Here is a 337,631-nt window from a genome sequence, read left to right as displayed (position 1 = left end):
GCCACGATGTAGAGATAGGAATATTGTTGAAGTGAATGGGCTTGGCCCCCAATTGACTTAGTGGATTTAGTCGGGCGAAGGCCAAAATCTGAAGCGAATGGCCGTTGGAGGCGACATTTGGACGTCATCCTAGATTACTTAATGGTAAACTTCGCTCGATGGATACAGCGTCGAAAGAGTCGTATTGCAAGAGTAATTTGGTTCACTATTTGGACGATTATTTCGATATCGCTAACAGTTGTTCTGGTTTACCTCCTGTATATTCGAAATCTTACCATATAGATTATTGTTCAATCGTCGGGTCGTTCTCGAGGAAATCCACGCAGCTGACCGCGACCGTGCCTTCAACTCATGAGCTTGGGCAGTGCTGCCGCCAGTGCATCGACGGCAAGGCGGACTTTCATCGGCAGATGTGGCGTCTGCAGCCACAGCGCATGGGCGTCATAGAGAAACCTCGGCTGTTCCGGCAATAGCAGGACAAGCGCGCCCGCCTGGATGCGCTGGCGAACCAGCCAGTACGGCAGCCAGGCGAGCCCCATGCCGGCGGCCGCGGCATCGGCGAGGGCATCGAGATCGTCGAGCCGCAATCTGCTGACGGGCCGGATCTCCATCGCGAGCTGGTCGTTGCGCGGAAACAGCCACGGCTGAACGGCGCGCCCGGAACGGCGGTAGATGATCGCGTGATGGCGGCCCAGGTCATCTATCTCCTGCGGCTGGCCGTGCCTGTCGAGATAGGACGGCGACGCGCAGACGACCATGTGCTGGCGCGCGATGCGACGCGCCATTACCCCGGCCTGGTCCTCCAGGTCGCCCGTTCTAATGGCAAGATCGCAGCCGTCCTCGGCGAGGTCGGCGAGGGTGTCGCTGAACGACAGGTCAAGTTCCAGCGCCGGATATTGCTGCGCAAGCCCGAACAGGATCGGGGCAACGCAGCGCCGGCCGAAATGCACCGGCATGAGCACGCGCAGCTTTCCGCGCGGTTCGGCAAGCTGGTCGGCGGCGAGTGCATCCGCGGCCTCCGCCTCGGCAAGCACCAGCCAGCAGCGTTCGTAATAGGCGCGCCCGAAATCCGTCAGGCTTTGGCGGCGTGTGGTCCGGTTGATGAGGCGCACGCTCAGGCGCTCCTCGAGAAACCGGACATGCTTGCCGACCATCGGCCCGGACAGATCGAGCGCGGCCGCCGCGGCCGCGAATGAGCCCAGATCGACGGCTTTAACGAACACGGCCATGCTCGTAAGGCGATCCATATTCAAAACCTACAGTTTCTGCTGATCTACTCAAGCGGCTATTTATCCGCTTGATCGCCGCTGGCATAGACGATTCAGTTCAAATATTTTGGAGTTGTGACCGATGGCGCGTGTCGTTCGTTTTCATGAGCTTGGTGGTCCCGAGGTTCTGCGCATCGAGAATGTCGACATGCCTGCGCCCGGGCGAGGCGAGGTCCAGATCCGCGTCAGGGCGTTGGGTCTGAACCGGGCCGAGGCGCTGCTGCGTTCAGGCAGATATATCCAGACTGCGCCCTTACCTTCGGGTCTTGGGCTTGAGGCGGCGGGTATCGTCGAGGTGCTCGGCGAAGGCGTGAGCGGTTTTGCGCCGGGCGATGCCGTCAATTGTCGATGGTCCGCTGGCCTGCCTATGGTGAGATTGCCACATACCTCGCCGAGCTCGTCGTCAAGCACCCGCCGGCGCTGAGCTGGGAAGAGGCCGCCGCCGCGTGGATGCAATATCTCACGGCCTATGGTGCGCTGATCGACATTGCCAAACTTGGCAGGGAGGACGTTGTCGTCATCACCGCGGCATCGAGCAGCGTCGGACTTGCGGCGATCCAGATCGCCAACCTGATTGGCGCGACCCCGATCGCGGTCACACGGACGTCCGCCAAGAAGCGGGCTTTGGTTGGGTTCGGCGCGGCCCACGTCATCGCTTCGGCAGAGGAGGATCTGGAAGCCAGGCTGAAGCAAATCGCCGGCCCGGACGGCGTGCGCGTGGTGTTCGACGCCGTCGGCGGTCCGATTTTCGAGCCTCTGACGGCAGCGATGGCACCGGGTGGCATTCTCATCGAATATGGCGGCTTGAGCCTCGACCCGACACCCTTTCCGCTACCTGCAGTGCTGGCGAAGACACTGACGCTGCGCGGTTATCTCATGCATGAGATCGTGCGCGATCCGGTCCGGCTGCAGGCCGCCAAGGCGTTCATCCTTGACGGACTGAGCTCGGGTTCGCTGAAGCCGGCAATCGCCAGAACCTTTCCGTTCGACCGGATCGTCGAGGCGCATCGTTATCTCGAAGCGAACGAACAATTCGGCAAGATCGTTGTAACGGTTTGACCGGGCATTTATCGGCCTCGCGCCTGCGCCGCCAGCCAGTCCCGCACCTTGCGGGCGTTGTCGCTGAGCTCGCGGTTCCTCGACCAGATGACATGAAAGCCCTTGCCGGTCGTCATCGTGTGGCCGGTGACGCGCACCAGCAGCCCTGATGCCAGCAGCCGCTCGGCGAGGTGACCCCAGCCGAGCGCGATGCCTTGCCCTTCCATGACTGCCTGGATCACCAGCGCATAGTCGTTGATGCGCAAGCCACGTCCGGCATCGGCGATGTCGACACCGGCCGAGGCGAACCATTCGTCCCAGCTCGCGGCCTCGCGAAACGGCTCTTCGAGATGGATGAGGCGGTGCGATTGAAGGTCCGCGACACGCTCCGGCAGCCCGAACCGGGCCACATAACTCGCGCCGGCAACGGGGAATATCACTTCATCGGCCAACGGCAGCGAATGATAATCCGGCCATTCCCTGGGCTCGCCGCCGCGCACGCCGAGCGGGATGTCCTCGGCGATGATGTCGAGATCGCGGTCGGCGGTCTGGATGCGCAGGTCGATGCCCGGCAATTCGTCGCGAAACTGCTGCAGGCGCGGCATCATCCAGAATGAGGCGAAGGCGGTCGAGGCGGCGAGCGTCACATGCGCGCCGACGGCGATCTGGCGCAGATCCTCCGCCGACTTGCGGATGTGCGACAGGCCGAGCGAGACGTCGGCATGGAAGCGGTCGCCGGCCTCGGTAAGGCTGACTTGCCGGTGGCGGCGCTGGAAGAGTTTGGCGCCGAGCTGTTCTTCGAGCCCGCGGATCGCGTAGGACACGGCAGCCTGCGTCATGCCGAGTTCCCGTCCGGCGGCGGTAAAGCTCGACAGCCGCCCGGCAGCCTCGAAAACGATCAGGCTGCCCGCCGACGGCAGCAGATGGCGCAAGCTTCGCATAAGCTGACCTTATACAAGAGATCAGGATTTTCCAGCGTCACAGCTGCATTTTGTCTGGCTAGATTGGTCACCAACAGGAAGATGGAGCCTCCATGAACGCACCGGCCGTTGAAGTGAGCGAACATACCAATCGTCGCGCAGGTGGCCGCCTGGGGCGCAAGGCGCTGCGAGGCGCACCCGTTGCGTCATTTCCGACCCTGGTCCGCAAGATTCCGGTGTATCAGATGGTCCCGGACGAGGCGGTGGAGCTGATCCACCAGGAATCGCTCAGCATCCTCGAAGAGGTGGGATGCGAGTTCCGCGACGACGAGGCGATTGCAATGTGGAAGGCGGCGGGCGCCGATGTCTCGGAGACAAGGGTCCGCATCGACCGCGCCCTGCTGATGGAGCTCATCTCGAAGGTCCCGTCGGAGTTCACGCTCAATGCGAGGAATCCCCAGCGTTCCGTTCGTGTGGGTGGCAACAACTCCATCTTTGTGCCGATGTATGGCGCGCCTTACGTGCGCGACCTCGACAACAACAGGCGCTACGGCACACTCGCCGACCTCAACAATTTCCACAAGCTCGCTTACATGGCGCCGGCGCTGCACTCGTCGAGCTCCATCATCTGCGAGCCGATGGAAATTCCAGTGCCGAAACGTCACCTCCACATCATCCATTCGGCGCTGAAGCACTCCGACAAGCCGTTCATGGGCATCGTGACGTCCAGGGATCGAGCCGAAGACACGATGGCGATGGCGGGCATCGTGTTCGGCGAGGACTATGTCCGCGACAACCCGGTCCTGGTGGCGATCACCAATTGCAATTCGCCGCTGGTCTGGGATGCCACCATGCTGGACGCGATGAAAGTCTATGCGCGCCACAACCAGCCGCTGATCCTCGCGCCCTTCGCCCTTTGCGGCGCCTCGACTTCGGCCTCTGCCGTCGGTGCGGTCGCGCAGGTCAACGCCGAAGCGCTGGCGGGCGTCGCGTTCACACAGCTGTTGCGTCCGGGTTCGCCGCAGATCTACGGACAGTTCATGGTGACGGTCGACATGAAGACCGGCGCTCCCATGGGCGGCACGCCGGAGGCGGCCCAGATGATGTATCTCATGGGCGCGCTGGCGCGGAAGTATCGGCTGCCGTGGCGCACGTCCGGTTTCCATGTCGGCTCGAAGCTGAACGACGCCCAGGCGGGCTACGAGGCGAACATGCTGATGCATGCCGCCATCCTTGCCGGCGCCAACTACATCTGGCACTCCGCCGGTTGGCTCGAGGCCGGCCTGACCTGCGGCTATTCGAAATTTGCCACCGACTGCGAGCAGCTTGTCGGCTGGTACAAATATGCTGGCGGGCTGCCATTCGACGATTTCAAGGAGGCTATGGCGGCTATCCGCGAGGTCGGACCGCAGGGCCATTTCCTCGGCACCCAGCACACGCTCGAACATTTCGAGTCCGCCTTCTTCATACCGAGCATCATGGACTTCAATTCGTTCGAACAGTGGAAGGCGGAAGGAGCAAAGGACCACGACACCCGCGGCCGCGAGAAAGCGCGCAACATGCTCGCCGATTACGAGGAGCCGAAGCTCGATGAGGGCATCGCCGATGGTCTCAAAGATTTGATTGCGCGGCGCGAGGAGAAACTGCCGGACAGCGTTAGTTGATAACGGGCGAAGACCCGATGGGAACCATAACGGAGGAAAAAATGACACTCTTCAGAAGCAACGGCGATCGCGTACCGAGCGCCATCGAAGCGATGGCCAGCGAGGCTCGTGCAGGTCGTGTCGACCGACGCGAGTTTCTGGCGCTGGCAAGCGCCTTCGGCGCATCGACGGCCCTTGCCTACGGCATGATCGGCCTTGCCGTGCCGCAGCGGGCCTTGGCTGAAGAGCCGAAGAAAGGCGGCACGCTCCACGTTTCGATGTCGGTGAAGGCACAGAAGGATCCGCGCACCTACGACTGGGTGGAACTCGCGAATATTTCACGCTGCTGGCTGGAGCCGCTTGTCCGCTACACCCGCCAGTTTACATTCGAGCCGGTTCTGCTCGAAAGCTGGGAGGTCAACGACGACGCCACCGAATACGTGCTGCATGTTCGCAAGGGCATCGCCTGGAACAACGGCGATGCTTTTAGCGCCGAAGATGTGGTCTACAATCTGACGCGCTGGTGCGAGAAGGCTGCCGCCGGCAATTCGATGGCCGCGCGCGTTGGTGCGCTGATTGATGCAAAGACCGGCAAGGCCAGGGAAGGAGCGATCACCAAGGTCGACGACAACACGGTGAAGCTGAAGCTGAACGAACCGGACATCTCGCTGATCCCGAACTTCACCGACTATCCGGCGCTGGTGGTCCATCGCAACTTCGACGCCGACGGCGCCAATCCGATCGAGAAGCCGATTGGCACCGGGCCGTTCGAACTGGTGTCTTATGCGGTCGGCCAGAAAGCGGTCGTCAAACGTCGTGAGACTGGCAAATGGTGGGGTGGTGAAGCGCTTCTCGACGGCGTCGAATTCATCGACTACGGAACCGATTTCAACGCCTCGATAAATGCATTCGACTCCGGCGAAATCGATCTCAACTTCGAGACGCCTGCCGACTTCATTGACATCCTCGACAAGATGGGGCTGGTGAAATCGGAGGTCGCGACAGCGACCACGCTCGTTGCCCGCACCAACATCACGCACAAACCCTACGATGACAAGCGGGTCCGCAACGCCCTCCAGATGGCCGTCGACAACAATGCGGTGCTCGAACTTGGCTATGCCGGGCGAGGCACCGTGGGTGAAAATCACCACGTCAGCCCGATTCATCCGGAATACTACGCGCTGCCCAAGAAGACACGCGACGCCGCGGGCGCCAAGAAGCTGATGGCGGAGGCCGGGCAGGCCGACTTCGAGCATGAACTGATCACCGTCGAGGACGATTGGCAAAAGAACACCGGCGACGCGATTGCCGGCCAGTTGCGCGATGCCGGGATCAAAGTGAAACGCACGGTGCTGCCGGGTTCGACCTTCTGGAACGACTGGACGAAATATCCTTATTCCATGACCATCTGGTACATGCGCCCGCTTGGCGTCCAGGTGTTGGCGCTCGGCTATCGCACCGGCGAGGCCTGGAACGAAACCGGCTACTCGAACCCTGATTTTGACGCCAAGCTCAAGCAGGCTCTCTCGCTCATCGACGTCGAGAAGCGCCGCGAGGTCATGAAGGACATCGAGCAGATCCTGCAGGATTCGGGCGTCATCATTCAGCCGTTTTGGCAGAAGCTGTTCAGCCACATGAACGAGAAGGTGAAGAACTACGGTGTCCACCAAACCTTCGAGATGGATCTCCAGAACGTCTGGCTGAACGCCTGAGTTGCCAGCAAAGGACGCGTTGCAGGATTTCATGGACCGCAAGAAAGCCGACGGGCAAGATGCGTGGTACTGATAGCTTCCGTCAGTGAACAATCGGGGACACGCATGAAACTGCCACTTTTTGTTGCCGCGCTTTCGATGGCCTTGCCGGCGGCCGCGTTTGCCGGCCCCGCTGCCAACGCCGTGAAGTTCTTCTATGTCCCGTCGGTCAAATTCGAGGCCGATGCACAATATCGCGACCGCTTCACCGCACCGGTGACGAAACTGTTCGAACTGAACGACAATGCGGCAAAGAACCATCCGGATGAAGTTCCCTGCATCGACTTCGCCCCTGGTCTCGATGCGCAGGACTATGACGAAAAGACCGTGGCCAAGACGCTGACGCTGGCCGAAACGCTGGATGGCGACAGCGCCGAGGTGACGGCGACCTTCAACCTTTTCCCGGAAGGGGATGATTCCAAACGCGAAATGGTCTGGTCGTTGAAGAAGATCGACGGCCAGTGGAAGGTCGCCGACATTACCTCGAAGACCAGCGGTTGGACACTCAGCGCGCTCGAATGCCTGGCCGGGCAGTCGCCGGAGTGATGCCGTGCTCCGCTGCCATCCCTGGCTTTTGGCGACTGCGTGCCTGCTGACCGGATTGAGCAGCGCCGCCGCTCAGGGCCTGTTCGGCGCGCCGCCCGCAAACGCTCCGGCCGACAGTGCGGCACCTCCGCCGGCAGTGTTGCCGCCGCCAGAAAACGCGCCGGCCACACCCGTGCAGCCGGGCTCGCCGACCGCGGTGGTGAAGCCGTTCTACGAGCATGCCGGGCTCGAGGTCGATCCGGCTCAGCGGGGCCATTTCACCGACCCGGCAAAGTCGGTGCTCGACAAGAGCGACGCGCTGCGGAAGTCGGGGCAGGGCGAATGCCTCGATCCCAACATGGCGCTCGACAATTCCGAATACGACAAGGCGGAGATCGACAAAAGCCTGAAGACCATCGAAGCGATCAAGGGCGACGAGGCCAAGGTCGTCGTCGCCTTCGTCGTCGCCGGCAACCCGCACCGGCTGGAGTGGAAATTCAGGAAAGTCGATGGCGACTGGAAGATATCGGACCTTCTCTCGGTGACCGGCGAATGGGCGCTAAGCCAATACCAGTGCGAGTGAGAACGGAACCGATGAAGATCACCAACATCCGCGTCACCCACGTCAACGTCCCGCTCGATGCTCCGTTCTGGTGGACGGCTGGTCTCTACGGCGGCGCCTCGAAATCGATCATCGAGGTCGAGACGGACGAAGGCGTGGTCGGACTGGGCGAGGCGCCATGGTGGCATTTCGGCGAGGTGATCAAGGCCGAGATCGCGCCGGCGCTGATTGGCGCCGATCCGCTCGACATCGCCGACTGCGAGGCGCGCTGTGTGCCGCCCTGGCAGATCACCGCCAACACCGGCGAGAACGCAGCCACGGTGGCGTTCGGCGCCGTCGAACTGGCGCTGTGGGATATAAGAGGCAAGGTCTTCGGTATGCCGCTCTATAAGCTGCTCGGCGGCGCGGTGCGCAAGGACATTCCGTTTTCGGAATATTTCGCCTTTCGCCCCGCTCAAGGCGGAGCCGGCGGCGAGATGACCGCCGAAGCGATCGTCGACTACTGTCTCGGCATGCGAGAACAGCACGGCTCGACGATCTTCGAGGGCAAGCTGATAATGGGCGATCCCGAGCTCGAGATCAGGACAGTGCGCATGCTGCGCGAGGCGCTTGGCGACAAGGCGCAGATCAAACTCGATTCCAACATGCAGTGGTCGCTAACCACAGCGCGCTGGGTACTGCGCGAGATCGAGCCGTTCAACATCCGCAATTACGAGGATCCGGTCGCGACCTTCGAGGAGATGGCGGCGCTGCGCCAGCATTCGCGCATTCCGTTCTCCACGCACATCCCGGATCTCAGGCGGGCAGTCGCGCTCGGTGCGCCGGATTACTTCGTCTGCAATTTCGCAGCACTCGGCGGATTGTCGAAAACTCTGAAATTCATCGCCGCCTGTGAGGCGATGGGCAAGGGGTTCTGGTGCTATTCGAACGATCTCGGCATCATGACATCGGCTTATTTGCACGTCGTGGCGGCGACACCGTGGATCACCGAAGCATCGCAGTCGCTGTTTCGCTGGCAGATCGGCGATGTCATCAAGGACGGCCCATTCCGGCAGACCGGCAATAGGGTGCGTGTGCCGGAGGATGACGGGCTGGGCGTCGAGCTTGACCCTGCCGCCATGAAACGCTGGTCAGCACACTTCGCCGAACATGGGCCGATGCACCATTTCAGCGATCCGAACAATCCCGGGCGTTACCGGCGGCTGCCGCTCAACTGATGCAACATTTTCTTCGTAGTAACTCAGGCTCACCCGCGCCCGCGATAGGGGGCGACGCCGGTGTCGGGCAGCCACACACCTTCCGGCGGTGCGCCGGTTTGCCAGAACACGTCGATCGGAATGCCGCCGCGCGGATACCAGTAGCCGCCAATGCGCAACCACAATGGCTTGGTCGCGGCGATGATACGGCGACCGATCATGACGGTGCATTCTTCATGGAAGGCGCCGTGGTTGCGAAACGAGGTCATGAACAGCTTGAGCGACTTCGATTCCACCAGCAGCGCGTCGGGTGCGTAGTCGATGACGATATGGGCGAAGTCCGGCTGGCCGGTGACGGGGCAGAGCGAGGTGAATTCCGGGCAGGTGAAGCGAACGATGGCCGGCGGGCCGTCGCCGCGCGAAAACGGCACGGTTTCCAGGACGGCCGCTTCAGGGCTCTGTGGCGCCTCGACGTTGGTGCCGAGCTGGGTGAGGTTTTTCGTATCGGTCATGAGCAGGTTCCTTGCTGCATGTCGCCCAAAACTGCGCAGCGATTTTGGGACAGCGACATGCGTAAAAACAAAAATTTGCCGCTCATTAGCACAATTTGAAACAGCAGGAAGACGATGACTAGCAACGACCCGCTCCTCCAGCCCTATCAGCTCAAGCATCTGACGCTGAAGAACCGGGTGATGTCGACCAGCCATGAGCCGGCCTATTCAGAGGACGGCATGCCGAAGGAGCGGTACCGGCTCTACCATGCCGAAAAGGCCAAGGGCGGCATGGCGCTGACCATGACCGCCGGTTCGGCGATCGTCTCGCGCGACAGCCCGGCCGCTTTTGGCAATCTGCATGTCTATGACGACCGCATCGTGTCGTGGCTCGCCGAGCTGACCGATGCCTGCCACGAGCACGATTGCAAGGTGATGATACAGATCACCCATCTCGGCCGCCGCACCGGTTGGAACAAGGCCGACTGGCTGCCAGTCCTGTCGGCTTCGCCGGTTCGCGAACCCGCCCACCGCGCCTTTCCCAAGACTATCGAGGACTGGGACATCGAGCGCATCGTCGCCGACTATGCCGCTGCCGCCCAGCGCTGCCAGGCTGCCGGCCTCGATGGCATCGAATTCGAGGCCTACGGCCACCTGATGGACGGCTTCTGGTCGCCGGCCACCAACCAGCGCGACGATGATTTCGGTGGCTCGCTCGACAACCGCTTGCGCTTCACCGGCATGGTGCTCGACGCGGTGCGGGCGGCGGTCGGCCAAAAATTCGTCGTCGGCATCCGCATGGTCGCCGACGAGGATTTCGAGAAAGGCCTGTCGAAACAGGAGGGCGTCGAAATCGCCAGGCGGCTGGCCGAATCCGGCAAGGTCGATTTCCTCAACATCATCCGTGGCTCGATCGAGACCGATGCCGCGCTGACCAAGGTCATCCCGGTGACCGGCATGCGCTCGTCACCACATCTCGACTTCGCAGGGGAGGTGAGAGCGGCGACGAAATTCCCGACCTTCCATGCGGCGCGGATTTCCGACGTCGCCACCGCGCGCCACGCCATCGCCACCGGCAAGCTCGACATGGTCGGCATGACGCGTGCCCACATTGCCGACCCGCATATCGTCAAAAAAGTGATGGAGGGCCGCGAGCACGAGATCCGTCCTTGCGTCGGCGCCACCTATTGCCTCGACCGCATCTATGAGGGCGGTGAGGCACTGTGCATCCACAATGCGGCGACGGGCCGCGAGGCGTCGATACCGCATATTATTCCGAAAACCGAGGGACCGAAGCGGAAGGTGGTCGTCGTCGGCGCCGGCGCCGGCGGGCTGGAGGCGGCGCGGGTCGCCGCCGAACGTGGGCACCAGGTGACGGTGCTGGAAGCATCGAGCCAGGCCGGCGGCCAGGTGCGGCTGGCAACGCAGAACCCGCGCCGCAAGGAATTGATCGGCATCATCGACTGGCGTCTGGCCGAACTCGACCGGCTCGGCGTCGAGATCCGCTACGATAAATGGGCGGAGACGGACGACGTGCTGGCGCTGTCGCCGGACGCGGTGGTGATCGCCACCGGCGGCCTGCCGCAGAACCCGCCTCTGACAGCGGGCGACGATCTCGTCACCTCGAGCTGGGACATCATGGCCGGCAGCGTCAAGCCGGCCGAGAACGTGCTGCTCTATGACGACAATGGCGGCCATCAGGGCATGGGTGCCGCCGAACTGATCGCCAATAGCGGTGCCAGGCTGGAGCTGGTTTCACCGGAGCGCTTCTTCGCGCCGGAAATGGGCGGCATGAACCATGTGCCCTACATGCGCGCCTTCCAGGAAAAGGGTGTCACGGTGACCATCAACACACGGCTACGTTCTGTGCGGCGCGAGGGCAACCAGCTGATCGCCGAGCTCGCCTCCGACTTCGCCGATGGCTGGCGCGGCGAGCGGCGCGTCGACCAGGTGGTGGTCGAGCATGGCACGCTGCCACTCGACGATCTCTATCTGGCGCTGAAGCCGCTGTCGAAGAACGCCGGCGCGATCGATTACGAAAAACTGGTCAATGGCGGCGACATCTTCCCCGTGCGCAATCCGCAAAGTGGCTTCGTGCTCTTCCGCATCGGCGACGCAGTTGCCTCGCGTAACATCCATGCCGCAATCTATGACGGCATCAGGTTCGGCTTGCGGATCTGAGGAATATTTTGGATTGATTGGTGGCGCGCAGCCGAACCTCCGTACGGAGAGCCACCACGGTACTTTGGTCCGGGCTGCGCGCCGCGCACGCCGCCCGGCCATCGCCGGGCACCGTACGACCTTGCGATTGCGGCAGGACGTTCAAAACATCCTGGCGGTGGCCATGCAGAATACGGTGATGACCAGCAGGCCGCCGGCGATGCGTTCGCCTTTTGTCATCTTGGCGCGCAACTGGGTTTGCTTCGCCGCATCAGCGCCGGCCAGCTGCCTGCTGGCGGAACCCACCAATGCGCCCTGAACCGCGGCTGCGATCAAGGCAGTCAAGATGCCGAGCGCCAGGACTTTTTCCATCGAACCGAAAGAACCGTTGTGGAAGAAATACCACAGCAGCAAACCCGTGAGGAAAACCACGCCGGCGGCGCCCATTTGCGGCCGGAAGAAACGTTCCGCCCTGATCTCCGGTTCGCGGGCAACCGCGATGGTGGTGCCGGCCCAGAACACACCCGCCATGACGTGAAGGCCGAGGACGATGATGTAGACATATTGCATGACCGCATTTCCTCTCTTGCCCGCCGCTAACCATATTGATAGATATCAAATGATTAGATGTCAACGCATAAGCTCGAGCCGGTTCCATCGGCTTTGCCCTTGTTCTAGTGTCCGACCATGACGCCCTTTGACCGCCCGCCGATCGGGATGAATCTCGCGCGCACCGCCAAGCTGGTTGCGCAGGCTTTCGACGCTGCCTTGGTCGAGGCCGGCGGCACGCTGCCGGTCTGGGTCACGTTGCTGTCGGTCAAGTCGCGGGAGCTGGCCAACCAACGCGAGCTCGCCGGCATGATCGGCATTCGGGGCGCAACGCTGACCCACCATCTCAACGCCATGGAGACGCAGGGCCTGCTGATGCGCCGCCGCGATCCCGAGAACCGCCGGGTTCACCAGGTGGAGTTGACCCAGGCCGGAGAGGCGTTGTTCCTGAAATTGCGCACGGCCGCGTTAGCCTTCGACAAACGGCTGCGGAAAGGGCTGTCCGACGACAGGCTGGCGGAGTTTGCACAGGTGCTGGCTGCGCTGCGGGCCAATGTCGAGAGCTAGAAATTAGGCTAGGAAGACGCCATGCGCGAAATTTCGCTGAAGGATGCCAGGGCTAAACTCTCGGCGGTGCTCGATCAGGTCATCGCGGGAGAACCGGCCGTCATCACCCGGCGTGGCCGCAAGCAGGCGGTCATTCTGTCGTTCCAGGACTATGAAAAAGCTGGCGCGTGTGCCAGCTTTGGACAATTGCTGGCAGCATTTCCCGGTGATGAGGATGACCTTCCGCCTCGGCCCATCAGGTCGGTTCGCAAGGCCGAACCATGACGGATCTACGCCCGGCTGCCCTGCAGCACTGTCAGCCTGGCCTTTTTCGGCGTCCGTGCCACCAGCCATTCACGCACCCTGTCCGGCGGCATCGGGAAAGCGATGGAATAGCCTTGCACCTGGTCGCAGCCGATCGCCATCAGCGAGTCGAGCTCGGCTTCGGTTTCGGCGCCCTCGGCAACGATCGAGATGCCGAGACCGCGGGCGAGCTCGGTGAGGGCACGCACGATCTTTGTGTTGCCGCTGTTCTCGTTGATGTTCTGGACGAAGCGGCGGTCGATCTTCAGCCGGTCGATCTCGTTTGGATTGACATGGCTGAGCGATGCGTAGCCGGTGCCGAAATCGTCGAGCTCAAGATGGATGCCGGCGGCGCGGATGTGCCGCAGCTTTGCCGCGATACCGGTCTTCTCGTCGTCGAGAATGACGGATTCGACGATCTCCAGCGATAGTTTGTGCGCGGGCAGGCCGGTCCTTTCCAGCGTCCCGAACAGGAAGACTTCGAAATCTGTCTCGCGCAGCTCCGAACCGGACACGTTGACGGCGATCCGGCCGAAGCCGATGCCTGCGCGGTTCCATTCGGCTGCTTCGTTGATCGCCTTGGCAATGACGATGCGGCCAATCTCGGACATCAAGCCGCATTTTTCCGCGATTGGAATGAACTCGCCCGGCGCGATCATGCCGCGTTCGGCATGCCTCCAGCGAGCCAAAGCTTCGATGCCACTGATGGTGCCGTCCGACAGCGACACCTGCGGCTGGAAATAGACTTCGAACGCCTTCTCCGAGATGGCGACCCTGATGTCGAGCTCGAGCTGCTTTCGGTTGTCGAGTTCGCGCCTCAGCTCATCGGAGAAGAACGACAAACTGCCGCCGCCCTGCTTCTTGGCGGAATACAACGCCAGATCGGCATGGACGAGCAGATCCTGCGCATTGTCGGCGTCGACAGGATAGACCGCAATCCCCGCACTTACGCCCGGATGGATCGTCGTGCCTCGGAATATGACCGGTTCATTGAGTTTGGCCAGCATGCGCCTGGCGACGATATCGATGTCCTCGGTGCTGCCGGCGTCGTTGAGGACGACGACGAATTCATCGCCGCCGAGACGCACGTTGAGATCCGACGTACGGCACGAATCACGCATGCGTTGCGCAGCCGCCACCAGCACATAATCGCCGGCGGCGTGGCCGAACGTGTCGTTGATCTGCTTGAACCGGTCGAGATCGAACTGCACCACGGCAACCCGTTCACGCCGTCGGTGCGCGGCATTGATCAACGTATCGAAATGCTCGGTCAGGAAGGTGCGGTTGTGCAGGCCAGTCAGCCCGTCATGCACGGCAATAAAGGCCATGGAATTGCGCGCATCGACCAGCTCGCGGGTCCTGCGCAAGATAGCATTCGACATCGGCCTGAAAATGAAAAGCGCCACCAGCACGATGACGCCGATGGTCGAGTAGAACAATGTGCGGTTAAGCTCGAGAAGTGTTTCGGATCGCTGGTCTGCAAAGGCGCTGATGCGCTGGCCAAGTGCGGCATAGCCCGACAATGTTGCGTTGGCAACGGAAGCGTTCAGGTTGACGCGCTCCTCTCCACCTTTGTAGCCACCATTGCCGGCCATGTTGAGCCGCGATTCGAATGACGAGATCAGGCGTTCGCCGTTGGCGATAAGCCCGACCGAGAAATAGTCGAGATGGAACGGCTTGGCGAAAAGCACGCTCTCGATCGATTTGGGATCGAACCTTGCCGGCGACGCCGGATCGGCGGCGGTCCGCTCGAGCAGCAGATCGTAGTTCTTCTCGAACTCTACCGTCGCTTGCTTGAGCGCGCTGATCAGGGCCGGCTGCTGGTCGCGTGAGGCGGTACCGGTCGCGCCGGCAAGGAAGACGATGCGTTGCGACAGGGCTTTTTGTGTGCTGACCACATCGAGCAGCGCCTGGTTGTGTTGCTGGGCCGCCATCATCTGTTGCAGCAGGATGAAGGAGGCCACGACCATGGCGGCGATGATCAGCAGAGCCAGCCAGTAGCCGGATTTGATGAGGAGTATGAGCCTGCCTGAAACGGCGTGCACCGGCTGCTGCGACATTTTCTGGGTCGGCCCTCTCGCCAACGAATTCTCGTGCGACAACCTTTGGCTTCAAAGTGTTAACAGGTTAGGACGGCAACAGGCCGGCAGCGGCGACCGTGGCGGGAAATCCGCAAGGTGGTTATTGCAATCTTTCGCAGCACCTCCGCATTTGAACATCGTGGCCTCTGCCGTGCCATTGCCGCCACCGAAGCGGTCGCTTTTGCGATGGATTTTTCGTCCGCGCGGCGCGACAGTCCTCATCGATCTCAACAGGGCCTGATCATGACCGCAGCATTCCTTTCCCATATCGACCGCGAGCTTGAAGGGCTCAAATCGGCGGGCCTCTATAAATCCGAGCGGGTGATAACCTCGACCCAATCGGCCGAGATCGAGGTCGGCGGCGAGAAGGTGCTGAATTTCTGCGCCAACAATTATCTCGGCCTCGCCGACAGCGCCGAACTGCGCGAGGCGGCCAAGCAGGCACTCGACCGCTACGGCTACGGCATGGCAGCGGTGCGCTTCATCTGCGGCACGCAGGAAGAACACAAGCAGCTCGAGGCGACCATTTCTGACTTCCTCGGCATGGAGGACACCATCCTCTACGGCTCCTGCTTCGACGCCAATGGCGGCCTGTTCGAGACGCTGCTCGGCGAAGAGGATGCGGTCATCTCCGATGCGCTGAACCACGCCTCGATCATCGACGGGGTACGGCTGTCCAAGGCAAAGCGTTTCCGCTACGCCAACAACGACATGGCCGATCTCGAAGCGCGGTTGAAAGAGGCGCGCGACTGTCGGTTCCGGCTGATCGCCACCGACGGCGTGTTCTCTATGGATGGCATCATCGCCAATCTGAAGGGCGTCTGCGACCTCGCCGACAAATATGACGCAATGGTCATGGTCGACGACAGCCATGCAGTTGGTTTCGTCGGCAGGAATGGCCGTGGCTCGGCCGAACATTGCGGCGTCGAGGGCAGGGTGGACATCATCACCGGCACGCTCGGCAAGGCATTGGGCGGCGCGTCGGGCGGCTACACGTCGGGCAGGAAGCAGGTGGTCGACTGGCTGCGCCAGCGCTCGCGGCCCTATCTGTTTTCCAACACGCTGATGCCGGCGATCGCTGGCGCCTCGATCCGGGTTTTCGAACTGCTCCGCAATGGCGATGCGTTGCGTCAGCGCCTATATGCCAACGCAGCGCGGTTTCGCTCCGAGATGGGCAGGCTCGGCTTTACACTGGCCGGCGCCGACCATCCGATCATCCCGGTGATGCTGGGCGACGCGACGCTGGCGCAGGAAATGGCCGCGCGCATGCTGAAGCGCGGCATCTATGTCATCGGCTTCTCCTTCCCGGTGGTGCCGAAGGGCCAGGCGCGCATCCGCACGCAGATGTCTGCCGCCCATTCCAGCGCCGACATTGACCGTGCGGTTGAGGCGTTCGCCGCAGTCGGTCGCGAACTCGGCGTGATTTTCTGAATGACCGGCAGTCGAAAAGCGATTCCGGATCGAGACCTTCAAGGGACTGCAGAATGTCGAACATGATGAAGGCGCTGGTGAAGGCCAAGGCCGAGCCGGGCATCTGGATGGAAGAGGTGCCGGTGCCAGAGATCGGCCCCAACGACGTGCTGATCAAGGTCCGGAAGACGGCGATCTGCGGCACCGACGTCCACATCTACAATTGGGACCAGTGGGCGCAAAAGACCGTGCCGGTGCCGATGGTGACCGGGCATGAATTCGTTGGTACGGTCGCCGATTTCGGCGCGGCGGTGACCGAATACAAAGTCGGCCAGCGCGTTTCGGGCGAGGGTCACATCGTCTGCGGCCATTGCCGCAACTGCCGCGCGGGCAGGGGGCACCTTTGCCGCAACACGCTCGGCGTCGGCGTCAATCGCCCCGGCGCCTTCGGCGAATATCTGGCTATCCCGCAGCACAATGTCGTGCCGATCCCCGACGACGTGCCGGACGAGATCGCGGCAATCTTCGATCCCTTAGGCAATGCGGTTCACACCGCACTATCTTTCGACCTCGTCGGCGAGGACGTGCTAGTCACCGGCGCCGGGCCGATCGGCATCATGGGCGCATTGGTGGCGCAATGCGTCGGCGCGCGAAAAGTCGTCATCACCGACATCAACCCGGTGCGCCTGGCACTGGCAAAAAAGCTCGGCGTCCAGCATGTCGTTGACGCCTCGAAAGAAAAGCTGCGCGATATCATGCCGGCGCTCGGCATGACCGAGGGTTTTGACGTCGGTCTTGAAATGTCCGGTGCCGCACTGGCATTCCGCGACATGATCGATACCATGAACAATGGCGGCAAGATCGCCATTCTCGGCATCGCGCCGACCGGCTTCGAGATCGACTGGAACAAGGTCATCTTCAAGATGCTGCATCTGAAGGGCATCTACGGCCGCGAGATGTTCGAGACCTGGTACAAGATGATTGCGCTGGTGCAGGGTCCTCTCGATGTCAGCGGCCTGATCACCCACCGCATCGGCATCGACGACTATATTTCCGGCTTCGAAGCGATGAAGAGCGGCAATTCCGGCAAGGTGGTCATGGACTGGTGAAGGCCCGAAGGAACACGGTGCGAACTGAAAGCTGTCCCGCCAAGGTGCCTGTAATTCTGGCAGGAACCTAGCTTTTCGCCAATGCCGCCTCCAGTGCTGCCACTCCGCCGACAATGGCCACACGCTCGGCGGGGCTCAATCTTGCCAGCAATTCCCGTTCGAACTCCTTCGCCAGCGGCACCATCTCGCGATAGGCGGCAACGCCAGCCTTGGTCAGCCCCAGATGCTCGACACGGCGGTCTTTTTCGTCAGGCGTCCGGCTGAGCCAGCGGCGCCGTTCGAGCTCCGCGACCGCGCGCGAAACCTTGGTCTTGTGCATGGCCGATTGCTCGCCGAGCGCCGTCGCCGTCATCGTGCCGTGCTGTCCAAGCCCGGCCAGCGTGCGCCATTCGGGCCGGGTCAGTCCGTGACGGTCCTTGTATATCCTTGAGAATTCGCGGCTGACGGCATCGGCAAGCCGATAGAGCCGGTAAGGCAGGAAGGATTCCAGCTCAAGGATTTCCATGGTTGGCCCTGACTGGGGATGCTGGCGGCTTGGCGAAATCACCGTTGATGGTTACATTTTCAATGGTTACAAATGAAACCGGTATGGTCAACCCGGAGCATCTTTGCGGATGCGCAAACGATGCTACGAGACCATGAATTCGGGAGGGTTCTATGGCCTACTCCTACATGCCGGGTTTCGGCAATGACTTCGAAACCGAGACTTTGCCGGGCTCGCTGCCGCAAGGGCGAAACTCGCCGCAACGGCCGGCCTACGGCCTCTATGCCGAGCAGCTTTCGGGCTCTCCTTTCACCGCGCCGCGCGGCACCAATGAGCGCTCCTGGCTTTATCGGATAAGACCGAGCGTCAGGCACACCGGCCGCTTCAAAGCGGCGAATTATCCGCTTTGGAAAAGCGCGCCGAACGTCGGCGACCACCAGCTCGCACTCGGCCAGTATCGCTGGAGCCCGGTGCCGATGCCGAAGGAGCCGACCGATTTCATTGCCGGCATGCGCTCGATCACCACCGCCGGCGACGTGCTCGGCCAGACCGGCATGGCGGCACACGTCTATGTCGCCAATCGCTCGATGGTCGACGATCATTTTTTCAACGCCGACGGCGAGTTGCTGGTCGTCCCGCAGGTTGGAGCCTTGCGCTTCGTCACCGAGATGGGGGTCATCGAACTCAGGCCGGGCGAGATCGCCGTGCTGCCGCGTGGTCTGGTGTTCAAGGTCGAACTGGTGGATGCCGAAGTGCGCGGCTATGTCTGCGAGAATTACGGCGCCAAGCTGACGCTGCCGGATCGTGGCCCCATCGGCGCCAATTGCCTGGCCAATCCGCGCGATTTCAAGACGCCCTGTGCCTGGTTCGAGGACAAGGAGACACCGTGCCGGCTGATCGCGAAATGGTGTGGCCAGTTCCATGTCACCGACATCGACCATTCGCCGCTGGATGTAGTGGCGTGGCACGGCAATTATTCGCCCTACAAATATGATCTTGCGACCTTCTCGCCGGTCGGTGCGATCCTGTTCGACCACCCCGATCCGTCGATCTTCACCGTGCTGACCGCGCCGAGCGGCGAGGAAGGCACCGCCAATATCGATTTCGTCATCTTCCCGCCGCGCTGGCTTGTGGCGGAAAACACTTTCCGGCCGCCTTGGTATCACCGCAACATCATGAGCGAGTTCATGGGCCTCATACATGGTCAGTACGATGCCAAGGAAGAGGGCTTCGTGCCGGGCGGCATCAGTCTGCACAACATGATGCTGGCTCACGGACCCGATGCGTCTGGCTTCGAAAAAGCCTCGCGCGCGGAGCTGAAACCGGTCAAGCTCGACAACACCATGGCCTTCATGTTCGAGACACGCTTTCCGCAGATGGTGACCCGCTATGGCGCCGAGCTCGAAACCCGGCAGGACAATTACATCGACTGCTGGGCCGGCCTGAAGAAGCGCTTCAACGGCACGCCCGAGGGCGACTGGTCTTGAGCGCCGTCGCGTGACGGATCGTCTGGTGCTTCTTGGCTCGAAGGGTGGTCCCGCGCTGCGGCCGGGCGGGCCGTGGCCGAGTTCGTCGCTGCTGGAGATTGGCGGCCGCACCATTGTCGTCGATTGCGGGCTGGGCGTAACGCGCGGGCTGACCGGTGCCGGCATCAGCCTGAAGGCGCTCGACCTGATCTTCATCACGCATTTGCATTCCGACCATGTGCTGGAACTTGGACCGTTGATCCACACCGCATGGACGGCCGGCCTGGCAACAAAGGTCACCGTATTCGGCCCGCCCGGCACCGGCCATTATTGGCAACGCTTTTGCCAGGCGATGGAGTTCGACATCGAGATCCGCATCGCCGATGAAGGGCGGCCGGATCTCCGCGACCTGGTCTCGATCGTCGAGTTTGGTGAAGGCCAGGTGGCGCAAGAGCGCGGTCTCAAAATATCGGCCTTGCGCGTCGACCACCCGCCGGTGACGGACTGCTTTGCGCTGCGCTTCGATCATGCGAGGCAAGGCGTCGTCTTTTCGTCGGATACGGCGTTCTTTCCGCCATTGGCGGATTTCGCCCAAGGCGCCGACATACTGGTCCACGAGGCCATGCTGGAAGTGGGTATCGAGCGGCTGGTCGCGAAGACCGGCAACGGCGCAAGGCTGAGGGAACACCTGCTTGCCAGCCATAGCTTTGCCGAGGAAGCGGGCCGCATCGCCAGTGATGCAGGCGTCAAAAGACTGGTCCTCAACCATCTCATTCCCGCCGACGATCCCGAGATCGACGAGGCCGACTGGATTGCCGCCGTCAGGAAAACATGGGCCGGCGACTTGACGATCGCACGCGACGGCCTTGTTGTGGGGCTGCAGCATGATCCCGAAAAGTGGAAACCGGTTTTCGGAAGAGATCATGCGTAAAACAAAAATCAAAGCAGCACCAAAGCTGCGCCAGGAGAGGAAACCGCATGAAGCTTGCCACATTGAAGGATGGGACGCGCGACGGAAAGCTTGTCGTCGTCTCGCGCGACCTGACGCGGTTCACCGATGCTTCGTTTCTGGTGCGGACGCTGCAGGCCGCGCTTGACGGCTGGCATCGGATCGCGCCGCATCTCGCTGCCATGGCTGAATCGCTGGAGAATAATGCGGTGCCGTCGGCTCGCTTTCACGAGCATGACGCCCATTCGCCGCTGCCGCGCGCCTACCAATGGGCCGATGGCTCGGCCTATGTGAACCATGTCGAGCTGGTGCGGAAGGCGCGCGGCGCCGAGATGCCGGCAAGCTTCTGGACCGATCCGCTGATCTACCAGGGCGGCTCGGACGCTTTCCTCGCACCGCGGGACCCAATCCGCATGACCGACGAGACCCTTGGCATCGACATGGAAGGAGAGGTCGCGGTCATAGTTGACGATGTGCCGATGGGCGCAAGCCTCGAAGAGGCGCGGGCAGCGATCCGCCTGGTCATGCTGGTCAACGATGTGACGCTGCGCAGCCTGACCGGACCTGAGCTTGCCAAGGGGTTCGGCTTCTACCAGTCGAAACCGTCATCGGCCTTTTCGCCGGTAGCGGTGACGCCGGAAGAGCTGGGCGATGCCTGGGACGGCGGCAAGGTCAGCCTGCCGCTGCTGGTCGATCTCAACGGCAAACCGTTCGGCCGGGCGAACGCCGGCATCGACATGACCTTCGACTTTCCGGCGCTGATTGTTCACGCCGCAAAAACGCGGCCGCTGGCCGCCGGCACCATCGTCGGTTCGGGCACCGTCTCCAACAAGCTTGACGGCGGGCCGGGCAAGCCTGTCTCGGCAGGCGGCGCCGGCTATTCCTGTATCGCCGAGTTGCGTATGATCGAGACTATTGAGGCCGGCGGACCGAAGACGCCCTTCCTGCGCTTTGGTGATACCGTGCGCATCGAGATGAAGGACAGGGGCGGGCATTCGATCTTCGGCGCCATCGAGCAGAAGGTCGAGAAATACGAGGGGGCAAGAGAATGACGGGCGAGACATTCTATCTGCTGTGGAGTGTCTGGGCCCTTGTCATGCTGGCGATCTTCATCCTGGCGATCCGCCTGAGCTATCGCATCGAGGCGCGCTCGCCCGGCCTGACCAACCGCAGCGGCTTTCCGCGCAAGGCGATGATGTTTCACACCGTCACCAACACCAACGTCGCACAGGACCAGGAAACGCAAGCCATGCGGCGGCGCATGATCGGGCTCCTGCTGATTGTTCTCGCTGGATTTCTGCTAATGTGGGCAGGCCTGTCTTTGGTCCGGTCAGCGGCGTGAAGTCATGGACCTGCTGAACCATTTCCGCCGCATGGCAGCCAACAATCTCTGGTCGAACGACCGGCTCTATCGTGCCGTGCTGCAGCTTGAGCCCGGCGAATTCGAGGCTGAAAGGATAAGCTTCTTCCCATCGATCAAGGCAACGCTGAACCACATTCTCGCGGTCGATCACCTCTATCTCGATTTTCTCGAAGAGAGCGGCGTCGGCGCCGCCGCCCATGACGATTTTGTGCCGTTCAATGATACCAAGGCGCTTTTTGTTGCACAGGCGGAGGCCGACCGGCGGCTGATCGCCTTTTGCGACCGCCTGTCGGCGGACGATCTCGAGCGCCCCGTTCTGACCGACCGGCGCGAGGACGGCATGATACCGGAGCGGATCGGCGATTTGCTCGCGCATCTCTTCATCCACGACATCCATCATCGCGGCCAGGTGCACGCGATGCTGTCCGGTACCTCCGTGAAACCGCCGCAACTCGACGAGTTCTTCCTTGATTACGATGTGAAACTCAGGAAAGCGGAGGTTGAGCGCCTGGGCTTGCGAGACCAACTGCTTGGATAATCATGCCAAAGCCACATCGTAACGGGCGAAATGCGGGTCGGATGTCAGGATGGTGAGGTTCTCCACTTGCGCCTGCGCAATCAGAAGCCTGTCGAACGGATCACCATGGTGGTGGGGTAGGCCGCCGACGGCGTTCGCGTGCTGGAAGGTTACGGCGAGCGGCTGAAATTGCATCCTTGGAAGCAGCGTTGGCAGATCGTCCGGCGCATTAAGTTTTCTGATCGAACGTTTGATGGCAATTTCCCAGACGCTTGCCGCGCTCGCGAACACCACCGCTTCCGAAGCCAGAATAACGCGGTGGTGCTCGCTGAGACGTCGATCGTCCGAAATCGACCAGAGGATGATGTGTGTGTCGGCGAGAAACGGGCCGACCGTCATTTCACGTACTCATCCCACTCGGGACCGAGTTCATCAAAATCGTCCGCAATCCAGATCTTGCCCTTCAACGCGCCTATCCGCGGCAGGGGTTCGGCCACTGCCGGAGCTACGATCCGCGCCGCCACCTTGCCGTGGCGTGTGAGCACGATCTCCTCGCCGGCTTCCGCGCGGCTGACGAGTTCCGACAATTTGGCCTTGGCTTCGGCAATAGAAACATTCATGACTCGATCCTTTATGACCATAATTTAGGTCATAATTGATCGAGACGCAAGTCCGGTCGGGTTGCCTACTACGCCGCTTGCACCTTCAGCACGCCGCGCTTGATCTGGTCCTGCTCGATCGATTCGAACAAGGCGCGGAAATTGCCCTCGCCAAAACCTTCGTCGCCCTTCCTCTGGATGAACTCGAAGAAGATCGGCCCGATGACGGTTTTCGAGAAGATCTGCAGCAGGATCTTGGTCGTGCCGCCGTCGACCACGCCTTCGCCGTCGATCAGGATGCCGTGCTTCTTCATCCGCTCGATCGGCTCTTCATGGCCGTTCACGCGGGCGAAGGACATGTCGTAATAGGTCTCGGGCGGGCCTGGCATGAATTTCAGGCCGTTTTCGGCCAGCCTGTCGGTGGCGTCGTAAATGTTATCGGTACCGACGGCGATGTGCTGGATGCCTTCGCCATTGTACTTCTTCAGATATTCGGCGATCTGGCTGGTCTCGTCCTTGGACTCGTTGAGCGGGATGCGGATCTTGCCGCAGGGCGAGGTGATGGCGCGGCTGACCAGGCCGGTGATCTTGCCGTCGATGTCGAAGAAATGGATCTGCTTGAAGCCGAACAGGTCGCGGTAGAAATCCCACCATTTGTCCATCTGGCCGCGATAGACATTGTGGGTCAGGTGGTCGAGATAGTAGAAGCCGACGCCCTCGGGCCTGGGGTCGCGCTCGCCCAGCCAGTCGAACTCGGCGTCATAGGCCGAGCCCTTCTCGCCGTAAGTTTCGATGAAATAGAGCAGCGATCCGCCGATACCGACGATCGCCGGCACATCGAGCGTCTTGTCGTTGCCTTCATAGGGCGTCGCGCCCTTGGCTACGGCGTGGTCGAAGGCATGCCTGGCATCGACCACCCGCCACGCCATCGAGGCGGCGCAAGGGCCGTGCTTGTCGACGAATTTCATGGCATGCGAGCCGGGTTCGGCATTGACGACATAATTGATGTCGCCTTGCCGCCAGACGGTAATGTTCTTGCGGCGGTGCTTGGCGACCGGCACATAGCCCATACGGGTGAACAGTTCGGCGAGCTTCTGCGGCTCAGCATGCGCGAATTCGACGAATTCGAAGCCGTCGGTACCGGCGGGATTGGTTTTGCTGATCTTGGCGGGCGGTGCGTCGTGCGGGAAGGGACCCATGGCAGTGTCCTCCAAAGCTGTTTGGCCTGGAAAGGCCATCTCAACCTAATGATAGCAAGGACGCAGTGCATGGTGCTTGCATTCAAACGCTTGAAATGATCAGGTAATGCGTGAATTGTGCATGTATGGAGAGAAACCCATGGATGATGCGCGCATCGACCAGTTTGACCGCAAGATAATGGCTCTGCTGCAAGGCGATGCACGGCTGACCAACAACGATCTGTCAGAACGGGTGAATCTTTCCGCGTCGCAATGCTCGCGGCGTCGCCAGCGGCTGGAGGAGGACGGCTACATCAAGGGCTACCGGGCGGTGCTCGACCGCGACAAGCTCGGTTTTTCCCTTGTGAACGTCATCTCGGTGACGCTCGCAACTCACAACCGCGACAATGCGCGGCGTTTCGGCGAATTGGTGGCACGGCTGCCGCAAGTGCAGGAAGCGCACGCGCTGACCGGCGAGATGGACTATATATTGAAAGTGGTGACGCCCGACCTGAAGTCGCTTTCGGAATTCGTCAACAGCGTGCTGCTGCCGCACGAATCCGTGCAGCACGTGAAGACGGCGATCGTGCTGGAGACGCTAAAGGAAACCGGCGCGCTACCGATCTGAGGGCGAATGTCACCCCTTCGACTGCTGGATCAGCCCATAAAGATTGGTGCAGCGGGCGCCGGAACGGCAGTAAGCGAAGACCGGGCCTTCAAGTTCCTCAAGCGCCTCGGCCTGGTCCTCGACATTCTCGGCCGTGATCTGGCCGCTGATGACGGGGATGTAGCGGAAGGCGAGCCCGGCGCCCTCGACCGCCGCCTTGACGGTGTCGGCCGATGGCTGGCCGGGCTGCTCATCGTCCGGCCGATTGCAGATCACGCTCTTGAAGCCGGCGGCCTTGATGGTGGCGACATCCTCGGGCTGGATCTGGCCCGAGACCGAATAGTCCTCGCTGATCTGACGGTATTCCATGGCGGTGTCCTCGCAATCTGGTTAGCGGCAGTCTTGCCACTCCCTGACCCGGTCGGCAATCCGCGCGAAAAGAAATCCATCCGCGCAGATAGAGATTTCGATGCCGGAAATCCAGCCGGACGGCGCCGCGTGTGCTTGGATGCGCCATACGCCAGCCCGGCTGGATGAACGAGGTCGATCGCTCAGCTGCCGAGGATCGCGCCTTTGATCTGGGCGATGTTGTTGTGCATCAGGTCGATATAGGTCGCGGCCGGGCCGTCGGGCTGCGACAGCGCATCGGAATAGAGCGTGCCGCCCACCTTGATGCCGGTCTCGCTGGCGATCTGCTCGATCAGCCGCGGATTGGTGATGTTCTCGACGAAGATCGCCGCCGCCTTGTCCTGCTTCACCTGGCTGACCAGCTTGGCCACGTCGGCGGCGGAAGGCTCCGACTCGGTCGACACGCCTTCCGGGGCCAGGAAGGTCAAGCCATAGGCCTTCTCGAAATAGCCGAAGGCATCATGCGAGGTGATGACGACGCGCTTCTCTTGCGGGATCGACTGGATCGCCGCCTGCACTTCGCCCTCGAGCGTATCGAGCTTTTGCGTATAGGCGGCTGCATTGGCCTTGTAGCTGTCGCAACCCGCAGCGTCGGCCGTGCAAAAGGCGTCGGCGATGTTCTTCACATAGATCTTGGCGTTGGCGATCGACTGGAAGGCGTGCGGATCGGTGACCGTCTTGCCGCCATCGGTTTCCGCGCCTTCGGCGGCGTCGGCCTCGGCGAATTCGGGTTTGAAATTGATCGGCGTGACCCCCTTGGTCAGCACGGCAATCGAGGCCTTGGTAGCGCTGGCGTCGACCAGACGCTGCAGAAAACCTTCGAAATGCAGGCCGTTGACCAGCACGATGTCGGCCTTGGCCATGGCCACCGCATCGGCGGGGCTCGGCTCGTAGACGTGGGCGTCGCCGTCCGGCCCGACGATGGTGGTCAGATCGATGCGGTCGCCGCCGACATTCTTGGCGAAATCGGCGATGATCGTGAAGCTGGCGACCACTTTCAACGGCTCAGCAAAGGCCGACGAAGCGCCAAGGGCGGTTAATGTTATAACGCTCACGGCCAACGTGGCGCGGATCGATTTCAGCATGGACAGTTTCTCCTTGTTGGGATCAGGCAGTTCTGTGGCGGTGATGGACGATGCGGGCGCGCAGGATGCCGCGCGCGCCGAACAGGATCGAGGCGAAATAGACGACGCCGGCGGACAGGATGATGGCCGGGCCGGAGGGCAGTGACGCATGGTAGGACAACAGCAGCCCGGCAATGCAGGAGGCAAAGCCGATCACTGTGGCCAACACGCACATCGGCTCGACGCGCGACGTCCAGAAGCGGGCCGCCGCCGCCGGCAGCATCATCAGCCCGACCGACAGCAAGGTGCCGAGCGCCTGGAAACCACCGACGAGATTGAGCACGACGAGGCCGAGAAAGATGAAATGCACCGGGCTGCCCATCCGGCTGACTGAGCGCAGGAACAAAGGGTCGAGGCATTCGGCGACCAGCGCCCGCCAGAAGATGGCGAGGCTGGCCAGCGTCACCACGACGATGCCGCCGATCAGCGTCAGCGCCTCGTTGTTGAGCGCCAATACGGTGCCGAACAGCACATGCATGAGATCGACGCTGGAACCGCGGATCGACACCATAAGCACGCCGATAGCCAGCGAAATCAGATAAAAGGCCGCCATCGAGGCATCCTCGCGCTGGATGGTGAAGCGCGAGACGGCGCCGGCGCCGAGCGCCACGATGATGCCGGCGATCAGTCCGCCGATAGTCATCGGCAGGATTTCCAGGCCATAGAACAGGAAGCCGGCGGCAGCACCCGGCAGGATGGCATGCGCCATGGCGTCGCCGGACAGGCTCATGCGCCGCAGCATCAGGAACACGCCGACCGGGCAGGCGCCGAGCGACAGCATCATTGAACCGGCGAGCGCCCGCTGCATGAAGGCGTAGTCGGCGAACGGAGCGACGAACAGACCGTAGAGCACGTCCATCACGCCGCCCTCGGCCCCGGGCCGTGATGATGGTCATGGTCATGGTCATGGCCGTGTTCGTGGCCACTGTGCTGGTGATCATGCTCGCCGGGCTCACACCATGGCGCGTTATCCTCCCAGGCTTCGTGGAAGCGGCGCGCGCGCAACAAATTCTCCGGCCGCAGCGTCTCCCTGGTCTCTCCCCAGGCGATCGGCTGGCGCGCCAGCAGCAGTGTTTCGGGGAAGTTCTGCCGCACCAGATCGAGATCGTGGACCACAACCATGATCGTGCGTTCCTCGCCGTGCCAGCGCTTGATCAGCGCGATCAGGTCACCGACCGTCTTGGCATCGACGGCGTTGAACGGCTCGTCGAGCAGGATGAGCTCGGCATCCTGCAACAGCACGCGGGCAAACAGCGTGCGCTGCAGCTGGCCGCCCGACAACGTGTCGATCGGGCGCTTCTCGAAGCCGCCGAGGCCGACGGCCATCAGCGCCTCGCTGACCGAGTCGCGATCTTCCCTTGTATAACGGCCGAGCATGCCGCGCCGCGGCCACAGGCCAAGTGAAACCAGGTCGACGACACGGGCCGGAAAGGAGCGGTCGAGCTCCGATTGCTGCGGAAGGTAGGCGGCGCGCACGCCGGGCGCCCGGATCACCGCGCCGGCCATCGGCTTCAGAACGCCGACGATGCCCTTCATCAGCGTCGACTTGCCGGAGCCGTTGGCGCCGACGACCGCCGTCAGCGATCCCTTGCGGATCGTACCATTGAGGTGGTGGACCGCAGGATGGCTGTTGTAGCCCAGCGTCAGGTCGCGGAAGGTCAGGCAGGTTTGGCTCATGTGACGATCCATGGGGCGACGATCGGTGCTGCAGGGGCGGATTCGATATGTGATGTTATTACATTAGTCAACAAGCCAATCGGGCGGAATTGCGGCCGGGCCGTCATGTTGTCGGTTTTGGCTTGGCTCAAGCGGTTCCGCTCGAGCGGCCTTGCCCGAAACGTATCCCGATCCTAAACAGGCGCAGCCGACAAGAGAAAGCCGGACAAAAGAAGGAATATCCAATGAGCATTCGTCGTATCGATGTAGGCCCACGCATGAGCCAGATCGTCATCCACGGCAACACCGTCTATCTGGCCGGTCAGGTCGGCAAGCCGGGCGGAAACGTCGGTGCCCAGACCAGGGACATTCTGGCGGCGATCGACGAATTGCTGGCCAAGGCCGGCACCGACAAAACCAAGATCCTGCAGGCGATCATCTGGCTGGCCGACATGAGCACCTTTGCCGAGATGAACGCGGAATGGGACAAATGGGTGCCGCAGGGCAACACGCCGGCCCGCGCCACGGGCGAAGCGAAACTTGCCGGACCGGAATATCTGGTCGAGATCATTGTTACCGCGGCGATTTGAGAATGCGGCTCTAACCCTCCCCCTCGAGGGGAGGGTCGGCGAGTAGTCGAAGCGAAGCGGAGACTGCGAGACGGGGTGGGGTCGGCGAGGTTGCTCCGCCCCCCCCCCCCGGCACAAAAATCCCCCGCGCGGCAATTTGCGCCGCGACCCACCCCTCAAGGGGGAGGGTTAGGAGCTCACCCCTGCGATGGCGTGAACCTTGCCACGAGAGTGTGGTTCTCTGCCGCATAGGTGAACCGGACATGGGTGACGGGGTGCTCGGCGCTCCATGTCCGCCGCTCGATCACCAGGCAGGGCGCGCCGGTCTCGATGTCGAGCGCCGCCGCGATGTGCTTTTCGGCGGCAACCGCGCGAATGCGATGCTCGGCGGCACTCCACGGCACGCGCCCGATCAGCCACGGACCGGGAGCGGTCTCGAAAAACGCCTCTTCGGCGGCTTCCGGCACGGCAGCCAGGTTGATCAGCCGCTGCTCGTGGGCAAACGGCCGCTTGCCGGCGAAATGCAGGCATTCCAGCGCCAGCACCGGCCCGGCGACGTCGAGTTCCAGCAGGGCTCGGTCGTCGGCGCTGCTGCGCCTTCCGCTTCGCGCCATGCGCTCATAGCGGTAGGGCAAGCCAAGTGCCTCGACCTCGATCCGGATGTCGTGGATTTCGAGAACGGCCGCCTGCGATTGCGGCCGGCGGACAAAGCTGCCCGAACGACGCCGGCGCTCGATCAGCCCGGCCTTGGCCAGTTGCGACAGCGCCTTGTTCACTGTCATGCGCGAACAATTGTATTCGGCCGTCAGTTCATGCTCGAACGGAATGCGGTGGCCGGGCGCCCAGGCACCCGACAGGATCCGTTCGCTGATGTCCGACAGGATGCGCTGGTGCAGCGAAAGAACCTCGCCGCCGTCCGCGCTTCCAGAATCCGCGCTTATTGTCGCGATCATACTCATGCCGAAAGCGCCGTCATCACCTTGCGGAACCGCTCGGCGATAGCATCGCGCCTGGCATGCATGCCGCCGCTGACCAGTTTCTTGCCATGCACCCAGACGCAATCGATCTTGGTGCCGTTGGCAAAAATCCAGGCGTCAAGGATTGTATCGCCCGTCTTGCCGGCCAGCGATGGATGCTTGCCGTCGAGCGAGACGAAATCGGCCGGGGCACCTGCTGCGATCTGCGAGGGGCCGGCGCCCAACGCGGCACTGCCACCATCGAGCGCTGCATCGAACAAAGCACGGCCGGTCGAGCCACCGGCCACCGCCAGCACGTTGCGGGCGCGGTGGGCGAGGCGCTGCGAATATTCGAGCTGCCGCAACTCGTCCGGCAGGCCGATCAGGACGTTTGAATCCGAGCCGATGCCAAAGCGGCCGCCATGCTGCATGAACAAGGACGCGGCAAAGGTGCCGTCGCCGAGATTGGCCTCGGTGATCGGACAAAGGCCGGCAACGGCGCCGCTTTTCGCCATTTGCACCGTCTCTGTGTCGGTCATGTGGGTGGCGTGGATGAGACACCAGCGCCGGTCGACCTTGGCATTGGCAAGCAGCCACTCGACCGGCCGCGCCCCGGACCAGGCAAGGCAGTCCTCGACCTCCTTCATCTGCTCGGCGACGTGGATGTGGATGGGCCCCTCCGGCGCCATCACCGTGATGTTTTCCAGTTCCTCCGGTGTCACGGCACGCAGGCTGTGCGGGGCGACGCCGACAACGCCTTGATTCAAGCTGCGAACGGATTCGCGGCATTTCTCAACAAGCCGCGAGAACTGGTTCACATTGTTGATGAACCGCCGCTGGCCTTCATTTGGCGCAGCGCCGCCGAAAGAGGAATGCGCGTAGAACACCGGCAACAGCGTCAGCCCGATGCCGGTCTCGGACGCTGCGGCAATGATGCGCTCCGCCATCTCGGCGATGTTGGCATAGGGCCGGCCGTCGCGGTCGTGGTGTAAATAGTGAAACTCGCCGACACGCGAGAACCCGGCCTCCAGCATCTCGACATAGAGCTGGGCCGCGACCGCCTCGACCTGGTCCGGCGTCATCGACAGCGCGAAACGGTACATCACCTCGCGCCAGCTCCAGAAACTGTCGGCGGAAGGCCCGCGCAATTCGGCAAGCCCGGCCATGCCGCGCTGGAAGGCGTGGCTGTGCAGGTTCGGCATGCCGGATAGAAGGATGGCCTGGCGCTCGTCGCCAGGCAGGAGCGAGGTATTCGCCTCGACCGTGGCGATCCTGCCGTCGGAGATGACGATCCGTACATTGCTGTGCCAGCCGTCGGGCAGAAGTGCCTGTTCCGCAAAGATTGCCGTCACGTTTTTCTCCAAATCCCGGCCTGCCATGCGATGATAGCGCTTGCAGTGCCTTTTGATATGTATATACATAATGACTCCCGATTGAAACGGAAAAGATGATGGCTGCAGAGAACAAAAGCCGGGCAGGGGAGGTTCGCCTCTGGCGCAATGCGCGCCTCGCGACCATGGCCGATAGCAGCGCCGGGTCAGGCGTCGTCGAGCACGGTGCAATCGCCGTGCGCAATGGCCGGATTGTCTATGCCGGGCCAGAAGCCGACATGCCGGCAGCGCTCCGCGAAAACGCCGAGGCGATCGACTGCGACGGTCGCTGGATAACGCCTGGCCTGATCGACTGCCACACTCATCTGGTCCATGCCGGCAACCGTGCCAATGAATTCGAGATGCGGCTGGCCGGCGCCACCTATGAGGAGGTTGCCAAGGCCGGCGGCGGCATCGTTTCCTCGGTTAAGGCACTGCGCGCGGCCAGCGAGGACGAGCTGGTCGCCCAGTCGCTGCCGCGCCTCGATGCGCTGATCGCCGAAGGCGTCACCACAGTCGAGATCAAATCCGGCTACGGTCTCGACCTCGAAAACGAGAAGAAGTCGTTGCGCGCCGCGCGACGGCTGGGCGGTGAGCGGCCGGTGACGGTCAGGACCACTTTCCTCGGCGCCCATGCGCTGCCGCCCGAAGCAAAAGGCGACAAGGATGCCTTTATCGATCTTGTCGCCAACGAGATTTTGCCGGCCATCGCTGCCGAGGGCCTGGCCGATGCCGTCGACGGTTTTTGCGAAGGCATTGCATTTTGGCCGGAGCAGATCGCCCGCGTGTTCGATGCCGCGAAGACGGCGGGCCTGCCGGTCAAGCTCCATGCGGACCAGCTATCCAATCTGCACGGCGCGGAACTTGCGGCGCGCTATGGTGCGCTGTCGGCCGACCACCTCGAATATACCGACGAGGCCGGTGCGGCGGCGATGGCGAAGGCAGGATCCGTGGCGACCATCCTGCCCGGCGCCTACTACTTCATCCGCGAGACCAAGAAGCCGCCGATCGTCCTGTTTCGCCAGCATGGCGTCAGGATGGCCGTTGCCACCGATAACAATCCCGGCACGTCGCCGCTGACCTCGCTGCTGCTGACCATGAACATGGCGGCGACGTTGTTCGGCCTGACGGTCGATGAATGCCTTGCCGGCGTCACGCGCGAGGCTGCCCGCGCGCTCGGGCTGCTTGGACAGACCGGTACGCTGGAGGCCGGAAAATCCGCCGATCTGGCGATCTGGGACGTCGAACGCCCGGCCGAACTCGTCTACCGCATGGGCTTCAACCCGCTGCATGCCCGCATCTGGAGGGGACAATGACCGAACTCAAGCTAAGGCCAGGCAATGCCACGCTGGCCGATTGGCGCGCCATCTATCGCGGCGCCGCACTGAGGCTCGACGATGCCTGCCGGCCGAAGATCAAGGCCAGCGCCGAGGCCGTCGCCAGGATCGTTGCCAAAGGCGAGCCGGTCTATGGCATCAACACCGGCTTCGGCAAGCTGGCCAGTGTTCGCATCCCCGCCGCCGACCTCGAGACGCTGCAGCGAAACATCGTATTGTCGCATGCCGCCGGCGTCGGCGAGCCGATGCCCATCGCAATTTGCCGGCTGATGATGGCGCTGAAGCTGGCCAGCCTGGCACAGGGCGCCTCCGGCGTGCGGCCGCGAACCATCGAACTGCTTGAGGCGATGCTGGCCAACGATGTTATTCCCGTGGTGCCGGCGCAAGGCTCGGTTGGCGCTTCCGGCGACCTTGCGCCGCTATCGCACATGACCGCGGTGATGATCGGCGTCGGCGAGTGCTTTACCCCGCATGGCCGCTTTCCCGCCAAGGTCGCCTTCGTTTCGCACGGCCTGGAGCCGGTGATACTGGGCGCCAAGGAAGGCCTGGCGCTGCTCAACGGCACCCAGTTCTCGACCGCGTATGCGCTTGCCGCTTTGTTCGAAGCGGAGGTGCTCTACCAGTCGGCACTGGTCGCCGGCGCGCTGTCGACCGATGCCGCCAAAGGCTCCGACGCTCCGTTCGATCCACGCATCCATCTGCTCCGGAAACATCGCGGCCAGATCGAGACGGCCGAGGCGTTGCGCAATTTGATGGCCGGCAGCGCCATCCGTGAATCGCACCGCGTCGGCGACGAGCGCGTGCAGGATCCGTATTGCCTGCGCTGCCAGCCGCAGGTGATGGGCGCAGCACTCGACGTGCTCCGCAAGGCCGCGGACACGCTCGCCACCGAGGCCAACGGCGTCACCGACAATCCGCTGATCTTTGCCGAGGACGACTCCGCACTTTCGGGTGGCAATTTCCACGCCGAGCCCGTGGCCTTCGCCGCCGACATGATCGCGCTCGCCGTCTGCGAAATCGGCTCGCTGTCGGAGCGGCGCATCGCCATGCTGGTCGACCCGGCGCTGTCGGGCATGCCGGCTTTTCTCACGCCCAAGCCGGGTTTGAATTCCGGTTTCATGATCCCTCAGGTCACCGCCGCGGCACTGGTTTCTGAAAACAAGCAAAAAGCCTATCCGGCCAGCGTCGATTCGATCCCGACCTCGGCCAATCAGGAAGACCATGTCTCGATGGCGGCGCATGGGGCGCGCCGGCTCATCGGCATGGTCGAGAATGCGACGGCCGTCATCGGCATCGAATTGCTGGCCGCCGCACAGGGCTGCGATTTCCATGCGCCTCTGGCCTCGAGCGCGGCACTGGAGGCGGTGCGCCGGCTGGTCAGGGCAGAGGTGCCGCATCTCGACAACGACCGCCATTTCCACCCGGACATGGAGAAGGCCATCGCCATGGTACGCAGCGGCGCGGCGGTGGAAGCGGCAAGCGCGGTGAAGCTGCCGGGCGTGACGTCGTGAAGCCGTCGTCGCTGCGTTACGCCGGCATGGGTCGTGTTCCGTCGCGCCCCCCTCTGTCCTGCCGGACATCTCCCCCTCCAGGGGGGAGATTGGCAGCTTCGGGGACTGCGCCCTTTCTGCACCCTACGAGATTGGCGAAAGTAGAGATGATAGCCAATCTCCCCCCTGGAGGGGGAGATGTCCGGCAGGACAGAGGGGGGCGCTGTCCCGCCAACCTCAGCCCGGCAACACCGAAACTTTCAAGGCCAGAAACAAAAAACCCGCCTCGAGGGCGGGTCGTCGGGCTGAATCAGCACCATAGGCAAATTAGTAGCATAGCTGCCGGCACAAAGCAAGAACAAAATACGTCGCAACCGACAAAAAGCGAGATCGGTGTTCAAAGACGGTCGCAAAGTTGCGTTCTGTCGCGTGGAGACTTCCGATGACTTCACCCTCCTGGCTCACGGTCACCCAAGGCACGGCACCCTTGCTGGTTTCGATCCCGCATACCGGCATCGATCTCGCCGGCCTCGACAGCCGGCTAATCTCGCCCTGGCTCGGCCGCCGTGACGCCGACTGGTGGATCGACAAGCTTTATGACTTCGCAGAAGACCTCGGCGCGACCGTTGTGCATACGGCGATTTCTCGCACCGTCATCGACGTCAACCGCGATCCGTCCGGCGCCTCGCTCTATCCCGGCCAGACGACGACTGGGCTCTGTCCGACCGAGACCTTTGACGGCGATCCACTCTACCGCAAAGGTGAAGAGCCGGGACCGTCTGAGATCGACGGTCGCCGCGAGAAGTTCTTCCTGCCCTATCATGCCGCGCTGCAGGCCGAGGTCGACAGGCTGCACGCTTTGCATGGGAAGATCGTCGTCTATGACTGCCATTCGATCCGTTCGGTGCTGCCGCGCCTATTCGAAGGCAAATTACCGGTCTTCAATCTCGGCACCAACGACGGCCAGAGCGCCGATCCGACGCTGCAGGAGAAAGTCAGGCAGATTCTGGGCGAAACCGGCGAGAGCTTCGTCGTCAATGGCCGCTTCAAGGGCGGCTGGATCACGCGCCATTTCGGCCAGCCGCAAAACGGCGTCCACGCGCTGCAGATGGAGCTGTCCAACCGCGGCTATCTGCGCGAGCCCGAAGGCAAGGGCATGCCCGGCAATTGGCCGGTGCCTTACGATGCCGAATTCGCGGCGCCAATCCGCGTCACGCTGAGAAAGATCCTGGAAACCGCGATCGCCTGGGCCGAGCGCTGACGCGCGGCGCGCTTCATTCGAAAGGGACAATCATGACCGATCCTCGCCACAACATCCGTGAAGTGCGCAGCCCGCGCGGCAGCGAGCTCAACGCCCGCACCTGGCTGACGGAAGCGCCGTTGCGCATGCTGATGAACAATCTCGACCCAGAGGTCGCCGAAAACCCCAACGAGTTGGTCGTCTATGGCGGCATCGGCCGGGCGGCGCGCACCTGGAACGATTTCGACCGCATCGTTGCCTCGCTGAAGACGCTCGGCGACGACGAGACGCTGTTGGTGCAATCCGGCAAGCCGGTCGGCGTGTTCCGCACTCATCCTGACGCCCCGCGCGTGCTGATCGCCAATTCCAACCTGGTGCCGCACTGGGCGACATGGGAGAAATTCAACGAGCTCGATAGAAAGGGCCTGATGATGTACGGCCAGATGACGGCCGGCTCGTGGATCTACATCGGCACGCAAGGCATCGTGCAGGGCACCTATGAGACCTTCGTCGAGGCCGGCCGCCAGCACTATGGCGGCAATCTCAGGGGCAAGTGGATACTGACCGGCGGCCTTGGCGGCATGGGCGGTGCCCAGCCGCTCGCCGCGGTCATGGCCGGCGCCTGCTGCCTGGCCGTCGAATGCGATCCCGACCGCATCGATTTCCGGCTGCGCACCCGTTACGTCGACGAACGCGCCGACACGCTCGACGAGGCTCTGGAAAAGATCGAGCGCTGGACCAAAGCCGGTGAGGCGAAATCGGTCGGCCTCGTCGGCAACACCGCCGACATCCTGCCGGAACTGGTGCGGCGCGGCGTGCGCCCCGACATCGTCACCGACCAGACCTCGGCGCATGACCCGCTCAACGGCTATCTGCCCAAGGGCTGGTCGCTGGCCGAATGGCGCGAGAAGCGCAGCAGCGACCCGAAGGCCGTCGAAAGAGCTGCCCGCGCGTCGATGCGCGAGCACGTCGAGGCGATGGTGGCGTTCTGGAACGCCGGCGTGCCGACGCTCGATTACGGCAACAACATCCGCCAGGTGGCGAAGGAGGAGGGCTTCGAGAATGCTTTTGCCTTCCCAGGTTTCGTGCCGGCCTATATCCGTCCGCTGTTTTGCCGCGGCATCGGCCCGTTCCGCTGGGCAGCGCTTTCCGGCGACCCCGCGGATATCTACAAGACCCACGCCAAAGTGCGCGAACTCACGCCCGGCAACACCCATCTGCACAATTGGCTCGACATGGCGCGCGAGCGCATCGCCTTCCAGGGCCTGCCGGCGCGCATTTGCTGGGTTGGGCTCGGCGATCGCCATCGGCTCGGCCTCGCCTTCAACGAGATGGTCGCCAGGGGCGAACTGAAGGCACCGGTGGTCATCGGCCGCGATCACCTCGATTCCGGCTCGGTCGCCTCGCCGAACCGCGAGACGGAGGCGATGAAGGACGGCTCGGATGCCGTCTCCGACTGGCCCTTGCTCAATGCCCTGCTCAATACGGCGTCCGGCGCCACATGGGTGTCGCTGCACCATGGCGGCGGCGTCGGCATGGGCTTTTCGCAGCATGCCGGCATGGTCATCGTCGCCGATGGCACGCCCGAGGCGGCCAAGCGCCTGGAGCGGGTTTTGTGGAACGACCCGGCGACCGGCGTCATGCGCCACGCCGATGCCGGCTATGACATCGCGATCGAGTGCGCCAGGGAGAACCAGCTTAACCTGCCCGGCATTTTGGACTGAGCCGCGCCTTGCGCATCCTTCGGGCAGCCGAATACCGGTCGATGCCGTGGAAGAACGGCGGCGGGGTGACGACGGAGATTGTCGTGTCGCCGCCAGGTGCCGGGCTCGACGATTTCGACTGGCGTGTCTCGATGGCGCTGGTCGAGGGCAGCGGCCCGTTCTCCGGCTTCGCTGGCGTCGACCGGACCTTGGCCTTGCTGGAAGGCGAGGGCATGGTCCTCGATATCGCCGGCCGGCCGCCGGTCGAAATCACCAAGGGTTCCGCACCGCTTGCCTTTCCGGCCGACGTGCCGACGCAAGCCACGCTGATCGCTGGCCCGATCACCGACCTCAACGTCATGACCCGCCGCGCCCGGGCGGCCCACACGGTCGAGCGCCTGCTGATTCCGGCTTCGACGGAGATCCAGGCCGAAGCCGATGAAACACTTATTCTGTGCGTCGACGGCGAACTCAGCGTGGCCGGCGCGGCGCCCATGCAATTGGGGCCGCTCGACGCGCTGTTGCTCGGGGCGCAAGCGCCGGAACTGCACCTGGACCCCGTCCGGCCGGCCAGGCTGTTCGTGATCCGCATCGACCGCATTGCCGGCAACGATTAACGTCTGTTTCCAAACATGATCGTGACGCCGGCCAAATATCGCGTAAGCTGGTCGCTGCATCACGAAAAAGCCTGAATCTTCCGCCGATCAGAAGCCGAAACGATGCTCATAGTGCTCGCCTGGAAGTTGTCGAGAGACAGCATCTTGTCGTGGTGCGGAAACAAACTTTCGGCCAAGTGTTGCGATGCAACCAATTGCATTTGGACCGGTTTTAGGGACATTGCCGTGGCGGTGACGCCGCACTGCGTCCCCAACACGGAACCTTAGATGAATATCCAGACCAATCTCGCACAGATCGAAAAGACGAGCGCCAGCTTCCCGGCTGTCACCGACGAGCCGATACGCTCCCATTTCCTGCCGGAAGATCGGCTGCGCGCTTTGGGCGCAGCCCTTGCCAATGGCGATGCCAAGGACTTGTTCGGTCTGACGCCTTTCGATTTTCAGGCGCGCATTCGTGACAGCGCCAGGAAGATTCTCGATGTCTACCGTTCCACCAACGCTGCCCAGGCGAGGGGCGAAACGATCACGCCCGCGGCGCAGTGGCTGCTCGACAACAACTATCTGGTCGAGGAGACCATTTTTCAGGTCAAGCGCGACCTGCCGCGCCGCTTCTATCGCCAGTTGCCGACGCTGAAACTGTCGGATGGATCCAGCGTGCCGCGCGCACTGGCGGTCGCGTGGACCTATGTCGCGCATTCCGACAGTTCCGTCTCGTCGGCCATGTTCAAGGCGATCGTCGAAGGCTTCCAGTCCGTCGAGCCGCTGAAGATCGGCGAATTATGGGCGCTGCCGTCGCTGCTGCGCTTCGTCCTGATCGAGAACCTTCGCCGCATCGCGGTCCGCGTCAATCGCACGCGGGAACTGCGCCAGATCGCCAACGAGGTCGCCGACCGTGTGCTGGCGACGGACGACAGCGCCGACCGGCAGGCGATACTTTCCCACTACAGCGCCCATGCGCAGGACACCACCTTCGCCACCCAATTGCTCTACCGGCTGCGTGACGGCTCGCAAAATGCCGGCAGGGCGCTGGAATGGCTGGAGGGCGAGCTGGAAAGGACCGGCTCCGACGCCGAGGAGATCATCCTCAGCGAGCACCACACGCTGTCCAGCGGCAACGTGACCACCGGCAACATCATCCGCGGCCTGCGCCTGATCAACGACGTCGACTGGACGGTGTGGTTCGAGGGCGTCAGCCGCATCGACACCTTGCTGCGCGAACGCACCGATTTCGCCGCCCTCGATTTCTTTTCGCGCGACCAATACCGGACTGCGATCGAGGAGCTGGCGCGCCGTTCCGACCTCTCCGAATTTCGCGTTGCCGAAAGGGCGATCGAGCTCGCCGGCCATGCTGCCGATGCACCGGGCTCCGAAAGCGGTCCGATCGCTCATACCGACGTCGGCTTCTTTCTGGTCGGCCCGCGCCGGCAGGAGCTCGAGCGGTCGATCGGCTACCGGCCGACCATCGGCAAGACGCTGAACCGGACGTTCCGCAAGACCGGATGGCTGGGCATCGTCGTGCCGGTGTTTGCGCTGACGGTCCTGCTTCTGGTCGTTTCCGGCAATGCGCTTGCCAATCTCGGCCTGTCGGTGCCGTCGATCGTCCTGATGCTGGCCCTGTTCGCGGTGCCGGCCAACGAAGGCGCGCTCGCATTCTTCAACACCGTCGTCTCGCTGTTTTTGAAACCGACGCGTCTCGTCGGCTATGATTTCAGGCACGGTGTGCCGCCCGAGGCGCGCACGCTGGTGGTGGTGCCGTCGCTGATCGGCTCGCGCGACGATGTCGAGGAGAACATCCGCAACATCGAGGTGCATCACCTCGCCAATACGGCGGGTGAGGTCTATTTCGCGCTGCTTTCCGACTGGCCGGACTCGAAGACCGAGATCGATACGGCGGATGTCGAAATCCTCGAATTCGCCCGCGCCGAAATCGCCAGGCTGAACGCCCGCTATCCCTCGGAAGGCGCGCCGCGCTTTTATCTGCTGCATCGGCGCCGGCTCTACAACGCATCGCAAGGCGTCTGGATGGGCTGGGAGCGCAAGCGCGGCAAGCTGCACGAATTGAACCTTCTGCTGCGCGGCGACAGCGACACCACCTTCTTGCCGTTGGAAGTGCCATTGCCGGAGAGCGTCGTCCACGTGATGACGCTGGACGCCGACACCCGCACCACCCGCGACGCCGTCGCTGCGCTGGCCGGCAAGCTTTGCCACCCGCTCAACCGTCCGCATTTCGATGTCGCACGGCGCGAGGTTACTGCAGGTTATTCCATCCTGCAGCCGCGCATCACCGCGTCGCTGACCAGCGGCGACGAGGCATCGTTCTTTCAGCGTGTCTTTTCCGCCAATCGCGGGCTCGATCCGTACGTCTTTGCCGTGTCAGACCTCTACCAGGACATCTTCGGCGACGGTTCCTTCACCGGCAAGGGTCTTTACCATGTCGACGCCTTCGAGGCGGCGCTGAAGGGCCGCATCGAGGAAAACACCATCCTCAGCCATGATCTGCTCGAAGGCGCCCTGGCGCGCTCGGCCTTGGTCACCGACGTCGAACTGGTCGAGGACTATCCGACCCGCTATTCGGTCGATGCGTCGCGCCACCATCGCTGGGCACGCGGCGACTGGCAGCTTCTGGGCTTCATCCTTGGCCCGCGCTCAAACGTGCCGGCGCTGTCGCGCTGGAAGATGGTGGACAATCTGCGCCGCTCGGTGACGCCGATCTTCTGGGTGATGGCCGCGATCGCCGGCTGGACGCTGCTGCCCTTCACGCAGGCCGCGCAATGGCAGGCGCTGCTGATCCTCACGCTGTTCATGGCGCCCACTTTCGACATCGTCAACGCCATCCTGCCGAAGAGCGGCGATCAGACGCCGCGCGGCCATTTCTCGGCACTGGCACGCGACGTTGCCTTCGGTACCGCCCTGGTGGCGCTGAAGATTGTCCTGATGGCGCACCTAGCCTGGATGATGGGCGACGCAATCATCCGCACGCTCTACCGCCTGTTCGTCAGCCGCCAGAACCTGCTCGAATGGCGCACCGCCTCGCAGGCACACAAGGGTAGCGACAACGATCTCGGCTCCTACTACAGCATCATGTACGGCGCCGTGATCATCGGCGTCGTCGGCCTCGCCGTCCCGGTGCTGGCCGATTCCACCGGCGCCTTCGTCGCCTTCTTCTTTGCCTTGTTCTGGATCGGCTCGCCCGCCATCGCCTGCTGGATCAGCCGTTCGGCCGAAACCGAGGACCGCCTGCGCATATCGGCCGCCGACATCCACGCGCTGCGCACCGTGGCGCGGCGTACATGGCACTATTTCGAGACTTTCGTGACGGCCGAGCATCACCATCTGCCGCCGGATAATTTCCAGGAAAGCCCGGCCCCCGTGGTGGCGCCCCGCACCTCGCCGACCAACATCGGCGTCTACCTGCTGTCGGTGATTTCGGCACGCGACTTCGGCTGGATCAGCCTCTCCGACGCCGTCAACCGCATCGACGCGACCATGTCGACCATCGAGAGCATGCCGCGCGATCGCGGTCATCTCTTCAACTGGTACGACACCACGACGTTGAAGCCGCTCTATCCGCTTTACATTTCTGCAGTCGACAGCGGCAATCTCGCCGGCCATCTGGTGGCCGTGGCCGCAGCCTGCGCCGAATGGGCCGAAGCGCCGTCGGTGCATGTGCAGGGCGACTTCGAAGGCATCCTCGATACTGTCACCATCCTCGACGAAAGCCTTGAGGAACTGCCCGACGACCGGCGTCAATTGCGGCCCTTGCGCCAGCGGCTCGCCGACCGTCTCGATGGCATGCGGCGGGCGGTCGAATTGATCAAGGCGCAGCCGGAGATGGCGTCGATCCGTACCATCAACCTGGCCGTCCTGGCCGGCGAGATACGCAAGCTCGCGACAGCCATCCACACCGAGGCAGCGTCGACCCAGAGCGACACCATCGCCGATTGGGCGGCCAGGCTCGAAGCCACCTGCGAGGCGCATGTGCACGACGCGCACAGCGACGAAAACGCCGTCGCGGCATTGCGGGCCAAGCTTCTGACGTTGCGCGAGCGCACGCGCCGTTTCGCCTTCGAGATGGATTTCTCGTTCCTGATGCGGCCCGAACGCAAGCTCCTGTCGATCGGTTACCGGGTCGAGGAGCATCAGCTCGACGAAAGCTGCTACGATCTTTTGGCCTCCGAGGCGCGGCTGACCAGCCTGTTCGCCATCGCCAAGGGCGATTTGCCGACCGAGCACTGGTTCCGGCTCGGCCGGCCGATCGTCGAGATCGGCTTCCAGGGCGCACTGATGTCCTGGTCCGGCTCGATGTTCGAATATCTGATGCCGCCCCTGGTGATGAAGGAGCCGCAAGGCAGCATTCTCAACCAGACCAGCAAGCTCATCATCAAGCGCCAGATCCAGTATGGCCGTTCGAAGAACGTACCCTGGGGGATTTCGGAAGCGGCCTACAACGCCCGCGACCGTGAACTGACCTATCAGTACACCAATTTCGGCGTGCCCGGGCTCGGCCTGAAGCGCGGCCTTGGCCAAAATACGGTAATTGCGCCTTACGCGACCGTGCTGGCAGCGCAGTTTACGCCGCATGAATCCGTGCAGAACCTGGCCAGGCTGAGGCGGTTGGGCGCGCTGGGCCGGCACGGTTTCTACGACGCGGTGGATTTCACGCCGCAACGCGTCCCCGAGGGCACCGACCACGCCGTCGTGCTCAACTACATGGCCCACCACTCCGGCATGTCGATTGCCGCAGTTGCCGATGCGATCTTCGAAGGGCGCCTGCGCGACCGCTTCCACAGCGATCCGGTGATCGAATCGGCCGAATTGCTGCTGCAGGAAAGGGCGCCGCGCGACATCCCGACTGCGACCGTCAGGACCGAGGCCGACGAGCGCTCGAAGGACGAGACCGAGCTGGAAAGCCCGGACACCCGCATCGTGCTCGATCCGCTGAGGGCGCTGCGCTCGACCAGTGTCATGTCCAATGGCCGCTACTCGGTCATGGTCACCGCCACCGGCTCCGGCTACAGCCGCTGGGGCGACCTTGCCGTCACGCGCTGGCAGCCGGATCCGACCGAGGACCGCCTTGGTTCCTATATTTTCCTGCGCGACGCCAGTAACGGCGACTGGTGGTCGGCCACCGCCGAGCCGAAGCGCGCCGCCGGCGAGCGGGCGCAGACGCTGTTTTCCGACGACAAGGCGAGCTTCGTCAAATCGGTTGGATCGCTGCGTTCGGAAGTCGAGTGCATCGTCATCTCGGAAGGCAATGGTGAGGGCCGACGGGTGACGCTCCACAATGATGGCCCCGCCGACCGGCATATCGAAGTAACCTCGTTTGCCGAACTGGTGCTGGGCTCCGAGCCCTCCGATAATGCCCATCCGGCTTTTTCGAAGATGTTCGTGGAAACCGAGATCGCGCCGAACAACGGCGCGATCTTCGCCACCAGGCGCAAGCGCGAAAAGGACGAACCCGACGTCACCATGGTGCATTTCGTCACCGACCCGTCTGGATCGGCGCGCGACGCCGAGGCGGAAACCGACAGGCGCGCCTTCATCGGCCGTGGCCGCACTATCACCGAGGCGGCTGCCTTTGATCCCGGCGCCAAGCTTGGCGGCCATTCCGGCTTCACCCTGGATCCGATCGCATCGCTTCGCCGGCAGGTGCGGGTGCCGGCCAACAAGAAGATTTCGCTGACCTTCTGGACCGTCGTCGGTACCCATCGCGCCGAATTGGATGCCGCCATCGCCCGGCTCGACCATCCCGAAAGCTTCGCCCGCCAGGCGATGCTCGCCTGGACGCGCTCGCAGGTGCAGACCCGGCACCTTGGCCTCAGTCTGTCGGACGCCGCCAATGTGCAGAAGCTGGCGCGCTATCTGATCTATCCCGACCCGTTCCTGCGCCTTCCCGGCGAATCCATCGTCTCCGGGCTCGGCAGGCAGTCTAGCCTGTGGCCGACCAGCATATCCGGCGATTTTCCGATTTTCCTGGTCAGGATCGCCGATGTCGCCGATCTGGAGATCGTCGCCCAGGCGCTTCGCTTCCAGGAATACATGCGCGCCCGCGGCATGATGATCGATTTTGTCGTCGTCAACGAGCAGGCGTCATCCTACGTGCAGGACCTGCAGCGTGCGGTGGAGACGCTGTGCGAAAACAGCCGGTTGCGCGGCAAGGAGCTCGGACCCCGCCAGCACATCTTCGCAGTGCGCCGCGATCTGATGGAGGAAACGACCTACAGGACCTTGCTCGCCGTCGCTCGGGTGGTGCTGCATACGCGCAACGGCACCATCTTCGACCAGATCGAGCGCGCCGAGGCCGCGGCACTGCAGGCGCGGGACGCCGCCCTCCAGCCGGCAGACCTTGCAGCGCTTCGCGAGCCGTCCTTGCCGGTGCCGACGTCGCAAGCATCTGCCGCCCAGGCACTGATCGAGGGCCGCGTCGACGGCAGCGGGCTCGACCAATGGAACGGTTTCGGCGGCTTCGACGGCGACGGACGCCACTACGTCGTGCGTCTTGCCGGCCGGCGCACGACGCCGCAGCCGTGGATCAACGTCATCTCCAACCCATCGTTCGGGTTCCACATTTCGGCTGAAGGCGCTGCCTTCACCTGGAGCCGCAACAGCCGCGACTATCAGTTGACGCCATGGTCGAACGATCCGGTCACCAACCGGCCGGGCGAGGGCATCTATATCTACGATCATGCCAGTGGCAGGGCGTTCTCGCCAATGGCTGCCGTGGTGCGTGATCCGACAATGACCTACGAAACCTGGCACGGGCAGGGTTTTTCGACGTTCCGCTCACAACGCGGGCCGCTGTCGATGGACCTGACCCATGTCGTCGATCCCGTCGATCCGGTGAAGATATCGCGGCTGCGCATCCAGAATTCGGGTTCGGTGCCGATGCGGCTGCGCGTCTACGCCTATGCGGAATGGGTTCTTGGCGGCCATCGCTCGCGCACCGCTGCAAGCATCGTTCCGTCGAGGGATGCCGCAACCGGCGCATTGCTGGCGCAAAATCCCTATGGACTCGATTTCGGCGAGCGAATCGCCTTTCTGGCCGCCGACGGTGCGGTGCATTCCGTCACCGCCGACCGCGGCGAATTCATCGGCAGGCAAGGCACGAGCGAGTTTCCGCATGCGGTGCTGAGCGGCGCCGACCTGTCGGGCCGCGTAGAGGCCGGCGACGATCCCTGCGCGGCCATCGCACGCGACATCGACATCGCTGCCGGTGGCGACGTCACGCTGCTCTGGCTGCTCGGCGACGCGGCCTCGCCCGACGAGGCCAGCGCGCTGGTGCAGACCCATCGCTCCAGGGATTTCGATCAGCGGCTGGCCGACAACGAGCGCACATGGCGCGGCTTTCTGGACACCATCCAGGTCGAGACGCCGGACAAGGCCCTCGACGCCATGGTCAATCACTGGCTGCCCTATCAGAGCCTGGCCTGCCGCATCCGTGCCCGCTCTGCGTTCTATCAGGCGAGCGGTGCCTTCGGCTTCCGCGATCAGTTGCAGGACACCTTGGCCTTGCTGGCGCACGACCCCAAGCTGGCGCGCGATCAGATCCTCAACGCGGCGCGGCGGCAATTTCCCGAAGGCGACGTGCAGCATTGGTGGCTGCCGCGCACCGAGGCCGGCGTCCGCACCATGATCTCTGACGACGTGGTCTGGCTGGCCCACGCTACCGCGCGCTACCTGCTGGTGACCGGTGACACCGCGATCCTGAAGGAGCAACTGCCCTTCATCGAAGGGCAGGCGCTGAGCGAAGGCGAGCACGATGCGTTCTTCATCCCGGAAATCTCGAAGAAGACAGCCTCGCTCTACGACCACTGCGCGCGGGCGCTCGATCTTGCTGTCAAGCGCAGCAGCCCGGCCGGGCTGCCGCTGATCCTCGGCGGCGACTGGAACGACGGCATGAACCGCGTCGGCGAGCACGGCAAGGGCGAGAGCGTATGGCTGGGCTGGTTCCTGCTGAAGACGCTGGGCGAATTTGCCGATGTCGCCAAGGCGGAGCGCGATGCAAAGCGCGTGCAAGCCTGGACGAAGCACGCCGAGGTGCTGAAGCGGGCGCTGGAAAGCACCGCCTGGGATGGCGAGTGGTATCGGCGCGGCAGCTTCGACGACGGCACGCCGCTCGGCTCGCGCAAGTCGGATGAGTGCAAGATCGACTCGATCGCCCAGTCCTGGAGCGTGCTTTCGGGCGAGGGCGACCCGGCGCGGTCGACCACGGCAATGGGGCAGGCGATGAAAGCGCTCGTCGACGACGAGCTCAAGATCGTCAAACTGTTCACCCCGCCCTTCTCGAAGACGGAAAAGGACCCGGGCTACATCAAAAGCTATCCACCGGGGGTCCGTGAAAACGGCGGCCAATACACGCACGCCGCGACATGGTTCGTTATTGCGCTCGCCGAGATGGGTCGCACCGACGATGCGTACCGTTGCCTTTCGATGCTAAATCCGGTCAACCATGCGCTCGATGAAGCCGCGGCAGAGCGCTACCGCGTGGAACCCTACGTCGTCGCGGCCGACGTTTATTCCGGGCAAGACAAGGGCGGCCGAGGCGGCTGGACCTGGTATACCGGGTCGGCGGGCTGGCTTTATCGCGCTGCGGTCGAGAGCATTCTCGGCATAGAGCGCCGCGGACAGCGCCTCCAGTTCACGCCGCGACTTCCCAGCCATTGGGACGGCTATTCGGCAACCCTGAAGATGCTGGGTGCCGAGATCAAGGTACGCGTCGTCCGCGACAAAAAGGCCCGGGCCATCTCACTTGAAGTGAATGGCACGAAGACCAAATCTTCGTCCTTCGAGCCAAAAGCCGGCGACAATGCCGAGGTGGTCGTTAGAATACCGACCTAGATTCAAGCACTTGGAGCGTCGCTCAGGGTTCCCCAGGGCACGCGCGGGCGCTCCAAGTGCCTCTACCGGTTATATTTGCGTTTGACCTTGCTGAATGCCTGCACACGACTTTAGACGTCGTGTCTGGGGTCTTGCTGATTAAAAATGTGGCAGTGCTTTCCAGTTGCCATGATTTTGCCGCAACGCTGACATTTCACCTTTTATCTCAAACTGTTAGACGATCACGGCAAATTTCGAAGCGTCGTCATCTTTTGTTCGCGGAATGGGAACGGAAGAGGTAGACGAGCATTGTTTTGCGACGCGTCAACCGATACGAGTCAAAAAATGACGCACTGCACCATAAATAATTGGCGGAGTAGCTGAAGTGTCACTTCTGCAAATCTACTGGCGAGCCCTTGGTTATCTCGCTGCCGACAGGAAACGCGTTGCGTTTATCTGCGGGGCGAACGTCGCGCTTGCCATTATCGCCATTCTCGAGCCGATTATGTTCGGCCGGGTGATCGATGCCATTTCGGACCGCGGCTCGGTATTCGCGACACTGGCAATGTGGGCCGGTCTCGGCGCGTTCAACATCATTGCCTTCGTGCTGGTGGCGCGCGGTGCCGACCGCTTTGCCCACCAGCGGCGCAGCGAGGTTCTCTGCCAGTCATTCGAGCGCGTGATCACCATGCCGCTTGCCTGGCATCATCAGCGCGGCACCTCCAATTCCCTGCACACGCTCCTGCGCGCGGTCGAGACCCTGTTCAGCCTCTGGCTGGAATTCATGCGGCAGCATCTGTCCACCGCGGTTGCGCTGGTTCTGCTGGTGCCCACCGCGCTCAGCATGGATATCCGCATGTCGATGGTGCTGCTGGCGCTTGGCGCGCTCTATGTCGGCATCGGACGGCTGGTGATGCGGCGCACCAAGGAAGGCCAGGCGGCCGTAGAGCGGCACTACCACAAGGTGTTTGCGCATGTGACGGACTCGGTCAGCAACGTCGCCGTCCTGCAGAGCTACAACCGCATCGGCCATGAGACCGAGGCGCTGAAGCGCTACGTCAAGAACCTGCTCGACGCACAGAATCCGGTGCTCGACTGGTGGGCGATGGCCAACGCGCTGCACCGCCTGTCGTCGACGATTTCGATGATGGTGGTGCTCTTGATTGGCGCCTATCTGGTGACGCACGGCCAGTTGCGGATCGGCGACGTCATCGCCTTTACCGGCTTTGCCACACTGCTGATTGCCCGGCTCGACCAGATGTCGGCGTTCGCCAACCAGATTTCCGAGGCGCGCGCCAAGCTCGAGGAATTCTATCATCTCGAGGACTCTGCATCCGACGCCGTCGAGCCCGATGGGCTGCGCGAGCTCGTCAACGTCACGGGGCACGTGCGTTTCGAGAATGTCTGCTTCGAGTTCGGCAACTCGGGGCAGGGCGTCGACGACGCGTCGTTCGAGGTCCAGGCCGGCCAGACGGTCGCCATCGTCGGCCCCACGGGCGCCGGCAAGACGACGCTCATCAACCTTCTGCAGCGCGTCTTTACCCCGTCCAGCGGCCGTATCCTGATCGACGGCATCGACACCCGCACGGTGACCCGCAAGTCGCTGCGCCATTCGATCGCCACCGTGTTCCAGGATGCCGGCTTGCTCAACCGCTCGATCGAGGACAACATCCGCGTCGGCCGTGCGGAGGCGACCTATGACGAGGTCCATGCCGCGGCCAATGCCGCCGCCGCGCAGGATTTCATCCTGTCGAAGAGCGAGGGCTACGACACGGTCGTCGGCGAACGCGGCGGACAGCTGTCCGGTGGCGAGCGCCAGCGCATCGCGATCGCCCGCGCCGTGCTGAAGGACGCGCCCATCCTGGTTCTCGACGAGGCGACCAGCGCGCTCGACGTTGAGACGGAAGATCGCGTCAAGGACGCCATCGACGAGTTGCGGCGCGGCCGCACCACCTTCATCATCGCCCACCGCCTGACCACCGTTCGCGACGCCGATCTGGTCGTGTTCATGGACAAGGGCCGGGTGGTCGAGATGGGCGGGTTCACCGAACTGTCGCTGCGCAACGGTCGCTTCGCCAGCCTGCTGCGCGCCGGCGGTCTGCTCAACGACGAGGAGGTTCGCCGCCTCAGCCGCCCGGTGAACGAGGCCGCCTGAGCAGCGCGGTTTGCCTTCTCCCTTTGCGGGAGAAGGTGGCCTCGCGAAGCGAGGTCGGATGAGGGGTGCTCCGGCTTGGCTCAAATCTTCATCCAAAATCCAGACTTCGGCGCACGGCGATCATTGGCGCCTCACTCCGTCCAGCACCCCTCGTCCGGCTCGACGCTACGCGCCGATCCGCCTTCTCACGCAAGGAGAGAAGAGAGGACGTACCGCCGCTGTGGTTGCCGCAACTCCGCCGGCGGTCTATGTAAGGCCGCATGAGCGACACGACCTCACGCCCCTCCGGCTGGATGGATATTGCCAACCCGACGCGGTTCGTCGGGCTTGCCGACAAGGTCGTGCCGTGGCTGGCGAGCGTCGCCGCCGTCGTCCTCGCTGTCGGTCTCTATATGAGCTTCACGGCGCCTGAGGACTTCCAGCAGGGCATCACCGTTCGCATTATGTATATCCACGTGCCTTTCGCCTGGCTTGCCATGATGTGCTACACGCTGATGGCGGTCTCGGCACTGGGCACGCTGGTCTGGCGCCATCCGCTGGCCGACGTGGCGCTGAAATCGGCGGCACCCATCGGCGCCGTGTTCACCGCCCTTGCGCTGATCACCGGTTCGATCTGGGGCAAGCCGATGTGGGGCACCTGGTGGGTGTGGGACGCCCGGCTGACCTCGGTTTTCATCCTGTTCCTGATGTATCTCGGCATTATCGCGCTGACCCGCGCGCTAGACGATGCCGGGCGTGCCGCCTGGGCCGCGGCCATCATAACGCTGGTAGGCTTTATCAACATCCCGATCATCAAATTCTCGGTCGACTGGTGGAACACGCTGCATCAGCCGGCGTCGGTGTTCCGGCTCGGCGGCCCGACCATCGACCCCAGTTTGTTGTGGCCGTTGCTGGTGATGGCGCTCGGCTTCACAGTATTGTTCTTCGCCCTGCATCTGATGGCGATGCGCACCGAGATCCGACGCCGCCGCGTCATTTCGATGCGCCGGGTTGCCGCGAGGCAGGCTGAACGGTAGCCAACCGATAGGATCAAGCCATACGCCCGCGTGCTGCCACCGGCAGCGTCTCGATCACCTTGTCGCCTTCGATCAGATGCACCTCGTCGAACAGGTTGGTGACGACGCAGCAATGGTCGGGTACGACGCGCACGCGCTCGCCGATGCGAAGCTCTGCGCCGCCCGAAAGCGTGACGTTGCCGTGCTCTTCGCTGAGGCTGGTCACTCTTGCGCCTGAAATGCCCAGCAGCTCGCCGAAATCGGCGAGCCCCAGCGTGTCGCTGGAGAGCGCCTTGCTGCCGGCGTCAAGGATGGCGCGTGTCGGCGTTGGACGGCTGACCACCGTCGACAGTACGGTCAGCGCACAATCGTCGAGGCTGCCGACGCCTTTGGCGATCTGGTAGCGGTCGAGATAGATGTAGGTGCCGGGCCGGTATTCGGTAACGACGCTATGCTCGCCGGAACGCCACATGTCGGGTGTGCCGCCGCTGGAGATGCGCTCGCAAGCAAGGCCGGCTGCGGCAAGTGCTTGCTGCGCATCGGCGAGCCACGCCTCGGTCTCGGCAGCGCGGCCAGCCCCCGGGTAGGTCATCAGGCCGCCGAACACGAGCCCTCGGACCTTGTCGATCTCGCTCGCCAGCGCGACTGCCTCGCCGGCCGACTGCACACCGCAGCGGCCCATGCCGGTGTCGCATTCGACCAGCACCGGCAGGCGGTGGCCGGGATCGGTAAAGGTGGCGGCAAGTCCCATCAGCGTGTCCATACTGTCCGTTGTCACCGACAGGGTTACGCGGCCGTGCAGCGCCTTGAGGCGTTCCAGCTTGGCCCGCCCGAGGATATTGTACGGCAGAAAGATGTCGGTCAGTCCGGCATCGGCCATGATTTCGGCCTCGCCGATCTTCTGGCAGGTGATGCCGATGGCCCCGGCCGCGACCTGCTTTTTCGCCCAGTAGGGCAGCTTATGGGTCTTGATGTGCGGCCGGAGCTTCAGCCCGTGCCGGTCGGCATGGGCCTGCGCCCGCGCGATGTTGGCTTCTGCGCGGCGGGCGTCGATCAGGATTGCCGGCGTATCGAGGTCGTCTATGCTGCGCATGGAATGTCACCTTTGGGAATTTGTCGGGACTTATGGCCCCGATCGTCGCCGATGTCATGAGGCCAGAATGCGGTTTACGTCGACACCGGATCGGTGTTCGGTTATGCGCTGTAGGCGCCGCCTGAAGAAGGGATCATGATCATGAAACGCTCCGCCATCAACGACATCATCCGCGACGCCGACGCCTTCATCCGTTCGTTCGGCTACATCATGCCGCCCTTCGCCTACTGGACCCCGGAAGAGATGAAGGCGCACCGGCAGGATTCGGCGGCCATCTTCTCGTCGCGGCTCGGCTGGGACATCACCGATTACGGCCAGGGCAAGTTCGACGAGCTCGGCCTGTTCTTGTTCACTGTTCGCAACGGCCGCTACGAGGACATGAAGAAGGGCATGGGCATGCTCTATGCCGAAAAGATCATGATCTCGCGCAAGGATCAGCTGTCGCCGATGCACCGCCACAACATCAAGGCCGAGGACATCATCAACCGTGGCGGCGGCAAACTGGTGCTGGAGCTGTTCATGCATGACCGCGATGGCGGCATCGATCCGAAGGCCGAAGTATCTGTGCCTGTCGACGGAACCATCCACAGACTGCCTGCGGGTGGATTGCTGAAGCTCGACCCAGGCCAGAGCGTGACGCTGCTGCCGGGCGTCTGGCACGCCTTCTGGGCCGAGGGCAAGGACGTGCTGATCGGCGAGGTCTCGACCGTCAATGACGATCTCACCGACAACGTTTTTCGCGAGCCGATCGGCCGCTTCGCGGACATCGACGAGGACACAGCACCGCTGCACCTCTTGGTATCCGATTACGAGAAGTGGGTGGGTTAAGGCAGGGTGGCGAGGAACACTTATGCTTGAGAGTGAAGGTTCTCGGCAATCAGCCGCTTCTGTCGCAAGTCGACCCGAGTCGTTGTGCACAGCTGATCCAGCGGCATTTTGACGTGGGCTTCGTCAAGCGGGATTAGCGCGTAGTAATTGCCCTCGCCCGGCTGTGGGATTGGCGCCGGGGCCGACTTGTCATCGTCGGGATCGACTCGTGAGGCGGCAATGATGACCCCTCGGGAATCGTATACCGCGTGAAGCGCTATTGGCATGTCTTGGCTCCTCAGGGAGAACTTATCGCCGCGAATCTTATTTGCATATCGTCTGATACGTTCGTCTGGATTACCTCGGTCTGGCCTGTCTCGTCGATGTAGGTATACAGGCTTTCCCAGCGCAAAGTGGCCGTGCGAAGGACAACCGCCGCACGTACCGAGTACCCCCAGTAGGCATCGCCTGTTCCGAGCTTCCAAAACCACACCATTTGGCTGCCAGCTCGTTGGAAAGTGGATTGAGTGACGAAAGTGGCCAAGGAAGTCTCCTTGAGGCTTGATTTCCGTAGAACCTGGAACTCTCGAGGAGTCTTCTTGCAACATCCGCTTGCGACTGCCAGAGGATAGGGAACACGAGCACCCTCGGACGGATAGGCATTTCAACCTCGCGAGACTGAATTTGCGGGAGAAGATGGCACTGGTCAAGCGTCAATCTTCGGTGGCAATGGGCGGCTGCGCACGCTTTTCGTGCATTTCCACTCCTGGTCTAACGCTGATGCTTGTCGGCCCTGCGGTTGCCCAGCAGGAGCTTGCGTTCGAGATGCGCCCGCAACTCCCCATAATACGCCGTCAGGAATGCGCGTGCGTCATGGGCTTGTGGTGCCGCGCCGATCTTGCGTCCGATCGTTTCGGCCACCGTCCGCAGGGCGAAATAGTCGTCGCGGCGCAGCACCTCCTCCAGCTTGTGGAGTTCGGCAATCCCGTAGGCATCGAGCTGGGTGTGGCTGAACCGGAACGCGCCGGCCGCCGAATCCTGTCGTGCCGACAGGTCTTCAAGCAAGGCGCGCTTCGGCGCCTCGACCACCCAGGTCCCTGCCAACAGGTCGCCAATCCGCATGCGGTCTCGATTGAACAGCGGGAACAAGGCAAACAGCAGCGTCCACACCAGTCCGAAGATTGTCGTCAGTGCGTCGGCAAGGTCGGTCCCGCTGCGTCCGGCGATGATCGACAGCGGCAGGAACACCTCGATCTCGCGCATCAGGTTGCGGGCAATGACCTGGTCGATCGACAGGCCGTCGCCACTGCGCGACGCGACCCGGATGCCGACGATCCGCTTGCCGGGCGTAGCCGCGCGCCGGCCTGCTTCGAAGGCGATGAAGTAAGCGTTGCGCAGAAAGAAGATCAGGATGATCCAGACGACGAAGAGCGGCTGGAATCCCTCGCTGCCAAGGCCTCCCACCCCGAACAGCGCGACGATCGTGATCACGATTGCAGCCACGGCGATGAACACGACGTCGAGAAGGAAGGCGGAGGCCCGCGTGCCGGCGTCGGCGAGCCTAATCCGGAGATCGACGCCTTCGGGCGTGATCAGCGGCCGTATGGCCGCGAACGCGGCGCGCCTACCGATCGCCATGCCGCACCGCCCGGAACAGGTAGAAATAGCCGAGCCACAGCGCCAGCATGCCACCGCCAATGGCGTAGCGCGTGATGTCGCTGGTGATGGTCTGCCTGCCAATGCCCTCGAGCAGCCCGGCAAACAGCAGCATGACCGAGACCCCGACCATGGCGTTCGCGGCGATGCGTCCGGCGCGAGCCGCTGCCGCCATGCGTGTCAATTCGCCGGGAAAGGCGATGCTGGTGCCGATGCGCATGCCGGCCGCGCCGGCCAAAGCGATCGCGAACAATTCAGTGGTGCCGTGGATGGCCAGCCAACCGCCGAGCTCCATGCCAAGTCCCTTGGACCAGTAGACTTGGAACAACGCCCCGATCATGCAGCCGTTGAACAGCATCAGCAGCACTGTCGGCACCGCGAAGGCGAAGCCAAGGGCGAAGGCCAGGATTGCGACCTGGACGTTGTGCGTGAACAGATAGGCGGCAAAACCTGAGAGAAAGCCATTGTCGCCATCATAAAGCATGTTGCGCAGCAGTTCGGCCGACGTGTCGGGGCCGCGGCCTCCTGCCAGGCCGGGCGGGATGATCGCGTCGAACCAGCTCTTGTCGGATGCCACCAGCCAGGCGCCTGCACCAATGCCGATCACCATCAGCGCGACCGACGCCAATGTCTCGCGCCACAGGTCGCAAATGGCCTCGGGCCAGTCGTGCAGGAAGAAATCGGCGAGGCGCTGCCGCAGCCCGCGACGCGCGCCGTAGAGATAGAAATAACCGCGCAGCGACAGCGCTTCGAGATAGCCGACCAGCGCATTGTCGAGCGAGGTTGCGCGCGCCACTGACAGGGAAGACAACGCCGATCGATAGAGCAGGGGCAGCGACAGCAGCTCCTCTTCGGAAAGCGTCCGCGGCGCACGCTTCTCGACACGCGCCAGCAGCGCCTCGAATGCCTTCCAGTCGGCCTCGCGCTCGCGGCGGAAGCTGGCCAGCGACTGGCGTACCGCGTCGCCACGTGCAGCATTGTCGACGACTGGCGCCGTCACAGCAAGTCCTCCTGCTTGAACTGCAGATAGCGCTCGACCAGCGCGGGACCCAGCCGATTGTGCTCAGCTTCGATCACGTGCGCCCCGAGCAGGCGCAGCCGGCCGATGACGACCTGCCTTTCGCGCAAAAGCCCTCCGGCGACGACCGCGCGGGCAACGTCCTCGCCAGAGCGTGGCGGCATATCGGCCAGGCCCTCCAGTTCGGTGTCCTTCATCAGCATGAACAGCACGAGATGCCGTTCGGTGAGCCGGCCCACGGTGCGCAGCATCAATTCCGCGCTGATCGGATCGACGAAATCGGTGAAGATGATGACGAGCGAGCGGCGGTCGAGCCTAGCCGCGAGCGTCGTCAGCGCCAGCGTGAAATTGGTCTCCTCGCTGGAATAGTCGATCTCCGCCGCTCGTTTCTGGATCATCGCAAAGTTGGCGGGGCCGCGTACCGCGCCGCTCGAAACGCGCGGCCTTGCATCGAAGCCGAACAGGCTGACCATATCGCCGCCCTTCAGCGCGATGAACGCCGACAGCAAGGCGGCCGTCACGGCCCGGTCCACCTTAGGCACACCGTCGACCGGCTCGCACATCAGGCGTCCACTATCGATGGCCAGCACGATGTTGTTGTTCTCCTCGATGCGGAACTCGCGCGCCAACAGCTTGCCGTGGCGGGCGCTGCGCTTCCAGTCGATCATCCGCCGGCCCATGCCCGGCTGGTAATCCTTGAGCGCGTCGAACTCGCGGCCTTGACCGGCGCGGCGCTGCGCATGGCCTTCGGCAAGCGTCGCATGTTGCAGCAGCGTGATCGCCTCGCCGCGGGCGCTGCTGACGTCGGGCAGCACCGCAACCTTTCTTTCCACCGGCAGCACGACCTGGTTCCAGACCAGCCCAAACGGCCCGCGCCAGCGCACCCAGAGACGGTCGAAGCTGGCGACGCCGCGCCGCAGCGCCTGGAAGCGGAGGTTGAGCGACCCGCCTCTGGCGGTCGGCTGCAAGGTCCCGCCGCTGGCGCTCACCGGCGCCAGACGCGCATCGTGGCCGACGCGAGCCTCCGCGGCGCGCGGCCCCGAGTGACGGGCGGTGATTTGCACGCCGAATTCCCCACCGACACCGACCTGCTGCGGCGCATCGATGCTGGCATTCAGCGATGCCCGTCCGCGTCCCGCCGCGGCATCCACCGCCAGGAAGGCAAGCAGCAGGCAACTCCACAGCAATCCCAGATACCAGAAGGACGGCAATGCCAGCGCGACCAGGAAGGCCGGCACCGCGCCGGCAGCAGCTGCACACACCGCTCGGCCGCTGGGATAGATCAACGTGGTGCTTCCGTCTGGTCGACCAGGTCGGAGACGATCTGCTCGACCAGGCGGCCGTCGATCTGGGCCGCAGGCGAAAGGATGACGCGATGGCGCAGTGCCGGCACCGCCAGCGCCTTGACGTCGTCGGGGATCACATAGGCGCGTCCGTCCAGCGCCGCCCGGGCACGCGCCGCCCGCGCCAGCATGGCGCCGGCGCGCGGGCTGGCTCCGACTTCCAGATCGGCATTTTCGCGCGTAGCCCGAACCAGCGCCGCTATGTAGCCGACAACATCGTCGACAAGGGTGACGGAGCCGACGACTTCAAGGGCCTCCTGCAGCGTCTCGCGGTCCGTCTGCGCCTTGATGCCGTATTGCGCGATGTCGTGCGAGGCGGATCCGCCGCCGTGATGGACGATGATTGCCCGTTCTTCCTCGGGGCCGGGATAGCTGACGCGGTGCTTGAACAGGAAGCGGTCGAGCTGCGCCTCCGGCAGCGGATAGACACCCTGGTGCTCGATTGGATTCTGGGTCGCGACGACCATGAAATTGCGGCCAAGCGAATGCGTGGTGCCGTCGAACGTGACCGCATGTTCCTGCATCGCCTCGAGCAGTGCGGCCTGCGTCTTGGGCGGCGTCCGGTTGATTTCGTCGGCAAGCAGGAGATCGCAGAAGATCGGACCGCGCGTCAGCGTGAACTGCCCGGTCTGGAAGTTGTAGATGTTCGAGCCAACGATATCGCCCGGCATCAGGTCCGGCGTGAACTGGATCCGCCCATAGGCGATCCCAAGCGCCTGGGCGAAGCAGCGTGCGGTCATGGTCTTGGCCGTGCCGGGCGGACCTTCGAGCAGGATATGCCCGCCCGCAAACAAGGCGGTCAGCATCAGGTCGACCGTATCGTGCTGCCCGGTGATCGCCTTGGCCACTTCTTCCCTGATCCGTGTCGCCAGGGCCTTCACATCATCGACGTTCACCGAGCCTCCTTGCCGTCCAGTCGTGCAGCCGCTCTGCTGCCTGTTGCATCTGCGTCAGGTTCTTCGCCTCGTCGGCGGCTTGCGAACGCGTCGTAAAGCCGCCAGCTTGCTCCTTATCGCGAGAGTCGAGCCAGCGGTCGAGCGCTTTGCCTTGCAGTCCGTGCGGTGCCCCGAGCAGCGCGCCGGCGCGCACCCGCATCAAGGCCGCATAGCGGCCTCCCAGCTCGTCCAGCCGGCCGGCACGCCGCATGAGCATCGCCGTCGTATCGACCAGCGCACGCTTGCCGAAGGCGATCGCGCGCTGGTCGGCGCGCGGCGGGCCGAACCGGCCAAGGCCATGCAGGAACGCCAGGGCCGCCGCGATCAGGATCGTCAGTGTCAGCGCCAGGAACGGCGGCTCGACAAGGAGCTTGGTCAGATCATACTTCCGCCCCGCGCCGTGCAGCGTCAGATCGAACATCACCGGGCCGTCATCGGGCTGGAGCACGGCAATCAGCCCGAGCGCGGCTGCTGCCTTTTCGGGATCCTTGAGGGCGGCGTTGTTGATCAGGTCGGGGTCAGTCAGGATATAGAACGGCTTGTCGTCCAGTTCGGTAAGCACAGCCTTGTCATTGCCGGCTGCGATGAGAGGGTACTTGTCGGCCACCCACTGCAATTCTTCGGGTGCGGCAACCATGTTGCCTTCGATGTCGAGTTGCTTTGCCGTGCTCTGGCCGGCACCGATCTTCGCATCGGCGATGCGGCCAAGCCATTCGTTCACCACCGAACCGGGCAATCGCCCGAATTTCATGTTCCAGCCTTCATGCCCCTGCAGCGGCAGGATCTGCCATTTGGGAAGCACGAAGAGCGTGTTCTGGTCCTGGCGAAGATTGAGGATGCGGCGAAGCGCCTCCTGGTCGCTGTCGGGCGAGATGGTGACGATCAGCAGTATATCTCTGGCAAGATCGTCTTCGGTCCGCGCCATCAAGGGCGCTTCGCCGGTGAGCCGCAGCCATCCCACCAGACCGGCGTAGCCGACGCCGCTTTTCGACAGCGGCGTGGCGCCGCCATTGCCGGGTTGCCGGAAATCGGGAGCATAGGTGGACAGCAGGAAGAAACCGGCGGCCGCAAGCAGGCTGGCGAAAATCCCCCAAAACAGTGTCTTTCGATTGAACGGCTCCTGCGCCTTGACCGCCGGTGCGCTCACGTCCAGGCATCCCGGAAGGCGAAACGTTCATAGGCGCCGCGTGCTTGCCGCCAGCCTTCCGCGCCAACCGGCCGGCGCGCGAACAGCGCCGCCTCGACGATGCGGGCGATCTCGGTAAACGCATGGCGTGCCCTTCCCGGCAGGGAAGGGGCATTGGCGATGTCGCGCGCGGTGAGCGACGGGCGCAGGAAGTCCGGCAGCCGGCCGGCAATATCGGCGACGCTGCGCCGAAGCAAAAGGTGAACCGCCTCGTCATAGTCGCCGCGTGCGGCCAACGCATCCGCTTGCAACAACAGGATCTGCGCGGCGCCGGCGTCGGGGCGCCAGGCTTCTTCGTCTTCGACTTCGGGCCGCGCGCGCTGCCACGGCAGCCGCCAGGCGATGCCTTTCACCTCGAGGAAGACCAAAAGCAGGATGATTGCGACGCCCGATATCACCGCCCCCCAGAACAGATAGATCATGTAGGGGCCGAGCCACGACAAAAAATCCTGCAGCGGCTTCAGCCACTCGGGTGGCTTTGGCGGCATATAGGCCGGCAGGTCGAACTGGATCGACTCATCGGCGATCAGCTGCTTGTGAAGATTGGTCAGCCGTTCGGCTTCCGCTGTGCCTGGCTGTGCCACCGCCACCCGCTCCCCTGCAACCTGTGGTTCCCAGCCGACACTGACAATGCAGCACAAGAATTGCAAGTGGGCTGGACGGCGACCGTCAATCTTGGCAGAATTACTGTTAGGGCGCCGTGATACTGTTACGGCGAAACACGGGGGGAAATCATGGCTTCAACGACACTGGAACGGCCTGAGAAATTCGAGATCGGCAGGGTGTTCAACAACAGCTTCGCCGTAATCGGCCGCAACATCGGCTTGTGCGTTGGGCTCGCGCTGCTGTTTTCAGGCTTGCCGGCGATTATTCTTCGGCTGTGGGGCCAACCGCAAATAGATGCGGTTCTGCAGGGCGACCCCGGCGCCGCGGCCGATCCGTCGACGATGTTTCAGAATTCATGGATTACGGTTATTACGGGATTGCTATCGTTCGTTTTCGCGCTGCTGCTCCAGTCGGCGCTGGTCCGGGCGACGATCGAGGACTTGAATGGCAAGCGGCCGACGTTTGGCGACTGCATTCAGATAGCCATCCGCAATTTGCTGCCGACCCTTGGTATTGGCCTGCTCGTCGGCCTGGGTGTGGGCCTGGCGTCGATAGCCTTGCTGGTTCCCGGCATCATCTTATGGCTCGGATGGTGCGTGGCAGTGCCGGTTCTGATTCAGGAGCGGCTTGGCGTGTTCGGTTCGATGTCGCGCAGCCGTGTGCTGACCAAGGGCAACCGCTGGCCGCTATTTGGCCTCTTCCTGATCCTGATGGTCATCGCGATGGTCATCCAGTGGGTGATGCTGGCAGTCATCGTCATGTTTGGCGGGATCATTGCAGATGTGTTGGCAGCCTTGGTGTCGACCGTACTGTCGATGGTGCTGTCGGTGGCCACGGCGGTCAGCTATGTCGAGCTGCGTCAGGTCAAGGAAGGCACCAGCGTCGAAGAACTGTCGCAAATCTTCTCGTAGCGATCGTTCGCTCCGGCTTTTCACCGACGGCTCGGCTCTCGCGTTGCGCTCGAGCAGCCGAGCTTGGTCACAAGGCCTTTGTCTGCTGCGCCGGCAACGCTGCGGCCAGGCGGTGCGCCCATTCTTCGATGCTAGTGCGGCTCGCCAGCAGTTCGCCTGATCTCGATGAGGACAGCCGGAATGCAGCGATCGTCGCCATGGACCGGTATGGCCTAGTCGCCGTCGCGGCTGATCACGTAGGGCTCGTTTGCCGCGACATTGAGCTCAATGTCGGCGCGCAGGCCGGCAAGCGCTGTCTGGCCGAACTCGATTGCCTGGTCGTAAAGCACGCCGGCGTGCCAAGGCCGCGCAATGCGGAGAAAGTCCGGCGTGAAGGAGTGGATCGTCGCGATCCGCGTCGCTCTGCCCTGCTTCGCCCGGTCGTCGAGATGAGCGGCCACGCGGTCATGAAACGGTGCGAACATGATCTCGGCGCGCCGGTTCCGTTCCGCCGGGTCGAGGGCGATATTACGGGGGATTTCAATGTCCTCCGACAGCGCCGGAATGCTGCCGCTGGAACCAAGCGGCCGTCTTGGTCAGGCTCTGGATGATGGTGTGGATCACCTCGACGCCATTGGCCCGCGCCGCCGCCAGCAGGCGCTCCTGGTTGGGGATCGTCTGCGACGCCGTCTGCCGGTAGAAGTAGTGGTCGGGACCGCGCTCCGGATGCGCCGGATCGGCGCCGGGCTCGAGCCAGACACGTTGCATGTCGACCAGCAACAGCGCGGTTTCGCCGGCCCGGAACGGCTCGTTTCGTTTCGGCAGTGATGGCGTCATGCTTGGTCCTGTGTTGCTGATCACAATCCGGCTGATTTAGCTGATTTTGGTCCGCGCGTCCTGCGTGGCGGACACACTTATTGGGAGTATTCGAAGTCGCTAATTTGAGTTAAACTTTGTTTTCGGGCGTGGAGACGGGGGTCTCTGTCATGATCGATTCAGACGTGTTCGACTTTGTCGAACGCTGCAGGAAACACACAGCTACCGGGCCGCTGCTGAGCGACCTTCTTGATACCGTGAGGAATCTCGGTTTCGAGCACCTTATCCTGAGCGGTGTGCCCCTCAGCGGTCAGAAACTTGCGCCGATGGTTGAACTGAATGGCTGGCCGGCCGGCTGGTTCGAACGCTATGTCGAGGCCGAGCACGCCGCCGTCGATGGTGTTTGCATCTACTCGGCAAAAACCCTGAAGCCGTTCCTTTGGTCCGAAGTTCCGGCAAAGTGGTCGGATACGGAAGGTTCCCGACGCGTCGCCGGCGAGGCGACGGAGTTCGGCATCTGTAGCGGCTTCGCCGTGCCGATGCTCAGCATTCACCATTGGCAATCGGTGCTGTCGTTTGCGTCTTCTGCGAAGTCCTGCACCCTGTCGCCGCGCCATCAAGTCCAACTGGTGACCATGGCGGTCTATGCCGGCATGTCGATCCAGGCCTTGGCGAATGACGATGATGACGATGAAGGCCTGCTGACCGATCGGGAAAAAGAGGTGCTCTTGTGGGCCGCGGCCGGCAAGACCTCGTCGGAAACCTCACAGATTCTCGGCCTGACCGAGCGTACGGTCAAATGGCACTCGACGCGGGCTCGCGAGGCTTTTGGCGTCGCAACAACCACGCAAGCGGTCGTCGAGGCGGTGCGCCGGCGCCTGATCCACCCCTAGAGCATGATCCCGAAAAGTTGCAGACTTTTCGGATAAGATCATGCGAAGAAACAAAGAGCTAGAGCAGGACGACCGTCCTGCTACTAGCCGCGTCAACTGTCCCATCGGACAGGTGACGTATATTAGCGCGACTGCGAGTATCCCTTTGAGAACGATCGGGGGATCGCGCCATGATAACGGCCCACGTAGTCAATGCGCACAACAAGCATCTTTACGAAAACGAATTCGACGAATTTCTGCGCCGGCGGCACGACTTCTTCGTGCACCAGAAACATTGGCGCCCTCCAAGCCCGGACGGTCGCGAGCTAGACCAATTCGATACCGACGCGGCGACTTACCTGCTTGGTATTGAAGATGGTCGCGTGGTGACCTCGGCTCGATTGATCCCAACGAGCGAGCCGCACATGGTTTCGGAGGTTTTTTCTCACATGTGCGAAAAGTCGGGCGTCCCGAGGCGCCCCGATTGGGCCGAATGGACGCGCACCTTCGTCGTTCCCGACAAACGAACTGCCGGACTGAGGGGCACGCTGACGCAGCTGTGCTGCGCGGTGATGGAATACGCTCTCGACGAGGGCCTCAGCGCCGTCGGCGGCGTCCAGGAAACCTACTTCATGCCGCACCACGGCGCGCTGAAGTGGCGCGCCGAGCCGATGGGCATGGCCAGGGAAGAAAACGGCGAATGGTACATCGTCGCGTATATCGAAGTGAACGAGGCGGCACTGGCGAGCGTCCGGAAGATACTGGGGATTGACTATTCGCTGCTGGCTCGGCGGGGGATGCAGACGCCGTTTGTCGAAAGCAACAAAGTCCTGTGGCGCGCATCAGCCTAGAGCGGTCGCCGTGTCGCGCGGTTGGGTCTTAGAAAAATACATCTCGACGTTTACCATTGGGAGGAATGCAAGATGAAATTGATATCGATTTTTCTCATTGTAATATCCTCGCTCCTAATGTCCGGTCCCAGTCACGCTCAAACATCTCAACCTACGCAGGAGATGGTGGATCTTATGGGAAAGTTAGAAGTCGAGTGGGATAAGTTGAGAACGGGAGGGAAAAGTGGCGATTTCCAGCCGCAATGTTCGTCCGGAACTGGCTGTGAGAGAGCTTGTGAGTCTGGAAAGAGTTGCAGCTGTAGCTCCTCTGGAGGCAGCTGTTCATGCAGCGAGTGCAAATAGCCAGGCTCACGCCGGGCGCCTGTGTCGATGACGCACCGACCCTCGGCCGGATTATGGTGACGGTGCACTATCTTTTCGCCGCTTGCCTGCCTCGTTTTCGGGGTTTCGCCGCTTGCCGATTTGCCCGGCTATGCTCTCGGCACACGGGTGCATCGAAAACCGCGACATCGGCGGGCGTCGATCCTCGATGAGCAGTTTTTGTGGATGGTCTTCGGGCGTGAAAACACTTTGGCTCGCCCGTACGGTGCTGGGGGATGCGGCAGACCGGGAACGCAGGTTAGCTATCCAGGGAGGGGAAATATGGACCGTCGTACGTTTATTAAAGTGCTCCCGGCAGCGGGATTTACTACCGTAGCCGCAAGTGCCTATGGACAGGAAACACACCTTGATGATGCGAGCCGGAGGGAATTCGAAGATCTGTTGGCAACGCAGGACGAGATGCGACGCCATCTTTTTGCAATCACCGATACCGAGATTCTCCCGGAGGGGCCTCTTGACCGGGTCTACTACTGGAACAACGTAGGGCTCAATATATCCGCGATCGACCATACCCCGGCCGCGGACCAATTGGACGGCGGCGGCTCGAGCGCACCGGACCCGCGCCGGTTTGGTGAGCAGCTTGGTCCGCATCGGTCCTCATACGCAATGGCGGTTGCTCAGATAGCCGTCTTTGAGGCAATCAATGCGTTCCCCAAGAGCGCAAATTCGAAGAAATATCAGAGCTATACCGGCTTCAGCAGCGCGCCATCAGCGCCTGCGGACGCATCGTTGGACGGTGCGATCGCCCAGGCTATGCATGATGCCCTTGCCCACCTGTACCCGTTCAAGGCAGCTGATGTTCGCAGTGTCCTGGACAGAGATATTGCCCGCATGTCCGGTACATCACCGACGGGCGACAAGATCGACATTGGGGCTGGACGCAAGATCGGTCAGGCGGCGGCGAAATCCATCATCGAGAAACGAAAGGATGACGGGACAAACCACCAAGAGATCAAATTCGCCGATCTGCCACCAGACAATGGGCCCCTAAAATGGTCGATTGATCCTGTCAGCAAGATTGAGACGGCACTCGGCGCTAAATGGAAAGACGTGACACCGTTCTTGCTGATGAAAGGCGATCAGTTCCGGCTCCCTGATCCGCCCAAACTCAACGATGCGCGGTATATTGCGGCGTTCGACGAGGTAAAGGACATCGGAAGGAAGGGCGTCTATCCGATGGACACCTCGCGAAAGAAGGGTGAGACGTTCCGCGCAATCTTCTGGGGCTATGACGGGACGCCAAATCTCTGCGCGCCCCCACGTCTATACAATCAGCTGGTGAGGACTATTACCACTGATAAAAAAATATCCGATCCCGCAGAATTGGCTAGGATATTGGCTCTTTGCAACACAGCAATGGCCGATGCAGCGATTGCGGCTTGGGATTCCAAATTCACGCATCGCTACTGGCGCCCAGTAACTGGCATTCGCTGGCCAGGAGTGGAAGGGGATGCAAAGGGGGATGCATCCAATGTGCCGGACCCGACGTGGGAACCGCTGGGATCGCCCAATACGGATTCGAAGAAGGCCAACTTTACCCCTCCTTTCCCCGCGTACCCGTCCGGCCATGCAACTTTCGGGGGAGCGCTGTTCCAGGTTTTGCGGATGATTTTCAAGGACACCGGCGACGATACTCCCTTCGTGCTCGTGTCAGATGAGTTCAACGGCAAGCACAAAGGGGTCAATGACGCAAAACCCCGGCGATATTTGCCGCTTTCGTTCGTGGCTTTGCAGGATGCCGAGTTTGAAAATGCCTTCAGCCGTGTGTGGTTGGGTGTTCATTGGCGGCAGGATGGCGAGGACGGCATCCAGCTTGGTAACAAAGTGGGCAACTGGGCATTCCAGAATGGTTTTGCAGAGGTCTAGCCTCTGTCTCATCGAGCGGCTTCAGCGCGCCCGAACAAAGCAAGCAGAAGCCTAACCCGCTCGGACAGTCAAGAGGTGTGGCAGGCAGGCCATGCGCAGCCAGCCGCAGCGAGCCGCCAAGACGCGCGAAGCACTTCGGCGGTGTAGGACAGCGGCACGCCAGAACGCGCGCAGGCCAGGCGTTGGCTTGCCCAATTGTGTTTTGACTATTTGCCTGCACGGGCGCGTAAAATATCAGGTCCGCCCGGTCGGGCGGACTAACTCAGGGAGGATGTTATGAAGATGAATCGACGTAATGCTCTCGCCCTTGGTGCCACCTCGTTGTCAACCCCGCTATTGGTTGCATTGCCGACTCCGGTAGCGGCCAAGACCTACGGTCCGACTGATGGCAAAGAGATTTTTCCCGGCGTTCGGCTCGTTGAACTGGGAACACGAGACTCCCATATCAAGGGGTACAAGAAAATTGCCATGGAAGACGTCGTCTACCAGCCAAAGGCAACTAGCCCGCTCGGGGATGTCATGGCCGACGATATGGTCTGCACGGTCACTGAAGGCGAGCTGCAGGTCACGGCCGGAGACATGCAGTTCACGGCCAAAGAGGGTGACGTTTGGAGTTGCGGCAAGGGTAGCACGAAGGAGGCTGCTACGAACAACGGAACAGCGGTCGCAGTGATGCGGGTGATTAACCTGAAGGCTGCATGAAGTTACCCACACTCTGGCGACTGCAGACGCTCCAGCCGGCTTCGGCCGGCGGGCTTTTCCGGTGCGCCACGGCTGCGATTAAGGTCAGGGCGACTGCTTTATGGACGCCGCCATTTTGTCGCGGCGCTCTTTCTCGGCAGTGCTGTCTAGAGTTGTAGCTTGAAGTGTCGGCGTCGGCCTCGATGACCGGACATTTCTGCCGGCGCGCTGTGGCCAGCGCGGCGGCAGACTGAGGCCTTAGCGCACGGGCGAGCCGCCCTTCAGTGGTGGTGGGCGGAAACGCTCTTGACGTATTCGGACACCATTTCCTTCGGTGCAGACTGACTGACGTCGCCGACGCTAAGGATGCCGACCATTCGCATATTCTTGTTGATCACGGGCAACCTGCGGATTTTCAGTTCCTCCATGTGCCGTACGGCCTTGGCCAGATCGTCGTCTTCGCGGCAGCAGTGAATGCCGGCCGTCATGACATCGCGCGCCGTTGCGGTGCGGCCGTCGAAACCATCCTCCGCCAGTCCTTTGCAGACGATATCGCGGTCGGTCACCATTCCGATCAGTCGGTCGTTCTCTCCGATGGGAATCGATCCGATATCCTGGGCTCGCATCATTTTCGCCAGTTCGGTGACAGCGGTTTCGGGGCTGACCCAGTCGACACCCTTATGCATTGCGTCTTTGACTTTCATGGCGGACCTCCCTTGCTGGGTTGGTGAATGTCTCCCTGTCCCATTCTAACGCGGACGGGGTTTGGCTGCCAGAGGCCATCATCCAGACCCGCATTTTGCGGTGGTTGTCATGCGTCCATCTCCAGCCGATCATGTCCCGGCTCTTCGTGCCAGGATCACCTGCCGCAGGTCGCGTCGGTCCACGAGCGATTACGGTGCGATTATGGTGACAATGCACTAATTTCTTTTTGCCGCCTCCCTCGTTTTCCGGGTTTCACGGCTTTGCCGATTTGCTCGGCGATACTCTCGGCCCACGGGTGCATCGAAAACCGCGACATCGGCGACGCGGCAATACTCGATGAGCAGTTCTTGTGGGACGCGTCGGACGTGAAAACACTTTGGCTCGCCCGAACGGTGCTGGGGATGCGGCATACCAGGAACGCCGGCAAGGTGCACATTCGACCGGGGGCGACGGTAAAAAGTGCACTCACCGTAATTCTGATCTATACTCCGGACACCAGCGCGAACGCCTAGGCGAAGGGCGGATGAAGCGCTTGATAGAGTTCTCTTTTTAGTCATGGGGCGATGTTAAGATGTTAGCCTCCGACCTGACGAAATTCATCGAGCAGGATCATCTGGCTCTGGATGCCTTCGTAAAGGGCGATCCTGAGCCCCTAAAAAACCTCTACTCGCGACAGGACGACGTCATTATTGCCAATCCCTTTGGCCCGCCGGCGAAGGGATGGAGAAAGGCCGCTGAGACCATGGAACGGGCCGCCACCAATTACCGGCACGGCAAGGCCATCGGCTTTGAGCGCATCTCGGAGTATGCGACAGCCGATTTGGGATACATCGTCGAGGTCGAGCGGTTCCAATCCAAGGTCGGTAGTGGCAACAAACTGGTGCCGATTGCGCTTCGAGTCACCACCATATTCCGGCGCGAGGAAGGCGCGTGGAGGATCGTCCTTCGTCATGCCGATCCGATAACCTCGGCACGCCCGCCGACGTCCGTTGTCGGGGAGTAGAAGGGTTGCCGGAGAGGTTTTAGGAATTACGGTGACGGTGCTCTAATTTCTTTTCGCCGCGTGCCTCGTTTTCCGGGTTCTCACTTGCCGATTTCCTCGGCGATGCTCTCGGCCCACGGGTGCATCGAAAAACCGTAACATCGGCGACGCGGCAATGCTCGATGAGCAGTTCTTGTGGAACACCTCGGACGTGAAAACACTTTGGCTCGCCGGTACGGTGCTGGGGGATGCGGCAGACCGGGAACGCCGGCAGGGTGCATCATGAGGCGGGGGCGACATGGTAAAAAGTGCACTGTCACCGTAATTCCGTACGCTCAACTCTTGGTGTGCACTACCTCGTGCGAGATCTGACGCTGGTGAAAAGCGCCAGCGCAAAGCTCGAGGGGAATAAAAATTCCCAACCAAGTGCCCAACTGACGCTAGCGGGTCGGGTCTGAGCAGCCGGGAATGTGAGTGAAATCAAGTGGCTGGGGAACCTGGATTCGAACCAGGACTAACGGAGTCAGAGTCCGTGGGTCTACCGTTAACCTATTCCCCAGCAGGCGCTTGTCGCGCAGGGTGGGCCGCCAGGCAGCCGCGCGGCCCTTGTAGCCGCCGCCGGAAAATAGTCAACCCTGTGTCTGGGTTCAATCGTCGTCTTCCAGCGCCTCAATTCTCGCTGCGGCTGTATTGCGAGTGCTCGAAGAACAGCACCACACCGAGCGCGATCAGCAGCGGGATGATCAGGTAGAACAGCCGGAACACCAGCAGCGCCGCCAGTACGCCGACCTGGTCCATATGTGACAAGCCCGCAAGGAACACCACCTCGAACACGCCGAGCCCGCCTGGCGCATGCGAGATCTGCGCGATCGAGAACGACACCAGGAAGACGCCGAGCACGACGAAATAGCCGGGATTGCCTGTGGCGGGCAGGGCGAAGAAGATGACCGCCGCCGCCGCAAGCAGTTCGATCGGGCCGACCAGCAATTGCCGCGCCACGATCGGCAGCGCCGGATAATGCAGCTGAAAGCTGCCTATCCTCAGCGGCCTCAGATGCAGCCAGCTGCCGAAGACATAGGCCGCCACCACGAGCAGCATGGCAAGGCCGGCCGCCTGCGCCAGCCGGTGATGCGGCGTGCCGGAAAACCGGTCGATCACCTCAGGCTCGAGCAGCAGGACGATGCTTGAGACGAACAGCGTCGACAGCACGAAGGTGATCCAGCAGATCGCCACCAGAACGCCGACATCCTGGCCGGTCAGGCCCTTGGTGCCGTAGGCGCGGTAGCGGATCACCGCACCGGAAAACACCGAGCCGCCGATATTGTGCGACAGCGCGTAAGTGGTGAATGAGCAGAAGGTGACGAACAGCCACGACACTTTCTTGCCGATATGCAGCAGCGCGATGTGGTCGTAGCCGGCGAGCGAGGCATAGGCGACGACCGAGCTCAGCGCCGCGAGCACCCAGCCGCGCGCCGGGATGGCGACTATGCCGTCCCAGACATCGTCGAGCGAGATGCCGCGCAATTCGTGCAGCAACAGCCACAGCGAGAACACCACCGCGGCGATCCCGATGACGGGCCAGAAATAGCGGCTCCAGTTCATTGCCTGACGATCATGCGTTGCAGCCCGTACCCGTTGTCCGGTTCGCAGCAGGAAAACCGCCCGCGGTCCCGATTGGTTCATTTCAGAAATGCCTCATTGAAGCCGGCTATTCAACCGGGAAGGCGCGCTGTGGCGCTGGCGTCTTTCCTTCTCCCACAAGAAGGGGAGAAGGGATCACCAACGTCGCCGCCTTCATGCCGTCGGCAAAATTCGGCCCTTGCACTCTTGGTGATCCGGCCCGGCGCTGATAGTCTGGCCGCAACTTGAACATGTAAAAGCGCCTGCTGCGTCCGGTCTCCGGTTCGCGCGGCGCCGGAAGGAACGACAGTGGAAGACCACGAAGCCGGCGCTGGTGCGCCGGAAGTGGGCGTGTCCAGGGGTTCGCCGCCGCCATCCGGCCAGGCAAACCCAGCCGCCGGACGCTACGCCCGTCAGGTGCATCCCCGGTCCGGCAATGGACAGGCTGGCGACACGTCCCACGATCACAAGGGTCAGAACGGCCCGCATCAGAACGGCAAACCCAAGAAGCGGCGCAAGCGGCGGCGCGGGCGCAAGGTTTTCGCACGCGACGAGGCTCGTCCGGTGATAACAGGCACTTCGGTGCCCGCCGCCGGCGGGGCCCCGGCCGCTCGCCAGCCCCAGCCAGCGGCTTCGATCGCGCCCCAGTCCTCGATCGCGCAATCGGCTTCAATCGCGCAATTGCCTCCAGCCTTGCCAAGGCCGGGGCAAGGTGCCCGCACGCCGCCACCGCTGCAGGAATTGCCGGTGTTTGCCGCGCTCGACCTCGGCACCAACAATTGCCGCCTGCTGGTCGCGCTGCCGACGCGCCATGGCCAGTTCCGCGTCATCGATGCGTTCTCGCGCATCGTCAGGCTGGGCGAGGGCCTTACCGCCAATGGCCGGCTCGGCGAGGCTGCAATGGACCGCGCGGTCGAGGCGCTGAAGATCTGCGGCGACAAATTGCGCAACCGCAAGGTCAGGAAGGCCAGGCTGATCGCCACCGAGGCCTGCCGCACCGCCGCCAACGGCGTCGAGTTCCTCGAACGCGTCGAGCGCGAGGCCGGCCTGAAGCTCGAGATCATCGACCGCCAGACCGAGGCGCGGCTGGCGGTGTCGGGCTGCGGCTCCCTGGTCGAGCGCGACACGCAAGGCGTCGTGCTGTTCGACATCGGCGGCGGCTCGTCCGAAATCGCACTGATCGACCTCACCGGCCAACGCTCGCCAAGGCTCGCCAACCACATCGTCTCGTGGACCTCGCTGCCGGTCGGCGTCGTCTCGCTGGCCGAGCGTTTTGGCGGCCGCACGGTGACGCGCGAGATCTTTGGCGCCATGGTCGAGGATGTCGCAATACGGCTGCGCGCCTTCGACGGGCGCGACCGGCTGAGCCACCTCCTGTCCAGCCCGAAATTCCATCTGCTCGGCACCTCGGGCACGGTGACGACGCTTGCCGGCGTCCACCTCGATCTCGAACGCTACGACCGCCGCCGCGTCGACGGGTTGTGGATGGATCGCGACAGCGTCGACCGCATGGTCGAAAAGCTGGTCGGCTGGGATTTCCAGCAGCGCGTCGCCAACCCTTGCATCGGCGCCGACCGCGCCGACCTGGTTCTGGCCGGCTGCGCCATATTGGAGGCGATCCGTGCCGTCTGGCCGTCCGAACGGCTGCGCGTCGCCGACCGCGGCCTGCGCGAGGGCATACTGAGCGAGTTGATGGCCGATGACGGCGTCTGGCGCAACAGCGGGCGAGGCAGAGCATGATCCCGAAAAGTGGCTGCCGGTTTTCGGACAAGATCATGCTCAAACAAGTAATCAAGCAATGACCAAGAAACCGGAAAGACCGAGCTCCGCCGGCATTCGCGTGCTGAAGACGAAGATCAAGAAGAAAAGCGGCCTCAAGGAATCGTCGCGCCGCTGGCTGCAGCGCCATATCAACGATCCCTATGTCCAGCGCTCGAAGGCCGACGGTTATCGTTCGCGCGCGGCCTACAAGCTGATCGAGATCGACGACAAGCACCATTTGCTCAAGCCCGGCATGAAGGTGATCGACCTTGGTGCGGCACCCGGCGGCTGGTGCCAGGTCGCCGCCGCACGTACGAAATCTACCGCGGAACACCCGAACGTCGTCGGCATCGATTACCTGGAAATGGACGCGGTGCCGGGCGCGCCGGTGCTGCTGATGGATTTCCTCGATCCGCAGGCACCCGAAAAGCTGGCCGAGACGCTGGGCGGCCAGCCCGACATCGTGCTCTCCGACATGGCCGCACCGACCACCGGCCACAAACGGACCGACCACATCCGCACCATGCATCTTTGCGAGGTGGCGGCCGATTTCGCGCTGTCGGTATTGAAGCCTGGCGGACATTTCCTCGCCAAGACGTTTCAGGGCGGCGCCGAGAACGAATTGCTGGCGAGACTCAAGCGGAATTTCCGCTCGGTCCATCACGTCAAGCCGCCGGCCTCACGCGACGAATCGGTGGAGCTGTATTTGCTGGCGAAGGATTTTAAGGGCGGAAACGGCACAGCGTAAAAGTCGCTCTGTAGCGATCCTTCGCACCCCCCTCTGTCCTGCCGGACATCTCCCCCTCAAGGGGGGAGATCGGATGTCATCGCGGCCTTCGCAAACCTTCGACCGTGAAGAGTGAGTGCAGTGCCGAAGCTGCCAATCTCCCTCCTTGAGGGGGAGATGGCCGGCAGGCCAGAGGGGGGGTGCCGTCCCGCCGGCGGTGGAGGGCGCCACTCCTCAACTCCCCGGCGGGCTCACCGGCTCCAGCGTCTTCGGCGGTGTCAACCGGCCATGTCCAGACATGGCATTGCCGGCCTCCGGCGCCAGCCGCATGAACGACAGCGAGGCTGCCGCCGACACCGCCGCTACGATGAAGAAGGCGGTGTGGAAGTCGCTCAGCGTCAGCGGGCCGCCATGGATATTGGTCGACACTTCCAGGATGCCGCCGGCCAGCGCCACGCCGAGTGCGATCGCCAACTGCTGGAACACCGCCGTGATCGGCGTGGCCTTGCTGGTGTCGGCGGCCGAAATCTCGGCGTAGGCAAGCGCATTGATGCCGGTGAAGAACATCGACCGGATGAAGCCCCCGGCGAGCAGCATGGCGAGGATCAGCCCATAGGGCGTGTCGGGTGTGAACAGGCCGTTGATGGCGATGGACGCGGCAGCGATGAGCGAGCCTGAAATCAGCACCCGGCGGAAGCCGGCGACCCTGAAGATCAGGGCAGTGACGAATTTCATGCCTATGGCGCCGATTGCCGAGACGAAGGTGATCATGCCGGACTGGAACGGCGTCAGCCCGAAACCGATCTGGAACATCAGCGGCAACAGGAAAGGTACGGCACCAATGCCGATGCGGAACAGTCCGCCGCCGAGCACCGACGAGCGGAACACCCGATTGCGAAACAGCTCGAGCGCCAGCAGCGGATTCTTGGCGCGGCGCGCGTGCAGCAGGTAAAGCACCGCCGATGCCAGCCCGACGGCAACGGTGATAAAGCCGGCAACTGGCGGCAGAGCCGGCAGGCTGACCACCGACAGGCCGAACACGATGCCCGATGCCGCCAGCCCGCTCAGCACGAAACCGATGAGATCGAGCGGCGGCGTCTGCGCGGCGTCGGTCTTCGGCAGGAAACGCGTGGCCAGCCAGATGCCGATCAGCCCGATCGGCACATTGATCAGAAAAATCCAGTGCCAGGAGAAATAGGTCGTGATGAAGCCGCCGACCGGCGGGCCGACCAGGGGGCCGACCAGAGCCGGGACAGTCAGCCACGACATGGCGGCGACGAGCTCGCTTTTCGGCGTCGCGCGTACCAGCACCAGGCGTCCGACCGGCGTCATCATGGCGCCGCCAATGCCTTGCAGGAAACGTGACACCACGAAAGCCGGCAGCGAATTGGAAATGGCGCACGCGACCGAACCGACGATGAACACGGCGATCGCGGCACGGAAGACATTCTTGGCGCCGAAGCGGTCGGCCATCCAGCCGCTGATCGGAATGAAAATCGCCAGCGATACAAGATAGGCGGTCAGCGCCAGCTTGAGCGCGATCGGGCTGGTGTGGATGTCGATGGCGATCGCCGGCAACGATGTCGCAATGACGGTCGAATCCATGTTTTCCATGAATAGAGCGACCGCCAGGATAAGCGGAATGGTGCGGTTCACGATGGATCCGGCCTTGAAATGTGCGTCGCGATTGCTTGCCGGCCCTGGGGGCCAAACCGACAGGTAGGGCGGTTATCATGGCTTGGCCCGGATGTCGCATTAATTTGCTGTCACGTTTGTGCGACCGCAAGTCTCGCAGCCCCTGGGGCAAAATGCAGCTTCGCCACTACACAACCATCGGCTTTTCAACGGCCACGGGACGTGTTACGAGCCAGCGCCAATCCTGAAAGGGAAGAAGACGAGTCGGCGCTGTCCATCCAGGGCGAGCGCCTTTCCTGCATTCCGAGGGCTGGCCATGGCAAAAATCATCGAGACGTCCACCGGCGCATTGGCGCTGACCTTTGACGACGTGCTGCTGCAGCCGGGTCATTCCGAGGTCATGCCCGGCGAGACCGACATCCGCACCCGCATCGCCGGCGACATCGACCTCAACGTGCCGATCCTGTCGGCCGCCATGGACACGGTCACAGAGGCGCGGCTAGCCATCGCCATGGCCCAGGCCGGCGGCATTGGCGTCATCCACCGCAATTTCTCGCCGGCCGAACAGGCCGAACAGGTGCGGCAGGTGAAGAAGTTCGAGTCCGGCATGGTGGTCAACCCGGTCACCATCGGTCCCGAGGCGACGCTTGCCGATGCGCTGGGTCTGATGCGCACCTACAGCATTTCGGGCATTCCGGTGGTCGAGAACGGCGGCACCGGCGGCCACACGGTCGGCCGGCTCGTCGGCATCCTGACCAACCGCGACGTCCGCTTCGCGTCCGATCCGGCGCAAAAGGTCTATGAGCTGATGACCCGCGAGAACCTGATCACGGTCAAGGAGAACGTCGATCAGGACGAGGCCAAGCGGCTGCTCCATCAGCACCGCATCGAGAAGCTTGTTGTGGTCGATCGGGACGGCAATTGCGTCGGGCTGATCACGGTCAAGGACATCGAGAAGTCGCAGCTCAACCCGCACGCCACCAAGGACGCGCAGGGGCGCTTGCGCGCCGCCGCCGCCACCAGCGTCGGCGATGACGGTTTCGAACGGGCCGAGCGCCTCATCGACGCCGGCGTCGACCTTCTGGTGATCGACACCGCGCACGGTCATTCGCAGCGCGTTCTGGATGCCGTGACGCGGGCCAAGAAGCTGTCCAACTCGGTTCGCATCCTGGCCGGCAACGTCGCCACCGCGGAAGGCACCTTGGCGCTGATCGATGCCGGCGCCGACGCGGTCAAGGTCGGCATCGGACCAGGCTCCATCTGCACCACCCGCATCGTCGCCGGCGTCGGCGTGCCGCAGCTCTCGGCAATCATGTCGGCAGTCGAGACGGCGCAGAAATCGGGCGTTTCGGTTATTGCCGATGGCGGCATCAAATATTCGGGCGATCTCGCCAAGGCGCTGGCCGCCGGGGCCAGCGCGGCGATGATTGGCTCGCTGCTGGCCGGCACCGACGAGAGCCCGGGCGAGGTCTATCTGCATCAGGGCCGCTCCTTCAAAGCCTATCGCGGCATGGGTTCGGTCGGCGCGATGGCGCGCGGCTCCGCCGATCGTTATTTCCAGGCCGAGGTGCGCGACACGCTGAAACTGGTCCCGGAAGGCATCGAAGGGCAGGTGCCGTACAAAGGACCTGTGTCTGGCGTGCTGCACCAGCTTGCAGGCGGCCTGAAAGCCGCTATGGGTTATGTCGGTGGCCGCGACCTTGCCGATTTCCGCGAGCGCGCCACTTTTGTGCGGATATCCAATGCCGGACTTCGTGAAAGCCACGCCCATGACGTCACGATTACCCGCGAAAGCCCGAATTATCCTGGCGGAGCCTGACCGTCATGCGTCTTGGCGCAATCTGGCGGCAATGATCCTGCGGCTGTCGCGCCACGCGGCCGCACTCTGTGTCGCCACAGTGGCGGTTTTCATCATCATGACGGCGATGGAGTTCCTCTATTTTCGCCGATTGAGCGGCGGTCTGCCGTCGCTCGACATGCGCTATGCCGGTTTCACTCCGGATGAGGGCATGGCCTGGCTAACGGCTCTCGGCCGGCGCGGCAGCGAGATTATCCTCGTCTGGCATTACCTGACCTTCGACCTGCTGTTTCCGGCGCTGCTGTCGCTGACGATGGTCAGCCTGATCCTGGCCACGGGCCGGCGGCTGAAGAATTTCCATGCACTGCCTGCGCAAACGCAGGCGGCATTTGCAGCTGTGCTGGTGCTGCCGTACACGCTTGCCGACTATGCCCAGAACATCGCCGTGGCTCGTCTTTTGTCCGATTTTCTGTCGGCCAATCCGGATTCGCTATCCTTCGCCTCGGCGCTGATCGTCACCAAATTCGCCCTGCTGGCGATACCAGTGACCGTCATTGCGGCTTTCATTCTGATGGCTCAGAAACGGCCTTGAAGGCTGGGTGACAACGACAGGGGGCGTCTTGAACCAGACCGCGATCTTCTGGCCGATGCTGGCGCAGGTGCTGCTGGTCTATATCGTCTATGTCGTAATGGGCCGGCGCCGCCATGGCGCGGTCAGATCGGGCGAAGCCAAGACCCGCCAGTTCAAGACGCGCTCGACGGAGCCTGGGTCCAGTATCACCGTCGCCAACCATCTGAGCAACCAGTTCGAACTGCCGGTGCTTTTCTACGTCTTATGCTTGACGCTGCACGTGACCAATGGCGTCAATTATCTGACTTTGGCACTGATGTGGATCTTTGTCGTCTCCCGCTATCTTCACGCATCGGTCCACTTGACCAGCAATCGGCTAATCCTGCGCAGCAGGGCATTCTACCTGGGCGCGGTCGTTCTCGCACTTGGCTGGATATGGCTGGCGCTGCATCTGCTCGGCTTAGTCTGAGCAAGCTCAAGGCTACAAATCGAACACCGCGATCTTGCGCTTGTCGAACCTGATGGCGAGTTCGCCGCGCACCAGCTTGAGCGCGGCCTCGCCGAAGACGGCACGCCGCCAGCCTTGCAATGCCGGCACGTCGGCTTCCTCGCCCTCGGCAGCGATGCGGTCGATGTCGTCACTGGAGGCGAGTACCTTGGATGCGACGCCCTCCTTTTCGGCGACGATCCGCAGCAGCACCTTCAGCAACTCCGCAGCGGCGCTCGACCCCTCCGGCGGCTGGAAGCTCTTCGGCAGCTTCGGCATCTCTTCCCTGGGCAGGGCAAGGGCAGCGTTTACCGCGCCTAGCAGTGCCGTCGCCGTCGACGAGCGCTCCCAGCCCTTCGGCGTGGTACGCAGCTTGCTCAGCGCCGCAGCGTCGCGCGGCGCCTGCTGCGCCACTTCATAAATCGCATCGTCCTTGAGCACCCGGCCGCGCGGCACGTCGCGCTCGCGCGCTTCGCGTTCGCGCCAGGCGGCCACCGCCTGCACGATCGCCAGTTCCTGCGGCTTGCGCAGCCGCATCTTGAGCCGCTTCCAGGCATCCTCGGGATGCGGATCGTAGGTCTCGCGCGAGGTTAGCACGTCCATCTCCTCGTTCAGCCAGTGGGCGCGGTTTTCCCGCACCAGCTCGGCGCTGAGATGCTTGTAGACCTCGATCAGGTGGGTGACGTCGGCGAGCGCGTAGTCGAGCTGCTTTTCGGACAGCGGACGGTGGCGCCAATCGGTGAAGCGCGAGGACTTGTCGAGCCGCGCGCCGGTGATGCGCTGCACCAGCTGGTCGTAGGAAACGCTGTCGCCGAAGCCGCAGACCATTGCCGCGACCTGGGTGTCGAACACCGGATGCGGCACAAGATCGCCGAGATGCACGATGATTTCGATGTCCTGCCGCGCCGCGTGGAAGACTTTGACGATCGCCTCGTTGGCCATCAGCCTGAAGAACGGTTTCAGGTCGATGTCGGGCGACAGCGGATCAATCAGCGCCGTCACCCCGGGCGCTGCCATCTGGATCAGGCACAGGATCGGCCAGAAGGTCGTTTCGCGAATGAATTCGGTATCGACGGTGACGAATTCCGCCTTTTCGAAAGCGGCAATAACGGTCTCGAGTTCTTTCTGAGTGGTGATGACGTGCATCAAATCGCTTTTGGCAAGGGATAGGGTCTCTTTCAATTTCAGCCGCGCGCGCTTTCGTCAAGCGCAAGCACCTCTATCCAGGCTTTGCGGGTTCATCGGGATCGGCATTCCGCTTCGCCAACCGGGCAAAAACCGTAGACGTGCGCAACAGCGCCGTAAAACGGCTGCGATGGGTGGCCGGCACGGCGGAGCGCGCCTGCATCCGGTAAAGGATGACGGCCACGAAGATCGCATAGACGGTGGCGCTGAACACGAACAGCGCGCTCGGCCCGAAAAATTGCATCACCGTCGAGGCTGCAAACGGCCCGCCGATGGCGCCGAAGGAATAAAACAGCATCAAGGCAGCGTTGATCAGCACGAACTCGCCCTTGTCGGCGCGGTCGTTGGAATGCGCCGCCGACAGCGAATAGAGCGGCATGGCGAAGCAGCCGAAGATGAAGACGAGCAGGAAGTTGAGGAACGGGCTGCCGCCTGCCACGAATGCCAGGGCCAGTGCCGCCACCATCGCACAGCACGTCGTCATCAGCAGCACCGAGCGCCGGTCCCAGCGGTCGGAGAGATAGCCGAGCGGGTATTGGATTATAGCGCCGCCGAAAATGCCGACGCTGACGAAGGTGACGACGTCGGCGACCGACATGCCGATCTGCTCGGCATAGACCGGCGACAGGGTGCGGAAGGCGCTGTTTGTGACGCCGACGGCGATACAGCCGAAGCAGCCGAGCGGCGAGATCCGCCAGACGCGCGCCAAATCGAGCTTGACGTCGTCCGGCGGCGTCGGATTGGAGCGGTCGCCGAGCGACACCGGCACCAGCGAAACGGTGATCATCATCGACATGATGGCGAAGATGGCAAAGCCGCCGGCGCCGAAGATCGGGATCAGGAACTGGGCGCCCGTCACCGAGCCGATGTCGACCATCCGGTAGATGGCAAGCACCCGCGCCCGGTCGGTGTTGGTGACGCCGGAATTCAGCCAGGCTTCCATTATTGTGAACAAGCCGGCGAAGCAGAACCCGCCGGCAAAGCGCACGGCGCACCACATCACCGGATCGATGACAAGCACCAGAAGCAGCGTCCCCGCCGAGGCGATCGCCGCCAGTGCCGAAAAGGCGCGCACATGGCCGACGGACTTCATGATGCGCGTCACGGCAAGGCAGCCGAGCAAAAAGCCGGCGAAATAGAACGTGCCCATCAAGCCGATCGACGAAGCGGGAAAACCCTCCTGCGCACCACGCAGCGCAATCAACGTGCTCTGCAGGCCGTTGCCGCCGAGCAGGATGCCGGCGGCGATCAGGAGGGGGATCAGCGGGCGGATGGAAGACATGAAGGAAAGCCTGTCGTTGATCCCTTCTTGAACCATCGCCTTCGCCAATACCAGCGGCAATTCCCGGCGGCGTTGGGGCCAGCGGGGGGCTGCCGCGTGGCGCCGGACCCTCCGTGTTGGAACCAAGGCGTATCTTTGTAGTTCAGTGCTGGTGGGGCGAATACGCGTCTTGTGAGCTGGCGGTGTGCGGAGACGGTGTTGGGCATCGATGTGGTTTCTGCTGCCCGGCCTGAAGCTCCAAAGGGAGGTCCGCCGTCATGAAATTTCATCCCGCATTTGCGGCATTTGCCATGGCCGCAGTTCTGGCAGCCGGGCCGGCGCGGGCTGTCGACCTCGCCATGGTATCCGGCGATACCGGCAACGGCCAGAGAATCCTTCGCGAGATCCTCGATCAATACGAGAAGAAGACCGGCAATAAGGTTAGCGTCGTTCCGCTGCCTCCCTCGGCGACGGACCAGTTTGGCCAATACCGGCTCTGGCTCGCCGCCGGAAGCAGCGACGTCGACGTCTATCAAACGGACATCATCTGGGCCCCCCAGCTTGCAAGGCAGTTCATCGACCTGACCGAAGCGACCAAGGATGTCGTTGGCACCCATTTCCCATCGATCATCAAATCGCAGACCGTGGACGGCAAGCTGGTCGCCTTGCCGATATTCACCGACGCTCCGGCGCTCTACTACCGCAAGGATCTCCTCGACAAATACGGCGCCAGGGTCCCGGCCAACTGGGCTGAACTTGCCGATACCGCCAAGCTTGTCATGGACAAGGAGCGCGCGGCCGGCAACAAGGACATGTGGGGTTTCGTTTTCCAGGGCAACGCCTATGAGGGGCTGACCTGCGATGCACTCGAATGGGTGAAGTCGAACGGCGGCGGCCAGATTATCGAGCCGGACGGCACGATCTCCATCAACAATCCGCAAGCAGTTGCGGCGCTGGAAATGGCGAGGAGCTGGGTGGGAACCATCTCGCCGCCCGGCGTTCTGGCCTATCAGGAAGAAGAGTCGCGCGGAGTCTGGCAGACCGGCAACGCCGTCTTCATGCGCAACTGGCCCTATGCCTACGCGCTTGGCAACAGCGAAAGCTCCCCCATCAAAGGCAAGTTCGAGGTGACCACGCTGCCGCCGGGGTCGGGCGAGGGCGCCCGCCCGGCAGCAACGCTTGGCGGCTGGAATCTCGCGGTTTCCAGATATTCGAAGAACCCGGATGCAGCGATCGATCTGGTCAGATGGATCGCCTCGCCGCAGATGCAGAAGTACCGCGCCTTGAAGGGGGCATATCTGCCGACCATCCAGGCACTCTATGACGATGCCGACATCGCCAGCGCCCAGCCGGTGATTCCGCGCTGGAAGGAAGTCGTCCTCAACGCGGTGCCGCGTCCCTCGGCCCAAGCCAAGAGCAGGTACAATGAGGCATCGAGCGAGTTCTGGACCGCCGTCCACAACACCATTTCCGGCGAGGGCACGGCCGCCGACAACCTTGCCGATGTGGAGTTCTCCTTGACCAGGCTCAAAGGCACCGCCTGGTGACCTCGCCGCGCTCAGGCTCGATGCTGGCGCGTCAGCGTGCGCGCTCGGCATGGCTGCTGCTTGCCCCGACGCTCATCGTGCTCGCCGCCGTTGCCGGCTGGCCGTTGATGCGCACGATCTATTTCGGCTTCACCGATGCCTCGCTCGCCGACCTCGAAGCCCGCCGCTGGGTTGGTTTCGCCAACTATTTCTCCGTCGTGCAAATGCCGAGCGGCCGCGTCATCTACGACGGGCTGCTCGCCGATCCGGTCTGGTGGCGCGCCGTCTGGAACACCGTGCGCTTCGCGGTGATTTCGGTGACCTGCGAGACGGTGCTCGGCATGATCGTCGCGCTGGTGCTCAACACCAGGTTTCGCGGCCGCGGCATCGTGCGCGCCGCGATTCTAATCCCTTGGGCCATCCCGACGATTGTGTCGGCTAAGATGTGGCAGTGGATGCTCAACGACCAGTTCGGCATCATCAACGACGTCCTGCTCAAGCTCGGCCTGATCAGCACAAAAATCGCCTGGACGGCCAGCGCCGACACGGCGATGGTCGCCGTCCTCGTTGTCGATATCTGGAAAGCGACCCCCTTCATGGCGCTTCTCATTCTCGCCGGCCTCCAGATGCTTCCACAAGAAATCTACGAGGTCGCCAAGCTCGACGGCGTCGGCGCGTGGAGAGTTTTCTGGAGGATCACCTTGCCGCTCATCCGACCGGCGTTGATGGTGGCCATGATCTTTCGCGGTCTCGATGCCCTGCGCATCTTCGATCTGATCTACGTGCTTACGCCAAACAACATACACACCAAGTCGATGTCGGTGTTTGCCCGCGAGAGCCTGTTTGAGTTCGACAAGTTTGCCTACGGTTCCGCCGCCTCGACGTTGCTCTTCCTTATCCTCGCTCTGCTGACCATGCTCGTTCTTTGGCTCGGCCGGATAAGACTGGACAAGGACTATTGATCATGGGGGACCACTGACCATGTGGATCGTCAAGCGCACGGCTTTCTACCTCCTCGTCGCCGTTATCGTCGTCGTCGCGGTGTTCCCGTTCTACTATGCCATCATTACCAGCCTGAAATCGGGGACGGCGCTCTTCCAGATCGACTATTGGCCGACGGCGATTACCTTTAGCAACTACAGGACCGTGTTCACCGAGGGGACCTTTTTGCGCAATCTCGTGAACTCGCTGTTCATCTCGAGCGCCGTCGTCTTCATTTCGCTGTTCCTCGGCATCACCGCTGCCTATGCGCTGGCGCGCATCCGCTTCAGAGGCCGTTCGGCGCTGCTCCTCATCATCCTGTCCGTCTCGATGTTCCCGCAATTGGCGGTGCTTGCCGGGCTTTTCGAGCTAATCCGCATCTTCGGCCTCTACAATTCGCCGTTCGCGCTGATCTTGTCCTACATGATCTTCACCTTGCCGTTCACCGTCTGGGTGCTCACCGCCTTCGTTCGCGACCTGCCGATCGAACTGGAGGAAGCGGCGATCCTCGATGGCGCCACGCCCTGGATCATCATCAGCCGCGTCTTCCTGCCGCTGATGTGGCCGGCGCTGGCGACCACCGGGCTCCTCGCCTTCATCGGCGCTTGGAACGAGTTCCTGTTCGCCCTGACGTTTACCTCCAGCAACGAGCAGCGAACCGTGCCGGTGGCGATAGCGCTGCTCTCCGGCAGCTCGCAGTTCGAGATCCCGTGGGGCAACATCATGGCCGCATCGGTGATCGTCACCGTGCCGCTCGTCATCCTTGTCCTGATCTTCCAGCGCAAGATCATCTCCGGCCTCACGGCGGGCGGGGTGAAGGGGTGAGTGCATAGTTGAACTGCCGGCACAGAGCAGCGAACTCAGATTGACGCCTCTGGCATAAATTGATGCCGGTGGGATAGGGGCGGGAAGAACGCGAACTCGACCCAGCCGCCGCTTGCCTTGACAAATGCACCCTCTCATGTGCTTTTCGCGCAAATTTTCAGGCTGGGCCATCATGCCTCGGCCGCAACCCAACATCCGGACTTTAAGAATGACAATGCATCGTTACCGCAGCCATACCTGTGCCCAGTTGAGGAAGGTCGATGTCGGCTCGACCGTTCGCCTGTCGGGTTGGGTGCATCGCGTGCGCGACCATGGCGGACTGCTGTTCATCGATTTGCGCGACCATTACGGTCTGACCCAGATCGTTGCCGATCCGGATTCGCCTGCCTTCAAGATCGCGGAGACCTTGCGTGGCGAATGGGTCGTCCGCGTCGACGGCGAGGTCAAGGCGCGCCTCGCCGACACCGTGAACCCCAATTTGCCGACCGGCGAGATCGAGATTTTCGCGCGCGAGATCGAAGTGCTGTCGGCGGCCAGGGAATTGCCGCTGCCGGTCTTCGGCGAGCCGGACTATCCGGAGGACATCCGCCTCAAATACCGCTTCCTCGACCTGCGCCGCGACACGCTGCACAAGAACATCGTGGCGCGGACGAAAATCATCGCCGAGATGCGCAAGCTGATGGGCCAGGTCGGCTTCACGGAATTCTCGACGCCGATCCTGACCGCCTCGTCGCCGGAAGGGGCGCGCGACTTTCTGGTGCCGTCGCGCATCCACCCCGGCACTTTTTATGCGCTGCCGCAGGCACCGCAGATATATAAGCAGCTGATCATGGTGTCCGGCTTCGACCGCTACTTCCAGATTGCGCCCTGCTTCCGCGACGAGGACCCGCGCGCCGACCGTCTGCCGGGTGAATTCTACCAGCTCGACGTGGAGATGAGCTTCGTCGAGCAGGAGGATGTGTTCACCACCATGGAGCCGGTGATGCGGGGGGTGTTCGAGACCTTTGCCGCCGGCAAGCCAGTGACGGAGAAGTTTCCGCGCATCGCCTATGATGTCGCCATGCGCAAATACGGCACCGACAAGCCGGACCTGCGCAACCCGATCGAGATGCAGGCCGTCTCGGGTCATTTTCGCGACTCTGGCTTCAAGGTATTTGCCAACATCCTTGCCAACGATCCGAAGGCCGAGGTCTGGGCCATTCCGGCCAAGACCGGCGGGTCTCGCGCCTTCTGCGACCGCATGAACTCATGGGCGCAAGGCGAGGGCCAGCCCGGCCTCGGCTACATCTTCTGGCGCAAGGAGGGCGAGAAGCTTGAAGGCGCCGGGCCGCTGGCCAAGAACATCGGCGAGGAGCGCACCGACGCGATCCGACAACAACTCGGCCTTGCCGATGGCGATGCCGCCTTCTTCGTCGCCGGCGATCCGAAGAAGTTCGTCTCCTTCGCGGGAGCGGCGCGCACCCGCGCCGGCGAGGAGCTCAATCTTGTCGACCGCGACCGCTTCGAATTGTGCTGGATCGTCGACTTCCCGTTCTTCGAATGGAACGAGGAGGAGAAGAAGATCGATTTCGCGCACAATCCTTTCTCGATGCCGCAAGGCGGCATCGATGCGCTTAACGGCGAGGATCTGCTCGGCATCAAGGCGTTCCAGTACGACATGGTCTGTAACGGTTTCGAGATCGCCTCCGGCGGCATCCGCAACCATCTGCCCGGAACCATGGTCAAGGCGTTCGAAACCGTCGGGCTGGACCGCGCGACAGTCGAGGAGCGCTTCGGCGGCCTTTATCGCGCCTTCCAGTATGGCGCGCCGCCGCATGGCGGCATGGCGGCCGGCATCGACCGCGTCGTCATGCTTCTGGTCGGCGCGAGGAACCTGCGCGAAGTGACCATGTTCCCGATGAACCAGCAGGCCTACGACCTGTTGATGAGCGCGCCGTCGGAAGCCAGCCCGCAGCAGCTTCGCGAATTGTCGCTGCGCGTGGTGGCGACGAAGAAAGAGGTTTAGAAAACGCTCCGAACCGGTGCCGTTGATTCATAAAAAAGCCCGGCAGCGCTGCCGGGCTTTTTGCTTGAAGCCTGTCTCGGTCAGTCTTGGTTTGCCGTAACCGTCACGCCGAGCGTTTTCGGCAGGTCGAGCGGGTTGGACATGGCGCCCGCCATGATCAGCGCGAACGGCACCGCTGCCGGCGGCTCGGCCGAGACCTCGATGCTTTGCGGATCGTCGAGGAACTTGTTGACCGCGGCCGAAACCTGCGCGGTCAGTTCCGGATTGTTGAGCTGCGCCATGCCGAAGGGCACGATCGCCTTGGCCTGGTTGGCAATGTCCTTGCCGGACATGCCTTGCTGCTTGCCGGCATAATCGAGCACCTTTTTGGTCAGCGAATCATCATCGAAGCGGATCGAGGCGCTGTTGAACGAAAGCTGCTGCAGCAGCCCGAGCATGGCCATGCCTTGCGCCGAATTGTCGGCGCCTTCGGGCTGCGCCGCCATCTTCTTCTGCATCTCCTGCAGTGATTTGATGACGTCCAGCGTGTAGCCGCCGAGATCGAAGGTCATGCCGAGCGTGCCGGCATTGTCGACCGATATTTCGTATTTCGACAAGTCCATCCTGCCGTCGGTAGGCTGCCAGGTGCCTTCCATCTCAAGATTGCCCGATATGTTCTGGTAGCCGAGCGCGTTGATGACTTCCTTGGACTTCGGATCTTCGACCAGTGTCAGGTCGGCAGTGAATTTTTCCGTGGTGCCGGAAAACGCCAAGGCCTTGCCGTCGGCCGGCGGCGTGATTGCGATGGCAAGCCCGTCCATCGAGAAAGCGGTCTTGTCGGCCACCTTGACGGTCATGTTGTCGAGCTCGGCCGATTTGTAAATCATCAGCGAGCCCAGCGGGCCGCTTGCGCCTTCGGCCGGAACCGTCATGTCGTGGATGACGAAGGGGCTGAGATTGAGCGTGACGCCATCCTCGCTATGTTCGAACGGCGACGTCGACACGGTCGCGATTTGATAGCCACCATTGGCTTCGGTCACCCCTTCGAGCTTGACGTCGCCGATCTTGAGCGCCTCCTTTTCGGCCGCCGGTTTGACCGCCACGCCTTGCAGAACCATGCTGGAGGTGTCGCCGGTTACTCCGGTCCAGGAGAGGTCGACACCCTGGGCGGCGAGGGCAGCCTTCAGCCGGTCGGCGACCGCGGTATCCTGCGCGAATGCCGCATTCAGCGGCAGCGTCAGCAAAAAGGTCGAAAAAGCCAGTCTTTTAATAAGTGTCGAGTGCCTGATCGTCATCGAGAGCTCCCCTGAGAGTGTCCTGAAATTCTTTTCAAATCGTCGCGTCGTCACCATTCGGCGACGAACTGGACCGGAAAAAGGCGGGCCTCGGCACAATGATCGAAAATCGCGGCTAAAGGCAAACCCGATCCATCAGGCTTGCGATAGAAGCAGGATGTAACGGGTTGATGTTGGCCGGCGTCGCGACGCTCCCAATTCCCGTTGCATAATGGATGTCGCGCAAAGTGTGCAGCGGTTTTGCGATGACGACATGCATCAAAACAAGGACCTAAAGCGTCGCATGAGGCCGGTCGAACGCGACGCGCTTTAGGAGGAGGCATACTGGTGCCTCTTGCCGCGAATCACCCGCTCGGCTAGTGCCAGCCCATGGGAAAAAGGCTTTTGCCGCCCGAGAGTGGCGGCGGCGACAATATCGAGCCGGTCGATCTGAAGAAGGCGCTGGAAGAGCGCTATCTCGCCTACGCGCTGTCGACCATCATGCATCGGGCGCTGCCGGACGTGCGCGACGGATTGAAGCCGGTGCATCGTCGCATCATGCATGCTATGCGCTTGTTGCGGCTCAACCCCGACCAGGGTTTTGCCAAATGCGCCCGCATCGTCGGCGAGGTGATGGGCAAATTCCATCCGCATGGCGACCAGTCGATCTACGACGCGTTGGTGCGGTTGGCGCAGGATTTTTCGATGCGCTACCCGCTGGTCGACGGGCAGGGTAATTTTGGCAATATCGACGGCGATAACGCCGCCGCCATGCGCTACACCGAAGCGCGCATGACCGAAGTGTCGACGCTGCTTTTGGAAGGCATCACCGAGGATGCGGTCGATTTCCGCCCGACCTACAACGAGGAAGACGAGGAGCCGGCGGTGCTGCCCGGCGCCTTCCCGAATCTGCTTGCCAACGGCTCGTCCGGCATTGCCGTCGGTATGGCGACCTCGATTCCGCCGCACAATGCGGCCGAGCTTTGCGACGCCGCGCTTCACCTGATCGATCATCCGGATGCGCCCGTCACCAAGCTGATGGACTTCGTCCAGGGGCCGGATTTCCCGACCGGCGGCATCATCGTCGACAGTCGAGCCTCGATCCTCGAAGCCTACGAAACGGGTCGCGGTGGCTTTCGCGTCAGGGCGAAATGGAGCCAGGAGGATCAGGGCAGGGGCACCTGGAACATTGTCGTCACCGAAATTCCCTATGGCGTCCAGAAGGCCAGGCTGATCGAAAAGATCGCCGAGCTCTTGATGGCACGCAAGCTGCCGCTGCTCGAGGATATCCGCGACGAGAGCGCCGAGGACATCCGCGTCGTGCTGGTGCCGAAGAGCCGCTCGGTCGATCCCGGCATCATGATGGAATCGCTGTTCAAGCTGACCGAGCTCGAAAGCCGCTTTCCGCTCAACATGAACGTGTTGTCGCGCGGCAAGGTGCCGAACGTGCTGTCGCTGAAAGGTGTGCTCAAGGAATGGCTGGAGCACCGCCGCGACGTCTTGATCCGCCGCTCCAAGCACCGCCTCGGCGAGATCGAGAGGCGGCTGGAGATCCTCGCCGGCTATTTGATTGCCTACCTCAACATCGACGAGGTGATCAGGATCATCCGCGAGGAGGACGAGCCCAAGCAAGTGATGATGGCCCGCTGGTCACTCACCGACACCCAGGCTGAAGCCATCCTCAACATGCGTCTGAGGGCGCTGCGCAAGCTCGAGGAATTCGAAATCCGCGAGGAATTCAATGGTCTGACCGGCGAGAAGAAGCAGATCGAGGCACTGCTTGCGTCCGACGCCAAGCAGTGGGCGACGATCAAGTGGGAAGTCGCCAATGTTCGCCAGAAATACGGGCCCGAGACCGACATCGGCAAACGCCGCACCGAGTTCGCCGACGCACCCGAGCATGACCTGACCGATATCGCCCATGCCATGATCGAGCGCGAGCCGGTCACTGTGGTCGTTTCGGAAAAGGGCTGGCTGAGGGCCATGAAAGGTCATCTGACCGACCATTCGGCCCTGACCTTCAAGGAAGGCGACAGCCTCAAGCTCGCCTTCCATGCCCAGACCACCGACAAGGTGCTGGTCTTCACCACCGGCGGCAAGTTCTACACGATCGGCGCCGACCGGCTGCCCGGCGGGCGTGGCCATGGTGAGCCGATCCGCATCATCGTCGACATGGACAACGACCAGGATATCGTCACCGCCTTCGTCCATGATCCCAAGCGCAAGCTGCTGCTGGTGTCGCATGACGGCAACGGTTTCATCGTGCCGGAAGAAGAAGTCGTCGCCAACACCCGCAAGGGCAAGCAGGTGATGAACGTCAAGGCGCCAGACGAAGCCCAGCGCTGCGTGAGCGTCGCGGGCGACCATCTCGCCATCGTCGGCGAGAACCGCAAGATGCTGGTGTTCCCGCTGGCCGAGATCCCGGAGATGGGGCGCGGCAAGGGCGTGCGCCTGCAGAAGTACAAGGACGGCGGCGTCCTCGACCTCAAGACCTTCACGCTCGCAAGCGGCCTGTCCTGGCAGGATTCGGCAGACCGCACCTTTACCAAATCGCGTGACGAGCTTGCCGAATGGATTGGCGCCCGCGCCTCGGCCGGCCGCATGGTGCCGAAGGGGTTCCCGCGCACGGGGAAGTTCGGGTGAAGCGGTATCTCCCCCCTTGAGGGGGAGATGTCGCCGAAGGCGACAGAGGGGGTCGGAACGTCCAGACACGACCCTTATCGCAGACGGAGGGGACTGGCGCCTCACGTATCGCAGACAGAGGAGGCTGGCGTCTCACGCTCGGCGACCCCCCTGGCCTGCCGGCCATCTCCTCCTCAAGCGGGGAGATTAGCAGCTCTACCCAAACATTTGGAATGTCGTCACGATTGCTGCACTATATCAGTGCATAAGCGACGCTATGGGCCAGGGAGAATTGGGCGCTTGAAGGAAGTCAGGATACAGAAGCCGGAGCGGCAGCAGCGCCTGTTTGGCCTGTCGACGCCGCTCAGGGCCGCTGTCATTCCGCCGCTGTCGGCGGCGCGCTGGCTCCTGGTGCTGATCGTTGCCGCTGGCGTTTACTTCTTCCACGGCTTCCTGTTTCCGGTCCTTGCCGCCCTGGTGATCGCCTTCGCCAGCTGGCCGCTCTACCGACGGCTGCTCGCCGGCGTCGGCGGCAACCGCACCATCGCGGCGACGCTTGCGATCTTGTTCATCCTGACCTTCCTGGTGGTGCCGATCGCGCTTGCCGGCACCTACGCCATCAATGAGGTGCGCGAATGGGTCAACTGGTCGATCGAGACCAACCGCTACGGTGCGCCGACGCCGCACTGGATTGCCACCATGCCGGTGGTGGGCGAATGGCTCAATGAACAATGGACGGTCAACGTTGGCCACCCTGGCGGTATCGGCGAACTGATCCAGCTGATCAGCGGCGCCAATATCGGCAGCATCTACCGCGGCGTGCTTGCCGCGGGCGGCAGCGCCTTCGGCCTTTTGCTGACGCTGCTGTTCATGATGATCGCGCTGTTCTTCGCCTATCGTGACGGCGAGCATTTCGCCGGACAGGTCGATCGCCTCGGCGAACGCATCCTGCCGGCCAGATGGGAACGGATCTCACGCGTGGTGCCGGCGACGATCTCCTCGACGGTGACCGGCATGACCGTTATCGCCATCGGCGAAGGGCTGGTGCTGGGCATCGCTTACTGGTTGGCCGGCGTGCCTTCGCCGGTGACGCTCGGCGCGCTGACCGGCATCATGGCGCTGATCCCCGGCGGCGCGCCCCTGTCCTTCACGCTGGTCTCGATCTATCTCGCCGCCAGCGGCTCGCCGATGGCTGGGCTGGCACTGTTCGTCTGGGGCGCGGTCGAACTCTTCGTCGTCGACAAGACATTGCGCCCAAAGCTGGTCGGCGGGCCGATAAAGCTGCCCTTCCTGCCAACCTTTTTCGGCCTGATCGGCGGCGTCAAGACGATGGGTTTTCTCGGCCTGTTCATAGGCCCGGTGCTGATGGCCCTGCTGGTCGCAATCTGGCGCGAATGGCTGCGCGAAGTGGAACTGACCGATGAACTCGCTGCCGCCGAACCGGCGGAGCACGATGACGCGCCGCCGCAGATCGAAATTGTCGCCGAACGTGCCGCCGCGAAAAAGAATCAGGCCGGGTGACTGACGGCGAACGTGGCGCGGCGCTTGCGCCCCTCGTGCAACTGCCAGAGCGAATGGCCGATCAAGGTCATGATGAGGATTGCGCCGCCGATCAGGCTGTAGCGCGACGGCGCTTCGGCGAAGATCATCCACACCCAGACCGGCGCCAGCACGGTTTCTAACAGGTAGAACATCGCCACTTCCGGCCCGGAGATGTATTTCGGGCCGTTGGCGAGGCAGAAGAAAGAGATCGGCATGATGACGGCACCGTTGAAGACGATCCACCATGGCGCGTTGACGTGAAAACCCACCTTGGAAACCATCAGGGCGGCGACGGCCAGCGGCAGGACCACTCCGATCAGCGCCGTGAAACCCATATCCTTGCCGCTTGCGCGCGAGATAGTGATGGCCGCTGCGATCATGAAAGCCGAGCATAGCGCCATCAGGTCGCCGAAGAGATGTCCGGTTCCAACGGAATCGCCGACAATGATCGTCACGCCGACGATCATCAGTGCCAGCGCTGCAAGCGTCAGGGGCCGTGGCCTCTCCTTCAGGAACAGCCATGACAAAAGGGCCGCGAACATGGTTGTGAACGCCAGGATGAAAACGAGGTTGGCGGTCGAGGTGCTGTAGACGCCGGTGATGAAGGCGATCGAGCCGAGCCCGTAGAGGGCGGCAACGATGAGCCCTGACCAGCCCGGGATAAGCTGCGGCGCCTTTGCGCTCAGCGAGCGCCAGACGGCCCAGATGATGAGCGTGGCGACGAAGGTCGTACCGGTGCGCAACAGCAGGATCGTCCATGCCTCGCCATCGGCGAGCCGGATCAGCGGAATGTCGACCGTCAGCGTCAGCCCGCCGATGGCGGTGATCAGAAGGCCTCTCTGGTGCTCGTTGTGGGAAGACATGCGGCAATTCTCGCGTAGGCTTGGAGGCGCAAAATTGACCTGCCCGGTTTCCAGCCGATCGGCCGGAAGCCCAGCGGGCATCTTCCTCGAAACAATTTAAGACTGAATACCGAAAGCGAAGATCAGCGCGAAACCGCTTCGTGATTGTAGCGTTCCCAACCTTTCGGGCCGAGATGCTCCTGCGGCTGGAAGCGCATCTTATAATTCATCTTGCGCGAGCCGTTGACCCAGTAACCCAGGTAGACATGGGGCAGGCCCATCGCCCTGGCGCGGGCGATGTGGTCGAGGATCATGAAGGTGCCGAGCGAGCGGTCCTCGAAGTCCGGGTTGAAGTAGGAATAGACCATCGACAGGCCATCGGCCATCTTGTCGGTGAGCGCCACGGCGATCAGCTCGCCCTGGCCCTTGCCGGTGATGAAGCTGTCGGGTCCGCGGCGACGGTATTCGATGACCTTGGTGTCGACATGGGTATCCTCTACCATCATGGCGTAGTCGAGCACGGTCATATCGGACATGCCGCCACGGCGATGGCGGGCGTCGAGATAGCTGCGGAACAGCGAATACTGCTCGGTGGAGGGCTCGGCGTCGTGCATGGCGCCGACCAGATCCGAATTATGCTGTATGACCCGTTTCATGTTGCGGCTGGCGGTGAATTCCTGCGCCAGGATGCGCACCGACACACAGGCGCGGCAGGTCTCGCAAGCCGGCCTGTAGGCGATGTTCTGCGACCGCCTGAATCCACCCTGCGTCAACAGATCGTTCATTTCCGGGGCCTTGTCGCCGACCAGGTGTGTGAACACCTTGCGCTCGAACTGGCCCTCGAGATAGGGACATGGCGAGGGCGCGGTCAGAAAGAACTGCGGCGACTGGGTCGGGTGCTGCGTCATCGAGCCTTGGAAACACTCCTGCGAATCGCTCTACCTTTGGCGCGGAAGCCGAAAAATTCAACAGGATTGTGAAAGCCTGGTTGATTGGACGTCTTCACATTTGTGCGCAAAGGCTGCGGCCGCGCTTCAAAAGTCTGCTCAGCGGCCGCTGCGGCTGACGACAGTGCCGAGCAGCAGGTCGTGCAGCGTGCGCTTGCGATCGGAAAACAGGCTCACCAGCAGGACCAGCGGCGAAAGGATGACATTGCCGGCCCAAAACAGCACCGAATGCACGACGGCGGTCAGCCCGTCGATGGGGCTGCCGTCGAGTCGGTCGAGCCGGATGCCCATTATCTTCATGCCGGTGGTGGCCTGGTCTTTACTGCCGAGCGTGTTCCAGATGTAGAGGATGGCGACGGCTGGCACGAGAATGGAAAACAGCATCCAGCCGAGGCCGAGCGTCAACAGCCCGAACAAGAACACCAGGATCGCGAATGGAATGGTGAGCAGCGCCACGATGAAATAATCGATGAAGAAGGCGAGAATGCGCCGCGTGCGTACGCCCTCATAGGCGCTGATATCTTCGAGCCTGCTGGTGATGATTTCGCCGTCGAGAACGCGAGCGTTCATGTCATTTCCTCGTAATCGAACCCGGGTTAATGCACGGGGCCGCTTGTGGATGAAATGGTGAAGGTTCGCGGCGGAATCAAGATCGAGCCGTCCACCATGTAGATGGTGACGGAGCACTTGGCGCCGTCTGTGACTTGTTGAATTTGTGGCGCGGATAGCGTTAGCTTGCTGCGGCGCAACAAAAGCGCCAAGCCGAGGGGACGGGGCGACATGGACTACGACATGCTGGTCATCGGCAGCGGCCCATCCGGGCGCCGCGCCGCGGTGCAGTCGGCCAAGCTCGGCAAGTCGGTGCTGGTGGTCGACAGAGGCCGGCGCCTCGGCGGCGTGTCGGTGCATACCGGCACCATCCCGTCGAAGACGTTGCGCGAGACGGTGCTCAACCTCTCAGGCTGGCGCGAGCGCGGCTTTTACGGTCGCGGCTACCGGGTCAAGCAGGACATTTCGGTTGGCGATCTGGTCGAGCGCCTGCATAAGACGCTCGACCATGAGGTCGAGGTGCTGCAGCACCAGTTCATGCGCAACACGGTCAAGAGCGCACGTGCCGCGGCAAAATTCCTCGGCCCCAACAAGGTCAGCCTGACCACCGACACCGGCGACTACAGCGAGGTTGGCTTCGCCCATGCGCTGATCGCGGTCGGCACCCGGCCGCACCGGCCGCGCGACGTGCCGTTCGACAAGACACGGATCTTCGACAGCGACGAGATGCTGGAGCTCGACCGCCTGCCGCGCACTCTGACGGTGATCGGCGCCGGCGTCATCGGCGTCGAATATGCAACGATCTTTTCGGCGCTCGACGTGTCGGTGACGCTGGTCGAGCCGCGCAATACCATGTTGGATTTCGTCGACCGCGAGATCGTCGACGACTTCATCCATCAGATGCGCGACCGCGGCATGACCATCCGCTTGGGCAGCGCCGTCAAGGAGATCGCCTCGAAACCCGATCATGCCGAGGTGATGCTGGCCGACGGCCGCACCATACGTTCCGAGATGGTGCTTTATGCTGCAGGGCGTACCGGCAATGTCGGCAGCCTGGGCTTGGAAGCGGTCGGCATTGAGGCCGATCCCAGGGGCCGCATCAAGGTCGATCCGCAGACGTTCCAGACAAGCGCGCCCAACATCTATGCCGCCGGCGACGTCATTGGTTTTCCGAGCCTGGCCTCGACTTCGATGGAGCAGGGCAGGGTGGCCGCCTGCCACGCGTTCGGCGTGCCGTTGCCGCCGCCGCCCGAAACCTTTCCCTATGGCATATATGCCGTGCCGGAAATCTCCACTGTCGGCCAGTCCGAGGAGCAGGTGCGCGAGAGTGGTGCAGCCTATGAGGTCGGCGTGGCGCGGTTTCGCGAGACCTCGCGCGGCCACATCATGGGCGTCAACACCGGCTTTCTGAAGCTTCTGTTTTCGATCGAAACACGCCGTCTGCTCGGCGCCCATATTGTCGGCGAGGGCGCGACCGAACTCATCCACATTGGCCAGGCGGTCATCAATCTCGGTGGCACTGTCGACTTCTTCGTCAACAACACCTTCAACTATCCGACGCTGGCCGAAGCCTACAAGATCGCCGGGCTGGACGCCTGGAACCGCATGGGGCGAGGCTAGCTTCGAGGCTTATCGATCTGACGTTGCAACGGCGGCTGCAGGATCTGCCAGCCACCGCCTGACGATCGCGGCGTCCGGATTGCCGATTTCATGGCCGGAGGCGACGGTGTGGGCCTCGACTTTGGCGCCATGCCGGCTGAGCAGTCCGACCAGCGCGAGTGCGAAGGGCCGGTAAATCAGGTCGTCGGCGCCGGATAAGATTACCACCCGTGCGTTGCTGAGATCCGCCGGCGGCACCTCGTCCAGAACCGGCATCGGGCGCAGCAAAGCCGCTTGGACGATCAGCCGCGGATGAAGCAGCATCACGCTTGAAACCAGGTTGGCGCCGTTGGAGTAGCCGATAAAGGAGGCTCGGGCGAGATCGAGGTCGTGGCGTTTCGCGGCCTTGGGGATGAAGTCAGCGAAAGCGTCCGCCTCTTTGCGGATGCTGTCCTGCTCGAATCGTATCGGCGAAATCCGCCTGAACCAGCGGAAACCGTCTTCCTGGGCGATGCGGCCACGCACCGCCACCAAGGTGGCGTGCGGCGAGACTTGGCGCCCCAGCGGCACCAGAGTCGTCTCGTCGACACCCGATCCATGCAGCAGAAAGAGGCACTCTCCGGTTGGTGCTGCGGGCCTGTAAACGCGATAAAAAAATGGCAGGTCGCGCCGCAAAAAGTCATCTTCCGGAGGTTTTTCGGACATAGTTGCATCCTTTTGTTTTCACGATGTTTCATTCATTTGCCGGCTTCAAAACGGAATATTTTCAAGCTCCGCGAAAGTTGATTGAACCGGGCGCATTTCAGTCCGTTTCTTTGCCGATATAATCCCCGCGGGAGGGATTCGAAGCAGTGTGCGCCGGGTGGTCGCCCGGGTGGTCGCATACCGCGCATGAACAACCAGCTTTAAGGCCTTTTATCGATGACCATGCCAGTTTCGCCGGAACGCGATACGCGTATTGACGTGTTCCGGGCACTCGCCCTCCTGACCATATTCATCGACCACGTGCCGGGCACAGTTTTCGAAACCCTGACCTACAAGAATTTCGGGTTTTCGGATGCGGCCGAGGCCTTCGTGCTGATCTCCGGCATGTCCGTCGCTCTTGCCTACGGCACCAGATTCCAGCCGGGAAACCGGTTGGTCGCAACGCTGAAGATGTGGCGCCGCGCCGGCGTGCTCTATGTCACCCACATCGTCACGACGATGGTGGTCATGGCCATCTTCTGCGCAGCGGCGGTGTTTGCGAAACGGCCGGACCTTCTGACGCTGATCAACATCGAGCCGCTCGTCAGGAATCCGCCGCAAGTCCTGGTCGGTGTCGTCACGCTCGGCCATCAGCTCGGTTACAACAACATACTGCCGGTCTATGCGGTGCTGCTGTTGATGGCGCCGGCCTTCCTGCTGTTCATCAGCTACAGGCCACTGGCCGCGCTTGCCGTGTCCGCAGCCCTTTGGCTGGTTGCCGGAATCTACCAGATCGCGCCGCCGAACTACCCGGAGCCCGGGTTCTGGTTCCTCAATCCGCTGTCATGGCAATTGCTGTTCAATATCGGCATGGCCAGCGTGTTGCATGTGCGGCGCGGCGGCACCATCCCGGTCAATCGATGGCTGGTCGGCGCGGCGGCCGCCTATGTGCTGACGGCGCTCGTCTGGGTGCATAGCCCGCTGTGGGGGCATGTGTCATGGCTCGACCTGCCGGTGGTGCTGACCGGTTTCGACAAGACGTTCCTGTCGTTGCCGCGGCTGCTGCACATCCTGGCGATGAGCTATCTGGTCGTCGCCTTGCCTTTCGTCTCGAACCTGTTCCGCACCGGCCGCGACAATCCGCTCGCCATATTGGGCAAACGCTCGCTGCCGGTTTTCATTGCCGGCACGGTGATTGCCATGGCGGCGCAGGTGATGAAGCTGATCAACCCGGGCGGCATTGCCTATGACAGTCTGCTGCTCGCCGCCGGCATCGCCATGCAGTTCGCGCTCGCCTTTTATCTGGAGTGGCTGTCCGCAATCGGCTGGTCCGGCAAGGGCAAGCCGGTCCGCAACGAGGCGCTGCCTGTTCGTCCATCCTTTGGCATCGGTCCCATGGCGGCCAATAGATAAGATTTGGAGCCGATCTGCCCCAGTCAGCCTGTACTTGGCGGTGGTCCGGACGATGCCCTGACGACAAGTTCGACGTCGAGCGTTTCTCGCCGCACCGTGCCGTCGAAGTCGAGGATTCTTCGCGCTGCCCGGCGGCCGATCTCGGCGATCGGCTGGGCGATGGTGGTGAGCGGAGGCTCGCAAGTTGCGGCTTCAGGCACGCCGTCGAAGCCGACGACGGAAACATCGCGGGGAACCGCGATGCCCCGTGCGTTGAGCCATTCCAATGCCACCATTGCGATCCGGTCCGACATCGCCAGGATGGCGGTCGGCGGTTCCGCCGAGGCGAAGATGGTTTCAAGGCCAGCCCTTGTGCTCGCCTTATCGTTTTCGGTCTCGTAGACCGGCACTTTGGTGGTGTCGACACCAAACCGGGAAAGCTCTTCGAAATAGCCGAGGAGGCGATCACGGGTTCCGGTATAGGACGCCGTCCGGACCTGCTCGGGCGAGACAAGACCGGTGCTGTCGTCGGCGAAGGCCAGCGACAACACGGCGAAGCGGCGATGTCCAAGTTCCGCCAGATGGCGCGCCGCGAGCCGGCCGCCGGCAACATTGTCGATACTGATCGCGGAGACCGTGTCGTCCTGCGAGCCGAGCTCGAGCGCGACGAAGGGGAGCTTTCGTTCGCGCGTCAGCTCAACGAGACGCGGACCGCCCTCGATGCAGAACAGGATGAAGCCGTCCACGAGGGCGCTCTGGATATTCCAGGCAAGTTTTTCCTCGTTGCCAGCCGACACGAGGGCTATTCCCGCGCCGGTGGCGTCGCAGGCCTCCGAGATGCCGGCCATCATCACGCGGGCAAACGGGTCGTCGAAGAAATAAGACAGCGGCTCGGTTGTGGCGACGCCGATTGCATTGACCTTGCCGGCGCGCAGCAGGCGGCCCTTGGGATCCGGGCCGGCGTAGCCCAGCGCGTCGGCCGCCGCCTTGACCCGCTCGCGGACCTCCTCGCGCACGATTTCGGGACGGCTGAAGACATTGGAGGCAGTGCCGTGCGATACGCCCGCGGCCTTGGCGATGTCCGCCAGCCGGATGGGCCTCCTGCCGCCTTCGGTGAGTGATGCCATTTGTTTGTCTCCAGGACTCCTGTCCAACAGTATCGCCGATTACCTAACATCTTCCTTGGATCGATTCAAATTTCTGCTTGACATTTATAATGTGACGCGTATTCTTGAATCGATCCAAGAGCGGTTTTTATCCGCAGATTGGATCGATACAAGAGGAGAGCGCCATGCACCCCGTCAATTATCTGTTCGAGGACATTTACCGGAACGACTGGAGCATCCGCTCGGGCGCGGATGTCCGTAAGGGGCGCGACAGGACCGGTCCGTGGATTCGCGACCTGCGTTTCCTCGTAGGACGCAAGCGGAGCTGATCGGCGGCCTATTTTTGTCCCCGCGGGTTGGATCGATTCAAAAAGCTAGAGGAGATTAAGCCATGCATCCGATCAAGCATCTGTTCGAAGACATCTATCGCAATTATTGGGGCATCTCGCCGGCCACCGAACGGCTGGAGCGACGGCGTATAGTCAAGACGCCCAAGCGCGACGGCCAAGTCCGGCCCGAACGTCCGCGAGACTGAGCTGGCAAGACGGAGCTCGTGGATCGAGCGCGGCTGGGGAAAGAGCAGCGGCCGCCATTGGTTGCCGCATCAATGGCGGCGCGGGTGTACCAGCGCCGAGGCGGCCATCACGAGCCAGCCGCCGATGAGCAACGTGCCGCCGATCGGCGCCGACATCGGGAACAGCCGCGAGCCAAGGAAGTCGCGGGCCAAAAGATCTCCCGAGAACAGCAGAAGCCCGACGAGAAGGATGAGGCTTCCGGTTCGCAGGATTCTATTGCCACCGAGCAGCCCGACGGTAAGGAAGACCGGCGCATGCATGAGCAGGAAGGATGCGGCCGTACCGACGAAAGCGCCGCCGAGATGTGCCGCCGCCGCCGAAAGAGCCACGCCGGTTCCGCCGCATAGGGCGCCGGCAAAAATCAGAATGCGACTGCCCGCCGTCTGTTCAGCCATGCTCATTTCCACGCCTCCGCGATTCCTGGCGACCGCCTGAGATAGTGCGGCGAACCGTGTCAGGATTTGCCGGCTTCCGCCAGCATGGCGCGTTCGCGGCGTGACTGGACCAGCCAGTTATAGGCCGCTCCGCCCGCCATCAGCACGGATGTGCCGAGAAACACCGAGCGCATACCGAAATGGCCGCCGACGAAGCCGCCGAGCAACGGTCCGGCGACCTGGCCGACATATTGCGCCGAGATCGACAAGCCCAGCATACCGCCGCCGACGCCGTCTGGCACATTGTGGCGGATGACGCTGGTGATGCAGGGCACGAGACCGCCAAGCGCCAGGCCCATCAGGAAACGCAGTCCGACGAGTTGCCAGCCCTGCGTAACGAAGGCCTGCGGGATCAGGAGCAGCGCCGAGACGGCGAGTGCGGCAACGATTACGTTCCAGTGGCCGATACGGTCGGCGAGCTTGCCGAGCCGCGACGCCGACAGGATGGCGCCGAGCGCTGCCGCGGACATGACGATGCCGGAGATCAGCGTGACCTGGCTCTGATCTTCGATGAGCTGTTGGACATAGACGGTGATGATCGGCTCGATCGACATGCTGGCAAAACTCAACAGCATGCCGGTCGCCAGCATGGCGACGACGGGGCGCTTGTCGGGAATCTGCGACCAGCCGCCTCTCGCGTTTTCTTGTGAGGCCGCCTTGACGGCAACCGGGCGAGGGGCCTCCCTGATCAGCAAGGTGGTTGCCAGAAACGCCAGGAAAATGACGCCGCCGGCGAGCAGGAAGGTGGCGCGGATTCCAATCAGCGGCGGCAGCGCGCCGCCGAGCAGCGGACCGACCAGGGCACCGGCGGTTATGCCGGCCGACAGCACGCCCAGCGCCCAGCCGGAGCGATCCTTCGGCGTCTGCATGGCAACCAGGATGGTCGAGCCCGAAGAATAGCCGCCGGCAAAGCCGATCAGCAGGCGCAGGAGCACCAATTGCCAGACGGTCTGCACCATGCCGGTCAGCGACATGCACAGCGCCATGCCGAAACTGGCACGCACCAGCATCAGTTTGCGGCCGTAGCGGTCGCCTAGCCGCCCCCACAGCGGTGCGACCAGCGCGGCAGCAAGGAAGGTTGCGCCGTAGGCAATGCCCGACCACTGGACGATCGCCGCGTGACCCTCGGCGCCCAACTGCTCGACGTAAAGCGGCAGGAAGGGCAACAGCAGCGTCATCGCTACAAGCGTGCTGAACGAGCCGGCAAAACACACGGCGAGATTGCGACGCCAGTGGACGTTGTGCGTGCCTTGCGTGGCGAGGGTGGCGTCTTGCGGCATGTCCTGTCCTCTCCGGCCGGCTTGGATGAAAACTTGTTGTGGATCCCATTTTGGTATACCGGATTGGTATCCGTCATGGACGCAAGGCTGGTCGCTGTCAATGCGGCCGCTGCAAAGTGATCGGCAACAAATGGCCGGTGAACAGAGAGCCAATGAACCGGCTCCAACAAACGGAACGCCAATGTCGCAGATGCAAAACGTCGAAAGGCAGCTTCGCGAGATGATCCTCGGGCTCGAGATCGGTCCGGGCGAGCGGCTGACGGAGCGCTGGGTCGAAAGCCGTTTCGGCGCCTCGCGTACGCCGGTCAGGGCGGCATTGCTGCGGCTCGAGACCGAAGGCCTGATCTGCCGCGACGGCCGCGGCTGGACGGTCTCGCCTATCAATCTTGCTGAGCTCGAGCAGATTGCCGTCTATCGCGAGGCGGTCGAGGTCGCGGCACTCAGAATAACTTGCATCTTGCAGGACAGGAGTGCCGTCGAAATCGTCGAGGCGATGCTCGATTCTTGCGACGACAAGACGCCGCGCGAGGAATGGCATCGCGTCGGCATGGATTTTCATATCGAGCTGGCGCGACTGTCCGGCAACGAGTTCCTGTTCAGAGCGGTTCGCGACGCGATGACACGCCTGTCGCGCGCCCGCTGGCTCGAGGTTCGCGACGAGGCAGCACTTGGCCGTGCCTGGGCCGAACACCATGCCATTCTGTCGGCGGTGCGGGCCGGCGATGCCGATAGCGCCGCCCACCTGCTTTCAGCCCACATCATTGGCAGCCGCGACCGGCTGGTGACCTCGCTGCGCAACGACCGGCGTGGCCTCCGCGCCAGGGGATTTGCCGTCGTCGCTTGAGTGAGGATCGGCTGCCATTGATCACGAAAAGGGCAGATGAGCGAAGAATGCTACTTTCGGTCTCGCTTCGCAAATGCCGATGGCGTAAGAGCGGCGATGGAAAACAACCGATTTGACACACCCGTGACCGTCAAGGGCGCGGCGGGAAGCAATCAGCTCTTGCGTACGGCCCGCGAGGCTTCCGACTACCTCCTCAACAATTGGCCCGGCAAGCGCAGTCCCAAGCACCGCGAAGCGCTGCAGGCCTGTCATGATGCGCTGGCCGGCGACAAGCCGGCCATGAACGCAAGACGGGCCTTCATTGCCGCAGCTCGTGAAGTGAACGTCTTCGTCAGCGACAAGGCGCCCGCCTGAGGCATAGCGGGATTTGACGGAGGCCCGGACCGCCTGACAGGCCGGGTGTCATCACTCGGCCGTTTCGGTTTTGGTTTGGGACTCGCTCTCGCCCTCGGGCTTCGATCGCTCCTTGGCTGCGACCTTGGCAGCCTGCTTTTCCGCCCTCTTGGCAGCCTTCTGCCGGTCGCGTTCCTTGCGCTCCTGACCGTAGTTCGGTGCTCGTGCCATATCGGTTCCTTTCATTGTGCTTGGCCTTTGCCTAGGAGCATTGGGCCGCAAACACAACACCGCAGAGCACGATCGGCTCCATATCTCGGCGCAGTCCGGGAGCCTGGCTTCAGGCTGTTTTCAGGCGCCATCGCGGTCGAGGATGAGATCGGCCGGACCGAACCGGTCCTTTGCGGTGAACTGCTGGTGCCAGTAGGGATAGAGCACGGGCGGCCTGCTGACCGCGTCGAGCCGTGTGCGCTCCTCATCGCCAAGCACCAGGCTTGCAGCGGCGATATTGTCTTTGAAATGCGCTTCGGTTCGTCCGCCGATCACCAACGAGCTGACGGCGGGCCGGCCGAGTAGCCAGGCAAGCGCCACCTGCGCCGCCGACACACCGTGGTTGTTGCCAATGTCGATCAGCGCGTCGACGATCCGCCACAGCCGGTCCTCGTCGCGGATCGGCGGTTCCGACCATCCGCTGAGCTGGCGGGCGGTCGGCTGGTCACGGTGGTATTTGCCGGACAGCAACCCGCCGGCAAGCGGGCTCCAGACCAGCACGCCGAGCCCCTGGTCGACCGAGATCGGCAACAATTCATACTCGGCCTCGCGCGCTTCCAACGTGTAATGGATCTGCTGGGTGACGAAGCGCGGCTGGTGATGACGGTCACTGATCCCCAGCCCCTTCATCACTTGCCAGCCGGAATAATTGGAGCAGCCGACATAACGGACCTTGCCCTGCGTGACCAGAGTGTCGAGCGCGGCGATAGTTTCCTCAAGCGGTGTCAGGCCATCCCACTCGTGCAGGAAATAGATGTCGATGACATCGGTCCTGAGGCGCCTCAGGCTCCTCTCGCATTCGCGGATCAGATGGTAGCGCGACAAGCCTTCATCGTTGGGGCCTTTGCCGATCCGCATGCGCGCCTTGGAGGCGATCAGCACGTCGCCCTTGCGCTTGCCTCCGAGCGCCTCGCCGATGATCTCTTCCGACACGCCGTTCGAATAGACGTTGGCGGTGTCGATGACATTGACGCCGGCATCGATGCAAAGGTCGATCATCCGGCGCGCCTCGTCGAGGTCGGTCTTGCCGACCGCCGAAAACGCGCCGCCGCCACCGAACGTCATGGTGCCCATGGTCAGCGTCGAAACCTTCAGCCCGGAACGGCCGAGAGTGCGGTATTCCATGTCGTATCCTCACGATTTATCGGGAAAGGGCGTTGCAAACGACAGCCCTCAATGAACCGGGCATTTGTAGGATAATTCGTTCCGCTTGTCGCCAGTTCCGCAGGGCAAGCTCGATCACATCTTTCCGATTGAACGCACAGCCAGCGCAGCAGTGGCTGCAATAAAAACCGTCATTGCCGGCCTATACTAACATCGGTTCAGCGCTTCGATTTCCGGCCGCCGGGCCGGGCGGCGGAGCGCCTGACAGCGGCCGGCAAGGACTGTAAGCGGAGCAGCGCAAATGACCGAGATAAAACAGAATTCTCCGGCCAGGGACTGGCTGGAAGCGGAACTCGCCGACACGCTCGACGAAGATTATGAGCTGGAAATCTCGGAGCCGGCGCTGTCGATGGAGATCGCCAAGATCTACAAGAATGCGCATCCGCCATCGATCGACCGCCTGCAGTATTTTCGCGATCTCATCACGCTGCAATCCGAATTGATCAAGCTGCAGTCCTGGGTCGCCTATCACAAGAAGAAGCTCGTCGTGGTCTTCGAGGGCCGCGACTCGGCGGGCAAGGGTGGCGCCCCGTGGTTCATCGTCGAGGGCAACGACAAGAAACGGGCACGGCTGAACTGCATCGACCAACTCCTCAAGCAGATGCCTTATGAGGAGGCGCCGCACGAAGAGATCACACTGCCGGAGCGCGTCTTCAATCCCGAATACAAGCGCCAGGTACTGCCGCGCGAACTGTATGTGCCGGAGAAGTACTGACTAAAGCGGCGAGGAGGGCGCTGCTCTGTGGCGCCCTGCGACAAGCTAGGTACGCTCGATGATGACGTGCGTGGCTTTCGGCGTCGCGACCTGCTCGCTGCAGCGATAGCCGAGCTTGGGCATGTCGATGCCGGCAAAAAGGTTCTCGCCGGCGCCCAGCAGGACCGGTGAGATCGCCAGATGCAATTCGTCGATGAGCTTTTCCTGGAGATATTGCCGGATCGTTGCGACGCCGCCGCCGAGCCTTATGTCCTTGCCGTCAGCCGCTGCTTTCGCCTTTTGCAGCGCTGAGTGGATGCCATCGGTCACGAAATAGAAGGTCGTGCCGCCCTCCATGACAATCGGATCACGCGGATGATGCGTGAGCACGAAGACCGGCACATGGTAGGGCGGGTTGTCACCCCACCAGCCTTTCCAGCTGTCATCCGGCCATTCGCCGCGGATTGGCCCAAACATGTTGCGGCCGAGGATCCATGCGCCGACGTTTTCGAAGCTGCGTGCGGCGAACGCCTCGTCAGTGTCCGTGGTCCCGCCATCCTTGCCGAGGACCATCTTGCGGAAAGTGCGGGTGCCAAACATCCATCCGTGCAGGGCTTCCCCGCCAACACCCAGCGGGTTCTTCAGGTCTTGGTCGGGACCGGCGCCGAAGCCGTCGATCGACAGGGTGAAAGCGCTGACGCGAAGTTTGGACATGAGAGCCTCCTCGATAACCAATTGTGACATGCAAGCAGTTATCGGGTTAGCTTAACTGATTGCATTTTGCAAGCGGTGTTTTTGGATCGCCGGCTAGCGATGAACGGCTGGGCCACAACCGCCAATCTCCCAACGCTGGCGATTGGCCATAACCAACCATCCCGTCGTCATCCTGGGGCGAAGCAAGGAGCGAAGCGACGCGGCGCAGACCCTAGGATCCATGCCGTGACATCGGCCGAAGAACACAGCGGCCCAGAACGACGAACCACGCGAATGGAGATCAAGAAGACCAATCCGGAATGGTTCGAACTTTTTCGGAGAACCGGATGGTTGCGTTCGGTTTTCGATCCGCCGGAGCACTGCCGCCAGGTCACGGCATGGATCCTGGGGTCTCCGCGACGGAGCTTCGCTCCTGCTCGCCCCAGGATGACGAGGGGGAGGGAGGATTCGGCCAATCCCGAAGGTTTACGACAGGCCCCATCCCATGCACCAAAGTCCCAAAACGATGCGATCACCTATCCCTTCAGCATCGCCGCTACTTCGGGCGCAAAGTAGGTGAGAATCCCGTCGCAGCCGGCGCGCTTGAACGCGAGCAGCGATTCCAGCATCGCCTTGTCGCCGTCGATCCAGCCATTGGCGGCGGCGGCCTTGATCATCGAATATTCGCCCGAGACCTGATAGGCGAAGGTCGGCATCTGCAACTCGTCCTTCAGCCGGCGGATGATGTCGAGATAGGGCAGGCCGGGCTTGACCATCAGCATGTCGGCGCCTTCGGCTAGATCCTGCTCGGCCTCGCGCACCGCTTCGTCGGAATTGGCGTGGTCGATGTAATAGGTCTTCTTGTCGCCCTTGAGCAGGCCGGCGGTGCCGACCGCCTCACGATAGGGGCCGTAAAAGGCGGATGCGAACTTGGTCGCATAGGACATGATCGCTACATCCTGAAATCCATTGGCGTCGAGCGCATCGCGGATGGCACCGATCCGGCCGTCCATCATGTCCGAGGGGGCAATGATGTCGGCCCCCGCCGCCGCCTGAATGACGGCCGCCGCCGACACCTGCTCCACCGTTTCATCATTGACGATAATGCCCTCGCGCAAGATGCCGTCATGGCCATGCGAGGTGAACGGATCCAGCGCCGCGTCGGTGATGATGCCGATCTCCGGCACCGCCCGCTTGATGGCGCGGGTGGCGCGGTTGATGATGTTTTCGGGATCGAGGATGTGCGAACCGGTCTGATCGCGCAGGCCGAGCTCCACATTGGGGAAAGTGGCGATCGCCGGAATGCCAAGCTTGGCCGCGCGCTCAGCCTCCTTGACGGCGAGGTCGAGCGACAGGCGGAACACGCCGGGCATGGCGGCGATCGGTTCGCGCACTTGTCTGCCGTCGACGACGAAGATCGGCCAGATCAGATCGTCGACCGAGAGCCGGTTCTCCTGGACAAGGCGGCGCGACCAATCGGCCTTGCGCATGCGCCGCAGCCGCCGGCTGCCGGTGATCTCGTCGACGCTGCGCGCGCCGGCAGGCTTTGCAGGTGTGAATTTGTTCATCGCCAAAACTCCGGACGGGCGGCTTTTACCACGAGCCTTCGCTGCTGACCAATGCGACACGATTGTGCCAGCGGTCCTGTTGGGCGTTATTCTGGTTGACCATTGCCCGACAGGATCTGCGCAGCACCCCGCATGGCGACGCGGAATGCCTCGTCGAAGCTGACACCGCGCACTTGCCACTTATAAGCCTTGCCGTTCATGGCAAGCCGCCAATCGGCGATCCAGCCCAACTCTTTGTCGCTCCAGATCAGGCTGCCGGCGAGCGCCTGATCGGCACCGGCCTTTCGGGCAAGCTGGTCCAGCGTCGCCATATCGGCATGGCGCAGGGCCCGGTCGTCAAGCTTCGAGGCCGACAGCATCGACGCTTCGGGAAACAAAATCCGCATGACCAGCGGACCGGTGGCATTGACGAAGGATTCGCGCATCGCCGCCCCGCGCTGGTCGTCGGCAGTCAGCGCGAAATGCCTTGTGCCTTGCTCCGCCGCCAGAAAAATCGCCAGGCGTGGCCGCTCGGCAAGCCATGGCTTGCTGCCAAGCGCGGCAAGCACCGGATCGATGACGTCGGGCCTGTATAGGCAGGTGAGATCATGCGGCCGGTCGTGCGTGCCTTGTTCGTCATGGACCGGAATGCCTTCAAGGCGGTCGTGGTAGCGGAATTCGGCAACGAAGCTGCCGGCCTTGTCGCGCAGCGCCGCCACCTCAGGTTTTTTCGCCAGCCGCTGATCACCGGAGACACGGACCAGCACCGCATCCAAACATGTCTTGAAACCGATCTGGCGATTGACCTCGCCCTGGCCGGTGACGATGGTCTGCGACTGGTAGAGACTATCCACGGTTTCGGCCGATACGGGAGGAGTGTTCGCAGCGATTAGGCCGACCACCACAACAGCAAGGCGTGGCAACCAAGGCATGGCCCAACCTTCCAGTTCAAAGCGCCAGCATTAGCACCGGCTGCGGCCACGGGCCAGCAGGCGGGATTGGCGCTGCCATTGACGTGGCTATGCGCCACGCATTAGCACTTCACTCCCGGCGGGCGCGGGAGGGATTCTCTGGCGATGGATTTTGGCGGAGGCGACGAGATTCGCTTCGAAAGGTTGGGCAGGGCCGGCGTCGTCACGCTGACGCGGCCGCAGGCGCTCAATGCCGTAACCCACCGCATGGTCAAGGCGCTGGACAAGGCGCTGCGCAGCTGGGAACGCGACGATGGTGTCGACGTCGTCGTCGTCAAGGCCGAGGGCAGGGCATTTTCGGCGGGCGGCGACATCCTCCACATCTACGAAGCCGGCCGGGCTGGAAAACCGCCGGTCGAGTTCTTCGCCGACGAGTACCGGCTGAACGCCCGCATCGCCCGTTTCAAGAAACCCTATGTCGCCCTGATCGACGGCATCGTCATGGGCGGCGGCGTCGGCATCTCCTTCCATGGCTCGCAGCGGGTGCTGACCGAGAACGCGCAATTTGCCATGCCAGAGGTCGGCATCGGCTTTTTCCCGGATGTCGGCGCCAGCCATCTGTTGCCGGATCTCGGCGGCAGCTTCGGCATGTATCTGGCGCTGACCGGCAACCGCATCCGCTATGGCGATGCTTTGTGGTCGGGCCTCGCCACCCATACGATCAAGGCGGAGGACCAGCCCGGCTTTCTCGACCGGCTGGCGGCAAGCGGCGACCCGGAATCGGTGCTGCGCGGCTGCTTCGTCCCGGCCAAACGCGAGACAGACAGGCCGACGCTGGAAGCCATCGCTCGGCATTTCGCGCAGCCGTCACTGGCCGATATGGTCGCCAGCCTGGAGCGGGCAGCCATCGCCGACGAGTTCGCGGCAAAGACGCTGGCCACCATCCGCACACGTTCACCGACCAGCCTGCATGTCGCGTGGCGCCAGATCAGCGCCGGGCAGACGTTGTCGATGGACGAGTGCATGAAAATGGAGTTCCGTATCCTCAACCGTATGCTTGTCGGGCACGACTTCTATGAAGGTATCCGCGCCGCCATCATCGATAAAGGCTCGACGCCGCAATGGCGGCCGGCAGGCATCGATGACGTCAGCGCCGCCGACGTCGATGCCTATTTCGCATCGCTCGGCGAACGGGAACTGAAGCTGTGAGCGAGGCCACCTCGAGACGCGTGGTGCTGCAGCCCTCGACGATCGAGGTCATCTTCGCCTGGTTCCAGCGCGTTATCGCCGGCTATTGTCTGCTGTTCGGCATCTTGTACTGGATCCGGCTGATCGGCGTTTACCCCGGCCAGTTGTGGCGCTTCGATCTGATGCCGGTGCACTGGCAGGTGGCGGCGGTGGTGCTGGCGGTGTTTTTTCCATTCGCTGCCGCCGGCCTGTGGATGCTGGCGTCCTGGGGGCCGGTGATCTGGTTCATCTGCGCGGTGACCGAGTGCGTCATGTATGCTGGCTTCCCCGACTTGTTCGGCCGCCGGCCGCTGATCGTCGCCTCGCACCTTGCGGTGGCGCTGCTCTACATAGTGTTCCGCGTGGTGATCTGGATCCAGAAGCGGCAAGCCCGGCGATAGCAATTCCGGCCAGGATCGTTGGCTAAATCTTTAGGTTAATCATCCTTGCTCGGGTGACCGTCCGTTAAGCCTCTTTCGAAACCCCTTACCGGTAAGCTCTTGTTAGCCTTGGCGTTTAAGTCGAATTTTATGAGTATTCGATAGTGTCGCGATCAAGGTGAAGAACAAAAAAATCACCGGGCGACAAACGAGAGGCAAAGACAATGATCAATTCGCGTCCGGCGGCGAAGACCGCCAACGTATCCGATGACCGCCGCGAGGCGATCCGTTCGCTGTACATGGAATCGCTGCAGCTGGTCGAGCGGCTGCATCGCCGTCTGCTTGATGTGATCAAGGACGAATTCGACCGCAACGGTCGCTCCGACATCAACGCCATCCAGGCGCTGCTGCTGTTCAACATCGGCAATTCGGAGCTGACCGCTGGCGAACTGCGCTCGCGCGGCTATTATCTCGGCTCGAATGTCTCCTACAATCTAAAGAAGCTGGTCGATCTCGGCTTCATCAACCACCAGCGCTCGCGCATCGACCGCCGTTCGGTCCGTGTCTCGCTGACGCCGAAGGGCAACGAGGTGGCGGAAGTCGTCGCCGGCCTTTACGAACGCCATGTCGGCTCGATCGAGCAGGTCGGCGGCATCAACACGGAAGAGTTCAAGCAGATGAACCGCGCCCTGCAGCGGCTGGATCGGTTCTGGAACGATACCATCGCCTATCGGATGTAATCGCACCCGCCGCAGCAAGATCTGAAGCTGGACCACGGAAGTGCTGCCGCGGAGCAGACCAAAGACCGGTGCCGAAAAGCACCGGTCTTGCCGTTTCGTCAGGCCGGCCGATCCAAATTCGAGCAACAGCCACGTTGCCGCCATATTCGAATGGAACCGAAGATGCGGGTGATGCTGGGCCAAAGCCGTGCATTTGTCCTGTGCTCAAGTCACTTCCATGTGTTTTTACACCCATGTGTTTTTACACCGAAGTGATGCGGGCCATGGTTGGCTAATTGTTAAGAAGCCAACTCTAGAGTGCGGGCGAGACCGCCCGGTGGGTTGAATTGTAGCAAGAATGTCTGGACCATCCATGAGAACCAGCCGCCGTTTCTTCCTTTCAGGAGCCTCCGCGCTCGCAGCCGCAATGGTCGCCGGCCGCGCCAGTGCACAGGATGTGATCGGGGATATCCTGAAATCCTCGGCGCGTGGCAATTGGGACGACCAATTCGATGCGCGTGCCAGCGAAGGCGGCAAGGTTGCCTCGACGCTGCCGATCTTCAGCCTGCAGACGGTGTCCTTCACCGAGCAGGCGATCATGCAGTATCAGAATATCGTCGCGCAAGGCGGCTGGGAGCAGGTTCCAGACGCCAAGAAGCTGCAGCTTGGCGTCGAGGATCCCGATGTGGTGCCGCTGCGCAGGCGCTTGATGATATCGGGCGATCTGGCGCAGAGCGCCGGGCTCTCGGAAGCGTTCGATTCTTACGTCGACTCGGCGCTCAAGCGCTTCCAGTTGCGTCACGGCTTGCCGGCCGACGGGACCACCGGCAAATATACTTTCGCGGCAATGAACGTGTCGGCGCCGGTTCGGCTTGGTCAGCTGCAGACCAATCTGCAACGGCTGCGTGAGCGGGCCGGCACGCTTGGCAACCGCTATGTGCTGGTCGACATCCCGGCGGCGCAGATCGAGGCTGTCGAGAACGACCGCGTTGTGCTGCGCCACACCGCGATCGTCGGCAAGATCGATCGCCAGACGCCGATCGTCAATTCCAAGATCAACGAAATCATCGTCAATCCGTACTGGAACGCGCCGGTCTCGATCGTGCGCAAGGACATCATTCCGCTGATGCGGAAGGACCCCAACTATCTCAAGGATAGCCATATCCGCCTGTTCGCGCCGGACGGCAGCGAGGTCGACCCAATGACGGTCGACTGGTCGACCGACGATGCCGAAAAATATCGCTTCCGCCAGGATCCCGGTTCCGGCAACGCGATGGCCTCGGTCAAGATCAATTTCCCCAGCCCGGACGGCGTCTACATGCACGACACGCCGCAGCAGAGCCTTTTCGGCAAGCTGATGCGCTTCGATTCCTCTGGCTGCGTGCGCGTTCAGAACGTGCGCGACCTCGTCACCTGGATTCTGCGCGACACACCGGGCTGGGATCGCCAGCATTTCGAGGCGGCGATCAAGACCGGGGAGAACACGCCGGTGCAAGTCACCAACCCGGTGCCGGTCTATTTTCTCTACGTCTCGGCCTGGTCAACAGGGCCGGGCGTGGTCCAGTTCCGTGACGACATTTACGGCCTCGACGGAGCCAACGAGCTGCAGATCACATCCGCGCTCTAAGCAGCTGAGTTCATTTGCAAAAGGCCGCCGGAAGGGCGGCCTTTTTCGTTGCCGGGTCTTTCGCGACAAGCTTCGCTGGGCCGATCGCCGGATGGGGCTGCGCTTCCTGGGGGTCTGGGTCGGCGACATCGCGACGCGCGTCTCGGCGCGATTACACAAGCGCAAGGCCGAGCCGTTCGGGCTGCGCGTCCGGATCGCCGGCTCTGTTGCCGGCGTGCGGGCGCCATCACGCCGGCCAGATCAACGACCATACGATGCAGGCGCTGTTCACCGAGATCACGCTCACCGAAGCCTGCCGGCCCTTCAGCAGGGCAAGGGAATAGGCCGCCAGTCTCTCTGGCGCAATCCGGCCAGCAAATTTCGCGCTCCAAACGTGGCGGGCCGAAAGCAACTGTGTTAATGGCGCGACAGACCCCGAACCTTGAGGAGTTCAGCCCATGGCAACAGCAGCGGCAGTGTCGAACAAATTCGAATCCTTCTTCGAAACCACGCTTGCCGATGCCGATCCCGAGATTTTCGGCGCCATCCGCAACGAACTCGGTCGCCAGCGCCATGAGATCGAGCTGATTGCCTCGGAAAACATCGTCTCGCGCGCCGTGCTCGAGGCGCAGGGGTCGATCATGACCAACAAATATGCCGAGGGCTATCCAGGCAAACGCTACTATGGCGGCTGCCAGTTTGTCGATGTCGCCGAGGAACTGGCCATCGAACGCGCGAAAAAGCTGTTCGGCTGCAACTTCGCCAACGTCCAGCCGAATTCCGGCAGCCAGATGAACCAGGCGGTGTTCCTGGCGCTGCTGCAGCCCGGCGACACCTTCATGGGTCTCGACCTCAATTCCGGCGGGCACCTGACGCATGGCTCGCCGGTCAATATGAGCGGCAAATGGTTCAAGGTCGTCTCCTATGGCGTGCGCCGGGACGATCATCTGCTCGATATGGACGCGATCGAGAAGACCGCCCATGAGACCAGGCCGAAGCTGATCCTGGCCGGCGGCACAGCCTATTCACGTGTCTGGGACTGGAAGCGTTTTCGCGAGATCGCCGATTCGATCGGCGCCTATCTGATGGTCGATATGGCTCATATCGCCGGACTGGTCGCCGGTGGCATGCATCCGTCGCCGCTGCCGCATGCCCATGTGGTCACCACCACGACGCACAAGTCGCTGCGCGGCCCGCGTGGCGGCATGATCCTGTGCAATGACGAGGACATTGCCAAGAAGATGAATTCGGCCGTCTTCCCCGGCCTGCAGGGCGGACCGCTGATGCATGTCATCGCCGCCAAGGCGGTGGCCCTGGGCGAGGCGCTGAAGCCGAGCTTCAAGGTCTATGCGGAGAGCGTCGTTGCCAATGCCAAGGCACTGGCCTCCAGCCTGCAGGAAACCGGTCTCGACATCGTCTCCGGCGGCACTGACAACCATCTGATGTTGGTCGACCTGCGCCCCAAGAACGCCACCGGGAAGCGAGCCGAGGCTGCCCTTGGCCGCGCCAACATCACCTGCAACAAGAACGGCATCCCCTTCGACCCGGAAAAGCCTTTCGTCACCTCGGGCGTTCGGCTTGGCACGCCGGCTGGCACCACGCGCGGCTTCGGCCAGGCTGAGTTCCGCGAGATTGGCAAGCTGATCGCCGAGGTGCTGGATGGACTGAAAGTCGCCAATTCCGACGATGGCAATGCGGCCGTCGAGGCAGTTGTGAAGACCAAGGTGGCGGCATTGACGGATCGTTTTCCGCTTTACCCGTATCTTGGTTGACCGACGCCGAGTGTCCTCCATGTGCGCGAAAATCCCGGTGCGACAGCAAGGCACCTGCGGAGAAGCTCAATGATGCAAACTTTCCGTGTCGCCGGCTTTGGTGCCTTGCTGGCATCGGCCATTTTGCAGCTGTCCGGCCTCGCCTTGGCGCAGACCGAGCCGACGCCGGCAGCGCCAAGGACAGAGACCTTCGGCAGGTGGTCCACCACGATGGACGAGGTCAACACCGGTGAGGATGTGCGCAAGACCTGCGCCGCTTCGACGGTCTTTTTCGACGCTAACGGGACCACCGGTACCCTTACGCTGGCCATCTCGAATGGCGACGTACTGCCACCCGGAGGCTATCCGAGCCTCATCATCGCCGTGAGAAACAGTGACTTGCCCAAAGGTGACAACGTCCCGGCGGTGTTTCGCGACGTTAACGACAAGATCAAGGCTGGTTTTCATCTTATCGCCGACGGACAGTGGATGATGGACAACAAACCCGAGACCACGCTTGCCATACTGCGTGCCATGCGCCGTACGAGCGCCCTTGATGTCAGCTTCGCCGACAAGCCGGTCGCGACCATATCGATGGACGGCTTCACCAAGGCCTATCGCTATCTCGGCACGTCCTGCGGCTTCCCGACCGGCGACGTCGCTCCCTGATTGGCGTATTGCCGTTCAACTGCTTGCCACTCTCGCAATTTTCCTCGTGCCTCGCTATCTCTGAGGCGCGATCGGTCATCGGCCATACTTTGCCATCGTGGCAAAAACCTATAAGCCGTTCGCACTACGAGAATCGCGAACCGAAGGCTCTCCATGCGCTGTCCCTACTGTCAGTCCGAAGATACGCAGGTGAAGGATTCGCGCCCTGCCGAAGACGGTGCAGCGATCCGCAGGCGGCGCGTCTGCCCGGATTGCGGCGGCCGCTTCACCACTTTCGAGCGCGTCCAATTGCGCGATCTCGTCGTGGTGAAGAAGTCTGGACGCAAGGTGCCGTTCGACCGCGACAAGTTGCTGCGCTCTGTCGAGATCGCGGTACGCAAGCGCAATGTCGACCCGGAACGTATCGACCGGGCGGTGACCGGCATCGTGCGCCAGCTCGAAAGCTCGGGCGAGACCGAGGTGGCCTCGGGGGAAGTCGGCCGGCTGGTCATGGAGGCGCTTAAGTCGCTCGATGATGTCGCCTATGTGCGCTTTGCCTCCGTCTACCGCAATTTCCGCGAGGCCAAGGATTTCCACGACGTGTTGGGCGAACTCAAAGGCGACGAGCTCAAAACCGACGAGCCCAGGGGCGAAGAGCTGAAGAGCGAAGAGGACGCCAGCTGAGCATGGCAGGGTCCGAACGCAGCACGGCTGAGCAAGAGGTCCTCGATCGCCGCTATATGGCGGCAGCCCTCAGGCTGTCGCGCAAGAATGCCGGGCGGACCTCGACCAACCCTTCCGTCGGCACGCTGATCGTGCGCGATGACGGCGACGGGCCGATGATCGTCGGCAGCGGCGTCACCGCCGTCGGCGGCCGGCCGCATGCCGAGACCGAGGCTTTGGCAGAGGCCGGCGAACTGGCGCGCGGCGCCACCGCCTATGTAACGCTGGAGCCCTGCGCCCATCACGGCCGCACGCCGCCTTGCGCCAATGCGCTGGTCAGTGCCGGCGTGGCGCGTGTGGTCGGCGCTGCCAGCGATCCGGACCCGCGTGTTTCCGGCAAGGGCTATGCAATCTTGCGTGCCGCCGGCGTCGAAGTGGTGGAAAAAGTGCTGGCCGCCGAAGCCGCGGAGCAGATGGCCGGCTATTTAATTCGATCTCTGAAAAAACGCCCGGAAGTGATCCTGAAACTTGCGCTTTCGAGCGACAACAAGATCGGCGTGAAAGGCGAGGGACAGGTCTCCATCACCGGCGATATCGCCCGACGCGAAGTCTATCTGATGCGCGCCGAAGCCGATGGCATATTGATCGGCATCGGCACGGCACTGGAGGACGATCCGGCGCTGACGGTTCGGCTTCCGGGACTGGAGAGCCGTTCGCCGGCGCGCATCGTACTCGACCGCCAGATCAGGCTGCCGGAGACTTCGAAACTGGTCGCCGGCGTCGACCGGGTCCCGCTCTATGTCGCCGCTTGTGCCGAGGCCGATCCACGTCGGCGGGCCGCGCTCGAACGCACCGGCGTGCGCTTTATCGGCACTGAGACGTATGAAGGCGATATTGCGCTGCCGGAACTGCTCGAGGATCTGGCGGCACTCGGCATGGCCAGCGTGCTGATCGAGGGCGGCGCCAAGATCGCCAAGGCCTTCCTCGCCGAACAAGTGGTCGACCGCATCGTGCTGTTTCAGGGGCCGGATGCGATCGGCGGGGACGGCATTGCATCGCCAGTCGATGCCAACAATATCCCGCCGGGATTTCGCAAATTGCGCAACATGCGTTTCGGCGAAGATACATATGCGGAATGGATAAGAGACATCTAGGACCGAACTGATGTTCACGGGGCCAAACTAATGTTCACTGGAATCGTCACCGATGTCGGCACCGTCGCAGCCGTGAAGCCGCTCAGGGAAGGCGTCGGTTTGCGTATCGACACCGCTTACGATCCGCAGACCATTGCCATCGGCGCCTCGATTTCCTGCGGCGGCGTTTGCCTGACGGTGACGGGATTGCCGGAAGACGGCGCCAACGCACGCTGGTTCGAGGTCGAGGCCTGGGAAGAAGCGCTCAGGCTGACGACGGCGATGGGCTGGAAGGCCGGCACGCGAATCAACCTTGAGCGGGCACTGAAGATCGGCGACGAGCTTGGCGGCCATATCGTGTCGGGCCATGTAGACGGCATGGCCGAGATCGTGGCGCGCAAGGAAGAGGGCGACGCCGTTCGCTTCACCCTGGAAGCACCGCGAGAGCTGGCCAAATTCATCGCGCCCAAGGGCTCCGTCGCGCTCGACGGCACTTCGCTGACCGTCAACAACGTCGAAGGCACCCGCTTCGACGTGCTGTTGATCCACCATTCGCTGAGCGTCACCACCTGGGGCGAGCGGCAGGTCGGCGACCACGTCAATCTCGAGATCGACACCATGGCCCGCTACGCAGCGCGACTGGTGGAGGCGGCTAAAGAGGGGCTTTGAGGCGCTCGTCCATAAAGCCCATTCCCTGATGCGACCGCCGCCGAGTTGGCCTTGAAAGTTCCTTCGGCAATCTTCCGCTTGCGATCAAACCGGCTTCGGCCTAAGTCACCGGCGATCCCCGGAGACATCTATGGCAGGCACATCCCAACACGGCAAAGCGTTCATCCGTCCGAAGAAGAAGGCCCACCTTCTTGTCATCGAGGCGCGCTTTCACGACGACCTTGCCGACGCGTTGCTCGAAGGCGCGACAAAGGCCCTCGAGGAAGCGGGCGCGACATACGATGTCGTCACCGTTCCGGGCTCGCTCGAAATCCCGGCGGTGATTTCCTTCGCGCTCGACGGTGCCTCCGAAGGCGGGACGAACTATGACGGCTTCGTCGCCCTCGGCACGGTGGTCCGCGGCGACACCTATCATTTCGATATCGTCGCCAATGAATCCAGCCGTGCCCTGATGGACCTGTCCGTGCAGGATGCAGTCTGCATCGGCAACGGCATCCTGACCACCGAAAACGACGAACAGGCATGGACGCGAGCAAGACGTTCGGAAGGCGACAAGGGCGGCTTTGCGGCGCGTGCGGCGCTGACCATGATCGCTCTAAAGGAACAGCTGGGAGAGCGAACGTGAGCGAACCCGCTTCGCCCGGCCAGCCTGCGGTTCGCCATGCCAACAAGCGCGGTGCTGCCCGTCTGGCCGCCGTGCAGGCGCTCTACCAGATGGACGTCGCCGGCAGCGGTGTGTTTGAGATCACCGCCGAATACGAGGCGTTCAGGCTCGGCAAGGAAGTCGATGGCGCGCTCTATCGCGAAGCCGATGCGCAATGGTTTCGCGCCATTCTTGCCGGCGTTGTCGAGCACCAGAAGACCATCGATCCAGTCATCCGACAGGCGCTGACCGAGGACTGGCCTCTGTCGAGGCTCGATTCGACGTTGCGCGCCATATTGCGCGCCGGCGTCTACGAGCTGATGCAGCGCGAGGACGTGCCGGTGGCGGTCATCGTCTCCGAATATGTCGACATCGCCAAGGCATTTTACGAAGAAGACGAGCCGAAACTGGTCAATGCGGTGCTTGATCGCGTGTCGCGCCGGGTGCGTGGCGAGGGCCGGGGCAAGGACGCCTCATGACTGCTGTCGTCGCCGTTGAGGCGGGCAAGGAAGCGCGTCGCACCGCCTTCATCCTCGCAGCCTCGCAGGCGATCATCGGCTCGGCCGCACCCATCGCCATTTCCATGGGCGGATTGGCCGGGCAGTACCTGCTCGACGCTGACAAGTCGCTGGCAACCGCGCCGATCACCGGCTTCAATGTCGGCGTGGCGCTCGGTTCCCTGCCGGCCGCGGCGATCATCCGCCGGCTCGGCCAGCGCGACGGCTTCATGACCGGCACAGCGGTCACGGCGCTTGGCGGGCTGATCGCCACGTTGGCGCTGTTTCATGACAGCTTCTGGCTGTTCGCTTTCGGCTTGGCCGTGATCGGCATCGGGGGCGCCTTCGTCCAGCAGTTCCGCTTTGCCGCCGCCGACAATGCTCCGCCTGAATTCAAGGCGCGTGCCATCTCCTTCGTGCTGGCCGGCGGCATCGTCACCGCCATCCTTGGGCCGCAGATCGTCATCTTCACCGGCGATCTATTCTCGCCGGTGAAGTTTGCCGGCTCGTTTGCGTCCATCCTGGTGCTGGCGGCGGTCGGCGCCGCCATTCTCTCTTTGTTGCGTATCCCAGCCAAGGCAACCGAGAAGGTGGAAATTTCCGACAGCGACGCCCGGCCGCTCTCGGAAATCGTCACCAGGCCACGCTTCGTCGCGGCGTTGTTTTGCGCCATCGGCAGCTACGCACTGATGAGCTTCGTGATGACCGGCGCGCCTCTGGCCATGGTCGGCTGCGGCCTTTCGACCGACGACGCCACGCTCGGCATTTCCTGGCACGTCATGGCGATGTTCGCGCCGAGCTTCTTCACCGGGTCGCTGATCTATCGCTTCGGCGCTGAGCGGATCGTGGCCATCGGCCTGGTGCTGCTGATTGGCTGCGCCATAGTGGCGCTGTCAGGGTTGGCACTGTGGCAGTTCTGGACGGCGCTGATCCTGCTCGGCCTTGGCTGGAACTTCAGCTTCATCGGTGCCACCGCCATGGTGGCCGACAGCTACCAGTCATCCGAAAAAGGCAAGGTCCAGGGGTTCCACGATTTCGTCCTGTTCGGCTCCGTCGCCTTCGCCTCGCTGATGTCGGGGGCAGTCTACAATGCCTGGGGCTGGGAGATGTTGAACTGGATGATTTTCCCGGTCGTCGTGCTGTGTTTCGTGGCACTGGGCGTGTTGAAGATGACGGGCTTGCGCGCGGCCAACTGACGTCACCCTGTCGGGACGTCGCGGCAGCGGATTCACTCACATCCGAACAAAATTATTGCGCCCATCCCCCCTCTTATGAAACCGTGTACCCCGACGGGGCATCGAAGCCATGCTCATATGCGGCAGCCGTATTCCGGTTCACAGCAAGGGATTTGTGAGATGTTTTCAATCAAGATTCTGGCCGGCGCTGTACTGGCGCTCGGAATTGCGTTGGCCTCGGCGAGTGCCCAGGTGGTGGTGTCGTCGAAGATCGACACCGAGGGCGGTGTGCTCGGCAATATCATCCAGCTGGTGCTGAACGCCAATAATATCCAGACTACCGACCGTATCCAGCTCGGCGGCACGCCCGTGGTACGCAAGGCGATTACAGCCGGCGAGATCGACATCTATCCGGAATACACCGGCAACGCCGCCTTCTTCTTCGAGAAGGCCGACGATCCGGTGTGGAAAGACGCCGCCAAGGCCTATGAGACTGCCAAGAAGCTCGACTACGACTCCAACAAGATCGTCTGGCTGTCACCGTCACCGGCCAACAACACCTGGGCGATCGCCCTGCGCAAGGAGGTCGCCGATACCAATAAGCTCGTCACCCTTTCCGACTTCGGCAAATATGTCTCGGGCGCCGGCAAGGTGGTGCTGGCGGCCTCCGCCGAGTTCGTCAATTCGGCGGCCGCGCTGCCCGCTTTCCAGAAGACCTATGGCTTCACGCTAAAGCCGGACCAGTTGATCACGCTGTCGGGCGGCGACACGGCGGCGACCATTGCCGCTGCGGCCAACCAGACTAACGGCGCCAACGCCGCCATGGTCTATGGCACCGACGGCGGCATCGCGCCCTCCGGCCTTGTCGTGCTTGAGGACGACAAGGGTGTGCAGCCGGTCTACCAGCCGGCGCCGATCATCCGCGAGGCGGTGCTGAAGGAGCATCCCGAGATCGAGACACTGCTGAAGCCGGTGTTCGCCAAGCTCGACCTTGTCACGCTGCAGGAGTTGAATGGCCGCGTGCAGGTTGGCGGCGAGCCGGTCAAGGGCGTCGCTGAGGACTTTTTGAAAAAGAACGGCTTCCTGAAGTAAGGCGATTCCGGCGCTCCGCTTTCGAGGTGCGCCGGATCGGCCGATGGGGGAGGGCGTGCGCATCCGGTTCGACAAGCTCGGCGTGGTCATCGCGGCGATATCGGCCTATGCGGCTTTTGCGGCGCCATTCGCCACCTTCCGCGCCAATCGCATCGTACCCGGTGAGACGCGCTCGATCGTCGAATCTTTGCCTGCGACGGTCGGTCCGCTGTTGATGGCGATTGTTGTCGCAGCGGCGCTCATTGCGCTGCTGAAAACGCCGCTTGTTCTGCGCCTCGCCGCCAGTGTGGTTGCGCTTGCGGCGCTGGCGCTGCTGATCGGCGTTGCCGGCAGTTTCCTGACACCTGCCGGCAACACCTTCGCCCGTATCTCGCCGGCTTCGGGCTTTTGGCTGCTTATCTTCGCCTTCACGCTTCTGCTCGCCGACGTGCTTACGCGGCTGAACCTGTTGCCGCAGGCACGGATCGGCGTGCTTGTTGTCGCCGCCGCGGCGATCGGGCTGCTGCTCGTCTCGGGAAGCTGGAACAGCCTGTCGATCCTCAAGGAATATTTCAATCGCTCCGATAGTTTTTGGGCGGAAGGCTCCAAGCATGTGACGCTGGCGCTGGGTTCGCTGGCGGCAGCGGTGATCATCGGCCTGCCGCTCGGCATCCTCTGCCACCGCGTCGAGAAATTGCGGGCCGGTGTGCTCAACGTGCTGAATATCATCCAGACCATTCCTTCGATTGCGCTGTTCGGCCTCTTGATCGCACCGCTCGGCTGGGTCGCTTCGCATGTGCCGGGAGCTGCCGCGCTCGGCATTCGCGGCATCGGCACGGCGCCGGCTTTCGTCGCTTTGTTCCTCTATTCACTGCTGCCGGTAGTGGCCAACACCGTGGTCGGCCTCGCCGGTGTGCCGCGTGCCGCCAACGACGCAGCGCGCGGCATGGGCATGACCGACCGCGAGCGGCTGTTCGGCGTCGAGTTTCCGCTGGCTTTCCCGGTGATCCTCACCGGCATCCGCATCGTGCTGGTGCAGAATATCGGCCTCGCCACGATTGCCGCGTTGATCGGCGGCGGCGGCTTTGGCGTGTTCGTATTCCAGGGGGTCGGCCAGACGGCGATGGACCTGGTGCTGCTCGGTGCTGTTCCCACGGTGGTGCTGGCCTTCGCCGCTGCCATCATCCTCGATGCAGTGATCGAAATGAGCGCCAGCAAGCGCAGGGTTGAAACGGCATGATCGAGATCGAAGGCATCACCAAGCGCTACGGCGAGACGACAGTCGTCGACGACGTGTCGATAGTAATCGAGCCGCGCAGCATCGCCGTCATCGTCGGCACCTCCGGCTCCGGCAAGACGACGCTGCTTCGCATGATCAACCGGCTGGTCGAGCCGACATCGGGCGTGATCAAGCTCGACGGCGTCGATAACCGCTCGGTCCCGGATTATGAGCTGCGTCGCAGCATCGGCTATGCCATCCAGGGCCACGGCCTGTTTCCGCATCGCACGGTGGCGCAGAACATCGCCACTGTGCCGGTATTGCTCGGCTGGGGCGCCAACCGCATCAAGGCCCGCGTCGACGAGCTGATGACGCTATACCAGCTCGACCCGCAAGCCTACGGGCCACGCTATCCGCATGAGCTTTCCGGCGGCCAGCAGCAGCGCGTCGGCGTCGCCCGGGCGCTTGCCGCGGAACCCAACGTGCTGTTGATGGATGAGCCCTTCGGCGCGCTCGATCCGATCATCCGCAACAAGGCGCAGGAGGATCTGCTGGCGATCCAGAAACGCTTCGGCACCACCATCATCCTCGTCACCCATGACATGGAAGAGGCCGTTCACATGGGCGACAAGATCGCGGTGATGGATGGCGGCAAAGTAGTGCAATATGCCGCGCCGGCCGAGATACTGGCGAAACCGGCCAGCGCGTTTGTCGAGACCCTGGTTGGCGCCAGCGAAAAACCGTTCCGGCTGTTGTCGCTTGGCCGGGTGCGCGACGCGGTGGAAAAAGGCACGGCCGAAGGCGAGGCGATCCCCGGTGACGCCAGCCAACGCGACGCGTTGGCCGAACTCCTGTGGTCGGGCCGCCCGGCACTTCCGGTGAAGGATACCGACGGCAAGCCGCTTGGCCGCGTCACTGTGGACGGGCTGGTTAAGCGAGCGGCGAGGCCGGCATGAAAGCCTGGCTTCCGTCGCTGCTCAGGCTGGCCTTGGTGGTAGTGCTTATTGCCTTCGTCACCAATCCCGGCTGGTTCGAACCGCTGCTGAAGCCGCTGACAGAGAACAACGCGCCGGTAATCTACAATCAGGGCAGCCTTTTGACGTTGACGCTGCTGCATCTGCGGACCGTGCTGATCGCGACGGTTGCCGCGACGATCGTTGCGGTCGCGCTCGCCATTCTGGTCACCAGGCCAGCCGGCGCCGAATTCCTGCCGCTGTCGCGCAGCCTGGTCAACATAGGCCAGACCTTTCCACCGGTGGCGGTGCTGGCGCTTGCCGTGCCGGCGGTCGGCTTCGGCGAAAAGCCGACGCTGATTGCGCTGTTTCTCTATGGCCTGCTGCCGATCTTCGAGAACGCGCTGACCGGCCTGACGACGCTGCCAGCCAACGTCGTCGAGGCGGCGCGTGGCGCCGGCATGACTGGCTGGCAAAGGCTGGTCAAGGTCGAACTGCCGCTCAGCGCGCCGATCATTCTCGGCGGTATCCGGCTGTCGGTGGTGATCAGCCTTGCCACCGCGACCATCGGCTCGACAGTCGCGGCGAGGACATTGGGCGAGGTGATCATCGCCGGCCTACTGTCGAACAACCTCGCCTTCATCCTGCAGGGCGGCCTGATCGTCGCCGCCCTTGCCGTACTGATCTATGACGGGCTGTCGGCGATCGAGCGCTACACCGCGCGGCGCATGGGACGCGAGGCGGAGTAAGCCTCTCCGAGCGAACTTCGTTTCCTTTCAGCGGCCGATCGAACGCGCCGGATGATCAAGCGTCAGTTCGAGCGCCATACCCGTCCCGCTGGCGATCCAGCGGCGGCGGATGACGGCGAAATCGTGCTGTGTACCGGCTCTAACCACAGAGACCAAGTCGCCCACAGCGCAATCACTATCGAGATCGAGGGCTTCGACAGTCTCGGCAATGTCTTGCTTGCCGGCATAATGTCTTGCAATGGCTGTGAGTACGATGATCACTGGGCCACCCGTTGCGCGATCTTCGGGACTCGGCGATTGATGAGTGCGATGCCCCGATCTTTCAGCAGGAGTTCTTGCCATGACCGCGCGTTTCTCCAAGATCGTCATGTGTTTGTGTCTGGCGGCTTTCGCCTTCCTCGTCGCCTTTGGCAACATCACCGATTACGGCTCAAACTTCGCCTTTGTCCAGCATGTGCTGAGCATGGACACGACCTTTCCCGGCAACGCACTGATGTACCGCTCGATCACCAACCCGGCCTTGTGGACGGCAGGCTACTGGCTGATCATCCTTGGCGAGGCGCTGACCTGCCTGCTCTACCTGATCGCCGCCTGGCAACTCTGGCAGGCGCGCAACGCCAGCGGACAGGCTTTCAACGATGCCAAGAAGTTCGCCATCATTGCCGCCACAATGGGCTTCCTCGTTTGGTATTTCGGTTTCATGGTCGTTGGCGGCGAGTGGTTTGCCATGTGGCAGTCTTCGACATGGAACGGTCAGGAGGCGGCGTTCAAATTCTACATGACCATGCTGGTGGTGCTGGTCTTCGTCGTCCAGCCGGACGGCGACCCGCGCAAAGCTTGACGGCCCTTCGTCGATTTCAATCGATCTTACCGGATGGCGGTGTCGACAGGCGCACTGCCGTCCAGCCTTTTGGGCGAAACCGGGATCTTTTGGGCGAAAGCCGGACAAGAACCGAACAATATCTTGACGTTCCGAGCCCTGTTTCGCATAAGCCGCTGCGAAGGGACGGATTCCGGTTGCGGAAATTCGTCCCCTGTCTCAACGGCCCGGGGAGGGGTTCTTTTGGGCCACCAATCGAGGAAAATTCGGCAATGACCATAATTTCAGCTGTCATCGCCTGCGGTCTGCTTTCAGTCCTTTACGCCATCTGGGCGACACGTTCGGTTCTCGCGGCCGATCAGGGCAATGCACGCATGCAGGAAATTTCCGCGGCCATCCGCGAAGGCGCGCAGGCTTATCTGGCGCGCCAGTACACCACCATCGCCATCGTCGGTGTCGTGGTCCTGCTGCTCGCCTGGTGGCTGCTTTCGATTACCGCCGCCATCGGCTTCCTGATCGGCGCCGTTCTGTCGGGTGCCGCTGGCTTCATCGGCATGCACGTCTCGGTGCGGGCCAATGTGCGCACCGCGCAGGCGGCTTCCAACAGCCTCGCTGCCGGCCTCGAGATCGCCTTCAAGTCGGGCGCCATCACTGGCATGCTGGTAGCTGGCCTGGCCCTTCTCGGCGTCTCCATCTACTACCTGATCCTGACCCAGTTCATGGGTCTGCAGCCAAACGATCGCGTCGTCATCGACTCGCTTGTTTCGCTCGGCTTCGGCGCCTCGCTTATATCGATCTTCGCCCGTCTCGGCGGCGGCATCTTCACTAAAGGCGCCGACGTCGGCGGCGATCTCGTCGGCAAGGTTGAAGCCGGCATTCCCGAAGACGATCCACGCAATCCGGCCACCATTGCCGACAATGTCGGCGACAATGTCGGCGATTGCGCCGGCATGGCGGCCGACCTGTTCGAGACCTATGCAGTGACTGTGGTCGCCACCATGGTCCTGGCCGCCATCTTCTTCGGCGGCACCGCCGTTCTCGGCGCGGCCATGCTCTATCCGCTGGCCATCTGCGGCGCCTGCATCCTCACCTCGATCGTCGGAACCTTCTTCGTCAAGCTTGGTTCCAGCGGCTCGATCATGGGCGCGCTCTACAAGGGCCTGATCGTCACCGGGGTGCTGTCGATTGTCGGCCTTGCCGTAGCCACTTCGGCATGTATCGGCTGGGGGGAGATCGGCACCGTCGCCGGCATGGCTATTACCGGCACGAACCTGTTCATCTGCGGCCTTGTCGGCCTTGCGGTGACCGGCCTCATCGTGGTGATCACCGAATATTATACCGGCACCAACAAGCGTCCGGTGAACTCCATCGCCCAGGCCTCGGTCACCGGTCACGGCACCAACGTCATCCAGGGCCTCGCGGTCTCGCTGGAAGCGACGGCGTTGCCGGCGATCGTCATCGTCGGCGGCATCATCTCGACATACCAGCTTGCCGGCCTCTACGGTACGGCGATCGCGGTGACGACGATGCTCGGCCTCGCCGGCATGATCGTCGCGCTCGATGCCTTCGGCCCGGTTACCGACAATGCCGGCGGCATTGCCGAAATGGCCGGCCTGCCCAAGGAAGTGCGCCAGTCAACCGACGCGCTTGACGCTGTCGGCAACACCACCAAGGCGGTAACCAAGGGCTACGCTATCGGCTCGGCCGGCCTCGGCGCGCTGGTGCTGTTCGCGGCCTACTCTAACGACCTGAAGTTCTTTGCCGCCAATGGCGACAAATACCCCTACTTCCAGGGCATGGGCGACGTCTCCTTCGACCTCTCCAATCCTTACGTCGTCGCCGGCCTGATCTTCGGCGGCCTGATCCCGTATCTGTTCGGCGGCATCGCCATGACCGCCGTCGGCCGCGCCGCGGGCGCTATCGTCCAGGAGGTGCGCAAGCAGTTCCGCGAGGATCCGGGCATCATGGCCGGCACCTCGAAGCCGAACTATGCGCGCGCCGTCGACCTTCTGACCAAGGCAGCGATCCGGGAGATGATCGTTCCATCATTGCTGCCGGTGCTGGCGCCGCTGGTGGTTTATTTCGGCGTCCTCCTGATCTCCGGTTCGAAGGCATCCGCCTTTGCCGCGCTCGGCGCCTCGCTGCTCGGCGTCATCGTCAACGGCCTGTTCGTTGCCATCTCGATGACCTCCGGCGGCGGCGCCTGGGACAACGCAAAGAAGTCGTTCGAAGACGGTTTCGTCGACAAGGACGGCCTCAAGCACCTCAAGGGCTCCGAAGCGCACAAGGCTTCGGTGACCGGCGACACGGTCGGCGATCCCTACAAGGATACTGCCGGCCCAGCGGTCAACCCGGCGATCAAGATCACCAACATCGTCGCGCTGCTGTTGCTGGCCGTTCTCGCGCACGGCTAAGCTCGGTCGCTATGGCCTTAAGACAAAAACCCGCGGGATCGCTCCCGCGGGTTTTTCATTGCCTGAGATATGCCGCTTACAGGGAAGCGAAAGGAACGGAAGGAAGCCGACACCCTCGGGTGGATCAGGTGCCGCCGAGCGTGCTGCCGCCGCTGGCGCCGGGAACGCCAGGCGCCAGCTTACTGGCGCCACTGATGATCTGGCTGAGGAAGTTCTGGTCCTTGCCGCCGGTCGGCGTGGTGCGCGAGATGAAGTCGAACACCTTGCCGTCCTTCAAGCCATAATTGGCGATCTGGGTGACGCGCCCGTCATCGCCAAAATAGACCGCCAGCACATGTTGGTCGACCAGCCGCGGCTTGTCGAAGGCGACATAGCGCTTGCGCGTCTGAGAAATGTAATAAAAGGCCTCGTTATCGAAGGTCGCCTTCGTCGAGGGAGTGCCGAGCGCCAGCAGCACCTGTTCGCGGCTTGAGCCGACCGGCACCAGGTCGATCGCCTGCTGGTCGATGACGTAGCCTTGCGTCAGCGTCTCGCTCGGATTGAGATCGCCGATCATCTTGGACGAATTGCAGGCGGAAAGTGCCGCAGCGATCACCAGCAGCGAAACCGCACCGCCGGGCCTGGGCAGGAAAGTCGACTTGAATTTCAGCGCGCGCAACTACAACTCCATAAGCTGGCCGCAACTTGCGCTGGGCCGCAAAACCGGTAAACCAGCTTGCTTGCCGATGCAACAAGGCCACTTCAACAAACGGTCCCGGGAGACCACCCTCAAATGTTCCAGCGCCTCTTTGGCCGCGAACGACATGCCAACCGCGCCATCACCGAGGCGCTTTACGCACAAATCGTGGCGGCGGCGCGGCAAACGGTGTTTTATTCCGCCTGGAACGTGCCGGACACGCCGCTTGGCCGCTTCGAGATGCTGTCGTTACATATGTTCCTGTTCCAGCACCGATTGCGCGGCGAGGGCGGTGCCGCGGCGGAGGTTGCGCAGGTGCTGATCGACGAGTTCTTCATGGATGTCGAACATTCGTTGCGTGAATTGGGCATTGGCGACGTCGGCGTGCCGAAGCGAATGCGCAAACTGGCGAAGATGTTCTATGGCCGTACCGCCGCCTATGATGATGCGCTGCAACGAAATGACCATGATGCACTCGCCGCCGCCCTTGCCCGCAATGTCAGGCCGGATGCCGGCGCCTGGCCGCAAGCGTCGCAACTGGCACTCTATGCCGCCGATGCATCCAGGCAACTCACGGAACAGCCGACCGAATCGATCGTTTCCGGCACGGTGGCATTTCCCGTGGCCAACGCTTGAGCGGCGGCAGGCCGAATGAAGATGGCGAAGTGGAGGCGAACATGAAACGTCCTGATATCCACAGCCCAGTGTCATTCCGGGCAAATGTCGCTCGGCTGCCGCAAAAGGGGCTGCCGGTGGTGATCGATGCCGACGCCGGGCAGCGCGCCCTGCTGGCCGCCGAGCACGAGCTGCTTTCGGTCGAAAACTATCGCGCCGAACTCCTGGTCGAGCCTTGGAAGCGCAACGGGGTGAAAGTCAGCGGCCATGTCGAGGCCGATGTAACGCAGGCCTGCATCGTCACCCTCGACCCGGTCAAGGCGCATATCGACGAGCCGGTCGAAGCGCTGTTCCTGCCGGAGCAATCCAAGCTCGGGCGGCAAGGTTTCGACGGCGGCGGTGAGATCCTGCTCGACGCCGAAGGGCCGGACAGCCCGGAGACCTTTTCCGGCGACGCCATCGACGTCGGGGCGCTTGCCGAACAGTTCTTTGGCTTGGCGATCGATCCCTATCCGCGCAAGCCCGGTGTGTCGCTGGAGGCCGCCGGCGATGCCGAGCCTGTGGAGAATGAATTCCAGCAAAAGCTCAGATCACTGTTGGGAAAATCCTGATAGCTGATCCAATTTGAGAAAAGTTGGTTGTGCGGCAGCCCAAAACCGTTATTTTCGCCGAACCTTCGCGAGCCCCGTACCTTGGCAAGCCCGCTGGCCAAGCAACCGTGAGATAACACCGCGTGATCAGGATTTCCATCGATGCCATGGGCGGCGATCACGGGCCAAGCGTGGTCATCCCGGCGCTCATGACTGTCGCCACCCGCCGTCCGGACATACGCTTCGTCATTTATGGGCGCGAAGAAGTGGTACGGCCCGAACTCGCCAAATTCCCCAAGCTGGCGGACGTGAGCGAGTTCATCCACTGCGAGATCGCAGTCCGGATGGACGACAAGCCGAGCCAGGCGCTGCGCCATGGTCGCTGGAAATCATCGATGTGGAAGGCCGTCGAGGCGGTCAAGGCAGGCACTGCCGACGCCTGCATCTCAGCCGGCAATACCGGGGCGCTGATGGCAATGTCCAGGTTCTGCCTTCGCACCATGGCGACCATCGATCGCCCGGCAATCGCAGCGCTCTGGCCGACATTGCGCGGCGAAAGCGTGGTGCTGGACGTCGGCGCCACTATCGGCGCGGATGCGCATCAACTGGTTGATTTTGCCATTCTGGGCACCGGCATGGCGCGCTCGGTTTTCGGCATCGAACGGCCGAGCGTCGGCCTGCTCAATGTCGGCGTCGAGGAGATCAAGGGTCAGGAGGAGGTCAAGGAGGCGGGCCGCATGCTTCGCGAGGCCAACATGGCCTCGATGAACTACCATGGCTTTGTCGAGGGTGACGACATCGGCAAGGGCAGTGTCGACGTCGTCGTTACCGAAGGATTTGCCGGCAACATCGCGCTGAAGACGGCGGAAGGCACGGTCAGGCAGATCGCCGGCTACCTGCGCGCGGCGATGAACCGGACGCTGATGGCCAGGATCGGCTATATCTTCGCGAAGACCGCCTTCAATCGCCTGCGCGAGAAGATGGATGTCGGCCGCTCCAATGGCGGCGTCTTCCTCGGGTTGAACGGCATCGTGGTGAAAAGCCATGGCGGGGCTGATTCGGATGGCTTTGCGGCGGCGATCGAGCTTGGCTACGACATGGTACGCAACAATCTGCTTGACCGCATCGAAGCCGATCTCGACCTGTTCCATGCCCGCAATCCGAATGCCCAGACAATCCGGAAATCCGACGTCGTCATCGACGCAAAGGAATAGGAAAGAGCATTGATCAGATCAGTCGTGCGCGGCACGGGCGCCGCGCTGCCCCGCCGCATTATGAAGAATGCCGATTTCGAAGGCATGGTCGAGACGTCGGACGAGTGGATTGTCCAGCGCACCGGTATTCGCCAGCGCCACATCGCGGCCGACGACGAGACGACGGCCTCGCTGGGCGAGGCGGCGGCGCGCGCAGCCCTCGACAGCGCCGGCCTGATGGCGGACGACATCGACCTGATCGTGCTGGCGACCTCGACGCCCAACAACACCTTTCCCGCGACCGCGGTTGAGATCCAGAACCGGCTCGGCATGCACCACGGTTTTGCCTTCGACCTGCAGGCGGTTTGCTCCGGCTTTGTCTATGCAGTGACGACCGCCGACCTCTATATCCGCGGCGGCTTGGCCAGACGGGTGCTGGTGATCGGCTCGGAAACATTTTCGCGCATTCTCGACTGGAACGACCGCTCGACCTGCGTTTTGTTCGGCGACGGCGCCGGCGCGATGGTGCTGGAAGCAGGCACGGGAGCAGGCGGCATCGCCGACCGAGGCGTTCTGGCGGCCAGCCTGCGCTCCGACGGCATCCACAAGGACAAGCTTTTCGTCGACGGTGGGCCGTCGACCACCGGAACGGTCGGGCACCTCAGGATGGAAGGCCGCGAAGTGTTTAAGCATGCGGTCGGCATGATCACCGACGTCATCGAGGCGACGTTCGCACAGGCCGGCATCAGCGCCGCCGATCTCGACTGGTTCGTGCCGCATCAAGCCAATAAACGAATTATTGACGCTTCGGCCAAAAAGCTCGGGATAGAGGAGCGGAAGGTGGTGGTGACCGTCGATCTGCACGGTAATACCTCCGCTGCTTCCGTGCCGCTGGCACTGTCCGCGGCCGTCGCCGACGGTCGCATCAAAACGGGTGACCTGGTACTGCTTGAGGCGATGGGCGGCGGCTTCACCTGGGGCGCGGTCCTGCTCCGCTGGTAAGTGCCGAACTATCGGGTTCGGGTCCTTGACCTTGACGGATCAATTACTTAGGTTCTGCCGTTGCTTGTATCGATTTATGTTTTTGAGCTGATGGGACGGTTCGTATGGGGGGAAAGACACTTACGCGCGCCGACCTCGCCGAAGCCGTTTACCGCAAGGTTGGGCTGTCGCGTACTGAATCGGCTGAGCTTGTCGAGGCGGTGCTGAATGAGATCTGCGAGGCGATCGTTCGCGGCGAGACGGTGAAGCTGTCGTCCTTCGCGACCTTCCACGTGCGCTCCAAAAACGAGCGCATCGGGCGCAATCCCAAGACCGGCGAGGAAGTGCCGATCCTGCCGCGCCGGGTGATGACCTTCAAGTCGTCGAACGTGCTGAAGAACCGTATCCTGCGCTCCCATCAAAACAGCAAAGTCAAGGGCAGCAAGTAGCCGCCCAATCCCCCTTTGCCAAGAATCATGCTCCAGGCTTCGGTTGAAAAGCGAACCCTGCTTTTGCGCCGGGCTTGAATATTGTTTCATAAACCGCTGAAATAAGATGCGATTCGGTACGCCGGATCGGTATTTGGGTGTGATCCGTTCCGGCGGGACGGAAAGCTGCTCTCCTTGTTAAGTGTGATGTCGCCCGAACCCGGTTCCCGCCTTTCGCGATCATGCTCTAGCGTGAGGATTCGCCCATGGACAAGAGCCCTGATGCTTTCCGCACCATCAGCGAGGTCGCGGAGGATCTGGATTTGCCGCAGCACGTGCTGCGCTTCTGGGAGACGCGTTTCAACCAGATCAAGCCGATGAAGCGCGGCGGCGGCCGCCGCTACTACCGTCCGCAGGACGTCGAATTGATCAAGGGTATTCGTCATATGCTCTACGACCAGGGCTATACGATCAAGGGCGTGCAGAAGCTGTTGCGCGAGAACGGCAACCAGTTTCTGATCGCCGTCGGCAGTGGCGACATGGCGGCGGTCGAGGCGATCTCGCAGCGCCGACAGGCTGACACGGTACCGCTGACGCAAGCGGCGCAGCCGCGCGGCCCGGACGACGAAATGCTGGTCGGCCAACCGAGGGTGAAACCCAGCCGTCGTTTTTTCGGCATCGGCAAGACCGACGAGGAAGGTCCGGTTCCGCCGGACACGTCAAAGCTTTCCCGTGACAATCGCGCATTGCTGCAGGAGGCACTGTTCGACCTCCTGGAATGCAAGCGCCTGCTCGATCAGGTTCGCTAGAGCCCGCCGGGCTGACCGGAACGGTCTTCAGGGTCATGCGTTAGGCTTCCTTCTACATATGAAGGAAGCACGTCATGCCATCGCTTTCGAGCATCTCCGACACCGATCTGAACAAGCAGGTCGCGGCCCTGACCAGGGAACTGGCCACCTTGAAGAAAGCCGTGTTAAAGCGGGGCGGCGCCTTTTACGAAGACGGGCGCGATACCGCATCGGATTATTATTCGGATATCACTGAGCGCCTCGGCGACGCTTTGCCGGCAATCAGAAGGCAAGGCCGGGCGATCGAGAAGACCGCCCGAGATCACCCGGCGACGGCGGCCGCTGTCGGACTGGTTCTGGTCGGGCTCGTCGCCAGTCTGTTCCTCGGCGGCCGGCAGCAACAAGCACCGCGGGCGCGTTCAAGATCGGCACGTTGAGATAAGCAAATGGCGGTGGTCAGCGGACCGCCGCCATTTTTCGCCGACACGGAAAGCCCGGCAAGCACGCCGCCCTTGATCAAGCACCAGAACGCCTGATTGCGGGTTGTTCGCCCGAGGGTGTTTTCAGTACTTCTTCGCGACAACCTTCTTGTGATGGTGGCGGTAGTGGTGGACGCGGTGATGGTAGTGATGGCGGTGATGCTTCTTGACGGTGGTGTGCATCGTCGTTGCATTCGCGTTGCTTGCGCCGATGATCGGCATCGAGAGGGCAAGTGCGATTGCAAGTCCAAGGGCGGAGAGAAGAGGCTTGTTCATGACATCGTTTCCTTTTTGCGCAAGCGGAAATTGAGCGTCACTGATTCAGGTCGGTGACCCAATCGGTGCGGTTGGGACTATCGCCTTGGAGTTTTTCGGCCGTTTTTCCGGCCTGTAGAATTTTGTTTCCGAACTGTGTCTGCTGAGGATCCGGCCAGATGCCGGCGCGCCGGCATCCGCCATCCATTCCGGCGTCGGTTCACGATGCCGTGACGCTATCTTTGATGCTTGGCAAATCACCGGCGAGCGGGCATTCTCCCGATCGTCTCAGGCAACAACATGATTTGATCTAACTCTTTCATCCCACGGAGTTGCCAATGCCCCAAATAGCAAAACGCGAACCTTACTCCGAACTGGCGGCGAGCGCGGTTACGCCTGAACGCAGTGCCGTCCGAACCGCCCGGGAAGCCCGTGGATACAGCATCGAAGAGCTGTCCCTGGCGTGCGGGCTGGCAGCCTATGAGATTGCCGACATTGAAAGCGGCAAGGATGCCGATCCCTCGAAACGTCGGCGTATTGCCTCCGCGCTTCAACTTCCTGAAAGCGCTCTGTTTGACGAAGCCGTGTTGCCTGCCAAAAGGCGATCCGTGTCGTAGCGACGTGTCATGCTTTTATTCCACGAGCTCGCCATGGGTCGCCCTGGCGGGCTTCGTTTTTTCGGCCAGGTAGTGGACTTGCCGGCGGCCACGGTGACGCCAGACGGAAATTGCCGGAGATGAGCCTCGAATCCGTTCGCGCCTTTTTCGCCGCACACGCGCCCGACATCGACGTTATCGTCACGGAAGCCAGCTCGGCGACAGTGCCTCTGGCCGCCGAAGCGCATGGCGTAGCGCCGGCGCAGATCGCCAAGACGATCTGCTTGCGCGTCGGCGACCAGACGATGCTGATCGTGGCCAGCGGGATCTCCAGGCTGGACAATCGCAAATTCAAGGACCGGTTGGGTGGCAAGGCGCGAATGCTGGACGCCGAACAGGTGCTTGCCGCGACCGGTCATCCCGTCGGCGGGGTGTGCCCGTTCGGCCTACCGGCGCCGCTCCCGGTCTACTGCGACATCTCGCTGCGCGCCTTTGACGAGGTCGTCCCGGCGGCAGGCGCGACGAATGCCGCCGTACGGCTCAGCCCGCAACGCCTGGCCGAACTCGTCGACGCCGAGTGGGTGGATGTGTGCCAGTAGCCGTTTATCCGGGTCGTGGGATCCGCTGAGCGTTACCGCTACTCGGTCTTCTGTGGCTCTTCTTTCTTGATCGTCTGAGCGTCCGTGACAGTCGACATATCGGCCTTCTCGACGCTCGCTGTCGTCTGCGTGTCGACCGATGCCTGGACCTTTGAATGCGCGGGGCAATCCGCAGAGGCAACTGATATGGACATGGTCAGTGCCGCGGCTATTGCGAGGAATGTCTTCATGATCATTCTCCTCGTTCGTTCGATGGGCAAAGTTAGCCCGTCTGGCACCAACGGCCAAATCACATTTGTTCACACGCTGGCCCAGTAATTCAAATGGCTGCGCGGATAGCCGCTTGCCGTATCAAAGCCCACTGGCTCCGGCCGGAGGATTTTTGGCGTTAAAGATCTCGCCGCTCAGAGCCAGTCTCAGGTCTTCGGCGCTGAGCTGACCACTTTCGAACAAATCCATCACCCTGCGGCCGAGCACTTCTCTGCCTGGATCGCCGTCAGCGAGGCCTAGTTCACGGCATCGGGCATCAAGTGCCTTGGTCAACATGGTCAGCTCGGCAGGACAGGCAACCCCTTGAAGCGACATTGCATCTCTCCCCTAAGGGCGAAAGCGCGTGGCATCTTCGTAGCGTCCGCTCGCCCTTACAACTGCGGACGACGGCAATTCAAATAAAGCCAACGTTTTTCGAACTCAACATTCAAACGTACCAAAACGCGGCGCGCTCCAATGCGAGGATCCTGCTACAATACGGTATGGCCGTCCGAATAGCGGTTATCCTCGCGCTTCTCTTCGCCTTCGCCTACGGTTTCGCAAAACTCGCGGAACATTATGGCAGAGTTGGCCACAGGCCCCCTCCGTGTGAAGAATTGCCCTATCCTGATTGTCCTGACCAAAAAGCTCTTCCGCGGGAAGAAACTGAGCCTTGAGCACGCCTGTTCAGGCCAGGCCAGCCATCGGGATTGATTTAGTTCTTTCCAACCGACGGTTGGTGGACGCATTGCAGCGGATGGGCCTAGGGTTCACTACGATCCGCGCGCACCGGGCATGCCCAAACCCCCGAGTCACCCCTGCCTGATGCAAGGCGCCTGATCGAGTCCCGCCGTTCTGGCATGTGCGGCGGGACCTTTTCTTATTGAAGCTGGAATACGGGCTCACGATAAAGGTTGGCGTACGCAGCAAACGTCGCCTAGCCACTGTCGCGCGGTTTCTCGGTGGGCTTCTGGCTAGCCGCCAGCCTCCGTGCCTCGCGCACGAGTGATCGTGATCGATTCTTCGATGAGATCACGCGCCTGCGTACGTTGCGCTGGCTGCAGTGCGGCTATTGTCTGTACAGCCCAGTTTGGGGGAAAACTGGCTAAGCCTTTGGATTTTAATGGTCGGAGTGGCCGGATTCGAACCGACGACCCCTTGACCCCCAGTCAAGTGCGCTACCGGGCTGCGCTACACTCCGGACCGGTCGCGATGTATCGTGATAGACTGGGTCCGGTCAACCGAATTCGGTTGCTGTCCTGCCTGAAGCGACAGCAACGGGCATTGCCGGTCGCTGCGCCGCCCGCAGCTGCCACTGGTGGCGGTATTCGAGCGCGATGGCACCCCAGATCAAGCCAAGCAGCAGGTAGACATGGCGCCAGTGGTCGATGTCGATGAAGGTGCCGAGCCCGATATTACCGATGAAGGCGACGTAGGCGCATAGAAGATAAGGCTGCCACGGCCGGTCGCGCAGCAGAATGCGGAAGCCGGCGGCGATCGTCCAGCACGTCAGCGTCAGGAACGACACGAAGCCGAGCCAGCCGTAATCCATCAGCATCTTCAGCCAGATGTCGTGCGTGTCCTCGCCGAACATCTTGCCGAAGACGAGCGGGCCGATGCCGAACGGATGCTCCAGTGCCATCTGAAAGCCGATCGTGTAGCGGGCGAAGCGGCCGAGGCGGGCGGTGTCGTAGCTTTGTTCAAGCTGTGCGCGGTTCGAGAACATCTCGGCGACGCCCGGCAGTTGCAGGATGACGATCATTGCGATGACCAGCAGTCCGACGGCGGCGATGGTCATGACGACGACGCGCAGCCGGAACTTGCCGCTGGCGCTCTGCAGGAACAAGGCACCGGTCAGCAGGACCGCCGAAACGGCGAACATGCCCCAGGCGCCGCGCGAAAAGGAAAAGAAGATGCCGGCGGTGATGATCAGCAGCGGCACCGCCAATACAGGCATGCGCGCGACCGAGCCGGTAAGCAGCAGATAGAGCACGTAGACGCCCGGCAGCACCAGGAAAGGCCCGAACACGTTCGGGTCCTGGAACGCGCCGGCGGCGCGGTCGTATTTGGTGAAGATCTCGGCTCCCGGAAAGGCATGGAAATAGCCGGCTATGCCGACCAGCGAAGTCAGCACCGCCGACACCACATAGGCGACGAAGATCACCCGATAGAGACTGGGCCGGACCGCCGTTACCGAAGCGAAGAAAACCGCGGTTAAGGCCAGGAACAGCGAGACGGCGAGATAGAGCGGCGTGCCGGCGAGGTCCGACATCTGCGTCATCGAGATCATGCCGCCGATGTTCATGATCAACAGCAGCACCAGAAGCGGTACCCCCGCGCGCTGTATGCGCATTCCGAACAAGGGCCACACCACGATCAGCCCGATCATATAGACGTCGTACGGTGCCGGCTCGGCAATGACGAAGCCGGACAGGAAGACGCCGAGGAAAACCGCCCCTGACGCAATCAGTGCGATCAGCTTGGCGTTGACCGCCGCCGCCGGCAATTCATAGGCCGTCGCGCTCAATATGCGTTTTCCGTGTTGAGCAGGCGGATCGGCGTCAGGAACAGGATTTTGAGGTCGAACAGGAGCGACCAGTTCTCGATGTAATACAGGTCGTATTCCGTCCGCATGCGAATCTTCTCGTTGGTGTCCATCTCGCCGCGCCAGCCATTGATCTGCGCCCAGCCGGTCACACCGGGCTTGACCTTGTGACGGGCGAAATAGCCGTCGACCACCTCATTGTAGAGGAGGTTGTGCGACTGCGCGGCAATGGCGTGCGGGCGCGGACCCACCAGCGACAGCGACCCGAACAGCGAATTGAAGAACTGTGGCAATTCGTCGATCGAGGTCTTGCGGATGAAGCGGCCGACGCGGGTGACCCGCGGATCGTTCTTTGTCACGGTCTGCTTCGCCGTCGGGTCCGCCTTGTCGGTGTACATCGACCGGAACTTATAGACCTCGATGATCTCGTTGTTGAAGCCGTGCCGCTTCTGGTGGAACAATACCGGCCCCCTGCTGTCGAGTTTGATCGCGATCGCGGTCGCCAGCATCACCGGCGAGAACACGATGATGCCGATGATCGAAAAGACGATGTCGAAGGCGCGCTTGGCGACCGAATCCCAGTCGTTGATCGGCTTGTCGAAGATATCTAGCATCGGCACCGAGCCGATGTAGGAATAGGCGCGCGGCCTGAACTGCAGCGCGTTCGAATGCGCCGACAGCCGGATGTCGACCGGCAGCACCCACAGTTTCTTCAATAACTGCAGCACGCGCGATTCGGCGGTCAGCGGCAGTGATACGATCAGCATGTCGATGCGCGCGATGCGGGCAAATTCGATGAGTTCGGAAATTGTACCGAGCTTGGGATAACCGGCGACAACCGGCGGCGACCGCTTGTCGCCGCGGTCGTCGAAGATGCCGCAGATGCGGATGTCGTTGTAGGGCTGCCTTTCGACCGAGCGGATCAGTACCTCCGCCGCCTTGCCGCCACCGACGATGACGGCGCGGCGCTCCATCCGCCCATCGCGCGCCCAGCGCCGGATCAGCTTCGACATCACCAGGCGGAGACCCAGGATCAGCACGAAGCCAACAACAAACCACGTGCCGAAGAGCAGGCGCGAATAGTCTTCCGACATTTTCATGGTGAAGGCGGTGAGCGCCATCAAGGCGAACGTTCCGGCCCAGACCAGCAGGAGCCGGCCGAAATTGGCGATCGGCCGCATCAGCGCGACGATCTGGTAGCAGTCGGTGACGTCTAGCAGAACGACCGCGAGGAACGAGGTGGCGGCGATCGTCAGTGAATATTGCCAGGCAAGATAGTTGAAAAAGCCGACGTAATAGAAATAGACGGCAAGACCTGACACCAACAGCAGCGCGAATTCCACCATGCGCAGGACGCCGCTCACCATGATCGGCGACATCGTATCGCGCCGGTATTGCGAGGCGACCTGGCGGGCGACGTCGTTCATGCCGCCGGCCGTGTTGTTCTCGGCAGGGGCGTTGAATTTGCGCACCGCGTCTAGCGAAAAACGGCGCGCGGGGTCGATTTCGTTCATGGGGCGTCCGCAGGTTTCCCTCAGGTGAATAGCAAAAGAGAGCTAAGAAACCCTTGAAACAACAGATGGCTTTGGAGACGCTTTCACCAGGAGTAGCCCGGTGGAGCCCGTTGCCCTATTTTTTTTGCGCGGCGAAATAAGCCTTTTCGATTTCGGCGGCCATCACATCGGCGCCGAATCGTGCCTTGAGGTCGGCGATGCCGGGCATCAGGCCCTTGTAGGTGTCGAGATCGGCCAATGCGGCGCTTATCTTGTCGCCAAGTTCGCGCGGGTCGGGCCGGATCAGGGCAGGCGAGCTGGTGTCGAAGATTTCCGGTATGCCGCCGACTGACGTCGCGATGATCGGCTTGCCGGCGGCGAGCGCTTCCAGAACGATATAGGGCATGGCTTCCGCGCGCGAGGGAACGACGACCAGCTTGGCCAGCGTGAAGGCTAGCCTGGCCGGCATCGGCGCCAGGAAGCCGACGTCCAGGCCACGCTGACTCACCTGGGCGCGATAGCGCGGCAGGTCGTCGCCGTCGCCGACCATCAGCGCCTTCAATGGGTGGCCGAGCCGTGTTGCGGCTAGCCCCAGCGCATCGATGAAGATGTCCGGGCCTTTGAGGTCTCGCATCATGCCGATATAGAGGAGGTCAACCGCATCGTGCTCGGTCCGCACCGGCTCGAACTCGGCGGCGCGCAGGCCGTTGTGGACGAGAGCGTTCGGAATGGGCGGCTCGCCGACCTTCCTGCGATAAGTCCGTCGCTCATAGTCGGAAACAAACAGCAGGCAATCGGTGAAGCGAGCCATGAAGCGCTCGAGCGCGAAGAACAGCTTCCCCATGGCGGTGGTCTCGTCATAGTGAAGCGAGCCGCCATGCGGCGAATAAAGGCGGGCTACGCGAGACCTGGATACCCGCAACAACGAGCCGAACAGACGGGCATAGGCGCCACCTTTGGCGCCATGCCCGTGCAGCACGTCCGGCCGCAATTCTTTTATGATCCTATAGGTGCGCCGGGCCGAGGCGAGATCGCCTGGCCCGACATGCCGCTGCATCGGCGTGCGGTGAATGCCGAGCGCCAGGCTGCCCTTCATCTGTTCGAACAGCCGTTCCTCGAAATCGCCGCCCGTCGTCGAATCGCAGACGATGCCGACGGCATGGCCGGCGGCGACCTGAGCCTCGGTCAGGTCGCGCACATGCCGGAAGATGCCTCCGACCGGTGAGCGAAAGCAGTGGACGATCCTGAGTGTGTCCGCCACTTGGTCAGCACATCAAAACAGGCGTTCGCGAACATAGACTGTATCGCCGGGCAGTAGCGGGTCGGAGGTCACCACGCGTCCGGTTATCACCTTGCCGTTGATGTCGCGGGTAATGTCGACGCTCTCCTGGTTGGCGCGTGGCGTGAACCCGCCGGCGATGGCGACGGCCTTCTGCACGGTCAGGCCCGGAACATAGGAATACTGGCCCGCCGCACCCACTTCACCCATGACGAAGATCGGTCGGTAGCGATCGATTTCGACAGAAACGTCAGGATCCCGCAAATAGCCCTGGCGCAGTTTCTCGGCGATCTCGCCCTCGAGCTGCTGGGCGGTGTGGCCGCGCGCCGGCACGTTGCCGACGAGCGGCAGCGAGAGATAGCCGGATTGGTCGACACTGTAGGTGTTGGTCAATCCTTCCTGCTCGAACACTGTGACGCGGACGCGGTCGCCGGCGCCGAGGCGATAGGGCTGGTCGAGAACTTCATGGAATGCGGCCGGCGTCGGCCGGTAGCTGGAGCAGCCCGAAAGCATCGATACGGCAAGCAGCGCGCGGAAAAGGGGAGCAATGCTTTTCATGAGCGGACACGTACCTTTGAATAGCCGGCGACTCTGCGGCAAACCTTAACGATCGAGCTCGGTTATCGTCCTGTTAGGGTTAATGGCCGGTAAAGGCGCGCGGCCGGTACGGGCCGGATCGACAAATGCAGATCGTTTTCAGCCTCTTGTTTGCGGCTTGTTAGTAGAGACTAACAGGTTCTTACCGCGATATTAACGGCTGAGTTACCATAGTTGTTTACGGTGCATGCTGACTCAGTACCGGAGCAGGGATGCATGTCCGTTCAATCCGCGGCCGCAGATGTCGACATCGATCTCAGGCAGCTTTTCGCCAGCCTGGCGCGAAACTGGTTGCGCATCCTTGTCGTCGCGCTGGTTGTAACCGGCCTGGCCTTTGCGCTCGCCTGGCTTGCAACGCCCGAATACAAGGCGGCAGCCAAGCTGGAGATCGGGCCTCGAGAATCGGAGTTCACGCGGCCAGCCGGCGCCAACGGCAACGAGCGGTCGATTCCCGACGAAGAGGCTGTGGCCACCGAGGTCCAGATCATCTCGTCCCCCGACATCCTCAAGCAGGTAGCGGCGAAGCTCAACCTCGCAAAATTGCCCGAATTCGACGAGGCGCTGAAGATGTCGGCGCTGAGCCGCGCCCTTGTCCTCGTTGGCTTGAAAAGCGATCCCTTCGAGATCCCTCTTGAAGAGCGCGTGCTGGACGCAATGCATGAGAAGCTCAACGTCTATGGCGTCGAAAAAACCCGTGCGATCGCGATCGAGTTCTCGTCGGAGGATCCACAGCTTGCCGCCGCGATCCCGAACGCGATTGCAAACGCCTATATCGCCTCCAAGGGCAACGCCAAGCTCGAATCGAATTCCGCCGCCACCGACTTTCTGGCGCCGGAAATCGCGGATCTGCAGAATCGGGTGAAGGAGGCGGAAGCCAAGGTTGCCGCATTCCGTGCCCAGTCCGATCTTTTGATGGGCGGCAACAATTCGGTGCTTGCCACCCAGCAGCTGTCCGAATTGTCGAGCGAATTGTCACGGGTGCGCGCCAACCGCGCTTCAGCGGAAGCGACCGCCGACAGCGTGCGCAGGGCGTTGCGCAGTGGCGGCTCACTGGATGCCGTTCCGGAGGTGTTGTCGTCCGAACTGATCCAGCGCCTGCGCGAGCGCCAAGTCGAACTCAAGAACAACATCGCCGACCTTTCCACCACCTTGCTCGACAACCATCCGCGCATCCGGGCGCTGAGGTCGCAACTCGCCGATCTCGACCGCCAGATCCGCAACGAAGCGGAAAAGATCATGAAGGGTCTGATGGCGCAGGCCGAGACGGCGAAGGCGCGCGAGGCTCAACTCGTGGCCGACGTCAACACGCTGAAGGCCGCGTCCGCCCGCGCCGGCGAAGAGCAGGTGGAACTCGATGCGCTGCAGCGCGATGCCGCGACCAAGCGCCAGCAACTCGATCTCTACTCGTCCAGCTATCTCCAGGCGGCCGCACGCAAGGATCGCAACTACCTGCCTGTCGACGCTCGCCTATTTTCGGAGGCCCGGGCGCCGACCGAACCCTATTTCCCCAAGATTGGTCCGATTGTCGGGGCGGCCTTTGTCGGCTCGTTGCTCATCATGGCGATCGTCACGTTGCTGCAGGAACTGTTTTCCGGCCGCGCCATGCGTCCGGCCGCCGGTGCCCATTTCGAACACATCGAGCAGGTTGCGATGCCGGCTGTCCAGGCCGAACGGGCATTGGCCGAACCCGACCCGCCCGTTGCCCGGTCCGAACCGGCAGTCGCCGAGACCGACGACGACAGTATCATTGAAACCAAAGTGGAGCCGGAACCCGTCACGGTGGCGGAAGCGGCTGCCGAGAAAATCGAACCGGAGTACTCTGAAATGGCTGCTGGAGACATTGAACCGGCACGTTCTATCCTCGGCGAGATCGACATCGACAAGGCCGCGGAAAAACTGATCGCCACCGGTGCAGCCCGGGCCATATTCGTGTCACCGGAAGGCGACGAGGCGGCCGCCTCGGCGGTGCTGGTGGCGCGCGCAGTCTCCGACGCTGGGCTACGCGTGCTGCTGCTTGATCTCACCGCTTCGGGTGCTGCCTCGCGGCCGATGCTGGACAGCGGGCTGTTTCCGGGCATCACCGATCTGCTCGCCTCGCAAGCGCAGTTCAGCGATGTGATCCACCCCGATCTTTATTCGGATTGCCACGTGATTCCCGTCGGCACAGCCGATCCGGTCCGTGCCATGCGCGCCGCCGACCGGCTGCCGATCATCATGCAGTCGCTAACCACGGCCTATGATCTGGTTGTGGTCGAATGCGGGCCGGCCGACGCGCAAGGCATCAGCCGCCTGGTGGGCGAGGGCACCGAGGTGCTGCTCTCCATGCTGGAGCCGGACGACCAGGTGACGCAAGCCGCAGTCGCGCTCATCGAGAGCGGTTATCCCGACCTGACGCTGGTCACGCCAATCGGCCATGTGGCGCCGGGGCCAATGCCGGGACGGCGCTCGGCGGCCTGAGGCATTTTTCTCAAATCGAAATCAGCTGTCGTCTTCGCCTGCGGCCGGTGCTGTCTGGCCCACGGCCTTGCGGCGCAGCAGCTTGGTCAGCTTCCAGACCATTGGGCTGTGCTTGATGAATGCTTTCAGGCTTGCGCCGTGCCTGAGCGCAAGCGCCAGCGCGCGACCTTTCAGCGTCAGCGGAACCAGCGCCTCGAAATGTTGCGTTTCGACATCGCACCACAATCGCTTGTAGGGTTCGTCACCGACCGAGAAATCATAGATTTCAAAACCCGCCTCGCAGGCTTCCTGGATGTTCTCGAAGAACAGGAAGTCGCCGGGGCTGGTGTGTGCGAGTTCGTCCTCGGCGATCGCCCCGAATTCGCAGATCAGCCGCTTGCCCGAGCGGCTCGATCCGGTGACCGCACGAAGCTTGCCGGCGACTTCCAGCCCATGCAGCACGAAGGACGGATCTTCCTCTTGGAGCGCGTCGGTAAACAGCGAGCGAAAAAAAGCACGCACCTCCGCTTCACCGAAAACATTGGCGATGCCCATCTTGCGGAAGCGAAATTCCTTCATCTCGAAAAAGGCGTCGAGCAGCCTGTTCACCTCGTCCGCAGTCCTCGCCTCGATGCGGCAATGGCTGCCGACGGCCCCGAATTTGCGCGCCTGCGAGCGATGCTTCTTGCGCCTGCGCTTGCCGCTCACGCGGGTGAGCAATGCATCAAACCCTCCTACAAGACCGGCGGCCAGAGACAGATTGGGGCTCGAAAAATGCGGCAAGGCGGAGAGCGGGTTGGCAACGCCGTCGAGATCGGGCAGCAGCCGCTCTAGCGCAACAAGATCGATATCACGCCGCACCTTGGCAATCGCAGCCAGCATAGCGCGGATCGCCGCGTTATCGGCATTCGCCAGCCATTGCGGGTCGGCGGCGGCAAAATTGCCGTTGGCATGGCGGCCGCCCATGAACCGGGCGACGCGGAACGCTCCACTGCGAGTGACCTCCAGCGCCAACGAGAAAACCGGCCTGTTGTCGGCGCGCAGCGTCGCAACGACAACGTCGGCGCCGGTATGTGCGGCCCAGTTCAGGATCCAGCCTGCGCTCTGCGCCGGGGCAAAAAGCGCCGAACGGCAGAATTCGGCGTACGCCGCCAGCGCCGCACTATCGGCAACCGAGATCGACAAGCCGGCTTTGCCGGCCGGCAAGGTATACGGCGACGCCTCGCTGCTTGCCAGCCGATTGCCGTCAAATGACGCGGTGGCGTCAACCATACCTCAATCCTTAGGGCGTATTCGTCGCGATTGGGGGTCCGCGCAGGCGCATTCCATGCTTGATGAGCTTAGGCGCAAAAGGTGAATGAATGATCGACGGGGGCGAGGCAATTCGCAAACTGGCGCTCAATCTCGCCCGCTATTCCGGTCTCGCGCCGCTGGCCAAGCCGTTTATCGGCGGCCTTGGCGTAATCCTGATGCTGCATCGGGTCACCGCGACGCCGGAAAAGCCGAACGGCGTCAACCGCCACTTGAACATCGCGCCTGGGTTCCTCGATATCGTGATCGCCGACATGAAGGCGAACCGCTACAGGTTCGTCACGCTGGACGAGGCGATCGAGCGCATCAAGGCCGGCGACAAGGACGGCCAGTTCGCGACGATCACCGCCGACGACGCCTATCGAGACAACATGACCGAGGCGCTGCCGGTGCTGGAGAAGCACGGCGCGCCGATCACCATCTACGTCGCGCCGGGACTGATCGACGGCGCTGCCGATCTGTGGTGGGACGTGGTTGAGGATATCGTCAATGCGCGCGATCGCCTGACGCTGACGACGCCGGACGGCCCGGTGACGATCGACTGCTCGAATCGGGGAAAAAAGGTCCAGGCCAATGCGCGCCTGAACGCCTATCTGACGCTGAAGGTGCACGAGCACGACCAGCGTGCGGTGTTGCGCGATCTGGCGCGCTCGAACGGCATCGAGTTGGGCGGTCCGCGCCCGAGCACGCTGATGAACTGGGACGAGATCCGCACCATGGCCGGACACCCGCTGGTGACGATCGGCGCGCATAGCGTCAATCATTGCAATCTGAAGCGGGTTTCCGAGAGCGACGCGCGGCATGAGATCGGCGACGTCAAGCGCATATTGCAGGCCAAACTCGGCGAGGAGCCGCGCCATTTCGCCTATCCCTACGGTCATGCCAGCGCAGTCGGCCGCCGCGAAGTGGGCCTTGTCCGCGATGCCGGCTATGCGTCGGCGGTGACGACCCGCCACGGCGTACTGCGCGCCGAGCATGCGGGGTTCCTGCATGCCCTGCCGCGCATTTCAGTCAACGGCCGCTATCAGAGCATCGCCCACATCCGAACCATGTTGTCGGGCGTGACGACGCCGCTGGCCAATGCCGGCAAGACGGTGGTGACGATTTAACTGTTGCCTCGGCCCTTCGGCCGCGGCTCCAGGATCAGCCACTTGATGATGCCCATCGCCGGCAGCACCCACAAAAGCCCGCTGAGCAGGAAGAAGATGAAGTGCGCCAGCGGCCCGGACTGCGACAGTTGGGCGACCGCGACGATCGAGGCGACCAGCGCATAGACGACGACCAGCACTACCAGCAGGAAGCTTCCGATCAGCTTTTTCAGGCGAATGGGCATGGCGCGATCTCGTTGATCGCTATCGCTTAGGCCGAACGGCGAATGCGCGCAACCCGCCAGGAACGGCGCGACGGCGTGCCGCGTCGCCCGGCCTTGCAAGCCGGGTTGCGATGGTTCACCAATCCGCGACTTCAACTGCCGGGACAAACCCATGGCTGCTGCCATATCCGACGACGCGCCTTTCGCCGCCCGCGATCGAGACCTTCGCAATCGTGCACTGGTGCGCGGTTGGCTCTATGTCGTGCTGCTCGTGCTGTTTGCGCTGGTGGTGGTCGGCGGCGCTACGAGGCTCACCGATTCCGGCCTGTCGATCACCGAATGGCAGCCGATTCACGGGGTCATCCCGCCGCTAAACGATTCCGAGTGGCAGGAGGAGTTCCTGCGCTACCAGCAGATCCCGCAATATGCCGAACTCAACAAGGGCATGAGCATCGAGGCGTTCAAGTCGATCTTCTGGTGGGAATGGGTGCACCGCATCCTGGCGCGTAGTGTCGGCGTGGTCTTCGCCGTGCCGCTGCTGTTCTTCTGGGTGACGCGCCGCATCGAGCGGGGCCTCGGCACGAAATTGTCGGGCATCCTCCTGCTCGGCGGGCTGCAGGGCGCGATAGGCTGGTGGATGGTGGCGTCCGGGTTGGTTGACCGGGTTTCGGTCAGCCAATACCGGCTGGCGACGCATCTGACGCTGGCGGCGCTGATCTTCACGGCGACCATGGTTGTCGCGCGCGGGCTGGCGCCGCACTCGGAGCCTGCCGCCGATCGCTCGACGCAACGTCTGGCCGGCTTCCTGGTGCTGCTGGCGCTGGTCCAGATCTATCTCGGCGGGCTGGTCGCGGGGCTTGACGCCGGCTTGAGCTACAACACCTGGCCGCTGATGGACGGCAAGCTGGTCCCCGGCGACCTGCTGCTGCTCGAGCCGGCATGGCGCAATTTCTTTGAAAATCCGAAGACGGTGCAGTTCGTCCACCGGATCGGCGCCTACACGATCTTCGCGGTCGCGCTCTGGCACATGATTGCGACACGCCGGCGTCTTCCCGGCACGACGCATGCCCGACGCGCGACGCTGCTGTTCCTGATTGTCGTGGTGCAGGCATCGATCGGCATCGGCACCCTATTGATGCAGGTGCCGCTGCACATGGCCCTGACGCATCAGGCATTCGCGCTGGTTCTGCTGGGCTTCGCCGCCGCGCATTGGCGCGGTACCAAGGGCGCTTACCCGCTGCCCCACGAGATCGCTCTCAGAGGCTGAGCCGCACCCGCCGGATTGCCGCGGCAATCGCCAGCTCGCGGTTTTCGTCGACCGCATTGCGATCTTCATGGTGCCATGCAGCCGACAGGCAGCCATAGGCAACGGCGTGGTCCAGTACGGCAGGCCCCGTCTGGCCGAGCGTAGCGCCAAAGACTTGCGCCAAATGGGCGATCCGCCTCGGATCGAGGCAAAGATCATCTCGGTCGAGTGGGTTGTACAACATGTTGGCGGCGTCGAAACCCGGGTCGCCGAGGACGCCCTTCGGATCGATCGCCAGCCAGCCGCGTGGACCGTGCATGATGTTGTCGTGATGCAGGTCGCCATGCAGCGGCCGTACATCGTGCGGATTGGACAACAGCCGTTCCGCGATTTCGGCAGCTTCGACATACAGGCTCTTTTCGCCGGCGGCGCGATCGGCCTTCGCCTTTTTGAACAGGCTGGAAAACCGTCTCCGCAACGGCTGAAGGTCCGGCGGGGCAGCGTGCTTCGACGGCGAGACCAGTCTTGCCATCACCTCGGCCGCGATGGCAGTGGCGGCATTGTCGTCCTGATCCGCAATGATCTGTGACAGCGAGATTTCGCCGGCGTATTCGAGCAGCATGCGGTGGCCGTCGCGGCCGAGCAGCCGCACCGCGCCTTCGCCGCGTCGCCAGGCGAGGAAATGCTCGCCACGCAACTCGTCCTCCACATCGTCGAAAGGCTTTAGATCCTTGACGATTGCCGGTGAGCCGCCCTCGCGAACAACTTTCCAGATGCGGCTACCGAACGTTTCGGCAATGAGCTCCGGCGCGCCGACCTTCCAGCGCTTTGGAAATCTCGGCGCATCCATTCAAAGGCCGAGCATCAGATCCATGTTCTGCACAGCGGCGCCCGAGGCGCCCTTGCCGAGATTGTCGTAGACGGCAATCAGCAGCGCCTGCGCCCTGTTATCATTGGCAAAGACATAGAGCTTCATCCGGTTGGTGCCGTTGTAGATCTCCGGATCGATGTCGGGCATGCGTTCCTGATGCAGATACGGCGCCACCTCGACCACGCCGCCATCCATGGAAGCGAAATGATCGGCGATTGCCGCATGAAGCTCCGCGCCGGTCGGCACATGGTCGAGGCCGCCGAGTTGCAGCGGCACCACGGTGATCATGCCTTGCGCGAAATTGCCGACTGCCGGCTGCATGATCGGATCGTGCGAAAGCTTGGCATAGGTCCTGAGCTCAGGCACGTGCTTGTGCTGCAGCGTCAGCCCATAGGGCAGGAATTCCGGCGCATCCTCGCCCTTGGCGACATAATCCTCGATCATCGGCCGGCCGCCGCCGGAATAGCCGGAAATGCCGTTGACGGTGACCGGAAAATCGGCCGGCAACAGCGCCGCCGCAACCAGCGGCCGCAGTGTCGCGATCGGTCCTTGCGGCCAGCAGCCCGGATTGGCGACGCGCTTCGCCGAAGCGATCTTCTTCGCCTGTTCCTTGTCCATTTCGGCAAAACCATATTCCCAGCCCTCGGCGACGCGATGCGCCGTCGAGGCGTCGATCACCTTGGTGGTGTCATTGGCGATCAGCGAAACGCTTTCCTTGGCGGCCGCGTCCGGTAGGCAGAGGATCGCGACATCGGCGGCATTGAGGAACTCGGCGCGCGCTGCCGTTTCCTTGCGGCGTTCGGTCGGGATGGAGATGATTTCCAGGTCGCTGCGCTCGGCAAGCAGCGCCCTTATCTGCAAACCGGTGGTGCCGTGCTCGCCGTCGATGAAGATTTTCGGTTTCATTGCCTGCCAAAATTCCTGTTATCTCAAAGCTATATGCCGCTTGCCTGATTCAATCCGGCAACGCTGTGATTGCCCTGGTTCATGTCCTCGAGCCGGGCCTTTCGTTCCGCCAGCAGCCCGAGATAGTGCATGGCCACCATCGAGCCGGCAATTGCCGTTATATCGGCGTGATCATAGGCTGGCGCAACCTCGACGACGTCGGCGCCGACGATATCGACCTGGTTGATCTGGCGCAGTACCGACAGGATCTTTGCCGAAGACGGGCCTCCCGCGACCGGCGTTCCCGTGCCGGGCGCAAAAGCTGGATCCAGACAATCGATGTCGAAAGTGACGTAGGTCTTCTTGCCGCCCGTACGGTCGACGATGGCATAGGCGATGTCGGACGCCCGCATTTCCTCCACTTCATGGCCATATAGGATCTTGATGCCGAACGTGTCGGGCGCATGGGTGCGGATGCCGATCTGGATCGAGCGGTCGGGATCGATGATGCCCTCCTTGACCGCACGGCCAACGAAGGAGCCGTGATCGATGCGCTTGCCGTCGTCGGGCCAGGTGTCCTGATGTGCGTCGAACTGCACCAGAGCCAACGGGCCGTGGATGGCGGCATGCGCCTTGAGCAGCGGCCAGGTGACGAAATGGTCGCCGCCGAGTGAAAGCAGAAAGGCGCCGGATTTCAAGATCTTCGCCGCTTCGCGCTCGATCGTGGCAGGCGTCTTCTGGTGATTGCCGCTGTCGAGCAGGCAATCGCCAAAGTCGATCACAGCAAGCTGTTCGAACAGGTCGCGCGAAAACGGATATTGCGGATCGTTGTCGAGGATGGCCGAGGCGCGGCGAATCGCCTGCGGTCCGAAACGAGCGCCCGGCCGATTGGTGACCGCCGCATCGAAGGGAATGCCCCACACCACTACATCGGCGCCCTTCACGTCCTTCGAATATTTGCGCCGCATGAACGACAGCGCGCCGGCATAGGTCGGCTCAAACGACGCGCCTGTCCTGGAGCGGGTGGTGAAGGCGTGATCGATGGTCCTTGGCGGCATGAAGCGATCTCCTGTGCGTCGACGCGCAACCTTATTGGACATAATTCTCAGAATTGCGACCCCTGCGGAGGATCACGGCCATTCGATCCGGTCACAAATCCTTGCTCGCCAGACGAACCCCGCATGGCCGGCCCGGAGATTGCCTGGTAAATAACCGAAAGTAGCCGCCAACGGCTGCTTCGGCCGGCATTGATCTGATTTTCCTGCGTTTGCGAAGCCGGCTTCGTTCACCTGCCTGTCACGGGCATCGCTTAACCGGGGTGCGATCCCGGTACGGAGCGATTCTCGTGCGAACGACTTGTCTCATGCGAACGATTTGGCTGAGCCTTCTGCTTTCCGCGGCGCTGGTGGTCTCCCTTGGCCAGGCATTGGCGGGTGAAACGCGCGCCAGGCAGATTCTCGATCGTTTCGAGCACGCCAACCAATGGCGCGACCATGTGATGGTGGCCGCGCACCGCGCCGGCGGCATGCAGGCCGGCAAGACGCTCTATCCCGAAAACTCGATCGCCGCCGTCGAGGCGTCGATCGCAATGGGCGCCGAAATCGTCGAGGTCGACATCAGGCGCTCGAAGGACGGAGAATTCGTCGTCATGCATGACAGCTGGCTTGACCGCACCACGACCTGCAAGGGCGAGGTGGTCAACCGCACATTGGCCGAACTCAAGACCTGCCGATTGGTGATCGAAGGCACCGGCGCCGTTACGGGCGAGACGGTCTCGACGTTGCGCGAGATGCTGGTGGCGACCAGGGACAGGATTCTCGTCAACCTCGACAACAAGCTCGACACCCGAAGCCTCGCCGGCATGGTCGCCGTCGCCCGCGATCTCGGCATGGCCGAACAGGTGATCGTCAAAGAGAACCTGTGGAATGCGGAGAGGATCGCCAGGGTCAAGGCTGCCATGGCCGAGATCGGCAGCGGCTTCCAGTTCATGCCGATCATCGCCGATGACGCGGTTCGCGACGCCATGTTTGCCGAGGAATTGAGCCGGGCCTTCCCGATGCGCGCAGTCGAGATGATCAACTGGCGCATGGGATCAGAGACGCTGACGGAGACCGGCGGCCCGCTGTTCAGCCCGCGCATGCGCGCGCTGGCGGTGAGGGGCGACTGGCACATCTGGGCCGACACCTATGCCATCGTCAACAAGCCAGGCGGCTTCCTCGCCGGCGGTCGCGGCGACGAGCTGGCGGTTGCGGGCAGCCTGCCGCGCGAGACTTATGGCTTCTGGGTCGAGCGCGGCGCCACCATCATCCAGACTGACGAACCGAAGGCGGCCATCGGTTGGCTGGCGGCGAACGGTTTTCGCGTGCCCTACGCCGGTGAGAAGCGCCCGGCCGAGCCGGCGAATACGGCTAGCATTAACTAACGCCCGGCACGACCCGGAGCGATTGCGGCGCTACGCGTGAGCGGGGACATTGCCGGCGATACTGTCCAATTCCTCGATCGCATCTTCGGACAACGCGAGATCGCCCGCGGCGAGGTTCTCCCTGAGATGCGCGACGGAAGACGTGCCTGGGATCAGAAGAATGTTGGGCGCGCGGCGAAGCAGCCAGGCGAGCGCGACCTGCATGGGCGTGGCGCCGAGGCGTGCGGCGACCTTGGACAAGGTCGACGACTGCAACGGATTGAAGCCGCCAAGCGGGAAGAACGGCACATAGGCGATGCCGTCGCGGGCGAGATCGTCAATCAAGGCATCGTCGCCCCGATGCGCCAGATTGTACTGATTCTGCACGTAGACGATCTTGCAAATCCTGCGGCCTTCGGCGATCTGCGCAGCGGTGACGTTGCTCAGCCCGATGTGGCGCACGAGGCCCTGTCGCTGAAGCTCGGCGAGCGTCGCAAGCGGCGCCTCGATCGACCCTTCGGCGGGGCCATGCGCGTCGAACATGATCCGAAGGTTGACCGCCTCCAGCACGTCGAGCCCGAGATTGTGCAAATTGTCGTGCACCGCCTGGGTGAGTTCTTGGGCCGAGAAGGCCGGCAGCCACGATCCGCCCTGGCCGCGCCTGGCGCCGATCTTGGTGACTATAAGGAGGTCGTCAGGATAGGGTGCGAGCGCTTCGCGGATCAACAGGTTGGTCACGTGCGGGCCATAGAAGTCGCTGGTGTCGATGTGGTTGACGCCTTGTGCAACGGCTTCGCGCAGCACGGCCAATGCCGCGTCGTGGTCCTTTGGTGGGCCGAAGACGCCGGGCCCTGCGAGCTGCATGGCGCCGTAGCCGAGCCGTCTGACTTTGCGGTCGCCGAAGATGAATGTGCCGGACTGGTCGATACTGGACATTGTCTTTCTCCTTCAGGAACGGTGCACAGATAGACGCTGTCCGATCTCATGATAATTGGGTACAATTCGCACGGGCTGTGCGGAATGACGAACAATGCAGATTGATCTCGGGGACCTGAACGCCTTCGTGGCCGTAGCGCGCGCCAAAGGTTTTCGGGATGCGGCACGCGCCAGCGGCGGCAGTGCGTCCGGCTTGAGCGAGGCGGTGCGGCGCCTGGAGACGCAGCTCGGTGTCAGGCTGCTCAACCGGACGACCCGCAGCGTTGTCCTAACGGAAGCCGGCGAAGGCCTGCTGGCGCGGCTCGGTCCTGCCTTGACCGAGGTGGAGTCGGCCGTCGACGTAGTGAACGGCTTTCGCGACAGGCCGGCAGGTACGTTGCGCCTCAATGTGCCGGTCAGCGCGGCGCGGCTGGTACTGCCCAGCATCGTTCCGCCTTTTCTCGCCGCCTATCCAGGCATCCGGTTGGAGGTGATCTCGGAGGAGAGCTTCGTCGATGTGCTGGCGGCGGGGTGCGACGCCGGCATTCGCTATGAGGAGCGGCTGGAGCAGGACATGATCGCTGTGCCGATCGGACCGCGCGTGCAGCGCTTCGCCACCGCCGCCAGCCCGGCCTACCTGGATCGTCATGGCCGGCCGCAACACCCGCGCGACCTGCTCAGCCACGCCTGCCTGCGCGGCCGCTTTGCCAGCCGTGCGATGCCGCCGTGGGAATTCGAGCGCGACGGCGAGGTGGTGCGGGTCGACCCGACGGGGCCGCTTCTCGTGACCCTGGGCGGGGCGACTGACCTCAAAGTCGATGCAGCCATCGCCGGCACGGGCATCATCAGCCTGTTCGAGGATTGGCTACGTCCTCACTTCGAGAGCGGAGCGCTCGAACCGCTGCTTGAACCCTGGTGGCAGAGCTTCTCCGGGCCGTTCCTTTACTATCCCGGCCGGCGCCTCGTGCCGGCGCCGTTGCGGGCGTTCATTGACTTCATCAAGGCGTCCGCCGGCCAGCCCTGACACCCGGAAGAGTCGCGCCCGAAAATAAGCGCGGCTCCCTTCCCTCAGGGTGACCCGCCACTACGCTTCGCGGCAGGTCTTGCTTGATCTATTTGACTGGGATCATCAGGTGCGCGTAGGGCGTGTCGGGGAACATGACGTATGGCTGTGTGGGGTTCGGCTCGTGGGGATACAAGGCCATCATGTCTGGTGCGTTCATGACCATCACGTGCGGACCATCATGCAGCCATTCGGCCCCCTCCGGCGGCTTGGTTGCAAAGGGGTCGGTATTGCTGGCCGCATCGCCTCCTTTTAGCATGTAGGCGAAACCAACTTTTCCTGCCGGCGGCTCCTTCTTGGACATGATCGCGTGCATCCACGCCATCCCGTTCTCATCCGTGCACATTGGGTCGTCGGCGGGAGTGCCCGGGTCGTCCGGGATGCAAGTGAAACCGTTGGTGCCCTTCCTCAACGTTTTCATCTCCCAATTCACGACGGCGGCGTTTTTGCCGACAGCCGCCGGTGCCGCTCTAATCGCATTCTCGATCAGCTGCTTGTCGCTTTTGTCGGCCGCAGGCGCGGCGAATGCCCAAGTGGCGGCGACAGCTGCTAGAAACACACTGCTGGAATGGATGCGCATTGCCTCCTCCTTCGCGAGCGTCGGGTTACCGGCGCGTCGCAACGTGCACAGCTCCCGCTCTGTGGAGTTGGCTGCTGCCCTGGGATATAGAACGCGCCGGTAATTAAGATACTACTAATATTACGATAGGTCACCTGAAGATGCGGGACTGCTATGTCGACAAAGAAAAGGGGCTGCGAAATACGCAGCCCCTTTGAAAAAATCGATAGAAAACAGGTATCTGTTTAACGCTTCGAGAACTGGAAGGAGCGGCGGGCCTTCGCCTTGCCGTACTTCTTGCGCTCGACGACGCGGCTGTCGCGGGTCAGGAAGCCACCCTTCTTGAGCACGGCGCGCAGCGCCGGCTCGTAATAGGTCAGCGCCTTGGAGATGCCGTGGCGCACGGCACCGGCCTGGCCGGAAAGGCCGCCGCCGATGACGGTGGCAACGATGTCGTACTGGCCGGCGCGATTGGCGGCGATGATCGGCTGGTTAAGGATCATCTGCAGCACCGGGCGCGCGAAATATTCGGCGAACACCTTGTCGTTGACGACGATCTTGCCGGAGCCGGGCTTCACCCAGACGCGGGCGATGGCGTTCTTGCGCTTGCCGGTGGCATAGGCGCGGCCCGATTTGTCGAGCTTCTGGACATGGATGGGTGCGGCCGGCTGGGTGTTGGTATTGCCGGTGGCAGCTCCGAGTTCTGCGAGCGAGGAAAGCTCAGCCATCTTACGAAACCTTCTTGTTCTTGGCGTTCAGCTTGGCCACGTCGAGGACGACGGGCTGCTGGGCGACATGCGGATGTTCCGTGCCTGCATAGACGCGGAGGTTCTTCATCTGGCGACGGCCGAGCGGGCCACGCGGGATCATGCGTTCGACGGCCTTCTCGACGACACGCTCGGGGAAACGACCCTCGAGCAGCTGGCGCGCGGTGCGCTCCTTGACGCCGCCGGGGTGGCCGGTGTGCCAGTAATAGACCTTGTCGGTGAACTTCTTGCCGGTGAACACCACCTTGTCGGCATTGATGACGATGACGTTGTCGCCGTCGTCGACGTGCGGGGTGAAGGTGGGCTTGTGCTTGCCGCGAAGATGATTGGCGATGACAGTGGCGAGACGGCCGACGACGAGACCCTCGGCGTCGATCAGCACCCACTTCTTCACCACATCCGCAGGCTTCTGCGAAAAGGTTGCCATGAATTGTTGCTTTCGGTTCGGACCTTCAAAAGAAGGCGTTTCTTGTTGCTTGGATTGGCGAAAGGCGCTTGCCCGCCGCCAATAACAAAACGGCGGCCTTTGCGGGCCGCTGTTCCGTGAGGGCTTATAGGAGAGGACGGCGACTGCGTCAAGGCGCGTGAAATGTCAGCAAGCTATCAAAATCCAGCAAAAACAATGCCTTGGATGAAAGGTATTATTTTACCACACCATCAATCCGCTTTGGCGGGATCGAATAGGTGCCCGTTGCGTGCGCTACCGTGTGTCCCGCCGGGCCGGCGACGATGTCGATATCGAACACCATCAGGCTCTTGCCGAGCTTGAGGATGCGGCAATGGCCGTCGATAGGACCACCCTCGGCCTTGCGGACAAAATTGATGTTGAGACTGGTGGTGACCGAAAGCGCATCCGGCCCGGCATGCGAGAGCACGCAGACATAACCGCCTATGTCGGCCAGCGTGAACAGCGCCGAACCCGACACGGTGCCGCCGGGACGCAAATGGCGCTCGTCGGTATTGAGTCGCACGACACAGCCGCCTGGAAACACCTCCAACGCCTCGTAAAAGGTGAACTGGTCGTTGAGCTGCGGGAAAATGGTCGCCATCAGCGCATTGATTTCGGCGGCCGTCAGCACCGGCTTGAGATTGCTGTGGGCGGGCATTTCAGGCTCCCGGTTTGCGCCCTGCATGTATGAACGCGACGTGGCGTTTCTGGCAACAGCCATTCATTAGGGCAGAAGCGGACGAGGGAGTTGGACGAAGCGAGACGGCATACTAGATTAGTCCATCATCGATCCGGAATCGCGGAGGAACGATCTATGGCCGAAATCGTCGCCATCAAGCCTGCCGTTGCCGAAGGGCCGGTCGTCTCCAGGCTGGACAAGGGCGTGCTGCGCCTGACGCTCGCCAATCCGCCGGCCAATGCTCTTTCGCTTGCAGTGATGGCGGCGCTGACGGCGGAACTCGACCGCGCCAAGGCCGACAAATCCGTCCGCGTCATCGTCCTCGGGGCGGTCGGCAAGGTGTTCTGCGCCGGACACGACCTCAAGGAGTTGAGCGCGCACCGCGCCGATGCCGATCGCGGCAGGGGCTTCTTCGAAAAGACGTTTTCCGCCTGCGCTTCACTGATGCAGGCGATCGTTCGCCATCCTAAGCCGGTGATCGCCGAAGTCGACGGCCTGGCAACGGCGGCCGGATTGCAGCTGGTCGCCAGCTGCGACCTCGCCATCGCTTCGCACGAGGCGACCTTCTGCACGCCTGGCGTCAATATCGGACTGTTCTGCTCGACGCCGATGGTGGCGCTGTCGCGCAACGTCTCGCGCAAGCACGCCATGGAGATGCTTTTGACCGGCGAGACGATCGATGCGGCAACCGCCAAGGAATTCGGCTTGGTCAACCGCGTCGTGCCGCGCGAATATCTGAATCAGATTGTCACCAAATACGCGCAAACCATTGCGTCCAAATCCTCCCTGGTCGTCAAGATCGGCAAGGAAGCCTTTTATGAGCAGGCGGAAATGGGGCTCGCCGAGGCCTATGGTTACACCGGGCGCGTCATGGTCGAGAACATGCTGGCGCGCGACGCGGAAGAGGGCATCGGCGCCTTTATCGGCAAGCGCAAGCCGGAATGGCCGGAGGAATAGGAGGCGGATATGGAACCGCGCATCTCCATCATCACCATCGCGACGGACGATCTTGACCGCGCGGTGCGCTTCTACGAGGCGATGGGCCTGAAGCGCCATGCCGGGATCACCGAGGGCGTTGCCTTCTTCCAGATGGGCGGCGCCATTCTCGGCCTGTTCCCGCGGCAAAGCGCCGAAGAGGATTCGGGCGTGACCTTCAGCAAGGCACCTTCGGCCGTCTACCTTGCCTACAACACCCGCTCTGACGCCGAGGTCGACGAAGTGCTTGCGGCGGCTGAGAAGGCCGGCGGCAAGATCGTCAAGCCGGCCGGGCGCGCCTTCTGGGGCGGCTGGTACGGCTATTTCGCCGATGCGGACGGGCATGTCTGGGAAGTCGCGCACAATCCGGCTTTTCCGATCGCGGAAGACGGATCGATTTCGCTGCCGGGCTGACGACGTTCTCCCTGGCCCATTGCAAGCCACTTGCTCGGCTGTTGGCACCTCACTCCGAAGCGCTGTATGACGAGGCATGAACCACGACGCCTACGACAACGCCTATATCGCCGGCATCCTCAATTCGGTGAAGACCATCGCCATGGTCGGCGCATCGGCCAATGACGTGCGGCCGAGCTATTTCGTGCTGAAATATCTGCTCGGCAAAGGGTTTTCGGTGTTCCCGATCAATCCCGGCCAGGCTGGCAAGGTGATTCTGGGCCAGATGACCTATGCCAGACTCGCCGACGTTCCAGGACCTGTCGATATGGTCGACGTGTTTCGCGCTTCCGCTGCCGTGCCGGGCATTGTCGACGAGGTGTTGCGGCTCGATCCGCTGCCGAAGGTCATCTGGATGCAGCTTGGCATACGCCATGACGAGGCGGCCGCACGCGCCGAAGCCGCCGGCATCAAGGTGGTGATGAACCGTTGCCCCAAGATCGAATATGGCAAGCTGTCCGGCGAGATCGGCTGGACCGGCGTCAATTCAGGCGTGCTGTCGTCGAAGAAGCCGCTGATGCGGCCGGGGTTCCAGAGTTTCGGCGTTCGCCAGAAGTAGGTAAATGAATGGTGAATGGTGAATAGAAGGATTTTTCTGGAAGGCCGGCAAGGCGGCATATGAGCCGCTTGCAATCAGGGTGGGGCTGGCCGACTTTGCCATTCACCATTCACCATTCACCATTCACTATTCACCATTGAGGGAGGTTTTTCGATGGCCCGCACGCCCGGTTTCAACACGCTCGCCGTCCATGCCGGCGCCAAGCCGGATCCGGCGACCGGGGCGCGAGCGACTCCAATCTACCAGACCACCTCCTTCGTCTTCGACGATGCCGACCATGCCGCCTCGCTGTTCGGGCTGAAGGCGTTCGGCAACATCTACACCCGCATCATGAACCCGACCCAGGCGGTGCTGGAAGAGCGCATCGCGGCACTCGAAGGCGGCACGGCAGGCCTTGCGGTCGCCTCCGGCCATGCCGCGCAGGTGCTGGTCTTCCACAATCTGATGCAGCCCGGCGACAATTTCGTTTCAGCGACAAAGCTTTACGGCGGCTCGATCAACCAGTTCGGTCATGCCTTCAAAAATTTCGGCTGGCAGGTGCGCTGGGCCGACACCAATGACATCTCGAGCTTCGAGAGCCAGATCGACGACAGAACCAAGGCAATCTTCATCGAAAGCCTGGCCAATCCGGGCGGCGTCTTCGTCGACATCGAGAAGATCGGCGACATTGCCCGCAAGCACGGCCTGCCGCTGATCGTCGACAACACACTGGCCTCGCCCTATCTGCTGCGGCCGATCGAGCATGGCGCCGACATCGTCGTGCATTCGCTGACCAAGTTCATCGGCGGTCACGGCAATTCCATCGGCGGCGCCATCGTCGACGGCGGCACCTTCGACTGGTCGAAGTCGGGCAAATATCCGATGCTGTCGGAGCCGCGCCCCGAATATGGCGGCCTGGTCCTGCACGAAACCTTCGGTAATTTCGCCTTCGCCATTGCCGCCCGCGTGCTCGGGCTGCGCGATATCGGCGCGGCGATTTCGCCGTTCAATGCATTCCTTATCCTGACTGGCCTGGAAACCTTGCCGCTGAGGATGCAGCGCCACTGCGACAATGCGGCCGCAGTCGCCGGGTGGCTTTCCAACCATCCCAAGGTCGCCTGGGTGTCCTATCCCGGCCTGCCCGGCGACAAGAACAATGCGCTGCAGAAGAAGTACTCGCCGCTTGGCGCCGGCGCGGTATTCACCTTTGGGTTGAAGGGCGGCTATGCGGCGGGCATCAAATTCGTCGAAGCGCTCGAATTGTTCTCGCACCTGGCCAATGTCGGCGACACCAAGTCGCTGGTCATCCACCCGGCATCGACCACGCATCGCCAGCTTTCCGACGAGCAGAAGATCAACGCGGGGGCAGGGCCGGACACGGTCAGGCTTTCGGTCGGTATCGAGGACGTCAACGACATCGTCGCCGATCTGGAACAGGCTCTCGCCAAGGTTTGATCGCCATGACCCCGCCGAAATTTCTTTCCGTCGGCGTCGACACCGTCGAACCGGAACTTGGCGCGCCGGCGCCGGATCGCCTGATTTCGGGCGATCCGAAATTCCGCACCTGGAATGTCGAGGAACAGGACGGCGGCCTTTATGTCGGCGTCTGGGAAGCGACGTCAGGCAAATGGCGCATCGAATATGATGAGTGGGAGTTCTGCCACATCCTGTCAGGGGTTTCGGTGATCGCCGAAGACGGCGGCGATGCGCGCACTGTCAGGGCAGGCGACAGCTTCGTGCTGAGGCCAGGCTTTAAGGGCAGCTGGGAAGTGTTTGAAACGACTCGCAAGGAGTATGTGATCAAGCTTTAATCACCCCTGCGGCTGAGCCTGCCGGACGAATGCTCAAAAGCGCACGGCGAGCGTTTCCAGCCCATGGAAATGATAGGTGTCGCGCAAGCGCGGCTGTTCGGCAAGATGCAACTGCGGTAGCCGGTCGAACAGGGTTTTCAGCGACACCTGCAATTCGAGCCGGGCGAGCGGCGCGCCGATGCAGAAATGAATGCCGGCGCCGAACGATACGTTCTTCTGGTCGGCGCGGCCCGGCCTGAAGGCGAAGGGCTCGGCAAAGGCCACCGGGTCGTGATTGGCCATGCCGAGCAGCAGACCGATCGTCTCGCCCGGCTGGACGACGATACCAGGCCCGGCCTCGACCTTCTGATAGGCGTAGCGCGTGAACATGTGCAGCGGCGCGTCGAAGCGCAGGCACTCTTCGACCGTCGCGGCTGTTGCTTCCGACGAGGTGAAGAAGCGGCGTGGATCGCCGCCCTGTGCGAGGATCGACCGCACCGCATTGCCGGTCTGGTGGACAGTTGCCTCATGGCCGGCATTGAGCAAAAGGATGGCCGAGGATACCAGCTCGTCCTCCGACAGTTTCTGGCCGTCCTCCTGGGCCGCAATCAGCAGCGACAGAAGATCGTCGCCCGGCCTCTTTCGCCGCTCGGCGACGTAGCCACGCAAAAAATGCGAAAAGTCCCGCGCCGCGCGATTGGCCGTCTCTTCGGTCTCGCGGGTGCGGCCGTGCATGTACATGGCGACCATCCGATGCGACCAGTCGAGCAGCTGCGGCCCCATATCGACCGGCACGCCGAGCATCTCGGCAATGATGGTGATCGGCAAGGGAGCGGCGAGCGCCGGCAGCAGGTCGACTTCTCCTGGTTCGAAGCGGTCGATCAGTTCGTTGGCCAGCGCCTCGACACGCGGCCTGAGCCGCTCGATCTGGCGCGAGACGAAGGCGCGGTTGACCAGCGTTCTGAGCCGTGTGTGGACAGGCGGCTCCAGCTCCAGCATCGAATTGGCCTCGACGCCGTCGAATGCGCTGAGATGCGTACGGTCCTGGCCGATGCCTCGGCTGTCCGGAATGCCGGCCGGATTCTGGCGGCCGAAGCGGCGATCGCGCAGCAGACGGTTGACATCGTCGAAGCCGCCAAAGCACCAGAAGCCAAATTCTTCCCAGAAGAAGGCGTTCGATGCGCCATGCAGGAAGGTGTAGGCCTCGTATGGATTGTGGAAGAAAGCCGGCTCGTGCGGATCGAGCCGCAGGCTGCGCGTGGCTGGATCAAAGGCAAGGTAGGGCGGCTTCAATTCGGTCATGCCAGATCATTAGCGCGGCTTGCCAGTCTGGTGCCAGACCGTATGTTGGCCCTGCCGTGAGGTGAGCCGCCGAAGCGGTTGCGGAAGGACAGTTTTCATGAATGTGATCGTGGTCGGTGCAGGCATTGCCGGGCTTTCGACGGCGTGGTCGCTGGTCAAGGCTGGTCACCTCGTCTCGATCGTCGAGCAGGGATCGATCCCCAATCCGCTCGCCGCCTCCGGCGACCACCATCGCATTATTCGCCGCGCCTACCGGGCCGGAACGGGCTACGGCCGGCTGATCACCGAAGCCTATGAGGCCTGGGACGAGATGTGGGCCGATCTCGGTGAAAGCCATCTCGATCCGCGCGGCTTCATCTGTATTTCGCGCGAGCCGGGAGATGAGGCGGAGGAATACCGCGAGGGCATGGAAGCGGGAAATTATCCGTTCGAATTGGTCGAGCCGGACGCCGCGGTCGAACGCTGGCCGTTCCTAGAACCTGGTTCATTCCGCTATGCATATTTTTCGCCGGACGGCGGCGCGCTGCACTGCCGCAAGATCGCTTCGGGCCTCGCCAGGTGGCTGCGCGCGAACGGCGCCAATGTCTACGAAAACAGCAAGGTCGCCGAGATCGACGCCGACGCCGGACAGGTCGTGCTTGCGAGCGGCGAAACGATGCAGGCCGACCGGATCGTCGTCGCTGCCGGCGCCTGGGTCCTGAAACTGTTCCCGGAACTGGACGGCGAACTGAAAACCTGGCGCACCGCGCTCGCCTATGTCGAACCGCCGGTTGATCTGAAGGCAGCCTGGCAGGCAGCGCCGGTCGTCCTCAACGTCGGCGGCACCATCGACGGCTACGCAATTCCGCCGACAGGTGGCGCCGGCATGAAATTCGGCTCGGGCCTGCACAGGGTGCCGACCAGCGATGCCGACTGGAACCGCCAGCCGGTGCCGGGCGAGGGTGAGGCGATCCGCAACCTGTTTTCGCCGCCGATTGCCCGGATCGAGGAGTACAGGGTCACCGAAGTGGTCACCTGCGCCTACACCTTCACCGTCGACGAGAGATTCCTGGCCCACCGGAAAGGCAAATGCCTGGTCGTCTCGGCCTGCTCCGGCCAAGGCTACAAGTTCGGCGCGGCTGTTGGCAGAAGGGTTGCGGCCTGCGTCGGCAATGGCGATGTCGACGGCCTAAAGAAATGGCTCAGGGCCGAGGCGGCCTAGCGCCTAGTATCGGCAATGCCTCGGAATATGCACGCGCCGCCAGATCGACGAACCCTCCCTGACCACCACGCGGCGAGCCACTGTCTGATATGACGCCGGAATGTCGATGATGCGCCGCTGCTCCGGCCGCACCAGAACCTCTTCGGCGACGCTCTCGTATTCGGCGGGGAGGACAACGCGCCGCCGGCGTTCCGGCTCAACCACGACGATTTCGGCCACGCGTTCATAGCGCGCCTTGTGCCTGACCTTGCACAGCACCTTGCGGCCATTGATGATGCGCCATTCCCAGGAATAGCCGCCGTCAGCAACCTTCACGGAGCGGTAGATGGTGCGGGTGATGGCGGGCACGATCTCGTAGCTGACACGCACCGGCGCGATCTGCACCACGCGCTCGCGCGTTCCGTAGATTGGCGCCTCGTATTCCACCTGCTGGCCGGCTGGGCTGACGAGCACGTCCTCATAGACCGTGTCGTAGACGGCCGGCCGGTTGACCTGCTCGTAGCATTCGACCGCGCGTCCGCCGGCAGCCGTTTCGGACGCCATGCCGAGAACGGTAATGCCGGTAAGGGCCAAGGAAGCAGCTTTCCTGATCATCGCACTCCCCCTGTTTGAACTGCATGAAGCGAGTTCAACGTTGAATTGTAGGGTAAGCCGTGGCTGGAAAAAGCGGTTTCACCACTTTTCGTTAAGCGATGCGGTTAAGAAAACGCTAAACGCCGGCCAGGCATGAGCGCCCTTCCGACGGCAGGAGAGGGCTGCCGGCACGGCGACGGGCGAAACTTGCTTTGGAAACCTTGATTCGACTTAACCGGATGGCTAGGAGAGGCGGCCTTGCGCTAGGGTGAGCCGGCATCCTATTTACACAATAACGATCCAGAACCGATTCTGCCCGATTGCAAATCTCCGGCGCCGGAATCCCATCCTCAAAAAGGGATAGTCCATGAAGAACCCCGTCGAAACCTACATGAACCTCGTTCCGATGGTGGTCGAACAGACCAATCGCGGCGAGCGGGCCTACGACATTTTCTCGCGGCTCCTCAAGGAGCGCATCATTTTCATCACCGGCCCGGTCGAGGACGGCATGGCGACGCTGGTCTGCGCGCAACTGCTGTTCCTCGAAGCGGAGAATCCGAAGAAAGAAATCAACCTCTATATCAACTCGCCCGGCGGCGTCGTCACCTCCGGCATGGCGATCTACGATACCATGCAGTTCATCAAGCCCGCCGTGTCGACGCTCTGCATCGGCCAGGCCGCATCGATGGGTTCGCTGCTCCTGACTGCCGGCCACAAGGACATGCGCTTTGCTACGCCGAATGCCCGCATCATGGTCCACCAGCCTTCCGGCGGCTTCCAGGGCCAGGCCTCCGACATCGAGCGCCATGCCCAGGATATCATCAAGCTGAAGCGCCGCCTCAACGAGGTTTACGTCAAGCACACCGGCAAGAGCTACGATGAGATTGAAAGAACGCTCGACCGTGACCATTTCATGACTGCCGACGAGGCCAGGGATTTCGGCCTCATCGACAAGGTCATTTCGTCACGTGAGCCGGTCGAAGGTATTGCCTTATAGTCCCGCGGTGGCCCCTGCGGTGGCAATGAGTGGCGGGATTACGCGCTTTTGGCGCAGCTTGCGGCATTTCGGCCACAATTGGCTGTTCCCTCGACGGGTGCAATTGCCTACGTTAAGGCTATGTTGATTTTCGACGGCTTAGCTTTGCGTGGGGTTGTTCGAATCATTGCCCCGTTTTCCGATTTGTGTTTCGTACGGAATGCGTTGCGGGAGCCGGGGCACTGGCGGCAGCGGATTCCCGCGATAGATTGAATATGCGCCCTTTCAACCAGACCATCGGCGGGCGGCCATGAAAGGACAGGAAAATGAGCAAGGTCGGCAACAACAGCGGTGATTCCAAGAACACGCTTTATTGCTCGTTTTGCGGCAAAAGCCAGCACGAAGTGCGCAAGCTGATCGCCGGGCCGACGGTGTTCATCTGCGACGAATGCGTCGAACTGTGCATGGACATCATCCGCGAAGAGAACAAGACCTCGATGGTGAAGTCGCGCGAGGGCGTGCCGACACCGCAGGAAATCCTCAAGGTTCTCGACGACTACGTCATCGGCCAGCCCTACGCCAAGCGCGTGCTGTCGGTGGCCGTCCACAACCACTACAAGCGCCTCGCCCATGCCGGCAAGAACAACGATGTCGAACTGGCGAAGTCGAACATCCTGCTGATCGGCCCGACCGGCTGCGGCAAGACGCTGCTGGCGCAGACGCTGGCCCGCATCATCGACGTCCCCTTCACCATGGCCGACGCGACGACGCTGACCGAAGCCGGTTATGTCGGCGAGGACGTCGAGAACATCATCCTGAAGCTGTTGCAGTCGGCCGACTACAATGTCGAGCGCGCCCAGCGCGGCATCGTCTATATCGACGAGATCGACAAAATCTCGCGCAAGTCGGACAACCCGTCGATCACCCGTGACGTATCGGGCGAGGGCGTGCAGCAGGCACTTTTGAAGATCATGGAGGGCACTGTCGCGTCCGTGCCGCCGCAGGGCGGTAGGAAGCATCCGCAGCAGGAATTTCTGCAGGTCGACACCGCCAACATCCTATTTATCTGCGGCGGCGCTTTCGCCGGGCTGGACAAGATCATCTCGGATCGCGGCAGGAAGACCTCGATCGGTTTCGGCGCTATCGTCGCTTCGCCCGAGGATCGCCGCACCGGCGATGTTTTCCGCCTGGTCGAGCCTGAGGACCTCTTGAAGTTTGGCCTCATTCCCGAGTTCGTCGGCCGTCTGCCTGTCTTGGCGACGCTGGAGGATCTCGACGAGCCGGCACTGATCCAAATCCTGACCGAGCCGAAGAACGCGCTGGTCAAGCAGTATCAGCGGCTGTTCGAGATGGAAAATGTCGACCTGACCTTCCACGAGAACGCGCTCTCGGCGATCGCCAAGCGCGCCATCGAGCGCAAGACCGGCGCACGCGGCCTGCGTTCGATCATGGAAGCGATCTTGCTCGACACCATGTTCGAGCTGCCGGCACTGGAAGGCGTGCGCGAAGTGGTTATTTCGGAAGAGGTGGTGTCAGGCAACGCCAGGCCGCTCTACATCTATTCCGAGCAGAAGGAGAAGAAGGGCAACGTCAGCGCCTGACGTGAGCCGGCAATGGATTTTTCTGAAACGGCGCCGCGGGGCGCCGTTTTGCTGTCGCATACCGCGCATGGCGCCGCGTGCTGGGTGCGGATTGGAGGTACGGACCGTGTTGACCCTTGATCTTTACCCTCAGTGCCTCCAACTAATGGCAGAAGGCCGTGGTGCCGAATTCTGTGCTGTAAAACTCCCGTCACAAACGGTGGTAGGCGGAACGATCCTCGGTCGTTAATATGAGATTCGCGGTTGGCCGATTGGCGGCCGCGACATGAAAGGTTGGACAATGGCCAAATTATCCAAGGCTCCCAGCGACGGCGTCTTCGCAGTCCTCCCACTGCGCGACATCGTGGTGTTCCCGCACATGATCGTTCCGCTCTTTGTCGGGCGTGAAAAGTCGATCAAGGCGCTGGAAGAAGTGATGGGTCAGGAAAGGCAGATCCTGCTCGCGACCCAGATGAATGCCGCCGACGACGATCCGGAGCCCGATGCCATCTTTGACATCGGCACGCTCGCCAATGTGCTGCAATTGCTGAAACTGCCGGACGGCACCGTGAAGGTGCTGGTCGAAGGTGCCTCGCGTGCGAAAATCGTCGCGTTCACCGACCGTCCCGACTTCCATGAAGCCCGTGCTGCGGCGCTGGTCGAACCGGATGAGGAAGAGGTCGAGGTCGAGGCGCTGGCGCGTTCCGTGGTCACCGACTTCGAGAACTACGTCAAGCTGAACAAGAAGATCTCGCCCGAAGTGGTGGGTGCCGCCAGCCAGATCGACGACTATTCCAAGCTCGCCGACACGGTCGCTTCGCATCTTGCCATCAAGATCCCCGAGAAGCAGGAGATGCTTGCCACGCTGTCCGTCAAGGAACGGCTGGAAAAGGCGATGGGCTTCATGGAAGCCGAAATCTCGGTGCTGCAGGTCGAGAAGCGCATCCGCTCGCGCGTCAAGCGCCAGATGGAGAAGACACAGCGCGAATACTACCTCAACGAGCAGATGAAGGCGATCCAGAAGGAGCTCGGCGAGGGCGAGGACGGCCGCGACGAGGCCGCCGAGATCGAGGCGCGTATCAAGAAGACCAAGCTTTCCAAGGAGGCCCGCGAAAAGGCGGAAGCCGAACTGAAGAAGCTGCGGACGATGTCGCCGATGTCGGCTGAATCGACCGTGGTGCGCAACTATCTCGACTGGCTGCTGTCGATCCCATGGGGCAGGAACTCCAAGGTCAAGCAGGATCTGGCCTTTGCCCAGAACGTGCTCGATACGGATCATTTCGGCCTCGACAAGGTCAAGGACCGCATCGTCGAATACCTTGCCGTGCAGAGCCGCCAGAAGAAGCTGAAGGGGCCGATCCTGTGCCTCGTCGGACCTCCCGGTGTCGGCAAGACCTCGCTCGGCAAGTCGATCGCCAAGGCGACCGGTCGCGAGTTCATCCGCATGGCGCTGGGCGGCGTGCGCGACGAGGCCGAGATCCGCGGTCACCGGCGCACCTACATCGGCTCGATGCCCGGCAAGGTCATCCAGTCGATGAAGAAGGCGAAGAAATCCAATCCGCTCTTCCTGCTCGACGAGATCGACAAGATGGGCCAGGATTTCCGCGGCGATCCGTCATCGGCTTTGCTCGAGGTGCTCGATCCCGAGCAGAACTCGACGTTCATGGACCATTACCTCGAGGTCGAATACGACCTGTCGAGCGTGATGTTCGTGACGACGGCGAACACGCTGAACATCCCTGCGCCCTTGATGGACCGCATGGAGATCATCCGTATCGCCGGTTACACCGAGGACGAGAAGATCGAAATCGCCAAGCGTCACCTGATGCCCAAGGTGATCCGCGACCACGCATTGCAGCCGAAGGAGTTCTCCGTCGGCGAGGACGCGATCCGCGGCATCATCCAGACCTACACCCGTGAAGCGGGCGTCAGGAGCCTGGAGCGCGAGCTGATGAAGCTCGGGCGCAAGGCGGTGACCGAGATCCTGAAGACGAAGAAGAAGACGATCAACATCACGGCGGACAATCTTGCCGATTACCTTGGTGTTCCGCGCTTCCGCTTCGGCCAGGTCGAGAGCGACGATCAGGTCGGCGTGGTCACCGGGCTCGCCTGGACGGAAGTCGGCGGCGAGCTGTTGACGGTGGAAGGCGTCATGATGCCCGGCAAGGGGCGCATGACCGTGACCGGCAATCTGCGCGATGTGATGAAGGAATCGATCTCGGCGGCGGCCTCTTACGTCCGCTCGCGGGCCATCGATTTCGGCGTCGAGCCGCCGCTGTTCGATAAGCGCGATATCCACGTCCACGTGCCGGAGGGCGCAACCCCGAAGGACGGACCGTCGGCTGGCGTGGCGATGGCGACGGCAATCGTTTCGGTGCTGACCGGTATCCCGGTCAGGGCCGATGTGGCGATGACCGGCGAGATCACGCTGCGCGGAAGGGTGCTGCCGATCGGCGGCCTTAAGGAAAAGCTGCTTGCCGCACTGCGCGGCGGCATCAAGAAGGTGCTGATCCCGCAAGAGAACGCCAAGGATCTGGCGGAGATTCCGGAAAACGTGAAGAGCGGCATGGAAATCATTCCGGTCTCACGCGTCGGTGAAGTGTTGCGCCATGCGCTGGTGCGCATGCCGGAACCGATCCAGTGGGTCGAACCCGTTAATGCGCCGGCCGTGGTCGATGTCGCAGACGAAGCTGGTAAATCGCTGGCGCATTAGCGCTTGCTAAAGTTGCAATGCACAAAGAGAGAGCCGGGCCTTGAGCCCGGCTTTTTCATGTGAAGAACCGCAGATTTCCGGGCTTTTTTCAACTTTCTTGGCGCTTTTCGACTTGGTTGCCGGGGCGCTTCTTTCTAAAGTCCGTTTCCTGCCGGATGAGTCGAGTGTTCCGGTTTTCTCATGGAAGGGAATTTTTATGAACAAGAACGAACTGGTATCCGCTGTCGCCGATGCCGCGAGTATTTCGAAGGGTGACGCGCAGTCGGCGGTTGATGCGGTGTTTTCCGTCATCACCGGCGAACTGAAAAAGGGCGGCGATGTCCGGCTTGTCGGCTTCGGAAATTTCACCGTGTCAAAACGCGCCGCGTCGACCGGCCGCAATCCGCAGACCGGTGCGGAAGTGAAGATCCCGGCGCGCACCGTGCCGAAGTTCTCGGCCGGCAAGGGCCTCAAGGACGCGGTCAACTAAGCGCCTCCTTAAGTCTTTCAGAGAAAAGAAGAACCGGCATATCCGGTTTTTCTTTTCTGTTGGAAAGGACGGCGCTACGCCGTCGGCGCGTCCGTGCGCATCAAGCCTTCTTTCTTGAGATCGGCCCACAGCGCCGATGGCAGCTTCGCGTCGAGCAGCGAGCGATTGCTTTCGACTTCGCCAGGCCACTGGCCGCCGGGGATTACCGAGACGACGGAAGGATGCAGCAGCGGGAACTGCAGCGCCGCCTCGATCAGGCGCGCGCCGTGGCGCTTGCAGACGGCCTCGATACGGGTGACGCGGTCGATGATGTCCTGCGGCGCCTTCGAATAGTTGTAGTAGGCGCCGGGCTTCGGCCCGGTTGCCAGGATGCCGGAATTGTAAGGCCCGCCGAGAACGATGCCGATGCCGCGTTGCTGGCATAGCGGCAGGAAAGACTGCAGCGCCTCCTGCTCCAGCAGCGTGTAGCGCCCGGCAAGCAGGAACAGATCGAAATCGCCGCGCTCGGCCAGCGTCTGGGCAACCTGCCACTCGTTGATGCCGCCGCCGAACGCCTTGATCACGCCCTGGTCGCGCAATGCCAGCAATCCATAGTAGCCGGAGCTCATGAATTCCTGGATGCGCTGGTCCGAGGCTTCCTTGCTGCCATGCGTGAAGACGTCGACATCGTGCACGAAGAGGATGTCGATGCGGTCGACACCGAGCCGTTCCAGCGAGGCCTCGAAGGAGCGCATGATACCGTCATAGCTATAGTCGTAGACCTCGCGGCGCGAAGGGGTGTCGAAGAATTTGCCGATGCCGGTGCGCTGATCCGGCGGACAGGCGCGCATGATGCGTCCGACTTTGCTGGACAGCACGTAGTCGTCGCGCTTCTTCGAACGCAGGAACGGATTGAGCCGCGTTTCGGCTAGGCCTAGCCCATAAAGCGGCGCGGTGTCGAAGTAGCGGCAGCCGACCCGCCATGCCGCCTCCAGCGTGGCATTGGCGTCCTCGTCGGAGACGGCGCGGTAGAGATTGCCGAGCGGCGCGGTGCCGAAGCCGAGCTCGGTGAAGGTGATGCCGCCATTGCCGATGCGGTCGAAATGCCGTGTCTTCATATACTGTTGTTCCTCATTTGCGATTTGCCGTGACACTATCACGGCTGTGGCACATCAAAAGCACTGCGTGTCGTTGGACGCCGATTTTCGCGGTGATAGCATGAATGAAAACAAGCTGTTCGGGGCAGATGTGACTGACATATTCAAGTGGTTCTCCGGCAACTGCAAGCTGGTGCAGTCATGAGGGACGCCGGCGAAAACCTGTTTGGGATTGCGCTGAGCGAGCTTGGTACCGTGCTGGAACGTATCGACGAAAGCCGCATCGACGCCGCTTGCGCCATCTTGGCGGGCGCGAGAAAGATCGTCACCTATGGGTGCGGCCGCGAGGCGCTGCAGGTCAAGGGTTTTGCCATGCGGCTCTATCACCTCGGTCTGCCGGTTTCGGTTGTCGGCGATATGACCACGCCGCCCCTGGGCGCGGGCGATGTCTTCCTCGCCAGTTCCGGCCCGGGCGAGACCTCGACGGTGCTGACCTTGATGCGGGTCGCGCGCGAGGCCGGTGCCACAGTCCTGCTGCTCACCGCGCAATCCCACAGCACTGCCGCGAAGCTGGCCGACTTCACACTGCTTATCCCGGCTCAGACCATGGCCGACGACCAGGGGCCGGAAAAGACGTCCGTGCTGCCGATGGGCTCGGTCTTCGAAGGCGCGCTGTTCGTTCTCTTCGAAGTGATGGTGCTGAAGCTCCGGGACCTGACCGGCGTCTCGCCTGAAGCGATGCGCGCCCGCCACACCAATATGGAGTAGTTGTCATGCGGTACGAATTGATGCTGCCGCACCAGATCCGCAAGGCGATTGTCGAGAACCGGCCGGTCGTGTTGCCGCTCGGTGTGCTTGAATACCATGGCGAGCACATGGCCGTCGGCATGGACACGCTGGCGGTGATCAAGAGCCTGGAACTGTTCGAAAAAGAAGCCGAGATCGTCATTCTGCCGCCCTTCTATTACGGCGCGGCGAGCTATGCGGTTGCAGCACCGGAGGGCAGTGGTTCGGTGCAGGTCGGCGGCAATGTGCTGGCGCCATTTGCGGAAGAATTGTTCTACAGCCTGCTGCGTATCGGCTTCCGCAACATCCACGCCATCATTCACCACCAGACCGAAAATTTTGCTGCCGGCATGCCAACCGATCTCGCCTTCAAGGCCGCCGGCCGGCAGGCGATCTTCCGCTTCCTGGAGAAAGAACGTGGCGAAGGCTGGTGGGGCTCTGCGGCGATGGCCAACTATTATGCCGAGCACGCCGAGGGCAGCAATTTCTTCAACTGGGTGCAGGTGCATCCGCTGATGCCGGCTTCAATGCACACCCAATACCCGTTTGACCATGCCGGCATCGGCGAGACGTCGCTGATGCTGGCGTTGTGCCCGGAAGCGGTCGATGCCGACCGCTTCGCCGACAACACCGGCTGGTACACGGCAAGTGCTTCCGAAGCCTCGGCCGAATTGGGGCAAAAAGGGATCGCCATGATCCTCGATCATGTGCGGGCAACCCTTTCGGGTTAGCGCGGTTTTCCCTCTTCCCTTGTTATTCCCTTGTTGTGGAAGAAGGGAAGGCTGGCGCAGTTATTTCACCGCGCCCGCCGTCATGCCCATGATCAGGTAACGCTCGAGCGCGATGCCGATAACGGCGAGCGGTGTGATGGCCGCGGTGGCGAGCGCTGCCATCGACCACCAGTTGATGCCTTGTGAGCCGGTCTGGCTCGCCACCATGACAGGGATGGTTTTGGCGTCGGTCGAGGTCAGAAGCGCGGCGAAGAAATACTCGTTCCAGCACAGCACCATTGCAAGGATGAAGGCCGCGACCATGCCCGGCAGCGCGATCGGCATGACGATGCGCAAGAAAGCGCCCCAGATCGACAGGCCGTCGACGAGTGCTGCCTCCTCCAGTTCTACGGGAATGGAATTGAACTGGTCGCGCATGATCCAGATGACGATCGGCAGCACCATCAGCGTATAGAGCAGGATCAGCCCGATGCGTGTGTCGAGCAGGCCGACTTCCCGGTAGAGCACGAGAAAGGGCAAGGCCAGTACCACCGGCGGCAGGATCAGCTGCGACAGGAAGAAGAAGGAGATGTCCTCGTTCCTGAACCAGGCGAACTTGTAACGATAGCGGGTCAGCCCGTAAGCGGCGAGGCTGCCAATGACGATCGCCAGGCTCGAGGCGCCGACCGAAGTGATGACCGAATTCATGAAGCGCTTGATAAATTCGTCGCGAACCGTCGACGTCCGAAGGATCGAGTCCGGAGAGAGGCCGAGTGACCGCCAGCCTTTCCAGTCGGGCTGGAAGTCGACGAACGGAATCAGATGGCCCTGGGTGACGTCCACCGCGGTCTTGAACGAAGTGGTTATCGTCCAATAGATCGGGAACAGACAGATGAAGGCCCAGAAGATGAGCGCGCCGTAGATGAAGACGCGGTTGGCGACGAAGCTCGCCGGCGAACGAATTTCGGAAGCGGCATAGTCCGTGGTCTGAACGCTCATCTTGCCGGCCCGATCAGTTGACGTTGCGCACGAAGCGGCTGGCGAATTTCAGCAGCCAGGTCACGAACACGATGATGATGATCAAATAGGCCATCGCCAGCATCGTGCCGTAGCCGACATTCGATCGATCGCGATATTCGCGGTAGATGAAGCTCGACACTGAATCGGTCGCGCCGCCCGGGCCGCCAGAGGTGACGGTGATGATGATATCGGCGAGCTTCAGCTTGAAGATGATGCGCAGGATGACTGCCGTCACCGAGACCGGCAGCATCAGCGGGAAGGTGACCTGCCAGAAGGTCTGCCATGGGTTGGCGCCATCGACACGCGCCGCCTCGAGCACTTCGCGCGACATCGCCTGCAGGCCGGCGAGCAGCATGATCATCATGAACGGGATGAAGGTCCAGGCGTCGAGCACCATGATCGAGATGCGGGCGGTGATCGGGTTGGAGAAGAAGGCCGGGTTTTCCCAGCCGAGATGCCGCGCCAGCGTGGCGGCCGGCCCGAAGCGGTATTCCATCAACGACTTGCCGATCATCCACGACACCGCCACCGGCGACAGCATCAGCGGCAGCAGGAAGACGACGCGGAAGAATTTTCGCGCCCGGATCTGCGCGTTGAGCAGCAGCGCCAGGCCGAAGGCGATCACATATTCGACCAACACCGCCAGCACGTAGAGCACCATGTTGAACAGCGCGTTGCGATAATAGGCATCGTTCAGCATCTGCCAGAAATTGTCGAGCCCGTTGAACTTCCGGCCGCTGAAAGAACTGAGGTTCCAATCGGTCAGCGCGATGTAGAAGCCGAACAGGGTCGGGAAGATCACCATGGCAATGGTGAACAGCAGCGCCGGCAGCAGGAACAGCGCGCGCTGGCCGTCCTCGCCGCGCGTCAGCACCTGGCCGATGCCGAGTGCGACACCCCACAGCACATAGGCGTAGACCACCGGCCGCCAGCTCTCGAAGCCGATAGCGTCGACATCGCTCTTGTAAAGGATCTGCAGCGCGATCACCGCCAGAAGGCCGAGCGTTGCAGCAGCCATCAGCGCCCAGCCAAGCCGTTTGCGGCTCCGTGGGATCAGGTCGGATGGCACGGCGCCTGCCGGCCATTCACTTGTCGACAAAGTCTGGTCAGCCAGGGTCCGGTCAGCCACGCGTCTTGCCCGTTCACAGGAGGCTCGATGACCGGCCGAGCCGGTCGAGGCCAAGTCGGTCAAGCGGAGGTCCGGCGGCTTTGCGCTGCCGGACCAAGTTTCACGATCTCAGCCTACATGCCGAGCGAGGCCTTGTAGAGCTTGATCTGGTTGTCGCGGCCAATCTGGTCGGTGATCTTCTCCCAAGCGGCTGCGATGGCGTCGGCGCCTTCCTGCGCCTTCATCTTGCCGGCAAAGGTGTTGGCCAAAATGTCCTCGGCGGCGCTGTAGTACTGGAAGATGCCGGGGATACGCGGCTCGATCGCCGCGTTCGGATGGTTGTAGCTGTCGGCTTCCGACTTGAGATATGAGCTTATGAACGCTTCGTCGTAGCCCGCCGCCACCCATTCCGGAATGTTGAAATGCGAGTTGCGGTAGGGCTGGAAACCCGACGGATAGGCCGCGCACCAGAGCGACAGGTCCTTGCCGCCGAGATGAGCGGCGGCGGACCAGGCGGCCTTCTTCTTCTTTTCGTCGCTGTCGACGCGCGCCATGACGTAGACGCCCCAGCCGAGATAGGCGCAGTTCGGCGCATGGTTCGGGCCGCTGGCGAGCTTGTCCCACTGGCCGGTCTTGGAGTTGTAGACATCGTCCGAGCCCGGCAGGATCGAGAAGCCGGTGACGTCCCCTACGACCGACGAGTCGTTGGTTTTGACGTTCGAGCCAGCGTCTCCCCACCAAACCAGCATCGACCCGGTGCCGCCGAGGAATTGAGAGAAACAGGTCTGGTTCGGGTCGGCATTGATCTGATCTTGCGGTTCGGAAGGCAATGCATCGATCACGTCCTGGATCGCGCGGACCCAGGCCGGGTTGTTGACGCGCGGTTTCATGGTGTCCGGATCGAATAGCCAAGCTTTGTCGTCGGGATGTTTGGCGTAAGCGCTGGCGCGGCTGCCGAGGAAGTAGAAGCCGAAACCGCCCCAGGGCTTGGGCGCATCGAGATAGCCATAGACGTCCTGGCCGTTCACCTGCTTGCCCTTGAGGAACTTGGTCACCGCCTGCACTTGCTGCCAGGTCTTCGGCACGCCCCATTCGCCTTCACCGCCCCCATCCTTCCACGCCTTGGCGAGATCGGCATCGGCGAACACATCGGTGCGGTAGTTGAAGTTATGCGCGTCGCCGTCGACGGTCACACGATACTGCTTGCCGTTCCATGTGCCGACGGGAGGTTTCAGATAGGCCACCAGGTCGTCCATGTCGATCTGCGTCCTGACCCAGTCGGGCATCTCCGAAGTCAGGCCCTTGCCGCAGACGTCGCCTTCGAACGGTGCGCCCATTTCGACAATGTCGAAGTCGATAGTGTTGGTAGCGATCGCCTGCTGCAGACGCGGATTGTAGTCAGCCTGCGCCAGGTCGATCCAGTTGATCTTGGCGCCGGTATAGGTCTCCCACGGCTTCAGGAAGCCGCGAAACAGCACATTGTGCAGGTTCTGGTTGTTGAGGCCCATGAAGGTGAGTTCAACGCCGGCGAATTCGCCTTCCTTGACATTGGCCTTGGTGGCTCCCAGGCAAAGCTCGCCGACCTGCTGGAAATCGGCATCGGTCGGCTGACCCTTGCCGACGCCCGGAATCTGCAGGATCTGCGCACGCAGGTCATCGGCGGCCGCGGCCGGGCGCGTCAGGGCGCCAAGCCCGGCGCCAGACGCCGCGGCGAGGGCGGCCATGCTGGCCGCTCCCTTCAGCACGTCGCGGCGGGTGGCCCCGGCGCGGACAAATTGGTTATAAAGGCTGACTTTCATCTCGTTCCTCCCAGAAGGTCAATCGTGAATTTGGTTCAGATGATGGAGCGCCGATTATGTTCCCCAACGACAGCGACTCCCGTAAATAGCGGCCCGAATTCTCCCTCCCGCGACGCTTGGCATTCAGTCCCGGACAAGCGTACCGGTGCGCCCGGAACAGGGTCATAAGCCGGACACTGTCACTATTCGCACAACGAAGTGCGGTGTCAACGTGAATGGGTTTTTTATCTATAAGAGACCGACTTGCCCTCGCCGTTTGCGTTGTTTAGCTTCACGGCAACCAAAGGGGGAATGATGGCTCAAGTCGCGATCCGCAATGTGGCCAAGGCGTTCGGAACCGTCAAGGTTCTGCACGATGTCAGCGTCGACATCGCCGACGGGCAGTTCGTGGTGCTGGTCGGGCCTTCCGGTTGCGGCAAGTCCACGTTGCTGAGGATGGTAGCGGGGCTGGAAACGGTCTCCGGCGGCACCATCGCCATCGGCGAGCGCGTCGTCAACCATTTGCCGCCGGCCAAGCGCGACATTGCCATGGTGTTCCAGAACTACGCGCTCTATCCGCACAAGACGGTCGAGCAGAACATGGCCTTCGCTCTCAAGCTGCGCAAAACCGACCCGGCGGTGGTCACTGAGCGGGTCAAGCGGGCCGCCGACATCCTCGACCTCAATCCCTACCTCAAGCGCTATCCGCGCCAGCTCTCGGGCGGCCAGCGCCAGCGCGTCGCCATGGGCCGCGCCATCGTGCGCAACCCGCAGGTGTTCCTGTTCGACGAGCCGCTCTCCAATCTCGATGCCAAGCTGCGTGTCCAGATGCGCACGGAGATAAAGGAACTGCACCAACGACTGAAGACCACCACCATCTACGTCACCCACGACCAGATCGAGGCCATGACCATGGCCGACAAGATCGTGGTGATGCGCGACGGTCGCATCGAGCAGGTCGGCGCGCCGCTGGAATTGTTCGACCGGCCGGCCAACCTGTTTGTCGCCGGCTTCATCGGCTCGCCCTCGATGAACCTGCTCAAGGGCGTCGTGCGCAAGGGCGACAAGCCCGTCGTCGAGATCGCCGGGACGCCGTTCCCGATTGCTGCCAAGAGTGCCGTGGAAGATGGCCGCAATGTCGTCTACGGCGTGCGGCCCGAGCACCTCGAAATCCATCCAGATGGTGTTTCGGCGAAGATTTCGGTGGTCGAGCCGACCGGTTCCGAGACGTTGGTGTTCCTGCGCTTCGGCGAGGGCGAGATGGTGGCGCTGTTCCGTGAGCGCCACGACTTCAAGCCGGGCGACACACTGCAGCTGAAACCGCGGCTCGACCAGGTGCATCTCTTCGACGCAGAGACCGGCAAGCGTCTTTGATTTCGCCCCAGCAAACTTCGCGAGGAATACCATGCTCAAAGGAATCAATCCCCTGCTCAATGCCGATGTGCTGCAGGCGCTGCGGGCGATGGGCCACGGCGACGATCTGATTATCGCCGACACCAATTTCCCGTCCGATTCGGTGGCGCGCCAGACCGTGCTTGGCCGGCTGCTGCGCATCGATGCGTCGGCGGCCGACGTGGTCAAGGCGGTGCTTTCGCTCTATCCGCTGGACACCTTCGTCGACGACGCGGCCGCGCGCATGGAGATCGTCGGCAAGCCGGACGACATTCCCGCCGTGCAGCAGGAAGTGCAAAAAGAGATCGATGCCGCCGAGGGCAAGGCCTGGCCGATGATCTCGGTCGAGCGCTACGCCTTCTACGAACGCGCCAAGAAGGCCTATTGCGTCATCCAGACCGGCGAGCGCCGCTTCTATGGCTGTTTTGCCTTCCGCAAGGGCGTCGTGCCACCGGATGCGGAGTAGGGGCATGCCGGCGAAACCGATCGTCATGAAGCCGGTTGTCATATTGGGCGTCTTCGTCGCCGACACGGCCTACCGCGCCGCCCGCCAGCCGCGGATGGGCGAGACGATCCTGGGCACGTCCTTCACGCTCGGCCCCGGCGGCAAGGGCTCGAACCAGGCGGTGGCAGCCGGCCGGCTCGGTGCCGATGTCACCTTCCTGACCCGCCTCGGGGCTGACCCCTTTGCCGATATGGCGAGACAGACCTGGTCGCAGGCCGGAGTGAAGAGCGCCGTCATCGACACGCCGGAAAGCTACACCGGTGCCGCCTATATCTTCATCGAGGAGACGAGCGGCAACAACGCGATCATCGTCAGCCCCGGTGCGGCGATGCTGATCACGCCCGCCGATATCGAGGCAAATGCCGGCCTGATCCGCGCGGCCGGCGTCTTCGTCACCCAGCTTGAGCAGCCGATCGAGGCGGCGATGCGGGCGCTGGAGATCGCGCGCGGGGCAGGGGTGACCACCATTCTCAACCCGGCGCCGGCGGCCAAGCTTCCGGACCGCATCTATACACTTTGCGACTATGTGACGCCGAACGAGACTGAGGCCGAGGAACTGACCGGCATCAAGGTGTCCTCCATCGACGATGCCCGCCGTGCCGCCGACAGCCTGCTTGAGAAGGGCGTGGGCGCTGTCGTCGTGACGCTCGGCGAAAAGGGCGCGCTGCTGCACACGGCCGACCGTTCCGAGCATGTCGCAGCGGTCGCCGCCGGCCCGGTCATCGAGACCACCGGGGCGGGCGACGCCTTCAATGGCGGCCTGGCCGCCGCGCTGTCGAGCGGGATCGAACCCCTGCAGGCGGTGCGCTTCGCCTGCGCCGTCGCCGGCATCTCGGTCACGCGCCCGGGCACCGCGCCGTCCATGCCGACGCTGCAGGAAGTCGAGGCACTGCTCGCCAAGGGGTGAAGCCCGGCGCTGCGGGATGAGACTGTGAGCGGGAGCGAATGGGTTAGACCCGGCTCTTGTCCGAGAAGCTATTGTCTTCTGGCTTGACCACAAACAGGCGGGCAGGTCGATGGATGAGGATCAATGCCAGAATTCGAAAGGAATGGACCTGGACTGGGTCACGAAAGAAGATGATTTTTGACAAATCAACGTCGACATTTCTCCGACATCAAGGGCACGTGGCCCTAAGGAGAAATGGCGCGAGTGACGGGGCTCGAACCCGCGACCTCCGGCGTGACAGGCCGGCACTCTAACCAACTGAGCTACACCCGCGCATGGACGAGCACGTGTCAGCCGTGTTCGTCGTTGGGGCGGTGGATAAGGGGTAAGCCACCGGGTGTCAAGCGGACCCGGACAGCATAACAGCAAACAGGAGAAGGTTTTTTGACAAGCCGAACTTTGTTGCCGAAACCGACTCCCGGCCAAGCCACTCGCCGTTCATTTGTCCTTGCGAAGCCGGTCCTAACTGCTTAAAGGTCCGGCCCGGAGCGGGCGATTAGCTCAGTTGGTAGAGCGCTTCGTTTACACCGAAGATGTCGGCGGTTCGAGCCCGTCATCGCCCACCATTTTTAGTCAATGAAATCAATGCGGTCTGCGTTCGCTTGGAGGTAGGCTGCGTCTGGTGCGCCCAGATATGCGCCCAGAAACGATGGTTTTCGGGCGCTCTAGTAGGCATCGGCGGCTGCCTGCTGGAAGTCAGGATGATGGTGGCCGTAGGTCGATTCCATCTGCTTGACGGTCATCCCCAGCGAGCCGGCGGCATCCCAGATCGGCACGCGACGCTGCATCAGCCAGGTCGCGCGGGTGTGGCGCAGGATGTGCGGCGTCACCTCGTCGCCGAGCTTGGCCTCGACACGTGCGGCATCGAACGACTTCCGCATCAGGCCGATCGGTTCGCCGCCCTTGGCATGAATTACCGGACCCTTGCCGCCATCGATCCGCTTCCACCGCTTGAGATGCGCGATAGCGCGCCGCGGCAGTCGCATTGGCGGCCGGCGCTTGGTTGTCTCGCGCACGCGCTCACCGCGGCGGTAGAGCACGCCGGCGTCGAGGTCGGGCCATCCGCCGGCCGGGCCGCGGTTCCAGTTGAGGTCGAGGATCGCGGCGTGCCGCGTGCCGGTGTAGAGCCCAAGGATGATGAAGCGCGGCAGGCACTGGTAGGTCTTCGGCCTGGCGCGGCGCAGCCGCAAGGCGCCGCGCAGCAGCTCGGCGGCTTCCTGCCTGGTCAGCCAGCGCTCGCGCGCCACGGGCTTGGCCGGAAGATCGAAATACGGCCGGAAGTTGAGGCGCTTCTCTTTACAGAAGAGATAGACAGCGGCGCGCATGTCCTCGAGCTCGCGTCGGGCGGCTGCCGGGCGCTTGCGGCTGGCGGCATATTCACGGCAGGTTTCGCCGTCGATCGAGGATAGCGGCCTGTCGCCCCAGAAGGCGGTCAGGAAGGCGATGCGGCCTTCCAGCGGCTCCGTGTCCGCTTCATCATCGCCATTGTCGGAAGGGGCCTGCTTGGCGGCGAGGTAATAGTCTAGCGCTGCTGCGCACGATACGTGATCGGGACCACGTTCGACGGCGACGGGCTTTTGCTTTTTTTGGCCGATGTATTCCGCGAGCTTTTCCGCCGCGACTTCAGTTTCGCCAACAAGGCATCCCGTTCGCTTGTAAACGGACCCGTCGCGGATGACGAGCCGCTTGACCCCGTCCCGGTCGAGCCTTGGGACGATGCGGGGCGGGCTTTTTCGACGCGGCATTTGAGTCGCATTTCCCTGATTGCGGACGGTGTGACGAAATCCTTGTTGGCAATCTGCTCGATTGTCAAATTCCCCTTGCGGGCTTCGGCGCGCAGGGCCTTCGGCGTAATCCTGCCGCCAAAGAACTTATCGCACGCTTCCTGCAGCCGCATCGGCGTGTCGTCTTCGGAGGCGGATGGCGCGCTCACGACTGTTGGTTCCGAAGTTCGGCACGGATTTCCATCCAGAGCTTGCCGAGCATATTCTTGCCGTCGCGGTTCGGTCCCCAGCCCCAGAAATCATCTCGCCAACTATCTTCGACCAACTCGCGGTCGCCGGTCGCCAGCAGCTTGCGGTGCACGTATTCATGCTGAGCGGCTTTTGCCCGAAGGATGTCGCGCATGACATCGACCTTAACTTTGTCCCAATCGGGCCGGCGAAGATGCTTGTTGCGCTCGGCGAGCTTGAATGCCTCGTGAGCCGACGGAGCACGGCGGATGCGCTCCATCAGTTGAAATTGCTGCGCGGTGGGTACATTCGCCTTGAACTTCATAAAGTGATAGACGGCCTCTGACGTGTCGAAGCGCACCAATCCTACGAGCTTCGTCCACTCCCACATGATGGTGAATGCAGAGAAATTCGACAGGACATAGAAATCCTGCTCATAGAAGCACACTCGTTCCGGCGTATCGGACTTGTGGCATTCCACCATCTCCCGAGCGGCTGGCAGGGCTTCGAAGCGACCGTCTTCAAACTCGTAGCGGGGGCGAGCCCATAGCGACCCATCATCGACCGAGCGGTACAGGGCAACCTCATCCATATCGACTGAATCGAGCAAAGCGCCGCCGTGAGGGTCAATCCAGTGTTCGCTCTGCATCTTGCCAATGCCGATCATCGCGTACTCGGTCCCGCGCTTTTTATGGCGGTGTGTTGCCACACCCATCGGTGCGCCTGGCGCTTCGGGATTGGAGCGGCGATTCCATGCGGCGATGGTCTCGGCCTGCTCAACTTCGTCATCCGTGGTGGTCAGAATGATCTTGCCGACGCGCTTGCGCAGCCAGCAGCCGTTGTCTTCGACGTGATGCCACTCGTGATAAGTGCGCGGCGGTTGGAACGACCGCGCCAAGCTTTCGATGTGTCGAAGCGCTACCCCGCAGCATGGGCACGGCAGAGGCGTGGTCATGTCGTGCTCCTCGCGATGTTGCAATGCTCGACAGTGAAGGTCACCGCGACAATCCAAGGGTTCACGTCCCAGCCGAAGCCTCGCGCCTCGTTGAGGCCGTTCCAGAGTTTGCGATAGGCGCCCTTGGCGGTGTTGGCGTGGTCATCATGACCAGGCACGGGAAAGATGATCCGGCCGTCATCGTGCTCTTCCGGCTTGATACCCTCGGCGCGGGCGTCGACCTCGTCGATATCCTGCAAACGCTGCACGCGAACTTCGGCGACGATCAACGTCAGGCGCGACGCCCAGCGCGGCATATGCATGCCTTGCACCCAGCGGCCACGTTCCGTGATCGGGTACTCGGGTCCAAGGCCATCCGCCTCATACCAAAGACCATTAGGATTCTTCGGCGTGCCCTGCTCACGGCGCCAGAAAGAAGGCGCCCAATGCGATGGCTTTCCCGGGGCGCAAGCGCCGCAGGCCACGCGCTCGCGGACATAGAGCCGGTCACCGACAGCGTAGGGAACCTTGAGCTTGTCGACTGGCAGTTCAAGCCTCCTGCCAATGCCTCCGCAGGCCGGGCCGGCGTCGACGGTGGCGTCGGCGATCGTCATGCCCGGCTTCGCTCGAAGAACGCGCCGCGTCTGCGTCTTAGTGCCGGCGAGCAGCGCGCGGATCATCGAACCGGAAAAGAGGATCGGGCGGTCTGTCACAGCAGCTTCCTTTGCGCTCTGGCCGGCCGTGCGCAGTCCTGGCAGGTGTGCTGCCACTGGCCGGCGACCTTGACGATGACGAAGCCTTCACGGCGCGCGTCGGACACCATCACGTCGAACTCGTCGGCCTGATAGGTTCGGCTCTGCGACGAGCCGCATTCGCAAACGATCTGCTGGAGGCCGGCGTGCTTTTCGATCATCTCGGCCCCCGGCAGGTTTCACCCTGATCGGCATCGCAGGCGAGGCATTCGCCCATGCCGCCGACGAGATTGGTCTTGCAACGCCGCGGCTCGGTTCGACGCGCCCGGATGATGCGACCGAGCTCCATCATGGACACTTCGATTGCGCCGGCAGACAGCGCCAATGCGCGCTTGGAAAGCGCGACGTCGAAATGCTCGTGAGGCGTGCCAGGCTTCTGGAGCCACTTGCGATCAACGCCGATCCTGTCGGCCATGGCCAGCAGCTCGTCAGTGCTGTCGGCGATCATGTGGCACATTTTCATCCGGCCAAAGGATGCGCGCATGTTGTCGACGTAGACGCTCATCGAACTTCCCGCACGCTGAAGCTGGGTCGCGGCTTGGCCTCGTCGACCTCGTCCCCGAGTACGACCACCGGCAGGCGAAGTTTCCTGCGCGTCGGTCGACAACGTCGGATGAGTCCAACTGACGCCCATGGGAAGGTCGCAGAAGAACACGAGCGGCTTACCGCAATTGATGCACCGCCCGGTGATGTCGGCCTGCTTGATCGTATCGTCCTCGAACCGGGCGACCTTGACTTCGAACTGGAAGTCGACATGCGGGCATTGCGCGGAACCGCTCATGCTGGCACCTCTGGCGTGGCGTTGTTCTCGACCCCGTCGAGCAGCCGGCCAGCGGCGTTCCCGTCGCGCTGGCGTGGGGCTCTGATGTTGATGTGGTCAGCCATTCAGTTTCTCTTCGATATAGTTGAGACGCTCCCGCATCTCGGCGATGAACCGGATGACGGTGTCTGGGTTCTCTTCCTGGTCGACGTGCACCGGTTCCGTTGACAGGGTGTCGTGCGACCATTTCAGGGCGGCGAGAGAGATGCCGGCGCAGCGCTGGGCAAAGGCGATGACCTTCATGCTAGCACCGCCGGAAAAGCATCTGGATTTAGGCTTTCGCCAGGATCCAGCACCAACTCGGCACCGGCCCTCGTCAGGCGGAAAAGGTCGTCGCCGCCGGTGAGTATTGAGCACCGCCGCCTCGTCGCATGGCCAGATTCCACCATGGCCAGCCAGTGCGGATGGTCGGCGCTGCCTTCGCCTGTCACGAAGTGGTTGCGGAAGGATTGCTTGTGCCGGCCGTCGAGGCCGATGGCGTGGCGGGCGAGGTCGCGCTGTACCGGCGTCATGCTGCCACCTTGTCGAATCGGGTGTGTCTCCCGTCCTGGTCGACTATCGACAATTCATGCGGCACCCGTCGGCATTCAGCCTCGGCCTCCGCTCGCGTGTATTTGCCTGCGCTGATGACGTCGGTGGTGTAGCCGGCGTATTGGGCGCGGTAGTAGGCGTTGTGATCGCGCGCCCAGATCATGAAAGTGGCATCGCCGCCGAACAGAATGCGTTTCAGTGTCTCGGCCCGCTGGAAATTCATGCGCCGGATGGCGAGCGCCAGTTCTTCCTCGATCCGCCGCCGGCGGGCGCGCTGGTTGCGCTTTGCGCGAATATCGGCAGGCGTCGCAGTCAACAGCGAATGGCAGCCCTCGTTATAAAGCTGCCCGCCGGCCACCACCCACCACATATTGTTGATGTTGTAGTAGGCGACGCCTCGGACGAGACGGCCCTTGTGGTCGGGTATCCAGACCGTCTGGCCGTGTTCGAGCAAACTCCCGTCCTGCGACTTCCGTTGCGATTCGCTGCTCCACGTTGGACGCCCGAGCACCTTGTCCTTGTGCCGGCTCTCGGCGTAGCGCTTTTCGATACGCTCCATCGGAGACATATCGCGGGTTTCGGAGCGGGAAACTTTCACCGGAGCTATCGTCTCCAGCCAAGTTACGATGCGACGGAATTCCAGCACCACGCGGAGCTGCTCGATGTGGTGCATGCGAGCCTTCCGGTCGAAGTCGTATCGCCTGCCGTTCTGGTTCACCTGAGGTGCCGTCACCGACCAGAACTCGACCTTCACCACACGGCCTGAAATCTCGATCGCGCAGCGCAGCGTGCCGCGTGCGCCAAGGCGGTAGCTCGGGCTCAAGCACTTGTCCCGGTAATGGATGCCGGGATCGCGCTTGATCGACCAGCCTCGGTCGCGCATCTGGCGGATCAAGACGCCGTACACCTCGGAACGGAAACTGGCATCTTGCGCATTGTCTTGCCAGATGCCGATGCTGGCGTCGTGAATCCGGATATCGAGCGGAGCGCGCGTCATGCTGGCACCTCCGGCATGGCGTTGTGTTCGATGCCGTCGAGCGTGCGGGTTAAGTCACGCTTGCCGAAGCGATAGACATCAGGCGCGTCATCTCGGTGGAGTGACTGGCCGACCGCTGGCGTGATGCTCTCGAAAATCCATTGTTCGTTGAACCAGGTGGCTCCCCGCTCGGTTCTAAGCTGCATGCGGGGTGCGCACTCTCCCGGCGCCCACTCTCCCCATTGCTTGAAGAAGAACGAAACGCCTGCATTTTTGCAGTCGTCGCGGATGTCGCGCGCCCAGTCTGGATGCATAGGCCGGGCATCAGGGCCACTCTCGCCGCCGACGATGATCCAGTCGAGGCCTCGGCCTCCGTCGCTAAAGGGCCGGCCTGGATAGGCCCATGAGGGATCGGGCTTGGGCAGGCCTGTCTGATCGGTCCAGAAGCGCCCAGCCAAGGCATGGACGAACTCTTTCGGAGCTTCATCAAAGCGCTGCACCTTGGTGAAATCGATCGGGCCGAGCAGCGGCTCGGCGGAGACGAAGCGCACGGCTGCAGGCGTAGCGAGCAGCTGGGGGATGCGCGCGTCGGCTTCCTGCTGGCGCTCGGCGGAAACGCCAAGCCAGACGTTCGGGAGGGGCCATTGGCCGAGATGGACGCGGGGCCATGGAGGCATCAAGCCGGGATCGTCGATCCCGGGTGCCAACAGAACGGCGGGAACATCATCAAGGGTGACGAGATCGCAAACCAATTCGTAGATGCGCCGGGGCGTGTCCGGGTTGGAGAGATAGCGCCGAATGCGCTTCGCGCGCTTGGTCAGCACCTGGAAGGTGTGCTGCGGCGCCATCGCCATGACGGCGAACATCTTGTCGATCCATTCGTCCGGCACGTTCTCGGCGAACAGGTCGCCATGGGCACAGACGAAGATGCGGCGCGGTTTCCTCCAGTCGAGCGGCTGGTAAAGCCATTGCCTGTTGAGCCGCACCTCGCCGGTCCAGACCGGGCCGGCCTTGGTGTCTCGCGTGAGGCCCTTGCGGCTGTCGATGTGCTTCAGCCGCGTCCCGGCGAGCTTCATGGCATAGCAGTTGGTGCAGCCCGGCGAGACAATCGAACAGCCGGTGATCGGATTCCATGTCGCGTCGGTCCATTCGATTGCGGATTTGTCAGCCATCACGCTCTTCCGCCTTTGACCTGCGGACGCTTCACGGAGACTTCGAAATCGTCATCGTCCGACGTGGTCGCCCAACGGACGCGATCGAGGATGGTCGCCAGGATGTCCTCGCCCACATCGGCTGCGAAACCGCGTGCGAAGTTCTCGACCATGCCGCCGATCACGCGCGATCCGGCATCGAGAAGAACGGTCGCGCTGGTACCGGCATTCAGTTCGTCGGCGATGAAGAGAGCGAACTGGACTGAAACTTCGACCGCACGGGCTTGGCACGCCAAAACAGGCGCTGCCTTTGCCTCCGGCGGGATGTTTGAAAAAGCCTCGCGCAGCACCTTCTCGAAAGCCTCGCGATTGATGTGGCCGTTGAAGTGGTCAGCCATTGCCGCCACCCCGCTTCGGCTTGATCGAGAAGTCGGTACGGCGCTCGTCGAGATAGGCGGTCCCGCTCGCCTTCATCGCGTCGTCGATGACTTTCATAGCCGCGGCGTGGCTCTCGGCGCCAAAGAACATCAGCTTCACCGGCACGCCGGCCTTGGTCAGGTCGAAGTGATGCGTCTTGCCGTCCTTCATGTACTCCCATGCGCCGGCCGGGACGCCGACCAGGAGGATTGGAACGCCATCGCCCTGCCCGGTCGGGGACACGGCGAATACGAGCTTCTCGTCGAGCGTTGCCATCAGTAACCCCTTCCCGGATTGTCGCAGTAGCCATCGCGGTCATAGTGCTGATGAAAGCGCCACCAGCCGGTGCGCGCGCCATCAACGACGGTCTGAAGTCGGCCTTCGAACATTTCGACCTTGCCCGGAATCTCACCTGGCAAGCTCGCTTCGGTTGACCTGGACGGGGGGAATTCAGCCACGGGCGCCATCCTTGTTCCTGGCACCGGCAAAGCGCTCGATCGCCGCGTGCAGGCTTTCCTCGCATAAGTCGACAGCGACGACGGGCGCGAGCTCGTAGTGGCGATGCAGCACCTCCATCATGCCGAACTGGACGGTCTCGAAGAGGACCATCAGTTCGGCATAGGTTGCGCCGTTCTTGATCGCGGGGCCGATGACTTCGCGGACGAAGCGGCAGGACAGCAGATCGTGCAGATCGCTCGCCGCACTCATGGCCGCTCGCCTCGCAACAGCGGGCCAAGCGCGGCCAGCTGGTCGGCCGCGAAGTCGTTTGGCTTCGTCGTCGTGCATGCCGACAGCAGCAGCAGAGCGAAGAGGAGCTTCATCAGCGCAGCCCCACATAGAACAGGCCGACGATGATCAGCGCCACTGCGATCATCAGGACGGCAAGGATGCCTGAAGCGACTGGACTTCTGACCGTATCGTCGGGGCAGTCGCCGCGGCACATGCATTCCGGCCACTGGTCGCAGATCAGTTGCTTGTTGCCGTGCGGCGGCACCGAAATCAGTTCGCGGGGCGGCGTGCGATTGAGGCGGGCGTTCATCAGCCGAGCCTCGGCCAGCAGCCGATGGCGCCAACGATCAGCGCCGCCATCAAGAGGACGATGAGGAACTTTGCCTGAAAGTCCCAGAGCGGACGGGCGCCGAGCGGCGGCAGCTCTTCAGCTTCGAACTCGACATCGTCGAACATGCGCTCGAGGTGATCGAGCGGTGCGCGGTCGGGCAGTTCGCCGCGGACCTGCGAGCGGCTGCGGTTCAGGCGGTCAATGGCATCGCGCGCGCTCATGCCGGTATTCCCATCCAGCATGCGCAGAAGGTCAGCCCGAACATGAAGGACATCGCGAGCGCCAGAGCCGTCGGCGCATAGCTGTCGTCGACGGCTACCTTCACCTTCGAGATAAGGCCCGGCCGCAGCCGCTCGGCGTTCTTCCTGGCCTCAAGGGCATTGTTGGCGTCGACTGAGACCTTTGTCCCGTCGGCGAAATGAATGCGGAACGTCGGCATCAGCGTTGCTCCTCGTGTTGTTTTGGAAAGCCGCGCGATTGCAGCGGGCGGACAGGCTTCGGCCATGTGCCGTCGTTCTTGCGCCGCTGGCGGTCGGCCTTGGCGCGGAGATCGGTTTCAGTCGTCGACTTAGCCTGGTGGTAGAGGTTCAGCGCCGGGGCGAGGTTGCTTTCGCGGTGCTCGCCGCCGAGCGACAACGGCTTGATGTGCTCAAGCTGCCAGCCTTCGCCGGGCCGGATCCTGCGGCCGGAAATGTGGCAGCGGCGCCCGGCGCGAACGAAGATGCGGTCGCGCACCCAGTCCGGAACCTTGGCGTCGGGCGTCGAGCCTATCCATTCGGAAAGGCTTCTGCCGCCATGGGGATCGGTGATGCGCGTCATAGCGCTGCCTCGATCCTTGCGAAGGCGAACTTCGCTTCAGCCGGCGCGATATCGAATAGCTCTACCTTGCACGGCAGCCCGCGCCCCGAATGCACAATGCCATGCAGCGCCTCACGATCATCAGCGGATAGGTTCCGCCATTTCTGGATGTCGTAGAGGCCGAAGAGAATGCCGCGCGGGGCATGCGCCTGCTTGCGGCCGACAGAAAAGCCGGCGACCTGCAGCGCGCCGACACCCGCGTCTTCGGCGGCAAATTCGCCCTGGCGAATGAAGGTGATCTTGCGCACGTGGACGCCAGGCGCGATCTGCGCAATCATGGCGGAAGCCTTTGCGGGAGTGGGAAAATGGATCTGTTCAATCTGCGCGTTCTCGATATCGAGAACATCGGCGACCACAACGTTCGCGGTGTTGTGGAGATCAAGTTCAAGATCGACGAGCCCGGCGGCTACGGCATGTTTCCGACCGTCTCGGTGCTTTGCTTCATCAGCCATGACGGCGCATCCACTCTTCCACAAGTGGAGGCGGCACTCCTAGGAGAGGCGCGTCGCATGCTGTCGGAAACCCTTTCGGCGACCGCGGCAGGAGATCCGAAAGCCATTCGTCAAGCAGTTGCCGAAGCCAAGGCCGATCGCGAAGCTCGCCGGTCAGCAGAGCGTGACGCGAGCATGGCGGCAGACCTGAAAACTCCGTGAGGGTCATGGGGCGGCCGGTCATGCCGAACGCCCGCCGCGCTCAAGATCAGCGAGGATCTCAGACGGCTTGCGCCCTGCCTTGAGTTGCAAGGAGACCCAGTCGAAGACCCTGGGCGAGGCGTCGGCCAGCGCGATCAGCTTTTCGGCGGTGTTCATTGCTTGCCGTCACCGTCACGGCGAGCGTTCCATGCCTCCAAGGCCTCGGCGAAGCTGTCGGCTTCCGGCCCTTGAGCGCCGCAATCCCGGCAGACGCCATGGAAATGACTGTTGATCGGCTCTATTGCCGAGCCGGATTTGATCGGATGCGCGAATGGGCACTGCTTGGGCTTTTTCGACACTCTTGCCTCCCGAAACATTCGAGATAACAAGCGTGCATTACGCACACAGCTATGTCAACAGAAAAGTGCGTATCGCACACGAGAGAGCCTGCTTGCGTGCGATTCGCGGTCGTCAGTTGGCGTTGGATGCCACGGCGGCCGACAACTCGGTGATGGTATCATTGACCGCGTCAGGTGACATACGGATTATGCGCGGCAGGCGCTCGCCGCCGAATTCCTGCAAGAAAAGGCGGTCACCGTTCGACCGGTCGATCCCAGCCGACACTCGCGATGGCCGCAGGGCGGCGCGAATAAGATCGTCGATCGGATTGTGCGAGGCGCTTGGTGCGGCGGTCTGGCGGTAGAGCATCAAGAGTGCTGCCTGGTGTACTTCCGCTTCCAGACCGGACGCCTGACCGAACGGGACCAGGAAACGGCTGCTCCCTTCGGATGTATGCAGGGTCAATGTCATCGCGCTTCCGTCCGGCTCGACCATTGTCTGCCATCCCAGCACTTCTTGATCTTCCGGTTTCGGGGAAATCGTATCGGTTTCAGCAGGAAACCTGCTGATCACCAGTTTGTCCATATGTGTGCCCGCCTAGTGTTCTTGCTGCCTATTTTTTGAACAAGCAGGAGAACCAGTCGACGAATCAAATAAAAAATCGACGCATGAAAGAGTTTTCAACCGAAGCTTTTTTTGGCGGGGTAAATAGAGGGTTAATTCATTGCTTCTTGCGCGCTGCGCCTTCGGCCCCGGCCGAGTGTTCGAACGCCGTATCGATTTGTTTCTCGATGCTGTCAGCGATCAAGTCAGCAATGTCGGGACGCTGGAGCCGCAACTGCGATAGTCTCTGGTCGATGCTCCTCTGCTTGCCAGGTCCCGGCCCTTCGCCGGTCAGCAGCCACCCTTCCGAGACCTTGAAGGCCTTGGCATATTTGGCCGAGGCACGGCCGAAACCGCGTAGGCCGTTCTCGTGCTGGTGATAGGTATGTATGCTCCAGCCAAAGAACTCGGCTGCCGCCTTGGCGCTGGAAAACTTTGCGTTTTCTCGAGCAATCTGCAGTCTCTTAGCGGGATCTGGGCGGTCATCAAATGGCATAATGTGCATAAAGCACGAAACCGGTGTGCGTTTCGCGTTGACAAGGTGGTGTGCGTTATGCACGTTACGCGACATGAATCAGTCTTTCGAAGTCAAGGCACTGCGGGAACGTATCGGCTGGACCCAGGAGCAGCTGGCGCAATATCTCGGCGTCGACCGCTCCAGCATCTCCCGTATGGAAAACGGCCAGACGCTGTCCGGCCCCGTATTGCGGCTGCTGGTCATCCTGGCTGCTGCGGCTGATGCAGGCACCACAGATGCGCTGCTCACTTCAGATCCGATCGCAGCTGAGCAATGACCTTCCATTCCCCTCAAATGCTCCAAGGCGCCGGTTTTTTCCACAGAAACCAATCGGTAACCTTAAGCCGTAACCATTTTGCGGGCCCGCGCATCATCCAATCTAATGGCGCCGCCATCTTGGTGCTGCCATGAAGGCGCCCCTCGCCACCACCACGGTCGCCGCGGATTCCGGGGCCCGCCTTGCCGGCACCGGCTTCACCGAGCGCCTGGTGCCGCGGCGCGCCGATTTCTCGAACGCACAGAGGTCCTCGATCAACGATGAGCCATCCCTGGGGGCAGGTCCGCAAGCCGAAGCCCCCCTTGCCGGCATAGGTAGCAGGACGCTTGCGGATCGTGAGGGCCGCCTTGAAGGGGAGGCGGCTTCGGCTGACCTCCCCGCCATTTCCTCTCCCTCCCAGGAGAACGCGACTGCCGCCGAAGCCCACGACCTCCCGGCTTCGGCGGCATTTTCCCATTTCACCGAATCCTGTCCTTGCGCCGCAACGTGGCAGGATAAGACCGCGCCGGAGTTGAAGATTGCCTCTTCCGGCTCTGGCGCGGTCACCCTTTCGCTTGAGCTGAAACCGGCCGTGGCGCTGATCCTCAATCTGGCGGTCACTGCCAAGGGCTTGCCCGCCGAAGAGATCATCGCCCGCGCCATCTGTGTGTATGCCGAAGCCATCGGGATTCCCTCGCTTGCCCGCCAGATAGAATCCGACGGGGGCGAGCGTCACGCAAATAGCATTTCCGACGATTTCCACGAAGTGCCGGCGTTCGACCGCACCGGCCTCAACCGCTTTGGGAAAGGCCGCTGATGTCCCGCTCATCCTCCGACAAGCAGCGTCACAGCCTGAAGATGGCAGTGGCGCGCGTCATCGACCTGATCGGCGCCGGCAATCTCGCCGAGACGGTGACGCGGGTCAACGCGACGATGCTGTCGCGCTACATCGCGCCGCACGAAGACGATCGGCATGCCGGTATTGATGTGGTGCTCGACCTCGAGCTCGCCGCCGGCGACCCGGCGGTGACGCGCACGCTGGCCGCCCTGCAAGGCTATGACCTGGTCAAGGCCGAGCAGAAGGGCACCGGCCAAAGTCTAGACCTCGACGATCTGCAGCGCCTGCACCGCGAGGCTTCGGAAGCGGTGTCGGCGATCATGGCCGGCATTGCCGATCAGACGATCACGCCGGCGGAAAAGAAACAGATCCTGAAAGAGCTCGGCGACCTGCGCCAGGCGATCGCGGCGATCGAAGCGAAGGTGGAGGCGGCATGATCACGAATCCAAGCACTTATTCCGAGGCGGAGATTGCCGCCATTGCAGGATGGCTGCGCGACGGCGACTCGGCCTCGCGCATCGCCGTGCGGCTTTCGGAGCTTCGCCGGGAAAGCGTCAGCCGCAATGCCATCGTCGGCATTGTCCATCGCAACAAGCATTTAGCGGCGATCGGTTTCAGCAGGGCTGGTCATAGCTCGGGCGGGTCGAAGCCATTGGTGTCAAAAGAAGCCGCGCGCCGGCGCGCAGCGCATAAACCGCATTGTCGGCCGTTTGCCGAGTTGACGCATGCCGAAAAACGCGCGGCCACGAGTCCCGCCTATCTGCCCGCCAAGCTGTTCGTGCAGTCGGTCGGCGATGTGTCGCCTGACCCTGCCATCCAGAAGCTCTACGCCGCGCCGCCTATCACCCGCCCGCGCCCTATCATCAAGCCCGGCAAGTACGATGCCGGCAGCCGGCACATCCCGCTGGTCGATCTCTGCGCCAATGAATGCCGCTTCCCTGTCAATGATGTGCCGCCTGGCGGCATGCACCTGTTTTGCGGTGAGGTGACGGGCGAAGGCATCTCCTACTGTGCGCACCACGCCGCGCGCGTCTTCGCCGGCTTCTCGTCGAGGGCGGCATGACGCCTGACACCATAGAGCGCAAGCAGTTCGCCTTCGCCGTCTCGCCGAAGGTCTACGAGGCGGTGACCAAGCGTGCCCGCTCGCAAGGCATGTCGCCGACCGGCTACGCCAAGCTGCTGTTCGATGCCGCCTTTGCCGCGCGCATCGGGCAGGAGCGCGGTGATCCGGCGAGCGATGCCGAGCTCGACCGGCAGGTGACGCTGGTCTTTGCCTGCGCCGGGCAGGGTGATGCGGAAGCAATCTCGACCGCCACCGGCGTCAGGCTGTCGCTGGTCACGATGATCCTTCGGGCATGGCGCAAACAGGGTGGGGCAAAATGATTTCTTTCGCTCGCTTTTTCACAGTAAGGGCCACCATCGCGGCTGCCGTTCTTGCGGTCGGCTATGGCGTCGCCTGTTCGATGATATTCGGCAGCGACGTCGCCTTCCCGCACGATGCCCTGCCGACGGCAGCGAAGCCGCAGGGTTGGTCTTATCCGTTCTCGTGCTGCTCCGGCTATGACTGCCGCGAAGTGCCCGACGCCGACATCGTCGAGGGCGCGCGCGGCTACGAGATCCGCCGCACCGGCGAACTGATCCCGATGAGCGACAAGAAGATCAAGCAGAGCCCAGACGGCAAGTTCCATTGGTGTTCGGTCGCCGGCGCCAATGACGGCAAGACGATCTGCCTTTTCGTGCCGCCGCGGGGGTTTTGATGGGCGGGTTCGGATTCAAGGAAGCCGAGCGCGCCGATGCCGTCTACCGGTATTCGGTCAGGTGCGACCGTGCGACCAGCGCCAGGATCGAAACGGCGGCGCGCAAGGCCGGCATCAGCGTGACGGCGTTCGTGCAGCGGCATTTCGAGAGCATCCTCGACGCCAGGCCGATCGCGACCAAGCTGGCCTCGTTCGATGCCACGGAATTCGATGCCGCCGCATTCAGCAAGCGCCACCACGTCACCCTTCTCGCCGCGCGGCTGTGGGCCAATCTTCGCGTCCATGCCGGTGATGACGGCGTTGTCCAGCGCTTCCAGACCCTGCTCGCCGACGACATCGGCTGCGACCACGCATCGACCGGCCGGCTGATTGCCGCGCTGATCGAAACTTGCCTGCTGGAGACAGTGCGCAAAGGCAAGATGGGCGCGCCGGCCACCTACCGCGTCATAGGCGAGGTCTGAGCGATGAACGCCCGCTTTTCCGAATACGTGACCAGCGGCGCGTTCAACATGACGCTGACGCGCTCGCAGATATCGACTTTGGCAATGCTGGCCTCCGGTGCTTCGGAGTGGGGCGGAGCTTCCCTGGAGCGCAAGGGTCTCGCCGCGCCGATCGCCTCGCAGCTCTCCGACGACCGTGTCGAGTGGCGCATCACTGGCGCCGGCACGATCCTGATGGCGCTGCTGTTCGAGGCTGGTCTCACCAATTCGGGCAGGGATGCTGCCGCCGCCGAGGTCGACCGGCTTAACCTTGCCATTGCCACGGCAAACCAGACCGTCCGCGACGTGCGTAAGAAGACCTGGAGCATGCATGCCAAGCTCGAAAAGGTCGAAATAGAAAACGCGAATTTGAAGCGGCGCCTCACTGCGCTTGAGATCGAACGCAAACATCCCGGGGTCGGTCTGAAGCCCGAATTCGCGGGCCCCGCCGAGTTAGCGCCGATGATCACTCTGCGTGATCCGTTTCCGGATCTGCCGGCTGGCGAATTGCTTGACGCCATTGGCGACGCTGGCCCCGAAGAATTTTCCCAACCCGAAAGGACCATCCCATGAGCCGCGTGCTCCGCACTTTCCGTGAAATGCTTGGCCTGCTGTCGCGTGGCGATTTCTCGCGCCACTGCGACAAGCTCCTCAACGAAGCCATTGTGGCGGTCGAGGAGTGCCCGGCCGACAAGTGCAAGGCCGAGATCATCGTCAAGATCACGCTCGATTATGAGCTTGGTCGCATAGACATCAAGGCCGACGCCAAGTCGAAGCTGCCCGATACCGTGAAGTTCATGAAGACGCCGTTCTGGACGATCGACGGCCAGCTTTCGGTCGAGCACCCCAACCAGATCGACATGTTCCGCGCGCCGCGCGCGGCTGCCTCGCGCGAAAGCGAGGATGAACGCGACGACGAGGAAGCCGCGGCCTCCTGATTTTTTCTTTCCTCAACCCCTGAAAGGAACCGGCCATGGCCGAAGCGCAACCGAAAGTGCCTATCGAACCGCATGCAATCGAACTGGTGACGGCCCTGGCCAAACAGGCAGCCGCACCCGAGATCCTGATTCTGAACACGGCCGGGCTCGGCGACGATCTCCCGGAGAAGATCCCGCTCGCCTTTGATCGTGTCACTTCCAGCTTCAAGTCGCTGAAGGGCCTGGTGCAGGAGTTCCGCGACGTCAAAGCCCGCCGCAAGGGCACGGCGCGCGCCGAGACGCTGGAAAGCTTCATCGCCCTGATCGACCGCCACAAGGACGCCCAGTCGGCGCTGTTCGGAAAATGCGCATGGCCGGAGCCGAAGCTCACCGCCGTGCTGAACTACAATGCGACCAATGCCGACGTCCGTGCCGCCGACCATCGGATCATCTACGCGTTCCCGCTGACGGAAGAGTTCAAGGCGTGGGTCGGCGCCAACGGCAAGCCGATGGAACAGGAAGTCTATGCCGCCTTCCTCGAGGAGCATGCCGCCGAGCTCGCCGCGCCGACGGACGGCGAGGTCAGCGAATACGAAAGGCTGTTCAACGAAAAGATGGCGACGCCCTCCGACGTCGTGGCGCTGTCGCGCTATCTCGAAGTGTTCGTTGCCGCGCGCGCCAAGCAGGGCATTCGCCTGCAGACCGGCGAGCGCACGGTGGAGTTCGCCGAAGATCATCATAACGCCAAAGGCGAAGCGATCACGGTGCCGGGCATCTTCATGCTGTCCGTGCCTGCTTTCGTCGACGGCGAGGCCGTACGTATTCCGGCGCGCCTGCGCTATCGCGTCGCCGGCGGCAAGGTCATGTGGTTCTACCAGCTTTATCGCTGGGAGTTCTTCCTGCGCGAGCAGGTGGAGAGTGACCTGGAATCCGTCGCCAAGGCAACCGGCTTGCCTGCATTCGAAGGTGCGCCGGAGCAATGATGCCGAAGGTGTATTTCATTCAGGACGAAGCCGGGCGGGTTAAGATCGGGTACTCCGGTGACCCGCTCGCGCGGTTGATGTCGCTTCAAGTCGCCCATGGCGGGCGGCTCTGCATGATGCGCCTGATAGATGGCGGCGAGCCGACAGAGCGCTGGCTGCATGCCCGTTTCGACGAGATGCGGATTCAGGGTGAGTGGTTTGCATTTCACCCGGCGATGATGACTGTCGTTCCCCCAGACGAACTGCCGCAACGCCAGATCGTCAAGCCTCGTTTGCGCATGACATTGCGCGAAACGATGAGGGAAGCCGAGGCCCTGTTCGGGGATGACCATCCGCGTCTGATGGCGCTCATGTTGCTGGAGTCTATGTGGGAGGATGACCTCTCCGACTTCATCGCCTGGGTCCGGAGCCGCTGCGCATGAACCAGCTGGCCCAGTTCGACGATTCGAAGCTGGTCCTGGCCGTGGAGCGCGCCCGCGCGCTTCTCGATGATGGCGACGTAACGACTGCGCGCGTGCTGGCCGGTGGCGCATACGAGCACGCGAAAGCTGCCGCACAATTCGCGAGCCGCTATGCGGCTGTGGAAGAATTGGCGGGGCCGCTGATCAAGAAAGCCCGAATGCTGCAGGGTGAAGCTCTGCTGATCGAGGCGCAGGCGAAGATACGCCTCGCTGCCGAATGGACGGTTGCGCAGGAAACCGGAACCGGCCTGAAAGGCAGGCCGAAAAGTGTTCCTGATGTGGAACACTTGTCGGTTGCCGACACCGGACTCACACGAAAGGAAATGCACGAGGCTCGCAAGCTTGCGAGTGCGGAGCAGCGCGAACCCGGCATCGTCGAGCGTGCGATCGAGGCGCGGCTGTCAGCAGGCCTTGAGCCCAGCCGTGCCAACCTGCGCGCGGCGATTGGCACCGATAGCGCCACAGCCGCCGAGCGCGGCAACAATCTTTATGAGACGCCACCGGAGGCGATGCGCACGCTGCTGTCGTTGACCCGGTTCGCGCCAAACGTCTGGGAACCGGCCTGCGGCAAGGGCGCCATCTCGCGCATGCTGGAGGACGTCGGCTATCAGGTCGAGCTTTCCGACCTGATCGATTACAGCACGGCCGACCGGCACGGCGAGGTGCAACGCGTCGAGAACTTTCTGGCCAGTGCGCCGCGCTGCGAAGATCCTGGTCGGCCGGACATCGTCACCAATCCGCCCTATGGCACCGACCTCAACGCCTTCGTCGCGCACGCGCTGCGCGCGCACCGGCCGCGCCGGATGGCGCTGCTGCTCAACCTCAATTTCCTATGCGGCTTCGACGATCCAGACCGCTGCTTCGCGATGGATGAAAACCCGCCCTCGGACGTGTGGGTGTTTACCCGGCGTCTGCCGATGATGCACCGCGACGGCTGGGATGGGCCGGAAGCCTCCAGCCGCATGAATACAGCCTGGTTCGTTTGGACGCTGGATGAGGCGACCGGCACCTATGACGCGGACGGAAAGCGCGGCACCCAGCTCGTGCGCGTCGACTGGAAGACATTCCAAGAATCGACCCTGATCGGGCCGAAAGAATCAGAGCGGGGAGAGCCGCGAGAGGACAAGCCGCAAACGAGCGGAGAATGCCCCGAAGCCCCACTGCCGGAAGAGACCCATGGACCGGCAGGAACAGCGGTAATTCCTTCCAAGCGCGGTCGCCCGCGCAAGGCGGTGCCGGCATGAACCTGCGGACCCTGAAGAAACTATCGAAACGCGCGGCACCGCTGCTGCCGCTGCTAGGCGACCGGCGCGAGCAATTCCGCGCCGAGCATCATGCCAACGGCAACAACTTCATCGGCGGCACGCTGATCATGGCGCGCAAGCATTGGGAGCGCGGCCGGTCGATGCACGGGGACTGCATACGCCAGCACGAGGTCAAGCGGCCGGCCAGCGACGGGCGCGGCTGGATTTACATGGCTCCTCCCGACCATCCCCGGAAGGGAACGATCATGGTTGGTGCCATGAGCGGCTATTACGAGCCGGAATGGGATGAGGAGACGGTATGGACGGCGCTTGAAAGCATCGTCAGCTGCCATTTCACCGACTGGCATCCAGAACATGACGGGACGCCCACGCTGCTGCGCCGGCTGTCAACTCCGCGCGACGTGCTGCTGGCCGCCCGTGACATGGCGGCCGAATTGGCGGTCCCGGCATGAGCGCGACGTCAAGCCAGCTTGCAGCTCTCAAATGGCTGCGCAACCGCAATGGCGACGGCGGCTTCGACCGCAACCAGGTGCTGCTAGCCGGTGGCGAGCGTGCGCCCGTCATGCGGGCGACATGGAACAAGCTCGCTGCGGCCGAGCTGGTCGAGTTCTACCAGGAGCGCAGGCGCCTGCGCGTCACTCATGCCGGCTATCTCTGCGATCTCTCGCGTGTCGAGGAATCGGCATGAACGTCAATCTGTTCGCCGGCATGGGCAGCCATCAAAGCGCGCGGTCGGAAACCAACACCTGGTTCTCGCCGCCTGCAATTCTCGACGCGCTTGGCGGCGCCGACAGTTTCGATCTGGATCCGTGCAGCCATATCGACCGGCCATGGCCGACGGCGCGTGAGCACTATGTGCAGGAAGACAACGGGCTGATCCTGCCCTGGTTCGGTCGGATTTGGCTGAACCCGCCCTATTCGATCGCGCTGATCACCAAGTTCCTCGGCCGCATGGCGGCGCATGATCGGGGCGTTGCGCTGATCTTCGCCCGCACCGAAACCGACCCGTTCCACCGCTTCGTCTGGGGCGCTGCCTCCGGCTTGCTGTTCCTGCGCGGACGGCTGAACTTCCACCGGCCAGACGGCAGTCGGGCCGAGGCCAATGGCGGCGCGCCGTCGGTGCTGATCGCCTATGGTTCCGAAGACCGCGACATCCTGGCCGCCGCGCCGATCGACGGCGCCTTCGTGCCGCTGCGCTTCAATCTGTCGATGCTGATGCCGGCGCTGACGCCGACCTGGCGCGAGGCACTTGACGGGTTCTTCTCGGGGCGGGGCGGCGAAGCGGTGTCACTTGCCGAACTCTATCGCGCCTTCGCCGATCATCCAAAGACGCGGGCCAACCAGCATTGGCGCGACAAGCTGCGGCAGGTGTTGCAGCGCGGGCAGTTCGAGCGGGTCGACAAGGGCCTGTGGAAGCGGGTGCCGGCATGAACATCGCCCAGCGCGAAGTCAGCGGTGTCCGCGAACTGCTCGACCACAATCCCGTCGTCGGCGATCGTCGCGCCGGCAGCAAGCGGTTCTGGACCGGTCGCGAAGAGAAGTTGCTACGGGCGCACTATCCGGCAGGCGGGGTCACCGCATGCCTGGCGGCGCTGCCTGGCCGCACGGCCTCGTCGATCTACCAGCGCGCCGCTGTGCTTGGCCTGCGCGTGCCTGGGGCCAATGGCAGGGTCAACGAGCGGCAGGCATGGGCTTCGAGCGAGGCGATCGACGCCATCATCCGCCGCGCCTATCAGAAGACGCCGAGCAAGAACGACGTGCAGGCCTGCGCCGTCACCTGTGGCCGTCCGCGCTGGTGGGTGTCGAAGCGCGCCGCCAAGCTTGGCCTGGTTACACCGCGGTTCAAGCAGGCGCCATGGTGCGAGGCTGAGATCGACCTGATCGGCGACAATGCCCACAAGGCGCCAGCCACGTTGCGACGCCTTCTGAAAGCCAAGGGCTTCGACCGCACGGAAACGGCAATCATCGTGAAGCTCAAGCGCCTCGGCGCTGACCGAACCGATCCTCATCACCTCAATGCCAATCAACTGGCCGACGTCATGGGCGTCGACCGCAAGACGATTGCCGCATGGATCGCCAAGGGATGGTTGCGAGCGACGCGCCGTGAGGCCACGGCTACGGATGATTTCTGGTGGATCCACCGCCGCGATATCCGCCGCTTTGTCGTCGACAACGTCGCAGCCGTCGACCTGCGCAAGGTGGAAAAGTTCTGGTTTGTCGACCTGCTGGCTGAGCGCTTGGACGAGCCAAGGCGGGTGTCAGCATGAACGCGATCCGCCGCGAGGCGCTTGAGCTATGACGATATCCGCCGCCCTTTTCCGCGACATCATCGCTGCTCTCGGCGAGCAGGCGGTTGATGACATTGCCTGGTCTGAGAACCTCAAGCCGCCGACCGATGCCGAAGACTTCGCATCGGAAGCGATCTTCGTCATCTGCAACTCCGGCATGAAGAACACCATCGCCGTCAAGATATTCGCAAAGGTCATGACGGCCATCCAGGGCGATCTCAGCGCCTTTGATGTCTTCCGTCATCCGGGCAAAGCCAAGGCGATCGACCTCATATGGCGGACGCGGGCTGACTTGCTGGCCGGCTATCTCTCCGCGACTGACAAGATCGAGTTCTGCGCCTCGCTGCCGTGGATCGGCGGCATTACGAAGTTTCACCTCGCCAAGAACTTCGGCGCCGACGTGGCGAAGCCCGACGTTCACCTTCAGCGCCTCGCCGATCACGAGGGGATTACTGCGCAGGCTCTTTGCGAACGCCTTGCAGCACAGACCGGCTACCGCGCCGCCACGGTCGATGTCGTGCTGTGGCGAGCCTGTGCCAATGGTGTCTTGAATTCGCGAACAGGTGAGTTCCTCGGCCGGCAGGCTTTCGATCCTGAGCAAAGGGAGCTTGGCCTGTGACCAAGTATGATTCCGCCAAGGATTCCGCCGGCTCCTATGCCGCCGCTGTCGAGGCCAAGCGCCTGCGCGGTGACACGCATTGGCCGGAGCCAAACGAGCGCAAGCCCGATCCTGAAACCGAAAAGCAGTTGAAGCGGCTGAAGCGCGCGCTTGACCGCAAGCTGCGTAAGGACGCCGGCCGTGGCTGATGTCGCCTTTCGCAAGTTTGCAGATGCCTTTCAGCAGCGCTTGGACGCGCTCGGCTATTCGCTTCGGATCGCAGAGCAGAAGTGGCCGGACACCGACCGCGCCATGCTCTCGCGCGCCACCAACGGCAAGACACTGTCAGCCGGCAATTACCTGCTGCTCTGCAACTATGCCGGGCTTGATCCCTACGCCTATTTCGAGACGGCGCCGCACCGGCGTGTGACGATGAAAACCATTTCAGAACAGCTGGTTACACCACCTGTCCAACGTGAAACAGGGGCAGAGCGATGAACGATTCGATGATCCCGATCCTGCGGCAATTACACGATGCAGATGGTGATCGATCCCGCGCCGACACGCTGCTGCGCATGCCTGATTCGATCATCCTGAAGTATCACCCGGTGATCGAAGCCGCGTGCCGCCGTGCGCAATTCGAGGCCGGATCAAACTTCGTCGTCTTGCGCGTCTCGCTTGCTCTGGCGGTTCGCGATGCCTCGGGACTGCCGCCGGTCGATCTCGCCGCCAAGGCCGAGCAATACCGTATCGGCATGGCCGAATTCGCTGCGGGAGGCGCGTCATGAGCGCGATCGGCAAAAATGTCGACCCGCTGGCGCGCCTGCTGGCCCCCGTCGTGCGTCAAATGCTGATCGCGGAAGTCGAGCGGCTTGCTGCGGCAATTCCAGTCGCAAAGCCCAAAGCCACGGGCGCCAGCAAGGCTGACGACGACATCATGGAAGCCTGCCGACAGGTGGCCAACGCCGCCGATGCGCTGGCACAGGCCAGGTTCGGGGTGGGGGAGATTGCGGCCCGCAAATCGCTTGAACGGGCTGCAACGTTTCTGGGTCGCGCCATGCGCAAGCACGGGCGGATGCCGTGAACACCGCCGTGCTCTCGCCCGATGCTGCGCGGCTGAAAGCCGTTCGCGCTGCGCTGGCCGCGATCGAGCCTGCGGTGTGGACGCGTGTGCATGGCACCGATGGCGCTTACGTCGAATCGCACGGCGACATGGGCGAGCTGTTCGTGCTGGCGCGCTTCGACGAAGCGACAGTCGACGAGATCGACTTCGTCTGCAATGCGCCGGAGACGGTCGCTTTCCTCCTGCGGCTGTTCGATGCCGCTTGCTTCCAAATCCGCCAGTTGCGCGGGCTGCCGGAGCCGCGCCGCCAGAACGAACCGGCTGGCGAGCCGATGGCGCGCGACGTGAAAAACTTCGCCGCCGAATGCGCGATGAAGTGCAAGGACGATGGGGCTTTCAAGCTGTTCCTGCATGAGCTGCATGGGCTGGAAAAGCCGCTGACCGACGAGCGCGTAGCGCAAAAGGTGCGCTCGCTGCTCGGCGTGCAATCACGAAAAGAACTGAACAATGGCGGGCGGGCGAGCGAGGCGTGGCTAGCGCTGCGCGGCAGCTTTGACGCTTGGCGGAAGAGGGAACCGCGATGACATGGAAGCCTGACCTTTGCATCTATCACGGCAATTGCGACGACGGCTTCGGCGCCGCGTGGGCGATCTGGAAAAAATGGGGCAACTCGGTCGCCTATGTGCCGGGCTTCTACGGCAAACCCCTGCCTGACGTTGCCGGGCGCCACGTGCTGTTTGTAGATTTCTCGGCGAAGCGGCCCGAACTGGTGACGCTCGCCGACAAGGCCAGGAGCGTGGTTGTCATTGACCACCACAAGACAGCCGAAGCAGAGCTGCAAGCCTGGAACGGTCCGATGCCGGCGCTCGCCGATGTCGAATTGTTGGCGGCGAAGGCCTGCACTGAAACCGGCTCGCCCATCGTGGCCGTGTTCGACATGCTCCAGTCTGGCGCAACGATGGCTTGGCAGTTCGCTCATGAGATGACCGGCTATCACAATCCGGTTCCTCACATGCTCGAACTGGTTGAGGACCGTGATCTTTGGCGCTTCGCCTACGGTGACCGCACCAAGCAATTCTCGGCAGCCCTACGCACCTATCCCATGGACTTCGCCATCTGGAATGAGATCGCCGCGAAGCCGGATGAGTTGATCGACGAGGGCAAGGCGATCCTGCGCGCGCACCAGGCCAACATCGGCAAGTTTCTGCAAGAGGCCTATTTCTCCGACATCGGCGGCCATCATGTGCCGACCGTAAATGTTCCCTACCACTACGCCAGCGACACGGCGCACGAACTGCTGACGCGCTTTCCTGACGCACCATTCGCGGCCTGCTGGTTCCGCCGTGCTGACGGCCAAATCCAGTTTTCGCTTCGCTCTGAGGATAGTCGCCTCGACGTGTCCGAAGTCGCCAAGTCGTTCGGCGGTGGCGGTCATCGCAACGCGGCAGGGTTTGAGGCGGTGGCGGGGCAATGAGGGTGCTTGTGGCGTGCGAATTGTCGGGGACTGTGCGCCGCGCCTTTGCGGCCATCGGTCACGACGCATGGTCATGCGATTTGCGGCCGGCAGAGGATGGCTGCAACAAGCACATTGTCGGCGATGTGCGGAACATGCTGGGCGACGGCTGGGACCTTCTCATGGTGGCGCATCCGCCCTGTACGCGGCTTTGCAATTCCGGCGTGCGCTGGCTGACGGCGCCGCCACGCGGACGTAGCCTCGATGAGATGTGGCGAGATCTCGGCGCCGGCGCCGATCTGTTTTCAGCATGCTGGAACGCGCCGATAGAGCGGATCTGCATCGAAAACCCGGTGATGCACAAGCATGCAAAAGTGCTGATCACGAATTATCAGCCGCCGGTTCAGACCGTGCAACCCTGGTGGTTCGGGGAACCGTTCTTCAAGGCGACTGGCCTCTATCTGCGAAACCTGCCGCCATTGGCCGAAACTCGACGCCTGACGCCTCCGCTGGCCGGCACGGCCGAGCATCGCGCGTGGTCACGCGTGCATCGCATGCCGCCCGGACCTGACCGCGGTCGCGAAAGGTCACGGTTCTTTGACGGAATCGCCGTCGCCATGGCGGATCAATGGGGCAGGATTGGCGCCGAGCGGCAGGTGGCGGCATGAAGACTTTTCAGCCGACCCTCTTCGAAGGATCAAAGCGCCTGGTCTATGACGAGGCTGTCGACCTGACGCTGCAATCGATGCAGGCCTATGGGCCGGCGCATGATCATTGGGGCATTGCCTGGTCTGGCGGCAAGGACAGCTCGGCAACGCTGTCGCTCATCGTCCATCTGATCGATGTCGGCCGGCTGGCGGCGCCGAAAAGCCTCACCGTGTTCTATGCCGACACCCGGCAGGAATTGCCGCCGCTGGCGATCGCGGCCGAGCGCATCATGGCGCAGCTCGCCGAGCGCGGTATCCGTTGCGAAGTGGTTCGTGCGCCGCTCGACAAGCGATTCCTCGTCTACATCCTCGGCCGTGGCGTGCCGCCACCGAACAACAACACGCTGCGCTGGTGCACACGGCAGATCAAGATCGACCCGATGGCCGAAGCGCTGGAACAGCGGCTTGGTGAACTCGACGGCAAGATCCTGATGATCACCGGCGTGCGCCAGGGCGAAAGCGCGATTCGCGATGACCGCATCGCCATGTCGTGCGGCAAGGACGGCGCTGAATGCGGGCAGGGCTGGTATCAGGAGGTTCTGCCCAACGCCAAGGGCATCCGTGGCCGCATCGCGACGCTCGCGCCGTTGCTGCATTGGCGCGTCTGCAATGTCTGGGATTGGCTGCGTATCTATGCGCCGATGGCCGAATATGGCGGCTGGGCGACGGCAGCGATCGCCGACGCCTATGGCGGCGACGAGGCGACCGAGATCAATGCCCGCACCGGCTGCGCCGGCTGCCCGCTGGCCAGCAAGGATATGGCGCTCGACACGATCGTCGCGTCGCCGGCGTGGGCGCACCTTGCGCCGCTCAAGGGCCTGAAGCCGCTCTATCGCGAGTTGCGCGAGCCCCGGCATCGCATTCGTAAGGCTGGCCTTGAACGGCTGAAGGATGGATCTGTGGCGGCCAACCCGCAAAGGATGGGGCCGCTCACCTTCGCGGCCCGGCTTATGGGCCTCGATCGCGTGTTGGCGATCCAGGCCGAGTGCAACGCTCGCGCTGCCGAGATGGGACGCCCGCTGCTGGATATCATCAATCGTGAGGAGGAGGCGCGTATCCGCGAGCTGATCGCGGCAGAGACATGGCCGAACGGCTGGGACGGTGATGAGCCTGCCGCCGATACACCGATGGACAGCTACTTCTCGGACGGCTCCGTGCAGCCGCTGCTGGTGTGACGATGAGCGAAGAAGCCACGATTCGCCGCGGCGTCCGCAATGCCCGCTACACGACTGTGCCGAACCATGTGTTCGAGGACATGCGCCTGTCGATGGAAGCGCGGTGGCTGCTTGGCTATCTGCTTTCCAAACCGGACAACTGGACTGTCATCGTCGGTGACATCGCCAAGAAGGGCGGCTGCGGACGCGACAAGGCTCGCAGGATCGTCAACGAGCTGGTCGAGGCTGGCTACGCTGAGAAAGACCAGCCGCGCGACGAGGGACGATTTGGCAAGCTTTCCCTCGTCATCTTCGATGAACCGAAGGAACAACGCGACAGCAACGCCGCGGCTTATGCTGAAAGTGTTGCATCTTTACCGCAGACTGAAAACCCGTCGACGGTGAATCCGTCGACGGTAAATACGGCACTAGTAAATACTGATGGTTTAGTAACTCCTGACAGTAATTTAGAGAGAGAGCGCGAGCGCGAGCCGGAAGATCGAAAAGCGGTCGAGCGCTGGCTGAAGCGCGTTCATCCGACCTGGCCGAGTTTCGTTGCCGACAGCGGCAAGACGGCGATGTCCGCCGCGCTGGCGCTGACAGCCGACGAACGCGAGATCGCCGCCGACCGAATGGCCGATTACCTCGCCGCCGAGAAGGCCTCAGGCGGTCGCTGTGCCTTCGGCGTGTACCTCAGCGAGAAACGCTGGGAGCGGCTTGGACCGAAGCCGGAGGCGCCCGCCAAGCCGACCTATGCGCCGGCCTTCGGGCCGGTCTGGGCGGCGATCCGCATGCGCGACCTAGTCACCGGGCCGAAGCAGCCGCCGCAGCCGCTCAAGGGCTGGGAACTGAACGCGATCGCGAACGGCATGCTCAATCGCGACACCCTGGAGAAGGGCAACCGGATGCGCGGCGGCTGGCCGATGGTCAACGGGTTGCACCAGGCGGCCGAGACGCGCGGTCTTGGCATTCACGACTTCGGCCCGGAAGAGGAACGGCTGGGCAAGCTTTGCGAGTTCGTGCCCATCGATACCGAATGCTGGAAGGCCTGGAAGGTCGAGCACGAACTGCGCGGCTGGCCGTGGCTGCCAGACCCCGGGACGATGCGAGGCGTGTATTTCCCGGCTGGCGGGCCGGCAGGACTGGAAGCATTTGAACAAGCGGTGCGAGGGACCAATGATGCACAGCAAGCGGCCGAGTGACGTTGAGCGTGCATGGCTCGATCGCAACGGCGAGCCGATCAACGTCGACTATGCCTGGCAGAAGAGTGACGCGCGAATCGCCCTACGGCGACGTGAGCATGCGATGCTGGCCGCGGCGGGCATGGATGGGCCGGAAGCGCGCTGGTATGTGCTTCGGGTCGATAATGGCTGCGACAAAGCTGTGGATAAAGCCCTGCACAAGGCGAATGTCGAGCGGGTCATGCTGTCGATCGAAGTCGACGCAAAGCGCCGTGGTGGACGCAAGCATCAGTCCCTTGAGCCCTGTCGGGCGCCTGCCTTCCCCGGTTACATCTTCGTCCATGTGGTCTCTTGCGCAGCGACATGGGCAGCATTGCGGGTCATTGAAGGTGTCGTTGATCCGATCGGCGGTGCCGACAATCCAAAGCCAGTGAAAGACCGGGAAGTGCTTAAGTTTCAAGCTCGTATCGAGAATGACCCTGAAGCCTTCGCAGTGCTGACCAACGCACTCAAGGCGGGCGACAGGGTAGCCATCGACGATGGGCCATTCGCGTCGTTCGAGGCGGTCGTTCTGATGCTCGGCGACAAGCACAGGATCGCGGTTGAGGTCGACATCTTCGGTCGGCCGACGCCGGTTGACCTCGATCTTGCGCAAGTCACGAAACTGGATTAGCGAATCCGACCCAGGACAAGCTGAAAGAGTCGCACGCCGCAAGGTGGACCGCGCCATCAGCCCCAGGTGAAGCGAAGGGCGCGGCCCGACAGCTTTCCCCGCAATGGAAAAGATTCCCTTGGCAAAGCTGAAGATGATGGCTCCGGTTATCCGGACCATGGACACGCGTACGGTCAAGGTCGCACCCAAGACGGCAGAGCCGTTCTACCTCTCGCCCGAGTGGCGCAAGCTGATGGCCGAGATCATCGCCGAGCGTGGTCGCAGATGCGAGGACCCCCAATGCGATGGCAGGACCCATCGGCCTGGCATGCGCGTGTTCGGTGATCACGTCGTCGAGCTCAGGGACGGCGGCGCGCCGCTCGACAAGCGCAACATCATGCTCCGCTGCGGGGCATCGCACACCAAGAAGACGCTGGCCGAGCGGGCCAAGAGGATGGCCGCCCGACCCTGACCAAGGGGGGGCGGGTCAAATCTCTGGGGCCGATGGGGCCCCTAACCGCTTGGGGGCCATCGGGACATTTTTTTTGTGTGCGGTGAGTTTTTCCCGTCGGCCACGTCGCAATGACGCGAGACGGCGATCCGGAACGCATAGAATTCAAAGGCTTATCGGCGCTGGGATGCGCGAAAGTACTGAATTCGACCGAGTTTTTCCCACTCTGCTTGAACTGGACATGGAACAGCACCTTGATCTCTTCGGGAACCCATACGACCGAGGCCGGGCCGAAGGCCGGCCGTCGCACGTCTCGTCGCAAGAGAGCATCATAAACGTGATGGTGCTTGTCGCCGCCGGCCAGACGAACAAGGAAGTCGCCGGGGCGCTCGGTCTCGACGTCAAGACGCTACGCAAGCATTACGCCCATCTGCTCAAGCAGCGCGACGTGATGATGAACCGGCTGCGTACCAAACTCCGCACCGCCCAGATCCAGCAGGGCCTAGCGGGGAATGCCGCGGCGCTCTCCGGCGCACTGAAAATGCTGGATACGGTTAGCGCTGAACGCGTTGCCCGCGATCTCCGTGGCAAGGCTGCAAACCAGCCGGTGGCGCGCGGGTATGTCTCCAAGAAAGATCAGCGGCTTGAGAGCGCCCAGGCGATCGGTGGGAAATACGCGGTCCCGGCGGCTCCCCGTTTGGTCGCCAGCAATGGACAGGCCGTAGCGGTTTCCGACGAGGAATGACGCTGGCATGCGCAGGTTCAGCACGGCATGCGTCGACTGGGAAAACCGCATCGTCAATCGCGAAAGCCTGATCCCGTTCCAGCCCTTGTTCCCGAGCGAGGCTGAGGCGGCTCTCGACGTCTTCAAATCGCTCCAGATCACCGACCTGCCGCAGGTCTACGACCGAAAGCTTGGCCGAGCGCGCCATCCCACGTTTGGCGAATCTTGCGAGCAATATGTTTTCGATTTCGTCGCGGCGGTGTTTGGCGCCTATGATCCGGACACCGCAAATCGGGTGATCGAGGAGTTCTTGCTGCTGATCAGCAAGAAGAACATCAAGTCGACACTGGCAGCAGGGATCATGCTGACCGCATTGATCAGGAACTGGCGCCACAACCAAGAGCTTATGATACTGGCGCCAACGCAGGAGGTTGCCGGAAATTCCTTCAATCCCGCCGCCGCGATGATAGCGGCTGATCCTGACCTGACGGTTCTTCTGCACGTCAACAAAAACACCAAGGAAATCACACATACGCTGACGAAGGCGGTCCTAAAGATCGTCAGCGCCGATTCCAACACCGCGGCCGGCAAGAAGGCAGCATTTGTTCTTATCGAGGAACTGTGGCTGTTCGGAAAGAAGGCGAATGCGGCCGGCATGCTCCAGGAGGCAACAGGCGGCCTGATATCCCGACCGGAGGGCTTCGTGATCTACATCACAACCCAGTCGGACGAACCTCCAGCCGGCGTGTTCAAGGAAAAGCTCGACTACTTCCGCGATGTTCGCGATGGCAAGATTGACGATCCTACCAGCCTTGGTGTCCTGTACGAATTTCCGGACAGCATGATCGACAACGAGGCCTACCTCGATTCGGAAAACTGGTATGTCACCAACCCCAATATGGGCCGGTCGGTTCGCAAGGACTGGCTGGAGCGCAAGCTGCTCAAGATCCAGAGTGGCGAGGACGAGGAAGGTGATACCCACCAAAGCTTCCTCGCCAAGCATCTCAATGTCGAGATCGGCATGCGGCAGCGGGGCAATCGCTGGCCTGGCGCAAATTATTGGGAACGTGCCGTCGATCAAGAACTGGCCGGACTGGACCATTTCGCGGCACTGGCTCGCTTCTTGGAACGTGTCGAGGTCGTGGTTGTCGGCGTCGATGGCGGTGGTCTTGATGACCTATTCGGGCTGACGCTGGTCGGGCGGGAGCCCGATGAAATCGAAATCCCGGTAGTCGTTAATGGCCAGCGAGCAATCGTCCGAATGAAGCGCTGGCTGACTTGGTCACACGCCTGGTGTCATCGGGATGTCTTGAAGCGGCGGAAGAAGATCGCTCCAGTCTTGCTGGATTTCGAAAAAGCTGGCCACCTAACGATCGTTGATATGGCGCTTGAGGACTTGGCGTCAATCATCGACATCATCAGCACCGTTAAGGAATCCGGCCTGTTGTCATCGGTGGCCGTGGACCCTGCCGGTCTTGGCGAGTTTGTCGATGCACTGGCATCTCCAGAAATCGACATCACTCAGGAGAACGGATTGCTTGTCGGCGTGCCGCAGGGATTCGCGCTGATGAACGCGATCAAAACGGCGGAGAGGCGGCTGTCGAACGGCATGTTGCGGCACGCAGGCGGTCCATTGATGCCGTGGTGCGTCGCCAACCTAAAAATCGAACCTACTGCTACTGCTATTCGCGCCACCAAACAGACGGCCGGAGACGCAAAAATAGACCCGGCCATGGCTCTGTTCGACGCGGTCACGATGATGGTGAAGAACCCGGAACCCGCCGGCGGCAAATCATTCTGGGATGACGGCGAATTCGACGAAGACGAAACCGCTGAAGATGTCGAATCTGAAGCCGCCTGAGAGGGACATCATTGGATGTGGCTGTTCGATCGCTTCCGGCGTCAACCCGCTCAGAATGTCGCGTTCAGCGAATCGTTTTGGCGTGATGATCTCGGCATAGGTCTGCCGACGCTTTCGGGTGAGCGCGTCACATGGAAGACAACGCTGGAACAGACCACGGCACTTCGTTGCGGCCTGACGATCTCGGACGGCGTGTCGACGGTGCCATGCAAGGTGATGCGGAAGGATCCGGCTACGGGGCGCCGGGCCGAGGCTGAAGATCATCCGCTCAGCGATCTGTTCGGATACCAGGTCAACGACTGGATGGACCCGCTTCAGTTTATGGAGACGGTCGCCATCCATTCCGTCTTCACCGGCAACGCCTACGTCTTTCTCAACCGGGTGCGTGGCCGCATCGTCGAGATGATCCCGCTGATGCCAGACTGTGTCCGCGTCGAACAGAAAGACGACTACAGGCTGGTCTACCACGTCACCGCAAAGGACGGGACGGCCGAAGAGTACCCGCAGGAAACGATCTGGCATTTCCGAGGCCCGTCATGGAATTCATGGACCGGGCTCGACGTCACCAGATTGGCCCGCGAAGCACTCAGCCTGTCGATGGCAACCCAGAACGCACATGCCCGCCGGTTCGGCAACGGCATCCAGTCGACCGGCATGTATTCGGTCGAAGGCGAGTTGAAGGAGCCCCAATACAAGCGGCTCCGCGCCTTCATCACGCAGAACTATGTCGGCGCCAAAAATAGCGGCAAACCGCTTCTCCTCGACAAAAACGCCAAGTGGCATCCGATGGATCTCACCGGCGTCGATGCCCAGCACATTGAGACGCGGAAACTGCAGATCGAGGAGATCTGTCGCGCCTTCGGTGTCATGCCGATTATGGTTGGCTTCTCCGACAAGGCGGCAACCTATGCCAGCGCCGAACAGATGTTCCTCGCACATGCGGTACATACCATCCGGCCCTGGCATCGTCGGTTCGAGAAGTCGATGCGCCGCTCGCTTCTCACCAAGGAAGAGGTGAAGGCCGGCTATTACTTCAAGTTCTTCGATACCGAGTTGCTGCGCGGCGCCGCCAAGGATCGCGCCGAATATTACTGGAAGCGATTCCAGATGGGCATGTCGCCGAACCAGATCGCAGAGCTCGAGGACGAGGACGGCTACGAAGGCGGCGATATCCACCTGGTGCCCGGCAACATGATGACCGTCGAGAACGCGACCAAGGCGATGCCTGGCCGCGGGATCGGTGACAACGGCGGTCCACCGCTCGACGACGAGGCCGCCGAGAAGGCAAGTGTAGCAGCCAACGCCCTTCGCGATCGCATGAATGCCGGTCGAGTTCTCTCGGCCGAAAATGAAGGCAAGATTCGAAGCGCTCGCGACAACCTAGACGCAGTCCTGGCGAAACTGGACGAGCAACAGGAAACCTGACGATGAAAAAAATCATCATCGACCTCGCGCCCTTCAAGGCATCGGCCGCGCGTAACCGCGCACCGAACTCTATCGGGGTCGGCTCCGTTCGGGTCGCCGCGGAATCCGGGTCTGACAGCGCCGATATCTACATCTACGGCGACATCGGCGGGTGGTGGGATGGCATCCAGCCCGAGGATGTCGCGCGCGAAATCGCGGCGCTCGACGTCGAGACGCTGAACGTCCATGTCAACAGCCCTGGCGGCCTCGTGTTTGACGGCATCGCGATCTACAACTCGTTCGCCGCACACTCCGCGAAGGTCATCATGAATGTCGAAGGCATCGCCGCGAGCATCGCCTCGGTTATCGTTATGGCCGGCGACGAGGTCCGCATCGGCGAGTCCGCCAACATCATGATCCACAAGCCGTGGAGCTTTGTGATCGGTGATGCCGACGACATGCGGCAAGAAGGCGCCATCCTCGACAATCTGGAGCAGGCAATCGTCGACATCTATGCGGCTCGCACGGAGCTTGACGACGAAAAGCTGAAGAACTGGATGGCCGCCGAGACGTGGTTCAGGGGTCAGCAGGCCGTCGACAACGGCTTCGCGGATTCCGTCGTACCAAACAAGGGCAAGGAGAAGAAGGCAGCGCGTTCCGCGTTGCTGAAACTCTATAATCACACCCCATCCGACCTGAAGCCGACGCATGACGCGCCGCAGGTCCGCCAATTCGAGCATCTTCTGCGCGACGCAGAGCAGATGCCCAATGCCCTCGCGAAGCGTCTTGCTGCCGCCGCGCAACGGGTCTTCCAGACGCCTCGTGATGAGGCGGACGCCGATCCTCGCGAAGAGGGCGGGAATGCAGCGATCGCCGAACTCGCCTCGGTTTTCGACCGGGCGACATCCCTCTTCAAATCCTGAAAAACTGGAGACCTGAAATGAAAATCACCCGCATTCTTGCGGCGATGTGCGCTGTTGCGCTGATCGCCGCCTTCGCCGTGATGGCGTTCCCTGACGCCGGCGCCGACATTCTGTCGGCTTTCGGTCACATCGACCACAACCACATGCTAATTGCGACCGCGGTGGCACCCGCGTCGCTGGAAACCCTCCAGAAGTCCGTCGGCGACTTCATGAACGGTTTCGAGGAATTCAAGAAGACCAACGATGCCAACCTCCAAAAGCGCGACGTCGTCCTCGAGGATAAGCTCGCCAAGATCAACGCCCACCTCGACAAGTGGGAGCCCCTGAACCAGAAATTCACCAAGGAGGTTCAGGACAGCCAAAAGGCCATGCAGGAGCAGCTCGATAAGGTCGAGAAGGTCTTGAACCGGCCGAAGCCCGGCAAGGAAGGTCAGGAAGAGGACGCCGAGTACAACGCGGCTTTCGACCACTGCATCCGCCGCGCAGCGGATCGCCGTGACACCGCCCAGGTCGACATCATCAACAAGCGGCGCGCCGCTCTGGTAAAGGGTGACGATGCCGGCGCCGGCTACCTCCTGGCTCCTCCGGACGTCAACCGCGAGATCATCAAGGACATCATCGAGATGTCGCCGATGCGCTCGATCGCGACTGTCCGCATCATCGGCGGCCCTTCGCTGAAGCAGCCGAAGCGCACCGCAGCGGCTGGTGCCGCCACCCGTGTCGGCGAAGTGCAGCCCCGCACCAATACCGGTGATCCTGCCTATGGCATGTTCGACTTCCCGGCTCCGGAGATGTTCGCCCGTGGCGAGATCTCGCTCCAGATGCTCGAAGACGCCGATTACGATCTCATCGCGGAGCTCCGCGGCGAATTCGTTGACCAGTTCGCGGTCAAAGAAGGCCAGGAGTTCGTGTCCGGTACCGGCGCCGCGAACCAGGCGCAGGGCTTCCTGCTGGCTTCCGCCGGGGTGGCGGAAGTCGTTAGCGGCGCTGCGGCTGCGATGACCGGTGACGGCCTCATCAATCTGTGGGCGGCACTGAAAACCGGCTATGCCAGCCGCGCGGTGTTCACCATGAACCGGGGGACCATCGCCGCGACCCGCAAGCTGAAGGATGGCGAGGGGCAATATCTCTGGATGCCCGGTATCGCGGGGTCGGTCCCGAACACGATCCTTGGCGCGAATTATCTGGAATTCCCGGATATGCCCGACATCGCTGCCGGAACCTACCCGATTGCCTATGGCGACTTCCGTCGCGCATACGTCATCGTCGATCGCGTCGCGATTTCGTTCCAGCCGGACTACACGACAGGCGCCGACAACGGCGTCGTGGTGTTCCGCTGCCGCAAGCGCGTCGGTGGCGGCGTCCGCCAGCCCGACGCCCTGAAGAAGCTGAAGATCGCGGCCTCCTAAGCCTGCCAATCGCATCGGCGGCGGGCTCGACCCGCCGCTGTCGCCCTCCCTTTCCTCTCGTTTCGGAGACCGAAACCGATGTCTCTTCTCAAGAACTGCAAGATTACCCGCGTCTCGGCTGCGGCCGTCGCGGCGACGACCGATGTTGCCAGCTCCATTCTCGATATGGCCGGCTTCGAAGGCGTCATGTTCATCGCCCTTACCGGCGATGTCCTGGATACCTCCGCGCTCGCACTTAAGGCGGAGCAGAACCCCCTCAACCAGGCTGGCGGTATGGCGGAACTGGTTGGTTCCGCGTCATTCACCGCCGGCGCGACCAGCGCCGACAGCAAAGCGCTGGTGCTCGACGTTCACAAGCCGCGCGAGCGTTACATCCGCGCGATCCTGGAGCGTGGCACCGCCAATGCGGTGGTCGATGGCATCATCGCCATCCAGTACATGCCTTGGTCGGCGCCGACCTCGCAGGATGCCAGCGTGATCGCTTCAGCGCTGCTCAACGACCCCAGCGAAGTTTGATATCAGGCGGGCCTTCGGGCCCGCTCCCATCTTCCTCCAAAGCGCATAGCGCTAGAGGCGCCGCGGGCGACCTCGTAGCAAAGGAGAAATTTCCATGGTTGACACTTCCTACCAGCCGAAAGTCTACCGCAAGCAGGGCGGCGATGAGCTCGTTGTCGCATCAGGCGGTTTGATCACCGTCGAGAGCGGCGGCGCCTTGGTCGTCGCCGGCGTCACGATCGACGGGAGCACCCTGGCCCTCACTGGTCTGACCGCTTCCGCGGCCGAACTGAATGCCTATCCGGTCTCGCTCGACATCGCTGATGGGTCGGCCGAGGGTTCGTATTTTGCGGTCGCTCCGCACGCCGGCGACATCATCAAGATCTACACCGTCATAGACGGTGCCGTCTCGACCGCCGATATCACCGTTACGGCCAAGATCGCGACTGTGCCCGTTACCAACGGTGTCGTGACAATCGCGACCGCGGCCAGCGCTGCTGGCGATGTCGATGTTGCCACCCCGACCGCAGCAAATACGGTCACCGCTGGCCAGGCGATCGAGTTCGTCGTGACTGGCGGCGGCGCCGGCGGTTCGCCCCGCATCCATCTCGTCGCCCTGATCACGCGCTGATCGGAGACTGATATGCAAGTCGAGCGCAAAACCGTCGTCATCACCACAGCCGCCGACGGTTCGGCGACGGCATATACAGAGGGTGCGGCCACAGGCCGCGTCCTGCAAGCCCGCTACGTCAAGACCGATTTTGCCGATGGCGTCGACTTCACGATCACATCAGAGGCCACCGGCCAGACGATCTGGGCCGAATCGGATGTCAACGCTTCGGCCACTCGAGCGCCGCGGCAGCCGACCCACTCCACCGCAGGTGTCGCGGCGGAGTCCGGGACGGGATTCGCAGTTAACGACCACATCGCAATCGCGAACGACCGGATCAAGATCGTTGTCGCCGCTGGCGGCAACGCAAAATCCGGCACGCTCCATTTCCTGATCGGATGATCCCATGCACAAGGTACTGAAAGCATTCCCGTGCTCCTTCGATGGCATCAAGGCAGAGCCCTTGAACGTCGGCGACGAACGCGATTTCGGTTCAATGGCCGAAGGGCTGAAGCAGGCCGGACTGATTGGCGAGCTGGATGCGAAGTCCAACGGCGGCGTTGCTCTGCGCGATGATGGTCCCACCGTCACTGAGTACGTGGCGGCCGGTTATTCGGCGTCGCAATATCCTCCGCATGGCTATGCCTCGCGGAGCACTGCCGAGGAAATCGCGGAAGCTGCGAAGGCTGAAGCCGCAAAGGCTAAGGCAGACGAGAAAACCGCAAAGGCCGCCGCAAAGGCCGAAGGCGAGAAGGCCAAGATGCGCGATGCCATTCTGACGGACCTCATGAAGCTTTCGGACGAAGATCTCGCCAAGGTCGTTGACGCCGAGAAGATCGCCGTCGACGACGGCGACAGCAAGGACATCGTCCTCGGCAAAGTCGCCGACGCCCGTATGACGGCGCAGGGCTAAGACTGTGCAGCCCATCCTGACGGTCACGACACCGGCGACCAGCCTGGCGCTGTTGACCGTCGGCGAGGCGAGGGCGGCTCTGGGGCTGACCACGGGCGCGCGCGATGCCGACCTGACCCGCGCGATCAATCGAATATCTGCAGCGATCCAGCGCGCCTGCAACCTCGCCACGGATGGTCTGACGCCGCCGACGTTGCTGTCCGAGACGTTGACCGACACGTTCCGGCTGGACTGCCGGCCCGCCGGGCCTCTGATCTTGTCGCGGCGGCGGGTCTCGGCCATCAATTCCGTGGTCGAGAATGACGAGCCGCTGGTTGCGGCAGACTATCTCATCGATCCTCCGTCCGGGCTCTTCGACCGGCTTTGTTCCGATCGCCGGTCGTCATGGCCGTCTGGGAAGATTGTCGTCGAATATGTGGCCGGTTTCTCGACCGTTCCGGACGATCTGAAACTCGCCGCCGAGACATGGCTGCGCATGCTGTGGCGCGATGGCTACGAAACGCCGGCACAGATCGCCGATCCGATGCTGAAGAGCGAGGAAATACCGGGCGTTCTCTCCAGGACCTGGTGGGTCGACCCGACGAAAGCGGAAATCCTGCCGGAAGCGGTGCGCGACATGCTGTGCGCCGGCGGCTACATCGAAACATGGGTGGCATGATGAACAACCCGGGCAGCCATGTTCTATTCGCAGGCGCGATCGGCGCGGCTCTTGCCGCCCAGGCGCAGACGGCGATTACCGATCTCGAAGGAATGCTCGGCGTCACGCTGGTTGCGCAGCTGCTCGGCGGCACCGCCGGCACCAGCATTGTCGCGCTTGTTCAGACATCGATCGACGGTGGCGCGACATGGTTCGACGTCGCCCGCTTCGACTTCGCCAACACGGCCGGCGTCAAATACGCCAATCTATCCGGGACGGTGTCCAAGGCCATCACTGCCTATGCCGCGCTCGCTGCCGAAGGTGTCAACGATGGCCTTGTCGGTGACCAGTTCCGCGCCGTCATCACCAGTGTCGGCACATACACCAACACGACGCTCAGCGTACGCATCGAGGCGCGCTAGATGTCAGCCGAAGTCGCCGCACTCGATGCCGCGCTTGCGCGCGCCGGCGAGGACATCACGCTGCGACGCAAAGCAGGGACCGGCGCCAACCAGGTCAATATTGATGTGACGTGCCGCGCTGCAGTGAGGGGCGTGTCAGCCAATGAAATCGTCGGTACTGTGACCCAGACCTCATCAAAGGTGATCCTGTCACCGACGCAAATTCTGGCGGCGCAGTGGCCTGGCGGCCTGCCTGTCTCCACCGTCACCGAAAGGACGGATCCTCGCATTCCCCGCGCCAACGACTTCGCGGTCATCAAGGGCAAGCAGCGGCAGATACTGTTCGTCAGTCCGATCTTTGTCGGCGGCGAGTGGGCGCGCTGCGAAATGACGGTTGAGGGCTGATGGCTGGCTTCCAGTTCTTCGAGCGCGATCTCAAGCTCGCGACCGCCGGCATGGAGCCGGAGGCGATCAACAACGCGCTGGCGGCGTTCGCGAAGCAGGAGCTCAAGCGCGTTATCGGCGAAGGGATCGCCAGCTCGAACTACGAGCGCTATGTCAACGGCGTCCGCGATGCCCCCGAAGAGGCGGTGCAGGCGCCGGGGCCGATCGTCTACGAATTCGTCAACTGGCCGCTGGTCATCAATGCGGCGCTGGTCGAGCTGCAGAAGCGGTCGCCACGGCGATCCGGAACATTCGCGTCGTCCTTCATCGTCATTGCCAGTGGCCGCGCCGTGGCCACTGATTTCAGCAAGATCAGGCCGGACGCCGAGATCATCATCACCAATTTCATGCCGACCGTCAGGAAGGCTGAGGTTGGCTATCTCGGCATACCGGAACAGCGCCTTTTCCAAGGCACCGCTCGCGCTATGCAGAGCAGGTTCCGGGATGCCTACAGCTTCGAAGCCAAGTTCCTGAACATACGGGCAGGCCTGCATGCGCAGATTCCTTATCGCCTCAAGCGCGGCACGCGCCGATCTGCAGTCGGGAGCCCGATTGCGTACCCCTCTATCTTGATCAATGCGCTCTGATGGCCAGCCCCGAAGCCTTCGACGTCGTCGAGCAGCAGATCGCCGATCGCTGGAACGTCACGCCCGTCGTCTTCGAGAACGATGAGTACCAGCTGCCCGACGTGCCGACCGAATTTGTCTATGTCGAGATCTATGGCGATTTCTACGACCAGATATCGATCGGCGCCGAGCCGCGCGAGGACAATCTCTGGCGCGAAGGCGGGCAGGTCTATCTGCACGTCATGACGCCGAATGGCACCGGCAGCCGCCGGGCCCGCGTACTGGCTAAGCAGCTGGTCGGGCTCTTCCGGGGCCAGGACATCGACAGCGTCACCTTTCGCGACGCGTCGATCGGCGTCGGCGATCCCGGCCGGACCTTCGCCAATTACTACGCCATGACGGCAATCGTGAACTTCGAAAGGGACGAATGATGGCACAGGTGCTGAAACCATTTTCGACGCGGCTGCGCCGATTCAAGGAAGGCGACCGCGTCTCGCCGCAGGACGATCTGGCGCCGCAGAGCTTCGATGGCCTGGTCGAAACCGGCCACATCGAAAAGCTGCCGATCGCGGCGAAGACGAAAAAGCAGGATCCGTCGAAGGCGGACTAGCCTCTATTCCTAAACCGATCAACCCCGTCCGCCCGTTGTGGCGGCCTTTCGATGGAGCCTCCCATGACGGATTCCAACCGCACCCGCATGACCGTCGTCGAGGAAGTCACCCTCGGCACCACGCCAACCACGCCGCGCATGCGCACGGCGCGCTTTACCGGCGAGACGCTGGCGTTTCGGCCGACCTTCGTCACCTCGGAGGAAATCCGCGATGACAGAATGTCGGCCGATCCGATCAAGGTCAACGAGACCAACAGCGGCCCGATCAATGGCGAGCTGTCGTTCCCGGTCGATGAATCGCCGCTGTCGATCTGGCTGAAATCGCTGATGTGCTCGACCTGGCTGAACACGCCGTTCCGCGACAATGACGGCGTCGCAGATTCGGTCATCACGGGGCTCGCTGACACTACCGACGTCGCCACGGTCACTACCGGTGCCGCCTTCGTCGCCAGCCAGCTTGTTCGTTTCACCGGCTTCACCGCGGCTGCGAACAACGGCGTGTTCAAGTGCACCACCGGCAGTGCCACAGTTCCCGCATTCCTTGGCGCCGGCTTCGTCGCCGAAGCCGCACCGCCCGCAACTGCCCGCATGAAGGTGGTCGGCTTCATGGGTGCCGCGGCCGACATCACCGCGCTCGCCGACGGTCTTGGCTCGACGCTGCTCAACTTCACCACGCTCGGTCTCGCTGTCGGCCAATGGATCAAGATCGGCGGTTCGGCGGACGCTTCGACCTTCGCCTTTCTGGTCACCGCCGGCCTGGTTGCCCGCCGCAACGCTTGGGCTCGCATCACCGCCATAGCGGCGGCGAAACTCACCCTCGATAACCTTCCGTCCGGCTGGACGACCGATGTCGGCACCGGCAAGACCATCCAGGCCTTCTTCGGTGACCAGATCAAGAATGGCGTCGACACCAAGAGCTGCACCATCGAGCGCGGTTTCATGGGCCAGGCGGTGCCGACCTACATTGCGCAGCGCGGCATGGTGGCCGGCGAAGGCCAGTTCAACTTCACCACCGAGGACAAGGCCAAATACACCTTGACCTTCTCCGGCATGAGCGGGCAGGCCTCGACGACTTCCCTCGACTCCTCGCCGGATGCGGCAACGACGAACGCCATCATGGCGGCGGCGGTCAATGTCGGGCGCATCGCCGAAAACGGTGTCTGCCTCGGCTCGCCGAACTGGATGCAGTCGCTGCAGATCAGCGTGAACAACAATCTGCGCATGATCAACGCGCTCGACTGCGACGAGACGATCGGGCCTGTCGACATCGGCAAGGGCAGCTTCGACGTCAGCATCAACGCGCCGACCTATTTCGGGTCGGACGCGCTGCTGACCAAGCTGTTTGCCGGCACGCCGACCAACATCAACACCAGAATCGCCAAGAACAACCAGGCGCTGATCTTCGCCATCCCGCGCATCACCTTCACCGACGGTTCGCCGTCGGCCTCGGCCAAGAACACCGATACGACGCTGCCTTTGGTTGGCCAGGCAAGCCTCGACCCGCTCACCAATGCACATCTACTGGTCGACCGTTTTGAGTATTTCGTGTAGGCAACGCGAAAGGGGCCGACTGGAATGACTACTTGCCCGCGCAGGCGCGGATTTGTCGCGCTTGAAACTTATTCAGCAAATACGTTTCCGTTGATGGATAGCGCCAATAGAGATGTGGGAATTTACGCCATTGTCTCTGAGGTTCGCGATCTCCTCTACATTGGGTCCTCAGATCACATAGTCAGACGATGGATCGCGCATCGCTCCCAATTGCGGCGCGGGATTCATCATGGAAAATGGTTACAGAGGATTTGGGCAAAGGACGGAGAGGAGACGTTTTCGTTCGTGATCATCGAGCGACTGAGCGTGGGCGCCGATTTGATCTGCAGGGAACAATGGTGGATTAACCGCCTGAGGCCTGCCCTCAATTGCGACGTGCCAGCTGGCAACCCAATGATGGGACGAAAGCATTCTCCATCTGCTAGGGCAAAAATGAGTGCTGCCCAGAGTGGCAAAAGCAGAGGCCCCCGCCAATTTTCGGAGGCGGCCAAGCAAGCAATGAGCCGTGCAGCCCCTCGAGAACGGCCGTGGCTTCGAGGCCGGCCCATGAGCGATACGCAGAAGCGCAAGTTGTCCGAATGCGCCACCCGGAGGTTCTCTGATCCTTCTTTCACGCATCCTACCGCCCGAACAATCGAGATCGATGGAACGACGTATCGGAGCGTTAAGGAGGCATCTAGAATTCTTGGCGTCAGCCGAAAGCTCACCCGAGACGCGGCCAGCGCGGGTCACCTTGCGCCAAAAAAGGATCGTGGGGCGCACCATCCGCGCGCCAAAGCAGTTGTGGTCGATGGAATCGGATTTGACACTAAGGCCGAGGCAGCTAGGCACTTCTCGGTGACCGTCGCCGCTGTGACCTATTGGCTTACGACCGGAAGAGCAATCTTCGCCTGATCGAGTTCCCGGCCGACACCGGGTTTTGGTTCTGCCGCGCGCGCGCAGAAGGCGGGCGGCTTGTCGGAGCCGCCCGATCCCTCAAACTCCCCGACAGGAGAGCCTGGTGAATAAGTTCAAGATAGTGGTGGGAAAAGAGCCCCACACATGCTCCGTAGAAATGAACGGCTTGCCAGTCGAAGGCATCTGCCGGGTCTCGTTCGACCTCTCCTCGGGCCAGAAAGGCACGATGCTTCATTTGGAGATCATGGGCGAGATCTTGGTTGAAGGTGAATTTCGCGACGATGCCATTCTGCAGGTGAGGCAACCAGCGCCTGATGTCCGGCTCGTCTCCCCCTCCAAATGAAAACCCTTCCGACAAAGGAAACCGACATGACCACCATCAAGCTGGCCAGCCTGAGCGCTGACCTTTCCAGGGAACGCGAAGGCGACTGGATCCCGGTCAAGGAATGGCATGGGCTCGACCCCGAAAAGCCCTTTGAAGCGACACCGTTGCCCGGGCTCTCATTTTTTGTCCGCTCGACGCTGTATCCGGACTATGTCACGGCGCGGCAGGATGCTCTGGAAAAACTGAAGCAGGACTATCCGGACGATAAGGTTCCGGCGGATGTTCAGGCCAGGATTGAAGGTCAGTTGTCGGTCGAGCACCTTCTTCTCGGTTGGAAGGGCCTCGACGTCGAGTATTCTCTCGATCTGGTCGCCACCATTTTGGTCGCCGAGGAACATCGTGTCATGCGGCAGATGATCTTTTGGTGCGCCGGCCGTGTCGGCAAGAAGAAGGTCGAGTTCGTCAAGGCCGCAACAAAAAACTAGCCGCGGCCTTCCGCTACGATCTCGAGCGGAAAGGCCAGAACCAATGGCTGGCGAAGATCGCCGCCGAATTCCCGCTGGAACTGCCGGCGGCCAAGGTCCCGACCCGGCCGGAAGAGGCGCGTGCCGAATACTGGCATCAGTTCTACTGGCAGGCGTGGGAAGCACTCCGTTTCGACCGGCAATATGGCGCGATGGGCGGGGAATCGCCGATCAGCTTCATCGCCTACGATGTCTATGCCCGCCGCTACCGTATCGAAGGCGAGGCCTTCGATCGGTTCCTCGCATTCATGACCGCCATCGACACCGAATGGCTGATCCACGTCGCTGCAAAAGCAAGGGAGGCTGAGAACAAATGACCATACAGCTCTCCCGCCTGGTGACCTCGGCTGAGATCGACGCCTCGAAATACAAGACCGGCGCCGATCAGAAGGTCGCCGCCGATCGCGCTATGGTGGCCTCGGCGCAGGCTGTCGGTCAGGTCATTGCCGCCAACGACAGTAAAATCAGCCAGTCCGGGGATGTCGTCGGTCGCCTGGCGCGGACATATCTTGACGGCCAGCGAGAAGCTCAGAAGTTCCAGAACGATCTTCGTGCCCTTGGTCGCCAGTTGGATACCGGCAAGGCATCGGTAGAATATGCTGCGACGGTTCTTGTCGGCATGAATCAGAAGCTTGGCCTGACGGCCAACGCCTCGGAGCTTGCGGCCAAAGGACAGACGCAGCTCGCCGCCGCCGTCGGTGCCGCGAACGCCCAGATCGAAGGGCAGGCTTCCGCGTTGGCGCATGCGGCTTCGGCGCATCAGGCAATGATCGCGCAGGCCCGGGCCGATCAGCAGGTGGAAAACGGCCGGCAGATCGCGGCATCGAACCAAGGCAAGTTCAACGCTGTCCTAGGCGTCCAGACCACACCATCGACCAGCGCCCGTTCGTCCGCATCGATTTTCGAAGCCGAGTTCGCGCAGCTTGATCAAATGGCGCAACTGCGGGCACAGCAAGCCGGGGCACTTTTCGCCGACCAGTTCAATTCGTCGGTGATGGCTAACTCCGGCAAGTCGGCGCGGGCCTCGGCATCCGTGTTTGACGAAGCCGGCCGCGAAGCCGATCAGATGGCGGCGCGGGTTGCCGCACTTCGCGCCGAACTCAACCCGCTTGCGGCGGCACAGGATCGCGTCAACGCCGAGCTGGCCGAATATTCGGCGCTGGCGGCAAGGGGCGCGATATCCGCCGATGAGTTGGCGCAGGCGCAAGCCATGGCCCGAAGCCGGATGGCCGCCAATCAGAATGGTGGTGGGAACCACCCCGCGATCGCCAACGCGACATATCAGTTTCAGGACATTGCCGTGACATCGGCGATGGGCATGTCGCCGATGATGATTGCGCTTCAGCAGGGCACTCAGCTCGGCATGGCAATGGAGACTTCGCTTGGAGGTCGGGGGGCAGCCGGCGCCGCCAAGATGCTAGGCTCGGCCGTGCTCGGCCTGTTCAGCCCGATTAATCTCGTCGCCGTCGGTCTCACCGCCGTTGTTGCCGTCGGCATCCAGTTCGGCTCGAAGCTGCTGCCACAGACCAAATCGCTGAAGGATGCCACGGAAGCCCAGCGCAAGGCTGTCGACGAACTTGCCGAGGCCTACGGCATGGCTGGGGTCAAAGCGGAGGACTTTGGAAAGAAGTCGCAGGCCGCAGCAGCAGCGGCGGCGCGGCGCGAGAACGAGACGCTCAGCGAAGCCGCGAAGGCAACCAATCGAGACACTCTCGATCAGCTCGCCCGATTCGTCGTGCCCGGCTACCATCAGTCCGGCTCGTACCAAGCCCGATCCGAGTTCTCCGATTTTGCCGCTCCTATCGCGGACCTCAGCAAAGGGCTCCAGACCGCCCATCCCGATTTCCAAACCTTCGAACGGGACACGCAGGCGATCGTCGACAAGAACCCAGGCCTGCAGGGCATCCGTGACAAGATCATGGGTATCGCCGAAGCGGCCATGGCGGCGTCGGGGAACCTCGACGGTACCGCCAAGGTGCTCGATCGTATCAACCAGATCCGGCTGCCGGAGAAAGGCATCCTTCCGAAAGGCGCCGCCGGTGACGAACTCGCCGCTCGTGAGATCGGCGCGAAGTATCGAATGCAGCAGCAGTTGGATGCCGACCAACTCAGTCTCAATGCTCGCTCGCCGCAGGAATTGGCGGCGGCCGCCCGCGCCCGTGCTGCCGCAACCGTCAACCCGGACGAGACCGCAGGCACCAGGTCAACCAGGATCGAGCTCGCCGGCAAGCAGGCTCTAATCGAAGCCGAGCACGCGCTGAAGGAAGCACAAGACCAGCGCAAGCGCTCGCTCGACCAGACCTTGGCCTCGGGAAAGCTTGACGCCGATCTCATCGGCAAGACAACGGCGGCCACAGAAGGTCTCCGGATGGCGTTCCAACTCGAGCAACAGGTCCGCGAAGAGGCCGCGCGTAACAACGTAGCAGCCGATGAAGCCGAGATCGCCCGCATCAAGGAGAAGGCCGCGGAATACGGCAAGCTGCGTGCCCTCCAGCAGGCGCGCGACACCATCCACGGCCAGGAGATCGACCTCGAGACGCAGCGCGCCGAGCTCGGCCTGATCGGCGAGAACACGCTAGCGCATGACCGCGCGATCGCCGTGCTCAAGGCGGAGCAGGAGATCCGCAAGCTCGGTATTCCGCTCTATGGCGAAGAGGCCGAAGCCATCCGCAGGAACACTGCCGAACTCGCAGCCCTGGCGGAGGCCTCGGCTAAGGCGAAGCTGGCGGCCGACCTCAATTTCGAGCGCGAGCAGCAGTTCCGCTCGGCGCAGGATCAGCAGATCGCCTCGCGGCAGCAAGGTGCCGGCCTCGCCGTCGACCTCAATTCGCCGGAGGCGCAGCAGATGCGAGATATCGCCCGTTTCGCCGACGCCAAGGGTCTCGCCGTCGGCTTCCTGACCGATTTCAAGTCCGAGATGCTGCGCAATGGCGGCGATGTCGGCAAGGCGCTGGGGGAGGCGGTTCTCAACGCGCTGACCAAGTCCATGGACGATCAGCTCGGCAAGCTCATTGACATGTTTGGGAGGTGGCTTGCTTCGGCGCTGACGGGGCAGATGCCTGGCGGTGGTGGTCTCGGCGCAGCAGCTGCCGGCGCGGTCGGTGCCATCGCGAACGACAATTATGCACCTGGCGCGGTGACGCGCGCGCCGCTCGCTGCAGCCGGCGGCAGCGCTCTGTCGATGGTCGGCAACTACAAGGCCGGCGTTGATCCCAGGCTGACCGACATTCTGAACTCGGCCGCTCTCCAGACCCCAGGCTACAAGGTTGATGCCTTCTCCGGATACAGGTCGGGCGACCCCCGCTTTCACGGTCGGGGTCTGGCGACCGACGTCAACCTGACTGATCTCGCGTCGGGAAAGAGCCTCGGAAACTATCAGGACGCGAGCAGCTTCCGCGCGTATGAGGAGTTCGCCCAGAACGCTCGCAAGGTTCAGATGGCGAAGTATCCGGAGCTGAACGATGAGTTCCGCTGGGGCGGCTACTTTGGCGGGCCAAAGGGCAAGTATGGCGCCATGGACCAGATGCACTTCGACCTCGGCGGCGGCAAGGTCGGCATGGGCGGCGGCTCGTGGGCGGGCGGTCTGAACGACAACCAGCGTGCGCTCTTCCCTGGTGTCGAGAGCTACGGCATCGGCGCGTCGGCAAACACGGCAACGACAGCGCTCGACAAGATGTCAACCAATGCCATCACCGCATCCCAGAACCTTGGGGGCCTTGGCGGCTCCGTCACCAGCGCAGTCGATGCGCTGACGGGCGGCGTCGGCGGCAAGGGCGGCCTTGCTTCCATCCTGGAGGGTCTCAAGCCTGGCAACTTCACGCCGGACCCTGGCGGCTTTGCGGCCATGTTGGGGATAGGCGCAGGAACTCCAGCACCTGCCGCCGGTGGCGGAGGCGGCTTGCTTTCCATGCTGCTTGGCTTCCTCCCAAAGCTGTTCGGCTTTGCCGACGGCACCGAAAACGCTCCGGAAGGCTGGGCATGGGTCGGCGAGCGCGGCCCGGAACTGCGCAAGCTGCGCGGCGGTGACGTCATTCGCAGCCACGGTCGTTCGATGGATATGGCTGCAAACGCGAACATGAGTGCAAGCGGCGGCGGACGGGGCCAAGAGGTCAATCTCCACGTCAATGTCTATGGCGGCAGTGGGGACGAACATATCCGCCTGCTGGCAAGGCAGGGCGCCCAGCAGGCCATCGGCGATTATCACGAGGCGCAGGCCAGCGGTGGTTTCGGCGAACTGCAGCGCCGCTACAACTCGCAGAAGGGTTGAGCAGAATGGGTCGCTACACAGGCCTGCCCACGCTCGACATCGGCTTCATCAAGGCGTCGGAAATGTCGTTCGACACCAAGGGCGGCGGCCTCGAGAGCGGCAGCAACGGGCTTGGCGAATCCGTCACCATCGAAACCACCGGCGGTGGCGTCTTCGTCGCCAGCTATGAAAACTGCTTTGCGCAGCGGCCGGAGGAGCACGAATACATCAACTGGGTGTCGGCCCGCATGAACGGATCCTTCCGCTTCATGAACGTGCCGGTGCGATCGGACTGGATGGGGCCGTTCCCGCTGTTCAATGGTGTTCCCAAGCCGATCATCGGCGGTATTCCGCATTCCGACGGTTCGCTGTTTTCCGACGGCGCCGGCTACAGCCAGGCGACGGTGTTCGGCACTGTCGCCGCCGATGCGGCGCTCAATGCCGGCCAGGTCACCATCAACATCTATGGCGCTAGCCGCACCCTGCGCTGGTCGGACTGGTTCTCCATAAGTCATCCGGTCAAGGGCTGGCGCACTTACCGCTACTGGGAGACATCGGACCCGGTCGACGTCACCGAGACGATCGACGGCGTCGTCTACACCGGCTCGCAATACCTGCTGTCGCTCGACCGTCCATTGCGCGAGGCGGCCGTGGCCGGCACCCGCATCGAGTTCGCCCGGCCGCGCTGCGTCTGCAAGTTCCCGGTCGGCTTCACACTCGCCTGGCGGGCAAAGGGCTTCATGCAGGCCAGCGTCAGTTTTCAGTTCGTCGAGGCGTTCTGACCAATGGCCTGGCAGGATCTGATCGGTTCGTACTCGGTCAACTATGTGCCGCAGCCGGTGCTGGATGCGATGGCGACAAGCCATATTCTCGGCATCTTCTTTCGGCTGGAGACCGATCCCGGTCTGCATATCTGGGCGGGCGTCAACGACATCCCGGCCGGCTTCGACAGCATCGACGAAGACACCGTCTATCTCGGCGGCGGCCGGCTGCTGAACATCCCGACTTTGGAAGTGCTGGTCAACGGCCAGTCGAGTTCCGTGGAGTTCGGTATCTCTGGCATCGACCCGTCCACCGCGCAAAAGGTGTTGGACACCATGCCGGATGTGCGCGGCAAGGACCTGAAGATAGGCTTCACCACGCTCGACCAGTATTACCAGCCCATGTCCAGCATCGTCGCGCTGTGGACCGGGACGGCCTCGCACCCGACGGAATCATCTCCTGCCGTCACCGGCGGAGAGAACAAGAAGACCACCCTGAGCCTGGCCGTCGTGTCGGGCACCAACACCAGGTCGCGGGCCTCTCAGTCGCTGTGGACGCCGGCGCACCAGAAGGCGTTCTATCCGACCGACGAGTTCTGCTCGAACATCGCGAGACTTGGCCGCGGCGTCGCTCCGGCATGGCCGAACTACTGAGGCATCATGACCCTCGAGGAATATATCAGGCTGCCGCACCGGTGGCGGTGGGGCGGCATGGGCGGCGAGGATTGCACCACGTTTTGCGCTGGTTGGGTGCTGGCGAGGACGGGCAAGGATCCCGCCGCCGATTTGCGCGGGACATACTTCGACGCCGACGGTGCTGATGCCGTCCTGCGGGCCGCTGGCGGGGTTGGGGCGCTGGTCGGGGCCAAGCTCGGCGCCTTGGGCTTCCAGCGCGTCCAGCAGCCGCATGACGGCGATATCGGCATCATCAGCGCCATGACTGGCTTCGATGCTGCCGGCATGGTGGTCAAGCACATTCCCGGGATCAAGTTCGGTCCGCTCTGGGCGGTGCTGTCGGCGCGCGGCCCGATGGTCAAGAAACTCGACTGGACGGGCAGGGCATGGCGCATCGCATAACCCCGCTCGAGGCTGCCATCCGCGAGGCGCTGAAAGGCAAGCCGGTCTCTTACAATCCTGGCATCGGCGCATTCGAAACGACGACGACGCAGGAGTTCCTCGCGTCCGGATGGAACGGCGAATACCAGTGGCCGGTTCACAAGGACCCGATCTTCGTTCCGATCTTCACCGCTATTCTTGGCGGGGGCGGGATCACCTTCGGCAGCACGACCATCACCTACGCTGCGATTGCCTCCGCCATTGTCACCACCGCCCTGACGGTCGGTCTTTCGTACCTGCTGGCTCCGACCCCGCCGAAGCCGGAGGATGGCCGCCAGCCGCTGACACAGGCCATTCCCTACCGATTCTGGGGTGTCGGGCGGGCAAGGCTGGCCGGGGCGATGATGCTCTGGGAAACCGCAGACGATTTGATGATCTCCGTGCAGGCGATCGTCGCGCATCGGATCAACGGCTACATCGATTACTACTTCAATGACGACAAGATCGTGTTGACCGGCAACGATGTCAGCGCTGCCCATGGCAATCGCTACGGCACAACGAGATGTCAGCTTTATACCCGGATCGGGTTGACCCCTGAAACGGCCATCTCGGAAATCGTCGCCTATTTTGGGGCGGATGATATATGGACCGTCAACCATCGCGGCGATGGCCAGGCGTACATCGGCATGGTTGCCAAATCGCCTCAGGCCGAAGACTTTCAGTCGCTGTTCCCCTATGGCAAGCCGGCGCTCTCGGTAGTTGCCGAACTGGCTTTGTGCTGGGATTTTCGTGAGCCGTTGCAGGATCCTGAAGACCCCTCGACCTGGGTCTTCACGGAAAACCCGGCCATCCAGCTGGCCTGGCACGAGTGCTTCAACCCGTTTGGGACAAAGCGGGATTTCAGGAAGGCGCTGCTGCCGGTGCTCGACATGTGGCAGGAGGAGGCCGACGTCTGCGACGAGCTCATAGCGCGCGCTGTTGGCGGGTCCGAGAAAAGGTATACCTGCGGCGGCTTCGACACCACGGAGCATGATCCAAAGGCCGCGACCAATGCCATTCTCGCCGCATGTGATGGCTGGATGTGCGAGCGCGGCGATGGTGCCTTGCTGTTCGTCGCCGGCAAGTTCCGCGAGAAATACGTTGCCACGCTGACCGATGCCGATATCGTCGGCTACACCATCCAGCACGACGTTCTGCCGGAAGAAGAGGTCAACCGCCTCGTTCCGAAGTTCACCTATCCGGCGACGGATTACACCTCGACCGATACCGACTTCTTCGAAGATGTGCCTGCCCAGCTGCAGGCCGGCCGGGTGTTGCCGCAGGATGCCGCCTATCTCTGGGTCAATCAATGGCGCCAGGCGCGCCGTCTGGCCAAGCGCGAGTTCGCCCGCCTGCGGCAGAAAAAGCGCGGCTCCCTCGACGTCCGCTTCACCGGCATCAACGCAGTCTATGCGCCGTGGGTCAGGTTGCAGACCCCGGTAAGCATTCCTTCCATGGACGGGAAGCTGATCAACAACCGCCGCTCGGTGCTGTCGGTGCAGCGCGGCGGCTTCCAGATGACCTTCGTCGTCATGCCGGCCGACATCGATGCGTGGACCCCGGCAATTGACGAAGGATCGGCGCCGCCAGTGCCGCCGAAGCCGGAATCGGATGGCGTGCCGAGCGCTGTGATCGACACCGTCTATGCCGTGCCGTCTGCTGGTTCCGCCTATATCCGCGTCGCGATCATCGACCCCAACACCGCCGATGTCACGACGGTGCTGCGTTATCGGATCGTCGACACCGGCGGCGGTGTTCCCGGCGCTTGGATCGAACAGAAATACCCGGATGCCGTGCCGGCTGCCGGCCTGATCATCGTCAACACCAATGCGGTGCCACTGGAAACCCAGATCGAGGTGCAGGCCGCGTTCATCGGGTCGAACGGGAAGTATGGCACCTGGTCCGATTCTGAAATTGTCTACACGACCGGCACCGATGCCAGCTTCGACTTTTCTGTCGCCACCAACAGCCAATTCATCTTTGACGTCTAGGAGCCGACATGGCCGGAACAGCAGCAAGCTATAAGGACGCCTTGGCGGCAACGCGAAACCGCTCCGTCACCACGGTCGGCGGTCTCGACATCGCCCGGACCATCGCGGTTGACGAAACTGATGTGCCGGTGCCGCAGGCAACGTCGACCCTTCAGACCGCAGCCAACACCAAGCTCGACACCATCCAGGCCGATCTCGCTGCCGAGGCCATCCTTCTTGGGGCTGTAACAGAAACCGCGCCCGCCAGCGATACGGCATCGAGCGGCCTAAACGGTAGGCTGCAGCGCATTGCGCAGCGGTTGACGTCGCTGATTGCAGGCCTGCTTTCCGCCACCGCGATGTCGGACGCTGCACGAGTGCCGGTGTCACAACTTGATGGCCTGGCGGTCTCTGGGTCGGCCACCAGTGCCGCCGTCCTCTTTACCCAGGACATGCTCGGCTATGAAAGCATCGTCGTTCAGGTTACGAGCATTGGCGTTGGGAACACGGTAACTTTTGAGGCAAGCGCCGACAATACGAATTGGTTTGCATGCGCAGGGCTTCGATCGCTCGATATCGGCTCGGTTGCCCCACAGACGACCACAACCGTAACGGCGCTCCTCCAGTTCCCGCGCAAGGCCCGATATTTCCGCGCGCGGGTTTCGGTTTATGGGTCCGGCACGGTAACGGCCGTTGGTGAACTTAGTAAGGTCTCGGTCAGCAGTGTTGCTGGCGTTAATGTCGCAAATAACTCCCTGCCGATCGTTGGTGCGGCCGCGCATGACGCGGCGATCTCTGGCGCGCCGCTTCGGGGTGGCGCGCGTGCGCTGACTGCAAACTATACCGCGGTTCAGACCGGAGATGCGGCCGATCTGGTGGCGACCCTTGTTGGCGCTCTGATCCAGAAGCCATTCTCTATTCCAGAGGCGGATTGGTCTTATGCCGCAGCGTCTGGCGGTGAGGTCGGCACGGCCGACGTGCCGGTCAAGGCGGCGGCAGCGGCTGGTCTGCGCAACTATATGACATGGCTTTCCGCCGAAAACGTGCATGCCACGGTCGACACCGAAATTGTCGTCAAGGACGGTTCGACGGTGATCTACAGGGGCTTTCTCAAAGCGCTCGGGGTTGGCCCGCTGCGTATAAGCTTTCCTTCGCCGCTGAAATCTACCGCAGCGACCGCGCTCAATGTCGCCAACATCACGACTGGCGCGCAGGTCTATTTCAACTGCGGCGGCTACGTCGCGCCATAGACCTAAATCAGGCGCGCGCCCTGGGGTCACTTCGCTCATCCGAACGAATGCCACTATTTTTTGAACGGCCGCCTTCTTGGCCGGACCTGGAGAAATTCGCATGGTCGACCTTGCCAACACGATCTGGGCTGACGGACCGAGCGCAGCTCCATCGCAGCCGACGAAATCACAAATCCGCCAGTGGGGAACATACCTTGAATCCCTCGCCACTCTCGCGTTCACGAACGGCAAGGTCTACGCGACGAAGGCTGCGCTCGACGCCGACCTGACGCCGGCAGCCAATACTCCAGCGCTGGTGTCGGGCGACCCTGGCTACGACGGCCTTTACATGAAGGTCGGCGCATCTGCTACCGGATCGTGGTCTCGCCTCCTGGACTTCGTTCCGGGCACTCAGATCGTCCACGCTGTTGATGCTGGGGCAGGGACACCGAATGCCATTGTGGCAACGACCAGCATAGGCTTGTCGGCATCCGGTTCCCAAATCGTCCGCCTTGATGTCTTTGAGGCCAACACGGCGTCTCCAGTCACAGTTGCCTTCAATGGCGGCTCCGCGCTGACTATCAAGACGGCCGCTGGCAACAATGTTGTGGTGGGCGGGCTCACGGCCGGTCCGGTGCTTGGCTTTGTATCCGGATCCACTTTCCGCCTGTTATCCGACCAGGCTAGCGCTGCGATTCAATCCGCAGCCGAAGCCGCCGTGGTTTTGGCCGGCGCACAGGCCGATAGGGCAGAAGCGGCACGCGACATCGCGGAAGGCTTCGCCTCAGATATCGTCAGCCAAGGCAACGTGCCGATCTACGCCACTCGCACAGGCCTGGGCTCGCTGACAATCCCTGTCGGGATCAACAATATCACCCTGAACGGCTACGCATCGAATAGCGATGGTGGAGAAGGCAATTACCGGCGCGTCCTATTGGCCGACCTGACCGGCATCCCGACGCAGTGCTATAAACAGGATGCGGCCGGCGCCTACTGGCTTGATAGCGACAAGAATCCGCAGCCGCAAAAATACGGCGTCGTCAGCGACAATTTTGTAACCGACGACACCGCTGCATGGAATGCCTATTTTGCCGCGATGGCGGCACTTAACCGGCCGATCAAGATCAAGAGCTTCATCCGTTCGAAGATCACCGATACCCTGACCCTGCCTGTCTATGGCTTGGTGAGCGGGACGACAGCTTCTGCCTGCTATGTCGATCTGAGCAACGTCACGTTCAGGTATAGCGGGACACGGACGAAGGTCGTTCTCGATATCGTCGGGACTGCTGCCCTGCGTTTCTGGGAAAGCACCTTTTTGCTCCCCTGTGTCGTAGCAACCGGCGCGTTGCAGTGGCCCGCCACCCTCCAGACTGCCGACACCGCCATTCGCATGAGCTACGGCTTCTTTTGCAAGGTTGTTGAGAATTTCACCTACGGCTTCACCAAGGGCATTGAATACGTCAACTTTCCATATACGAAAATATATGGTCTGCATATTTCCGATGTTAAGTTTCAGCGCATCTTTACAACGTCCGGAACAGACCCTAACGCCGGATTTACCAATGCGTGCCAAGTTTTTGGAGGACGCCACGGTTGCACATCTTCTGCCGCACTACTTGGCAATGCGTACGGCCAAGTGTTTACTTGGAATAAAGTCGCCTCTTACCGTGGCAACAACAACCACGCCTTTCATGATCTGATCTTCGAACTCGGCCAGCCAGCGGGCGCGACATATCGCTGCCCGGTCCTGTTCGATGGCGTCGGCATCTACAATAAATTTACCGGCAGCCGCTTCGAGAGCTGCAAGGGACCGATGATGATCTGCGATGGCGGTCTGGTCAGCGGCGCTGCTGGGCCCTCCGCGTCCTTCAACGAGTTCGATGCGCCATGGAACAACTCTGCCGGGACGGTGCAGAAAATCTCGATCCTGCAAATCAACGGCGCGGTCGGCAACACCATGACCGGGCCGGGCGCTGTGGCCCATTCTTGGCGCCGGGGTGGACTTGGTAAGTTGCTGAAATCAGCCGGCGGTGCCGGTGCAGCGTACCTAAAGGGGGATGAACTCTTCCTCGTGGAAGGAGCTGGCGCTACTCCGATAAAGAAGCGGGTCACTACGTCGGCCGCCTCAATTGGCGCCCACAGAGATGCACTGCTTATCGCAAATGGAACGCGAGTTGGTGTGGCTGTTGATACGTCTAAGATTAAGACACTCCGTTTCCGCTACGCGGCGCAGGATAACTTCCCTGGCCGGCCTGCTTTCTACGCTTTCGACGCTGCGGGAGGGGCATTGACAGGTACCATCACCGAACTGCCCGCGACCTATGGCGCGGCCGACTGGTTGACGGCTGGCGAACTGGCGACGTGGGGAACTGAGCAATACGTCAAGGGCGGGTTTGCCTTCAACTCCACCCAGCCAATCCTGACGAACGGTCCGCCGGCTGCAGTGCAGGCTGATCTTGCCTATGCGAAGGATCTCTGGATTACGGTTCGGGATGAGGTCAAGACCCTTCATATGATGGTCGGCGGCGGGACAAACCCATGCGTCCTGCAAGCACTCGAAATCATTGGCTATAGCCATATGAATGCACCAGGGGAAGCCTACCCGACAATCACCGGGCTTGGTGCAATGCGTGTGTATTCGCCGGTCGATGATGATGGGGAAATGGCATTGGTGACAGCCGATCCTGTCATAGCAGGTGGTCATGGATTTTATCCTGCCGGCTCCATCATGGGTATGCGCAATGATGCTCCGGCGGCAGCAGCGGCAGCGATGTATTTCGCGCTCACAACCGGCTGGCTTGCGCCGGCATGGACGATCAGCACCGTCTATTCTGTCCCCGGCCAATTGGTCGCCAACGCCGGCAATATTTATCAATTGGTGACTCCCGGCACATCGGCGGGGGCTGGCGGCCCGACCGGGACCGGCACAGGAATCGCCGATGGCGTCGGGACGACTTGGGATTACATCGGCGTCAAGCCGACTTCCGGCGCTATTATTCGGACCTAGACTAGCGAACTTTGCCATTGCCTAAATAATTGGCAGACCCTATACCCAGAGACGGGCAATTATTCTGGGGTGGGGCAGGGGACGTGGAGCACGTAACACCGGGCAATATTAGCTATCAGAGATTAACGGCTCTGCTCTGGCTTACCGTCTATGTCGTTTGCTTTATGCACGCTTACATCAGTTGGGGAACAGTAACGTTTTTCTATCTCGGACTTTGGTACAACTACGATCTCGTCAATGCCCTGCTGGCCTACAGTATCATAGCCTTGTTCGGGTGTATCCTGCCAACATCGCTCAATCGATATTCTGATTTCGCCTGCTGGATCATTTTCCTGATCATTTTCATCCCGGCGATATTGTGCATCTCTGTTCAAGGGTTCGAATCGTTTAGTGCGCCCGGCCTGATGCTGTCATTGACGGTATCGTTCCTGTTTATGATCTACATTCCGAGAGTTCTTATTTTTCGCCAAGGTGTCATCACGCAACGCTTTCAATCCGATCGGTTTCTGTTTCTGTTCATGGGGGTCTATTTCGCTGCGGTTGCGTTTTATTTCTACGAGTTCCGGGGAATGCTGAGGTTTTCCAGTCTTGAATCGCTGTACACTCAGCGCGCTCTATTCGCCGCGGCTGCCCCTAGTACACTCGCCTTGTATCTGACGGGCTGGCTATCGAACGCGATGAACCCTTACCTGCTGGCGGTGGGCATGTTCGACCGGTCCCGGCGATGGTTGCTGCCCGTTGCCATAGCGGGCCAGGTCCTAGTGTTCATGGCGTTCGCCGGCAAGGTGATGCTGGTCATGCTTTTTGTCGTGGTCGGGTTTTACCTCTTCGCGATCAAGAATGGCCGCATCGTGGTTTCACGCCTCACCTTCGGAGCGGCGGCGCTGGGCATGCTGGTTTCTGCAATCCTCATCGTTACGGGGGATCGGCCGTCAGGAGTTGCTTTCGACGTCGTGTCCACGATCTTCATGCGGACGCTCGCCTTGCAAGGGGCAATGGTAGGGGTTTACGCGGACGTGTTTTCCGACAGCCCTCTAACCTATTGGTCACATTCGAATATCCTCAACCTGTTCATCGAGTATCCCTACAAGGTCCCGTTGGGGTTTGTCGTTGGCATCCGGCTTGCCGGCGGCGACGGCTTCAACGCCAATTCGAGCTTTTGGGCAAGCGACGGGCTGGCGGCGTTCGGCATGATCGGCGTCATGATCGTCGGGATTGTCTTCGGCGTGCTGCTCAGTCTTGCCAATAAAGTGGTGACGCGTGCGCGGCTTGCCTTTGCCGCAACTGTGTCGCTGCCGTTTCTCATGCAGGAGGCGAATATCCCGCTGCTCACCGGCCTCGTAACCGGCGGCGGGTTGTTCATGGTGGCGATGATCGCATACGGTATGCCGGCTCCAAAGATGCGCAGGATGGCGCCTTACGGCCCGCCGCGCGGCTCATTGGCGGCGCGGCAGTTCGCGGGTCAACTGAAAGAGCGTATCGCCAGGTAATGCGGAAACTGTGGTTCTTCGCCTTTTTTGCCCTATTCGCGACCGGCTTCATGGTTGTGATTGCAAGGATGGGCGTTGACGTGAGGCACGTCGAAGTGAAGCCGGCGGCACTTAAGCCTATGACCGGCAGGCTCACGGTCCGTTCGCTGGACGACATGTCGCTCTATACCACGTACTACACGAAGATCGTCCTGTGCGGCGTTGAGCCAAGACCGATCGTGTCGGCCAGGGACGCGGCGACAGCGGTGCAGACGTTTCAAGGGAACACCCTCACTTGCAAGCCTGTCGGGCTGGAGACGCCTTGCGATGGCAGGACGGCGCCGAAATTCAATGGCGCAATCGTCGTGCAATGCTTCCTGCCTGATGGCACCGATCTTGCGGCAAAACTCGTAGAGACGGGGCTGCTTTGCGGCCTTCCCGCCCAGGCTGGCGGCACCTACAAGGCCTGCATTTACTGACCCGAGATTCGTTCGAAGGCAAAGGTCTCTTCGGCGGTCTTTTCCTTTCCGCTTCTAATCCGCAACGCCATTAGGCGCTCAACCCCCGCAGCCAAGTTAATCCAGCAACCTGCCCGTGAGGGCGGAAAGGAACTGCTATGGACCGAAACGTTCCCAGGGGAGCGGCGATGCTGCTCGACTTCATCGGAAGCATCGAGGCGCCGCACGGCTATGATACCGTGTACGGCAACAACCAGGCCAAGCTGCCGAAGCCGCTTACCAGGATGACGATCGACGAGGTGATCGCGGCCGGCTCAAGCTGGACGAAGCGGTTCGGTAGCTCGGCCTGCGGCAAGCTGCAGTTCATGAAGGCGACGCTTCAGCGTCTCAAGAAGGTTCTGGGCTTGATCGGCAAGGAACTGATGGACGGGCCGATGCAGGAAGCTCTCGGCTATCAGCTGCTCAAGGAACGCGGCTTTACCGAGTTCATCGCCGGCCGGCGCTCTCGTACCGCCTTCGGCCTGGCGCTGGCGCAGGAATGGGCGTCGTTTCCGGTGCTGCAGGCGACCAAGGGTGCGCATCGCAAGGTGGCCCGTGGCGAGACCTATTATGCCGGCGCCAGGCTGAACAAGGCCCTGCTCGCTCCGGAGCGGGTCGAAGCAATGCTTGACAAGGTCAAGGCCGCGGGAGGCGCGACGGCCGCCGCTCCGCAGCCGCCGGTCGCCGCAACGCCTCCTGCGGCCCCGCCCGTGGCGGCAGAGCCAGCCACTGCGGACGCTCCGGCCAAGGAAACGATCGCGCGCGTGCAGCAGCAGCTGAAGGATCTCGGCTACACCGAGGTCGGCGGTGTCGACGGCAAGGGCGGCACAATGACATCGACCGCGATCCGCGCCTTCCGCGCCGAAAACGGCTTGCCGGACGGCGACGGCATCGACGACGATCTGCTGCTGGCGCTGCAGAAGGCCAAGCCGCGCGTGCTGGCGCCGGCGCGCACCGATGCCACGCCAGACGTCGTGCGCGAAAAGGTGCCGGAGGTCCGCACGAACTGGTTGACCAAGGTCGGCGCTTTCTTCGCCAGCATTTTTGCGCTGATCGGCAGCTTCTTTGACGGCATTCTCGGCAATCTCGACCAGGCTTCCGGCGTCATGCAGCCGGTGAAGGATGCCGCCGGCGACGTGCCCGGCTGGGTGTGGATGCTGGGGATCGCCGTGGTTGCCGGCGGGCTATATCTCATTGCCCGCCACGGTGAGGCCAAGGGCGTCGAGGCGTTCCAGAGCGGGGCACGGCGATGAGCGAGGTCAAGATATCGTGGTGGGAGCCGACTGATAGCGAGCGCCAGTGGCTTCGCCGGTATACGTCGAGCGACCAGCACAAATGCTCGGCGACGGGCGGCTATTGCAATGCCATGTTCGAACTTGGCGAAGCCGACATCCTATACACCAAGGATGGCTATATCGCCGGCGACAGGGACAACCGAAAGCCGGCCGACGGCGACCATCGCTGGCCGAAGGCCTGCAATGCCTGCGGTCGACCGTTCGGCGACGACGATCCGCATCAGCTCTTCGGCAAGCAAATCTACATCTGCGAGGCGACAGGGGAACGCTCTACGCTCGATAAGGTGCCTGTCGGCGGCTGCTGGGACGCATGGTGGATTTCCGAGCGTCGCCGGGAGGGTCCGACCGGCTCCGGCTATATGGTTGGTCCTGATCATCGATCGCTCGTGGTGAAACTGCCTGGCAATCACGACTGGTATATCGATAGCCGCGCCAGTAACTGCACGAAGCCGGACGAAAGCGAGCATTCCTGCTGGGTCCGCCATGGCCGCCCTGAGGATGGCACGCTGCATGTCGACAAGGACGGCAACACCTGCGCGGCAGGGGCGGGCTCGATAGCGGTTCCAGGCTTTCACGGGTTCCTGCATCACGGCGTCCTGAGGGATTGCTGATGTCCGCGCTCATCGGAATCGTCGCCGGCTTTGTGGGCGTTCCACGCCCGCTCGCCTGCATCCTGGCATGGGCCGTCATGCTGCTCGCGATCTCCGGCACCGCCTTTGGCGGCTACGAGCTCATCAAGCATTGGGGAGCGCAGGAAGTGCGCGACCAGATCGAAAAGGACAACCAGCATGCGATTCGCAAAGGCATTGAAGCCAGCCGGTCTCTTGACGACTGCATTACTGCTGGCGGGGTGTGGGACTTCCGGCGTCAGCGGTGTTCCGGCGCTACGCTTGGCCCTCGGTAACAGCTTGGCGGGCGCTGAGGGCAAGACGGTCGAGGATCAGAACCGCATCGACCGCACGATGGCGCCGGGCTGCGCGATCGGCCTCTACAAGCCCGGCGAATGCGATCGCCACTCAAAGGCGAGCGGTGCGCGCCGCGCCGAACTGAAATCCTGATTGGGCGGGAGAACCGATGCCGGAAACAGATCCGCTGGCGTTGCCGCAGCGTTGGCGGGAGCTCGACAAGCGCACCATCGAAATGGTGGCGCGATGCAACGAGGAAGAGCGCGAACGTATCATCCAGATCAGTCATTTGTCGAAGAAGCAGATGGACCGGCTGGACCAGTTCCTGAAGCTGCCCGATGACAAATGGGAGGCGGGCTTCCGGATCGTCACCCGCTCGGTGATCTTCAATAAGACGCTGCGCTCGGCGCCCAAATTCGTGCTCGGGCTTGCCGCCGTGCTGGTGGCGCTGAACCAAGTATGGGCGCTGCTGGCGCCCTATCTGAGGTCAATCAAATGAGGGCCAGATGACGGTGCTGGAACGAACGCGCGCCTTCGACTGGCGCTCGGCGCTGGTCGCTTCGCCCTTTGCCGTGCTCCTGGCATGGCTGGTGACCATTCTGATCGACCGCGAGCCGCCCATCGTCTTCGAGACGGCGAGCGTGCTGACGCCGCAGGTGCCGCAGGGCGGCGTGCTCGACGTCCAGTACACGGTGATCCAGAACCGCATCTGCGCGGCGACCGTCGAGCGCTACGTCACCGATTCGGATGGCGCCGTGCATGTGCCGTCGACCTACACGGTCGGCCGCCGGCCCTTGATCGACGGCTATCCGCCGGAGGGCCGCGAGACCTATCAGCGCTCGATCACCATCCCGCTGGCCACGTCGCTCGGCCGGGCGCATTACGAGGCGCGCTTCACCTACACCTGCAACATCCTGCAGAAGCTGGCCTTCCCGATCGTGGTGACGGCGCCGACCGTCTATTTCGACATCGTGCCGGCGCCCGCGACGCTGACGCCGCTCACGCCGGAAGCGCCTTAGCAATCCGCGCCCGGCGGCTCCGGGCAATCTCCCAAAGGAAAACACTTACATGACCACGACCATCAAGGTGAACACCAACGGCAACTACGTCTCGACCATCAAGATCAACGGCGTGGAGTCCGGCACGGTCGGTCCAGGCTTCCCGGCTGAAAAGTCGTTCGGCCTTCCGCACAACAACGGCGGCCCATCTGTGTTTGAAGTGTTCGAACGCCAGGCTACGCCCGAGGAGATCGAAGCGGCGAAAGCCGCCGCGACCAGCTGATCATTCTCCCGGCACCAGCACTATGATGATCGCCCGCCGTACCGAAAGGTGCGGCGGGCTTTTTGCGTTCAAGGAACCGAAACGTTCAAAGTTTATTGAATAGGTGCATTGCGTGGGGTTTGTATGAGCGGGGCCAGGCTGGCGTTTATTCCTCCGATGGAGCCGAAGCTGGTCGCCAAGCCGCCGGGGGGTGACGACTGGATTCATGAGATCAAGCTCGACGGCTACCGCGCCCAGGTCGTCATCAATGGCCCGGGCGACATCCGTGTCTTCACCAAATCCGGTGCCGACTGGACGAGCAAGTTCAAGGGCGTCGCCGAAGCCGCGCGGGAGCTTGAGGTTGAGAATGCCATCATCGAGGGCGAGGCGGTCGTCCCCAACAAAGCCGGGCTGCCCGATTTCAACGCGCTCCAGAAAGCCGTCCACAGCGATCCCTATGCCATGTACCTCGGCGCTTTCGACATCATGCATCTTGACGGCCACGACCTGCGCGACATCGGCTGCAAAGCGCGCCGGGAAATGCTCTACAGCATCATCAAGCCGAACAGCAGGATCCAGTTCAGCGAGGCCATACCCGGTGACGCCAAGTCGATCTTCTACTTGGCCGACCAGGCCGGACTCGAGGGCGTCGTATCAAAACGCGCCGACAGCAAATATCGCAGCGGCCCGACGTCGAACTGGCTGAAGACAAAGAGCTGGACCATCGACGAATTCGAACTGCTCGGCGTCGAGCGCGAGCCGGGCAAGGCGGCATTCGCGTTGCTGGCTGATCCCGGCACCGGCAAATATCTCGGTACCGCCTTCATCACCTTGGGCCGCGACATGAAAGATAGGCTGTTGAAGCGCGTCCGGGAGCACGCCGGCCCACCGCCAGAGGCCATGAAGAAGCGGCCGGCGACGCAGTGGGTCAAGCCTGGCGTAAAGCTGCGCGTCAAGCATCTCCGTGGCGATCACAGCCACATACGCCATGCATCGCTGCTCGGCTTCAGCGATGAGGAATAGCAGTCAGCCGGCGAACAGGTGCTTGGAGCCTGTCGTCACAATCCAGTTCGCCCGGTCAATATGGCTGCGAACAGCGTTGCTGGCGCGCACCGGTTCAAGAGCCGGGTCGATGCCGAGAATGAGATCTGCCATCTCCTCTACGCTGGCACTGTCGGCGCAGGCGTCCAAGATCTGCAGGTAGATGGTGAAATTCTCTTTATCGTAAACCGTGATGGAGTCCGACCACGGAACTTCTTCAAGGAGTCCAGGTTTCATGACGAACATGCCTTTTCAGATTGCCATGTCACCGGGATGATGCCGCGGGCTTGGCATTCGTCAAGGGCCAGCGTTATATCGACCGGATGGCGAAAGGCTGGACACTACAATCTTTGATCGATGGCAAGATGCGGCTCATCGCGTTTTGCCACAATTCGCGATGCCACCATAATCAGACGCTCAATCTAGAGAAGCTGAAAGCGAAGCTCGGTCCGGATGCGCCGGCGATGGCTGATGATCTCATTCCGAAGCTGAGGTGTGCGAAGTGCGGCGGCAAAGCCGTCGGCCTGACCTATACACCGGACAACATTAAAGTCTCCGGCATGGGCCATCGCATTGACGGACCGCGCGCCCAGAAACCGCCCAGATACGGGGCCTAAGCGCCCAGTTTCAGGGGAAATAGCTGGGCACAAACGGCACAGAAAAGCCCGGAAAGCCGCCATTTCTGCGGTTTGAACGCTCGTTTACACCGAAGATGTCGGCGGTTCGAGCCCGTCATCGCCCACCACTTTCCATCGACGTGTCCATTCAGGCATTGTCTTTTTGCAATGTCCGGTTCGCACGCCTGCACTGTCAGAAAATCGTCCAACTGGCGGTTGGTAGACGCAACTACCTGGCATCCCTTATCATTCTGCTTGATCGCCCCGCCGCATCGGAAAGATGCGGCGGGCTTCTTCGTTGCCCAGGCACTGGTCTTCGCGATAATATTGGCATCGTTTGGAGGTCGGAGCGTGAAAGAATTCCCTCGGAAGCCCGACAATAACCAGGCAGCACGTGCCCGTCAGGCTACTGAACACGGAACCGCGCTGATTGAAGAGCTTCGCTACACGATCGCCCTGTCGCGCCGGCTGATCGAGGCGTCACATTCACTGCTGAAGAGGTCGCAGAGCCAGGGCAGGCGTCTCGAGAGTGATGGTATCGAGATTGGCTAATAGGCACGTGGTTTGTCGACGCTAAGGTCCCCGTCGTGCACATGGACCCTTCGATACTGAGTTGTCCCGGCACACGATCGACGCAACTAGTGGTTTCGTGGTTGCGGCGGTATCTCCGCTCCCAACCGCTTCACAGTCCGGGGTGGGCGCATAAACAGTAGGACTTTGGTCTGATCGAACTGCCTTTCCCGTGGGACCTAAGTCTGATCTGCTGGCTACCTGGGTGGCAAACGATTGCCGAAAGATAAAACCTACAGTAATTTAAGGAAGCACAAAAGAAAGCTAAAATCTTACTTGCATATGAGCATGGGCGGGCGCGAAAATATTCCTGGATGGCTTGCGAGTCATCTTGCGGATGATGCGGTGATCGCAGGAGATCTCGCCGATAAGATATCTAAGGAGGCTGAAGGAAACCGGCTTCCGGGCGAACGGGTTGTGGAGACAACCCGTAGCGCAGAAGACACCTTCAAGAAGGAAAAAGGCGAACCGTATCGCCGCGCCACGATTGCGGGAATCTTGGCCAGCGGCTCATTCCTCGCGCTGTTGGTGTTAGCGATCTATCTGCTTTATGTGTTCTCGATCGTGGCCGGGGAAACGGTCGCGAATGTTCCCCTGCCGCCCACAGTGAACTAGCCGCTCCGCCACACTCGAATTAGCCCCGCACTGTGTTGATGCTGGTGACTTTCGTGTCTGCGGTGGACCACGCGAGGAAGGTTTCGTTCCCGCGGCAAAGGTGTTCACACGGGGCAACTGGCTGCTGCAGAACGGCAGCATTGTACTTCCATCGGCCTCCCGGTTCTTTGCAACTTAGGCGATTGGCTTGTCGCAGATCAGCCTGCAATCGCCGGAGCGTGAGCGATCAGTTTCGCCACATAAACACAACGCTTCGATGAATCAGCGTCCTGCACCACCTCAAATCCAATCGCCTTATAGAACTTCAGCGCACCATCGTTCTCCGGCATGACTTCGAGGTGAATGCCGGTCGAGCCGCTCGCGGCAAGGCGCTGCTCGAGGAAGGCCATCGCGCGCCTGCCGATGCCTTTCCCGCGCGCTTGCGGCAACAGGTCGATATGGCCGTGCGACGGATAGGCGGTCAGCGCAGGCGGGACAGCGAAATCGGGATGATGGACCCGGTGCCGCGCCCAGTCGCTGCCACGCCAGCGTGAGCTGTCGGGTCCCGGGTCTGCCACGCGCCGCTGTAGGTCCGGGTACCAGTCTGATGCCAGGCTGGCATTGAAAGCGGCTGTTTCGGCTGCGCCAAGCAGATAGCCGGCCGCACCTGTCGGGCTATCGATAATAAAGGCCAGATCGGGTTCGAGGGCCTGGTAGGGAATGGTGTAGAGCAGGCCGAGCAGGTCCGGGTCGTCCTGTCGGCCGCTGGCGTCCTTGCCAGCATCGCCGGTCTTGAGACAGATCATCGCAAGTGCCGGATGATCGGCGGCGGTCGCCCAGCGCAGGAAGAAACCGCCGCCGAAATCGATGATCATGGCGGCAGCAGCCGGAAATCCTTGCCCTCGGGCAAAAGCTGCCCGCCGTCGACGATGATGGTCGTGCCGGTGATGTAGGCGGCGTCATCCGAGGCCAGGAACAGGAAGGCATTGGCCACATCGCGTGGGCTGCCGAGACGGCCGAGCGGGATGGCGTCTTCCATGTTCTTGATGAAGGCCGCACCGCGGTGCTGCTCTATGCCTTCGGTGAGGATGTTGCCGGGCTCGACGCCGTTCACGGTGATGCCGTACGCCGAGAATTCGAGAGCCGCCGAACGGATGAGGCCGTTGATACCGGCCTTGGTCGCCGAATAGTGGCCATGACCGGGGCTGGTGACGTGCGGGCCGGTGATGGAGGAGGTGAACAGCATGCGGCCAAAATGCTGTGCCTTCATCGGCACCAGCGCCGCGCGTGCGGCGATGAAGCTGCCACGCAAGTTCACCGCCATGACCCGGTCCCAATCGTCGGGACTCGTGTTTTCCAGCAATTGCCAAGGATAGATTCCGGCATTCTGCACCATGATGTCGAGCCGGCCGTGACGGTCGAGCGCCAGTGCAACAGCAGCCTCGGCATCGGCCATCTGCGAGATGTCGGTGCGAATGAAGGCGGCGCCAAGCTCGTCCGCAGTCGCTTGCCCGGCCTCAACCTCGGTGTCGGCCAGGACCAGCTTCGCGCCCTCCTCGGCAAAGCGCTGTGCGATCGCCTTGCCGATCCCGCGTGCGCTTCCGACGACCAGCGCGACCTTATCTTCCAGACGGCCGGTCATGCCAGCCTCTGGCGAATGGTCTGCTTGAATGCGTCGAGCAGCACGGCGGCGAGCACCAGCAGGCCATGGATCACCTGGGTGAAGTTGGCCGGCAGGCCCATCAAATTGATCGCTGTGTTGATGGCCGAGAGCAGCAGCACGCCGGCATAGACGCCGGGCAAGGTGCCGACGCCGCCCTTCAGGCTGACGCCGCCGATGACGACCGCGGCGAAGGCATTGAACAACAGGCCGACGCCGAGATTGGCGGTTGCGCCGGAGGTGCGGATTGCCAGCAGCCAGCCAGCAAGACCGGCAATGGCGCCGGCGAGAACGAAGGCTATGACCAGGTTGCGGTTGACGCGGATGCCGGCGCGAAAGGTCGCAGTCTCGTTGCCGCCGATCATGACCAGGTGCCGGCCGAAGGGCGTCTTGGCCATGATCAGCGAGAAGACGATGAAACAGGCGATGGCGATCCAGGCGGTCAGCGGCAGGCCGCCCAGGCGCTGGATGGCGAACCAGCGGATTGCCGGCGCAAGGTCCTGTGCCGAGCGGCCGCCGGAAATGACCAGCACCAGGCCGCGCACCCAGATGTAGGAGGCCAGCGTGATGATGAAGGCACTCATCTTCACCTTGACCACCAGGTAGCCGTTGATGACGCCGATGAGGCCGCCTACGGCAAGGGCGATGAGCAGCGAAACCGGAACCATCAGCCATTGCGGCTGCAACTGGATGCCAAGGCCGATGCCCGACGAGCAGAACAGAATGCCGACCGCCATGGCGCTGAGCGCCGCCACCGATTCGACAGACAGGTCCATATGGCCGGCGATGATGACAGCGCCAAGCCGATCGACATGACGCCGAGCACGCTCGACGCCTCGATGATGTTGGCGAAGATGCCGAGCTGAAAATAGTTCGGGATAAGGATGGAAAAGACCACCAGCACGAAGACCAGCATGAACCAGACGAGATTGTCGAGGATGAACTCGAGGGTTTGGCGCGTGCGGGGGTTCATCTCAGGATCCGGTTGGCGCCGACCCCGAAAAACCACTCGGTTTTCGGACTATCAGGCGCGGTTGAAAATTGCTGCAGCATTCCCGTGCGCGTCCGTTCGAACGCACCGGAGCTGCAGGGCAGGGCTCCGGGCCGGCATGGCCCGGAGCTTCTGGCGAGTTCGCTATTCGACCGGCTTTATGGTTTCGGTCGGCGGCTTCATGTTGCCCCAGAAGGCCGGGTTATCGACATTTTCCTTGGTGATCGCAGCGCCGGGGATCTTGATGTTCGGCCCCCACGCTTCCTTGGTCAGGGTCGATTTCAGGCCAAGCACGTCATATTCACCTGGCTTGATCTCCTGCTTGTTGACCACCTTGTCCATGAACATCGCGACCGCCGCAGCCTGGGCGTAGAGCGGCTGCTCGACTTCGACATTGAGCCAGCCCTTGCGGATCAGGTCGAGGCCGACCGGAGCGCCGTTCGAGCTCATCAGCATGACGTCGCCCGGTTTCTTGCCGGCGGCCTCGAGCGAGGCGACGGCGGCGACCGAAAGATGCGCGGCGTGGCTGAAGATCAGGTCGATGTCGGGGTTGGCGAGCATCTGGTCGGCAACGATGGTGCCGGCGTTACTGGCCTCCCATTGCATAGCCGGCAGCGAGATGATCTTGACGTCCGGGAACGCCTTCATCTTCTCCTCGAAACCCTTCTGGATGTCGAGCGTGTAGGGGTCGCCCGGATCCCCGAGCACCTGCAGGATCTTGCCCTTCACCGAGCCGTTCTTCGCGGTCAGCAGCTTTTGCGCCTGATCGGCGGCGACGTAGCCGATCTCGACGGTTCCGGCCACCGAGGTGAAGTCGGACGGGGTCGAGGTTATCTGGCGGTCGAACTCGACGACCGGGATGCCGGCGGCACGGGCCGCCTCGACCGACGGCTTCAGCGCATTGAAATCGACGGCGGCAAGGATGATCGCCGCCGGCTTCAGCGCGATGACGTCGTTCATCTGCGATTGCTGCGCGTCGGTCTTGTTGTCGGCGTTCAGCGTCTTCATCTCGTAACCGACCTGCTTCAGGAACAGTTCCAGCGCGCTCACCGAGCCGGTCTGGAACTCATCGAGCAATGTCGGCACCATGTAGTAGACGGTGCCCTTCGACTGAGCGAATGCCGGCGTGAGCGTGGCAAAGGCCAGTGCCAGGATACCGAAGACGGAAAGAAGTATTTTCTTCATGTCGTTCGCTCCTCTTGCGCCGGACCCCTCATTTGTCCCTCAGTTCGCCGGTCCGGCACCGGCGAGCGTCTCTCCGGTGATCATGTTGATCACCGCGTCGGGACTTGTTTTGTTGCGTGCGACATCGCCAGCCACGACACCTTGCCGGATCACCACGATCCGGTCGGCGACCTGGAAGGCCTGTTGCATGATATGGGTGATGATGACGACGCCGATGCCCTGGCTCGCCACCTGGCGGATCATGTCGAGGCCGCGCCGCGTCTGCTCGACGCCGAGCGCCGCGAACGGCTCGTCGAGAAGCACCAGCTTGCCGCCAAAATGCACGAACCGATTGAGCTCGATGGCCTGCCGCTGGCCGCCGGAAAGATGCTCGACATTGGTGCGAAGCGAGGGAATGCGGGTGCCGGCGCTGGCCAGTGCCCTTTGTACCACCTGCTCCATCGCGCGCTCGTCGAGTACCGGAATGCCGAGAACCTTCCTGGTGATCTCGCGGCCCATGAAGAAATTGGCGACCACGTCGACGTTGGTGCAAAGCGACAGGTCCTGGTAGACCGTCTCGATCCCAGCGGCCTTGGCCTCGGCGGGAGATTTGGCCAGGAATTCCTTGCCTTCGAACAGCATGCGGCCGGAGGTCGGCTCGAGGCCGCCGGCAATGATCTTGACCAGCGTCGATTTGCCGGCGCCGTTGTCGCCCAGAAGCGCCACCACTTCGCCCTTGCCGATCGAAAAGCTGATGCCTTTCAGCGCTTCGATGGCGCCGTAATTCTTGGCGACGTTGTCGAGCACCAGCAGCGGTTCACTCATGCCGCGATCCCCTTGTTATGCAAGAGATCCCGACCGCGTTCGCGTTCGGCGGTGAAGATCTGGCCGAAGCGCGGCGAAAGCACCCCCGAAACGGCAAGTGCGGCGGCGCCGCGCAACACCGCATGCTGGCCGCCGCGTGCGACGCTGACGCGGGGCGTCGTGCGATCGCTTCGCGCCGAGACCGAATTGGGCAGGTGCGCGGCCGCGCCGGCAAGCCTTTCGAGCAGGTCGGTGGATGCCAGTCCGCCGAGGATGATGGTTTCGGGGTCGAACAGGTTTTCGATGATGGTGACGGCGTTGCGGAATATCGGCGCAATCTCGCTCACCCACTCGGCGTCGGCGATTTTGCGGCGCCGCAGCGCCTCGAGCGAGAGATACCGTTCGAGGCAGCCGCGATTGCCGCACGGGCACGGCTCGCCGCCCGGCACAGCAGGAATGTGGCCGATCTCGCCGGCATTTCCCCAGGCGCCGCGCAATGCGGCCCCATCATGCACCATGACGCCGCCGAGGCCGACACCGAAATAGAGATAGTAATATTCGGAATATGCCGTCCCGAGGCCGTAGAGGCGCTCGCCGATAGCCGCCGCCGCCATGTCGGTTTCGAAAAAGGCCGGCAGCCCGGTTGAGGCGGCCAGCCGCTCGCGCAGCGCCACATCCTTCCAGCCGGTCATGGTGGTCGGCCCCACAAAGCTCATGGACTCCACGCCGAACGGTCCGGGCAGCGCCATGCCGATGCCGAGAACGCGGCCACCGGGCCGCAATGCCGTCAATTCGAGCACCATGGCGCCGATCAGGTCGAAAGCGTGGTCGGGCGTTGCATTTGGGGCTTCGCGGTAGGTGCTCTCGATAACATCGCCGCTTAGGTTGATCAGGGCGGCATTGATGCCCAGCGGGGTGACGTGGATGCCGACGGCATAGCCGCCTTCCGGATTGATGCGCAGCGTCGCCGGTGGCAGGCCGCGCCCCTTGGGCTCTTCGCGCAGCGACAACACGTAACCGTGCTCTTCCAGCTCGCGAACGATGGTCGACACCGTCTGCACGGTGAGCCCGACGCGTCTTGCAATGTCGCCGCGGGCAATCGGTCCGTGAAGGCGGATGGATTCGAGCACGATGCGCCGATTATACGGCCGCCCGAACTCCTGATTGGTTCCCCGCAGTGCCATGCCTTGCGCCCTCGAGAGAGGTCAGACTGGCACCGAAGATTTATTCAGTCAAATGGAATTCAAAAATAAAATTGACACCCCGTACGGAGCGAACCTGGCGGATGGCCGCTCAGAGGCATGGTCAATACCGGATGGCACGGCGCTCCAGCAGAACCACGATTGCGAAGATCGCGATTGACAAGGACGACGACAGCACGATCGCCGCATAGAGCCGATCTGATTGATAGTTGAAGGTCGCCTGGATGATGAGCGCGCCAAGGCCCTTGTCCGACCCGATCCACTCGCCGACGATGGCTCCGATCACGGCCGTGGCCGAAGCGATTCGTAACGAGGAGAACAGCATCGGCAATGCTCTTGGCAGGCGCAGGCTCCACAAGATCTCCCAGCGCGTGGCCGACAGCACTCGGAACAGTTCGTGCTCGTTGTCGCTGGCCGAGTCCAGCCCGCGGATCATGCTGACCAGCGTCGGGAGGAAGCAGATCACCGCCGCGATCACGATCTTCGGCGTCATGCCGAGCCCGAAGGGAGCAGCCCGGCTCCCTAGAGGTACCGCTCGACCTTCTTGCCGACGGTCAGAAACCCCAGCGGATCGATTGCCTCGCCGTTGTGGCGGACCTCGTAATGCAGATGCGGGCCGGTTGAGCGGCCGCTGTTGCCAGTCTTGCCGATGATGTCTCCGGCATCGAGCTTCTGTCCGACGGCGACGTCGATTTCGCTGAGATGCCCGTAACGCGTCACAAAACCGTTGCCGTGGTCGACCTCGATCATGCGGCCGTAGCCGCCGTTCCAGCCGGCCTTGACGACCACGCCGGCTGCCGTGACCTTGGCCGGCATACCGATCGGCGCCCTGAAATCCATGCCGGAATGCAAGGCGGCCGTGCCGAGGATAGGGTCGGTGCGCACGCCGAACGGGCTGGTGACGCTATGGCCGGGCGCGGGGTTGGCGAGCGGCAGCCGCCGCGCTTCCTTTTTAAGATGATCCAGCGCATCAAGAGCCTCGTCCAACTCCTTGACCTTGCTGTCGAAGACCAACGAGCTGTCGAGTGGTATCAGCGGGCCACCGACGTCGCTCTTTTCGAAGTCGCTATCGACGGGCAGGCCGGCGGCCTCGAGCGCCTGCGAGATCGCGTCGGCGCTTTTGTAGGCATTGTCGGCAAGTGTGGCGATGCGGGTGAGCTGCTGGCTCTCGATGGCCTTCAGCGAGTTGTTGATCGAGACGAAGAGCTTGTCTGCCCGGTCGGCCGCGCTTTCGCTCGGCAGCGGATCGGCGCGGGTCGACCACAGTGAGAACGGCCTGGTGTCGTTGCTGGGAAGGGGGGCAGCAAGGCTGGCGACGGAATAGGCCATCGGCTGGATGCTGCCGGTCGCGTCGGCATGTTCGTCCGGCTTTGCCGTCGGCACGGGCGGCGTTGCGACCTCGTTTTCGGCTCGTTCGAGGATCGGCCCGAGGCGGCCGTGACGCAGGCTGAGCTGGCTCTGCCGTTCCAGCAACTCGCTGACCTTGGTTTCCATCAGCTGCTGATCGAGTAGCTGGCGGCTGGTGATGCGGTCGACCTGGCTGCGCAGTGCCGAGATGCGGTCTTCGTAGGCCTGCTGCATGCGCGCCTGCCGCGCCGTCGTGGCGCCGATCAGGTCGTCGCGCAGCACCAGATAAGAGGTCGCCAGCAGGTAGCCGATGACGATCGCCGCCAGCGCCGAGCCGCAAAATGCCGCAAGCCACGGGCGTATGGTGAAATGCCTTATCTGGTCGCCCCGGGCGATGATGACCGTGTGAGGCTCTTTGCGTCTGCCGAAGACCGCTGACTGACTGGCTACGTTCACGGGACCAAGCTTTCGTTACGACACCAACGACGAGCCTGATTACACATTATTAGGGTTAACAAAGTTTTGCCGGATCGAACGACAGGCAAAGGTCTTCGCGCAAAACGGGTATCGCATTGCGGCGGCCTGGCGCAGCTCTCAAAGAGCGCGAATCGCGTTCAGCACCTCTTCGGCGTGCCCCTTGACGCGGACGTTGCGCCAGATCCTGGCGATGCGTCCGTCGCGGCCGATCAGGAACGTCGCCCGCTCGACGCCCATATAGGTGCGGCCGTAGAGCTTCTTTTCCACCCACAAATGGTAAGCCTCGATCACTTTGCGCTCTTCGTCGGCGACAAGATCGACGCTCAGATCGTACTTCGCCTTGAATTTGTCGTGTTTCTTGGCGCTGTCCGGCGAGAGCCCGATGACGACAGCGCCGGCCTTTTCGAACTCTGGCTTCAACTGCGAAAAGCCGATCGCCTCGTTGGTGCAGCTTGTGGTGTCGTCCTGTGGGTAGAAATAGAGTACGATGGGTTTTCCCAGCAATGCGGCGAGGCTGAGTGAACCGCCGCCGTCGCGCGGAAGATCGAATTGCGGCGCAACATCGCCCACGTCGAGGTCAGCCATACCGATGCCCTTGTTTGAAGTTACGCGCCAGGCTGCACCGATATAATGTCGAGCGAGGATTCGTCCACGATCGAATTCGTCTCAACGGAAGATTGCGTGGATCAGGAGCTACCGCAGCACGAGAAGATCAGGTTCAGGCGTGACGAGATCACCGACCTGGGAACCTTTCCGTCCGCGTGCCGCGTCCCGCCGCTCGGCCAGGCGTCGATCGGTCGCGGCGTCCGTTTGATGGCGCGGCTGTTTGCCGGCCTCGTCGCCCTTGTGCTGCTGGCTGCCGCCGGCGTCTACGCGATCGGCGTATCCGGCTTCGGCTCGGAGCGGCTTCGCGCGGAAGCCGAAACGGCAATCGAGAAATTGGCCGGCTTCGATGTCGACGTTGCCGTCGGACCGGCCCGGCTGACGCTTGACGGGTCGAGCTTCATTGCGCTGCAGGTCAGCGACGTCAGCCTCAAGACCGCCGACGGAACACCGATGGCCGACGCCGGCCGGGTCCGCTTTGGCATCCGGCTGATCCCGTTGCTTTCGGGCGAGGTGCGGCTGACCAGCGCCCGGATTTCCGACGCGCACATCGTCATGGCGGCAATGCCGTCCGGCGGTGACTGGACGGCGGAGCTGCGCAACCAGGACGGCCTCATCGATCCGGAAAAACTTTCCGCCGCCGTCTTCGCCAACCTCAACCGGGCGCTCGATGCGGTGCGCGAGGATTCGATGCGCCAGATCGATCTGCGCAACGTCGAGCTGGTACTGCCCGAGACCGGATCTGTCGAGTCGGTCACCATCGCCGACGCCTCAGTCTCGCAATCGGGACCGGGAAGCATGGAGTTTTCATCCGACGCGGATGTCGACGGCAGGGCGCTCACCATCGCCGCTTCCGCCACCCGCGATCCGGCGACGCGACGCATCACCATGCTGGACGCCAGCATCCAGACGGCGGACGCCGACGCTGCGGCAGCAGGTGGCAAATTGGGCGCGATCGCCTTGAAGCTGGCGGGGTCGGAAGGGACCGGCGACAACGGTTCGCGGCTGACCGCTGCCCTGTCGCTGACCGGATCGGTGCTCGATCTCGGTTCGCGCGGCCTGCTTCCGGCCGATATCGATCTCGATGCGACGCTCGTCGCCGGGTCGAACAAGATCCAGGTCGACAGTTTGCTGCTGAAAACCGGCCGCTCGACCTTCGATTTCGCCGGTTCGATCGGGCCGAAGCCGGCTACCGGCACAGCCGGCGAGGAGCCATCCTATCGTTACGACCTCACCAGCGACGGTTCGACCCTGGCGCCTTCGGATTCGCCGGAGCCGGCGCTCAGCTTCATCGCCCGTATTGCCGGCCTCTACCAGCCGACGAGCCAAAAGCTGATCGCCGAGCAGATCGGCGTCCGGTCCGGACCCGGCAGCGAAGTGCTGGGCACGGCTTCGGTTTCATACGTCGCCAACCAGGCGCCGGGCATATCGGTGGCGCTCAATGTCCACGACATGCCGGTCTCGCACGTCAAGCAATTATGGCCGTGGTTTTCGGCGCGCAATGCCAGGCTGTGGGTGCTTAAGAACCTGTTCGGCGGCCGCGTCGCCAATGGCAGCCTGCAATTCCAGGTCGTGCCCGGACGGCTCGGCAACGGCGTGCCGCTTTCCGCCGATGAAGTGTTCGGCCGCTTCCAGGTCGAAGGATCGCGCTTCGACACGGCCGGCCGCATTCCGCCGATCCGCGATGCCGTCGGCGTCGTCGGCTTCCACGGCAACGACGTCGACGTCGCGCTGTCGTCGGGTAGCGTCTATATGCCGAGCGGCCGCACCGTGGCGGCAAGCAACGGCACGCTTACCGTCAAGGCGGCGAACCATCCGCCGGTGATCGGCGCGCTCGACATCGATGTCGCCGGCGAGGCGCCGGCAATCGCCGAACTGGCATCGTTTGATCCGATCAACGCTATGCGCCATGTCGGCCTGCTGCCGGACGACCTGTCCGGCACGGTGACCGGCCACGTCAAGGCTGATATTCCGCTGCAGTCCGGTGTCGACTCGTCCAAACTCGATTGGCTGGTGGCGCTCGACTACAAGGACCTGTCGCTTGCCAAGCCGTTCGAGGGCCAGACGGTCAGCCATGCCGACGGCTCGATCACGGTCGCGCCCGACCGGGCGGTGATCTCGGCCAAGGCACTGCTCAACGGGATTCCGGCCGAGCTCGACCTGATTGAGCCGCTGAGGGATGGCGGTCCGCCGCGCAGTCGTAAAGTAGCGCTGGTGCTCGACGACAAGACGCGCGCCAGCGCCATGCCTGGCCTGTCGACACTGCTTTCCGGAACCATCAAGGTGGCAATCGACAAGAGCGGCGCCGGCTACCAGAACGTGTCGGCCGACCTGACCAATGCCAGGCTGGACATTCCCTGGGCCGGCTGGAGCAAGGGCCCCGGCATTCCCGCCAAGGTCGTCTTCGCCATGGCGAAGACCGGCGACACCACGACGCTGTCCAATTTCGAACTCGACGGCAAGACCTTCTCCATCGACGGCAGCGCCGTGCTGATTAACGGCGCCTTGTCCTCGGCCCGGTTCAGCAAGGTCACGTTGAACAGGGGCGACGACGTCGCCGTCTCGGTGAAGCGGTCGGGCAAGGCCTATGCGGTCGAGGTCAGCGGCAGCGCGTTGGACGCACGCTCGCTGATCAAGCAATTCACGTCCGATGTCGATACCGCGACGAAGACCACCGGCGTCGATGCGATCTCGGTCAGCGCCGACGTCAGCTCCCTGACCGGCTTCCACGACGAGGTGCTGTCGAATCTGAAGCTCGACTACAGCGCCGCCGGCTCCAGAGTGAACGGGCTCAAGGTGAGCGCCACCGCAAGTTCGGGAGCCGCGATCACCGTCAGCAACACGACCGGCGGCGGCCTGCGAACGCTCAACATGAAGTCGGCCGACGCCGGCGCCATACTGCGCTTCCTCAACATCTACGAGCATATGGAAGGCGGCTCGATCACGTTGGCGCTCACCGGGGCCGGCGACGGGCCGATGAAGGGCCAGGTCGACGCCAGGAATTTCGTTGTCGTCAACGAGCCGAAGCTCGCCTCGATCGTGTCGACGACGCCGGCCGGCGACAGCCGCAGCCTCAACGAGGCGGTCAAGGGCAATCTCGACACGTCGAGGGTGAAATTCGAGCGCGGCTTCAGCGAGATCGACAAGGGCAGTGGCTATCTGAAGCTGCGCAACGGCGTGCTGCGCGGCCCGCGCATCGGCACCACCTTCCAGGGCACGCTCTACGACCAGAACAACAACATGGACATGACCGGCACGTTCATGCCGGCCTACGGCGTAAACCGCATCTTCGGCGAACTGCCGGTGATAGGCGCGCTGCTCGGCAACGGCCGCGACCGCGGCCTGATCGGCGTCACCTACAGGCTCAAGGGCAACGCCAACAAGCCCAACCTGGAGGTCAATCCGCTATCGGTGATAGCGCCCGGGATCTTCAGGTCGATCTTCGAGTATCGGTGAGGTCAAAACCCAATTACCTCGAGCGACCGAGTTTTGATCTCAAGCGGCCGCTCGTCCGCCCGCGAATTCACGCCCATGATCCAAAGGCGACTGACGTCAGCCCGGGTTTAAATGGCCGCTTCCCGCCGCAATCTCGGCCATTGAGGTGACCGTTACCATTGCCTGACAGCAGACATTGTTGTGACCATGATGGAGGTCGCGCGGTTGCGCCATTTCTGGACATTCGGAACTAGCCATAAAGCAGACGTCGGTGCGAGTTCAGGATCAGTCCTCGCCAGCGTGCCTTCGAGGAACGGCATTCATGATGGCCTCCGCCAGTTCTTCGAGGACGGAGGTATCGCCGTTCGATGCGGCAAATAGCCTGAACTCCGCTTCTGGTAACTCTGGCAGACCGTAGCTTTCGGGTACCCTGACAAGGCCGTTTCTCAGCTGACTGGCGATCATCGGCGCTACAGCAAAGCCTGAGATGGCAGCCGCCCTCAGGCTGGAGTTGCTTGCGCAGATCATCACCGTGCGCTGGCTGATCCCGGCCTTGGCAAGCCGTTCAAGAGCAACTTCCCTGTAGGGGCAAGGTTCCGGCAACACCGCCAACGGCAGCGGGTCCGGAAGATTCACGCCGGTACGATCCCCCCATGCCCAGACAAGAGGCTCGCGCCACAGGAGGCGCCCCATCTCCTCACCCTCACATTGTGATCCGAGCACCAGTTCGATGTTGCCCTCCTTCATCTTCGAGAGGAGCGCACTCGGAATCCCGACTTGCACCTCGACCTGCAATCCGGGGCGATCAGCGCCGAATGCCTGCAAGGCGCGAAGGATGGGGACCTGTGCAAAGTCTTCCGAGAGGCCGACGCGAACCCTGCCGTGAAAGGGTGCCTGCGCCAGATCGGCCAAAGCATCCCGGTTAAGGGCGAGCATCGCCCGGGCATAGGCGAGCAGGCGCTCGCCATCGGGTGTCATCTCCAGCGAGCGCGTCGTCCTGTTGAGTAAGGGCTTTCCGACCTGCTCCTCGAGACGGCGCAGGTGCCCACTGACGGCCGACTGCGTAAGGTTTAGTCGCGCTCCTGCCCGACTGAAGCCGCCTTCGTCGAACACGGCGACGAACGTCCTGAGCAGGACCAATTCCAACATATATTCTGATCCATGATTAATATCGTCGATAATCTCAATTTCTATATCGAATTGAAATATGACGCAATGTGGTTCGTCACAATGAGCAAGGGTGATCCATGACCAAGCTACTGCATATCGTTTCCTCGCCCCGCAAAGAGCGTTCCGCCTCGCGTGAGGTCGCCGACGCCTTTGTTCAAAGCTATCGTGCTCGACGACCCGACTTGGAGATTTCAACGCTCGACCTATGGGATGTCGACCTCCCAGAATTCGGTGTGGACGCGATGTTGGCCAAATATGCGGGGCTCAGCGGCGCGCCGCTTACCCCTTCTCAACAGCAGGCATGGGCCACATTGCAAGAGTTGGCGCAACAACTGCACTGGGCGGATATTGTCCTGCTGTCGACGCCTCTGTGGAATTTCAGCATTCCCTACAAGCTCAAGCACTTCATCGACCTGGTATCGCAGAAGGACATCCTTTTCTCGTTCGATCCTGAACACGGGTTCGGAGGACTGCTCCGGGATAAGATCGCAGTGGTAGTCTACGCGCGAGGTCTCGACTATGCAGCGCAATCTATCACTCCGGCGCAGCGCTTCGATTTTCAAAAACCTTATATACAAGCGTGGTTGCGCTTCATCGGTATCGAAGATGTCCGCAGTCTAATCATCCAGAAGACCCTCTTTGGACCCGATATTGATCATGCGGCTCGCCAGGATGCGCGAGAGGCCGCGTCACGGCTGGCGGAAGACCTCCTGTCACGCACAACAGAGGCGATTGCATGATTATGAAGCGCTTGCTGCGGACAAGCGCGTTGATAACCCGTTCTGACCCCAGCTTGCACGTGCATCCCCGTCCACCCGGCGTAACAACTTTGGAGAACGGACGTCCGCAACGTCGCCTAAGCCGGGGCAGGCGCACCGATTCTACCTACGTCCGCTTTCAGGCAATGGATCAGTCTCGGCAAGGACCGTTTTGGATCAGATCAGGAGGCTGCTCGCGCGGAACTTAATGTCAGCTTGTATATATCTCGCTTCTACGAGCAGGCGGTCCGCTTCCGGCCCCGAACAAGACGTTCATCGAAGCGCCGCAGAACGTCCGCAATTTGCGCTACCTGCTCCTTCCGATCGATGAGACGAATGGCATCTCGGCCATTCTCGGGAGCTAGCCGATTAACCTCGGCCGTGATTCCGAACCTAAGGTCCAGCGCCGCAAGATGAAACCGGTTTCGGAAAAGATCTAACAGGAAGGGCGGGCCCTGGTCAGACCGGCCGCACCAGAACGTGCTTCTTCTTGCCGAGCGACAGCTTTGCGACGTTTTCCGGCCCCAGATCCTGCAGCGTCACCATCCTGCGATCGTCTGACACGGGCTGATCGTTAAGGCGCATGGCGCCGCCCTGGATATGCCGCCGTGCCTCGCCGTTGGACGCAGCCAGCCCGGCGGTGACGAACAGCGACAATATGCCGACGCCGGCTTCAAGATCGGCCCTGCCCACCTCGACTGTTGGCAGTGTTTCGGCGAGCGCCCCTTCTTCGAACGTCTTGCGCGCCGTTTCGCTGGCCTCCTCTGCCGCCCCGCGGCCATGCAGCATGGCGGTGATTTCGGTGGCGAGGATCTTCTTGGCTTCGTTGATCTCCGAGCCGCCGAGCCGTTCGAGGCGCGCGACCTCGGCGAGCGGCAAGGTCGTATAGAGCTTGAGGAAACGGCCGACATCGGCATCCTCGGTGTTGCGCCAATATTGCCAGAAGTCGTACGGGCTCAACATCTCCGCATCGAGCCAGACCGCGCCCGAGGCCGACTTGCCCATCTTGGCGCCGGACGAGGTGGTGAGCAGCGGCGTCGTCAGCGCATAAAGCTGCGCGCCTTCCATGCGATGGCCGAGATCGATACCGTTGACGATGTTGCCCCACTGGTCGGAGCCGCCCATCTGCAGCCGGCAACCGAGGCGCTTGTAGAGCTCGACGAAGTCGTAGGCCTGCAGGATCATGTAGTTGAATTCGAGGAACGACAGCGACTGCTCGCGATCCAGCCGGAGCTTGACCGAATCGAAGGCCAGCATGCGGTTGACCGAAAAATGCCGGCCGACATCGCGCAGAAAATTGACGTAGTTGATATCCATCAGCCAGTCGGCATTGTTGATCATGACGGCGCCGTTCGGGCCGCTGCCGAATTTGAGGTAGGGCATGAAGTTGCGGCGGATGCCGGCGAGATTGTTCTCGATATCCTGCGGCGTCAAAAGCTTGCGGGCCTCGTCCTTGAACGACGGATCGCCAATCATCGAGGTGCCGCCGCCCATCAGCGCGATCGGCCGGTGGCCGGTCTGCTGCAGCCAGTAAAGCATCATGATCTGGATCAGCGACCCGGCATGCAGGCTCCTCGCGGTGGCGTCGAAGCCGATATAGGCGCTCACCGTTTCCGTGGCGAAAAGCTGGTCGAGGCCGGCATCGTCCGAGGTCTGGTGGATGAAACCGCGCTCGCTCATGGTGCGCAGGAAATCGGATTTGAAGGCGGACATTTTCTTTCCCGAAAAGCTTCCGGCCGAACGCGGCCCGGCTGTGCATGAAGGCGGGCGTTTAGCACTCAAGCGCGATCAGCAAAAGTGGAATCCGGTTTTGCGTCCGATCACGCTTCGGATGGTTTTGCGCGATCAGCAAAAGTGGAATCCGGTTTTGTGTCCGCGCGGATAGCGTGCGGCCTGCTTGCGTCATTGTTTCGGCTGGCGTAATGAGGCGCCGCGCCAGCGGGGCTCTTCCTCTGGACCGCGCGGCATCGATCGAATGCCATATCCTGTGACAGAGTCGAGATGCCGGAGATATCCATCGTCATTCCTTGCCGGAACGAGGCGGCGAACCTGCCGCTTCTGCTCGACGAGATCGGCACTGCCATGGCCGGGCGGGACTTCGAGGTCATCGTCGTCGACGATGGCTCGACAGACGATACGCCTTCGGTGCTTGCAGCAGAGGCAGCGCTTCGCCGGTTTCCGCTGCGCCATCTCAGGCATGAAAAATCCGCCGGACAGTCGCTCTCGGTGCGCTCAGGCGCCTGGGCGGCGCGGGGCGATATAGTCGCCACCATTGACGGCGACGGTCAGAACGACCCCGGTTATATCCCAGTGTTGATCGACGCGCTGCGGCAGGCTGGTCCCGAAGTCGGGGCCGCGCAGGGACAGCGTCTGAAGCGCCGCGACAGCAAGATCAAGCAACTGGCGTCGCGTTTCGCCAACGGGCTGAGAAAAGCCATCCTGCACGACGAGACGCGGGATACCGGCTGCGGCCTCAAGGCGATTCACACCGACATTTTGCGGAAATTGCCCTTCTTCGACGGCACCCATCGCTTTGTTCCAGCGCTGGTCATCCAGGAGGGCTACCGCGTCGTCCATTGCGATGTCGTCGACCGCTCCCGCCGTCACGGCAAATCGAATTACGGCATCTTCGATCGCGGCCTTCAGGGCGTGCTCGATCTTGCCGGCGTCTGGTGGCTGCGCCGCAGGCGCCGCAGAATGCCCAAAGTAGAGGAAATCAGGCATGGGTAACGTGCTTCAGGAATTGGCGACCTGGCTTCACGATGTTTTCGTCAAGCAATTCGATGCCTGGGTGCTGCTCGGCTTCGTCGCCCAGTTCTTCTTCACCATGCGCTTTCTGGTGCAGTGGGTGGCGTCGGAAAAAGCCAAGCGCAGCGTCGTGCCGATTGCCTTCTGGTTCTTTTCGCTGTTCGGCGGCGGCCTGCTGCTGATCTACGCCATCCAGCGTCAGGATCCGGTGTTCATCGCCGGCCAGGCCATGGGCCTGTTGATCTATATCCGCAATCTCTGGCTGATCGCCAACGAGCGCAAGGCGGCGATGACCAAGGTCGATTGAGCCCGCCACCGGCCTGAACCGGTCGAGCAAGCAAGCAAGACTACTTGCCGTCCAGCCCGCCGTAGGACCTTACCAACTGGACCATGTCGGCCGAGTTGGCGGTCTCGCTCTCGAGCCCCTCGGCGACACCGACGCGGTCGCCGGCCGGGCGGTTCTGGCTGACTTTCCACTTGCCGCTGATTTCGGTGATTTCGATTTCCAGGCCGACGATGCCCTTGATCTGTGACTGGATGAAGGGTGCCGGCGCGTCGGTCACCGCCCACGGCGCCGGGCGGCTGCCCTCCTGCGACATCGTCAGATCGGAAATCTGCTCGGCCAGCCAATCCTGGTCTTCGATCACCGTGACGATGCCGCGCACCTGGACGATGGCGTAGTTCCAGGTCGGCACCACCTTGCCGGTTTCACGCTTGGTCTCGTACCAGGACGGCGTCACATAGGCATCGGCGCCCTGGAAGACGACCAGCACCGGCACCAGGGGACTGTCGGCCAAAAGCCGCCATTGCGGATTGGCCTTGGCCAGATGGGCGCGCAGCCTGCCGTTCGGCGGCACATCCGCGTTGAGCAGGGAGGGCGCGTCTAGAAGAAAGGGAATTGCGTTGGCGATCGGCCCCTCGGTGCCGTTCGACACCAGCAGGCCAAGCGGATGCGCCCGGATCAGCCCGTGCAGGACGTCCGGCCGTGTTTCCTGGAAGTGAGGCGGTTGGTACATCGCCGATTATCTCAGCCGCTTCGGCCGTGGGTCGGACAGTTCCCCGGCCAGCCGGCGGTCGAGGTAGTCCGCGCATTCCTCGATCAGAAGCTCCGCATGGTTGGCAAAGAAATGGTTGGCGCCGGGCAAGGTCTTCTGAGTGATGGTAATGCCTTTTTGCGTGTGCAGCTTGTCGACCAGGCCCTGCACGTCCTTGGGCGGCGCGACCTTGTCGGCGTCGCCGTGGATGATCAGGCCGGACGACGGGCATGGCGCCAGGAACGAGAAATCATAGGTATTGGGCTGGGGCGCGACCGAGATAAAGCCCTCGATCTCCGGCCGGCGCATGAGAAGCTGCATGCCGATCCACGAGCCGAACGAATAGCCGGCAACCCAGCAACTCTTCGAATCGGGGTGCAGCGACTGCACCCAGTCGAGCGCCGCCGCGGCGTCGGACAACTCGCCGGTGCCGTGGTCGAACTCTCCCTGGCTGCGGCCGATGCCGCGGAAATTGAAGCGCAGCGTGGTGAAATTGCGCTTCTGGAACATGTAGAAGAGGTCGTAGACGATCTTGTTGTTCATCGTGCCGCCGAACTGGGGGTGCGGGTGCAGGACGATGGCAATCGGCGCGCTCTTTTCCTTCGAGGGCTGATAGCGACCCTCCAGACGGCCGGCCGGACCGGTGAAAATGACCTCAGGCATGAAATACTCCACTTGGCATAAATTGCGCGGCGCCCGGAACAACTTTTCCTCTGGCCCCAGTTTTCCCTAGGCCTTGACGCAGGGCGAGCGTCTTTCTAGAAGCTAGTTTAGAATTGTTCAAAACTGGGCGGCCAAAACTGTGGCTCGGCCACCCGCGCCGCAAGCCGCGTAAATAGGACGTCTTGCCTTGCAATTTCAAGGAAATAACGCGCTATCTTCGCGGAACGGCTTTTGAAGGGACCAGTTGGACGGAAATGGCCGGAGCACGCGCCTATCTCGACTACAATGCCAGCGCGCCGCTGCTTGCCGCCGCGCGCGCGGCGGTGGTCGCCGCGCTCGACGTCGCCGCCAACCCGTCCTCCGTCCATGCCGAGGGCCGCGCTGCGCGGCGGCTGATCGAGGATGCCAGGCGCAATGTGGCGCGACTGGCCAACGCCAGGGCCGAGCATGTCGTATTCACCTCCGGCGCGACGGAAGCGGCCTCGACGCTGCTGACGCCGGACTGGCAGATGGGGCGCGGTGCTGTCCGTATGAGCCGGCTCTATGTGTCCGAGGCCGATCATCCTTGCCTGCTGAACGGCGGGCGTTTCCCAGCGGCGCAGGTGATACGGATCGGCGTCGACGCCGACGGCGTCGTCAGGCTCGACGTTTTGGCCGAGGCTCTCGCCCAGCATGACAAGGCCGAAGGCTTACCGCTGGTGGCCATCCACGCTGCCAACAATGAAACCGGCGTAATCCAGCCGGTCGGCCGCATCGCCGAAATCGTCAAGGCGGCGGGTGGCATCCTGGTCGTCGATGCCGTGCAGGCAGCCGGCCGCATTCCGCTCGATATATCAGAGGCTTACGCAGACTATTTTATTCTCTCGTCGCACAAGATCGGCGGCCCCAAGGGCGTCGGCGCCATTGTCGCGGCGTCGGACCTGATGATGCCAAAACCGCTGGTCAGCGGCGGCGGCCAGGAAAAGGGCCATCGGGGCGGCACCGAAAACCTGGCGGCGATTGCCGGGTTTGGTGCGGCCGCTAGCGAAGCGTCTGCCGGCTTGCAAACGATCGAAGCGGTGCGGCAGCGTCGCGACGAAATCGAGGCGATCGTTAAAACGCTTGTTCCGGACGCCGAAATCTTCGGGACCGGCGCTGCAAGGCTTGCCAATACCACATTCTTCGCTATTCCCGGCATCAAGGCCGAGACGGCGCAGATCGCCTTCGACCTTGCCGGTGTGGCGCTGTCGGCCGGATCGGCCTGTTCGTCGGGCAAAGTCGGGCCGAGTCACGTGCTGAAAGCCATGGGTTACGGCGATAGCGTTGGCGCGTTGCGTGTGTCCATCGGCCACGCGACCAGCGCCAAGGATATCGAGCTGTTTCGCGCGGCGCTGGCGACGATCGTTGCACGGCAAGCCGGTAGGGAAAAGGTGAACAGGGAAAAGGCCGCCTGAGCGCGGCGAAGGAATATTTGGGCCTTGTGGCCTGGTAGAGCCGTGCGTTCGAATTTGGCCGGGTGAATTTCCGGCATGAACGCACTATATGAAACTTACGCCGCCGCGGGTGCTCAAGGGTGCTCGTTCGCGGTGCCATAGTTTGAAAACTGCCGGGCCTTGACCCCGGCGTGGATGGAGAACGCTGATGCCTGCTGTGCAGGAGACGATCGATCGAGTTCGAAAGATCGATGTCGACCAGTATAAATACGGATTCCAGACCGAAATCGCGATGGACAAGGCCCCCAAGGGCCTGAGTGAAGACATTATCCGCTTCATTTCGGCCAAGAAGGACGAGCCGTCCTGGATGCTGGAATGGCGCCTGGAAGCCTATCGCCGCTGGCTGACGCTGGACGAGCCGAAATGGGCGCGCGTCCACTATCCCAAAATCGATTTCCAGGACATTTATTATTACGCGGCGCCCAAGAGCACGCCCGGCCCGACTTCGCTCAGCGAGGTCGATCCCGAACTGCTGAAGGTCTACGAGAAGCTCGGCATTCCGCTCAGGGAACAGGAAATCCTCGCCGGCGTGCAGAAGACCGATGCGTCGGAGCTCGAGGAAGCCAGCGACAACGTCTACAAGTCGGGCCGCGTCGCCGTCGATGCGGTGTTCGATTCCGTCTCCGTCGTCACCACTTTCAAGAAGGAGCTGGCGCAGGCCGGCGTCATCTTCTGCTCGATCTCGGAAGCCATCCGCGAGCATCCGGAGCTGGTGAAGAAGTATCTCGGCTCGGTCGTGCCGACCTCCGACAATTTCTACGCGACGCTGAATTCGGCCGTGTTCACCGACGGCTCCTTCGTCTTCGTGCCCAGGGGCGTGCGCTGCCCGATGGAACTGTCGACTTATTTCCGCATGAACGAGAAGAATACCGGCCAGTTCGAGCGCACGCTGATCATCGCTGAGGAGGGGGCTTACGTCTCTTACCTCGAAGGCTGCACGGCGCCGCAACGCGACGAGAACCAGCTTCATGCCGCGGTGGTCGAGCTGATCGCGCTCGATGACGCCGAAATCAAATATTCGACGGTGCAGAACTGGTATCCCGGCGACGCCGAAGGCAAGGGCGGCATCTATAATTTCGTCACCAAGCGCGGCGACTGCCGCGGCCATCGCTCGAAGATTTCGTGGACACAGGTCGAGACCGGTTCGGCCATCACCTGGAAATATCCGAGCTGCATCCTGCGCGGCGACGATTCTAGTGGCGAGTTCTATTCGATCGCCGTCTCCAACGGCTATCAGCAGGTCGACAGCGGCACCAAGATGATCCATCTCGGCAAGAACACGTCGAGCCGCATCATCTCCAAGGGCATTGCCGCCGGCTTCTCGCAGAACACCTATCGCGGCCAGGTCTCGGCGCACCGCAAGGCGACCAACGCCCGCAACTTCACCAATTGCGATTCCCTGCTGATCGGCGATCAGTGCGGCGCACACACCGTGCCCTACATGGAAGCCAAGAATTCGACCGCGCAGTTCGAGCACGAGGCGACCACTTCGAAGATTTCAGAGGACCAGAAGTTCTACGTCATGCAGCGCGGCATCCCGGAAGAAGAGGCGATTGCGCTGATCGTCAACGGCTTCGTCAAGGACGTCATCCAGCAACTGCCGATGGAATTCGCGGTCGAAGCGCAGAAGCTGATCGGGATTAGTCTTGAGGGGAGTGTTGGGTGAGTTAACTGGAACGGCGATCATGGATTTGTTCAAGCGGGTGGAAGGCTTGATATTTGCCGTTCTGATGCTCTTGCTGACATTGGCTGTTGGTGGTGCTGTGATGGCGTTGATAGGCGCAGTGTTTGGCTTGAGTTCGACAAAAACTATTGGTGGTTCGATTGCAGGCTTAAGCGCGGCTGGGTTTTTTGGCTGGATGTTGGTCACCAGCAAGTTTGTACGCGCTTTTCGAGCTTTTAGAAAAGTTCCGTCGCAGGCCGGGCACCGCGAACAAGAAAGTGGAAAATAATGCTTGAAATCAGAAACCTCCATGCCCGTATCGTCGATGACGGCACCGAGATCATCCGCGGCCTGAATCTTTCGGTGAAGGCCGGTGAGGTCGCCGCCATCATGGGGCCGAACGGCTCGGGGAAATCGACGCTGTCCTATATCCTCGCCGGCCGCGAGGACTATGAGGTCACCGAGGGCGACATCCTCTACAACGGCCAGTCGATCCTTGAAATGGATCCGGCCGAGCGCGCTACCGCCGGCATCTTTCTCGCCTTCCAGTATCCGATGGAGATACCGGGCGTGGCGACGATGGAATTCCTGAAAGTGGCGATGAACGAGCAGCGCAAGGCGCGCGGCCAGGAGCCGCTAAAAATCCCGGAATTCCTCAAGCGCGTGAAGGACGCGGCGGCCTCGCTCAACATGGACATGGCGATGCTGAAGCGGCCGCTCAATGTCGGCTTTTCCGGCGGCGAGAAGAAGCGCGCCGAGATCTTGCAGATGAAGCTTCTCGAGCCGAAGCTTTGCGTCCTCGACGAGACCGATTCCGGCCTCGATATCGACGCGCTGAAGATCGTCGCGGACGGCGTCAACACGCTGCGCTCGCCGGACCGCGCCATCGTCGTCATCACCCACTACCAGCGCCTGCTCCAATACATCGTGCCCGATACGGTGCACGTGCTCTACAGGGGCCAGGTGATCAAGTCGGGCGACAAGTCGCTTGCGCTCGATCTCGAGGCCAATGGCTATGCCGGCGTGATCGGGCAAGCCGCGTGAGATGCCAGCAGGCCCGGAAGGCAAGCCAAACAAGGCGATACTGATGAATATGCACACGACACCCCAGCGGACACCGGCCGAAACGGCGCTGATCGACGCCTTTGGCGAGCGGCTGTCGCTGCTGCCCGGCGACGGCGCGGTGATGCTGAAGCGCGACGACGCCATCGAGGCGATCAAGAGCGGCCTGCCGACGCGGCGCGTCGAATCCTGGCACTATACGGACCTGCGCCGGCTGCTGATCTCGGTGCCGGACTTCGATCCGGCAGCGGTCGCGAAAGCCGTTGCGCCGATCGTCGAGGGCTCCAGCGTTTTGCCGGTGCTGAACGGCGTTTCGAATATGAAACTGCCCGATATCGAAGGCGTTGCCGTGCAGCGCCTGTCGGAGAAGCTGACCGACGGCAGCGCAGCATCTGGGCTTGATTCTTATGGCAGCGACGACGCCATCGGCGCGCTCAACACCGCCTTTGTCGCCGACGGCTATTTCGTCGACATCGCCGACGGCGCCCAACTGGAAAAGCCGCTTGAGCTGCAGAATCTGCAGGCCGGTGGACAGACGCATGTACGCCTGGCCGTCCGTGTCGGTGCCGGCGCCAACGCTGTCATCGTCGAACGCCAGGCGGGCGAGGGGGCGGCGCTGGTCAGTTCGGTCAGCCAGCTTGTGCTTGGCGAGGGCGCCGAAGTGACATGGCTTGTCGTGCAGGAGCAGCCGGATACGGCGACGCATCTCGCCCAGTTCAAGGCGCATCTCGGCAAGAATTCGAAGCTGACGCTGTTCGTCATGAATGCCGGCGGCAGACTGGTGCGCCAAGAGGTCGTTGTGAAGACGACCGGCGAGGGCGCCGAATTCACGCTGCGCGGCATCAATCTGCTCGCCGGCGACACCCATACCGACGTCACCATGGTGCTCGACCACGCCGTGCCGCATACCGCATCGACCGAAGTCATCCGCAATGTGGTGACCGGCAAGGCGCGCGGCGTCTTCCAGGGCCGCATCAACGTCCACCAATATGCGCAGAAGACCAACGCCAAGATGGCCTGCAACACGCTGCTTCTGTCGGACGACGGCGAGTTCTCGACCAAGCCGGAACTCGAAATCTTCGCCGACGACGTCGTCTGCGGCCATGGCGCGACCGTCACCGAGATCGACCACAGCCATCTGTTTTACCTGATGGCGCGCGGCGTCGACGAGAAGACCGCGCGCGGCTTGCTGGTCAAGGCCTTCGTCGCCGAAGTGATCGAGGAACTGGACGACGAGGCCATCGTCGAGGCGCTGGAACGTCGGCTCGACGATTGGTTTTTGACGCACGGGTAGAGGTGACTGAGGGGTTGGTGCCAACACCCCTCATCCGTCGCCTTCGGCGCCACCTTCTCCCACAAGGGGAGAAGGAGAGGCGCTCTTCCTTCTCCCCTTGTGGGAGAAGGTGGCCGAGCGAAGCTCGGTCGGATGAGGGGTGCTGGACGGAATGAGGCGATGCCTCGAGAGAGCTTGTGATGGACCAGAAAGTCGAAAACATCCCCTACGACGTCGAGGCGATCCGCCGCGACTTCCCGATCCTGTCGCGGCAAGTTTACGGCAAACCTCTGGTCTATCTCGACAATGGCGCCTCGGCGCAGAAGCCGCAGGCCGTGCTCGACGCTATCCAGCACGCCTATTCCCAGGAATATGCCAACGTCCACCGCGGCCTGCATTTCCTGTCCAATGCTGCGACCGACGCCTATGAGAAGGCGCGCGAGACGGTGCGCCGTTTCCTCAACGCACCGAGCACCGACAACATCGTCTTCACCTCGAACACCACGGCGGCGATCAACACGGTTGCCTATGGTTTCGGCATGCCCAATATCGGCGAAGGCGACGAGATCGTGCTCTCGATCATGGAGCACCATTCCAACATCGTGCCGTGGCATTTCATCCGCGAACGGCAGGGCGCGAAACTGGTCTGGGTGCCGGTCGACGATCTCGGCGTCTTCCACATCGAGGAATTCGAGAAGCGGCTGACCGACCGCACAAAACTGGTTGCTATCACACATATGTCGAACGCGCTGGGCACGGTGACGCCGATCAAGGAGATCGTGCGCATCGCCCATGCCCGCGGCATTCCGGTGCTGGTCGACGGCAGCCAAAGCGCCGTGCACATGCCGATCGACGTGCAGGACCTCGACTGCGACTTTTTCGTCTTCACCGGCCACAAGGTTTATGGCCCGTCGGGCATCGGCGTGCTCTACGGCAAGAAGGATATTCTGGAGCGCATGCGCCCGTTCATGGGCGGCGGCGAGATGATCGAGGAGGTGACGCAAGACATCGTCACCTACAACGACCCGCCGCACCGTTTCGAGGCCGGCACGCCGCCGATCGTGCAGGCGATCGGGCTTGGTGCTGCGCTGGAATACATGGAAAAGATCGGCCGTGAGCGCATCGCAGCGCACGAGGCCGATTTGAAGGACTATGCGCATCAGCGGCTGCGCGCCATCAACTCGCTGCGCATCTTCGGCGATGCGCCCGGCAAGGGCGCCATCATCTCGTTCGAGCTGCAGGGCATTCACGCCCATGACGTGTCGATGGTTATCGACCGGCAGGGCGTGGCGGTCCGCGCCGGCACGCATTGCGCCCAACCGCTGTTGAAACGCTTCGGCGTAACATCCACATGCAGGGCATCGTTCGGCATGTATAATACCAGGGCCGAAGTCGACGCTTTGGCCGATGCGCTGGAAAAGGCGCGAAAGTTCTTCGGGTGACGATCATGGATGATGCCAGCCACACCGCCGAAAGCACGGCACTGGATATGACCACCAATGCGGCGGTTTCCGGGTCAACGATTCCTGCCGACGAACTGGCGCGGCTGACCGACGACATCGTCTCGGCGCTGAAGACGGTCTATGACCCCGAAATCCCGGCCGACATCTACGAACTTGGCCTTGTCTACAAGATCGACATCGAGGACGACCGCTCGGTCAAGATCGACATGACGCTGACCGCACCCGGCTGCCCGGTGGCCGGCGAAATGCCGGGTTGGGTGGAAAATGCCGTCGGCGCCGTCGAAGGCGTTTCCGGTGTCGAGGTCAACATGACCTTCGACCCGCCCTGGTCGCCCGACCGCATGTCGGAAGAGGCACAGGTGGCGGTGGGCTGGTATTGAGATCAGTCGACCTTGCACCGTATGCTTTGGCATAAGCCGTGATCGCTGAGAACAGCTCGTCAAACTTGACGTCGTGGTCTCCCGTGCCAATACACATCGCGTCTAAACCCATCGCTCTATTGGGTCCCCGACTCCAGCGCGCCATTTTGGTCAAAGATGGGCTCTGCCAGACGCTCTCTAGGACTTCTACCAAAAGGAACTTTTGTCGCCGGTAACTCCGCTCAGAAATGTGCTTCACGACACTCCATGGAATGAACTCTGCTGACAGGCGGACGTCCCAAAAGCCCTTAGGCGACAAAACTAGCGTCGGCCGTTTCAAATCGAAAAGACGCACCACAGCGATCACAAAAGTGCCGGTGAACAATATAGCCGTTATCCAACCGAGAAATTGCTTGAAGCTACCTGGAGCGATATTCGGCACTAGGCGCCATCCAAGCGCAATGCCTAAAGTTGTCATCGCTACCGATATAACAGCCAGCAGGCCGAGCCGAGCAGGAGATGACCGAAATTCAACTGTTTGATTGGTGTCAAGCATTTAGCCTCTCGCCATACTTCGATTGTCGCCAACTGAAATTACATCCAAATTGGTTGCAGTAAGCAGAAAACTTCACCATCTTAGGTAAGAATGATCCGCAGGCCTTGAACCCGCGTGAAAGTGGAGAACGATATGGGACGCTTCGCCGTCATCACCATGACCGAAAAGGCCGCCGACCGGGTCCGCGAGATCGTCGCGACCCGCGAGAACGCGCATGGCATCCGCCTGGGCATCAAGAAGGGTGGCTGCGCCGGCATGGAATATACCGTCGATCTGGTGACCGAACCCAACACCAAGGACGACCACATCGAGCGCGACGGCGCCCACGTCTATGTCGCGCCGGAGGCAGCGCTTTTCCTGTTCGGCACCGAGATGGATTTCGAGCAGACGACGCTGCGCACCGGCTTCACCTTCCGCAACCCGAACCAGAGCTCGGCCTGCGGCTGCGGCGAATCGGTCGAACTGAAGCCGGCCGATTTGAAGGCCTTGGCTGAAGCGCGCGCTTCCGCCTGATCTTTCCTTCTCCTCCGTTCACGGGGAGAAGGGACCTAATCCACCCACATTCCTGTTCGTTTGTGCCAGTCGGCAATTGATTCTTCCGGGTAGACGTCGAAGACCTTGTCCCTTTTGCCGATCTCCGGCTCGACCCAGTTCGCCTTGTATTTCAGCATAAGATGCACCTTCTCCGGCGGCTTTGGCAGGTCTGTGTCGATCGCCGAGGCGAAGGGATGCACCAGCTCCGGCCAGGTTGGGTCGTAGAGCCAGAGCGCCGTCCCGCATTTCGTGCAGAAGTTCCGCTCGCCCGTCGAGGTTTCGCGGTGCGGGTGCTCGTCGTCCTCGATCTCGGCGCGATAGACACCGAGATGGCGCTTGCCATGGATTTTCAGCGTCTCGTAATCGGCGCCGAGATTGATGGCGAAACCGCCGCCGCCCTGCTGCTTGCGGCAGATCGAGCAATAGCACAGCATGAACGGCACGGGCGTGTGGCTTTCCACCTCGAAACGCACGGCATTGCACCGGCAAGATCCTTTGAGCAGAAGCGGCATGAAAAACTCCGACGAAATTTGATTCTGAACTTGTCAGGATGGTGCCGGTTACGTCGATGACAAGGGGAAATCCGGGTGACATGATCGCCGCATGGACAACGAGCGCATAGAAGAGCTTTTCGAAGGCCTCGGCCCGGTCAGCATCCGCAGGATGTTCGGCGGCAAGGGCATCTATTTCGACGGCGTCATCGTCGCCATCGTCGTCCGTGGCGAACTGATGCTGAAGGCGGACGCCGAAAGCGCGCCGGATTTCGAAGCGGCCGGGTGCCGGCAATGGACCTACACCGACTCGCGCCACGGCAAGCTCGTGTCTATGCCCTATTGGAGCGTTCCCGACAGCGCTTTCGACGATCCAGACGAGATGGCGATCTGGGCGCGGCGTGCCTACGAGGCAGGACGGCGCGCCGGCAAATAGGCTGCGTCATGCTTCGGCAATTCCGGGCCGCATTTCACGCCAGTTCCCGCGCCTCGGGCACGAGCGCCAGCGCCTCGGCAAAGCTGGCGCTGGTGAAGGCGGCGCGCTCGACGGCGAGCGCCGCGGCGGCAATGCCTTCGCGCAGTGCCGCGCGCAGCGTCAGGCCGCGCAGCAGGGCAGCGATCGTGGCGCCTGCCAATGCGTCGCCGGCGCCGGCAACGTCGGTCCGTTTTTGTAGCGGCCGTGGCGAGATCGAGAACGCGCCGGTTTGGTCGAAACCGAGCACCGGACCGTCGCCGTCGGTGACCACGCCGCTTTTCAGGCCGGCGCGTCTCAGGCCGTCGATGACGCCTTGATCGTCAGCATCGATGTCAACGCCGGCGATCACGCCGGCCTCGTGCCGGTTCATGAAGGCCAGCGCTAGAAGTCCGAGCACCGGCGTCAGCCGCGCCGCTCTGTTGGGCGAGACGGCAAGCGCAAACACCGCCTTGCCGGCGGCGAGTGCCGCCATCCGCTCCAGCGCGGTCGACGGCAGGTTGGCGTCGCACAGGATCGCATCGGCCGAACCGATAGCTTCGCGCACCTTGGCGCGGCGAATTTGCTTGGGAAGCGCCAGCTCGTAGAGCACCATGTCGGCAAGGCCGGCGATCAGTCCGCCATCGCTATCGATCAGCATCGTATGGCTTGGCGTTGCCCGGTCGAGGAACACCGCCGACAGGTCGGCAATGCCGGCCTCGGTGACGGCGCGTAAAACCGTGTCGCCAAGGGCATCGCCGCCGCGCACCGAAAGCAGCGAGGCCGAGGCACCGCGCCGCACCGCCCAGCGCAAGGCGTTGAAGACGGCGCCGCCAACATGCTCGCGCATCGTGCCGGGGTTCAAGGCGGCTGGCGCGAAGGCGCCGGCAACCCGGCCGCGCCGCTCGATATAGGCGCCGCCCACGGCCAGGATCGTCGGGGAGTTCATCATGCCGGCAAAATGCCCTTTGCTGTTGCCCGGTAGGAGACTAGGTCGCTGGGCGGAACCCTGCAATCGCGGGTGCGATTCGGTTGGTGACGGCAGCGGCGCCGCATGCGAGGCCGGATACATCCGGAAGCAAATTTACGAAACAAAAATAGAACAAATATGGATATCCGTTATTTTTCAAATCCTTGCCGCTCATTGACAAATGAGAACAAACGAGGTACATTCTTTTAAGGATTGCGGGATTGTCCGGCCTCCATTGACGACCACGGGGTGATGTATCATGGCTCAGAATTCTTTGCGGCTTGTAGAGGACAAAGCGGTGGACAAATCAAAGGCTCTGGATGCGGCTCTGTCGCAAATCGAGCGTGCCTTCGGCAAGGGCTCGATCATGCGGCTCGGCGCAAACGAGCAGGTCGTCGAGATCGAAACGGTGCCGACCGGCTCGCTTGGGCTGGACATCGCGCTTGGCGTCGGTGGCCTGCCGCGCGGCCGCATCGTCGAGATCTACGGGCCGGAAAGCTCGGGCAAGACGACGCTGGCGCTGCACACGGTGGCCGAAGCCCAGAAGAAGGGCGGCATCTGCGCCTTCGTCGATGCCGAGCACGCGCTCGACCCGGTCTATGCCCGCAAGCTCGGCGTCGATCTCGAAAACCTATTGATCTCGCAGCCCGATACCGGCGAGCAGGCGCTGGAGATCTGCGACACGCTGGTGCGCTCCGGCGCCATCGACGTGCTGGTGGTCGATTCGGTGGCGGCGCTGACGCCGCGGGCGGAAATCGAAGGCGAGATGGGCGATTCGCTGCCCGGCCTGCAGGCGCGCCTGATGAGCCAGGCACTGCGCAAGCTCACCGCCTCGATCTCGCGCTCCAACACCATGGTCATCTTCATCAACCAGATCCGCATGAAGATCGGCGTCATGTTCGGGTCGCCCGAGACGACGACCGGCGGCAATGCGCTGAAATTCTATGCTTCGGTCCGCCTCGACATCCGCCGCATCGGCTCGGTCAAGGATCGCGACGAGGTTGTCGGCAACCAGACCCGCGTCAAGGTGGTCAAGAACAAGCTGGCGCCGCCCTTCAAGGTGGTCGAGTTCGACATCATGTATGGCGAGGGCGTCTCCAAGACCGGCGAGCTGGTCGATCTCGGCGTCAAGGCCGGCGTGGTCGAAAAGTCGGGCGCCTGGTTCTCCTACAATTCGCAGCGTCTTGGCCAGGGCCGCGAAAACGCAAAACTGTTCCTGCGCGACAATCCCGACACGGCGCGCGAGATCGAGCTGGCGCTGCGACAGAATGCCGGGCTGATCGCCGAGAAATTCCTTGAAAACGGCGGCTCCGAAAGCAGCGACGACGGTTTCGAGGACGACGCTGGGGTGATGTAGGGCAGGCGACGCCTCGCGGAGCCTCAGCCGGGTTTCGATTTGATGTTTTGATTTTGAGTTTGCGTAATCGATGCGTTTCGCCGCCGGCCCCGTGCCGGCGGTTTGCGTTTGATGGCGGGGCAGAAGCCATTTCAAAGCGCTGGTGAAAGCGGGAATTTGAGCCCATTTGGTGTTTCTGGACAGGCTGCGGTGCGACCGCTAAAAGGCCATGTCTATTTTCCGCCGGCAGCCGGCGGTTCTCTCGAAAAGGCAGTATTTCATGAGTGGCGTCAACGAGATCCGGTCGGCATTTCTCGACTATTTTCGCAAGGAAGGTCACGAGGTCGTCGCGTCAAGCCCGCTGGTGCCGCGCAACGACCCGACGCTGATGTTCACCAATGCCGGCATGGTGCAGTTCAAGAACGTTTTCACCGGTCTGGAGAAGCGGCCCTATTCGCGCGCCACGACTGCCCAGAAGAGTGTTCGCGCCGGCGGCAAGCACAACGACCTCGACAATGTCGGCTACACTGCGCGCCACCTGACCTTCTTCGAGATGCTCGGCAATTTCTCCTTCGGCGACTATTTCAAGGAGCGCGCCATAGAGCTTGCCTGGAACCTGATCACCAGGGAGTTCGGGCTGAAGAAGGAGAAGCTGCTGGTCACCGTCTACCACACCGACGACGAGGCGGCCTCGTACTGGAAGAAGATCGCCGGCCTTTCGGACGATCGCATCATCCGCATCGCGACTTCCGACAACTTCTGGGCAATGGGTGACACCGGGCCTTGCGGGCCGTGTTCGGAGATATTCATCGACCGTGGCGAGCATATCTGGGGCGGCCCCCCCGGCAGCCCCGAGGAGGATGGCGACCGTTTCCTCGAATTCTGGAACCTGGTGTTCATGCAGTATGAACAGGTGACGAAGGAACAGCGCGTCGACCTGCCGCGTCCGTCGATCGACACGGGCATGGGCCTCGAGCGCATGGCCTCCATCCTGCAAGGGGTTGAAAGCGTCTTCGAAACCGACCTGTTCCGCCACCTGATCGACGCTGCATCGTCGGCGCTCGGCAAAGGTCCGGATGCGGACACCGTCGCATCGTTCCGGGTCATCGCCGACCATTTGCGTTCGTCCTGCTTCCTGGTCGCCGACGGCGTGCTGCCGTCCAACGAAGGACGCGGCTACGTGCTTCGTCGCATCATGCGCCGCGCCATGCGCCACGCGCAGTTGCTCGGCGCCCGCGATCCGCTGATGTGGCGCCTGGTGCCGGCGCTGGTCCGCGAGATGGGCCAAGCCTACCCGGAACTGGTGCGCGGCGAACAGATGATCACCGAGACGCTGAAGCTTGAGGAAACTCGTTTCCGCAAGACGCTGGTGCGCGGCTTGGGCTTGCTTTCGGAGGCGACGGAGAAGCTGGCCTCCGGCGACATGCTGGATGGCGAGACAGCGTTCAAGCTCTACGACACCTATGGCTTTCCGCTCGATCTGACGCAGGACGCGCTGCGCCGGCGCAACATCTCGGTCAACCTTGCCGGCTTCACCGAGGCAATGGAGCGGCAGAAGGCGGAGGCACGCAAAAGCTGGGCTGGTTCCGGTGAGGCCGCAACCGAGACGGTATGGTTCGCGGTGCGTGAGGAGACCGGCGCCACCGAATTCCTGGGTTATGAGACCGAGCAGGCCGAAGGCCTTATCCAGGCGCTGGTCAAGGACGGCAAGACCGTCGACAGTGCCGGCAAAGGCGACGCCGTTGCCGTGGTTGTCAACCAGACGCCGTTCTATGGCGAGTCCGGTGGCCAGATGGGCGATACCGGCGTCATTTCGGGCGACGGGTTCTCGATCGAGATATCCGATACCCAGAAGAAGGCCGATGGGCTTTTCGTCCATCTCGGCAAGGTGGCCAATGGCACTGTCAAGACGGGCGCGACCGTCGAGCTGAAGGTGGACCACGCGCGGCGCTCCAGGCTGCGCGCGAACCATTCCGCCACACATCTGATCCATGAGGCGCTGCGCGAGGTGCTGGGTACCCATGTGGCGCAGAAGGGCTCGCTGGTCGCGCCCGAGCGTCTGCGCTTCGACATTTCGCACAACAAGCCGATCTCGCCGGACGAGCTCGAAGAGGTCGAGCGCATGGCAAACGAGATCGTCGTTCAGAACGGCTCGGTGATCACGCGACTGATGTCTGTCGACGACGCCATCGCCGAGGGCGCCATGGCGCTGTTTGGCGAGAAGTATGGCGATGAAGTGCGCGTCGTTTCGATGGGCACGGGCTTGCATGGCGCCAAGGCCAACCGGCCTTATTCGGTCGAGCTATGCGGCGGCACGCATGTCAGGGCGACCGGCGATATCGGCCTGGTGCGCATCGTGTCCGACAGCGCGATCGCTGCCGGCGTGCGCCGCATCGAGGCGTTGACCGGCGAGGCCGCCAGAAAGCATCTCGACGAACAGGACAAGCGGCTGAAGGCGGCCGCCGCCACGCTGAGGATTTCGGCGGCCGATGTGCCGGCCCGCGTCGAGGCGCTGCTCGACGAGCGCAAGAAGCTCGAAAAGGAGCTGACAGAGGCACGCAAGAAGCTGGCGCTGGGCGATCGCTCGCCAGCTGGTGTGCCTGCGGAGAACGAAACCATTGCCGGTGTCGGTTTTCTCGGCAAGGCGGTATCGGGCGTCTCGCCAAAGGATCTTAAGCCGTTGGCCGATGCCGGCAAGAAGTCCCTCGGCTCCGGCGTCGTCGTCTTTGTCGGCGCCGGCGAGGACAACAAGGCGAGCGTCGTCGTCGCCGTTACCGATGATCTGACCGGCCGCTTCAGCGCCATCGATCTGGTGCGCGTCGCGTCCGCGGCATTGGGCGGGCAGGGCGGCGGGGGGCGACCCGATATGGCCCAGGCCGGCGGCCCGGACGCGTCGAAGGCCGAAGACGCGATCGCTGCGGTGAAGGCGGCGCTGGAAGCTGCGTGAATCTGCACCAGTAAGGACAGGCCGAAGTGGCAGCGGGGATGAGGTGGCAACGTTGACTATGTATCAAGTCGACGCTTTTGCCGAACGGGCTTTCCAGGGCAACCCTGCTGCCGTTCTCATTTTGGAGGACTGGCTATCGGACGACGTGATGCAGGCCATCGCAAACGAGAACAATCTTGCTGAAACCGCGTTTGCGCGGCCGAGTGGCGAGGGTTGGGATTTGCGCTGGTTCACGCCGGTTCATGAAGTCGACTTCTGTGGCCATGCTACACTTGCGGCCGCCCATGTGCTGACTACGGAATACAATGGTCAGGGCGAAATGGCCTTCGCCACCCGGGTGGGCGCGCTGCGGGTTTCCCGGCGGGAAGGCGCCTATCAGCTCGATCTGCCGTGTTTTCCGCCGCAGCCCGTCGAGGACGAGCTGAACTCGGCGCTGCAAGCGATATTGCCTCAGCGGCCGGCTGCGAGCTTCCGCAATTTCGAGAACCTGTTTGTCGAGCTTGCCGACGAGACAACCGTGCGATCTTTCGTTCCCGATCTGCTCAGGATCGGACGTTTTCATCCTCTCGGCCTGGTCATTACCGCGCCTGGGCGAGCCCATGATTTCGTCTCGCGTTATTTCGTACCCGGAGCTGGCATTCCCGAGGACCCGGTGACTGGCTCCATTCATGCGACATTGGTGCCGTACTGGGCTGAAAAGCTCGGCAAGACGCATATGTCGGCATTCCAATGCTCGCAGCGCGGCGGGCATTTGCTATGCGAACTGGCCGGAGATCGCGTGCTGATCACAGGCCGTGCGAAGACCTTCATGAAGGCGGAGATTTACCTTCCCGATTGAGCGGTATTTCGCAGTGGGTCGCCTTCGGCGAAGCTGCCGATCTCCCCCGCAAGGGGGGAGATTGGATGTCACTTCGGCTTTCGCTAATCACCAGAAGGCCTATTGCCGAATGCTTGTCTCCTCACTCTGCCTTTTCGGTCTTCGCAAAACCCGCACGCGCCGCGATGCGCACATACCAATCCCGAATATCGGCAAACTCCGCCAGCAGGGCTTGCCCCTCGGCGACCTTGACGAAATAGCTGATGATTGGCGCAGCGTGCAGGTCGGCCAGCGTCAGGTCCGTCCCCAACAGCCAAGGCCCTTCGGCTTTCAGCGACGACAGCGCCTGCAATGCCGTTCTCGCCTGCCGCAACCCGTTGGCGATCACGGCTTCGTCGGGTGGCGTTTTCTCCAGCCGCTCGACCGCGACATCCCAGACCATGGCCCTGTAGGCGTAGGCGTCGAGCATGCCGGTGATCTGGTTCATGCGTGCTCGAGGCCGGGCTTCGACCGGCTGCAGCGCCGGGCCGTCAAAGGTTTCGTCGACATAACGGGCAATCGTTCCGGTCTCGTAGAGGCGAAAGCCGTCATGCTCGAAGGCCGGGATGCGGCCGAACGGCTGGTGCTCGAAGTACCAGCCGGGAATGCCGTCGGCGGCAAAGACGTCGACGGGCACCAGCTCGTAGCCGACGCCCTTTTCCTCGAGCACCAGCCGCACGATGCGCACATAGACGCTGTAGTCCGCGCCGTAGACGACCGGCTTGCCCATGTCGCGGGCTCAGGCCATCGCCTTCTGCAAATTCTCGTCGATCTTGTCGAGGAAGCCGGTGGTCGAAAGCCATGGCTGGTCGGGGCCGATCAGCAGCGACAGATCCTTTGTCATGAAGCCGGACTCGACCGTCTGGATGCAGACCCTTTCCAGGGTCTCGGCAAAGCGCTTCAGTTCGGCATTGTCGTCGAGCTTGGCACGATGCGCGAGGCCGCGCGTCCAGGCGAAGATCGAGGCGATCGAATTGGTCGAGGTCTCCTCGCCCTTCTGGTGCTGGCGATAGTGGCGGGTAACGGTGCCGTGCGCGGCTTCCGCCTCGACGGTCTTGCCGTCCGGCGTCATCAGCACCGAGGTCATCAGGCCGAGCGAGCCGAAGCCTTGCGCCACCGTGTCGGACTGAACGTCGCCGTCATAGTTCTTGCAGGCCCAGACATAGCCGCCCGACCATTTCAGGCTGGAGGCCACCATGTCGTCGATCAGCCGGTGCTCGTACCAGAGCTTCTTCGCCTTGAATTCGGCTTCGAACTCAGCCTCGTAGACCTCCTGGAAGATGTCCTTGAAGCGGCCGTCATAAGCCTTGAGGATTGTGTTCTTGGTCGAGAGGTAGACGGGGTAATTACGCAGCAGGCCATAGTTCAGCGAGGCGCGGGCGAATTCGCGGATAGATTCGTCGAGATTGTACATGGCCATGGCGACGCCGGCGCTGGGTGCGTCGAACACATCGTGCTCGATCACCTGGCCGTCCTCGCCGACGAATTTGATCGTCAGCTTGCCCTTGCCGGGAAAGCGGAAGTCGGTGGCGCGGTACTGGTCGCCGAAGGCGTGGCGGCCGACGATGATCGGCTTGGTCCAGCCGGGCACCAGCCGCGGCACGTTCTTCATGATGATCGGCTCGCGGAAGATGGTGCCGCCGAGGATGTTGCGGATGGTGCCGTTCGGCGACTTCCACATCTTCTTCAGCTTGAATTCCTCGACGCGCTGCTCGTCGGGTGTGATCGTCGCGCATTTCACGCCGACGCCGTATTTCTTGATGGCGTTCGCCGAATCGATGGTCACCTGGTCGTTGGTGGCGTCGCGGTGCTCTATGCCGAGGTCGTAATATTCGAGCTTGAGGTCGAGATAAGGGTGGATCAGCTTGTCCTTGATGAACTGCCAGATGATGCGGGTCATCTCGTCGCCGTCGAGTTCGACGACCGGGTTCGCCACCTTGATCTTCGCCATGGAAAGAATGCCTCGCTTTTGGGGAACGGAACGGCCTTGCCCGCACGGCTGCCGGCCCTGGGATGCGGCCCGTATATCAAAGGCTTTTTGGCCGCGCAAACGGCGAACCGCGCCGTAGTGCCGGCATTGTTTGCCAAAGCTTCATTTTCGCCGCCAAATGTGGCAGGGGACTGCGAAATGCCGCAAACAGCAGTTCACTGACAACCATGGCCGCTACCCAGGATCCCGACACCCCTCTTGCCTCCGGAACGCCTGCGTCCGGACCGGCGATCATCCTGGTCGAGCCGCAGCTCGGCGAGAATATCGGCATGGTTGCGCGCGCCATGGCCAATTTCGGCCTTGCCGAGCTGCGGCTCGTCAATCCGCGCGACGGCTGGCCGAGCGACAAGGCGCGTGCCGCCGCAAGCCGCGCCGACCACGTCATCGATGCCGTCACGGTGTTCGACGACCTGGCCTCGGCGGTCGGCGATTTGAACTTCGTCTTCGCCACCACGGCGCGCGCGCGCGACAATTTCAAGCCGGTGCGCGGTCCGGTCGAGGCGGGCAGGGCGCTGCGGGCGCGGCAGCGGGCCGGCCAGCGCACCGGCATCCTGTTCGGCCGCGAGCGCTTCGGCCTCTATAATGACGAGGTCGGCCTTGCCGACGAGATCGTCACCTTCCCCGTCGATCCAGCCTTCTCCTCGCTCAACATCGCCCAGGCGGCCCTGCTGATGTCCTATGAATGGATGAAGTCCGGCCTGGAAAACGAGACCATGACCAACTTTTCCGGCCCTGAAATGCCGCCGGCTGCCAAGGAAGAATTGCACGGCCTGTTTGCGTATCTGGAAGGTGCACTGGAGGCGCGCGGCTATTTCCGCCCGGCAGCGAAGAAGCCGAAGATGGTCGACAATTTGCGCGCAGTGCTGACCCGCCCCGGCTTCGCCGAGCCGGAGCTCAAGGTGCTGCGCGGAATAATATCATCGCTGGACAGGTTCTCGCCGGCCATGCCGCGCGGCGATGGATCGCCCGGCGACGATCCAAGGCGGCTCCCGGCGGCTGCGGCACGCGCTGCGAGGGCGAAAGACAAAGACTAGGCGCGCAAATGCAAGCGTCTTACCAGTAACCGAATTTTATTTGGTTTGATCCATGGTTTTCGAAACGATGGATCTCGGATGTTTAGCTCAAATATCGGTCGTCTTCGCTTTTTCTTCTATTCCGTGGGTCTGCTGGTTGCGGAAATCGCGACCTTTGTGCTGTGTGTCGTGCTGACCATCGGTATCGAGGGCTTGGCCAATTCGAAACCAGGTCCTTCCAGGGAAGGTCTGGCCGCGGCCGTTCTCGTCGCCTCGCTGGTGATCGTTCTGTTGCGCGCGAATTTCGCCTGGCGTCGAAGCCGCGACGCGCAAGGGTCGGGTTGGATCCTTTGGTCGTATATCGTGTTCTCGACCCTGTTTGCGATTCTGCAGGCCGGCACTGTTCTTGTCGTAAAATTCGACGGCGAAGATTCGCATTCCGGCCTTAACCTGCTGGGATTAGCTCTTGTCGGGCTGTGGGCCGTTATCTTGGCGGCCAAGCCGGCGGGCGGTGGCTCTTCGGATATGGCATCATCCCTGAGTTTCGACGATTTCGACCCGCCCGGGCCGCTGCGCCGCACCGCGGCGCCCCGTTCAGCGTCAGCCGCGGGCGTGACGGCCCTGGCTCCAGCCTACGCCATGCGCGCCGCGCCGGTGCCGTCGAACCATGCTGCATCTCAACCTGCATCTCCGGCAACCGGCCGGCCGCGGGCCGGCGGCTTCGGCAAGCGGGGCCTTGTGTGACCCGTCTCGCCGCATCAAGGCCATGATGGTTCCACATAGAAGCGGCCGGGACAAAGCATCATTGGCCGAAGCAAAATGCATAGGCCGGCCTTCTCTCGTGATCTCGTTTTGTAATTCCCCAGCCCTTAGTGATTCCCAGCCCTTAGTGACTCAATGACCATGACCGATCCGTCGAGCGCCCGTCCGATCCTGATGTTCGATTCCGGCATTGGCGGCCTCACCGTGCTGCGTGAGGCGCGCGTCCTGATGCCTGACCGCCGCTTCATCTATGTCGCCGACGACGCGGCGTTCCCCTTCGGCGCCTGGGAGGAAACGGCGCTGAGAACACATATTCTGGAGTTGTTCGCCAGGCTGCTCGAACGGTTTTCGCCGGCCATTTCGGTCATCGCCTGCAACACCGCCTCGACACTGGTCATTGATGCGTTGCGCGAGCGGTTTCCCGGCCACCCTTTCGTCGGCACCGTGCCGGCCATCAAGCCGGCGGCGGAACGCACGCGCTCAGGCCTGGTTTCGGTGCTGGCGACGCCCGGCACCGTCAAGCGCCAGTACACGCGCGACCTGATCAGCAAGTGGGCGCAGAAATGCCACGTCCGCCTGGTCGGCAGCGACAGGCTGGCTGGATTGGCCGAAGCCTATATGCGCGATGGTTTTGTCGACGAGGACGCCGTGCGCGCCGAGATCGCGCCGTGCTTCGTTGAGCATGACGGGCTGCGCACCGACATCGTCGTGCTTGCCTGCACCCATTATCCTTTTTTGGCCAACCGCATGCGCAAGACAGCACCTTGGCCGGTCGACTGGCTCGACCCGGCCGAGGCGATCGCACGCCGCGCGCTGTCGCTGCTTGCCGATACCGAGGCCGCTTATCGCAGAGAGGCACTGCCGGAAGGGGCCGACCTTGCGTTCTTCACCTCGAACAGCGCCGATTTTCCGACGCGCCGGCTGATGCAGGGATTTGGCCTGGCGATATCCTGACCGCAAGCAATTTTCGCTTTGGGAACATCACACCAGACAATGCGTTTTCCTCTCATCGGAAACGGGAGAAACCATCATGCCAGCCACCTCAAAAGCCCAGCAGAAAGCGGCCGGCGCGGCATTGTCAGCCAAGCGCGGCGAGACCAAGAAGGGCGCGCTCAAAGGCGCGTCGAAGGGAATGTATAAATCCATGAGCGAAAAACAGCTCGAGGAATTCGCCGAGACCAAGCGCAAGGGCCTGCCGGAAAAGAAGTCGAAGCACTGATCGACTGACCATTCTGGCAGCGGATGCCGGCCAACAAAAGGCCCGCGGCTGAGCCGCGGGCCATGAAGTCTCAACGGGCGAGGGCGAAAATTACCAGTTCCAGCCGCAGCGCCGCACTTTGTAGCGGATGACCTTGCGATGACCGTGGCGCCACACCACCTTCTTCTTGACCACGATGCGGCAGATCTGGTGATGCCTGTGCCCATGCCAATGCCGGGCCTGCGCTGGCTCGGGCACAACCGCCATCGTGCCGGCCATCACCGCGGCTCCTACCAACGTAAGGAAGAACTTCTTCATGCGAATTCCTGCTCCTCTGACTTCAGTCCCTTCCTGATGCCGCTGGCGCAACCTCCCGCCACATCCGGCACGTTCCACAACCGTAACACTATCCGGTTCGGCGACTCGCGCCAGCCAGAAGCTTGACAGCGGTTAAATCTCCGTTTAACCAGCCCACCAACACCGGGCCGCAATGCCCGGTGGTTTTCTTTATGTGTGCAAGACGTTTGGGAAGCCGGTTTTACTTTCCCTATGTCTTGTTTGAAATGACGTGTCCCGTGGGTTTTCCGTCGCGTTGCGTGGAAAACCCTGTCAGGTCTCGAAAACGGAGGCCAGAGGAGGGCGCGTTTCCTTCACACGGACCATAAGGTTCCGGGTGTGTTGTTTTGAAAGGGAATGCGATGAGCAAGCGCGAATCCGCGAAGTACAAGATCGACCGCCGTCTTGGCGAAAACATCTGGGGCCGCCCGAAGTCCCCGGTCAACAAGCGTGAATACGGCCCCGGCCAGCATGGCCAGCGCCGCAAGGGCAAGCTTTCCGATTTCGGCCTGCAGCTGCGCGCCAAGCAGAAGCTGAAGGGCCACTATGGCGACGTTTCGGAGAAGCAGTTCCGCAAGGTCTATGAAGAGGCGGACCGCCGCAAGGGCGACACCTCGGAGAACCTGATCGGCCTGCTCGAATCGCGCCTCGACGCCGTCGTCTACCGCTCCAAATTCGTGCCGACCATCTTTGCGGCGCGCCAGTTCGTCAATCACGGCCACGTCAACGTCAATGGCAAGCGCGTCAACATCGGCTCGTACCGCTGCAAGCCGGGCGATGTCATCGAAGTGCGCGAGAAGTCGAAGCAGCTGGTCATCGTGCTGGAATCGGTGGGCCTGGCCGAGCGCGACGTGCCCGATTATATCGAGGCCGATCACAACAAGATGACCGCGGCCTTCACGCGCATCCCCGGCCTGGCGGACGTTCCGTTTGCCGTGCAGATGGAACCGAACCTGGTCGTCGAGTTCTATTCGCGCTGATCGGCGCGTTCGTCGCGATACAATCGAAGGCCGCCCGTCGAGGCGGCCTTTCTTTTTTCGTTCCTTTTCCGCGGCGTGATTCCGAAATCGATTTCGGTTTTCGGTCCGATGCGCTACTGCGGGCGGCAACAGGATCTTGGGGCGGACGCGCCATGAATATGCTGCCAGACGCCGAAACACTCGAACCGGTCGCCGACACCGAAGGCGGCTTTCATCCGCTGTTTGCCGATGTGCCGTCCTCCGTCGAGTTCAACAAGCTGCGCAAGCGGCTGTTGCGGCTTGCCCGCCAGGCGATCGACGATTTCGCCATGGTGAGGCCCGGCGACCGTTGGCTGATCGCTCTGTCGGGCGGCAAGGATTCCTACGGCCTGCTTGCCGTGCTGCTCGATCTCAAATGGCGCGGGCTGCTGCCGGTCGAGCTGTTGGCCTGCAATCTCGACCAGGGCCAGCCGAACTTTCCCAAGCACATATTGCCCGACTATCTCGACAGCCATGCCATTCCGCATCGCATCGAATATCAGGACACCTATTCGGTGGTCACCGACAAGCTGGCCGAGGGCAGCACCTATTGCTCGCTGTGCTCGCGGCTACGGCGCGGCCATCTCTATCGCATTGCCCGCGAGGAGGGCTGCTCGGCGCTGGTGCTCGGTCATCACCGCGAGGACATACTGGAAACCTTCTTCATGAACCTGTTCCATGGCGGACGCCTTGCCGCCATGCCGCCGAAGCTGCTCAACGACGAAGGCGATGTCATGGTGCTGCGGCCGCTCGCCTATTGTGCGGAAGCCGATCTCGAGAAATTCGCCGGCGCCATGAAATTCCCGATCATTCCGTGCGATCTGTGCGGTAGCCAGGAAGGCCTGCAGCGCAACGCCATGAAGGCGATGCTCGACGACATCGAGAAGCGCATGCCTGGCCGCAAGGACACGATGATCCGCGCCATGACCAATGTGCGGCGTTCGCATCTGCTCGACAGGAAGCTGTTCGATTTCGCCGCCCTCAACGAAACCCTCACCACCAGGCGTCCCGATGACATTTGACGATAGCGCGATCGACTGGCTTGCCGACCTTCTGTCGGAAGCCGCCGTCGCCGAGATCATGCCGCGCTTTCGCCGGTTGAGCGAGGGCGACGTCCGTCGCAAGACCTCGGCCGCCGATCTCGTCACCGAGGCCGACGTCAATGCCGAACGGCTCATCACCGCCAGGCTGCGCCAGCGTTATCCCCACGCAATGATCGTCGGCGAGGAGGCCTGCTCCGACGACCCGACGCTGCTCGACGGTCTCGGCGATGCCGAACTCGCCTTCGTCATCGACCCGGTCGACGGCACCTTCAACTTCGCCTCCGGCGTGCCGCTTTTCGGCGTCATGCTTGGCGTCGTGGTCAAGGGCGAGACGGTCGCCGGCATCATCCACGATCCCGTCGGCAAGGATTGGCTGATCGGCGTTAGTGGCGCCGGCAGCCATATCCGCCATGCCCATGGCAATCTGGAAAAGGTCCATGTCGCCAAACCGGCGCCGATGTCGGAAATGACCGGTGCGGTCTCATGGCACTACGTGCCCGAGCCGGACCGCTCACGTTTGGCGCGCAACCAGACCAAGTCGCTATCGCAGTTCAATTATCGCTGCGCCGCCCACGAATACCGCCTGCTGGCCAGCGGCCACGGCCATTTCGTCGTCTACAACAAGCTGATGCCCTGGGATCACCTGCCTGGCGTGCTGATCCATGCGGAGGCGGGCGGCCATGCCGCGCGCTTCGACGGCAGCGCCTATCTGCCGTCGCATGTCGGAGGTGGCCTGCTGGTCGCGCCGGACCGGGAGAGCTGGCGGGAGCTGCGCCGCGAGCTCTGGGCGGAATAACTCTTCGCTGCCAAAGTTGTCCAATCCTGTGCGAAACCGGAGACCTCGAATGAAACCTCGGTCCGCAATTGTTGCAACGGCCTTTGCCCTTGCCTTGGTTGCCGGTGTCAATGAAGCAAGCGCTGGGGAACGCGCATGTCGCAGTCCCGACTCCGTCGACACCATAGACGAGATGTTCTCCGCGATCTTCGCCTGTTGGAAGCCGCCGCCCGGAACCGCGGGCATGACCCTGACGCTGCAGTTCTCAATTCGCCGAAACGGCACGCCTATCGGCAAGCCGCGCGCCACTTACTCCCATCTAGGGGACGATGGTCCGCTCAATCGGGCCTTCGTGGCTTCCGTCCTCGAGGCGCTCGACAAGGCTCTTCCACTGCCCGTTTCGGACAGTATGGGGGGAGCAATCGCAGGACGTACGCTGTTCCCTCGCTTCACCGCGGTCAGTGAGGGTGCATCCTAGGCGCACGCGCAATGTGCATTAAACCGGCGGGTTATGCGGCTGGAACAGTCTGCCGCGCTCGGCCAGCAGGATCATCAGCAGCGCCGCCACCGACACGCTGCAGAACCCGGCGGCCAGCGGCGTCACCGTGCCGTTGAAGGCTTGGCCGATCAGCGTGCCGAGAATGCCGCCAAGAAATGTCTGCATGAACCCAAGGATCGACGATGCAGTGCCGGCCAGGTGACCCAGCGGCTCCATGGCGAGCGCGTTGAAGTTCGCGCCCAGCGCGCCGAACGGGACCATGGCGCAGGCAAAGAAGGTAATGAAGAGCCAGAGCGGCATCTTTATTTCGATGGAAACGACCAGCCAGGCAAGGCTGATGGCCAGAAACAGCAGCAACGCGCTTTGCGACAGGCGGCGCATGCCGATGCGGCCGACGAGGCGCGAGTTGAGGTAATTCGAAAAAGCAAGTACGCCGGCAACCCCCGCGAAGATGACGGGGAACATCTCGCCGACATTGAATACGCTGACATAGATTTGCTGGGCCGAGGCGATGAAGCCGAACATGGCGCCGAAGATGAAGGTGCTGGCAAAGGCGTAGCAGAGCGCGATGCGGTTGGTGAGAACGATGCGGAAGCCGCCGATGATGGAGGACAGCGTCAGCGGCCGGCGATATTCGGGGTGTAGTGTCTCGGGCAGGCGCAGCAGCGACCAGGCGGACACGATCAGCGCGCCGGCTGCCATGGTGACGAAGATCACATGCCAGGTCGCAAACAGCATGATGAACTGGCCGATACCGGGCGCCACCACCGGAATGGCCATGAACACCATGAAGATCAAGGACATGACTTCGGCCATGCGCCTTCCGTCGAACGTATCGCGCACGATCGAGACGGCAATGACGCGCGTCGCCGCCGCGCCGATGCCTTGCACCGCCCGGCATAGCAGAAGCGTGGCGAATGACGGGGCGATTGCCGCAGCGCCGGCCGCCACGACGTAGATCACCAGCCCTGCGACAAGCGGCGCGCGGCGCCCGAAGCGGTCCGAGATCGGCCCGAAGAACAGCTGTCCGCCGCCAAAGCCAAGGATATAGGCGGTGACAACATATTGCCGGTGGTTTTCGTTTTCGACGCCAAGCGAAGCGCCGATCTGCTGCAGCGCCGGCAAAATAATGTCGATGGCCAGCGAATTGAGCGCCATCAGCGCCGCGCACAGCGCAATGAATTCCCAGCGCGGTATGGGCAAGGTGCTTGCCTTTTGCTGCGCTTGCGCTTGCTGATCCACGGCCAGTCCGATCCTCAAACGAAAATGCGCCGGCTGGCCGACGCATCCATTCGTTGATTGCCCGATAGCGGGCAGAACTTTTTGCCAAGGTGGGGCTGCCCCGGCGCTTAGCGCATGACCCCCGAAAATCGCAGGCGGAAGGTCATACGAGAAACAGAAGTTAGGCGGCGCCTTTGACGCTGACGCCCTTTTCGACGAGGAAGGTCTGCAATTCGCCCGCCTGGAACATCTCGCGGATGATGTCGCAGCCGCCGACGAACTCGCCCTTGACGTAGAGCTGCGGGATGGTCGGCCAGTTGGAATAGTCCTTGATGCCTTGCCGCAGTTCGGCCGACGTCAGCACGTCGACGCCCTTATAGTCGGCGCCGATATAGTCGAGGATCTGCACGACCTGGCCGGAAAATCCGCATTGCGGGAAGCCGGGCGTGCCCTTCATGAAGAGAACGACGTCGTTGCCCTTCACTTCATTGTCGATGTAGTCGTTGATGCCGCTCATGGAATACCCTTTCATGCCTGTGGGAGTCAGGCTCGAACATTACCCTTCAAATAAACCCATGGGTTGCGCGAAACAAGATGTTTGCCGCCTTGCCATGCAAATGGCGCAAAGGAACGTCTGATCTTGGGCCAAGAGCGTTGGCCACCATCTTTCCCGAGGCGCGATGAAAAGACGATATCTCGCCGGGTTCCTCCTCGCCGTTCTGTTCGCCGCACTGTCCTTGATCTGGTGGGCCAGGTCGCCGAGACAGCCATCTCTCGTCGTCGGCGGTGAATTACCGGCGCCGTGCCGCGACGCGAGCTTCGAGGCGGTCACCTATGTCGTCTGCGAAATCGATCTGCGCCACTATGACATCGGTGTGTTCCACGCAGACCTTGACGGCAAGGCTTTCGGTTCACTGGACAAATTCGACAGGGCGATGGCGGATCAGGGCCGGCCGGTGCTGCTCGCCATGAACGCCGGCATGTATCACCAAGACCTGACTCCGGTCGGCCTTCTCGTCGAAGACGGCCGGGAGAAGGCGCCGATCAACGGCGCCGACAGCGAAGGCAATTTCTTCCTGAAACCGAATGGCGTCTTCCTGGTCCGGAAGGACGGCAAGGCGGCGGTCATGGAGACAAGCGCCTTTGCTGCGACCAGACTGGACGTGATGTTTGCCACGCAATCCGGCCCGATGCTGGTGATCGACGGCCGGCTTCATCCCCGCTTCGAGCAAAACGGCACATCGCGCTATATCCGCAATGGCGTCGGCGTGCGTGACCAAAACACCGTCGTGCTGGCGATCTCGCGCTCTGAGGTCAGCCTCGGCAGCTTCGCGCGACTGTTTCGAGACGCGCTCGATTGCCCCAACGCGCTTTTCTTCGACGGGGCCGTTTCGGCGCTGTCGAACGGCGAGCGGATGATTGTTGGTGGAAAGTATCCGGCGGGGCCGATCATTGCCGTGACCGGTAAGAAGCTTGCGAGCCGGTAACTGCAAGAGAGCTCACTCCGGCACGCTGGTCTGCAGTGCAAGCGCGTGCAGTACGCCGCCCATGTTGCCCTTCAGCGCGTCATAGACCATCTGGTGCTGCTGGACGCGGCTTTTGCCGCGAAAGCTTTCGGCCACCACCTCAGCCGCATAATGGTCGCCGTCGCCGGCCAGGTCGCGAATGGTCACCTTGGCGTCCGGAATGCCTTCCTTGATCAGCCGTTCGATGTCGTGGGCGTCCATTGCCATATGAGGATTCCTTGTTCAGGTCGTGATCTCATAGATATGGTCGAAAAGGCGGATGAACCACACCGAAACGGCCCCGCTTGATCACATCACGGGTCCACGACCTCATTTGCCATGAAGCGAGGGAACCAGGATTCGTGGGCGGCGGTCAATTCGCTGACCGGTATCGCACGCGCCTCGCCCAGCTTCAATTCGCTGCCGCCGGTCGAGCCGATCCACGGTGCAAAAATGCCGAGTCTGCTTTGTTGTTCGCGAATGGCGTCCCATTCCTCGCTCTGCGGATCGATCGACAGCGTCAGCAGGTAGCGGCCCTGATCCTCGCCGAACCAGACGGGGATCGGATCCGTACCGATCAGGCCGGGAATGGTCGCGCCGATGCCGGAGGCCATCGCCATCTCGGCCAGCGCCACCGCTATGCCGCCGTCGGAAACGTCATGCGCCGCGGTAACGACACCGGAGCCGATCAGCGCCCGCACATGGTCGCCGACCCGCTTCTCGTGGTCGAGATCGACCGGCGGCGGCGGGCCGTCGGCGCGGTCATGGATGTCGCGCATGTAGGCGGACTGGCCAAGATGCGTGCCCCACATGGTCGGCGCGCCGACCAGCACGATCATCTGGCCTTCGGCGGCAAAGCCGATCCGCACCATTTTCGACCAGTCGGCAATCAGCCCGACGCCGCCGATGGTTGGTGTCGGCAGGATGCCTTGGCCGTTGGTCTCATTGTAGAGGGAGACGTTGCCGGAGACGATCGGAAAGCCAAGCGCCCGGCAGGCATCGCCGATGCCTTTCACGGCACCAACCAGCTGGCCCATGATCTCCGGCCGTTCCGGATTGCCGAAATTGAGGTTGTCGGTGGCCGCGAGCGGCAGAGCGCCGGTGGCGGTAAGATTGCGCCAGCATTCGGCAACGGCCTGTTTGCCGCCCTCGTAAGGGTCCGCCTCGCAATAGCGCGGCGTCACGTCGGAGGAGAAGGCGAGCGCCTTGGTCGGGTGGCCATCGACGCGCACGACACCGGCGTCGCCGCCGGGAAGCTGCAGGGAATTGCCCTGGATCAGCGTGTCGTACTGCTCCCACACCCAGCGGCGCGAGGAAAGGTCCGGTCCCCCCAACAGCTTGAGCAGTGCGTCGGCCACATCGGCTTGAGGTGCATCGCCGGCCAGCGGCGCCGGCTTCTTCGGTTCGACCCAGGGACGGTCATATTCCGGCGCCTGGTCGCCGAGATCCTTGATCGGCAGGTTGGCGACCTCATCGCCCTGGTGCAGCACGCGGAAGCGCAGATCGTCGGTGGTTCTGCCGACGATGGCAAAGTCGAGGCCCCATTTGTGGAAGATCGCCTCGGCCTGTTTTTCCTTTTCGGGGCGCAGCACCATCAGCATGCGCTCCTGGCTCTCCGAAAGCATCATCTCATAGGCGCTCATGCGCTCTTCACGCACCGGCACCTTGTCGAGATCGAGCTCGATGCCGAGGTCGCCCTTGGCGCCCATCTCGACCGCCGAGCAGGTGAGGCCGGCCGCACCCATATCCTGGATGGCGATAACGGCGCCGGACGCCATCAGTTCGAGGCAGGCTTCGAGCAGGCATTTTTCGGTGAACGGATCGCCAACCTGCACGGTGGGGCGCTTCTCGTCGATCTTATCGTCGAACTCAGCCGAAGCCATGGTGGCGCCGCCGACGCCGTCGCGCCCGGTCTTGGCGCCGAGATAGACGACTGGCAGGCCGACGCCCTTGGCCTCGGACAGAAAGATTGCGTCTGTCTTCGCGAGACCCGCGGCAAACGCATTGACCAGGATGTTGCCATTGTAGCGGGCGTCGAAATTGACCTCGCCGCCGACCGTCGGCACGCCGAAGGAATTGCCATAGCCGCCGACGCCGGAAACGACGCCGGCAACGAGGTGCCTTGTCTTGGGATGATCCGGCGCGCCGAAGCGCAGCGCGTTCATCGCCGCGATCGGCCGCGCGCCCATGGTGAAGACATCGCGCAGGATGCCACCGACCCCGGTCGCAGCTCCCTGATAAGGCTCGATGTAGGAGGGGTGGTTATGGCTCTCCATCTTGAAGACGACGCAGTCGCCGTCGCCGATGTCGACCACACCGGCATTCTCACCCGGGCCCTGGATGACTTGCGGCCCGGTGGTCGGCAGCGTGCGCAGCCACTTCTTCGAGGATTTGTAGGAACAATGCTCGTTCCACATCGCCGAAAAAATACCAAGTTCGGTAAAGCTCGGTTCGCGCCCGACCAGGTCGAGGATGCGCTGGTACTCGTCGGGCTTCAGCCCGTGCGCGGCAATGAGTTCAGGAGTGATCGGCACGGAATTGGAAATGGTCATGATCGGCAATTGTGTCCTTGGGATCGAGTCCCGTCTTATCGCAAGCTTTGCAGCCGATACACCCCCGTCGGATGACTAAAACGATGGAAAGCAACAGCTGACGGCAAGTAGCGAAAGATCGCCACTCGACCCGCCGGGTTCAAGCCGGTTCAGGAAAAGCTGTCGTAGCCGGCGCGGCCCTCGTCCAGAAGCCGCCGGATCACCGCGACGCCGTGCGCGATATCGTCCCGCTGTCGCGGCTGCGAGATGCCAAACCGCACGCCGTGAAAGGCCTGTTCGGAACGCCCTGCCTTGAACTCATCCTCGTCATCGATGAGCACGCCATGTTCTAGGCAAGCCTGTTTGAAAGTGCCGGAAAGCCACGGGTCGGGCAAAGTGAGCCAGACGAACGGCACATTGTCCAGCGCTTTGAAGTCGAAGCCGTCGAGTGTCTCGCGCACGATCGCGATGCGCGCACCGATCTCGGCAATGCTGCGCTTGCGCATCTCGGCGGCCTGACCGGACAGCACCAGCCGGCTGCCCACTTCCGCCAGCAGAAAGGGCAGGCCGCCCGTCATCATCTTATGGGCGACCCGGATGCGGTGACGGTAGGCCGGCGGGCAAGCGAGCCAACCGCCGCGAACACCCGCCGCGACCGATTTCGACAGGCCGCCGGCAACGATGGTCCGTTCGGGAGCATATTCGGCCATTAAAGGCGTTGGGTCATCGGTCAGTCCGCCATAGAGATCGTCCTCGATCAGGACGACGTTATATTGACGGGCGACATGCGCGATTGCTTCGCGGCGCGATGCCGACAGCGTTGTCAGCGTCGGGTTCTTCGCCGTCGGCATCAAAAAAATCATCTTCGGATGCTTTTGTGCGCAGACGCGCTCGAAATCCTGGGGATCTATGCCCTCGTCGTCAGCCGCCACCAGTGCGGTCCGGCGACCGATCAGGCCGGCACTGCGGGAGATCTGCGAATAGGTGAGGTGCTCGAAGACGACGTAGTCGCCGGGGGCGGTGAGTCCCGCAATGGTTGCCATCACCGCGGCGTGGGTGCCGAGCGTGGGAACGATTGCATCCGCCGCCGGGCGATAGGAATTGCGCGACAGCCAGCGTCTGCCCGCTTCCAACCAGCGGTCCGGGAAATCACGAGTATAGCTTGAAATCTCATGCGGATGGTCTTGCGCCGTGCGTGTCAACACGTCGGCGACGATGGCACCCTGGCCGACATCCGGTGCGGCCGTGCTATCGAAGCGCAGCTTGTCGCCGGGCGCATCCATATAGCGTGTGCCTTGTTCGACCGGCCCCAGGAAATCCGGCTTTGCGCTCTCCGACTGTTGAGCGATAACATAGGTTCCGCGGCCGACCTCGCCGCTGACCAGTCCCCGCTCGCGCAGCAATTGATAGGCCCTGCCGACCGTGCCGACGGTCGTGCCGATGTCGTATGCCAGATCGCGCTGCGGCGGCAGCTTTGCCCCTGCACCGATCAGGCCGCGGTCGATGTCCGTCTCGATGGAATCGGCAAGCCGCTGATAGAGCGGGCCGGTGCGGGCGGTCAGGTCCGGAAGCCAAGTTGTCATGGTGACAATTTTTTACATTGCACCGAAATGGGAGTCAATACATACGAAGCGGGCCGCACGAAAGGCACAATTGCAATCTTGGCAGAAAGACAATGGGTACAATAGAGACAATCCGCTACGCGGCAGTTGAATTGACCGGAAGCCGCTCGTCGGGCCGGAGATCCTATGTTCGCCGGATCGTGCAAGTGGTCACGTCATTCGTCCGATGGATCGATGGTCTGCTGGAGCGCCGGCGCAGTCGGCTGGTCCTGCTCGAGATGACCGACGATCAGCTCAAGGACATCGGTATCTCGCGCTGCGATGCCCATCGTGAAGGTCTGAGGCCGTTCTGGGACTGATGCGTTCGAGCGCTTCAGCGGACGCTCGCCGTCCTGAGCCGCGCGACGCCGCGGTCCACAAGCACCGCCACAATACATAGCACGAGAAAAAGCCCCGTGATGGCCACGGCCGAGACGGCGACGCTCGTCGCGCCGTTCTTGGCGACATTGAGGAACGGGTAGGGCACTTCGCCCGATATTGGCGCCCGCGCCAGTACATAGGCCAGATACGCGATCGGATAGATCATCCACCAGGAGATGTCACGCCACCGCGTCGAGCCGTCGGCGCCCGCCACAAGCCACCACAGCACGAACAACACCGGCGTCACATAGTGCAGGAGCACATCGCAGAGCAGGAACAGCCCTCGCGGCTGCCAAAGCTGCGCCAAGACCGTTGCATAAACGATGAGAACCAGCGTTATGGCGACGGCTACGCCCGCCCGCATCCGTGGGGCGGCAAAAGCCGGAAACCAGGCATAACCCGTTGACGACAGCAACGAGGCATGGACGAGCACCGCGCCGATATTGGTCAGGATGGTGAAGAAGCTGAAATAGAAGACCAGCGAGCCGACAAAGCCGCGGCCGGCTTCCATTGATGCCGGGACGGTGATGCAGAGCTGCAGGACGAGCCCGGCTAGGCCGACGACCAGACCGGTGATCTGCAGCAAGCGACCCATTGGGCTAGGCAGCAGCGCCACAGGCCGGATTGCCCGCCTGCCAGCGGGCAATGTCCGAGCCGATGCGGGCGCCGAGCGGTTCCGCCGTCAATGGGCCGAACACGTCGACGCGGCTCGAATTGCCTTGCGCCTGCACGACCAGCAACGGCTTTCCGCCATAGTGTTTGGCCGGCACCAGCAGGAAGCGCGGCGTGCCGCTGAACGAATTCAACTCGTTGGCCATCTGATAGGATTTGAACGCAGGGTCCTTGCTGGCGATCCAACATTTGTGGGCAGCTATTGCCACCTGCTCCATGGCAAGCAGTGACGCGCTCTTGCTCGCCGGCGCCGGCGTGCTCTTCGGGCTTGACTGGCAGGAGGCGAGTGCAAGCCCGGCGGCAGTGGCGATGGCGAGGCGCGTGGTCGTCGGTCTCATGGTCAAGCGGCGCCCATCTCGAGTTCGGACAGAAAGATCTTCAGACCGTCTGTCATCTCACCCCAGACGCGCGACAGCGCCGGATGCTGCAAGGCGATTTGCTCATAGGCATCGAATTTCGGATAGGCATCAAGCAGGTCGGGGCGGCCGATCGTCGCCCTGAAATTGTTGAAGACGAAGCGGGTCGGCGTCAGCCACGCATCGGCGAATGAGATGTCGTCGCCGAGTGCAAACGGGCCATGCGCCATGCGGGCTTCGATTGCCGCAAGCCCGTGATGCAATCGGGCGAACTGTGCGTTGATCTCCGCCTCGTTGCGCTGCGGCACGAAATAGAGCTCGAACAGCTTCATCGTGGGGGCGAGCACGTCAAGGTCGGTGATGCGGGCGAACATGCGCACCAGTGCCCGGTCCTTCGAATCCTTGGGCAGCAGCGCTGGCTCGGGAAAGCGCTCCTCCAGATATTCGGCAATCACCACCGATTCGACGATCGTTTCGCCCGAGCCGGTGATCAGCACCGGAATCCGGTTCAGCGGCGAGATGGCACGAAATGCCTCGGGGATGGGAAACCCAGGCGGCGGTGCAATGACCTTGAGCGGCACGTTCTTGATGTAGGCCAGCGCCCGCACGATCGACGAATAGGGCGACAACGGCCGCGAATAGAGTTTCATGACCGTCGCTCCAGGAGGAAAATTGAAGGCATCAAGCGGCGATGCCCAAGGCGCCTTCGAACAGCGCCCGGCCGTCGCTGCCGCCATGCGCCGCTTCGATCAGGTTTTCGGGATGCGGCATCAGGCCGAGCACGTTGCCGCGGCCGTTGACGATGCCGGCAATGTCGTTGATCGAGCCGTTTGGATTGGTGCCTTCGGCATAGCGGAACACCACCTGGCCTTCGCCTTCGAGGCGGGCCAAAGTTTCGGCGTCGGCAAAATAATTGCCGTCATGGTGCGCTACCGGTGCGCGGATGATCTGGCCCGGCTGGTAGCGGCGGGTGAACATCGTGTTGGCATTGGCGATCTGCAGCTTCACCTGGCGGCAGACGAATTTCAGCGAGGCGTTGCGCATCAAAGCGCCCGGCAGCAGGCCGGCCTCGACCAGGATCTGGAAGCCATTGCAGACGCCGATGACCGTGACGCCCTTGGCTGCCTTTTCGGCGACAGCCCGCATTACCGGCATGCGCGCGGCAATGGCGCCGCAGCGCAGATAATCGCCAAAGGAAAAGCCGCCGGGAATGGCGATCAGGTCGACATCGGGAATTTCGGTGTCCGTCTGCCAGACGGTGACCGGCGGCGTGCCGGAAATCTTGGTCAGCGCCGCGATCATGTCGCGGTCGCGATTGAGGCCGGGGAGCAGGACGACGGCTGATTTCACCTCAGGCGATCTCCACCGCGTAATTCTCAATCACCGTATTCGCCAGAAGCTTGTCGCACATGGCTTTCAGATCGGCCTCGGCCTTGGCCCTGTCGCCCTCGGCAAGCTCGACATCGAAAACCTTGCCTTGCCGCACCTGGCCGACGCCGCCGAAACCCATTGCGGACAGCGCATGCTCGATTGCCTTGCCTTGTGGGTCTAGCACGCCGTTCTTGAGGGTTACGGTAATGCGGGCCTTGATCACGCTGGACATGCTCCTGTTCACCTGTTGAGCGGGCAAGCCGTCAGTGCGGCTTGCCTTTGACGCCGTCGGTCGATGCGACCAGCACCGGCCCGGCCGGACGCGGCGGTTCGTTCTCGTTCATGATGCCGAGGCGGCGGGCAACTTCCTGATAGGCTTCGACCAGCCCGCCCATGTCGCGGCGGAAGCGATCCTTGTCGAGCTTGTCCTGCGTCGCCACATCCCACAGCCGGCAGGAATCCGGCGAAATCTCGTCGGCGACGACGATGCGCATCATATCGCCTTCGAACAGGCGGCCGCATTCGATTTTGAAATCGACGAGCTGGATGCCGACGCCCATGAACAGTCCGGAAAGGAAGTCGTTGACGCGAATGGCCAGCGCCATGACATCGTCGATCTCCTGCGGGCTCGCCCAGCCGAAGGCGGTGATGTGCTCTTCCGAGACCATCGGATCGTCGAGCGCATCGGCCTTGTAATAGAATTCGATGATCGAGCGCGGCAGCACGGTGCCTTCCTCGATGCCGAGACGCTTGGCCAGCGAGCCGGCGGCGACGTTGCGCACCACCACTTCGAGTGGAATGATCTCGACTTCCTTGATCAGCTGCTCGCGCATGTTGAGCCGGCGGATGAAGTGGGTCGGAATGCCCATCCGGTTGAGATGATTGAAGATGTGCTCGGAAATGCGGTTGTTGAGCACGCCTTTGCCATCGACGATTTCATGCTTCTTCTTGTTGAAAGCGGTAGCGTCGTCCTTGAAGAACTGGATCAGCGTGCCAGGCTCCGGTCCCTCATAAAGGATCTTGGCCTTGCCTTCATAAATGCGGCGGCGATTTTTCATCTGATTTTTCTCTGGATTTGCGGGCAGGCGGCAAGCGACCAGTTCCTGTCCGTCTGCCTAAAATAAGATGGCGACGGTGGGGTTCAATGCCGGTGTCTATCCCAATCGCACTGTTTGCTCAATCGGCAAATCCTTTCAATCAACCGCTTTCGGGGACCGAAATGCCGCAGCGCAGCAACCAATGTAGCATATTGACCGGCCGGCGCCCTTTTGGTTTGTGCTCCGGCAACACATATTGGCACGACGAATCGGATTTCACGGAGGGATGCCATGAGCAGCATGAAAGACCGCGAAGAGGGCTTTGAGCGCAAATTCGCATTCGACGAGGAACTTCGGTTCAAGGCCGCGGCACGCCGCAACAGAGCGCTCGGCCTGTGGGCTGCCGAAAAGCTCGGCAAGTCAGGCACCGATGCCGACGCTTATGCCAGGGAAGTGGTCGTCAGCGACATTGAGGAAGCCGGCGATCACGACGTTTTCCGCAAGATACGCAAGGATTTCGATGCGGCCGGCATTGAGCAGTCGGACCATCAGATCCGCCGCACCATGGATGAATTGATGGCGCAGGCGATCGAGCAGATCAAGAACACCTGATCCTTCTCGATACCGATCGAATGCTGGACCAATCGACCGCTCGGCCCAACCGGGCGGTTTTTCTTTGCCTTTGCGGTCATTTCCGGCTGAATTGTTGCAACCAAAGAGGAAATCGCCAATGTCCCTGAAGTCACGCCTTGCGGCCGACGAGACACTGTTCACCGCATGGTCAGGCGTGCCGGATGCTTTGACGGTCGAGATACTGGCCAGACAAGGATTCGACGCGGTTACGCTCGACATGCAGCATGGTGGCCATCACGAGGACAGCGTGCTGCGCGGGCTTCTGCCGGTGCTGGCCGCCAACAAGCCGGCTTTGGTGCGCATCCCGGTCGGCCGCTTCGACATGGCCAGCCGCGCGCTCGACTTCGGCGCCGAGGCTGTGATTGCGCCGATGGTGAATTCAGTGGCGGACGCAAGGCTGTTTGCCGCCGCCATGAAATACCCGCCGCTCGGCGAGCGCTCCTGGGGCCCCACCTATGCCTTTCCGCGCCATGGCAAGGGCGATCATGCCGACTGGCTGCGCGACAGCAACCAGCGCACCATGGCGTTCGCCATGGTCGAAACGCGCGCCGCGCTTGCTGCACTCGACGGCATCCTCGACACGCCGGGTATCGACGGGATCTTCCTCGGCCCGTCGGATTTCTCGATCGCCTGGTCGAAGGGGACCACCGTCAGCTCGACGCTGGAGAGCATGATGGAGACCGTCGCCTCGATCGCCGAGCGCACCCGCAAGGCCGGCAAGCATGCGGCGATCTACGTAATGGAACCGGCCATTGCCGGTCGCGTGGTGTCGATGGGTTACCGGCTGCTGGCGATGGGTTCGGAGCATTCGCTGATTTCGCTTGGGGCAAAGACCCTGCTGAGCAGCGTCAGGGATTCGATCGCTTCCTAGAGATCCGTCAGGAATTTCGCGAACGTCATCGAACCTTCGGGCCAGGGGCCGAAGCCGGAATCCGCGTTGAGATGACCGGCATCGCCGGCGTCGATGAACAGCGAGCCCCAGGCCGCGGCAATGTCCTCGGCGACGCCAAAGGCGCAGAACGGGTCGTTGCGGCTGGCGATCACCACCGACGGAAATGGCAGAGGATCGCGCGGATAGGGACCGAAGGTCATCAGGTGCCTCGGCTTTATCTTTGGATTGGCGACATCGGGCGGCGCCACGAAGAAAGCGCCGGCGACCGGTCGCTCGAACCGAGACAATGCCTGGATGACCGCGGCGACGCCAAGCGAGTGAGCGACAATGACGACCGGCCGCTCGGCCTCGTTAACCGCCTTGGCGACACCGGCCGTCCAATCCTCGCGCACCGGTTTCGACCATTCCGTCTGTTCGACGCGGCGCGCTGTCGATAGTTTCGACTGCCAGCGGCTCTGCCAATGATCGGGGCCGGAATTGGTGTAGCCCGGCACGATGAGAATATCTGCTTCCCTGACTTTCATGGCGCGCATGTAGCGAGAGGCGCTGTCGGGTGCAACCGGGTATAAACTCATTAGCGACATGCAAACGCACCTCTCATGAGCCCGGTCTGCTCGCTATTGTGAACACCTTGTTCGCTTCTTGCGCTCTTGTGTGAACGATACCGATCGACGATCTGTCGCCAGGAAAGAATGGCTGTTCCGAGATTTTGGCACGGACACGGCGTAGAATGATTGATGGCGCCGGGTTCCTCCCTTGGAAGCTTGTCGAGCGCCGGCTGAACGGAGCACTTTGATGAGCGAACTGCCTTTTGCCGCAACGACCCCGGTCAGCGTTGCCCGCGTCGGCTTACGGGCGCGCGATGCAGAAAATCTCGCTGCCTACTATCGCAAAGTCGTCGGTTTGCAGGAACTGAGCCGCGCCGGCGGCACGATTACGCTCGGCGCAGTCAATCGCCCTTTGCTCGACATCGAAGCGGATCCGGCTGCGAAACCCGATGACGCGCGCAGCGCCGGTCTTTTCCACACCGCCTTCCTGCTCCCTAGCCGGGTCGATCTCGGCCGCTGGATCAACCACGCCATCGCCGGCAAGATTGGCATCGAGGGCGCGTCCGATCATCTGGTCAGCGAGGCGCTTTATCTTACCGACCCGGAAGGCAACGGCATCGAGATCTATGCCGACCGCCGCCCCCAGGATTGGAAATGGAATGGCGACAAGATCGCGATGGCGACGGAGCGGCTGAACATTCCGTCGGTCATTGCCGAAGTGCCGGCCGGTGATGTCGGCTGGCAGGGCGCGCCGGAAAACAGCATTATCGGCCACGTCCATCTGCGGGTCGGCCGACCGGAAGAAGCCGAAGCATGGTGGCATCAGGAGTTCGGTTTCGACACCGTGGCAAAATACGGTGGCGCGGCGGTGTTCTTGTCGTCCGGCGGCTATCATCACCACATTGGCGCAAATGCGTGGCAGAGCGCGGGTGCCGGCCGCCGCGATCCCGCCCGCTCCGGCTTGGCCTGGGTCGAGATGCGTTCGGACAATGTGGCTGATGCAACGACCCGCGAGGATCCGTGGGGCACGGTGATCAGGACCGTTCCCGGCAAGGCGTAGTTCGGTTAGAGCTTCGCCTTTTCAAGCAAGCGGCCAAGCATCAGCAGGCCCGCCGGCCACAGGCCGAGGCCGGCCTCGTTTCCCATATGGCCGAGATCGCCGGCATCGGCGATATCCGCGCCCCAGGCTGCGGCAAAAGCGGTCGCCTTGTCGAAAGTGACGCGCGGGTCACTGCGGCTCGCCACCACCAATGCCGGGAAGGGCAGGCGCTTCAGCGGCATCGGCGCGAACGGGCGCACCGCGTCGAATGAGGGATCGGTATCCTCGACATTGGTCGCGGCAACCAGGAATGCCGCCGCGACCTTGTCGAGTTGGCTTTGACTGGCACTAGCAGCCCACTTCACCGCCGTCGCCACCGCCAGCGAATGCGCAAGTAGCACGACGCGGCGCGGTGCGGCGGCCACCGCCGCATCCACCTGGCCGATCCAGTCCCCGGGCTTAGGCCGGTCCCACTCGGCCTGCAGCACGCGGCTCGAATTGGGGAACACCCGGCACCAATGCGACATCCAATGATCTGGCCCGGAGTTGCCGCGCCCGGGCAGGGCAAGGAAATCGAAATCTCCGGCTGACGAAATCATCAGGCCTCTCCAAACACTCGGCTAAAGATCGTATCGACGTGCTTGGTATGATAGCCCAAGTCGAATTTCTCGCGGATCTCGGCCTCGGGCAGGGCAGCGACAACGTCCTTGTCGGCCAAAAGTTCCTCAAGAAAATCAGCGCCTTGCTCCCACACCTTCATCGCGTTGCGCTGCACCAGCCGGTAGGCGTCCTCGCGCGAAACGCCAGCTTGCGTCAGCGCCAGCAGCACGCGCTGCGAATGCACAAGGCCACGGAATTTGTTCATGTTCTTCAGCATGTTGTCGGGGTAAACGAGCAGTTTGTCGACAACGCTGGTCAGCCGTGAGAGCGCGAAATCGAGCGTCACCGTCGCGTCGGGCCCGATCATGCGCTCGACCGAGGAATGCGAGATGTCGCGCTCGTGCCACAGCGCCACATTCTCCATCGCCGGCAATGCGAACGAGCGCACCATGCGGGCAAGGCCGGTTAGGTTCTCGGTCAGCACCGGGTTGCGCTTGTGCGGCATCGCCGACGAACCCTTCTGGCCGGGTGAAAAGTACTCTTCTGCTTCGAGTACCTCCGTGCGCTGCAGATGGCGCACCTCGATCGCCAGCCGCTCGATCGACGAGGCGATCACGCCGAGCGTGGCGAAGAACATCGCGTGGCGGTCGCGCGGGATCACCTGCGTCGACACCGGCTCCGGCTTCAGTCCGAGTTTCTTGGCCACGTATTCTTCGACATATGGGTCGATATTGGCAAAGGTGCCGACCGCACCGGAGATGGCGCAGGTGGCGATGTCCTCGCGTGCGTGCACCAGCCTCTCGCGGCAACGCGAGAATTCGGCGTAGGCCTGCGCCAGCTTGACGCCAAACGTGGTCGGCTCGGCATGGATGCCGTGGCTGCGGCCGATGGTAATCGTATCCTTGTGCTCGAAGGCGCGGCGCTTGAGCGCCGCAAGCAGCCCGTCAATGTCGGCCAGGAGGATATCGCTGGCCCGGGTGAGTTGCACGGCAAAACAGGTGTCGAGAACGTCGGAGGATGTCATGCCCTGGTGGATGAAGCGGGCATCCGGGCCGACGAATTCGGCAAGATGGGTGAGGAAGGCGATGACGTCATGCTTGGTGACGCGCTCGATCTCGTCGATCGCTTCGACGTCGAATTTCGCCGCCCCGCCTTTCTCCCAGATGGTCTTGGCGGCCTCCTTCGGGATGACGCCGAGCTCGGCCAATGCGTCGCAGGCGTAGGCCTCGATCTCGAACCAGATGCGGAACCGGGTTTCGGGCGACCAGATGGCCACCATTTCCGGCCGGGAGTAGCGAGGGATCATCAGTCGGTCCTGACTTGCGAGAGCATTTGCCCGGTCCTAACAGAGGCAGGCAAAATGCTCAACGTTGCTGGCGCGCAAACCAGACACTGGCGACAGCGAGCGCAATGAAACCGAGCGGAAAATACAGCCGGATGCCAAGGACGACGAACTGGTAGAGTGCCGTCAACATCGTGAACACGAACTGGAAAACCCAGGTGATGGTGAACGCGGGCGCATGCCATTGGACATAGTAGGAGCGGTATTGCAGCCCAAAGAGGCCGCCGGTGACGACAATCGTCGCTGCGAGAAGGCAGACGAAGGCGGCGGCGAGGGCGATCTCCCAGTGGCGTCCGAGCGAGACGAGCCGCGCCAGGAACAGCCCAATCGGGAAAGCGAGCGCACCGCCGGCTGCATAAAGCAGCGAGACGAAGCGGATCTTTGCCGGGGTCTCCCAATTGTACTGTAGCAGATTGAGCAGCGCGCTGGCGCCCATCGCCATGGCCCACAGCAAGGCACCGGCAAATGCCGTGCGCAGCGACGGCAGAGCGCGGCGGAGACGATACAGGGCGCGATAGCGCATGGCGGGGAACGTCACAGGCGACCGGTTACCGCGATCCAGCGATAGTCCGGCCCCTCGAACCCGTATTGGCGCACTGCGATCAGCACGGCATAGGCGCTGAGGCTATCCAGTGAAAATGTCTGAACCGCGCCGATCTGGTAGCCATTCGGACAGCCTCTGCTTTGCGGGATCGATTTGTCCTCGTGAATAATGCTCGTCTGACCGCCGTCCTTCGCCTCGATGCGCAGCAGGCGAAAGCCATTGATCTCGCCCTGGCTCTGGCAGCGCTCGGTGTCATTCATGCCGATCTGGTCGAGCCGGAACTCGAGCGGCTCGTCGACCGGCGAAAAGATCGGGCGCGGATTGACCACCATGCGGAAGGGATCGGCAGAAAGCTCGGTCACCGGGTTGAAGCCGGCGGTGATGCCGCGATTTGCCTTCAGTTCCGCTTGACTGACGATCGCTTCGCCCTTTTGCCGGGCCTGCAGCCGCGCCGCGTCCACCGCGGCATTCTCGTCGTCGAGCCGGACACGGATCGGCGAGCCCTTCAGGAAACTGTCGTCGGCCGTGTCGATATAATAGCGGTTTGCATAGGGAAATCCCGATCCGTCCTGGACGCCGTATTCCTCGAAGGCAAAGACCCCGCCATCGCGGCTGAAGCCGAGGATCTCAGGCTCGGCGACATCGCCTGCGTGGGCGGCGGCCAAAGTTGCAAGCTGGGCAAGCAGGCAGACGGCAAACAGAGCAAGATTTCGCATGGGGAATTCCATTCAGGCGGTGGACGCCGTTAAATTCCTATCACGATGCCGTCAAAAGATCGTGCTGACTGAAACACAAAGTCGATGCATCCAATCCGGCTGTCGTTTGTTATTGTCGGCAGCTTCACCGCATCGTGCCTTCCGAAAATCAGGATCGATTTCGGAAGGGACGGTGCATTGATTCAAAATGTTTTAGAGCGTCCTTTGCGCGTTCAAAAGCGCGCGGCGCTATAAGGGAGACCCCCATGACAGATGCAGCCAAGATTCGCGAACGTATGGAAGTGATCGGCGCCGACGGGGTCCATGTCGGTACCGTCGACAAAGTTGACGGAGATCGCATCTAGCTGACCAAGCGCGACAGCGGTGAGGGCGCTCACAGGGGTCATCACCACTTCATTCCTCTCAGCCTTGTCGCCGAGGTCGAGGGCCAAAAGGTGCGGCTGTCGGCAAACTCCGACGTTGCGGTCACGTTCGAGGAAGAAAAATCCGACCCCACTTGATCATAAGTCCAGTCCGGTTATGGCAAATCCGAATGAGCCCTGCGCGGTCAGCGCGACGACCAGACCGGGAACAGATCGCCCTCGGCCGGCGTCGCGGCAAAGACGCCGCGGCTGATGGCGCGCGCCATCGTGGCGCCGGCGGCGGCGTAGAGATCGATCGCATCGTTGGGCCTGAGCTCGATGCCGCTCTTGCCCGTTGCCAGCGCGAAGACCAGATCGCCGTCTGCGGGCGTGTGCGTCGGCCAAATGGCACGGACAAAGCCGTCATGCGCTGATATCGCCAGGCGTTTGGCGGCGGCCTTCGTGAGTACCGCGTCGGTGGCGATCACGGCGATGGTCGTATTGGCGCCGGTTTCCGCCTGCTCTGCGGCATGCTTGTCACGGAACTTCAGCAGGATCTTTCTGGCATCGTCAGGCATTGGGTGGGGAAAGCCTAAGCCGCCGAACTCGTCGCCGATCTCGAACGGCGCCGCCCAGAAATGGCGGGTCCCGGCGACCGTCACCGAGCCCGTCGGGTTGACGGCGGCGAGCGCGCCGATGGTGACGCCGCTGTCCAGCACTGTCGAGGCCGAGCCGAGCCCGCCCTTCAGGCCGGAGCTCAAAGCCCCACTACCTGCGCCGGCAGTGCCGAGCGCAAAGTCGATCGCGGCGGCTTGCGCAGCTTCGTAGCCAAGGTCGCGGTAAGGCGGATACCGGCCCCAATCCTTGTCGCCGCCATTGCGCAGGTCGAACAGGATCGCCGCCGGCACGATCGGCACCCGAAAGCCGCCGACCTCGACGCCGATGCCTCTTTCGCGCAAGGCCGCCTGCACCCCTGACGCGGCGTCGAGGCCAAAAGCCGAGCCGCCCGAAAGCACCACGGCATGGATGGCGTGGATCGAATTGTGCGGCTCGAGCAGGTCGGTTTCGCGGGTGCCTGGCGCACCGCCCAGGATTTGCACGCCGGCCACGGCCGGTTCGTCGCAGATGACGGTGGTCATGCCGGATTTCAGCTTCGCATTCGCCGCATTGCCGACACGCAGGCCGGCGACGTCGGTGATGAGATTGCGCGGACCCGTACGGAACATCCCCGTGCTGGACATCATTGGCTCTCCGCCGGCACGAAACGGCCGCCGTCGAAACGGTAGGCTCGATAAGGATTTTGCGTCAGGTCACCTTTTTCGTCAAAGCGGATCGGTCCGATCGCCGTGGTGAAGTCATGCGCGGTCAGCACGTTGGCCAGTCTCTCGCCTGAGCTTTGCGTCAATGCCGAAGCCGACTTGGCGATCTCGACCGCGGCATAGGCGGGCAGGGTGTAACCTTCCGGCACGATGTTTTGCCCGGCAAAGCTCTGCAGCACCTTGGGGTCGGCGACATCGGCCCATTCGGGCGGCGCGATCATCAGCGTGCCGATGGCATAAGGCACATCGCCGAGCGGCGCGCGCAACGCTTCGCCGCCGGCAAACACCATGCCGGTATTTAGCTGGCCAGCATCCCGGCCCATAATGGCGACATCATCGCCGTCGCCGCCGGCAAAGACATGCGTTGCGCCGGCTTTCTTAAGTCGGCCGATCAGGCCGATCTGGTTGTCGAGCTGCGGCCGGAACGTGTCGACGAACACCGGCTTCAGAGCCGCTTGCGCGGCGGCTGCCCGAAACGTCTCGGCCATTTCGCGGCCATAGATCGTGCCGTCGTCGACGATGGCGAACAGCTCGGCCTGCCATAGGCGGGTGAGGATGGCAGCGACGGCATTGCGCTCGTCGTCGCCGCGCGGCCCGAGACGATAGATCGGCCATCCCGTCTTGGCGCGCCGGTCGGTCAGGCTTTCCGTGCGAACGCCGACTGTGATCACCGGTATGCCGGCATCCTTGAGGATCGGCAGAGCCGCCTCGATTGCGTCGGTGCACAAAAACCCGATGACGACGTTGACCTTGGCCGCGGTTAACTCCCGCGCGGCGGCGGCGCCACCATCGGCCGTGCAGGCGTCATCGATCGTCGTGATTTCGGCGTCGTTCGCTTCAGCCGCCGTTGTCGCGCCAGCCTCGATCTGTTTGCCGAGGATCGCCGACGGCCCCGACAGCGGTGCCGCGACGCCGACCCGCAGCCTCTCGGCGCTCGCACCACCGGCGACCGAGAGCCAGGCCAGCACCGCTATTGTGGTTGTCCAAGGTCGCATGCGAGCGAAGAATTCCTCCGCGCCGATCGCGTGTTCTGCCGGCGCCAATGCCGTCAAGACCTAAAGGCTGGCCAGCTTTGGCGCAACACGGGAATCCAGGATATACGTCAAGCACTTCGCTTGTGGGCTGCAATATCCCCCCATATATAACGGTTGGTTCTGACTAGTGGAAAATCATCGGTGCTGAAGAAGAATGACATCGGGCCGCAGGCCTACCGCGACGCGATGGCCCATTTTGCCGGTCATGTGCATGTAGTCACCACCGATGGCCCCGCCGGCAGGCGCGGCGCGACGGTGATCGCGGCCTGCTCGGTGTCGGACACGCCGCCAACCATCCTGGTCTGCCTCAATCGCGAAAATCCCAAGAATGAGCCGTTCGTGGAAAACGGCAAATTTGCCCTGAACACGCTGGCTTCGGATCAGGAGCCGCTGTCGATCGGCTTTTCCGGCATGACCGGCCTGCCGGTCGAGGAGCGTTTCGCGTTGGCCGAATGGGACGTGATCTCGACTGGTGCGCCGACGCTGAAGGGCGCGCTCGCCGTCTTCGACTGCGAACTGATCGACTCCAAGGATCTGGCCACGCACCGTGTGCTTTTTGGCAAGGTTACAGGTTTGCGCATCGGCGATAACTTGCGGCCGCTGATCTATCACAACCGCGGCTACCACGCTCTGTAGAGGCTTTCAGATGGCTGCGCCCGCGGAGACAGAATGACCGAGTGGAAAACCGCGTCCGGCGCCGCGGATGATCGACGAGACGCTCGATCTGTTGCCCCGTGCGGATTATGTGGCGGAACCGGTCGCTGGCAACCGTGCTGTTTATGGGTTCGGTCGACCCGCGCGGGTGGATCGAGGCTGGCGTGAAGCGCGTCGCATAACCACATGTCTCTCAGGGAGAAATCATGGAACGCAGTATCTATCTCGATGAGGCTCGCGACCCGCTGATCATCGCGGAGGGCTGGATGAAGGACGGCAAGGATGTCGCCATTGCCACCGTGGTCGAGACCTGGGGCTCGGCGCCGCGGCCGGTCGGCAGCCACCTGGTCATCGACGCCGAAGGCAATTTCCACGGCTCCGTCTCGGGCGGCTGCGTCGAAGGCGCCGTAGTCACCGAGGCGCTCGAGGTTATCGATAGCGGCAAGGCCAAAATGCTCGAATTCGGCGTCGCAGACGAGACCGCCTGGCAAGTCGGCCTGTCATGTGGCGGCCGCATCAAGGTCTATGTAGAAAGATTGGGTTGATCTCGAATGGATCCCTATGCGCTGAAGACACTCAACGCCGAACGCCGCGCCCGCCGCGCGGCAATCCTGGTCACCGATCTCGGCGACGGCCGCGACCGTGTCGTACGCGAGGGAGACCGGGTAGCCGGTGAACTCGGGGCGGCCGTCGCCAAGGCATTTCGCACGGGCAATTCCGGTTCGGTCGAAGCTGAGGGGCGCACGTTCTTCCTCAACGCACATCTGCCGCAGCCGCGCCTGGTGGTGATCGGCGCCGTCCACATCAGCCAGGCGCTGGCACCGATGGCCAGGATCGCCGGCTATCCTGTCGAGATCATCGATCCGCGCACGGCCTTTGCCACGCCCGATCGTTTTCCCGATATCGCGCTGCATGCCGAATGGCCACAGGATGTGCTGACGCGTCAGCCGCTCGATAACTATACGGCGCTGGCTGCTCTCACCCACGATCCGAAGATCGACGATTTCGCGTTGAAGGCGGCGCTCGACGCCGGCTGCTTTTATGTCGGCGCGCTCGGCAGCCGCAAGACCCACGCCAAACGTGTGGAACGCCTGCTGGCTTCGGGGGCGACAGCCGACCAGATCGCCCGCATTCATGCCCCGATCGGCCTCGACATTGGAGCTGCCAGCCCGGCCGAGATTGCCGTCGCGGTGTTGGCGCAAGCGATCCATGCCTTTCGCTCCCGCGGCCTCGAATCCAAAGGCGCGGTCGCGTGAAATTTGGTCCCGTTGCGATCGATGCGGCCGAAGGGGCAGTGCTTGCGCACGCCACTACAGCCGGAGAGCGCCGCTACCGCAAGGCGCACCGGTTAAGCGCCGGGGATGTGTCCCTGTTGAAGGCCGCTGGCATTTCCGAGGTCGTCGCGGCGGTGTTGGCGCCCGATGATCTCAGCGAGGACGTCGCCGCTGAAAAGATCGCCGCATGTATGATCCATCGCAACATCGAGGCGAAGCCTGCCGCGACAGGTAGGGTCAACCTCCACGCGCAGGCTGCCGGCATGTTCACCGTCGACGCGGCGATGATCGACGCCATCAACGCCGTCGATCCGACGATCACCATCGCCACGCTCGCGCAGCATGCGCCGGTCGAAAAAGGTCAGATGGTAGCAACGGTGAAGATCATTCCGTTTGCGGTCGCCTCCGCTTTGGTCGATGCGGTGGCAAGGATCTGCGCGGGCGGCGAGATCTTTGCGGTCAACGCCTATCAGCCGGTGCGCGTCGGCGTCATCCAGACGGTGCTGCCCGGCATCAAACCCAGCGTGCTCGACAAGACGCTGCGCGTCACCGAAGCACGCCTGGCGCGTTCGGGCGGCAGGCTGACGGCGGAGCGTCGAACGCCGCATGAAATTATCCCCCTCGCCGAGGCTGCGGCCTCGCTGATCCGCGACAACGATATGGTGGTGATCTTCGGCGCTTCGGCGATGGCCGATTTCGGCGACGTCGTTCCTGCTGCGATCGAAAGGGCCGGCGGCACTGTCATCCGCGCCGGTATGCCGGTCGATCCCGGCAATCTGCTGGTGCTCGGCACACTCGGCGGCAAGCGCATCATCGGTGCGCCGGGCTGCGCCCGCAGTCCCAAGGAGAACGGCTTCGACTGGGTGCTCGACCGGCTGATCGCCGGTCTCGACGTGACCGCCAGGGATATTGCCGGCATGGGTGTCGGCGGGCTGTTGATGGAAATTCCGACGCGGCCGCAACCGCGCGAGCCGTTGCCGGCCAAAGCCGAACCAAAGGTCGAGATCGTGCTTCTGGCCGCCGGCCGCTCCAGCCGCATGGGCGGGCCGAACAAGCTCTTGGCACTGTTCGATGGCAAGCCTCTGGTCCGCCGCACCGCCGAACGCGCAGTCGGTTCGAAAGCCGCGGCCACCATCGTCGTCACCGGCCACCAGAGCGAGCGCGTGCGCAGTGCACTGTCTGGCCTCGATGTGACCTTCGCCGACAATCCGGATTTCGCCGAGGGTCTGTCTTCGTCGCTAAAGGCCGGCATCGCCAAGATTTCCGGCGACGCCGCCGGCGCCATGATTGTCCTCGGCGATATGCCCGGCGTCGCCTCGGCCGACCTCGACAGGCTGATCGAGGCGTTCCGCAGGTCCGAAGGCCGATCGGTGGTGCGGGCCTCGCACGCTGGGCGGCGCGGCAATCCGGTGCTGCTGCCGCGTTCGCTGTTTGCCGCGATCGCTCACCTCCAAGGCGATACCGGCGCCCGCCATCTGGTCGAGGCCGAAGGGCTCGACGTCATCGATGTCGAGATCGGCGAAGGGGCAGCGATCGATGTCGACACGCGCGAGGCGCTGGAAGGCGCCGGCGGCGTGCTGCAGGATTGACAAACCGAAGCCGAAAAACGCATGGCTGAGGGATGGCCTTTCGTTCCTGCTTCCGGTTCCGCTTGCCCCCCTCTGGCCTCCCGGCCCTGCCGATGGCGATTCTTTTGCAGCTCTTTTGTGTCGCCTACGCCAACGCTCTCGAACTCAAACCCTTCAAGGACGATCTGTTCGCCTATCCGGTCACACTCTCGTCCGAGAGCAACGGCGCCTATACGGTGGTCGATTATCGTGAGCTGCGCGACATCAACGCTCGTGACGAAGTGCCTGAGCGTCGTGTGCACGCGCAATACACCGAAACCGGCGTGCGCAAGGTGCAGCAGGATCTCTTGCTGAAGACCGACGCCGGCGATGTCCGCCACATTGCCGTCGGCAAGACCGGGGGCGCCAGCATCATCGTGCTTTATCTGCACGGGCAGGGCGGCAGCCGTAAGCAGGGCACCGACGACTTTACCTTCGGCGGTAATTTCAATCGCATCAAGAACCTGATGGCGGGCAACGGCGGTCTCTATCTATCGCCGGACTTTTCCGATTTCGGCGACACAGGTGCCGCCCAGATCGCCGCGCTGATCGACCACTATGCCGAACAATCGCCGAGCGCAAAAATCTTCGTCGCCTGCGGCTCGATGGGCGGCTCATTATGCTGGAAGCTGGCCGCCCGCAATGATACCGGCCGGCGCATCGACGGGCTGCTGCTGCTCGGCTCGCTATGGGACGAGAGTTTCTTCTCAAGCCCCGCCTTCAAGCGTCGTGTGCCGGTCTTCTTCGGCCAAGGCAGCAAGGACCCGGTGTTTCCAATCGAGAAACAGGAAGCCTTCTTCCGCTCCATCCTGGCCAAATCGAAGAGCTATCCCACGCGCTTCGTCCGCTTCGAGACCGGCACGCACGGCACGCCCATCCGCATGACCGACTGGCGCGGCACGCTCAACTGGATGTTGTCGAAGGCCCCTTAAGGCGCGGTATTGTAGTCGACGACCGTCTGCGGATTTTCCTCGCCGTCATAAGACGCGTCGACGTCGTACTGGACCAGGGAAAAATCGCCGTTGCGAAACAGATAGGTCCCCGACGAAGAGGCATCGCCGATGCCACGCCATTTGTTGAAGGTGGTGATCGTCTTGGTCTCTTCGTCGTAATCGGAATTGGTTGCCCAGCCGGAGGTCTGGAAGCCAACTATGGTCATGCCCAGCAATTTGCCGTCGCTGTCATTGTTCTCGTAGCGGATGTCCATTTCAGGTTCGGCGAACTGCAATTGTCTTACGCCAAGCACGTCGTCGCTCATGTAATAGATCGAGTTTTCGTTGTAGGCCGCGGCCGAGCAGGCGAAATGGAAAAGCCGCGTTTCGCTTTCGGGATCGCTGGCAGCCGCATCCTTGTCCTTGTAGTGGATCGAGAAAATGTCCGGCTTCTGCGCCAAAAGATCCTTGTCGCACTGGTCGCCATAAGTCGCGGCAAACGCCTTGTTGGCCTGTTCAAGCGCTGCGTCCTTCTTCGGCGGCGGCGGTCCTTCGCCGCAGCTTGCCGGCACGGCATCCTCGAAATCGGCCTTTGAGGGTTTCAGCGCACCCTTGTCGATGAAGATCGAGCGAAATGGCGGTTCCTGGATCGAGGCGTTGATCTGGCGCAGCGTATAGCAGCCGGCAAAGACATTCTCGCTGCCGTCCTTGGCCGTCGCCCGGATGGCGACCGGAACGCTGTAGTAGATGCTGCCGGCAGCCCCGTCTTCGGATACGCCACCGGTTTTCACTTCGACCGTGTCCGTGCCGTCATAGCCTTTGACGAAGGAATTGAAATCCTTGGCCGGCTTGGTGTCGCCGAAATAGTCCCAGGCGCGCGCGAATTCGTGCCGGCTGATGGCACTATAAAGCGACCGGATCACCGCCTCGGCATTCGACCTGTCGTCGATATAAGGCGCGTCTGCGGCGAGCGCCGATTGGCCGGCAACGGCAAGAGAGATAAAGGCGGTCGCTGCAAAAAGGGCGCGTCTCATCGGGAACCTCCACTCGATAAAAAATCCTATCATATCGATCGCGGCGACGTGGTGGCGCTTGAACAATCGCCTGCGAAAGCGCTACCTCTCGCCATAGGCAGTAGGGCCGCGTGGAGATTTCTTGTGACCATATCAATGTATGAAGCATCCGTGCCGGTATTTTCGGCGAGGCTGAAGTCACTAGCCAATGTGCTGAACATTGCCGAGCAAAATGCGGCTGATCGCAAAATTGATCCGCAGGTGTATCTGACGGCGAGGCTGGCGCCGGACATGTTTGCGCTGACCAGGCAGGTACAGATTGCCACCGATCACGCCAAGGGCGCGCCGTCGCGGCTTGCCGGGCGTGAGGTGCCAAAATACGAGGATAATGAGACGAGCTTCGTTGATCTGCAGGCCCGCCTTACCAAGACGCTCGACTATCTCGCGACATTTTCGGCGGCCGAATTCGATGGTTCAGATGACAGGATGGTCGAACTGCGGCTTGCCGGGCGCGAGGTTTCGATGCCGGGAATGCAGTATCTGCTGCATGCCGCCATGCCCAATTTCTACTTCCACCTGACCACCGCCTACGACATCCTGCGCCACAACGGCGTGCCATTGGGCAAGTCGATCTTCCTCGGATTGCGTTGAGATTAGCTCGTGAGATATCCCGCTGCGGCGGGATTCTCACGGCGCGCTGTTTAGCGTACGGACATTTCCCGAGCGATGCGCGGGAAATCGGCCGGCTTGACGCCGATATCGGCGCGATCGGCATTGCTCATCGAATGGAGCAGCGCCAGTGCCGCACGATAACGCAGTTGTTCCCGCGGACGCGGACGGGCGAACATTTCAGTGAAGAATCCCATGATTCAAGCCCCTTATTGAACCTCCACGGCCGTCAATATAGGCAGATCATGACAATTGTGCAGTGCAGCATTCGCATGGCAGCCATGCTGCCCTGATCTTTTTTGACATAATTCGGCTGTTCCGGCGAAACTTCGGCGGTGCTTCGAGCGTAGGCCTCAGTCCCGGCACTTGGCCGGTTTTTTGTTAGACGCAGCGAAAAACTCCGTTCGCCGGCATCCTGGAAAGTCGCCTGACCTGCCGTCGGTGGGCTTGGAAGCGGGCGGCGCTTTCCTGTATGCTATTGCTTCCTCCTCGCGCAGCCGCGCAAAATTCCCGCCGGGGAAACTCCATGCACAAACGCCGTCTCGGCCAGACCGATCTTTTCGTGTCGCAAATCTGCCTCGGATCGATGACTTGGGGCCAGCAGAACACCGAGGCGGACGGTCACGCCCAGATGGATCTGGCGTTTGCTCGCGGTGTTAATTTCATCGACACCGCCGAACTCTATCCGATCCCACCCAAGGCGGAGACACAAGGCCGTACCGAGACAATCATTGGCAATTGGATGAAGGAGAAGCGCAATCGGGACCAAGTGATCATCGCCTCGAAGGTAGTTGGTCGCACCGCCAACACTTGGTTTCGCGGCGACCGCTCGTCTAAGCTGGTGCGCGCCGATATCTTCGACGCTATTGATAAGTCACTCGCCAGGCTCAACACCGATTACATCGACCTATATCAGATCCATTGGCCGGAACGCGACGTGCCGTGGGGCGCCAATCCGAACCGCATCGGCACCTTGCCGCGACGCTCCGATGCCGCCGGTGTGCCGGAAGGCGAGACGCCGATCGCCGAGACGCTTGCCGTATTTGATGAACTGGTGAAGGCCGGCAAGATCCGCCATTTCGGCCTGTCGAACGAGAATTCCTGGGGCGTCATGCGTTTCATTGCCGAAGCCGACAAGGGCCTCGGCCCGCGCGTCGCCTCGCTGCAGAACGCCTATAATTTCGTCAATCGCACCTTCGAGGTGAACCTTGCCGAAGTCTGCGAGCGCGAGCAGGTGTCGCTGCTTGCCTATTCACCGCTGGCGCAAGGCTATTTGACCGGCAAATACGATCATGGCGCGCGGCCGCAGGGCTCGCGCTCGCAGTTGTTCAACCGCGGCCAGCGCTACGAGACGCCGAATGCTGCCGAGGTGCAGCTCGAATACAACCGGTTGGCGCGCACCTTCGGCATGGAGCCGGCGCTGTTTGCCAATGCCTATGTCTCGAACCGGCCCTTGGTCACCTCGAACATCATCGGCGCCACCACCATTTCGCAACTCGAAATGGCGCTCTCTTCCGCCGACGTGGTCTGGACCGAGGACATGCAGAAAGCCGTTGATGCGATCCACCAGCGTGTCGGCAATCCGTGCCCTTGACGCGTCGGGACGTGGTTGTCCGATTGTCATAAGGAGAGGGGAACAGCCATGGGCTTCCGGATCGACGCGGTGCGCGCGAAATTTCCGGCTTTGTCGCTGACCGACAAGGGCCGCCAGCGCATCTATCTCGACAATCCTGCCGGCACGCAGGTCCCGCAGTCGGTGGCGGACGCGGTGTCACGCTGCCTGCTGACCACCAATGCCAACCTCGGCGGCTTCTTCGAGACCACCATTGCGGCACAGGACATTGTCGACGAGGCCCATCTGGCGATGGCGGATTTTCTCGGCGCTGCGAGCCCGCAGGAAATTATCATCGGTGCCAACATGACGACATTGACCTACCACATGTCGCGAACGCTCGGCCGCACGATGAAGCCCGGGGACGAGATCATCCTCACCCGCATGGACCATGAGGGCAACGTCTCACCCTGGCTGCAACTGGCTGAAGACCTTGGCCTTGTCGTGCGCTGGCTGCCTTTCGATCAGCAGAGCTGGCAGATCGAGGAGGCGGCGCTCGCCGCGTTGCTTTCCGAGAGGACGCGGCTCGTCGCGCTCAACTACGCCAGCAATCTCACCGGGTCGATCAACCGGGTGAAGGCGTTGACCGGCATCGCTAGGCGGGCTGGTGCGTTGGTCTACATCGATGCCGTCCAGTTCGCGCCGCATGGTCTGATCGACGTCCAAAACCTCGGCTGCGATTTCCTGATCTGCTCGGCGTACAAGTTCTTCGGCCCGCATATGGGAATTTTGTGGGGCAGGCTGGGCGTTATCGATGCGCTTAAGCCGTATAAATGCCGTTGCTCGTCCAATGCCTTGCCGGAGCGCTTCGAGCTCGGCACGCTGCAAATTGAATTGATGGCCGGCCTGTCGGCGGCTATCGATTATTTTGCCGAGTTGGGAGCGGCAGCTGGCGCGCAAGGGTCGCGTCGGCGGAAAATCGCCAAGGCCTTCGAAGTCTCAATCGCTTACGAGAACCCGCTGACGCAACAGTTGATCGACGGTCTGTCGGATATTGCCGGCCTGACCATCCACGGCATCACCGATCCGAAGCGGATCGATGAGCGTGTGCCGACGGTGTCGTTCACTGTCGAAGGCATAGTGCCGGAGACGGTCGTGCGGCAGATGAATGCGGAAAACATCTTCCTGTGGTCCGGCCACAACTACGCCTGGGAGATCGTCCACCAGCTCGGCATTCCGGCCGAGCAGGGCGTGGTGCGCATCGGCATCGCTCATTACAACACTGCAGCCGAGATCGACGAGACGCTGGAGAGCGTGCACCGCGTTGTCGCCATGCTGAGGCAGGAGCGATCCTGAGCGGGCCACGCCGACGGATCATCGCTTGTGGGCGCCGCCAAAACCGGTGAGGAAGGCGGTGAGATTGTCGCCGAGCTCATCGCAGAGATAACCGCCTTCCTGGACGATGACCGTTGGCAGGCCGAGCCGGGCGATCGCCTCGCCAATGCGCGAAAAACCAGGCGTGCTCACCGACAGCCCGCCGAACGGATCACCTTCGAAGGCGTCTAGGCCCAGCGCGACCACAAGCGCATCGGGCGAGAAGGCGTCGATGCGCTGGAACGCTGCCGCCAGTGCTTCGAGGAAAGCCGCATCGCCGGATTTGCGCGGCAGCGGCAGGTTGAGATTGTAGCCGAGGCCGGCGCCTTCGCCGCGCTCGTCCGCATAGCCCCAGAAAAACGGATAGAACCGCGCCGGGTCGGCATGCAGCGACACGGTGAGCACGTCCGGCCGGGCATAGAAGATGCCTTGCGTCCCGTTGCCGTGATGCAGGTCGACATCGAGGATCGCCACCCGCGCTGCCTGCTTGCGTAGAGCCTGTGCGGCGACCGCCGAATTGTTGATGAAGCAGAAGCCGCCGGCGACGTCGGCAAAGGCGTGATGGCCGGGCGGCCGGCACAGCGCGTAGGCGGCCGGCGCTCCCAACATCACCGCCTCGGCGGTTTCAACCGCGCTCCAGGCGCTCCAAAGCGCGCTCTGCCACGTCTCGCCGGAGATCGGGCAGGCTGTGTCGGCCATGTGCTAGCCGGCTTGGCCGACCGCCGAGGCCGGATAGGAGCCGTTCCGCGCGATCGGGTGGATGTTGGGGATGACCTCGGCCGAGGCGCCCTCGATGCGCTGCCAGCGCGCGAAGATATGGTGAAGGAAATCGAGATATTCCGGCGTATGTACCGCGGCAATAGGGCCGAGTCCGTGATCCCGCGGCCGTTCGATCGTGCAGCCGGCAGCCTTTGCGCCGGCCAACAATCGCTCGACCCGTTCCGGCTTTTCCGGATTGGGCTGCGGCGCGCCGCTGGAGAGGAACGCCTTCGGGTCGTGGCGCTTCTGTTCTTCGGCATAGAAGGCTTTCATGTTGGCTCCTCCGGTGCATCGGCGAAGGCGAAAAAGGCGTCGCCGACGATCTTCTGCACCTGCTCGTAGCTGGACCAGGCAATGCCCAACCGTTCGTAAAAAGCCTTGGCGGTCTCGTTGTCGGTATCGACAGACAGCTTGAGATAGACGCCGCCGTCCTTCCGGCATTGCGCCGCGACCCGGCGCAGCAGGTGCTCGCCGATCCTGCGGCCGCGAAAACGGTCCTCGACATAGAGGTCCTGCACATAGACGCCGGGCCGTCCCATCCATGTCGAGAAGATTGGAAAATGCAGGCAAAGCCCGGCAAACTCGCCGCCGACCTCGGCGATCAGGGTCGAGAAGGCAGGCTTCTCGCCAAAGCCATAGGTGCGGAGATCCCGAGCTGTCGAGGTGATCTCCTGATGTGCGCCGACATGCGCGCCGAGCCGTAGGAGCGCGGCGTGGATGGTTTCGACGTCCTCCACCCAGCCGGGGCGGATGACGATGTCTCTTGACGGTGGGTTGGTCACGGCCGCATCTCAGAACGCCACGCGATCGCCGCCCTTGAGCGCCAGCATCTGCCGCGCCTCGGCCGGCGTCGCGACCTCCAGCGACAAGCCGTCGAGCACGCTGCGGATGCGGCGCACCTGGTCGGCATTGGACTTGGCGAGTTGGCGCCCGTCGTAGAGGCTGTCCTCCAGCCCGACGCGGACATTGCCGCCCATCGCCGCCGCAATCGAGATCATCGGCATCTGGTGGCGTCCGGCGGCCAGCACCGAAAATTGGTAGCTGTCGCCGAACAGTTTGTCGGCGATGCGCTTCATGTGGATCAGGTTTTCTGGATCGGCGCCGATGCCGCCAAGGATGCCCAAAACAAACTGGATGAACAAAGGTCCAGACACCAGCCCACGATCGCGAAAATGCGCCAGCGAATAGAGATGGCCGACATCGTAGCACTCGAATTCGAAGCGCGTGCCGCAACCGCGCCCGAGCTTCTCGAGCACCGTCTCCATGTCGGCAAAGGTGTTTTTGAAGATCGTGTCGCGGGTGGCCTCGAGCAGTTTCGGCTCCCATTCGTGCTGCCATTCCCGCGGCCGCTCGAGCATCGGGAACAGCGCAAAGTTCATCGAACCCATATTGAGCGAACTCATTTCCGGCTCGGCCCTGAGCGGCGCGGCCAGCCGCTGGTCGAGCGTCATCAGCGACGATCCGCCGGTGGTGATGTTGATCACCGCATCGGTCGCCTGCTTGATGCGCGGCAGGAACTGCATGAACACCTCGGGGTCGGCGGTCGGCCGCCCATCCTTAGGGTCGCGGGCATGAAGATGCAGGATCGAAGCGCCGGCCTCGGCGGCGGCGATTGCGTCTGCGGCGATCTGGTCCGGCGTCACTGGCAGATGCGGCGACATCGACGGGGTGTGCACCGACCCGGTGACGGCGCAGGTGATGATGACTTTGCGCGGTGCCATGGTTCGTTCCTCAGCCTTCGACCGGCAGGTCGAGCTCGCCGGCCAGCACCTCGAGCGCGTCACCGATGATGGATATGATCTCGCCGATCTGCGCGGCGGTGACGATCATCGGCGGCGCAACCATGAAATTGTCGCCGTCGACACCGCCCTTGACCTTGCGTCCGTAGATGATCAGGCCGCGCTCATAGGCGAGGTCGAGCAGGCGCTGAGTGGCCTTTTTCGCCGGCTCGATCGGCCTCAGCGTGTCCGGATCGGCGACCATTTCGGCACCGGTGAGCAGGCCCTTGCCGCGGACGTCGGCGATGAATGGAAACCGCTTCGCCAATCCCTTCAGCTCGTCCATCAATAGCTCGCCCATGACAGCCGCGTTGGCGATCAGGCCGAGACGGTCCATCTCACCTAGCACGGCGAGCCCGGCGGCGCAGGCGAGCGGATTGCCGGCATAGGTATGGCCGTGCTGGAAGCCGCCCGACGCGAGCAATGGCTGCACCAGCCGCATCGGTGCCGCCAGCGCACCGAGCGGGGCATAACCCGAGCCCAGCCCCTTCGACAGCGCGATGATGTCTGGCTTGCAGTTCCAGTGGTCGCCGCCAAGGAATTTTCCGGTGCGGCCGGCACCGCTCATCACTTCGTCATGGATGAGCAGGATGCCGTAGCGATCGCAGATCTCGCGGATGCGCGGATAATAGCTGTCGGGCGCCACCAATGCTGCCGTGGCAGCGCCGCCGACCGGCTCCATGATGAAGGCGAGCACGCTCTGCGATCCCTCGGCGAGGATCTTTTCCTCCAGCATGTCGGCGTAGCGGATACCGCGCTGTTCCATCGAAAGATTGTCGCGGTCACGCCAGGCGGTGGGCGCCGGAACCGTCGGCATGAGCTGCATCATCGGCGCAAAAGTTTCGGCCAGCGCATCGTCGCCGGTGACGGCGAGCGCGCCGAGCGTGCCGCCATGATAGGACGGAAAGCGCGTGATCACCTTCCAGCGGCTGGGCTGGCCGATGGCGACCGCCCATTGCCGCGCCAGCTTGACGCAGGATTCCGTTGCCTCCGAGCCACCGGAGACGAAAAAGATGCGGTCCAGGCCCTCGGGGAGTTTGGCCGCCAGTTGCCGCGCGAGCTCCTCTGCCGGTTCGTTCTCGAAATGCAGGCGGTAGGCGAAGGTGGCGCGGTCCATCTGCCGTTTCATCGCGTCGAGCACGTTGCGATTGGAGTGGCCGATATTGGCGACCATCGGGCCGCTCGATCCGTCGATGAAGCGGCGGCCATCCTGCGTCCACATGTAGATGCCTTCGGCGCGGTCGATCAGCGGCCGGCGCAGGCTGGACAGATAAAACAGATGCGAAGCTTCGCGGGCTTCCGGGGCAGGGGACTTCAGCATGTCATGACTTTCCGAGATAGCGGTCGAGGACATTTCTGGTAACACGCTCGACCATCGCATCCTGCCTTAGCAGGCCGGCAACCCATTCGCAGCTTCCGGCGTGAAACACCTCGCCTTTGCCGCGCCGGAAATTGACGATCATGCCGTTGCCGCGCTTAACCTTATCGAGATTGGCGTCGCTCGCCTCGCCGAACAGCGTTTCGGCGGTGAAGCGGCCGTCCTCGTCGCCGAGGAACTGGTCCTCGAACGGGATGTCGGCGCTTTCCTCGACCTGGGCAGCCATGCCGACCGCGAGCACCTGCAGGCCGTCCGGTGCGCCGCTGTCGGGCGTCGGGTAGGGCAGGCCGCCGCGGATCTCGAAATCGAGCCCATCGACCTCATAGCCATAGACATGGCTGTCGGCGCCGAGCAGGTCGCCATAGTAGATGCCGGTACCGGCAAAGGCCCAATGCTCCGGCCGGTAGACCGGAAAGCCGCGCACACCGCGCGGCGCGCAGCCGCCCCAGCCGGCATAGACGCCTCTTGTCGAGTTGAGGCCGAAGGTCGCCGCACCCGGCCGGCCGATTTCCGGCGCTTCCCAGGAATTGGTGGCGCGCCTTATATCGCCGCCGCGATAGGCCGGGTCCTCGGCGCGGGCGCGGTATTTGTAGCAGACCTGCCGGCGGCCTTCGTCCTCCAGCCTGGTCTGCCACATGAAGTTGCCGGCAAAGCGCGCCGCATGACCGCCGCGCTCGACATAGGTGTCGACCGCATCGCGCATTTCCCAGGTCCAATATTCGTCGTGGCCGACGAAGACGACGCAGTCATAGCCGTCGAGAATGTCGGGCGAAAAATGCAGATCGTGCTGGCTAGCGAGATCGACGGCGTAGCCGGAACGCTCAGCGAAGCGGAAGAAATGGCTGTCGTAGCTTGCCCAGCCGGCTGAGGCGTATTTCTTCGAATGGCCGGTGGCAAAGGCCCATTCCATGTGCGGATAGCGCGGCACGGTTTTCGGCGGCACCGCGACTTCGAGCGGCACGCGCGGCGCATCCTTGGGCAGCACGACGAACCCGCGGCACCAAGGCCGCTGCGTCGACACCATTCGTGCATACTGGTCGCGGGCCGGCCCGGTGATGCCTTCGTAATGGTTGGAACCGCCCCATGTGTTGTAGGCGAGCCAGGTGCCGGTGGCCGCGACCTGCAGCACGCGGCCGGGTTTCTTGCCGGGCTGCGGCGAGACGATGAAAAGGTGATGACAGCGGATCGGCTTGCCGTCGCGACCGTCCGCTTCAAGCGTGACGCGATAGGCGCCGGATGGCCAGTCGTCGCCGATGCGAAACTCGAACGACGCCTGCCAGCCGCAGCCTTCGACCGAACATTGATCCGGCGTATCTTGCCAGCGCGCCGCAATCCCGGTCCTTTCGAACATTGTCGTTTCCGCGCCGCCGTCGCGGATGATCGCGATGCCGAAACCGGCGGCCGTCGAACTGACATGCAGCGCCACCATCTCGCCGGGGCGATAGGAAAAACGGTCGCTGTAGCACCAGATTTCGCCGCGCCCGCCATCCATACCGGGCCATTCCCAGTAATGGCTGCGCACCGCCTGGCGTCGCTGCTGCGGCGTCAGTCCGAAATCGGGAAACTCGGTCGGCAGATGGTTCATGGACACCGCTAAGGTCGAAGGCCGCCATTTCGGCCATCCGCCGGCCAAGCGTCAATTGGAAACGATCGGGCCAGCCATTGCCGGGCTGCTCCCTTGGCCTTGCCGGCCAAACAGACTATCTCACAAAGGGCGGCGTTGTCCGCCACGGGAGCCGATATGCTGAGAGTGCAAAAGGTCAGGGTCAACGATATCTACGTGCCGACCGCGCGCAAGAAGACGCTGCATCCCGAAACCGTCCGCCATCTGGCCGAGGACATTCTGGAAAACGGAATGAAGATGCCGATCCAGGTGCGCCATGACGGCAAGCGTCATATCCTGGTCGAAGGGTTGCATCGGCTGGAAGCGGCCAAGTGGCTCGGCGAGACCGAGATCGACGCCTATCTGGTGCAAGCCAAGCGCCACTGAAGCCATTCAGTTCCGTTGCTCGAATCTCCGGTCCCGCGGATTTTTTCGCGGACCGTGTCGGCTTGCGTCTTGTTGGTTCGTCCTAGACACGGAAGCCAAAACCGACGTGTGAGGAACGCCATGACCACCAAGCTCGACATCGCCCCCAACTCCAACCGCGAGCTGGTTCTCGCCCGCATCATCGATGCGCCGCGCGAGAACGTCTATCGCTGCTGGACCGAGCCGAACCTGTTGACGCAATGGTTCTCGCCGAAGCCGTGGACGACGCCGCGCGCCGAAATGGATGTGCGGACCGGTGGCTCCACCCTTGTGGTCATGGCCGATCCCGACGGCAAGGAGTTCCCGAATCCAGGCATCTTCCTCGAAGTCGTACCAGGCAAAAAGCTCGTCTTCACCGATGCCTATACCAAGGCGTGGGAGCCGTCCGAAAAGCCGTTCATGACGGTCGTGCTGACCTTCGACGACGAGGGCGAGGGCAAGACCCGCTACATCGCCCGGGTTGCGCATTGGTCGGTCGCCGACCGCGAACAGCACGAGAAAATGGGTTTTCACGACGGCTGGGGCCAGTGCGCCGAACAGCTCGAGGAGGTCGCCAAGCTACTTTGATGCACAAGCGACTTTGATGCAAACGAGAGAGGGAGACTGATATGTCCAGATCGATATTTTTTGCCATTTTCGCCTCGGCCGCCGCGCTCTTTGCCGCGCCGGGCACCATCAACGCAGAGGAGGCCAAGCCTGCCATGACGACCGCAACCGCAACACTGCCGAAGCCGCAAAAGTCCGGCCTGCTGCCGATCAACGGCCTGAACTATTATTACGCCGTCCATGGCAAGGGCGAGCCACTGCTTCTGCTGCATGGCGGTCTCGGCACAACCGACATGTTCGCGCCGATCCTGCCGAAGCTTACCGAAGACCGCACCGTCATCGGGGTCGACCTGCAGGGCCATGGCCGCACCGCGCTCGGCGACCGGCCGCTCAGCTTGGAGGCGATGGGCGACGACATGGCGGCGATCGTCAAGGCGCTCGGCTACGACAAGGTCGACGTCATGGGTTATTCGCTGGGTGGGGGCGTCGCCTTCCGCATGGCCGTGCAGCATCCCGACGTGGTGCGCCGGCTCGTCCTGGTCTCGACCGGCTACGCCGCGGACGGCTTCTATGCCGAGATGCGTGGCCAGCAGGCACAAGTCGGCGCAGCGATGGCCGACATGATGAAGGACACGCCGATGTACAAATCCTACGTCGCGGTCGCGCCGCATCCGGAGGATTTTCCGAAACTGCTCGACCAGCTCGGCGCCTATATGCGCAAGGACTACGATTATTCTGCCGACGTGCCGAAGCTGAAAATGCCGGTCATGCTGGTGTTCGGCGACAGTGACATGTACCGGCCCGAGCACGAGATCAAGTTCTACCAGATGCTTGGCGGCGGGTTGAAGGACGCCGGCTGGATGCGCGAGAACCTGTCGCAAAACCGCCTGGCGATCCTGCCGAACCGCACTCATTACGACGTGTTCTTCGCGCCGGAACTGACAGCTGCCGCGCTGCCGTTCCTCAATGGCGAGACCAAGGTCAAGACTTGGGATGAGGTCGTCAACGAAACGAACTGACGTCCAGTCAATTGGCTGCCGGCCGTCTCCCGCGAGATGGCCGGCATTTCGTTGATGAGGCCTTGGCGCGGCGCATCCAGCCGATCGCCCATCGGCCCGGATCACAGCTTTAGATGACGCCATCAAAGCTTTTCAATTGACGGTGCCACGCCTGTCGATAGGTATCGCCTATCCTCGCAGGAAGGGACATGGGCGATGGCAAGATATCAGGGCGGGTGTTTGTGCGGTGTGGTGCGCTACCATGTCGAGGCGACACCGATCAATGAGCGCGTCTGCCATTGCCGGCTCTGCCAGAAGGCACTGGGTGCCGCCTTCAACGCGCGCGTGCTGTTCCGCATCGACGATGTGACGGTCGACGGTCCGCTGGCGACGGTGAATTCCTCGCCCGATCTCAAGCGTGGCTTTTGCCCGCGTTGCGGCACGACGCTGTTTTCCCGGCGCGATTCCGCCGGCATCATCGGCATCACGACCGGCTCGCTCGATGATCCTTCGGTGTTCAGGCCTGAGATGCATATCTGGACCGCCTCGAAGCAGCCCTGGGTCCAGATCGACGACGGCCTGCCGCAGTTTGAAGGCGCGCCACCTCCGATTTGAGGTGGAATCTGGACAAAATTTAATCCGAAGCGACACGAGATAGCCGGCAAAGCGTCATTGGCGGGCCATCATTGCTGCCTATCTATTGGCGTGCGGGCAGGCAGTCGAGGAGGCGACGGATGAACGACAGCATCAACACCCTGGATGAACTCTTGAGCGATCCGATGATCAAGCTGGTAATGGAGCGCGACCGCGTGCAGCCGGCAGACCTTCGCACGCTGCTCGAAGAAAAGATCCGCCGGGTAGACGATGATGCGCCGGTCAACGATCACTTTGTACCGCCGGCCCACCTCATGGCCACGACCTGCCACAAGCTGTGGTTGTGCAGCTAGGGTCTTGAAGCGGTCAGCCGGAATTTGCCGGCAAATAGCTGTAATGGCTGCGGAAATAAGCGAGCCTGAAGCCGAGGCGCGCATAGTTGCGATACGCCGGCCCGTCGCGTTCGCACTGCCGCGCCTCGATGTCGGCCACGAACAGTTTTGCACCGGCCGCAAGTCCGTCGCGCACCATCGCTTCGCCGAGCATTGCATCGAGGTCGAAGCTCGGCGCCATGATGCCGGGCACCGGCGCGTCGATGCCGCTCCAGGCCATGCCGTCGGCACCGATGAACATCGAGCGCACCGCCGCCACCGCGCCGTCCCGCCGCAGCATATAATGATGCCAGCCGCGTCGGCCGGCCAGCGCTAGCAACCATGGTGAGGTCGGCAACCGATATTGGCTGTCGATGAACCCAGCCCATTCCCTTGCCGTTGCCGACGTCACCCGCTCGACCGAGACATCCTTCGACGGGAAAAGCGGCTCCGTTGGCAATGGCGTGGCGTCGCGAAAGATGCGTTCCCAACCGCCCTGACGCTGCAGGCCGCGTGCCTCGAGCCAGCAGCTGAGCGTCGCGGGCTCGGTATGCGGATTGGTGTAGAACCAGGGCCGCAGAATACCGGCCTCGCGATAATGCGCCAGAAGCGCGTCGAGCCGGCTCTCGGTGGCAGCGCTATCGACACCGAGATTCTTGACGCAGTTGAAATGGATGAACGGGATCGTCGTGCAGGTGGTCCAGACGAGATCGCCATCTTCGGCGATGGCAAGGCCTTGCCTTGCGGCAAAGTCTGCCGGGGCGGCGCGATAGAGATCGAGCCAGGCATTGACCTCGGCGCGTTCGATAACGCGGCTGAGATCGCGCGATATTTCGTCGATCCCGATGGCGGGCGAGCGTGGCTCGGGCGGGGCTACGGGCTGCAATTCTGATAGGGCGGCGGGCTGCATGACTTCCTCCCAAGTATGGCCTTACACCGTAAGATTAGTGGAGACTAATCTCATGCCGTGAGTTGTCAAGCGGGATTGCGAGGCAGCCACGTGGTCGAACGTTGGGGGATGGCGCACCCCCGTCCGGGCGAACGTTCCGATGCAAACCCCCTAACAATTCGATTCAAACTTTGTTGGTAGTTTCTTGTTAGGAATCCAGCTTGGTTTGTCCGACGGCGTTGTCCTGCCTTCGGTCTGTTGTGTTTTGCGTACAGGTCCAGATGCGGTTATCAGGCGTCGTCATCTTTTCGATCGCAGCGCTGTGCCTTGCCGGCTGCACGTCGACCTCCGGCGTCGATGCGCTGCAAGTGCCGTCCGGCGAGACCACCAGCTCGGTTGTGCGGCCACCCGCGCCGGTGGCATCCGTGGCGAAGACTGATGCTGCGCCCGCTTTTGCCGAACAGGAGCACGACGAACAGCCGGTCGCGATGAACGTGCCCGATCAGGACATCGAACCGCCGGCCGAGGTCATCGCGCTGATGTCGCCGCCGAAGCGGCTGACACGCGCAGCACCGGCGATGCTTGCCGAGCCGGTCACGCGCTATGGTTTTCGCGACGCCAAGCCGATCAATTTCGGTAAGTCCTCCTCGCCGAGGCGCCTTGCCGTCCATGGCGTCGACGTTTCGCGCTGGCAGGGCAATGTGAACTGGCAAAAGCTGCGCGCCCAGGGCGCCAACTTCGCCTACATCAAGGCGACCGACGGCGGCGATCATATCGACCCGATGTTTACCAGGAACTGGCGCAATGCCGACGCCGCCGGCCTGAAGCGCGGCGCCTATCACTTCTTCTACTGGTGCCGCACCGCCGGCGAGCAGGCCGACTGGTTCATCCGCAACGTGCCGAGGGTCGAGGGCGCGCTGCCGCCGGTGATCGACGTCGAGTGGAACGGCGAATCCAGCTGCAAGCGCCGCCCGTCGCGGCAAAAGGTGCTGGAAAAGATGCAGGTGTTCATGGACAAGCTCGAGCGCCACTACGGCCAGCGCCCGATCATCTACACCGCGCCCGATTTCTACCGTGACAATCTGCGCGGCGCCTTCCCCGATTATCCATTCTGGCTGCGCGCCGTGGCCGCGCATCCGTCAAAGGTCTATCCCGGCCGCAAATGGCTGTTCTGGCAATATTCCGGCTCCGGCCTGTCGCACGGGGTGAGGGGCCGCATCGACCTCAACGTGTTCCATAGCGATGAGCGGGCATGGCGCGACTGGGTTGGCGGCCGGCAGATGGTAGCGGAGGCGGAGTAGCGGCAGCTCTTGCCTTCTCCCCTTGTGGGCCTGTTGCGTAATTCGCTGATTGTGATTCTCTGAGACGAAGCTCGGAGGGAATCGCGATGGCAGTGAAGCAGATGGGCCAGTTGAGCTTGGCGGAGGCTTTTCTGGGCGGCAAGTTGGCTGGCGGTTCTTCACCGCTTGATCGATTGTCGGGTCTGGTGAAGTGGTATCGCTTCGAGAAGCTGCTCAACCCGCTGCGCGATGGCGGACCCGGACGGGCAGCTTGGCCACCGCTGGTTCTGTTCAAGGCGCTTTTGCTGCAGTCACTCTACGGCCTGTCGGATCGCGAACTTGAGGAGGCGCTTGGCGACCGGCTGTCGTTCCGGCGCTTTGTAGGGCTCGGGTTGGAGGAGAGCGTTCCCGACCACACGGTGCTTTCGCGTTTTCGCAATCTGCTTGTCGGCGAAGGGCTGCTGGAGAAGCTGTTTGGCGAACTGGACCGGCAGTTGGAGAAAGCCGGTGTTATCCTGAAGCGGGGAACGATGCTGGATGCCACGCTGATCAATGCGGTTTCATTGCCCCCGACGGACGAGCGGACTTCGAAGGATACGGATGCCCGGCTCACCGCGCGAAAGGGCAAGGGCGGCTTCACCTTTGGCTACAAAGCCCATGTCGGGGTGGATGAGGGCTCTGGCCTGATCCGCACGGTGATTACCACGCCAGCCAACGTCAACGACACGGTGATGGCCGATAACTTGATCTGCGGCGACGAGAAGACGGTGTGGGCGGACGCCGCCTACGACACCCATGCCCGCCGCGCCCGGCTCAAGGCCGAGGGCAAGAAGGTGCGCATCGCGCGCCGCCCCAACAAGCACCATGCGCTGCCGCCGCGGCTCAAACATTACAACCGCCTGATCGCCAGACGGCGAGCGGCGGTGGAGACCACTTTCGCCACGCTCAAGAACCGCATGAAGCTGACCAATATCCGCTATGTCGGACTGGCGAAGGCCACCGCCCAGGTGACATTGGCGGCGATCGCCTTCAACATGCGCCGATGGGCCGCCATCACGGGATAGGTGCGCCCGCAGCCCGGCCGCCCGGGCCGAAACCGCCGCCGAAACCCCAAACAAGGGGGCGGAGCTCACAAAGACGAGCCAGGCTGACACCTTTGGGCACATCCAGTCCATCGGCGCGCGAGGCCTTCGATGTGAAAGCGTATTGCGTCGCGAATTTCGGTTTTTCCACCTCGAGCACCGATCGCAATGCAGCCGGGTAGGTCCGGCAGCTAAGCGGAAAAATTGTTTCCGGCTTTTCGATGACTGCCACGTAACGCATTGCGCGACCTCTTCGGTTGGAAATGTCATTATGGCCAGCGGCCGATCATCTACACCGACGTAGTTGAACAGCAGCTCCTCCTGAGATCTTTCCTGCTCTAATGAGCACATCGTCACGGATATTGAGGACGGCTTCGAGTCAACGCTGAGCGCGGGGCGCGGTTCGGTGGGCGAGAGCGTCTACTCCCTCATGCCAGCCTCTTCACCACCAAATCCTCGCTGCGGTCCACTGAGAGCACAGGCTGACCCATCCTCAGGTGTAGCTCGATAGCCGACACGCTTCCCCATAGGGTCCCCGACGTGGCTTGTGACCCACACGTCTCGATCACGCAAAACAGGAGCGCATCATGTCGCAGGCAGAAACAAAAACCCGCACGACTGGTCAGCAGGAGACAAACATGAGCTTGGACAACATTTCACACCCCTCGATCCAGCACTGCGCCGACAGCCTGAACGCCAAGCACAGCAACGGTAGACCGGAGCCCGAATTGGTTCCGTCGCGCTACGCGCTGCAGGTCGGCGACATCGACGTGCTGGTGGTCAGCGATGGAGTGCTGCCGATACCAGCGCCGGTTATGGCATACAACGTCGACCCGGCCCTCCGGGCGGCCTGGCTGGACGACATGTTCCTGCCGCCGGACGTGCTCGAGTGGCCGCTGAACGTGGTCGTCGTACGCAGCGGCGACCGGACCATACTCGTGGACGCCGGGCTGGGGATGGACCCGGACTTGCACTTGCCGAGGGCCGGGCGGTTGGTCTCGCGACTGGAGGCCGCCGGCATCGATCTCGCATCCGTCACCGACGTGGTGCTGACCCATATGCACATGGACCACATTGGCGGGCTGCTCATCGACGGGGTGAAGGACCGGCTGCGTCCGGATCTGCGGATTCACGTGGCGGCCGCCGAGCTCAAGTTCTGGGAGTCGCCCGATTTCTCCCGCGTCTCCATGCCAACGGGGTTCCCGGATGCGCTGCGGCGGGCGGCCAAGCGGTTCGTGAACGACTACCACAGCCAGTTGCGGCCGTTTGAGACGGAGCATGAGGTGGCGCCGGGGGTGGTCGTCACGCTCACCGGCGGCCACACCCCCGGGCACAGCGTGGTCCGCCTAGCGTCCGGCGGCGATCGGCTGACCTTCGCCGGCGACGCCGTGTTCCAGGTCGGGTTCGACCAACCCGACTGGCACAACGGCTTCGAACACGACCCCGAGGAGGCGGCCCGCGTCCGGATCAATCTTTTGCGGGAGCTGGCGGCGACCCGCGAGCCGCTGGTGGCCACTCACCTGCCGTTCCCGTCTATCTGCCATGTGGCGGTGGACGGCGATGTCTTTCGTTGCGTGCCGGCTGTCTGGGACTACTGACCCGCGTATTGGGTTAGGGCCGAGCACAGCGTTTGAACGACCGCACGAGCAACGTCGCGAGCTTTGGCCGTTAAAGGTGGGTTGCCGTCAACCCACCTCCAAGCGATGAACTTGCCTATCAGCTATCTCAGCTACATCCGCTCGTAGCCCCGCAAGTATCACACTTCTCGCAAGTCCCGTTCCGCACCATCGTGAAGTTATGGCATTCCGAGCATTCGTTGCCGGTGTAGCCCTGCATCAATGATTGCTGGCGCCGGTTGGCGGCGAGCGCTTTGGCTTCGGCTGCTTCTTTCGCGGCCTCATCGGTGAACAGCTCCGTCGGGTCGGAGGCTTCCGCGTAGACGATGTCCTCGACCAGTTCCCTGGCGCGCTCCTCGTAGTCGCGCTTGTAGGCAATGGCCTCGTCACTGGCCGGCTTCAGCGTCAGCACGTTGGAGCCGGAGAAGGCGGTCGGGGCGGTACGGGCCGGAGTTCCGGAGCCCGAACCAGCAAAGCCCTTGGGCTCGGCACTCATGCCCGACACCAGCTTGACCGGCGAGGCACCGCGGGTGAGACCCTTGGAGAAGGGCGTCGCCTTGCCTTCGTTGATGCCGCGTCCGAGTGCGGTCTTGTCGAAATCCGACTGGTCGACATGGGCGAGGTCGTGGCGGCCGAGGTAGGAGACGGCAAGTTCGCGGAACACATAGTCGAGGATCGACGTGGCGTTCTTGATGGCGTCGTTACCCTGCACCATGCCAGCCGGCTCGAATTTGGTGAAGGTGAAGGCTTCGACGAATTCCTCGAGCGGCACGCCATATTGCAAGCCGAGCGAGATCGCGATGGCGAAGTTGTTCATCATCGCCCGGAAGGCGGCACCTTCCTTGTGCATGTCGATGAAGATCTCACCGAGGCGGCCGTCATCGAATTCGCCGGTCCTGAGATAGACCTTGTGGCCGCCGACGACCGCCTTCTGGGTATAGCCCTTGCGGCGGTTCGGCAGTTTCTCGCGGTCGCGGTAGAGACGCTCGACGACGCGCTCGACGATCTTCTCTGTCACCTGCACGGCGCGCTGCGCGGCCGGTGCCGCGATCAGCTGCTCGACCGCTTCGTCCTCGTCGTCCTCGACGTCGGCAAGCAGCGAGGCGTTGAGCGGCTGCGACAGCTTCGAGCCGTCGCGATAGAGCGCGTTGGCCTTCAGCGCCAGCTTCCATGACAGCATGTAGGCGCCCTTGGCGTCCTCCACCGTCGCGTCGTTCGGCATGTTGATGGTCTTGGAAATGGCACCGGAAATGAAGGGCTGTGCCGCCGCCATCATCATGATGTGGCTGTTGATCGACAGCGAGCGCTTGCCGATCTTGCCGCACGGGCTGGCGCAGTCGAACACCGGCAGGTGTTCGGCCTTCAGGAACGGCGCGCCTTCCAGCGTCATCGCTCCGCAGACATGGATGTTGGCGGCCTCGATGTCCTTCTTCGAGAAACCCAGCGCCGGCAGCATCTCGAACGAGAAATCATTGAGCTGCTCGTCGGTGAAGCCGAACGTCTCCTTCACCCAGTCGGCGCCCAGCGTCCACTGGTTGAAGACGAACTTGATATCGAAGGCCGACTTCAATGCCGCATTGAGTGCCGCGATCTTTTCGTCGGTAAAGCCTTTTGCCTTGAGCGAGCCGGGGTTGATGCCCGGCGCCTGGTTGAGATTGCCGTGGCCGACGGCATAGGCCTCGATCTCGGCGATCTGGGCCTCGGAATAGCCGAGCGTGCGCAACGCTTCGGGCACGGCGCGGTTGATGATCTTGAAATAGCCGCCGCCGGCGAGCTTCTTGAATTTCACCAGCGCGAAGTCAGGCTCGATACCGGTGGTGTCGCAATCCATCACCAGGCCGATCGTGCCGGTCGGTGCGATCACCGTTGCCTGCGCGTTGCGGTAGCCATGCTCCTCGCCAAGCTCGATGGCGCGGTCCCAGGCGGCCTTGGCATGGTCGGCAAGCTCCTGCTGCTTGAGATCCGAGGCGACCAGCGGCACCGGGTTGACGGCAAGCTTCTCGTAGCCGTCCCTTTCGCCGTAGGCCGCGCGGCGGTGGTTGCGCATGACACGCAGCATGTTCTGCGCATTGCGGTCGTAGTCGGGGAAGGCGCCGAGCTCGGCGGCCATTTCAGCCGAAGTGGCATAGGCGGTGCCGGTCATGATCGCGGTGAGGGCGGCGCAAATGGCGCGGCCCTCGTCGGAATCGTAAGGAATGCCCGAGGTCATCAGCAGGCCGCCGATATTGGCGTAGCCGAGGCCGAGCGTACGGTACTCGTAGGAAAGCTTGGCGATCTCCTTCGACGGGAACTGCGCCATCATGACGGAGATTTCAAGCACCATGGTCCACAGTCGCACCGTGTGCTCGTAGGCAGCGATGTCGATGGTGCCGTCGGCGTTGCGATAGGGCAGTAGGTTGATCGAGGCCAGATTGCAGGCGGTGTCGTCGAGGAACATGTATTCCGAGCACGGGTTGGACGCCCGGATCGCACCGGCCGAGGCGCAGGTGTGCCAGTCGTTCATCGTCGTGTTGAAATGCAGGCCCGGATCGGCCGACGCCCAGGCGGCATAGCCGATCTTTTCCCAGAGATCGCGCGCCTTCAGCGTCTTCAGCACCTTGCCGTCCTTGCGGGCGGTGAGATGCCAGTCGCCGTCCTGCTCGACGGCGCGCAGGAAATCGTCCTTCAGCGACACCGAATTGTTGGAATTCTGGCCGGAAACGGTGAGATAGGCGTCCGAATCCCAGTCGGTGTCGTAGGTCTTGAACGACATCGAGGTGTAGCCCTGCTTGGCAAACTGGATGACGCGATAGATGTAGTTCTCCGGCACCGCGTCCTTCTTGGCCGCCTTGATCTCGCGCTTCAGCGCGGTGTTGACCGCCGGATCGAAGCAATCGTCGCCATTGCCTTCGCAGTTGATGCAGGCCTTCATGATCGCTTCGAGATGCTTCTTGACGATCTTCGAGCCGGTGACCAGCGAGGCGACCTTCTGCTCCTCGTTGACCTTCCAGTCGATGAACTCCTCGATATCGGGGTGGTCGGCGTCGACGATGACCATTTTCGCGGCGCGGCGCGTCGTGCCGCCCGATTTGATGGCACCCGCCGCGCGGTCGCCGATTTTGAGGAAGCTCATCAGCCCCGACGAGCGGCCGCCGCCCGACAGCTTTTCGCCTTCGCCGCGCAGGAACGAGAAGTTCGAGCCGGTGCCGGAGCCATATTTGAACAGGCGCGCCTCACGCACCCACAAATCCATGATGCCGCCCTCGTTGACGAGGTCGTCCTGCACGCCCTGGATGAAACAGGCATGCGGCTGCGGATGCTCGTAGGAAGACTTCGACTTGGTCAGCTTGCCGGTGAACGGGTCGACATAGAAATGGCCCTGGCTCGGACCGTCGATGCCATAGGCCCAGTGCAGGCCGGTGTTGAACCATTGCGGCGAATTCGGCGCGACGCGCTGGGTGGCCAGCATATAGGCGAGCTCGTCGCGAAAGGCGCGGGCGTCTTCCTCCGACTTGAAGTAGCCGCCCTTCCAGCCCCAATAGGTCCAGGTGCCGGCAAGCCGGTCGAAGACCTGGCGGGCGTCGGTCTCGGAACCGTAGCGCTCGGCTTCCGGCAGCTTGGCCAGTTCAGCCTCGTCGGCGACGGAGCGCCACAGGAAGGAGGGAACTTGCGTCTCTTCGACCTTCTTCAGCCGTGCGGGCACGCCGGCTTTGCGGAAATATTTCTGCGCCAGGATATCGGCGGCAACCTGGGAGAACTGCGCCGGCACGTCGATGTTGTCCAAGCGGAACACCACCGACCCGTCCGGATTCTTGATCTCGGAAAGCGCCTTGCGGAATTCGATCTCCGCATAGGCAGATTGTCCTGGCTTGGTGAAACGACGCTCGATGCGCATTGGTCCGGTCCCTTTTGTCTACATATAGCGCTTTTCCCAGAGGATTTCTGCCCTCTTGACGAAACGCGCATGCCCGCCGTCTGCCGGCGTTCGAAAACCCCGGCTCTCATCTTCACAGTCTCCGCCGCCCTGCCGGTCGAACCTCTTGCGAGGCCGCTGTCCAACATGCTCACGGACCCTGTGGGTCCCTCAAAAACTGAAAACTTTTTGTAACGCCCTCGGTCGAGGGAAATTCACATTATCTAGCGTCGAACCTATCTGCAAACACTAAATATAGTGTTAACAGACAATTTATTCAAGCCCGACAATCCTCCCCTTTCGCCCCCCAAGGCTTCAAAATCCCACGCCTCCGCCGGCCTCGTAAACAGGCGGGAATGCGGATCAAAACGCACATATTCCGGGAAAAAGACCGGCCTCGAAACTTTTCCGGTCGCACTCTCAACAGGAGCGCATGGCCTATAAAAGGCGACTCGTTTTGCGCCGTCAAGGATTCGTTTGCGTAGCTTTTATGACCCCAACATCTTGTGTGTCACATATGTGGATAACGGGGATAGAAGCGGAGCGCAGCGAGGAAGGTTCGGCGCCGCGCGGAGGTGCTTCGGCGATGGCGTTCGCGGCACCTGACCGCGGCTATGCGCCGCTCGGGCTCAGGAGAACCGGCGTGGATCGGCGCAGAAATGGGCGATGATCTGGCGAAGGTCCGGTTCATGCACCATGCCCACAGCCTCGGCGGCGGTGACCCACTTGCGGGTGCGTGCCCGCTTTTCCTTCCACCGGTCGGCGACCTTGTCGACCTGCAGCGGGAACACCAGAACCTCGCACGGCACTTCCTCGCCGGAATCCAGCACCTTGGCGTAGAAATAGCGGCCGGCCTCGTGATGCGAGATCGTGCCGCGCAGCCCGGCCTCCTCGCCGGCTTCGCGCGCCGCCGCTTCGCAAAGCGGCTCCTTCGCTTCCGGCCAGCCCTTGGGAAGCACCCAGCGGCCGGTATCGCGGCTGGTGATCAGCATGATTTCGACGCCGTCCCCGCTATCGCGCCAGGGCAACGCTGCAACCTGCAGGCGGGACGGCACCGCGCCGAAGAGTCGCTGGACCCTTTCGGCCAGATGGTTGTGCGTCGTTGGCCTCGTCAACATCGGAGAAGCTTGCCCCAGCTTCCAGAATCATTTGCCGTCTCATGAATCTTACGGCTAATTATAAGCAATAAAAGTAAAAAATGTTTCATGGACCAGCGAAATTCTGCCGATTTGCGCCGGTCCCGCCCAGATGGCGCGGCCGCGCGAGCATCACGTGGGCATTTGTCGGTCGCGGATGGTGCCTTGGGCGACCGGCTACAATGAGCGGCGGTGCCGCGAATCAGCCGGCGTGATCGTCGGCGATCGGCTTCTGGTAGGTGAAGCCCATGTCCCAGGGGAAATAGATCCAGGTGTCCTGGCTGACCTCGGTAACGAAAGTGTCGACCATCGGCCTGCCTTTTGACTTGGCATAGACGGTGGCGAAATGCGCCTTGGGCATCATGGCGCGCACGATGCCGGCCGTCTTGCCGGTGTCGGTGAGGTCGTCGATAATCAGCACGCCAGCCCCGTCATCCACGAGCAGCGCCGGCGTGACCTCCTTCAGCACCTGCAACTGCCCCTGGCTGGTGTAGTCGTGGTAGGAGGCAACACAGACCGTCTCGATGATGCGGATGCCAAGCTCGCGCGAAATAATGGCGGCCGGAACCAGTCCGCCGCGCGTGATGCAGACGATCGCCTTCCATTGCCCCTTGTTGGCGCCGGCAAGCCGCCAGGCGAGCGCGCGCGCATCGCGGTGGAACTGGTCCCAGGAGACCGGGAAGGCTTTTTCGGGCAGGGACATCTTCGCGCACTCCGCAAAGCGCGCATCGCGCGCAGACACTATGGAATGCGCGCGGAATTAACTGGAAAGGCTTGGCCTTGGCAAGGGGAGTGGAAAGCTATCCCGGTGAAGCTACCGCGACAGGAAAGCCGCCACCGGTGCGGTGCGCAGCACCGTCCGCGTGACCCCGCCGAACAGCAGCTGGCGCAGCCAGGAATGGCTGTAGGCGCCGAGCACGAGCAGGTCCGCACCCGTTTCGGCGACCCTGGTCTGGATGATGTCGTCGACCGAGGCGCCGCCGGACCTCAGCACCGAGACGCTGACGGTCGCGCCGTGCCTGGACAGCGAGGCGGCGATTTCCGCGCCGGCCGTTTCCGGCGCCTCGTCGAGCGTATCCGGCGGGTCGATGACGACGATGTCCGTCTTCTCGGCCTCGATGATGAAGGGCAGGGCATCGAAGGCCGCGCGCGCGGCTTCCTTGCTGCCGTTCCAGGCGAGCAGCACATGCTTGAAGCTGGTCACCAGCGGACCCGAGTGCGGCACTACCAGCACCGGCCGGCCGGCGTCGTAGACCAGCGTGTCGACGTCGGCGCTCGGGTCGCTGCCCGATTCGCGTTGGGCGGCGATGATCAGATCTGCGGTGCGAACGGTCGAGATGCCGGTCAGCGCGCTGTCGCCGGAAAAACTCTCGAGGCTGCGCCATTCGAAGGACAGGCCGGAATTCTCGACGCGATTGTGAAAGGCGGCCTGCAACTTCTCGGCGCGCTCCCGGTTCATGTCGGCCGAAACTTGCAGGAACTCGGTGTCCGGAAAGCCGGTGGCCGAGGTGTAGGGCACGGGCAGCGCCTCGGCATGGATGCCGATCAGATGACTCTGGAACCGGCTGGCCAGCTGGATCGCGCAGTCGAGCACGCGCTCGGCGTCCTGTTCGTTCTGCAATATGGCGACGATGGTCTTGAATCGCATGGCAGTCCCTCACTCCTTACGGCGATCCCATCGTGACAAACGTCACTGCGCGATGCTTGGTTCCGTCACGCCGATCAGCCCGGCTTGTTTGCCTTGATCAAACCCGCCACCATAGCCTCTACATCGGCGCGTGCGGAGTCCAGCGCCTGCTGGCTGCGGGCGCGCACCACCAGTTCCGTCCAGAATTTGCCGTCGCCATATTTCGGATAGGAGCCGATGATCGTTTCCGGATGCGCCTTCTGGATGTCGCCCAGCGGCCCGCCGATCAGGCCTTCGCCGAACGGACATTCCACGGTGGCCGACAGCATTTTGGTGCCGGCCCGCAACGTCGGCACGACATTGTCGAGCATCGCCTGGAAAATCGCCGGCACGCCGGCCATGACATGGACGTTGCCGATGCGAAAGCCCGGCGCAACCGACACTGGGTTGTCGATGTGGTCTGCCCCGCGCGGCATCCGCGCCATGCGCTTGCGCGCTTCCGTGTATTCGATGCCGCGGGCAGCATAGCTTGCCTCCAGCAGGGCGTAGGCCCTGGCGTCGTATTCGCATGGCACGCCAAAGGCCTTGGCAACCGAATCGGCGGTGATGTCGTCATGCGTCGGGCCGATGCCGCCGGTGGTGAAGACATAGGTGTAGCGGGTGCGCATCGCATTCACCGCAGCGACGATCTCGTCTTCCTCGTCCGGAACGATGCGCACTTCCTTCAGGTCGATGCCGATCGCCGTCATGATATCGGCGAGGTGGCCGATATTCCTGTCCTTGGTGCGGCCGGACAGAATCTCGTCGCCGATGACGAGCATGGCGGCGGTGACGATTTCGGTCATGGCAGGCTCCGGCAAACGGGTCGCCTGAGATAGCGCGGCGGGCGGCCGGCGGCAATGCCGCCAAACGACGGATCCACCTGTGCCACCTCCTTGCAGTGGAGCCTTCGGCGGGTGATGCTGCGTGCGGGTTGGAGCCTTGAGCAAGACATGCCGGTACCGATTCTTCTATGGCTGCCCGGCGCGCTGGTTCTGCTGGCGCTCGTCGTGGCAGCCTATCCTCTGCTGGCGACACGGCGGATCGCGGCGAAAGCCGAAAGGCTGGTGCCGGCCAGCGGGAAATTCATCGAGATCGACGGCAACCGCATTCATTATGTCGAGACGGGCGAGGGGCGGCCGATCGTCTTCCTGCACGGCCTCGGCGCGCAGCTTCATCATTTCCGCCACACGCTGTTCGGAATTTTCGGCCCGAACTATCGGCTGATCGCGTTCGACCGTCCGGGTTCCGGTTATTCGGTGCGGGCCAGGGGCGCCAGCGGGCGGCTGCCCGAGCAGGCCGAGATCGTGCGGCGCTTTATCGAGGCGCTTGGGCTGGAGAAGCCTCTGGTCGTCGGCCATTCGCTGGGCGGAGCCATCGCACTGACGCTGGCTGTCGAGCATCCCGAGGCGATTTCCGGTGTCGCCTTGCTGGCGCCGCTGACCCATATGGAACCGGACGCGCGCGAGAAGTTCGGCCCGCTATACATCAACTCGCCGCTGCGGCGCCGGATCATGGCTCATACGGTGGCGATCCCCGCGGCTCTCAAATATGCAGAACGCACGCTGGCCTTCATCTTCGCGCCACAGACGGCGCCGGCCGACTATATGGTCGAGGGCGGCGGCTGGTGCGGGCTGAGGCCAAGCCATTTCTACGCAACATCGACCGATGTCGTGGCCATCGCGCATGACCTTGGCCGCATCGAGAAACGCTATGGTGAGATCACCATGCCGGCCGGCATTCTGTTTGGTGCTTCCGACCGCGTGCTGGGCATCGATATCCACGGCTGGCCGGTGATGGAAAAGATCAGCGGGCTCGATTTCGAACCTGTCGAGGGGCTTGGCCACATGCCGCAATTCGTCGAGCCGGAACGGGTCGTCGCTTTCATCGAGCGCATTGCCGACCGCGCATTTGCGCCGAAGTCCGACACCAGCGGCTGACACCCTCCCGGACGCGGTCTCGGCCGGCAGGGTGCCGCCCCGCGCATCCCGGCCGCCGGGAATACCTCCGAACCTAATCAGGATATCGGCTATTCCTTCACGGCTCCGGTCATCGAGGAAACATAGTGCTCGACAAAGAACGAATAGAGCACCACCACCGGCAGCGAGCCGATCAGCGCTCCCGCCATCAGCGCCCCCCATTCATAGACGTCCGAGCGCACCAGCTCGGTGAGCACGCCGACCGGCACAGTCTTGTTTTCGGACGACTGGATGAAGGTCAAGGCATAGATGAACTCGTTCCATGACAGCGTGAATGCGAAAATGCCGGCGGAAATCAGGCCCGGCACCGACAGCGGCAGCACGATCTTGGTGAGGATCTGCCAGCGGCTCGCCCCGTCGATCAGCGCGCATTCTTCCAGCTCGAACGGGATCGAGCGGAAGTAACCCATCAACAGCCATGTGCAGAACGGGATCAGGAAGGTCGGATAGGTGAGGATGAGAGCGAAGGGCGTGTCGTAAAGCCCAAGGTTGAACACCATCACCGACAGCGGAATGAACAGGATCGAAGGCGGCACGAGATAGGCGAGGAACACCGCGAGGCCGACCTGCCGCGCCCCGGAGAACCTCAAGCGTTCGATCGCATAGGCAGCGAACACCGCAGCCAGCAGCGACAGGAACGTGGCGGCGGTCGAGATGATGATCGTGTTGAGCAGCCAGCCCGGATAGGACGTCTCGAAGAGCAGGTAGCGGATATGCTCGAGCGTCGGATGCACCACCCAGAACGGGTTGAAATTGGCGTAATCGGTCATCTCGAGATTGGGCTTAACCGCCGTGATCGTCATCCAGTAGAACGGAAACAACAGCACGATGACGAATATCAGCAACGGCAGATAGACCGTCACCACGCGGCGCGGCACGCTCTGCAGGTAGCCCATGCCGCCTTCGTCGACTTTCGGGCGTTTACTCGTTTCGATCGCGGTCATGTCAATCTCCGCCGCCCTGCTGCCATTTGCGCCGTTGCAGGCCAAAGTAGCTGAACAGGATCGCCGTCAGCAGGAACGGGATCATGGCGACTGCGATCGCGGCGCCTTCGCCAAGCTGGCCTCCGGAAATGCCGCGCTGGAACGACAGCGTCGCCATCAGGTGGGTGGCATTCACCGGCCCGCCGCGCGTCAGCACATAGATCAGCTGGAAATCGGTAAAGGTGAACAGTACCGAAAACGTCATGGTGATGGCGATGATCGGCGTCAGCAGCGGCAGCGTCACGTAGCGGAACAATTGCCAGCGGCTGGCGCCGTCGAGCGTGGCGGCCTCGTAGAGCGACTGCGGAATCGTCTGCAGGCCGGCAAGCAGCGTGATCGCCACGAAAGGAATGCCGCGCCAGACATTGGCGGCGATGACCGAAGCCCGCGCATTCTCGGGATCGCCGAGGAAATTGATGCGATGGTCGATCAGGCCCATTTCCATAAGCGCCCAGGACAGGATCGAGAACTGCGAATCGTAGATCCACCAGAAGGCGATGGCCGACAGCACCGTCGGCACCACCCAGGGAAGCAGGACGATCGCGCGGAAGAACGATTTGAACGGCAGGTTCTGGTTGAGGATAAGCGCCAGCCAGAGGCCGAGCACGAACTTCAGGATCGAGGCGCTGATCGTATAAAGCAAGGTGTTGAAAACGGAGAGCCAGAAGACGGCGTCGTCCCACAGATATTCGTAATTCTCGATGCCAATGAAGATGCCGGGGCGGCCGATGCGGGCATCGGTGAAGCCGAGCCAGACGCCGAGCCCGAGCGGATAGGTCAGGAAGACCAGCAGCAGTGCCGCCGCCGGCAGCATGAAGCCGAAGCCAAGCGCGTTTCGGCTATCGGCCAAGGTCGCCAGGATGCGAGACAAGATCGAGGGACGCGGCTGAACGGCGGCGGAGGTCACGGCCATGGGTCGGCTCCTCTAAGGTTTCGTAAACGGCCGGGCGGCCATGCGCGATTCGAAGCCGGGCAGCATGGCTGCCCGGCCGAGCCGGCTCAAACGCGATAGTAGCGGTTGGCGCGCTTTTCGGCCTCTTCCATCGCCTCTTGCGGCGTCGCCTGGCCGGTCACCGCCTTGGCGAACATGTCGACCAGCACATAGTCGGCCATGGTCGCCGCCGAGGCATAACCGAGCGGGCCGGCATAGCCGTTGGGCCGCAGCGTCGCCGAGGCCTTGGCGTAAGCGGCATTGTTCGGATCGGCCGTCCAAACCGGGTTGTTGTCGAAGGCTTTGAGCGTCTGGCAGCAATAGCCTGCCGATGACGTGATCCACTGCGACATTTGCGGATCCTCGAACATGAACTGCAGGTAGGCCTTGGCCGCGTTGGGGTAGGGCGTGTAGTCGAAGATCACGGCCGTGGTCACCTGGAACAGCTCGACGGATTTTCCGACCGGGCCGATCGGCAGGTTGGTGGTGCGGATGTCCTTGGCTATTTCAGCCAGCTTCGGATCCTTGTCCTTGTTGATCTTGGCCGTGTTGTAGGCCGAAATGCCGTTGGCGATGACGCTCAATTCGCCGGCCAGGAAGGCGCGGTTGTTGTTGACGTCGAGCCAGCTTTCGGTGCCGGGAATGAAGGTCTTGTAGAGTTGCTGCGCGTATTCGATCGCCTTCAGCGTCTCGGGGCTGTTGATCGTCACCTTGCTGTTCTCGTCGACCATCTGGCCGCCATGGCTCCACAGCAGCCAGTGCGCGTAGTTGTTGCCGTCGCCGACGCCGTGGCCGTGCGTGAAGCCGGCCGGGTGCCCCTTCGCCTGCAATGCCTTGCAAAGCTCGAGCAGGCCTGCCGTGTCCTTTGGAAATTCTGAGAAGCCGGCCTCCTTCACCCAGCTTTCGCGATAGACGATGGCATTGCCGATGGTCGCCAGCGGCAGGCCGAGGAACTTGCCTTGCCGTGTCGCATATTGGTGCGGTCCATCGTGCCAGCCGCCATATTTCGAGCCGAGATATTCGCCTAGTTCCGTCACATCGTGCAGCTTGTCGGGATATTGGTGCGGGTCGTCGAACCAGACGAACATCAGGTCCGGGCCGGAGCCGACATTGGCGGCGACCGCCGCCTTGGGGCGAATGTCCTCCCAGCTTTCCTTGTCGACGCGGACCTCGACGCCGGTCGCTTCGGTGAAGCGCTTGGTGTTGGCCAGCCATTGATCCTCGTCGCCCTGCACGAAAGGCGACCAGCGCAGCAGCCTGAGCTTGGCGCCGTCCTCGGGCTTGTATTTCAACCCCTCTTGAGCAAAGGCGGGAGAGCCGATGAACCGGCTTCCCAAGGCTCCCGCCGCCGCGCCGGCGGTGGTGCGGATCACGTCGCGTCTGGTGAATTTCATGTTCGCTTCCTCCTGCTTATTGTCCTTGCCGTCCTACTGCCCGATGGGTGTTTCGAACCGCTGTCCGGTTTTGCCGTGAAAGAGATGGATGAGGCCAGGCTCGGCCGTAAGCCGGATGGTTTCGCCCGGCGTGAAGGAATGCCGTTCCCGGAAATTGGCGACGATCTCCTCGCCGCCGGCGGTTCGGCCGATGAGCTGCACTTCGGACCCTGTCGGCTCGACCACCGCGACGGTGACCGGAATGCCCTGATGGTCGGACAGCCGTAAATGCTCGGGCCGTATCCCCAGCACGACCGGCTCACCATTGCCGATGGAAAGTGCCGACGCCAACGGGACCGAAATCCCTCCGGCGCCGCGAAATGACGGCGAGCCGTCGCTTACGATCTCGCCCCTGAGCATGTTCATGGCGGGCGAGCCGATGAAGCTGGCAACAAACAGATTGTTCGGCCGGTCGTACAGCTCGAGCGGCGGCCCGATCTGCTCGACGATGCCGTCATGCATGACGACGATCTTGTCGGCCATGGTCATCGCCTCGATCTGGTCGTGGGTGACGTAGACCGTCGTCGTCTTCAGGCGCTGGTGCAGTTCCTTGATCTCGGCGCGCATCTGCACCCGGAGCTTGGCATCGAGATTGGATAGCGGCTCGTCGAACAGGAAGACCTGCGGATCGCGCACGATCGCCCGACCCATGGCAACGCGCTGGCGCTGGCCGCCGGAAAGCTGGCGCGGATAGCGGTCGAGCAGCGGCACCAGTCCCAGGATTTCGGCCGCGCGCCGCACGCCGGCATCGCTCTCCGTCTTGGGAACGCCCTTGAGCATCAGCGAGAACGCCATGTTCTCGGCGACCGTCATATGCGGGTAGAGCGCATAGTTCTGGAAGACCATGGCGACGTCGCGCTCCTTTGGCGCAACGTTGTTGACGACACGTTTGCCGATCGCGATCTGGCCGCGCGAGATCTTTTCCAGGCCGGCGATCATCCTGAGCAGGGTCGACTTTCCGCAACCCGAAGGACCGACCAGCGTGACGAACTCGCCGTCGTTTATATCGACGCTGACCCCGTGCAGGACCTCGACGGTCCCAAATGATTTGTAGACATCGCCGATTGCGACAGACGCCATCGATCTCCTCCCGATTGATTCCTGCAACGACTTCGAAGGAAACCGCTTTCCTGCCTGGCCCGCGACAGCGCCCAGGCTCCTCCCCGGTCACGCGCGATGTAAGACGGTAGCGCTACCAAACCGGCCTGTAAAGCACGCCGGCATCACTGGGATATCGACACGCCCTAATCCGAGACCTCGGTCTGCGGCCGGTCGCGGCCGTCGGCGAGCTCGTCGTGCCAGTTGCCGTCGGCGTCCTCATACTGGATGCCGTCGGTGTTGCCGGCGACCTGCTGTTCGGCCGAAGCGATCTCGGCGGCGCGCAAGGCATCCTGATGGGTGGGGAACGTTTCGGAGAATGTCGAGCCGACCTTGTAGGCCCAGCCTCCGTCATGCTCAACGATCTTGTAGGTCAGTTTCGCCATGAAACCCTCCGGTTGAAAGCCCGTTGCCTCAATGCAGCCTGTCGTCGGCCAGCCTGTCGTCGGGCAGCCTGTCGTCTGCGACCAGCACGTCCGATTCCCTGGCGGCTTCGATCAGTGCCCGGCGCGCATCCGCCGTTGAACGATAACCTTCCAGCACTTTTAGGCAAGTGTCGAGGGCATCACGATGACGCGGCCCGCGATTGAGTGGCCAGACCGTCATCAGGCACTCCGCCGCCTCCTGGGCACTGCGGATGTGACGATACTTGCCGACATGGCCGAGTTCGACCACGACCGGCTTTTCAAATGGCTTGCTGTCCATCATCGCCGCCAACGCGGAGCGGCCGATTTGGTTGCAACTGCTATTTTAGCTCAGGCGAAAATAGCTCAATAGCCGCAGTCATCGTGCAGCCAGCGCGCATTCGCCCAGCCGGTGCGGCCGCCGAAAATCGACCTTGTACCAGCAACGGAAATCCCCCTGAACGATATGTCTCTGCTCCCCCAACCCGCCGCGCCCAGCCGCGGCCACTCTACACCGGCAGAGGATCAATGCGAAGCTGTCCTGGCCCGTCCAGCGAGACGAACCCGCCGTCAGTTCGCCGCCTTCATCCAGTGCTGCATCGTCGTAACCGAGCGGGCAAGCTGCGGCGCCGAGTGGATTTTCTCGCCGAAGGTGGCCGCGGCGCGCCAGCCCCAGCGCGGATCGGCAAGAAAGGCGCGCGCCAGCGCCACCATGTCGGCGCGGCCGTCGGCGACGATCGCCTCGGCCTGTTTCGCATCGTCGATCAGGCCGACGGCCCGCGTCGGGATGCCGACGGCCTTACGCACCGCTTCGGCCAGATGCACCTGGTAGCCGGGCCCGGAGGGCAGCTTCTGCAACGGCGAATTGCCACCACTCGAGCAGCAGAGATAGGCGACGCCGGCTTCCTTCAGCGCTTTTGCCACTTCGATCGCATCCTCGACGTCGAAGCCGCCATCGACCCATTCCTTGATCGACAGACGCGCGCCCAGCATCAGCCTGGGCACCGCCTTCTTTACCGCCTTGGCGATCTCGACGGCGAAACGCATGCGGTTTTCCAGCGAGCCGCCCCAGCGGTCGGTACGCCGGTTGGAAAGCGGCGACAGGAACTGGAAGATCAGATAGCCATGCGCGGCATGCAGCTCGATGAAGTCGAAGCCGGCGCGCTCGGCCCGCCGCGCAGCGTCGGCGAAGCGTTCGATGATTTGCAGGATCTCGTCGTCCTCCAGCGCCCGCGGCACCTGCCAGCCGGTGTCGTAAGCGATCGCCGAGGCCGATACGATCGGCCACGGGTCCTGATCGGCGTGCAGCGGGCCGCCGCCCTCCCAGGGTTTGCGGTTCGAGGCCTTGCGTCCGGCATGGGCAAGCTGCGTACCGAATTTCGTGCCCGGTGCGGCGACACGCTTGGCTGCATCCAGCGTGCGTCGCGCCGCCGCCTCATTGTCCTCGGAATAGAGGCCGAGACAGCCATGCGAGATGCGGCCGCGCCGTTCGACATCGGTCATCTCGACGGTGACCATGCCGGCGCCCGACATCGCCAGGTTCATCCAGTGATAGAGATGCCAATCGCTGGCCGAGCCGTCCTCGGCCGAATACTGGCACATCGGCGCGACCGCGATGCGGTTGGGGAAGGTGAGGCCGTCGAGGGTGATCGGCTGGAAAAGCGATGAGGTCATAAAAAACTCCGGAAAGGGTTGCCGCTATTTAGGCAGCCGATTGTGCCAGCGCCAGACACGAGACGGTGAAACGGTCTCTGGACCAATTGGTGGCCCGATTGCGCGGACGGCCGTTCGCGGCTACGCCTTGCCGCGGCAGCAGGGAGTCCCACCATGGAAGATCGCATTCGCATCCGCTCTGAGGAAGTCCTTTCCGACGAATGGGCGGTTTTGAAAAAGACAGTCTTCGACTATCGCCGGCGCGACGGCAAATGGGAAACGCATACCCGCCAAACCTACGATCGCGGCGACGGCGCGGTGATCCTTCCTTTCGATCCCGAGCGGTCGACGGTGCTTCTGGTGCGGCAGTTCCGCTACCCGGCCTACGTCACCGGCCACAAGGAGCCGCTGATCGAGGCCTGTGCCGGCCTGCTCGACGAAGACGATCCCGAAACCTGCATCCGCAAGGAGGCCGAGGAGGAACTCGGCTACCGTCTGAAGGACGTGCAGCGGCTGTTTTCGCCCTATATGAGCCCCGGCAGCGTGACCGAGCGGCTCTGGTTCTTCGTCGCCCGCTACTCGCCCGCCGACCGCATTTCCGACGGCGGCGGCGCGCATGACGAAGGCGAAGACATCGAGGTTTTGGAAATGCCGCTAGACGAGGCATTGGCCGGCATCCACGGTGGTCGGATCATCGACGCCAAGACGATTATCCTGATCCAGCACCTGAAGCTGAACCCGATCGGTGGGTGAGGGGTGGTGGAGCTGAGTGCGCGACGGGACCTCGCCGTGTCCCATTAGGGAGTGCGAAAAAAGATGGAAAGACAAATACCGGCCATTTCAGGATTTGATTCAGACGACTTGCGAGTGGTGCAACTCTTTTACCCTTTCGCTTTCGAACAGACGATGCGGGGCATTCAGCAGCAGATTCGCTTTGCTCACTATTCCTCCGCCGAAGCCGCGATGAGGATATTGCAGAGCAATCAGGTGTGGATGCGCAAAGCCTCGGCGATGAATGATTTCCGAGAAATCGACTATGGGAAAGAATGCCTAATTGGTGCCTATGCCAGCGACACGGGGAAACGGCTGAAGGCGGCCCTCGAAGAGATGTTTCTCAGGGCATCACCGGGGACATCGAGGAGCGGTTCAACGCTTGGTATCCACATTTCGAAAATGGCACCTTTCTGACCTCCATATCTGAGCACGATCCCAGTGAGGATCGGATCGGCCGGCTGTCAATGTGGCGGGCGTATGGTGGCACAACGGGCGTTGCCGTAGTATTGAGAGGAACGTCGTTTCTTGCCCCAAGTGACGCGCTTAAAGCCTACACGAGTCCCGTCGCGTATTTATCGCATGCGCAGTTCCAACGAGAGTTCGATCGCTTGGCCGAGGGCATCATTAGCAACGCTGAATTTGTGAAGTCGAGAGGGCGCGAGGAGGTGCTCGCGAACATTTTCAATGCGTTTCGCATGGCGACTGTCTGTACAAAGCACCCAGGGTTCCATGAGGAAAAAGAATGGCGGGTCATTTACAATCCGGCGTGGCAGCAGTCCGATCGAATTACCTCATCTGTCGAGGTGATCCGCGGAGTACCTCAAATCGTACAAAAAATACCGTTGGTAGACGTGCCTGAGGAAGGTCTGGTCGGCATAACAATACCGGACCTAGTGGAGCGTATCATTATTGGCCCGACCGACTTTCCTCTTGAGATACGAGAGGCGACGATTGAGCTTTTAAAATCAAAGGGCGTGGCAAACCCATCCGAAAAAGTGATCATTTCGGATATTCCGCTTCGCCACTGAAAGTGCGGTCGGCCGATAAGGCGACGTTTGAGGGAATATTGGTCAATTCGGTGCAGGGCGAAAATCGTCGGCACACCCAATTCGCGCATCGAATCTACATAACTCTGGCCGCGTTGGTTGGCATCCAATATGTACCGCTCAAAATCGGTTGGCCCGGACGTGTCGAAAATCACGCGTTCAATCGGGGGCTTGGTCAGCACCGTGACACCGACGACAAGGTAGTGAAAAAGTAGAAATCACATCAAGCCATATGCGCGACTCCATCCTAGAGGCAAGCGAGCGGATACCCGTACGGACACCCTGACCAATTTTTTGCGAGGCGTCCGGCAAATATGACAACGGATAATCCAAATCTGGTGCGGACGACGGGAATCGAACCCGTACGATCAGAGATCGAGGGATTTTAAGTCCCTTGCGTCTACCAATTCCGCCACGTCCGCAGGCCAGCCCTTTTCAGCCGCCAGCCAAAGGCCGTCAAGCCGTCTTCTGCCGTCGACAAATCTGGCACTGGAAGCTAGCGAGGGCCAATCCACCCACGGAGATACAAACAAAATCGTTTCACCTGGAGATGTTTTTAGCGACAGCTTCCGAGGCTACCGCGAATGCGTGTCCCCCGTTCGCAGGATGCGTTCGGGCGCTCTGGCCTGATAGACTCCAATCGGCAAGTGGATCGGCGCGCCGATACTCGACGCCGTCGTCTACAGACACTGGGAGATTGTCATGCTCAAGCTTGCCTCTGCCCTGGCACTGCTGCTTGTTGGGACGGCGCCTCTGTCTGCTGACGAGATGCCGATGAACGCCAAAGACATCAAATGGGGTCCTGCTCCTGCTGTCATTCCTGCTGGGGCGGAAATGGCTGTTGTCGCTGGAGATCCCTCAAAGGGCGGCGCCTTTGTGCTGCGGTTGAAGACACCCGCAGGCTACAAAATTGCCGCACATAATCATCCCACCACGGAATACATGACGGTGCTTTCCGGCAACTTCCATTTTGGAATGGGCGATAAGCTCGACGAGGCGAAAGGCGTCGAACTGACTGCTGGCGGCTTCGGCGTCGCACCGGCCGGAATGAATCACTTCGCCTGGACGACAAGCGATACGATCGTAGAGGTTCATGGCGAGGGGCCATTCAAGATCACCTACGTCAACCCGGCAGACGACCCGAGCAAGAAGTGACAGTTCGGGATCGAATTGATTGAACCGGCCGAAGGCTAGAACGATGGAGTGCGTCACACTCCGCGACCGTCGATTCAGTAAGATCCGCTAACGCGGCGAAAGCTGATTAGCCGGAATCATATTCCGCTTGGGCCATTTTGCCATGAACGACGCTAAAACAAAAAACCCGCCTCGGCGGGCGGGTTGTTGGAGCCAATTAGCACCATAGCCAAATTAGTAGCATAGCTGCCGGCACAAAGCAAGAACAAAGTTGCTGCGGCCGGCACAAAATGCCCTTGGCGATTGGCGAAAGCCGTGGCGCATCAATCTCCCTCCTGTTTGGACCGGGGACATCGCGAACAGGTGTGCGAGGACATCGCGAACAGTTTGCCATCCTATCGTTGGCTTGCATTGAGGTCGATGGTCTGGATTTTCTGGT

At 62.4% G+C, this 337,631-nt stretch carries 362 protein-coding genes, 5 tRNA genes and 7 pseudogenes; 221 read left to right on the top strand and 153 right to left on the bottom strand.

Annotated features, from left to right (window positions below):
• Positions 1–344: 344 nt before the first annotated feature.
• Entirely contained in the window at positions 345–1,247 is a 903-nt protein-coding gene (locus NKH78_RS22165) for a LysR family transcriptional regulator (protein WP_352739197.1), read from the bottom strand.
• Between the two features lie 103 nt (positions 1,248–1,350).
• Between NKH78_RS22165 and NKH78_RS22160 the strand changes: the two are divergent.
• A pseudogene (locus NKH78_RS22160) lies at positions 1,351–2,327 on the top strand (zinc-dependent alcohol dehydrogenase family protein).
• A gap of 8 nt (positions 2,328–2,335) precedes the next feature.
• Here the strand turns inward: NKH78_RS22160 and NKH78_RS22155 are convergent.
• Entirely contained in the window at positions 2,336–3,247 is a 912-nt protein-coding gene (locus tag NKH78_RS22155; RefSeq protein WP_352739198.1) for a LysR substrate-binding domain-containing protein, read from the bottom strand.
• A gap of 92 nt (positions 3,248–3,339) precedes the next feature.
• Between NKH78_RS22155 and NKH78_RS22150 the strand changes: the two genes are divergently transcribed.
• The 5 genes from NKH78_RS22150 to NKH78_RS22130 all read left to right on the top strand — a co-directional run bounded on the left by NKH78_RS22150 (position 3,340) and on the right by NKH78_RS22130 (position 8,924).
• Positions 3,340–4,890: a trimethylamine methyltransferase family protein gene (locus NKH78_RS22150; protein ID WP_352739199.1), complete on the top strand. Its 1,551-nt coding sequence runs from the start codon at positions 3,340–3,342 to the stop codon at positions 4,888–4,890.
• 41 nt (positions 4,891–4,931) lie between these two features.
• Entirely contained in the window at positions 4,932–6,581 is a 1,650-nt protein-coding gene (locus NKH78_RS22145; protein ID WP_352739201.1) for an ABC transporter substrate-binding protein, read from the top strand.
• Between the two features lie 105 nt (positions 6,582–6,686).
• Positions 6,687–7,166 carry a DUF3828 domain-containing protein gene (locus NKH78_RS22140; RefSeq protein ID WP_352509574.1) on the top strand — a complete coding sequence of 160 codons (480 nt, stop codon included), beginning with the start codon at positions 6,687–6,689 and terminating at the stop codon, positions 7,164–7,166.
• A 4-nt stretch (positions 7,167–7,170) separates the two neighbouring features.
• The gene (locus NKH78_RS22135) at positions 7,171–7,728 is read left to right on the top strand and encodes a hypothetical protein (protein WP_352509576.1); all 558 of its coding nucleotides are present in this window, start codon (positions 7,171–7,173) and stop codon (positions 7,726–7,728) included.
• An 11-nt stretch (positions 7,729–7,739) separates the two neighbouring features.
• The gene (locus NKH78_RS22130; protein ID WP_352739203.1) at positions 7,740–8,924 is read left to right on the top strand and encodes a mandelate racemase/muconate lactonizing enzyme family protein; all 1,185 of its coding nucleotides are present in this window, start codon (positions 7,740–7,742) and stop codon (positions 8,922–8,924) included.
• A gap of 29 nt (positions 8,925–8,953) precedes the next feature.
• Here the strand turns inward: NKH78_RS22130 and queF are convergent, their stop codons facing one another.
• Complete coding sequence (queF, locus tag NKH78_RS22125) at positions 8,954–9,415, bottom strand: preQ(1) synthase (protein WP_023674394.1); 462 nt, start codon at positions 9,413–9,415, stop codon at positions 8,954–8,956.
• Between the two features lie 114 nt (positions 9,416–9,529).
• On the opposite strand from queF, the gene NKH78_RS22120 reads away from it, so the two are divergent.
• Positions 9,530–11,575 (top strand): oxidoreductase, encoded by a 2,046-nt coding sequence (locus tag NKH78_RS22120; protein WP_352650331.1) that lies wholly within the window; start codon positions 9,530–9,532, stop codon positions 11,573–11,575.
• A gap of 141 nt (positions 11,576–11,716) precedes the next feature.
• On the opposite strand, the gene NKH78_RS22115 is transcribed toward NKH78_RS22120, so the two are convergent.
• Positions 11,717–12,124 (bottom strand): hypothetical protein, encoded by a 408-nt coding sequence (locus tag NKH78_RS22115; RefSeq protein ID WP_352650330.1) that lies wholly within the window; start codon positions 12,122–12,124, stop codon positions 11,717–11,719.
• Positions 12,125–12,241: 117 nt separating this feature from the next.
• On the opposite strand from NKH78_RS22115, the gene NKH78_RS22110 reads away from it, so the two are divergent.
• Positions 12,242–12,670, top strand: a complete 429-nt coding sequence (locus tag NKH78_RS22110; RefSeq protein WP_352650328.1) for a MarR family winged helix-turn-helix transcriptional regulator — start codon at positions 12,242–12,244, stop codon at positions 12,668–12,670.
• Between the two features lie 21 nt (positions 12,671–12,691).
• Positions 12,692–12,934: a type II toxin-antitoxin system Phd/YefM family antitoxin gene (locus tag NKH78_RS22105; protein ID WP_352739206.1), complete on the top strand. Its 243-nt coding sequence runs from the start codon at positions 12,692–12,694 to the stop codon at positions 12,932–12,934.
• Positions 12,935–12,939: 5 nt separating this feature from the next.
• Here NKH78_RS22105 and NKH78_RS22100 read toward each other — a convergent pair whose 3' ends face one another.
• A complete protein-coding gene (locus NKH78_RS22100; protein ID WP_352739207.1) occupies positions 12,940–15,012 on the bottom strand; it encodes a putative bifunctional diguanylate cyclase/phosphodiesterase in 2,073 nt (690 codons plus the stop codon).
• 264 nt (positions 15,013–15,276) lie between these two features.
• Here NKH78_RS22100 and NKH78_RS22095 point away from each other — a divergent pair, with 264 nt between their 5' ends.
• Both NKH78_RS22095 and tdh read left to right on the top strand, forming a co-directional pair.
• Complete coding sequence (locus NKH78_RS22095) at positions 15,277–16,464, top strand: glycine C-acetyltransferase (protein WP_352739209.1); 1,188 nt, start codon at positions 15,277–15,279, stop codon at positions 16,462–16,464.
• A 53-nt stretch (positions 16,465–16,517) separates the two neighbouring features.
• A complete protein-coding gene (gene tdh / locus NKH78_RS22090; protein ID WP_352739211.1) occupies positions 16,518–17,552 on the top strand; it encodes an L-threonine 3-dehydrogenase in 1,035 nt (344 codons plus the stop codon).
• A 67-nt stretch (positions 17,553–17,619) separates the two neighbouring features.
• On the opposite strand, the gene NKH78_RS22085 is transcribed toward tdh, so the two are convergent.
• Complete coding sequence (locus tag NKH78_RS22085) at positions 17,620–18,057, bottom strand: MarR family winged helix-turn-helix transcriptional regulator (protein WP_352739213.1); 438 nt, start codon at positions 18,055–18,057, stop codon at positions 17,620–17,622.
• A gap of 152 nt (positions 18,058–18,209) precedes the next feature.
• Between NKH78_RS22085 and hmgA the strand changes: the two genes are divergently transcribed.
• Genes hmgA through NKH78_RS22060 form a run of 5 tightly spaced genes read left to right on the top strand, consistent with a single transcriptional unit; the run spans position 18,210 to position 22,352 of the window.
• Positions 18,210–19,523, top strand: coding sequence for a homogentisate 1,2-dioxygenase (gene hmgA / locus NKH78_RS22080; protein WP_352703250.1), 1,314 nt, complete (start codon positions 18,210–18,212; stop codon positions 19,521–19,523).
• Positions 19,524–19,533: 10 nt separating this feature from the next.
• Entirely contained in the window at positions 19,534–20,433 is a 900-nt protein-coding gene (locus NKH78_RS22075) for an MBL fold metallo-hydrolase (RefSeq protein WP_352883960.1), read from the top strand.
• A 47-nt stretch (positions 20,434–20,480) separates the two neighbouring features.
• Positions 20,481–21,503 (top strand): fumarylacetoacetate hydrolase family protein, encoded by a 1,023-nt coding sequence (locus tag NKH78_RS22070; protein WP_352883958.1) that lies wholly within the window; start codon positions 20,481–20,483, stop codon positions 21,501–21,503.
• The gene (locus NKH78_RS22065) at positions 21,500–21,793 is read left to right on the top strand and encodes a hypothetical protein (protein ID WP_352883956.1); all 294 of its coding nucleotides are present in this window, start codon (positions 21,500–21,502) and stop codon (positions 21,791–21,793) included. The genes NKH78_RS22070 and NKH78_RS22065 overlap by 4 nt, the downstream gene beginning before the upstream one ends.
• 4 nt (positions 21,794–21,797) lie before the next feature.
• A complete protein-coding gene (locus tag NKH78_RS22060) occupies positions 21,798–22,352 on the top strand; it encodes a DinB family protein (RefSeq protein ID WP_352883954.1) in 555 nt (184 codons plus the stop codon).
• On the opposite strand, the gene NKH78_RS22055 is transcribed toward NKH78_RS22060, so the two are convergent.
• The 3 genes from NKH78_RS22055 to hppD form a co-directional block, all read right to left on the bottom strand.
• Entirely contained in the window at positions 22,353–22,730 is a 378-nt protein-coding gene (locus NKH78_RS22055) for a type II toxin-antitoxin system VapC family toxin (RefSeq protein ID WP_254817486.1), read from the bottom strand. It abuts the gene before it with no gap.
• The gene (locus tag NKH78_RS22050; RefSeq protein ID WP_254817725.1) at positions 22,727–22,951 is read right to left on the bottom strand and encodes a type II toxin-antitoxin system Phd/YefM family antitoxin; all 225 of its coding nucleotides are present in this window, start codon (positions 22,949–22,951) and stop codon (positions 22,727–22,729) included. The genes NKH78_RS22055 and NKH78_RS22050 overlap by 4 nt, the downstream gene beginning before the upstream one ends.
• Positions 22,952–23,019: 68 nt before the next feature.
• Complete coding sequence (gene hppD, locus NKH78_RS22045) at positions 23,020–24,129, bottom strand: 4-hydroxyphenylpyruvate dioxygenase (RefSeq protein WP_352883951.1); 1,110 nt, start codon at positions 24,127–24,129, stop codon at positions 23,020–23,022.
• A 139-nt stretch (positions 24,130–24,268) separates the two neighbouring features.
• On the opposite strand from hppD, the gene NKH78_RS22040 reads away from it, so the two are divergent.
• Positions 24,269–24,736 carry an Lrp/AsnC family transcriptional regulator gene (locus tag NKH78_RS22040; protein WP_352816030.1) on the top strand — a complete coding sequence of 156 codons (468 nt, stop codon included), beginning with the start codon at positions 24,269–24,271 and terminating at the stop codon, positions 24,734–24,736.
• Between the two features lie 9 nt (positions 24,737–24,745).
• Here the strand turns inward: NKH78_RS22040 and NKH78_RS22035 are convergent, their stop codons facing one another.
• The 4 genes from NKH78_RS22035 to aztA form a co-directional block, all read right to left on the bottom strand.
• Positions 24,746–25,084 carry a protein tyrosine phosphatase family protein gene (locus NKH78_RS22035; RefSeq protein WP_254817489.1) on the bottom strand — a complete coding sequence of 113 codons (339 nt, stop codon included), beginning with the start codon at positions 25,082–25,084 and terminating at the stop codon, positions 24,746–24,748.
• Between the two features lie 182 nt (positions 25,085–25,266).
• Positions 25,267–26,208, bottom strand: a complete 942-nt coding sequence (gene aztC, locus NKH78_RS22030; RefSeq protein WP_352883947.1) for a zinc ABC transporter substrate-binding protein AztC — start codon at positions 26,206–26,208, stop codon at positions 25,267–25,269.
• 22 nt (positions 26,209–26,230) lie between these two features.
• The gene (gene aztB, locus NKH78_RS22025) at positions 26,231–27,106 is read right to left on the bottom strand and encodes a zinc ABC transporter permease AztB (RefSeq protein WP_352883944.1); all 876 of its coding nucleotides are present in this window, start codon (positions 27,104–27,106) and stop codon (positions 26,231–26,233) included.
• Positions 27,106–27,924 (bottom strand): zinc ABC transporter ATP-binding protein AztA, encoded by an 819-nt coding sequence (gene aztA / locus NKH78_RS22020; RefSeq protein WP_352883941.1) that lies wholly within the window; start codon positions 27,922–27,924, stop codon positions 27,106–27,108. Before aztA ends, aztB begins: the two co-directional genes overlap by 1 nt.
• 224 nt (positions 27,925–28,148) lie before the next feature.
• Between aztA and NKH78_RS22015 the strand changes: the two genes are divergently transcribed.
• Positions 28,149–28,493 carry a RidA family protein gene (locus NKH78_RS22015; protein ID WP_023674415.1) on the top strand — a complete coding sequence of 115 codons (345 nt, stop codon included), beginning with the start codon at positions 28,149–28,151 and terminating at the stop codon, positions 28,491–28,493.
• Between the two features lie 176 nt (positions 28,494–28,669).
• Here NKH78_RS22015 and hutC read toward each other — a convergent pair whose 3' ends face one another.
• The gene (gene hutC, locus NKH78_RS22010; RefSeq protein WP_352506564.1) at positions 28,670–29,431 is read right to left on the bottom strand and encodes a histidine utilization transcriptional repressor HutC; all 762 of its coding nucleotides are present in this window, start codon (positions 29,429–29,431) and stop codon (positions 28,670–28,672) included.
• Positions 29,428–30,780, bottom strand: a complete 1,353-nt coding sequence (locus NKH78_RS22005; RefSeq protein ID WP_352689432.1) for a formimidoylglutamate deiminase — start codon at positions 30,778–30,780, stop codon at positions 29,428–29,430. Before NKH78_RS22005 ends, hutC begins: the two co-directional genes overlap by 4 nt.
• Positions 30,781–30,878: 98 nt before the next feature.
• Here NKH78_RS22005 and hutI point away from each other — a divergent pair, with 98 nt between their 5' ends.
• From hutI to NKH78_RS21965, 8 genes are all read left to right on the top strand, one after another.
• A complete protein-coding gene (gene hutI, locus NKH78_RS22000; protein WP_352689431.1) occupies positions 30,879–32,114 on the top strand; it encodes an imidazolonepropionase in 1,236 nt (411 codons plus the stop codon).
• A complete protein-coding gene (gene hutH / locus NKH78_RS21995) occupies positions 32,111–33,646 on the top strand; it encodes a histidine ammonia-lyase (protein WP_352689430.1) in 1,536 nt (511 codons plus the stop codon). The genes hutI and hutH overlap by 4 nt, the downstream gene beginning before the upstream one ends.
• Before the next feature lie 421 nt (positions 33,647–34,067).
• Positions 34,068–34,886, top strand: coding sequence for an N-formylglutamate deformylase (gene hutG, locus NKH78_RS21990; RefSeq protein ID WP_352883937.1), 819 nt, complete (start codon positions 34,068–34,070; stop codon positions 34,884–34,886).
• A 32-nt stretch (positions 34,887–34,918) separates the two neighbouring features.
• Complete coding sequence (gene hutU, locus NKH78_RS21985; protein ID WP_352883935.1) at positions 34,919–36,589, top strand: urocanate hydratase; 1,671 nt, start codon at positions 34,919–34,921, stop codon at positions 36,587–36,589.
• 8 nt (positions 36,590–36,597) lie between these two features.
• Complete coding sequence (locus tag NKH78_RS21980) at positions 36,598–37,185, top strand: HutD/Ves family protein (RefSeq protein ID WP_352738229.1); 588 nt, start codon at positions 36,598–36,600, stop codon at positions 37,183–37,185.
• Between the two features lie 267 nt (positions 37,186–37,452).
• Positions 37,453–46,023: a glycoside hydrolase family 94 protein gene (locus NKH78_RS21975; protein ID WP_352738230.1), complete on the top strand. Its 8,571-nt coding sequence runs from the start codon at positions 37,453–37,455 to the stop codon at positions 46,021–46,023.
• A gap of 364 nt (positions 46,024–46,387) precedes the next feature.
• A complete protein-coding gene (locus NKH78_RS21970; protein WP_352738232.1) occupies positions 46,388–48,157 on the top strand; it encodes a glucan ABC transporter ATP-binding protein/ permease in 1,770 nt (589 codons plus the stop codon).
• A 260-nt stretch (positions 48,158–48,417) separates the two neighbouring features.
• Positions 48,418–49,173 (top strand): heme ABC transporter permease, encoded by a 756-nt coding sequence (locus NKH78_RS21965; protein ID WP_352703203.1) that lies wholly within the window; start codon positions 48,418–48,420, stop codon positions 49,171–49,173.
• A gap of 13 nt (positions 49,174–49,186) precedes the next feature.
• Here the strand turns inward: NKH78_RS21965 and NKH78_RS21960 are convergent, their stop codons facing one another.
• Positions 49,187–50,245 carry a D-TA family PLP-dependent enzyme gene (locus tag NKH78_RS21960; protein ID WP_352778008.1) on the bottom strand — a complete coding sequence of 353 codons (1,059 nt, stop codon included), beginning with the start codon at positions 50,243–50,245 and terminating at the stop codon, positions 49,187–49,189.
• Positions 50,246–50,386: 141 nt separating this feature from the next.
• Between NKH78_RS21960 and NKH78_RS21955 the strand changes: the two genes are divergently transcribed.
• On the top strand, positions 50,387–51,073 hold the full coding sequence (locus NKH78_RS21955; RefSeq protein ID WP_352703198.1) for a D-lyxose/D-mannose family sugar isomerase: 687 nt from the start codon (positions 50,387–50,389) through the stop codon (positions 51,071–51,073).
• A gap of 277 nt (positions 51,074–51,350) precedes the next feature.
• On the opposite strand, the gene NKH78_RS21950 is transcribed toward NKH78_RS21955, so the two are convergent.
• The 7 genes from NKH78_RS21950 to NKH78_RS21920 form a co-directional block, all read right to left on the bottom strand.
• Positions 51,351–51,596, bottom strand: a complete 246-nt coding sequence (locus NKH78_RS21950; protein ID WP_031193474.1) for a hypothetical protein — start codon at positions 51,594–51,596, stop codon at positions 51,351–51,353.
• A gap of 227 nt (positions 51,597–51,823) precedes the next feature.
• Complete coding sequence (locus NKH78_RS21945; protein WP_352738236.1) at positions 51,824–52,690, bottom strand: RDD family protein; 867 nt, start codon at positions 52,688–52,690, stop codon at positions 51,824–51,826.
• Complete coding sequence (locus NKH78_RS21940; protein ID WP_352738237.1) at positions 52,677–53,708, bottom strand: stage II sporulation protein M; 1,032 nt, start codon at positions 53,706–53,708, stop codon at positions 52,677–52,679. Before NKH78_RS21940 ends, NKH78_RS21945 begins: the two co-directional genes overlap by 14 nt.
• Positions 53,705–55,012, bottom strand: coding sequence for a DUF58 domain-containing protein (locus tag NKH78_RS21935; protein ID WP_352738239.1), 1,308 nt, complete (start codon positions 55,010–55,012; stop codon positions 53,705–53,707). Before NKH78_RS21935 ends, NKH78_RS21940 begins: the two co-directional genes overlap by 4 nt.
• Positions 55,009–55,965, bottom strand: coding sequence for an AAA family ATPase (locus tag NKH78_RS21930; RefSeq protein ID WP_352480604.1), 957 nt, complete (start codon positions 55,963–55,965; stop codon positions 55,009–55,011). The genes NKH78_RS21935 and NKH78_RS21930 overlap by 4 nt, the downstream gene beginning before the upstream one ends.
• Positions 55,952–57,151: a DUF4350 domain-containing protein gene (locus NKH78_RS21925; RefSeq protein WP_352883928.1), complete on the bottom strand. Its 1,200-nt coding sequence runs from the start codon at positions 57,149–57,151 to the stop codon at positions 55,952–55,954. The genes NKH78_RS21930 and NKH78_RS21925 overlap by 14 nt, the downstream gene beginning before the upstream one ends.
• Positions 57,148–57,774, bottom strand: a complete 627-nt coding sequence (locus tag NKH78_RS21920; RefSeq protein WP_352689420.1) for a DUF4129 domain-containing protein — start codon at positions 57,772–57,774, stop codon at positions 57,148–57,150. Before NKH78_RS21920 ends, NKH78_RS21925 begins: the two co-directional genes overlap by 4 nt.
• A 198-nt stretch (positions 57,775–57,972) precedes the next feature.
• On the opposite strand from NKH78_RS21920, the gene NKH78_RS21915 reads away from it, so the two are divergent.
• Positions 57,973–58,707, top strand: coding sequence for a hypothetical protein (locus NKH78_RS21915; RefSeq protein ID WP_352738246.1), 735 nt, complete (start codon positions 57,973–57,975; stop codon positions 58,705–58,707).
• Positions 58,708–58,919: 212 nt separating this feature from the next.
• On the opposite strand, the gene NKH78_RS21910 is transcribed toward NKH78_RS21915, so the two are convergent.
• Both NKH78_RS21910 and NKH78_RS21905 read right to left on the bottom strand, forming a co-directional pair.
• A complete protein-coding gene (locus NKH78_RS21910; RefSeq protein WP_352778017.1) occupies positions 58,920–59,225 on the bottom strand; it encodes an N-formylglutamate amidohydrolase in 306 nt (101 codons plus the stop codon).
• 1 nt (position 59,226) lies between these two features.
• Complete coding sequence (locus tag NKH78_RS21905) at positions 59,227–59,523, bottom strand: isochorismatase family protein (protein ID WP_352738248.1); 297 nt, start codon at positions 59,521–59,523, stop codon at positions 59,227–59,229.
• A 149-nt stretch (positions 59,524–59,672) separates the two neighbouring features.
• On the opposite strand from NKH78_RS21905, the gene NKH78_RS21900 reads away from it, so the two are divergent.
• The 4 genes from NKH78_RS21900 to NKH78_RS21885 all read left to right on the top strand — a co-directional run bounded on the left by NKH78_RS21900 (position 59,673) and on the right by NKH78_RS21885 (position 64,174).
• On the top strand, positions 59,673–60,395 hold the full coding sequence (locus NKH78_RS21900; RefSeq protein WP_352738250.1) for a LuxR family transcriptional regulator: 723 nt from the start codon (positions 59,673–59,675) through the stop codon (positions 60,393–60,395).
• A 170-nt stretch (positions 60,396–60,565) separates the two neighbouring features.
• A complete protein-coding gene (locus tag NKH78_RS21895; protein ID WP_352738252.1) occupies positions 60,566–61,225 on the top strand; it encodes an acyl-homoserine-lactone synthase in 660 nt (219 codons plus the stop codon).
• Positions 61,226–61,867: 642 nt separating this feature from the next.
• The gene (locus NKH78_RS21890) at positions 61,868–63,472 is read left to right on the top strand and encodes a vanadium-dependent haloperoxidase (protein WP_352703179.1); all 1,605 of its coding nucleotides are present in this window, start codon (positions 61,868–61,870) and stop codon (positions 63,470–63,472) included.
• 276 nt (positions 63,473–63,748) lie between these two features.
• Positions 63,749–64,174: a hypothetical protein gene (locus NKH78_RS21885; RefSeq protein WP_352703178.1), complete on the top strand. Its 426-nt coding sequence runs from the start codon at positions 63,749–63,751 to the stop codon at positions 64,172–64,174.
• A 260-nt stretch (positions 64,175–64,434) separates the two neighbouring features.
• Here the strand turns inward: NKH78_RS21885 and NKH78_RS21880 are convergent, their stop codons facing one another.
• A complete protein-coding gene (locus NKH78_RS21880; RefSeq protein ID WP_352703177.1) occupies positions 64,435–64,857 on the bottom strand; it encodes a CBS domain-containing protein in 423 nt (140 codons plus the stop codon).
• Positions 64,858–65,429: 572 nt separating this feature from the next.
• Here NKH78_RS21880 and NKH78_RS21875 point away from each other — a divergent pair.
• Positions 65,430–65,861 (top strand): YybH family protein, encoded by a 432-nt coding sequence (locus tag NKH78_RS21875; protein ID WP_352703176.1) that lies wholly within the window; start codon positions 65,430–65,432, stop codon positions 65,859–65,861.
• Between the two features lie 464 nt (positions 65,862–66,325).
• Here NKH78_RS21875 and NKH78_RS21870 read toward each other — a convergent pair.
• Positions 66,326–66,399: transfer RNA gene (locus NKH78_RS21870), tRNA-Gln, on the bottom strand.
• A gap of 110 nt (positions 66,400–66,509) precedes the next feature.
• Entirely contained in the window at positions 66,510–67,442 is a 933-nt protein-coding gene (locus tag NKH78_RS21865; RefSeq protein ID WP_352703382.1) for a lysylphosphatidylglycerol synthase domain-containing protein, read from the bottom strand.
• 327 nt (positions 67,443–67,769) lie between these two features.
• On the opposite strand from NKH78_RS21865, the gene NKH78_RS21860 reads away from it, so the two are divergent.
• Positions 67,770–69,200 (top strand): Ppx/GppA phosphatase family protein, encoded by a 1,431-nt coding sequence (locus NKH78_RS21860; protein ID WP_352738256.1) that lies wholly within the window; start codon positions 67,770–67,772, stop codon positions 69,198–69,200.
• A gap of 58 nt (positions 69,201–69,258) precedes the next feature.
• The gene (locus NKH78_RS21855; protein ID WP_254817516.1) at positions 69,259–69,969 is read left to right on the top strand and encodes an RlmE family RNA methyltransferase; all 711 of its coding nucleotides are present in this window, start codon (positions 69,259–69,261) and stop codon (positions 69,967–69,969) included.
• 213 nt (positions 69,970–70,182) lie between these two features.
• Here the strand turns inward: NKH78_RS21855 and NKH78_RS21850 are convergent, their stop codons facing one another.
• Positions 70,183–71,604 (bottom strand): MFS transporter, encoded by a 1,422-nt coding sequence (locus NKH78_RS21850; RefSeq protein ID WP_352778005.1) that lies wholly within the window; start codon positions 71,602–71,604, stop codon positions 70,183–70,185.
• 295 nt (positions 71,605–71,899) lie between these two features.
• Here NKH78_RS21850 and guaB point away from each other — a divergent pair, with 295 nt between their 5' ends.
• Genes guaB through NKH78_RS21835 form a run of 3 tightly spaced genes read left to right on the top strand, consistent with a single transcriptional unit; the run spans position 71,900 to position 74,421 of the window.
• Positions 71,900–73,402, top strand: a complete 1,503-nt coding sequence (gene guaB, locus NKH78_RS21845; RefSeq protein ID WP_352458563.1) for an IMP dehydrogenase — start codon at positions 71,900–71,902, stop codon at positions 73,400–73,402.
• Positions 73,403–73,433: 31 nt separating this feature from the next.
• Positions 73,434–73,973: a hypothetical protein gene (locus NKH78_RS21840; protein ID WP_352738260.1), complete on the top strand. Its 540-nt coding sequence runs from the start codon at positions 73,434–73,436 to the stop codon at positions 73,971–73,973.
• 28 nt (positions 73,974–74,001) lie between these two features.
• Positions 74,002–74,421 (top strand): MAPEG family protein, encoded by a 420-nt coding sequence (locus NKH78_RS21835; RefSeq protein ID WP_352738262.1) that lies wholly within the window; start codon positions 74,002–74,004, stop codon positions 74,419–74,421.
• A 12-nt stretch (positions 74,422–74,433) separates the two neighbouring features.
• Here the strand turns inward: NKH78_RS21835 and rnd are convergent, their stop codons facing one another.
• Positions 74,434–75,585, bottom strand: coding sequence for a ribonuclease D (gene rnd / locus NKH78_RS21830; RefSeq protein WP_352506534.1), 1,152 nt, complete (start codon positions 75,583–75,585; stop codon positions 74,434–74,436).
• A gap of 73 nt (positions 75,586–75,658) precedes the next feature.
• On the bottom strand, positions 75,659–76,906 hold the full coding sequence (locus NKH78_RS21825) for an MFS transporter (RefSeq protein ID WP_352689404.1): 1,248 nt from the start codon (positions 76,904–76,906) through the stop codon (positions 75,659–75,661).
• A gap of 257 nt (positions 76,907–77,163) precedes the next feature.
• Between NKH78_RS21825 and NKH78_RS21820 the strand changes: the two genes are divergently transcribed.
• From NKH78_RS21820 to aspS, 4 genes are all read left to right on the top strand, one after another.
• Entirely contained in the window at positions 77,164–78,432 is a 1,269-nt protein-coding gene (locus tag NKH78_RS21820; protein WP_352506532.1) for an ABC transporter substrate-binding protein, read from the top strand.
• Positions 78,433–78,452: 20 nt separating this feature from the next.
• On the top strand, positions 78,453–79,373 hold the full coding sequence (locus tag NKH78_RS21815; RefSeq protein WP_352883983.1) for a carbohydrate ABC transporter permease: 921 nt from the start codon (positions 78,453–78,455) through the stop codon (positions 79,371–79,373).
• A 19-nt stretch (positions 79,374–79,392) separates the two neighbouring features.
• Positions 79,393–80,217 carry a carbohydrate ABC transporter permease gene (locus NKH78_RS21810; protein ID WP_352820779.1) on the top strand — a complete coding sequence of 275 codons (825 nt, stop codon included), beginning with the start codon at positions 79,393–79,395 and terminating at the stop codon, positions 80,215–80,217.
• Between the two features lie 214 nt (positions 80,218–80,431).
• Positions 80,432–82,222, top strand: coding sequence for an aspartate--tRNA ligase (gene aspS / locus NKH78_RS21805; RefSeq protein WP_352883980.1), 1,791 nt, complete (start codon positions 80,432–80,434; stop codon positions 82,220–82,222).
• Between the two features lie 80 nt (positions 82,223–82,302).
• On the opposite strand, the gene NKH78_RS21800 is transcribed toward aspS, so the two are convergent.
• Entirely contained in the window at positions 82,303–83,496 is a 1,194-nt protein-coding gene (locus NKH78_RS21800; protein ID WP_352820780.1) for an aq_1923 C-terminal domain, read from the bottom strand.
• A 369-nt stretch (positions 83,497–83,865) separates the two neighbouring features.
• Here NKH78_RS21800 and parC point away from each other — a divergent pair, with 369 nt between their 5' ends.
• Both parC and NKH78_RS21790 read left to right on the top strand, forming a co-directional pair.
• The gene (parC, locus tag NKH78_RS21795; protein ID WP_352506530.1) at positions 83,866–86,118 is read left to right on the top strand and encodes a DNA topoisomerase IV subunit A; all 2,253 of its coding nucleotides are present in this window, start codon (positions 83,866–83,868) and stop codon (positions 86,116–86,118) included.
• A gap of 279 nt (positions 86,119–86,397) precedes the next feature.
• Entirely contained in the window at positions 86,398–87,618 is a 1,221-nt protein-coding gene (locus NKH78_RS21790) for an AI-2E family transporter (RefSeq protein WP_352506529.1), read from the top strand.
• Here the strand turns inward: NKH78_RS21790 and NKH78_RS21785 are convergent.
• The 3 genes from NKH78_RS21785 to NKH78_RS21775 all read right to left on the bottom strand — a co-directional run bounded on the left by NKH78_RS21785 (position 87,606) and on the right by NKH78_RS21775 (position 89,998).
• Positions 87,606–88,502: a DMT family transporter gene (locus NKH78_RS21785; RefSeq protein WP_352506528.1), complete on the bottom strand. Its 897-nt coding sequence runs from the start codon at positions 88,500–88,502 to the stop codon at positions 87,606–87,608. The genes NKH78_RS21790 and NKH78_RS21785 overlap by 13 nt on opposite strands.
• A 122-nt stretch (positions 88,503–88,624) precedes the next feature.
• On the bottom strand, positions 88,625–89,389 hold the full coding sequence (locus NKH78_RS21780; protein ID WP_023717252.1) for an arginyltransferase: 765 nt from the start codon (positions 89,387–89,389) through the stop codon (positions 88,625–88,627).
• Positions 89,390–89,527: 138 nt separating this feature from the next.
• Positions 89,528–89,998 carry an RDD family protein gene (locus NKH78_RS21775; protein ID WP_352506527.1) on the bottom strand — a complete coding sequence of 157 codons (471 nt, stop codon included), beginning with the start codon at positions 89,996–89,998 and terminating at the stop codon, positions 89,528–89,530.
• Positions 89,999–90,208: 210 nt separating this feature from the next.
• Here NKH78_RS21775 and sthA point away from each other — a divergent pair, with 210 nt between their 5' ends.
• Positions 90,209–91,597, top strand: a complete 1,389-nt coding sequence (sthA, locus tag NKH78_RS21770) for a Si-specific NAD(P)(+) transhydrogenase (RefSeq protein ID WP_352506526.1) — start codon at positions 90,209–90,211, stop codon at positions 91,595–91,597.
• A 9-nt stretch (positions 91,598–91,606) separates the two neighbouring features.
• Here sthA and NKH78_RS21765 read toward each other — a convergent pair whose 3' ends face one another.
• Complete coding sequence (locus NKH78_RS21765) at positions 91,607–92,281, bottom strand: alpha/beta hydrolase (RefSeq protein ID WP_352689395.1); 675 nt, start codon at positions 92,279–92,281, stop codon at positions 91,607–91,609.
• A 216-nt stretch (positions 92,282–92,497) separates the two neighbouring features.
• On the opposite strand from NKH78_RS21765, the gene NKH78_RS21760 reads away from it, so the two are divergent.
• Positions 92,498–93,673 carry an OpgC family protein gene (locus tag NKH78_RS21760; protein ID WP_352506524.1) on the top strand — a complete coding sequence of 392 codons (1,176 nt, stop codon included), beginning with the start codon at positions 92,498–92,500 and terminating at the stop codon, positions 93,671–93,673.
• 23 nt (positions 93,674–93,696) lie between these two features.
• Here NKH78_RS21760 and NKH78_RS21755 read toward each other — a convergent pair whose 3' ends face one another.
• A complete protein-coding gene (locus NKH78_RS21755; RefSeq protein WP_352506523.1) occupies positions 93,697–94,779 on the bottom strand; it encodes a LacI family DNA-binding transcriptional regulator in 1,083 nt (360 codons plus the stop codon).
• 164 nt (positions 94,780–94,943) lie between these two features.
• On the opposite strand from NKH78_RS21755, the gene NKH78_RS21750 reads away from it, so the two are divergent.
• On the top strand, positions 94,944–95,087 hold the full coding sequence (locus NKH78_RS21750; protein ID WP_352506522.1) for a hypothetical protein: 144 nt from the start codon (positions 94,944–94,946) through the stop codon (positions 95,085–95,087).
• Between the two features lie 62 nt (positions 95,088–95,149).
• Positions 95,150–95,293: a hypothetical protein gene (locus NKH78_RS21745; RefSeq protein ID WP_352649953.1), complete on the top strand. Its 144-nt coding sequence runs from the start codon at positions 95,150–95,152 to the stop codon at positions 95,291–95,293.
• Positions 95,294–95,362: 69 nt separating this feature from the next.
• Here the strand turns inward: NKH78_RS21745 and NKH78_RS21740 are convergent, their stop codons facing one another.
• Positions 95,363–95,734 (bottom strand): DUF423 domain-containing protein, encoded by a 372-nt coding sequence (locus NKH78_RS21740; protein WP_352738276.1) that lies wholly within the window; start codon positions 95,732–95,734, stop codon positions 95,363–95,365.
• A 53-nt stretch (positions 95,735–95,787) separates the two neighbouring features.
• A complete protein-coding gene (locus NKH78_RS21735) occupies positions 95,788–97,047 on the bottom strand; it encodes a multidrug efflux MFS transporter (protein ID WP_352738278.1) in 1,260 nt (419 codons plus the stop codon).
• A gap of 181 nt (positions 97,048–97,228) precedes the next feature.
• On the opposite strand from NKH78_RS21735, the gene NKH78_RS21730 reads away from it, so the two are divergent.
• Both NKH78_RS21730 and NKH78_RS21725 read left to right on the top strand, forming a co-directional pair.
• Positions 97,229–97,891: a GntR family transcriptional regulator gene (locus NKH78_RS21730; RefSeq protein ID WP_352738279.1), complete on the top strand. Its 663-nt coding sequence runs from the start codon at positions 97,229–97,231 to the stop codon at positions 97,889–97,891.
• A gap of 96 nt (positions 97,892–97,987) precedes the next feature.
• Entirely contained in the window at positions 97,988–98,245 is a 258-nt protein-coding gene (locus tag NKH78_RS21725) for a DUF982 domain-containing protein (protein ID WP_023674477.1), read from the top strand.
• 51 nt (positions 98,246–98,296) lie between these two features.
• On the opposite strand, the gene NKH78_RS21720 is transcribed toward NKH78_RS21725, so the two are convergent.
• Both NKH78_RS21720 and NKH78_RS21715 read right to left on the bottom strand, forming a co-directional pair.
• Complete coding sequence (locus NKH78_RS21720) at positions 98,297–98,455, bottom strand: hypothetical protein (protein ID WP_352738280.1); 159 nt, start codon at positions 98,453–98,455, stop codon at positions 98,297–98,299.
• Positions 98,456–98,575: 120 nt separating this feature from the next.
• Positions 98,576–99,619 carry an aldo/keto reductase gene (locus NKH78_RS21715; RefSeq protein WP_352738282.1) on the bottom strand — a complete coding sequence of 348 codons (1,044 nt, stop codon included), beginning with the start codon at positions 99,617–99,619 and terminating at the stop codon, positions 98,576–98,578.
• A 280-nt stretch (positions 99,620–99,899) separates the two neighbouring features.
• On the opposite strand from NKH78_RS21715, the gene NKH78_RS21710 reads away from it, so the two are divergent.
• The gene (locus tag NKH78_RS21710) at positions 99,900–100,373 is read left to right on the top strand and encodes a polyphosphate kinase 2 family protein (RefSeq protein ID WP_352738283.1); all 474 of its coding nucleotides are present in this window, start codon (positions 99,900–99,902) and stop codon (positions 100,371–100,373) included.
• 45 nt (positions 100,374–100,418) lie between these two features.
• Here the strand turns inward: NKH78_RS21710 and NKH78_RS21705 are convergent, their stop codons facing one another.
• The 3 genes from NKH78_RS21705 to NKH78_RS21695 all read right to left on the bottom strand — a co-directional run bounded on the left by NKH78_RS21705 (position 100,419) and on the right by NKH78_RS21695 (position 103,524).
• The gene (locus NKH78_RS21705; RefSeq protein WP_352477155.1) at positions 100,419–101,066 is read right to left on the bottom strand and encodes a dihydrofolate reductase family protein; all 648 of its coding nucleotides are present in this window, start codon (positions 101,064–101,066) and stop codon (positions 100,419–100,421) included.
• Positions 101,067–101,581: 515 nt separating this feature from the next.
• Positions 101,582–102,613: a porphobilinogen synthase gene (gene hemB / locus NKH78_RS21700; protein ID WP_352506516.1), complete on the bottom strand. Its 1,032-nt coding sequence runs from the start codon at positions 102,611–102,613 to the stop codon at positions 101,582–101,584.
• Positions 102,614–102,699: 86 nt separating this feature from the next.
• Positions 102,700–103,524 (bottom strand): DUF8605 domain-containing protein, encoded by an 825-nt coding sequence (locus tag NKH78_RS21695; protein ID WP_352738285.1) that lies wholly within the window; start codon positions 103,522–103,524, stop codon positions 102,700–102,702.
• A 144-nt stretch (positions 103,525–103,668) separates the two neighbouring features.
• Between NKH78_RS21695 and NKH78_RS21690 the strand changes: the two genes are divergently transcribed.
• The 16 genes from NKH78_RS21690 (at position 103,669) to NKH78_RS21615 (ending at position 118,606) form a co-directional block, all read left to right on the top strand.
• Positions 103,669–104,712, top strand: a complete 1,044-nt coding sequence (locus NKH78_RS21690; protein ID WP_352506513.1) for an enoyl-CoA hydratase/isomerase family protein — start codon at positions 103,669–103,671, stop codon at positions 104,710–104,712.
• Positions 104,709–105,131, top strand: a complete 423-nt coding sequence (locus tag NKH78_RS21685; RefSeq protein ID WP_352506512.1) for a DUF6163 family protein — start codon at positions 104,709–104,711, stop codon at positions 105,129–105,131. The genes NKH78_RS21690 and NKH78_RS21685 overlap by 4 nt, the downstream gene beginning before the upstream one ends.
• A 203-nt stretch (positions 105,132–105,334) precedes the next feature.
• On the top strand, positions 105,335–105,850 hold the full coding sequence (gene ldtR, locus NKH78_RS21680) for a transcriptional regulator LdtR (protein WP_023674486.1): 516 nt from the start codon (positions 105,335–105,337) through the stop codon (positions 105,848–105,850).
• A gap of 352 nt (positions 105,851–106,202) precedes the next feature.
• Positions 106,203–107,456 carry a L,D-transpeptidase family protein gene (locus NKH78_RS21675; protein ID WP_352738287.1) on the top strand — a complete coding sequence of 418 codons (1,254 nt, stop codon included), beginning with the start codon at positions 106,203–106,205 and terminating at the stop codon, positions 107,454–107,456.
• A 437-nt stretch (positions 107,457–107,893) separates the two neighbouring features.
• On the top strand, positions 107,894–109,207 hold the full coding sequence (gene glyA, locus NKH78_RS21670; protein ID WP_254817549.1) for a serine hydroxymethyltransferase: 1,314 nt from the start codon (positions 107,894–107,896) through the stop codon (positions 109,205–109,207).
• A 69-nt stretch (positions 109,208–109,276) separates the two neighbouring features.
• Positions 109,277–109,855 carry a hypothetical protein gene (locus tag NKH78_RS21665; protein WP_352506510.1) on the top strand — a complete coding sequence of 193 codons (579 nt, stop codon included), beginning with the start codon at positions 109,277–109,279 and terminating at the stop codon, positions 109,853–109,855.
• Between the two features lie 153 nt (positions 109,856–110,008).
• Complete coding sequence (nrdR, locus tag NKH78_RS21660; RefSeq protein WP_023674492.1) at positions 110,009–110,518, top strand: transcriptional regulator NrdR; 510 nt, start codon at positions 110,009–110,011, stop codon at positions 110,516–110,518.
• A gap of 2 nt (positions 110,519–110,520) precedes the next feature.
• A complete protein-coding gene (gene ribD / locus NKH78_RS21655; protein ID WP_352738288.1) occupies positions 110,521–111,651 on the top strand; it encodes a bifunctional diaminohydroxyphosphoribosylaminopyrimidine deaminase/5-amino-6-(5-phosphoribosylamino)uracil reductase RibD in 1,131 nt (376 codons plus the stop codon).
• A 30-nt stretch (positions 111,652–111,681) separates the two neighbouring features.
• A complete protein-coding gene (locus NKH78_RS21650) occupies positions 111,682–112,299 on the top strand; it encodes a riboflavin synthase (RefSeq protein WP_352456582.1) in 618 nt (205 codons plus the stop codon).
• A 130-nt stretch (positions 112,300–112,429) separates the two neighbouring features.
• The gene (gene ribH, locus NKH78_RS21645) at positions 112,430–112,924 is read left to right on the top strand and encodes a 6,7-dimethyl-8-ribityllumazine synthase (RefSeq protein WP_352449305.1); all 495 of its coding nucleotides are present in this window, start codon (positions 112,430–112,432) and stop codon (positions 112,922–112,924) included.
• Complete coding sequence (gene nusB, locus NKH78_RS21640) at positions 112,921–113,421, top strand: transcription antitermination factor NusB (RefSeq protein ID WP_352449306.1); 501 nt, start codon at positions 112,921–112,923, stop codon at positions 113,419–113,421. The genes ribH and nusB overlap by 4 nt, the downstream gene beginning before the upstream one ends.
• On the top strand, positions 113,418–114,635 hold the full coding sequence (locus tag NKH78_RS21635) for an MFS transporter (protein WP_352738291.1): 1,218 nt from the start codon (positions 113,418–113,420) through the stop codon (positions 114,633–114,635). The genes nusB and NKH78_RS21635 overlap by 4 nt, the downstream gene beginning before the upstream one ends.
• A 159-nt stretch (positions 114,636–114,794) precedes the next feature.
• Positions 114,795–115,706, top strand: coding sequence for a glycine betaine ABC transporter substrate-binding protein OsmF (gene osmF, locus NKH78_RS21630; protein WP_352590546.1), 912 nt, complete (start codon positions 114,795–114,797; stop codon positions 115,704–115,706).
• Positions 115,707–115,749: 43 nt separating this feature from the next.
• Positions 115,750–116,925: an ABC transporter permease gene (locus NKH78_RS21625; RefSeq protein WP_352738293.1), complete on the top strand. Its 1,176-nt coding sequence runs from the start codon at positions 115,750–115,752 to the stop codon at positions 116,923–116,925.
• The gene (locus NKH78_RS21620) at positions 116,922–117,860 is read left to right on the top strand and encodes an ABC transporter ATP-binding protein (RefSeq protein ID WP_352738295.1); all 939 of its coding nucleotides are present in this window, start codon (positions 116,922–116,924) and stop codon (positions 117,858–117,860) included. The genes NKH78_RS21625 and NKH78_RS21620 overlap by 4 nt, the downstream gene beginning before the upstream one ends.
• Positions 117,857–118,606, top strand: a complete 750-nt coding sequence (locus tag NKH78_RS21615; protein ID WP_352662783.1) for an ABC transporter permease — start codon at positions 117,857–117,859, stop codon at positions 118,604–118,606. Before NKH78_RS21620 ends, NKH78_RS21615 begins: the two co-directional genes overlap by 4 nt.
• 27 nt (positions 118,607–118,633) lie before the next feature.
• On the opposite strand, the gene NKH78_RS21610 is transcribed toward NKH78_RS21615, so the two are convergent.
• The gene (locus NKH78_RS21610) at positions 118,634–118,867 is read right to left on the bottom strand and encodes a hypothetical protein (protein ID WP_352506500.1); all 234 of its coding nucleotides are present in this window, start codon (positions 118,865–118,867) and stop codon (positions 118,634–118,636) included.
• Positions 118,868–118,946: 79 nt separating this feature from the next.
• Between NKH78_RS21610 and NKH78_RS21605 the strand changes: the two genes are divergently transcribed.
• On the top strand, positions 118,947–119,447 hold the full coding sequence (locus NKH78_RS21605) for a DUF2165 family protein (protein ID WP_352477170.1): 501 nt from the start codon (positions 118,947–118,949) through the stop codon (positions 119,445–119,447).
• A gap of 251 nt (positions 119,448–119,698) precedes the next feature.
• Complete coding sequence (locus tag NKH78_RS21600; RefSeq protein ID WP_352738297.1) at positions 119,699–121,840, top strand: sodium-translocating pyrophosphatase; 2,142 nt, start codon at positions 119,699–119,701, stop codon at positions 121,838–121,840.
• Positions 121,841–121,964: 124 nt separating this feature from the next.
• Here the strand turns inward: NKH78_RS21600 and NKH78_RS21595 are convergent, their stop codons facing one another.
• Positions 121,965–122,498, bottom strand: coding sequence for an outer membrane protein assembly factor BamE (locus NKH78_RS21595; protein ID WP_023674505.1), 534 nt, complete (start codon positions 122,496–122,498; stop codon positions 121,965–121,967).
• A 114-nt stretch (positions 122,499–122,612) separates the two neighbouring features.
• Between NKH78_RS21595 and NKH78_RS21590 the strand changes: the two genes are divergently transcribed.
• The 7 genes from NKH78_RS21590 to NKH78_RS21560 all read left to right on the top strand — a co-directional run bounded on the left by NKH78_RS21590 (position 122,613) and on the right by NKH78_RS21560 (position 127,548).
• The gene (locus tag NKH78_RS21590; RefSeq protein ID WP_352649989.1) at positions 122,613–123,152 is read left to right on the top strand and encodes a ubiquinol-cytochrome C chaperone family protein; all 540 of its coding nucleotides are present in this window, start codon (positions 122,613–122,615) and stop codon (positions 123,150–123,152) included.
• 41 nt (positions 123,153–123,193) lie between these two features.
• A complete protein-coding gene (locus NKH78_RS21585) occupies positions 123,194–123,742 on the top strand; it encodes a YceD family protein (protein ID WP_352477174.1) in 549 nt (182 codons plus the stop codon).
• 122 nt (positions 123,743–123,864) lie between these two features.
• On the top strand, positions 123,865–124,935 hold the full coding sequence (gene plsX, locus NKH78_RS21580; RefSeq protein WP_352477175.1) for a phosphate acyltransferase PlsX: 1,071 nt from the start codon (positions 123,865–123,867) through the stop codon (positions 124,933–124,935).
• A gap of 9 nt (positions 124,936–124,944) precedes the next feature.
• Positions 124,945–125,916 (top strand): beta-ketoacyl-ACP synthase III, encoded by a 972-nt coding sequence (locus NKH78_RS21575; RefSeq protein WP_352506495.1) that lies wholly within the window; start codon positions 124,945–124,947, stop codon positions 125,914–125,916.
• Between the two features lie 104 nt (positions 125,917–126,020).
• Positions 126,021–126,344 carry an integration host factor subunit alpha gene (locus tag NKH78_RS21570; RefSeq protein WP_023674510.1) on the top strand — a complete coding sequence of 108 codons (324 nt, stop codon included), beginning with the start codon at positions 126,021–126,023 and terminating at the stop codon, positions 126,342–126,344.
• Positions 126,345–126,589: 245 nt separating this feature from the next.
• Positions 126,590–127,132, top strand: coding sequence for a MerR family transcriptional regulator (locus NKH78_RS21565; RefSeq protein ID WP_023674511.1), 543 nt, complete (start codon positions 126,590–126,592; stop codon positions 127,130–127,132).
• Positions 127,133–127,206: 74 nt separating this feature from the next.
• Positions 127,207–127,548 carry a hypothetical protein gene (locus NKH78_RS21560; protein WP_352689380.1) on the top strand — a complete coding sequence of 114 codons (342 nt, stop codon included), beginning with the start codon at positions 127,207–127,209 and terminating at the stop codon, positions 127,546–127,548.
• A gap of 126 nt (positions 127,549–127,674) precedes the next feature.
• On the opposite strand, the gene NKH78_RS21555 is transcribed toward NKH78_RS21560, so the two are convergent.
• Positions 127,675–127,866: a hypothetical protein gene (locus tag NKH78_RS21555; protein WP_352689378.1), complete on the bottom strand. Its 192-nt coding sequence runs from the start codon at positions 127,864–127,866 to the stop codon at positions 127,675–127,677.
• 317 nt (positions 127,867–128,183) lie between these two features.
• On the opposite strand from NKH78_RS21555, the gene NKH78_RS21550 reads away from it, so the two are divergent.
• Positions 128,184–128,462: a helix-turn-helix domain-containing protein gene (locus tag NKH78_RS21550; protein WP_023674515.1), complete on the top strand. Its 279-nt coding sequence runs from the start codon at positions 128,184–128,186 to the stop codon at positions 128,460–128,462.
• A 119-nt stretch (positions 128,463–128,581) separates the two neighbouring features.
• Entirely contained in the window at positions 128,582–129,040 is a 459-nt protein-coding gene (locus tag NKH78_RS21545; protein ID WP_352477179.1) for a YbaK/EbsC family protein, read from the top strand.
• 38 nt (positions 129,041–129,078) lie between these two features.
• Here NKH78_RS21545 and NKH78_RS21540 read toward each other — a convergent pair whose 3' ends face one another.
• From NKH78_RS21540 to NKH78_RS21510, 7 genes are all read right to left on the bottom strand, one after another.
• A complete protein-coding gene (locus NKH78_RS21540; protein ID WP_352477180.1) occupies positions 129,079–129,270 on the bottom strand; it encodes a hypothetical protein in 192 nt (63 codons plus the stop codon).
• 121 nt (positions 129,271–129,391) lie between these two features.
• Entirely contained in the window at positions 129,392–129,586 is a 195-nt protein-coding gene (locus tag NKH78_RS21535; RefSeq protein ID WP_254817574.1) for a hypothetical protein, read from the bottom strand.
• Positions 129,587–130,413: 827 nt separating this feature from the next.
• A tRNA-Pro gene (locus NKH78_RS21530) sits at positions 130,414–130,490 on the bottom strand.
• Positions 130,491–130,526: 36 nt separating this feature from the next.
• Positions 130,527–131,816: an O-antigen ligase family protein gene (locus tag NKH78_RS21525; protein ID WP_352703124.1), complete on the bottom strand. Its 1,290-nt coding sequence runs from the start codon at positions 131,814–131,816 to the stop codon at positions 130,527–130,529.
• On the bottom strand, positions 131,813–133,348 hold the full coding sequence (locus NKH78_RS21520) for an undecaprenyl-phosphate glucose phosphotransferase (RefSeq protein ID WP_352738298.1): 1,536 nt from the start codon (positions 133,346–133,348) through the stop codon (positions 131,813–131,815). Before NKH78_RS21520 ends, NKH78_RS21525 begins: the two co-directional genes overlap by 4 nt.
• A 115-nt stretch (positions 133,349–133,463) precedes the next feature.
• The gene (locus NKH78_RS21515; RefSeq protein ID WP_352738299.1) at positions 133,464–134,588 is read right to left on the bottom strand and encodes a glycosyltransferase family 4 protein; all 1,125 of its coding nucleotides are present in this window, start codon (positions 134,586–134,588) and stop codon (positions 133,464–133,466) included.
• A 12-nt stretch (positions 134,589–134,600) separates the two neighbouring features.
• Positions 134,601–135,164: a polysaccharide biosynthesis/export family protein gene (locus NKH78_RS21510; protein WP_352689375.1), complete on the bottom strand. Its 564-nt coding sequence runs from the start codon at positions 135,162–135,164 to the stop codon at positions 134,601–134,603.
• Between the two features lie 255 nt (positions 135,165–135,419).
• Here NKH78_RS21510 and NKH78_RS21505 point away from each other — a divergent pair, with 255 nt between their 5' ends.
• Complete coding sequence (locus NKH78_RS21505) at positions 135,420–137,660, top strand: GumC family protein (protein ID WP_352738300.1); 2,241 nt, start codon at positions 135,420–135,422, stop codon at positions 137,658–137,660.
• 21 nt (positions 137,661–137,681) lie between these two features.
• Here the strand turns inward: NKH78_RS21505 and NKH78_RS21500 are convergent, their stop codons facing one another.
• Positions 137,682–138,911: a GNAT family N-acetyltransferase gene (locus NKH78_RS21500; protein ID WP_352650006.1), complete on the bottom strand. Its 1,230-nt coding sequence runs from the start codon at positions 138,909–138,911 to the stop codon at positions 137,682–137,684.
• 89 nt (positions 138,912–139,000) lie between these two features.
• Between NKH78_RS21500 and NKH78_RS21495 the strand changes: the two genes are divergently transcribed.
• Positions 139,001–140,059 (top strand): polysaccharide deacetylase family protein, encoded by a 1,059-nt coding sequence (locus NKH78_RS21495; protein ID WP_352883906.1) that lies wholly within the window; start codon positions 139,001–139,003, stop codon positions 140,057–140,059.
• Here NKH78_RS21495 and NKH78_RS21490 read toward each other — a convergent pair.
• A complete protein-coding gene (locus tag NKH78_RS21490; RefSeq protein WP_254817582.1) occupies positions 140,056–140,283 on the bottom strand; it encodes a DUF2842 domain-containing protein in 228 nt (75 codons plus the stop codon). The genes NKH78_RS21495 and NKH78_RS21490 overlap by 4 nt on opposite strands.
• Before the next feature lie 151 nt (positions 140,284–140,434).
• Here NKH78_RS21490 and NKH78_RS21485 point away from each other — a divergent pair, with 151 nt between their 5' ends.
• Positions 140,435–141,529, top strand: coding sequence for a COX15/CtaA family protein (locus NKH78_RS21485; protein WP_352738304.1), 1,095 nt, complete (start codon positions 140,435–140,437; stop codon positions 141,527–141,529).
• Here NKH78_RS21485 and NKH78_RS21480 read toward each other — a convergent pair.
• The 3 genes from NKH78_RS21480 to speB are packed head-to-tail and all read right to left on the bottom strand — an operon-like array spanning position 141,519 to position 144,322.
• Positions 141,519–142,358 carry an aminoglycoside phosphotransferase family protein gene (locus tag NKH78_RS21480; RefSeq protein WP_352738306.1) on the bottom strand — a complete coding sequence of 280 codons (840 nt, stop codon included), beginning with the start codon at positions 142,356–142,358 and terminating at the stop codon, positions 141,519–141,521. The two genes, NKH78_RS21485 and NKH78_RS21480, sit on opposite strands and share 11 nt — an antisense overlap.
• Positions 142,359–143,285 carry an N-acetyl-gamma-glutamyl-phosphate reductase gene (argC, locus tag NKH78_RS21475; protein WP_352738308.1) on the bottom strand — a complete coding sequence of 309 codons (927 nt, stop codon included), beginning with the start codon at positions 143,283–143,285 and terminating at the stop codon, positions 142,359–142,361. It abuts the gene before it with no gap.
• A 29-nt stretch (positions 143,286–143,314) separates the two neighbouring features.
• The gene (gene speB / locus NKH78_RS21470) at positions 143,315–144,322 is read right to left on the bottom strand and encodes an agmatinase (RefSeq protein ID WP_352703104.1); all 1,008 of its coding nucleotides are present in this window, start codon (positions 144,320–144,322) and stop codon (positions 143,315–143,317) included.
• A 305-nt stretch (positions 144,323–144,627) separates the two neighbouring features.
• Here speB and NKH78_RS21465 point away from each other — a divergent pair, with 305 nt between their 5' ends.
• Complete coding sequence (locus NKH78_RS21465; RefSeq protein ID WP_352738310.1) at positions 144,628–145,686, top strand: glycerophosphodiester phosphodiesterase family protein; 1,059 nt, start codon at positions 144,628–144,630, stop codon at positions 145,684–145,686.
• 30 nt (positions 145,687–145,716) lie between these two features.
• Here NKH78_RS21465 and NKH78_RS21460 read toward each other — a convergent pair whose 3' ends face one another.
• Positions 145,717–146,601: an aldo/keto reductase family oxidoreductase gene (locus NKH78_RS21460; protein WP_352738312.1), complete on the bottom strand. Its 885-nt coding sequence runs from the start codon at positions 146,599–146,601 to the stop codon at positions 145,717–145,719.
• A gap of 94 nt (positions 146,602–146,695) precedes the next feature.
• Between NKH78_RS21460 and NKH78_RS21455 the strand changes: the two genes are divergently transcribed.
• Positions 146,696–147,604 carry a LysR family transcriptional regulator gene (locus NKH78_RS21455; protein WP_352703097.1) on the top strand — a complete coding sequence of 303 codons (909 nt, stop codon included), beginning with the start codon at positions 146,696–146,698 and terminating at the stop codon, positions 147,602–147,604.
• A gap of 88 nt (positions 147,605–147,692) precedes the next feature.
• Here NKH78_RS21455 and NKH78_RS21450 read toward each other — a convergent pair whose 3' ends face one another.
• The 4 genes from NKH78_RS21450 to NKH78_RS21435 form a co-directional block, all read right to left on the bottom strand.
• Entirely contained in the window at positions 147,693–148,223 is a 531-nt protein-coding gene (locus NKH78_RS21450; RefSeq protein WP_352703095.1) for a hypothetical protein, read from the bottom strand.
• A 224-nt stretch (positions 148,224–148,447) separates the two neighbouring features.
• Positions 148,448–148,930, bottom strand: a complete 483-nt coding sequence (rpsI, locus tag NKH78_RS21445; RefSeq protein ID WP_352738314.1) for a 30S ribosomal protein S9 — start codon at positions 148,928–148,930, stop codon at positions 148,448–148,450.
• A 1-nt stretch (position 148,931) separates the two neighbouring features.
• A complete protein-coding gene (gene rplM / locus NKH78_RS21440; protein ID WP_023674645.1) occupies positions 148,932–149,396 on the bottom strand; it encodes a 50S ribosomal protein L13 in 465 nt (154 codons plus the stop codon).
• A 214-nt stretch (positions 149,397–149,610) separates the two neighbouring features.
• Positions 149,611–150,075 (bottom strand): PaaI family thioesterase, encoded by a 465-nt coding sequence (locus NKH78_RS21435; RefSeq protein ID WP_352883900.1) that lies wholly within the window; start codon positions 150,073–150,075, stop codon positions 149,611–149,613.
• A gap of 156 nt (positions 150,076–150,231) precedes the next feature.
• Between NKH78_RS21435 and NKH78_RS21430 the strand changes: the two genes are divergently transcribed.
• The 5 genes from NKH78_RS21430 to NKH78_RS21410 all read left to right on the top strand — a co-directional run bounded on the left by NKH78_RS21430 (position 150,232) and on the right by NKH78_RS21410 (position 153,873).
• Positions 150,232–151,053 carry an enoyl-CoA hydratase gene (locus NKH78_RS21430; RefSeq protein WP_352737998.1) on the top strand — a complete coding sequence of 274 codons (822 nt, stop codon included), beginning with the start codon at positions 150,232–150,234 and terminating at the stop codon, positions 151,051–151,053.
• Between the two features lie 9 nt (positions 151,054–151,062).
• Entirely contained in the window at positions 151,063–151,485 is a 423-nt protein-coding gene (locus NKH78_RS21425; RefSeq protein WP_352702557.1) for a VOC family protein, read from the top strand.
• A 76-nt stretch (positions 151,486–151,561) separates the two neighbouring features.
• Entirely contained in the window at positions 151,562–152,083 is a 522-nt protein-coding gene (locus NKH78_RS21420) for a CoA-binding protein (protein ID WP_352738000.1), read from the top strand.
• Positions 152,084–152,236: 153 nt separating this feature from the next.
• Positions 152,237–153,517, top strand: a complete 1,281-nt coding sequence (locus NKH78_RS21415) for an O-acetylhomoserine aminocarboxypropyltransferase (protein ID WP_352738002.1) — start codon at positions 152,237–152,239, stop codon at positions 153,515–153,517.
• Between the two features lie 5 nt (positions 153,518–153,522).
• The gene (locus tag NKH78_RS21410) at positions 153,523–153,873 is read left to right on the top strand and encodes a cupin domain-containing protein (protein WP_352738004.1); all 351 of its coding nucleotides are present in this window, start codon (positions 153,523–153,525) and stop codon (positions 153,871–153,873) included.
• A 33-nt stretch (positions 153,874–153,906) separates the two neighbouring features.
• On the opposite strand, the gene NKH78_RS21405 is transcribed toward NKH78_RS21410, so the two are convergent.
• Positions 153,907–155,154, bottom strand: a complete 1,248-nt coding sequence (locus NKH78_RS21405) for a cytochrome P450 (RefSeq protein ID WP_352738005.1) — start codon at positions 155,152–155,154, stop codon at positions 153,907–153,909.
• Between the two features lie 97 nt (positions 155,155–155,251).
• Between NKH78_RS21405 and NKH78_RS21400 the strand changes: the two genes are divergently transcribed.
• Complete coding sequence (locus NKH78_RS21400; protein WP_352883896.1) at positions 155,252–156,355, top strand: NAD(P)/FAD-dependent oxidoreductase; 1,104 nt, start codon at positions 155,252–155,254, stop codon at positions 156,353–156,355.
• A 3-nt stretch (positions 156,356–156,358) separates the two neighbouring features.
• On the opposite strand, the gene NKH78_RS21395 is transcribed toward NKH78_RS21400, so the two are convergent.
• Positions 156,359–156,949: a hypothetical protein gene (locus tag NKH78_RS21395; RefSeq protein ID WP_352883894.1), complete on the bottom strand. Its 591-nt coding sequence runs from the start codon at positions 156,947–156,949 to the stop codon at positions 156,359–156,361.
• 346 nt (positions 156,950–157,295) lie between these two features.
• On the opposite strand from NKH78_RS21395, the gene NKH78_RS21390 reads away from it, so the two are divergent.
• From NKH78_RS21390 to NKH78_RS21375, 4 genes are all read left to right on the top strand, one after another.
• Positions 157,296–157,925 (top strand): ATP-dependent Clp protease proteolytic subunit, encoded by a 630-nt coding sequence (locus tag NKH78_RS21390; protein WP_254817601.1) that lies wholly within the window; start codon positions 157,296–157,298, stop codon positions 157,923–157,925.
• Between the two features lie 305 nt (positions 157,926–158,230).
• Positions 158,231–159,505: an ATP-dependent Clp protease ATP-binding subunit ClpX gene (gene clpX / locus NKH78_RS21385; RefSeq protein ID WP_006332719.1), complete on the top strand. Its 1,275-nt coding sequence runs from the start codon at positions 158,231–158,233 to the stop codon at positions 159,503–159,505.
• A gap of 280 nt (positions 159,506–159,785) precedes the next feature.
• Entirely contained in the window at positions 159,786–162,197 is a 2,412-nt protein-coding gene (gene lon / locus NKH78_RS21380; protein WP_352883977.1) for an endopeptidase La, read from the top strand.
• Between the two features lie 196 nt (positions 162,198–162,393).
• Positions 162,394–162,666, top strand: coding sequence for an HU family DNA-binding protein (locus NKH78_RS21375; RefSeq protein WP_006201846.1), 273 nt, complete (start codon positions 162,394–162,396; stop codon positions 162,664–162,666).
• Between the two features lie 74 nt (positions 162,667–162,740).
• Here the strand turns inward: NKH78_RS21375 and NKH78_RS21370 are convergent, their stop codons facing one another.
• Positions 162,741–163,763 (bottom strand): aldo/keto reductase, encoded by a 1,023-nt coding sequence (locus NKH78_RS21370; protein ID WP_352506467.1) that lies wholly within the window; start codon positions 163,761–163,763, stop codon positions 162,741–162,743.
• A 180-nt stretch (positions 163,764–163,943) separates the two neighbouring features.
• Between NKH78_RS21370 and hxlB the strand changes: the two genes are divergently transcribed.
• Both hxlB and NKH78_RS21360 read left to right on the top strand, forming a co-directional pair.
• On the top strand, positions 163,944–164,510 hold the full coding sequence (gene hxlB / locus NKH78_RS21365) for a 6-phospho-3-hexuloisomerase (protein WP_352506466.1): 567 nt from the start codon (positions 163,944–163,946) through the stop codon (positions 164,508–164,510).
• A 5-nt stretch (positions 164,511–164,515) separates the two neighbouring features.
• On the top strand, positions 164,516–165,259 hold the full coding sequence (locus NKH78_RS21360) for a creatininase family protein (RefSeq protein ID WP_352883892.1): 744 nt from the start codon (positions 164,516–164,518) through the stop codon (positions 165,257–165,259).
• A 60-nt stretch (positions 165,260–165,319) separates the two neighbouring features.
• Here NKH78_RS21360 and NKH78_RS21355 read toward each other — a convergent pair whose 3' ends face one another.
• The 3 genes from NKH78_RS21355 to NKH78_RS21345 form a co-directional block, all read right to left on the bottom strand.
• The gene (locus NKH78_RS21355) at positions 165,320–166,237 is read right to left on the bottom strand and encodes a carbohydrate ABC transporter permease (RefSeq protein ID WP_352506464.1); all 918 of its coding nucleotides are present in this window, start codon (positions 166,235–166,237) and stop codon (positions 165,320–165,322) included.
• A gap of 13 nt (positions 166,238–166,250) precedes the next feature.
• Complete coding sequence (locus NKH78_RS21350) at positions 166,251–167,372, bottom strand: carbohydrate ABC transporter permease (RefSeq protein ID WP_352506569.1); 1,122 nt, start codon at positions 167,370–167,372, stop codon at positions 166,251–166,253.
• Between the two features lie 128 nt (positions 167,373–167,500).
• On the bottom strand, positions 167,501–169,165 hold the full coding sequence (locus NKH78_RS21345) for an ABC transporter substrate-binding protein (RefSeq protein WP_352689363.1): 1,665 nt from the start codon (positions 169,163–169,165) through the stop codon (positions 167,501–167,503).
• A gap of 294 nt (positions 169,166–169,459) precedes the next feature.
• Between NKH78_RS21345 and NKH78_RS21340 the strand changes: the two genes are divergently transcribed.
• The 3 genes from NKH78_RS21340 to rbsK are packed head-to-tail and all read left to right on the top strand — an operon-like array spanning position 169,460 to position 171,948.
• Positions 169,460–170,518, top strand: coding sequence for an ABC transporter ATP-binding protein (locus tag NKH78_RS21340; RefSeq protein ID WP_352506462.1), 1,059 nt, complete (start codon positions 169,460–169,462; stop codon positions 170,516–170,518).
• 31 nt (positions 170,519–170,549) lie between these two features.
• Positions 170,550–171,002, top strand: coding sequence for an RbsD/FucU family protein (locus NKH78_RS21335; RefSeq protein ID WP_023674665.1), 453 nt, complete (start codon positions 170,550–170,552; stop codon positions 171,000–171,002).
• A gap of 4 nt (positions 171,003–171,006) precedes the next feature.
• Positions 171,007–171,948, top strand: coding sequence for a ribokinase (gene rbsK / locus NKH78_RS21330; protein ID WP_352506461.1), 942 nt, complete (start codon positions 171,007–171,009; stop codon positions 171,946–171,948).
• Between the two features lie 235 nt (positions 171,949–172,183).
• Here the strand turns inward: rbsK and NKH78_RS21325 are convergent.
• Positions 172,184–172,260, bottom strand: a tRNA-Asp gene (locus tag NKH78_RS21325).
• Positions 172,261–172,477: 217 nt separating this feature from the next.
• Here NKH78_RS21325 and NKH78_RS21320 point away from each other — a divergent pair.
• A tRNA-Val gene (locus NKH78_RS21320) sits at positions 172,478–172,553 on the top strand.
• A gap of 99 nt (positions 172,554–172,652) precedes the next feature.
• On the opposite strand, the gene NKH78_RS21315 is transcribed toward NKH78_RS21320, so the two are convergent.
• The 18 genes from NKH78_RS21315 to NKH78_RS21230 all read right to left on the bottom strand — a co-directional run bounded on the left by NKH78_RS21315 (position 172,653) and on the right by NKH78_RS21230 (position 181,716).
• On the bottom strand, positions 172,653–173,732 hold the full coding sequence (locus NKH78_RS21315) for a site-specific integrase (RefSeq protein WP_352883890.1): 1,080 nt from the start codon (positions 173,730–173,732) through the stop codon (positions 172,653–172,655).
• A gap of 184 nt (positions 173,733–173,916) precedes the next feature.
• A complete protein-coding gene (ybiA, locus tag NKH78_RS21310) occupies positions 173,917–174,894 on the bottom strand; it encodes a riboflavin biosynthesis intermediates N-glycosidase (protein ID WP_352883888.1) in 978 nt (325 codons plus the stop codon).
• The gene (locus NKH78_RS21305) at positions 174,891–175,586 is read right to left on the bottom strand and encodes a hypothetical protein (RefSeq protein WP_352883887.1); all 696 of its coding nucleotides are present in this window, start codon (positions 175,584–175,586) and stop codon (positions 174,891–174,893) included. Before NKH78_RS21305 ends, ybiA begins: the two co-directional genes overlap by 4 nt.
• Positions 175,583–175,786, bottom strand: a complete 204-nt coding sequence (locus NKH78_RS21300) for a hypothetical protein (RefSeq protein ID WP_352883885.1) — start codon at positions 175,784–175,786, stop codon at positions 175,583–175,585. Before NKH78_RS21300 ends, NKH78_RS21305 begins: the two co-directional genes overlap by 4 nt.
• Complete coding sequence (locus NKH78_RS21295) at positions 175,783–176,406, bottom strand: DUF4031 domain-containing protein (RefSeq protein WP_352883883.1); 624 nt, start codon at positions 176,404–176,406, stop codon at positions 175,783–175,785. The genes NKH78_RS21300 and NKH78_RS21295 overlap by 4 nt, the downstream gene beginning before the upstream one ends.
• A gap of 96 nt (positions 176,407–176,502) precedes the next feature.
• Entirely contained in the window at positions 176,503–176,688 is a 186-nt protein-coding gene (locus NKH78_RS21290) for a hypothetical protein (protein ID WP_352883881.1), read from the bottom strand.
• Positions 176,685–176,957 (bottom strand): hypothetical protein, encoded by a 273-nt coding sequence (locus NKH78_RS21285; protein ID WP_352883878.1) that lies wholly within the window; start codon positions 176,955–176,957, stop codon positions 176,685–176,687. Before NKH78_RS21285 ends, NKH78_RS21290 begins: the two co-directional genes overlap by 4 nt.
• Complete coding sequence (locus NKH78_RS21280; RefSeq protein WP_352883876.1) at positions 176,954–177,973, bottom strand: hypothetical protein; 1,020 nt, start codon at positions 177,971–177,973, stop codon at positions 176,954–176,956. Before NKH78_RS21280 ends, NKH78_RS21285 begins: the two co-directional genes overlap by 4 nt.
• Positions 177,970–179,124 carry a DUF5131 family protein gene (locus NKH78_RS21275; protein WP_352883874.1) on the bottom strand — a complete coding sequence of 385 codons (1,155 nt, stop codon included), beginning with the start codon at positions 179,122–179,124 and terminating at the stop codon, positions 177,970–177,972. Before NKH78_RS21275 ends, NKH78_RS21280 begins: the two co-directional genes overlap by 4 nt.
• A complete protein-coding gene (locus NKH78_RS21270) occupies positions 179,124–179,501 on the bottom strand; it encodes a hypothetical protein (protein ID WP_352883872.1) in 378 nt (125 codons plus the stop codon). Before NKH78_RS21270 ends, NKH78_RS21275 begins: the two co-directional genes overlap by 1 nt.
• Positions 179,494–179,796, bottom strand: coding sequence for a hypothetical protein (locus NKH78_RS21265; protein WP_352883870.1), 303 nt, complete (start codon positions 179,794–179,796; stop codon positions 179,494–179,496). The genes NKH78_RS21270 and NKH78_RS21265 overlap by 8 nt, the downstream gene beginning before the upstream one ends.
• Positions 179,796–179,978 (bottom strand): hypothetical protein, encoded by a 183-nt coding sequence (locus tag NKH78_RS21260; protein WP_352883868.1) that lies wholly within the window; start codon positions 179,976–179,978, stop codon positions 179,796–179,798. The genes NKH78_RS21265 and NKH78_RS21260 overlap by 1 nt, the downstream gene beginning before the upstream one ends.
• Positions 179,971–180,228, bottom strand: coding sequence for a hypothetical protein (locus NKH78_RS21255; RefSeq protein WP_352883865.1), 258 nt, complete (start codon positions 180,226–180,228; stop codon positions 179,971–179,973). The genes NKH78_RS21260 and NKH78_RS21255 overlap by 8 nt, the downstream gene beginning before the upstream one ends.
• A 112-nt stretch (positions 180,229–180,340) precedes the next feature.
• Positions 180,341–180,559 carry a hypothetical protein gene (locus tag NKH78_RS21250; RefSeq protein ID WP_352640632.1) on the bottom strand — a complete coding sequence of 73 codons (219 nt, stop codon included), beginning with the start codon at positions 180,557–180,559 and terminating at the stop codon, positions 180,341–180,343.
• On the bottom strand, positions 180,559–180,801 hold the full coding sequence (locus NKH78_RS21245) for a hypothetical protein (protein ID WP_352883863.1): 243 nt from the start codon (positions 180,799–180,801) through the stop codon (positions 180,559–180,561). The genes NKH78_RS21250 and NKH78_RS21245 overlap by 1 nt, the downstream gene beginning before the upstream one ends.
• Entirely contained in the window at positions 180,798–181,019 is a 222-nt protein-coding gene (locus tag NKH78_RS21240; RefSeq protein WP_352883860.1) for a hypothetical protein, read from the bottom strand. The genes NKH78_RS21245 and NKH78_RS21240 overlap by 4 nt, the downstream gene beginning before the upstream one ends.
• Positions 181,019–181,399, bottom strand: coding sequence for an HNH endonuclease (locus tag NKH78_RS21235; protein WP_352883857.1), 381 nt, complete (start codon positions 181,397–181,399; stop codon positions 181,019–181,021). Before NKH78_RS21235 ends, NKH78_RS21240 begins: the two co-directional genes overlap by 1 nt.
• The gene (locus tag NKH78_RS21230) at positions 181,396–181,716 is read right to left on the bottom strand and encodes a hypothetical protein (RefSeq protein ID WP_352883854.1); all 321 of its coding nucleotides are present in this window, start codon (positions 181,714–181,716) and stop codon (positions 181,396–181,398) included. Before NKH78_RS21230 ends, NKH78_RS21235 begins: the two co-directional genes overlap by 4 nt.
• Before the next feature lie 27 nt (positions 181,717–181,743).
• On the opposite strand from NKH78_RS21230, the gene NKH78_RS21225 reads away from it, so the two are divergent.
• Positions 181,744–182,091, top strand: a complete 348-nt coding sequence (locus tag NKH78_RS21225) for a hypothetical protein (protein ID WP_352883851.1) — start codon at positions 181,744–181,746, stop codon at positions 182,089–182,091.
• 18 nt (positions 182,092–182,109) lie between these two features.
• Here NKH78_RS21225 and NKH78_RS21220 read toward each other — a convergent pair whose 3' ends face one another.
• From NKH78_RS21220 to NKH78_RS21205, 4 genes are all read right to left on the bottom strand, one after another.
• Positions 182,110–182,247 carry a hypothetical protein gene (locus NKH78_RS21220; RefSeq protein WP_352883848.1) on the bottom strand — a complete coding sequence of 46 codons (138 nt, stop codon included), beginning with the start codon at positions 182,245–182,247 and terminating at the stop codon, positions 182,110–182,112.
• A complete protein-coding gene (locus NKH78_RS21215; protein ID WP_352883845.1) occupies positions 182,244–182,429 on the bottom strand; it encodes a hypothetical protein in 186 nt (61 codons plus the stop codon). The genes NKH78_RS21220 and NKH78_RS21215 overlap by 4 nt, the downstream gene beginning before the upstream one ends.
• 112 nt (positions 182,430–182,541) lie before the next feature.
• A complete protein-coding gene (locus NKH78_RS21210; RefSeq protein WP_352777605.1) occupies positions 182,542–182,994 on the bottom strand; it encodes a hypothetical protein in 453 nt (150 codons plus the stop codon).
• Positions 182,995–183,130: 136 nt separating this feature from the next.
• Complete coding sequence (locus tag NKH78_RS21205; protein WP_352883841.1) at positions 183,131–183,583, bottom strand: hypothetical protein; 453 nt, start codon at positions 183,581–183,583, stop codon at positions 183,131–183,133.
• On the opposite strand from NKH78_RS21205, the gene NKH78_RS21200 reads away from it, so the two are divergent.
• From NKH78_RS21200 to NKH78_RS20880, 65 genes are all read left to right on the top strand, one after another.
• On the top strand, positions 183,582–183,806 hold the full coding sequence (locus tag NKH78_RS21200; RefSeq protein ID WP_352777601.1) for a helix-turn-helix domain-containing protein: 225 nt from the start codon (positions 183,582–183,584) through the stop codon (positions 183,804–183,806). The two genes, NKH78_RS21205 and NKH78_RS21200, sit on opposite strands and share 2 nt — an antisense overlap.
• A 130-nt stretch (positions 183,807–183,936) precedes the next feature.
• The gene (locus NKH78_RS21195; RefSeq protein ID WP_352883838.1) at positions 183,937–184,602 is read left to right on the top strand and encodes a hypothetical protein; all 666 of its coding nucleotides are present in this window, start codon (positions 183,937–183,939) and stop codon (positions 184,600–184,602) included.
• The gene (locus NKH78_RS21190; protein ID WP_352883835.1) at positions 184,602–185,060 is read left to right on the top strand and encodes a phage regulatory CII family protein; all 459 of its coding nucleotides are present in this window, start codon (positions 184,602–184,604) and stop codon (positions 185,058–185,060) included. The genes NKH78_RS21195 and NKH78_RS21190 overlap by 1 nt, the downstream gene beginning before the upstream one ends.
• Positions 185,057–185,686, top strand: coding sequence for a GcrA family cell cycle regulator (locus NKH78_RS21185; protein WP_352883832.1), 630 nt, complete (start codon positions 185,057–185,059; stop codon positions 185,684–185,686). The genes NKH78_RS21190 and NKH78_RS21185 overlap by 4 nt, the downstream gene beginning before the upstream one ends.
• Positions 185,683–186,006 carry a hypothetical protein gene (locus NKH78_RS21180; protein ID WP_352883829.1) on the top strand — a complete coding sequence of 108 codons (324 nt, stop codon included), beginning with the start codon at positions 185,683–185,685 and terminating at the stop codon, positions 186,004–186,006. Before NKH78_RS21185 ends, NKH78_RS21180 begins: the two co-directional genes overlap by 4 nt.
• Positions 186,003–186,380, top strand: a complete 378-nt coding sequence (locus NKH78_RS21175) for a hypothetical protein (RefSeq protein WP_502899822.1) — start codon at positions 186,003–186,005, stop codon at positions 186,378–186,380. The genes NKH78_RS21180 and NKH78_RS21175 overlap by 4 nt, the downstream gene beginning before the upstream one ends.
• Positions 186,380–186,841, top strand: a complete 462-nt coding sequence (locus tag NKH78_RS21170) for a hypothetical protein (RefSeq protein WP_352883827.1) — start codon at positions 186,380–186,382, stop codon at positions 186,839–186,841. The genes NKH78_RS21175 and NKH78_RS21170 overlap by 1 nt, the downstream gene beginning before the upstream one ends.
• A 3-nt stretch (positions 186,842–186,844) precedes the next feature.
• Positions 186,845–187,432: a hypothetical protein gene (locus tag NKH78_RS21165; protein ID WP_352883824.1), complete on the top strand. Its 588-nt coding sequence runs from the start codon at positions 186,845–186,847 to the stop codon at positions 187,430–187,432.
• On the top strand, positions 187,429–187,797 hold the full coding sequence (locus NKH78_RS21160; RefSeq protein WP_352883821.1) for a YfdP family phage-associated protein: 369 nt from the start codon (positions 187,429–187,431) through the stop codon (positions 187,795–187,797). Before NKH78_RS21165 ends, NKH78_RS21160 begins: the two co-directional genes overlap by 4 nt.
• Positions 187,798–187,832: 35 nt before the next feature.
• Positions 187,833–188,759, top strand: a complete 927-nt coding sequence (locus NKH78_RS21155; RefSeq protein ID WP_352883818.1) for a DUF2303 family protein — start codon at positions 187,833–187,835, stop codon at positions 188,757–188,759.
• Positions 188,756–189,181: a GIY-YIG nuclease family protein gene (locus NKH78_RS21150; RefSeq protein WP_352883815.1), complete on the top strand. Its 426-nt coding sequence runs from the start codon at positions 188,756–188,758 to the stop codon at positions 189,179–189,181. The genes NKH78_RS21155 and NKH78_RS21150 overlap by 4 nt, the downstream gene beginning before the upstream one ends.
• The gene (locus tag NKH78_RS21145) at positions 189,178–190,464 is read left to right on the top strand and encodes an SAM-dependent methyltransferase (protein WP_352883812.1); all 1,287 of its coding nucleotides are present in this window, start codon (positions 189,178–189,180) and stop codon (positions 190,462–190,464) included. The genes NKH78_RS21150 and NKH78_RS21145 overlap by 4 nt, the downstream gene beginning before the upstream one ends.
• Positions 190,461–190,937, top strand: coding sequence for a hypothetical protein (locus NKH78_RS21140; protein ID WP_352883809.1), 477 nt, complete (start codon positions 190,461–190,463; stop codon positions 190,935–190,937). The genes NKH78_RS21145 and NKH78_RS21140 overlap by 4 nt, the downstream gene beginning before the upstream one ends.
• Complete coding sequence (locus NKH78_RS21135; RefSeq protein WP_352883805.1) at positions 190,934–191,173, top strand: hypothetical protein; 240 nt, start codon at positions 190,934–190,936, stop codon at positions 191,171–191,173. The genes NKH78_RS21140 and NKH78_RS21135 overlap by 4 nt, the downstream gene beginning before the upstream one ends.
• On the top strand, positions 191,170–191,916 hold the full coding sequence (locus NKH78_RS21130) for a DNA N-6-adenine-methyltransferase (RefSeq protein WP_352883802.1): 747 nt from the start codon (positions 191,170–191,172) through the stop codon (positions 191,914–191,916). The genes NKH78_RS21135 and NKH78_RS21130 overlap by 4 nt, the downstream gene beginning before the upstream one ends.
• Positions 191,913–192,752, top strand: coding sequence for a hypothetical protein (locus NKH78_RS21125; RefSeq protein WP_352883799.1), 840 nt, complete (start codon positions 191,913–191,915; stop codon positions 192,750–192,752). The genes NKH78_RS21130 and NKH78_RS21125 overlap by 4 nt, the downstream gene beginning before the upstream one ends.
• A 28-nt stretch (positions 192,753–192,780) precedes the next feature.
• On the top strand, positions 192,781–193,392 hold the full coding sequence (locus tag NKH78_RS21120; RefSeq protein ID WP_352883796.1) for a hypothetical protein: 612 nt from the start codon (positions 192,781–192,783) through the stop codon (positions 193,390–193,392).
• Positions 193,389–193,580: a hypothetical protein gene (locus NKH78_RS21115; RefSeq protein WP_352883793.1), complete on the top strand. Its 192-nt coding sequence runs from the start codon at positions 193,389–193,391 to the stop codon at positions 193,578–193,580. The genes NKH78_RS21120 and NKH78_RS21115 overlap by 4 nt, the downstream gene beginning before the upstream one ends.
• The gene (locus NKH78_RS21110) at positions 193,573–193,869 is read left to right on the top strand and encodes a hypothetical protein (protein WP_352883790.1); all 297 of its coding nucleotides are present in this window, start codon (positions 193,573–193,575) and stop codon (positions 193,867–193,869) included. Before NKH78_RS21115 ends, NKH78_RS21110 begins: the two co-directional genes overlap by 8 nt.
• Positions 193,866–194,159 carry a hypothetical protein gene (locus NKH78_RS21105; RefSeq protein WP_352883788.1) on the top strand — a complete coding sequence of 98 codons (294 nt, stop codon included), beginning with the start codon at positions 193,866–193,868 and terminating at the stop codon, positions 194,157–194,159. Before NKH78_RS21110 ends, NKH78_RS21105 begins: the two co-directional genes overlap by 4 nt.
• Positions 194,156–194,455: a hypothetical protein gene (locus NKH78_RS21100; protein WP_352883785.1), complete on the top strand. Its 300-nt coding sequence runs from the start codon at positions 194,156–194,158 to the stop codon at positions 194,453–194,455. Before NKH78_RS21105 ends, NKH78_RS21100 begins: the two co-directional genes overlap by 4 nt.
• Complete coding sequence (locus tag NKH78_RS21095; RefSeq protein ID WP_352883782.1) at positions 194,452–195,018, top strand: hypothetical protein; 567 nt, start codon at positions 194,452–194,454, stop codon at positions 195,016–195,018. The genes NKH78_RS21100 and NKH78_RS21095 overlap by 4 nt, the downstream gene beginning before the upstream one ends.
• The gene (locus NKH78_RS21090; RefSeq protein WP_352883779.1) at positions 195,015–195,908 is read left to right on the top strand and encodes a DHHA1 domain-containing protein; all 894 of its coding nucleotides are present in this window, start codon (positions 195,015–195,017) and stop codon (positions 195,906–195,908) included. Before NKH78_RS21095 ends, NKH78_RS21090 begins: the two co-directional genes overlap by 4 nt.
• Complete coding sequence (locus tag NKH78_RS21085) at positions 195,905–196,555, top strand: hypothetical protein (protein WP_352883775.1); 651 nt, start codon at positions 195,905–195,907, stop codon at positions 196,553–196,555. Before NKH78_RS21090 ends, NKH78_RS21085 begins: the two co-directional genes overlap by 4 nt.
• Complete coding sequence (locus NKH78_RS21080; RefSeq protein ID WP_352883772.1) at positions 196,552–197,769, top strand: phosphoadenosine phosphosulfate reductase domain-containing protein; 1,218 nt, start codon at positions 196,552–196,554, stop codon at positions 197,767–197,769. The genes NKH78_RS21085 and NKH78_RS21080 overlap by 4 nt, the downstream gene beginning before the upstream one ends.
• Positions 197,770–197,771: 2 nt before the next feature.
• Positions 197,772–198,950, top strand: a complete 1,179-nt coding sequence (locus NKH78_RS21075) for a helix-turn-helix domain-containing protein (RefSeq protein ID WP_352883769.1) — start codon at positions 197,772–197,774, stop codon at positions 198,948–198,950.
• Positions 198,925–199,602 carry a transcription termination/antitermination protein NusG gene (gene nusG / locus NKH78_RS21070; RefSeq protein WP_352883766.1) on the top strand — a complete coding sequence of 226 codons (678 nt, stop codon included), beginning with the start codon at positions 198,925–198,927 and terminating at the stop codon, positions 199,600–199,602. Before NKH78_RS21075 ends, nusG begins: the two co-directional genes overlap by 26 nt.
• Before the next feature lie 118 nt (positions 199,603–199,720).
• Complete coding sequence (locus tag NKH78_RS21065) at positions 199,721–200,053, top strand: HNH endonuclease family protein (RefSeq protein ID WP_352622235.1); 333 nt, start codon at positions 199,721–199,723, stop codon at positions 200,051–200,053.
• A gap of 316 nt (positions 200,054–200,369) precedes the next feature.
• Positions 200,370–200,777, top strand: coding sequence for a hypothetical protein (locus tag NKH78_RS21060; protein WP_502899821.1), 408 nt, complete (start codon positions 200,370–200,372; stop codon positions 200,775–200,777).
• Positions 200,778–200,784: 7 nt separating this feature from the next.
• Positions 200,785–202,617 carry a terminase large subunit gene (locus NKH78_RS21055; protein WP_352883762.1) on the top strand — a complete coding sequence of 611 codons (1,833 nt, stop codon included), beginning with the start codon at positions 200,785–200,787 and terminating at the stop codon, positions 202,615–202,617.
• Positions 202,618–202,632: 15 nt separating this feature from the next.
• Positions 202,633–204,042, top strand: a complete 1,410-nt coding sequence (locus NKH78_RS21050) for a phage portal protein (protein ID WP_352883759.1) — start codon at positions 202,633–202,635, stop codon at positions 204,040–204,042.
• 2 nt (positions 204,043–204,044) lie between these two features.
• The gene (locus NKH78_RS21045; RefSeq protein ID WP_352883756.1) at positions 204,045–204,944 is read left to right on the top strand and encodes a head maturation protease, ClpP-related; all 900 of its coding nucleotides are present in this window, start codon (positions 204,045–204,047) and stop codon (positions 204,942–204,944) included.
• A 17-nt stretch (positions 204,945–204,961) separates the two neighbouring features.
• A complete protein-coding gene (locus NKH78_RS21040; RefSeq protein ID WP_352883753.1) occupies positions 204,962–206,353 on the top strand; it encodes a phage major capsid protein in 1,392 nt (463 codons plus the stop codon).
• Positions 206,354–206,431: 78 nt separating this feature from the next.
• The gene (locus NKH78_RS21035) at positions 206,432–206,869 is read left to right on the top strand and encodes a hypothetical protein (protein WP_352622221.1); all 438 of its coding nucleotides are present in this window, start codon (positions 206,432–206,434) and stop codon (positions 206,867–206,869) included.
• A gap of 94 nt (positions 206,870–206,963) precedes the next feature.
• Positions 206,964–207,479 (top strand): hypothetical protein, encoded by a 516-nt coding sequence (locus NKH78_RS21030; RefSeq protein ID WP_352883748.1) that lies wholly within the window; start codon positions 206,964–206,966, stop codon positions 207,477–207,479.
• A 12-nt stretch (positions 207,480–207,491) separates the two neighbouring features.
• The gene (locus NKH78_RS21025) at positions 207,492–207,860 is read left to right on the top strand and encodes a hypothetical protein (protein ID WP_352777551.1); all 369 of its coding nucleotides are present in this window, start codon (positions 207,492–207,494) and stop codon (positions 207,858–207,860) included.
• Positions 207,861–207,864: 4 nt separating this feature from the next.
• Complete coding sequence (locus NKH78_RS21020) at positions 207,865–208,371, top strand: hypothetical protein (protein ID WP_352883745.1); 507 nt, start codon at positions 207,865–207,867, stop codon at positions 208,369–208,371.
• Between the two features lie 4 nt (positions 208,372–208,375).
• A complete protein-coding gene (locus NKH78_RS21015; protein ID WP_352883742.1) occupies positions 208,376–209,029 on the top strand; it encodes a head-tail connector protein in 654 nt (217 codons plus the stop codon).
• Positions 209,026–209,430, top strand: coding sequence for a hypothetical protein (locus NKH78_RS21010; RefSeq protein ID WP_352883739.1), 405 nt, complete (start codon positions 209,026–209,028; stop codon positions 209,428–209,430). Before NKH78_RS21015 ends, NKH78_RS21010 begins: the two co-directional genes overlap by 4 nt.
• Positions 209,431–209,814, top strand: a complete 384-nt coding sequence (locus tag NKH78_RS21005) for a hypothetical protein (RefSeq protein WP_352883736.1) — start codon at positions 209,431–209,433, stop codon at positions 209,812–209,814. It begins immediately after the preceding gene.
• Entirely contained in the window at positions 209,814–210,440 is a 627-nt protein-coding gene (locus NKH78_RS21000) for a hypothetical protein (RefSeq protein WP_352883733.1), read from the top strand. Before NKH78_RS21005 ends, NKH78_RS21000 begins: the two co-directional genes overlap by 1 nt.
• Positions 210,440–210,850 (top strand): hypothetical protein, encoded by a 411-nt coding sequence (locus NKH78_RS20995; RefSeq protein ID WP_352883731.1) that lies wholly within the window; start codon positions 210,440–210,442, stop codon positions 210,848–210,850. Before NKH78_RS21000 ends, NKH78_RS20995 begins: the two co-directional genes overlap by 1 nt.
• Positions 210,847–211,029: a hypothetical protein gene (locus NKH78_RS20990; protein WP_352883729.1), complete on the top strand. Its 183-nt coding sequence runs from the start codon at positions 210,847–210,849 to the stop codon at positions 211,027–211,029. The genes NKH78_RS20995 and NKH78_RS20990 overlap by 4 nt, the downstream gene beginning before the upstream one ends.
• A 63-nt stretch (positions 211,030–211,092) precedes the next feature.
• Positions 211,093–212,580 carry a phage tail tube protein gene (locus NKH78_RS20985; protein ID WP_352883727.1) on the top strand — a complete coding sequence of 496 codons (1,488 nt, stop codon included), beginning with the start codon at positions 211,093–211,095 and terminating at the stop codon, positions 212,578–212,580.
• A gap of 24 nt (positions 212,581–212,604) precedes the next feature.
• A complete protein-coding gene (locus NKH78_RS20980) occupies positions 212,605–213,474 on the top strand; it encodes a GIY-YIG nuclease family protein (RefSeq protein ID WP_352883725.1) in 870 nt (289 codons plus the stop codon).
• A gap of 106 nt (positions 213,475–213,580) precedes the next feature.
• The gene (locus NKH78_RS20975) at positions 213,581–213,820 is read left to right on the top strand and encodes a hypothetical protein (protein ID WP_352883723.1); all 240 of its coding nucleotides are present in this window, start codon (positions 213,581–213,583) and stop codon (positions 213,818–213,820) included.
• Positions 213,821–213,846: 26 nt separating this feature from the next.
• Positions 213,847–214,287, top strand: a complete 441-nt coding sequence (locus tag NKH78_RS20970) for a hypothetical protein (RefSeq protein ID WP_352883721.1) — start codon at positions 213,847–213,849, stop codon at positions 214,285–214,287.
• The gene (locus NKH78_RS20965) at positions 214,227–214,643 is read left to right on the top strand and encodes a phage tail assembly chaperone (protein ID WP_352883718.1); all 417 of its coding nucleotides are present in this window, start codon (positions 214,227–214,229) and stop codon (positions 214,641–214,643) included. The genes NKH78_RS20970 and NKH78_RS20965 overlap by 61 nt, the downstream gene beginning before the upstream one ends.
• Entirely contained in the window at positions 214,640–218,593 is a 3,954-nt protein-coding gene (locus NKH78_RS20960) for a phage tail length tape measure family protein (RefSeq protein WP_352883716.1), read from the top strand. The genes NKH78_RS20965 and NKH78_RS20960 overlap by 4 nt, the downstream gene beginning before the upstream one ends.
• 5 nt (positions 218,594–218,598) lie before the next feature.
• Positions 218,599–219,354, top strand: coding sequence for a hypothetical protein (locus tag NKH78_RS20955; protein ID WP_352883713.1), 756 nt, complete (start codon positions 218,599–218,601; stop codon positions 219,352–219,354).
• Between the two features lie 3 nt (positions 219,355–219,357).
• Complete coding sequence (locus tag NKH78_RS20950; protein ID WP_352883711.1) at positions 219,358–219,987, top strand: hypothetical protein; 630 nt, start codon at positions 219,358–219,360, stop codon at positions 219,985–219,987.
• 6 nt (positions 219,988–219,993) lie between these two features.
• Positions 219,994–220,410: a DUF6950 family protein gene (locus tag NKH78_RS20945; protein WP_352883708.1), complete on the top strand. Its 417-nt coding sequence runs from the start codon at positions 219,994–219,996 to the stop codon at positions 220,408–220,410.
• A complete protein-coding gene (locus NKH78_RS20940) occupies positions 220,395–222,419 on the top strand; it encodes a phage tail protein (protein ID WP_352883706.1) in 2,025 nt (674 codons plus the stop codon). Before NKH78_RS20945 ends, NKH78_RS20940 begins: the two co-directional genes overlap by 16 nt.
• A gap of 128 nt (positions 222,420–222,547) precedes the next feature.
• Positions 222,548–223,648, top strand: coding sequence for a hypothetical protein (locus tag NKH78_RS20935; protein WP_352883704.1), 1,101 nt, complete (start codon positions 222,548–222,550; stop codon positions 223,646–223,648).
• Positions 223,649–223,748: 100 nt separating this feature from the next.
• Complete coding sequence (locus NKH78_RS20930) at positions 223,749–226,634, top strand: hypothetical protein (protein ID WP_352883702.1); 2,886 nt, start codon at positions 223,749–223,751, stop codon at positions 226,632–226,634.
• An 83-nt stretch (positions 226,635–226,717) separates the two neighbouring features.
• Positions 226,718–228,124 carry a hypothetical protein gene (locus NKH78_RS20925; protein WP_352883700.1) on the top strand — a complete coding sequence of 469 codons (1,407 nt, stop codon included), beginning with the start codon at positions 226,718–226,720 and terminating at the stop codon, positions 228,122–228,124.
• Between the two features lie 80 nt (positions 228,125–228,204).
• Positions 228,205–228,582, top strand: a complete 378-nt coding sequence (locus NKH78_RS20920) for a hypothetical protein (RefSeq protein ID WP_352883698.1) — start codon at positions 228,205–228,207, stop codon at positions 228,580–228,582.
• Between the two features lie 137 nt (positions 228,583–228,719).
• Positions 228,720–229,853 carry a peptidoglycan-binding protein gene (locus tag NKH78_RS20915; protein WP_352883696.1) on the top strand — a complete coding sequence of 378 codons (1,134 nt, stop codon included), beginning with the start codon at positions 228,720–228,722 and terminating at the stop codon, positions 229,851–229,853.
• The gene (locus NKH78_RS20910) at positions 229,850–230,506 is read left to right on the top strand and encodes a hypothetical protein (RefSeq protein ID WP_352883694.1); all 657 of its coding nucleotides are present in this window, start codon (positions 229,850–229,852) and stop codon (positions 230,504–230,506) included. The genes NKH78_RS20915 and NKH78_RS20910 overlap by 4 nt, the downstream gene beginning before the upstream one ends.
• Entirely contained in the window at positions 230,506–230,799 is a 294-nt protein-coding gene (locus NKH78_RS20905; protein ID WP_352883692.1) for a hypothetical protein, read from the top strand. The genes NKH78_RS20910 and NKH78_RS20905 overlap by 1 nt, the downstream gene beginning before the upstream one ends.
• A 4-nt stretch (positions 230,800–230,803) precedes the next feature.
• Positions 230,804–230,953 carry a hypothetical protein gene (locus NKH78_RS20900; protein WP_352883690.1) on the top strand — a complete coding sequence of 50 codons (150 nt, stop codon included), beginning with the start codon at positions 230,804–230,806 and terminating at the stop codon, positions 230,951–230,953.
• Between the two features lie 16 nt (positions 230,954–230,969).
• Positions 230,970–231,299, top strand: a complete 330-nt coding sequence (locus tag NKH78_RS20895; RefSeq protein WP_352883688.1) for a hypothetical protein — start codon at positions 230,970–230,972, stop codon at positions 231,297–231,299.
• Positions 231,300–231,306: 7 nt separating this feature from the next.
• Complete coding sequence (locus NKH78_RS20890; RefSeq protein WP_352883686.1) at positions 231,307–231,819, top strand: hypothetical protein; 513 nt, start codon at positions 231,307–231,309, stop codon at positions 231,817–231,819.
• Between the two features lie 49 nt (positions 231,820–231,868).
• Complete coding sequence (locus NKH78_RS20885) at positions 231,869–232,081, top strand: hypothetical protein (RefSeq protein ID WP_352704871.1); 213 nt, start codon at positions 231,869–231,871, stop codon at positions 232,079–232,081.
• 123 nt (positions 232,082–232,204) lie between these two features.
• Positions 232,205–233,083: an ATP-dependent DNA ligase gene (locus tag NKH78_RS20880; protein WP_352883683.1), complete on the top strand. Its 879-nt coding sequence runs from the start codon at positions 232,205–232,207 to the stop codon at positions 233,081–233,083.
• 3 nt (positions 233,084–233,086) lie between these two features.
• Here the strand turns inward: NKH78_RS20880 and NKH78_RS20875 are convergent, their stop codons facing one another.
• A complete protein-coding gene (locus tag NKH78_RS20875) occupies positions 233,087–233,338 on the bottom strand; it encodes a hypothetical protein (RefSeq protein WP_352883970.1) in 252 nt (83 codons plus the stop codon).
• A 50-nt stretch (positions 233,339–233,388) separates the two neighbouring features.
• Here NKH78_RS20875 and NKH78_RS20870 point away from each other — a divergent pair, with 50 nt between their 5' ends.
• The 3 genes from NKH78_RS20870 to NKH78_RS20860 all read left to right on the top strand — a co-directional run bounded on the left by NKH78_RS20870 (position 233,389) and on the right by NKH78_RS20860 (position 234,903).
• Positions 233,389–233,718 (top strand): hypothetical protein, encoded by a 330-nt coding sequence (locus tag NKH78_RS20870; RefSeq protein WP_352883681.1) that lies wholly within the window; start codon positions 233,389–233,391, stop codon positions 233,716–233,718.
• A gap of 351 nt (positions 233,719–234,069) precedes the next feature.
• The gene (locus NKH78_RS20865) at positions 234,070–234,270 is read left to right on the top strand and encodes a hypothetical protein (RefSeq protein WP_352738017.1); all 201 of its coding nucleotides are present in this window, start codon (positions 234,070–234,072) and stop codon (positions 234,268–234,270) included.
• Between the two features lie 234 nt (positions 234,271–234,504).
• Positions 234,505–234,903, top strand: coding sequence for a hypothetical protein (locus NKH78_RS20860; RefSeq protein WP_352883678.1), 399 nt, complete (start codon positions 234,505–234,507; stop codon positions 234,901–234,903).
• Positions 234,904–235,100: 197 nt separating this feature from the next.
• On the opposite strand, the gene NKH78_RS20855 is transcribed toward NKH78_RS20860, so the two are convergent.
• The 9 genes and pseudogenes from NKH78_RS20855 to NKH78_RS20815 form a co-directional block, all read right to left on the bottom strand.
• A complete protein-coding gene (locus tag NKH78_RS20855) occupies positions 235,101–235,757 on the bottom strand; it encodes a GNAT family N-acetyltransferase (protein ID WP_352738020.1) in 657 nt (218 codons plus the stop codon).
• Positions 235,754–236,524 (bottom strand): SDR family oxidoreductase, encoded by a 771-nt coding sequence (locus tag NKH78_RS20850; protein WP_352738022.1) that lies wholly within the window; start codon positions 236,522–236,524, stop codon positions 235,754–235,756. The genes NKH78_RS20855 and NKH78_RS20850 overlap by 4 nt, the downstream gene beginning before the upstream one ends.
• Positions 236,521–237,515: pseudogene (locus tag NKH78_RS20845) on the bottom strand (ABC transporter permease). Before NKH78_RS20845 ends, NKH78_RS20850 begins: the two are co-directional and overlap by 4 nt.
• Before the next feature lie 162 nt (positions 237,516–237,677).
• The gene (locus NKH78_RS20840; protein WP_254817613.1) at positions 237,678–238,718 is read right to left on the bottom strand and encodes a sugar ABC transporter substrate-binding protein; all 1,041 of its coding nucleotides are present in this window, start codon (positions 238,716–238,718) and stop codon (positions 237,678–237,680) included.
• A 39-nt stretch (positions 238,719–238,757) separates the two neighbouring features.
• Positions 238,758–239,522: an ATP-binding cassette domain-containing protein gene (locus NKH78_RS20835; protein WP_254817614.1), complete on the bottom strand. Its 765-nt coding sequence runs from the start codon at positions 239,520–239,522 to the stop codon at positions 238,758–238,760.
• Positions 239,519–240,685, bottom strand: coding sequence for an ROK family transcriptional regulator (locus NKH78_RS20830; RefSeq protein ID WP_352506457.1), 1,167 nt, complete (start codon positions 240,683–240,685; stop codon positions 239,519–239,521). The genes NKH78_RS20835 and NKH78_RS20830 overlap by 4 nt, the downstream gene beginning before the upstream one ends.
• A 121-nt stretch (positions 240,686–240,806) precedes the next feature.
• Positions 240,807–241,208 (bottom strand): annotated as a pseudogene (locus NKH78_RS20825) (ABC transporter permease); the annotation flags it as partial.
• Positions 241,209–241,225: 17 nt separating this feature from the next.
• A complete protein-coding gene (locus NKH78_RS20820) occupies positions 241,226–242,506 on the bottom strand; it encodes a M23 family metallopeptidase (protein WP_352738024.1) in 1,281 nt (426 codons plus the stop codon).
• A gap of 138 nt (positions 242,507–242,644) precedes the next feature.
• Positions 242,645–243,112, bottom strand: coding sequence for a peroxiredoxin (locus NKH78_RS20815; RefSeq protein ID WP_352506455.1), 468 nt, complete (start codon positions 243,110–243,112; stop codon positions 242,645–242,647).
• A gap of 96 nt (positions 243,113–243,208) precedes the next feature.
• On the opposite strand from NKH78_RS20815, the gene NKH78_RS20810 reads away from it, so the two are divergent.
• The gene (locus NKH78_RS20810; protein ID WP_352506454.1) at positions 243,209–246,586 is read left to right on the top strand and encodes an AsmA-like C-terminal region-containing protein; all 3,378 of its coding nucleotides are present in this window, start codon (positions 243,209–243,211) and stop codon (positions 246,584–246,586) included.
• Positions 246,587–246,850: 264 nt separating this feature from the next.
• On the opposite strand, the gene NKH78_RS20805 is transcribed toward NKH78_RS20810, so the two are convergent.
• Positions 246,851–247,714: a LysR family transcriptional regulator gene (locus tag NKH78_RS20805; RefSeq protein ID WP_352506453.1), complete on the bottom strand. Its 864-nt coding sequence runs from the start codon at positions 247,712–247,714 to the stop codon at positions 246,851–246,853.
• A 98-nt stretch (positions 247,715–247,812) separates the two neighbouring features.
• On the opposite strand from NKH78_RS20805, the gene NKH78_RS20800 reads away from it, so the two are divergent.
• Positions 247,813–248,475 (top strand): FMN-dependent NADH-azoreductase, encoded by a 663-nt coding sequence (locus NKH78_RS20800; protein ID WP_352689357.1) that lies wholly within the window; start codon positions 247,813–247,815, stop codon positions 248,473–248,475.
• Positions 248,476–248,952: 477 nt separating this feature from the next.
• Here NKH78_RS20800 and tyrS read toward each other — a convergent pair whose 3' ends face one another.
• Positions 248,953–250,206, bottom strand: coding sequence for a tyrosine--tRNA ligase (tyrS, locus tag NKH78_RS20795; RefSeq protein WP_352506451.1), 1,254 nt, complete (start codon positions 250,204–250,206; stop codon positions 248,953–248,955).
• Here tyrS and NKH78_RS20790 point away from each other — a divergent pair.
• The 3 genes from NKH78_RS20790 to NKH78_RS20780 all read left to right on the top strand — a co-directional run bounded on the left by NKH78_RS20790 (position 250,193) and on the right by NKH78_RS20780 (position 251,548).
• Positions 250,193–250,378, top strand: a complete 186-nt coding sequence (locus NKH78_RS20790; protein WP_352506450.1) for a hypothetical protein — start codon at positions 250,193–250,195, stop codon at positions 250,376–250,378. The genes tyrS and NKH78_RS20790 overlap by 14 nt on opposite strands.
• A 116-nt stretch (positions 250,379–250,494) precedes the next feature.
• The gene (locus tag NKH78_RS20785; protein ID WP_352477338.1) at positions 250,495–251,223 is read left to right on the top strand and encodes a glycosyltransferase family 2 protein; all 729 of its coding nucleotides are present in this window, start codon (positions 250,495–250,497) and stop codon (positions 251,221–251,223) included.
• Positions 251,216–251,548, top strand: a complete 333-nt coding sequence (locus NKH78_RS20780) for a lipid-A-disaccharide synthase N-terminal domain-containing protein (protein WP_023674681.1) — start codon at positions 251,216–251,218, stop codon at positions 251,546–251,548. The genes NKH78_RS20785 and NKH78_RS20780 overlap by 8 nt, the downstream gene beginning before the upstream one ends.
• Before the next feature lie 40 nt (positions 251,549–251,588).
• Here NKH78_RS20780 and NKH78_RS20775 read toward each other — a convergent pair whose 3' ends face one another.
• Together NKH78_RS20775 and NKH78_RS20770 are read right to left on the bottom strand one after the other, a co-directional pair.
• Complete coding sequence (locus tag NKH78_RS20775) at positions 251,589–252,257, bottom strand: FMN-binding negative transcriptional regulator (RefSeq protein WP_352506449.1); 669 nt, start codon at positions 252,255–252,257, stop codon at positions 251,589–251,591.
• Between the two features lie 6 nt (positions 252,258–252,263).
• Entirely contained in the window at positions 252,264–252,938 is a 675-nt protein-coding gene (locus tag NKH78_RS20770; RefSeq protein ID WP_023674683.1) for an alpha/beta hydrolase, read from the bottom strand.
• Positions 252,939–253,192: 254 nt separating this feature from the next.
• Here NKH78_RS20770 and NKH78_RS20765 point away from each other — a divergent pair, with 254 nt between their 5' ends.
• From NKH78_RS20765 to NKH78_RS20735, 7 genes are all read left to right on the top strand, one after another.
• Entirely contained in the window at positions 253,193–254,371 is a 1,179-nt protein-coding gene (locus NKH78_RS20765) for a cysteine desulfurase family protein (protein ID WP_352506448.1), read from the top strand.
• A 187-nt stretch (positions 254,372–254,558) separates the two neighbouring features.
• A complete protein-coding gene (gene sufB, locus NKH78_RS20760) occupies positions 254,559–256,076 on the top strand; it encodes a Fe-S cluster assembly protein SufB (protein ID WP_352506447.1) in 1,518 nt (505 codons plus the stop codon).
• Between the two features lie 19 nt (positions 256,077–256,095).
• On the top strand, positions 256,096–256,362 hold the full coding sequence (locus tag NKH78_RS20755) for a hypothetical protein (protein ID WP_352506446.1): 267 nt from the start codon (positions 256,096–256,098) through the stop codon (positions 256,360–256,362).
• On the top strand, positions 256,362–257,117 hold the full coding sequence (sufC, locus tag NKH78_RS20750; RefSeq protein ID WP_352506445.1) for a Fe-S cluster assembly ATPase SufC: 756 nt from the start codon (positions 256,362–256,364) through the stop codon (positions 257,115–257,117). Before NKH78_RS20755 ends, sufC begins: the two co-directional genes overlap by 1 nt.
• Before the next feature lie 43 nt (positions 257,118–257,160).
• Positions 257,161–258,429 carry a Fe-S cluster assembly protein SufD gene (gene sufD, locus NKH78_RS20745; protein WP_352506444.1) on the top strand — a complete coding sequence of 423 codons (1,269 nt, stop codon included), beginning with the start codon at positions 257,161–257,163 and terminating at the stop codon, positions 258,427–258,429.
• Positions 258,430–258,608: 179 nt separating this feature from the next.
• A complete protein-coding gene (locus tag NKH78_RS20740) occupies positions 258,609–259,850 on the top strand; it encodes a cysteine desulfurase (protein ID WP_352506443.1) in 1,242 nt (413 codons plus the stop codon).
• A gap of 5 nt (positions 259,851–259,855) precedes the next feature.
• On the top strand, positions 259,856–260,251 hold the full coding sequence (locus tag NKH78_RS20735) for an SUF system Fe-S cluster assembly protein (protein ID WP_352458424.1): 396 nt from the start codon (positions 259,856–259,858) through the stop codon (positions 260,249–260,251).
• Here the strand turns inward: NKH78_RS20735 and NKH78_RS20730 are convergent.
• Positions 260,175–260,786 (bottom strand): STM3941 family protein, encoded by a 612-nt coding sequence (locus NKH78_RS20730; RefSeq protein ID WP_352506442.1) that lies wholly within the window; start codon positions 260,784–260,786, stop codon positions 260,175–260,177. The genes NKH78_RS20735 and NKH78_RS20730 overlap by 77 nt on opposite strands.
• A 132-nt stretch (positions 260,787–260,918) precedes the next feature.
• Here NKH78_RS20730 and sufA point away from each other — a divergent pair, with 132 nt between their 5' ends.
• Positions 260,919–261,299 carry a Fe-S cluster assembly scaffold SufA gene (gene sufA / locus NKH78_RS20725; RefSeq protein WP_006206001.1) on the top strand — a complete coding sequence of 127 codons (381 nt, stop codon included), beginning with the start codon at positions 260,919–260,921 and terminating at the stop codon, positions 261,297–261,299.
• Positions 261,300–261,334: 35 nt separating this feature from the next.
• Here the strand turns inward: sufA and NKH78_RS20720 are convergent, their stop codons facing one another.
• Positions 261,335–261,832 (bottom strand): GFA family protein, encoded by a 498-nt coding sequence (locus tag NKH78_RS20720; RefSeq protein WP_352506441.1) that lies wholly within the window; start codon positions 261,830–261,832, stop codon positions 261,335–261,337.
• Positions 261,833–261,923: 91 nt separating this feature from the next.
• Here NKH78_RS20720 and NKH78_RS20715 point away from each other — a divergent pair, with 91 nt between their 5' ends.
• Positions 261,924–262,247 carry a TfoX/Sxy family protein gene (locus NKH78_RS20715; RefSeq protein ID WP_352506440.1) on the top strand — a complete coding sequence of 108 codons (324 nt, stop codon included), beginning with the start codon at positions 261,924–261,926 and terminating at the stop codon, positions 262,245–262,247.
• 34 nt (positions 262,248–262,281) lie between these two features.
• Here NKH78_RS20715 and NKH78_RS20710 read toward each other — a convergent pair whose 3' ends face one another.
• The gene (locus tag NKH78_RS20710; RefSeq protein ID WP_352883674.1) at positions 262,282–263,214 is read right to left on the bottom strand and encodes a PfkB family carbohydrate kinase; all 933 of its coding nucleotides are present in this window, start codon (positions 263,212–263,214) and stop codon (positions 262,282–262,284) included.
• A 277-nt stretch (positions 263,215–263,491) separates the two neighbouring features.
• On the opposite strand from NKH78_RS20710, the gene recA reads away from it, so the two are divergent.
• The 3 genes from recA (at position 263,492) to NKH78_RS20695 (ending at position 268,353) form a co-directional block, all read left to right on the top strand.
• On the top strand, positions 263,492–264,589 hold the full coding sequence (gene recA / locus NKH78_RS20705) for a recombinase RecA (protein ID WP_023674696.1): 1,098 nt from the start codon (positions 263,492–263,494) through the stop codon (positions 264,587–264,589).
• 259 nt (positions 264,590–264,848) lie between these two features.
• Positions 264,849–267,515: an alanine--tRNA ligase gene (gene alaS / locus NKH78_RS20700; protein ID WP_352883672.1), complete on the top strand. Its 2,667-nt coding sequence runs from the start codon at positions 264,849–264,851 to the stop codon at positions 267,513–267,515.
• Between the two features lie 58 nt (positions 267,516–267,573).
• Entirely contained in the window at positions 267,574–268,353 is a 780-nt protein-coding gene (locus tag NKH78_RS20695; protein ID WP_352883968.1) for a PhzF family phenazine biosynthesis protein, read from the top strand.
• 121 nt (positions 268,354–268,474) lie between these two features.
• Here the strand turns inward: NKH78_RS20695 and NKH78_RS20690 are convergent, their stop codons facing one another.
• A complete protein-coding gene (locus NKH78_RS20690) occupies positions 268,475–269,101 on the bottom strand; it encodes a glutathione S-transferase family protein (RefSeq protein WP_352883670.1) in 627 nt (208 codons plus the stop codon).
• Between the two features lie 9 nt (positions 269,102–269,110).
• Positions 269,111–270,322 (bottom strand): NADP-dependent isocitrate dehydrogenase, encoded by a 1,212-nt coding sequence (locus NKH78_RS20685; RefSeq protein WP_352477351.1) that lies wholly within the window; start codon positions 270,320–270,322, stop codon positions 269,111–269,113.
• Between the two features lie 206 nt (positions 270,323–270,528).
• Here NKH78_RS20685 and NKH78_RS20680 point away from each other — a divergent pair, with 206 nt between their 5' ends.
• The 4 genes from NKH78_RS20680 (at position 270,529) to NKH78_RS20665 (ending at position 273,355) form a co-directional block, all read left to right on the top strand.
• Positions 270,529–271,395: an RNA methyltransferase gene (locus NKH78_RS20680; protein ID WP_352883668.1), complete on the top strand. Its 867-nt coding sequence runs from the start codon at positions 270,529–270,531 to the stop codon at positions 271,393–271,395.
• A 45-nt stretch (positions 271,396–271,440) separates the two neighbouring features.
• A complete protein-coding gene (locus NKH78_RS20675) occupies positions 271,441–272,118 on the top strand; it encodes a hypothetical protein (RefSeq protein WP_352804918.1) in 678 nt (225 codons plus the stop codon).
• Between the two features lie 159 nt (positions 272,119–272,277).
• On the top strand, positions 272,278–273,090 hold the full coding sequence (gene murI, locus NKH78_RS20670) for a glutamate racemase (RefSeq protein WP_352477507.1): 813 nt from the start codon (positions 272,278–272,280) through the stop codon (positions 273,088–273,090).
• A 76-nt stretch (positions 273,091–273,166) separates the two neighbouring features.
• The gene (locus NKH78_RS20665; protein ID WP_023674705.1) at positions 273,167–273,355 is read left to right on the top strand and encodes a DUF3008 family protein; all 189 of its coding nucleotides are present in this window, start codon (positions 273,167–273,169) and stop codon (positions 273,353–273,355) included.
• Between the two features lie 90 nt (positions 273,356–273,445).
• On the opposite strand, the gene NKH78_RS20660 is transcribed toward NKH78_RS20665, so the two are convergent.
• The gene (locus NKH78_RS20660) at positions 273,446–273,652 is read right to left on the bottom strand and encodes a hypothetical protein (RefSeq protein WP_352881125.1); all 207 of its coding nucleotides are present in this window, start codon (positions 273,650–273,652) and stop codon (positions 273,446–273,448) included.
• Between the two features lie 380 nt (positions 273,653–274,032).
• On the opposite strand from NKH78_RS20660, the gene rpsD reads away from it, so the two are divergent.
• The 4 genes from rpsD (at position 274,033) to NKH78_RS20640 (ending at position 276,964) form a co-directional block, all read left to right on the top strand.
• Complete coding sequence (gene rpsD / locus NKH78_RS20655) at positions 274,033–274,650, top strand: 30S ribosomal protein S4 (RefSeq protein WP_352883665.1); 618 nt, start codon at positions 274,033–274,035, stop codon at positions 274,648–274,650.
• A 152-nt stretch (positions 274,651–274,802) separates the two neighbouring features.
• Positions 274,803–275,690 (top strand): tRNA 2-thiocytidine(32) synthetase TtcA, encoded by an 888-nt coding sequence (ttcA, locus tag NKH78_RS20650; protein WP_352738028.1) that lies wholly within the window; start codon positions 274,803–274,805, stop codon positions 275,688–275,690.
• A complete protein-coding gene (locus NKH78_RS20645) occupies positions 275,680–276,507 on the top strand; it encodes an inositol monophosphatase family protein (protein WP_352738030.1) in 828 nt (275 codons plus the stop codon). The genes ttcA and NKH78_RS20645 overlap by 11 nt, the downstream gene beginning before the upstream one ends.
• 49 nt (positions 276,508–276,556) lie before the next feature.
• A complete protein-coding gene (locus tag NKH78_RS20640) occupies positions 276,557–276,964 on the top strand; it encodes a UCP034077 family protein (protein WP_352883662.1) in 408 nt (135 codons plus the stop codon).
• Between the two features lie 18 nt (positions 276,965–276,982).
• Here NKH78_RS20640 and NKH78_RS20635 read toward each other — a convergent pair whose 3' ends face one another.
• Both NKH78_RS20635 and grxD read right to left on the bottom strand, forming a co-directional pair.
• Positions 276,983–278,182, bottom strand: coding sequence for a multidrug effflux MFS transporter (locus tag NKH78_RS20635; protein WP_502899823.1), 1,200 nt, complete (start codon positions 278,180–278,182; stop codon positions 276,983–276,985).
• A 205-nt stretch (positions 278,183–278,387) separates the two neighbouring features.
• Positions 278,388–278,723, bottom strand: a complete 336-nt coding sequence (gene grxD, locus NKH78_RS20630; RefSeq protein ID WP_023674712.1) for a Grx4 family monothiol glutaredoxin — start codon at positions 278,721–278,723, stop codon at positions 278,388–278,390.
• Positions 278,724–278,886: 163 nt separating this feature from the next.
• Here grxD and NKH78_RS20625 point away from each other — a divergent pair, with 163 nt between their 5' ends.
• Positions 278,887–279,693 (top strand): phosphodiester glycosidase family protein, encoded by an 807-nt coding sequence (locus NKH78_RS20625; RefSeq protein ID WP_352883660.1) that lies wholly within the window; start codon positions 278,887–278,889, stop codon positions 279,691–279,693.
• A 12-nt stretch (positions 279,694–279,705) separates the two neighbouring features.
• Here NKH78_RS20625 and NKH78_RS20620 read toward each other — a convergent pair whose 3' ends face one another.
• The 3 genes from NKH78_RS20620 to NKH78_RS20610 all read right to left on the bottom strand — a co-directional run bounded on the left by NKH78_RS20620 (position 279,706) and on the right by NKH78_RS20610 (position 283,825).
• The gene (locus NKH78_RS20620) at positions 279,706–279,939 is read right to left on the bottom strand and encodes a BolA/IbaG family iron-sulfur metabolism protein (protein WP_023798252.1); all 234 of its coding nucleotides are present in this window, start codon (positions 279,937–279,939) and stop codon (positions 279,706–279,708) included.
• An 86-nt stretch (positions 279,940–280,025) separates the two neighbouring features.
• Complete coding sequence (purL, locus tag NKH78_RS20615) at positions 280,026–282,263, bottom strand: phosphoribosylformylglycinamidine synthase subunit PurL (protein ID WP_352738037.1); 2,238 nt, start codon at positions 282,261–282,263, stop codon at positions 280,026–280,028.
• A gap of 149 nt (positions 282,264–282,412) precedes the next feature.
• Positions 282,413–283,825 carry an aminotransferase-like domain-containing protein gene (locus NKH78_RS20610; protein ID WP_352506428.1) on the bottom strand — a complete coding sequence of 471 codons (1,413 nt, stop codon included), beginning with the start codon at positions 283,823–283,825 and terminating at the stop codon, positions 282,413–282,415.
• Between the two features lie 92 nt (positions 283,826–283,917).
• On the opposite strand from NKH78_RS20610, the gene NKH78_RS20605 reads away from it, so the two are divergent.
• Positions 283,918–284,163: a DUF1127 domain-containing protein gene (locus tag NKH78_RS20605; protein WP_352738039.1), complete on the top strand. Its 246-nt coding sequence runs from the start codon at positions 283,918–283,920 to the stop codon at positions 284,161–284,163.
• 14 nt (positions 284,164–284,177) lie between these two features.
• On the opposite strand, the gene NKH78_RS20600 is transcribed toward NKH78_RS20605, so the two are convergent.
• The 6 genes from NKH78_RS20600 to purC are packed head-to-tail and all read right to left on the bottom strand — an operon-like array spanning position 284,178 to position 287,681.
• Entirely contained in the window at positions 284,178–284,819 is a 642-nt protein-coding gene (locus NKH78_RS20600; protein ID WP_352738041.1) for a Pr6Pr family membrane protein, read from the bottom strand.
• Between the two features lie 4 nt (positions 284,820–284,823).
• Positions 284,824–285,234, bottom strand: coding sequence for a hypothetical protein (locus NKH78_RS20595; RefSeq protein WP_352738043.1), 411 nt, complete (start codon positions 285,232–285,234; stop codon positions 284,824–284,826).
• Between the two features lie 2 nt (positions 285,235–285,236).
• On the bottom strand, positions 285,237–285,902 hold the full coding sequence (locus NKH78_RS20590; protein WP_352738045.1) for a glutathione S-transferase family protein: 666 nt from the start codon (positions 285,900–285,902) through the stop codon (positions 285,237–285,239).
• Between the two features lie 31 nt (positions 285,903–285,933).
• The gene (gene purQ, locus NKH78_RS20585) at positions 285,934–286,602 is read right to left on the bottom strand and encodes a phosphoribosylformylglycinamidine synthase subunit PurQ (RefSeq protein WP_352738048.1); all 669 of its coding nucleotides are present in this window, start codon (positions 286,600–286,602) and stop codon (positions 285,934–285,936) included.
• 1 nt (position 286,603) lies between these two features.
• Positions 286,604–286,846 (bottom strand): phosphoribosylformylglycinamidine synthase subunit PurS, encoded by a 243-nt coding sequence (gene purS / locus NKH78_RS20580; protein ID WP_352477508.1) that lies wholly within the window; start codon positions 286,844–286,846, stop codon positions 286,604–286,606.
• A 40-nt stretch (positions 286,847–286,886) separates the two neighbouring features.
• Positions 286,887–287,681: a phosphoribosylaminoimidazolesuccinocarboxamide synthase gene (gene purC / locus NKH78_RS20575; RefSeq protein ID WP_023674725.1), complete on the bottom strand. Its 795-nt coding sequence runs from the start codon at positions 287,679–287,681 to the stop codon at positions 286,887–286,889.
• Positions 287,682–287,951: 270 nt separating this feature from the next.
• On the opposite strand from purC, the gene NKH78_RS20570 reads away from it, so the two are divergent.
• Entirely contained in the window at positions 287,952–288,272 is a 321-nt protein-coding gene (locus NKH78_RS20570; RefSeq protein ID WP_352506423.1) for a DUF1476 domain-containing protein, read from the top strand.
• Positions 288,273–288,390: 118 nt separating this feature from the next.
• The gene (locus tag NKH78_RS20565) at positions 288,391–289,164 is read left to right on the top strand and encodes an HpcH/HpaI aldolase family protein (protein ID WP_352738050.1); all 774 of its coding nucleotides are present in this window, start codon (positions 288,391–288,393) and stop codon (positions 289,162–289,164) included.
• Here the strand turns inward: NKH78_RS20565 and NKH78_RS20560 are convergent.
• Positions 289,161–289,709 carry an RBBP9/YdeN family alpha/beta hydrolase gene (locus tag NKH78_RS20560; RefSeq protein ID WP_352477510.1) on the bottom strand — a complete coding sequence of 183 codons (549 nt, stop codon included), beginning with the start codon at positions 289,707–289,709 and terminating at the stop codon, positions 289,161–289,163. The two genes, NKH78_RS20565 and NKH78_RS20560, sit on opposite strands and share 4 nt — an antisense overlap.
• 271 nt (positions 289,710–289,980) lie before the next feature.
• On the opposite strand from NKH78_RS20560, the gene NKH78_RS20555 reads away from it, so the two are divergent.
• On the top strand, positions 289,981–290,793 hold the full coding sequence (locus tag NKH78_RS20555) for a VOC family protein (protein ID WP_352738052.1): 813 nt from the start codon (positions 289,981–289,983) through the stop codon (positions 290,791–290,793).
• Positions 290,794–290,798: 5 nt separating this feature from the next.
• Here the strand turns inward: NKH78_RS20555 and NKH78_RS20550 are convergent, their stop codons facing one another.
• From NKH78_RS20550 to NKH78_RS20535, 4 genes are read right to left on the bottom strand one after another with little or no spacing between them, the layout of a single operon-like run.
• Positions 290,799–291,371, bottom strand: a complete 573-nt coding sequence (locus NKH78_RS20550; protein ID WP_254817654.1) for an RBBP9/YdeN family alpha/beta hydrolase — start codon at positions 291,369–291,371, stop codon at positions 290,799–290,801.
• The gene (gene purB / locus NKH78_RS20545; protein WP_352477371.1) at positions 291,371–292,678 is read right to left on the bottom strand and encodes an adenylosuccinate lyase; all 1,308 of its coding nucleotides are present in this window, start codon (positions 292,676–292,678) and stop codon (positions 291,371–291,373) included. Before purB ends, NKH78_RS20550 begins: the two co-directional genes overlap by 1 nt.
• 58 nt (positions 292,679–292,736) lie before the next feature.
• On the bottom strand, positions 292,737–293,237 hold the full coding sequence (locus NKH78_RS20540) for a hypothetical protein (RefSeq protein ID WP_352738054.1): 501 nt from the start codon (positions 293,235–293,237) through the stop codon (positions 292,737–292,739).
• 11 nt (positions 293,238–293,248) lie between these two features.
• Entirely contained in the window at positions 293,249–293,974 is a 726-nt protein-coding gene (locus NKH78_RS20535) for a DUF2259 domain-containing protein (protein ID WP_352738056.1), read from the bottom strand.
• A 245-nt stretch (positions 293,975–294,219) separates the two neighbouring features.
• Here NKH78_RS20535 and NKH78_RS20530 point away from each other — a divergent pair.
• Positions 294,220–294,474: pseudogene (locus tag NKH78_RS20530) on the top strand (DUF2171 domain-containing protein).
• A gap of 47 nt (positions 294,475–294,521) precedes the next feature.
• Here the strand turns inward: NKH78_RS20530 and NKH78_RS20525 are convergent.
• Together NKH78_RS20525 and NKH78_RS20520 are read right to left on the bottom strand one after the other, a co-directional pair.
• Complete coding sequence (locus tag NKH78_RS20525; RefSeq protein ID WP_352738104.1) at positions 294,522–295,541, bottom strand: P1 family peptidase; 1,020 nt, start codon at positions 295,539–295,541, stop codon at positions 294,522–294,524.
• Positions 295,542–295,555: 14 nt separating this feature from the next.
• Complete coding sequence (locus NKH78_RS20520) at positions 295,556–296,629, bottom strand: branched-chain amino acid ABC transporter substrate-binding protein (RefSeq protein WP_352883652.1); 1,074 nt, start codon at positions 296,627–296,629, stop codon at positions 295,556–295,558.
• A gap of 180 nt (positions 296,630–296,809) precedes the next feature.
• On the opposite strand from NKH78_RS20520, the gene NKH78_RS20515 reads away from it, so the two are divergent.
• The 5 genes from NKH78_RS20515 to NKH78_RS20495 all read left to right on the top strand — a co-directional run bounded on the left by NKH78_RS20515 (position 296,810) and on the right by NKH78_RS20495 (position 301,135).
• The gene (locus tag NKH78_RS20515; RefSeq protein ID WP_352506415.1) at positions 296,810–297,304 is read left to right on the top strand and encodes a flavin reductase; all 495 of its coding nucleotides are present in this window, start codon (positions 296,810–296,812) and stop codon (positions 297,302–297,304) included.
• Positions 297,305–297,528: 224 nt separating this feature from the next.
• Complete coding sequence (locus NKH78_RS20510; RefSeq protein WP_352506414.1) at positions 297,529–297,867, top strand: XdhC family protein; 339 nt, start codon at positions 297,529–297,531, stop codon at positions 297,865–297,867.
• A 6-nt stretch (positions 297,868–297,873) separates the two neighbouring features.
• A complete protein-coding gene (locus NKH78_RS20505) occupies positions 297,874–298,578 on the top strand; it encodes an XdhC family protein (RefSeq protein WP_352506413.1) in 705 nt (234 codons plus the stop codon).
• Positions 298,575–300,185 carry an NTP transferase domain-containing protein gene (locus NKH78_RS20500; RefSeq protein ID WP_352702997.1) on the top strand — a complete coding sequence of 537 codons (1,611 nt, stop codon included), beginning with the start codon at positions 298,575–298,577 and terminating at the stop codon, positions 300,183–300,185. Before NKH78_RS20505 ends, NKH78_RS20500 begins: the two co-directional genes overlap by 4 nt.
• 92 nt (positions 300,186–300,277) lie before the next feature.
• Positions 300,278–301,135 carry an alpha/beta hydrolase family protein gene (locus tag NKH78_RS20495; RefSeq protein ID WP_352506411.1) on the top strand — a complete coding sequence of 286 codons (858 nt, stop codon included), beginning with the start codon at positions 300,278–300,280 and terminating at the stop codon, positions 301,133–301,135.
• On the opposite strand, the gene NKH78_RS20490 is transcribed toward NKH78_RS20495, so the two are convergent.
• The gene (locus NKH78_RS20490; protein ID WP_352506410.1) at positions 301,132–302,169 is read right to left on the bottom strand and encodes a DUF1176 domain-containing protein; all 1,038 of its coding nucleotides are present in this window, start codon (positions 302,167–302,169) and stop codon (positions 301,132–301,134) included. The genes NKH78_RS20495 and NKH78_RS20490 overlap by 4 nt on opposite strands.
• 123 nt (positions 302,170–302,292) lie before the next feature.
• On the opposite strand from NKH78_RS20490, the gene NKH78_RS20485 reads away from it, so the two are divergent.
• Positions 302,293–302,799, top strand: a complete 507-nt coding sequence (locus NKH78_RS20485) for a DUF1993 domain-containing protein (protein WP_254817666.1) — start codon at positions 302,293–302,295, stop codon at positions 302,797–302,799.
• 50 nt (positions 302,800–302,849) lie between these two features.
• On the opposite strand, the gene NKH78_RS20480 is transcribed toward NKH78_RS20485, so the two are convergent.
• Positions 302,850–303,014, bottom strand: coding sequence for a hypothetical protein (locus tag NKH78_RS20480; RefSeq protein WP_352506409.1), 165 nt, complete (start codon positions 303,012–303,014; stop codon positions 302,850–302,852).
• Positions 303,015–303,343: 329 nt separating this feature from the next.
• Between NKH78_RS20480 and NKH78_RS20475 the strand changes: the two genes are divergently transcribed.
• Together NKH78_RS20475 and NKH78_RS20470 are read left to right on the top strand one after the other, a co-directional pair.
• Entirely contained in the window at positions 303,344–304,411 is a 1,068-nt protein-coding gene (locus tag NKH78_RS20475) for an aldo/keto reductase (RefSeq protein WP_352702994.1), read from the top strand.
• Between the two features lie 48 nt (positions 304,412–304,459).
• Entirely contained in the window at positions 304,460–305,725 is a 1,266-nt protein-coding gene (locus NKH78_RS20470; protein WP_352883648.1) for a cysteine desulfurase-like protein, read from the top strand.
• An 18-nt stretch (positions 305,726–305,743) separates the two neighbouring features.
• On the opposite strand, the pseudogene NKH78_RS20465 reads toward NKH78_RS20470, so the two are convergent.
• From NKH78_RS20465 to NKH78_RS20445, 5 genes and pseudogenes are all read right to left on the bottom strand, one after another.
• Positions 305,744–306,775 (bottom strand): annotated as a pseudogene (locus NKH78_RS20465) (histone deacetylase family protein).
• Positions 306,772–307,284: a GNAT family N-acetyltransferase gene (locus NKH78_RS20460; protein ID WP_352506405.1), complete on the bottom strand. Its 513-nt coding sequence runs from the start codon at positions 307,282–307,284 to the stop codon at positions 306,772–306,774. Before NKH78_RS20460 ends, NKH78_RS20465 begins: the two are co-directional and overlap by 4 nt.
• A gap of 9 nt (positions 307,285–307,293) precedes the next feature.
• Positions 307,294–308,223, bottom strand: a complete 930-nt coding sequence (gene kce, locus NKH78_RS20455) for a 3,5-dioxohexanoate:acetyl-CoA acetone transferase (RefSeq protein WP_352506404.1) — start codon at positions 308,221–308,223, stop codon at positions 307,294–307,296.
• Between the two features lie 10 nt (positions 308,224–308,233).
• Positions 308,234–309,601, bottom strand: a complete 1,368-nt coding sequence (locus tag NKH78_RS20450) for an aminotransferase family protein (RefSeq protein WP_352506403.1) — start codon at positions 309,599–309,601, stop codon at positions 308,234–308,236.
• Position 309,602: 1 nt separating this feature from the next.
• Positions 309,603–311,243 carry a N,N-dimethylformamidase beta subunit family domain-containing protein gene (locus tag NKH78_RS20445; protein ID WP_352506402.1) on the bottom strand — a complete coding sequence of 547 codons (1,641 nt, stop codon included), beginning with the start codon at positions 311,241–311,243 and terminating at the stop codon, positions 309,603–309,605.
• A 156-nt stretch (positions 311,244–311,399) separates the two neighbouring features.
• On the opposite strand from NKH78_RS20445, the gene NKH78_RS20440 reads away from it, so the two are divergent.
• The 5 genes from NKH78_RS20440 to NKH78_RS20420 all read left to right on the top strand — a co-directional run bounded on the left by NKH78_RS20440 (position 311,400) and on the right by NKH78_RS20420 (position 314,178).
• Positions 311,400–311,648 (top strand): ParB N-terminal domain-containing protein, encoded by a 249-nt coding sequence (locus tag NKH78_RS20440; RefSeq protein ID WP_023674751.1) that lies wholly within the window; start codon positions 311,400–311,402, stop codon positions 311,646–311,648.
• Between the two features lie 120 nt (positions 311,649–311,768).
• The gene (locus tag NKH78_RS20435) at positions 311,769–312,254 is read left to right on the top strand and encodes an SRPBCC family protein (RefSeq protein WP_352509966.1); all 486 of its coding nucleotides are present in this window, start codon (positions 311,769–311,771) and stop codon (positions 312,252–312,254) included.
• Positions 312,255–312,295: 41 nt separating this feature from the next.
• Complete coding sequence (locus NKH78_RS20430; protein ID WP_352509965.1) at positions 312,296–313,252, top strand: alpha/beta fold hydrolase; 957 nt, start codon at positions 312,296–312,298, stop codon at positions 313,250–313,252.
• A 195-nt stretch (positions 313,253–313,447) separates the two neighbouring features.
• Complete coding sequence (locus NKH78_RS20425; RefSeq protein WP_352883645.1) at positions 313,448–313,846, top strand: GFA family protein; 399 nt, start codon at positions 313,448–313,450, stop codon at positions 313,844–313,846.
• Between the two features lie 119 nt (positions 313,847–313,965).
• Positions 313,966–314,178 (top strand): hypothetical protein, encoded by a 213-nt coding sequence (locus NKH78_RS20420; RefSeq protein WP_352738073.1) that lies wholly within the window; start codon positions 313,966–313,968, stop codon positions 314,176–314,178.
• Positions 314,179–314,191: 13 nt separating this feature from the next.
• Here NKH78_RS20420 and NKH78_RS20415 read toward each other — a convergent pair whose 3' ends face one another.
• Positions 314,192–315,106, bottom strand: coding sequence for a hypothetical protein (locus NKH78_RS20415; RefSeq protein WP_352509963.1), 915 nt, complete (start codon positions 315,104–315,106; stop codon positions 314,192–314,194).
• A gap of 260 nt (positions 315,107–315,366) precedes the next feature.
• On the opposite strand from NKH78_RS20415, the pseudogene NKH78_RS32640 reads away from it, so the two are divergent.
• The 3 genes and pseudogenes from NKH78_RS32640 to NKH78_RS20405 all read left to right on the top strand — a co-directional run.
• Positions 315,367–315,510, top strand: a pseudogene (locus tag NKH78_RS32640) (glycoside hydrolase family 25 protein); the annotation flags it as partial.
• Between the two features lie 90 nt (positions 315,511–315,600).
• Positions 315,601–316,386 (top strand): annotated as a pseudogene (locus tag NKH78_RS20410) (glycoside hydrolase family 25 protein); the annotation flags it as partial.
• Between the two features lie 86 nt (positions 316,387–316,472).
• Complete coding sequence (locus tag NKH78_RS20405) at positions 316,473–317,429, top strand: IS5 family transposase (RefSeq protein ID WP_352692063.1); 957 nt, start codon at positions 316,473–316,475, stop codon at positions 317,427–317,429.
• Here the strand turns inward: NKH78_RS20405 and NKH78_RS20400 are convergent.
• Positions 317,419–317,679: a hypothetical protein gene (locus NKH78_RS20400; protein WP_352689902.1), complete on the bottom strand. Its 261-nt coding sequence runs from the start codon at positions 317,677–317,679 to the stop codon at positions 317,419–317,421. The two genes, NKH78_RS20405 and NKH78_RS20400, sit on opposite strands and share 11 nt — an antisense overlap.
• A gap of 355 nt (positions 317,680–318,034) precedes the next feature.
• On the opposite strand from NKH78_RS20400, the gene NKH78_RS20395 reads away from it, so the two are divergent.
• Positions 318,035–319,045, top strand: a complete 1,011-nt coding sequence (locus tag NKH78_RS20395) for an MBL fold metallo-hydrolase (RefSeq protein ID WP_254817680.1) — start codon at positions 318,035–318,037, stop codon at positions 319,043–319,045.
• Between the two features lie 127 nt (positions 319,046–319,172).
• Here NKH78_RS20395 and NKH78_RS20390 read toward each other — a convergent pair whose 3' ends face one another.
• The 5 genes from NKH78_RS20390 to NKH78_RS20370 form a co-directional block, all read right to left on the bottom strand.
• Positions 319,173–322,937 (bottom strand): vitamin B12-dependent ribonucleotide reductase, encoded by a 3,765-nt coding sequence (locus tag NKH78_RS20390; protein WP_352753461.1) that lies wholly within the window; start codon positions 322,935–322,937, stop codon positions 319,173–319,175.
• 647 nt (positions 322,938–323,584) lie between these two features.
• A complete protein-coding gene (locus NKH78_RS20385; RefSeq protein WP_352649196.1) occupies positions 323,585–324,073 on the bottom strand; it encodes an NUDIX hydrolase in 489 nt (162 codons plus the stop codon).
• A 220-nt stretch (positions 324,074–324,293) separates the two neighbouring features.
• Complete coding sequence (gene gpt / locus NKH78_RS20380) at positions 324,294–324,794, bottom strand: xanthine phosphoribosyltransferase (protein WP_352883637.1); 501 nt, start codon at positions 324,792–324,794, stop codon at positions 324,294–324,296.
• Between the two features lie 111 nt (positions 324,795–324,905).
• Positions 324,906–325,739 carry a universal stress protein gene (locus NKH78_RS20375; protein ID WP_352738086.1) on the bottom strand — a complete coding sequence of 278 codons (834 nt, stop codon included), beginning with the start codon at positions 325,737–325,739 and terminating at the stop codon, positions 324,906–324,908.
• A 74-nt stretch (positions 325,740–325,813) separates the two neighbouring features.
• Positions 325,814–326,563 carry a competence/damage-inducible protein A gene (locus NKH78_RS20370; RefSeq protein WP_352738088.1) on the bottom strand — a complete coding sequence of 250 codons (750 nt, stop codon included), beginning with the start codon at positions 326,561–326,563 and terminating at the stop codon, positions 325,814–325,816.
• A gap of 147 nt (positions 326,564–326,710) precedes the next feature.
• Between NKH78_RS20370 and NKH78_RS20365 the strand changes: the two genes are divergently transcribed.
• Positions 326,711–327,697: an alpha/beta fold hydrolase gene (locus tag NKH78_RS20365; protein WP_352738090.1), complete on the top strand. Its 987-nt coding sequence runs from the start codon at positions 326,711–326,713 to the stop codon at positions 327,695–327,697.
• Between the two features lie 89 nt (positions 327,698–327,786).
• Here NKH78_RS20365 and NKH78_RS20360 read toward each other — a convergent pair whose 3' ends face one another.
• The 7 genes from NKH78_RS20360 to NKH78_RS20330 form a co-directional block, all read right to left on the bottom strand.
• Complete coding sequence (locus NKH78_RS20360; protein ID WP_352738092.1) at positions 327,787–328,680, bottom strand: carbohydrate ABC transporter permease; 894 nt, start codon at positions 328,678–328,680, stop codon at positions 327,787–327,789.
• Between the two features lies 1 nt (position 328,681).
• Positions 328,682–329,632 (bottom strand): carbohydrate ABC transporter permease, encoded by a 951-nt coding sequence (locus tag NKH78_RS20355; RefSeq protein ID WP_352883634.1) that lies wholly within the window; start codon positions 329,630–329,632, stop codon positions 328,682–328,684.
• Positions 329,633–329,718: 86 nt separating this feature from the next.
• On the bottom strand, positions 329,719–331,044 hold the full coding sequence (locus NKH78_RS20350) for an ABC transporter substrate-binding protein (protein ID WP_254817688.1): 1,326 nt from the start codon (positions 331,042–331,044) through the stop codon (positions 329,719–329,721).
• A gap of 33 nt (positions 331,045–331,077) precedes the next feature.
• Positions 331,078–332,163, bottom strand: coding sequence for an ABC transporter ATP-binding protein (locus NKH78_RS20345; RefSeq protein WP_352477401.1), 1,086 nt, complete (start codon positions 332,161–332,163; stop codon positions 331,078–331,080).
• 164 nt (positions 332,164–332,327) lie between these two features.
• Complete coding sequence (locus NKH78_RS20340) at positions 332,328–332,567, bottom strand: DUF2188 domain-containing protein (RefSeq protein ID WP_254817690.1); 240 nt, start codon at positions 332,565–332,567, stop codon at positions 332,328–332,330.
• Positions 332,568–332,595: 28 nt separating this feature from the next.
• Positions 332,596–332,889 carry a DUF982 domain-containing protein gene (locus NKH78_RS20335; RefSeq protein WP_352467305.1) on the bottom strand — a complete coding sequence of 98 codons (294 nt, stop codon included), beginning with the start codon at positions 332,887–332,889 and terminating at the stop codon, positions 332,596–332,598.
• 266 nt (positions 332,890–333,155) lie between these two features.
• Entirely contained in the window at positions 333,156–334,259 is a 1,104-nt protein-coding gene (locus NKH78_RS20330) for an NADH:flavin oxidoreductase/NADH oxidase (RefSeq protein ID WP_352738094.1), read from the bottom strand.
• Between the two features lie 153 nt (positions 334,260–334,412).
• Here NKH78_RS20330 and NKH78_RS20325 point away from each other — a divergent pair, with 153 nt between their 5' ends.
• From NKH78_RS20325 to NKH78_RS20315, 3 genes are all read left to right on the top strand, one after another.
• Positions 334,413–334,991, top strand: coding sequence for an NUDIX domain-containing protein (locus NKH78_RS20325; protein ID WP_352738096.1), 579 nt, complete (start codon positions 334,413–334,415; stop codon positions 334,989–334,991).
• Positions 334,992–335,054: 63 nt separating this feature from the next.
• Positions 335,055–335,426 (top strand): hypothetical protein, encoded by a 372-nt coding sequence (locus tag NKH78_RS20320; RefSeq protein WP_352738098.1) that lies wholly within the window; start codon positions 335,055–335,057, stop codon positions 335,424–335,426.
• A gap of 50 nt (positions 335,427–335,476) precedes the next feature.
• Complete coding sequence (locus NKH78_RS20315; protein WP_352738100.1) at positions 335,477–336,040, top strand: DUF2971 domain-containing protein; 564 nt, start codon at positions 335,477–335,479, stop codon at positions 336,038–336,040.
• A 354-nt stretch (positions 336,041–336,394) separates the two neighbouring features.
• Here the strand turns inward: NKH78_RS20315 and NKH78_RS20310 are convergent.
• Positions 336,395–336,480: transfer RNA gene (locus tag NKH78_RS20310), tRNA-Leu, on the bottom strand.
• A gap of 280 nt (positions 336,481–336,760) precedes the next feature.
• Between NKH78_RS20310 and NKH78_RS20305 the strand changes: the two genes are divergently transcribed.
• Entirely contained in the window at positions 336,761–337,213 is a 453-nt protein-coding gene (locus NKH78_RS20305; protein WP_352738102.1) for a cupin domain-containing protein, read from the top strand.
• Positions 337,214–337,631: the final 418 nt, after the last annotated feature.

Origin of the sequence: Mesorhizobium sp. M0910 (assembly GCF_040319465.1) — a bacterium.
Taxonomy (GTDB): domain Bacteria; phylum Pseudomonadota; class Alphaproteobacteria; order Rhizobiales; family Rhizobiaceae; genus Mesorhizobium.
Note: the sequence above shows the minus strand (reverse complement) of the source record. Positions and strands in the feature narration are given on the sequence as shown.

Coding starts and splice junctions, on each gene's coding strand:
- NKH78_RS22165 (WP_352739197.1), bottom strand. CDS start 1,247: ATGGATCGCCTTACGAGCATGGCCGTGTTCGTTAAAGCCGTCGATCTG.
- NKH78_RS22155 (WP_352739198.1), bottom strand. CDS start 3,247: ATGCGAAGCTTGCGCCATCTGCTGCCGTCGGCGGGCAGCCTGATCGTT.
- NKH78_RS22150 (WP_352739199.1), top strand. CDS start 3,340: ATGAACGCACCGGCCGTTGAAGTGAGCGAACATACCAATCGTCGCGCA.
- NKH78_RS22145 (WP_352739201.1), top strand. CDS start 4,932: ATGACACTCTTCAGAAGCAACGGCGATCGCGTACCGAGCGCCATCGAA.
- NKH78_RS22140 (WP_352509574.1), top strand. CDS start 6,687: ATGAAACTGCCACTTTTTGTTGCCGCGCTTTCGATGGCCTTGCCGGCG.
- NKH78_RS22130 (WP_352739203.1), top strand. CDS start 7,740: ATGAAGATCACCAACATCCGCGTCACCCACGTCAACGTCCCGCTCGAT.
- queF (WP_023674394.1), bottom strand. CDS start 9,415: ATGACCGATACGAAAAACCTCACCCAGCTCGGCACCAACGTCGAGGCG.
- NKH78_RS22120 (WP_352650331.1), top strand. CDS start 9,530: ATGACTAGCAACGACCCGCTCCTCCAGCCCTATCAGCTCAAGCATCTG.
- NKH78_RS22115 (WP_352650330.1), bottom strand. CDS start 12,124: ATGCAATATGTCTACATCATCGTCCTCGGCCTTCACGTCATGGCGGGT.
- NKH78_RS22110 (WP_352650328.1), top strand. CDS start 12,242: ATGACGCCCTTTGACCGCCCGCCGATCGGGATGAATCTCGCGCGCACC.
- NKH78_RS22105 (WP_352739206.1), top strand. CDS start 12,692: ATGCGCGAAATTTCGCTGAAGGATGCCAGGGCTAAACTCTCGGCGGTG.
- NKH78_RS22100 (WP_352739207.1), bottom strand. CDS start 15,012: ATGTCGCAGCAGCCGGTGCACGCCGTTTCAGGCAGGCTCATACTCCTC.
- NKH78_RS22095 (WP_352739209.1), top strand. CDS start 15,277: ATGACCGCAGCATTCCTTTCCCATATCGACCGCGAGCTTGAAGGGCTC.
- tdh (WP_352739211.1), top strand. CDS start 16,518: ATGTCGAACATGATGAAGGCGCTGGTGAAGGCCAAGGCCGAGCCGGGC.
- NKH78_RS22085 (WP_352739213.1), bottom strand. CDS start 18,057: ATGGAAATCCTTGAGCTGGAATCCTTCCTGCCTTACCGGCTCTATCGG.
- hmgA (WP_352703250.1), top strand. CDS start 18,210: ATGGCCTACTCCTACATGCCGGGTTTCGGCAATGACTTCGAAACCGAG.
- NKH78_RS22070 (WP_352883958.1), top strand. CDS start 20,481: ATGAAGCTTGCCACATTGAAGGATGGGACGCGCGACGGAAAGCTTGTC.
- NKH78_RS22065 (WP_352883956.1), top strand. CDS start 21,500: ATGACGGGCGAGACATTCTATCTGCTGTGGAGTGTCTGGGCCCTTGTC.
- NKH78_RS22060 (WP_352883954.1), top strand. CDS start 21,798: ATGGACCTGCTGAACCATTTCCGCCGCATGGCAGCCAACAATCTCTGG.
- NKH78_RS22055 (WP_254817486.1), bottom strand. CDS start 22,730: ATGACGGTCGGCCCGTTTCTCGCCGACACACACATCATCCTCTGGTCG.
- NKH78_RS22050 (WP_254817725.1), bottom strand. CDS start 22,951: ATGAATGTTTCTATTGCCGAAGCCAAGGCCAAATTGTCGGAACTCGTC.
- hppD (WP_352883951.1), bottom strand. CDS start 24,129: ATGGGTCCCTTCCCGCACGACGCACCGCCCGCCAAGATCAGCAAAACC.
- NKH78_RS22040 (WP_352816030.1), top strand. CDS start 24,269: ATGGATGATGCGCGCATCGACCAGTTTGACCGCAAGATAATGGCTCTG.
- NKH78_RS22035 (WP_254817489.1), bottom strand. CDS start 25,084: ATGGAATACCGTCAGATCAGCGAGGACTATTCGGTCTCGGGCCAGATC.
- aztC (WP_352883947.1), bottom strand. CDS start 26,208: ATGCTGAAATCGATCCGCGCCACGTTGGCCGTGAGCGTTATAACATTA.
- aztB (WP_352883944.1), bottom strand. CDS start 27,106: ATGGACGTGCTCTACGGTCTGTTCGTCGCTCCGTTCGCCGACTACGCC.
- aztA (WP_352883941.1), bottom strand. CDS start 27,924: ATGAGCCAAACCTGCCTGACCTTCCGCGACCTGACGCTGGGCTACAAC.
- NKH78_RS22015 (WP_023674415.1), top strand. CDS start 28,149: ATGAGCATTCGTCGTATCGATGTAGGCCCACGCATGAGCCAGATCGTC.
- hutC (WP_352506564.1), bottom strand. CDS start 29,431: ATGAGTATGATCGCGACAATAAGCGCGGATTCTGGAAGCGCGGACGGC.
- hutI (WP_352689431.1), top strand. CDS start 30,879: ATGGCTGCAGAGAACAAAAGCCGGGCAGGGGAGGTTCGCCTCTGGCGC.
- hutH (WP_352689430.1), top strand. CDS start 32,111: ATGACCGAACTCAAGCTAAGGCCAGGCAATGCCACGCTGGCCGATTGG.
- hutG (WP_352883937.1), top strand. CDS start 34,068: ATGACTTCACCCTCCTGGCTCACGGTCACCCAAGGCACGGCACCCTTG.
- hutU (WP_352883935.1), top strand. CDS start 34,919: ATGACCGATCCTCGCCACAACATCCGTGAAGTGCGCAGCCCGCGCGGC.
- NKH78_RS21975 (WP_352738230.1), top strand. CDS start 37,453: ATGAATATCCAGACCAATCTCGCACAGATCGAAAAGACGAGCGCCAGC.
- NKH78_RS21965 (WP_352703203.1), top strand. CDS start 48,418: ATGAGCGACACGACCTCACGCCCCTCCGGCTGGATGGATATTGCCAAC.
- NKH78_RS21960 (WP_352778008.1), bottom strand. CDS start 50,245: ATGCGCAGCATAGACGACCTCGATACGCCGGCAATCCTGATCGACGCC.
- NKH78_RS21955 (WP_352703198.1), top strand. CDS start 50,387: ATGAAACGCTCCGCCATCAACGACATCATCCGCGACGCCGACGCCTTC.
- NKH78_RS21945 (WP_352738236.1), bottom strand. CDS start 52,690: ATGGCGATCGGTAGGCGCGCCGCGTTCGCGGCCATACGGCCGCTGATC.
- NKH78_RS21905 (WP_352738248.1), bottom strand. CDS start 59,523: ATGACGCCATCACTGCCGAAACGAAACGAGCCGTTCCGGGCCGGCGAA.
- NKH78_RS21900 (WP_352738250.1), top strand. CDS start 59,673: ATGATCGATTCAGACGTGTTCGACTTTGTCGAACGCTGCAGGAAACAC.
- NKH78_RS21895 (WP_352738252.1), top strand. CDS start 60,566: ATGATAACGGCCCACGTAGTCAATGCGCACAACAAGCATCTTTACGAA.
- NKH78_RS21890 (WP_352703179.1), top strand. CDS start 61,868: ATGGACCGTCGTACGTTTATTAAAGTGCTCCCGGCAGCGGGATTTACT.
- NKH78_RS21885 (WP_352703178.1), top strand. CDS start 63,749: ATGAAGATGAATCGACGTAATGCTCTCGCCCTTGGTGCCACCTCGTTG.
- NKH78_RS21880 (WP_352703177.1), bottom strand. CDS start 64,857: ATGAAAGTCAAAGACGCAATGCATAAGGGTGTCGACTGGGTCAGCCCC.
- NKH78_RS21875 (WP_352703176.1), top strand. CDS start 65,430: ATGTTAGCCTCCGACCTGACGAAATTCATCGAGCAGGATCATCTGGCT.
- NKH78_RS21865 (WP_352703382.1), bottom strand. CDS start 67,442: ATGAACTGGAGCCGCTATTTCTGGCCCGTCATCGGGATCGCCGCGGTG.
- NKH78_RS21855 (WP_254817516.1), top strand. CDS start 69,259: ATGACCAAGAAACCGGAAAGACCGAGCTCCGCCGGCATTCGCGTGCTG.
- guaB (WP_352458563.1), top strand. CDS start 71,900: ATGGCAAAAATCATCGAGACGTCCACCGGCGCATTGGCGCTGACCTTT.
- NKH78_RS21840 (WP_352738260.1), top strand. CDS start 73,434: ATGATCCTGCGGCTGTCGCGCCACGCGGCCGCACTCTGTGTCGCCACA.
- rnd (WP_352506534.1), bottom strand. CDS start 75,585: ATGCACGTCATCACCACTCAGAAAGAACTCGAGACCGTTATTGCCGCT.
- NKH78_RS21825 (WP_352689404.1), bottom strand. CDS start 76,906: ATGTCTTCCATCCGCCCGCTGATCCCCCTCCTGATCGCCGCCGGCATC.
- NKH78_RS21820 (WP_352506532.1), top strand. CDS start 77,164: ATGAAATTTCATCCCGCATTTGCGGCATTTGCCATGGCCGCAGTTCTG.
- NKH78_RS21815 (WP_352883983.1), top strand. CDS start 78,453: ATGCTGGCGCGTCAGCGTGCGCGCTCGGCATGGCTGCTGCTTGCCCCG.
- NKH78_RS21810 (WP_352820779.1), top strand. CDS start 79,393: ATGTGGATCGTCAAGCGCACGGCTTTCTACCTCCTCGTCGCCGTTATC.
- aspS (WP_352883980.1), top strand. CDS start 80,432: ATGCATCGTTACCGCAGCCATACCTGTGCCCAGTTGAGGAAGGTCGAT.
- NKH78_RS21800 (WP_352820780.1), bottom strand. CDS start 83,496: ATGACGATCAGGCACTCGACACTTATTAAAAGACTGGCTTTTTCGACC.
- parC (WP_352506530.1), top strand. CDS start 83,866: ATGGGAAAAAGGCTTTTGCCGCCCGAGAGTGGCGGCGGCGACAATATC.
- NKH78_RS21785 (WP_352506528.1), bottom strand. CDS start 88,502: ATGTCTTCCCACAACGAGCACCAGAGAGGCCTTCTGATCACCGCCATC.
- NKH78_RS21780 (WP_023717252.1), bottom strand. CDS start 89,389: ATGACGCAGCACCCGACCCAGTCGCCGCAGTTCTTTCTGACCGCGCCC.
- NKH78_RS21775 (WP_352506527.1), bottom strand. CDS start 89,998: ATGAACGCTCGCGTTCTCGACGGCGAAATCATCACCAGCAGGCTCGAA.
- sthA (WP_352506526.1), top strand. CDS start 90,209: ATGGACTACGACATGCTGGTCATCGGCAGCGGCCCATCCGGGCGCCGC.
- NKH78_RS21765 (WP_352689395.1), bottom strand. CDS start 92,281: ATGTCCGAAAAACCTCCGGAAGATGACTTTTTGCGGCGCGACCTGCCA.
- NKH78_RS21760 (WP_352506524.1), top strand. CDS start 92,498: ATGACCATGCCAGTTTCGCCGGAACGCGATACGCGTATTGACGTGTTC.
- NKH78_RS21755 (WP_352506523.1), bottom strand. CDS start 94,779: ATGGCATCACTCACCGAAGGCGGCAGGAGGCCCATCCGGCTGGCGGAC.
- NKH78_RS21750 (WP_352506522.1), top strand. CDS start 94,944: ATGCACCCCGTCAATTATCTGTTCGAGGACATTTACCGGAACGACTGG.
- NKH78_RS21745 (WP_352649953.1), top strand. CDS start 95,150: ATGCATCCGATCAAGCATCTGTTCGAAGACATCTATCGCAATTATTGG.
- NKH78_RS21740 (WP_352738276.1), bottom strand. CDS start 95,734: ATGAGCATGGCTGAACAGACGGCGGGCAGTCGCATTCTGATTTTTGCC.
- NKH78_RS21735 (WP_352738278.1), bottom strand. CDS start 97,047: ATGCCGCAAGACGCCACCCTCGCCACGCAAGGCACGCACAACGTCCAC.
- NKH78_RS21730 (WP_352738279.1), top strand. CDS start 97,229: ATGTCGCAGATGCAAAACGTCGAAAGGCAGCTTCGCGAGATGATCCTC.
- NKH78_RS21725 (WP_023674477.1), top strand. CDS start 97,988: ATGGAAAACAACCGATTTGACACACCCGTGACCGTCAAGGGCGCGGCG.
- NKH78_RS21720 (WP_352738280.1), bottom strand. CDS start 98,455: ATGGCACGAGCACCGAACTACGGTCAGGAGCGCAAGGAACGCGACCGG.
- NKH78_RS21715 (WP_352738282.1), bottom strand. CDS start 99,619: ATGGAATACCGCACTCTCGGCCGTTCCGGGCTGAAGGTTTCGACGCTG.
- NKH78_RS21710 (WP_352738283.1), top strand. CDS start 99,900: ATGACCGAGATAAAACAGAATTCTCCGGCCAGGGACTGGCTGGAAGCG.
- NKH78_RS21705 (WP_352477155.1), bottom strand. CDS start 101,066: ATGTCCAAACTTCGCGTCAGCGCTTTCACCCTGTCGATCGACGGCTTC.
- hemB (WP_352506516.1), bottom strand. CDS start 102,613: ATGAACAAATTCACACCTGCAAAGCCTGCCGGCGCGCGCAGCGTCGAC.
- NKH78_RS21695 (WP_352738285.1), bottom strand. CDS start 103,524: ATGCCTTGGTTGCCACGCCTTGCTGTTGTGGTGGTCGGCCTAATCGCT.
- NKH78_RS21690 (WP_352506513.1), top strand. CDS start 103,669: ATGGATTTTGGCGGAGGCGACGAGATTCGCTTCGAAAGGTTGGGCAGG.
- ldtR (WP_023674486.1), top strand. CDS start 105,335: ATGATCAATTCGCGTCCGGCGGCGAAGACCGCCAACGTATCCGATGAC.
- NKH78_RS21675 (WP_352738287.1), top strand. CDS start 106,203: ATGAGAACCAGCCGCCGTTTCTTCCTTTCAGGAGCCTCCGCGCTCGCA.
- glyA (WP_254817549.1), top strand. CDS start 107,894: ATGGCAACAGCAGCGGCAGTGTCGAACAAATTCGAATCCTTCTTCGAA.
- NKH78_RS21665 (WP_352506510.1), top strand. CDS start 109,277: ATGATGCAAACTTTCCGTGTCGCCGGCTTTGGTGCCTTGCTGGCATCG.
- nrdR (WP_023674492.1), top strand. CDS start 110,009: ATGCGCTGTCCCTACTGTCAGTCCGAAGATACGCAGGTGAAGGATTCG.
- ribD (WP_352738288.1), top strand. CDS start 110,521: ATGGCAGGGTCCGAACGCAGCACGGCTGAGCAAGAGGTCCTCGATCGC.
- NKH78_RS21650 (WP_352456582.1), top strand. CDS start 111,682: ATGTTCACTGGAATCGTCACCGATGTCGGCACCGTCGCAGCCGTGAAG.
- ribH (WP_352449305.1), top strand. CDS start 112,430: ATGGCAGGCACATCCCAACACGGCAAAGCGTTCATCCGTCCGAAGAAG.
- NKH78_RS21635 (WP_352738291.1), top strand. CDS start 113,418: ATGACTGCTGTCGTCGCCGTTGAGGCGGGCAAGGAAGCGCGTCGCACC.
- osmF (WP_352590546.1), top strand. CDS start 114,795: ATGTTTTCAATCAAGATTCTGGCCGGCGCTGTACTGGCGCTCGGAATT.
- NKH78_RS21625 (WP_352738293.1), top strand. CDS start 115,750: ATGGGGGAGGGCGTGCGCATCCGGTTCGACAAGCTCGGCGTGGTCATC.
- NKH78_RS21620 (WP_352738295.1), top strand. CDS start 116,922: ATGATCGAGATCGAAGGCATCACCAAGCGCTACGGCGAGACGACAGTC.
- NKH78_RS21615 (WP_352662783.1), top strand. CDS start 117,857: ATGAAAGCCTGGCTTCCGTCGCTGCTCAGGCTGGCCTTGGTGGTAGTG.
- NKH78_RS21605 (WP_352477170.1), top strand. CDS start 118,947: ATGACCGCGCGTTTCTCCAAGATCGTCATGTGTTTGTGTCTGGCGGCT.
- NKH78_RS21600 (WP_352738297.1), top strand. CDS start 119,699: ATGACCATAATTTCAGCTGTCATCGCCTGCGGTCTGCTTTCAGTCCTT.
- NKH78_RS21590 (WP_352649989.1), top strand. CDS start 122,613: ATGTTCCAGCGCCTCTTTGGCCGCGAACGACATGCCAACCGCGCCATC.
- NKH78_RS21585 (WP_352477174.1), top strand. CDS start 123,194: ATGAAACGTCCTGATATCCACAGCCCAGTGTCATTCCGGGCAAATGTC.
- NKH78_RS21570 (WP_023674510.1), top strand. CDS start 126,021: ATGGGGGGAAAGACACTTACGCGCGCCGACCTCGCCGAAGCCGTTTAC.
- NKH78_RS21565 (WP_023674511.1), top strand. CDS start 126,590: ATGGACAAGAGCCCTGATGCTTTCCGCACCATCAGCGAGGTCGCGGAG.
- NKH78_RS21560 (WP_352689380.1), top strand. CDS start 127,207: ATGCCATCGCTTTCGAGCATCTCCGACACCGATCTGAACAAGCAGGTC.
- NKH78_RS21555 (WP_352689378.1), bottom strand. CDS start 127,866: ATGAACAAGCCTCTTCTCTCCGCCCTTGGACTTGCAATCGCACTTGCC.
- NKH78_RS21550 (WP_023674515.1), top strand. CDS start 128,184: ATGCCCCAAATAGCAAAACGCGAACCTTACTCCGAACTGGCGGCGAGC.
- NKH78_RS21545 (WP_352477179.1), top strand. CDS start 128,582: ATGAGCCTCGAATCCGTTCGCGCCTTTTTCGCCGCACACGCGCCCGAC.
- NKH78_RS21540 (WP_352477180.1), bottom strand. CDS start 129,270: ATGAAGACATTCCTCGCAATAGCCGCGGCACTGACCATGTCCATATCA.
- NKH78_RS21535 (WP_254817574.1), bottom strand. CDS start 129,586: ATGTTGACCAAGGCACTTGATGCCCGATGCCGTGAACTAGGCCTCGCT.
- NKH78_RS21520 (WP_352738298.1), bottom strand. CDS start 133,348: ATGAACGAAATCGACCCCGCGCGCCGTTTTTCGCTAGACGCGGTGCGC.
- NKH78_RS21510 (WP_352689375.1), bottom strand. CDS start 135,164: ATGAAAAGCATTGCTCCCCTTTTCCGCGCGCTGCTTGCCGTATCGATG.
- NKH78_RS21505 (WP_352738300.1), top strand. CDS start 135,420: ATGTCCGTTCAATCCGCGGCCGCAGATGTCGACATCGATCTCAGGCAG.
- NKH78_RS21500 (WP_352650006.1), bottom strand. CDS start 138,911: ATGGTTGACGCCACCGCGTCATTTGACGGCAATCGGCTGGCAAGCAGC.
- NKH78_RS21495 (WP_352883906.1), top strand. CDS start 139,001: ATGATCGACGGGGGCGAGGCAATTCGCAAACTGGCGCTCAATCTCGCC.
- NKH78_RS21490 (WP_254817582.1), bottom strand. CDS start 140,283: ATGCCCATTCGCCTGAAAAAGCTGATCGGAAGCTTCCTGCTGGTAGTG.
- NKH78_RS21485 (WP_352738304.1), top strand. CDS start 140,435: ATGGCTGCTGCCATATCCGACGACGCGCCTTTCGCCGCCCGCGATCGA.
- NKH78_RS21480 (WP_352738306.1), bottom strand. CDS start 142,358: ATGGATGCGCCGAGATTTCCAAAGCGCTGGAAGGTCGGCGCGCCGGAG.
- argC (WP_352738308.1), bottom strand. CDS start 143,285: ATGAAACCGAAAATCTTCATCGACGGCGAGCACGGCACCACCGGTTTG.
- speB (WP_352703104.1), bottom strand. CDS start 144,322: ATGCCGCCAAGGACCATCGATCACGCCTTCACCACCCGCTCCAGGACA.
- NKH78_RS21465 (WP_352738310.1), top strand. CDS start 144,628: ATGCGAACGATTTGGCTGAGCCTTCTGCTTTCCGCGGCGCTGGTGGTC.
- NKH78_RS21460 (WP_352738312.1), bottom strand. CDS start 146,601: ATGTCCAGTATCGACCAGTCCGGCACATTCATCTTCGGCGACCGCAAA.
- NKH78_RS21455 (WP_352703097.1), top strand. CDS start 146,696: ATGCAGATTGATCTCGGGGACCTGAACGCCTTCGTGGCCGTAGCGCGC.
- NKH78_RS21450 (WP_352703095.1), bottom strand. CDS start 148,223: ATGCGCATCCATTCCAGCAGTGTGTTTCTAGCAGCTGTCGCCGCCACT.
- rpsI (WP_352738314.1), bottom strand. CDS start 148,930: ATGGCTGAGCTTTCCTCGCTCGCAGAACTCGGAGCTGCCACCGGCAAT.
- rplM (WP_023674645.1), bottom strand. CDS start 149,396: ATGGCAACCTTTTCGCAGAAGCCTGCGGATGTGGTGAAGAAGTGGGTG.
- NKH78_RS21435 (WP_352883900.1), bottom strand. CDS start 150,075: ATGCCCGCCCACAGCAATCTCAAGCCGGTGCTGACGGCCGCCGAAATC.
- NKH78_RS21430 (WP_352737998.1), top strand. CDS start 150,232: ATGGCCGAAATCGTCGCCATCAAGCCTGCCGTTGCCGAAGGGCCGGTC.
- NKH78_RS21425 (WP_352702557.1), top strand. CDS start 151,063: ATGGAACCGCGCATCTCCATCATCACCATCGCGACGGACGATCTTGAC.
- NKH78_RS21420 (WP_352738000.1), top strand. CDS start 151,562: ATGAACCACGACGCCTACGACAACGCCTATATCGCCGGCATCCTCAAT.
- NKH78_RS21415 (WP_352738002.1), top strand. CDS start 152,237: ATGGCCCGCACGCCCGGTTTCAACACGCTCGCCGTCCATGCCGGCGCC.
- NKH78_RS21410 (WP_352738004.1), top strand. CDS start 153,523: ATGACCCCGCCGAAATTTCTTTCCGTCGGCGTCGACACCGTCGAACCG.
- NKH78_RS21405 (WP_352738005.1), bottom strand. CDS start 155,154: ATGACCGAATTGAAGCCGCCCTACCTTGCCTTTGATCCAGCCACGCGC.
- NKH78_RS21400 (WP_352883896.1), top strand. CDS start 155,252: ATGAATGTGATCGTGGTCGGTGCAGGCATTGCCGGGCTTTCGACGGCG.
- NKH78_RS21395 (WP_352883894.1), bottom strand. CDS start 156,949: ATGATCAGGAAAGCTGCTTCCTTGGCCCTTACCGGCATTACCGTTCTC.
- NKH78_RS21390 (WP_254817601.1), top strand. CDS start 157,296: ATGAAGAACCCCGTCGAAACCTACATGAACCTCGTTCCGATGGTGGTC.
- clpX (WP_006332719.1), top strand. CDS start 158,231: ATGAGCAAGGTCGGCAACAACAGCGGTGATTCCAAGAACACGCTTTAT.
- lon (WP_352883977.1), top strand. CDS start 159,786: ATGGCCAAATTATCCAAGGCTCCCAGCGACGGCGTCTTCGCAGTCCTC.
- NKH78_RS21375 (WP_006201846.1), top strand. CDS start 162,394: ATGAACAAGAACGAACTGGTATCCGCTGTCGCCGATGCCGCGAGTATT.
- NKH78_RS21370 (WP_352506467.1), bottom strand. CDS start 163,763: ATGAAGACACGGCATTTCGACCGCATCGGCAATGGCGGCATCACCTTC.
- hxlB (WP_352506466.1), top strand. CDS start 163,944: ATGAGGGACGCCGGCGAAAACCTGTTTGGGATTGCGCTGAGCGAGCTT.
- NKH78_RS21360 (WP_352883892.1), top strand. CDS start 164,516: ATGCGGTACGAATTGATGCTGCCGCACCAGATCCGCAAGGCGATTGTC.
- NKH78_RS21355 (WP_352506464.1), bottom strand. CDS start 166,237: ATGAGCGTTCAGACCACGGACTATGCCGCTTCCGAAATTCGTTCGCCG.
- NKH78_RS21345 (WP_352689363.1), bottom strand. CDS start 169,165: ATGAAAGTCAGCCTTTATAACCAATTTGTCCGCGCCGGGGCCACCCGC.
- NKH78_RS21340 (WP_352506462.1), top strand. CDS start 169,460: ATGGCTCAAGTCGCGATCCGCAATGTGGCCAAGGCGTTCGGAACCGTC.
- NKH78_RS21335 (WP_023674665.1), top strand. CDS start 170,550: ATGCTCAAAGGAATCAATCCCCTGCTCAATGCCGATGTGCTGCAGGCG.
- rbsK (WP_352506461.1), top strand. CDS start 171,007: ATGCCGGCGAAACCGATCGTCATGAAGCCGGTTGTCATATTGGGCGTC.
- NKH78_RS21315 (WP_352883890.1), bottom strand. CDS start 173,732: ATGCCGCGTCGAAAAAGCCCGCCCCGCATCGTCCCAAGGCTCGACCGG.
- ybiA (WP_352883888.1), bottom strand. CDS start 174,894: ATGACCACGCCTCTGCCGTGCCCATGCTGCGGGGTAGCGCTTCGACAC.
- NKH78_RS21300 (WP_352883885.1), bottom strand. CDS start 175,786: ATGATCGAAAAGCACGCCGGCCTCCAGCAGATCGTTTGCGAATGCGGC.
- NKH78_RS21295 (WP_352883883.1), bottom strand. CDS start 176,406: ATGAGCGGTTCCGCGCAATGCCCGCATGTCGACTTCCAGTTCGAAGTC.
- NKH78_RS21290 (WP_352883881.1), bottom strand. CDS start 176,688: ATGAAGGTCATCGCCTTTGCCCAGCGCTGCGCCGGCATCTCTCTCGCC.
- NKH78_RS21285 (WP_352883878.1), bottom strand. CDS start 176,957: ATGACGCCGGTACAGCGCGACCTCGCCCGCCACGCCATCGGCCTCGAC.
- NKH78_RS21280 (WP_352883876.1), bottom strand. CDS start 177,973: ATGACGCGCGCTCCGCTCGATATCCGGATTCACGACGCCAGCATCGGC.
- NKH78_RS21275 (WP_352883874.1), bottom strand. CDS start 179,124: ATGGCTGACAAATCCGCAATCGAATGGACCGACGCGACATGGAATCCG.
- NKH78_RS21270 (WP_352883872.1), bottom strand. CDS start 179,501: ATGGCTGACCACTTCAACGGCCACATCAATCGCGAGGCTTTCGAGAAG.
- NKH78_RS21265 (WP_352883870.1), bottom strand. CDS start 179,796: ATGGCAACGCTCGACGAGAAGCTCGTATTCGCCGTGTCCCCGACCGGG.
- NKH78_RS21255 (WP_352883865.1), bottom strand. CDS start 180,228: ATGAGTGCGGCGAGCGATCTGCACGATCTGCTGTCCTGCCGCTTCGTC.
- NKH78_RS21250 (WP_352640632.1), bottom strand. CDS start 180,559: ATGAACGCCCGCCTCAATCGCACGCCGCCCCGCGAACTGATTTCGGTG.
- NKH78_RS21245 (WP_352883863.1), bottom strand. CDS start 180,801: ATGAGCGCGCGCGATGCCATTGACCGCCTGAACCGCAGCCGCTCGCAG.
- NKH78_RS21240 (WP_352883860.1), bottom strand. CDS start 181,019: ATGCCGACGTTCCGCATTCATTTCGCCGACGGGACAAAGGTCTCAGTC.
- NKH78_RS21235 (WP_352883857.1), bottom strand. CDS start 181,399: ATGACGCGCATCACCGATCCCCATGGCGGCAGAAGCCTTTCCGAATGG.
- NKH78_RS21230 (WP_352883854.1), bottom strand. CDS start 181,716: ATGATTGCGCAGATCGCGCCTGGCGTCCACGTGCGCAAGATCACCTTC.
- NKH78_RS21225 (WP_352883851.1), top strand. CDS start 181,744: ATGGATCTGTTCAATCTGCGCGTTCTCGATATCGAGAACATCGGCGAC.
- NKH78_RS21220 (WP_352883848.1), bottom strand. CDS start 182,247: ATGAACACCGCCGAAAAGCTGATCGCGCTGGCCGACGCCTCGCCCAGG.
- NKH78_RS21210 (WP_352777605.1), bottom strand. CDS start 182,994: ATGGACAAACTGGTGATCAGCAGGTTTCCTGCTGAAACCGATACGATT.
- NKH78_RS21200 (WP_352777601.1), top strand. CDS start 183,582: ATGAATCAGTCTTTCGAAGTCAAGGCACTGCGGGAACGTATCGGCTGG.
- NKH78_RS21205 (WP_352883841.1), bottom strand. CDS start 183,583: ATGTCGCGTAACGTGCATAACGCACACCACCTTGTCAACGCGAAACGC.
- NKH78_RS21195 (WP_352883838.1), top strand. CDS start 183,937: ATGAAGGCGCCCCTCGCCACCACCACGGTCGCCGCGGATTCCGGGGCC.
- NKH78_RS21190 (WP_352883835.1), top strand. CDS start 184,602: ATGTCCCGCTCATCCTCCGACAAGCAGCGTCACAGCCTGAAGATGGCA.
- NKH78_RS21185 (WP_352883832.1), top strand. CDS start 185,057: ATGATCACGAATCCAAGCACTTATTCCGAGGCGGAGATTGCCGCCATT.
- NKH78_RS21180 (WP_352883829.1), top strand. CDS start 185,683: ATGACGCCTGACACCATAGAGCGCAAGCAGTTCGCCTTCGCCGTCTCG.
- NKH78_RS21175 (WP_502899822.1), top strand. CDS start 186,003: ATGATTTCTTTCGCTCGCTTTTTCACAGTAAGGGCCACCATCGCGGCT.
- NKH78_RS21170 (WP_352883827.1), top strand. CDS start 186,380: ATGGGCGGGTTCGGATTCAAGGAAGCCGAGCGCGCCGATGCCGTCTAC.
- NKH78_RS21165 (WP_352883824.1), top strand. CDS start 186,845: ATGAACGCCCGCTTTTCCGAATACGTGACCAGCGGCGCGTTCAACATG.
- NKH78_RS21160 (WP_352883821.1), top strand. CDS start 187,429: ATGAGCCGCGTGCTCCGCACTTTCCGTGAAATGCTTGGCCTGCTGTCG.
- NKH78_RS21155 (WP_352883818.1), top strand. CDS start 187,833: ATGGCCGAAGCGCAACCGAAAGTGCCTATCGAACCGCATGCAATCGAA.
- NKH78_RS21150 (WP_352883815.1), top strand. CDS start 188,756: ATGATGCCGAAGGTGTATTTCATTCAGGACGAAGCCGGGCGGGTTAAG.
- NKH78_RS21145 (WP_352883812.1), top strand. CDS start 189,178: ATGAACCAGCTGGCCCAGTTCGACGATTCGAAGCTGGTCCTGGCCGTG.
- NKH78_RS21140 (WP_352883809.1), top strand. CDS start 190,461: ATGAACCTGCGGACCCTGAAGAAACTATCGAAACGCGCGGCACCGCTG.
- NKH78_RS21135 (WP_352883805.1), top strand. CDS start 190,934: ATGAGCGCGACGTCAAGCCAGCTTGCAGCTCTCAAATGGCTGCGCAAC.
- NKH78_RS21130 (WP_352883802.1), top strand. CDS start 191,170: ATGAACGTCAATCTGTTCGCCGGCATGGGCAGCCATCAAAGCGCGCGG.
- NKH78_RS21125 (WP_352883799.1), top strand. CDS start 191,913: ATGAACATCGCCCAGCGCGAAGTCAGCGGTGTCCGCGAACTGCTCGAC.
- NKH78_RS21120 (WP_352883796.1), top strand. CDS start 192,781: ATGACGATATCCGCCGCCCTTTTCCGCGACATCATCGCTGCTCTCGGC.
- NKH78_RS21105 (WP_352883788.1), top strand. CDS start 193,866: ATGAACGATTCGATGATCCCGATCCTGCGGCAATTACACGATGCAGAT.
- NKH78_RS21100 (WP_352883785.1), top strand. CDS start 194,156: ATGAGCGCGATCGGCAAAAATGTCGACCCGCTGGCGCGCCTGCTGGCC.
- NKH78_RS21090 (WP_352883779.1), top strand. CDS start 195,015: ATGACATGGAAGCCTGACCTTTGCATCTATCACGGCAATTGCGACGAC.
- NKH78_RS21085 (WP_352883775.1), top strand. CDS start 195,905: ATGAGGGTGCTTGTGGCGTGCGAATTGTCGGGGACTGTGCGCCGCGCC.
- NKH78_RS21080 (WP_352883772.1), top strand. CDS start 196,552: ATGAAGACTTTTCAGCCGACCCTCTTCGAAGGATCAAAGCGCCTGGTC.
- NKH78_RS21075 (WP_352883769.1), top strand. CDS start 197,772: ATGAGCGAAGAAGCCACGATTCGCCGCGGCGTCCGCAATGCCCGCTAC.
- nusG (WP_352883766.1), top strand. CDS start 198,925: ATGATGCACAGCAAGCGGCCGAGTGACGTTGAGCGTGCATGGCTCGAT.
- NKH78_RS21055 (WP_352883762.1), top strand. CDS start 200,785: ATGCGCAGGTTCAGCACGGCATGCGTCGACTGGGAAAACCGCATCGTC.
- NKH78_RS21050 (WP_352883759.1), top strand. CDS start 202,633: ATGTGGCTGTTCGATCGCTTCCGGCGTCAACCCGCTCAGAATGTCGCG.
- NKH78_RS21045 (WP_352883756.1), top strand. CDS start 204,045: ATGAAAAAAATCATCATCGACCTCGCGCCCTTCAAGGCATCGGCCGCG.
- NKH78_RS21040 (WP_352883753.1), top strand. CDS start 204,962: ATGAAAATCACCCGCATTCTTGCGGCGATGTGCGCTGTTGCGCTGATC.
- NKH78_RS21035 (WP_352622221.1), top strand. CDS start 206,432: ATGTCTCTTCTCAAGAACTGCAAGATTACCCGCGTCTCGGCTGCGGCC.
- NKH78_RS21030 (WP_352883748.1), top strand. CDS start 206,964: ATGGTTGACACTTCCTACCAGCCGAAAGTCTACCGCAAGCAGGGCGGC.
- NKH78_RS21025 (WP_352777551.1), top strand. CDS start 207,492: ATGCAAGTCGAGCGCAAAACCGTCGTCATCACCACAGCCGCCGACGGT.
- NKH78_RS21020 (WP_352883745.1), top strand. CDS start 207,865: ATGCACAAGGTACTGAAAGCATTCCCGTGCTCCTTCGATGGCATCAAG.
- NKH78_RS21010 (WP_352883739.1), top strand. CDS start 209,026: ATGATGAACAACCCGGGCAGCCATGTTCTATTCGCAGGCGCGATCGGC.
- NKH78_RS21005 (WP_352883736.1), top strand. CDS start 209,431: ATGTCAGCCGAAGTCGCCGCACTCGATGCCGCGCTTGCGCGCGCCGGC.
- NKH78_RS21000 (WP_352883733.1), top strand. CDS start 209,814: ATGGCTGGCTTCCAGTTCTTCGAGCGCGATCTCAAGCTCGCGACCGCC.
- NKH78_RS20995 (WP_352883731.1), top strand. CDS start 210,440: ATGGCCAGCCCCGAAGCCTTCGACGTCGTCGAGCAGCAGATCGCCGAT.
- NKH78_RS20990 (WP_352883729.1), top strand. CDS start 210,847: ATGATGGCACAGGTGCTGAAACCATTTTCGACGCGGCTGCGCCGATTC.
- NKH78_RS20985 (WP_352883727.1), top strand. CDS start 211,093: ATGACGGATTCCAACCGCACCCGCATGACCGTCGTCGAGGAAGTCACC.
- NKH78_RS20980 (WP_352883725.1), top strand. CDS start 212,605: ATGACTACTTGCCCGCGCAGGCGCGGATTTGTCGCGCTTGAAACTTAT.
- NKH78_RS20970 (WP_352883721.1), top strand. CDS start 213,847: ATGACCACCATCAAGCTGGCCAGCCTGAGCGCTGACCTTTCCAGGGAA.
- NKH78_RS20960 (WP_352883716.1), top strand. CDS start 214,640: ATGACCATACAGCTCTCCCGCCTGGTGACCTCGGCTGAGATCGACGCC.
- NKH78_RS20955 (WP_352883713.1), top strand. CDS start 218,599: ATGGGTCGCTACACAGGCCTGCCCACGCTCGACATCGGCTTCATCAAG.
- NKH78_RS20950 (WP_352883711.1), top strand. CDS start 219,358: ATGGCCTGGCAGGATCTGATCGGTTCGTACTCGGTCAACTATGTGCCG.
- NKH78_RS20945 (WP_352883708.1), top strand. CDS start 219,994: ATGACCCTCGAGGAATATATCAGGCTGCCGCACCGGTGGCGGTGGGGC.
- NKH78_RS20940 (WP_352883706.1), top strand. CDS start 220,395: ATGGCGCATCGCATAACCCCGCTCGAGGCTGCCATCCGCGAGGCGCTG.
- NKH78_RS20930 (WP_352883702.1), top strand. CDS start 223,749: ATGGTCGACCTTGCCAACACGATCTGGGCTGACGGACCGAGCGCAGCT.
- NKH78_RS20915 (WP_352883696.1), top strand. CDS start 228,720: ATGGACCGAAACGTTCCCAGGGGAGCGGCGATGCTGCTCGACTTCATC.
- NKH78_RS20910 (WP_352883694.1), top strand. CDS start 229,850: ATGAGCGAGGTCAAGATATCGTGGTGGGAGCCGACTGATAGCGAGCGC.
- NKH78_RS20905 (WP_352883692.1), top strand. CDS start 230,506: ATGTCCGCGCTCATCGGAATCGTCGCCGGCTTTGTGGGCGTTCCACGC.
- NKH78_RS20895 (WP_352883688.1), top strand. CDS start 230,970: ATGCCGGAAACAGATCCGCTGGCGTTGCCGCAGCGTTGGCGGGAGCTC.
- NKH78_RS20890 (WP_352883686.1), top strand. CDS start 231,307: ATGACGGTGCTGGAACGAACGCGCGCCTTCGACTGGCGCTCGGCGCTG.
- NKH78_RS20885 (WP_352704871.1), top strand. CDS start 231,869: ATGACCACGACCATCAAGGTGAACACCAACGGCAACTACGTCTCGACC.
- NKH78_RS20880 (WP_352883683.1), top strand. CDS start 232,205: ATGAGCGGGGCCAGGCTGGCGTTTATTCCTCCGATGGAGCCGAAGCTG.
- NKH78_RS20875 (WP_352883970.1), bottom strand. CDS start 233,338: ATGAAACCTGGACTCCTTGAAGAAGTTCCGTGGTCGGACTCCATCACG.
- NKH78_RS20855 (WP_352738020.1), bottom strand. CDS start 235,757: ATGATCATCGATTTCGGCGGCGGTTTCTTCCTGCGCTGGGCGACCGCC.
- NKH78_RS20850 (WP_352738022.1), bottom strand. CDS start 236,524: ATGACCGGCCGTCTGGAAGATAAGGTCGCGCTGGTCGTCGGAAGCGCA.
- NKH78_RS20840 (WP_254817613.1), bottom strand. CDS start 238,718: ATGAAGAAAATACTTCTTTCCGTCTTCGGTATCCTGGCACTGGCCTTT.
- NKH78_RS20835 (WP_254817614.1), bottom strand. CDS start 239,522: ATGAGTGAACCGCTGCTGGTGCTCGACAACGTCGCCAAGAATTACGGC.
- NKH78_RS20830 (WP_352506457.1), bottom strand. CDS start 240,685: ATGGCACTGCGGGGAACCAATCAGGAGTTCGGGCGGCCGTATAATCGG.
- NKH78_RS20815 (WP_352506455.1), bottom strand. CDS start 243,112: ATGGCTGACCTCGACGTGGGCGATGTTGCGCCGCAATTCGATCTTCCG.
- NKH78_RS20805 (WP_352506453.1), bottom strand. CDS start 247,714: ATGTTGGAATTGGTCCTGCTCAGGACGTTCGTCGCCGTGTTCGACGAA.
- NKH78_RS20800 (WP_352689357.1), top strand. CDS start 247,813: ATGACCAAGCTACTGCATATCGTTTCCTCGCCCCGCAAAGAGCGTTCC.
- tyrS (WP_352506451.1), bottom strand. CDS start 250,206: ATGTCCGCCTTCAAATCCGATTTCCTGCGCACCATGAGCGAGCGCGGT.
- NKH78_RS20785 (WP_352477338.1), top strand. CDS start 250,495: ATGCCGGAGATATCCATCGTCATTCCTTGCCGGAACGAGGCGGCGAAC.
- NKH78_RS20780 (WP_023674681.1), top strand. CDS start 251,216: ATGGGTAACGTGCTTCAGGAATTGGCGACCTGGCTTCACGATGTTTTC.
- NKH78_RS20775 (WP_352506449.1), bottom strand. CDS start 252,257: ATGTACCAACCGCCTCACTTCCAGGAAACACGGCCGGACGTCCTGCAC.
- NKH78_RS20770 (WP_023674683.1), bottom strand. CDS start 252,938: ATGCCTGAGGTCATTTTCACCGGTCCGGCCGGCCGTCTGGAGGGTCGC.
- NKH78_RS20765 (WP_352506448.1), top strand. CDS start 253,193: ATGGCCGGAGCACGCGCCTATCTCGACTACAATGCCAGCGCGCCGCTG.
- sufB (WP_352506447.1), top strand. CDS start 254,559: ATGCCTGCTGTGCAGGAGACGATCGATCGAGTTCGAAAGATCGATGTC.
- NKH78_RS20755 (WP_352506446.1), top strand. CDS start 256,096: ATGGATTTGTTCAAGCGGGTGGAAGGCTTGATATTTGCCGTTCTGATG.
- sufC (WP_352506445.1), top strand. CDS start 256,362: ATGCTTGAAATCAGAAACCTCCATGCCCGTATCGTCGATGACGGCACC.
- sufD (WP_352506444.1), top strand. CDS start 257,161: ATGAATATGCACACGACACCCCAGCGGACACCGGCCGAAACGGCGCTG.
- NKH78_RS20740 (WP_352506443.1), top strand. CDS start 258,609: ATGGACCAGAAAGTCGAAAACATCCCCTACGACGTCGAGGCGATCCGC.
- NKH78_RS20735 (WP_352458424.1), top strand. CDS start 259,856: ATGGATGATGCCAGCCACACCGCCGAAAGCACGGCACTGGATATGACC.
- NKH78_RS20730 (WP_352506442.1), bottom strand. CDS start 260,786: ATGCTTGACACCAATCAAACAGTTGAATTTCGGTCATCTCCTGCTCGG.
- sufA (WP_006206001.1), top strand. CDS start 260,919: ATGGGACGCTTCGCCGTCATCACCATGACCGAAAAGGCCGCCGACCGG.
- NKH78_RS20720 (WP_352506441.1), bottom strand. CDS start 261,832: ATGCCGCTTCTGCTCAAAGGATCTTGCCGGTGCAATGCCGTGCGTTTC.
- NKH78_RS20715 (WP_352506440.1), top strand. CDS start 261,924: ATGGACAACGAGCGCATAGAAGAGCTTTTCGAAGGCCTCGGCCCGGTC.
- NKH78_RS20710 (WP_352883674.1), bottom strand. CDS start 263,214: ATGATGAACTCCCCGACGATCCTGGCCGTGGGCGGCGCCTATATCGAG.
- recA (WP_023674696.1), top strand. CDS start 263,492: ATGGCTCAGAATTCTTTGCGGCTTGTAGAGGACAAAGCGGTGGACAAA.
- alaS (WP_352883672.1), top strand. CDS start 264,849: ATGAGTGGCGTCAACGAGATCCGGTCGGCATTTCTCGACTATTTTCGC.
- NKH78_RS20695 (WP_352883968.1), top strand. CDS start 267,574: ATGTATCAAGTCGACGCTTTTGCCGAACGGGCTTTCCAGGGCAACCCT.
- NKH78_RS20690 (WP_352883670.1), bottom strand. CDS start 269,101: ATGGGCAAGCCGGTCGTCTACGGCGCGGACTACAGCGTCTATGTGCGC.
- NKH78_RS20685 (WP_352477351.1), bottom strand. CDS start 270,322: ATGGCGAAGATCAAGGTGGCGAACCCGGTCGTCGAACTCGACGGCGAC.
- NKH78_RS20680 (WP_352883668.1), top strand. CDS start 270,529: ATGGCCGCTACCCAGGATCCCGACACCCCTCTTGCCTCCGGAACGCCT.
- murI (WP_352477507.1), top strand. CDS start 272,278: ATGACCGATCCGTCGAGCGCCCGTCCGATCCTGATGTTCGATTCCGGC.
- NKH78_RS20665 (WP_023674705.1), top strand. CDS start 273,167: ATGCCAGCCACCTCAAAAGCCCAGCAGAAAGCGGCCGGCGCGGCATTG.
- NKH78_RS20660 (WP_352881125.1), bottom strand. CDS start 273,652: ATGAAGAAGTTCTTCCTTACGTTGGTAGGAGCCGCGGTGATGGCCGGC.
- rpsD (WP_352883665.1), top strand. CDS start 274,033: ATGAGCAAGCGCGAATCCGCGAAGTACAAGATCGACCGCCGTCTTGGC.
- ttcA (WP_352738028.1), top strand. CDS start 274,803: ATGAATATGCTGCCAGACGCCGAAACACTCGAACCGGTCGCCGACACC.
- NKH78_RS20645 (WP_352738030.1), top strand. CDS start 275,680: ATGACATTTGACGATAGCGCGATCGACTGGCTTGCCGACCTTCTGTCG.
- NKH78_RS20640 (WP_352883662.1), top strand. CDS start 276,557: ATGAAACCTCGGTCCGCAATTGTTGCAACGGCCTTTGCCCTTGCCTTG.
- grxD (WP_023674712.1), bottom strand. CDS start 278,723: ATGAGCGGCATCAACGACTACATCGACAATGAAGTGAAGGGCAACGAC.
- NKH78_RS20625 (WP_352883660.1), top strand. CDS start 278,887: ATGAAAAGACGATATCTCGCCGGGTTCCTCCTCGCCGTTCTGTTCGCC.
- NKH78_RS20620 (WP_023798252.1), bottom strand. CDS start 279,939: ATGGCAATGGACGCCCACGACATCGAACGGCTGATCAAGGAAGGCATT.
- purL (WP_352738037.1), bottom strand. CDS start 282,263: ATGACCATTTCCAATTCCGTGCCGATCACTCCTGAACTCATTGCCGCG.
- NKH78_RS20610 (WP_352506428.1), bottom strand. CDS start 283,825: ATGACAACTTGGCTTCCGGACCTGACCGCCCGCACCGGCCCGCTCTAT.
- NKH78_RS20605 (WP_352738039.1), top strand. CDS start 283,918: ATGGGTACAATAGAGACAATCCGCTACGCGGCAGTTGAATTGACCGGA.
- NKH78_RS20600 (WP_352738041.1), bottom strand. CDS start 284,819: ATGGGTCGCTTGCTGCAGATCACCGGTCTGGTCGTCGGCCTAGCCGGG.
- NKH78_RS20595 (WP_352738043.1), bottom strand. CDS start 285,234: ATGAGACCGACGACCACGCGCCTCGCCATCGCCACTGCCGCCGGGCTT.
- NKH78_RS20590 (WP_352738045.1), bottom strand. CDS start 285,902: ATGAAACTCTATTCGCGGCCGTTGTCGCCCTATTCGTCGATCGTGCGG.
- purC (WP_023674725.1), bottom strand. CDS start 287,681: ATGAAAAATCGCCGCCGCATTTATGAAGGCAAGGCCAAGATCCTTTAT.
- NKH78_RS20570 (WP_352506423.1), top strand. CDS start 287,952: ATGAGCAGCATGAAAGACCGCGAAGAGGGCTTTGAGCGCAAATTCGCA.
- NKH78_RS20565 (WP_352738050.1), top strand. CDS start 288,391: ATGTCCCTGAAGTCACGCCTTGCGGCCGACGAGACACTGTTCACCGCA.
- NKH78_RS20560 (WP_352477510.1), bottom strand. CDS start 289,709: ATGAAAGTCAGGGAAGCAGATATTCTCATCGTGCCGGGCTACACCAAT.
- NKH78_RS20555 (WP_352738052.1), top strand. CDS start 289,981: ATGAGCGAACTGCCTTTTGCCGCAACGACCCCGGTCAGCGTTGCCCGC.
- NKH78_RS20550 (WP_254817654.1), bottom strand. CDS start 291,371: ATGATTTCGTCAGCCGGAGATTTCGATTTCCTTGCCCTGCCCGGGCGC.
- purB (WP_352477371.1), bottom strand. CDS start 292,678: ATGATCCCTCGCTACTCCCGGCCGGAAATGGTGGCCATCTGGTCGCCC.
- NKH78_RS20540 (WP_352738054.1), bottom strand. CDS start 293,237: ATGCGCTATCGCGCCCTGTATCGTCTCCGCCGCGCTCTGCCGTCGCTG.
- NKH78_RS20535 (WP_352738056.1), bottom strand. CDS start 293,974: ATGCGAAATCTTGCTCTGTTTGCCGTCTGCCTGCTTGCCCAGCTTGCA.
- NKH78_RS20525 (WP_352738104.1), bottom strand. CDS start 295,541: ATGTTCCGTACGGGTCCGCGCAATCTCATCACCGACGTCGCCGGCCTG.
- NKH78_RS20520 (WP_352883652.1), bottom strand. CDS start 296,629: ATGCGACCTTGGACAACCACAATAGCGGTGCTGGCCTGGCTCTCGGTC.
- NKH78_RS20510 (WP_352506414.1), top strand. CDS start 297,529: ATGGAACGCAGTATCTATCTCGATGAGGCTCGCGACCCGCTGATCATC.
- NKH78_RS20505 (WP_352506413.1), top strand. CDS start 297,874: ATGGATCCCTATGCGCTGAAGACACTCAACGCCGAACGCCGCGCCCGC.
- NKH78_RS20495 (WP_352506411.1), top strand. CDS start 300,278: ATGGCGATTCTTTTGCAGCTCTTTTGTGTCGCCTACGCCAACGCTCTC.
- NKH78_RS20490 (WP_352506410.1), bottom strand. CDS start 302,169: ATGAGACGCGCCCTTTTTGCAGCGACCGCCTTTATCTCTCTTGCCGTT.
- NKH78_RS20480 (WP_352506409.1), bottom strand. CDS start 303,014: ATGGGATTCTTCACTGAAATGTTCGCCCGTCCGCGTCCGCGGGAACAA.
- NKH78_RS20475 (WP_352702994.1), top strand. CDS start 303,344: ATGCACAAACGCCGTCTCGGCCAGACCGATCTTTTCGTGTCGCAAATC.
- NKH78_RS20470 (WP_352883648.1), top strand. CDS start 304,460: ATGGGCTTCCGGATCGACGCGGTGCGCGCGAAATTTCCGGCTTTGTCG.
- kce (WP_352506404.1), bottom strand. CDS start 308,223: ATGGCACCGCGCAAAGTCATCATCACCTGCGCCGTCACCGGGTCGGTG.
- NKH78_RS20450 (WP_352506403.1), bottom strand. CDS start 309,601: ATGCTGAAGTCCCCTGCCCCGGAAGCCCGCGAAGCTTCGCATCTGTTT.
- NKH78_RS20445 (WP_352506402.1), bottom strand. CDS start 311,243: ATGAACCATCTGCCGACCGAGTTTCCCGATTTCGGACTGACGCCGCAG.
- NKH78_RS20440 (WP_023674751.1), top strand. CDS start 311,400: ATGCTGAGAGTGCAAAAGGTCAGGGTCAACGATATCTACGTGCCGACC.
- NKH78_RS20435 (WP_352509966.1), top strand. CDS start 311,769: ATGACCACCAAGCTCGACATCGCCCCCAACTCCAACCGCGAGCTGGTT.
- NKH78_RS20430 (WP_352509965.1), top strand. CDS start 312,296: ATGTCCAGATCGATATTTTTTGCCATTTTCGCCTCGGCCGCCGCGCTC.
- NKH78_RS20425 (WP_352883645.1), top strand. CDS start 313,448: ATGGCAAGATATCAGGGCGGGTGTTTGTGCGGTGTGGTGCGCTACCAT.
- NKH78_RS20420 (WP_352738073.1), top strand. CDS start 313,966: ATGAACGACAGCATCAACACCCTGGATGAACTCTTGAGCGATCCGATG.
- NKH78_RS20415 (WP_352509963.1), bottom strand. CDS start 315,106: ATGCAGCCCGCCGCCCTATCAGAATTGCAGCCCGTAGCCCCGCCCGAG.
- NKH78_RS20405 (WP_352692063.1), top strand. CDS start 316,473: ATGGCAGTGAAGCAGATGGGCCAGTTGAGCTTGGCGGAGGCTTTTCTG.
- NKH78_RS20395 (WP_254817680.1), top strand. CDS start 318,035: ATGTCGCAGGCAGAAACAAAAACCCGCACGACTGGTCAGCAGGAGACA.
- NKH78_RS20390 (WP_352753461.1), bottom strand. CDS start 322,937: ATGCGCATCGAGCGTCGTTTCACCAAGCCAGGACAATCTGCCTATGCG.
- NKH78_RS20385 (WP_352649196.1), bottom strand. CDS start 324,073: ATGTTGACGAGGCCAACGACGCACAACCATCTGGCCGAAAGGGTCCAG.
- gpt (WP_352883637.1), bottom strand. CDS start 324,794: ATGTCCCTGCCCGAAAAAGCCTTCCCGGTCTCCTGGGACCAGTTCCAC.
- NKH78_RS20375 (WP_352738086.1), bottom strand. CDS start 325,739: ATGCGATTCAAGACCATCGTCGCCATATTGCAGAACGAACAGGACGCC.
- NKH78_RS20370 (WP_352738088.1), bottom strand. CDS start 326,563: ATGACCGAAATCGTCACCGCCGCCATGCTCGTCATCGGCGACGAGATT.
- NKH78_RS20365 (WP_352738090.1), top strand. CDS start 326,711: ATGCCGGTACCGATTCTTCTATGGCTGCCCGGCGCGCTGGTTCTGCTG.
- NKH78_RS20360 (WP_352738092.1), bottom strand. CDS start 328,680: ATGACCGCGATCGAAACGAGTAAACGCCCGAAAGTCGACGAAGGCGGC.
- NKH78_RS20355 (WP_352883634.1), bottom strand. CDS start 329,632: ATGGCCGTGACCTCCGCCGCCGTTCAGCCGCGTCCCTCGATCTTGTCT.
- NKH78_RS20350 (WP_254817688.1), bottom strand. CDS start 331,044: ATGAAATTCACCAGACGCGACGTGATCCGCACCACCGCCGGCGCGGCG.
- NKH78_RS20345 (WP_352477401.1), bottom strand. CDS start 332,163: ATGGCGTCTGTCGCAATCGGCGATGTCTACAAATCATTTGGGACCGTC.
- NKH78_RS20340 (WP_254817690.1), bottom strand. CDS start 332,567: ATGGCGAAACTGACCTACAAGATCGTTGAGCATGACGGAGGCTGGGCC.
- NKH78_RS20335 (WP_352467305.1), bottom strand. CDS start 332,889: ATGATGGACAGCAAGCCATTTGAAAAGCCGGTCGTGGTCGAACTCGGC.
- NKH78_RS20330 (WP_352738094.1), bottom strand. CDS start 334,259: ATGACCTCATCGCTTTTCCAGCCGATCACCCTCGACGGCCTCACCTTC.
- NKH78_RS20325 (WP_352738096.1), top strand. CDS start 334,413: ATGGAAGATCGCATTCGCATCCGCTCTGAGGAAGTCCTTTCCGACGAA.
- NKH78_RS20320 (WP_352738098.1), top strand. CDS start 335,055: ATGGAAAGACAAATACCGGCCATTTCAGGATTTGATTCAGACGACTTG.
- NKH78_RS20315 (WP_352738100.1), top strand. CDS start 335,477: ATGTGGCGGGCGTATGGTGGCACAACGGGCGTTGCCGTAGTATTGAGA.
- NKH78_RS20305 (WP_352738102.1), top strand. CDS start 336,761: ATGCTCAAGCTTGCCTCTGCCCTGGCACTGCTGCTTGTTGGGACGGCG.